Origin of the sequence: Halorussus sp. AFM4 (assembly GCF_051194995.1) — an archaeon.
Lineage (GTDB): Archaea > Halobacteriota > Halobacteria > Halobacteriales > Haladaptataceae > Halorussus.
This window is the reverse complement of the sequence record NZ_JBNTJT010000002.1, coordinates 162,117-607,346: the sequence shown is the minus strand read 5'-3', so window position 1 is coordinate 607,346 and position 445,230 is coordinate 162,117. Positions and strand designations below refer to the sequence as shown.

Below are 445,230 nucleotides of genomic sequence, written 5' to 3'. Positions count from 1 at the left end.
GAGGTTCGGTCACGTCGGTCGGGAGGCCGCGGTCAACCACCGCGGGCAAGTCTGACGCAGTCACTGCGAGATTTCTCTGAACCTGAGTGAGGAGATCGGCGTTGACGCTGCCAGCCAAATCGTCCCGTATTGCTTCCCCGACCGACGCCAACTCGTTCGATTGTTGTCCTGTGACTGCTTCACGCACGTCGTCGATGGATGCGCTTCCCACGGCGACGGTTCCCCCTACGCCGAGCATCCGTAAGAATTCCCGGCGCTCCTTCTCGGAAATCGGCCGGCTGTTATGCTGTACCATGCACCGGGATTAATCATGTTGTTGGACCTAAGTAGAGCGCGACCGTGCATGCTTTTCCAGACTCGGGAAACATTCAAACCAAATTCTCTTAAAGACCCTACGCTGTCTCGGATTTTCTGCACGTAATCACGACTGTCGAACCGAGACATCTCTGCGCTGCAAGTCCTCCTGGGCCGGTCCGTCGAAAACCGCTCCCTCGACAGTATACCGAGAGCCATCACAGGGACAGTCCCAGCTTTCACCTGCCGCATTCCACGTCAGCGTACAGCCGCTGTACGTACAGGTCCCCGAGACCGCATGCCAGTCACCCTCGTCGTTTCGATAGAGACCGAGCGTCTCACCGTCGATTTTCACGACTTTCCCTTCGCCAGGCGGCAAGTACGGAGCCGTCTCTCCGTCACGGAGGTTTCGATGGCCTGTCAGGAACTGTTTTATCATGTTCGTCCCCGCCTTCGGCAACCGCTTCATCGATTTCATCGGCGGTACTCGGTTCGGGTCGTAGAGTTGCTCCCACTTGTTTTCCCGACCGCCTATCAAATCAGCGAGGAGCAGTCCGGCGACGGTGCCGTGTGTCATGCCCCACGCGCTGAATCCGGTGACGACGTAGACGCTCTCGGAGAACGGCGAGATGGTGCCGATGTACGGCACCCGGTCCATCGTCATGTAGTCCTGCGCGGACCACCGATAGGTGATTTCCTCGACCGGGAAGTTCGACGTGGCGAACGACTCGATCTTCCGGGTGAGGTCCATCGTGTCACCGCCGAGGCCTGTCGGATGTTTCCGCCCTTCGACCAGCAACATCGTGCCGTCGTCGGTCGGTATCGGCCGGAACGAGTGGCTCTGAGAGCCGGCACTGTAGTATAGATCCTCCGGCGGTTCACCGTCTGTATTTGCGGTGATGATGTGTTCTTGGCCCGGGAGCGTCCGCATCGAGTACAACAACCGCTTGTAGAACGGGTAGTGGGTCGCCACCACGACGTCGTCGGCAACGACCCGCCCGGAATCCGTCTGAAGTCGATGTGGTGACCCTGTTTGGATATCTGTTACCCGAGTGTCCTCGTAGACTTGCCCGCCGCGTTGTTCAAACGAGTTCAACAGAGAAAGCAGGTACTTACGTGGGTGGAAGTGCGCCTGACCGTCGTACCGGATCGCCGCCGTCGCGTCCACGGGAGCCGGTACATCTGTCACGAACGACGCGTCGAGGCCGAGCCGCTGGGCCGCATCGACCTCCTTCTCGACCTTCTTCCGCTTCTCTGCCGAGGGAACGTAGGTGTACGCAGATGCCCGGGTGAAGTGACAGTCGATGTTCTGCTCGTCGACACGAGTTGCCATCTCGTCGAGGGCGGTATTGTTGGCGTCGGCGTACAGTCGTGCCTTCTCCTCGCCGAACGTGTTGATAAGGTAGTCGTAGATCAGGCCGTGAGCGACGGTCACCTTGGCGGTCGTGTGGCCGGTCGTCTGACGTGCAACCTGGTTTGCTTCCAGTAGAACGACGTCATGGCCCTCTTCGGCAAGGAATGTCGCGGTAGAGATACCGGCGATGCCAGCGCCGACGACTGCCACGTCGGCTTCAGTACGCTCCGTTAGACGTGGATACGATGATTGATTCGTCGAATCGACCCAGTACGACATCGCGTGGTCGGGAAGCGGTAATTCAGAACCCCCTTGCCTCATATTCCGTACCTCGTTGCCTAGCCATTAGTGACTGGTTGCCAATCTCGACTTATTCTTATATTTATGGCCAGATGAGGGTAGAAGCACTCCGAAGGTAGCCATACAATGCTGTTTGCAGACAGACCGGCGAAAGAGAACAGTTCTGTCAATTCTCTTATTTACCACGGCCAAGTCAGGCTGGTAAATATTGTGGGCACCTATGTCGCCACAGCGTACACGACAACCCCGTTATACTCTAAAATCTCGGGAATAACATGCCCTTGGCCGAATAATCGAGACAGACGACCGTCATAGCCGTCGGCAGCACCAGTACACGGAGTGACCGACTAAAGGCTGAAGTACGTCCGTCGTAATGAATGGTGTCCCAATTACTCATCGCAGCCGTCGTCGGAATCGGCCTCGGAGTATTTCTCCAGAAAGGCCGATTCTGCTTCGTGCACGCGTTCCGCGATCTATTCGCGTTCAAGGATTCGCGCGTGACGAAGGGTGTCCTCGCCGCGACGACGCTCACGATGTTGTTCTGGAGCATCGCGTACGAACTTGGCTACTACCAGGGGTTCTGGACCCCTGGCTGGGGCTTGACCGGCCTCATCGGGGGCTTCGTCTTCGGCGTCGGGATGACGTACGCCGGCGGCTGTGCTAGCGGCACCCTCTACCGGGCCGGACAGGGTTACCTGCACTTCTGGCTCACGTTGGCCGCCATGGGCGTCGGATACATCGTTTTCACGGTGCTGTTCCCAACGCTCCAGACGGTGTACTTCGAACCGCTGACGTTCGGCGAGGGCGTGTCGCTGTTCACGGTCTCGCCGGTCCCGGCACCGGTACTCGCGCTGCTCGTCACGCTCGGCGTCGTCGTCGTGTATTCGACGGTCGTCGGCCGTGAACGGCAGCAGGGTGCGGCCGACCAGGCCGTGGCGGCCGACGGTGGGTACCGGACGTCTGCGCCGGTCGCAGGGTTCCAGTCTCTTGTCCATGGGACTAAACAGTACATCCGTGGGTTCCGGGAGATCGACGACTGGGTCGCCGCGTCGAAGCAGCCGTGGAACCCGATTACCGCTGCGCTCGGCATCACCGTCCTCGCAGTCCTGTGGTTCACGCAGGTCTCCATCGTCGGTGTCACCGGGCCCGAGGCTCGCTGGACCGGCTACCTGCTCGAACAGGTGGGCTTCGATAGCGGTTCGTACGCCTATTGGGGCTCGGTGCTGTTCAAGGGCGAGGGCGTCCGGCTGACCGTAGACATGGTGATGATCACGGCAGTTATCGTCGGGGCTTTCATCGCCGCCTTCTGGAGCGGCGACTTCTCGATCCGCGTCCCCAAGCGCAAGCGCATCCCCAACGCCGTCGGGGGCGGGTTCCTGATGGGTGCCGGGTCGCGCCTTGCTCCCGGGTGTAACATCGGGAACATCTACTCCGGCCTTGCGGAACTGTCGGTCCACTCGTTCATCGCGACGATCGGCATCGTCGCCGGGGTGTACGTGATGACCCACTGGATCTACCGCGACGTCGGCTGTGCCGTGTAACGAATCGAACGACAAACAACCAATCCAAACACAACGACAATCATGAGCGGACCATCGCTAGACGACGTGACGGACAGCCCGGATGAACTGGACGACGAAACGGCCGAAGAGTTGGTCGAAGAGGCCGCGGAGGTACAGGACATGACCGGTGAAGTCTGTCCGTATCCCCAGGTCGAGGCCAAAAAGGCGATACAACAGTTGGACGAGGGAGAGTTACTCGTCCAAGAGACCGACCACGTCCCGTCCACTGAGAACGTTCCGCGAGCGGTCGATGACGCGGCCGACGCAAGGGTGTGGCGTAGCGGAAACGGCCTCTACCGAATCTACCTCTGGAAGCAATGACCGTCACAGAGATCGACCCCGAAGATGTCGACCCGGAAGCCGCCGACGTCATCGACATCAGAGACGCGGACGACTACGAAGAGGGGCACATCCCCGCTGCGGAGAACATTCCGTTAGACGACCTCGAGGACGTCGTCGATGAGCGAGAGTGGGCTGACGAGGTCGTGGTCGCCTGTTACGTCGGCCAGACGTCTCAGCAGGCGGCACGTCTCATCGACGCCTACGCCGACGATGCGACGGTCGCGAGCATGGCCGGCGGGTACGAAAATTGGGATGGGTCGCTCCAGCTACCCGAGAGTCGAGCGCAGTCCCTCGCTGACGACGATTGAGTTCTCAAGATAACTGTGTGCTCCCTCTAAACGTTGACCAGGTGGAGCAGTTGTACCCCGGATTTTCGGCAGTGTAGTGGCTGGTCGGTACGTATTCCGACGTATGGCTTGTCCGACTGTCAGACGAAGCCATCCGATATGGAGAGTTCTGTCGAATCGGGGTCAAATAAGCGAATTCGACGGAGTCGGCGTTACGAGCCGAGGGAATGGTTTCTCTTCGGGGGAAGCCGATTAATCGTTTCAGGGGTTTTACTGGTCGGCATATTACTGCTGCTAGTGGGTCTGGAATCTGTAGGAGCCACCCCTATTCGGGGCCGCAACCAACTACCGTTGCTGTTCAGCGCATTTATTGGTGGGAACCTCACGCTGATTACGGTCGTACTTTCGATAAACCAGCTCGTTCTCTCGAGACAACTTGAGGCACCGGGAACGTTGCGGAGACAGTTACAGGATATGGCGGAATTCCGGGATGACGCGGCAGAAGTCTCCGATCGACAGGTGATGCCACCGCTCCCACCGGATTTCATGCACCAACTCCGTCAGACCGCACAACGACAGGCAAAAACGCTGGAGAAGCGCAGACCTTCACAGGTCGACCTGCAATCTCAATCCGAGCTACGAGACTTCGTAGCGAAGCTCAACAAGGATTTTGAGGAGATATCTTCACTTCTAGAACAGCCAGGGGTTCATCCGTTCCATGCTCTAACGGCGGTTCTTGATACCGATATTGGTCTCCGAATCCATCAGGCTCGGCGTCTCAAAGCGCTCTATCACGAGGAGTTCCCTGAGGAGGTCCGGGAGGAATTCGCGGAACTCATCACCGTCCTCGAGCTGATAGACGTCAGTCGGGACTATTTCAAGACGATATTCATGCAACGGGAACTCTCGTACCTTTCACGCGTACTGTTGTACGTCGGTTTCCCAGCCGAGCTCGTTGCGACAGTCATGTTCTTGGTATTCGATACGTCGACTGGGTCCGCCGCCTCGCCACTCCTGGCACCTGTGGTCGTTCCGGCTGCTATTTCGATCAGTTTTGCCCCCTCGCGGTATTGTTCTCGTTCGTTCTCCGTATCACGACGGTGACCGAGCGGACGGTTGCGATTGCGCCGTTCACGACGCCGGAGCAAGTACCGTGACTGTCCTACGTTAGAACCTCCGCGGCTAAGCTGGGCGTTGGAGCTACAATCTTTCGGCATTCTACGGTAAGGATTGCTAGCACCAATTGCGGTAATCGTCTTCTGCTTTATACGGTACTGATAGCGAGGAAGAGTGTCAGTCGTATCAGAGAGCCCATTAATAGCGGTATCAGCCAGAAGTGTGTAGTCGAACGACGTCGGGGAGTGCATATGGGGCTTACCGAACGAAACGTGGAGGTATACGAGTGTCCGTCCTGCGGGAGTCTTGAGCGTCATGAGGAGGGGACGTGCTGCGGCGAATCGCTAAGGCCTGTCGACACTACTATCCCATACGAACCCCCGGAGGTCGAGTCGGTCGTCAAGGAGGTATTCGACCTTTCGTCCACAGATTTGTCGATTTGTAGCGCGCTCATGTCTGAAGGGGAGGCGACGGTCAAGGAGCTTGCTGACCAGTTATCTCTGGATAGAAGCACCGTCTCTCGCCATCTCGACCATATGGTCCAAGTCGGTATCGTAACGAAGGAGCCGCGGATTCTCGAGGAAGGTGGACAGATCAACCTGTACGCTCCGGCTCCGATCGAGGAAATCCATCGTACGCTTCAGCTTGGCCTGTACGCCTGGCTTGATGATGCAGAGGACGTACTGTACGAATTACATCAAGAACGGCTCGAACGGATGGTTAAGGAAGCAGAGGTAGAAGAGACCGACAGAACAGATGTAGATGATGAAAGCCACTCCTTTATTTCCCGTTTGATATACCAGGGATAGCAACCCTACTGACTCCTGCTAGAACTGGTTTCTTACTTGGCGTATCGGTTTCGATCTTTCTCGGCCGAAGGTCCGGCCGTGTGTGAACTCGTTACTATAGCCAGCAAGTGGTCGCGAGTGTAGGAACGTCTCCAAGAAGATATCGAGAACACTGAATTGACTAGATTAGATGACGCCACGCACTTGGTGTTGGATGACCGTCTGGAAGCGTATCAGGAGGAATTGAGTTCGTTCCTTCTCGATACCGGGTGAGTCGCTACCGTCCCCAGCATCGGAGCGACCAGTGAGCAGGGGATTGTGGTAGAGTATCGCCTTACTCACTCCCTCGCTTTCGCGTTTGGGATATTGCCGTTCAGCACCTTAGCCGCCGTCAACACAGGGTCCCAGACCGGACTGAATGGGGGTGCGTATGCGAGGTCAAGTCGTTCTACTTCGTCTACTGTCATACCCGCTTCAAGTGCAGTTGCGAGGGTATCGATCCGTTTAGCGGCCCGATCCCGGCCGACTATACTACCACCGAGTAATCGACCTGTTTCCCTGTCGGCAGTCAACGTGACCGTCGTCTCGTCACCACCTGGATAGTACCCCGATCGCGACGATGCCGTAATCGTTTCAGAGACCGGATCGAACCCGGCCTCTCGTGCTTCGTTCTCGTTCACTAACCCCGTCCGGCCGCAGCCGAGGTCGAACGCTTTGACTACTGCCGTGCCTGCGACCGTTCCGACCGGTGTCGGATCGGCCGCGATCGTTTGACCGATAGCTCGCCCCGCGCGGTTCGCAGTTAATCCGAGTGGAACCCACGCAGACTCGTCGGTCACCACGTGATGCATTTCGGCACAATCGCCTGCGGCGAATATCTGATCGTAATTCGTTCGTCCGTACTTGTCAACAGCGATAGCGCCGGTTTCACCGAATTCGATTCCCGAGCCCCGGAGGAAGTCCGTGTTCGGACGAATGCCTACGCCGACAACTGCTGCGTCGACCGATTGCACCTGATTCCCGTATGCGATTCCCTCGAGGCTACTGCGGCCTCGCAGCTCGCTAACTTCTGTGCCAAGATGGAGCGTCACACCGCGGTCTTCGAGTTGGTTTGCCACGCGCTCACCGACGGCGTCCCCGAACGGCGGCAATACGTGCTCCGACCGTTGGAACAGGTGAACATCGAGGCCGTGAGCGGAGAACGCTTCCGCCATCTCCACGCCGACGTAGCCGCCACCGACGATGGCGACGGTCTCCGGTGGTTCTACGGATGCATACCGGTCGACGACATCCGTATCCACGTAGTCAACGCCGAAGTCATCAGACGGGGCCGCCCCGACGGGTTCGATATACGCTCGAAGTGCGGCCGCCGAATCGAGGCCGTGCATGGTGAACACGCCATCGAGGGATGCACCATCTAATGGAGCGGTGATAGCCCGCCCGCCCGTCGCGACAAGTAGTTCGCCATAGGGTTGGTCGAATCGGTCATCGGACGTTTCGACTGTGACCGTCTGGTCCTCTGGTGAGACGGCGACCACTTCGTGGCCTCGTCGTAAGTCGATTCCCCGATCTTCGATGTCGTTCGGCGTCAGTGAAAGCAACTCGGTGAGTGATTCGACCTCACCCTTGACGTAGTAGGGCATCCCGCAGTGCGCGTAGGACACCCAGCGGCCTTTCTCGAAGACGATGACGTTTCGGTCCGGGTCTTCACGCTTTAGTTTACTCGCGGCACTGAGTCCGGCAGCGTCTCCACCGATGATGACGAATGGGTTTGTCATAAGCGGCGCACCGCCATTCGTTGGTACAGAGTCGTTTTGCGTTCTATGAGCGAATTGGGCTCTGTCATGTGAATTTTCTTTCTCTTGTTCATGCGAGGATGTTGAGACCGGTCCACGCACCGAGGACTACACCGTACACGAGGTGGAAGAACAGGAACATGCCAACTATCTTCATCTCCGCATCGAGGTCGAGGACGATGTTCATCCAAAACACTGCTGCGCCGATGAAGAGAAGGACACCATATGCGAGTCCCCAGAGCAAGCCGCTTCCCAGACGGGCGACGCTCAGTCCGAAAATACCGACGCCGATTGTGAACACGCCACCGGCGATGATGCCGTAGAGCATGTGGAGAACCATTCCTTGCATCATATACTCGCCTGGGTCACCGTTTCCGACGTACTTTGACCAGAATAGTGCGGTCGGTGGCGGTGAATCACCTCCGAGCGTCATCATGAAAACCGTCATTATGATCGTTGCGACCAATCCGCCCACGAGTCCGCTGATGAGTGACACCATAGGTTACTCCTGGTAACTTGGTTTTCCCGGGTAAGTAATAAACGTAATCTGAGTATTTCGTTACTCCGTTAGTTCACGGTTACCCGCTTACCTTCAAGAGCAGATAGCTAGAATAGATGTAGCTGAGTCGCTGCAGATAGCTCTCACACTAACACCTGGCAAACGTTCTAACGTCAGAATAGGCGGCAGACTCAACGTCTTCGCAGGCCGTCAGATGTCGAACGTGAGTGCGAAGTTCGCGAACTTCGCGGCCGTGCCAGCGGTCGTCATCAACTCCACGATATCCGCGTCGGTGTATCCGAGATCCTTCAGTTCGTCTATCTCAGCCTGGGTTACGTCGGCAGGCTCCTGGACGCTTTTCACCCCGAATTCGATCGCTTTTCGTTCCTCGGCAGGCAGTTCGTCCTTCCGATTCTCGAAGTCTGCGGCGACACTGAACCGTTTGGAATCGATGTCTTCCAGCGCGGCACTCGTCGTGTGCCAGGCGATGCAAATCGATGCGCCACGTTCGTGGGCGACGACGGCGCCGAGTAATTCCTTGAACCCGCGACTTAGCTCCCCTTCCGAGAACACTTGGCCTTCCTCTGCCCACCAAATTTTGAACGTCTCTGGATGATGCGCGAGGACACCGGTGAACGTGAATCCCCAGTCCTCCTGGTTATCGTAGTTCTCAGGGATCTCGTCGTCTTCAAGGGCGCCGAGAATAGCCTCGGCCCGCTCCATATTCGCCTTGGCTGCTTCGGGAGCGTCTTCCAAAATCTCTTGGACGTGCTCGGGACTCGTCGGTTCGACGCGCGGTCCGGTTTCGTGTGGGTTTTCGATTGCCATCGTATGACACGGTATGCTAAGGACCTGTTTAGGTGAGACGTTCGGGGTGTCTTCGGCCGCGTCCGTTGACAACGAGACACGTACTACGAGAAGAATTCCTACGCAAAATCGGTTCACTACTGAATCTGAGTCGGTTCCGAAAAATCCTAAACCCCGGCAATTCTTTCCTCGGCGTCGATTACGTTATCGAGGACTACGAAATTGCCACTCTGAATGCAGTCCAAAACGGGATTCGAACCAAGAGACGATGAGTTCTACGCCGACGGGACGACATGGGATGGCGTAACCAGGGAAGGTGATGATGGGCGTCAACTCGAACGTCTGCCAGCTCGACGGTTGTTTGCGTTCGCGTGGCAGGACGCTCACGGGCTAGACACCTTCTATCAATACCCGATTCCTATCTCGAAGTACCGGCGAGGACGGGCGCGGCGAGAGCTTTCATCACTCCAGCGCGTCTCGGTTGAGAACATGGAGGAGTTCGACTTTCTCGTCATCGGGTCGGGATCGGGGTTGGACGTGGCGAACGTGGCGGCGAATCAGGGCCAGTCTGTGGCGGTGGTCGAAAAGGGGCGACTCGGCGGAACGTGTCTGAATCGTGGCTGTATTCCCTCGAAGATGCTCTTGTACCACGCAGACATCGTCGAAACCGTAGAGCAGGCGGAGGAGTTCGACATTTCGGCGGAAATTACTGACGTCGCCTTCGCGGATATCGTGCAGAAGGTCAACGAGGAGGTCCACGGCGACGCGGCGTCCATCCGCAACGGGTTAGAGTCGTCGTCCCAGCACGAATTGTTCGACGGCGAGGCCCGCTTCGTGGACGAGCGGACGGTGGAGGTCGAGGGCGGCGCGGACGACGGCGCTCGGCTCCGAGCGGATACGGTCCTCATCGCCGCCGGATCCCGACCGTGGACCGCACCCATCGAGGGCATCGAGGGAGTAAACTACCTCACCAGCAAGCAGGCGCTCCAATTGGAGGAACCGCCGGACCACCTGGTCATCGTCGGTGGCGGGTACATCGCGGCCGAACTAGGCCACTTCTTCGGGACGTTCGGCAGCGACGTGACCATCATCGGCCGCCGACCGCACTTGCTCCCGTCCGCCGACGAGGACGTTGCGGAGGCGTTCACCGACCGGTACGCCGAGCGGTTCGATGTCTACACGGGCTACGAGGCGATCACCGCGTCCGAATCCGGTGGGGAGGTCACGGTGGACGCGCGAGCGTACCCGCCGGACGAGCAGGAAGGAGAGCCTGTCGACTCGGTGAGCATCACGGGTGACGAACTGCTGGTCGCAACTGGCCGGACGCCGAACTCCGACACGCTGAACCTGAAGGCCGCAGGCGTGGAAACGGATGCCGACGGATTCGTCGAGACAGACGAGTATCTGCGGACGACCGCCGAGGGCGTCTGGGCACTCGGTGACATCGTCGGCGAGTACCTGCTGAAACACAACGCCAATCACGAGGCCCAGACGGTCGCACGGAACATCTTCGGTGACGAACTCCAGCCAATCGATTACACGGCGATGCCGTTCGCGGTGTTCGGGTCGCCCGAGGTCGCGGGCGTAGGCGCTCACGAGGAGGCACTACAAGCGGCGGACCGTGAGTACGCGACGAACACGTACCGCTTCGAGGATACCGCCCGCGGGGACGCGATGCACGCTGAGGGGTTCGTGAAGGTACTCATCGACTTAGAGGGTGAAATTCTGGGGTGTCACATCATCGGACCAGATGCGTCGACACTCATTCAAGAGGTCGTCGTCGCGATGAAAGCCGGGTCTGGGACTGTCCAAGATATCCGCGAGTCGGTACATATCCACCCTGCGTTGCCGGAAGTCGTCCAGCGGGCGTTCACTGGACAGTTCTCTCGCGGCGGTCGTAGTCACCACCATCATCACTAACAGTTAAACAGGCCGACCAGGAACCTACCCCGATTAAGGAAGGCTGCCATCAGAAGAGACGACTGCGAAGGAAGAAGAGCCAAATCCGCTCGCCACGTTGTAGACTCGGTGCACATCGGCCGAGCAACTTTACGTCTCCTTCCCGTTTGGTGTTGTGCGATGCTCGTTGTTCACGCGATATTTCCGATCGACCCCGACAGTCACGACGAAGCGCTCGACCTGATCACGTCGCTCGCCGAGCAGTCCCGCGACGAGGACGGCGTCATCGACTACCGAGTCGCGACGGACATCGACGATTCGAACGTGTTCCGATTCTTCGAGCAGTACGAAGATGAGGCGGCGTTCGAGGCGCACGCGGAGACGGACCACTTCCAGGAGTTCGAGGAGGCACTGCCGGACCTCCTCGCTGGCGAGCCGGAAGTGACGCAGTTCGACGTCGCGGATGCATCTACCGTCGAGCTGTAGACCGAATTTCACTCCGTTATCGTCAGCTCAGAGTATTACAGTAGGCAGCAAACGTAGTCGCGGCCGGAACAGCCGTGGTCACCCGGTTTTTACGTGTCACGGACTAACGTTTGCCCGTCATGGCAAAAGCAGCTATCATTATTCTGGCTGGAACCGAATCGCATGCAGGTCTGGGCCGTCTCGTGAACGGTCTCGAAGCTGCCAAGGAGTTCGCCGAGACGGAAGGCGACGACGTCGAACTCATCTTCGACGGCGCCGGAACACAGTGGGTTCCCGAACTGGAGGACGAGGACCACGACTACCACGACCTCTATCAGTCGGTCCGCGACGACATGGCGGTCTGCGATTACTGCGCCGGGGCGTTCGGCGTTGGCAATGCCGTCGAGGACGCTGGTGTCGTGACGCTGGACGAAAACGAAGGGCACCCGAGTATTCGCAACCTCGTCGACGACGACTACGAGATTATCACGTTCTAAGAACTGAATCGTCTCGTTACGGCGGGTAGAACGCGTTCGGGCCGTGGTCGTCCTGCCACGCGAACGCGAACAATCGTTTTGCGCGTACTCGTTCCAAACGCCGCCCGTCCTCCGAGCGACCTGTTGCGACGTCCCATGTCGTTCCGTCAGCTCTGAATGCTCCTCGCTCGGTATTCTCGAATCCGTAGCCCGGATTCCGAAATGCGTGGATTCCCTCACTAGACGCGAATACGACGACGTCAGTTCCACCGACAGCAGTCGTCACAACCCCTCCATTTTCTCGCACCCGTGGGAGCGGAAATCCGACTGCGTCACCATCGAGTTCGATACCGAGAACGACCGTTTTCGGATCGAGGTCGTCCCGACTCCACGTCCGGCTCTCGGAGCCACGGTGTGCGCCGAGTCCGAACCCGTCGCTCTGGAAGTAGTCTTCGTACGGTTGCGCGTCGTAGTCGATCGATTCTGGCTCGTCGGTTTCGCTTGCTGCTTCGCTCTTTGCATCAGTCGGTTGGAGGACAACTCCGTTCGGATAGCGCTCCTGGAAGGTCGCCCACGATACCATCGATGCGGGGGAGACGCTCAGCGTCGTCCCTTCGAGTTCTCCTGCGATGCATTCGCCGAGTGACTGCTTCCATTCTGACCCTGTCTCTCGGTCGTACATGACGAGATCGTCGTCAGCGAGTTTGCCAGACACGCCAAATGTGAGGATTTGATTACCTACCTTCCGCTCGTACACCACAGCGCTTCCGCAAAGCGGACACCACGTCACCGCAACGGGTTCGTCACCGAATTCGTCGTTAACGATCTCGTGGTAGTGGAGAATACGGACAGGATATGCACGAACGTCACCGTCCCGTTCTACCACAATCATCTCATCATCTGGTTCACCAAAATACTCCTCGGCGAACGTCGGCTCGTCGATACTCGGGATGGCGTCCTGTGGGATGACCTGTCGGACGTGCATTGGAGGCGGTTCGAACGGTAGGCTGAAAGCCCTACGTATCCCAGTAGATGTCGGTTTTTTCGCGTTCACTCTGATCGGCTCGGGCCAACGCCTTCACCTTCTCGCGGTTGATGTCTTCGACCAGTTCGAGTGCGTCGTCCATCCACGCGTGGAGTCCAACGGTTAGTCGCTGGCGGACCTCCTCGACGTCTACCGGTGTGAAGACGTGGACGTAGCCACCATCAGAGAGCAGGCGCTGACGTTTCTCTAGCAGGCCGAGGTCGGTCAAGTGGTTGAGTTGCCTGCTGACGGTACTTCGGTCCATATCGAGATGTTTGGCGAGGTCTCCCGCCGTCGATTCTCCTTCTTCCATGAGCTGGACGCAGATGTTCAGGCCCGTCTCGGAGATGCCGAACACGTCCCGAAGGACGTCGGCCAACTCCGGACTGTTAGCTGACTGCGCATCCGTGGACGTTAGTTTCTCCTCGTCAGTATCGGCTACTAGGTTAGCGACCGAGACGTTCCCACAGTGCTGGCATTTGTACACCTCGCCCTCCGTGTCAATTGTTCCCATGAGATGATATTGGCTACGGAGTACCAAGTTCGTTTGGTGAGTTCGGGGTAAGTGAATCTCCGAAAGTCACCGGCATCGGTACAGTAGCGTACTTAGAGATGCAGTGGTCCGTAGAGACACGGGCCTCGATACCCTCAACCGCTCGAATCGGAGAACGGTGTAAGAAGTTCCAACGGTAGGTCGGTATAACAGAGTGAGTTCCCATCCTGACCTACTGGAGTCATCTGCGTTACCACGGGCCAAGACGAAGATGAAACGCGACCGCTTCAACGGTCCCCTAATACCGAGACCCCGAGAACTGGAACCTGGCCCGAACCGAATTCAGAGCCACCTAGACCGGATTCCGACCGGTTCCGGCCACCTGCGCCGTCGGCCAAAGAGGCTACGACCGTCTCACCGGTTGGTAATCGCATGGAGGAGTTTCCGCGTCGGACGTTCTGCGCACTGTTGGCGGCGTCGGCGGGAACCGTGTCAGGGTGTTCGGAAACGAGCCCGAGGTCCGCGGCGGCGGCCGCTCCCCAGACCGGGGAGGGGAACGTCACCGTCGTCACGACCCGGGGGGAACTCGAATCGGCATTCGATGATCTCTCGGCAGGGGATACAGTACGAATCACGGACGAGAACGCACCGTACCGGACGACGCAATGGCTCGACATCGACGTCGACGGCGTGACCGTCGTGGGCCCGGGCGTCCAGACGCTCATCAAACCCGCGAACAGCGCCGACGTCGGCGGTTTCCGTATCGGCCACAACAGCCAGTGTTCGGAGATCGACATCCGCGGCATCGGGTATCACGGGAACCCGTCCGGACAGCCGCGGAAGGCCGAACGCCTCCACGGCATCGCCGTCCGCGACGCGTCGAACGTGTCGATCCAGCGGAGCTCCATCCGGCGGACGTACCCCGTCAAACACGGCAACGGCGGCAGCGGAATCAGCGTCGCGCAGAAGTGTACCGGCGTCAGGATCTTCAACAATCAGATCCACGAGTACGGCGACCGCGGCGTCCAGCTCGCCGGCAGACGTCACGTCGTCTTCGGGAACGTCGTCACGACGGGGCTCGACCGGCCCGTCGCCTGCGACCTCTGGCCGTCGGGGCGGCGGAGCGCCACCGCCCAGAGCGTCTCCGTCTTCGGGAACCTCCTGGGCGACAGCGTCCAGGGGAGCCTGGTCGGCATCGCCCGGAACACGGCCTCCTCCTCGGGGGAGGGGTACGTCGGCGTCTACGGCAACGTCGGCTTCGGCTCGCACAAGTCGTTCTGCCACGTTCGCGGCCCGAGCGCCATCAAGAACGTCAACATCCAGAACAACGTGAGCCTCCAGGAGACCGAGGACCTCAAGACGGACCAGACGACCCGGTTCGCGGCGGTCGCCGTCGACGTGGACCGGGTCAGGAACCTCGCCGTCAAGAACAACGAGTTCTACGACTACAGCGGTCACGGCATCCACGTCGACAGTACGGCTCGGGACGTGGCGATCCAGCAGAACACGCTCACCAGTGCCGGGCTCGCCGGAATCAGGTTCGTCGGCGGTGCGGACAGCCTCATCAGCGGGAACCAGATCGCGGAAACGGGGCGGGCCGGCGTCCGTCTCGACGGCGCGAGCAACACGGTCGTTCGCAACAACATGGTCCGGAACGCGGGGACGGCGGGGATCGTCGTCGGGGGGTCGGCGTCGCCGACCGGCAACGAGATCGCCGACAACTACGTCAAACACAACAACCGGCGGTCGTCGGAGCCGACCCCGTCGATCGCCGTCCGGGACGGCGGAGTACGGGTCCGCGGGAACAGCGTCCGCCAGAGCGGCGGCCCGGCGATCGCCGAGTCCGACGCCGTCGACGGGAACGTCTACGAGGGCAACTGGGCGGACGGCACGGCGCCGTGGCGGTTCGCGAGTCCGACGTCGCGCGTCCGGAACAACACCCCGCCGACGGGCGTTCACCGGGGCGTCTCTGCGAGCGCCGACGGCAAGCAGGTCGCGGTGGAGTTCGACCGACCGTACGCGCGGCCCCCGAAACTCGACTTCGGACGGGCGAACGGGGGCGTCGAGGACGTCTCGTACGAGACGGACGCGGACGGGAACTTCGTCGGCGCGACGGTAACGATCGGCCGGAAAGGCGGCACGCTCGACGTGTTCACGAGCGTGCCGTGACGCACGCCCCGTCCGTCGGTACCACTCCCGCAGTCCCCACCGAGGCGACACGTCCCGTAGATTGCGGGTGGCTACCAGCCTTTTCCGCGTCAAGTCCCAACCGTCGGTCGAATGGTCGCGATCGTCGCGCCGATGTCCGTTCGCGCGCGCTCGGGGTGGACGCGGTGACGCCCGCGGGACGCCGACGTGCGGTCAGGGAGCGAAGTCTGCCGGGGAGAGCGGGTGCTGCTCGACGGCACTTCGAGGGGAGGGCACGCGAGCCGCACTCGGGAACCCGGCTCGTGGACGCAGTCGGTCGTCCGGACCCGCCGGACCCGCCGAGCGTCGTCGACTCCCCGTCGGACCGGCCGTGCAAGCACCGCCGCGTTTCGGGACGGTCCACGTGAGCAAGCTCGTCGTCCTGTTGGCCGAACTCGTCCTCATCCTGGGCATCGCCGCCGTCGTTCGGACCCTGGCGAGGCGGGTCGCGATCCCGTTCACGGTCACCCTCGTCCTCGTGGGGTTCGCCATCTCGGTGTCGCGGTTCCAGTTCAGTCTCGACCTCTCGCCGGACCTCATCATGAAGGTGCTGCTCCCGACGATCGTCTTCCAGGGCGCCGAGGAGACGAAGCCCGATCACTTCACCGACGTGCTCCCGGAGGCGCTGCTGATGGTGGTGCTCGGCCTCCCACTCGCGGTGCTGCTGCTCGGCTGGCTCGGGAGCCACGCGCTCGGCGTTCCGCTCGTGATCGCGCTCCTGTTCGCGGTCATCATCTACCCCATCGACCCGGTCGGCGTGCTGGCCATCTTCCGCGACACGGACGCCCCGGCGCGGCTTGGCGTGCTCGCCGAGACCGAGAGCCACCTCAGCGAGGGCTTCGCCATCGTGACGTTCTCGACGGTCCTGTCGCTGGTCTGGCGCCAGGTCCAGACCGGCCGGTCGATCGAGGGGCTCGTCTCCGTCCCGCAGCTGGTCGACGTCGCCGCCGAGATCACGTGGGTGAGCCTCGGCGGTCTGCTCGTCGGGGCCGTCACGGGCGGGCTCGTCCTTGTCGTCCTCCGCTACACCGTCGAGGAGATGGCCCAGCTCCTCTTCCTGGTCATCCTGCCGTACGGGAGCTACCTGCTCGCCGAGGAGGTGCTGCATCTCAGCGGCGTGCTGGCGGTGGTGGCGGCGGGGCTGCTGGTCGGGACGCACGGGAAGGCGCGAGTGATCCACCCGGAGACCGTCGACTTCATCGAGGAGATCTGGCGGACCGCGGCGTTCCTCGCGACGACCGTGCTCTTCGTGCTGGTCGGCGTTCGCGTGCCGGTGAACCACCTGCTGAACAACGCGGAACTCATCCTGGTCGGGACCGTGCTGGTGCTGTTCGTCCGCGCCGTCTCCGTCTACCCGGTGATCCGGATCGTGAACCGGACGACCGCGGGCGCGGTTCCGCTGGAGTACCAGCACGTGCTCGTCTGGGGCGGCATGCACACCGTCATCCCCATCGCGCTGTTCCTGTCGATCCCGAACGCGTTGCCGTACCGCGAGACGCTCGGCGCGCTGGTGTTCGGGGTCGCCGTCCTCAGCATCGTCATCCAGGGGTTCCTGATGCCCTACGTCCTCCGGACGACGGGAACCCTGGAACCGATGGAGGAGGCCGTGGACGCGGACTAGGACGGTCCCACGGAGAGTTCCGAACCGACTCCTCCGAGCGATACCGTCGGCGCGGGCCTGAAAGCCTTTGTGCGGTCCCGTCACACAGCGGCGGCAATGCGCCGGCGGTGCGTGTTAGCCGCCACTGCCGCAGTGGCCGGCTTCGGGTGGTATCAGTGGTACAGCGGTCGTGCCGACGACGGGGAGCGCGCGACCGCGACGACCGGTGTCGGGACGCGGACGCGGCACGCGGCGACGCCCGGCGGTGTCGGCGATGGCGTCGACGGCAGGTTCGACGCACCCTTTTAACAGTGGCCCTCGTTGGACGGAGTCATGGAGTCAAAGCGGTTCCTCTTCGTCTCGGCTGACGCCGCGCTGATCGGCGACCTCGCCTGGCAGATCCACGGCGAGGGCCACGACGTGAAGTACTACATCGAGGCCGAGCGCGACCGGGAGATCGCCGACGGGTTCGTGCCGAAGACCGACGACTGGCGTGCGGAAGTCGAGTGGGCCGACGTGATCGTCTTCGACGACATCTGGGTCGGCCCGGACATCGGTACCGGCGCGCTCGCCGAGGAACTCCGCGAGCAGGGGAAGGCCGTCGTCGGCGGGACGCCGAACACCGACCATCTCGAGGAGGACCGCGGCTACGCGATGGAGATCCTCGAAGAGCACGGGGTCAATACCGTCGAACACCACATCTTCCACAGCTTCGAAGAGGGCATCCGGCACGTTCAGGAGAACCCTGCGCCGTACGTCGTCAAACCGCTCGGGGAGGTCCAGAACGTCAAGCGGCTGCTGTACGTCGGGACCGAGGACGACGGCAGCGACGTCGTCGAGGTGCTCCGGGCCTACGAGAAGGCGTGGGGCCACCGGATGAAGGGGTTCCAGCTCCAGCGCAAGGTCGAGGGCGTCGAGGTCGCGGTCTGCGGGTTCTTCGACGGCGAGCGGTTCGTCGAGCCGGTCAACTTCAACTTCGAGCACAAGAAGCTGTTCCCCGGCAACATCGGCCCCTCGACCGGTGAGATGGGGACCTCGATGTTCTGGAGCCGCCGGAACGAGCTGTTCGAGCGGACCCTCGGCAGGCTGGAGGACTGGCTCGCCGACGAGGGGTACGTCGGGAGCATCGACCTCAACTGCATCGTGAACGCGACCGGGGTCTACCCGCTCGAGTTCACGCCCCGGTTCGGCTACCCGACCATCGCGCTCCAGGAGGAGGCGATGGAGTCGCCGACCGGCGAGTTCTTCCACGACCTCGCGCACGGCCGCGACCCCGACCTCCGGGTCCACCGGGGGTACCAGGTCGGCGTCCGGATCGTGCTACCGCCGTTCCCGTTCGACGACGAGAAGACGTACGACGAGAACTCCCGGAACGCCGCCATCGTCTTCGAGGACGGCGACCGGGAGGGCGTCCACATCGAGGACGCCAAGAACGTCGACGGCCAGTGGCGCGCCGCCGGCGAGTCCGGCATGCCGCTGGTCGTGACCGGGAAGGGCGAGACGATGCGGGAGGCCCGGGTGCAGTGCTACGACCGGGTCGACGACGTCATCATCCCGAACCTCTACTACCGCGACGACGTCGGCGACCGCTGGGTCGAGGGCGACGGCGACCGGCTCCACGCGTGGGGGTACCTCGGGCCGCGGGACTCGGTCGGTTCGCGGAGCGCGGACTGACTCTGTCCGCGAAACACCGACTGAGTCGGGGCGACAGAGCGCGGACCGGATCCGGACTCGTCTACCGGACGCTCGGATACCGGCGGACGCCGAGGTACGCCTGCTGGGGTTCGTACTCGCCGTCCCGGAGGAGTCGCAGCGCGGTCGCGGTGGCGTAGTGGTTGCCGTCGGCGACGTACGGGGCGGCGGTGCCCCGGCGGAAGCAGACGATGCGCTCGGCCGCCGGCCGTCGCGCCGCGAGCCGCCGGACGTGGTCGACGTCGACGTCCTCGAACCGGCCGCGGAGGTCGTCCTCGCGGATGCGCCGGGCCGCGCCGACGATGGTGCCGTCGGGCGAGAGCTTCCGCCACGACTCGTCGCGGGGCCCCTCGATGACCCCGAGCCGTCGGAACGCGGTCTCGTCGAGCTCGGTCCGGTACCACGTCACCGGGTGGCGCCAGACGAACGCGGCCTGGAACGGGCGGAGCGCGAACAGCTGGCCCACGAGCTGCCAGTCGTCGGCGCCCTCGCCCGGGAGCGACAGGTCGACGTCGCCCTTGCGTCGCTCGCGATCGAGCCAGCTCCGGACCACCTCCAGCTGCGAGACGCGCTCTCTCATGGATGGGGCGGCCGATGCTTCGGCCGCCCCGGCTAAAAGTTGCAAGCACCGGTTCGGGGGAGCACGGGCGGGCCCAGCGGTGCCAGCGGTCTACCGACCGACGTCTCCGCGACGGGCGCTACTCGCGGAGCCCCATCGCCTCGATCTGCTCCTGGTACCGGTTCCGGATGGTGACCTCCGTGACCTGGGCGGCGTCGGCGACCTCGCGCTGGGTCTTCTTCTCGTTGCAGAGCAGCGACGCCGCGTAGATCGCCGCGGCCGCGTACCCCGTGGGCGACTTGCCAGAGAGCAGGCCCTGTTCGACGGTGGTCTCGATGATCTCGTTGGTCTTGGCCTCGACCTCCTCGGAGAGGCCGATCTCCGAGCAGAACCGCGGGACGTACTGCTTGGGGTCGACGGGGCGCATCTCCAGGCCGAGCTCCTGGGAGAGGTACCGGTAGGTCCGGCCGATCTCCTTGCGCTCGACCCGGGACACCTCCGCGACCTCCGCGAGCGACCGCGGGATGCCCTCCTTCCGGCAGGCGGCGTACAGCGCGGCGGTCGACGTCCCCTCGATGGAGCGCCCCCGGATCATGTCCTCGTTGAGCGCCCGCCGGTAGATGACGCACGCGACCTCGCGGACCGACCGCGGGACGCCCAGCCCCGAGGCCATCCGGTCGATCTCGCCGAGCGCGAACTGGAGGTTGCGCTCGCCCGCGTCCTTGGTGCGGAGCCGCTGCTGCCACTTGCGCAGGCGGTGCATCTGGTTGCGCTTCTTCGAGGAGAGCGAGTTGCCGTAGGCGTCCCGGTCCTTCCAGTCGATGGTGGTCGTCAGCCCCTTGTCGTGCATCGTGTTCGTCGTGGGCGCGCCGACCCGAGACTTGCTCTGGCGCTCCTGTGAGTTGAACGCGCGCCACTCCGGCCCGCGATCGATGGTCTCCTCCTCGAGGATGACGCCGCAGTCCTCGCAGGTGAGCTCCGTCTCGTCGGCGCTCTTGACGAGTTCGACGGAGTCGCACTCCGGACACCGCCGCCGGCCCCCGGTCTCCTCCTTCTGGTCCTCGCTTTCGTCGCGCTCGCCTTGCCGACGGAGCCTCTCCATACACGGCGTTCGGTGCGTACACGGGTAACAGTTGTGCAGGAGCGGGCGTTCGGGCCGCGTCCGCTCACCCGAAGTTGAGTTCGACCTCGTGGAAGTACCGCGGCCGGTCGGCGGCCGCCCGCCGGCGGGGCGTCGGCGGCGTCGCCCGCTCGTTGCGGGTGTCGACGTGCCACGCCGCCGCTCTGTTGACGACCCCCGTCGGCGTCGGCCTCGTCGACATTCTCGCGGAGGGGGTCGCCGCCTGCTCGCGCATCTCGGCGGGCGACAGGCCGGTTCGGTCGCGGGGTGCAGTCGATTCGACCGGGGACGACCGCCGGGTCGCCGCGTCAGTCACCTCCCCAGTCGCGCGGCCGGGGCGACCGCGACTCGGTGGTCCGTGTCGCCCCGCCCGCCGGCCGCGGGTCGGTCGGCCATCGGTCATCAGTCGGCCGTCGCTCGTCCGTCGTCCGTCGCCGGGCGCGCCGGGCGTACCGGACCGCGACCCGGCCGACGAGCGCGGGCGCCACGTCGAGCGCGTCGGCGGTCTGCTCGATGCCGGCGCCGTCGTCGAGCAGCTTCCAGAGGATGGCGTCCGCCGTCTCGGCGGTGAGCGGCCCGTCGGCGGTCGCGGTCCGCTCGAACCACCGCGGGTCGGCCGGCGGGACGTCGGCGCAGTCGGTCGGGACGTCGAGGTGTCGGGCGAGCTGTCGAACCTCGGTACGGTAGAGGTCCCCGAGGGGGAGGAGGTCAACGCCCGGCTCCCGGGCCCGGACCGGGGCGGCGCCGACCAGCGACGTCCGAGTCCCCGGTCCCAGGACGAGCCGGGAGGACGCGGTCGCCTCGACCGAGGCGGCCAGCTTGCCGAGCGAGACCGCGACCGCGCTGCGGAACGCCGCGGCGCGGACCTCGGCGTCGGGCGATTGGGCCCGGTCGCCGAAGCGTGAGGAGGGCCGCGACTCCGGCGGGCCGAGCAGATCCGCGTGGTCGACGACGGTCCGGGTCAGCGCGTCGACGTAGGGCGCGACATCGAGCGGTCGGGTCGCGACGCCGAGTTCGGTCGCGACCCGCCGAGCGAGCGTGTGGCCGTCGCCGCCGTCGGACTCCGCGTCGGTCGTCGGAACGAGGCCCCGGACCGACTCCGGACCGAGCGCCTCCACGGCGAGTCCGGCGACGACAGTCGAGTCCACGTCGCCGGTCAGGGTCACGACCACGCCGTCGGCGCCGGCGTCGGCCACGGCGCGTTCGATGAACGCCGTCCGTTCGCGGGCGGTCGCCTCCGGGTCGTCGAGCGCGGGCCGGTCGGCGTCGGTGGACCGATCGAAATTCTGGGCTGTGCGTGACATGAAATCGAATGGACTGGTTCCGTCGAGTATTCCGAGCGAGCGATCGAAGTACCTGTCCGGCGGAATCGTCAGAACGGGGCCACCGGGCGGCGTCGGTCTCCCCACCGCGCCGTCAGACCGCGTCGACCCCGCTCTTGCCGGTGCGGACCTGGACCGCGTCTCTCACGGGGAGGACGAAGATCTTGCCGTCGCCCGGTTCGCCGGTGTTGGCCGCCTCCTGGATGGCGGCGACGACCTTCTCGGCGGGGACGTCGGCGACGACGCACTCGATCTTGACCTTCTGGTGGAGGTCGACCGTGTACTCCTCGCCGCGCCACTGCTCGGTCTTGGCCGGCTGGCTGCCCCGGCCGCTGACGTCGGTCACGGTGAGGCTTGGCGCGCCGACCTCCGCGAGCGCGGCCTTGACCTCGCCCAGCCGGTCGGGCCGGACGACGGCCATCACGAGTTCGATGTCTGCGTCGGTCTCAGTCATCGCGGCTCACCTCCGAGTCGGCAGCGCCGCCGTCGGTGGCGACCGGGCCGCCATCGCCGGCGCCCGAGCGCCGCCGGCCCGACTCGCCCGTCGTCCCCTCGATGAACTCGGGGTAAGCGGTGTAGCCGTGCTCGCTCCGGTCCAGGCCGAGCTGTTCGTCCTCGTCGTCGACCCGGAGCCCGACCGTCACGTCGGCCAGCTTGAACACCAGCCAGGTGGTGACGACGGTCCAGAGCGCGATGACGCCGATGCCGACGGCCTGCATCGCGAACTGGACGCCCGAGAAGCCGGAGACCGCGAACACCGGGATGAGCAGGGTGCCGACGGCGCCCGCGCTGCCGTGGACCGCGAACACGCCGCAGACGTCGTCGATCTTGAGCGAGTCGACGACCCACCGGTAGACGATGGGCGTCTGGACGCCGCCGATGACGCCCAGGGCGAGCCCGCCCCACCACGTCACGTGCGGCACCGCGCCGGTGACCGCGACCAGGCCCGCGAGCAGGCCGTTTGCGGTGAAAAGCGGGTCGGGCTTGCCCTCGGTGTACACCGTGGTGAGCGCGGCCGCGACCGCGCCGCCGCCCATGCCGAGCGTGGTGTTGAGCGCGACCCGGCCCAGCGCCTCGCCCATGAAGGTGAGCGCTCCGCCCTCGACCGCGAGGACGGTGGCCTGGGTCCCGACGTTGAAGCCGTACCAGCCGAATGCCAGGATGAACGTCCCCAGCACCGCGAACGTGATGGAGTGACCGGGGATGGGCCGGCTCTCGCCGGTCTCGTCGAAGCGGCCGCGCCGCGGGCCGACCATCCACGCGCCGACGAGGCCGGCGACCCCGCCCAGCATGTGGACGACCGTGGCGCCCGCGAAGTCGAGGTAGCCGACGCCGAGCGCCGCGCCGATGAAGCCGCTCGAGGACAGCAGACCGCCGCCCCACGCCAAGCCCTGGACGACGGGGTAGATGACCGCGGTCAGGCCGATGGAGTAGAACACGTACGCCTTGAACTTGATGCGCTCGGCGACCGCGCCCGAGACGATGGTCGCAGCGGTCATCGCGAACACCGCGCCGAACAGCCAGCTGACCCACGAGCCGGGGTCGCTGATGTAGCCGAACGACGAGGCGAGCCCGGACGACCCCGACGCGGTCAGGGTTGCGGCCACGCCGGCGATGCCGAGCCCGACCAGGAAGTAGACGATGACGCCCATTCCCCAGTCGAGCAGGTTCTTCATGAGGACGTTGGCGACGTTCTTCGCCCGGACCTGACCGGCCTCCAGCAGCGCGAAGCCGGGCTGCATGAAGAAGATGAGGAACGACACCGTCAGCACCCAGACGGTGTTGACCCCGCTCGCGAGTTCGGTGAACTGCTGGAGTGCGGCGAGGTCAACCATCGAGGTCACCTCCCGTCACGGGACGCGTTGCGTTGTGCGCCGCGAGGTCGCGCTCGCGGTCGACCGGATCGTCGGCGTCGACCGAGTCGTCGGCCGGGTAGGTGACGTCCGACTGTATCCAGGCGTGGGTGCGAGTGCGGTCGTACATCACGACCGCGTCGTCGGCGAGGGTCAGTTCGGCGTATCTCCCGTCGTCGGCGCCGGTCGATTCTGTCGCGGGTGGGGTGGCGTCGTCCATCGGGTTGTCAGCTCCGTCGGTGACGTTCGTGCGTTCGCTCGCAGCGGTGCCTTCGTCGTCTGAACCGTTCGTGTTGTTTTTCACGCTATTGTCCCCCAGTTGTTGTCTGAAAGTTCGCTTTGATTCTGCCTCTCACCTATAGATGGCTCATAATTCGACATTCGTCCGTTCATCTTCTACACCGTCTGGCAACAGCTATCATTCACTAAAAGGTTCCGCACGATCACCTAATTCGTGATGGTATTGTTAACCGAATAGAGACCATATAAGGGAAATAAATCTGTGAATTTCCAAAATTTCTCCATATACAACACAAATGTAAAAGTTCTCAGTCGTAACCGCGGCGGTTCGTCAGCCCGGACGAGGGCCGATACCGGCGCCTTCGTGCGGTCCGATGCGGAGAGGAGGAGTAATCGAGCAGGCGTATGGAAATACTGCGATTCGATTCCATAACTCAACCTAATCGCCGCCCCCGTTGTACACTAATAGGGTGTATTAGGCAAGTGTTTACAGTATTCACGTGAAACCTGACTCTGCCATGGTCCAACACATCCCAGATATGGCCGGAGCGACGAGACAGTACGAGTGCCGGGAGTGCCTCGCGCGGATCACCGCGGAGGAGCACCGGTCGACCTGCCCGGAGTGCCGGGGGCGGCTCCGCAACGTCGGGGTCCCGCGCGAGTAGGGGCACCGCTCGGGCCTGCCATCGTTCCCGGACGCGCAATCCCTGACGGTCGATTGTATTGTTATAGGTCCTGAATACCCTATCGTCGCAACCTATTTACGGGAAGTTCTCGATTACCGGGTAAAATGGCCGCGAAATCGGTAACGTACGTCCAGAAGGCCTGCGCGTACATCACGCGCGGGGACGGGGAGCTGCTCGTGTTCGAGGGGCCCGAGCACGACGGGCTACAGATACCCAAGGGGACCGTCGAGTCCGGGGAGGACCCGCGGACGGCGGTGCTCCGGGAGGTCGCCGAGGAGAGCGATCTGGGCGCCGTCGGCCCGACCCGCCACCTGACGACCGACGTCTGGACCCGCCGGCGGTCCCCGCCGAAGCGCTACGTCCGGCACTTCTTCCACGCGACCGTCCACGAACCGCGGGATAGCTGGACCCACACGGTCACGGGCGAGGGCGAGGAGCGGGGGGCGGAGTTCGAGTTCTCGTGGGTCGACCTGCCAGCCTCGGAGGAGTTCGCCCTGGAACTCGACGACTACGTCCACCTGCTGAAGGTCACCGCGTAGTTCTCGGCCCGAGGAACGCGGCCTGAGGTTCCTCGGTCGAGCGCTTCCGGGACAGCGGTTCGGTTCGATTTCCTCGGGAGAGAATTTTTGGAAACCATTCCAATTGCTAGAGATGGTTGACGTACTAGCTCCGCTTCCGGCGAATATTGGACAATCTGTAGCTTATAAAGCGCAGGGTGTGCTGTGACGGAGTATGACGTACGAGAACCTCGACGTGGAACTCGTGAACGCCCTGTTGAACGACGGTCGGGCCAGCCTCCGGAGCCTCGCAGAGGAGCTCGACGTCTCGGTGACCACCGTCTCGAACCACCTCGCCGACCTGGAGGAGGGCGGCGTCGTACAGGGGTACACCCCGCGGGTGGACTACGACGCGCTCGGCTACGACGTGACGGCCGTCATCCAGCTCAAGGTCGAAGGTCACGCGCTCCCGGACGTCACCGACCGGCTGCGGGACCACGACCGGATGATCAGCGTCTACGAGGTCACCGGCGACTACGACATCATCGCGGTCGGGAAGTTCGCCGACACCGACGGGATGAACGAGCAGATAAAGGTGCTGCTCAACGACCAGGACGTCAACGAGAGCAACACCAGCGTCGTGCTCGCCACCGCGAGCGAGCACGACCAGTTCGCGCTCGACGTCGAGGACTGAGACCGTAGTACGCGAAAGATGTCGGTTGTTCGGATGCGGTTTTCGTCCTCTCGAGAACCGGGAGCTACGAGGGCGAGAGCTACGGGGTGGGACGGACGGCCGGACTGCTACGAAAGGGCGGGCGCGTGGCAGTTCGACCGGGGTCCGTCCCGGGAGTGAGCGACGTGCGTCTGCGCCCTGGCCGAGAATCTCCGAGGTGAATTACCGATGGTAATTCGAACCACGGGGAGCGTCGCTGATCTCGAATCCATGGTGACAGTAGCGGCGGACGGGCCGGTACGGAGCCGCGAGATCAACGGTCACCGAACGGTTGCTCGCTACACGTCGGACAGTGGGGCGGGTCACCTCCCTGCATACCCGTTCGTCGACCCAGACCCGTAAAACGTTTTCTTAGAAGAAGGTATAACATCCGCATTTTCCTAGCGGTATATTGTCTATATTAGGTTCAAACGGGCCAATCGTCGTCGAAAATCCAGAATCTTCCCACTATTGTTGTTCGATTTGTGTGGGCTCACGAGTCACGGGTGTAAACGCCCGATTCGGAGCAGACCGTTCGTGGGGCAGCGAGTCGGACCGGCCGGCGTCGCCACGCCCGCGGTCGAACCCGACGCCGGGATTCTTTCAGCCCGCGACGCCGCGTTCGCATGGGAAGAACTGTTCTCCCGGCGCGGCGTTCGGGTAGTCGATGCGACTTCACCCCGGAGCGTCGCGCCGGGTCGCCGCGGCGCTCCTCGCACTCGTCGCAGTCGCGTCGCTCGCCGGGTGTCTCGGCGGCGCCGCGCCGGACGCCGACGCGACCGCGCGACCGGCGACCGCCGAGACGCCGGCGGACGGCGACACCGCCGACGCCGGCAACCTCACGGTCCACTTCATCCACGTCGGCCAGGGCGGCAGCGTGCTCGTGGTCGGTCCCACCGGCGAGACGCTGCTCTACGACACCGGCAACTGGAACGACGACGGCGAGCACGTCCTGAACTACCTCCGGCGGCAGAACGTCACCCGGATCGACTACCTCGTGACCTCCCACGCCGACGCCGACCACGTCGGCGGCCACGCCGCCGTCATCGACTACTTCGAGACCGAGGCGGACGGCGTCGGCGCCGTATACGACCCGGGGATCGCCGCGGCCTCCCGGACCTACGAATCGTACCTCGACGCGGTCGAGGAGCACGACGTCACCCTCTACCGGGCGCAGGCCGGCGACGAGATCCCGCTGGCGGGCGCGTCGGTCCGGGTGCTCGCGCCGCCCGAGGGGTACCTCGCGGACCGGGACCGCAACGAGAACAGCCTCGTCCTCCGGGTCGCCCGCGGGAACGCCAGCGTGCTCCTGACCGGCGACGCCGAGCGCGAGGCCGAGGCGTACCTCACAGAGCGCTACGACTCGCTGCTGAATGCAACCATCCTGGCTGCGGGTCACCACGGCTCGAACACCAGCACCGGGCCCGCACTCCTCGCCGAAGTCACACCACGCGCGGCCGCGATCCAGAGCGCCTACGACTCGCCGTACGGCCACCCCCACCGGGAGGTGCTCGCGCGCCTCGCCGGCCGGGGCGTCCGGACCTACTGGACCGCGGTCCACGGGACCGTGGTGTTCGAGACCGACGGCGAGCGCGTCGCGGTCCGGACCCAGGCCGACGCGCCGACCGACCCGCTCGAACTCCGGCGCGCGGACCCCGTGGCCCCGAGTGCGGACGGACCGCTTCGACGCCGCGCGGTGTTCCCGGTCGGCGGGGCGCCCCGGCCGACCGCGGTCGCGGACGGGGGAACGCAGGCCGGGACCGGTGGCCCGACCGCCCCGCTCGACCTCGCCGCGGTCCACGCCGACGCGGCCGGCGACGAGACCGAGAACCTGAACGACGAGTACGTCGTCCTCCGGAACGCGGGCGACCGACCGCTCGACCTCTCTGGGTGGACCGTTACCGACGAGGCGGGCCACGAGTACCGATTCCCGGCGGGGGCGACCCTCGGTCCGGGCGAGACCCTGACGCTGCGGACCGGGAGCGGCCGGGACGGCGGCGGGGAGTACTACTGGGGCGCCGGCGCGCCGGTCTGGAACAACGCGGGCGACACGGTTTTCGTCCGGACCGACGAAGGCCGACTCGTGCTGGAGGCCGAGTATGACGGGTGATCGGCGCGACACGGCCGAGGACGGCGAGACCGACGCCCGAGGCGCCGTCGCGGACGGCGGCGAGTCCAACCGCCGCGAAACCGTGCCGGACGGCCGGTACGTCGCGGTCCTCGACCGGTTCGAGGCGACCGACCCGGCCGACGACGGCGAGGACCTGGCGGTCCTGCTGGTGGAATCAGACGAGTGGGTGGTGGCCGAGCGCGCGGTCCCGGCGTGGCGGCTCCCCGAAGACGCCCGGCGGCAGGACGCCGTGCTGGAAGTGGCAGTGAACAACGGCCACGTGGTCTCGCTGTCCTCCGACGCAGAGACCACCGAACGCCGGGTCGACGCGGCCCAGTCGCGGTTCGACAGGCTGGCGGAGCGGCCGGACTCGGGCTCGTCGGCGGACGAGAGCGGCGAAGAGTAAGCGACGGACGGTAGGAACCTCCTTCGACAGAAAGTACCTGTCGGTGATTCGAGTACTCCCGGGCGTGCCCTCCCGAATCGACGGCGAGTCCTCCGTGCGAGCGCTGCAGCCTCGCCGCAGTCGGCTTGACCGGGTGTATGGGCGGCGGTGCGGACGGACTTCCGCCCCCGACACGACCGCAGGCGATGAGCCGGAGCCGACCGATACGACCGCCGCGAATCACCGAGAGACCGCCTCGGGGTCCCGCCGGACGCCGGTTCGCCGGCGCGACGACCCGGTCCGACCGGGCGGCGGTCCCGTCCGCTCTCGGTCGCGGGAGTTGGGTGAACTTAAGTGCTCGCCGAATAATCTCCGGGTATGTCCCGACGAGTATCTCAGTCCCCTATCGACGAGACCGACCGGCGCACGCTGTACGTCGGTCGCGACCGGCCGATCCGCATCAGCGCGGGCCACCGCATCCAGCACCACGACGGCAAGTGCAGCCGGCCCCACGGCCACAACTACGAGATCACGGTGAAGGTCGTCGGCGAGCTGCGCGAGGAGGGCTGGGTCGTCGACAAAGGAGATATTACCTCGGTCATCTCCGAGTGGGACCACAGGTTCCTGCTGGAGGCCGGCGACCCGCTGGTCGAGGCGTTCGAGGCGTCGGGCGACGGCGACGCCGCGGTCGTGCTGGAGGACCCGCCGACCGCCGAGGTGATGAGCGCGGTGCTGGAGCGCCGGCTCGCCGCCGAGCTGCCCGACACCGTCTCGGAGATCGCGGTCCAGGTCAGCGAGACGGCCGAGCTCTGCGGCGGGGCGACGTTCTGACAATGCCGGTGTCCAGCGACGCGGACGCCGGGGCCGAGGCGGCCGCGGACGCTCCGGACGGCGACGCGCTCCCGATAAACGAGCTGTTCGAGTCGCTCCAGGGCGAGGGCCGGCTCGCGGGCGTCCCGAGCGTCTTCGTCCGGACCTCCGGCTGCAACCTCCGGTGCTGGTTCTGCGACTCCTATCACACCTCGTGGGAGCCGACCCACGCGACGATGAGCGTCGACGAGGTCCTGAGCGAGGTCGAGTCCTACGGCGCCGACCACGTGGTCCTCACGGGCGGGGAACCCATGCTCCACGACGCGGTGGTCCCGCTGCTGCGCGAGCTCGACGACCGGGGCTACCACACCACGGTCGAGACCAACGGGACCATCCACCGGGACGTCCCGATCGACCTCGCGAGCGTCAGCCCGAAGCTGGCGTCGAGCACGCCCACCCCGGAGCGGGACCCGAAGGGCGACGGCGAGTGGGCCGAGCGCCACGAACAGCGCCGCGTCGACCTCGACGCGCTGGCGGCGCTGGTCGAGTCGTACGACTTCCAGCTCAAGTTCGTCGTCAGCGAGCGCGACGACGTCGCGGAGATACGGGACCTGCTCGACCGCCTCCGGGACGCCGCCGCGGTCGAGATCCGCGACACCGACGTCCTGCTGATGCCCGAAGGCGCGACCCGCGAGCGCATCGCCGAGACCCGGCCGGTCGCGGCCGAACTCGCCCAAGAGTACGGCTTCCGGTACACGCCCCGCCTGCACGTCACCCTCTGGAACGACGCCCCCGAGACGTGACCACCTTCCGCTGCGCTCGCGGTACTACTGCCGACCGAGAATTTGGACGAATACCATGACCCAGAACGAGACCCACATCGACAACACCCCGACCGACGCATCGACCGACGAGCGCGCCGTGGTGCTCGCCTCCGGCGGGATGGACAGCGCCACCACGGCCTACCTCGCGGCCGAGGAGGGGTACGACCTCTACCTGCTCCACACCTCCTACGGCCAGAACACCGAGGGCAAGGAGTACGAGTGCGCCCGCCGCCTCGCCGACGAGGTCGGCGCCGCCGACTTCCTCCGGGTCGAGACCGGCCACCTCGCCGCCATCGGGAGCTCCAGCCTCACCGACGACGAGATGGAAGTGGCGGACGCCGACCTCGACTCCGAGGAGGTGCCCACGTCGTACGTCCCGTTCCGGAACGCCAACCTGCTCGCGATGGCGACCTCCTACGCCGAGGCCAACGACTGCGGGGCGGTGTTCATCGGCGCCCACAGCGAGGACTTCTCGGGGTACCCCGACTGCCGGCCGGCGTTCTTCGACGCCTTCCAGCGGGTCGTCGACACCGGGACGAAGGACGAGACCGACATCGAGCTCCGGGCGCCGTTCGTGGAGTGGTCCAAGACCGACATCGCCGAGCGCGGGACGGAACTCGGCGTGCCCTACGAGCACACCTGGAGCTGCTACCGCGAGGAGTCGCCGGCCTGCGGGACCTGCGACGCCTGCGCGTTCCGGCTCCAGGCGTTCCAGAACGTCGGCGTGCGCGACCCCATCGAGTACGAGGAGCGGCCGGAGTACGCGGAGTGAGCGGCCGGGAGAAGTCCCGCAGAATCGACGCTCGGCGCCACGGAAGAGAACAGGGAGCTCGGTTCACTCTCCGAACTGACCGAAGTCTACTCCGCCATCCGGTCACCGCGACGGAGACCGATCACTCGTCGGCGAGTCTGACCGCGCGGGTGATGACGTAGAGGAGAACGGTCCCCGCTCCGACCGCGAGGACGAATTGGGCCAGCACCGTGAACAGCAGTCGCATCGCCGAGTTCCCCGCGAACACGATACTGAAGGCGAACGGGACGAACGCGACCGCGACGAACAGTCCGACTAACTTCGCGATCGGGATGGCCTCGGCGAGCACCCGCGTCGCGTCGAGTTCACCGGTTCCCTGCTCGATGAACAGTCTGGAGGGCGACATCTTCCGGGGTTTCTCGCAACGCCGACATTACAGTTCCGGTTCCGGCGGTCGACCGACGTGCCCCGAGCAACGCTTCCATTCGGGAAAACCGGCAGAAGACGCTCTGGGTGTTCCATCGCTTCACCCACGGAACCGGAGGTTCTGATTACACCCCGGAGTTCACAGGTTTACGGGCCAAACGACGGGAGTCAACTACTCCCGCGTCCGGACCAGCAACAGCCCCGCGACCAGCGCCGCCACCGTCGCCCCGACGCCGAATCCGGGCACCCCCGGCGCGGGCGAGTCGCCGTCCCGGGACTCAGTCGGTTCGACCGCCAGCGACGCCGAGGCGTTGCCCACCGTCGCGGTGTAGTTGCCCGCGGCGTTCACCGACCGGACGAAGGTGACCCGCTTCGCCTCGTGGGCCGGCACGCGGACCGTCTTCGTCGCGATCTGCTCGCCGAACAGCGTCAGCGCGACCTCGCGCTCGCCCGGTTCGCTGCCGTCGTTGCGGACCGTCGCGGTGATCTCGACCTGACCGCCGGCCCGGATGGACGAGTCGTTGAGCGACACCTCGGCCACGCCGATGTCGGGGCCGGGCTCGGCCACCGTCACGTTGCCGACCGGGGTCGCGTCGAGCGCGATCCGGTGGGCGCCGGGCGACAGCCTCCGCTCGACGGTGACGTTCGCCGTCGCGCCCGCGGGCACCTCGACCGTCTTCGACGCCACCACCTCGCCGTCGGCCGTGAGGTTCGCCCGGTACGTGACGGGCGACTCGCCCTCGTTCCGGAGCGTCGCGGTCACCGAGACGGGTTCGTCGGCGGCGACCCGCGTCGCGTCGAGCCGCGCGTCGGCGACCGTCACCGACCGGTCGCCGCCGAGCGCGACGGGGCCGAACCCGTCGGTCCGGACCCGGAGGACGACGGTCCGCCCGCGCGAGGCGACCGTGGTGTTGACCGCCGTCCACTCGCCGCCGGCCCGCCGGTACGCGGTCAGGTCCGCCGGCGCGAGCCCGGCGTCGGCGAGCCGGGAGCGCTCGACCGCCACCTCGTAGGTGACCCCGGCGACCTGGCCGGCGCGGAGGTACTTCGCGCCGACCGACAGCGACCCGAGGCTCACCTCGGCCGGGAGCGCGGCCGCGGTCGCGCCGTCGGCGGGCCGCGACGTCTCGACCGCGAAGTGGGGGTCGTCGCTGCCGAGGTCGACCCGGACCTGCCGGAACCGGACGCCGGTTCGAGCCGCGGCCTCGCTCTCGGGCAGGTCGGCCTCGACCGCCTTGCCGCTCCGGGCGTTGCGCACGTCGACGAGGCCGGCGTTCGGCCCGGCCTTCTCGGTCCGGGTGACGACCGGCGGCGGGCCGGAGCTACCGCCTCCGCCGCCACCGCCGCCTCCGGCGCCGCCGATGCTACCCCCGCTGCTGCCGCCGTCGCCCCTGTCTCTCTTGGGCTGTTCGTTCTGCTCGACGCGGACCGAGACGGTCGCGGAGTCGGTGTTCCCGTCCGCGTCCGCGACCGTGACGCTGGCCTCGTAGGTGGCCGGCGAATCGTAGGAGTGGGTGACCGTCGGGCCCCCGGTCGTCTCGTCGACCGCGTCGTCGCCGTCGAAGTCCCACCGGTACTCCTCGATGCCGGTGCCGTTCTCGTCGTCGGACGACCCGCTCGCGTCGAACTGGACCTCGTCGCCCGTCTTGGTCTCGTTGGGGTCGACGGAGAGCCGGGCGGTCGGGTCGGTCGCGTCGCGCTCGCGGACCTCGACGGTCACGTTCGCGCTGTCCTCGTTCCCGCCGGCGTCGACGACGGTCACGGTGGCGTCGTAGGTGCCGGCCGCGTCGTACGCGTAGGTTACCGTCGCGTCGTCGGTCGTCCGTTCGGGTTCGCCGTCGCCGTCGAAGTCCCACCGGTACTCCTCGATCCGGCTCCGCTCGTCGTCCGAGTCGCTCGCGTCGAACCGGACCGGGTCGTTCGCCGCGACGCTCGTCGTGTTCGCACCGAGCGCCGCGTTCGGGGGCGTCTCGTCGGGCCCGCGGACGGTCACGTTCGTCGTCCGGGTGGCGTTGTTGCCGCCCTCGTCGACGACCTCCAGCGCGACCGTGAACGTCCCGTTCCCGTCGAAGGTGTGGGCGACGCGCTCGCCGGTCTTGGTCTCCTCGCCCGCGAACGTCCAGCGGTACTCCGCGATGCCGGTGTCGTCCGAGGAGGCGCTCGCGTTGAAGACGACCTCCTCGCCCTCGACCGGGGTCGCGGGCGACTCGACGCGGAACGCCGGCTCCGGCGGCTCGTCCGCGCCGACCGAGACGGTCCGGGTCGTCGAGGCGTTCTGCCCCGCGGTGTCGACGACAGTCAGGCCGACCTCGCGGTCGCCTGTCTCCTCGTACGTGTGGCTGATCGTCGCGTCGCCGGTCGTCTCGTCGACTTCGCCGTCGCCGTCGAAGTCCCACCGGTACTCCGCGACGCCGCGGTCGTCCGCGGAGCCGGTCGCGTTGAAGCTGACCGGGACCCCCTGGACCGCGCTGCCGTCGGCCCGGAACGCCGCCTCCGGCGGGTCGTCGGCGTCGACGGTGACGCTGGCCGTCGCGCTGTCTTCGTTGCCGGCCTCGTCGACGACGGTCACGGTGGCCTCGTAGGTGCCGGCCGCGTCGTACGTGTGCTGAATCGTCGGGTCGGTGGTGTTGCGGTCGACAGTGCCGTCGCCATCGAAGTCCCACCGGTACTCCGCGACGGTGCGGTCGTCCGACGAGTCGCCGGCGTCGAAGGTCACGGGCGACCCGACGACGCCGTCCTCGGCGGAGAGGGCCGCGCTCGGCGCGGTGTCGTCGGGGTCGCAGTGACCGGTGCGAACGGTGACCGGCGCGCCGGCGTCGAGGGCGACCGCGCTCGGGTCGTCGAGGCCGCCGGTGAGGAACTGCCACGCGTCGACGTTCCCCGACCGGTCGACCGGTTGCTCGTAGAGCGCGGCGTCCTCGTCGAACGCCGCCTCGATGGTGATCTCGGTGCCGTCGCGGTCGAGCCCGCGGAACACCGCGCCGTCGGTCCGGCGACCGGCCCACGACCAGTCGATGCGGTCGCGGGCGAACCGGTCGTCCTGGCCCGGGTAGCTGTCGTCCTCGACGACCCACTCGCCGCCGCTCGGCAGGCCCTCGAACCGGAACGTGGCGGCGCTGCCGTTGCCGTCGCCGCCGTTCTCGTTGTGGACGATCACCAGGCTCACGCCGTCCGGACCCTCGTAGAGGAACAGCCGGCTGGCGTCGTCGCGCGTGAGGTGGCCGGGCATGTGCGAACTGTACCACGCGGGGGAGCCGGAGGTGGTCCGGTAGTCGTAGAACGAGACCGCGTCCTCGTCCCCTCGGAGGGGCGACACCTCGTAGCAGTCGTCTCCATGTTCGACGACGAAGCTGTGTTCGGCGGCCGCGGCGGTACTCACGGGAGGCGGGAGGGGCACCGCGGACGCGACGACCAGCAGGGCGATACCGACGATTGCGAGCCGCGATAGTGTCCGAGTCATGTGAAGCGGGGGTGGTGACGGGCCGTCACCGCAGTCGCTGTCAGCGAGTCGTTCTACCGCCCGTTGACGGGCGGCCTGGCCCGACGTTACCCGGAAACGGCCTTTGTTATACGTCGGCTGAGCGGGGATAACCCGGGCCGGACGCGGGCGGTCGTCGGTGCCTAACCCGCCGCAGCCGGCGCCTGGCTCGGCGCCGCCGGCTGGCGATTTCGGCGTTCCGGGGAGCTGCGACTACGCGGTGAAAAGTAGCTGTGCGGCGACCGGTGACCGCCAGTACCGGCGACTACGCGACAAGACGTGATCGGCCGGGAGCGCGAAAGAAGGACGAATCGAGGGGGTGCGCGGTTTACTGCCGGCGGCGGGCGAGGAGCGCGGCCGCGAGGAGCGCGACCAGCGAGACGCCCACGCCGAAGCCGGGGACGCCCGACGAGCTGTCGGACGTCGTCGTCTCGGTGGTGGTCTGACTGTCCGAGCCGGCCTCGGTCGTCGTCTGGGTCTGGATGCCCTTCACGACGACCTCTGCGCTCGCGTCGCCGACGCCGACCGAGTAGACGCCGCTCTCGTCGAACGTGCGCGTGAAGGTGACCTCGGTCGTGCCGTCGGCCGCGACCGAGACCGTCTTGGTGGCGACGACCTCGCCGCCGACGGTCAGCTCGACCTCGCGGGTACCGTCGGCGTGGCCGGTGTTCTCGATGGTCGCGGTCACGGTGACCTGCTGGCCGGGTTCGACGCGCTGGCTGTCGACCGACACGTCCGCGACGGACGTGACGGCCTTCCCGACGCCGACCGCGTAGACGCCGTCGGAGACGTTCGCGCGGAACTCGTACGCGTCAGCGGTCTGGTTGACCTGCGCGGTCTCGACGACGGACCACGCGCCGCCGTCGTACCGGAACAGGCTCACCGCGTCGGCCGAGGCGTCGCTCGCCTGGAGCCGGGACTTCGCGACGGTGAACGTCGCCTGATTCGCACCGCTGACGTTCAGGTACGAGAGCGCCGCGAAGCCGTCCTCGGCGACCGTCGGCGCGGTGACGCCGGCGGGCGCCGAGGCGGTCACGTCGACCGCGGGGTCGGCGTTCGACCCGCTCGCGGTGACGACGACCTTGCCGACGCGGCTGTCGGCGTCCCGCATCGGCGCGGAGACGGTCTGGGTGTCGTCGGACGAGTCGCCGCCGTCGTTGTTGTTATCGGGACTGGCGCCGCCGATACTGCCGCTCCGACTTCCGGTGTTGTCACCGTCGTCGTCGTTGTAGCCGTGTTCGTTGTCGTCGTCGTCGTGGTGATCGCCGTCGGAGTCGCCGTTGTCGCCGGAGTCCTTCTCCTCGTCGTCGTTGTCAGCGGGCAGGACCTCGACGGTCTCGGACGACGTGTCGGACTGGTGCTTGTTGTCCCAGACCTTCACCGTGAACTCGTAGGTGCCGGTACCGTCGAGGTGCTTCTGCGTGTCGAGCGACGTCCGCTCGGGCGTCGCGTTCGGGTTGCCCGCCCAGAGCAGTTCGCCGTCCACGTAGTACTTGACCCACACGATGCCGCGGTCGTCGATCGACTCGCGGGCGTCGAGGACGAGCGTCTCGCCCAGGTGGACTTCCGAGACGGCGTCGAGGTGGGCCGTCGGCGCGTCGTCGACGACGGGCTTGACGACGACCACGGTCTCGGACGCGGTGTCGGTCTGGCCCGACTCGTCGACCACCGTCACGGTGACCTCGTACGTGCCCGGCGACCGGTACACGTGGCCGATGGTCGCGCTGTCGGTGGTGTTGCGGTCGATCTCGTCGTCGCTGTCGAAGTCCCACAGGTACTTCGCCACGTTCGCGTCGTCGGACGAGTTCGAGGCGTCGAACGTGACGGTCTCGTTGACGTTCACCGTGTTCGACCCGACGCTCAGTTCGGCGGTCGGCGGCATCTCGCCGGCCGCGATCTGGTCGGGCGTCGGACTCGTCGCGGTCGACGGGGTGTACCCGAAGTTCGAGAAGTCGGTCTTCCAGACCAGGTTCGACTCGTTGGACTCGGGCGTCCAGTTCGCGGTGAACGTGTGGCGGCCTGGCGCGAACGTGGCCGGGGGCTGGTCCGAGGTGTTACCCGCGGCGAACGCGCTCGCCGAGGCGTTCATCGCGTGGTCGTTCGGGTTGACGTAGCCGAACGTGACCTCGTAGGTGTTGTTGCCTGTCTTGTTCGCGCTGGCGACGAAGGTGCTGACCTTCTCGGGACGGACCTCGTCGAGCTGCGACGAGTAGTTGGGGTTCCGGACGCTGATCGTGGCGTTGCTGTCAGAGGCGTTGTGGAAGGCTGCCGCCTTCTCGGTGACCGGACCCCATGTGGCGTCGTCCGAGGGGGTCAGCAGCGTCTCCCCGGAGACGTTGCCGAAGGTGCGGGTCGCGGTCTGCTTCCCGTCGGCGGTGAACGACACCGTCGTCAGGTTCACCGCGGCGAAGTCGCCGGTCACCCGGACAGCCGACTCGTTGACGAACTCGATCTTGGGAACGATTCCGCCGTACTGCGCGGCGGTCTTCGTCCGCGCGGTGACGTCCGACTGGCCGAAGGCGCTCCGGTTGAGCGTCCAGGCCGCACGCTCGTCGTCGCTGACGGGCGTCCACGTCACCGTGAAGTTGTGCTCGCCCGACTCGAACGTCTCGGGCGCGGTACCGGAGACGTCGCCCGAGAACGTGCTGTTGGGCATCGTCAGCGACTCGTTGTTCGGGTTCGCGTAGCCGAACGTGACCTCGTAGGAGCCGTTTCCGACGGCGGTGACGTTCTCGACCGAGGTGGTCACGGGCCGGGGTTCGATGCGCTCGGCGTAGTAGTCCAGCCGGGGGTGCTCCTTCCGGAGGCTGTCGCCGGCGGTGGAGTTGTCGACGTCGGCCTCGACGAGGTTGATGAGCGACCCGTTGACGCCGCCCATGCCCTCGCTGGAGATGAGCGTCGACCCGGAGACGTTGGTCTTCCGGATCATCGACTGGCCGTAGCCAGATCCGTCGTAGAACCCGACCGAGGCGGAGACCTGATCGAAGGTGCCGTTGACCCAGACGTGGGTGGCGTTGACGTAGTTGATCTCGCCCTCGACGGTGCCGACGTAGGTGCTGTCGGTCTGACCGTCGGCGGCGTCGTCGCCGTCGGCGTCGGCGGCCGTCACCAGCTCGGCGGCGTAGGTGCCGGCCGACTCGACGGTCGTCGTCGCCACGTAGTTCTGGTAGTCACCGGCGTCGGACGCGTCGAAGTCGCTCTCGTTCAGGGTCGCGACGACGGTCCCGTTCGCGTCGGTGACGTTCGCCGTGATGTCGGTGATCGAGGCCGACCCGAGGAACGAGACCCGGAGCGTCTCGTTCTCGGGGTTGCTGACCTGGAAGCTCTCGACGGTCGGCGAGGTGTCGCCGTCGTCGGGGTTCACCGCCTCGATCTCGACCGTCTCGGTGTGGGACTCGCCGTCGGAGTCGGTCCACGTGAGCGTCACGGTGTGGTTGCCGACCCGGGAGTAGTTGTGCGAGACCGTGCTACCAGTCTTCGTCGTCCCGTTGAAGTCCCACTCGTAGCTCTCGACCTTGCTCTCGTCGCTCGCGCTGGCCGAGACCTCGAACGTCTCGCTGACGTTGACCGTCTCGGGCGCGGACACGTCGACCGTGGGGTCGCTGGTGTCCGACGATTCGACCGTGATCGTCGTCGTCGCGGTGTCCGTGTTCCCGTTGTTGTCGACGACCGTCACCGAGGCGGTGTACTCCCCGGTGCTCTCGTACGTGTGCGAGACCGTCGCGTCGGTGGTGTTGCGGTCGACGGTGCCGTTACCGTCGAAGTCCCACCGGTACTCGGCGATGCCGGAGCCGCCGTCGTTGTCGCTGGAGTTGCTCGCGTCGAAGGTGACTGCCTCGTTGTTGGCGACCGTGTTCGACGACGCGGAGAGCGCCGCGCTCGGGTCGGTGGTGTCGGGGCAGCCGCCCTGCTTGATGGTCACGCTCTTCTGCATGTCGAGCGAGACGTTCTGGCCGCCGTTGTCGAGCAGGCGCCACTGCTCGGTCTTGTTGGCGTCGTCGCCGGAGTACTCCCAATCGTTCCAGTACTTTGCGTCGTCGTTGAACTGCGGACTGATGGTGACCGACCCGTCGGCGATGCCGGTGAACGCGCCGCCGTCGGTCCGGTGGGGACCCCACATCCAGTCGATCACGTGGGTGTCGCCCTTGGTGTCCCAGTTGTCGTCCTGGGGGTCACCGTTGCTGTCGGTGTAGTTGTCGTCGCGGACCTTCCAGTCCACGTGGCTCATGTTCGAGAACTCGAACGTGATGGTGCTCGCGTTCGGACCGTCCTCCTCAGCCTCGTCGAGCTTGTCGTGGAGCATGACCAGGCTGTACCCGCCGGAGCCGTTGTAGACGAACAGGTTACTCACCTGGTTCTCCTGCAGGTGCTTCGTCCCGTGCGACGAGTACGTGTAGACGTCGGGGTCCGTGTTGTTCGGCTTCCGGTAGTCGTAGAACTCCTCGACCGTCTGATCGCCGCTACCGTAGGCGGTGACCTCGTAGCAGTTGCCGGCCTGGGAGACGTGGAACGTCCCCGTCGACGAGTTGGCCGCAGCCGCCGTGGCCGTGGCCGCGCCGACGCCGACCGTAGAGAGCGTCGACACGACCAGCAGGAGGGTCAGCAGTACGCTGCGCGCGCGTTCGGTCACGCGGCCTCACCTCCGCGGCGTCTCGGCCCGCGTCGGTCGCGGACCGTTCCGGTCGGCTTATCGTTGCTAGTGGACGTGTACCGCCGCGTCGGCGGCGTTCCGTGGCGTTTTCTGGGGAGTGTTGCGTCGGGCATTCGTTTCGGATTTCGGGGGTAGTTTGGCGTTTACCGGTACGTTCGGACCTTCGTAACCTGGAGGGCGTTCGTCAGAGCATCGTTAGCCCCGACTTCCGGCGGACTCCCCCTTTGTTATCCTTCGGCTGTAGAACCGGAACAGAGCGCCTGTACCGTTTGAAATCACGCCCTAGTCGGAGAAATATCGACTTCTGACGGCGGCTGAAAGGAAGGTTGGCGCCGCCTGTTCGAACTCCGTCGAGCGACAGGCGGCGCCTACTCGTCGGTAGAGGCGCTGAAACAACTGGTCTCGATATCCCACCTGTCCCCGTTGTCCGACCCCGCCGCGGCGGGTGCGCTCCCCGTCAGCCGTCGGGGTCCGGTCGGCCCGTCGCGGTGACGTAGATGCCCGCGAGGACGACCGCCCCGCCCGCCACGGTGAACGCGTCGGGCACCTCGTCGAGCAGGGCGAGCGCAAGCAGGGTCGACCCGACGGGCTCGCCCAGCAGGGTGACGCTGACGACGCTCGACTCGACGTACTTCAGCGCCCAGTTGATGACCGTGTGGCCGAACACCCCCGGTCCGACCGCCATCCCCAGGAAAAGCAGCCACTCCTCGGCCGGGTAGGCCGTCGGCGCGACCGTCGCCCCGTCGGCCACCGCGACGCCGAGCAGGACGACCGCACAGACCGAGTAGACCACCGTGACGTACGGGACGAGCGCGACGCGCTGGCGGAGCGACCGGCCGGCCAGCACGTAGCCCGCGGCCATCACCGCGCCGACGAGCGCGAGCGCGTTCCCGTAGAGGGGCCGGGCGCCGGCGAGCGCGGCTCCAGACAGCAGGCCGCCCAGCGACATGACCGCGACGCCCACCACGGCGACCAGGATGCCCGCGACCATCCGGCGGTTGACGGTCTCGTCGAGCAGGACGGCCGCGCCGACCGCGACGAACAGCGGCTGGGACTGGACCAGCGTGACGCTGGCGGCCACGGTGGTCCACTCTAGGCTCTCGAACCACGCCGCGAAGTGGGCCGCGAGCGCGACGCCGGTCACCGCGGCGACGCCGGCGTCCCGGACCGACAGCGCCCGGAGGTCGTCGCGGTAGCGGGTGACCGCGAGCGGTGCGAGCAGCAGCGTGGTGAACACCACGCGGTACAGGGCCTTGACGACGCTCGGGGCGTCGCTGAACCGCACCAGGATGGCGCTGGTGCTGATCGCGACGACCGAGACCGCCAGTGCCGCCATCGGCGGGGTCCGCCGTTCGAGCGCCGCCAGCCGCGTCATCGTGCCCGAAGTCGGACGGCGGCGGTTTAGGCGAACCGATTCGGCGTCGCCGGCGGGCGCCGAACCGGTTTTCTCCCGAGCCCGCGAACCCCGATTATGGACAGGCTGGGCACCGCGCTCGTGCTGACGTCGGCGGTGGGGTTCGGCACGCTCGGGATCTTCGGCGAGCTTGCCGCGGCCGCGGGGCTGACGATCCCGACGGTGCTGGCCTACCGGTTCGTGCTCGCGACGCTGATCGCGTGGGTCGTGCTGGGCGCTCGCGGGGACCTCCGCCTGCTCCGCGGCCGGGCGCTGGCCACCGGACTCGCGCTCGGCGTCCTGGGATACGCAGTGATGAGCGGTCTCTACTTCTGGGGGCTGGCGTTCATGACCGCCGGACTGGTGGGGATCGTCCTCTTCACTTACCCGGTCTTCGTCGTCGGCGCGGCGGCGCTGGGGCTGGACGAACCGGTGACCTCGCGGACGGTCGCCGCGCTCGGGGTCGCACTCCTGGGCGTCGCGCTCGTGACCGGCGCGGACCCGGCCGGCGCGGACCCACGCGGGGTGGCGGTGGTGCTCGCGGCCGCGGTGGTGTACGCCGGCTACATCACCGCGAGCAGGTCGGCGCTGGCCACGGTGGACCCGGAGATCCTGGCGGCCCACGTCCTCCCCGCGGCCGCGGTGGCCTACCTCGGGTTCGGGACCGCGACGGGCCGACTCGCCGTCCCGGCCACCGGGTACGAGTGGGGGCTGATCGCCGCCATCGCGGTCGTGGCGACCGCGCTCCCCATCTTCGCGTTCTTCGCGGGCATCCGGCGCATCGGCGCGAGCAGGGCCAGCATCGTCAGCACGGTCGAGCCGGTGGTGACCCTGCTGCTCGGCGCGGCGGTGCTCGGCGAACCGATCACGCACGCGACCGCGGTCGGCGGCGCGCTGGTGCTCGGGGGCGTCCTGCTCGTTCAGACCGGCGGAGCGTAGCCGCGCGGTACGGCTGGCGTAGCCCTCTCGGGGTAGTCGGACTGGCGGTCCGGGCGTGCGAGTCGCCGGGCGAGGAGCCCGCCGCGAGCGACCCGGCCGCGACCGCGCGAGGCGTCCGGTCGGTGTTCGTCGCGTCTCCGGGCTTAAACCCTCGCGACGCCGCGCGTCCGGTCCGCCGTCAGATGTACCCCGACTCCCGGAAGTAGGCGATCAAGATCACCGTCACCGCGAGCATCCCGAGCATGACCGCGGGGTAGCCGTAGGTCCAGCCGAGTTCCGGCATGTTGTACGGGCTGTCCCCGAAGTTCATGCCGTAGACGCCCACGACGAACGTCAGCGGGAGGACGACCGTCGCCACGACGGTCAGCTTCTTCATCACCTCGTTGGTCGACAGCGACAGCGAGTTGAGGTAGATGTCCCGGGCCCCGCTGGCGAGGTCGCGGTAGGTCTCGGTCAGGTCGACGAGCTGGACCAGGTGGTCGTACACGTCCCGGTAGTACTTCTCGGTGGCCTCCCGGATCTGGTCGGGGTCGCCGCGGGCCAGGTAGCCGACCGCCTCCCGGGAGGGCCACAGCAGCTTCCGGAACGAGAGGAGCTCGCGCCGGACGTTGTTGATGGTCTCGAGCGTCTCGACGTCGGTCGAGGTCGTCACGTCCTCCTCGACCGCCTCGATCTGGTCCTCGATCCGGTCGAGCACGTCGAAGTAGCTGTCGACGATGGCGTCGACCACCCGGTAGGTCGCGAAGTCCGGCCCCTGCCGGAGGATGCGGCCCTCCTCGCGGACCACCATCGCCCAGACGCGCTCGACCGCGTCGACCGGCTCGGTCGACATGGTGACCAGCCAGTCGTCGCCGACGAAGAAGCCGACCGAGCGCCGGCGGATCTCCTCCTCGAACGTGGTCTCGCCCCGGCGCAGGGTCGCGGTCTTCAGCAGCACGAACACGTGGTCGTCGAACTCCTCGGTCTTGGGACGGACGCCGTTGCTCACGTCCTCGACCGACAGCGGGTGGACGTCGAACGTCTCGGCGACCCGCTCGAGTTCCGACTCGGTCGCGTTCGACGCGCGGACCCACGTCGTGCCCTCGGCGTCGCGGGCCGACTGGAGGTCGGCGAACGTGGTCGTGCCGTCCGGCGAGTAGACGACCGCCTCGACGGTCACGCCGGTTCACCTCCCCGGCCGATGGCCAGCAGGGTGACGCCGACCATCACGGCCGTGACCGAGAACGCCCGGCCCGGGTACGGCTCGACGACGCCGACCAGGTAACCGACCACTCCGGCGACCGTGAGCGCGGCGCCGGCGGCCAGCGAGGGATTCATATCCCCGGTGACACGCCCGACCGAGAAAAACGTTGTCTGATGTCCGTACTGTTCGACGCCCGGCGGTGGACGACGCGGTGGGTCGGCTACGAGCCGTGCTCGACGCCGCGGAGCAGCCGGTGGACCTTCTCGCTCTGGCCGGGGAGCTTCTGGGGGTAGACCCCGAGCGCGACCACGATGTCGCCCTCGTGCTTCACCTTCGCGACGTGGAGGTAGGCGTCGAACTGGACGCCGGCGGTCGTCGTCACGGTGGCCTCGAACTTCGAGACCGTCGTGGTCTTGCCGAGCATCGTCCGGTTCTGGCTTCCGACCTTCCTCACGCCGCTGACGCTCCGGAGCTGGGAGGTGAACTGCCGGGCGAGCTGGGCGTTGTCGTACTGTGCGAGCGGATTGAAGGACTTGCCCAGCACCTTCACCTGGGGGCTGGAGAAGGTCACGAACATGGCGACCTTCCGCTCGCCCACGCCGGGCAGCCCGACCGACTTGTGGTACTCCGAGATCCAGTTGGTCACCTCGACCTTCTTCTCCTGGCCGGCGGCCGAGAAGGTCCGGGTGACGTTCATCGCCCGCGTACTGTTGTGTTCGTACCCCGTCTCCTCGAGCGCGGCGTCGCTCACCGTGGCCTGCGAGGCCGAGAACGAGACCGGCCCCGAGAGGAAGCCGGCGCATCCGCTCAGTACGAGGAGGACGGCGAGCGAGACGCCGGCGACTGCGCTACGTGTCATGGTACTCCCGGCGTATTCAGCCCGGGATTATCAATCTCGTGGCTTCGGGAAAACGGACCTGTCAGACGCTATCCGTTGCGAACCTGACTATTTCACTCCAGCCGGAACTCGGCCCCGTCGTCGGTGTCCTGGACCTCGACGCCCAGCGCCTGGAGGTCGTCCCGGAGTTCGTCGGCCCGGTCGTAGTTGCCGGCCTCGCGCTCCCGCTCGCGGACGTCGAGGACCAGCTCGACCAGTTCGTCCAGCAGTTCGACGCGGCCCTCGCTGCTGCCGGCCAGCGCGAACCCGAGGACGCCCTCGCCGAGCTCCTCGAACGTCTCGACGGCGTCGCGGAGCGCCCGGTAGTCGTACTCCCCGCGGGAGTCGACGTGCTTGTTGACCGCGCCGACCAGTTCCAGCAGCGCGGTGATGGCCTCGCGGGTGTTGAAGTCGTCGTTCATCGCCTCGGTGAACGCCTCACGCGATTCCGTCACGGCCTCGCGGAGCGCGGCGTCCTCGACCTTCGTCCGGGCGGCCTCGCTGTCGGCGGCGTCGACGGCGGCCTCGTACCCGCGCTCGAGCCGCTCCCAGCGCTCGACCGCCTCGTCCAGCGTCTCCTCGCTGTACGTCTGGCGGTTGCTGTACGCGGTCGACAGCAGGAACATCCGGATCGCGTTCGTGCCGAACTCCTCGACGGCGTTCCGGACCGTGAAGTAGTTCTGGAGGCTGGAGGACATCTTCTCGCCGCCGGTCTCCAGCAGCCGGACGTGGAGCCAGTAGTTGACGAACTGCCGGCCGGTGGCGGCCTCGCTCTGGGCGATCTCGTTCTCGTGGTGGGGGAAGACGAGGTCCTGACCGCCGACGTGGAGGTCCAGCGTCTCGCCGAGGTGGGTCATGCTCATCGCCGAGCACTCGATGTGCCAGCCGGGCCGGCCCTCGCCCCACGGCGAGTCCCAGGTCTGGCCGCCGGGTTCACCTTCGTCGGGATGCGCCTCGCCGGCCTTCCACAGCGCGAAGTCGGCGGGGTGGCGCTTCTCGGCGCGCTCCTCGTCCTCGCCCTGGGCCTCCATCTCCGCGACGTCCTGGTTCGAGAGCTTGCCGTAGTCGTCGAACTCGGTCACGTCGAAGTAGACCGACCCGTTCGACTCGTAGGCGTACCCCTTCTCGACGAGGGTCTCGACGAGGTCGATGATCTCGGGGACGTGCTCGCTGACCCGGGGGTAGACCTCCGCGCGCTCGAGGTTGAGCGACCGCATGTCCCGGATGACCTCCGAGACGAAGCGGCTCGCGACCTCGCTCTCGCTGTCGCCCAGGTCCTCCTCGCCGACGCGCGCGACGATCTTCTCGTTGACGTCGGTGAAGTTCTCGACGTGGCGCACGTCGTAGCCGAGGTGCTCTAACCACCGGTGCATCGCGTCGACGTGGACCCACGACCGGGCGTGCCCGAGGTGGGCGAGGTCCGAGACCGTCAGCCCGCAGTAGTAGAGGAGGACGGAGTCGGGGTCCTGCGGTTCGAACGGTTCCCGCTCACCGGTGAGGGTGTTCGTCACGTGGAGCGTCATTGCCGGCTAGTAGCCCCAGCAGTCGTTTTAAAGCGTCGAAAGGGACACTTGGCGCCGACGGCGCGGCGTCCGCCGGCCGCCCCGAACGCCGCGCCTCACTCGGCGGGAACCGCCGCCAGCGCGTCCTCCACGACCCGGACCGCGTCGGGACCGTCGCGGCGCTCGACCGCGACCGCCAGCCCGTCGCCCGCGACGCCCGCGGCCCGGACGTCGACGTCGGCGGCGTCGAGGCGTCCGAGGACGTGGGCCAGCGCCCGCGCGTCCACGTCGCCGGTGGCGACCACGCCCGTCAGCGACCCCGCGTCGGGCGCGAGCGCCGTCCCGCCGACCGCGAGCACCGCGTCGTCGGGGTCGTCGGCCTCTCCCAGGCCGCTCCGCATCGAGACCGCCGCGGTCCGCGACTCGGCGTCCGGGTCGGGCAGCGACTCGGCGAACCGCCGGAGCGCGGTCGCGATCGACTCGGTGTCGCCGTCGACGTCGTCGGAGAGGTAGCGGGCCGCCGCGGTGTAGTTGACGACGTCCGCCCGGAGCGCGGCCAGGAGGAAGGGCCGGCGCCGGGCCGCGTCGCGGGTGTCCTCGGCGAGTGACATGCGCGGAGCGAGGTCGGGGTCCGGTAAAAGCGATGCGGTAGCTGGGGCGCGGAAGGAACTGGAGGAGAGGACAGAAGACTACCGGACGAGCAGGTAGCCCGCGGCCGCGACGCTGCCGAGGACGGCCAGCACGCCGAGCAGCACCGCCAGGCTGTCCGAGAGGGTGGCCGACGCCGCCGCGACCGCGACCGCGAACGCGCCGAGCGCCGCCACGGGGGCGTTCTCGGCGAGCGAGACGTCGGGCCACTCGAAGCCCTCGTCGGCGTCGTCGGTCTCCTCGCGGGGCGGGGCCGCGAACGCCTCGTCGACGTCCACCCTGTCCTCGCGCTCCTCGGGCTCGACGATCTTCACCGAGACGTAGTCGGTCTCCGCGCCGTGGCCGGTGACGATCTTGAGCTGGCCCTCGACCGGCCGCGGGCCGTCCCCGACCTCGACGCCGACCTGGCGAGTCGAGTCGGCGTCGAGGAAGTGGTTGTTCGCCGGGATCGACGCCACCGACGACAGCGCGTCGTCGAGGTGGAGGTGGACGTGGACCGGCGCGTCGCCGTTCTGCAGCAGGATGGGGAACGAGTCCGTGGCCTCGAAGGACGCGGGCGTCCTGATGTCGTGCAGGCTGTCGTCGTTGAGGCCGACGGGGAGACTGTCTTGCACGCTATCGTCACCTCCAACCGAGGGTAGAAAAAACTACGCCTCCGCGTCGCGCATGTCCGGCGGCAGCAGGTTCGGGATGCCGTCCTCGATGGGGTAGGTCTCCCCGCACTCGGTGCAGGTCAGCGTCCCCGCGAGGACCTCCTCGCCGTCGGTCTCGGTGGCGTCGAGCTCGAGCTCCTGCTTGTCCAGCGGACAGCAGATGATGTCCATCAGCGACTGCTTCATGGTACTGGCTGTGAGCGGCCGGGGCAAAAACGTGACGGGTTCGGCGGCCACGCCGCGCGAGACGCGGGAACGCCGACGCGTCGGGTCTCGCGGCTACGCGCGGGCGCTCGACCCTACTCGAATGGGTTCTCGACGACGACCGACTCCTCGCGGTCCGGGCCGACCCCGACCGCGTAGACGTCGGCGTCGACCTCCTCGCTGACGTACTCGAGGTAGGCCCGGGCGTTCTCGGGGACGGCGTCGTACCCCTCCTCGGCGACCCGGCCCCAGTCGGTGTCCTCCCACCCCTCGAACGTCCGGTAGTTGGGTTCGCAGGCGGCCCACCGCTCGGTGGTGGCGGGAATCGTGAACACCTCCTCGCCGTCGAGGTCGTAGCTGTGGCCCACCTTCACCTCGTCGAGGCCGGCCAGCACGTCGATGTGGTTGACCGCGATGCCGGTGAACCCGTTCGCGCGCGCGGCGTGGCGGAGCATCGGCACGTCGAGCCACCCCACCCGGCGGGGCCGGCCGGTGACCGTGCCGTACTCGCCGCCCTCCTCGCGGATGTAGGTGGCAAGCTCCTCGTTCTCGCCCTCGCCCTGCTCGTCGTAGCCGGGCGTGTCGCCGACCACGCCGCCGAGCTCGGTCGGGAGCGGGCCGCTGCCCACGCGCGTGAGGTACGCCTTCACGATGCCGACGACCTCGCCGCCGCCGACGACGCCGGGGCTGAGGCCGGTCCCGGTCGCGGCCCCGCCCGCCGTCGGGTTCGACGACGTCACGTAGGGGTAGTTGCCGTGGTCGATGTCGATGAGAGTGCCCTGCGCGCCCTCGAACATCACGTTCTCGCCGTCGGCGAGGCGGTCGGCGAGGAACTCGCCGGCGTCGACGGCCATGTCCTCCTCGGCGAGCCGCTCGCCGTAGCGCCGGTACTCCTCGTAGAGGCTGGCGATGTCGAACTCCTCGCCGGTCTCGACGCCGAACACCTCCTCGGCGAGTCGCTGCTTCTGGGGGACGACGTACTCGAGTTTCTCGCGGAGGACATCAGGGTCGAGCAGGTCGCCGACCCGGACGCCGCGCCGGCCGGCCTTGTCCTCGTAGGTCGGGCCGATGCCGCGGCCGGTCGTCCCCACCTCGGAGTCGGAGTCGCTCTTCGCCTCCTCCTCGATGCCGTCGAGCACCCGGTGGTACGGGAAGATGACGTGCGCGCGACGCGCCACGCGCACGTCGGGGTCGAGCCCGCGGTCGCGCAGGTCGTCGATCTCCTCGAACAGCGTCGCGGGGTTGACGACGCAGCCGTTGCCGAGGACGCCGACCTTGCCGCGGACGGCGCCGCTGGGCACCAGCGAGAGCTTGTACTCGGTGCCGCCCTCGACGACGGTGTGGCCGGCGTTGTCCCCGCCCTGGTAGCGGGCGACCACGTCGGCGGCGTCGCCCCAGAGGTCGACAACGCCGCCCTTCCCCTCGTCGCCGAGCTGCGAACCGACGATGGTTACGGTCATTACGCGGAACGATTGTCGGGCACTCGGTAAACCGATTACGGTATTTCGACCGATATGATGCACGTATATGGATAGATACGGCCCTCTCGCACGACCGAGCAACCAGTATCGAGTACAACAGCGGTCGCGCCGCGCCGGTGCGGCCCCGGACCGATAACGCTTTAGTAGTGGCCGCCTGAATTGCTAGCTACTAGCAATAGCGGCGCCGGTCCGGGCGGGCTCCGCCGCGCGGACAGCAACTTTTAAAAGTCTCTAAGACAAGTTAACACGTGCCATGATAGATAGACTGGAGAAGGAAGTCGATATGCTGGAGCGCCATCTGCAGGTCCTGAAGATGGTCATCGAGAGCGAACCGATCGGCATCGTGAAGATGTCCAACGAGACCGGCTACCCCCACCACAAGGTCCGGTACTCGCTGCGCGTCCTCGAGGAGGAGAACCTCATCGAGCCGTCGAGCCAGGGCGCCATCACCACCGACCGCACCCAGGAGTTCGTCGAGGAACTCGACGGCAAGATCGACGAGATCGGCAGCAAGCTGGACGAGATGAAGATCAGCGGTACCGCGGAAGCCGAGAGCTAGAGCTCCGGCACGTTCAGGTGGAAGCCGCCGCTCCGTGACTCCACGAGACAGAGGTGGTACCCCCGCTTGCGGGAGAGCTTGACGAAGCTCTGTCTCTTCTCGCGGCTCAGGAACCCGCCCGAAGTCGCCGACTCGGCGGTCTCGAGCGCCTCGGGCTCGAAGAAGCTCTCCGTGACCTGGAACGCCCCCGCGAGTTCGTCGTGGGCGTGGGCGACGCCCGACGAGGCGTCGACGAGCGACCCCATCATCTCGCCGGTCGTCGGGTCCCGCGACCCGTTGAGGTCCGCGAGCAGCAGCGGGTTGCCCATCCGGTCGCGCATGATGACGTCGAACGACTCCTGTCGCGTGTCTTCGTCGGTGGCGCCCGCGCTCACCGACCCGTGGAGGTCGACGCGGTCGACCTTCGGAATCGACTCGTAGAGGTCCTTCAGCGCGTTCCGGTGGCCGGTGTCCCGGATCTCGTAGAGCAGCTCCTCGACCACCCACGAGACGAACCGGTACTCGAACGAGTCGGTCAGGAACGACTCGAACGACTCGCCCGCGACCTCGACGTCCTCGGCCTCGAACTGGGTGTGGTGCTCGAGCCGGAGGTTGGCGTTGACCTCGTCGGCGTCGACTTTCCCCTCGGCCGCCTCGTCGAGCGTTGCCTGGCCCTTCGACTCGTACCGGACGAACAGGTTGGTCCCGTCGAACGCCTGGGCGCGGTCGAGCCGGCGCTTCCCACTGCCCGACCCGTTGGATCCGGCCGATTCGAGCTTGGCCTCGAGGCGCTCGACCTCCTGGCGGAGCGCGTCGCGCTCGCGCTTGTACTCGTTGCGCTCGGACTCGACGTTCGAGAGCCGCTTCTTCAGCTGCTGGACCTGCTGCTCGCGCTGGTCGAGCCGCGACCTGAGCTCCCGGACGCGGGCGCCCGACTCGTCGTCTCCGCCGGAAGCGTCCGAGTGACCGGAGGGGCTGCCGGCGCCGGCGTCGGTCGACGCCGCGCCCGATCCGGGACGGCCGGACGCCGACTCGGATCGACCGGACGCGCCGGACCGACTGGCGGACGGCCGCGCCGCGTCACTCTCGGCGGTCCGCCCGTCCGTGACGGACGCCGACTCCGCGTCCGCGCCGCTCCCGGTCGCGGTCTGGGTCGGCCCGGCGCCCGGCGACGGACCGGACTCGTCTCCGGCCTCCGCGTCGTCGGGCCCCTCGCTCAGGTCCGGGTCGAGCGACGGGATCGTGGTGGCCTCGCGCCACGCCTCCTCCTCGTCGAACGCGCTTCCGGCGTCGGCGTCGTCACCGTCCCCGTCGTCGGCTTCCGCGCGCGCCTCGGACCCGGCGGACTGCGGAGTCGTCCGTTCGGGAGCGCCGCCCACTCCCTGACCCGCCGGTTCCCCCGCGCCCGCGCCAGCCTCGGCCGGCGCCGACTCGGACCCGGCAGACGGTGCGGCGCCGGCCCGCGCGTCCGGACCGGCCGCGCGTTCGGCGGCGTCGGTCGGCCGGGTTCCGGCGTCGGCCTCCGACTCGGTCACGGCGGCGTCGCGGCCGTCGGCGGTCGGTTCCGGCGATGCCTGTCCGGGGTCGGGCCGCGACGCCGACTGGCGGGAGGGCTCGGCGTCGCGATCCGGCGCGGGGTCGGCGGGTTCGGTCGCCGCACCGTCCGCGGTCGACTGGCTCACCGCCGACCCCGCTCCCGCGGCGGACTGGCCCCCGACGGCTCCCAGGGTCCCCGTCTCGGCGTCGGTCGCCGCGGCGTCGGCGGTCGGCGACTCACCGCCGGGTCCCGCGCCCGCGCCGCCGGCCGCTGTCGACGCGGAGCCGCTGCCGGACGTCGGAGAGCCGCCGGTCGCCTCGTCCGAACCGCCCGTGCCCCCGTCACCGCCGTCCGAGGCCGAACCGGACGCCCCCGCGCTCCCGCCCGCCGACGGTGAGTCCTCCGGTTCGTCGGGTTCCGGGACGTCGGTGACCTCGATGTCGACGTCCGTGACCTCGTAGATGCCCACCTCGTCGTCGGCCCGCTCGAACGCCTCGTCGCCGGTCACGACCTGCTCGCTCGCGCCGACGAACGCGACGCTCATCGAGCGCCCGCCGTAGTAGGCCACGTAGTAGTCGCCGCTCAGGACGTTCTCGCTGAGTTCGATGAACCCGGTGAACTTCCCGCTCGTGAGCGTGGAGTCGACCTCCGACAGCGGCGTGTCGTTCGTGTAGTACTTTGCCTGGGTCTCGCCGCCCCGCTCCTGCATGCTGAACAGGAGCGGCAGCGACGGGTGTGGCGCGGCGTACGCGGTGCCCTCGGCGTCCTCGAAGTCGTCGAGGCTCCCCTCGTAGACCCCGATGATCCGACCGTTGAGCATGAACAGCCACGCGCCACCGGCCCTCACTGCCCCCGAGAACTCCCCGTCGGAGAGTTCGCGCAGGCCAGCGAACCCGTCCCGGAACGAACGGGTTTGCCAACTCTCGACCTGCTCGACCGTGCGCGTTTCCATATTACGTGGAAGCCACAAGCCTCTCAAATATCTTGCGGCCCGAAACGACCTTTTGCCGCGGTCGGCGCATAAACGCGCCTCCCTTGCAAAAGCTCGACCAAAACCACGGCGGTCGTCCCGTTGGTCCTCCCTTGGGCCGCTCGCTCGGGCTTCGCCCTCGCTCGCGGTAGATTTCGGAGACCCCGTTCAGAGGTTCGCCGAGCTCGAACGGTGTATTTCGGTACCGAACTACCGGATGGTCCACGCGGAGTTCGAAGAGAAGTACCGCGAGCGAACGAAGTGAGCGAGCGGCCCAAGCGACGACCAGAGCGTAGCGGAGGGAGGAGCGCAGTGGTTTTTCCCCACGTTTTTGCCAGCGAGCGCCGTTTATGGCGCGAGCGCAGCAAAAAGTGGTTTCAGATCTTGGACTCGGCGTCGTCGGCGAGCTCCTGCATGCGCTTGCCGATGCGGCCGGCCTCGCTGAACTCGTCGTCGCTCATCGCGGTGGCGAGCGCGTTGCCGAGGACGAAGACGGCGTGCTTGTGCTCGCTCTTGGACTTGTGGACGTGCGAGGGCTCGACGTCGAGCTCCTCGTAGGGCTCGAACAGCCCGTCGGTCACCCGCTCCTTGTCCTGGAAGTACTCCATGATGAGAACCATCTCCTCGTGGAGTTCGAGAAGTTCGTCCTTGTGCATGGGCGTGGCTAGGGAGGTATCCGATTTAAGGGTTTCTGAGAACACTTCGCACGCGCCCCGAAAAGAGCGGATTAGAAGACGTACTCGTCCTCGTGACCCATCATTCCCTCGTCTTCGAGACCGGGTTCGCGGTCGTCGTCGTCCATCGGACCGCTGGTCTTGTAGGCCTTGAGACCGGTCGAGAGGAGGTCCTCGATGGCCTCCTCCCGGTTGACGAACTCGCCCTGTTCGACCATCTGGGCGATCTGCATTTCGAGATGCTCCGGGATAGTTATCTCTACCTTCGGCATTGGAACATTGGTGGCTTCGGGAGGGGTGTTCTTAAGTCTGACGGGGAGCAGTACGGTGGACGGCGAACGAATTTGACCGGAACGGGAACTACGGTTCGCGGTCCGTGAACTTCAGGCCTCCGTTCCGAAACAATGGTTGGCGAATCCGGCAGGAGGCCGGCGGCCAAAAAACGTCTCGAACCGCAAAACCCGTAGCGCAGGGCTCAGCGACTGCCGAGCATCTGCTCGATGGAGCTCACGATGCGGCCCGGCCCCATCGCGCTGAGCTTCTCCTCCATCCGCTTCTGGTTGAAGTAGCTGGCGAACGCCAGGATGGTCGGCGGCCACAGGCCGATGAACAGCCCCTGCATCCGGTTGCCGCGCCCGAAGAACTGGTACCACGACAGGGCGACCGACGCCGCCGAGGCGAGGATGGCCAGGTCCGTCGTCGACTCCTCGGCGGCCTCCATCTTGGCCTCTCGTTCCACCGTCCGCTGGTTTTCCATTGACATCGCGACTCCGACTAGGCACAGGCCGTCCTTTGTTATTCAGTAGATGCCCGGGAGTATTGACGACAGGTTGCGGGAGTTCATTCGGTTTTCCGCGGAATCGGCTCGTTACGGTCCGTGAGCTGACACCCCCTCGCCCCCGGAAAGCGTCTATTGAATCCGCCCGCTCGCCCGGAACGGTCGCCCGCAGTCGATAGACCTACCTGCGTCCGCCGCCGACTCGGACGCATGAGCGTCACGGACGTGACCGACCTCCACGAGGAGTTCGACGGCGAGCGCCTGCCGCCGGGCCAGCGGAAGACCGGCAAGTTCCCGGTCCTCTCGAAGAGCGGGACCCCCGACTGGGACCCCGAGACCTGGGAGTTCACGGTCACGGGCGCGGTCGACGAGGAGCTGTCGTTCTCGTGGGAGGAGTTCAGAGACCTCCCGGCCGAGACCCAGCGCCAGGACTTCCACTGCGTGACGGGGTGGAGCAAGTTCGACTGCGAGTTCACCGGCGTCACGTTCCCGGACCTCGCCGAGATGGCGGGAGTAGCGGACGACGCGGTCCACGTCATGTTCTCGGCCCTCGACGGCTACACCACCAACCTGCCGCTCGAGGACTGCATGCGCGAGGAGGTGCTGTTCACCTACGAGTTCGACGGCGAGTCGCTGCCGCGCGAGCACGGCGGGCCGCTCCGCGTCGTCACGCCCCACAAGTACGCCTACAAGGGGGCGAAGTGGGTCGACGGCGTCGAGTTCCTCACCGAGCCCGAACGGGGCTACTGGGAGAAGCGCGGCTACTCCAACACCGCGAACCCGTGGAACGAGGAGCGGTACAGCTGAGACCCCGCGGATTCCGAGACAGTTAGACTAAAGGCTCCCGCCTCCCGACTTCGACTGAATGGAGTCTCCGCCGCGCGACGGACGGGTGTCGGCCGAACAGACCGGCTCCAGCCTCGTGAGCCGGGCCACCGAACTGCCGGACTGCGACCCCCGGCGCTTCCTCGCCGGCCGGGACGCGCCCCGGACGTACTGGACCAGCCCCTACGGCCCGGAGTTCGCCGGGGGCGGCACGGCGGCCCGCGTCGCGGGCGACGGCGACGACCGCTTCGAGGCCGTGAAGGACGCTGCGGACGACCTCTTCGCCGACCTCGACTACGACGGCCCCGAGCCGGCCCGGCCCCGGCTGTTCGGCGGCTTCTCGTTCCACGCCGACCACGAGCCCGCCCCGCCGTGGCAGGGGTTCGGCCCCGCGGAGTTCGTCCTCCCCCGGACCCTACTGACCCGGGCGAACGGCGAGACGTGGCTGACCGTCTCGGCGCTCGACGCCTCCCCCGAGGCGGTCGAGCGCGAACTGGAGGAGGTCAGGGCCGCGCTCGCCGACGAGATCGACGGGGCGGCCGGTGACACCCCGACGAACGACCGGACGGCCGCTGGCCCCGGCAGGCGCGGACCGCCGGGCGTGCTAGCCACGGAATCGACCACCACCCGCGAGGAGTGGGCCGAGCAGGTCGCCGCCGCGGTCTCGCGCATCGAGGCCGGCGACCTCCGGAAGGTCACGCTTGCCCAGTCGCTCCGGGTCGCGCTCGCCGGCGACGTGTCGGTCCCGGACGCGCTCGCGCGCCTCGGCGAGTCGTACCCCGACTGCTTCCGGTTCTGCTTCGAGCCGACCACTGAGGGCGCGTTCTTCGGCGCGACCCCCGAGCGGCTCGCGACGCTCCGGGGTCGGACCGTCGAGGCCGACGCCCTCGCGGGGTCCATCGGCCGCGGCGCGACCCCCGAGGAGGACGCCGGGCTCGAGGTCCGCATCGAGAACAGCGAGAAGATGGCCCACGAGCACCAGCTGGTCGTCGACACCATCCGCGACCAGCTCGCGCCCGTCGCTGGCGAGGTCCGGGTCGCCGACCGCCGGGTCCGGAAGCTGGCGACCATCCAGCACCTCTGGACCCCCATCGAGGCCGACCTGACCGAGAGCGACCACGTCCTCTCCATCGTCGAGGCCCTCCACCCGACCCCGGCGGTCGGCGGCCTCCCGCCCGGGAGGGCGCTCCAGACCATCCGGGAGACCGAGACGTTCGACCGCGGGTGGTACGCCGCCCCGGTCGGCTGGTTCGACGCCGACGGCGACGGCACCTTCGCGGTCGGCATCCGGTCGGCGGTCACCGGCGAGTCGTCGGCGACTCTCTACGCCGGCAACGGCATCGTCGCCGACAGCGACCCCGACGAGGAGTACGAGGAGGTCCAGCTGAAGTACCGGCCGATCCTCGACGAGCTCGAAGATGAGTGACCCCGGCGACCCGGACCCGCGGGACCCCGACGACGCACCCGCCCCGAACCGCAACACCCTCTGGGCCCGGACGCTGGTCGGGGAACTCGCCGCAGCCGGGGTCGACGCGGTCTGCGTCGCCCCTGGCAGTCGCTCGACGCCCCTGACGGTCGCGTTCGCCGAGCATCCCGAGATACGGGTCTTCTCCCACCTCGACGAGCGCTCGGCGGCCTTCTTCGCGCTCGGCCGGGCCAAGCGCACCGGGACCCCGACCCCGCTGGTCTGCACCTCGGGCACGGCCGCCGCGAACTTCCACCCCGCCGTCATCGAGGCCGATCAGGCCCGCGTGCCGATGCTCGTCCTCACCGCCGACCGGCCGCCGGAGCTCCGGGACTCGGGCGCCAACCAGACCGTCGACCAGGAGAAGCTCTACGGCGACGCGGTCCGGTGGTACGCCGACCTGCCCGAGCCCGAACCCGAAGCGCGAACCCTCAGATCGCTCCGGACCACCGCCGGTCGCGCGGTGGCCGAGTCGACCGGCGTTCCGCCCGGTCCCGTCCACCTCAACGTCCCGTTCCGCAAGCCCCTGGAGCCGGTCGCGGTCGAGGGCGACGTGCCCGCGGAGTTCCCGGACCAGGCGCCCCTCGCGGCCGAGGGACGGGACGGCGCGTTCGTCAGGACGGCGCAGGGCCGGCCGGAGCTGACGGACGCCGAACTCCGCCGCGTCCGGGACGCGCTCGCGGACGCCGACCGGGGGCTCATCGTCGCCGGCCCCGCGGACGCCCCGACGCCGGCCCGCGACGCGCTGGCCGATCTGGCCGCGGCGACCGGCTTCCCGGTGCTCGCCGACCCGCTCTCGGGCCACCGGTTCGGCCACGACGACGCGGCCCTGCCGGCCGGCGAGCGGCCGACCGGCACTGACGAGCCCCTGATCGTCGGCGGCTACGACGGCTACCTCGGGGCGGTCGGCGACGCGTGGCCCGACCCCGAGGTCGTCGTGCGGTTCGGCGCCTCGCCCACCTCGAAGGTCCTGCGCAACTACCTCGAACACAGCGACGCCCGGCAGTTCCTCGTCGACCCGGCGGCCGGGTGGCGCGAGGCGTCGTTCACCGCCACCGACCTGCTGGCGGCCGACCCGACGCGACTCGCCCGCCAGCTGGCCGACTCGTCGGGCGGGGCAGACGATTCGGCCGCCACCGCGTCGTGGCGCGACCGGTTCGCCGGCGCCGAGCGCCGGTACTGGGACCTCGTCGCCGAGGCGCGCGACGAGCGACTGTTCGAGGGCGGCGTGCTCTCGGCGGTCGCCGCCGACGCGCCCGACCCCGCGACCGTGATGGTCTCGAACAGCATGCCGGTCCGGGACCTCGACCGGTTCGGCGAGCCCCGGTCGGCCGACCTGACGGTCCTGGGCAACCGGGGCGCCAGCGGCATCGACGGCATCACCAGCACCGGCCTCGGCGCGGGGAGCGCGACCGACGACCCGCTGGTCATCGTGACCGGCGACCTCGCGTACTACCACGACATGAACGGGCTGCTCGCGGTCGCGCGGTGCGGGGTCGACGCGACCGTCGTGGAGGTGAACAACGACGGCGGGGGCATCTTCCACATGCTGCCAATCGAGGCGTTCGACCCGCCGTTCACCGAGCAGTTCCGGACGCCCCACGGTCTCGACTTCGAGCCGACCGGCGACCTCTACGGGCTGGACTTCGAGCGCGTCGGCGACCTCGACGGGTTCCGGTCGGCGTTCCGCGACTCGGTCGACAGCGAGGGGACGCAGGTCGTCGAGGTCACCACGGACGCCGAGGCGAGCCACCGCTTCCGGGAGGAGCTTGCCGAGCGCGCGGCCGACGAGCTCCCGACAGAGTGAGCCCGGACGCGCACTGAATCCACCGGCCGTGTCCGCGGCCCCCACCGGCCGCGTCCGTGAACCACACCGGCCGCGTCTGTGGCCCCCATCGGCCGTGTCCGCGGACCCCATCGGCCCAGTTCGCGGAATCCACCGTCCCAGTCCGCGGAATCGGTCGACGGTGTCCGGTTCTGACCCTCGTTATATCCCGTGATAACGAGAGGAATTTTGATAGCGTCGCGAGGAGAACCCAACCCCGACCATGACGGAGACGCCCTCCGAGGCACTGACCGAGTTCCTGCGGGAGCGCGTCGGCGACCACCTGCGGAGCGTGCTCGCCTACGACGACGAGGGCGCGGACCTGCTGTACGTCCGCGACGACGTCGCCGACCAGTACACCGACGAGGAGATGGCGCGGGTAGCCGACGACGTCCGACTGGAAGCCATCGACAAGCCCCACCAGGAGAGCCTCTACGAGCACGGCCGGCTCGACGCCACCGTACGGTCCTTCGAGGATGCGGTCGAGATGCACTTCCCGCACGACGAGACCAGCGGCACCGCGGTCGCGCTCGACGGCGAGGTGTTCGCCATCCACGACACGTTCCTCGGCCAGTGCATGAACGCGATGGACCCGTAACCGGTTCGCCGTGCCTACTCCTCGACCGCCTCGCCGGCAGCCGGGTCGTGGCGCTCGAACCAGTCGGTCAGCGTCCGGAGCCGGTGGATCGCCCGCTCCGGGTCGCCGACGTTGTGGTGCTCGCCGGGGTACACCACCAGCTTCGCCGGGACGCCGCGCTTCTTCAGCCGGACGTAGAGCTGCTCGGCCTGCCACGGCGGGCACCGCCAGTCCTCCTCGCCCGCGGTGACCAGCGTCGGGGTGTCGACCGCGTCGACGTCCTGGATGCTGGAGATGCCGCGGTAGTTCTCGGGCGCCTCCCACGGCAGGCCCAGATCCTCGTCGTACCAGAGCTGGGTGTCGGCGGTGCCGTACAGCCCGTGGAAGTCGTAGATGCCGTGTTCGGGCGCGGCAGCGGCGAAATCGTCGGTCCGCGTGACGACGTAGAGCGTGTTGATGGCGCCCTGCGAGAACCCGGTGATGAACAGCCGGTCGGGGTCGGCCGCGCCGCGGTCGACCAGTTCGCGGGCGCCCGAGACGATGTCGTCGCTCTCGCGGGGGCCCCAGTCGCCGCGGATCTGCTCGCTGAACGCCTGCCCGTAGGACGTGCTCCCCCGGTAGTTGACCTCCAGCACCGCGTAGCCCTGCCCGGTCCAGTAGGTCTCGGCGAAGCCGAACCGCGGCGCGTCGTAGGACATCGGCCCGCCGTGGACGTTCACGACCAGGGGCAGCGGGTCGTCGGCCTCGGGGTCGAAGTCGGCGGGCAGGTACGCGAGGGCCTCGATCTCCTCGCCGTCGCCGTTCTCGAACCGGACGCGCTCGCACCTCGGCGTCGCGACGTCCGCGACGACGTCGGCGTTGAGTTCGGAGAGCCGCCGCGCCGGGTCGTCAGGGTCGGAGTCGCCCGGTTCGTCGTCCACTTCCGAGACCGGGAACGCGTAGATTTCCGCGGGCGAGTCCGGTGCCGAGCGCGTCACCGCGACGGTTCCGCCGGCAGCGTCGAAGCCGGTGAGCGTCCGGTGGTCGCCCTGGCTGTCGTAGACGCGCTCGGGCTCCCCGTCGACCCGGAACCGGGCCAGTCGCGTCCGGGCCTCGTCGGCGATCGGTGCGAGCAGCGTCTCGTCGTCGACCCAGGCGGGCGTCCCGCCCCACGCGAGCGTCCGGTCCAGGCCGGCCGAGACGTCGGTCCAGTCGCCGCCGTCGGCGTCGCCGACCAGCAGGCCGGTCGAGTCGTACCAGTTCGACGCCGAGCGGGCCACCAGTGCGAGCTTCTCCCCGTCGGGTCGCCACCGCAGGTCGCGGACGAACAGGTCGCCGTCGGTGAGCCGCCGGAGGTCGGACCCGTCGGGCCGGACGGTGTAGACGTGCATCGCCCCGGAGTCGTCGGGGCGGTCGGTCCGGTTCGAGAGGAACGCGATCCGGTCGCCCGCGGGCGACCACGCCGGGCTCAGGCCGGTCCGGGGCTCCATCGCCCCGCCGCCGTAGGCGTCGTCGAGCCGGGTCGCTTCCCGGGACTCGCAGTCGACCACGAACAGGTAGGACCGCACGTCGTCGAGCCAACCGTGGCCGTCGAACTTGTGCTGGAGGCGCTCGGTCTCGATCGGGCCGTCGTCCTCCCGGCGTGATTCGAGGTACTCGCGCTGGTCCTCGGTGGGGTCCCGTGCCGCGACCACGATGCGCTCGCCGTCGGGCCCCCAGTCGAATCCGCGGACGCCCTCCTCGAAGTCGGTGAGCTGGCGGGCGTCGCCGCCGAGTTCCAGGTCGAACGCCCACACCTGCGGACGGTCCTCGCCGGACTCGTCGTTGTCCTCGGCGGTGTCGGCTTCCTCGTCGTCACCGTCCGCGTTCCCGTCGTCCGCATCCCGGCCGACGCGGAAGTCCACGTCGCGCTCGCGGTTCGCGACGAACGCGAGCTTCGTCCCGTCGGGGCTCCACTTCGGGGCGCTCGCGCCGGGGAGCCGGGTCAGGCGGTGGGGCTCCCGGCTCCCGTCGGTGGGCGCGACGAAGAGGCTCTCGTGCCAGGTGTCCGCGTCCTCGTCGGCCTCCGCGACGGCGAACGCGACGCGCTCGCCGCCGTCGGACGCGTCCGACGGGCCTCCGGTCCCTTCGCTCCCGGGGACGCCCGGGGAGACGACGGGGGTTCCGATCCGGCGCAGGTCGTAGAGGTCCGCGAGGTCGAGCGGGCGGTCTGCCATGCGGACGCCTTCAGACGCGTCCGGGATAACTCCTCACCTTTCGCGCGCAATCAGTGGCTCCGCCGGCGCGTCGCGCCGGCCGCTACGTCTCGGCGCGGACCATCTCCTCGATCCGGTCGAGCCCGGTCCCGATGCGCTCGAGGCTGTTGGCGAAGCTGATCCGGACGTACCCCTCTCCGGCGTCGCCGAACCCGTCGCCCGGCGCCGTGACGACGCCGTACTCGGCGAGCAGCCGCTTGGCGATGTCGAAGCTGCCGCCCGGCAGGTCGCTCACGTCGAGGAAGGCGTAGAACGCGCCCTCCGGCCGCGGACACGAGACGACCGGCATCTCCGCGACCCGCTCGACCACGAAGTCCCGGCGCTCTTCGAAGTCGGCCTTCATCTCGGCGACCGGCTCCTGAGGACCGGTCAGGGCCGCCAGCGCGGCCCGCTGGCTCACGCTCGACGGGCAGGCGGTCGTGCTCTCGCTAATCTGGGTGACCGCGTCGACCACCGGCTGGGGGCCCGCGAGCCAGCCGAGCCGCCATCCGGTCATGGCGTAGGTTTTCGAGCAGGAGTCGACCGTGAGTACGTTGTCGGCGTCGTCGACGTACGACGCCGCGCCCCGGAAGTCGCGGTCGTAGGTGAGCCGGCCGTACACCTCGTCGGCGACGAGGTACGCGTCGCGGGCCGCGGCGGCGTCGGCGACTTCGGCGACCGCGTCCTCGTCGTACACCCGGCCGGTCGGGTTCGAGGGGCTGGTCAGGACCACGGCGGCGGTGTCCTCGGTGATGCGGTCGACGACCCGCTCCGGGTCGAGGTCGAACCCCGTCTCGGCGGGCAGCGGAACCGTCACCGGGGTCGCGCCGGCCAACTGGACCTGGTTGACGTAGTTGGGCCACGCGGGCGTGGGGACGACCACCTCGTCGCCCGGCCCCGCCAGCGCCATCATGGTCTGTGCGAGCGCCTCCATCGCGCCGCTCTTGACGGTCACCTGCTCGGGGCCGACCGCAACCCCGCTCTCGCGGCCCATCGTCTCGGCGATGGCCTCCCGCAGCGGCGGGATGCCGGCGTTCTCGGTGTACTGGGTCGCGCCCTCGCGGGCGGCCTCGGCCGCGGCGTCGATAACGTGCTCGGGCGTCCCGAAGTCGGGTTCGCCGACTTCGAGCCGGACGATGTCGCGGTCGGACTCCCGGAGCGCCTCCTCGGCCAGCCCGAACATCACGCGGATCTTCGAGCGTTCGAGGCTCCCGGTGCGGTCGGCCAGCCGCGCGGAGGCGGCCCGCCGGCGTGCGTCGGTCATGGCCTACGTCACGGACCACCGCGTGAAGTAAGTTCGTCTCCCGGAACGGGCGGTCCGCCTACTGCTCGACGGCGCGACGGGTGAGCGCCCGCGACCGGCCCGTCTGTGCGATCTCGAGGACCGTCATCAGGTCGGTCCGCGATACGAGGCCGGCCAGTCCGTCGTCGTCGGTGACCAGGACCCGGCCGACGTCCTCCCGCTGGAGGGCGGTCAGTGCCTCCGTCGCGGCCGTGTCGGGCGTGACGGTCACGAGGTCCGTCGACATGACGTCCCCCACGAGGGTCGCGTCGCGGCGCTCCGGGTCGACCCGCTGGACGTCTTCGAGGGTCACGATGCCGACGAGGGCCTCGCCCTCGACCACCGGGTAGCCGGTGTGGCGCTCGCGCACCATGCGTTCGAGCAGTTCGGCCAGCGACTCGTCGGGCGACACGGTGTCGAGTTCGGCCGTCGGCGTCATGACGTCGCGGACCGCCAGTCCCTCGAGCGCCGCCTCGACCACGACCTGCCGGGTCTCGCCGGTCGCCGCCACGAAGATGAAGAAGGCGATGGCGATCCAGAAGATGTTGAAGGTGAAGATGCCGGCGATGCCCAGCAGGACCGCGAACCCCTTGCCGACCGACGCGGCGATGCGGGTCGCCTCCAGTCGCGGGCGGTCGCGCGAGAGCACCGCTCGGAGGACCCGGCCGCCGTCCATCGGGAAGCCCGGTAGCATGTTGAACGCCGCGAGCGCCACGTTCAGCACCGCCAGGTAGCCCGCGACGAACCGCAGCGCCGGCAGGCCGGTCGGCAGCGCGACGACCGCGCCGTAGAAGACGGCGCCGAGCGCCACGCTGACGACGGGTCCGGCGACCGAGATCCAGAGTTCGTGGCGCCAGTCGTCGGGGAGCTCGGCGAACTGCGCGAGACCTCCGAGGAACCACAGCGTGATCGCCTCGATGTCGAGTCCGAAGTGCCTCGCGACGAGCGAGTGGCCCAGCTCGTGGAGGAGCACGCTCGCGAACAGGCCGAGCGCCGCCGCCAGCCCCAGCGCCCACGGCATCGCGCCGTCGGTCAGGGGCCCGGGGTCGATGCCGGTGTCGAACGCCCGGTTGAGCATCTCCGCGGTCAGTTCCACCTGCCCCGCGATGAGGAACGCCATCACCGGGAAGACGAGCAGGAACGAGGTCCCGAGTTTGATGGGGATGCCGAAGACCGAGCCGACGCGTACACTCGCCATACGCGACCGTAAGTCTCAGGGCCTTATCAACGGACTGACCACATGTCAGCGCTCGGATACCCGTGACCGCGACGCCGCCGGCCGACCGCCACGGCGCCGAACGAGGAATCTTTTTGCGCGCGCCGACCCCACGCCGACACATGGTATCCGAGATCTTCGACCCCGAGAAGTGGGAGTCGGCGGGCCCCGACTTCGACGACATCACCTACCACCGCGCGGTCGACTCCGGCACGGTGCGCATCGCGTTCGACCGGCCGGAGGTCCGCAACGCCTTCCGCCCGAAGACGGTCGACGAACTCTACGACGCCCTGGACCACGCCAAGCGCCAGACCGACGTGGGCTGCGTCCTCCTGACCGGTAACGGCCCGTCGCCGAAGGACGGCGGGTGGGCGTTCTGCTCGGGCGGCGACCAGACCGTCCGGGGCGACGAGGGCTACGAGTACCGGGGCGAGGACGGCGAGACCGACCGCGCGGCCGAGGGCGGTCGCCTCCACATCCTGGAGGTTCAACGTCTGATCCGCCACATCCCCAAGCCGGTGCTCTGCGTGGTCCCTGGGTGGGCGGTCGGCGGCGGCCACAGCCTCCACGTGGTCTGCGACATGACCATCGCCAGCGAGGAGCACGCCGTCTTCAAGCAGACCGACCCCGACGTCGCCTCGTTCGACGCCGGGTTCGGCTCGGCGTACCTCGCCAAGCAGGTCGGCCAGAAGAAGGCCCGCGAGATCTTCTTCCTCGGGAAGGACTACGACGCTGAGGAAGCCGCCGACATGGGCATGGTCAACGAGGCGGTGCCCCACGAGGACCTGGAGGACGTCGCGCTGGAGTGGGCCGAGGAGATGAACTCCAAGAGCCCCACCGCGATGCGGATGCTCAAGTACGCCTTCAACATGACCGACGACGGACTGGTCGGCCAGCAGGTGTTCGCGGGCGAGGCCACCCGGCTGGGGTACATGACCGACGAGGCCAAGGAGGGCCGCGACGCCTTCGTCGAGGGCCGGGAACCCGACTTCGACGAGTTCGACTGGCACTACTAACGACCACCTTTTGACCACCACCTTTTTTCTTCGTCGGGTACCCTCGTTCGCTTCGCTCACTTCGGGAACCACTCCTCGAAAAAATCTGGACCAAAAAAGACCCGCTCGCTCGGGCTTCGCCCTCAATCGCGGTAGCACTGCTGGTGCGCACCGCAACGGCCTTCGCGGCCGGTCCACCGAAGCTAGCTAGAGGTTTAAGTACGAGAGCGGGACGAACGCGGACCATGCTCGGGAACCTGTTCGGTCGCGGACTCGGTCGTCTCGGTCTGACCGCCCTCCTCGCGACACTGCCCCTCGCAGTGAGCGTGTCGCTCAGGCGAACTTTGATACGGTTCTACGCTCGACTGTCGGGCATGGGGAAGACGATTCGCGTCTCCGAGGAGTTCCACTCCTGGCTCGAAGCCCGTAAGCGGGACGACGAGTCGATGGAGGACGCGCTCCGCCGCCTGACCCGGGGGCCGCATCCGAGCAGGACGACGGGGGTGCTCACGCCCGAGCAGGCCGAGGAGGCCAAGGAGGCCGTCGACGAACTTCGCGAAAGCGATTCAGAGCGAAAGCGTCGAGCACGCGAGGCGTTCGCGGACGACGAATGATTCTTGACTCGACGTACGTGTTCGACCTGATGGCGGAGAACCGACGCGCCTTCGAGAAAGGGGTGGAGATTGTCGAGCGGGGCGAGTTACAGTGGCTTCCGACCGCAATCTTCGCTGAGGCGTACTACGGGGCAGTGTCGACTCGAAGTACGACGACCGAATCGGAGATTCGCAACCGACTCCTCGGTTATCCGCGAATCGATCTCGACCAGGAGATCGCCCGCGCGGCCGGCAAACTCCTGGCACGGGCCGACGACGCGGCCGGAGAGGACAGCGGCATCGGGTGGAACGACGCCCACATCGCCGCGATTGCCGAGATTCTCGATCAGCCAGTTCTGACTGCCAACGTCGCGGACTTCGAGCGACTCGGCGTTCCGGTCGAGACCTACTGATCGCCACCTGAACTCCATCTCTCCCGGCCGCCCTCGCCGCCGCCCGCCGACTTAAGACGCTCAGGTCACTAGTCCTCCCCGATGACTGACAACGTCCGGGAGTACGAGGTCGCCGTGGTCGGCGGGGGTCCCGCGGGGCTCACGACCGCGCTGTACACCACCCGGCTGAGCCACGACACGGTGGTCGTCGACCGGGGCGGCGGGCGGGCCGCCATGATGGCCGACACCCACAACGTCATCGGTATCACCGAGGACGTCTCGGGCAGCGAACTGCTCCGGACCGCCCGCCAGCAGGTGCAGCACTACGGCGCCGACTACGTCCGCCGGTTGGTCGAGTCGGTCGAGCGCGTCGACGACGGCCGGTTCCGGCTCGCGACCCGCACCGGCGACGTCGACTTCCTCGCCGAGAAGGTCGTGCTCGCGACCGGGTTCACCGACGAGCAGCCGGAGCCGCCGCTGCCCCCGACCGGCCGGGGTCTCCACTACTGCCTCCACTGCGACGCCTACATGTTCGTCGACGAGCCGGTGTACGTGATGGGGACCGGCGAGGCGGCCGCCCACGTCGCGATGATCATGCTCAACTTCACCGACGAGGTCGACCTGCTCACTCGGGGCGACGAGCCGACGTGGAGCGAGGAGACCGACCGCCAGCTCCGGGCCCACCCGGTCGACGTCGTCGACGAGGAGATCACCGGCGTGGAGAAGGACGACGACGGCTGGCTGGCCGGCTTCGCGTTCGAAGACGGCGCGTTCCGGGAGTACCGCGGCGGCTTCCCGATGTACGGCGCGGACTACAACGCCGAACTGGTAGACCGGCTCGGCTGCGAGCGCAACGACGACGGCACGGTGGCGGTCGGCGAGGCGGGCGAGACCAGCGTCGACGGCGTCTACGCGGTCGGCGATCTCACGCCCGGCCACAACCAGGTCCCGGTCGCGATGGGCGAGGGCGCGAACGCCGGCATCGACATCCACTACGACCTCCGGGAGTTTCCGAAGTCGATCGACGAAATCGAGGCCGAGGGCGAGGTGTCGCCAGACGAGGTGCCGGGGATGTCCGACGAGCTGCGCGAGGCGGCCCGGGAGTTCAACGCGGCCGGCGACGACTGAGAGAGGCGCCGGCGGTGCCGTGCCGGGAACGGAGCGCCCCCGGCTACCCGGCCGAACTGGGCTCCCTGCCGTGGAGGACGGCGTTGAGCGTCGCGCCGATCAGCAGGACGAACCCGCTGAAGTAGAGCCAGGTCGCGAGGATCAGCACGCCGCTGACCACGCCGAACACCTGCGAGCGCATCACGAACTGGACGTAGAGCCGGAACAGCTCCTGGAGGACGGTCCAGCCGACCGCGGTCAGCACCACCCCGGGGACCACCTCCAGCCAGCCCAGTTCGACCTCCGGGAACACGTAGAACATCGGGTAGAACGCGACGCTCAGGCCGATTACGAGCAGCGCGGCCTCGACGAGCCACGCCAGGGGCAGGCCCGGCGGGAGGGCGACCCGGGTCCAGGTCGCGGCGATGACGACGACCGCGACGGTCAGCGCCGCGAGCACCACGAACGCGTCGCGGAGCTGGTTCGGGAGCGTCCCGCCGCGCTCGGCGCCGTACAGCTCGGTGAACGCCTTGTCGAGTCCGTTGAACACCGCGAACGCGCCGAAGCCGAGGACCGCGACCCCCACGACGGAGTTGCCCGTGTGGTCGACAGCGTTCCGGACCGCCTCGCGGACCAGCCCCTGGGCGTCGGCCGGGAGCTGGTTGGCGGTCACGTCGAGCAGCCGTTCGGTCACCCCCGGATCGACGACGGCGGTGGCGACCACCACCAGGAGGAACAGCAGCGGCATGATCGACACGAACGCCTGGTAGGCGATGGCGCCGGCCATGAACGGGACGTCGGCCGCGAGCGCGTGGTCGACGACCGCCCGACCCAGCGCGACCGGCTGGCGCAGCGAGGCGGTCCGAGCGCCGGTTTCGGTCATGGACGACCGTAGGTCGCTGCGCCCCTTTCCGGTTGTGCCCGTTCTGCTGTCGACTGTCTCCTTCAAGTAGTTCTGGCGACTAGGGATAGATACAGACGAAGGGCGCTTCTCACGGACACTCGACCCGATAGTCGCGACGCTGCTGCTCGCGAAGGTCGCCACGCTCTCCGCCGCCGAAACCGGACCGCTCCCGAAACCGCAGACGCTATTGCTCGTTCGCCGCAACGTCCGACAATGAGCGACATGGCTACCGACCGCTCCCGCCGCGAGGCGTGGCTGATGGCCGCCCGGCCCCACACCCTGCCGGCGGCCGCCGCGCCCGTGGTCGTCGGCACCGGACTCGCGTTCGCCGTCGGCAAGTTCGCGCCGCTGCCCGCGCTGGCGGCGTTCGTCGGCGCGGCCCTCATCCAGATCGGCACCAACTTCGCGAACGACTACTACGACGCCGTGAAGGGCGTCGACACCGACGAGCGCGAGGGGTTCACCCGGGTCACCCAGTCGGGGCTCATCGCGCCGCAGTCGGTCAAGCGAGCGATGTACGCCACGTTCGCGCTGGCGGTACTCGTCGGCACCTACCTCGTCTACGTGGGCGGGCTGCCCATCCTGATCATCGGGCTCGCCAGCGTCGCCTCCGGTATCGCCTACGCGGGCGGCCCCTACCCGCTGGGCTCGCACGGCCTGGGCGACCTGTTCGTCTTCGTCTTCTTCGGGGTCATCGCCGTGATGGGCACCTTCTACGTCCAGGCGGCCAGCCTGTTGGCCGGGCCCTTCCCGATGGGGATTCCCGAGGGCACCGTCACGCTCGCGGCGTTCGCGGCCAGCCTCCCGGTCGCGGCCATCTCCACGGACATTCTGGTCGTGAACAACGTCCGGGACCTCGAGACCGACCGCGAGGCCGGCAAGCGCACGCTGGCGGTCATCGTCGGCTACCGCGCGAGCAGGGCGGAGTTCGTCGCGCTGCTGGCGCTCGCCTACGCCGTCCCGTTCTGGTTCTGGCTCGCCCGGGACCACTCGGCGGCGGTGCTGCTGCCGCTCGTGACGGTTCCGTACGCCGCCGACGTCACCTGGACCGTCCTGACCGACACCTCCGGCGAGGCGCTCAACCCCGCGCTGGCCCGGACCAGCAAGCTGCTCGCGGCGTTCTCGGCGCTGTTCGCGCTGGGCCTGATAGTATGAACACCGAACTGCGGCCGTTCTCGCTCCCGCTGACCGACCCCCTCGACACGGCCCGGGGCGCCATCGAGCGCCGCGAGGGACTCCTGCTCAGGGTCGAGGCCGGCGACGGCGCGGTCGGGGTCGGCGAGGCCGGGCCGCTGCCCGGGTGGACCGAGCACTACGACGAGTGCGAGTCGGTGCTGGCCGACGCCGTCGACGCGGTGGACCGCGGCGCCGACCCCGCCGACCTGCTCGCGGACCTCGACGCGACCCCGGCGGCGCGCCACGCGCTCGACCTCGCGCTGGCCGACCTGGAGTCGTCGCGCGAGGGGGTTCCCCTCTACCGGTACCTCGGCGCGGGCGGCGCGGTCGAGAGCGTCCCGGTGAACGCGACGGTCGGCGACGCGCCGAGAGCGGAGACGGTCGCCGAGGCCGAGCGCGCGGCGGGCGAGGGGTTCGGAACCCTGAAGCTGAAGGTCGGCGCCCGCCCGCTGTCGGCCGACGTCGAGCGCGTCGAGGCCGTGAGCGACGCGCTCCCCGACGTCGAGCTCCGGGCCGACGCCAACGGGGCGTGGGAGTACCAGCAGGCCCAGCAGTTCCTCGACGCCGCCGGCGACCGGCTGGCCTACGTCGAGCAGCCCCTGCCGGCGACCGACCTCGCGGGGCTCGCGGCGCTGTCCGGCCCGGTCGCGCTCGACGAGACGCTGACCGCGGTCGACTTCGACGACGCGCTGGACGCGGACCCCGATGCCGTCGTCCTGAAACCGATGGCGCTGGGCGGGCCCCGCAGGGCGGTCGAGTTCGCTAGGCGGGCCCGGAAGGAGGACGTCGCCCCGGTCGTGACGACCACTATCGACGGCGCGGTCGCCCGGACCGCCGCGGTCCACGTCGCGGCCGCGGTTCCGTCGGTGCCGGCCTGCGGGCTCGCCACCGCGGCGATGCTCGCGGAGGACTTCGCGCCGGACATCGCGCCGGTCGCGGACGGCCGGGCGGTGGTCCCGCAGGGCGCCGGCAACGGCACCGCCGACACGTGGGGGTACCATGACTGACGGACCGGACTCGGCGGGTGCGGTGGGAGACGACCGCGAGCGGCCGGCGACCGACGCGCCGACCCGCGACTGGCTGGCCGACCGCGCGCGGACCGACCCGGAGTCGACGGCGCTCGTCGAGGCCGCCGACGGGACCCGGTGGACCTACGCCGAGTTGGACGACGCGGTCGACCGCACCGCGGGGCGACTCGCCGCGCTCGGCCTCGGCGAGGGCGACCACCTCGGCGCGCTGATGGAGACCCGGGTGGCGTTCGTCCGGCTGGTCCACGCCGCGATGCGGCTCGGCGCGGCGCTGGTCCCGCTGAACGCCCGACTCGCCCGGCCCGAGCTGGCCCGGCAGGCCGCGGTCGCGGACCTGGACCTGCTGGTCTGCGAGACCGACACGGAGGCGGACGCGGTCTCGTTCGCCGACGTACCGGTGGCGTCGGTCGATTCGACGGCAGAGGACGGGACCACCCCGCTCGCCGGGACCGACCCCGTCGCCGTCTCGCCCGCAGAGTGGTCGCGGTCGGACCGCCAGGCTCTGCTCTTCACCTCCGGCACCACCGGGGACCCGAAGGCGGTCGACCTCTCGATGGGCAACTTCCTGTCGAGCGCAATCACCTCGGCGTTCCGGCTGGGCGCGACGCCCGGCGACCGGTGGCTGCTCTGCCTGTCGATGTACCACATGGGCGGGCTGTCGGTCGTCCTCCGGTCGGCGCTCTACGGCGGGACCGTCGTCCTCCAGGAGGGGTTCGACGCGGGCGCCGCCGCGGACGCCGTCGCGGAGTACGGCGTCACCGGCGTCTCGCTGGTGCCGACGATGCTGCGCCGGATGCTGGACGCGCGCGACTCGCTGGCCGACTCGCTGCGGTTCGTCCTGCTCGGCGGGGCGCCCGCGAGCGGCGAACTCATCGAGCGGTGCGAGGCCCGCGGCGTGCCGGTCCACCCGACCTACGGCATGACCGAGACCGCCTCCCAGATAGCGACCGCGCGACCCCGGGAAGCGTTCGCCCACCGCGGCACCGTGGGCCGGCCGCTGCTCTGGACCGACGTGGCGGTGGTCGACGAGGGCGGGGAGCCGCTGCCGGCGGGCGAGGCCGGCGAACTCGTCGTCTCGGGGCCGACGGTCGCGCGGGGGTACTACGACGACCCGGAGGCGACGGCGGCGGCGTTCGGCGAGCAGGGCCTGCACACCGGCGACGCGGGCTATCGCGACGAGACCGGCCGGGTCTGGGTGCTGAACCGCCGCGAGGACCGCATCGTCACCGGCGGCGAGAACGTCCACCCCGGCGAGGTCGTCGAGGCGCTGCGCGAGCACCCCGGCGTCCGTGACGCCGCGGTCGTCGGCCTCGACGACGAGGAGTGGGGCGAGCGCGTCGCCGCGCTCGTAGTACCGGCGGACGCCGAGGCCGACCTCTCGGCCGAGGCCGTCGCGGACCACTGCCGGGACCGCCTCGCCGGCTACAAGCGCCCCCGGACGGTCGCGTTCGCCGACGACCTCCCGCGGACCGCGTCGGGGACCGTCGAGCGGGAAGCGGTCCGGGAGCGGCTCCGCGAAGCAGCTGGCGAGGAGTGAGCGGGCTTCGCAGACGTTCCGTCAGCCGAGGATGCGCGTGTCGACACGGACCACCGGAAGCGGGAATCACGGACCACCGGAAGCGGGGATCGACCCCGACCGCGGGACGCGCCGCGAGGGCCCCGTGTCCGAACTCGCGGGGAGGTACCGCACCGCTCACGCCGACGCCGGCGCGCGCCGGAGGTGGACGGCGAGTGAACGCTGCTAGATGACTCGCCAACGGACGAGACTCCCGTACCGCCCCCAGAGAACCCCACCGTCCCCGCCGGAGCCGCGAGGTTTTAACCCGATAGGTGCGTAGCACCGCCCGTGTGCACTCTGATCCTCGCGTGGCAGGTGTTCGACGGGACGCCCGTCGCCGCCGCGGCCAACCGCGACGAGGCGACGGGTCGCCCCTCTCGACCGCCGGCTGTCCTCGACGACGACCCGACCGTGGTCGCCCCGCGGGACGAGGAGGCCGGCGGGACGTGGATCGGGTACAACGACGCGGGCCTGTTCGTCGCCGTGACGAACCGCCGCGCGGACATCGAGGGCGAGCGCTCCCGGGGCCTGCTGGTCCGAGATGCCCTCGCCCGTGAGAGCGCCGCCGACGCCGCCGCGTACGTCGAGTCACAGCTCGCCGAGCGCGACTACGCCGGGTTCAACCTCGTCGTCGCCGACGCCGAGCAGGCGGTCCTGCTTGAGTGGGACGGCGTGCTCCGGACGACAGCGCTCGACCCGGGCGTCCACGTCGTGGTCAACGAGGGGTACGACGGCGAGGCCCCGAAGTCGTCCCGCATCAGGGAGGTGGCCCACCCCGCCGACGACGGGACCGCGGTCGAGGCGTGGTTCGACCGCGTGAAGGGCGTGCTGGCCGACCACGACCTCGGCGTCTGCGTCCACGGCGAGGAGTTCGGCACCCGGTCGTCGTCGCTGGTCGCGGTCGACGAGTCGGGCGCGGGCCGGTACCGGTTCGCCGACGGGCGGCCCTGCGAGACCGACTACGAGGCGGTCGCCGTCGGCGAGGAATCCGGCGGGACAGGCGTCGGCGACGCCGCCGACGGTCAGATTTAAACCGTCCGCGGCCCGAGGTGTCCCACATGGCAGCATCCGAGGCAGACCTCACCGAGGAGGAGCGAGCGGGGCTGGAACTCGTCCGCGAGACCGGCGGCATCCACCAGAGCGACTTCTGGAAGGAGCTCGGCGTCGACTCCCGGAAGGGCAGCCGCATCGTCGAGTCGCTCGACGAGAAGGGGCTCGTCCAGCGCGAGGAGACCGTCTACGACGGCCACAACACCTACCTCATCACGCCCGCGGCCCGCGATCTGGACTTCTCGCTGCTGATGGCCGGCGACATGCTCTCGCCGTTCATCGGCGAGGAGGAGGTCGACCCCGAGAGCGACGCCTTCTCCCAGTGGATCATGAACCTGGCGTACAGCGAGTAGCGACCGCAGTCTCGCCGCGACCGACCCGCGTTCCCGACCGACCGCACGTCCCCGCCCGACCCGGCGACCGAACGCGTTCGCCGGACCGACGCGTCTCACCCCGTTCAGTGGCTTTTTGCCGGACACCGGCCAACGTACCGGCCATGACCGACTGGTACGGCGACCACCCCGTCACCGGGCTCGACGACGCCGACCCGCACCTCGCGCACCTCCAGTACTTCCCCGTCAAGTCGCTCGACCCCGAGCCGCGCGACCGGGCGACGCTGGTCGCCGACGGCGCGCTGGCCGGCGACCGCGAGTGGGCGATCCTGGACCGGCCCGCCGACGAGCCCTACGACCCCGATTCGGCCGACGTCGGCGGGTCGGGCGACTACGTCAACGGGAAGAAGACCGACGCGGTCCACCGGCTCCGCTCGACGTTCCATCCCCGCGACGGGAGTCGCGGCGATGCGGGCGGCGACGACGGGGGCGCATCGCGCGACGGCGGACCGGCGGTCACGCTCCGCGAGCGGGGCGCCGACGACTCGGCGGCCCGCCGCTTCCCGCTCGCCGACGCCGGCGACGACGAGGCCGCGGTCCACGCCGACCTGAACGCCCGGCTCTCCGAGTACTTCGGCCGGGAGGTCAGCGTCCGCCGCGACGACGCCGGCCAGCACGACGACCGGGAGCGCCACGGCCCGACCGTCGTCTCGACCGCCACGCTCCGGGAGGTCGCGGCGTGGTTCGACTTCGACCTCGAGTCGGCCCGGCGGCGGTTCCGCGCCAACCTCGAGGTCGGCGGCGTCCCACCGTTCTGGGAGGACCGGCTGTTCGCCGACGCGGGCGAGGTGGTCCGGTTTCGCGTCGGCGACGCCGAACTCGTCGGGGTCCACCCCTGCCAGCGCTGCGTCGTCCCGGGCCGCGACCCCGACACGGGCGCGGCGACCCCGAACTTCCGCGAGACGTTCGTGCGCCGGCGCGAGGCGACGAAGCCGGCGTGGACCGACGGCGACCGGTTCGACCACGCCTTCCGGCTGATGGTCAACACCCGCGTCCCCGAGGCGTCGGCGGGCGAGACCGTCGCCGTCGGCGACCCGGTCGAGCGACTCGGCGCCCGGCCGGAGTGACCGCACTGCCGCCACCGTCACAGCGACCGGCGCGCTACGCCCGTTCGGCCTCGTCGACGCGGTGGAGCCTGGAGCGCCACAGCCGGAGGTCGTCGAAGAGGAACTCGACGTCTTCGGGCGCCGAGTAGTCGCCGCCGTAGTAGACGGAGAACCAGTAGTCCTGGACCTTCAGCCGGTCGACGTCCCGGAACCGGACGTCGGTCACGTCGAGCGCCAGGTCGCCGTCGACCCACCCCTTCACCACGCCGTCGTCCTCGCCCGGCGTGTTCAGCTCGACGTAGTTGTCGATGCGGTACCACCGGTCGGCGTCGAGCAGCCCGTGGCCGCCGATGTCCCACTCGAAGTGCGTGCCGTACTCGCCGTCCATCTCGGCGTGGTAGACGTACGAGGCGAGCGTGACGTGGCCGTCGTCGCCGTCGGCTTCCCTGAAGTTCATCCGGGCCGACCAGCCGTCGGTCCCGTCCGACGGCCGCCCGCCCCAGCCGGCCCTGCCGTAGGTGCCGGCCGGCCCGGGCAGCTTCCCGCTGTCGTCGTCGCCGAGGTCGGTCTCCGAGGGGACGTACAGCATGTACCGGCTGTGGAGCCGTTCGGGCTCGGACTCGCCCGCCTCGGCGAACCGGTACCGCATCCGGGTGCCGTAGTGGTCGCCCTCGGGGACCGCGACCGACAGCGACTCCGAGGCGCCGTCCGGGCCGTCGACGATGCTGTTGTGGTCGGTCAGCTCCGCCGACGTGAACCGATCTGCGTACTCCTCGCCGGCGAACGGGATCCGGACGTCGGGCTCGACGGACGGCGACTCCGGGAGCCTGACCGGGGTCGAGAACAGCGCGGTCGCCGCGATGCCCGCCCCGAGGCCCTTCAGCAGGTCGCGGCGGTCGAACCCCCGACGCGTGCGCCGCTCGTCGTCGTTCCCGTGCGATTCGTCGACGGTCCGGTCGGCGTTCTCGGTCATGGACCCACCAGGCTCACCCCGTTTCCCCGGTCGCTGTCGCTCCGGGGTCAACTGTGGAGGGACGTTGGGACGAGAAACACATCAATCCCGCGGCCCGGACCCGGTGTCCGACCGGGTCAGTTCTCGGCGGCGCTGCCGACCCGGATGACGTCGGCCTCGCCGAACGCCGGGCCGATGAACTGGACGCCGACCGGGAGGCCGCCGTCGACCTCGCCGGCGGGCACCGAGATGGCCGGCAGGTCCGCCAGGTTGACCGGGACCGTGTTGGCGTCCGCGAGGTACATCTGGAGCGGGTCGTCGAGGCTGTCGCCCTGCTCGAACGGCGGGGTCGGCATCGTGGGGCTCGCGAGCACGTCGACCGACTCGAACGCCTCGTCGAAGTCCTGCCGGACCCACGCCCGGGCGTCCTGGGCCTGCTTGTAGTACTTGTCGTGGTAGCCCGCCGACAGCGCGTAGGTCCCCAGCAGGATGCGGCGCTTGACCTCCTCGCCGAACGCCTCGCGGGACTCGCTGAACGCCTCGTTCCAGTTGCCCTCGAAGCCGCCGGACTTGCCGTAGCGCACGCCGTCGAAGCGCGCGAGGTTCGACGAGGCCTCCGACATCGCGATGACGTAGTAGGCCTCGACCGCGTGCTCGACCGAGGGCAGCGATACCTCCTCGACGGTCGCCCCCTTCGACTCGAGGTCGTCGAGCGTCGCCTCGAAGCGCTCGCGGACGCCCTCGTCGGCGCCCTCGACGAGCTCGGTCGGGACGCCGATCGTCGTGCCGTCGACGTCGTTCGTCGCGGCGCTCGCGTAGTCGGAGTCGGCGCCCTCCTCGCGGCTGGTCGCGTCGTTGGGGTCCGGGCCGCTGATGACGTCCAGCAGCTCGGCGGCCTCCTCGACCGTGGGCGCGAGCGGGCCGATCTGTTCGAGGCTGTTGGCGTACGCGACCAGCCCGTACCGCGAGACGAGACCGTAGGTGGGCTTGATGCCGACGACGCCGCAGAACGCCGCCGGGTTGCGGATGGAGCCGCCGGTGTCGCTGCCCAGCGCGAGGTCGGCCTCGCCGGCGGCGACCGCGGCCGCGCTGCCGCCCGACGAGCCGCCCGGGACCCGCCCCGGCGCGGCGGGGTTCTCGACGGGGCCGAACGCCGAGGTCTCGGTGGTCGACCCCATGCCGAACTCGTCCATGTTGGCCTTGCCGACGATGGTCGCCCCGGCGTCCTTCAGCCGCTCGACGACCGTGGCGTCGTACGGCGGCACGTAGTCCTCGAGCATCTCGGACCCGCAGGTGGTCCGGACGCCCTCGGTGCTGATGTTGTCCTTGACCGCGACGGTCCTGTCCGCGAGGGGGCCGTCGGCCGCGCCCTCGACGGTCTCCTCGGTGATGAATGCGTTGTGGTCTGCGCTCATTGTGTGGTTGTCGTGGTTCCTCGGGTGAGGATCGGTGGTCGTCTTGTCGCTGCAGATTGCGCCGTGCGGTCGGGACTACGAGACGTTCGGCCCCTTGAAGTAGCCGTCCTCGGTCTCGGGGGCGTTCGCCAGCGCCTCCTCCTGTGAGAGGCAGTCGCGGGTCTCGTCGGGCCGCATCACGTTCACGAGGTCGGTCTCGCGCTCGACCTCCGGCACCTCCTCGAGCGTCTCGAAGTAGTCCAGGATGTCGCCGAACTGGTCGGCGAACCGCTCGACCTCCTCGTCGTCGAGGCCGACCCGCGCGAGGTCGGCGACGTGGCGGACCTCATCGGGACCGGGCGCGGCGTCGTCGGACCCGGCGGACGTGTCGCTCATGTCCGTCACAACCCGCGGGGCGGCGGTAAGGGTTTCGATACCGACCCCTCGAAACGAGTATTAAAAGTTGGTGAATCGTGGGGTCGGCACAAGACCGCTGAACGGGCCCAGAGCGGTCGGAAACACCGGCGACGCGCCGAACGGAGGAATCGGTCGTTCCGGTCGTTGCCACAGTCTTTAAGTAGCAACGGGCGTAACTAGGAGACGTCTTCTGAACCCGTCCCTCTGGCGGAGTGTCGGCGCATCTTCCTCTGGCTGTCTCGAACAACTTCCACCATGACCGAAACACGCACCCGAACTCACACCGACGAGCGAACGAGCGACGAATCCGAGCGCGAGGCCGAGGCCGAGCAGCACCGCTGTCCCGAGTGCGGCGGCAACCTGGTCACCGACGACGAGCGCGGCGAGACCGTCTGCGCGGAATGCGGCCTGGTCGTCGACGAGGACCAGATCGACCCCGGCCCGGAGTGGCGCGCGTTCGACTCCAAGGAGAAAGACCAGAAGAGCCGGGTCGGCGCCCCGACCACCAACACGATGCACGACAAGGGGCTGTCGACCAACATCGGCTGGCAGGACAAGGACGCCTACGGCAACTCCCTCGGTTCCCGCCAGCGCGAGAAGATGCAGCGGCTGCGCAAGTGGAACGAGCGGTTCCGCACCCGCGACTCCAAGGAGCGCAACCTCAAGCAGGCCCTCGGCGAGATCGACCGCATGGCCTCCGCGCTCGGGCTGCCGGACAACGTCCGGGAGACCGCCTCGGTCATCTACCGGCGGGCGCTCGACGAGGACCTCCTGCCGGGCCGCTCCATCGAGGGCGTCGCCACCAGCGCGCTCTACGCCGCCGCCCGGAAGGCGGGCACGCCCCGGAGCCTCGACGAGATCACCAACGTCTCGCGGGTCGACAAGGACGAGATCGCCCGGACCTACCGGTACGTGGTCCGCGAGCTCAACCTCCAGATCCAGCCCGCCGACCCCAAGAGCTACGTCCCGCGGTTCGTCTCGGACCTCGGCGTGAGCGAGGAGGTCGAGCGCCGGGCCCGCGACCTGCTCGACACCGCGACCGAGAAGGGCATCCACAGCGGGAAGTCGCCGGTCGGCCTCGCTGCGGCCGCCGTCTACGCCGCCGCGCTGCTCAGCAACGAGAAGGTGACCCAGAGCGAGGTCAGCGAGGTCTCGGACATCAGCGAGGTCACCATCAGAAACCGCTACCACGAGCTGCTCGAGGCGAAGGAAGACGGCATCGCGCCCTGACGGCCCTCTTTTACCGAGAGTCAGTGCGCCGGTCCGGTTCGAGCGCGCCCTCGACCAGTTTCGCCTCCGCCTTCTGGAGGTGCTCGGACGCCGTGTTGGGAGCGCAGCCCATCCGCTCGGCCACGTCGGCGTGGGTCGCGCCCCGCGGGTGCTCGTAGTAGCCGAGTTCGTACGCGGTGAGGACGGCCTCGAGCTGGCGATCGCTGAGCCGGGACGCCGGGGCCCGTCGGCTCGTGTCGTACTCGCCGACCGCGCGGACGTCCACGTCGATACCGGGCGGGAGGGCCTCGACTGCGGCCTGGAGCACCGCGGAGTCGCCGACGATGTCGGCGTGGACCCGGCCGTCCCGGTAGACGACCGGCTTGGCGACCACGAGGCCGTCGCGGGTCAGCGTGTCGAACACCTGCCCCATGGGCGGGACCGCCGAGGGGCGTAGCTGGACCAGCAGGTAGAAGCGGTCCCCGGTGATGGGCGTGACGTCGGCGTCGACGAGCCCGGGCGTGTCGGCCAGTTCCGACCGAACCGCGTCGGCGTCGCCGCGGACCTCGAACAGGACCGTCACCGGGTCCCCGCTCCCGGGCGTCCAGTCGAGCAGTCGCGTCTCCGACACTCCGTCGGACGCTCTCCCGGCGAGCAGCCGGAAGAGCTGCGGCGTCTGTTCGGGCGGCGGTCTGGCCCGGACGCGCAGGTACTTCACGGGCGCTCTTCGGCCGGCCCATTACTTAAACCACCCGACGATACCCGGCAGAACGCGCATTCGACCGGCGGTCCACCTCCCGGACATGAGACCATCGGTGCGGACCGAAGACCTCCGGCGCGAGTTCGGGACCACCACCGCGCTCGACGCCGTGGACCTCGACGTGGACGGCCCCCAGATCGTCGGCGTGGCCGGTCCGAACGGCTCGGGGAAGACGACGCTGATCCGGTGCCTGCTCGGCGCCCTCCGGCCGACTGACGGCGAGGCGGCGGTGAACGGGACGCCCGCGCTCGACTACTCGGCCGACGACCGGGCGCGGATCGGCTACATGCCCCAGCACGAGGCCGTCTACCGGGACCTGACGGTCCGGGAGAACGTCGCGTTCTTCGCGCGGCTGTACGGCGTGGCGGACCGCCGGTCGGCGGTCGACCGGGCGCTCTCGTTCGTGGACCTCCGGGACCGCGCGGACGCCCGCATCGGCGAGCTCTCGGGCGGGATGGTCCGGCGGACGAGCCTGGCCTGCGCCGTCGTCCACGACCCCGATGTGCTGTTCCTGGACGAGCCGACGGTCGGGCTCGACCCGCAACTGCGCGCGGAGATGTGGCGGGGCTTCCGCGACCGTCGAGACGGCGGTTCGCTCATCGTCGTATCGACGCACTACCTCGGCGAGGCCCGCAACTGCGACCGGGTGCTCTTCCTCCGGGACGGTCGGGTGCTGGCGCTCGACGCGCCGGAGGCGTTCCTCGCGGAGACGGGGACCGAAACCCTCGAGGAGGCGTTCCTCGCGCTGCTGGAGGACGGGGGAGCGGGAGCGTCCGGCGACACTCCGGCGAGATCCGGGGACGAACCGTCGGACAGAGCGGGGAAGACGGACGAGCGGGAGGCGTCGTCATGAACGGCGCGCTCGTGGTCTCCCGGCGGCTCCTGCTCGGGCTCCGGGGCGACCGGCGCACGCTGGGGCTGGTGCTGGTCGTTCCCGGGTTCATCGTCTTCCTGTTCGGCGAGGTGTTCCCCCGGCCCGAACCGGTCGCTCCGGTCCTGCTCGCCGTGTTCGTCTTCTTCCTCACCTACCTGCTCACCGCCGTCGGGTTCCTGCGCGAGCAGACCGCCGGGACCCTGGAGCGCGTGCTGGTCTCGCCGATCTCCCGGAGCGGGCTCGTCCTCGGGTACGTCGTGGGGTTCGGCCTCCTCGCGGCGGTCCAGTCGGCCGTCCTGCTCGGCGCCAGCGTCTACTTCCTCGACGTGACGTTCGCCAACGGGGTGGCGCCGTTCTTCGTCCTCGAGCTGCTCGGGGCGCTGACCGCGCTGGGCATCGGCGTCCTGCTGTCGCTGTTCGCCGAGAACGAGTTCCAGGCCGTCCAGTTCATCCCGCTGGTCATCACGCCCCAGGTCATCCTCGGCGGGACGTTCCTCCCGGTCGAGGAGCTGCCGACGTACCTCGAGATCCCGGCCCGGGCGATGCCCGTCACCTACCTGGTCGACGGGATGCAGTACGTCGTCCGCGACGCGGGGACCGCCGGGGACTTCTGGACCGCCACGACCGTCCTCGGCCTCTACACCCTGCTGGCGGTGGTCGGCGCGACCGCGGCGGTCGGCCGCGCCCAGTGAGACCGGACCGTAACCGGAAAGCCGCGTCGCCGACACCGCTGCCCCATGGAGACCACCCGTCACTTCACCGCGACCGTCTACGTCGTCCACGACGGCGCGGTCGCGCTGCACCACCACGACCGCCTCGACATGTGGCTAGCGCCCGGCGGCCACCTCGACCGCGACGAGCTCCCCCGCGAGGCCGCCCGCCGGGAGGTCCGCGAGGAGACCGGCCTCGACGTGACGCTGCTCGAACCAGAGACCGACGTCGACGTCGAGGCCGGCCGGGAGCTCGCGCCCGCCGAGCACGTCATGCTCTTCGACATCGACGTCTACCCCGGCGGCGAGGTGGGTCACCAGCACGTCGACCACGTCTACTTCGCCGCGGCCGAGAACCGCGAGATAGAGCCGGCGGGCGACGACGAGGCCGACCCCGAGGACTGGGAGTGGTTCGCCCGCGAGGACCTCCGGACCGCCGACCGGCTGACGACCGAGGTCGTCCAGATCGGGCTCGAGGCCATCGACGCGGTCGAGGCCCGCTCGCGGTAGGCCGTCACTCCCTTCGGGGAAATCCGGTACTCCCTCCGTCAACCGATACTCCCTCCGTCCCTCCCTGTTCTGTAGCCGACGGCTCTCCCCGACGCCTCCGCCGATGTTCTTCCGTCGGAGGCGCGGTTCGAGCAATTTCAAATCCAGACGTCATTTTATCACTTGAGAAGGTTAATTAACCCCCGTAAGCAATATCTCGCTTACATGAGTGTCGGCGAGGTGAGTGGTGCCGCGGACGGCGACGCCGAGGGGGCCGGCCGGTTCGAGGCCGAGCTCGAGAGGACCGAGGAGGTCCGGCTCTCGTGGGAGGCCTCGGGCGTGCGGTGGGCGAACCAGTGGGGTATCGACCCCGACACCCCGACGCGGTTCGCCGCGACCGACCGGCGCGTCCTCTTCGAGACCGAGTCGGGCACGAGCTCCATCGGCTACCGCCACGTCCGGGCCGTCAAGGTCGACGCCGCGAGCGACGGGCTCGACCTCTCGATGGCGTTCGTCGGCTGCGGCGGGCTCTGCCTGCTCGTCGGGCTGCTGGTGGCCACCGACGACCTCGCCAACGGCGCCGGACTCGTCCTGCTGTCGGTCATGCTGCTGGTCGCCGGGAGCGCGGTCGGCGGCACCTCCGACCGCGCGACGGTCACGCTCATCATCGACAACGAGCGCCAGCGCCTCTCGTTCGAGGTCGACGAGGACGTCGCCGAGCGACTGGCCGAACTGGCCTCGCGGTTCTGAACGGGACCGTACGGGACGGCGGACCCAAACCGCGCGTAATTTTCACCTCGCCAACTGTAACAGAACTACTTTGTGCGGCGGCCGAGACCGGTCGGGTATGCCGACACGTCGCCGCCTCCTCGCCGCCCTCCCGAGCGTCGCCCTCGCGGGCTGTCTGGGTCGAGCGACCGGCCCCGACGGGTCCGACACGACGGACGGAACGCCCGCCGCGACGACGACTGACCCCGCGACCACCTCGTTCCCCGGCGACCTGGTCCGCCGGAACGGGCGGACGGTCGTCGACTTTCCGGCGTTGTCCGACGGCGAGGTGTCCGTCGAGTCCTCGCCGGGCGTCGCGACCATCGCCTTCTCCGGGTCCGTCGACGCCGACTTCGAACTGGCGGTGGCGGTCGACGGCGAGATGGCGGGCGAGGGAAGCCCCATCGCGGCGTCCCGGACGCTGACGCCCGCCGACGAGCCGCGAGCCTTCGTCGCTCCCGTCTACCGGAGCGCCGAGGAGGGGTTCGAGTTCCGAGCCTACGCCAACACCGCGTTCCGCGAGCTGGGCGACCTCCACCTCCTGGCGGCCCCGGGCAGGTCGCTCGCCGCCGACGGCGCCGCCTCGCGGCCCGCGGAGTTCGAGTCGCTCACGGAGACCGTGGGCCGGACGACCGTCTCCGCGGCCGACGTCGAGGGCGCGGACGCCGGCGCACCGCTCTCGGTGGGGCTGCTCGACGCGTCGCTCGAAGCGATTCGGTCGGGCGACGCCAGTAGCGTCAGCGGTGTCGTCCTCCAGTACGTGCAGGGGGTGCAGCAGCAGTCGTCCCCGAAGGCCGTCTTCGAGTTCGAGTTCGACAACGACTCGGTCACGGTAACCCACCGCGGCGGCGACGGGATCGCGGGCGCCAACCTCGCCGTCAGGGTCGGCGGCGAACCCGCCGCCGTCGCGTTCCCCGAGGAGGTCACGGCCGGCGACTCGGTGACGGTCGACCTCTCGGGCGTCGCGGCCGGGACGTCCGTCAGAGTGGTCTGGACCGCCCCGGAGCGCGACCGCGCGGCGGTCCTGGGCGCGGCGACGGTCCCCCGCGACGGGACGACCGCTGCCGAGTGAGAACGGCGGCCGACCGGGACCACTGCCCGGGCGGAACCTATCCCTCGATTAGCGATTCGACGTACCGGGAGACGTGGTCGTCCATCCGGCGCTTGAAGCCGGCCTGCCGGGCGAGCCGGTCGAGCTCCCGGGCGACCAGGCTCCCGTACTGGACCGCCTTCTTCTCGCGGAACGCGACGCCGTCCGGCACGAACTCCCGGGCGGCGAGCCGGAGCGCCTTCTTTCGCTCGCCCCGTTCGTCGACGAGCAGGTCGCCCGGCAGCCGGATCGCCGCCCGGACCACCCGGTCGTCGAGCAGCGGCGCGACCGGTTCGACGCCGGCGCGCCGGAGCGCCAGCACGTCGCGCTCCAGCTGGTCGGGCAGCGTCCCGAGCAGCTCCCGGGCCGCCCCGCGCACCGTCTCGGCCTCTACGCGCGGGTCCTCCGGGGCCCGCGCGACCTTGGCGTACCCGCCGAACAGCTCGTCGGCGCCCTGACCGACCGCGAGCCGGTCGAACCCGTCCGCTGCCGCACGTTCGGCCGCCAGATAGAGCGGGAGCGCTATCTGGACGTCCATGGCGTTGGTCCGGCCGGTCGCCGCCGCTACCTCCGGTACCGCCCGCTCCAGGTCCGCGGGTTCGAGTTCGACCGCGCGCAGGTCCGCCGCCCGGCCCATCAGCCGGGCCGCCTCGCGGGCCGCCGCCACGTCGTGGCTGTCGGGGAAGCCGACGACGTAGAGGGGCGCGTCGAGCGCGCTGGCTACAATTGCCGAGTCGACGCCGCCCGAGAACGCGACCGCCGTGCCCGCCGACTCGACCGCGTCGAGGCTCCCTCGGAGGGCGTCCCGGAGGGCCGCGACGGCCTCGCGGTCGTTAGTCGTCGGCGCGGGGTCGGGAAGGGAGAGTACGCGCTCGGCGTCGGTCCCGACGTCCCCGTCCGGGTCGTCCGGCGCGAGGACGTGGCCCGCCGGGAGCGGTTCGGGGCCGGCGAGGTCGTCGGGCGAGAACCCCCAGGCGCGGTCGCCGCGCTCGGTCGAGCTCTCGGCTGTCTCCACGAACACGGGCTGGCGGCCCAGCGCGTCGCGGACGAGGCGGCCGTCGGGCAGTCGCCCGGCGAACCCCGCGGTGCCGGAGAGCGCCTCGCCGCGTTCGACCGCCCGCGCGACCGCCCCGGCAGGCGCCCCCCGGAGTTCGGGCTCGTCGGCCGCCATCAGAGGAGTTCGCCGAGCCGGTTCCTCACCCGGCGCTTGGCGCCGCCCGCGGCCTGGCGGAAGCTGACGTGCCAGGGGGTGCGCTTGCCCTCGACGCTGGTCCGGCCCGCCAGGATGGCGTCGAGGATCGCGGACGCGCTCCGGTCGTCGGCGTCGATGCGGGTGACCGCCTGGCCGACCATCTCGCCGATGTGGGCGTCGCTGCCGGCGGTCTGGGGGAGGTCGTGCCGCTCGGCGAACTGCCTGGCCTTCCGGTTGCCCCGGCCGGTCAGCAGCCGGGAGTTGTACACCTCGATGGCGTCGGCCTCGGCGAGTTCCGACTCGGTGATGTTGGCCATCACGCCGCTCCGGGACTTCTGGTACGGGTGTGGCACGACGGCCACGCCGCCGAGGTCGTGGATGCGGTCGAGCGTCTCGCCGAACGACAGGCCGGCGGGCACGCGCTCGGTGATGCCCAGCCCGAGGACGTGGCCGGCCGCGGAGCTGATCTCCATGCCCGTGATGCCCACCAGCCCGTAGTCGCCCGCCTTCTCGGCCGCCGCGAGGCTGGCCTCGATCTCGTCGTGGTCCGTGATCGCCAGCGCGTCGAGTCCGACCGCCGCGGCCTGCTCGAGCAGCAGGTCGACCGAGTCGCGGCCGTCGTACGAGAGCGCCGAGTGGGCGTGTAGCTCGACCGATAGCACGGGTGACGGTTGGCAGGGAGGTGGCAAAAACGCCTCGGTACGGCCTCGTGCCGGCGGGCCCCAGCACGAGCGGTGTGGTGACGTTCCCGGTTGAGGTACGGCGGTTCCGGCGGACCCGCTGGAGGCAGGAATCGCCGATCGGCTCCGATCGCTTCCCGGAATCAGACCCCGACCCGAGACCGGCCTGCCCGACGCCGGGTTCGCCGACGATGCGATCGCAGCGAACGCAGAGTCGTTCGTCGTAGACAGACTGCCTATGCCGACCCGTCCCGTACAGCAGCGCGCTGACCGCCGGAACGATGTTCGAACACAACGGGAAGAACGTCACGCCGCCTGGATCTCGGTCTGTGCCGCGGGTAATCGCTCGCGGACCGCTTCCGATGGATCCGCGGAATTCGATTCTCCGGCGAACGGTAGCCTAGACGCTCCTCGCGACCGCTCTCGAAAGCCGCGGTTTCCATCCGGAACTCGAGATTTTGTATATCATTATGCGGTTTGTAAGTTGGAAGCGGACCAGTAGAATAGAAACATAGTTTTCATATATTTTTCATTATATTCCGGAAAACCGGCGAAATGACCTCCTCGACGCCCAGAACGCCGGTCGATTCGGCAGTCCTTCTCCGACGGAAGATGGTATGCACGAATTTGCACATAGAAAGGCATTAATCCGCTCTGTCTGTACAGATGAGTGAATGAGCCTCTCCGAGCCTGACCGCGAACTCGTCGTCGCCGAACTCGGCCGCGAGCCGACCCCGGCGGAGGCGGCGCTGTTCGAGAACCTCTGGAGCGAGCACTGCGCGTATCGGTCGTCCCGACCGCTGCTCTCTGCCTTCGATTCGGAGGGCGAGCGGGTGGTCGTCGGCCCCGGCGACGACGCCGCGGTCGTGGAAGTCGGCGACGGCACGTACATCACGATGGGCATCGAGAGCCACAACCACCCGTCGTTCGTCGACCCGTACGACGGCGCGGCCACCGGCGTGGGCGGCATCGTCCGGGACACCCTCTCGATGGGCGCCTACCCGATCGCGCTGGCCGACTCGCTGTACTTCGGCGAGTTCGACCGCGAGCACTCCCGGTACCTGCTGGAGGGCGTCGTGGAGGGAATCTCGGACTACGGCAACTCCATCGGTGTGCCGACGGTCGCCGGCAGCGCGGCGTTCCACCCCGACTACGAGGGCAACCCCCTCGTCAACGTGGCCTGCGTGGGCCTGCTGGACGACGAGCGCCTCGTCACCGCGGACGCGAAGGAACCGGGCAACAAGCTGGTGCTGGTCGGGAACGCGACCGGCCGCGACGGGCTGGGCGGCGCGAGCTTCGCCAGCGAGGACCTCTCGGAGGACGCCGAGACCGAGGACCGGCCCGCGGTCCAGGTCGGCGACCCCTACACCGAGAAGCTCCTGATCGAGGCGAGCGAGGCCCTCCTGGACCGCGACCTGGTCGAGGCGGCCCGCGACCTCGGCGCGGCCGGGCTCGGCGGCGCGTCCAGCGAGATGGTCGCGAAGGGCGGGCTCGGCGCCGAGATCCGGCTCGAGGACGTCCTCCAGCGCGAGCCGAACATGAACGCGCTGGAGATCCTGCTCGCCGAGTCCCAGGAGCGGATGTGCTACGAGGTCCGGCCCGAGAACGTCGATGCGGTGAAGCGAGTCGCCGAGAAGTACGACCTCGGCTGCTCGGTCATCGGCGAGGTCACGGAGGGCAACTACGTCTGCACCTTCGAGGGCGAGACGGTCGTGGACGTCGGCGCCGAGTTCCTCGGCGACGGCGCGCCGATGAACGACCTGCCCGCCGAGGAGCCGACCCAACCCGAGCGCGACCTGCCGGACGTCGACCTCGAATCGGCCGTCGAGGCGGTCGTCGGCCACCCCAACACCGCGAGCAAGCGCTGGATCTACCGCCAGTACGACCACGAGGTCCAGGTCCGGACCGCCACGGGGCCGGGCGACGACGCCGCGGTCCTCGCACTGCGCGAGGCGGAAGCGGGGCTTGCTATATCGTCGGGCGCCGAGCCCAACTGGACGACGGTCGCGCCCTACGAGGGCGCCCGGGCCGTCGCGCTGGAGAACGCCACCAACCTCGCCGCCAAGGGCGCGACGCCGCTGGCGGCGGTCGACTGCCTGAACGGCGGCAACCCCGAGAAGCCCGACGTGTACGGCGGCTTCAAGGGCATCGTCGACGGGCTGGCCGACATGTGCCGCGACCTGGGCGCGCCGGTGGTCGGCGGCAACGTCTCGCTGTACAACGACTCGCCCTCGGGCCCGATTCCGCCGACACCCACGCTGGCGATGACCGGGACGAAGGAGGGGTACGACGCCCCGCCCGCCGGCCTCTCGGGCGAGGGGACGCTGCTCGTCGTCGGCGACGACGGCGGAAATCGGCTCGGCGGATCGGAGTACCTGGCCCAGGCCGGCGGCACCGACCGCTTCCCCGCGCTACCGGAGAATCCCCGCGAGGTCGTGGAGACGCTCGCCGACGTCGCCGACGACGAAGCGACCCTCGCGGTCCACGACGTGAGCCACGGCGGCCTCGCTGTCGCGCTCGCCGAGATGGTCACCGAAGACGCCGGTGCTGACGTTTCGGTCGAGAGCGTCGCGGCGCTGTTCGCCGAGACGCCGGGCCGGGCGGTCGTCGAGACGACCGACCCCGACGCGGTCCGGGCGGCCTTCGACGACGTCGCGCCGGTCGCGGAGATCGGCCGCGCCGACGGCTCGGGCGCGCTCGCCCTGTCCGTCGGCGGGGAGTCGGTGCGCTACGACGCCGCGGAGATCGCCGCGCTGCGGGACGTGCTGGCGCGCGAGCTCGACTGAGTCGGACGCTCGGCTCCCTTCGAGAGGTTACGATTGTGCGGATTCAGTTCAGGAAGCAGTTCTGCGGGTCGCTCGGATCGGGGGTTCTGCGCGCCGCTCAGGCCGCGACGAGCGGCAGGACGAACGCGACGGCCAGGCCGACGACGAGCACCGCGAGGCCGATGCCGACCTGCGAGGAGCTGAACTCCTGCATCGGCGAGGTCACGCGGTCCATCTCCTCGGCCTCGTGGCCGTGGATGTCGTCGGTGTGGTCGTCCATCTCGGCGTAGTCGTCGTGGTCGACGTCGAGGTTCTCGCTGTCGTCGGCGTCCACGCGGTCGTCCTCGTCGTACTCGGTCATACCCGGACCTTCCGGGGCCTCCCACTTAAGCGCAACCAAACCTAAATCGCCGGAACCCGAACCACCGGTCCGATGGGGGAGGAAGACCGCACACCAGCAGCCGAGAGTCGCAGCCCGGCCGCCGCGAGCCGAGTCAGCGCGGACGGGGGTCGCACCGCAGGGAGCACCGGAGAAGCCGACCGGCTCGCCGACGCCGACTGGGACGCCGTCGAGGCCGACCGCGAGTGGTGGAGGGAGGCGGTCGTCTACCAGATATACCCGCGGAGCTTCTTCGACGCCGACGGCGACGGCGTCGGCGACCTGCCGGGCGTCGAGGCCAAGCTGGACTACCTCGACGACCTCGGGGTCGACGTGGTGTGGCTCAACCCCGTCTACGACTCGCCGAACGCGGACAACGGCTACGACATCCGGGACTACCGGGCCATCATGGACGAGTTCGGCACGATGGACGACTTCGACCGGCTGCTCGACGGACTCCACGACCGGGGCATCCGGCTCATCATGGACCTGGTCGTCAACCACACCTCCGACGAGCACGAGTGGTTCCGGCGCTCGCGCGAGTCCCGGGACAGCGACTACCGGGACTTCTACATCTGGCGCGAGGGCCGCGGCGACGGCCCCGGCGGGAAGGGCGCGCCGCCGAACAACTGGGAGTCGGCGTTCGGCGGGTCGGCCTGGACCTACGACGAGCGGACGGAGGCGTACTACCTCCACCTCTTCGACGAGAAGCAGCCCGACCTCAACTGGGACAATCCCGAGGTCCGCGCGCGGGTCTACGACATGATGGAGTGGTGGCTCGACAAGGGGATCGACGGCTTCCGGATGGACGTCATCGACCTCATCTCGAAGGCCGAGGGGCTGCCCGACGGCGACCCCGACTCGGGGTGGACCGGCGCCGAGCACTTCATGACCGGGCCCCGGGCCCACGAGTACGTCGCCGAGATGTACGAGGAGGTGCTGGAAGGCAGGGACGTGATGACGGTCGGCGAGATGCCGGGCGCGACCGTCGAGGAGGCCCGGCAGTACCTCGTCCCGGACGGCGACGGCCTGAACATGATCTTCCACTTCGAGCACGTCAGCCTCGACCACGGCGAGACCGGCGACCGGTGGTCGGTCGGCGAACTGGACCTCGTCGAGTTCAAGGAGGTCGTCGCGAAGTGGCAGACCGGGCTGTACGGCGAGGGCTGGAACAGCGTCTACCTCGGCAACCACGACTGGCCCCGGATGGTCTCGCGGTTCGGCGACGACGACCTGTACCGCATCGAGTCGGCCAAGCTGCTGGCCACCCTTCTCTTCACCCTCCGCGGGACGCCGTACGTCTACCAGGGCGACGAGATCGGCATGACCAACTTCCCGTTCGAGCGCGAGTCGCAGGTCCGGGACGTCAGCGCCCGCAACTTCGTCGAGCGCAAGCGCGAGCAGGGCTGGGAGATGGACGAGATCCTCGACGTCGTGAGCCACCGCGGCCGGGACAACGCCCGGACGCCGATGCAGTGGTCCGACGGCGAGCACGCCGGGTTCACAGACGGCGAGCCCTGGATGCCGGTCAATCCCGACCACGACGCGGTGAACGTCGCGGACGCGACGGCGCGCGGGGACTCGATCTGGCACTACTACCGCGAGCTCATCGAGTTCCGGCAGTCGACGCCGGTCGCAATCTACGGCGACTACGAGCTCCTGCTACCCGACGACCCCGACCTGTTCGCGTACCTCCGGACGCTCGGCGACGACCGCCTGCTGACCGTGCTCAACTTCTCGGAGGGGACGCCGACGTTCGCGCTCCCGGAGAGCGTCGGGTACGACGACGCCGACTGCGTCCTCTGCAACTACGCGGTCGACGGCGAGGCGCCCCGGTCGTTCGAGCTCCGGCCCTGGGAGGCGAGGGTGTACGAACTGGACTGAGGGGTCGAGCGTGTCGTAATCGATCCGGAGAACAGTTCCGTGACGGGGAGTTTCTGAGACCGGCGCACGCTGGCGCGACCTGGTGTCGCGCCATCGTCGCGCGAGGGACGAGTGAGCGGAGTGAACGAGGAGGCTGGGGAGGTTCGAGGCTCTCGCTCAGTGATACAGGAGACCAAGACGCGCTCACCACCGCAAATCGCGGTCTGGGTGGATGAAAGGGGCCGCGGGCTCGCGGGCCGGAGGCCCTTGGTCGTCTCCGCAGGCAACTATTCGGTGCGGGTGGTGCGGTGAGCGCCGAATATCCTGCGGAGCGACCGCGAGCCCGCGGGGGCTTTCTGAAACGTCATCCTACCGACTCGGCTGTTCGCTCCCGAAGTCGCCCCACCACAGTTTTTCGAAGTAAAACCAACTCCTCTTCGAAGAACTATTCGTCCTCGTAGTGGACCGTCTCGTCGGTCGCGGGGATCATCTTCGTCGCGTCCATGTCGAGGAACGTTGCGGCGTCCTCCTGGACCTCGGCGCCCGTCTCGGACTCGAACGACTCGTTCATCGCGCCGGGGTCGTCGAACCAGAGCTGGGCCACGTAGTCGTAGCCCGCCCTCTCGGGGTCGGTCGGGACCGAGGAGGTGTACCGCCGGAGGGCCGGCAGGTCGTTCACCAGCGGCGCGTGCTCCTCGCGCATGTACTCGATGCACTCCTCGTGGGTCGTACCGTCCGCCCGGGACGCCAGGATCACCATCTTGCAGGTCATGCGGTCCCGGCAGTTCGTCGCCGGCAGTAGTCAAAGTTGGGACGGCGCGGGAAGTGTTGGGAAACTCACCCATCAAAGCGTCCTTGTACGTCCGCGCCGGAGTACCGACCAATGACCGACGGCAGGGTGATCGCCGAGATCCGACTCTCCCACCCCGAACTGGTGCTGAACCGAACCATCCGGGCGGTTCCGGAGATGACCACGGAGCTGGAGTACCAGGCCGTCGCCGACCCGGGGGCGTACTACCTGTTCTTCAAGGTGTACGGCGGCGACTTCGACGCCTTCGACGCGGCGGTCGCGGAGGACCCCACGGTCGCCGAGAGCGTCGTGACCGTCGAGGCCGGGGAGTTCCGCATCTACCGGATGCTGCTGACCTCCACCGACCACCTGGTGCTGCCCGAGGCGGCCAACCTCGGCATGCGGATACTCCAGGCCAGGGACGCCGACCCCGACGGCGGGTGGCTCGCCACGCTGGAGGTGCCCGAGATGGCGGCGCTCCAGCGGTTCCGCGAACACTGCGCCGACCGCGGCGTCGGCTTCTCGGTCGTCCGGCTCTACCGGGCCGACGACGACGCCGGCGCGGAGTTCGGCCTGACGCCGGTCCAGCGCGAGACGCTGGTCGCCGCCTACGAGCACGGCTACTTCGAGGACCCGCGGGACGCCTCGGTGGACGACTTGGGCGACCTGCTCGGCGTCTCGCCGTCGGCCGTCAGCGGGCGGCTCCGCCGCGGCGTCCGCAACCTGGTCGAGTCGACGCTGCTGCGCTGACCGGCGACCACTTAAAACCTCCAGAATGACGCCTCCACCTTCAACCGTCTGCCGCGACTACTCCCGTCGATGACAGACGCGCCGCAGTCTCATCTCGAACCGGTGTACCAGACGACCCACGACTTCTCCGGGCCCCGCTCCCTCCAGCTGACCCTCGTCGACGCGCTCGCGGTCGCCGAGAACGCGCCCCGAACCGAGGTGCGTCCGCTGTACGAGTCGGTCGAACCCGACTCGCTCGAGAGCCTGTTCGCCCACGCGTCGACCCGCGAGTCGACCCTGCGCGTGACCTTCGACGCGGGGAGTCGCCGCGTCGCGGTCGACAGCGATGGTCAGGTCGAGATCTACGAGGCCGACGGCGAGAGCGAGGACCGGGACGGGCGCGAGGGCGACGAGGCCCGTGAGCGCGGCGACTCCCGGGACCCGCACGCCGAGCACCCCCAGGCGTAGCCGGACCTCCGCTGTCTCCCGTCTCGCCGTCCGTTCGACGCCCGACGTGGAGTCCGGACCCCTTTTAACGGTTCAGGCCCTGAGAGTCGCGTATCCAGATGACTCTCACCAAGCGCATCATCCCGTGCATCGACGTGGACTTAGACGACGACGGGAACCCCGCGGTGTACACCGGCGTCAACTTCGAGAACCTCGAGTACACCGGCGACCCGGTCGAGATGGCCCGGGCGTACAACGAGTCGGGCGCCGACGAGTTCGTCTTCCTCGACATCACCGCGAGCGCCGACGGCCGCGAGACCATGCTCGGCGTCGTCGAGGACGTCGCCGACGAGATCTTCATCCCGCTCACGGTCGGCGGCGGCATCCGGACGAAAGAGGACATCAAGGAGACGCTCCGGGCGGGCGCCGACAAGGTGTCGATCAACTCCGGCGCCATCGCGAACCCCGAGCTCATCACCGCGGGCGCCGACGCCTTCGGCAGCCAGTGCATCGTCATCTCGGTCGACGCGAAGCGCCGGTTCGACGAGCGCGGCGAGCACTACGTCGAGGTCGACGGGGAGTCCTGCTGGTTCGAGTGCACCGTGAAGGGCGGCCGCGAGGGCACCGGCCTCGACGTGGTCGAGTGGGCCGCGGAGGCCGAGGCCCGCGGCGCCGGCGAGCTGTTCGTCAACTCCATCGACATGGACGGCACCGAGGAGGGCTACGACATCCCGCTGACGAAGGCGGTCTGCGACGCGGTCGACACCCCGGTCATCGCCTCCTCGGGCTGCGGCGGCCCCGAGGACATGTACGAGGTGTTCACCGAGGCGGGCGCCGACGCCGGCCTGGCGGCCTCGATCTTCCACTTCGGCGACTACTCCATCCGGGAGGTCAAGGAGTACCTCGACGACCGCGACGTGCCGGTCCGGCTCTGAACGGCGTCACGCGCCGGTCCCGGCTCCCGCCACTTCTCGCTCTTCTCTTCCGTCGCTCGCTCCTCCCTCTCGTTGCTCGCCCCCCTCTCCCGTTGCTCGCTCTCCGGTCTCACCCTGCCGCGGGTCCGTCGAAAACGAGGACATTTGGTGTCCGACGGCGGCGCGACCGCGGCGCGACCGGTCGGAGGCGGCGTTACAGGGCGGGCGCGCGGAGCGCGCTCGACTCGTTGGCGGCCGCGGTCGTGGTCTCCTGACCGCCGAGGCCGCCGCCGAGGATGCCGATGCCGATGGAGGCGTTCTCGACGCTGACGCCGCCGGCCCGGACGCTGTCGAGGACGGCGCTGCCCACGGTCAGGTTACCGACCTCCACCGTCGGCTGGCCCTCGATGGCGGTCGCGTTCGCGCCGCCGGGCGACAGCGACGTCTGCACGTTGTTGACCTCGACGTCACCGACGCTGGCCGCGTTCACCAGCAGCGAGTCGATGGCGACCTCCGAGAGCGTGGCGTTCTGGATCGAGGCGTTCGCGCTCTCGGGCGGCGTCTCGCCGCCGAACAGCTGCTCGGCGACGGTCTGGTTCCGGATGGTGACGTCGTGCAGCGTCACGTTCCGGAGGGTGGCGTTGACGACCGTCAGGTTCGACGCGGTGGCGGTGCCCAGCGAGTCGGCCTGGGGAGTCCCCGTCGCGGTCGTCTGGCCGCCGTTCAGCCCGCCACCGGCGAGCGTCGTCTCGTTGAGCACCACCTGGCGGACGGTGGTGTTGGTCAACTGCAGCCGCTGGATGGTCAGGTTCTCGTAGGTGAGTTCCGTCTCGTTCTGGGCCGCGGCGTCGGCCGCCGAGGCGGCCGGCGCGGCGTCCGCGGTCGCGTGTCCGTTCGGCGCCGCGGCGAACGCCGAGGAGGCGCCGCCGAGCAGTACGAGCGTCGCTATCACTACTGCGCGTGTTCTCATGACGGGCGAGAGTTCCTCGACTGTGCCAATAAACGGACGCGACCGTTCCGGGATTCCGTGCCCGATTACGCGGATTAGGCCGCGATTATTCCCGACCAGCGGTCGCGCTCCGCCCTCGTTCGCGGCGGGCCCGCCGCCGGCGGCGATGAACGGAACTGAATGGACTGAACAGTGGCCGCGCCCGGCTGGACGCGGTACGTAGTACCGGATCAGCCGGGGTCGGACCACCGAGGGCCGGACCACCGTGGGCCGGACTGCGGAGGGCCGGGCCACGCGGGGTCGGCGCGTCACCGAGTGAACGCGCGGAGGGACGGAGGAGACGGGGAAGAGGCTGAGAGCAAGCGGGGCGAGAGCGAAACGAGGAACGAGAGGCAGAGCAAGCGGAGGAGAGGGAGGAGAGAGTCCGAAGAGGGCGGAGCGGCGCCGCACGGAACCCCGCAGCGGGCGCCCGGCGGGGTTCAGACCGCGCTCTCGTAGGCCTCGCGGAACGAGGCGGTCTTGTCCCTGATGTCGCCGGCGGCGGTCTCTAAGGTGTCGAGCGGGTCGGCGCCGCCCTCGGTCTTGATGGTCAGCACCGGTTCGGTCTGACCGCCGGACTGCTCGGGGTTCACGTCGTACGTCGCGGCCGCCACGTCGTCCTGCTCGAGCAGAGTGCCCTTCAGCACGTTCATGAAGGTGTGGTCCTCGCCGGCGATCTCGATGGAGAGTTCGTCCGCGGACTTCTCGATGACCCGTAGTTCCATACCCCTCAGTTCTGGTTTCGTGCGTTTCAACATTACGGAACTGCGATTCGGCCGGCAGGCCGCCCGCGCGCACTGGATTGCCGGACACACCGCTCGACGTGCGGGTTCCCTCACATGTCGGTGCCACTATGACGGAGTCGTAAGTGCGTGCCCGGCGTCCGGGGAGGTATGGGGGACGCCGAACGGGCGGAGATGTCGCGACAGGTGTACAGCGAGTTCGAGACGCTGCGCCAGATGGGGACCGACTTCACCGACCTGGAGGAGGTCGTCTCGCGACTCGACGCCTACAACTTCGAGGCGGCGATCGACTGGCTGCTCGACCATCCGGAGGCCTACCAGCGGATGGTCGTCGACGGGACGGGAGACGAGACGACCGGCCGTCGCGGTTCCTGAGACGGCCCGCGGCCGGCCGGCCCGCCGGAGCGATTTCGGCCACCCATTTATACCGCGGTGGGCAAAGACACGGGTATGGTCCAGTTGCCCGCGTGGTTGCCCGGCCCCGTGCAGGTCGCCATCCCGCTCGCCGTGCTCGCGTCGCTCGCGCTGGTCCGGCGGCTCGACGGGCCGGACGGCCGGTGGGGCCGGCGGCTCCGCTCGCGGTTCCTGCTCGGGGTCCCGTGGGGCACCCTCGTCTCGGCGGCGGGCGTGCTGGCGGTGTACCTGTTCGTCCAGGAGGGCTGGAACCACTGGCGCGGTCCCCTCACCATCCCGTTCTCGTCGTGGTCGTACCTCTACCCCGTCGGGTGGCTGCTCGCGCCGTTCTCCCACACCGGGCCGGGCCACCTGGTCGGCAACCTCACCACGACGCTCGCGGTCGCGCCCCTGGCGGAGTACTTCTTCGGGCACTTCCCGACCGAGCGGGGCGAGAACCCCTTCTTCTCGAAGACGACGAACCCCTGGATCCGCGCGTTCGTCATCTTCCCCGCCGGCGTGGCGCTGGTCGGGCTGGCGACCAGCGTGTTCGCCTGGGGTCCCATCATCGGCTTCTCCGGCGTCGCGTTCGCGTTCGTCGGCTTCGCGATGGTGCGGTACCCGCTGCTGACGGTGGTCGCGGTCTCGGCCCAGGGCGCCATCAGGACCGCCTACCGGGCCCTCCGCGACCCGGTGATCGTCGGCGAGGCGTCCCGGAGCTTCGGGCCGCCGTGGTGGTCCGGCATCGCGGTCCAGGGCCACGCGCTCGGGCTGCTGCTCGGCGTCCTGCTCGGGGTCGTGCTGCTCTACCGGCGGCGCAGACGGGTCGGCGCGCTCCGGCTCTGGACCGGCGCGGTCGTCCTCGGGTTCTCGATGACGCTCTGGGCGCTCTGGTGGTACCGCGGCGAGAGCAGCTTCGTCCTCTACCGCGGGCTGGGCGTGGTGTTCGTCGTCGCGCTGGCGGCGGTGACGACCGCCGCCGCGACCGCCGACCGCCGGCCGCTGTTCGGCGACGTCTCCCGCCAGCAGGTCGGGCTGCTCGCGCTGCTGCTCCCGCTGGCGGTGATGGTCGGCGTGGCCATCCCGGTCAACCTCACCGCGGTCGAGGGCGGGAACGCGCCCGGCGACGGTCCCGGTATCGAGGTCCGGGGGTACAACGTCACCTACGCCGAGCACGTCCGGAACCAGAAGGTCTCGGCCATCGACGTCGAGATGTTCGGCGAGACGACCCAGGTGACCACCAGCGGCGTCATCGTGGTCAACGAGGACCGCGAGATCTGGACCCAGGCGGTCTCGAAGGGCCGGCTGGCGTTCGCCGGCCGGACCGGGGTCAAGGTCGGCGGCGTCGGCTGGTCGGAGGTGGTCCGGGTCCGGCGGGCGGGCTGGTCGGTCGCCGGCGGCGGCACGGCGTACCAGGTGTGGCTCCGCGGGCCGGACGACGACCGGTGGACCCACTCGTTCGCGTCCGAACCGGCCGTCGCCGGGCCGACGCTCGCCAACCACACGGTCGCGGTCGCCCCGAACGAGGGCGCGTTCGTCGTCCACGTCGCGCGGAACAACTCGACGGTCGCGTCCGCGCCGATCCCCGCGAAGGGCGAGTCGGTGACTCTCGACGGGATCCGGTTCGTGCGGGAGGGCCCGCGGCTGTTCGCGACGTACGACGGGACCCGAATCAAGATCGCGACGCGAGAGACGTACAACTGAACGACGTCTAGCAGTGGTTGGAGTGCGATTTCTTTGTTCGGAATTCCAGGGGAGACTCAAAGGGCCAGTTCGATACGTACGCGGTGTGAATTGACCACGCGGCTGCTATCAGATTCGGGTTATCAAATCAGCCTTTCACCTATACGGGGTGCTCCAACAACAGTCCCCGCGGTAATCGCAGCACCGACAACCGTGACCAAGAGTGGTAAATCGAGCGCGTACACCACTCCGTACAGCGAACCAACAATCCCCACCACGGCGAATCCAGCAATCACTTCGCGGTTGGTCGATGGGTAGGCCGGCGTCGAATCGGCAACACTCCGCCACACGAGCCAGCCACCGACTGCACTCCCGAACGCCGCCAGGCTATCGAACGAAGGGTGCACAAGCACTGCGACTCCCCCAATTACGACAGCAACGAGTAGTACCCGTTCCGGGTCAGTCCCGGCATCGGCCAGCCAGTAGAGGACACCGAGTACCAGCACGCCGAGTCCGACACCGACGATCACGTCAACAGCGTAGTGTACGCCGAGAACGAGTCGCGAGATTGAGACGAGTACGACGACCACGCCGGCGACCCCTGCTCGTGTCCGATACGTGCCACTGTCGAGGACGAGCGCCAGCCCGCCCCAGACCATCGTCGTCCCCAATGCATGGCCACTCGGGAAGCCAGTGCCGTCCGCCGTCGTAATGCTCGTGAACAACCCTGCGAACACCGACGGTATCCAACGGAGTGCAGGCGGGTCACCCGCACCTGGTGGTCGTGGAAGCATGAAGACGTCTTTGAGAACCACGATAAGGCCGGTATACGTGACTCCAAGTGCAAATACGAACAACCCTCGTCGTCGTTTGATCCCCACGCGGGGGACGTACTCACCAGCGACGTAGAGCACGCTACCGATCAGAAAGTGGAACCAGACGTCGCCTACCTGGGTGATTACTGCGAACAGCACGACGACGCCCCACGGTGCTTGTCCATGAAGGAGTTCGGTGAGCCCCACGCCACGACCACTCCCAAATAGCCATCTCATGAGTCCTCTCCTCCGGACAACTCGTCGTCGAACCGGATTGATAGTCTCTGGGTCATTGGTACTCGGTTCCGACAGTCCTGTGAGGTTGTGTGGTCACAAGCGCTGTCGCGTGTTACGTGGGCGACTCCGAATCTGTTATGAATATTTCGGACACGAACCAAGAGAAATTGAGCGGAATCATCTCCCGGAACGGCACTTTATCCGGGTGGGTGCTTACTGGGTCGTTGTCTCGGTCTCGGTCTCGGTCTCGGTCTCGGTTTCCTGCTCGCCCTCCTCCTCTTCAGTACCGTTCTGGTCTTCCTGCTCGCCTTGTTCTTGTTCGGCGGTTTCGGTTTGCACGCCAAGGACGCTGCCGTCCGTCGCATCAACGAGAACTTCCGTCTCGGTGCCATCCTGCGACAGGAACTCGACTTCCCAGACTAGCGTCTCATTCTCGGTCTCGTTCTCAGCCCCGGCCTCGGTTTCGGTTTCCGTCTCCGCTCCAGTCTCCGTCTCGTTCAACGACACGGTCGTGAGCTCCAGGGCAACGACCGTTCCGTTCGTCTCGTTTTCGGCGATCCCTATCGCCTGCTGCGCTGAGACTTGAACCCGACTGAGGTCAATCTGTTCCTCTTCTTCCTCCTCCTCTTCTTCCTCTTGTTCGCCTTCTTCTTCGCCAGTATCGTCGTCATCTTGCACACCGACATCAAGCGGATTCTCAGCAGTTGCGACAGCACCGCCCAATCCGGCACCGCCGACGATGCCGAGGATGAGGAGTGCCCCCACCCCAATCGCCAGGAATTTTTGTTGTCTCATCTCTGTTGCCCCCGTCGGAATTCGATGACCCGTTCGTACGTTAATCGTCTGGCACGGCAGTCTAAGAATGGTACGCGCGTCTAACGGATTGTTTGGTCACAAGTCACGACCCGGGCTTCCGTGCCCAGGATACGCTATCCCCAAAAGTCGATAATCCTATCCACGGCCCGATCGACGAAGCTCTCCTGGTACCGGACGAGTAGTTGGACTGTGAGTTCCTCGTTCTGCACCCTGTAGCGCGTCGTCCGGCCGTCCTCGACTGCTTCGACGACGCCTTCCTCAACGAGGTTGGAGAGGTGCCAGGAAATCGTCGCCGGGGTGACGCCAACAGCCTCGGCGATCTCGCTATTCCGTGCTGGGCCGTTTTCGAGGAGATGGAGGAGGATACGACGTGTTGTTTCGTACCGTAACACGGCAAGAATCGACTTTTCTTCCTCGTCGAGTTCTCGGGCGACGAACACCCGCCGTTTCCCTTGATACGCTTCGCTTTCCAGTACGCCGTATTGCTCAAGTTCTTGGAGATGGTGCTGGAGCAGTCCGGTTTCCATGTCGAGGTCGCGTTTGAGCTGGTTGAAGTGGATGCCGGGATTCGCCTCGACGTGTTCGAAGAGTTCCTTGCGGGTTGGGAGCGAAAGACCGTCTTCAGCCGCGGGTGCTTTCTCAGCATCCTCGGGGTCAGTCATTGATCAGAACAGCTGGGAAGCGGTTTTGGTTGGCTCATTCTGGTTCCCACGTGAAACGGCGGACGATGGTGAGGAGGAGGAGCAGGGCGATTCCCAGCCCAAACAGGCTAGAGAGCACCTCTATGTATGGGATACCTTGTTCAAGAAAATCTTCGGCTAGCGTGACAACCATATTGATTCCTAGTAGGGCTGCGAGTAAGAAAAGCACTAAGAGGCGCTGGATACGGGTTCGATAGTAGGCGACACCAACGAACGTGAGGACGACAAGGACGATGAGAAGGGTGAGGGAATTGATGAGGATTTCGGCTTCGACCATGGTAGTCAAATACTGGTGATAGTATTTCAGTTTGAAGGGAAAACAAGACGCTAGCCACGACCACGTCCGAGTACGGGGTCACGTAGCGAGGGGCTTATGCGGTGTCTTCTCCGTCGCTGTCGTCCGCTCCTTCTTCACCGTCATCTGCGTTCTCAACCTCTAGCACATCGCCACTGTTGCCGTCAACTTCTACTTCTTTGAGTGCGCCGTTGTCCTGTTCAACGGTGACTTCGTAGACTGGACCGTTTTCCTGTTCGAGGGCCACGTTCTGGGCGGTTCCGCCAACGTGATCGGCTGCGATGGTCTTTGCCTCCTGCTTCGAGAGATCGGGGTCAGTTGCACCGAGCTGGCCACCAGTTGCGGCGAAGCCGATACCGACGGCACCGAGGAGCACGACGATTCCGACTACAAGGACTTGGTTTCGCTTCATGTACACTTCGTGTCTTTATAGGCCGGTGGGCACCTTGAGGGATACGGTACGCGCGTCTAGGAGTGGTACGTGCCTCTAAGGACGATGGATGTGTCTTGTCGAGATATCACCACAACTGTTGCGTGGATTGGGTAATCAACGCTCTGTACTTTCCGTGTTCGTCACCGATAGTTCGGGGTGAGAAAACCGCGCTACTACCTGCTGTCAGGAACGCCTCCTCACGCCCACCGGATCCGGAACACTTCTGCGTCGAGGACCTCCCGCTCGCTGGTCTGGTGGTCGAACTGCCGGGGGAGGTCGAGTTCGGCCCGGAACGCGTGGGTCACCTCGCCGCCCTCGTCGCCGGCGAACGCCTCGACGAACTCCCGGCTCCCGGCGTTGTGGACCGAGTAGGAGACCGACGACACCTCGCTCGCGGTCGCGAGGAACGCCCGGTCGGCGTGCTCGTTGCCGGTCTGGGCGCCGAACGGCGGGTTCATCAGCACCGTGACGTCGGAGCGCGTTGGCGGACCACCGCCGTCCGCCGACTGCGCCGAGCCGAGACAGAGCGGGGCGCGCGTCGCGTCGGCCAGCATCCACTCGACCCGAGTCGCAGACGCGGGCAGCACCGCCCGCTCGTTCTCGCGGGCCCGCGCGAGCGCCGCGGGGTCGCGGTCGAGCGCGAGGACGCGCGCGGGGGACCGACAGGCCGCACCGAGCGCGAGCACGCCGGTTCCGGTGCCCAGGTCGAGGACCGTCTTCCCGGCGAGGTCGCCCTGCACGTCGGCGAGGTGGACGAGATGGGCCGCGAGGTCCGCGGGCGTCGGGTACTGTTCGAGTTCGACCCGGGGGTCCGCGAAGCCCGCGACCCGCGAGAGGCGACGCTCCAGCGCGGCCTTGTCCATGCGAGAGGAGAGGCGGTCGGAGAACGAGAGCGTTGGGATTCGCGTCTGCGGTCGGCGTCAGTTCTCCAGGCTGATGGGACCGGCGACGTCGAGCGCGACGCCCTCCCGGCGGGCGCGCTCGGCGACCGCGGCCAGCGCGGGCCGGACCTTCGACTCGTCGCCGACGCTGTCGAACTCGACGGTCACCTTGCCGGCGCCCAGGAACGCCGCGGCCCGGACGTACTCCCGGACGCGGTCGGCCTCCTCCTGGGTGGCGAACGAGCAGTTCTCGCCGAAGCAGGCGTCGACGACGACGGTGGCGGGGACCAGGTCGTCGGCGTCGAGTTCGCGCTTGAGCTCCCGGAGGTCGTCGGGCGCGGTGGAGGGGATGGCGTCGGCGTCGAGGCTGACGGGCGTGAGGTCCTCGACGCGACAGCGTTCGATCGCGGTGCGGACGTCGGCGGAACGGGTGGCGCTCATCGTTACCAGCACATACCCGTTACTCATACAAAAAGGTTTGTGAATGCCCAGTAGTAATAGAGTGGGTAAAGCGGGCGTTTCACCCACCTGAAGATACTTGCCCGCGTCGGCGCAACCGGCGGGCATGGACCGCCGCCGACTGCTCGCCCTCCTCGGAAGCGCCGGTCTCGGTGGGTGTCTGGGCGCCGACCCGGGCGACCCGACGACCGACACGACGCCCCGGACCGCCACGACGGGACAGCGGACGACCGCCGCGGACGGAACCGCGACCGGTACCGAACCCCCGGACGTCGGGACGGCCGACCCCCGGGGCGGCCCGCCGTTCGACGGGGACGTGCGACGCTACGTCTACGCGCCGGCGGTCGACGACGCCCCGCTCGCCATCGCGCCCGCCGAGCAGTCCGGGTCGCTCCCGCGCGCGGAGTTCCCGTTCACGCTGACCAACGGGACCGACGCGACCTTCAGCGTCAACTTCTACGCGTGGCGGCTCTGGAAGCGCGCGGACGGCGAGTGGTTCCACGTCGCCCCGCGGATGTGGCCCGAGCCGCTGATGACGATCGGACCGGACGGCTCTCACACGTGGCGACTGACCGTGGACAACGCCGACCTCGACCGACCGATACCCCGCGCGGAGGGGACCGAGGAGGTCACCGTGGTCGGTCTGGGAGCCGGAACCTACGCCTTCGGGACCGACGGGTGGTTCGAGGGGGACGGTTATCAGAACGCGGTGGGTCTCTCCGCCCGGTTCGACCTGTCGGGCGACCCGCTGGAACTGACGCCGACGGGAATCGACTCGGTCGAGCGCGACGGCGACGAGGTGGTCGTCCGCGACGACACGGACGACGAGTCCCACCTCGCGACCTACACCGTCACGCGCGTCGACGACCCGCCGACGGAGCCGCGCAGGATGATCGCCGAGCAGGTCGTCCGCGACACGCCGCTCCGGAACGCGCTGGCGCACTTCGAGTCGGGGGTCCGGCAGGTGGTGTACCGGGCCGAGACGTCGACGTACCCGCCGTTCGGAATCGGAGAGCCGCGGTACGTCGCCTACGACGGCGACAGCTTCAGAATCGAGACCGAGTGGGTGGGCGGCCCGCCGGAGTGACCGCCGGGGCTACTCGACGACTACCACGTGCCGTGGAAGGTGTCGAACGAGAGCTCGTCGAGGGGCTTGTTGCCCACGGCGATCTCGTACTCGCCGGGGGTGAGCATCGGCTTGTGGAACTGCGGGCCGTCGTCGGTGGTGATGCGCGGACAGCCGGTGTTGACGAACGCGTCCATGTCGAAGTTCCGGAGGCGGTCCGGAGTGACCTCGTCCATCGTGATGAGGTAGGCGTCGTCGTTGTCCTCGAGAATCTCCTGGGCGGTCTCCCACCGGCCCTGGCCGATCTTGGTGCAGAAGATGACGCCCCACTTCTCGGCGTCCATCGCCTTGTGCACCGAAGCGTAGCGCTGCTTGAGGAACTTCTCGGTGTCGGCGACGGTGACGACGTTGTTGACGGGGTCGGCGATGACGACGTTCTTGTCGGGGTGCTCCATCGCCAGCCCGAGCGGGTGGAACTTCCCCCCGCCGACGTACAGCACCTGGTCGGCGTCGATGTCGGCGCTGGCGTAGTTGCACCCGAGCACCTGGCCCTCGTGGGTGAGCCGGTCGTCGCCCTTCCGGGTGTGGACCTCGTAGCCGCGCTCGTCGAGCCACGCCTTCATCTCCTCGAAGCGGTTCATGTGCTGGGCGGTGGTGACGAGGCCGACGTCGGGGTTCTCGGCGGGGTCGTCGAGCTCCGCGAGCGACTCCTCCATGATGGGGAAGACGTCCACGTTCGAGAAGAGGGGGACGTAGATGACCTTGTCCGTGTTCTTCATCGGCGAGTGGCCGAAGTGGACGAACACGTCGGTCCGCTTCATCAGGAAGGTGTCGAGGTCGCACGCGCCGTAGCAGGGCTGGCCCGACAGCATCACGGTCACGTCGTCGGGCACGCGTTCGCGGATGTCGTCGGCGACCTTCGGGCCGCGCCGCTTCAGCCCCTCGGGGAACTGGAGCCCGACCTTGGTGGCGTCGCGCTCCTCGACCGCCTCGACGATGCGGTCGAGCTCGTAGTCCCACTCCCGGTCGTGCTTCAGCGACATCCCGGTGTTTCGGAGGTCTCCCTCGCTGTACTCGCTGTCCTGGCTCATTGACGGGGTTTTGTCGGTCAGGACGTTTAAGGGCGGTGTTCTGGGGTGGGTCGTGCAGACGTCCGGTGGGAAGCGAAACAGCCGACGCGCTGAGACGGGTGGCCGATCTCACCTCCCGGCGGACTAGAAGGGCGAGGGCTTTCGCGGCCTCCTCGTCTAAATCGGTTGTTCGTGAGAACCTGATCGCTGACACCGTCGTTCCGTTCCCCGTTCTCGCTCCGCCCCGTCACGACCATCCGGCAGGTCTAAACCGCCGGAGTCCCAATCACCGACGCATGAGCGTCGAAACAGACGTCGACGGCGAGGCGACCGAACTCTCCCGCGTCGAAGAGCTCGCGGGCGAACTCGGCGAGGCCATCGCCGAGACGCCGGAGTACCGGCGGTTCGAGGAGACCAAGGAGGCCGTCGAGCAGGACGACGAGGCCCAGGAGAAGGTCCAGGAGTTCGAGCAGCTCCGCCAGGAGTTCATGCTCGCGCGCCAGACCGGCGAGGCCACCCAGGAGGACATCCAGAAGGTCCGGCAGGCCCAGCAGGAGCTCCACTCGCTGCCCGTGATGGAGGAGTACCTCCAGGCCCAGGAGGCGCTGGAGACCAAGATGGAGGCCGTCAACGACGCCATCTCCGAGCCGCTGGCGGTCGACTTCGGCGACCAGGCGAGCGGCTGCTGCGAGGACTGACCGCGCCGTCTCCTTTCTCCTCCGTCACGTCGCCGTAAGCATCAGTTTCGGAACTGGAACGAACCGTTAGGCGATACGTCTACGAAATCTGGCAACGACGCCTAAGTCCCCGCACGTCGATTCTGTTCACGGTGGGAGATATGGCAGACGACACAACTAGGGAGACCGACGGGGACACCAACATCACGACGGACCGCGAGACGATCCGGACGTGGATCGAGGAGAGCGGGTCGAAGCCCGCCTTCCGCACGACCGAGGAGGGCGAGGAGGAACTCCACGTCCACTACCCCGACGACGAGTCGACAGACGACGTCGAGGAGGTCGAGTGGGACGAGTTCCACGAGCGCCTCGAGGAGGACGACCTGGCGCTGGTCCGCCACGGCGACCGACCCAGCGAGGGCCGGGGCCAGTTCGAGTTCGTCGACCGGACCGAGGCCGTCGAGCGCGCCACGCTCGAGGACGAGGAGGTCGAGCAGGCGCTGATGGACGGCGAGACCGTCCGGACCGAGATCACCGAGACCCGGGTCATCGAGCGGACGGTCCAGGAGACCGAGACCATCGAGAGCGAGGTCGTCGACAGCGAGATCGTCCGCGACGAGGTCATCGACACCGAGCTCGTCCGACGCGAGATCGTCAACGTCCACATCGGCGAGGAGGAGGAGCGCGGCATCGCCATCGTGGAGGACCGCGAGAGCGTCGGCTGGGAGGAGGACGTCGAGGAGATCGACGTGACCGACCGCGAGGTCATCACGGTCGACGTCGACGAGACCCGCGAGGTGACCCGCGAGATCATCGAGCGCAAGACCGTCGAGAGCCGCGTGGTCGACCGCGACATCGAGGAGACCGAGACGCTGGAGTCCGACACCATCGAGAGCAGCGTCGACATCGAGGGCGTCCAGCGCACCATCCTGGAGAGCGACATCCTCGGCGGCGACGTCGAGACCGACGAGGCCGTCGAGGCCGACCACGTCGACATCGAGAGCGAGGTCACCGACGAGGGCGTCATCGAGACCCAGCTGTACGAGCGCCGCATCGTCGAGGACGAGGTCGTCGACCGCAAGCGGCTCACCTTCGAGTTCGTCGACGAGGAGCTGCTCAGCAGCGAGACCGTGGCGTCGACGCTGATCGAGACGATGCTCATCGGCTCCGACGCCACCGCGGAGGCCGTCGAGGGCGAGCCCACGGACGTCGAGGGTGTCCGGATCGAGCGCGACGAGACCGCCCTCGACGAGGTCACGACCGGCGCGGAGGCCGAGACGACCGGGACCGTCGAGGAATCGATCTCGCGCGACGAGACGGTCACCGAGGAGGAGGCGAGCGACGAGACGGTCACCGCCGACGAGACCGTCACCGCCGACGAGACGACCGCCGCGGAGACCGACGCGACGATGGGCGACGAGACGGTGGTCGAGGACGAGGAAGTGACGCTGGACGACGACGACGTCGGCAAGGACGTGCTCGACGCCAACGACGAGAAGGTCGGCGTCGTGACCGAGGTCGACGAGGACAACAACCTGATGTACGTGGACCCCAACCCCGGCATCGCCGAGCGCGTGAAGACCCGGCTCGGCTGGGAGGGCCACGACGACGACGCCTACACGGTCGAACCCGACCGCATCTCTGAGATCGAGCGCGACCACATCCGGCTCCGCAGCCTGTAGTCGGCCGGAAGAACAACACTTACCACCTTTCTGGGCGGAGTGGGCCACATGGCGATTCACAGCGACTGGGGAGACTGGCTCCCGCGCGCGGTCGAGGACGCCGACCCGGACGGTATCGCGGTCTGGTACCTCGGCTGCAACGGCTTCGTCCTGAAGGCCGAGGACACCACCGTCTTCATCGACCCGTACCTCGGGACCGGCGACCCGCCGCGGACCGTCCGGATGATTCCGGTCCCCTTCGACCCGGCGGACGTCGCGGAGGCCGACGCGATTCTGGCGACCCACGAGCACGTCGACCACGTCCACGGCCCGAGCCAGGCGCCCATCCTGGCGAACACCGGCGCGACGTTCCACGCGCCAGACGACAGCCTCGCGGTCGCCCGCGACGACGAGCGCTGGACGGAGGAGTGGGACGTAGACGACGACCAGTTCGAAGAGGTCGCCGAGGGCGACTCGTTCGAGGTCGGCGCGTTCACCGTCCACGTCGAGCCCGCCCACGACCCCGACGCGACCCACCCGGTCAGCTACGTCGTCGAGTACGGCGACCGGACGTTCTTCCACGGCGGCGACACCAAGCCCAGCGACGAGTTCGCCCGGGTCGGCACCGAGTACGACATCGACCTCGGCGTGCTGGCGTTCGGCGCCGTCGGCAACATCCCCGACAAGGAGACCGGCGAACCCGAGCGCACGCGGTGGTACAGCGACGAGAACCAGATCGTCGAGGCCGCGGGCGACCTCCGGCTCGACCGCCTGCTGCCGAGCCACTGGGACATGTGGAAGGGGATGACCGTCGACCCGACGGTGCTGCACGACCACGCCCGGAGCTACGACCACCCCGAGCGGCTCGACGTCGTCGAGATCGGCGACCGCGTGGACCTCTGAGTCGGGTCCGCGACCGATTTCGCTTCCCGTTCTCGGCGCACGAAGGTTCAAGTACGAGACCGCGACGAACGTCGCCCGGACGCCTCGCGCGGTCGGCCGGCGTCGGAAGCGAACCCGGGCGCAACCGGAACCGGCGACCGCCAGTCCGACTACCCCGAAAGGGCTGAGCCAACCGAACGAGCCCCGGAACTCCCGCTACACCCGGCAGAGCGACGCGACGCCCTCGGGCAGCCGGCCGCCCGCGACCCACTCGCCGGCGGACCGGACGATCACGCCGCCGTCGTTCGTGCCCGCGACCACCCGACCCTCGCCGTCGGTCGTCCACGCCAGCACGACCTCCTCTGGCCCGCCGGGGTACGACACCGACTCCAGGGTATCGCCGTCGTCGGTCGACTCGAACAGCGCCGCGTCCGCGCCGCGCTCGCCCCGCCACGTCCCCGGCGACGACCGGGCCGCCGCGGCGTAGAGCGTCCCGTCGTGCGCGAACGCCTCCCGGAAGTAGGTGTGCTCGACGCCCTCGTCGAGCCGCGTCCACGTCTCGCCCGCGTCCGCGGTGCGGTAGAGCCCGCCGCCGCAGGAGGCGACGTAATGGTCCGGGCCGCGCACCAGGACGTGGTGGACGTCGTCGTGGACACCGTCACTTCGCTCCGCTCGTGACGAGCCTGCACTCTCTTCGCTCGTGCGGACGCCCCCCTTGCGCTCGGTCCACGTCTCGCCGCGGTCGTCGCTGACGTGGACCCCGCCGACCTCCACCCCGGCGACCACGCGCGCCGGGGCGTCGGGGTGGGCGCCGAGGCTCCGGACGTGCGACTCGTTGCGGTGCCGCGGGGTGTACCACTCGTCGCGCGACGGGAGGTCCTGGAAGCCGGTCAGCTCCCGCCACGTCTCGCCGTCGTCCTCGGAGACGTACAGGTGCGCCGGGTGGGTCCCGGCGTAGAGGCGCTTGCCCTCGGGGTCGCCGAGCACCGAGTAGACCTCCTCGCGCGGCACGTCGAGGTTCGTCCACGAGTCGCCGCCGTCGGTCGACCGGTAGAGTCCCGTCTTCGTCGCGGCGAACGCGCCGTCCCAGCCGTCGAACCGGCGGACGCGCATCGCACGGCCGGCGTCGAGCACCCGCTCCGCCGCGTCGAACTCCGGACCGTCGGCGCGGTACACGCCGTCGTACGTTCCTGCGAGCAGCATGATCGGGGGTACGCCCGGCGCGGCCAAATAGGTGGGTCCCGCCGAGGCGGACGCCGATCCGGACCTCGGCGATCTGCCGCGGGACGATCGCACCGGGAGACGACCCGATCGGGAGATGTTTCGCCGCGTGCGGGCGTGTGATTTATATGGCCGTTCTGGGATGTGAACCGTATGAGTGACAGCATGACCGAGGTGGTGACGACGACCGAGAGCGGCGTCGTCGTGGAGAAATCGTTCGAGGGCGAGGAGTTCGCGGTCCCCGCCATCAAGTTCGTCATCCGGTGCGAGCGCGACGAGCGCGCGACCCTCCGGCTGGCAGACGACATCCCCGAGGAGTTCCCGATGGACAACGTCGGCTTCCACCCCGACTACGAGAACGACAACTGGACGGCGTACAAGGACCACCGCGTCGAGTTCGAGCGCGACCTCGAACCCGACGAGGAGCTGGTCACCGTGTACGGCGTGCGCCTGGGCGAGGACGACGACCCCTCGGCGTTCCTCGGCTCGCCGACCATCGCGGAAGTCGCGCCCGTCAGCGTCGACTCCGGGACGACCGACGCCGACGACGCGGCCGCCGACTCCGGGAGCGCGGGCGCGGACGGGCAGGTCGCGGGCCCCGACGGCAACACCATCACCGACATCGTCTCCGAGGAGGACAGCCAGCTCGTCCGCGACGTGGTGGCGGGCGAGGAGGGCCTCGGCCTCGACGAGGACGGCGCGGACCCGCTCTCGGCGGACGCCGAGGACGACCCGGACCCCCTCGCAGGCGGCGACGACGCCGAGCCGCTGGCGGCCGACGCCGACGACCCCCTGGCCGAAGGCGGCGAGGACGGCGACCCGCTCGCGGAGGGCGAGGACCTGCTCGGTGACGCGGACGAGTCGGCCTCCGAACCGGCGGTCGACGAGGAGGAACCGCTGGCCGACGACGGCAGCTTCCTCGAACCCGAGGAGTCGCTGGACGAGGCCGAGGTGGACACCCCCGACGACGCGGACGACGGCGAGACGGTCGACGAACCGGACCCGGAGGCGGCGGAGTCCGACGAGGACGACGCGGCGGACGAACTCGCCGAAGCGGATGCCGACGCGGACGAGGACGACGAGAGCGACGACCTGACGGAGTCCGCGGACGAGGACACCGAGGACGCGACCCCGCCCTCCGAGACCGCCGCGGAGACCGCGACCGCCGAGCCCGAGGCGTCCCCGCCGCGGCCCGGGAGCGTCGCGGCCGCGCTCGCCGACGAGATCCGGGCCGGCGAGGTCGAGGACGCCGACATGCGGGCCATCCAGCGCGAGCTCGACGTCGAGATGCCCGAGAGCACCAACGTCCGCATCCGCCACCTCCAGTCGCGGGTCGAGGACCTCTCGGCGTACACCGAGGCGCTGGAGGCGTTCATCGACGAGAACGGCGTCGCGGAGGACATCTTCGGCGAGTACGAGGACGACATCGCGGCGGTCCGGGCCGACATCGAGGCGTTCGAGGACGAGGTCCAGGCGCTCCGGGCCGAGACCGACGCGACCGACGAGCGCGTCGACGACCTCGAGGCCGACGTCGCGGCGGTCGACGACCTCCGGGACGAGCTCCGCGACGTCGAGAGCGACCTGCGCGACGACGTGCGCGGGTTCAAGACGGACCTCCGCGAGGACCTCGGCGACCTGGAGGCCGAGATCGAGGACCTCGACGCTCTCCGGGACGAGGTCGAGGAGGTCGAGTCCCTGCGGGAGGACGTCGACGCGCTCGAGACGCTGCGCGAGGACGTCGAGTCGCTCGAAGCCGAGCTCGCCGAGATCGACGACTTCGGCGGGGAGGTCGAGGCGCTGGAGACCCAGCTCGACGAACTCGAGGAGCTCGTCGGCGCGAACACCGGCGACGTGACCGAGGTCAGCGACGAGGTGGAGGCTGTCGGCGACGACGTCGAGGCGGTCCGCGACGAGCTGGCGGCGGTCCGCGACGAACTCGACGGCGTGGGCGACGTGACCGAGGCCGTCGAGGACGTGTCGGAGGACGTCGAGGCGCTGTCGGCCGACCTCGACGCCCTCGAGGAGAACCTGACCGCCCGCGTCGAGAGCGTCGAGAGCGACGTGTCCGAGATCCGCGACGAGATCGAGGGCATCCAGGAGTGGCGCGAGCGCATCAACGACGTGTTCGCCAACTGACCGACGGCCACCCACATGTTTTCCCCGCCAGACGCATCGGCAGCGACCCGTCGCGCGGTCCCGCTCGGGCGGTGGTCCGTCGCCGGACTCGGCGTCGGACTGCTCGCCGTCGCGGTGAGCTACGTCGCCGTCGACGGGCGGCTGACCGCCGCGGAGTTCCTCCGGTTCGGCGTCCCCATGGGGCTGGCGCTGGTCGTCGTCGCGCTGGGCCTCTGGCTCCGGACGGCGGGGATTCCGGCCGACCTCGTGGGCGTCGTCTGCTGCTGGAGCCTGGCGGGCGCCGCGGCGATGGGGCTGCTCTCGGGCTGGACGTCGCTGCTCCTGTCCGTCGAGGGGCGCCGGATGCTCCAGCCCGCGTCGGTCGTGCTCACGAAGGTCGCGATCGGCGCGCTCGGGGGCGGACTGCTCGGCGTCTACTACACCCGGCTCCAGCAGCGCACCGACCAGCTCGCCGAGCAGCGCAACCGGCTCGACGAGTTCGCCAGCATCGTGAGCCACGACCTCCGGAACCCGATCAACGTCGCGCAGGGCCACCTCGAACTCGCCCGCGAGTCGGGCGCGGACCGCCACTTCGAGGCGGTCGCGGACGCCCACGACCGCATGGAGCGGCTCGTCGACGAGGTGCTGGCGCTCTCCCGGCGCGGCGACACCGTCGACGACCCGACCGCGGTCGACCTCCCTGTGGTCGCCGAGGAGGCGTGGGCGACCGTCGAGACGTCCGGGATGGACCTGCGGGTCGAGACCGACCGGCGCGTCGTCTCGGACGACCGGCGGCTCCGGGCGCTGTTCGAGAACCTCTTCCGGAACGCCGCCGAGCACGGTTCGACGGGCAGCGATTCGGAGGCCGACGACGCGGCCGACACCGACGGCGGAACCGTCGTCGTCGGCGAGACCGAGGACGGGTTCTTCGTCGCCGACGACGGGCCGGGCATCCCGCCCGAGGACCGCGAGCGGATCTTCGAGGGCGGCTACTCCACCAGCCCCGACGGCACCGGGTTCGGCCTCCCCATCGTCCGGCGCATCGCGGAGGCCCACGACTGGCGGATCCGCGTCACCGACAGCGCCGAGGGCGGCGCTCGCTTCGAGTTCGCCGGCGTCGACGGCGAGTAGCGCTCCGGCCGCGTTGTCGCGCGGGACCGAATACCGCGAACGTAACGCGTTTACTCCCGGTTCTCCTTTGGACGAACAATGACCGACGCGATTCCGATCGCGGTACCCCGGAAGGGCCGGCCGTTAGAGGCGGTGCTCGACCGCGTGGCCGCCGAGGCCGACGCCGAGGGCGTCGCCGACGAGATCGTCTCGACGCTCCGCTACGAGAAGGCCGTCACCAAGGGCGACCAGACGCCCGACCGCGACGCCTACGAGCGCCTGGCCGACTACAGCGACCTGAGCGACCCGGCCCGCCCCGACTTCACGCTCCTGCGAGACGACCGCGCCGGCAAGCCCCGCCGCATCGTCTTCGACAGCGTGACGGTCCCGGCTGGCGGGGTGGACCTCCGGCTCGTCGGGCGCGAGGAGCCGTTCCGCGCGCTCCGGAAGCACGACTTCGCGCTCGGGTTCGACAGCGCCGACCTGGTGCTGGAGGAGGTCGTCGAGCTCCGCCCCGACCCGCTGACCCGCATCGCCGACGTGAACGCCCGGATCGACCCCCACGACACCGACGTCCGGGTCGTCGCCGGGATGGGCGACACGGTGTACCACACGTTGATGGCGACGCCCGAGACCCTGCCGCAGGGGAGCAGTCCCTCCCGGAAGTTCCTCCGGGACTACGAGGGCGAGCTCTGCATCTCGCCGCGGTACGAGCGCCTCGTGGAGGCGGTGCTCGGGACCCGGAACGCCGAGACCCTGGCGTTCACCTACCCCGACGAGGACGAGGAGGAGGAGGCCGCCATCGCCGCCACCGGCGCGGGCGTCTACCTCACGGTGACCGGATCGACCGCGCGCGAGCACGGCCTCGTCGTCGGCGAGGAGCTGTTCCCGAGCGAGACGGTGCTGATGGAGAACTACGAGGAGAGCGGCCCCACGGCCGAGCGCGTGAAGGAACTGTTCGCGCGCGCCGAGACCGAGACCGAGATGGCGATCTACTGATCGACTCCCGTCGACCGATCTCTCGGTCGCCCTTCTGTGAGCCGGTCGAGAGCAGGAGCGCAAAGGTATATTCCGTCTCGGCGGTTCTCGAACGGCATGGCTCCGACGCTCGGCCGGATGACCTTGCTCGTGGACGACTACGAGGAGGCGCTGGAGTACTACACCGAAACGATGGGGTTCGAGGTGATCGCCGACAGGGAACTCGACGACGGGTTCCGGGCGTTGCACGTCGGATCGCCGGACCAAGAGTCGGTCGGCCTGTGGCTCGTGGAAGCCGAGGGCGACGCGGAGCGCGAGCTGGTCGGCAATCAGACCGGCGATTATCCCAGCTTCGTCTTCTACACCGACGACGTCTATCGGACGTACGAGGAGCTCGGCGACCGCGGCGTCGAGTTCACCGGCGAACCCCAGGCGGGCGAGTCGGGGACGCACGTCCACTTCGAGGACCTCTACGGGAACTGCGGCGTCTTCGTCGAACTGGACGAGTAGCGGGCGTGACGCCCGCTGGCGGCCGGTTCGCCGATCCCAATCGGAACGCGGGGTCGAGCGGCCGACGCAGCTCCCGAGCATATAGCTAGATGCAGTTTATGGATTTGGTGCCGTACTGCGTTCTGCGCTGTTCATCGGCCGGGTCCGCTCTGGTTGCAGTCCAGGACGACGATGGGAGAATCCTGGTCGACACTGCGACTACGCCCAAGTACGGGGCTGCCGCGGTCGCTGTGGACTGCGAGTGCGAGACCGACGTCGGAACCTCTCGTGACGGACGCTCGCAGGCCTCACGAACACGGGGCAGTGGCGGCGAATCGTACGTTTACCGCGGTTCTGCCGACGGAGCAATCACCTTCTCGCAGTGAGAGCGCGCTGAGCGGACGCAGGGCCTTCTGCATAGCGAGGGGTTGGCGTCGTAACAGACTGCCACCACGGTTACTCACATCGCCTCACGAGGTACTGGCCGCCGGAAGCAGACCAACTGGCGGGTGCGTCGGACGACTCGTCGCCCCGGGCGCACCGGCGAGCCCCGACCCGGATCGACTCTCCAATAGCGACCGCCACAGGTCACGGAACCGCGACACCAGCGACCGACCTCGACCGCGACTCGACACTCGACCCGTCCACCGCGACGGCCGCGACGGCTACTAATCTCTCTACGTGGACCCTCAGTGCTATAGATTTATATCTCCCTTTGTGGAACATTACAGGTTAATATCTCTCTCCGTGGCACGATAATCCGGTGGCTGTTTGGCCCCACGTCAGAAGATAAGGTCTCTTATTTGCCCGGATGGGACAACTTGATGTACCGGGGGTGAGACGGGGGAAACGACCGATGAGCGACGACGCCGACACCGACCGGGCGGTCGTGAAGACGTTCGTGCCGACGTATCAGAAAGCGGAGTGGAAGCGCCACGCCGACGAGCTCGACATGAGCCAGAGCGAGTTCGTCAGAACGATGGTACAGGCCGGGAGACGCGGGTTCGCGCTCGAATCGGGGTCGGACTCGACGGCGAACCGCGCGGAAGGGTCTTCCGACGGCTCCGACCCCGGGGGTGACGGCCTCGAGACCCGCCTCCTCGACCTCCTCGAATCGGACGAGTACCTGTCGTGGGACCGACTGGTCGAGGAGCTGGCGGGCGACTTCGAGGACCGGCTCGAGGAGACGCTCCAGCGCCTCCAGAACGACAACCGGGTCCAGTACAGCGGCCGGCGGGGCGGCTACACGGTGGTGACCGATGGCGAGTAGCCGGACCGCGGGCGACGCCGACCCCGACGACCCCGTGGGCTACTTCCTCGAGGACCTCCGGTTCCACGGCAAGAGCGAGCGCACCCGGGAGTACTACGAGCGCGTCCTCCGGGAGTTCGAGTCGTTCGTCGGCGACCCCGACCGCAACCCCGGCGGCGAGTCGCTCGCGGTCGGGGAGGCCACCCAGCGCGAGTGCATGGCGTGGGTCCACAGCCTCCGGGGCGACCTCGCCGAGAGCACCGTCGCCACCTACGCCTCCTACCTCCACCGGTTCTACGAGTACATGACCCAGGTCGGCGCGTTCGACGCCAACCCGATGGCGCTGGTCGTCGAGGAGATGAACGAGACCGTCGACAAGGACCCCACCCGCCGGGAGATCTCGGTCCCGCGGATGCGGGAGTTCGTGGCCGGCATCACTCACCCGCTGGAGCGCGCCGCTGTCGTCACCCTGCTCAAGACCGGGATGCGGGTCGGCGAGCTCTGCAACCTCGACTTGCGGGACTTGCGGCTCTCGGGCGAGCCCGCCGAGGCCTACCGGCTCGGCATGCGGCCCCAGCTCGACGGCCGCGGCGACTCGCTGTTCGTCGCCAGCGACGTGGGCCGGGGCGACCCGGTCAACGGCGAGGTGCGCTCGGCAGCGAACAAGCGCAAGCGGGCGACCGTGATCCCGGTCGACGAGGAGCTCAGGGCGGTCCTGACGCGGTGGCTCGCGGTCCGGCCGGACGCGATCTCGGACGCCGAGCCGCTGTTCGTCAGCACCAGCCGGGAGTGGGGCCGGCGGCTCACGCCTCAGATGGTCCGCAACGCCGTCGAGACCCACGCCCGCGAGGCCGGCTGGTACCGCCGGGGCGGCGGGGCCGAGGAGAACGTGACGCCCCACTACTTCCGGCACTTCTTCACGACCCACCTCCGGGACAGAACGGGCGATAGAGGCATCGTGAAGTACCTGCGCGGGGACGTGGCCGAGGACATCATCGACACCTACACCCACAACTGGGGCGACAGGGTGCGAGAGGTCTACGAGGAGCACATCTACTCGGTGCTGTAGTCGGTCGCTTCTACGGCGCTCCGTCGTCACTCTCGACGATTTCGACTCGCACGTTACGGTCGCTCACGTCGGATGCGGCTCTCGTAAATACTATACCGATATATCCAATGGTGGCTCCGAAGGGGTCTAGTTCGTGAGAGGAAGACCGCAGGAACTAGCACCTCGGACGTTCTCGCGTCGGTTCGGTGTAATTCAGTTTCCGCAGACGAGTTTCTGCCCCTCGTCGGTCCGCTTGTAGGTCGGACTCGGGTCGAGTTCGATGACGGCCACCACGTCGTTGAAGTCGCCGCTGCCGGCGGGTTCGTTGAGTTCGAAGACGGCCACGAACTCGTTGTCGTCGAGCACGAGGTTCCCGCTGCCGTCGACGCGGTGCTGGAGGAGGTCCTGCAACGAGTCCTGGTGGGGGCTCGACGACCCCCACGACGGGACCGCGTCGCCGTCTCGGAGTATCTCGACGTTGTCCTCGTCGGGGTCGCTGCTGTCGATGACGCGCTTCGGGTTGTCGAGCGGGACGTGGGCCTCCTCGTACTGGGTCCCGTCGTACGACCGGTAGCTGCCCTCGCCCCGTATCTTCGAGTCGTCGCCGCCGAAGACGTAGGACTTCATCTCGACGGTCACGCTCGCGTCGGACGGGATGCGGTCGGTCTCGTAGGTCATCGGGAACGAGTAGACCGGGTTGTTGACGTCGTCGGTCATCGTGTCGGTGAGCGCGTCGTCGGGGTCGCCGTCGGGGAACGGGGTCAGCGAGCGCGACGTGCTCGGCCCCGAGACGACGATCCGGGACTCGATGGGCCAGTAGAGGTAGTACCCGCCTTCGAGGGTGGCATACCCGCTGCCGGGTATCGTCACCGTGGCGACGTACGGCGTGTTCGACTTCACGGCGTTGTCGACCACGTCGAACGAGGCGTTGTGCTCGATGGTGACGGTCTGCTCGGCCAGGGGTTTGCCGCTCGGTTCGTGGTAGACGTCGACGGTCGCCTCGTCGGACTCGGCCGCGCAGAGGTTCGCGGCCGTGAGGTTGTAGGCGACGGTGGTGCCGCCCGACAGCGTGCCCCCGTCGACGATGTCGGGGTTGACGACCCGGCGGTCGCCGGCCCGGACGACGACCTTCAGGTTCTCGGGGTCGACGGCGTCGCCGCCCTCGTGGTGGAGGAGCATGCGCTGGGTCGTCTGCCCCGTCGCCTGGTCGAGCGTCGCCTCGAACCCGATGGTCGTCGCCGCCTGCGGCGCCGCGGGCGAGAGCCGGACGCCGCCGACGGCCGCCATGAACACGACCGCGAGCGCCACGACGATGACGACCAGCAGCGCGACCCCGACCACCGGGCTGACCGAACGTTCACTCTGTTCCATCGTCTCTCGTTCCTAGCGAACTCGGCCGCAATAAACGTATCCCGTTCGGGAAACGAAGGGGTTCACCCGCCGAACGCCGACAGCCGGACCTCCTCGACGTCGCGGAGGTAGCGCCGGATGCGGGTCTCGTCCCACCCGAGCGGCGAGAGCACGCTCTCGGCCGCCCGGACCAGTCGGTCGGCGTAGAACTCCGCGTCGTATCCGACGTCCCGACCCCGCTCGCCACCGACCTCGAAGTCGAGTCGCACGCGCTCGCGCTCGCGCGGGGCGCCGTCGTCGACCACCAGGAACTCCAGCGACTGGCCGGGCCGGGGGTCGAGACCGGCGTCCTCGGCGCGGGCCAGCGCGGCGACGGTCCGGGTCCGGCGGTCGTACGCCTCCCGGCGCTTCGACGCCCGGCGGGTTATCAGCAGGTCCTCGGGCGCGACCTCGCCGGCCCGGAGGTCGCGGAGCCGGCGCTTCAGCACGTCGCAGACCGGCGCCGGTTTGCGGTGGCGGTCGAGGGCGTCGAGCAGGTCGCGCTGGACGCGCTCGACGAACGCGGAGGTGCTGCGCTGGCGGGCCTCGATGCCCCGAAGCTTGTACTCGGGGTCGACCCCGTCGGTGCTGGCTTCCCCAGCCCCTTCGTCGGTCCCGCCGTCATCGTCGGGCTCGCCGTCCGGCGCGACCTTCCCGAAGTAGCGGTTGAGCGCGCCGGCCCGCGAGTCACGTCGCGGGACGAAGCAGAGCCACTCGTAGGTCGCCTCGTGTTCGAGCGGGACGTCGACCGCCTCGGAGATGCGGTCGGTCAGCGTCGAGAGCGGGGCCGACTCGCGGTCGTCGGCGGGGACGACCCAGAGGCTGTCGACGATGCCGTGGACGACCTCCCAGCCGCCCGCCTCGAAGGTCTCCTTGGCCCGGAGGAGGACGTCGCGGGCGATCGCGTTGATGGCCTCGTGGCACTCGATGCGGCCGAACTTGGCGTTGCGGTACCCCTGGTAGCCGAAGCACGACACCAGGATCCACTTGATGACGCCGGAGATCCGCCGGGCGCGGGCCACCTCGTCCGGCGTCGGGGCGCCGTCGGCGTCGCCGCCGCGCTCGCCCGCCCGGATCGTCTCCTTCATCGCGGCCCGGTCGTCGAGCAGGGGTTCGAGCACGTCGGCGAGGAACCCCCGGTCGTCGCAGACGTTGTAGCCGAGTTCTGGCACGTCGGCGCGGTCGGCGTGGCAGTCGCACAGCACCGTGTCGGGCGAGACGTTGTACTCGCAGATGATGCGGGGGTACAGCGACGCGAAGTCGACCTCCCGGACGCCCTCGTGGAACCCGACCTCGGGCGCGAAGGTGAACCCGCCGCGGTCGGCGGCGTGGAGCGTGGCCACGTCCTTGAACGCCTCGGGGCGCCACTTGTTCCAGGGGATCAGCACGCCGCGGTCGAGCGCCTCCCGGATCTGGACGGCGGTCAGCACGTTGCCGATGCTGGCCCACCCGACCTCCTGGAGGGGCTTCCACGACCGCCGGGTCAGGTAGCGCAGGCCGGCCAGCCCGCCGTGGCCCCAGAGGAAGCTGTTCGAGGTGTCGACGAGCGCTCGACCGGGCAGGTCGTACCGGGCGGGCGAGTGGCCGACCTGCCCGTAGCTCTCGTAGGTGCTCTCGCCCGCGAGCTTCCGGTAGCCCGACCGGCCTTCCCGGGTCCGGCCGAGCTCGAAGTCCTCGCGGCCGCACTCCGCGGCGGTCTCGTAGAGCAGCGGCACGAGTTCGCCGCGATTGACGACCAGGACGTCGGGGTCGGTCTCGGCCAGTCGCCGCTCGAGCATCTCGAGCAGCACGCCGGGCGTCGCCCGCAGCGACTCGCCGTCGATCTCGAGCTTCGAGAGGTCGCTGTCGGCGAGCCGCTTGCGGTCGATGCGCAGCGACAGCGTCGACAGGTCGACCGACTCCGGGGTCGCGGGGTCGGTGCCGGTCTCGACGCAGTACCGGAACTGCGGCGAGAGGTCGACGTTGTACAGCCGGAACGTGCCGGGCGGGTAGGTGTCCCGCTCGTGGAGCCCCCGGATCTCCCGCGCGAGCGTCGCCACCTCGCTCGGTCGGGCGAGGTCGACGCGGACGACCGGATCGCGTTCCTCTGCATCCAGTCGCGTGTACCAGTCCTCCGACTCGGTGCGGGCGACCTTCGGGTCGTCGTCGAGCGCGGCCCGCAGGTCGGCCAGCGGCCCGTCGGGGCCCGAGACGTAGGTGGTCGGCCGGTAGTCGGTGGTCCGCCGGGTCCGGAGGTCGCCGGCCGGGGTGCGGGACCACTCGACGACCGCCTCGTCGGTCACGTCGATCTTGAACGCCATGCTACCCGTCGAGCCGGTCGCGCAGTTCGCGGAGTTCGGCCTCCTGGGCGAGCAGCACCGACACCACGAACGCCATCTCGGGGTCGGTCGCGTTCATGTACCCCGCGGCGTCGGCGTGCCGGCGGGCGCGCTCGAACAGGCGGTCGAAGTGGGGCTTGTGCCGGCGGCGCAGCCCCCGGCGATACGCCGCCCAGTCGTCCTCGTACCGGTCGAGGAAGTCACGGAAGGTGGGGTTGGTCCGGCCCATCGTCACACCCCGACGCCGTCGGCCAGGCCCATCGCTTCGGCCGCGACCGCGGGGTCGTCCTCGGCGACCGCTCCGAGCAGTTCGACCCAGTACGGGATGGTGGTCTGCCAGAAGCCGTCGTCGAGGTAGACGGTGGTCTCGAAGCCGTCGGCGACGTACTTCAGGCCCGCGTCGGTCCGGGTGCACTCGATCTCGGCGTCGGCGCGGTCGGCCAGCAGGTCGGCGTACGGCCCGCCGGCGTCGCGGTCAGCGGTCGTCAGCACCGGCGCGTCGAGGCTCTCGGCGAGGCCGGACAGGACCGCGAGCGACGACTCGAACAGGTCGGCCGCCTCCCATTCGGGCACGTCGTCGTCGCGGTACAGCGAGGCGACGCAGGGCGCGACCACCAGGCCGGCGTCGCCGGCGGTCCGGGCCACCTCCCGGACCAGTTCGTGGTGCTGGTAGGCGGTGAACGCGCGGGCGACCCGGACGTCGCTCAGGCGCCCCCGACTCGGCGCGAGGTCGTAGAGCGCGTAGGTCGCGGCCTCGTTGCGGGCGTCGAGCCAGTAGGCCGCCCCGTCCCGCTCGGCGAGTTCGGCGAGCGCGAGTCGGTGGAGCGCGGGCGAGCGCCGCGCCGGTCGGTCGAGCACCGTCAGTCCCGTCTCGAGACGGGGCACAGGGGATCCTGCCGTCATAGTACCTCTCCGGTTCCAGATAAATCGGAGACGGGTTTAACGCTCGGCCATACTCGCGGTGAAAGTGAAAGTGGCCGGATTCCGGCGGGCGAGTGGCCGCCCGCTGGCGAATCGAAGGCGATCGAGCCCTCGGGCTCGGGTGAAAGTGGCGAGCGCGGGTTCGACTGGTCGGCCAGACCGCGGTTTTCGCCGGATTTGTCGACACTCTATCTACATGTCCGCTTCGCTTGGATTCGTCCGCTGTCGGATTCCGACCTTTTACACCGTACTTCGCTATACCGAATTGCAGGTCTGGCAGCACCAGAGGCTCGGAAGATAGGTAGCTACAAATCATCATATTCTTCTACCTTAAACAGACAAGTCTCAACTTACATTCGAGCGGTGACGTATCTTCTGTATTCTAGTTCAACTATTTACTACTTTGTTATTTGATAATTATTACTAATATGCAATAAAAGGTGCTCGGGTAATGTCTCAGTAATAGGTGCTGTAGGCAACTAGGTCAAAAATAATCGCTTGGATTGAGGGCACACCTAGAAGGTACCTTGGACAGAGATACTCACTTGAGCACATTTCGGAAGAGCAGAATACACCGGACGTGTGGGGGCGAGCTCGATTTGATCGAGAAAACATGTCGGCTAGTCTCAGTACTTCACAAAGCTAGATCGCTGATTACCGTAACATAACGAAAACCTACTAGTAGATATCTAATATCCGACTTCGGAGCGCGTCAGTTTCAGCGTTAATTTCACAAGTGCAATTTCGATTCAACAATAAGGCGTCTAACTTTCACCTTCTGGTTTTTCTATTTTGATTGTTACCTGCCACGAGACTGGATTGGATCCGTTCTTCCCGAAATGGTAGGTTCCGGCAGGGAAGCATTCGTCTTTCTCTGTATCTTCCCAGACCTCGTAATTCAACTGAACTGATTTACTTGGTGGAATCCTCATCACCTCTTCGTCAAGTTGTCTCACAAACCCGTCTTTACCGGGTCTCCAACATGAGTTTGACCTCCGTGTGATATTGTAACCCCTACGCGGAACAAGGGCGATACCTGTAAATGTCCGACCAGCATCTGTTTCGACGAAACTTGTCAACGGTGCTGGGGAATCTGTTTTTCGGTCAAGTTTCAGTTTAATCGGTTCGGAGGTTGGATTGGAAAATCTGAATTGGATGGTCGCAGTTCGTTCTGTTGTGATAATTGAACGTTGTATGTCCACATCTAAATTAACGCCCTTCGTTTGTTTGTCAACAAGTGATACTTTTCCGAGCCGCTTTTTCTTGTTCGTGCGTTGAACAAGTGGACTAGCACACCCAGAAATTCCCCCGATGCTACTTGCAACGAGTGTCAGGTACGTTCGACGCTTCATACCTTTCCTTACGGGATGAGAGGAAAAGGGCCTTATGGAGAGTAAAAGATACGTTATACAAAATAATTATATAGTATATTTTGTCTGAATACAACCGGTGTTCTCCTGTACTTCGACAATTTCGATATTTACGATACAGAATTAACGGGGAATGGATCTCAGAAAGGTAGGCCTAAATTATATCGATTCGTATAATATATCTTTTACAAGTAAGCGTTAGAAAAGTATTTAATTCATTGCTGTAAATTGAGTATCGATGTCAGACAAACCAACTGACAGCCGAGTTAACAGGCGTACCGTTTTGCAAGGAGTCGGTTCCGCAGTTGGAGCCACGTCCCTCTCGAACGTAGTCGGCGCAGCTGAACGAAAGCGCCGAATCGTAACGGGGCGCGGCGGACTAAAACAGGAGCCTGTCGAGAAAAAGAAAGTGCCTGTTCATTGGCACGAACACGAGAAGGCTCTACGTCAGGTCTACGATCAACTGTTCGGAGCTTTCCAGCACATTCGTAATACCAGTGAGTTCGGCGACCACCTCATCGCGATGTACCAAGGTGGGTCTTCCCGAAGCATCGGGGGATACACCGCAACTCAACCAGTGGTGGAAATTGCGAAAGAGGCTCCTTCTGGGTTGGAAGAACGACTTCCGAGTGTTCTCAAAGACGTTGGTGTTTCAACCTCGAATGACCTCCTGCTCGATGAGATTCGGTACGAACGAATCAACCAGAACCAAACTCTCCTGTGTGGCGGTGCAGAAACTACAATAGAACCATACCCCGGTGGGATCGTCATCTGGGAGAAGAACCAGTCCACCCATCAAGGGACGTCTGGATACCGGATGCACGACGGCAGTCAGGAGTACATGCTGACCGCGAACCACGTGTTCGTCGATAGCTGTACTACCAAAGCGACCGGAGAGGTCGCGGCTGCCGCGAACAATGCCACGATTGGAACCTTCGAAGACGCTCACGCTCTTCACGACTGGTGCTTGGTACCCGCTAATAGTCAGGGAGTCACTGACATTGCCAACGAAATCTACTGGGACGGATACAGCTACACGCTTACCGGGTACAAGACCCGTGATGGAATCGCTTCGATGGTGGGTAAAACCGGCGAAGCATACAAATCTGGAGACGGAACTGGGTACCGAACAGGGACGATTAGAGGATACAATGAGGGCGGATTCACCGGATGTCCCCGATTCGATACTGACGGCGTAAAAACCGAAGTGGACGTTGCACCGGGGGACTCAGGCGGTCCAATCTTCGACCTCACGGGATGTAGATACGGTAGCTGTGAAGCGTTGGCCATCAACAACATGAGCATCGCCAAAGGGAGTTACAACGGAACTGCCTGCGACGGTGACTCTACACAACCGAAGACTGTAGGCTGGCCCGCTTACAAAATCGTTAACAACAACTCCTACACGGTTGGGTAGTAATCTGGTCCTCGTTTTACCTTCGACCTTGGCGTAGTACAACCCTTCGCCGAAAATCAAGGAATCAGTTCCTCAAATTGCTCAGCAACAGCCCTCAACTCTTGCCTGCGTAAATCTGGATAATCCTACGCTGCCTAGATTGTCCTCCACGATCTCTGCCACGTTCAGGAAAAGAGGAACTTTCAGCGATAGTGGCATGAGCCGGAGATGCAAAATTTTGAAAACACCCTCATACCAGTACGCAAGCACATGAGATCATGGGCAGTTGAGAAAAGGACGCCACCGGACCTATGCAGCGCGAGTGCGTCTCATGTGCTGGCTGCAACGGGACGGGTCTCTCCTACGACCAAGATAGTAACGTGCTACACAAGATTGTACATGAGATCTACCTTCTTTGGTTCGCCCATATATAAACACTCCTCCTACAACTTAAGTATCGACGAGTAAGATATGGAAACAATGAGACGGTGCCATTCGCTCATTGCGACGCCGACAGCGGGCAGCCTGCCTTCGCAGAGCGGATGGTCCAGCAGGCCAGCGACCTCTGTGAACACGAAAACCACCTCACACGAGTCATCGCTGATCTCAATCTCCCGCTCACAGATATCGACGACCTGTACAAGCGGACGCCGAGTCACGGCTATGACCTCACGCCGATGCTGCGGCTGTTCCTTTACAAGTACGCGGGCGACTACAGCGATAGCGAACTCGCCGACCGCGTCGACTCGTGGCAGTATCTCCGAATCCGCTTCGACCTCAATGGCACGCCCACGCAACAAACCCTCTCGTATACGTGGCGCAACCGCTTCGATGCAGACCTCCGCAAGCTGATCGTCGCCGCTGGCAAGGCCATCCGACGGGAGGCCATCGAGCACGGCGTTATTCGCGACGACCATGCGGACGGCGAAGACGAGACTGACAGCGAGTTCGAGACGGACGAGGTCCCCGACGACCTTTCAGAAGCGAAAATTCGTGAGACGATGCGGGCAGCCCGCGAGCACATCTTCCCCGCGTTCGACACAGGGCGTGCTGCGAACGCCCGGTATAGCGACGAATGCATCCTCTCGATGCAGTCCTACCTTAGTCTGGCGAACTGTGGGACTGCACAGGGGACGAAGCGATTCGCGCGGATGAGCCGCCGCGAGCAAACCCCACACGGCGACACCCATCTACGGGCGATCAAGAAGCTCGGGAAGCCCACGGGCCGCCAGTCCACGCTCACCGAGTACCACGGAACAGGCCGGAAGCAGCGGACTGAGCCGTGGAAACGCGTCTGCGAGGAGCTACAGGGCGACTTCAGTACGGCAGTCGAGAACACGATTAAGGCGATTCGGGACACGAAGCCGTTCCGCGAGCCGGTTGTCGCGGCCATCGACATTACCGATACGATGTTTTACCCCTCACCGTGGGAAGACTACGAGGACGGGATAGCGAAGGACGATTTCCCCGCGCCCGTGAACGGTCTGAAGGAGAACGGTGAGCGCGGGTATCAGTTTGCGACACTCACCATCGTCGGCGAGAACGCCCCGCTCATCCTCGCCGTCGAACCGATTCGAGATGCATCCTACTGGGAGGACGACGATATCGAGACGCGAAGTCGCGCTGAAGTCGTCGACGCACTGCTGGAAGAAGCGAGCAAGCACGTCGATATGCACCTCGTGATGGCCGACCGCGAGTTCGACGGACATGACGTTCTCCACACGCTCGACAGCCACGACGTGACCTACCTCATTCCGAAGCGGGCGTACGAGGCGGACTTAGAGGGTATTGAGAAAGTCGAAGACCACCCGGTCGCGGACGTGGGTGTGGAACCCGACGTAGAGTTGGGGGCCAACGGCGAAGTGAGCCACGAGGTGAACTTCATGTACGTTCCGTCGACCGAGGAAGACGGCGACTACGCGGTATTTCTGACGAACCGCGACGACGTGGCTCCCGAGGACGTACGAGGACTCTGTAACCGCTACAGTCGGCGATGGGAGATCGAGAACGAGTACAAGCAGATCAAGAAGTTCCTCCCGACGATGGCTTCTACAGATTACCGTGTACGCTGTTTCAACTTCATGTTCGCGTGCCTGCTGTACAACGTGTGGCGGCTCGCGGACTACTTGTTGAAGTTGGAAGTAGGGAAGCCTATTCGTGACGAACCCGTGCTGACGGCGGGTGAGGCCATCGAGTTGCTCGCTTGCTTCCTCGTCCCATACGGATAGTCACGGTCTGATTCTCCCTATGTGTTCGCTCGTTGCGTAGCCATAGCTCTCTCGGCTGCCCTCCATTTTCGCGTCTTCGTGTCCGTTTCTGAATGAGTAGCGGGTCGGATTCGCCATTACCACAATTCGTCGCTACTGAATCACCCGAGAAATCGTTCGGTTTCGTTTGTAGATTCGCTATCCTCCGAAGTTGTGCAGCACAGGAGGCCGCACTCCGTCCAGATATCGAAACGGCTGCCGACGGCGCCATCACCGTCACCAGCGGACTGCGAGTGTCATTGGTTAACGTATTTTGCACAGTAGCCCATAGGTACCCGAGTATGTCAGACAAGACGATCGGTTTCGTCGGACTCGGAATCATGGGGCTACCGATGGCGAAGAACCTCCTCGACGCTGGATACCCCGTCGTCGGACATAATCGGTCCGACGAGCCGGTAGAAGAACTGGTCGATTACGGTGGTACGGACGGTGGGTCTCCCGCGGGCGTCGCCGAGGAGAGCGACGTCGTCCTCCTCTGTCTGCCAGATTCGCCCGATGTCGAGCGGGTCGTTCTCGGTGACGAGAACGAGACCGACCCCGTCATCGACGGTCTGAGCGAGGGCATGACGCTCATCGACCACTCCACGATTTCGCCCACGGTCACCGAGACGATGGCCGCGGACCTCGAGGAGGTCGGCGTGACGATGCTCGACGCGCCCATCTCGGGCGGCGAGCAGGGCGCCATCGACGGTACGCTCTCGATCATGGTCGGCGGTGACGAGGACGCTCTCGACGAGCACAGGGACATCCTCGAAGTCACGGGTGCGACGGTCACCCACTGCGGACCGAGCGGCGCCGGCCAGACGACGAAGGCCGCGAACCAGATCGTCGTCGCTGCACAGATGGTCGGGGTGAGCGAGGCGCTAGTGTTCGCGGACCAGGCCGGCGCCGATCTCGAAGCCGTCGTAGACGCCATCAGTGGCGGTGCAGCAGGGTGCTGGACGCTCGACAACCGCGCTCCGAACATGATTCAGGGCGTCTTCGAGCCGGGATTCTTCGCCGAGTACCAGTACAAGGACCTCAGAATCGCTACCGACGCCGGCGAGGCCTTCGGCGCTCCCATGCCCCAGACAGAGCTCGCCCACGAACTCTACAAGACGATGCTCCAGAACGACATGGGTCGCGACGACAACTCGGGCGTGATGCAGGTTCTCGAGATGATGGCCGGAAAGGAGGTCACCGACGGATAGACGGTCTCGGCTGCGCCCGTTGACCGGCGTCAGTCGGTTGTACGGGCGGTTTTATTGGGTTCGCGGACGAATTATCCGCGTATGTCTGACCAGTACCGTATGGTTCAGGTGGACGACGTCGACCCCGAACCCTCGGCGGGGTCCGGAACGCTACACGTCGACCTCGTCGAGGAACTCGGGTGCACGGAGATGCGTCCGAAGGTGTGGTACCTCTCGCCCGGCGACGCGATGAGCTTCCACCGGCAGACCGAACAGGAGGAGTCCTACTACGTCCTCGACGGACCGGGCCGGCTCAAGATCGGAGCCGACGAAGAGGTCCACGACGTCCCGACCGGCACGGCCGTCCGCATTCCGCCGGAGACGCCCAGACAGGTTCTCAACGATACCGAAGACGACCATGTCTGGCTGGTCGTGGGAGCGCCACCGACGACCGACGACGGTCGGCCTCCGTTCGACGACGCGGAGAAGTAGGTCGGTCCGGCGAAACTGACCCGTTCCCGATAGTGTCCCCCTCAGGGGACTCCGAGATGACAACGACCTGCCAGTAGTTCGTGTTCACGTCAGCTTAGTTGGTGATCGGAACAACTGTCTCGTGATAGAGATGGCAGACGCCCTCACACCGTTGCGGGTCGCCAACCGCTGCTACCGAAGCGGTGCTACGAGTTCTGTCCCTTTAGGTTGCAGCGGTGGCGCCGTCTCCATTGCTGCAACGCGGTCGTCGAAGTCGGTGAAGGCGTTCGATTTGATGACCACGAGTTGGTGTTCTGTTTCGAGTACTCTAAGAGGTCCTTGCTGTAGCATGTGGTTTCGTTTCTCCGCATTCGTCTTTGGTCTCTCAGCTAGTGTCATCGTAACGTAATCGACCACACACCGTCATCACAGAATGCTATCGGCGTCAGCGGATAACTCTGTAAATGACAAATTAGTTCTGCAGAGCCGGTGGAGAAATGCATTCAGAACTGCACAACTACAACGGTAATCGAAATCGTCAGGGTCGTGCTTCGTCGTCGGTGAGACTGCGGTCGAGACGGTCGAGTAGGGTCTACCCCCGACCGTCGGGCCACAAATCCCGTTACTGGCACAACTCGCCGACAGCGTCGGCGGCCTCGTCGAGTTTGCGTCGTTCGGTCGCCGAGAGCTCCCACTCGACGATCTCCTCGACTCCGTCGGCCGAGAGGCGAACCGGGACGGAGAGCGACAGGTTCCGGTAGCCGTACTCGCCGTCGAGGGGGACCGAACAGCAGACCGGGTCCGACGGGCCGCCCTCGAGGACGGACGCGACGAGCGAAGCGACGCCGCGACCGGTCACCCACCGCGACGTCTCCTCGTGTCCGCGGAGCCGGATGACGTCCCAGGGGAGGTCGTTCACCGCTTCGGTGAGCTCCTCGCGTTCGTCGGCGGAGAACGAGACGGGCTCGCCGTCGACGGTCGCCCGGGAGAAGACGGGGACGAGGTGTTCGCCGTGTTCGCCCATCGTCGGACACGAAACCGCAGCCGGCGCGACGTCGGCGCGCTGCGCGATCTGGTCGGCGAGTCGTGCGGTCTCCGAGAGCGCGTAGCCGATGCAGTAGCGCCGGTCCCAGTCGAGCGCGCGGAACAGCCGGTAGTTGATGGGGTCGAGCGGGTTCGTCACCGTCACGACCGGGCGCGGCTCGACCCGACCCAGCCACGAGGCGATCTCCTCGACCAGTACGCCGTTGCGTTCGAGGAAGGCGAGTCGCCCGCCGCGTCCGGCGCTGTCGTCCGGTCGCGGGACGCTCGCCGCCATCACGACGCAGTCGGCCTCGGCGACGGCCTCCGCGCCCGGTTCGGCTGCGCGCACGGTACCGTCGCCGTTCGGGAAGTTCCTGCCGGCGGGATGGGAGGCGTGACCGAGTGCGGTGCGCATGTCGATGGCGTGGCCCGTCGCCGCGTCTTCGGCGACGTCGACGAGCGTCACGTCGACGTCCGGTTTCAGAAGCGAGAGCGTGTAAGCGGTCGTGACGCCGACGGTTCCCGCACCGCCGATGACGGCTACGTCCATGTGGGGTGCTATCCCGCGTCGTTACTAATACTATCGACTACCCGCCGAAACCGCCGGTGCATCGAGTTTTACATGATGTTCGGAATCCGCGCAGAACGGACCCGGCCGTCCGGCGGGGTCGCGGTCCAGAACAGACGAGTATCGTACCGGAACCGCCTCTATTCGAACGCCCCGGTCTCGAAACCCTCGTCGACGCTGAGCATCGCACCGGTCGTGTAGGGTGCGGCGTCGCTGGCGAGGTATATCGCGGCGCCCGCGACGTCCTGGGGATTGCCGATTCGTCCGGCGGCCGCCCGCTCGGTGACTCGTCGGTAGCGATAGCTGTCCTCGTCGTAGGCGTCGACGGTCTGCTCCGTCTCGATGAATCCCGGCCGAATGGCGTTCACGCGTACGTCCGGAGCGAGTTCGCGGGCTGCGGTCCGGGTGAACGACTCCACGCCGCCCTTCGCGGCGGAGTAGGCGACCAGGTCGCGCATCGAGGTGTGCGAAGCGAGCGACGCGATGTTGACGACGCTCCCGTCCGTCATTCGCTCGGCGAACAGCTGCGTGGCCCGGAAGACGCCGGTGAGCTGCGTCTCGAGGACGTCGCTCCACTCCTCCTCGGTCAGTTCGCGCAGTCCCTTCCGAGCGATCGCGCTCGGGGAGTTAACGAGCACGTCTACGTCCCCGAGTTCGTCGAAAGCGGCGTCACGGAGTGCGACGAGCGATTCCCGGTCGGTAACGTCGCAGGTGACCTCGAGCGTCTCGCTCCCCAGGTCGCGGAGTTCTCCGGCGGTCTCCGCGACGCGTTCGGGCGTCCGGCTCGCGGCGATCACGTCCGCGCCGTCCGCGGCGAACGCTCGTGCGATCGCTCGGCCGATGCCGCTCGTCCCGCCGATTACGACCGCGGTCTTCCCGGCGACGGAGACCGGTGCGTGTTCGAAGTCGTCCATCGGTTCTGGAGATTGTCCGCGTCGCCTTAGGTCTTCATGCGGGCACCGTCGCCAAACCGTGGAATTCTCGGACTCCCGTGGGAAGTTCCGTTCGCTCGGGCGAGACGGTCACCGACGAAACTGCTGGGTCGGTAACCTTCTTGTCCTCGGTCAGCATGGTATGGGTCGTGCCACCGACCATCACGCGCATCGAGAGCACCGAGTTCAGCTATCCGGTCGAAGACGTGGGCTACAGCGACGGCGGGTTCAGCCTCGTCTACGAACCCGGGGGAGAGATCGAACGGAAGCTGTTCGGACTGAAGATCCACACCGACGAGGGAATCGCCGGCGAGTACGTCGGCGGCAACTCGCCGGCGTTCGCCCAGATCAACATGTTCGCCGACTACCTAATCGGGAAGAACCCACTGAAACGCGAGAAACACTGGAGCGAGATCAAGCGCGCACTTCGGAAGTACGACCGGATGGGGATGGGACCGATCGACATCGCGCTGTGGGACTTCGCCGGGAAGTACTACGACGCCCCTATCCACGAACTCCTGGGTACCTACCGCGAGCGCCTACCGACGTACGCCTCGACGTACCAGGGCGACCGGAGCGGCGGGCTCGACTCGCCGGAGGCCTACGCGGACTTCGCCGAGGAGTGCCTCGAGCTGGGCTACCCCGGATACAAGATCCACGATTGGGGCGGCGACTGGATGGACACGGAGAAGTCGGTCGCGACCGTCCGCGCGGTCGGCGAGCGCGTGGGCGACGAGATGGACCTCATGATAGACCCGGCCTGCGAACTCGAGACGTGGGCCGACGCGCTGAAGGTCGGGAAGGCGTGCGACGAGCAGGAGTTCTTCTGGTACGAGGACCCGTTCCGCGACGCGGGCATCAGCCAGCACGCCCACCGGAAACTCTCACAGAAACTCGACACCCCCATCCTCCAGACCGAACACATTCGGGGGTTGGAGTCGCACACCGACTTCGTCGCGAACGACGCGACCGACTTCGTGCGGGCCGACCCAGAGTACGACGCCGGCATCACCGGCGCGATGAAGATCGCACGCGCCGCCGAGAGCTTCGGCCTCGACGTCGAGTTCCACGCGCCCGGGCCGGCCCAGCGCCACTGCATCGCCGCCACTCGTAACGCCAACTACTACGAGATGGCGCTGGTCGGGCCGAAGTGCGAGAACACGCAGCCGCCGGTCTATCTCGGCGACTACGCCGACCAGCTCGAGACCGTCGACTCGGACGGTACCGTCCCGGTACCGGACGGCCCGGGCCTGGGCGTCGAGTACAACTGGGACTTCATCGAGGAGAACCGCCTCGGCGGCCGCGTCTACGAGTAGTCGACGGCCTCGACCGCATCGCCGTCGAGCGCGCGGTCGACGGCGGTCGCGATCTCGGCTCCGGCCTCCTCGTCCAGTTCGACGAGCGGCGGCCGGACCGCCGCGGTCTCCAGCCAGCCGCGGGACTCGAGCGCGGCCTTCGTCGCCGGCGCGAAACCGTGAGCGGCGCACTGCTGGAAGAGCGGTGCGATTCGCTCGGCGCCGATCTGCCGGGCCCGCTCGACGTCGCCCGCGGCCACCGCGTCGCGGGCCGCGACGAACGCCTCCGGGATCACGTTCGAGAGGGCGTTGATACCGCCCGCGGCGCCCATGAGCAGCCCCGGAACGAGGTAACTGTCGAACCCCTGGAGGAGTCGGAAATCGTCGGGCGTCCGATCCGCCACGTCGAGGAAGTAGTTGAAGTCGCCGCTCGAATCCTTCAGGCCGCGGACGTTCTCGTGGCGGCCGACGGTCTCGACGGTCGCGGGCGCGATCTCCTGCCCGGTGCAGGAGGGGATGTTGTAGAGGTAGACCGGGAGCGCCGCGTCGTCGGCGACGGCCGCGAGGAACGCCTCGTTGCCCGCCGGGTCGTTCGCGCCGTGGAAGTACGGGAGCGTGACGAGCGCGGCGTCGGCGCCCGCGTGCGCCGCCGTCTCGATGCGTTCGAGCGCCCCCGGGACCGTGGTGTGAGCGGTGCCGGCCAGCACCGGCGTGCCGTCGGCTGCGTCGACGGTCGTCTCCACCACGGTCCGGTACTCCTCGTCGGTCAGGCTGGCGAACTCGCCGGTCGTCCCCGCCGGAACGAGACCGTCCATGCCGGCCTCGGCCAGCCGCTCGACCAGTTCCGCGAGCGCAGCCTCGTCGACGTCACCGTCCACGAATGGCGTGACGAGCGGGCACATGACACCCTCGAGCGTCGCCGTGTCAGCTGTAGACATGGTTCGGTAGAGCAGTGCCAGGGAGTTAATTCTTGCCGGCGTCCGACGGACCGTCGGACCGCGTTCGCCGTGGTCCGTCGCCGGCCGCGGGAACGGGACGGTCACGCCGCCCTCCGTTCGCGGTGGTCGGTCCTCGCCCGGCCTCGACGGCCCGACGCGCCGATTCCCACTCAGTCCTCGACCATCGGCGGGTTGGAGACGCTGAGCACGTCGCCGTCGGCCACGGCGTCGGTTCTCTCGACGTGTGCGGAGTCGCGCATCACGACCAGTTCGGCCTGGCGACAGCGCTCGAAGTCGGGATGCGCTCGCGCGAGCGCGGCGAGCGCGTCTCCGACCGTCGCATCGTCAGCGACTTCGACCTCGACGGCCTTCCGCCCGGTCGCCGCCCGCGCGGCACCGTAGCACTTGATGGTCACCTGCACGCGTCTCCGTTTCGGCCGGCGCGAGAAGGCGCTTTCGGCGAGGGATTCGGGGGAGGTCCTTCGGCGGGAGTTACAAGGCGAACGCGGGCCAAGCGAGGCCATGGAAGTCGAAGTGCACCTCTTCGGTCCGTACCGGGAGGCCGTGGGCGAGAAGACCGTCCGGCGCGAACTGCAGGAGGGGGCGACGGTCTCGGACCTCTTTCGCGACCTCGCTTCGGACAATCCGGACCTGTCGGGCCGCATCCTCGCCGACGACGGCGCGGTCTCGGACTCGGTGACGGTGACGAGGAACGGGAAGCACGTGTCGCTGTTCGACGGCGCGAAGACGGTGTTGTCGGACGGTGACGTGGTACGGGCGGCCCCGCCGGTTCACGGGGGTTGATGGACCTAGTGGTGTACAGTGCGAGGCGGGCCGACGTCCACTCGCCGGCTCAGTCCGCCTGCGCGTACTCGCCGACGGTCTCGTCCGGGACGGTGCCGTCGTCGTTCCAGCCCCGTAGCTCGTAGTACTCGTCCAGCGCGTCCTCGATGCCGGGCAGGTCGTAGGGGAGCGCGTCGTCCTCGCGGTTCATCCCGCGCTTGTTGTTGAAGTGGCGCTCCAGTTCGACCACGCGACCGCCCACTTCGAGCAGGTCCTCGTAGTCACAGCCGAACAGCAGCTCGTGCTGGTCCTCCGTGATCAGGCCCGTTCCCCCGGCGAACGCGCAGACGATGCCGCTGTCGCGGAAGGCGGCGTGGTCCTCGCGCCGCCGGACGATCGCGGGCTTGCCCTCCAGCCCCTCGGGGTCGACCTCGCCGGAGTACTCGACGCGCAGCGTCGTCGAGTACATGTGGTCGCCGCCGCGGTTGGCCACCGCGTACGAGAGCCCCTGGCCGTGGAGGACGCGGCCGTCGTGGGCGGCGAACTCCATGTTCTTGACCGTGTAGTCGCGCACGCCCAGTTCGTCGGCGAACCGGCCGATGCCCTCCGCCAGCGTGTCGCCGATCCCCTCGCGGCGGGCTATCTTCTCGACCGTCTCGTGGACCAGCTCCGCGTTGCCGAACTCGTCCTCCGCGGCGAGGTAGGCGGCGACGGCGTTGCCCGCGCTGATGGTGTCGAGGCCGTAGCGGTCGCACAGCTCGTTGGACTTCATCACGTCGACCACGTCGTCGACCTCGCAGTTCGAGCCAAACGAGAACACCGTCTCGAACTCCGGCCCCTCGGTCTCGACGCCGCGCTCCTCGTCTCTGGTCGGCAGCTTGCAGGCGAACGCGCAGACCGAGCAGGCGGCCTTCTTGTACTTCTTCTCCTCGACGGCGTCTCCGCCGATCTCGTCCGCGTGCTCGAAGTGGTACTTCTCGAAGTACCGCGTCGGCAGCGAGAAGTTGTCGTTGATGAACTCGGTGCCCTGGGTCGTGCCCTGCCGGCGCATCATGTCGTCGGAGGTGGCGGCGTCGCGGTGGACAGCCGACTGGACGTCCTCGTCCATCTCGATGTCGGGGGACGAGTCGCCCTCGAAGGTGACGCACTTGACGTTCTTCGACCCGAGGACCGCGCCGAGACCGCCGCGGCCGAACGCGCGGCTGTCGTAGGTCATCACGCAGGCGTAGCGGACGAGGTTCTCGCCCGCCGGCCCGACGGTGACGAGGTTCTCGGCGTCGAGGTCGCGACGTTCGTTCATGTAGTCCGTGACGTCGGGCACCGCCGCGCCCTCGAGGTCGGGCACCGCCTCGAACTCGATTCCCTCGTCGGTGACGTGGATCGCGAGCAGTTCGTCGCTCGCGCCCGTTATCTCGACGACGCTGTAGCCCGTGTCGGCGAAGTTCCGCGAGAGGTACCCCCCGGCGTTCGTCGAGACGAGGCCGTCGGTCAGCGGCGAGAGGCCGGTCATGCTCATCCGACCGGTGAAGCTCATCTCCGACATCTGGAGCGGGCCCGTCGCCAGGTAGGCGCGGTTCTCCGGGCCGAACGGGTCGGCGTCGAACGGGATGCGGTCGTGGGCGAGCTTGGTCGCGACGCCGCGGCCGCCGATGAACGTCTCCAGTTCGTCGTCGATGTCGGTCTCGGTCGTCTCCCTCGCACTCACGTCTATCGTGAGGAGCGGGCCTTCGGCGTGTAGCATGTGCATGAGAGTGTCTACCGATAGCAATAAAGATGCGGGTCGGGCGCTCTGCCGTTCGAACTGCGTCGGGTCCCGGGCCCGGTCGAACGCGCTTCAGGACGCGTCGAACGCATCTCGGAGCGCGGTCGCGGCCTCCGCGCGGGCCTCCTCCGCCCGGTCGAGTTCGGGGAACGAGACGAACGCGTGGAAGACGTCGTCGTACTCCGCGTAGGAAACGGGGACGCCGTGGTCGGCCAGTCGGTCGGCGTAGGCCCGCCCGTCGTCGCGGAGCGGGTCGACGCCCGCGGTGATCACCGTCGTCGGCGGCATCCCGGAGAGGTCGCGCGCGGCCAGCGGAGCGGCGTAGGGGTGTCGACCGTCGAGCGCCCGGTCGAGGTACTGGCTCCAGTACCACTCCATCGCCGCGCGAGAGAGCACCGGGTCGTCGGCGTGTTCCCGGTAGGACTCGGTGTCGAACGCGTGGTCGGTGGCGGGATAGAACAGCACCTGTCCGACGGGGGTCGGACCGCCGCGGTCGCGGGCCATCAGCGCGGCGACCGTCGCGAGGTTGCCGCCCGCGCTGTCGCCCGCCACCGCGATGCGCTCGGGGTCTCCGCCGAGGCTCCCGACGTGGTCGGCCGCCCACTCGACCGCGCCGTGAGCGTCGACGGCCGCCGCCGGAAAGGGGTGCTCGGGCGCGCGTCGATAACCGACCGAGACGGTCATGCAGCCGACCCGCCGCGTCAGATCGCGACAGAGCTCGTCGTGGGTGTCGAGGTCACCGCGGACCCACCCGCCCCCGTGGAAGTACACCAGCACGGGGTGGGGACCGTCACCGCCGGGCTCGTAGATCCGGACGGGGAGTTCGCTTTCGGGACCGGCTATCTCGAGGTCGCGGACGCGGCCGCCGACGTCCGGCGATTCGGACCGGACGAATCGGTCGCGGCTCGCCGCGCGAACGGCCGCCGGCGAGAGCGCGTCGACCGGCGGGGCGAGCTCGGCGGCGAAGTCCTCCAGCAGCGATTCGGCCTGCGGGTGGAGCGTCGGAGTCATTCGTTCGTACGTACGGCCCAGCCACCATGAACGCTTGGCAATCTCACTCATTCTCCGCGACAGGTCCGTCTTCTGACGGACGGAACGTGGAAATCGACACCGTCGGCCTGCCCGTCGACGAGTTCGCGACAGACCGATCTCCGGGCTAACATATATGTGCGCCGTGATGGTTGTACTTTGTAATGCAATCACGTACCGTAGTCATGGACGAATCCGGCGGTATCGACGTTCGAACGGTCGACGTGCCCGACATCGGTCCCGGCGAACTCCTCGTGCGCGTCGAGCTCACGGGCATCTGCGGTTCGGACGTTCACATGCGGACGGGCGGACTGGACCTCGATTTCCCGGTCGTTCCCGGTCACGAACTGGCCGGCGTCGTCGAGTCGGTCGGCGAGGACGTCGCGACGGACTCGGCCGGCAATCGCATCGAACCGGGCGACGGCGTCACGGTGGTTCCCGGCATCAACGTCGTCGACGACTGGTACACAGACCACGTCCCCGCCCACCCACTCGCGTGTACTGAGCGGAAGGTGTACGGCTTCCGCGGCGTCGAGGACGAACCGCACGTCCACGGCGGGATGAGCGAGTACTTCGTCGTCGAGGAGGACGCGCACTTCTTCCGCCTGCCCGACGACCTCGACGTGGAACTCGGCGCGCTGGTCGAGCCCCTGTCGGTGGCCACCCACGCCTTCGACCTCTCCTACCAGCCGGGGGTTCCCTGGATCCGGGAGGGCTTCGGCATCGGCCAGTCCGTCGTCGTCCAGGGCGCCGGCCCCATCGGGATGCTCGCCGCCGCGGCCGCGAGCCACGCTGGCGCCGGCCAGGTCATCTCCGTCGACCTCGTCGACGAGCGCCTGGAGCTCGCCGAGCGGTTCGGCGCGACGCACACCGTCAACGCCGGCGATTACGAGGACGACGACTTCGTCGACGCCGTCGACGACCTGACGCCGAGCGGGGACGGCCCGGACGTCGTCATCGAGGCCGTCGGCCATCCGAGCGCGTTCGAACAGGCGCTCGACATCTCGCGGAAGGCCGGCACCGTCGTCGAGGTGGGTCACTACGCCTACAACGGCGAGGCGGAGGTGGACCCCTCCCAGATCATCCACAAGGAGCTGTCGATCCGCGGGAGCCTGGCCTACCCGCCCAACCAGTTCGAGACGGCGATCTCGCTGCTCGAACAGACGGCCGACGAGTTCCCGTACGGCGAACTGTTCAACCACCGCGTCGGCCTCGACGAGGCCGAGTCGGCCTACGAGGCCCAGGCCGCCGGCGAAGCGTACCGGGCGACCGTCCACCCGAACGAGTGACCGGTTCCCCGTCTTTGTGCCTCGACCGAGTGACCGGCTCCCCCGTCTTTAAGCCCCAACCGAGCGACGTACACGTATGTCACCCGAGATCACCCGGATAGAGAGCACCGAGTTCAGCTACGACCTGGAGGACGTCGGAACCGACCGGCACGGCTTCAATCTCGTCTACGACCCGGGCGAGACGACCGAGCGGAAACTGTTCGGACTGAAGATCCACACCGACGAGGGGATCACGGGCGAGTACGTCGGCGGCAACTCGCCGGCGGCCGCACAGTACAACATCATCGCGGACTATCTCGTCGGCAAGAACCCGCTCGATCGCGAGAAGCACTGGAGCGAGGTGAAGCGCGCGCTCCGGAAGTACGACCGGATGGGCATGGGTCCTATCGACATCGCGCTGTGGGACTTCGCCGGGAAGTACTACGACGCGCCCATCCACGAGCTCCTCGGCACCTACCGCACGGAACTCCCCGCCTACGCCTCGACCTACCACGGCGACGAGAACGGCGGGCTCGACTCGCCGGCGGCGTTCGCCGACTTCGCCGAGGAGTGTCGCGACATGGGCTACCGGGGCTTCAAGATCCACGGCTGGGGCGGCGGCGACGACCAGCGCGACCTGCGGCGGGAGATCGACGCGGTCCACGCCGTCGGTGAACGCGTGGGCGACGAGATGGACCTGATGCACGATCCGGCCTGCGAGCTCGAGACGTTCGCCGACGCGCTCCAGCTCGGGAGGGCGCTCGACGAGCAGGAGTTCTTCTGGTACGAGGACCCGTTCCGCGACGGCGGGATCTCGATGCACGCCCACCGGAAGCTCTCCCGGAAACTCGACACGCCCGTCCTCCAGACCGAGCACGTCCGCGGCCTCGAACTCAAGTCCGACTTCGCGGCCACCGAGTCCACCGATTTCCTGCGGGCCGACCCAGAGTACGACGCCGGCATCACCGGCGCGATGAAGGTCGCCCGCGCCGCCGAGAGCTTCGGCCTCGACGTCGAGTTCCACGCGCCCGGGCCGGCCCAGCGCCACTGCATCGCCGCGACGCGCAACACCAACTACTACGAACTCGCGCTCGTCCACCCGAACTGCCAGAACACGCAGCCGCCGGTCTACCGGGGCGGGTACTCGGATATGCTCGACGCGGTCGACGACGACGGGACGGTCAAGGTACCCGACGGTCCCGGTCTCGGAGTCGAGTACGACTGGGACTACATCGAGACCAACGCGACCGGCAGCGTTCACGTCTACGAGTAATCAGCGGCCGTAGCGATGCCGGAGAGCGGGGTCAGTCACTGACGGCGCGTTCCTGTTCGCCCTTCGCGGGATTCGGCATCTCCATCGACTCGTGCGTGACGGTCCCGTGGACGAGCGCCTCGCTCGTCTTGGCGTCGAAGAGGTGAATCGCTTCGTCGTCGAAGGTGATCGTGACCTCCTCACCCTCCTCCGGTTCCACGTAGGAGGGACTGCGGACGCGGAACTCCTTCCCGTCCAGGTCGAGATAGATGAAGTTGTCGGACCCGATGACCTCCACGACCTCGACGGTCGTCTTCACGGCTCGCGAGTCGGAGACGTCCTCGTCCACGCGGACGTTCTCCGGCCGGACGCCGAACGTGAACTCCGAGCCGTCGGAGACGCTCCGGAGGGTGTCGACGAACTCGTCGGTCACCTCGAAGTCGAAGCTCCTGTCGTTGGTGAGGCGGTTGCCCTCCAGTTCGACGTCGAGGAAGTTCATCGACGGACTCCCGATGAAGTCCGCGACGAACAGGTTCGCCGGCTGGTAGTACACCTCCTTGGGTTCCCCGACCTGCTGGAGCCGACCGTCGTTCAGGATGACGATGCGGTCGGACATGGTCATCGCCTCCTCCTGGTCGTGGGTGACGTAGATGGTCGTGATGTCGAGTTCGGAGTGGATGCGCGAGAGCTCCGTGCGCATGTGCTTGCGGAGCTTCGCGTCGAGGTTCGACAGCGGCTCGTCGAAGAGGAACACCTCGGGTTCGCGGACGATGGCGCGGCCCGTCGCGACGCGCTGTTGCTGGCCGCCCGAGAGGGAGGCCGGTTTCTTGTCGAGGAGATCCTCGATACCCATCATCTCGGCCGCCTCCTCGACGCGGCTGTTGATCTCCGCTTCGGTCAGGTCGGTACTGAGTTCGAGGCCGTAGGCCATGTTCCCCCGGACGGTTTTGTGGGGGTAGAGCGCGTACGACTGGAACACCATCGCGATGTCCCGATCCTTTGGCGAGACGTTGTTGACGACTTGACCGCCGATGCGGAGTTGGCCGTCGGTGATCGTCTCCAAGCCGGCCGCCATCCGGAGCGTCGTCGACTTCCCGCAGCCGGAGGGGCCGACGAAGACGATGAACTCGCCGTCCTGAATTTCGAGGTCCAGTTCCTCTACCGCAACGATGGTGTTCGCGGAGTCGTCGAACACCTTGGTGACGTTGTCGAATTCTACGGTAGCCATGCTATGTGTTCACCTGGTTCGTACTGGTAGTATTGTCTCTATCTGTCATTATTGTTTCGACGACGGAAGACGCGAGAGCCCGCATCGGTATCACCCGGCGAGCCCCTCCCCGACGTAGCGCTGCGAGAGCGCGTAGAAGAGGACCGGCGGCAACACCAGAAGCACCGCGGCCGCCATCAGCAGGTTCCACTGTCGGAACGCGTCGCTGCCGAGGATGTAGTGGATGGCGACGGTCGCCGTCCGCACGTCCTTGTCGCTGGTCAGCACGAACACCCACAGGAAGTTGTTCCACGCGGTGAGGAACGAGAACAGGGCCGCGGCGCCGACGGCCGGCAGCGATAGGGGCAGAACGATGCGCAGGAACGCACCGATCTCCGAGTGGCCGTCGATGAGCGCGGCCTCTTCGATGTTCGGCGGGATGCCCTGCCGGAAGAACCCCTGGAGGAGCCAGATGGTCTGGGGCAGGACGAAGATGGACAGCGCGATGATGACTCCCTCCAGGGAGTTGATGAGCCCCAGGCCGTAGAAGATATCGTACACGGGGATCGTGATGACGATCCACGGGAACATAATCGTGAACACCGCGGTGTAGAACAGGAACTTCCGTCCCGGGAAGTCGAGCCGAGCGAACGCGTACGCGCCCGGAATTGAGAAGAACAGCGAGATCACCGTCGCCGAGATCGCCACGATGATGCTGTTCCTGAAGTACGTGGTCATCGCGAACGAGTTCCAGATCTGGAAGTACGGTTCGAGCGTGAGTTCGGAGAGGGGGAAGTACCCCGTCGACGGGTCGATCGCGGCGAAGTTGTTCAGGACGGACGTCCGGATGATCCAGTAGTACGGCATGAGCGACCAGACGGCCATGATGACCAGTCCGGCGTACAACAGGAATCGCGAGCGTTTGTTCGCGTTCAGCATGGTTACAGGTAGAGGTCCTCCTCCTCGTTCAGGACGGTCACGTAGAAGATGGCCGCGGCCATCGCGAGCACGATCATCACCATTCCGATAGTGTAGGCGCGTGCGAAGTTGAGGTTGACGTAGGCCACCTCGTACGTGAGGATGCTGAGGAGCATGGTTCGGGTCCCAGGTCCGCCGCCGGTCAGTTCGAACGGCTGGGCGAACTCGGCGATGTTCCACGCGGTGCGGAGCGCGAGGACGATGATCGTCGGGGTGATGAGGTGGGGGAGCGTGACGTCGCGGAACCGGCGCAGACGTCCCGCGCCGGCGAGCGCAGCGGCCTCGTACTGCTCGCTCGGAATGTTGACGACGGCCGCCGCGTAGATGATGCCGGCGTAGCCGAAGTCGTGCCAGGCCTGGGCGACGATCATGGAGACGTACGGCCAGAGTCCCTCGGCGAGGAACGACGGTTGGTTCTGAACTCCGAGGTCGCTGAGGAGCATGTTGATGAACCCGAAGTCGGGGCTCAGGAACCACATCCACACGACACCGCCCGCGAGCGGAGCGGAGAAGTACGGGGACATGATGATCGCGCTCAACCAGTCCCGCACCCCCTCCCGAATCTCGCTCAGGAGGATGGCCGCGAGCATGCCGAGCCCGAGCTGGAGGAGGGTCGTCGAAAAGACGAACACCATCGACCATCCGAGCGCGAACACGAACAGGTCGTTCGTGACCATCCAGACGTAGTTGTCGAGCCCGATGAAGGTCGAGGAGCCCGCTCCGCCGAGGCTGGCGTTCGTGAACGTCAGCCACACTCCCCGTGCCATGGGGATGTAGAAGAGCAACGTGAACATCACGAACGTCGGGAGGATGAAGAGGTACCCCGTCCAGTTCCGCTTCAACCGGTCCACGAGGGTCTCCTCTGTCAGCCCGTATTTGCTCCGAATCTCTTCGGCCGTCTCTGCTGCTTGAGCCATGCTACCCATACCCTTGACTCGATTGGTCAAAAAGATTGGGATGGTTTACGGCCCTTCTGAAAATATTCCGACGGTTAGCCGGCAGCTGTGCGAGCCGAACCGATCGGGAACTTACTGGTTCTGTTCCTGCAGCGTCTTCTTGATCTTCTGGTTGATCTGCTGGGGTACCTTGTCGGGCGAGACCTGACCGGCGATGCCCGACGAGATGGTCTTGTTGATGTTGTTCCAGCGGATGTCGCTGGTCCCCTTCACGTCCCAGGCCGCCCCGGTCGTGGCGTACTGCGGCCCGTACTGGTTCACCTGGTCGATCGCGTTGGTCGTCCACGACGGGAGCTTGTCGCTGTACTGGTTGAGGAGCTTCTTCCCCATCGACTTGGTGCCGGGGATGGCCTCGTAGTACTGCCCCCACGCGGGCAGGGCGAAGTCCTCGTCCGTGAGGAGGTAGACGTTGAGGTCCCAGGCGGCCTGCTGTTTCTTGTCGCTGACGTCGAAGACGGACGTCTGCTGTTCGAGCGACCAGACGTGTCCGCCGTGCTCGCCGGAGACGCCCTCGAGCTCGGAGATGCCGACCTTCGAACCGTAGTCGGGGTCGAGCTTGGGGTTGGGCAGCAGCATGACGTCGCCGTCGCCGCCCTGCCAGCCGAACTTGACGTCCGACTTAACCTGCCGCCAGCGGTTGGCCGTCGGCGTCGCGTACGTGAAGGACGCGACCCGGTTCGTGAGCATGAGCGAGGGGATCTCCTCGTCACCCCGCGAAGCGGACTTCTCGCTCGAGAACTCCCGGGCGAGTTTGATGGTGTTCTTTATCATACCGTCGGTCTTCGGCGCGTCCTCGTGATCGCTGCCGACGACGACGGTCGGGTCGGTCCCTTTCCCGCGGATCCACGGATCGGTTCCGCCGGTGTAGGCGGTCCGCGCTTCGCCCCAGTAGGACTCGAGGTCGTTGTAGACGCCCGTCTGCTCGAAGGCGATGATGTCCTGATTTTGGTCGATCTTCTTGAGGTAGTCGTAGAACTGACTCCACGTCGCCAGATCTTTCTTGGGATTGCTGACGCCCGCCTTCTTGAACGCCTGGACGTTGATGCCCAGGTTGCTGCTCGTGTGGCGCTGGGCGCCGCCGGACCAGAACTCCCCGCGGAACTTCGCGGAATCCACGTTCGCGGCGGTGAGGTCGTCCGGGAAGCCTTCGGTCGAGTCGTAGAAGGGTTTGTGGTTCGGCACCTGCCCCTGATTGTAGAACTGGAGTCCGAGCGCGCCGCCCTCGGCGAGCGCCGGCGGGTTGCCCGCGTTGACGGTCGAGGACAGTTTCGTCTTGATGTCCCCGTAGGAGACCGCCTGCAGGTTGACTTTGACGCTACCGTTCTTCTTCTCGAAGTCCTTCATCGACTTCTGGTAGTGGCTGCGGATGTCGGAGTTCTCCGCGGCCATCCCGGAGATGAAGCTGATGGTCGTCGACGATTGCCCGCCGCCGTCACCCTTGTCTGCGGACGCGTCCCCGCCGTCGTCTTTGTCGGCGTTCGTTTGGTCCTTGCTGTCCTTCTGGTCACTGCCAGTACAACCGGCAAGGCCACCGAGTGCGCCCGTGGCCGCGGCCGCACCTGCTCCTTTCACGAATGTGCGTCTACTGGTCGATTCGTCGACACCGTCTGCCCCGGTCTTGCTACCTCTTACCATACCATAGTATGTATGAAAAGACAATTTAATAAGTGTTACCCCGCCTAATGACCCCGATATCAGTAATTGCATTAATCGAGGATAAAAAATTCAAGCCGAGTTCAACATGATGGATTTTCCCTGCAATAGACATAAGGGCAATGGTAAACAGTATCAACCATGACCGACGCGGACGAAGTGTCGACCGAACGCGACGTTCGTGCGATCTGTGAGCTCGTCGACTCGTCGCTCGGTCCCTTCGGGGCGAACAAGATGATCGTCGACTCCAGCGGGACGGTCACGACGACGTCGTCGGGCTCCGAGATAGTCGAACGCCTGGACGTGTCGAACCCCGTCGTCTCCCTCCTCGAAACGGCCGTCTCCGACTTCGCCGCGGAACACGGGGACGGGGCAGCGACCGTCGTCACCGTCTTCGGCGGCCTCCTCCGAGAGGCGAACCGACTGATCGCGGAGGGATGTCACCCGACCGTCATCGAACGCGGCTACCGCGAGGCGATGGACGTCGTCGGCGACCACCTCGACCGGTACGCCAGACCCATCGAGGAGTTCGGCACGGTTGCCGTCGCACGGACCGCGCTGACGGGGACGCGAGACCCGAGTACGCGCGCGATGGTCGCCGAGTACATCGCGGAGGCGGTCGACGAGCTCGCCGAGACCGACTACGAGTCGGTCGCCCGTTCGGTCAAGGTCACCTCCCGCATCGGCGGTGCGCAGGCGGAGACGCAGCTCGTTCCCGGAGTGGTCCTCGACCTCGACCCGGCCGTCGAGACGATGCCGCGGACGGTCGACGGGGCGGGCGTGGCCGTCCTCACGGACACGGTCGACGTGCCCAACATCGGCGGGACCAACAGGCCGGGCGAGACCCGGGTGCGCGCCGACTCCTTCGAGACCAGGGAGGCCGTCGGCGAGTACGAGCGGACGCGGTTCGCCGAAACGCTCGACGCGGCCGTTCGAGCCGGTTGCCGGGTCGTCTTCACCGGGATGGCGGTGAACGAACGAGTGGAGAACCTCCTGGCGAACCGGGGCGTCCTCGCCGTGCCGCAGGTCGACGAGGACGACCTCGGTCGAATCGCGCGGGCGACCGGCGCGACGGTAGTCCCGTCGCTCGCGGACGTGTCCGCCGAGACGCTCGGCAGAGGGGACGTCAACGTTCGCCGGCACGCGGGAACCGACATGGTTCACGTCGAGGGGGAAGCGAAGCCGATCTACACGCTCTTCTGTCGGGCGCCGGACCCCCGCGCGGCCGACGAGTTCGAGGCGTCCGTCGAGCGCGCGCTGTACGCGGCGGCGACCGCCCGCGACGGCGGAACCGTCGTCCCCGGCGGTGGCGCGATCGAAGTCGGGGCCGCCCGGGCAGTCAGGGAGCACGCCCGGTCGGTCGCCGGCCGAGAGCAGCTGGCCGTCGAGGCGTTCGCCGACGCCCTCTTCGCCGTTCCGCGAGCGCTCGCCCGGAACGGCGGCATGGACGGGTGGGAGGCGATCGTCCAGCTCACCGTCGCGCACACCGAGGGACGGGACGCCTACGGCGTCGACTCCGTCCTCGGGGAGACGCGGGACGTCCTCGCCGACGACCCGCTCGTCGATTCGACCGAACAGACCCGGGCGGCGTTCGACGCCGCGACGGACCTCGCGATCCGACTCGTGCGCATCGACGATCAGGTGGCGGCCTCCGACCTGAGCGACGAGGAGACGACCGACGCCGGCGTCCCCGGGGCCGGTCCGGGACCCGGCGGCGCGTCCTAGTCGTGCTCGACCTCGGGTGAGAAGGAGTCGAGGTCCACGTTCGGATGCAGGACCGCGTCGACGGTGAGGAGCTGTTCGGTGCCCGACCGGGCGGTCTCGACCGCCTGGGAGAACACTCGCCTGGGTTCGACGACGTGGGCCTCCCAGGCGTCGACCGTCTCGCCGGAGGACAGATCGAGACCGAACGGGGCAGCGGAGCCGTCGGCGTGCGCTCGCCGGAGCGCCGTCACCGCGTCGACCGGGTCGAGCCCCGCGTTCTCGGCGAGCACCCCGAGGAAGTCCTCCAGCGCGTCGGCGAACGCCTCGACCGCCAGCTGTTCCCGGCCGGCGACCGTCGGGGCGTACCGGCGCAGGTCGCTCGCGACGGCGGCGGCGGGGGCGCCGGCACCCGGAATCACCTGCCGATCGATCGCCGCCATCGCGGCGACCTCGATAGCGTTCGAGACGATGCGCTCGCGCTCGGTCACCGCCGAGGCCGTGTCGGCCGACACGACGAGCGAGAAGACGGCGCCCTCGCACTCGTCGAAGACGGCCCACTTCTCGTCGTGCCGGACCAGTTCGCGCACCCGACCGGCGGTGCCGAGGACGCCCGCCGCGAAGTCGTCGACGTGAGAGACGACCGAGGCGCCGGTCGCCCGCGCCAGGCGGGCGACGTCGGACTTCGGATACTGAACGCGGTCGACGACCGCGATTCCCTCGCGCTCGAGCGCGCCCCGGACGTCGTCCTCGAGTTCCTCCTGGGAGACGAACACGTCCACGCCGAGCGCATCGAGACGGTCGGCGAACGCGGCCTGCCGGTCGGCGAGGGCAGTTCGCTGCTTCTCGAGGGCGTCCGGCGAGGAGAGCTGCGTCTCCCCGAACGAGGTCGCCGTCTTCCCGAACGACACGTCGCTGTCCATGACGGCGACCGTCGCGTCCTCCAGCGTGCCCTCGACGACCGGCGTCCAGTCGAACTCGGCGGTCGAGTTCTCCTCCCGCTGGACGGGCGAGGGGTGGCGCTGGACGATGACGCCGCGGTGGAGCCGTGCGTCGACGCCGGTGCCGGCGATGACGTCCACGTCGTCGGTGTTCAGCCACTGGCCGTCGGTCGCCGCCGCGAGCCCGACGACCGCGTCGGCCACCTGTTCCGCGTACCGGGACCGCGTCCCGTCGTCGACGTCGCCGGTCATCGCCGTGCTCGCGACCTGCCGGAGCAGGTCGCGGTCCTCGGGCGAGCACTCCCGGGCCAGGTCGTCGAGCACCTCGCCGGCACGGCCGGCGGCCATCGAATAGCCGACGACGACCGCGCTCGGGTGGACGCCGTCCTCGACGAGGTCGAGTCCTCGGTCGACGAGCGCGTCCGTGAGGACGAGCGCCGTCGCGGTGCCGTCACCGAGGACCCGCTGCATCGAGTCGACCGCGTCGACGAACAGCGCGGCGACCGGATCGTTGAAGCCGTCGCCGCGTTCGACCGCGGCGAGTATCTGGTCGGCGTCCGCCGAGAGCACGACCTCCGGCTGGTCCTGATAGTCGTAGGTCTCGACGAGTTTCTCCGACCCGTACGGGCCTATCGTGGAGCGGACGAGCGACGCGACCTGGTCTGTCGTCCGTCGGACGTACTCGCGGGCCTCCTCGTCCTGTATCGCCCAGTCGCTCTTGGCGACGTCCTCGATATCAAGTTCCATGTTACCGACGTCCATTGTCGGTTTGTTGGTGGGTAAGTCGTATAAAATTGACCCAGCGGCGACGGCTCTCGGGACCTACGGAGACGCATCCTGGACGGTCTCTTCCGACAGAGACGCCTCGCTGACGGTCTTGTAGTACTCCTCGGCGCGCCGGCGGTCCGCCTCGGAGAGCGGGACCAGCGGTTCGCGGACGGGACCGCCGTATCGACCCGCCAGTTCGAGACCGTACTTGACCGCCGGGACGTTGTTCGCGGACCCGAAGCGGTTGTTCGGACCGGTCTCCTCGCGCAGGTCCTCGTAGGGGCGGAGCAGGTCGCGGATCTCCTTCGCGCGCGCCAGGTCGCCGTCGTCGAGCGCCTCTTGGAGCGCGAGGACCTCCCGCGGGACGAAGTTGCCGATGCCGGTCGTGAAGCCCTCGGCGCCCTCGACGTGGAACGAGGGGGCGAACCGCTCGGCGATGCCGTTGATCCAGACGATGTCTCCGGGAGTCGTCCGGACGCCCCTGGAGAACGCCGAGATGTCGTTGACCGCGTACTTGACCGCGACGACGTTCTCGCGTTCGGAGAGTTCGCGGACGTGGTCGTGGGTGAGCTCGGGGCCGCGCTTGTAGAGGACGACGCCGAGGTCGGTGTGGTCGGCGAGCGCCCGGTAGTAGTCGAGGACGCCGTCCTCGTGCACGTAAGTGTGGACCGGATGCATCACCATGATGGCGTCGGCTCCCGCGTCGGCGTAGCGTTCGGCGAGCATCTTCGCGTTCTTCGTGCTCCCGCCGACGCCGCCGACGACGGACCCCGCGCCGTCGAAGGCGTCGACCGTCGTCTCGACGGCGGCGACTCGTTCGTCGTTCGAGAGCGAGTAGTACTCGCCGGTGTTGCCGCAGGGAACGATGAGTCGGGCGCCGGCGTCGCGCACGTACTCGACGTTCGCCGCGAGTTCGTCGTGGCGGATCGTCTCGCCGTCCTCGTCGAACGGCGTCGGGTTCGTGAAGGCGACGTCTCGGAGGTCGGCCTTCAGAGATTCGTAGGACATTGCTACCGATTAACGTGGCTCCTGGAGACCACAAAAATGTTCCTCCGGGCGAGGCCGAACGCGAGGAACGGCTTCGAGGCGAGGATTAATGGTGGGCCGCGTCAACGAGCCACTCATGCGCATCACTGACCTGGAGGTCATCCCGGTCGCTCACCGGGAACCCCGCCTCCGGAACTCGTGGGGGGGCCACAGCGACGTCGCGGCGCGGACGATCGTTCGTCTCACCACGGCCGACGGCGAGGTCGGCATCGGCGAGACCTACGGGGACCAGGCTGACGCCCTCGAGCGCGTCCGTCCCCTCGTGGAGGGGATGAACCCCTTCGAGCGCAGACCCCTCGAGTTCAGACTCCAGGACCCGATGGTCTACGGAGCCGTCGACACGGCCCTCCACGACCTCATCGGCCGCGCGATGGACGAGCCGGTGTACAACCTCCTCGGCGGGAAGGTCCGCGACGAGGTGGAGTTCTCGGGCTACCTCTTCTACAAGCAGGAGGACGCCGACCCCGAGTCGGCCGCCGTCGCGGGGTACGAGGTGATGTCGGCCGAGGACGTGGTGCGAGAGGCGCGCGAGTTCGTCGACGTCGGCGGCTTCGAGACGCTGAAGCTGAAGGGCGGCGTGCTCCCGCCCGACGAGGAGCTCCGGACCCTCGAGCTGCTGGCCGAGGAGTTCGGCCGCGACACGCCGCTCCGCATCGACCCGAACGGCACGTGGAGCGTCGAGACGACAGTCGACATCGCTCGGCGGCTGCGGGACTCCGAGCTCAACGTCCAGTTCCTCGAGGACCCGGTCCCCACGCTGAACGCCCACCGGCGCCTGAAGGAGCGCATCGACTACCCCATCGCGACGAACATGTACGTGGTGGACTTCGACGAGATCGCGCCCGCAGTCCGGCAGGAGGCCGTCGACATCATCCTCTCGGACCACCACTACTGGGGCGGGCTCTCGGGGAACGTCGACCTGGACAGGGTCGCGCGCACGTTCGACCTCGGCGTCGGGATGCACTCGAACTCCCACCTCGGCGTCAGCATGGCGGCGATGGCCCACGTCGCGGTGGCGATGCCCACGGTCCGGTACGCCTGCGACACCCACTACCCGTGGATGGCAGAGGACGTCGTCGAGGACCCGCTCGAATTCGAGGACGGCTGCATCGCGCCCGAGGGACCGGGTCTCGGCGTCGAACTCGACGAGGACAGACTGGCGCGCGCCAGGCGGAAGTACGAGGAGTCGGACCCGCTCGCGTACTCCTCGGTCGAGTCGATGGCGGCGGAGTACGCCGACGCGATGGACGACATCGGCCGGTCCGACTGGCTGCCGAACAAACCGCGGTGGTAAGTCCGTGGAGGCCAGTTCGACGCGGCGGACGAGCGGACAGGACGTCGCGATAGCGGTCGCGGCCGCCGCCAACAAGGGCGCCACCATCCTGATGGGCACCGTCATGGCCATCTACGTCGGCCGCGTCGGGACGCCGGTGGCCGTCAGCCTCGTGACGGCCACGTTCTTCTTCGGCCTGATGGTGTTCTCCCCGGTGTGGGGCGCGATCGCGGACGTGACCGGTCGTCGGCGGGCGGTGCTGGTCCTCTCGGCGGCGCTCGCGGCCGTCTCCGTCCTCCCGCTGACGTTCGTCGACGGGGTGCTGGGACCGCTCGGCTTCCGGACGCTGTTCGCCATCTTCGCGGCGGGCTTCCTGCCGGTGATGCTGACGGTCGTGAGCGAGCGGGGCGGCGACTCGGGACGCGGCCGAGCGATCGGCCTGTTCTCGAGCGCCGCCGCGGTCGGCTTCATGTTCGGTCAGTTCGCCTCGGGCGCGCTCATCGAACTGTTCGCCCGCTCGACCGTCTATCTCCTCCTCGCGGGCTTCGCGGCCGTCGTCGCCGTCGCCTGTCTGGTCGTCGAGGACCCGACCCCCGACCACGACCGCGAGGTCACCCTGGCACTCATCGCGCAGGAGACGGTCAGCCGACTGCTTCCGACCACCGGCATCGACCACCTGCGGACGAACGGCCTCCAGTGGCTGTACGTCGCCTCCTTCCTCCGGAGCCTGACCGTCCTCGGGATGACGAGCCTGCTTCCGGTCTACCTCGTCTCGAACGTCGGCGTCTCGCCGCTCCTGATGGGCGTCCTCCTCGGAATCAATCCGGCCGTCCAGATCGCCGGGATGTACCTGATGGGACGACTCGCCGACGACATCGGCCGGAAGCTGCTCATCGTCGTCGGACTCGTCGGAAGCGGGTTCTACTCGTTCCTCCTGGGACTCGCGACGCTTCCGGACTCGCTGTTCCTGCGCGCGCTCGTCGCCGGAGCGGGCCTGTTCGCGCTGGGCGCCGCGTTCTCGGCGCTCCAGACGGGCATCATCGCCTTCATCGGCGACGTCTCGCCGGTCGAGCGCGAGTCCGAACTCATCGGCCTCCGGTCGACCGCCCGGGGGCTCGGCGGGATGGTAGGGCCCCCGCTGTTCGGCGTCGCCGCGATGGTCGTCGGCTTCGAGGTCACGTTCGTCGCCGCGAGTTCTCTCGCGTGGGCGGGCGCGGCCCTCGTCGGGGTCCGGGTCACCGAGAGCCACGGCCCGCACGCCGTCCCCGCGGACGACTGACCTGCGGAGTCGACCGAGGGCCGGGAATCGACCGGGAGCCGGACCGAAGTTGGCAGAGGGCGGGAGGGGAGTCGACCGAGAGACGGTCAGAGGTCGAGCGGTTCCTCCCCCGGTGCGAGCCGGTCGTTGAGCTCGTCGAGGTCGAGTTCGAGACCGAGTCCCGGTTGCTCGGGTACTCGGATGCGGCCGTCCTCGACGAGCGGGTCGCCCGCGTGGAGGTCGTCCCACCAGTCGACGTCGCGGGCGTGGTACTCCAGGACGAAGGCGTCGGGCACCGTCGCGCAGGCGTGGACGCTGGCCATCGTCCCGATGGGGCTCGCGACGTTGTGCGGGGTCACCGGCACGTCGAAGGCGTCGGCGAGCGCCGCGATGCGCCGGAACTCGGCGAGACCGCCGCACTTCTGGATGTCCGGCGCGGCCACGTCGATGGCGCCCGCGGTGAGAAATGGGACGAACCCCTCGACCCGGGTCAGGTTCTCACCGGCCAGGATGGGCGTACTCGTGCCCTCGGTGACGCGGCGGTGCGTGTCGGGGTTCTCGGGCGGCACGGGGTCCTCGAGCCACGCGAGGTCGTACGGTTCGAGCTCGCGGGCGACGCGGAGCGCCGTCTCCACCGAGAAGTTCCAGTGCAGGTCGAACGCGAGCAGCGGGTCGTTCCCGATGCGCTCGCGAACGGCCTCGACGACGTCGACCTTGTGTTCGACGGCGGCGTTCGAGAGACGTCGCGTCGCGGTGTCGGTCTCGCCCGCGGCCACGTCGAGGTCGAACTTCAGGGCGTCGAACCCCTCCTCGACCACCGCTTCCGCGGCGTCGGCGTACGCCTCGGGGTCGTAGGCCTCGAAGGACTTGCGGTCGCCGACGTCCAGGTGCTCGCCGGCGTGGCAGTCGCAGTAGATCCGGACCTCGTCGCGGTACTTCCCGCCGAGCAGCTGATAGACCGGGAGGCCGGTGAGCTTCCCGACGAGGTCCCAGAGCGCGGCTTCGACGCCCGACACCGCGGCCTGCGAGTAGCCGACCCCGCCGGCGAGCCCCGACAGCAGCTGGGTCATGTGCTCGGTGAGACGCTCCACGTCGTACGGGTTCTCTCCGACCAGGCCGGGTTCCAGGTACTCGATGTGCTCGCCGACGGGGCCGTTGAACGCCTCGCCGACGCCGGTGACGCCGGCGTCCGTCTCGACCGAGACCACGTTCCAGGGGAAGTTCCCCGCGACCACGCGGCAGTCGACCGCCGTTATCTCCACGTCGCGTTCGGGGTCGCGGGACATCCCGTCGTCCCGGAGGTCGCGCCACTCGATACCGCCCTTCATTTCCGCGACCAGCTTGTGGTACTTCGAGTCCGACATCGTCGTAGTACTCACCCAACTGAGACAAATAGCTACCCGTCCGAGCGGAATAGTTATCTCTCTCTCAGCGGACACAACGGTATGGCCCGACGAACGATACTGGTTCTCGGACCGGGGTCGCACGGAATACCGATCGAGCGGTACCTCGACGCCATCCGGGAGCGAGTCTCGACCTTCGACGTCGAACGCGCCCGAACGCGAGCCGAGACGCTCGAGAAGATACCCGACGCGACCGTCGTCGCGGGCAAGGCCATCGACGACGAGGCCCTGGACCGCGCGGAGAACATGGAACTGTTCGCGTGCACCTCGGCCGGCTACGACCACCTCCCACTGGCGGAGCTCGAGGCGCGCGGCGTCGCGGTCACGAACGGGTCGGGCATCCACGGGCCGAACATGGCCGAGCAGGTCGTCGGGAACATCCTCGTGTTCACCCGTCGCCTCGACGAGGGGTGGCGCCGCCAGCGGGACCGGCGGTGGCAGCGCTACCAGGCCCACGAGCTCATGGGGTCGACGGTCACCGTAGTCGGCCTCGGCGCCATCGGCGAGGCCGTCGTCGAACGCCTCGAACCCTTCGGCGTCGACACCATCGGGGTGCGCTACACCCCCGAGAAGGGCGGCCCGACCGACGAGGTCATCGGATTCGGCGGCGATGACTTCGACGAGGCGCTGGCCCGGACCGACTACCTCGTGCTCGCCTGTCCGCTGACCGAGACCACTCGCGGACTCGTCGGGAGCGAGGAGCTCAAGACGCTCTCGCCCGATGCCGTCCTGGTCAACGTCGCCCGCGGACCGGTGGTCGACACCGACGCGCTGGTCGCCGCCGTCCGGAGCAACGAACTCCGGGGCGCGGCGCTCGACGTGACCGACCCCGAGCCGCTGCCCGAGGACCACCCGCTCTGGAACTTCGAGAACGTCCACGTCACCCCCCATATGGCGGGCCACACCCCCGAGTACTACGACCGCGCCGCGGACATCCTCGCGCGGAACCTCGAGCGCGTCGCGGAGACGGGCGAGTTCGCCGACCTGGAGAACCAGGTCGCGGGTCCGGAGGGGACGCCGTGAGCTCGAACGAGGTCGTGACCGATATCGACCGCCCCGCCGCCGAGCGCGTCGAGGCGTTGGCGGACGTCCCGACGGCGGTCGTCTCCGACGTGACGTCGGCCGAGACTGTGCTGGACCACGAGATCGGTCACGCGGCCGGCCGGCCGGCGCTGCTCGGGACTGCGGTGACGGTCCGCTCGCCGCCGGGCGACAACCTGATGGTCCACCGGGCGCTGCAGCTCGCGGAGGCGGGCGACGTCCTCGTCGTCGACGCCGGCGGTCACACCGACAGCGGCATCTGGGGGGAGCTCACGTCGACCTCCGCACGGGCCCACGGGCTCCGGGGGACAGTCGTCGACGGCGCCGTCCGCGATATCCGAGAGATCGACGAACTCGGGTACCCGGTCTACGCCCGTGCGGTCAGCCCGAAGGGGTCGCACAAGACCGTCCCCGGGTCAATCAACGTCCCCGTCGCCTGCGGAGGCGTGACGGTGAATCCCGGCGACGTGATCGTCGGCGACGCGGAGGGCGTCGCCGTCGTTCCGAAGGACGACGCCGAGACGGTCGCCGAGGCCGCCGAGGAGAAGCTCGAGACCGAGACCGAGCTGCGTGAGCGAGTCGCCGACGGCGAGTACCTCTTCGACTTACTGGACCTCGACGACCAGTACCGGGACCTCGAAATCGCAGAGCACTGAACGATTCCGTACCGTTCGGACTACCGCCATTCAGACGTCCGGGCGTACGGAGAAGCTGCTCCGACCGCCGCTACCGTGACGGGGCGATCAGCTCGATGGGGTGGGTAACCTCCCGGCCGAACAGCGCCGCCATCTGCTCGGTGCACGACGTCCCGCTCGCCACGAGCGTCCGGTCGCGCTCGTCGGCGAACTGTGCTTCGAGGTCCGACCCCACGTCCATGCTCAGCTCGTAGTACTCACTCTTGTACCCAAAGCTCCCGGCCATGCCGCAGCACTCCACGTCGGAGGTGAGAACGTCGAATCCGAGGTCCGAGAGGACGGCCTCCGTGTACGCCTCGAGACCGAGCGTCCGCTGCTGGCAGTGACTGTGGTACGCGACGGGACCGTCGGGGTCGGCGAGCGCGTGCGGGTCGGCACCGTTGTGGAGCAGGCCGTAGACGTACTCCAGAACCTCGTAGCTGTTCTCGCTGAGGCGAGCGTGGACCTCGTCGTCGAGTAGCTTCCCGTACTCGCGCTCGAACATCGCGATGTCGCTCGGTTCGATGACGACGACGTCGAAGCCCGCCGCGACGTACGGGTCGAGGTCGTCGGCGACCGCCGTCGCGCGCTCGGTCGCCGTCGAGAGCATCCCCTGGGACAGCGGGGCCCGTCCGCTCTCCGCGGGCGTCGCCAGTTCGACGCGGACGCCGAGCGCCTCCAGCGTTCGGACCGCGGCCTTCCCCCGGTCGACCTGTACGTAGTTCGTGTAGGCGTCCGGGTAGAGCACGGCCTTTCGGTCGGCGGTGGCGTCGGGGCCGCGCGGACGCCGACTCTCGAACCAGTCGGCGAGCGTCTCGCGCTCGAAGGCCGGAAGGTCGCGTTCCGGGTGGATGCCCAGATACCGGTCCATCGCGGTGCGCACCGGGCCGAGGTCGGCGAGCCAGTTCGACAGGGGCGCCGTCGCGCTCCCCAGTTTCGCGAGCGTCTCGAAGTTGCCGAACGCGCGCTTCCGGACGTCGAGACCGCCCGACTCGTCGTCCGGCGTCAGTCCCTCGACGAGGAAGTCGAACGTCTCGGGGTCGTCCGCGCGGTTGAGCCGGTCGCGGACGACCGTGTTTATCCACGGGATGTCTATCTTCACCGGGCAGGCGTTGACGCACCGAGAACAGCCGGTACAGAGGTCGTTGAAGTCGGACGCGGCGTCCTGACCGTGGACGCCGGCCTCCCAGCCGGTCGCGATGCCGCCGGTGTAGGTCTCACCACCGAACGCGTGGCCGCCGACGTGCTGGAAGTTACCGCAGGAGTTCGCGCAGGCGCCGCACCGGATGCAGTACAGCGTCTCCCGGAGGTGGTCGTCATCGCGCATCGCCATCCGGCCGTTGTCGACGAGGACGAGGTGGAACTCCCGGTCGCGCTCGCCGGACCCGATGGGCTCGTCGGGGCGGTCGAAGTCGACGGTGGGCGAGTCGACCGGCGGCGTGAGCATCGTCACGTACTGCGAGACGTCCTGGCCGGTCGCCGTCTTCGAGATGAGCTCCACGAACGGCTGCAGTCGCTCGGCGTCCGGAATGATTTTCTCGACGCCCGCGACTGCGACGTGCGTGTCGGGGGTCACGGCGCATTTCCGGGCGTTGCCCTCGTTCGTGACGAGGGTGATGGTGCCCGACTCGGCGAGGACGAAGTTCGCTCCGGTCATCCCGACGTCGGCCGCCCGGATCCTCTCTCCGAGGTAGTCCCGGGCGAACTCGGTGAGCTCTTCGGCCGTCTCGAAGGGTTCGTCGGGGTCGAAGTGCTCGTTGAACAGGGCCGCGACGTCGTCCCTGGACTTGTGGAGCGACGGGCCGACGAGGTGCGAGGGGCCCTCGTCGGCGACCTGCAGGACGAACTCGCCGAGGTCGGTCTCGAAGACCTCGACGCCGAGTTCCGCGAGGCGTTCGTTGACCTCCAGTTCCTCGGTGGTCATCGACTTGCTCTTCACGATCGCCTCCGCGTCTTCGGACTCGACGACCTCCTCTATGTAGCGGTTGGCGTCCGCCGCGTCGTCGGCGAGGTAGAGGTTCCCGCCGTTGGCCTCGACGCTTTCGCGAAGTTGCTCGACGAGCGCGGGGAGAGTTTCGATGGCCTCCTCCTTGATGGCGCGGGCCTCGGTCCGGAGTGCCTCGAACTCCTCGAAGCGCTCGATGGCGTCGTACCGCTCCTCGTTGAACACCGACGTGTTCGCGTGGACGGCGTCGCCCTCCGTCTCCAGGAGGTGACGGATCTCCTCCGCCTTCCGGCGGCGAGCCCTGCTCTCGCTCATTGGTCCGCGAGGAGGACGACGTGGACGGTCTTGGGGCCGTGGACGCCCTCGACGAGGGCGCCCATATCGCCCGTGGAGCTGACGCCGGTCGCGAAGACGGCGGACTTCCCCGCGGCGAACCGCTCCGAGAGGTAGCCCGTCGCCGACTCGACGTCCGGGAGGACGTCGCTCTCCCTGACGACGCCGACGTGCGTCGGCGGATAGAGGCTGATCGGTTCGTTACCTGCGGCGTTCGATTCGACGACGAGCGATCCGTATTCGGCGATCGCTCGTCCGATGGGAGTGACGCCCGTATCGGCGTTCTGGAGCTGTCTGGGCGTCGGGTCGAGGGTGATCGGTGTCCCTTCGAGCGAGACGTCGTATCCGTCGAGCGGCGCACCGACGGCTGGTCCCTCGACGACGTCCCGAAGCGCGTCGGGGAATCCGGCGGCGTCGGTCCGCGTACAGCCGACGTCGAGTTCGGAGAGCGACGATTCGAATGCCGACGAGGCGTCGGTAGACATAGCCGTCTGTTGACCAACGAACCGGATAAGTGTTGTCCACGTGAGGCTACGCGCTTCGACCGCCGTGTCACGAACCGCAAGCGCTTCGGGGGAGTTCCGGGTTCCGGCGAAGCCGACGCCTGATCGGCTTTCAGAACACCCCTGAGTAACCGATTACTCTCGCGTCCGTCGGTGCCGAACGGCCGTCGCCGCCACCTCGACCGCGTCGACCATGCTCCGGGGCGAGGCGACTCCCCGTCCGGCGATGTCGAACGCCGTCCCGTGGTCGACGCTCGTCCGCACTATCGGGAGACCCACGGTCATGTTCACGCCGCTGACCTCGCCACCCTCGCTGAATCCGAGGAGCTTGATCGGGATGTGACCCTCGTCGTGGTACATCGAGACGACGCAGTCGTAGTCCCCGCGAGCCGCCTGGACGTAGACGGTGTCCGGCGACTCGGGTCCCTCGGCGTCGATGCCCTCGTCCCTGGCGCGCTCGACGGCGGGCGCGATCTCCTCGAGGTCCTCGTCGCCGAGCAGGCCGCCGTCGCTCGCGTGGGGGTTCAGACCGGCGACGGCGATGGCGGGGTCCTCGAGACCGAGGTCGCGGAGGCCCTCTCGGGTGACCCGGATCGTGTCGAGGACGTTCTCCGTGGTGACGAGGTCGCAGGCCTCGCGAAGCGGGACGTGGGTGCTGACGTGGGTGACCCGGAGTTCGTCCTCGACGAGCATCATCGAGTAGTCGGTCACGCCCGTGCGGGCGGCGAGCAGCCCGGTGTGCCCGGCGTGTTCGCTCCCGGCCAGCCGCGTCGCCTGCTTGTTGATGGGCGCGGTGACCACGCCGTCGATGTCGCCGGCCAGCGCGAGGTCGATTGCGCGCTCGACGTACTCGAGACTCGCTCGCCCGTACTCCTCGCGAAGCTCGCCCCAGGCGTGGGTCGCGGAGTCGACGTTGTCGAGGTCGAGGACGTCGAGGCTGCCCGACTCGAACCGGGCCTCGGAGACGCCGTCGATCGCGTTGACCTCGATATCGGCGTCGCAGGCCCGGATGGCCTCGCGCACGACGTCCGCGTCGCCGACGACGAGCACGTCGGCGATTTCGCGTGCCTCCGCGTACGCTTCGACGGAGACCTCGGCGCCGATTCCCGACGGGTCACCCATCGTGATTCCGAGGCGGCGACGGCGGTCGCTCACGCGGCTCCCCCCTCGGCTCCGGGAAGCGTTCTGCGTCGGGGCGCGAACGCTCCACTACCGATTACGACAGCGTCGAGAACCTCGGCCGTGTCGGTCGCGTCGCAGGAATCTACGTCCATACCGCCATGTCTGTCGAAATGCCCTTATCACTTGCTCCTCCGCGGGACTCGCCGGAGGTAGTCGAGCGCGTCGACGACGGTGGCATCGTCTCCGAACGCGCCCGCCTTCGTCACGACGGGCGCGCGGTGCGCCCGACCGCCGCGGACCTCGCCCGCGGGGACGCCGACCGCGACCTCCTCGCCGCGGAGCGCGACCCCGCCCGCGTCGAGTCGGCCGAGGACGGCCTTCGCGACCGACCCGCCGGTGAGGAACAGCCCGCCGGGTTCCCGCGCCTCCCAGACGCGTTCGGCGGCCGTTCCGAGCGCCGCGGCGACCCGCTCGCGAGCCTCGCGCTGCGGGACGGTCGCTGATTTCGCCGCGTCGAGCGTCGCGTCCACGTCGTCGCGGTCGCGCGCCGACGCGAGAACGACGGCCGGTTCCGTTTCGAGACGGTCGAGGCACTCGTCGGCTGCGGCTGCCGCGGCGACTGCGGGGTCGTCCACTGCGGCCGCCGCGTCGAGGTCGACGACCCGGTTCTCGGGAAGCGCGTCCAGCTGCGTCAGCGTCCGGGGGTTCGCGCTCCCCGCGACGCCGAACGCGACGCCGGTCGGGTCGGCGGCGACGCCGGGTCGCTCGAGCGTCGGCTCGCCGGGGAGACGGACGTGCTCGGCGAGGCCCGCGCTGCCGACCAGCAGCACGTCGCCGTCCCGTTCCTGGGCGGCCGCGGCCACGACGTCGAGGTGCGAGTCGTGGACGACGTCGAACACGACGACGAGGCGCTCGTCCGCCGGCCTCTCGGCGGGACCGGAGAGCGCCTCGACCGCCGACCGGGAGGCGACGCGTTCGACGTCCGCATGCGCGACGGTGCCGTCGACCTGTGCGCCCAGGAGACGCGGGACGTGAGACGTCTCGACCGGACTGTCCGGGTCGTTGCCGGCCTCGGTGTTCGCGACCAGTTCGCCGGCGACGAGGTGGTACCCGCCCGCGGTGAGGCGGTCGTTCGAGGGGAACGCCGGCGCGACGGCGGCCGCGTCCGCGTCCGACACGTCGTAGGCGGCGGCGATCTCGGCGCCGAGGTTCCCGCGGAGCGTCGAGTCGATCTTCTTGTAGACGACGGCGGCGTCGGTCGACGTGACGACGTCCCGGACGCGCGCGGCCGCCTCGTCGCGGTCGGCGTAGCGCGAGTCGGTGTCGACGACGAGAACCGCCGCCTCGGGCGCGTCGAACTCCGGGTCGACGCGGACGACCGTCTCGTACCCCCGTGCTGCGAAGGAGTGACCCGTGTCGGTCGCGCCCGTCAGGTCGTCGGCGACGACGAGGGTGCGGTCACTGGTCATCGAAGTGGAAGTCGAAATCGCCCGACTCGTCGAAGGACAGCGGCTCGGGCTCGGCCACGGTCACGTCCTCCCGCGCCTCGAGTTCGTCTGCGACGGGCTCGGAGACGTAGAGGTCGTCGGGCCGCAGGGTGTTCGCGATGTACCCGACGCGGAGGTCAGACGGGTCTCGGACCCCGGTCATGGAGGCGGCCAGGACGAGCAGCGTCCGGTCGCACGGGGCGATGATCGGGATGCGCGCCCGGGAGGGCTCGCCGCTCGCGACGATGTTCTTGTAGGTGTCCTCGAGGTTCAGGTCGGCGACGAGGTCCTCGTGGACGAAGTCGGCGAGCCCCATGCCGAGACCGTTACCGTGGGAGGCCTCCGTTAGGCCGCGGACCGCGATTCGCGTGACGTCCGGAACGCTCGGCTCCGGTTCGTCGCCGAACATGTACCGGCCGACGACGTTCGTGTCCATGCCGGTGCCCGAGACGTCCTTTCCGATCTTGTCGAGGATGAGAAGGTCGAGGCGGTCGACCGGAAGCTCCGCGAAGAGTTCGCGGGACCGGTCGAGGAGTTCGGGCTCCCGATCGGGGATGTCTTCCACCGGCACCCCTTCGACGACGGCCGCGCGGTCGTTCGCGTTCTCGACGAGAGCGACGCCGCCCGCGACCGGGGCGTTCTCGAAGACGAGCGTGGCCCGTTCGGGGACGACCGTCCCCAGCCCGCGGTTCAGCCCTGCGTTGTGCATGATCTCGGCCCCGCGCTGTTTCCCGAGTCCGACGACGGCCATCTTGCAGAGGCCGCTCTCGATATCACCGCGGAAGTCGGTGTGGAGCTTAACCCGGTTCGCGAGCAGGACGGCGTCGGCGTCGAGCGCGACCGTCGAGACCGGGACCGGCCATCCCTCGTCGTCTTCCGCGACCGTCTCGGTGGCCATGGACGCGCGGATCTCGCAGCCGAGCCGTTCCTCGGTGATGCCGTAGGAGGCGAGCATCTCGCGCTGGCCCTCGGCCGTGGCGCCCCCGTGGCTCCCCATCGCGGGCATCACGAACGGCTCGAACCCCCGACTCCGGAGTTCGTCGACCGCGGCGTCCAGCAGCTCCGGCATGTCGTGGATGCCGCGGCTCCCGGCGGTGATCGCGACCTCCGCGCCGGCCCGCAGGTCGTCGAACGCCGGGATGTCGTCGATGGCCGCTCGGGTCTCCGCCGACACGTCGGCTATCCGCGGGGGGTCCCGGTGTCGTCGAGCCCGTGCGAACCGCGGAAACTGCTCGATCGACACGTCGTTGACGGCCTCGAGCCGTTCCGCGTCGGGGACGTCGAGATGAATCATGGTTCTCCCTCGCGTCCCGGGTGCCTTAGTTCTGTCTCCGACTGACGCCTCTCGTTCGTCGAATTCGCCAGTATCCAGCCCTGACGGAGGATGATCACCACGGACAACTACGCCCGTTCGACCGTCTCTCGGGGAACGACGGGTCGAATCGCACTGGCCGGACCTGCGTCCCGAGGAGTTCGTCCTCGCGACGCGGCTCCACCCCCTTGCCACTAGTTGGCATAAGTGATATATAATCCGTCCGCTGTGGTTTGTTATGTGCGTTACTACCAGCTAACCCTCGATTCAGGGGACCACCTCGTAGCGGAGGCGGGCGGGGAGTACTACGACCTCAGTTCCGTGAAACCCGAGCTTCTCGAGTTCAGGGACCTGCTGCGAACGGCGGCCGTCGTCGAGGCGACCGCCGACGATGTCGCTACCCAGCTCCTCGACTCCGCACCGACTATCGACCCCGACGAGGTGGCCGCGGACCGAGGCCGCCCGCTCGTTCCGGACGAGGTCTGGGCCGCCGGCGTCACCTACGAGATCAGCGAGCAGGCGCGACGGGAGGAGAGCGGGATGCCCGACATGTACCTCGACGTCTATCGGGCGGAGCGGCCCGAGATCTTCTTCAAGGCGACGCCATCGCGGACGGTCGGTCCGGACGAGGCCGTCGGCGTGCGCGCGGATTCCCAGTGGAACGTCCCCGAACCCGAACTCGGAATCGTGCTCTACCGGGGCGACATCGTCGGGTACACCGTCGGCAACGACGTCTCCAGCCGGGACATAGAGGGCGAGAACCCGCTGTACCTCCCGCAGGCGAAGATATACGACCGCTGCGCGGCCGTGGGGCCGGCGGTGGCGAGCCCGAACACGGTCGGGGACCCCCACGACCTCTCGATATCGATGAGCATCGAGCGCGACGGGGAGACCCGCTTCTCGGGCGAGACGTCCACCGGCGAGATGGTCCGGACCTGCGAGGAACTCGTCGACTGCTTTACGAAGCACAACGCTGTCCCCGAACTCGCCGTTCTGCTGACCGGGACGTCCATCGTCCCGCCGGACGACTTCGATCTGCAGGAGGGCGACGCGGTCACGATAGACATCGAGTCCATCGGGACGCTGTCGAACCCCGTCGTTCGGGTATAGCGTGCTGGTCGTCGCGGTCCGTTGCGCGCGATTGCAGTAGGTATCGTGGACGGTCGGTCGATGATGTGGGAATCCGGACCCGAACTCGCTCCGTTCGAGACTGGACTCGATTGATCCGTTCGCTCGTCGTCTTCCTCCCGGTCGAGCCAGAAGTCGAAGGAGCGGCCCGGCGCGAACACCTGGATGCAGACGGCTCGCTCGTCGCCGGTGTTCTCGGTGCGGTGGGCCTCCCGCGAGGACCGATGTAAGATTTATACCCGTGCGCCGAGGTATCACAGAGTATGACTCACGGACCTAGGAAGGTCGCGGAACTCATCGAGGAGAACGGGTGGTCCTACCCGGTCTCCGTGGCGCGGCTCGAACGCGAGCACGCGCTGGCCAACATCCTGATCGACGAGGACGGCGACTCGATGATGCTCGGCGAACTCCTGGCGCAGGGGGACATCGAGCGGTTCGAGGACGAGGACGACCTCTACGAGAAGCTCGAACCGCTGTTCGAAGCCGAGCGGGAGCGCAGAAGCGTCGGTCTCGTCGGGAAGCTCAAGCAGTGGGTTCTCGGCACGTACGTCCGGTGAACCGATGAACAAGCTTCGCGCGACCGCCGTCGCGGGCGGTGCGGTCCTGCTCGCGGCCGCGACGTGGGGCGCCCTCGAGTACGGTGCGGAGGCCGGCCTCGGACCGTTCGCGTGGGTGGCCCTCCTCGGCGTCCTCGTGTCCGTCGCACCCGACGGTATCGCCGTCGCGAAGAACGCGTTCTACCGGCGGCGCCGCGAATTCAAGGGGGAGGATGCGCGCGCGGGAACGAGGGACCAGTACTTCGCGTCGACGGACACGTTCCCGAAACGCGAGGAAGCCCTCGACGCCGTCCGGGACGCCGTCAGGAACACCGACGGGTACGAGCGCGTCGTCCCCGACGACTTCCCGGAGGGGACCGGCCTCTCGGTGACTCACGCGGGGTTTCACAACTCCTTCGTGCGCGTGAACGATTCGGGTCGGCTCGTTCTCGCGGGCGCCTCCGGGCGGACCGCCGACCTCGCCGCCGACCTCACCGACGCGCTCGGCACCTCTTTCGATCGGTCGTGGGCGAATCCGATGCGCCAGCGCAAACCCGTCACGGGCGGACTTCGGGTCGTTCTGGCCGTCGCGATCCTGACGGCGGCCGGCCTCGGCGCGGGTTCGGTCGCCGCCGCCGGCTACCCCTCGGACGCGTACAACCCGCTCGAGAAGGTCGCGCTCGCGTCCTACGACGTTCGGGCGACGGTCGACCCCGGTATCAGCGAGACGGAGGCCGCCATCGCGAAAGCCCGGTTCCGGGTCACCATCCTTCAGGAGTCATCTGTCGAGGTCGAGTGGACCGATAACAGCTCCGCCCGCCTGGTGGGGACGGGCCGGGTCGCCCTCGTCGTCGCGGGCGACGCCCGCTCGACGCTCGACGACCTCCGGAAGCGGGACTTGACCGCCGCACAGCGGACCCGCGTCGACCGCATCGCCACCGACCTGCGCGACGCCGAAGTCGCTGTCGCCACCGCCCTGGAGGACCGGGCCGACGACGAGGGGATCGGCGCGGGGTCGGACGACATCCGCGAGGTCGCGAGTGCGCTGCGCAGTCACCGGTCGGGTACCGGCGACCTCTCGCTGTCCATCGACCTCCCGAAGTCCGAGTTCGAACTCTCGCTCCGGCGGATCGATACCGATCGCGTCGCGGGGAACAACTCGACGGCGAACGGTTCGGCCGCCTAGTCGTCGTAGACGAACTCGGTCCAGGCCCCCTCGATGTAGGGGTACTCCTCGACGACGTTCTCGTTCACTTCGACGCCGAGTCCGGGCCCGTCCGGCACTTCGAAGGTGCCGTTCTCGACGGTCAGTTCGTCGCGGAGGACGTCCTCGGCCAGCGGGAAGGGGTACATCCCTCCGCGGTCCTCCCCGAACACCGGGTACTCGAGCATCGGCGACTCGGGCGAGGCAGCGACGAGGTGCGCGTTCGTGACCAGACCGAGCTGCGTCCCGAAGTTGTGCGGAACGAACGTGACGTCCTCGCGGTCGGCGCAGGCCTCGACGGCCCGCCAGCACCCGGTGAAGCCGGCGTGATGACGGGTGTCTCCCTGCAGGTACGAGACGCCGGTCTCGGCGAGTCGAAGCAGTCCCTCGACGGACTCCTCGCTCTCACCGCCCGCGAGCGGGAGCCCGGTCCGCTCGGCGAGTCGCTCGTAGGCGTCGTAGTCGGCCGGCTCGACCGGCTCCTCGATCCAGTACGGGTCGTGAGCCCCGGAGGCGTCGAGGAGTTCGACCACCTGCTCGAAGCCGTAGGAGCGGTCGCCGAGCTTCCACCAGGTGTGGGCGTCGACCATCACGTCCATGTCGTCGCCGACCGCCTCGCGGACGAGGCGGAGAGTGCGCTCGTCGGCCTCGACGCCGAGGCCGGGACGGTACTTGTAGGCGCCGAAGCCCCGGTCCCGGAGCACGCGGGCCTGCTCGGCGTAGCCTTCCGGCTCCATGTACATCCCGGCGCTGGCGTACAGCTCCAGCGGGTCGGGGTCGACCTCGCGGTCGGCGAGCAATGCGTACACCGGCGCCCCGAGTCGCTTGCCGAGGATGTCGTAGTAGGCGACGTCGATGACGCCGATGGCCTCCGACTCGAGCTTCGTGGGGAGACCGAGGTCGCGGACAGTCTCGGCGACGTCCTCGGGCGCCTCGATATCGACGCCCGCGAGGGCGTCGCGAACCCGACCCTCGACGAGTTCGGCGAAGTCGTCGTGGGCGGTGCCGTCGAAGTATTCGCGCATGGCCGAACTCGTCGCCGCGCCCGGTGCGTACCCGACCTCCCCGTCCGCCGTCTCGACGCGGACGAGGACGAAATCCCGCTTGTGGAGGCGTCGGACGCCGCCGTGGAATCGACGCTCCTGCGACGGTTCGATGGGCGACGAGAGCGTGTGTACCGTTACCTCGGAGAGGCGCATGCTTGTTCCTCAGGCGGACGGGGATTAATTCTTCCCCCGCGTCCCATCTTCAACCTCCTGATATCGTCCGCGTTCACCCGGGGATACCTCTTTGTTGACGGGTACGCTAACCGGATGTCATGGCAGATAGAACAGGCGGCGACCTCGTGTACGAGGCACTGGTCGGTGCAGGCGTCGAACTGCTCGTCGGCCTGCCGGGTACGCAGACGCTTCCCCTCGACCGCGTCGTGGTTCAGCGCGACGAGATGGCGTATCTGATGGCCCGTCACGAGACCGCCGTCCCGCACGTCGCCTGGGGGTACTACGAGACGACCGGTCGGCCCGCGGCGACGCTCACGGTTCCCGGCCCCGGCGACACGAACGCGATGCACGGCCTGAAGAACGCCTACGAGGACTGCGTGCCGATCCTCCACGTGTCCGCCGATGCGAACCCGGAGGACCGCGGAAAGAGCCCCATTCACGAGATCGAACCCGGCACCTTCGACAACGTCGTCAAGCGAAACGTCACCGTCGAGGACGAACTCGACCTGCCCGGCCGAGTCGAAGGGGGTATCGAGACCGCACTCACCCCGCCGTACGGCCCGGTCCGACTCGGCGTCCCCTCCGGCGTACTCGCGGAGGAGGTCGAGGCGCCCGCCGCGAGCGTGACGCCGGAACGGGTCTCGTACGACAACGACACCTACGCTGAGGTCGCGGACCTGCTCGCCGAGGCGGACCGCCCGGTCATCTACGCCGGTGGCGGAGCGCGCCGGTCGCAGGACGGTCCCCGCGTCGTCCGCGAACTCGCGGCGGCTCTCGATGCGCCGGTCGTCACGTCCTACAAGGGAAAAGGCGTCTTCCCCGAGGACGACGACCGCTGGCTCGGCGTCACCGGGAGTCATACGCCCGCCGGGGCGCGCGAGGCGCTCGCGGCCGCCGACGTCGCGCTCGCGCTCGGGACCGATTTCGACGGCGTCACCACGGCCCACTGGGACGTCCCCATGGGCGAGACGCTCGTCCACGTCAACCTCGTACCCGAGGACGTGAACGCCAGCTACGAGGCCGACGTCGCCATCGTCGACGACGTCACTCGTGCGGGTGACCGCCTCCTCGAAGAACTCGACGGTCGCGGTGGGGGCGGTTGGAGCGGCGCGGACGTCGCCCGACGGGTGCGGTCGGAGTACGACGACCACCTCCGCGACCTCGGGCTCTTCGACGGCGACAGTCCCGCCAACACGCCGGAGCTCCTCGCGGCGGTCCGCGAGGCCACGCCCCGCGAATCGCCGGTGGCGACCGACGTCGGCGGGTTCCGGCTCTGGGCGATGCAGCGGTTCGAGGCCCACGACCCGGACCGGTTCGTCACCGCCGGGTCGTGGGCCGGAATGGGGGTCGGTCTCCCGGCGGCGATCGGCGCGGCGGCCGGTCGCGACGACGACCGGCCCGTCGTCTGTCTCACCGGCGACGGCGGCCTGATGATGTGCGTCCACGAGCTCCACACCGCCGCCGAGTACGGCCTCAACGTCGTCGTCGTCGTTTCGGACAACGCCGATTACGGTATCATCTCGAAATCGCCGAAGATCATGCAGTACACCGACCAGCACGAGTTCACCTGGGACCGCCCCGACTTCGCCGAGGTCGCCGAAGGGTTCGGGGTCCGGGGCACCAGCGTCGACACGGCGGCGGCCGCCGGAGAGGCCGTCGCGGCCGCTATCGAGCGCCGGTCGGGGCCGGAACTCGTCGACGTGACGGTCGAGACCGAAGAGCCGTCCGCGGCGGAGGCCGCGGAGTACGAGACCTCTCTCTCGTTCGACTGAAACCCCGACCTCGTTCAGCTGCGGCCGGACTCGCCCCCGAAGTCGACTGAGGCCCGGCCCGTCCTCGAGGTCAGCTGAAGCCGGCTTCGCCGTCGAGGAGGTGCTCCTCCACGACGTCCTCGTCGAGTTCGATGCCGAGCCCCGGCTTCTCGGGAACTTCGATGTACCCGTCCTCGATGAGGGGGTCGCTCGTGTGGAGGTCGTCCCACCAGTCGACCTCGAGCGCGTGGTACTCCAGCACGTCGAAGTTCGGGATGCAGGCGCCCAGGTGGACGCAGGCCATCGTTCCGACGGGGCTGCAGACGTTGTGCGGCGAGAAGGCGATGTAGTTCTCCTCGGCCCGGTTCGCGATGGCCTTCGACTCGGCGAGGCCGCCGCAAGTCGACGGGTCGGGCGTGATGACGTCGACGCCGAAGTCGTAGAGGAGGTCCTTGAACTCGTGGACGCGGAAGCGGTTCTCGCCGGTGGCGAGCGGGACCTCGCTCGCCCGGGCCACCTCCCGCTGGGCGTCCATGTTCTCCGGGGGGACGACGTCCTCGAGCCACATCAGGTCGTAGGGCTCGAGCTTCCGCGCGACCCGCTTGGCGCTGTCCAGCGAGTAGTCCCAGTGGACGTCGAACGCGAGGTCGATGTCGTATCCGATAGCCTCGCGGACCGCCTCGACGATCTCGACCTTGCGCCGCATCGCGCGGTTCGACACCCGACCGTTGTACGGGTCGGGGTCGTTGTCCATCTCCATGTCGAGGTCGAACTTCAGCGCGGTGAAGCCCATGTCGGCCACGCGGGCTGCCTCCTCCGCGTACGCTTCGGGTCGGTACGCCTCCTCGTCGTGGTGGGCGACGTAGCCGGCCTCGGTCTCGAAGGCTTCGCCCGCGTGGCAGTCGCAGTAGATGCGGACCTCGTCGCGGTACTTCCCGCCGAGCAGTTGGTAGACGGGGACGTCGAGGACCTTCCCCATGATGTCCCAGCAGGCGATCTCGATGCCCGACGCCGCGGTCACCACCTTCCCGGTCGTGCCGCCGTGGCCCGACATGTCCTGGACGATGCGGCGGAAGATGCGCTCGGGGTCGAGGGGGTTCTCCCCGACGAGGAAGCGCTCGGTGTACTCCATGAGGTCGGTTACCGTGCCGCCGCGGTAGGACTCGCCGATGCCGGTGACCCCGGCGTCGGTGTGGACTCTCACCAGGTTCCACTCGAAGTTACCTTCGACGACGGCGGTCTCGATGTCGGTGATCTCGACGTCCCGTTCCGGGGAACGGTTGGTCGCGTGGTTCGAGAAGTCCCGCATCAGGCGGACCTCCCGTGGCTGTTCGTCTTGCCGTCAGCTACCGTTGCGTCTAATTCCATGGACTGTCGTACGGACGACCGGTCCGAATCGTAATAACCGTTGTCACTGGGTATCGAGTAGCACCATCAGTTAAGTGACCGCCTGTCCGAGCAAGCGTATGCAGTTCCCGGACGAACACGACATCGACCCCGTCGTCTCCGACGTGCCGCCGCCCCGGTTCGCGCGAGTGCGCTACGAACCGACGACGCCGGAACTCGACGCGCCCGAATCGGTCGCGCGCGAGGAACTCGACGCGCTCCCGCTCGAGACGTTCGAGGACGGCGCCACCGTCGCGGTCGGCGTGGGAAGCCGCGGAATCGACCGCATCGACGGCGTGACCGCCGCCGTCGTGAGCGAACTCGACGAGCGCGGGTTCGACCCCGTCGTGGTCCCTGCGATGGGCAGTCACGGCGGCGCCACTGCCGAGGGCCAGCGCGAGGTGCTCGCCTCCTACGACATCACCGAGGAGCGCCTCGGCTGCCCCATCGACCCGCGCGTGGAGACTACCGTTCTCGGCGAGTCCGACCAGGGCTTCCCCGTCCACTGGTCGACCGCCGCCGTCGAGGCGGACGCGACGCTGGTGATAAACCGGGTGAAGGCCCACACGAACTTCCGGGGGACCTTCGAGAGCGGTCTCACGAAGATGGCGGTCATCGGTCTCGGGAAGCAGCCGGGCGCCCAGCGAACGCACGAGCACGCCATCGTCGAGGGGTACGAGACCGTACTGCGCGACGCGCTCGATGTCGTCCGCGCCGAATCGAACCTGATCGGCGGTATCGCGCTCGTCGAGAACTTCCACGACAGGCTCGCCGAGGTGGCGGGGGTTCCGGTCGGCGAGCTGCCCGACGGCGAGGCCCCGCTCCTCGAGCGCGCCTACGAGTACATGCCGACGCTGCCGTACGACGAGCTCGACGTCCTCGTCGTCGACAGGATGGGCAAGGACGTCTCCGGGGCGGGCATGGACACGAACGTCATCGGGCGCTACAACGTGTTGAACACCGACGACCCCGAGTTCCCCGACGTCAAGCGCATCTACGTCCGCGGGCTGACCGAGGCGACTCACGGGAACGGGGCCGGTATCGGGCTCGCGGACCTGACCCGCCGGTCGCTGGTCGAGGAGCTCGACCTATCGCAGGTCTACACGAACATCATCACCAGCAACTCCCTCTCGAAGGCGGCCATCCCGCTCGTCCTTCCGACCGACGAGCACGCCGTGAACACCGCGCTCGGCTCGGTCGGCCCCTACGACCCCGAACGGATTCGCGTCGCCTGGATTCGGGACACCGGCCACCTCTCCGAGTTCCGCATCTCCGAGGCGCTCGTCGGCGAGGCCGAAGACGTCTCGGTCGACGCGTGGGAACGGCTCGTATTCGAGGACGAGGAGGCGACGTTCGAGGAGACGGAGTGAGCGAGGAGCCGGCGTCAGGCTTATATCGCCTATTGTTAACTATAGGCATATGGGGGGAAGTAGCGCGGTCGGGCCCGAGGGTCGCCAGGAAGCCGTCGACTGCGAGAGTCGCCCCGCGATGGCGGGAACTTCCGTGCGGCGAGCGACTGGCGACGGTCGACCCCGAGGCCGCCTACCAGGAGGAGATCGTCACGTCGCGTAACGGGCGGTCGAGGGGCACGTCGACGTGCGCGCCGGTGTAATGGGAGATGTAGAACGCGACGATGATCTCGAGCGACCGGGCGGCCTCGACGCCGGGCGAGCGGTTTCGCTCGGCCCCGCCCTCGAGCAGGTCGACGACGTGTCGAGCGGCGTTGGGGAACGCGTTCCGGTAGTCCTCCTCCCACGACCACGCGCCCTCGATACCGGGCAGGTCCGCCTCGACGTGCGTGCCGTCCTCGAGACGCCAGTATCGCCATTCGCCGTCGTCGTTGTTGATATAGAGTTTCCCCTCGGTCCCGACGAACGTGAGCGCCATCGACGAGACCTCGCGAGCGACGGTGCAGTCGACGGTGGCGAACGTACCGTCGTCCAGGACGACGTGACCGCCACCGCCGGAGTCGTCGACGGAGGTACCGTCGAGTGCCTCCACGGCGTCGTTCTCGCCGTTTATGTGCCCGCTAACCCGCTCGGCGCGCGCGTCGAGCAGGTAGACGAGCATGTCGAGGAGGTGCGTGGAGTTCCGCATGAGTTCGCGGCGGAACTGCGCGTTGACCGAGCGGACGTCGCCCAGGATACCCTCCTCCCGGACGAGGTCGCGAAGCGTTCGGAGCTTGTCGGTGAACCGAAACGAGTGGTTGACGACGAGTTCGACGTCCTCCTCGTCGCAGACGTCGATCATCTCCCGGACCTCGGCGACGCTCGCCGCGACGGGTTTCTCGCACCAGATGACGTCCGGCGACGCGGCGGACCGAGCCGCGTCGACGGCGGGACCGTGGTGGAGATACGAGGGCGTACAGACGGAGACGGCGTCGAGGGCCTCTTCGGCGAGCATCGCCTCGTGCCCGACGTAGCGACGCTCCGGAGGGACGTCCCACGCCTCGCCGAAGCGCGCGAGTTTCTCCTCGTCGACGTCGGCAACGGCTACCAGTTCGATGTCGTCCGCCTCGCGGTAGCCGCCGGCGTGACTGGCGCGGAACTTCTTCTCGCCGATCTCGTCCTGGTCGTGCATCCCGAGAATTCCCATCCCGGCGATGCCACCCGTACCGATGATGCCGGCCTTGTACGTCGCCATACACCGTCTGCGACCTGCTGCCTACTGTACTTTGGCGTCGTCGAGAGAGACTTCCGGATTCCGGCCGGTCGACACCACTCCGAATTCCGTCGTAGCTGGCGGGGGCTGGCATCTCCGACGGACTCGCTCGGGGTCGGGAAGCGACGACTGGGTTGCCCGACGAGGTGGTCCCGTCGGGAGAACCGTTATGGCCCTCCGACCGGATTAGCTGTCCATGAGCGAGAACTCGCTCGAAGACCACGTCACACTCGTAACGGGCGCCAGTTCCGGCATCGGCCGCGCGACGGCTCACGCTCTCGCCGAGCGCGGAGCGGACGTCGCGGTCTCGGCGCGCCGCGAGGAACGACTCCGCGAGTTGGCCGACGCGGTCGCGGCCGAGCACGACGCGGAGACGCTCGTTGCGCCGGCCGACGTCTCCGAGGAAGACGAGGTAGAGGACCTGGTCGCCTCCGCCGTGGACACCTTCGGCCGCCTCGACGTGGTCGTGAGTAACGCGGGGCTCGGCCGCGAGGAGACGGTCATCGAGGAACTCGAAACGGAGGCGTACCGACAGATGATGGACGTCAACTGCGACGGTATGTTCTTCCTCGCCCGAGCGGCGATGCCGCATCTCAAGCAGACGGAGGGGAACCTCATCTTCATGGCCAGCATGTCGGGACAGTACCCGCGTCCCGCGAGTCCGGTGTACGCGGCGACGAAGTGGTGGACCCGCGGGCTGGCGCTCAGTCTCTCCGGGAGCGCCGGACCAGAGGGGGTCGGTGTCACCGCCATCAACCCGACCGAGGTGCTCACGGAGTTCGGTTCCGAGGACGGCGAGGCGCTCGGCGAGCAACTCACGCCCGAGGAGGCCGCGACCCCCGAGGACGTCGCGGAGGCCGTCGCGTTCGCCGCCGAACAGGACGCCCCGAACGTCGTTCAGGAGCTCGACTTCTACCGTCGAGACAAGTTCTCGGACTGGTAGGTCCGTTCGGAAATACTCTTCAGACGCAGGTCGGACAAACGCGGGGTCACCGCTCGGCGTATCCTCGCTGTCATCAATCGACCGTCCGTAAATGGAGCGACGGGCGGTGTACTTCCGCATCCGCTTCTTCCGGCGTGGTAGCGTCTCACGAGGGTACGAGTCGGTACCGCATAGGTCGAATCCCCGACGGAACAGTCGTAGGTGCCTTCGACGTTTCCGTGTCCGCCGGGACGAGGACGTCCGGACGCTACAATCAGGCAATCTGCGAGAGAGTTCCCCCGCGGTGAGCGTCATCGATTCCGACGGCATGTACCCGCCTCGTTTTGTATAGCTAAACACACCGATTTCGCCTCCAATTCCGCCATTCGATCGTTCGTCCTGTCATCGTGATCGAGGAACCGTCTCGTAGTATCCAGCGTTCCTACAGCGATAAGAAATGTCACGCCTCGATCACCATTCAGGCCGCCCGGAGTCGGGCAATTCGCCATCCGGGACAGGGGCAGTGCTTCTACCCCATCGATTCGGACCACCGTAACAGAGTTACGTTTGTTACGGCTAAAACGAATTGCTCGTTTACAAAGATTCCTTTCCGATGTGCCCGGTGGACACGGACGATCCCCGTGTTAGGCAGTTGTGACACCACGACTCTCTCCGCAGTACGGAACGCTCCATCTTCCGAATCACGCCGTTCTCTTCGGGAATCGGTCGGCTACGCAGGGAGCCGTTTCGCTCTCGTTCCGCCGCTTGACGTGATCCGAAATCGACTCTCGAGATATGTTCGAGATATTTTTCGATTCTTCTTCCTATCGAAAGTAGGGAGAGATCCAGTTGTTTTACATTGCAAAACATGATGGAGCGGGGACGGAGGGAAGACGGCCGTCAACCGAGACCTACGGCGGCAATCAGGCGTACGAGAGATTGATGCTGATTACGTTGGCAGTCAGTTTGACCAATTCCGGCACCTCCGTCTCGAGGTAATCTCCGCGGAGCCTGCTCACCGGACCGGCGACGCTGACGGCGCCTCGGACGACACCGTCGTTCGTGATGACCGGGGCCGCGACGCACCGAACCCCGACCGCCCGTTCTTCCATGTCCAGGGCGTACCCCCGATCGCGAATCTGTTCGAGGTCCTCGAACAGGGCGTCACGCGTCGTCAGCGTGTTCTTCGTGCTCGGTTCGAGGCCGTGTTCGTCGATGATCTCGTCGACCCGTTCCTCGGGGAGGTGGGCGAGGATTGCTTTCCCCAGGCCGGCCTGATGGAGGTTGATGCGAGAGCCGATTCCCGTGTCGAGCGAGAGGGCGTTTTCACCGCGGGCCCGGTAGAGGTAGATGCCCTGTCCGTGCTCCTCGACGAGAATGTTACCGAGTTCTCCCGTCTGTTCGGCGAGTTTGTCGACCTCCGGCACTCCCACGTCGTAAATTTTGTGCTGGTTCTTGATCTGTTCGCCGAATTCGAAGAGCCGAAGCCCCAGCCGGAACTGGTCGCCGTCTCTGACGACGAGTCCGTTCTCCTCGAGCGTCGTGAGGTGGTTGTGCACAGTCCCCTTCGTGATATCCAGGTCGCTCGCGATGTCGGTCACCCCGGCCCGGTTCAGCTCCGCCAGCTTCTCGAGGATGGTAACCGTGTTCTCCACGGCCAGCACCGGATTCTTTGCGCCTTCCATACCACGACATGTGATATCTATACACAAAAGGTTTGTTTAGCCCCCCTAAACATCGGTTGCGACCGTCCGCGCGGTTCACCCGCCGGGCACAACCGGGTACGACGTCGGAGGTCGCAGTACGCCTCCATCAGGTCGGCGCGACTTCGCAATGAGCAGGGAATCGGGTTTAGAACCGCTAAAACCGGTTAATCTCGCCGCTCAACGAAAGGCTTTACAGGAGATTCCCGCACGTTCGTCTGTCGAACATGGATTACGGAATCGACGGCAACACAGCCCTCGTTACTGCATCGAGTAGCGGACTCGGAAACGCATCCGCGAAAGCATTGGCGCGTGAAGGGGCCGACGTCGTTATCAACGGCCGAAGCGACGACCGTCTCGACGAAGCGGTAGCGGACGTTCGAACACTCGCCGATGGTGACGTTCTCGGAGTCCGGGGGGACTTGACGGACGCCGGCGACATCGAGGAACTCGTCGACGAGACCGTCGCGGAGTTCGGCGGAATCGACCACCTCGTGACGAACGCCGGCGGTCCGCCCAGCGGATCGTTCATGGAGACGGACGACGAGGACTGGTACGACGCGTTCGACCTCCTCGTGATGAGCGTCGTCCGACTCGTCCGCGAAGCCGCGCCGTATCTCCGCGAAGACGGTGGCGGCACCATAGTCACCATCGCCTCGAGGAGCGTCAAGGAGGCAATCCCCTCGCTCGTCCTCTCGAACTCGGTCCGGATGGGAGTCATCGGCCTCGAGAAAACGCTCTCGAAGGAACTGGCACCGGAGGTCCGCTCGAACGCCGTCCTCCCGGCACCGCACGAGACGTCCCGCCAGCGTGAACTCATCGAGGCGGCCGTCGAGCGTGGCGAGTACGACAGCTACGAGCAAGGCCTCGACGAGAAGGGCGAGATCAACCCGCTCGGGCGAATCGGCGACCCGATGGAGCTCGGGGACACAGTCGCCTTCCTCTCGTCGGAGAACTCGAGTTTCCTCAACGGTATCGCCGTGCCCGTCGACGGGGGGCAAGGGGCGTCAAACCTCTGACGAAATCATGCTACGACTCGCACGGACCGTCGACGGTCGGCACATGCTCGGCGACGACAGGGGGTTCGTTCCGCTCTCGTCCGCCGACTCGTCGCTCACTACACTCCGAGACGCGCTCCCGGTAGCGGCTGCGGGTGACCTCCCGACGCCGGAGGGGGCGTCGGTCACCCGCGTCCCAGAAGAACACCTTTCGTTCGCCGCGCCCCTCGAGCGGCCCGGAAAGCTCTGGGGGATCGGGCTGAACTACGCCGATCACGCTTCGGATCTGAACGAGGACAGACCGACGGAACCGGCCAGTTTCATGAAACCAGCCACGGCGGCCACTGGCCCGGGAGGACCGATTCGACTCCCGCCGACCGACATCACGGACCGCGTGACTGCGGAGGCCGAACTCGCGCTCATCATCGGACAGACGTGCTCGGACGTCGACGAAGCCGACGTGGACGAGGTCGTCGCAGGGTACGTCCCGGTCATCGACATGACGGCGGAAGACATCCTGGAGCGGAACCCGCGCTTCCTGACCCGTGCGAAAAGTTTCGACTCGTTTCTCGTGTTCGGCCACTCGATCGTGACGACCGAGCAGGTCGACAGCCTCGACAGACTCTCGGTCAGGACCGTCGTCAACGGGGAGGTGGCGGCCGAGAACGAGATCCGCAATATGATGGCGTCACCGCGGGAACTCGTGGCGTTCCATTCGACTGTCATGACGCTCGAGCCGGGCGACGTCATCTCGACTGGAACGCCGGGCGCCAAACGCATCACCCCCGGCGACACCGTATCGGCCGAGATCGAGCGCATCGGTTCGGTCAGCTCGGACGTGGTCGGATGACGTCTCGACCGGCCCGGTCCGCTTGAAAGCTGCGGCGACTGAACGAACGCACCTAATCCACACCAATGAAAATCGCAGAAGTAGAGAGTTTCGCCGTATCGATTCCGCTGGACGAACCGGTCGCCTTCGCGACCCGCGTGGTCGAGGAGCGCGATCACGCCATCGTGTACGTCCGTACCGAGGACGGCACCGAAGGTCTGGGGTACACCCTCGGCTACGGCGGCGCCGACGTCGTGGCGCAGGCGGTCGAAAGCGTCCTCGCACCCATGGTCGAGGGCGAAGATCCTCGCGATACGTCGCGTCTCTGGCGCGAGATGTTCGACGGGACGGTACAAATCGGACGGAAGGGCGTGATGGTCCGGGCGATCTCCTGCATCGACACCGCGCTCTGGGACATCAAGGCGAAAGCGGCCGGAATGCCGCTCTACAAGTTACTCGGTGGACACGCCGAGGAGGTCCCGGCGTACGCGAGCGGGGGCTACTACCGGGAGGACAAGGGACTCGAGGGGCTTCGCGAGGAGATGGAGACGTACGTCAACCGCGGCCACGACGTCGTGAAGATGAAGGTCGGTCGGAAGTCCCTCGAAGAGGAGGCCGAGCGGGTCCGCGTCGCCCGGGAGGCCATCGGTCCGAATCGGACACTGCTGATGGACGCGAACGGGAAGTGGCGGAACAAGCAGGAGGCCGTCCGCGCGTGTCGGAAGTTCGGGGAGTACGACCCGTACTTCATCGAGGAACCGGTGATGCCGGACAGTCTGGACCTCTACCGTGAGGTCAACGAGGCGCTCGACTACGCCGTCGCCGGCGGCGAGCTCGAGTTCAGCCGCTACGGCTTCGCCGACCTCCTCCGGGAGGACGCCGTCGAGGTCGTTCAGCCGGACGTGACGGTAGTCGGCGGAGTCACCGAGTGGATGCGCGTCGCCGACATGGCCGCGTGCCACGATATCCCGGTCGCGCCCCACTACAACTGGGACCTCCACGTTCACCTGCTCGCAGCTATCGAGAACGGACTCTGGATAGAGTACTTCTACCGCGACTCGGACGTGAAGGCGTTCGACGACGTACTGCAACACCCGATCGAACCCGAGGGCGGGACGATCGAACTTCCCGACCGCCCCGGCCACGGCGTCGAACTCGACCGCGACGCCCTCGAGGAGTTCCGCGTCTGAACTCCACTCCTCGCTCACCGGGTATCTGGTTCGCTTCGGTTCCCATCGCGGCTTGACCTCGACGTCGGTCGCACCGCAGATGCGAACAACCCTTATGGATGTATTGGATCTAGCAGTAGCTGAACTCGACGTGGGAATGACGTCCCTCCTGTGGAGTCTAGGTCGCTATCGACGATAACACACTCTCTGTCTTACGCTTAAATTACAACCTGTTTGACGATGATATTCCGCCACAACTACTCGCCCGTCCCTATGATCCCGCAGTGAATCTCTCGCCAATCACGCTTTTCCCGTGTGGGAACGGCGCGGTGCAGTCATAATTATTTGTAGGCTAGTGGCTGAGGACTATTTTGGGCATATGGAGGAGCAACCCAGAAGAAACGATTACAGGTTTGTATTCTCCGCCCCTCGTCTAGGATCTGCCCACCTGTCCGGCGAAAAGAGTTGAATTAAGAAGTCATTACTATTCCCCGGCATATTCTAACGGAGAGTTTGATAATGGAGGCTTGTATTTTGTACGTTCGGGGAAAACAAATCGATAGGCTACTATTCCGCAGAATTCTCCATACCAGCTCATTATTCCAACTATTTATGTCTAATGTGGGTATGCGAATCAACGGTGATGGAAGGCGTAACTGGGTAGTTGCCGTTGGTGGCCGAAAGGAGGACAGGGTGGTGTACTCCTTCCTTCCCTGGCCCGGTCGACGAGGACACTCGGGCGAGACGTGAGATGACTCGTTTTCGGAGCGAAGACAGGAGTACGAGATTCTCTCCGTCGACTCACCCCACGCTACGGGATGGAGTCACGAGTCGTCGCCGTCAGACTGGACCGTCGCTACGCGATGAGTCCGACAACCATCACGGCGAGGAACGCCGCGACGACGAGCCCGAGCGCCCACTGGGTCCACCCCGCGCCCCCGCCGGCGTCGCCCGACTCGTCCCGGCCGGTCGCGTAGAAGACGAACCCGATGCCGCCGACCGCGACCAGCAGTATCACCGCGCTGTAGACGGTGTCGAGCAGTGCTGACATACCACACGGAGTTCGGCCGCCTCGGTAGTAAGGATTTCGCTGCTCCGGCCGGACACCGTCGGTCTCGCGTCCGTTCGGGGTCGGACGCCGACCCCAGGCGCAACCGTCATTAGCGACGGCGTCGCATGTGACGTATGCGCATGGAGTTGCGGGTGTGCAAGCACTGCTACGAGGGGACCCACGGCAATCCCGAGAAGACGGCCATCACGAAGGACATGGTCGCGCTGGCCGAGCGGATCCGGGAGTACAAGGACCTCATCGGGCTCGACTCGCTGTACGTCACCCGCGTCGCGGAGGGCGACCCCGGCGGCGAGGAGGTCCTGCCGGCGGTCGTCGCCAGCATCGAGAACGACCGCATCACCCTCACGGACACCCAGCTCGTGATGGAGGACGACCGGCAGAACATGCTCGTCTACCCCGAGCCCGCCGACATCCTGGAGGTGCTGACCCGCAACCTCGACCAGATCAGCCAGCAGACCAGACAGGACGTGGCGGTCGAGCTCTCCGAGGAGAGCGCGGAACTGATCGGGTGACGCCGTTCCGGCGGTGCGACGTGCCCGCATCGGGCTGCGGCGTTCGGCGGTCGCCGGTCGGCGCGCCCCGCAAAGGGGAGCGGCGTCGCGCCGGCCGGGGGCAAGACACTCCTTCCCGTCGCGACTAGGCGAACCGTGTCCGAGATCCACCTCGTCGACCACGACCCCGCGTGGCGCGAGCGGTTCGCCGGCGAGCGCGACCGCCTCCGGACCGCCTCCGACGAGCGACTGCTGGGCGTGTTCCACATCGGCAGCACCGCGGTCGAGGACCTCGCGGCCAAGCCCGTCGTGGACGTGCTCGCGGTGTACGAGGACTACGTGGCGGCGAGCGAGGCCGCCGACGCGCTGGTCGAGTGGGGGTACGACCGCCGGCGCGACGACCCCGACTGGCTGGTCCTCACCCGCACCGAGGTCGAGCCGGTCGTGGTCCACCTCCGGCCCCGGTCGGCCGACGCGTGGCGCGACCACCTGGTGTTCCGGGAGTTCCTCCGGGAGAACCCCGGCGCGCGGGCCGAGTACGAGCGGGCCAAGCGCGAGGCCGCGGCCGCCCACCCCGACGACGTGGCCGCGTACACCGACGCCAAGAACGAGAAGATCCGATCGCTCGAGGCCCGGGCCTACGAGGAGGGGTACGGCGAGCGCGTGCCGACGTTCGACGAGACGGACTGAACCGCGCTAGTCGTCGCTCGCCTTCCCGCTCCCGTCGGTCACCGCGCGCTCGCGGCGCTCCTCGCGGACCTGCGCCTCGTAGCGCTTCCGGAGCACGTTGCCGTACATCGAGAGCACCAGGCCGACGAACAGCACCAGGATCCCGACGTTGATGCCGACCGTCAGCAGCGCGTTGGTCGGCCCGCCGCCGACCGCGAGCTCGCGAGGCACCGGGTAGCCCTCGTCGAAGATGCTGCCGATGAGGACGCTCACGATGCCGACGACGACGAGCGCACCCATCAGGTTCGCGGCCCAGTTCCAGTTGTCCGAGAGGGTCAGCAGCTCGATGCCCGTTCCGTCGTGGTCCTCGCCCTCGCCGTGCCCGCCGGGCGCGAGCTCGTTCGGGACGAACGCCTTGAGCTCCACCGGGTAGAACGCCGGGTGGAAGCCGTGCTCGAAGATGTGGAACATCACGCCCATCAGCATGATGACCCCGAGCAGCCCGTGGAAGGTGACGAACGCCATCGCGGCGGTCTTGGTCGCGAGGTACTGCATCAGCCCGACCTTGTTCCAGACGAGCAGGCCCGAGATTGTCAGCAGCACGAGCTCGATCGAGAAGATCCAGACCACGCCCTTCCCCACGTAGCTCAGCAGGGGCACCTCGTCGGCGGAGTAGCCCGCGAACTGCCGGGCGTTGGGGTGGCGCTCGTCGGCCCGGCCCAGCGCGAACTGCACGTCCTGGATAGCTGCGTCGACGTCCTCCTTCGAGGGCATGGCCGCCCGGACGCCCCGCCGACCGCCGGGTGTGATGACGGTCAGGACGATCCAGAACACCACGAGCGCGATGAGCCCCAGCCCCGCGAGCCGGTGGACCGCCAGCACGCCCTGGTTGCCGCCCATCAGCGTGACCAGCCACCACAGCTCGTCGTTGAACATCACCGAGTAGCCCGTGAAGAACAGCGCGAACACGTCCAGCGCCAGCAGCGAGTGGAATACCGTGGTCGTCCGCCCGAACTTGGTGTGGTCGAGGTTGGTCACCGGTCGTCACCTCCCCGCTCGCCACCGTCGGCTCGGGGCTCGTCGCGCGCCCCGCCGTCGGTCGCCACGGCGTCGCCGGTCTGCCGGCCCGCCGGCGGTCGCATCCGCCGGGCGAGCCGCCGGAAGATCGCCCAGTGGACGAACACCATCACGAGGATGAACACCCCCATGATGACGTCGGCGGCGTGGACGACCGCGATGGCCGCGTCGAGCACCGGTACGGTGTTGCCGAACACCCAGTCGCTGCCGACCCCGCCGCCCGAGACCGTGGGCGCGACCCGGAACAGCTGCTCGTAGAAGACCTCTCCGCCGAAGAAGCCGTCGACCCAGAGGTACGCCAGCGCGGTGACGCCCAGCCCGACGACCGCCGCGACGATCACCGCCGCCGCCCCCGTGAGCCCCGCGCCGTCGTCGCCGTCGTCGCCCTCGGCAGGATCGCGGCCGGCCGGGTCGTCGGGCGAGGTCCGGGCGGTCTCGGCGTCGGTTCCGCGCGGCTCGTCGCCGACCTCCTCGTCGTCGGCCTCGCGACGGCGGGCCGCCGTCCCGGCGTCGCGGTCGCTCATCCGCCGAACACCTCCGCGTCGTCGCCGAAGATGATCTCCATCGCCACGTCGTTGAAGAACGGGGCCGACCCGCGCCGCTCGAGCTCGTCGGCGATCTGGTCGGCGCTCCCGACCAGGATGGCGTCGGTCGAGCACTCCTCGGCGCAGGCCGGGCCCTTGCCGGTCTCGGACTGGCGCTCCTCGCACATGGTGCACTTGTCCATCACGTTGCCGTTGCCGACGAACTGCGCGCTCCCGTCGTCGGCCTCCGGGAACTGGGGCGCGCCGAACGGACACGCCGACAGGCAGTACTGGCAGCCGACGCAGAGGCTGTCGCGCACGTCGACGAAGCCGTCGTCCTTCTTGATCAGCGAGTCGGTCGGGCAGACCGACACGCACGGCGCGTTCTCGCAGTGGTAGCACTGCATCGGGATCGACGTCTCGCCCGGTTTCTGGCCCTGCTGGAGCGCCTGCCCGCTGTTGGCGTTGAGCCCCTGGGCGGCCTCCTGGCCCTCCATCATCGTGGCGACGCTGATGCGCTGTTCGTCCCGGGGCACGTCCCACGTCCGCTTGCACGCCACGACGCAGCCGCCGCAGTCGATGCAGGCCTCGACGTCCGGGAAGATGCGCGCCCCCTCGCCGGTCGACTTCACGCCGGCGCGCATGACCTCCTCGCTCGACCCCTGCTGGTTCTGAGATTGGTTTTTGGACATTGTCTGTCACCTCACTGGACGGTCCGGTTGTCCCGCACGTCGAAGTCCTTCTGCGTGCCGATCCCCTCGCGGTCCTGCGGGAACTCGGCGTCGAAGCCGGCCATCACGCCGTCCTCCCACATGTTGAGTCGCTTGAGCTCGCTCTCGGTGGCCTTCAGCACCTTGACCATCGCGGGCTTGGTCTCCTGCATCTGGGTCTCGGCGTCGTACCCCCGCGAGGTGACGATGTTCGCGCTGTCGCCGATGGCGAACGGCGCCATCCCGTCGGGGTACTTCTCCTCCAGGCTCTTGCCGTGGAAGACGCCGCCCCAGTGGAACGGCAGGAAGATCTCCCGGGGATTGGGCCGGTGGGTCACCCGCGCCTTCACCAGCACCGACCCCCGGTCGGTCGTCTGGACGATGACGAGGTCGCCCCCCTCGATCCCGGCCGAGACGCCCTGCTGGTTCTGACCGATGGTCTCGGCCTTCTTCGGGTGGATCTCGGCGTACATGTGGGGCTGGAGGTCGGCGAGGAAGACGTTCGAGCGCGACTCCGAGCCGCCGCCCTGGTGCTCGACCTGCCGACCGGTCGTCATGATGGTGTCCATCCCCTGCTGGTTGGCGTTCTTGGTCGCGGTCTGCTGGAGCGCGGCGTTGTTCTGGTCGAGCCGGTAGAAGTTGCGCTGCTGGCCGTTGGCCGGCCACTGCTCGACCAGGTCCGGCCGCGGGCTCTCGATGGGTTCGCGGTGGACCGGCACCGTGTCGAGGAAGTTCCACGCCACCGCCCGCGCCCGACCGCGACCGGTCGGCGCGTCGGGTTGCTTGTAGTCGTACTGCCGGTAGTCCGACGGATTGATTCCCGACGCCGCTCCGGGGGGCATCACGGTGCCGTTCTGGCGCACCTGCTTGAGCTTCCGGGCGGTGTCGAGCACCGACTTGTCCTCGCGGAGCGCGTACTCGTACGGCACCGAGAGCTTGGTCGGGTTCTTGATGTCCCGGGGCCACACCGTCGAGAACCCGGGGTACTGCGGGACGCCCCGGATGGGGTTCTGGCCGTTCCACCAGTCGGGGTCGTACGGCGCCCGCAGCATGTTCAGTCCCTGCTGGCCCTGCTGCTGGACCGTGTTCTCGAACGGGTACTGCTTCTCGTCGGGCACGTCACCCGTGCTGACCATCTGGTTCCACTCCTGGCGGGTCGGCGCTTTCGTGCCCCACCGCGCGCGGAAGTCCTGCCCGCCCTCCCGCGGGTCGAGGTCGTCGCGCCAGATGATGGGCGTGCCCGGGTGGCCCTCGCCCCAGCACGGCCACGGCAGCTGCCAGTACTCGCCCTCGACCGGACCGGACTTGCCCTCCAGGTCCTCGGTGCTGAACGCGTAGTCGTACTCGTACTGGCGCTGGAGCCGCTGGGGGTCCTGCTGGTAGCCGATGGTCCGGACCCCGAGGTTGATCTCCTTCAGGCACTGCTCGTAGGTGGCCTTCCCGCTGAACAGCTCGGGCCCGCCGCCCCAGTCGAAGTGCTCGCCGTGTCCGAGCTCGGCCGCCAGCTCCTGGATGATCTGCATGTCCGGCTTGGAGTTGTGGCTCGGCGGCCGGACCGGGTTGCGCCACTGGACCGACCGGTGGGAGTTGGTCACGGTGCCGTGGTGCTCGTACTGGCTGGCGGCCGGCAGGATGATGACGCCGTCGTCGCGCTCGGCCATCACCGACGCCAGCGACGGGAACATGTCGATGACGACCAGCAGGTCGAGGTTCTCCATCGCCTTCTTCTGCTTGCCCATCTCGCTGATGGAGTTGGCAGAGTGGCCGTCGAACACCGCGGCCCGCAGCCGGTTGGGCTGGTAGAGCACCGACTGGCCCAGCCGCTCGCTCTTGGGGAGCGCGCCCTCGAACCACCGGGCGACCGTCAGCCCCTTCTGGAACATCATCGACCGGCTCTCGACCTCGTTGCCCAGGAACTGGAACGTCGCGGTCGCCTCGCCGGCCTGGTCGCGCCACTTCTGTTTGGGCATCAGGTCGTAGCGGTCGTACAGGTCCTTGAACGAGGTGCTCCCGCTGGTCCAGGGGCTCTTGTCCCAGACCTGGGACCAGTAGCCCCACGAGGCCGGCGAACTCACCGAGTAGTAGCCCGGCAGGATGTGGCTGTTGGGCCCGAGGTCGGTCGCCCCCTGGACGTTCGAGTGGCCCCGCATCACCTGGAGGCCGCCGCCCGACCGGGCGGCCGACCCGGACGCCAGGCTCAGCATCGCGTACGACCGGATGTGCTGGGTGCCGTTGTTGTGCTGGGTGCCGCCCATCGCCCACTCGATCTGGACGTTCGGCTTGTTCTCGATCACCAGGTCGCCGATCTCCCGGATGTCGGACTTGCTGATCCAGGTGACGTCCGAGACGGTGTCGAGGTCGTACCGGTCGAGTTTCGCCTCGACGTCGGGCCAACCGTTGACCCGCTGGCTCAGCATCTGCTGGTCGAGCTCGCCCTGGTCGCGGAGGTACCGCAGCAGCCCCATCATCAGGGCGGTGTCGGTGCCGGGTCGGAGCCGGTAGAAGTGGTCGGCGTGGGCCGCGGTCTTGGTGAACCGGGGCTCGATGACCACGATCTTCCCCCCGCGCTTCTGCCCCTCGAGGATGTGCTGCATCGCGATCGGGTGGGCCTCGGCGGGGTTCTGCCCGATGATGATGTCGAGGTCGAAGTTCCGGTAGTCGTTGATGGTGTTGGTCATCGCGCCGTACCCCCACGTGTTCGCCAGCCCCGCGACCGTCGTCGAGTGACAGATCCGGGCCTGGTGGTCGACGTTGGTCGTCCCGAAGAAGGCGGCCAGCTTCCGGAAGGCGTAGGCCTCCTCGTTGCTGTGGTGGGCGCTGCCGAGCCACATCACGCTGTCCGGGCCCGACTCCTCGCGGTAGGTGTTGAGCTTCTCGCCGACCTCCTTCATCGCGGCGTCCCACGAGACCTTCCGCCACTCGCCGTTCACCAGCTTCAGCGGGTGCTTCAGGCGCTTGGGCGAGTGCTCGCTGCCGTAGATGCCGGCGCCCTTCGAGCAGAGCGACCCGTTGTTGATGGGGTGCTCGTGCCACGGCTCCTGTCCGACGAACGCGTCGCCCTTGCGCTCGCCCTTGAAGCCGCAGCCCACCGCGCAGAAGTTGCAGATGGTCTTGACCGTCTCGGTCTGGCCGAGCGACCCCTCGGGATCGTCCTCACCTCCCTCGTCCTGCGCGAGTACCTGTCCCGCCGCGCTACCACCGAGTGCGACTGCCCCCGCCAGCGCGCTCGCCTTCACGAACGAGCGCCGGTCGAGGTCGAGTGAAACTGGCTCCGTTGGTTCGGTGCTCATGGTGCCCCCGTGGCGTGTGCCTTGTCAGCACTCGCCAATCCCTAGCACGCATTCAATTCAAACAATCATTAAAGTTCGGGTGGTACGGACAGTTTTCGGACACGTCTCCGACGGAGGGGCCGCAGTGGTGCGTGTTGACGCTGCGCAAGACCTTTGGCAGAGAGTCGTGTATCAGTACGGGCATGAAGACGGGGGCGTTCGTCTGCTCGTGCGGGGAGACGTGCGACGTAGACCTCGAAGGGGTCCGGGAGGGCGTCGACGGGGTCGACGTGGTGGCGAGTTCGGAACTGCTCTGCGAGGACGGCCTCGCGGCCATGGCGGAGGTCGTCGACGAGTACGACCTCGACCAGTTCGTCGCGACCGCCGCGGCGGACCGGTGCGAGCGCCGGCTGCGCGACCTCGCGGTCGAGAAGGGGCTCCACCCGGAGGCGGCCGCGTTCGTCGACCACCGGGCGGGCGCGGGCTGGGTCCACGACGAACCCGCCGCGACCGAGAAGACCGCGCGGCTGCTCAACGCCCGGTTCGCCGGGTTGCGCGAGGAGGCGGTCTCGCGGTCGGTCTCCCGGGAGGCCGGCGAGTCGGTCGCGGTGGTCGGCGACCCGGAGACCGCGGCCGCGCTGGCCGACACCGCCGACGTGACCCTGGTCGCCCAGGGCCGGGACCTCGCCGACGTCGACGCCGACCTCGACGACGTGTCCGTCGAGCGCGGCCGCGTCGTCGGCGTCGACGGCCGGTACGGTGACTTCGAGCTCGTCCTGGAGAGCCGCGTCACCGACGACTGCATCGGCTGCATGGACTGCGTCCGGCGCGGCCCCGACGAGGGCCTGACTCGCGATCCCGTCGACGTCACCCGCGAGGCGGCCGAGAGCGCCGCGGGCGACGAGGACTGGATCGAGTGCTGCCCGACCGACGCCATCGAGCTGGCCGGCGTCGAGCGCGCGATAGCGGCGGACCAGGTGGTGTACCCCGGCGCCGACCCCGAGACCCGGGGCGGCCGGCTGGGCTTCTTCACCGGGCCGGTCGACGCCGGGACGATCGCAGCGGTCGAGAACCTGCTCGGCGGCGTCGAGAAGCCGAAGTTCCTCGACCTCGACATGGACGTCTGCGCGTCGGGCGAGTCGAGCCAGACGGGGTGCAACGAGTGCGTCGAGGCCTGCCCCCACGGCGCGGTCGAGCGCCCCCGGATAGACGACGTGGCGTTCGACGAGGTGGCGTGTCAGGACTGCGGGGCCTGCACCAGTGCATGCCCGACCGGCGCCACGCAGCTCAGGGAGCCGTCGAACCGCCGCCTCGCACGTGAGGTCGAGGCGCTGCTGGAGCCGCCCGACTCGGGCGGCTGGCTGTTCGGCGGCAGCGACCCCATCGGCGAGCAGGTCGCGGCGTTCGTCTGCTCGGAGCGGGCCGCCCGCTCGCTCCGGCGGTACGGTCGCGAGGCGACTGCCGACGGCGAAGCGTTCGAGTATCACCCGATTCTGCCGGTCTCGGTCCCCTGCGCCGACACCGTGGGCGAGGCCCACGTCCTGCACGCGCTGGCGGCCGGGGCCGACGGCGTGGCGGTGGTCGGGTGCGGCGGCGACTGTCAGCACTCGGGTCCGGACCCGAAGGCCGCGCTCGTCGAGCGGGTGAACCGCGCGACCGCCGACCTCGGGCTGGGCGAGCGCGCGACGTTCCTCGCGCCCGACCCCGACGACCCCGAGGGGTTCGCCGACGCGCTCGACGCGTTCGTCGACTCCCTCGACGAGTCGCCGGTCCCGGCGGGCGACCACGAGGCGACCGGCGAACTTCCCGGCGAGGACCGGGCCAACCCCGCGTTCGACAACCACGCCTGGGCGCTGGAGAGCGTCCGGGCGATTTTAGAGCACGTCGACCCCGAGCGCGAGGTGATCCGGGGCCTGTCGGACTTCGGCCGGATGGCGGTGAGCGACGACTGTGCGCTGACGCCGACCTGCACCAACCTCTGCCCGACCGACGCCGTCCGTCGGCGGGAGGGGAACCTGGAGTTCAACCACCAGCGGTGCGTCGACTGCGGGCTCTGCGAGGAGGGGTGTCCCGAGACCGCCATCACGATGCGGGACGGCCTCGACCTGTCGCTGCTGCCCGAGAACCGCGGGGACGTCGCGGGCGAGGACGGCGAGCCCGACGACCCGGCGTGGACCACGGTGATGGAGGGCGAGATGCGCGAGTGCGTCCGCTGTGGCGACCCGTTCACCAGCGAGGCGTCGGCCGCCAAGATCGAGGGCGAGGTCGGCGAGATGGTGGCGGGCCTCGCCCCGGACTCCGAGCACAGCGTCTTCGAGTACTGCGGCGACTGCCGCGCCGGGCTCCTGTTCGAGGGAGGGCGGTGAGGATGGACGAGACGGCGCTCTACGACGCGCGCATCGAACTCGTCGACTACGCCATCGACACGTTCTGGGACGCGCCCCGCGAGACGTTCGTGTCGAACCTGCTGTCCGGAGAGGTTCGGACGCCGGGCGAGGCGGTCAGCCCCGACCTCGACGAGGGGTTCGCCGGGCTGGAGCGGTTCGTCGAGGCAAACCAGGGCCGGGACGCCGAGGCGGTCCGTGACGAACTCGCGACCGAGTACACCCGGGTCTTCGTCGGCCCGCGCCCGCCCGTCCTGGCCCACGAGACGTACTACCGGGAGGACAGGGACTTCCTGGGCGAGGGGCTCGCGGAGGTGTCGGCGAGCTACGCCGCCGCGGGGTGGTCGCCGCCCGAGGCGTACCCCGAGGAGGACGACCACCTCGCGGTCGAACTGGCGTTCCTGCGCCACCTCGTCGACCGCCAGCGAAGGGGCGACGAGGAGACGTTCGGCTACGAGCGGGTGTTCTTAGACGAGCACCTCCTCCACTGGATCGACGCCTTCGCCGACGACGTGCTGGCGGAGACCGACGAGCCGTTCTACCGGGCCGGCGCGAAGGTGGTCGCCGGCCTGGTCGAGTTCGAGGACGAACTGGTCGCCCAGATGGTGTGACCGACGAGCGCAAGCGCGTCCGCTACTCGGTGCCGGTCAGCAGCACCGCGCCGAACAGCGCCAGGACGGAGGCTCCCGAGAGGGCGAGCGCGAGTGGCGTCGCGGTCGCGATCGCCTGCTCCATCCGGAAGTACCACCGCCAGGTCTGCTGGGTCTCGGCGACCGCCGCGACCAGGCCGACGCCGGCGACCACGACAAGCAGCGCGCCGACGAGGACGAGGGGCGCGACCTGCATCAGGCGCCTGAGGCTCGGCCGCCGGACCGGGAGGTCCCGCGGGTCAGGCATCCGACCACCGCCTCCGGGCCGCGACGAACAGGCCGAACAGCGGGACGAGCGCCGCGAGCAGGTACTGGACGAACAGGCCGACGAAGCTCAGGGTCGATTCGAGGTGGATGGCCCAGTGCCACGTCCCCTTCACCTCGGCGATGATGGCGATGGTCCCGATGACGAGCAGCGACAGGCCGAGCAGCGCGGTCAGCGCGTACACCGACCCCCGGAGCAGGCCGAGGGCGCGGCGGCGGTACGGCCGGTCGGTGTCGGAGCGGTCGGTCGCGGCCCGGTCGGGCCGCGGGTCGCGCGTGCGGTGGTCTCCCTGCATGTGCTACCCCCAGTAGGTCCGGTAGGCGTCGTAGACGACGAGGCCGAAGACGGCCGCGCCGACCGCGAGCACCGCGCTCGCGGTGTCGGCGGCCAGCGGGAGGCTCATCCCGGCCCCGCCGTGGAGCGGGCCGATTGCGAGCACTACTGGTGCTATGGGGGTGCGTCACAATAAACGCTTGCGGCTCCATTGAACACCGTCGCGTCCCGTAGGCGGTCGGACGCGTCGGGAGCAATGCTTTTGCCCGTCGCCGCGCTAGCCACGTCGATTACCACGATGGGGCTACGACGCCGCCTGCTCGGGAAGCTCGCGGGCGCGGCGGTCGCCGGGGGGCTCGCGGGGTGTTCGCAGTTCCGGCCCGGGGACGACGGGTCGGCGAACCTCGACCTGCCCTCGAACCCGAACGACGTGCCGGCCAGACAGCACGCGTGGAACGACGTCTCGCGGCGCGACGCGCACGGTAACCCCCTGCTGCCCCGTCATCACCGCGTGCTGCTGCTCGACCTCGCGGAGTCGCCCTCGGTCGAGGCCGCCGAGCGCGTCGAGCGCGCGATGCGGGGCCTAGAGTCGGCCTACGACTGGTCGTCGGACGGGCTGCTCCACTCGCTGGCCTGGGGCACGAGCTACTTCGAGCGCGTCGGCGAGCTCGACGCCTCGCCGATTCGGAAGCCGAAGGTCCTCTCGCGGACCGACGACCCCGACCTGCTCGACTTCGACGCCGCGCTGGTGCTGGCCGGCGACGCCGCCTCGCACCTGCAGGCGGCCGAGGCCGCGATGTTCGGGAGTCGGGGGTCGCTCGCCGGCACCTCGGTCGACGCGCGCCTCGGCGACGTCTTCGACGTGTCGGCGCGCCGGACCGGGTTCCGCGGGGCCGGCCTCCCGGTCGCACACACCGACGCCGAGGGCATCCCCGAGAACCCGCCGCTCTCGGAGGGCGACCGGATGTTCATGGGCTTCCGGTCGGGGTTCCGCGGGACACAGGCGAGCGAGGACCGGGCGACCATCGGCTCGGGCGCGTACGCCGGCGGGACGACGATGCACCTCAGCCACCTCCGGCAGTCGCTGGGCGAGTGGTTCGAGGCGTTCGACGCGGACGAGCGCGTCGCCCGGATGTTCTCCCCGGAGTTCTCGCCCGCCGACGTGGAGGGATTCACCGACGACGTCCCCTTCAGCGACGAGGTGACCCGTCACGCCCGCGAGTTCGACGTCGTCGGCCACCAGGAGAAGGTGGCCCAGACCCGGAAGGACGGCGAACCGCTGCTGCTCCGCCGGGACTTCAACACCGTCGACGGGGGCCACGCAGGAGTCCACTTCCTCTCGCTCCAGAAGTCGCTGTCGGCGTTCGAGCGCACCCGGAAGGCGATGAACGGCTGGTACGTCCGCGACGACAGCCCGGAGATCACCGACCGGGAGAACAACGGCATCCTCAACTTCGTGAGCGTCCGGTCGCGGGCCAACTTCTACGTGCCCCCGCGCGAGGAGCGGGCGTTCCCGCAGCTGTGATCCTCTGAGAGGCGGGGTCGGTACACGGTCCGGACCGCGTCTGAAAAGGTGGAAGAACGGGGCCTCCGAAAGTCGCAGTCCGGCTACTCGACCCTCGCGTCCGTGATCTCCAGGTGGAAGATCCGGTCGACGTCCCACAGGTCGTTCTCCCCGAACCCCGTTCTCCCGTACACGATGTCCCCCTGTGGGTCCTCGACGATGCGGTCGTTCCCGCGGACCTCCGCGCCGGTGTCGCCCTCACCGGGAATCGGGGCGGCGTTCGGGGCGGTGAACTTGTAATCGATCTCGAGGTGGTCCGCGCCCCATATCGCGAACTCCCCCCAGTTCTGGGCGTTCCGATCGGGGTCGACCGGAGTCCGCCGACTGCGCTCCGACGACGTCCGAGCGGTGGCCACGCCCACGACCGGCAGCACTGCGGTTACGCTACCGAGACTCTTCAGGACCTCGCGTCGATTGGAGCTCTCCCCGCCGTTTCTTGCCATGTGTTATCACTCCGCAATGGAAGGGCGACGGCGTCCGGCATAAGTGCCCTTCATCGTTCGCTTACGTATTCACTTCCGACAAGTGTCTTCACCGTCGAAGCGGTCGCTACGTCGCTGACGGCCCCACCGTGCGACGGCTCCGATTACGCGTCGTCCAGCGTCGAGAGGCCCTCTTTCAGCTCCGCGGGGAACTGGATCTCGCCGTCGACTTCGGCGGCGTTCACCTCGTGGGGTCCGATGCCGTGGTCCCAGAGCTCGTGACCGCCGTACTCCTCGAGGCCGAGGTCCGGTCGCCATCCGACGTCCCTGTGCGCCATGCGTTAGCTCACGACGAGGAGGGACTTAGGCGTTCCCCCGGGGCGAACAGTTATGGTGGCGGAGATGACACTATCGCCCGTGCTCTCTCGCCTGGTCGCGTGGCTACGCTCCTGCGGGGAGTCGGCGGGCGGCGAGGACGACGCCGACCCGGACGAGGCCGACGGCACCGTCTGGGACGCCATCCCCTCGTGGCAGTACGGGGGCCTCCACGTCGAGTCCGGCGGCGCCACCCGCGACGAGCAGGAGCGGGCGCTCGGCGACGTCCGGCGGCAGGCCGAGGCGATGGACGCGGTCGACGACGACCGGCGGTGAGCCCTCGTCACTCCGACCGCGAGCCGCGGTCCGTCAGCCGCGCCCGGCGGTCACTCCGGCGGCGCGTTCGGCGGCCGGACCGCGTCGTCCTCGCGGAACGCGCCCGAGAACAGGTCGACGTGGAGCGCGAGGACGTCGGCCTCGTCGAGCCCGGTCTCGGCGGCCTGCGCGGCCAGCAGCTCGTCGAGCTCCTCGCTCGGCTCGTGGCGGACGGTCCGGCCCTCGACCGCGAACTCAACCTCGGTCGCGCCCGACGCGAGGTGTTCGATCTCCAGCAGCGCCTGCTCGACCTTGGTCTCGACCGCGTCCTCGCGGTCCATCAGCCGGTCGTCGCCCCACTCCTCGGCCGCCTCGACGAAGCGGTCGCCCACCGCGAACTCCAGGGTCAGAACGACACCCCCGTTCCCTCGTCGGTGAAGGCGGTCTCCCAGGTGGTCTCGGCCTCGCAGACCGGGCACCGCCGGCGCAGCGCCCGGCCGTGGGCGTCGGCGAAGTCGGCCAGCTGGCCGCACGCCGCGCACTCGTAGTAGGTCATCGCTCGGTCCGTGCGCCGCCCTCCCGCGGCGGGAACGTGTCGGGCGTCGGCGACGACTCCGTGAGCGCGCTGTACAGCGTGACCAGCAGGCCGACCAGGATCAGCATGACCAGCAGACCGACCAGTCCGCCGAGCCACGTGTACCCGACGTCGCCCCCGCCGGTCCAGAACGACGGTATCGCGTCGAACACCCGGAACAGGTTTAGTCCGATCCACGCGCCGAAGAGCAGGACGCCGGCCAGCAGTACCGGCGACTGACGTCCCGCGGTTCGTAAGCTCATGTGACTCCCCCGTGGGCAGCGTTACCACGCCACGGACCAAAAAACTACTCCGCGACGTCGCCGGTTCCGTCCCGGTCCGCAACGCCGTCGGTCCCGTTCGCGGCGTCGTCGGTCCCGTCTGCCGGGTCGCCCGCCTCGCGCGCGGAATCGCCGGTCTCGCCCGCAGCGCCGTCGACCCGCTCCGGCCCGTCCCCGTCAAGTTCCCACCCGGCCTTCTCGGCGGCCTCCGCGAGCGGGACGAACTCCCAGTCGGCCCGCCCGGCGATGTCCTCGTCCTCACCTTCGATCCCGACCACGACCATGCGCTCGGCGTAGAACATCGAGTGGCGGTCGACGGCCGCGAGGCGCTCGCCCGGGCCGCGCGCGCTCCCGTTGAAGAAGTCGAGGTCGACGTTGCGGTCGCGCTGGAACTTGTTGAGGACGTGGGCCGGCACCCGGCCGACCACGCCGACCCAGTCGGCCCACCCCGCTGCGTCGGCCGCGGCCGCCCCGAAGTCCCCGAGGCGGGTCGCGGCCCGGTAGGTGAACGCCAGGGTCATGTCGTCCGCGCCGCCGCCGTGGGGGCCCGCCGCCTCGGGTTCGGTGGCGTCGGACCCGGCAGCGGCGTCGCCCGCGTCACTGGCCGCGCCTTCATCGGCGGTCGCGCCGCTCCCGCCGTCGACGCCCGCGCCCGTGCCGGCGCCGCCGGACTCCACCGGGATGCCCGCCGGCCGGTCCTCGTTCTCGCGGGGGACGCGGGGGACGGGACCGGACGCGGGGTCCGTCGGGTCCAGTCGCGCGCCCGACGAGTCGGCCGTCGCGGTCGCCGATTCCGCCGACCCGTCGGTGGCGTCGTCGGTCGCTTCCGAGTCGCTTCGCGCGTCGGTCGAGGCTGTCCGTTGCCGGTCGGGGTCGCCCTCCCCGCGCCAGAACCAGTCGCCGGGGTTGGGGCCGTCCGCCTCGTCGTCGTCCGCGCCGCATTCGTCGAGGTCGATTCGGTCTGTCATGGTGGGTGCGTCGTGCGGGACGCTATCGCGTGACAGTATCGACGCTGACCGGGTTAAGGCTATCCCCGTCTAGAAATCACGCTCGGAGCACACCGGAACGCACCGGATCGCGACGACGGATTACTGCCCGGACTGCGGTAATACTTGATAGTTTTGGCTCTGGAGTGCGACAATATCTATTTCCGACGGTTCATAGTACGGTGGTCCGCCATATGACTAATGATAACGAGGGACACGAAACGGGATGGTATCGTCGGAGCTTCATGAAAGGAGCACTGGCCGCGGGCGCAGTCGCGGGCGTCCCTGCTGCAGCTGCGCGCGACGAGCGAGTGTCGACCGGCGACGGCCCCGGCCAGGAACTGCCCGACCCGGAGGCCCGTATCACGGGTTCCGAACGCGTCTCGACGCGCGACTTCCACGAGGAGAACTACGAGATCGTCCACGTCCACCGCCGCAAGGAGGCGATCAGGACCCTCCTGAACGACCCGGCGGTCAACGAGGTCGCACGGGGGTGGATCGCCCACTTCATCGGGTACGAACCGCTGTCGAACCACCTCGACTCCATCAGCGTCCAGGGGCCGACGGACTACACCGTCGAGGGCGGTCACGACACCGGGCGGTTCGAGATCACGGCGAAGAACCGACAGACGATATACGGACTCGTGGACCGCCGCCGCAACGAACTGGTCGCGCTCCAGATCAACGACCCCATCGACGTCTCGTGGGTCGAGGAGTACGACGAGCAGGCGAGCCGCCGGACCCAGACCATGCTCGACGATCCGGACGTCGCGGACTTCCTGGCGGGGAAGGACTGGTGGCCGATGGAGAAGGTCGCCGAGAGCATCACCGCGTGGAAGGACACGCCCCACGGATCGGTCTCCATCGTCATCCTCTACGCGGTCGACGGGGACAGCGTCGAGGTAGCGTCCGGCTACGTCGACGTCACCGACCCGGGGAATCCGGAACTGGTGGACGTCCACTTCGTCGAGGACTTCACGCGGTACCCAGTCCAGCAGATGGCCCGCCAGATCTCGCCCGACAGCGGGACGCTGCTGGGAATCCTGCCGCGGGTCCCCCGGGAGAAGCGGCCGCTCAAGACGGCCAACGACGGGTTCCACCGGTTCGAGCTCGTGCCGGAGCGGACGTTCGAGCAGGACGGCTGGGGCATCGAGTGGGAGCCGCCCGTGACGATGGGCGTGACCTTCACGGGCCGGTACCGGGGCAAGCCGGTCTTCCAGAGCATGAACGCCATGGCGACGCCCACCGGCTACGGCCTCCCGCCTCGGGAGGGCCGGAGCTCGCTCGACTGGTTCTTCCCGGACCACGAGCCCGTCTTCAACGGACACCACCTGTTCTGGGACATCCACAGCGTTCCGTTCGGGGGGCCGGGTCACCTCGGGAAGATAGACTACCCCGGGCGCAGGGGCCATCCGTCGGGGTTCCAGTTCCGGACCCACTACCACACCGGGGCGCAGGGTCGCGGGAGCACCGACTTCCACTCGGGCGCGCAGTTCGGCCCCTACAACTACAACATCTCCTACGAGTTCTTCGCGGACGGTCGGCTCGTCCCGATCTGGCGGCGCCACGGCCCCGGATACGTGGTCGAATCCCTCCGCAACTACGGCGTCCCCGACGACTGGGAGGGCGAGGAGCCCGTCGTCCAGCAGTACCTCCACCTGACGGCGCTCGACGTCACGCCGGGGACGACCGATGGGGTCCGGACCCGGCTCTTCGACGGCGACGAGTGGCGCACGCCCGAGACCGAGTTCTACCACCAGGGCGAACCGGGCCAGAAGGTCCGCTTCTCGAACCCCGGCGGGACCGAGGCGATAGACGTCCCGCTGGACCGCGACCTCGAGATCGTCGTGGTCAGGCGCCGGCCCGGGGACATCGGCCCGGCGAAGTCCCAGAAGACGCGGGTGGAGGACATCGAGGCGGAACTCGCGTTCTACCACCCGGCGCAGTACGCCGACGGCGACGCGATACAGGACCAGCGCGTCATCGCCTGGCTCGTCATGGAGGCCTCGATGGACGAGGTGCCCCACCCCGCCGGCGTGTCGGGCTACGTCGCGCAGGCTGAGCTGCAGCTCAAGGGATACGGGGACTGAATCCGGTCGGGTCGGACCGCGCCCCTGTCGCTCTCCGGGATGTCGGGCCCGGATGTCGCGGAACCTGCCCGGATGTCGCGGCACCCGTCGTCACCGCGCGCGAGGGGTCAGCGTTTTTACCCGTGCCCACGTGTCTCGAACCGAGATGGCGCTCGACGACGAGAACCCGACCAGGCAGGTCCTCGGCGCGATAGCGGGAGGCGTCGCCGGGATGGCCGCGATGTCGATCGCGTTCGCGCTGCTGGAGGTCGAGACCCGGTACGAGGTGGGCATCTTCGCCGGTATCGCCCGGTTCGTCATGATGCCGGGCAACCTCACGCTGGGCTTCCTCGTGTTCGTCCTGTTCGGAGCGGTCGTCTGGCCCGTGCTGTTCGTGCTCGCCGAGGAGTACGTCCCGGGCGGCCCCGACCCGGGCCGGCGCGGGCTGGCGTTCGCGACCCTGCTCTGGGTGCTGTTCATGCTCACCGGCGTCGGCGACGTGACCGGCGCGACCCTGCTGATCTACGCCAGCCTGACCCTGGTCGGCCACCTCGCCTACGGGTTCATCCTCGGCGCGGTGTACGGTCACGTCAGGCCCGACTTCTCGCTGGCCGAGGTCCGGGAGGCCCGGAACCCCCGGTGACGGGCCCGGAGTCGGTCGGCCCGTCGGTCGGGTAGCGTAGCCCGTGGCGCGTCCTCGGGAGCGGCGATCGGCGGTAGCCCGTAGAGATACAAAGGTCGGAGTTGAATCTTGCCGCGACTCGTCATGTGGACGTATCTCCTGGGACTTCTCGGTGCCGCGCTCGTGCTCGTCGCCGCCGGACTCGCGCTCCGCAGAGCCGGCGGCTACCGGGTCGTGACCGACGGCGGCCTGCTCACCGACCGGGGGTCGAGCTACGGCAAGGCGTTCGGGCTCTCCCGGTGGCTCACGACCGTCGACCACAAGGACATCGGCCTCCTGTACATCGCGCTCGGCGTCGTGGCGGGGCTGTGGGGCGGCGTCGACGCGATGATGATACGGACCGAACTGGTGACGCCGCCGACCGACGTGTGGGACGTCGAGACGTACAACGAGCTGTTCACGACCCACGGCATCACGATGCTGTTCCTGTTCGTCACGCCCGTGTTCACGGGCATCGCCAACTACTTCGTCCCGCTGCTGATCGACGCCGACGACATGGCGTTCCCCCGGATCAACGCCATCGCGTTCTGGCTGCTGCCCCCGTCGCTCGTGTTCATCCGGGCCGGTCTCGTGACCGAGGTGCTGGCGAAGGTCCTCGAGGCCTTCGGCGTGGTGGTGGAGGCGCTGTTCGCGCTCGAACCGCCCGGCATCGGGTGGACGATGTACACCCCGATGTCGATCGAGGTGACGAACCCCCAGGTCGACGTGTTCCTGCTGGGACTGCACCTCTCGGGCATCGCCACGACGATGGGGGCGATCAACATCATCGCGACCATCTTCACCGAGCGCGGCGACGACGTCGGCTGGGAGAACCTCGACATCCTCTCGTGGGCGCTGCTGACCATGTCGGGGCTCATCCTGTTCTCGTTCCCGGTCCTGGGCAGCGTCCTGGTCATGATGCTGCTGGACCGCAACTTCGCCACCACGTTCTTCGCGACCCCCGGCGGCGGGCCGATCCTGTACCAGCACCTGTTCTGGTTCTTCGGCCACCCCGAGGTGTACATCATCGTGCTCCCGGCGTTCGGGCTGATAAGCTTCATGCTGCCCCGACTCGTCGGCCGCCGGCTGTTCGGGTTCAAGTTCCTGGTCTACTCGACGCTGGCCATCGGTGTCCTGAGCTTCGGCGTCTGGGCCCACCACATGTTCGCGCTGGGGATCGACCCCCGCGTCCGGGGGAGCTTCATGGCGGTGTCCATCGCCATCGCGGTGCCGAGCGCGGTCAAGGTGTTCAACTGGATCGCGACCCTCTGGTACAGCCGCATCCGGTTCTCGGCGCCCGCCATCTTCCTGCTCGGGGGGATCGGCATCTTCGTCGTCGGCGGCGTGACGGGCGTCTTCCTCGCGTCGGTCCCGGTCGACCTGCTCGTCCACGGGACCTACTACGTGGTCGGCCACTTCCACCTCATCCTGATGGGCATCATCCCGTTCACCATGTTCGCGGCCAGCTACTACTGGTACCCGCTGCTCACCGGCCGGATGTACGACCGGCGGCTGGCCCGGGCCCAGGCGGTCCTCACCGTCGTCGGCGGGTTCGTCGCGTTCGTCCCGATGCTGGTCGTCGGCGCCGAGGGGCTGCCCCGGCGCTACGCCCAGTACCCGCCGGAGTTCGCGCTGCTCAACCAGGTCTCGACGCTCGGCGCGTACGCCATCGGCGCGGGGGTCGTCATCTGGGTGTACAACGTCTTCCAGTCGCTCCGGGTCGGGCCGACGGTCGAGGACGCCGACGTGTGGAACCTCAAGGAGACCGGGCAGTTCAGCCGCGAGTGGCAGTGGTTCGAGCGCCGACTCGAGCGGCGCCGGGGCGGGTCGAGCGACGACGACTGAGACGGCCCGGGGTCGACCGACCCCCTTTTTGGCGAACCTAAAAGTTCAAATACGCCCCGACACAACTGCCGAGCAGCATGAACACGGACGTCGCACGCGTCGGTTCCGACGCTCCGCCGGACGCCGACGGGTACACCTTCGACGACGTGAGCGTCGTGATGGGCACCTACAACGAGGAGGCCGCGGTGGGGACGGTGCTCGACGACATCGAGCGCGTCACCGACGGCCGGGCCGAGGTGGTCTGCGTCGACGGGTCCTCGGACCGGACGCCCGAGATCGCCCGCGAGCGGGGCGCCCGAGTGATCGAGCAGGAGCCCCGGGGGTACGGCGTTGCGGTCCGGGAGGCGGTGCTGACCCCCGACCGGCCGGTGGTCGTGACGACCGACTGCGACGACACCTACCCGATGGAGCAGCTCCCCGAGTTCCTCGACTGGATAAACCGGGGCTACGACGTGGTGAGCGGCGACCGGCTCTACTGGGGCGCCGAGGCGATGCCGGACCTCAACCGCCGGGGGAACCGCGCGTTCGCCGCGCTCGCGAGCCTGCTGACCGGTCGACGCGTCCGGGACACCACCACCGGGATGCGGGCGTACCGCCGCGGGGTGGTCGAGGACATCGCGTGGACCGAGAACACCGGACTGTCGGCGGAGCTGCTGATCCGCCCGCTGATGCGGGGCTACGACGTCCGCGAGATTCCCATCGAGTACGACGAGCGCGCCGGCGAGACCAAGCTCGACCCGTTCGCCGGCGGCGCGGCCATCGCCAAGTCCATCGTGAAGGTCGCGCTGGAGGAACGACGGCGGCGGTGACTGCCCCTCTGGATGGCGAGCGGCGCGTCCCGCCGCGGGACGCTCGCCCGGAGCGGCGCCCCCAGAGTTAATCCGGCCAGCGCCGTATCCCGGGGTATGCCAGCCGACATTCCCGGCATCCACCACGTCACGGCCATCGCCAGCGACCCCGGCGAGAACCTCTCGTTCTACACCCGGACGCTCGGCCTCCGGCTCGTCAAGCGGAGCGTGAACCAGGACGACGTGTCGGTCTACCACCTGTTCTACGGCGACTACTCCGGCTCGCCGGGGACCAGCATGACGTTCTTCCCGTACGAGGGCGCCCGGCAGGGTCGGATCGGTACCGGGCAGGTCGCCACGACCGCGTTCCTGATTCCGGCCGACGCGGTCGACTACTGGGTCGACCGCCTGGCCGAGGAGGGCGTCGACGCCGACGACCCCCGCGAGCGGTTCGGCGACACCGTGATCCCGTTCCGGGACCCCGACGGCCTCCAGCTCGAACTGGTGGCGCTCGAGGACGCCCCCGAGGGCAACATGCCGACGGGACCGGTGCCCGAGGAGCACGCCATCCGCGGGTTCTTCGGGGTGACGCTCTCGCTGGCGTCCGCGGAACCGACCGCCGACCTCCTGGAGGCGATGGGGTTCGACGAGACCGAGCGCGAGCGCACCCGCCGCCGGTTCGAGGCGTCGGGCGACCTGGGGTACGTCGTCGACGTCCTGGAGGACCCGCAGGCCGCGCGCGGCCAGCCCGGGGCGGGCACCGTCCACCACGTCGCGTTCCAGGTCACCGACGAGGACCAGGCGGCGTGGCGCGACGTGCTGATGGACCACGGGCTCCGGCCGACCGAGATCATCGACCGGAAGTGGTTCAAGTCGGTGTACGCCCGGACGCAGGGCGGCGTCCTCTTCGAACTGGCCACCAAGTCGCCGGGGTACACGGTCGACGAGGACCTCGACGAGCTCGGCGAGCGCCTCGTCCTCCCGGAGTGGCTGGAGGACCGCCGCGACGAGATCGAGGCGGGGCTGGCGGACCTGCCGACGCCGGAATCGGCGGAGTAGCGACTCGTCCGAACCTTCAAGTGCGAAGCCGGGACGAACACCGGCCGGACGCCCCGCGCGGTCGCCCGAGAACCGTCGAGAGCGCGACCGCCAGTCCGAGTAGCCCGCCGGGGCCGAGCCTCGAATCGACGACCACCAGCCGAAACGGGAGACCAACCCCGCAGTCAGAGGTGTCGCGCCACCAGGTCGCCGTGCTCGCACTCCTCGGGCACCGACTCGAACCACGTCGCGGCCTCGATCTCGTCGTCGTCTGCGCCGAGGTCGCCAGGATCGGCGAGCCGGTCGAGTTCCGTCATCCGCGCGGGAGTTCTCCGGAGTCTCACTTCCCGGTTTCGACGCGCGCGACGCCGCGGCGCTGCGAACCGGTCGAAGCGGTCGCGTTCCCGTCCGCCGGCTCCGCCGCGGCCGGCGACGGCGTCGCGCGGAGCGACGTCTCCATCCCCAACTCCGCTGGCACCGCGCCGGCCACGTAGGCGGCCGCGCCGTTGCAGTTGGCCGGGACGACGCAGACCTCCCGGACGGGCGAGAGCGCGGCGACCGACCCGTTCGCCCGCCGGACCGGCAGTTCGAGCCGGTAGGAGAACCCGCCCGCGGTCCGGCCCACGAACACCTGGACGACGACGGTGTCCTCGCGGGCGACCGGGACCGACGCGTTCTCGCCGACTAGAGTGACGTTCGACCCGGCGAGTCGGGCCGTGCCGTTCGCCACGCGGAGCGACACCGAGAGGTTCGACGGCGTGCCCTCGAACGCGTAGTAGGCCGCCTCGTCGCCGGTCGAGAGCCGGGCCGACACGTCGGTTGCGTAGTCGGGAATCGCGAGCGTCGCGTTCGCAGTCACGCGCTCGCCCCGCACGACGTGAACGCGGTGGAGCGCCGGCTCGACAGGGTCGCCGGAGGCGGGCGCCCACTCGCCGCGGTAGACGTACCGGTAGTACGTCCGGTTGGGGTACGCCGCGACAACGCCGAGGTCGTCCGGTCCGTCCGAGACGGCGTACACCGTCTCGCCGTCGAAGCCGGGGTCGTTCCGGAGGTGCTGGAACGGGTGGTTGAGCCAGTCGCCGTACGGCGTCGGCAGGAACACCACCGCGTCCGAGAGCTGGCGGTCCTCGAACGGCTGGTACGCCTGCCGGTACTCGGCGGTGATGTCGGCGTTCTCCGCGACGGTCGGGCCGAGCACGCCCGCGGTCGCCGCCGCGAGCAGGAGCGCGCCGACCAGCGCGACGGCGACAGTCACGCGGTCAGCGCGATTGGGATTCCCGGCGGAGTCGTCGCCGAGCCCCCGGGCCGAGATCGAGCGCACGCGTTCGAGCGTCAGGAGCGCACCGCGGGCCGCGAACGCGGCGGTCGGCACGAGCAGGTCGAAGTGGTAGTACGGGCCGAGCGTGGCGACCAGCCCGTCGTCGGACGCCGACAGGTCGCCGAGCACGTTGAGGTTCCCCCAGAAGTAGACGTTGCCCGCGACCACCGTCACGAACAGCCCGGCCAGCACCGCCCGGGCCTGGGCGTCGGTGAAGTCGGGCGTCCGGTCCGGGTCGACGCGTCGGAGGAAGGCCCCGACCCCGACCGCCGCGAGCAGCGTCCCGACCGGGCCGCCGACCACCCACTCGGTGAACAGCAGCCGGACCACCTCCGCGTTCGCCCGGAGCGCCAGCGCCGGGGTGTAGGTCCGCTCGTAGCCGAGCAGCTGGCGGTGGCCGAAGCCCAGGCCGTCCTCGGGCGCGAACGCCTGGTAGGGGAACGTCAGGGCCGACCCCGTCATCGCGGCGTTGTAGGCCAACGCGGCCGCCACGCCGGCCAGGCCGCCGAGCGCGGTCAGCGAGAGCCGGGTCAGGCGGTCCGCGGACGGGGCGGTCCACAGCGCGTACAGCGCGTGGACGACGAACGGAGTCGCGAACAGGACCGCGGTGTAGGGCCGGGCGAAGAACGCCGCGCCGACGGCGAGGCCGGCCAGCAGCGCGTAGCCGCGGGTCCTGCGTCTACTCGTCCCCTCGGCCTCGGCGCGCGCCGACCTGAAGTACGCGAACGCGAACAGCAGGTTCCAGAACGTCGTCGGCGCGTACGGGAGGAACACCGACGAGTCGATCAGGAACAGCGGGGAGGCCAGCAGCAGCGCGCCCGCCAGCAGGCCGGTCCGGCGGTCGAACGCCTCGCTGGCGACGGCCGCGGTCAGCGCCACGTTCCCGGCGGCGATCAGCGCCAGCGAGAGCCGGAACCCCCCGAGTAGCTTCCCGACCGCGAACATCGCTGCCGGCACCGGGGCGTACTTCGGGTAGAGCCGCCCGCCGTCCCGGACGAAGAACCACGGTCGCAGCGACTCCGGGACCGGCGGGTACAGCGAGAGCTGGCCGTCCAGCAGCATCGCGGCCTGCTGGAGGTAGACCCCCTCGTCGTGGTTGACGGTGTGGTACGGGAACAGTTCGGCGGCGACGAGGAAGACGACGGCGCCGGCGAGCACCGCGAGCGCGCCGGCGAGCAGTCGGAAGCGGCGGCGGTCCATCGCGGTCAGACCGACGACCCCGAGACCCGGTCGGCCAGCGATTCGGCGTCGCCGTCCGCCTCGGGCGGGTACCACGCCAGCGTGTGGTCGGCGTCGAGCTCCACCCGGACCGGTTCGCCGACGTCGAGCTCCTCGGCGTGGTTGTGCTGGCAGTGGACCACGTCGCCGTTGTCGAGCTCGACCCGGTAGACGAACGACGGGCCGGTGTACTGGCGCTGGCGGATGTAGCCGTCGGCCTCCGACTCGTCGACGACGGTCGCCCGGAGGTCGTCGGGCCGGACCAGCACGTCGAGGTCGGTGCCCGCGTAGTCGTCGGTCAGCCCGTCGAGACGCTGGGGCGCGAAGGTGCCGATGGGCGTGACGACAGAGCCCTCCTCGTGCCACGCCGAGAGGAACCCGGCCTGGCCGAGGAACGAGGCGACGAACCGCGACTCGGGGTGCTCGAACACGCGCTCGGGCCGGCCGATCTGCTCGACCCGGCCGTCGTTCATCACGGCCACGCGGTCGGAGATCGAGAGGGCCTCCTCCTGGTCGTGGGTGACCGAGACCGCGGTGACGCCGGCCTCCTTGAGGATGCGTCGGACCTCCTCGCGCATCTCGACGCGGAGCCGCACGTCGAGGTTCGAGAACGGCTCGTCGAGCAGCAGGATGTCGGGCTCGGGCGCGAGGGACCGCGCCAGCGCGACCCGCTGCTGCTGGCCGCCCGACAGCTCATCGGGCGTGGCGTCGCGGTGGCCCGCGAGGTCCACCAGGTCGAGCAGCTCGGACACCCGCCGGTCGGTTTCCTCGTCGTCGACGTCGGCGAGCCCGAACGCGACGTTCTCGGCCACGGTCAGGTGGGGGAACAGCGCGAAGTCCTGGAAGACCAGCCCGACGTCGCGGTGCTCCGGGGCGACGTGGCGGTCTTCGCCCGAGACGACCTCGCCGCCGAGCCGGACCTCGCCGGCGTCGGGGCGTTCGAGCCCGGCCATCATCCGCAGGGTGGTGGTCTTGCCGCACCCCGACGGGCCGAGCAGGGTGAGCAGTTCGCCCGACCGGACCGACAGCGACAGCGAGTCGACCGCGGTCTCGGCGGCGTACTCCCTGACCACGCCGTCGAGTTCCAGCACCGTCCCGCGGTCGCCGGACTCGCCGCTGTCGCGGCGCGACGCGGTCGCCGTCGCGGTGTCGAAATCGGTACTCCCCATCGATTCGGTGTCGTCGTGTACGGGTTCGCTAGTCATCCGTCCCTCCTTCGCGCCGGACGAGGCCGCCGTCCTGCCTGAGCAGCACCAGCATCGAGAGCGCGGAGACGCCCACGAGCGCGAGCGCCGGCACGGCGGCCTGTCCGTAGTAGCCGGCCTCCTGGACGCGCCAGATGTAGGTGACCAGGGTTTCAAAGCCTGTCGGACGCAGCAGCAGGGTCGCGGGCAGTTCCTTCATCGTGGTGAGGAACACCAGCGCCGCGCCCGCGACCACCCCGGGCGCGATGAGCGGCAGGGTGACCCGGCGGAACGCCTCGCCGGGCGGGCGGCCGAGCGTCCGGGCCGCCTCGACGAGCTCGGCGTCGACCTGCAGCACCGACGAGCGGGTGGTCCCGACCGCCTGCGGGAGGAACCGGACGACGTAGGCGAACACCAGCAGCGGGATGGTCTGGTAGAGCGCCGGGACGTACGACGAGCCGAAGTACACCAGCGAGATGCCCAGCACGATGCCGGGGGTGGCGTAGCCGACGTACGTCGCCCGGTCGAACAGCGACGTCAGCGACGACCGGTAGCGGCCCGCGAGGTACGCGACCGGGACCGCCGCGAGCGTGGCGACCGCCGCGGCCAGCGCCGAGACGTACGCCGAGTTGAGTCCGTAGGTCCACTCGAACGCGAAGCCGCCGCCGGCGTACCCGGGGCCGCTGCGCACCAGCCACATCGCCAGCACGCCGAGGGGGACGACCAGCGCGAGCGCCGCGACGAGCGCGCAGAACAGGAGCGCGGGGACCTTCCACGCGCCGAGGGGCGTCGGCGCCGCGCTCCGGCCCCCGCCGGCGTAGCTCCCGCTGTCCCGACCGCCGACGCGGGACTCCAGCGCCACGATGACGGCCGTGACGGCCAGCAGTTCGAGCGACAGCAGCGCGGCGGTGTCCCGGCCGAAGGTGTTGAACTCGACGTAGATGGCCCGGGTGAACACGCCGAAGTGCATGATGGACGGGGTCCCGAAGTCCGAGAGGGTGTAGAGCGCGACCAGCAGCGCGCCCGCCGCGACGCCGGGGGCGATCTGGGGGAGCGTGACGCGCCGGAACGCCGCCCGGCGCGAGTGGTTGAGGGTGCGGGCCGCCTCGACGAGCGTCCCATCGAACGACAGCAGCGCGGCCCGGGTCGTCAGGAAGACGTACGGGTAGACGTACAGCGTGAGGACCAGCGCGGTGCCGCCGAACCCGTATATCTGCGGGATCGACTCGACGCCCAGCGGCGCGAGCGCGTCGGCCAGCGCGCCCCGGGGGCCGAACGCCGAGACGAACGCGAACGCGCCGATGTAGCTCGGCACGACGAGCGGGAGCGCGAGCACGACGGTCCAGAACCGCCGGAACGGGAGGTCGGTCTGGACGGTCAGCACCGCGAGCGGGACGCCGAGCAGCACGCACGCGACCGTCACGGTCGCCACGAGCGCGACGCTGTTGAGCAGGATGTCGACCATCGCCGGCCGGGCGAGCAGCGCGACCGCGGAGTCGACGCCCACGTCGGCGGCCCGGAGCAGTATCCACAGCACCGGCGAGACCACCGCGACCGCGACGGCGGCGCTCGCGAGGGTCGCGCTCACCGGGGGCGAGTCGCCGCGGTCGGCGGTGCCGAGGCCCGCGCGGCGCCCGGCCCGCCGGAGGCGGTCGGCGGCCGACATCTCAGAGCACGCCCACCTCGCGCATCAGCCGCAGCGTGGGTTCGAGGTTCGAGAGCTTCTGGAGGTCGAGCTCGGGCGGGTTGAGCTCGTCGATGGACGGCAGGCCGCCGACCGGCGGGACGCCCGGGATCATGGGGTAGGCGAACGTCGTCGTCGCGAAGAACTCCTGTGCCTCGACGGTGAGCAGGTGGTCGATGAAGTTTGCCGCCAGCTCCTGCTTCTTAGAGCCCTTCAGAATCTCGGCGCCGCTGACGTTGATGAGCGAGGCGGCGTCGTTGCTGGTGAACGCGAGGTCGATGGGCGCGTTCGGGCGGGCGGCCTTCACCCGCAGGGCGTAGTAGTGGTTGGCGAACCCGGCGCCGATTTCGCCGTCGGCGACCGCATTCGAGACCAGGAACTCGTTGGGGTACTCGGTGACGTTCTGCTTGAGCATCCCCCGGAGCCACTGCTTGGTGGGCTTCTCGCCCCGGAGGAGCCGCATCGCGGTGACGAACGACTGGAACGCGCCGTAGGTCGGCGCCCAGCCCATCGACCCCTTCAGGCCGGCGTTCTGGGTGAACTTCGCCACCTTGTTCGGGATGTCCTCGGCCGAGAACTGTTCGGTGTTGTACGGGACGCTGCGAGCGCGACCGGCGACCCCGACCCACTGGTCGTTCGGGTGGAAGTTGTCCGGGACCGGCTCGGTCACCTTCGACGGCAGCTTGGCGGTCAGCCCCTTCTGGGCGACGTAGGCCAGCGAGCCGGCGTCGACCGCCCAGAAGACGTCGGCCGGGCTCGACCCGCCCCGCGACTCCTCGACGATGGTGTTGGCGAGCTGGGCGGTCGGCGCCGACCGGACCTTGGGCTTGAAATCGGGGTAGACCCGTCGGAGCCGGTCGAGCAGGTTGCGGTAGAGCCCGCCCTCGCCGCCGCCGAGGTAGACGTTGAGCGTGCCCGAGAGCGCGGGCAGGTCCTCGATCCGCGTCCCCGAGAGCTCGGGGCGGTCCTCCGCGAGGGTCCCCGACCCCTGGAACAGCTCGACGCCGGTCTCGTTGCCCGAGCCGGTCGTCGTCGCGTTCGTCGTCGTGGTCTGGGTCTGCTGGCTCGACCCGCCGGTACAGCCCGCGAGTCCCGTCGCGGCGGCCGCACTCAGCGCCAGGAACCGGCGCCGAGAGGATGTGTCTCTGGACGTCATCGCTTATTAGATTAGGCCAGCCTAAAACTCTTATAGCTACTGGTTTGTTCCCTCAGTCGTCGGCCGGAGCGAGGTCGGCCTCCAGCGACCGGAGCTCGTCGAGCGCCGCCAGCCAGTCGAGCATGTACTCGCCGACGTAGTTGAGGAAGGCGCCGTTCTCGTACCGCTCGAAGTCGCCCTCGGCGAGCCGGCGGCCCATCGCCTCGAAGACGCCGGCGTAGGAGTCGGCGTCGCCGCCCGCGTCGTCGACGAGCTCCCAGAGGTGCTCGTTGAGTTCGAGGCCGTGCACCTCGTTGGTGAGGTCGCCGAACGTCGAGCGGGGCGCCTTGTTGTGCTCGCACAGCGGCGCGCCGTTGTAGATGGTCTTGCCGAGGACGTCGCAGGCTCGCTTGAGGAACACGCCCGACCAGATGTCGTCGAACCGGCCGACGTCCCACCGGTTGTCGTCCATCGGGAGCTGGTAGAACGCCGGGACCACCTCGCGACGGAACGCCAGGTTCATCGAGCAGACGGTGAGGTAGTTGCCGGGCGCGGCCACGAAGTCGCCGTCGTAGTCGGCCGCTGTCGTGCGGGTCTGGGCCTGGCCCCGCAGGTCGCCGTCCATCAGGATGCGGACCGCGTCGAGGTCCGGGACGTTGGTCCAGAGCCCCTGGGAGGCCACCACGTCCGAGACCTCGACGGTCTCGGTCTCGACGGTCTCGTCCATCGCCGAGTAGGGGTAGCCGCGGGGGTAGAGGCCGTGCTCCTCGAAGTTCTGGTAGAGGACGTTCACCCAGTTCTCGTCGGAGGAGACCGCCTCGATCTCGCCCTCGTAGTCGAGGTTCGCGAGGTGGCGGCCGAAGAAGTCGACGTCGTCGTGGGGCAGCGTGTCGTCGTCGATGAAGACGCCGTAGTCGAAGTCCTCGGCCCAGATGTACAGCAGCCCGAAGCTGGTCTGGGCGTGGCTCGCCGCGGGCACGAGGTGGGCGTACTCTTCGATGCCGCGGTCGTCGTACCACCGCTCCCGGCGGCTCCCGTCGAACACCGCGCCGGAGACGCCCTCGTCGTCGAGCATCGCTCGCATCTCGTCGGTGTCGCAGAAGTCCTCGGTGACCAGCAGGACGTGGAGTCGGTCGACGTCGAAGCCGTGGTCGCGGGCGTTCCGGAGGTAGGCCCGCACGCACTCGTACTCCCGTATCGTCGGGACGACGACGCAGATGTCCTCGCTCGTGGTCATTCGTTGTCCACCCATGATTTAGGCAAACCTAAAAAGTTGTCTATCCGCCGCCGGCAGACGGCAGGGTCGCTCCGGAACCGAGGGCAGACAGTTCACACGGCCCTTTCACCGGATATCGGTCCGTCGCCGAACATCTCCGGAATCGAACTCACGGGGTGCGACGGCGTACAGCCGGTACAGTCATGACCGACAGACAGACCGCGGTCGGCGTCGCACTGCTCGTCCTGGCCGGCGTCCTGCTGACCGGGACGGTCGCGCTCGGCCTGTCCTTCGCCCACGAGGCGGGCGCGATATCGGTCCTCGGACTCGCGGCCGGGGCGGTGCTCGTCGGCACCGCCGAGGACGGACGACCGGTGTGAGCGAGACAGCCGCGACCCGCAGAGCCCTTCCAAGTGCCGGGCCGGCAACCGGAGCTAAGTTCCTCCGCGGTGAGACGCGGGACATGGACGACGACACGCAGCTCTGGGGCGGAGCCGGGCTCATCGTCCTCGGGGCGCTCGTCCTGTTCGCGCCGCTGGTGCTGGACCTGGCGTACACCACGGTGTTGCTGTCGGCGGCGGTGCTCGTGCTGGCGGCGGGGGCGCTGCTCGTCGGCCTCTCGCGGCGGGGCCGAGCGGTCTGAGTCCCAGTAGGGCCGGGCAGCCTGAGTCGCGCCACGGGTCCACACTGCCGAGGCCGGGCGGTTCGAGTCGCGCCGGGTGTCCACATCGGGCGTCGGCCGACCCGCCCGCGGTTCCGGGAGCGGCGGTACAATCAAGTCTCCGCCTAATGATGGTTAAGGTATGTCCGTCGACTACGAGCGCGAGCGCGAGAGCTTCGAGTGGGCGATCCCCGACGACTACAACCTCCCCGCAGTCATCGAGGACCACGCCGACGCGTTCGGCGACCGGCTCGCGATTCGGTTCCGCGACGACGAGGGCGCCGAGGCCGAGCGGACCTACGCCGACCTCCGAGACGACAAGAACCGGTTCGCGAACGCCCTGTCCGACCTCGGCGTCGGCCAGGGCGACCGCGTGATGCACCTGTTCCCCCGCCACCCCGACGCCTTCGCGGTCCAGTTGGGCGCGCTCGCTCGCGGCGCGCTGCTGGTCCCCTGCTCGGCCATGCTCAAGCCCAAGGACCTCTCGTTCCGGGCCAACGACTGCGAGGCCGAGACGATCGTCGTCCACGAGAGCCTGACCGACATGGTCGAGCCGATACTCGACGAGACGCCCCTGGAGCGGGTCGTCGTGATGGACGCGGCGGGCGAGCCCGACGGCGACGGCTGGCACGCCTTCGGCGACCTGATGGACGGGCGGTCGACCGACCACGACGGGCCCGACCTCTCGGCCGAGGACCCCATGTCCATCAACTACACCAGCGGGACGACCGGCCAGCCCAAGCCGGTGCTCCACCGCCACCGGTGGCTCCGGTGCTTCGAGCTCATCAACGCGCCCTACTGGTGGGGCGTCACGAGGGACACCGACTTCTCCGACGAACTGCTGTGGGCGACCACCGGCACCGGCTGGGCCAAGTGGTTCTGGAGCCCGGTCGGCGTGGCGCTGACGACCGGCGCGCCCCAGTTCATCTACGACGGTGAGTTCGAGGCCGAGACGTTCCTCGACCTGATGGCCGAGGAGGGCGTGACGCGGCTCTGCGCCGTCCCGACCCAGTACCGGATGTTCACGCAGGTCGACGACCTCGCGGACTACGACCTCGCGCTGACCGAGGCGGTCTCGGCGGGCGAACCGCTCAACCGCGAGCCCATCCAGGAGTTCGACGAGGCGTTCGGCGTCACGCCTCGGGACGGCTACGGCCAGACCGAGACGGTCGCGCTGGTGACCAACTACCCCGGCATCGACGTCAAGCCCGGCAGCATGGGCAAGCCCGTGCCGGGCATCGACGTCACGCTGCTCGACACCCAGGACGAGGCGGCGGTCGGCCCGGGCGAGACCGGCGAGATCGGCGTCCCGGTCGACAGCCCCGCCATCTTCGACGGCTACTACGAGAAGCCCGACCTCGACGAGGAGACGTTCCACGGCGACTACTACCGGACCGGCGACCTCGCCCGGAAGGACGAGGACGGCTACTTCTTCTTCGAGGGCCGGGCCGACGACATCATCATCTCGTCGGGCTACCGCATCGGCCCGTTCGAGGTCGAGGACGCGCTGGTCGGCCACGACGCGGTCGCGGAGGCCGCGGCGGTCGCCAGCCCACACGAGGAGCGGGGCAACGTCGTGAAGGCGTACATTGTGCTCGCCGACGGCTACGAGGGCGGCGCGGAGCTGACCGAGGAGCTCCAGGCGTACATGAAGGAGGAGACGGCCCCGTACAAGTACCCGCGCCGCATCGAGTACGTCGACGAGCTCCCGACCACGTCCAGCGGGAAGATCCGCCGGATCGAGCTGCGCGAGCAGGAGCAGGCGAAGTTCGGCGAGTGACGGTCGGTCCCGGCGCGGCGCTCCGGCGGACCCCGAACCGGACGGACACATCACGTTGGACTCGGCGGCCCTGATATCGCAAGGATGCACGGTTCTCATCGCCGAGAACCAGGGGCGGTAATTATAACGGACGAGTCTGAGTTCGTGTCTATGGCCTGGGACTCGAACCGACCGCTGCGCCTCGGCGAGGAACGCGGCCCGACGCTGCTCTCGGGACTCGGCGTCGTGTTCGCCGGGCTCTACGTCGCCGAGCAGGTCGTGCTCTACCGGGGACAGACGGTGCTCTCGACGGGGTTCCTCGTCGGACTGGTCGTCTCGGTCGTCTTCATCGTCCCCCTGCTCTGCGGGCGATACCTGCTTGACGGGAGCGACCTCTCCCGGGACCGGTACCCCCGTATCGTCAAGTGGGCCGCCGGCGGGCTGGTCTTCTTCCTGGCGATCAACCTGCTGATCATCTGGGCATGGCCGCCGGGGAAGCTCTCGTTCGTGGTCTCGTGGGCGCGCTGGGCCGCCAACGTCGGAGCGACGACCGGGTTCCTGATCGGGTTCGTCGAGGCCCGGGCGATCCAGCGCGAGCTCGCCGCCCAGCGGGCCGCGATACGGGCCGAGGCCGCCGAGAACCAGCAGCGGTGGCTCGACTACCTCAACGGGCTGCTCCGCCACGAGGTGCTGAACAGCGCCAACGTCATCACCGGGTACGCGGAGCTCCTGCTCGAAGACGGCGACGTCGACGACGAGGCCGGCGACCACCTCGAACGCATCCGTCGCCAGGGCGAGGACATGACCCAGGTCATTCGGGACGTCCAGGTGCTGATCGAGTCGGCGAACGAGGCCGACCGGCTGGAGCCCCGGGACCTGACCGCCGTGCTCGGAGACGAGCTCGAACGGCTCGACGACGTGGCCGACTCGGTGACCGTCGACGCCACGATGCCGGACGACGTGTTCGTGCGAGCGGACGACCTGCTCCCCCGGGTGTTCTCGAACCTGCTCCGGAACGCGGTCGAGCACAACGACGGCGACCGGCCCCGCGTCGAGGTGACCGTCGAGCGCGGCGCCGAGACGGTGACCGTCCACGTCGACGACAACGGGCCGGGTGTGCCCGAGGACGAGCGCGGGACGCTCTTCGACCGCAGCGACAACACCGGCGGTTCCCACGGCCTCGGACTCTACCTCGTCCGGACCCTGGTCGAGCGCTACGGCGGCGCGGTCGACCTGGCCGAGACCGGCCCCGACGGGAGCCGGTTCACCGTCGAACTGCCGGCGGCCGAGCCGCCGTCCGACGGCACGGACTCCGCCGAACGTGTAAGTGTTAGAAATTGAGTGATAACTCGGCGGTGCCGGGTGCGGCACCGAAGTCAAATCTGCCCCGAGATTTATATTTCAATCCGTGGTAGCTGTCGTGTGGTCGGTATCTTCCCGGCGGAGGCGGAGCCAGACGGGGCGGTGTTCGCGCCCCACCACTTCTATCTGGGGGTGGTGCTGATACTGCTAGTCTGTTGGATGGCCCGCGACCCCGAGGCCGAGGCGGCGCCGTGGGGCGTGGCGGGGCTCACGCTGCTGTCGGTGTTCTCGTTCGCGCTGACCTGGCCCTACTACCCGGCGGTGGGCGCCGCCGGCGTACTGGTTCTGCTCGCGGTCGCGACGGTGGTAGCGCTGCTGCGGCCGTTCTGGTGGCGGTACGGACTCGGCTCACGGGGCGTGTTGCTCGCCGGCCTGTTCCTGGCGTGGGACGACGCGCTCAGCCACGCGTTCGGCTGGTGGACGCCGATGGACGCGCTCTGGGCCCAGTACCTCCACCCGTACGTCTCGGACCCCTACATCCCGGAGGGCGTGCGGTTCCCGAAGGAGATTCCCCAGGACGTCGAGCTACCGCGAGTTGTCCCTTCGGGCGTGCAACTGCCCGGGGAGGAGCGACTGCTGCCGGACGTCCGGCTCCCCGTGACCGGTCGAGCATTGCCCGAACTACGACTCCCGGCGGTCCGGCTCCCCGTCGACGCGCCGCTCGCGTCGGGCGTCCGACCGCCGGGCGACCCGGGGCTACTCCTCCACCTGGAACCCCTCGTCGCGAAGAATCTCGGCGACGCGCTCGCGGTGGTCCCCCTGTAGCTCGATGCGCCCCTCGTCGACGGTGCCGCCGGTCGCGAGCCGGCTCTTGAGCGTCGAGGCGAGGTCGCCCACGTCGACCGACGACTCGTCGAACCCCTCGACGACGGTCATGGCCTTGCCGTAGGTGCGCTCGTCGACCCGGATCGAGAGCCGCTGCTCGGCCCGGCCGAGGTCCTCGTCGATGCCGAGTTCGTCCGGGAGCCCGGACACGTCGCTGATGTCTTTGCCATCCCCCATGGGTCCGGTTAGGGGCTGGGCACTCTTGAGGTTTCGGCGGGACGGTGCCCGTCGTCGCTCGCGGGTGGTCGCAACGAGCACCGACGCGGACCGGAGGACACGGTGATCGCCGGTCGAGGCGTGCCGCGCCGGTCGACAGCCGGCGTCACGCCCACAACGTTGAACGGCGGAGAGGCGTTGTGATACGGACGCGACTATGTCGGCCCTGTACCGCTGGCTGTTCGTCGCGGGCGTGCTCGTCCTGCTGCTCGGTCTGTTCCAGAAGTGGTTCCAGGAGAAGTGGTATCTCACGGAACCGCTGACGGCGCTCGCGCTCGGCATCGCGGCCGGACCGGCGGGGCTGCAGCTGCTGAACCTCCCACCAGCGGCGGACTCGCCCCGCGTGCTCACCCAGGTCTCGCGGGTGACGCTCGCCGTCGCGGACATGGGCGTGGCCCTGCGACTGCCGCGGGGGTACCCGGTCGAGCACTGGCGGTCGCTCGCCGTCATCCTCGGTGCCGGCATGGTGCTGATGGGACTGGTCAGCGGCCTGCTCGTCTGGAGCCTGCTGGGCGTCTCGTTCTGGGTGGCGATGCTCGTCGGCGCGACCGTCACGTCGACCGACCCCATCGTCGCCACGACCATCGTCACCGGACCGGTCGCCAAGCGGAACATCCCGGGACGGCTCCGGCACTTCATCTCGGCGGAGTCGGGTGCCAACGACGGCGCGGTGTACCCGCTGGTCCTCCTCCCGATACTGGTGCTCGCTCGGCCGACGAGCGAGGCGCTCTCGCGCTGGATCACCTACGTCGTCGGGTGGCAGGTCGGCGGTGCGATCGTCCTCGGGGCGACGCTCGGATACGCGGCCGCGGGGCTGTTCCAGTGGGCCGACCTGGGCAACGTCGTCGAACGGCAGGGGTTCGTCGCCTACACGCTCGCGCTCACCTTCGCGGTACTGGGCGGGGCCCGACTGCTGACTGTGGACGCCATATTGGCGTCGTTCGTGGCGGGGATCGCCTACCGGATGGCCCCCGGCAGGCAGCAGCCGTCGACGGAGCGGAACGTCCAGAAGGCGATGACGAAGTTCTTCGTCCTCCCGACGTTCGTGCTGGTCGGCGTCGCGATCCCCTGGGCCGGGTGGGCGGCCCTCGGCTGGCGCGGCCTCCTGCTGGCGGTCCTCGTGCTGGTCGTCCGCCGACCGCCGGTCGTGGTGGCGCTCGCGCGGTGGCTCCACCCGCTGCAGACGCGGAAGGACGTCGGCTTCGCGGCCTGGTTCGGCCCGATCGGGGTCTCGACCCTGTTCTACGCGATGCTCGCCGTGCAGCGGACGGGGTCGCGCCGGATCTGGTCGATCGCGTCGCTGCTGATCGTCGCCTCGCTGGTCGCTCACGGCCTGACGGCGACGCCGCTGAGCAAACGGCTGCCACCCGATCCGGCGGAGCGACGGTAGCGGCCGACCGAACCGCCATCCCCGAACTATAAACCCCTTCTCCGCCATCTGACGGGTATGGACCGCGTAGCCATCATCGGGGCGTCGATGACCCGGTTCGGCGAGCGCGACGCGTGGCTCCGGGACCTGCTCGCGCAGGCCGGCCGCGAGTGCCTCGCCGACGCCGGGGTCGCGCCCGACGACCTCGACCACCTGTACGTCTCGAACATGGCCAGCGGCGAGTTCGAGGGCCAGACCGGCGCGCCGAACGCCCTGGCCCACGACCTCGGCGCCATGCCGGCCTACACCCAGCGCGTCGACCAGACCTCCGCCTCCGGCGGGGCGGGCATCTACGCCGCGTGGCAGTCGGTCGCCTCCGGGGCGTCGGAGCTGACCCTGCTCGTCGGCGGCGAGAAGATGACCCACAAGACGACCGCCGAGGCGACCGACGTCATCGCCTCGCTCACCCACCCGGTCGAGTACAAGCACGGCGTGACGCTGCCGAGCTTCGCGGGGCTCACCGCGCGCAAGTACCTCCACGAGTACGACGCGCCCCGCGAGAGCCTGGCGAAGGTCGCGGTGAAGAACCACAGGAACGGGCTGGACAACCCCCACGCCCAGTTCCGGAAGGAGGTCGATCTGGAGACCGTGATGGAGTCGCCCATCGTGGCCGACCCCCTCCGGCTTTACGACTTCTGTCCCATCACCGACGGGAGCGCGGGCCTGCTGTTCTGCCCGGAGTCGGTGGCCGAGGAGTACGTCCCCGAGGACGAGTACACCGTCGTCTCGGGCATCGGCGGCGCGACCGACACCCACGTCGTCCACGAGCGCGACGACCCGACGGTGATGGGCGGCGCGGTCGAGAGCTCCGAGACGGCCTACGAGATGGCCGGCCTGGGCCCCGAGGACGTCGACGTGGCGGAGCTCCACGACATGTTCACCATCCTGGAGTTCCTCCAGAGCGAGGCGGTCGGCTTCTTCGAGCAGGGCGAGGGCTGGAAGGCCGTCGAGGAGGGCGTCACCGACCGCGACGGCGAGCTGCCCATCAACACCTCGGGCGGCCTGAAGTCGAAGGGCCACCCCCTCGGCGCGAGCGGCGTGGCACAGGCATACGAGATACACAAGCAGTTGCTCGGCGAGGCCGGCGACCGCCAGGTCGAGGCCGAGGTCGGCCTGGCCTGCAACGTCGGCGGGTTCGGCAACTGCGTGACCACCACCATCCTGGAGGAACCCTGAGATGACCCTGGACGCACACCGCTGTCCGAACGGCCACCTGACCTACCCGGGCCACGAGCTCTGCCCGGAGTGCGGCGAGGAACAGACCGAGACCGTCGACCTGAGCGACGAGACCGCCGAGGTCGTGACCTGGACGACCAGCACCGCGACCCCGCCGGGCGTCCGCCAGCCAAACTCGCTGGCCATCGTGGAGTTCACGGTAGCGGGTGAGTCGGTCCGCGCTATCGGCCAGCTGACCGAGGACACCGAGGTCGAGATCGGCGACGAGGTCCGGCCGGTGTACGCCGAGGAACTGCGCGACCCCGACGCCGGCATCCGGGAGGCCGAGAGCCAGGAGTGGGACGGGTATCGGTTCGAATCGGCCTAAGGGAACGTCTAGACGAGCGACCCAGCAGTCCGAAGTTCCGGAATCGGACCTTCTTTTGCGGACAGTCACGTCGTGATGACACGATGACGCCACCCGAAGAGGGCGACACCCGCACCGTCGAGCGCACGTTCACCTCCGAGGACGTCCGGCAGTTCGCCGATCTCTCGGGCGACGAGCAGCCCCGCCACCTCGAACCCGACGAGGAGGGCCGCCTGCTGGTCCACGGGCTGCTCACCGCCACGCTGCCGACCGAGATCGGCGCCGACCTCCAGGTGCTCGGTCGCTCGATGGCGTTCGACTTCCACGCCCCGGTCTACACCGGCGAGACCGTCACCTGCGAGATGACCGTCGAGTCCGTCGACGAGCGCGAGGACCGCTACGACGTCGCGGCGTCGGTGACCTGCCGGAACGGCGACGACGAGACGGTGCTGACCGGCGAGGTCGACGGCCTGGTCTGGAAGTAGTCGGACGGGGCGACCGAGTGGTCCGAGTCGAGGCGATACGCCGACAGAGGTCGGGCGGAAGCCAGCGATGCGGCGTCGCGCCGCCGGAGTTCCGCCGGCGCCCGACGGCCGACCGCGTACTCGGTGTGTTCGTCGCCCAACACCTTAAAAACCGATAGATTAACATTGAATACGTGACCGCGTCACGGTATGTTCCCGCCGGGCCACTACGGGATGGCGCTCGCGCTCTACGCGGTGGTCGGGTACGCGCTGCTGCGCCGGGGGTACGTCAGGGACGCGCTGTCGGGCGGCGGTATCGTCCTCGCGTACGCGATGTTCCCGGACCTCGACGGTCGGGTCGACTTCCTGGTCCACCGGGGCGTGACCCACACGCTCTGGTTCGCCGCGGGCGTCGGGCTCTTCTGCGTGCTGGTCGTGTCGACGACGCTGCAGGACCGCCCGCGCCGCGAGGCGATCCGCGGGGCGCTGTGGGCGTTCTTCCTCGGGTCGTTCGCGGTCGTCGCCCACCTGCTCGCGGACGTCATCAACCCCTGGGGCGTGATGCCCGTCTACCCGGTCTCGCCCGTGCTCTACTCGCTGGACCTCGTGCGGGCGACCAACGACGCCGCCAACTACGCGATGCTGGCGGGCGGCGTCGCGGTCGCGATCGCGGCGTGGCTCGCGGGCCGACCCGGTCGCCCCCGCCGGTCGCTGGCCCGCCGGCTCTACCGGCGGCTCCGCGACCGGGCGACGGTGGCCGAGTGATTACCGATTAGAAATCGGTGACCGAGTGACTACGCGCCGGTCGAATCGCCGACGTCGCCGGCATCGCCGGAATCAGCATCGTCGCCGTCGTCGCCGGAGTCGGCGTCGCTGCCGTCAGATTCGGTGTTCTCGTCGCCGGCCAGGTCGTCCGACTCGCCGGCGTCGCTTCGGTCGGCGTCGTCAGCCGCGGAGCGCTCCTCGCGCCGCCTGTTCTCCATCTCGTCCTTGATGGACTCGAGTTCGGCCTCGACGTCGACCTCGGCGCGGTCGTCGCCGTCGGCCTCCTCGTCGTCCTCGGCTCCGTCCTCGCGGTCGCTCTCGTCGGTGAGTTCGATGGTCGTCCCGCCGTCGAGACCGGTCGAGTCGTCCCGGTCGGGGTCGGTCCGGCCTCGCTCGCGGTCGATGTCGCGCTCGCGCCGGCGCTGCTCGTCGACCTCCCGGCGCTCGCGGTCGCTGCGGTCGCGGATCTCGCGGTTGATGCGCCGGGCGTCGTCGAGGATGCTCCGGGCCTCGTCGTCGCGGGGCAGGTCGCTCTCCTGGATGGTGGTCTCGACGTCCTCCAGGGCCGACTCCAGACGCTTGAGGGTGACCCGGCTCGCGTCGGCCGCCCGCGACTGGAGGCGGTCGCGCTCCTCGTCGACGACGCTGCGCTCGGGGTCGACCAGCCTGATGACCTGCTGGAGCGCCTTCAGCGCCCGGACGTTGGCCTCCAGCATCGCGATGGCGGTCGGGATGGCGTACTCGCCGGTGAACGACAGCACCTCGCGGGGGGTCGGCGGCCGGGGCAGGCCCAGCGGTCCCTCCGGCGGGCGGCCGAGTTCGGTCCGGAGTTCGCGCACCCGGGCCTCGAGCTCCTCGACGCGCTCGTCCAGCCGCTCGGGGTCGCGGGGGTCGTCCCCGTCGCGACGGTCGTCGGGGTCGTCTCTCATGGGCGGCCGTACGTGTCGCGGCGTAAAGAAGTTGGCCCGGGTCCTAGAGCGCGAGCACCGCACCCCCGGCGCGCCGCGAGACGACGGGTCGGCGCTCAGAAGCCCTCGCGCAGGAAGACCTCGCGCTCGGGGAACATCGCCGACAGCGCCTCGCGCGCCGCGGGCGTCCGGACCTCGAGGCCGGCGAGTCGTTCGGCGTCCGCGACAGAGTGGTAGCCGACGTACAGCTGCGAGAGCGCGCCGACGCCGGTAGTCGCGTCGGTGTCGACAGCCCCGGCGTCCGCGACTTGCTCGCAGGTCGCGCGGCCGTCTTCGACCGCGACCTGGAACGTCGCGTCGTTCCAGTCGGCGAGGGGGTCCGAGACCGCGAGGGTGAACTTCCCGTCCGGAGCGTCGGGGTACTCCAGCGCCTCGACGGCGGTCGGAACGTCGACGAACCGGACCATCGGCCCGGTCTCGACCTCGGTGTCGATCGCGGCCGGGTCGGGCGACAGGTCGAGCAGGTCGGTGTCGGGCGGCCCCCTGAGGACCACGCGCTCGACCTGGGAGTCGTGGTTCGCCAGGAAGCGCAGGCAGTTGACCCGCGCGGCGTGGTCCGCGGCCGCGAGCTCCGTGACCAGGAGGCGCTTGCCGTCGTCCCCCTCCTCGACGCGGTAGACCACGTACCCCCGGAGGTCGCCGTCCGGCGACTCCCAGCCGTAGGCGTAGGGCTCGCCCCGCCAGCTGTCGAAGATGCGCTTGCGCCACCACTTCTCGGTGCGCTCGATGTCGAGTTCGTACCCCTCGTCGGCGGCCCGGAGGACCCGGGCGAGTCGCTCGTGGTCGTCGGCGTCGACCGGCCGGAACTCGCCGCCAGCGCGGGGGTCGTCCCGGGCCCACGCCAGCGCGTCCGAGTCGCACTCGTGGCGGATCCACTTGTTCGCGGTGGCCCAGCCCTGTCGCTCGTAGAAGGCGTCCTCGAACGCCCAGAGCGCGGTCAGGACGTCGCCGCGCTCGCGGTACTCCGCCAGCGACTCGGCGAGCAGCCGGGCGACGTGGCCCCTCCGGCGGTGTTCGGGCGGCGAGGCCACCGCCGAGAGGCCCGGCATCTCGAAGCGCCGACCCCGGAGGCGGGTGCGGAACCAGTAATGCCGGCAGACGCAGACCATCCGGTCGCCGTCGAATAGCGCCCGCGGCTCGCCCGGCTGGTCGGCGACCTCCCAGTCGAACTCCGCCTGCGGGCCGTCTTCGAGGCTGAAGGCGTAGTGGAGGTACTCCTGGAACTGCTCGGTCCGGTCCGCGGGGAGCGGTCGGTAGTCCATGAGTTAGGGCGCGGCCGTCCCGGCCAAATAGGTTGCTCCGGTGTGGCGCGGGTTCGCATAGCCGACCGGACCCGGCGTGCGAAGCACTTACCTCGCCCGGATGGCACGCCGAAGGTATGTCCTCCGTCTCCGCACGCGACGCCCTCGACTACGCGACCGGCGACGAACTGCTGAAGCTCTACGGCGTGCTCGCCGGCGGGTGGGTCCTCGCACTGGCCGGTCAGTTCGTCGCCGTGACCGCGGGGAACCCGGCGGTCTCGGCAGTCGGCGTCCTCCTCGGGCTCGCGGGGGTGCTCGGGTTGCTGGCCGGCGTCGTCGCCGTCCTCCGCAAGGTGATCGCCGAGAGCTGAGTCGCGTGCCCGCGGAAGCCGACCTCGGCTGACCGGCGCTACGGCGCCGCGCGCCGGTACTGGACCGGCCACTCGACCTCGTCCTCCATCCCGAGTTCCGCGGCGGCGTGGAGCGCGAAGTACGGGTCCCGGAGGTGCTCACGGCCGACGATGGCGAGGTCGGCGCGGTCGTTCCGGACGAGGGCGTCGGCCTGCGCCGGTTCGGTGATGCCGCCGACCGCGCCGACCAGCGCGTCGGTCGCCTCGCCCACGCGCTCGGCGTAGCGGACCTGGTAGTTCGGCCCCGTCTGCGGGATCTGCTGGGCCGGGTGGATGCCGCCCGAGCTCACGTCGATCAGGTCGGCGCCGGCCTCCGCGAGCAGCGGCGCGAGGCGGGCGGTGTCCTCGACGGTCCAGGACTCGCGGTCGGGCAGCCAGTCGCTGGCCGAGACCCGCACGAAGACGGGTTGGTCGCCCGGCCAGACCTCTCGGACCGCTTCCACGACCTCTCGGACCAGCCGGGTCCGGCCCTCGAAGTCGCCGCCGTACTCGTCGTCGCGGCTGTTCGTGACCGGCGACAGGAACTCGTGGAGCAGGTAGCCGTGGGCGGCGTGGACCTCCGCGATCTCGAAGCCGGCGTCGAGCGCGCGCTCGGCCGCGGCCACGAAACTCTCCGTGACGGCCTCGATGTCGTCGCGGTCCATCTTGCGGGTAGCAGCTGGTTCGACATCGTCGGCGTCGCTCGCCTCGCCGTAGGGGTAGGGGTCCGCGCTCGGGGCGATCGTCTCCCAGCCGCCGTCGTCGGGCCGAATCGGGCGGCTGCCCTCCCACGGCCGGGTCTTGCTGGCCTTCCGGCCCGCGTGGGCGAGCTGGATGCCCGGGGTCGCGCCGCGCTCGGCGACGAACTCCGCGATCGGCGCGAGCGCGTCGGCGTGTTCGTCGCTCCAGATGCCGAGGTCGTGTGGCGTGATGCGACCCCGCGGCTCCACAGCGGTCGCCTCGGTCATCACGACGCCCGCGCCCCCGGTGGCCCGGCTGCCGAGGTGGACCTCGTGCCAGTCGGTGGCCAGCCCGTCCCGGTCGCAGGAGTACTGGCACATCGGCGACACGGCGACGCGATTCCGGACCGTCGTCCCCCGGATCTCCAGGGGACTGAACAGGTGGTCGGTCATCGCCTCCCACTCGGGACCGCGGACCCGAAAGGCCTCGGCTCGCCCACGGTTCTTGCCGAGGCTTCGGACTCGGCCTTTCACATGTTCGAAACACTTATTGTACAGATAGACGTTATTGGTGAATCAATGGTTGGGGAGGAACGAAGGGGGGACCGGTCGGCGGTTCGGTTTCGCAATCGGCTGGCCGACCTGAAGCGCAACGGGAGCAACATCCTGCTCGTCGGCGCCGAGGGACTCGACGCGGCCTGCGTCCGCCTGCTGGGCGAGTCGAGCGCCGGCCGGCGGTATCGGCTGTTCGTGACGACCGACGCCGGTCCCGCGTCGGTCCGGTCCAAACTCGGCAGCGTGGAGTCCGGGGAGGCCGACGAGGGCGCGGTCGTCGTGGACTGGGCGGCCGACGTCCGCGGGAGCGCGGCCGGCGCGGCCCGGAGCGCCGACGACCGGCCGAACGACGAGGACCGGTCGGTCCGGCGACTCAGCGTCGACAGCGGCGACCTCCGGGAGCTCGGCGAGACCGTCCAGGCCGCCATCGAGCGGTTCGACCCCGGCAGCGAGGGGTTCTCGCCGGCGGAGCTCCGGCTCTGCTTCGACTCGATCACGCCGCTGATCGCCGACTACGAGGACCGAGACGTCCGGCGCTTCCTGCTCGGGATGACCGAGACGGTCGAGCGGTTCGACGGCATGGCCCACTACCACCTGCCCGTCGCGTACGACTCGGACGCGGTCGAGTCCGTCGAGGCGCTGTTCGACGCGGTGGTCGAGGTGCGGTACGGCGAGGAGGGGCTCGAACAGCGCTGGCACCTCGCGGACCCCGACATCGCGACGGACTGGCTGCCCCTGTGAACGCGGCGGTTCTCTCGGTATCTGTGACGTCTACCGGAGTGACTACTACGCTCTCCTGGCCTGATACAATCGTGTCCTCTGTCGACGCGGCCGCCGCCCGCGGGGGCGCTACCCCTCGGCTTCGCTGCGGGCGGTGACGGTCCGGTCGCTCTCTCGACCGACGTACCACGAGTACGTGTCGAGCAGGCGCTTCCAGACCCGAGCGTCGGACCCGGGCGACTCCCGGTTTATCCGTCGGATCCGGCGCAGGTCGCGCTTGTCGAGCCGCGAGAAGTGCGGTTTGGCGAGCAGTTCCCGGATGCCCCGGGACTCCTCGGTGCCCTCGATGCGCTGCTTGCGCCGCTCCCTGTCCTCGGCCACCAGTTCGCCGGGGCTGAGGCTGTAGTAGTACGACTCGACGATCGGGAACCACCCATCGCTGACGGCCCGATCGGTGCAGGCCAGCAGCGTCGACTGGACCGCCGAGCGGGCCCGGTCGCGGTCGGACTCGGCCGCCCCTCGGCCGACCGCCTCGACGGCGGCGTCGACCAGCGTGTCGTGGGCCGAGAGCACCGCGCGGAGGTCGTCCACGCAGTCGCTCAGTCGCTCGGCGGTCTTGATCCGGAACCGTCGCTCCGCGCGCTCGTCGTGCTTGAGATACTTCCCCTTGGCGTCGTCCTCGTACTCCCGGGCCGCGAAGTAGTGTTCGTTGACCCGGACGAGCGCCTTCAGATACGCGGCCTTCGCCTCGTCGGCGGCCCGGGCCGCGTCGGACCCTGTTCGACCGTCCGAGGAGAGCTCCTCGGAGCCGAACGGCGCTCGGACGACCTTCTGTCCAGTCGCCGACAGTGCCGCCAGAAACCGCTCTCCGTCGTACCTGACGTACTCGTGTCGCCCGTCGTTCTCTTCGACGAGGTACTTCGAGCCCGTGAAGAACGCTTTCGACACCATCGGCGCTGGTTCGAACCGACTGCCCCCCGCTTAATAAAGCTCTCGCGCGTTATCACCCGCGAAAATCGGGCGACGGTGTACGGGGCGGGTCCGCGGACGGCGAACGACACGGAGCGGCTCACCCCCGCGACGGCGCGTCGGGCGCGAGGAAGCCGTGGATGGCGTGGGCGCGGGCTTCGAGGTCGAGCAGCTGCTCGCGGAGGACGGTCCCGGTGGCGTGGTCGCCGAGGCTCTCGGCGAGTTCGATGTGGCTGCTCACGCTCTCGATGAGGTCGCCGTAGGCCTCGAGGTCGCTCGCGAGCGACGACCGGACGTCGTAGACGTCCTCGCCCTCGAAGGGGACGGGGCTGTGGCGCTCGAACGCCGCCGGGCCGCTCACGGGCACGCCGCCGACGGCGCCGACGCGGCGGGCCAGCGCGTCGGCGTGGCGCTCGGCCTCGGCGGCCGCGTCGTCGAGGAACCGACGGAGGTCGGCGGCGTAGAGCCCGGTGAGGCTCCAGGAGTGCTTGCGGAGCTGGTGGTAGAGCACGTAGGTCGCCGCGAGGTCGGCGTTCAGCGCCTCGACCATCCGGCCGGCCTTCTCGGCGTCGAACCGCACCGCGTTCTCCTCGACGGTGCCCGCCCGCTGGAGTACCTGCCGCTGTTGGCTCACGTTCGTGGTCACCCGGAACCGGGTACCACCGGCGGCCGCTTAAGGCTGTTCGCGGAGGCGGAGTTGTCAAATGGCGCGCGCTGGCGCGGCCTCATGCCGCGCCAAGTGTGCGAGGTCTGCGTGAGCGAAGTGAACGCAGGCTCGTCAGAGCGTGCTCTGACGGTGGAGGCGGCCGGATCTGCGCAAGCGAAGCGAGCACAGACTCGTCGGACGCGGTTCGTCCGACGGCGTTCAGGTGGTTGCCGAGGCTGGGGAGGGGTGAGGACCTCTGTCGCGGTGCTGTGCAGTACATTTGTGACGGCAGTAGCTAGCCCTGATCAGGAAACACCCGACGCAATTGAGCGGGCAGAACCGATATTCTGCTTCACTCGAACACCGGGATGAACTCCCGGCACTCCGCCAGCACCGCGGGGTCGAGGTCGGCCACCAGGTCGCGCTCGCCGCGGTTCAGGCCGGCCTGGACGCTCCCGTCGGGTCGGACGACCCGCGAGCGGCCGGCGTACTCGGTGCGATCACCGATCGCCTTCCGGCCGGTCCGTCCCGCGCCGACGACCCAGCGGACCCCGTCGAGCGCCCGGGCCCGGAGCAGCAGCTTCCAGTTCTGGCTGTGGGCCGCGGGCCACGCGCCGACGACGAAGAGGGCCTCGATTTCGGGCGCTGCAAGGGCCGCGCTCTCGCCGACGAAGTTGAGGTCGTAGCAGGTGAGCAGTCCGGTCGTGCCGACCGGCGTCTCGACCGTGACGCGCTCGCTCCCGGGGGCAAGCACCTCGCGCTCGTCGCCCCAGAGGTGGCGCTTCCGGTAGACCGTCCGGCCGCCGTCAGGGTGAAGGTAGGCGACGGCGTTGTAGTAGGTCGATCCGGTGGCAGCGTCCTGCGAGTCGGTCGAGGGCGGTACATCCCCGTTCTCGTCGTCCGCCTCCTCGACGAACCCGACCAGGAGGCCGCAATCGGCGTCGGCCGAGAGGTCGCTCAGCCGGGCCAGTTCGTCGCCGTCGCACCGGAGGGCGACGTCGCGAACGCGCTGGTCGCCGACGAAGCCGGTCAGCGCGTACTCGGGGAAGAGCGCGACGTCGACGTCCGGCGGGAGGCCGCGGACGCGCTCGCGGACGGCGTCGAGGTTCGCCGTCACGTCGAGATCGGCGACCGCCAGCTGGCAGGCCGCGACGGTCGGCGGATCGGCGGGAGACTCGGCGTCGGTCACGTCCGCAGGCTCGGAGGCCCGGGAGAAAAGCGGTCCGGTCGCGCGACCGGACCGCGGTGCGCGGAGCCGGCCGGAGGACCGGCGGTCGCCGGGCGCTGCAGGGCCGAGACCGCCGCCATCGTTAATCCAATCTTGAGTAAATATTTTACCCGCGGAGTGCAAAGGGTTGCGTATGTCCCAACAACCACTCCAGCGTCGAGAGCGCCTCTACATCGACGGCGAATGGCGCGACGCCGACGACGTGCTCGAAGTCACCGACCTCGCGGACGGCGGGACGTTCGCGCGGGTCGCGGCGGCCAGCCCCGAGCAGGCGGACTCGGCGCTCGCGGCCGCGCAGGCGGCCCAGGCCGAGATGCGCGAGACCACCGTCCCCCAGCGCGCGGCCTGGATGGACGAGATCGCCGACGGCCTGCTCGACCGCAAGGAGGAGCTCGCGGAGGTCATCGTCCGGGAGGCCGGCAAGCCCGTCTCGTCGGCGCGCGGCGAGGTCGAGAGCGCGGCCGAGCGCTTCCGCCGGGCGAAGGAGGAGATCCGCGCGATGAAGGGCGAGTTCCGCGAGGGCACCACCGCGGGCCACGAGGGGTGGAACGCCATCGTCAAGCACGAGCCCATCGGGACCGTGCTGGCGATCACGCCGTACAACTACCCCCTCGCGACGACGGCGCTGGAGGTCGCGCCCGCGCTCGCGGCGGGCAACTCGGTCATCCTCAAGCCCGCCAGCGACACGCCGGTCAGCGCCGCCATCCTGACCGACGTCGTCTCGGAGGTCGATGGGATTCCGAGCGGCGCGTTCAACTTCGTCTCCGGGAGCGCGAGCCAGATTGGCGACGTGCTCGCGGGCGACGACCGCATCAACATGGTGGCGATGACCGGTTCCAGCGCGGCCGGCAAGCACGTCGCCAAGGAGAGCGGGATGGTCGAGCTCCACATGGAACTGGGCGGGAACGCCCCCGCGGTCGTGTTCCCCGACGCCGACCTCGCCGACGTGGCGGGCCAGTGCGCCAAGGGGTCGTTCAAGTACGCCGGCCAGCGGTGCTCGGCGGTCAGCCGGGTGCTCGCCCACGAGTCGGTCCACGACGAGATCGTCGACCTGCTGGAGGCCGAGATGGACGCCTGGCAGCCCGGCGACCTCTTCGACGAGGACACCACGATGGGCCCGCTCATCAACGAGGGCCAGGCCGAGTGGGTCGAGGAACTCGTCGAGGACGCCGTCGAGAAGGGCGCCGACCTCGTCCGGGGCGGCGAGCGCGACGGCGTCCACTTCGAGCCGACCCTGCTCGCGAACGTCCCCCACGACGCCCGGATCGTCCACGAGGAGCAGTTCGGTCCGGTCGCGGCCGTCACGACGTTCGAGACCGAGGACGAGGCTGTCGAGATCGCCAACCGCGGCGAGCTCGCGCTCGACGCCTCGGTGTTCACCAGCGACTACGACCGCGCGATGGACCTGAGCGACCGGCTGGACGCCGGCGCGGTCCGCATCAACGGCGCGCCGAGCCACGGCCTGGGCGACATCCCCTTCGGCGGCAACAAGGCCTCCGGCATCGGCCGGCAGGGCCTCCACATGACCATCGAGGAGATGGTGCGCGAGAAGAGCATCATCCTCTGAGGCGGCAGCTGCCGCCGGTCTCGCTGATTCTGCACTCTCTTCTCGATCCTCGCTGGAGCGGTTTACGTACCGTCGTACTCACGTACTCTCGCCCTTACGTACCGTCGTACCCACGTACCGTCGCACTCACGTACTATCCCACTCACGTGCCGTCGTATGCTACTTTCTGCGAGAGTCCAATCCCAGCATGTCTCGGAGCCGGTCCAGCAGCGACTCGTGCACGTCGCGGACGAACGTCGGACCGTCCGGTATCGACGCGGCGCGGTCGTCGGTCTCAGCGGCGTCGTCGATGTCGGCGTCGTCGATGTCGGCGTCGTCGATGTCGGTATCGTCGACATCAGCGGCGTCGGCGGTCCCGACGTCGCCGCCGGCCCGGAGGCCAGATAGCTCCGCATCGCCTGACGGGACCCCCTCGGACGACCGGATCGGGCCGTCGGCGATCGGTCCCGGATACGGGAACCGGTGGGCGCGCCACGACGCCGGGAGCGCGTGGCGGTCCGCGACGGCCAGCGGTCGTCCCGCCAGTACCTCGGCGTCGGCCCGGGAGTAGGCCGCGCCGTCGGCGTGGAACAGCCCGTTGACCCGGCCCTTCTCCCGGGGCTCGCGCAGGTAGGCCGGCCGGAGCATCAGGCTCCAGAAGTGGTCGCCGTCGATCATCCCCTCGGCACGGGCCTTCCGGATCGTCGGCGCGAGGCTGGCGAGGTTCGGCGCGAACCGCGAGGGCGGTTCCTCCAGAGTGCGCTGCCACTCGGTGCACCAGAGGGGGACGCGCGAGTCCGAGCCCTCGCTGCGTTCTGCCCGGGTCTCCGCGGCGATCTCGTCGGCGAGCGCGCGCTGCTCGGTGACGTACTCGTAGGCCTCGGCCGGCCGCTTCGGCAGGTTCATGTGGAACTGGTAGGCGTCGAGACCGCGCAGGCCGTCGAGCGCCTCGCGGTCGTAGAACCGGGCGTACCGGACGTCCCTGGTCCCCATCGTGAGCGCGGCGTCGGGGGCCGCCTGCCGGACGGTCCGGAGCGCGTCGGTCACGAAGTCCCGCCTGGGCTGGACGTCCCCCGGCTCGTTCATGATCTCGGTCGCGAGCAGGCGGTCGTCGTCCGCGTACTCCTGGGCCCACCGCCGGGCGAAGTGGATCGGCGACCGGTCGTACCCCTTCCAGTCGCGGGGCTGGAGGACGTCGGGCCGCGAAGGCGAGTGGACGCCGAACGCGCGCTTCGGGTCGGTCGCGCGCAGGTTCTCCTCGGTCGGCGGGTCCTTCGGCGGCGCCTCGAACAGGACGATCAGCGGTCGGACGCCGCGCTGCTCGCAGGCGGTGAGGAAGTGCTCGACGTGGGCGAAGAACGAGGGGCCGTCCTCCCGCCAGTACTCGTACGACGCCAGGACCCGGAGGCTGTTCAGCCCGATGCTCGACGCGTACCCCAGGTCGCGTTCGACGACGTCGTTCCGGTACTCGGCCCACAGCTGGTAGGCGTTCCAGTCCTTCTGCGGGAGGTACACCGCGCCCCTGACGTCGCGGAGGTCGTCGTCCACGGGCGGGTAGAACGAGCGATGGTATAAATATATTCGGGCGCATTGAATTGTACGGTCCCCGGCGGTGAGAAGAACAGGTCGGGTCGGCGAAATGGGCTGAGTCGGCGAGACGGACTGGGGAGTCAAGATAGGGCGGGTCGCCGAGGCGGGTCGGTCGTGACGGCCACCCGTGGCACGCGCAACCACCATTTCCGCTGTTTCATCTGTCCGGTTTCCTTTATAAAATCCCCCACCCCACTGTTCCGCTGAATCCGGCACAGGGGGAGTGGGGTGGGCCGGACGCGCCCACTCTCTCTGTGTTCTTTCCCGTCTCGGATAGACGAAATAGACTATTTCGACTAGTTTGCAGATATGGTTTCCGCGACTAGGACAAGAAACTTCCTCTTCTAGAGCGGTCTCGAGGCCACCCCTCCCCGCCTCGGCCGACATTCAGCGGAACGACGGGGTGGGGGTGTTTCATAAACGATTCGCTCAGATGAATCAGCGGAATCAGCGGAACGGGTGGTTTCGACACCTTCATATCTCCGCCTCGTTTCCGGCCCGAACACCATGGGCTCTTTCGACTTCGTCCGGGAGTACTCTCCCTACACCAACCGCGAGGCGTTGCTGGACGACTACACGCCCGACACGCTGGTGGGCCGCGACGACGAACTCGACGAGTATCACGGCGCGCTCCAGCCCGCCATCTACGGCGAGCAGCCCGACAACATCTTCCTCTACGGCAAGGCCGGAGTGGGCAAGACCGCCGCCACGCGGTTCCTCCTGAACAAGCTCGAGGACAACGCCGAGCAGTACGACGACCTCGACGTCCGGACCGAGATCATCAACTGCGACGGGCTCAACTCCTCGTACCGGGTCGCCAGCAACCTGGTCAACACGATGCGGGACCCCTCGAACCACATCAGCGAGACAGGCTACTCCCGCTCGCAGGTGTACGACCTGATGTGGGAGGAGCTCGACGACTACGGCGGCATCATCCTCATCGTGCTCGACGAGATCGACCACCTCAAGGACGACTCCATCCTCTACCAGCTCTCGCGGGCCCGCGAGAACGAGAACCTCACCGAGGCCCGCATCGGCCTCATCGGCATCAGCAACGACCTCACGTTCCGCGACTCGCTGTCGCCCAAAGTTCGCTCCTCACTGTGCGAACGCGCGATTTCGTTCTCGACGTACGACGCCAACGAGCTCCGCGCGGTGCTCGAACAGCGCAAGGAGGTCGCGTTCAAGGACGACGTGCTCACCGACGACGTGGTCCCGCTCTGCGCCGCGTTCGGCGCCCAGGAGTCGGGCGACGCCCGGAAGGCGCTCGACCTGCTGCTGAAGGCCGGCGACCTCGCCCGCGAGGAGAACGACGAGGAGGTCACCGAGCAGCACGTCCGCCGCGGCCGCGAACTGCTGGAGCGCGAGCAGGTCGCCCGGGGCATCGCGGACCTCAACGACCACGAGCGCCTGGTCGTCTACGCGCTCGCCACCCTCGAGGCCGAGGGCGACACCCCGGCCCGCTCCCGGGAGATCTACACCCGCTACAAGTCGCTGGCCGACGCCGCCGGCAAGAGCCCGCTGACGGCCCGGTGGCTCCGCGAGCACCTCGACGACCTCGCGATGCTGGGCATCCTCAACGTCACCGAGATCAACGAGGGGTCGGCCGGCGGCAAGTACCGGGAGTACGACCTCCAGCAGGACCTCGCGGTCGTGCTCGACGCCCTCGAGGAGACCTTCGAGTCGATGGGCGTCCACGCGAGCGTGAAGGACTACCTGTGACGACCTTTTACCGCGGTCGGCGCCTGAACGCGCCTCCCTTGTAAAAGCTCGACCAAAACCACGGCGTCACCCCCTCGGTCGAAGGTCCGGCGGCTGGGCCGCCGGACTTCTCCTTCGAGGGTTCCTTGGGCCGCTCGCTCGGTCGCTCCGCTCCCTCGCTCGCGGTACAACCGCTTGGCCCAACCGCACAACCGTAGTCAGAGTTGGCGCTCCATTTGATGCTCACGGAATCGAAAACCCGCCACCTATTCGGTGCTCGACAGAATACCGACACCAACCGAGGAACCACAGATGGTCGAAGTGGGCGAGCACTACCGGCCGGCAGAGGGCACGCGCGACGCCGAAGGGATGCCCCTCACTCCCGGCGTCTACCGCGTCGTCGGCGCGACCGACGAGGTGGCGCTGCTCCGCGTCACCGACGAGGACGGTCGGCGCCGAAATACCGGGGAACTCCGCCACGTCGCCCCCGAAATGCTCGATGCCGAGTTCGAGCCGGCGGCCGACCCAGACGCGGGCCTCTCGCCGGTCAGGGACGCGCGGAACCTCCTGTCGGGGATGTACTGGAGCGTCCGCTGGTTCCTCTAGACCGACCCGCTCCACCACGGGCGGGTCCCGACCGACCCCACCGTATTTCCTGTTCGGCGTGTTACTCGCGCTACACTCCGTCGCCTTTGATGGCGTCCGAGGCGACCGGGAAAAAAGGGGGGAGAGGGGTCCGACAGTGGCACTCGATTACCAGCGCGTCATCGACTGGCTGGACGACCGCATCGTCGAGCGACCGGGCCGGGTCGTCGCGGCCTTCCTGCTCGTCACCGCCGTCTTCGCCGTCGGTACGGCGCAGGTCTCGACCGAAGCAGGCACCGAGGGGTTCGCCGAGGACCTGCCGGAGCAGGCCGCGCTGGAGGCGGTCGACCGGGAGTTCGAGCCGCCGTTCGGCCCGGCCACGACAGCGACCCAGCTCGTCCACACCGGCGAGAACGTCGTCTCGAAGCGCGGCTTGACCCGGATGCTGACGCTGCTCGACCGACTGGACGACCGGACCGAGCTCCGGATCGCCGGGACGACCAGCCCCGCGAGCGTCGTCGCGCGGACCCTCGACCCGAACGCCACCACGCCCGAGGAGCAACTCCGGGCCGTCGAGCGCGCCTCTCCGGCGCGCATCGACGGCGCGGTCCGGGCCGCCGCCCGGGACAACCCCGCCTTCCGGACCCTGCTGAGCGAGGACTTCAACCCCGTGTCGGCCCGCGCGTCCGCGTCGGTCACCCTCGTCGAGCACGCCGTCCCGGCGCTGGCCGACGAGGAGTCGACCGGGACCGACCCGCTGACGCCGATCCAGCGCGAGATGCAGCGAGTCGCGGCCTCGGTCGGCGGTGACATCCGGGTGTTCGGCGCGGGTATAATCGCCGACGAGTTCGGGAGCGTCATCGGCGACACACTCGTCATCGTGGTGCCGGCCGCCGCGGTCCTCATCGTCGTCTTCCTCGTCGTCGCGTACCGCGACCTCGCGGACCTGCTGCTGGGCGTCGTCGCGCTCGTGATGGCCATCGTCTGGACGTTCGGCTTCATGGGGTTCGCGGGCATCGCGTTCAACCAGCTGCTCATCGCGGTCCCGCCGCTGCTGCTCGCGGTCGGCATCGACTTCGGCATCCACGCGGTCAACCGCTACCGGGAGGACCGCACGGCGCTGGTGGCGGGCGAGACGACCGCCCGGCCCGGCGACGACCTCGTCGGGGCCGCGATGCGGCGCGCGACCGACCAGCTGCTGGTCGCGTTCTTCATCGTCACCGCCACCTCGGTCATCGGGTTCGCCTCGAACCTCACCAGCGCGCTCGGCCCGATCCGGGACTTCGGCGTCGTCGCGAGCGTCGGCATCGTCTTCACGTCGCTCATCTTCGGCGTGTCGGTCCCCGCGGCGAAGGTCCTGCTCGACCGCGCCCGGGAGCGCTACCCCGTCCCGACGTTCAGCCAGCGACCGCTCGGCTCGGCGGACTCGGCGCTGGGCCGGGCGCTGACCGGCGGGGTCGTCGTCGCCCGGCGCGCGCCGCTGGCCTTCCTCGTAGTGACCGCGGCGCTCACGGCCGGCGCGGCGGGCTACGCCACCGGCGTCGACACCTCCTTCAGCGAGGAGCAGTTCCTCCCGCCGGAGGAGACCCCCGGCTACCTCCGGGCGCTGCCCGAACCGTTCAGGCCGAACGAGTACACCGTCACTCGCGATATCAATTTCCTCCGGGACAACTTCGAGACCGGGGAGGACGAGCAGGTCGTCGTCTACGTCGAGGCGCCGATGACCCGCGACACCGCGCTGGAGGCCGTCCACCGGGCGGGGGCGGACCCACCGGACACCTTCGTCGCCGAGGACGGCCGCGCCAGCGAGCGGAGCATCGTCACCGTCATCCGGTCGCTGGCCGCCACCGACCCGGAGTTCGCCCGTCTGGTCGCCCGCAACGACCGGGACGGCAACGGGATACCCGACGACGACCTCGCGACCGTCTACGACGCGCTGTTCGACTCGGAGTACGCGACCCTCGCGAGCCAGTACCTCGCCGAGGACCGCCGGAGCGCCCGCGTGGTCTACGCGGTCGAGGCCGACGCCGACCCCGCCGAGGTCACCGAAGACGCCCGGACGGTCGCCGACCGCTACCGGTACGAGGCCACCGCCACCGGCGACATCGTGGTGTTCCAGGCCATCGCGGACCTCATCTTCGAGTCGGCCATCGTCAGCCTCGCGGTCGCGCTCGCCGGCACCGCGGTGTTCCTGGTGCTGGTCTACTGGGTCCTGGTGGGCCGACCCTCGCTCGGCGTGGCCAATCTCGTCCCCATCGTGGTGACGGTCGCGGCGCTCGCGGCCACGATGCGGGCGGTCGGCATCTCGCTCAACGCCTTCACCGCGACCGTGCTGGCCATCACCATCGGGCTCGGTATCGACTACTCGGTCCACGTGGTCCACCGCTTCACCGACGAACTCGACGAGCGAGTCGAGTCGGCCGCCACGCCCGGGTCCGGCGAGCGGGCGGCCGCCGCCGACCGGCGCCACGCCCTCGCCGCGCTCTCGCGGACGATCACCGGCACGGGCGGCGCGCTGACCGGCAGCGTCCTCACGACCGTCTTCGGCATCGGCGTGCTCGTGCTCGCGGTGTTCCCGGCCATCGGCCAGTTCGGGCTGCTCACCGCGCTGAGCGTGGTCTACTCCTACGTCGCCTCGCTCGCGGTCCTCCCGTCGGTGCTCGCGGTCTGGGCGCGGTACTTCGGTCCGGAGGCGTCGTCGGACGTCGCGGACGGCGCCGCCGCTCCCGGCGAGGTGGAGTGACCAAAAAAGGGTCGCGTCGGTTCGTCGCTCGAAAGCCGGCGGGGTTACGCCGAACTCCCGATCGCCGGAGCGGCCACCGCGGAGTTGTTCGCGGTGGCGTTCGTGAGCTCTCCGGGCGACACCTCCTCGCCGTCGAGGACGAACGTGGCGTTCGAGAGATCGCCCTCGGCGGACACGTCGAGGACCCGCCCGACGAACTCGTAGACGTCTGAGTCGTCACCGGTGATCTGACCGGTCACGGTGCCGTCTTCCCGGACCACGTCGGTCTCCTCGACCTGCTGGTCGACGGCCTGGACGTTCCCGGCGAACGAGATGGTGTAGTTCAGCGGCGCACCCTCGGTCCGGATCTCGAGCGTGTGCCCTGCCTGTGCTGCTCCCTGGGTCTGGTTACCCGCAGCGGCGCCCGTCTCGTTGCCTGCGTCCTCGTCGGCTTCCCCCGCCGCGGTTGTCTCATTTCCCTCTGCGGTCGTCGTCTCGTTACCTTCGGCCTGCTGCTGTTCGTCTTCGGTCTGCTCCACGACCTGGAACTGGACGAGGTCGGTGTTGTCGCCGTCGTCCACTTCCAGCGTGTAGGTGCCGGGCTCGATGCCCTCGGTGCTGAGGTTCACCGTCCAGATGCCGTCCCGGCCCCACTGGTCGACCGTCGCGCCGTCGAACTCGTTGGCGCTCGGCCCCTGGATGACCTCGACCGAGATGGTGTTGTCGTCGGGCTTGCGGTTGGTGACGCCCTCGACCACCATCGTCTGACCGGTCTCGATCGGGACGATGCGCGACTGGAGGCCCGGCTGGCTGCTGACGTTCGCCTCGCTCTCGGGAACGATGGCCGAGACCGAGGTCGACGCGTCGGCGTAGCGGAAGTTCTGCCGGAGCCGCAGGTCGTCGCTGCCGGCCTCGCCGGTCGTCTCGTCGACGATGCGCGCGACGACCTGGTCCTTGGTCAGGCCGGTGCCGAAGCTCTTGATCCAGTTCTCGAGCGCGGCAAGGTCGGCCTGGTCCTGGCCGGGCACGACGCCGTCGCCAACGACGGTGTCGCGGCCGAGAGGGTGACCTGGGCGTTCACCGCGGGCCGGGTCCCGGTGTTCGTCAGGTTCAGCCGGTACGTGGTCGTGTCGCCGGCGGTCACGCTCGTGAGGTTCTGCGCCCGGATCTCGAACCGCGGCTGGTCCTCCACGACGACGGTGACGTACTTCGTGGTCGAGCGCGAGGCGTCGCCGTACTCGGGCGCCCGGCCCGGGCCGTACTCGACGTAGTTGGTGTAGTCGTAGGTGACCTCGACCGGTATCTCGTAGGTGCCGGGCGACAGCGAGTCGGCGATCTCGAGGTTGAACGCGAACGGGCCCGCGACGCCCTCGGGGACGGTGCCGGCGAACACCGTGCCGGTCTCGACCTCGACCTTCCGGGCGAGCCGCTCGTCCATCCGGGACTGGTCGATCTCGAGCCGCACGTTCCGGGCGGTCGTCACGCGCTGCTGGTACTCGGCGGGGCCGCCCCGGTCGAGGTCGCCGCTGTTCGAGACGAACACCTCCAGGGTCGTCTGCTCGCCCGCGCCGAACCGGTTGTCGGTCGCCGACAGCTCCAGGTCGGGCCGGCCGACGACCGTCCCCTCCTCCCGGGCGAGCGCCGGCGCCGCGGGGGCCACTGTCGCCGCGGCGAGGAGGGCCGCCGCGGCGAGCGCGAGCGCGGTAGTTCTCATGTGATCCCGGTGGTTCCCGAGCCCAATAACGCCCCGCGCGGTCGCCGGTCGTTGAATCCCGGAAAGCCGTGATTGACTACGGTCCGGCCGTCGTTTCGGCGCCCGTCTCGCGGTCCCGCGAGAACAGGAAGAGCGCGAACAGCAGCGGCGAGATGAACGCGAGCACGAGGCCGGCCAGCAGCACCAGCGACCGCGTCGGGACGCCGCCGCCGCCCCCGCCGGCCTCGCCGACCACGTTGATGTCGCCGACCATCGTGGTCGGGTGGACGGTGCAGATGTACTGGGTCATCTGGGACGTCGCCGTGAACGTCACCGAGGCGGTGGCGCCCTCGCTCGTGACCAGCTGGCTCTGGACGATGGTGTTGCCCTCCGAGTCCTGGATCGTCATGTTGTGGGGCGCGCCGTCGAGGTTCTCGAACCAGAACTCGTACTCGGTGCCGGCCTGGAGCGTGACGGTCGGGTTGGTCTGGTCGCTGGCGCCCTCCCACCGCGGGTGCCAGGCCGCCACCTCGCCGCCGAACCGGAAGGTCCGGGCCTGGGCCGCCGCCTCGTCGGCCCCGACCGCGGCCGCCGCTCCCGCCGCGGCGGTGCCGCCGGCCGCCCGCACGAACGACCGGCGGGTCATCCCGCCGCCGTCCTCCCCGGCGGGCTGCGAGTCCGCGTCCCGCTGTTCTGTCCGGCCACCGGTCTCTCCCCGCGTCGACTCCGTGCGCTCGGCAGGTGTCGCGTCCCCCGTCATCTTCGTTCCCCCTCGGCGTTCGCCGGGGAGCGGTAAGAGTCCACGGGCCACCTGACCGACCGTTCGGCGCCGCGAGTACGGCGGAGACGGGGCAGTTCCGGACCCGTCGAGCCCGCGCCGACTCCCGCGTCGGCGGGCGGTGCCCGGTATCGTTCCACAACAGTTTTAGATTTTTATTGAGGGTTCGGGGACGATGCAACTTCCGAACGTCGATAGATTCAGCGGAACCGAGCGGTTCGCGATCGGTGCTGTCCTGACGGTGGCCGTCAGCGTGCTGGTCGAGTCAGGAATCGGTCTGTTCCGGTTCGGCGGCATGCTCCAACTGCTCGCGTGGGCGTTCCTCGGGACGGCGCTGCTCCCGCCGTTCGTCAGCTATCTGGACGCGGACGGTTGGGACGACGTATCGACGACGAAGCAGATCGGCATCCTCTGGATCGCGGGCGTCGGCGCGCTGGTGCTCTGGTTCCTCATCAGCCAGACCGCCGGACGGGTCGTGAGCGTCGTCGTCTGAGCCCGTTCCACGTCCGTTCGTCCGACCCGGTCGCGACCGGAGTCAGCGTGCCGCGGCACCAAGTCATTTGGCGGTCCGACGCGACGGTCCGGACGAACGAGTACCGAACCATGTCAGACTCTGACCCCGACGTCCTCGTCGCCGGCGAGGCGCTCGTCGACTTCCTGCCCGACGCTCCCGGCCCGCTCGCGGAGGTCGAGAACTTCTCGCGGCGCGCGGGCGGCGCCCCCGCCAACGTCGCGGTCGGCCTGGCCCGCCTCGACGAGGTCCCGTGGTTCTGGACCCGGGTGGGCGAGGACCCGTTCGGCGACCACCTGGCCGAGACGCTGGCGTCGTTCGGCGTCCCCGACCGGTTCGTCGAGCGCGACCCCGTTGCCAAGACCGCGCTGGCGTTCGTGAGCCACGACGAGGACGCCGACCGGGCGTTCACCTTCTACCGGGACGGCACCGCGGACACCCGGGTCGAGCCCGGCGGCGTCCCCGACGCGACCCTCGACGCGGTCGAGTGGGTCTACGTCGGCGGCGTGATGCTGGCGGCCGACCCCGGCCGGACCGCCACGCTCGACCTGGCCGAGCGCGCGACCGACCGGGGCGCCACCGTCGTCTTCGACCCCAACTACCGGCCCGAGCTCTGGGCGGCGAGCGACAGAGACTACCCGGACCTGGTCGCGGAGATGCTCGACCGCGCCGACGTGGTGAAGGCCACGCCCGAGGACCTGGCGGCCGCCGGGTTCGAGGCCGAGTCGCCCGAGGCGCTGGCCGGGGCCGTCGCCGACGCCGGCCCGCACACCGTGCTGCTGACGCTCGGCGAGTCGGGCGCCTTCGCGTCGGCGACCGACCGGGCGCCGTGGGGCCCCGCCGCGGCCTCCCACGGCGGCTACGACGTCGAGGCGGTCGACACCACGGGCGCGGGAGACGCGTTCACGGCGGGTGCGCTCGCGGCGCTCGCGGACGGCGACGCGGCCGAGGTCTCGCTCTCGGAGGTGCTGGGCTTCGCGAACGCCGTGGCCGCGGTCACGACCACCGCGCCGGGGGCGATGACCGCGCTGCCGTCCCGCGAGGCGGTCCGGGAGTTCCGGGAGTAATCGGGCGACGCCGACCGGACCAACGCCCGGGACGACCCCAAACAAGAAGGGGGAGTGGCCCGTCTTCACACGGACATGAGTCACCGAACCGACAGTCTACCGACCGCGCGAGCGGACTCCGCTCCCCCTCGCGGCGCGACGACGCGGAGCCGAGTCCCCGTGCCGAACGCCCACGACCGCACGCCGCAGGGATGACGAGCGAGCAGACCGACGAGGCGGCGGCCGAGTCCCCGGACGGAGCGACCGACGAGTCGCCGGCCGACGGCGGGTCGGCCCCGACCGAGGGGCTGGTCGTCGTCTCGAACCGCGAGCCGTACAGCCACTCGTACGACGGCGACGAGATCACCGTCGACCGCCCGGTCGGCGGCCTGACCGCCGGCCTCGACCCCGTGATGCAGCGCGCGTCGGGCACCTGGGTCGCCTGGGGCGACGGCGACGCCGACCGCGAGGTCGTCGACGAGCGCGACCGGGTCGGGGTTCCCCCCGAGGACCCCGCCTACACCCTCCGGCGGGTCTGGCTCGACGACGACGAGGTCAAGGAGTACTACTACGGCTACAGCAACCAGGTGCTGTGGCCGCTCTGCCACAGCGACCGGGGTCGCATCACCTACGAGCCGCGGTTCTGGGAGCGCTACGAGGCGGTCAACCGGAAGTTCGCCGACGCGGCCGTCGCGGAGGCCGACCCGGGGTCGCTGGTCTGGTTCCAGGACTACCACTTCGGGCTGGCCCCGGCGATGGTCCGGCGCGAGCTCGGCGACGACGTCACCCTGGCGCACTTCTGGCACATCCCGTGGCCGACGTGGGACGACTTCCGGGTGTGCCCCCAGAGCCGGGAGCTGATGGAGGGGCTGCTGGCCAACGACCTGGTCGGCTTCCACGTCGACCGGTTCTGCGCCCAGTTCCTCGAGGGCGTTGACGCCTGCTTCGACGAGGCCGCCATCGACTGGACCGCCGGCGAGGTCCACCGCGGCGGTTCGACCACGCTGGTCAAGTCGTTCCCGATGGGGGTCGACACCGACCGCATCGAGCGGCTCGCCGGCAGCGACGGGGCCGAGGCGTTCTGGGACCGGTTCCGCGAGGAGCGGGGCATCGCCGACGACGCCGTGGTCGCGGTCGGCGTCGACCGGCTCGACTACACCAAGGGCATCCCCGAGCGCATCCGGGCCATCGAGTACTTCCTCGAGTCGTACCCCGAGTTCCGCGGCGAGTTCGTCTACGTCCAGAAGGCCAGCGAGAGCAGAAGCGAGATCCCGGCCTATCAGGAGATCCAGGCCGAGGTCTCCGAGACCGCCGAGCGGGTCAACGACCGGTTCGGCACCGACGACTGGGAGCCGGTGGTCGGCATCACCGAGATGCTGCCCGCCGAGTCGCTGTACGGGCTCTACCGCCACGCCGACCTCGCGCTGGTGAGCTCGGTCCGGGACGGGATGAACCTGGTCGCCGAGGAGTACGTCGCGGCCCAGCTCGACAACGGGGGCGCGCTGGTGCTGTCGGACTTCGCGGGCGTCGACGAGACGCTCGGCGACTACGCCTACACAATCAACCCGTACGCGACGAGGGAGTTCGCCGAGACCGTCCGCGCGGCGATCACCGACTCCGCCGAGGAGCGACGCGAGCGGATGCGCCACATGCGCCAGCTCGTCACGGCCTACGACCTCGACGCCTGGATGGACGACATCTTCGAGACCGCCGCGGCCCTCGGTGACGCGACCGCGGAATCGGACTGATCCGGGGCCTCCGAGCGGCGACCGGCTCGGCGCGATTCAGGACATTTACGTGTCGGTGCGGCGTCAGTCGCGGCGATGACAGAACGGTGGCTGTACGCGTGGGGACTCGGGTCGGTCGCGCTCGGCGCGGCCTCGCTGCTCGTCCCGCTGTACGTCGTCGCGCTCGGCGGCGGCCCCGCGGCGCTGGGGCTGCTCGCGGGGTGCGTCGCGCTGCTGGGGACGCCGGGCGCGCTGCTCTGGGGCCGGCTGGCCGACCGGACCCGGAACCGCCGGTCGGTCGTCGTCGCCAGCCTGCTCGGGTCGGCCGCCTCGCTCGCCGCGCTGCCGCTCCTCGACTCGGTGACCGCGGTCCTGACGGTCAACGCCGTCCTCTGGTTCGTCTCGGCCGCCGCCGGCCCGGTCCTGACGCTGCTGGTCGTGGCGGACGCGCCGGAGCGCGAGTGGTCCCGCCGGATCGCGGCGCTCAACCGGTACCAGGGGTTCGGCTGGGCCGGCGGCCTGGTGCTCGGGACCGCGTGGCTCGGCGCCCTCGCGCCCCGGTTCGCCTCGCCGCTCGCGGCCCGGCGCTGGCTGTTCGTCGTCGGCGCGGGGCTGACCGCGGTCTCGGCCGCCGCGGCCGCGGCGTGGGTCCCCTCGCCCGACGAGACCGACCTCCGGCGGAGCGACCGCCGGCGGATCGCCCGGTTCCTCTCGCGGACCAACCGCCACGTCAGGACCGCGACGTTCGCCTTCTCCCCGAACCGGCTCTACTGGACCACGCTGGGGCTCCGGCCCCGTCAGGTGGGCCGGCGGTTCACGCCGCGGCTCGCGGGCTACTTCGCGGCGGTCGCGCTGTTCTCGACCGGCTTCGCTGCCTTCTGGGCGCCGCTGCCGGCGTACCTCTCGGCCGCCGGCCACGGCGGCGACGCGACGTTCGGGCTCTACCTCGCGACCAGCCTCGCGTCGGTGGTCTGCTACGGCCCGGTCGGCGAGCTCGCCGACCGGGTCGACGTCCGGCTGTTCCAGAGCGGGGCGCTGGGCGTCCGGGCGGTCGCCTTCCCCGCCGTCGCGGTCGTCGGCGCGCTGGTCGGCCTCCCGGCGCTGACCGGCGCGGTCGGCGTCTTCCTCGTGCTCGGCGCGACGTGGGCCGTCATCGCGGTGACCGGCACCGGGCTGGTGACGCGCCACGCGCCCGCCGCGGTCCGGGGCGAGGCGCTGGGGGTCCACGCCGCGCTGGTGGCCGCGGCCGGCGGTGTCGGCGGGCTGCTCGGCGGCTGGACCGCGGGGTTCGGCTACCTGCCCGCCTTCGGGGTCGCCGGCGGCCTGGTCGCGGCGGGCGCGGTCGTGGTCGCCGGGCTCCGGGGGCTCTCGACGCCCGACGGGAGGGGCGAGGAAGCGACAGGCCAGGAGAGCACCACCGACTGAGCCTCGCGGCGAGCCCCGACGGGTCGCCGGCGAGAGACGACAGTCCCCGGAGGGGTCGCCGAGCACCTATGTCTGTGCGGGTCGAGAGTAGGGGCGGTGGGGGAAGTGACAGCGAAAACGACAGAACAGACCGCAGTGGGTCGGACGCGGCGCCGCCGGTGGGTCGCCGGGGCCGCTGCCGGCCTGGTCGCCGGCGTCGGCATGGGGCTGGTGCTCCACTTCGGCGCGGGCACGATGGCGCTCGTCGGCGCGCTCTACGGGCGACCGACCGTCCTCGCGGGATGGGTCGCCCACCTGATCAACAGCGTGGTGTTCGCGCTGGTCTTCGTCGCCGTGGTATCGCAGCCGCTCCTGGGCGACTACACGTCGAGGCCGGCCGAGCTCGTCGGCCTCGGCGCGGGGTACGGCGCGGCGCTCGGCGTGCTGACCGGCGGGGTCCTGCTCCCGCTGTGGCTCAACGCGGCGGGCGCGACCGAACTGCCGGTGCCGCTCCTGCCGATTCCGGGCCTGGTCGCGGAGTTCACGTTCCCGGTGGTGCTCGCGGTCGCGCACCTCGTCTACGGGGCGCTGCTCGGCGCGGTGTACGCCGCCGTCGCGGGGACCGGGTCAGAGCCGCCGAGCGACGAGACGGTGCGCAGCTGGTGAGGGCGGACTGTCGAGCGTACCGTCGGGCGGTTGCGCCGACCCCGACCTATTTGAGCCGCGCCGACGCTACCCACGGGCATGCACCGGAGAGCGAAGGAGTTCGCCGACCGCGCCGCCCGCGAGTACGACTTCGAGGTCGACATCGAGGAGTTCCCGGAGGGGACCAAGACCGCCGCGGACGCCGCCGACGCGGTCGGCTGCGACGTCGCCCAGATCGCCAGCAGCATCGCCATGCGCGCCGACGACCGGCTCGTCGTGGTCGTGACCAGCGGCGCCAACCGTGTCAGCGAGGCGGAGCTGGCCGACCTGCTCGACCTCGACGAGGCCGACGTGGGGATGGCCGACGCCGGCGAGATCAAGGCCGCGCTCGGCTGGTCGATCGGCGGGGTGCCGCCGTTCTGCCACGACGCCGACGTGCCGGTGTTCCTCGACGAGACGCTCACCGAGTTCGAGACGGTGTGGGCCGCCGCCGGTACCCCGGAGGCGGTGTTCCCCATCGACCCGGACCGGCTCCGGGAGCTCTCGGGCGCCGAGGTCGCCGACGTCGCCGAGTGACCGACACCGTTTTGTCCGCGGTCGTGGCCTTCCAGATGGAGGTCGCCGCGGGTCGCCGCCGAGGGGTGGACGCGGGCCGGAGGGTGTCGTCGGGAACGCGCCGATGACGGGACTGCCGCAAGCGGTCGTTACGGGAGTCACGACCGCCGCCGACCCGACGGCGACCGCCGGGAGTGAACGGTGAAGGCAACGAGACCAGACCTGTATCGAGTGCTCGCGTTCGCAGCGAGCGCCGCGGTCGTGGCGTCGGTCCTGTGGACGGGCGTCGTCCCGAGTCCGGGGGGGTTCGCGAACCCGCTAGGCATCTCGGCCGACGCCCCCGACGAGGCGGACGGAACCGAGTGGGCCGGGCTGCCGGCGCGGAGCCCGCCAGCGTCGAGCGGCCTCCCCGCGGGACCGATCACGGTCCTCACGACGAGCGAGCGCGAGGAGGGCGGCGACCGGGCCAACTTCCTCGCGGCGGTCCGGGCGAACGGCAGCAGGCTCTACTACAACGACAGCCTGCGGGTGTACAACGACGTCGACCCCGTGCCCGGGACGAACGCGACGGTGCTCTACGTCGGCGCGAACCGGCTGAGCCCGAGCGAATGCGACGCGGAGACGGCGTGCTGGCTGAACGTGGTCGAGGAGGTCAACCTCACCACCGGCGGGGTCCGGCGGCTCTACGCGCAGAAGACCTCGGTCCGGCACGGCCAGTGGCACGACGTCGACCGCGTCGGCGAGGGCCGCCTGCTGGTCGCGGACATCGCCCGGGACAAGGCGTTCGTCGTGAACACGACGACCGGCATCCACGAGTGGACCTGGAGCGCGCGCGAGGACCTCCCGCTGTCGAGCGGCGGGCCGTTCCCGCGGGACTGGACCCACGTCAACGACGTCGAACTGCTGGGCGACGGCCGGGTGATGGTCAGCCTCCGCAACCAGGACCGGGTGGCGTTCGTCCACCGGCAGCGGGGGTTGCAGGAGAACTGGACGCTCGGCGCCGAGGACGAGTACGGCATCTTGCACGAGCAGCACAACCCCGACTTCATCCCGGCCGAGCGGGGCGGGCCGGCGGTCGTGGTCGCCGACTCGGAGAACGACCGCGTGGTGGAGTATCGGCGGACCGACGAGGGGGCCTGGCGCGAGGCCTGGAGCTGGTCCGACGACCGCCTCGACTGGCCGCGGGACGCCGACCGGCTCCCGAACGGCCACACCCTCGTCACCGACACGAAGGGGGGTCGCGTGCTGGAGATCGCCGATAACGGCACGGTGGTCTGGCGCGTCGAGGTCGAGGGGGCTTACGACGCCGAACGGCTCGGGACCGGCGACGAGAGCGCCGGCGGGCCGGCCGCGGGTTCCGGCGGACCTGCGACGACCGCCGGCGGACCGGTCGCGAACGGATCGGCCGAATCCCGTCTCTCGGCCGTCGCGGCGTAGATTTATCTCCCCGGGGTGCGAGTTGTTCCCACGGAGGCCTCGGAGAACCCATGTTCGACCGCATCCTCGTTCCCACGGACGGCACGCCCGCCTCGGAGTGCGCGGTCCGGAACGGCCTGGAACTCGCCGCCGAGCACGACGCGGAGGTCCACGCGCTCTACGTCGTCGAGACCGACTCCGGGATGGGACACGTCGACTTCAACGTCGAGCGCATGGAGGCGGAGGGCGAGGAGGCCGTCGAAGCCGTCGAGCGCCGGGCGGCCGAGCGCGGCGTGCCGGTCGTCAAGGCGTTCCGGTACGGCGACCCGACCGAGGAGATCCTCGACTACGTCGCCGACCACGACGTCGACTTGGTGATGATGGGCACGGCCGGCCGGACCGGCCTCGACCGGTTCGTCCACGCCGGCAGCGTCGCCGAGCGCGTCGTCCGGACCGCGACGGTCCCCGTGATGGTCGCCGGCCCGGAAGCGTGTCGGCTGCCGGACCGGGAGTGAGCGGCTTCCGAGATCGAGCCGGCGGACTCGCGGGGCGCGACTCCGGTGTGGCTGTCCGCGCATCCGAACCATTGATTTCGCGAGGGTTCCAACCGTCGGACATGAGCCTCGTCCAGACCGGCGCCGCGGTCGTCCTCGACGCCGCGCTCGGCGTCTGGCTCGGGAGCATCGTCTTCTTCTCGTTCGTCGGGGCGCCCACGACGTTCGACGTGCTGGGCGGCGAGGCGGGCCGGGTGGTCAACGCCATCTTCCCGAAGTACTACGCGTTCGGCGCGGGCCTCGGGTGGGTGGCGTTCGGCGCCGCGTTCGTCGCCGAGCCCGGCGGCCCGCTCGGCGGGACCCTGCTGACGGCGGTCGTGCTCGTCGGGATCGCGCTCGACCTCTACGCCCGCCAGGTCCTCATCCCGAAGATGGAGCGGGCCGGCGACGACGCCTTCGCGAAGTACCACAAGCAGTCGGTCGCGCTGAACGGCGTGACGATGGTCGCGGTCGCCGCGGCACTGGTGCTGTCGCATCTGTAATCAGGTCACGCGACGCAGCCCGAACTCCGACCATGCCCGAGGGAACCTACACGCTGCTCGCGGAACTCGCGGAGGACGCGACCGTCGCGTTCGGCGCGGCGGGCGAGCGCGCCCTCTCGGCGGGGTGGTACGCCTACACCGGGAGCGCGTTCGGGCCCGGCGGGTTCGCCCGGGTCGAGCGCCACCGGGAGCTCGCGGCCGGCGAGCGCGACGCCCGCCACTGGCACGTCGACTACCTGCTGGGCCGTCCCGCGAGCCGCGTCGCGGAGGTCGTGAAGACCCGAGACGAAGACGTCGAGTGCGCCGTGAACCGGGCCATCGAGGCCGACGACCGGGCGGCGACCGAGGCGGTCGCGGGCCTCGGAGCGTCGGACTGCGACTGCGACTCCCACCTCCAGTTCGCGCCGGAGCGTGAGTCGCTGGCCCGGGCGGTCCGGCGGGCCCACACCGCCGGGACAGACGGGGCGGAGAACTAACTGTCCGGAGGCCCGAACTCCAAGGCATGGCGCTCGAACCGAACGTCGGCGGCCGGGACAGAATCGCTCGCGCGGTCCTCGGCGCCGCGCTGGTCGCGGCGGCGGCCGGAGCGCTGGTCGGCGGTCGCCCCGGGGTCGCCCTCGCGACGGGCGTCCTGGGCGCGGGGCTCCTGTTCAACGCCGCGACGCGGTTCTGCGGCGTGAACGCGCTGCTGGGCGTCGACACCTGCTCCAGAAAGTAGAAACGAAAGTCGGTCCGCCCGACCTCAGTACACCGCGTCGCGGATCTCGTCGTCGAGGTCCTCGAAGGTGTCGAGGTGGGTCCGGCGCTCGGTCCGGAGCCTGGCCAGCTTCTCGTCGAGGTTCTCGACGTTCTCCGCGACGTCGTACGCCGAGACGTCCATGCCCGGGACCTCGCTCGGGACCGTCAGCCCAGTCGCGTGGTCGTCGGTCCACTCGACGGTGCCGCGGGCGATCTCCCGGAGGACGGTTACCGACTCCTCGACGCCGATGTCCCGACCGCCGAGGTGGCCGGTGTTGAGCACGAAGCAGTCGACGTCGAGGTCGGCGACCAGGTCGCGGAAGCGGTTGCCCTCCTCGCCCTTCGAGCCGATGATGAACGGGTTGGTGCCGACCACGCGGATGGACTCGCCGGCCTTCGAGGGGTCGCCCGCGCTGGTCTGGATCGACTCGCCGAGCATGAACGCCGCGGCGGCCTCCTCGGCGGTGAGCTTCGCGACCGGCGGCATCACTGGGTTGCGGGTGATGAAGAACACCTGGTCGACCCCGTCGAGGTCGATGTCCTCGCCCGCCGACGAGAGCTGGTTGCGCTCGATGACCGCGCGGCCGTTGGTGGTGTAGCGGTCGGAGTCGAAGTCGACCGTCCCGTCGTCGGCCACGTCGACGTTGTCCAGCACCGCCGACTCGTGGGTCACCGCGTCGTAGAGCGCGGGCTGCTCGTCGGGGTCGAGCCCGATGGTCTTGACGAACAGGCCGTTGCCCTCGCTGCCGGCGACGGTGCCGTCGGGCAACAGCGCGCAGACGTCGTCCTGGAGCATCGTCGCCTCCTCGGGGTCGTCGAGCCGGAGGCCGTGGGCGGTCAGCGTGGACTTCCCGGTGGCCGAGAGGCCGAGGAACGCCTGGCCGACCGTCTCCAGGTCGCCCTCGCCGTCCGCGTCGTCGCCCTCTCCGCCGCGCTTCAGGCGGACGCGCTTGCTCCCGGCGTGGAGACCCAGCCCGCCCTCCCGCTTGGCGTAGTACATGAACAGCCGGAGGAACGACTTCTTGGCCTCGCCGGTGTAGTCGCTGCCCAGCACGGCCGTGATCCCCTCGTCGGGCAGGATGCGGATGGCGATCTCGTCCGCGTCCGGAACCTGGACGGTGACGAAATCGGGGTCGGGGTCGTCGTCGGTCACCGGCTCGAAGAGCTTGGCCCACGCCAGCGCGATGCGGCCGTACTCCTTCGGGACGTAGAGCCGGCAGACGTACGAGTGGTCGTCGTGGCGACCCATCCGGCGGTCGACACAGACCATCTCGCGCTCGCGGGCCGCCGCGAACGCCGCCTCGACGTACGCGTAGTCGTCCGCGTCGAAGTCGGCGTCGACCGCGTTCTCCGTCAGGTCGGCGTTTCGCGACCGCTCGTCGCTGACGTACGACGGCGCGCCGAACTCGGTCGTGGTCTCGAGGTGCTCGGAGAACTCGCGGAGTCGCTCCATCGACGGGTCGTAGACGACGTTGTCTGCCTCCGTCGGGGCTGGGAGCGCCGTCTCCAGCGAGCGGACCGTCTTCCCGGATTCTGACATCGTGTAGTCCGAGAGTACCCGGACGTATAATTATGCACCATTTACTCGGGCGTCCGGGGCTCTACCCTCGATTTTTGATTTCACGTCCGAGTAAATACTTCGGAATTCGCGTCGGATGGCGCGGATTGTGTCCGAGTAGGACCGGTTTGTACCGCCAGCGCCGCGGCGAGTCGGCCGAGTCGACTCGGCCTCCCGGACGCGAGGCCCCCGCAGGACCCGCTTCCCGCGTTGCGAAAACGGGACACCACTTTTAAGCGCGACTCGGGCGAACCCCGAACGTGGCCGAGAACACAGGCGGTCCGGAGAGCGACGCGAGCCGATCCTCGTCGGAGCAGAGCTCCGAGGGTGGCGAGCCCGAACCGGGCGACCCTCGTCGGGGAGCGAAGCCGACCGACGGCGGGCTGTCGGGGCTGTTCGCGCCCGAGCGGGTCGCGGTCGTCGGCGCGACCGAGAGCGAGGGCTCGGTGGGTCGCGCGATCACGGCGAACCTGCGGGCCGACTTCGCGGGCGAGACCGTCCCGGTGAACCCGAACTACGACGAGGTGCTGGGGCTGGACTGCTACCCCGACGTCGGCGCCGTGCCGGGCGAACTGGACCTCGCGGTGGTCGTCGTGCCGCCGAAGATTGCGGTCGAGACGGTCCGGCAGTGCGGCGAGGCCGGCGTCCGGAACGTGGTGGTCATCACCGCCGGCTTCGGCGAGACCGGCAGCGAGGGCGCGAGCCGCGAACGGGAACTCACCGCGGTCGCCGAGGAGTACGACCTCTACCTGGTCGGGCCGAACAGCCTCGGCGTGATGAGCACGCCGACCGGGCTCAACGCCACGTTCGGCCCGGAGAACGCGCTACCGGGCTCGATCTCGTTCATGAGCCAGTCGGGCGCGTTCATCACCGCGGTGCTCGACTGGGCCAACGACCAGGGCATCGGCTTCAAGGACGTGGTGTCGCTGGGCAACAAGGCCGTCCTCGACGAGACCGACTTCGTCGAGGCGTGGGGCGACGACCCCGACACCGACGTCATCCTGGGCTACCTGGAGGGCGTCGAGGACGGCGGGGAGTTCATCGACTCCGCGCGCGAGGCGACCGACGACACCCCCATCGTGATGGTCAAGTCGGGCCGGACCGAGGCCGGCGCGCAGGCGGTCTCCTCGCACACCGGCACCCTCGCGGGCAGCGAGCAGGCCTACGAGGCCGGCCTGGAGCAGGCCGGCGTCCTCCGGGTCGAGAACGTCCAGGAGCTGTTCGACTTCGCCCAGATCCTGTCTGGCCAGCCGCTGCCCGAGACCGACGACGTGGCCATCGTGACCAACGCCGGCGGCCCGGGCGTGATGACCACCGACGCGGTCGGCGACTCGCGGCTCTCGCTGGCCTCGTTCTCCGAGGGGACCCTGTCGGAGCTGTCGGAGGCGATGCCCGAAGAGGCCAACATCTACAACCCCATCGACGCCATCGGCGACGCCGACATCGAGCGGTTCCGGACCGCCATCGACCTCGCGCTGGCCGACGAGAACGTGGGCTGTGCGGTGGTGCTGTCGGCGCCCACGGCAGTGCTGGACTACGGCGAACTCGCCGACGCCGTCACCGACCTCCAGGCCGAGCACGGCAAGCCGGTCGCGGCGGCGCTGATGGGCGGCGAGCGCACCGAACCGGCCGCCGAGCGCCTGCGGGAGGGCGGCATCCCGAACTACTTCGACCCGGCCCGCGCGGTCCGGAGCCTCGACGCCCTCTCGCGCTACCGCGAGATCAGCGAGCGCGAGTACGAGGCGCCCCGCACCTTCGACGTCGACCGCGAGCGCGCCCGCGAGATCCTGGCGACCGCCGAGGAGCGCGGCGACAACCGGCTCGGCGTGGAGGCGATGGGCCTGCTCGACGCCTACGGGATTCCGACGCCCCAGGGCACCGTCGCCGCCGACCCCGAGGAGGCGGTTGCCGCGGCCCAGGACATCGACGGCGAGGTGGTGATGAAGATCGTCTCGCCCGACATCCTCCACAAGTCCGACATCGGCGGCGTGAAGGTCGGCGTCGCGCCCGAGGCGGTGTACGACGCCTTCGAGGACCTGGTGACCCGGGCCCGGAACTACCAGCCCGACGCCGACATCCTGGGCGTCCAGGTCCAGGAGATGGTCGACCTCGACGCGGGCACCGAGACCATCATCGGGATGAACCGCGACCCGCAGTTCGGCCCGCTGCTGCTGTTCGGCCTCGGCGGCATCTTCGTCGAGGTGCTGGAGGACACCGAGACCCGGGTCGCGCCGGTCAGCGAGCGCGAGGCGACCGAGATGGTCGAGGGCATCCGGTCGGCCCCGCTCCTCCGGGGCGCCCGGGGTCGCGAGCCCGCCGACCGGGAAGCCGTCGTCGAGAGCCTCCAGCGGCTCTCGCAGCTGGTGACCGACTTCCCGGCCATCCTCGAACTCGACGTCAACCCGCTCGTCGCCGGCCCGGACGGCGTCCGGGCCGTGGACGTGCGACTCACCGTGGACACCGACGAACTATGAGTACTGATACCCCATGAGAACGCTACTCGTCACCGCGACCGAAGCGAGCACAGGCAAGACCGCGGTCGCGCTCGCGCTGGCCGAACTGGCCGCCGAGCGCGGCCTGTCGGTCGGCTACATGAAACCCAAGGGCACCCGGCTCCAGAGCAACGTCGGGAAGACCCTCGACGAGGACCCGATGCTGGCCCGCGAGGTGCTCGGCCTCGACGCCGAGATGCACGACCTCGAACCGATCGTCTACTCGCCGACGTTCATCGAGCAGGCCATCCGCGGCCGGGAGGACCCCGGCGAGCTCCGCGAGCAGGTCCGCGAGAGCTTCGACAGCCTCGCCGAGGGCAAGGACCTGATGGTGATCGAGGGCGGCGGGAAGCACACCACCGGCGGCATCGTCGACCTCACCGACCCGGAGGTGGCCGACCTGCTCGACGCCGAGGTGCTGCTGCTCTCGAAGTACCGTCGCGGCGGCGACGTCGACGACGTGCTGGCCGCGGTCGACGACGTGGGCGACCGGCTGCTCGGCGTGCTGTTCAACGCGGTCCGGGAGGGCGACTTCGACGGCCTCGACACCGAGGTCGTCCCGTTCCTGGAGGGCCGGGACGTCCCCGTGCTGGGCGTGATCCCCCGCGAACAGCAGCTGGCGGGCGTGACCGTCGAGGACCTCGCCGCGGAGCTGTCGGCCGAGCAGCTGAACGACGCGCCCGGCGACGCCTTCGTCGAGCGGTTCCTGGTCGGCGCGATGTCGGGCGACTCGGCGCTCCGGCACCTCCGCCGGACCAAGGACGCCGCGCTGGTCACCGGCGGCGACCGGCCCGACCTCCAGCGGGTGGCGCTGGAGGCCCCGGGCGTGAAGGTCCTCATCCTCACCGGCGGGTTCCGCCCGCCGGGCGCCGTCGTCGGCGCGGCCGAGGAGAAGGGCGTGCCCGTGCTGCTGGTCCAGTCGGACACCCTGACGACCATCGAGCGCGCCGAGGACGTGGTCCGGAGCGGGCGCACCCGAGACGCCGAGACGGTCGCGGCGATGCGGGACCTGCTCCACGACCACGCCGACGTCGAAGCGATCCTCGGGGACGGGGAGGGCGGCCAGCTCGGCGACGGGGAGACGGAGACACGCACCGACGACGACACCGACACCGACGGCGCCGACGAGTAGCCCTATCTCGACCCGCCGACCCTGACCATCCCCTTCACCGTCTCGGGGTCCGCGGCGCGCCGGAAGGCGTCGTCCACGTCCGCCAGGTCCGCCGCGAAGTCCACGATGCCCGCGAGGTCGACCGCGCCGTCGGCGACGAGGTCGATGGCCGCCGGGTACGCGTTCCGGTAGCGGAACGACCCGCGGACGTCGAGTTCGCTGTCCACGATGTCGCCCACGTCCAGCGGAATCGCCGCCTCGGTCGGGAGCCCCACGAAGACCACGGTGCCCCCGCGCCGGACCGCGTCGAGCGAGCCCCTGATCGCCGACTCGGCGCCCGACGCCTCGATGACGACGTCGACGCCCTCGCCGTCTGTTTCGGCCCGGACAGCCTCGGCCAGGTCCTCCTCGCCCGGGTCGACGACGGCGTCCGCGCCGCGCTCGGTCGCCCGCCGGCGTTTGGCCTCGACCACGTCCGCGACGACGACGGTCGTCGCGCCGGCGGCCCGGGCCGCGGCCATCGCCAGCAGGCCGATTGGACCCGCGCCGGTGACCAGCACCGAGTCGCCCGCGCCGACCTCGCCGCGTCGGGCGGCGTGGAGGCCCACGCTGAGGGGCTCGCAGAGCGCGCCCTCCCGGATCGACACCTCGTCGGGCAGTCGGTGGGCGAAGTCGGTCGGCCAGGCGACGTACTCGGCGAACGCGCCGTCGTCGGGCGGCGTGGCCATGAACGTCACGTCCGGGCAGAGGTTGTACTCGCCGCGCTTGCAGCGCTCGCACCGCCGGCAGGGGACGCCGGGTTCGAGCGCGACCCTGTCACCGGCTTCGAGGTCCGACACCGCGTCGCCGACCCCGACCACCTCGCCCGCGCTCTCGTGGCCCAGTACCAGGGATTCCTCGACCACGTAGTCGCCGATGCGGCCGCGCTCGTAGTAGTGGAGGTCCGACCCGCAGATGCCGACCTCGCCGACCGCGACCACCACCTCGTCGGGTCCGGGGTCGGGGCGCGGCCGGTCCTCGATCTCGAAGCGGCCGGGTTCGGTCAGGACTGCCGTGCGCATGGGCAGGCGTTGGTCGCCGAGACGTAAATCGGCTCTGCGGCGGGTCGACCCGATGTCGGTTTCCCCGAAGTCGGGCGACCCGAACGGGACGCCGTCCCACCCCACTCGATCGCCTACGTCAGCTCTCGGAGTACGTCCGCGCAGGCCGGGGCCGGTGTTCCTCCGGGGCGACGAGGTGTCGCTCCGGACGAACGAGGAGGACCTCGCGTTCCTGCGCGACGCCCTGGCCGGCCTCGCGCTCGTCGACGCTCGACGAGCGCGTCCACCGGGGGGTTATTTAAGCCGGAAGCGAAAACCCCCTGTCGGATGTTACTCGAACGCATGCTCGCGCTGTCGACCGCGCTCGTTCTCGCGGGGACGTTCCCGGTCGCCGTCATCGCGTCCCGGGGCTTCCGGGGCGCGCCGTTCGGGGCGGTGCTCCGGCCGCTCCCGGTCGTCGTGCTCGCGTTCGCCGCGCTGAACGCGCCGGAGGCGCTGGGCGTCGACGTCCCGACGACGCTGTATCTGGTGCTCTCGACGGTGGCCGTCGCGGGGGCGCTCGTCGCGGCGGCCCACGCGCTCGTCCTGCTCACCGAACGGAGGAAGCTGTGACCGACCTCCTCTCGTTCGTCTTCGTCGCCCAGACCGCGACGCTCGTCGTCACGAGCCTCCTGCTGGCGTACCCCGTCGTCGCCTACGCCCGGAACGTCGCGTACACGCGGGGCCTGTTGCTGTTGGCGAGCGCGTTCTTCGTCGTGACCGCCGCGTACACGGCGGCGGTTCTGTTCCACAACTCGCTCGTCTCGGAGGCGCTCGACCTGGCGGCCGCGCTGCTGGCCGCGGCCGGGACCTGGCAGTTCGCCCGCCCCTACGTCCGTCTCGACGACGAAGGGGTCGAGACGCCGACCGTCCCCGACCCGACCGGAGGGTTCGAGAGTGCCGGAGACGACTGACGACGCCGGGTTCGACCTCTCGCCCGGCGAGCAGGCGCTGGTGTCGGTGCCCTCGATGGGGTCGCCGCTGGCGCTGCTGCCCGACCGCGCGTTCGAGAACCTGCTGGTGGTGTCGGCGACCGCCGCGCCCGGGCGGATCGAGTCGCTGGTCGAGCGCCGCGGGGGCGACCCCCGGACGGTGGGAGTCGTCCCGGTCACGGGGTCGCCCGACGAGTACGACGGCCCGCTCTGGACGACCGACCCGGTCGACCCCAGCGACCTGACCGGCATCAGCATCCGGGTCTCGAAGGCGCTGGAGTACGTCTCCCGCGGCGGGTGGGTCGTCGTCGACAACGTGAACGTGCTGCTGATGTACGGCCGCGAGGACCAGGTGTTCCGGCTGCTCGACTCGGTCGCGTCGAGCACCCGCGAGCGGGCCGCCTGCGGGGCCCACTGCACGGTCCGGGACGCGGTCACCGACGAGACGTACGCCCGACTCCTGGAGCGCTACGACCGGGCGATCGCGGTCGAGTAGCCCGCGCCCGCCCTTAATTTCCGCCGGATTCGCGAGTAATATCGGAGAGCAACATTCTTACGCGACGATTCGCTACCAACGGGCAGAGATGAAACGCCGAACGTTCCTGGCGACCGGTGCGGCGTCGCTCGCCGCGGTCGCCGGGTGTCTGGGGCAGGGCGGGGGCGGCGAGACCGCGGCCGAGGGGACCACCACGCCGTGGTCGGGGTACTCGCAGTACACGCCGACCGACGGCGACACCGACGGCTACCCGCCGGAGTTCGACCAGCAGCCCTCGGAGCGCGACATCGACACCGACTCGTTCGAGACGGTCGAGGAGGGCGGCGTCCAGGTGCCGCTGGCACCGATCGACGCGACCCACTACTGGTACCGCCGGGGCGAGGCCCGGTTCGCCGACGCCCGCGGCCCGCGCTCCTACGAGGCGGCCCACGTCTACGGCGCGGTGCTGAGCCCGGCGCCGGAGAAGTATCGGGCGCCGAACGATCCGCTCCGGGACTGGCCCAAGGACGACCGCATCGTCTGCTACTGCGGGTGTCCCCACCACCTCTCGTCCATCCGGGCCTCTCAGCTCATCCAGAACGGCTACGAGAACGTCTACGTCATCGACGAGGGGTTCGGCGAGTGGCGGGCCCGCGGCTACGCGATGGCCGGCACCGACGTCGAGAACCCGCCGAAGAAGTGGACGATCCAGGGCGACACCGCCGCCGATCTGGCCGGGGAGAACGCGTGGGCGCGCCACCGACCAACCGGGCAGGTCGAGTCGACCGACATCGCGGCCGACGGCAGCTACGAGCTCCACCTCAAGTTCCACGACGTCGGCCCGGACTCGACCGTCGAGGTCGAGACGCCGAGCTACACCGTCGAGGGCACGCTGCGGGAGCTGACCGCCGGCACGGTCCAGGGCTGAGTCCGCGTCCCGGCCGTCCCCGCGCCTCTCGGCGCGGCCGGGTCGGTCCGGCGTTCGCCCGCGTTCCCGCTCACGCCGGGGCGTCGGCCGGCTCCTCGTCGTAGGGGTCCTCGAGCTCGCCCATCATCGACTCGAACGCGTCGGTCGCGGTGACCATCCCGACGACCGCCCCGTCGTCGGTGACGAGCGCCAGTTCGTGGCGCCGCTCCTGGAACCGGTCGACGAGCTCGCTCACCGCGAGGTCGGCCTCGACCGTCAGCGGTTCGGTCGCGACGTCCTCCCAGGTCAGCGACCCGTCGCGCAGCTCCCGCTCGCGGCCGACCAGCGGCGGGGTGTAGACGATGCCGACGAACTCCGCCAGCGTCTCGCCGACCAGCGGGAACCGGGTGTGGGGCTCCTCGCGCATCCGCCGAAGGTTCTCCTCGGGGGCGTTCTCCGTCGAGAGGGCGACGATCGCCTCGCGGGGGACCATGATGTCCCGCACGGGGATCGTGTCGATGTCGAGCGCCGCGATGACCTCCTCCTCGCGCTCGTCCGCCAGGCCGGCCTGGCTCAGGATGTCGCCCATCTCGCGGCGGGCGTCGCCCCGCGTCGACACCTCGCGGCCGCCCTCCTCGGTCTCGGCCTCGGTCCACGACCGGGTGATCTCGACGCCGAACAGCGAGAGCAGCCACTTGGCGGCCTTGTCCGCGAGCACGATGACCGGCGATAGGAGCTTGGTCCAGTAGTACAGCGGCGCCGACCCGTACGCGGCGACGGCCCTCGTCCGCTCGATGCCGAGGTAGGTCGGCGCCTGCTCGCCGACGACGACGTGCAGCAGATTGATGATCGCCAGCGCGAGGACGGCCGACAGCGCGTGGGAGCCGACGCCCGTCAGTTCGACGACCGGTGTCAACAGGGTCGCCAGCGCGGGCTCGGCCACCACGCCGAGCCCGACGCTGCAGACGGTGATGCCGAGCTGGCACCCCGACAGGAAGATCTCCAGCCGGTCGGTCATCTCCCAGGCGCGTTCGAGGCCGGCCGACCCCCGGAACTCCCCCTCGGTGAACTGCCGGACCCGGGTCATCGCGAACTCGATGGTCACGAAGTAGGCGTTGCCGAACAGGAGCACCAGGCCGCCGACTACCCGCGCGAGCGTCGCGAGCTCCACCATCCACTAGACGTGGCCGCGAAACTCCGAAAAAGGTGTCGGCACTGCAACGCGAGCGTCGGAGTACGAGTCCGCCCCGATCGCCCCGGACCGTCCCTCGTCGACGCAGTCAGGTGCGTCGGTCCGGACCGGACGGGTCGCGCTCTTGATCCCGGTCCGAGCGCGACCCGGTCAGAGCCGATTCGTCGGCCGGCCGGACGACGACGTCGTCGGGGCCGCCGACGCGAACGTCATAGCCGTAGTAGGTGAAGGAGACGCGCGTCTCGCCCTCGGCCCGGTGTCGGTCGCCCCCGAACAGGCGGTCCAGCGCCTCGGGGTCGACAGCGTCGTGGAGCGGCGGCGCGAGGTCGGTCGGCGAGAGCCCCTCGGCCTCCGCCACCGCGGTCACGATTGCGGTACTGACGCGTCGGCCGATGCCCGGAGCGGTCCGCGGCGTTCGCATGCCTCCCCTCTGGTTCTCGAACCGTCTAAAAGCTATCGTCGCTGGCAGATTTCGGCGCGCGGTCCCGGGCGAGGACGTCGCGGTTCGACCCGCGTCGGGGAGCACGTCGTGCCACTGCACCGCGGTGGGGCAGGGGCGCCGTCCGCGCCGCAGTCACGCGGTCGTGCCCCGGTCTTGCGGTCGTTCTCCCAGGTCACGTGACGGTGCCCGGGTGCGTCCCGGTCGCGCGAACTTCGAATCACCGCCTTTATGCCAGTTCTGTTAGTACCATTCTAACAACAGCGGTGAACGTATGTTCAGGAACACACCGACGCGGAGGGTCGCGGCGTGAACGCCGGCGACCTCTTCGCCGCCGTCACGGAGCACAGCCGCAAGGTCATCGTCGCACTGCTGGTCCTGACCGTGCTGGTCGGGGCGGGCGCGCCGATGGTCGAGCAGTCATCGTCGCTCGACCAGTTCCAGAGCGACAGCACCGCCGCCCAGAAGCTCGACTACATCGAGTCCAACTTCGAGACCGGCCAGCAGAACGCGACCACGGTCCAGTTGATCGTCCGCGACCGGAACGGTAACGTCCTGTCGAAGGACGCACTGATCCGGACCCTCGAACTCCAGCGGGCGCTGCGGGCCAACGAGACGATAAACCGGAGCCTGGCGAACGACACGCCCACTGCGGGCGTGGCGAACATCGTCGCGACGGTCGCCATCCGCCAGGAGCAGGCGGCCCAGCTCCGGCAGTCCGCCGCCGAGCTCCAGCAGCGCCGCCAGTCGCTCAACGAGTCGCGGGCCGAGCTCCAGCGCCGCAGCCGGGAGCTCAACCTGACCGCGGCCCGGCTCAGCGACGCGCTGAACCAGACGCGCGAGCTCCAGGCCCGGTACGACCGGCTGAACGCCTCGTACCGGCAGGGCCAGGTCAACGACTCGACCTACCAGCAGCGGTCCCGGCAGATAGAGACCGAGCTCCGGCAGGTCCGGGTCGCGGCGACCGCGAACCTGAGCGCCAACCAGTCGGCGACGTTCGTCCGGGCGTTCGAGCGGGTCCGCGACCTCCAGATTCGGCTCGACCGGCTGAACGCCTCGTACCAGCAGGGCGAGATCAACCGGTCGACGTACCGCCAGCGCGCGGCCGAGATCCGGTCGCAGTTCGACCAGGTGTACCGGCTCGGGACCCGCGGGGTGCTGGCGAGCGAGTACCAGCAGCTCCAGCGGCGCGCCGAGAAACTGCGCGAACGCGGCCAGCAGCTGAAGCGGGACGCCGAGGCGCTGCAGGCCCAGCGCCAGCAGCTCCGGAACGCCTCCTCGCCGTCGCTCGCCGCCCAGATCGAGCAGCTCCGCTCGATGAACCGGTCGCAGGTCGAGTCGACCGTCGAGTCGGTACTCAGCGAGGGCGGCGACGGTCCCGCGAGCCGGGCGTTCGCGTTCATGCCGACCTCCTACGAGCCGGGCAGCACCCGGGCCAACGCCACGATGCTCGTCGTGTTCCAGGACCTGGGGAGCGGCGGCGTGGGCGGCATGTCCTCGTCGGAGCGGCTGGTCGAGACCCAGACCGCCATCCAGGAGGTCGCCCGCCAGACCATGGACCGGGAGGTCATGGTGTTCGGCTCGGGCATCATCAGCCAGGAGACCCAGCAGTCGATGACCGACAGCATCGCCATCGTCGGCCCGATGGCGCTGCTGTTCGTCGTGCTGACACTGCTGATCGCCTACCGCGACCTGCTCGACATTCTGCTCGGGGTGTTCGGCATCGGCGCGGTGCTCGTCTGGACGTTCGGCTTCATGGGCTGGGCCGGCATCACGTTCAACCAGATCTTCATCGCCGTCCCGGTGCTGCTCATCGGCCTGTCGATCGACTACGCCATCCACGTGTTCATGCGCCACCGCGAGGAGCGCGAGGAGCGCGAGGCGCAAGGCGCCTCGAACGCGAGCGAGCAAGGCCCGCGAGCAAAGAGCGTCCGCGAGGGGATGTCGGTCGCGCTGGCCAGCGTCGGCGTGGCGCTGGTCTGGGTGACCGCGACGACGGTCATCGGCTTCCTCTCGAACCTGGTCAGCCCGCTGCCGCCCATCCGGGACTTCGGCGTCGTGAGCTCGGTCGGCATCGTCGCCGCGCTCGTGGTCTTCGGCGGCCTGATCCCGGCGCTGAAGGTCGAGATAGACGGCTTCCTCGAGTCCCGGGGCTGGGACCGGAAGAAGCGCGCGTTCGGCACCGGCGGCGGCGCGCTCGGCTCGGTGCTGTCGGTCGGCGCGGTCGCCGCCCGGAAGGCCCCCTACGTCGTGCTCGCGGTGACGCTGGTGCTGTCGGCCGGCGGCGCCTACGGCGCGACGAAGGTCGACACCACGTTCGACCAGACCGACTTCCTGGCCGAGGACCCGCCGGACTGGATGGAGAGCCTGCCCGAGCCGTTCGCCCCCGGCGAGTACTCCGCGAAGGCGAACCTCGAGTTCGTGAACCAGCACTTCCTGCGCCAGGACTCGCAGGCCCAGATCCTGGTCGAAGGGGACGTCGCGACGCCGCAGGCGCTCCAGAAGCTCGAGAAGGCGACCGACCTGGCGAGCCAGAAGGAGGACGTGGTGGTCGTCCTCTCGAACGGCGAACCCCAGATTCGGAGCCCGCTGTCGGTGATGGAGCAGGTCGCCGCGACCAACGAGTCGTTCAATCAGACGCTCGCCGCGGCCGACACCGACGGCGACGGCGTGCCCGACCGCAACGTCGAGCGGGTGTACGACGAACTGTTCGAGGTCGCGCCCCAGGAAGCGAAGGGCGTCATCAACCGCGAGGACGGCGAGTACACCGCGGCCCGGATGGTCGTCTCCGTCCGGGGCGGCGCCTCCTCGTCGACGGTGACCGAGGCGATGCGGAACATCGCCGACCGCATCGAGGGCGACGGCCTGACCGCCACCGCGACCGGCCAGCCCATCGTCTTCGAGATCGTCCAGAACCAGCTGCTGGACACCGTCATCGAGAGCCTGCTCATCACGCTGGCGGCGACGTTCGCGTTCCTGATGTTCGCCTACCGGCTGGCCCACGGCAGCGCGACGCTCGGGGCCATCACCCTGCTCCCGGTGGCGTTCAGCGTCTCGTGGATCCTCGGGACGATGTACCTGCTCGGGATGCCGTTCAACGTCCTGACCGGGATGATCACCAGCCTGACCGTCGGGCTGGGCGTCGCGTACAGCATCCACCTCAGCGAGCGCTACACCATGGAGCTGGGCCGCCGTGACACCATCTGGGCCGCGATGCGCGAGAGCGTCACCGGCACCGGGGGCGCGCTGCTGGGCAGCGCGGCCACCACGGTCGGCGGGTTCGGCGTGCTCGCCTTCGCCATCCTGCCCGCGCTCCAGCAGTTCGGCATCATCACCGGACTGACGATCGTCTACGCGTTCCTCGCGAGCGTGCTGGTGCTGCCGAGCATGCTGGTGCTGTGGACGCGCTACCTCGGGCCGGGCGAGACCGGCGAGGCCGCGACGAAAGAGACGAGTACCGCGGTGGCCAACGGGGGTCCCAGAGAGAACTAATGGACGAGGACGACGCCATCGAGGCCCTCGAGAATCTGGGGCTGTCGAACTACGAGGCGAAGGTGTTCGCGGCGCTCCAGCGGCTCGGCGTCGCGACCGCCAGGGAGGTCCACCGCACGACCGACGTGCCGCGGTCGCAGGTGTACGGCGCGGCCGAGTCGCTCCAGGACCGCGGACTAGTCGAGGTCCAGCAGTCCAAGCCCATCCAGTACCGGGCGGTCAGCCTGGAGGCGGCCCGGTCGCACCTCCGTGGCGAGTTCGAGCGCACCCAGGAGAAGGCGTTCGACTACCTGGAGGCCGCCCGCCGGCAGGGCGGCGACGGCGACGAGCGGCGCGAGGACATCTGGACGGTCCGCGGCCGGACCGCCATCGACGACCGGGTCGCACAGCTCGTCGAGGAGGCCGGGCACAGCGTGTTCCTCGCGATCGGTCGCGACGCCGGCGACCTGCCCGACGACGTCGCGGTCCGCCTCGTCGAGCGCGCCGAGGCGGGGGTCGCGGTGACCGTCGCCGGCGACGGCGCCGCCGAGCTGTTCGCCGACACCCCCGTCGAGGTCCCCGAGTTCCCGACCGACCACCCCCACGAGGGCGCCCCCGTGGGGAAGGTCCTCGTGGTCGACCGCGAGACGGTGCTGCTGAGCGTCCGGGACCGGCGCGGCGACTCCGAGCTGGCCGAGGAGACCGCCATCTGGTCGTCCGGTACGGGCATCGCGGCGGTGCTCATCCAGCTCGTCGACGGCGGCCTCGGCGACACGGTGTCGATCTGAGGCGACTGGCAGCCGCAACCCCGACGTTCTGCGGTCGCAACCCCGACGTTCGGCGGCCGCACCCACGACCGACCGGGACTCGCCGGTCGCCTCCGCCCGAGTCCGTTTCGATCCGATTCGGCTTTCGGTCCGGCTCCGTTGCGATACGTTCCCGCGGCGTCGACTGGGTCCGGCTCATAGTCAGTGTTAACACGAGTCACGTCGCAGTCCGGCCGGGGGAGAACACAGTGCGACACAGACCGTCCAGCGCGAGCATCGCGACCGTCGTAACCCTGCTGCTGGTCGTCGCCGGCGTCGGAGCGGGAGCGTCGGTCGACGCGAAAGGACCGTCGACGGCGGGGGACGCTCTGCCCGGAAGCGGGGAGCGACCCGGCGCGGCCACAGTCGGCGACCCGGTCGAGAACAACACTACCGTCACGATACTCTCGTACAACGACATCCAGACCGCGGCCGCCGAGGACCGCAACCTCTCGCGGCTGGCGACGCTGATCGAGCGCCGCCGGGCCGCCCACGAGAACCCGACCGTCCTCGTGGGCGCGGGCGACGAGGTGGGTCCGCACGCGCTCTCGCCGGTGAGTCAGTGGCGCGCGCCGGTCGCGGTCCTGAACGAACTCGACCCGGCCGCCGAGGTCATCGGCAACCACGAGTTCGACTACGGCCTCGACGAGGTCGAGAACTTCACCGCGGCCTCCGAGTTCCCGTGGCTGGCGACCAACCTGGTGAACGCCTCGACCGGCGAGTCGTTCGACGGCACCGAGCCCTACGAGATCGTCGAGCGGAACGGCACCCGCATCGGTATCATCGGGCTCGTCGACAGGGAGGCGACCTACGGGAAGACCAACATCAACTTCTCGGCGGAGGGGCTGGCGGTCCGGAACTTCACCCGGGTCGGCGCGCGGACCGCCGAGATGCTGAAGAACGAGCGCGACGTCGACGTCGTGGTCGCGCTCGCCCACACCGGCGTCCCGCAGGCCAAGCGGCTCGCCAACGCGACCGACGCCGTCGACGTCATCGCGGTCGGCGACGACGAGATCAAGTACCCGCCCCGGGAGACGTCGGGCGCGATAATCACCGAGGGCGTCGCCCGGGCGCAGTACCTGAGCGAGATCAACCTCACCGTCAGCGGCGGCGAGGTCGTCGCCTGGAACGGGCGACTCCTCGAGGTGACCGACGAGATACCCAAGAACGAGACCGTCTCGCGCATCATCCGGGAGTACCGTTCGGAGGCGCAGCTCGACACCGTCGTCGCCCGGAGCGAGGTGGCGCTGAACGCCACCTTCGGCGCGAACTACCACCGCGAGACCAACTACGGCAACTTCGTCACCGACGCGATGCGCAACGCCACCGGCGCCGACGTCGCCATCACCAACGCCGGCGGTATCCGGTCGGACAGCGTCTACGGGCCCGGCAACATCACCGGCGGCGACGTGTTCAACACCCTGCCGTTCGGCAACACGGTGGTCAGCGTGAACCTGACCGGCGCGGAGCTGAAGGAGACGCTGGCGAGCCAGGTCGTCACGCTGGAGAGCGAGGCCGGCCGGCAGTACGGCGCCGAGATCAGCCAGCAGGTCAGCGGCGTGCGCTTCGAGTGGGTGCCCCACAACGGGACCCGCCAGATCCGCGACGTGTACGTCAACGCGGCCGGTCCAGACGAGCCCGCCGAGTGGGTCCGCCTGCGGGAGAACGAGACCTACGAGGTGGCGGTCAACTCCTTCATGAAGGGCGGCGGCGACGGCTACCCGCTGGAGGACGCGCCGGTCGTCCAGGAGACCGACAGGATCCTCGCCGAGATCGTCATCGACTACATGCAGGCGAAGGGCACCATCTCGCCCGCAGTCGAGGGCCGGATGCAGCGCGTTGACGTCCACGTCGGGCACGCCGACGTCCGCCTCGACGGCAACGGCAAGCTCGTCCTGAAGGTGCCGGCGCCCGAGGACTACGACGGCTTCGTGCCCGACACCTTCCGGATGTCGGCGCCCGGAACGCGGTCGGTCGCGGCCGAGAACGTCCGGTACGTCCCGGGCACCAATTCACTGCTGGTCCGGTTCGACGACGCCGAACTCGCGGCGCTCGCCGAGGGCCGGGACAGCGTAGCGCTCGACCTCTACGGCGGGTACGAGTCGGCCGCGTACGACCGGACGTACTTCGAGTACTCGGTGCTGAACGCCGACATCGACGCCGCGGTCACCGCGAGTGGCAACGCGTCGGCGGCCGTCGGGCCGCGAGCGTCTGCGCTCGGTGAGAGCAGGGGTTCACCGGCGGTACCCGGAGTATAGCCACCCGGTTCTCACCGATTTCGTTCGGAAACTGTTTCGCCGAGCGCGCCGCCCGGACCGGTCCGTCGTCGCGTCAGTCCTGCGTGATGTCGACGACCGACGGGTCCTCCTGGGTCGACGTCGTGAACGGCGTCACCGCGACGGTCCGCTCGGCCACCACCGACAGCCGCAGGATGAACGACACCAGGACCGCCAGCGGAGCGACGCTGAGCGCCACGTAGGCCGGGACGAGCCACGCGAGTTGCGCGGCGTCGAGGACCCGCGTGTCGCCGACGATCACGAGTGCCAGCACCGACACCATCGCGAATATCGTCGGACCGCCGACGTACAGGAGTCGCCGGGACAGTCGCGCGAGCTCCTCCTGCATGTACAGCGTCTTCAGGTACTGGCGGGCCACGTCGATCTGCTTGAGCCGCGTGACGAGCGTGTCGAGTTCGTCCTCCACCTCCGGCGGAACACCGCCGGCCTCCCGGAGGTCGACCTTCAGGCGCGCGATCTCGGTGATCTCCTCGGAGTAGTTCGTGTTCAGCGTGAGGACGAGCGCGCTGAACACGGTCTGGTTCGACCGTCGCAGCTTCGCGCTCATGGTGTCGACGTGCGAGCCGAGCGCGGTCACCGCGTCGTCGATGTCGTCCGCGGCGCCGGAATCGGTGCTCGCGTCCCCGTAGTCGGCCAGCGCTTTCAGCGAGTGGTTGACGCCGTTGAACAGCACTTCGAGGAACGCCGCGGGCGTCGCCGGCGCGGTATCCCGGTCGAGGATGCCGGTGACGGTGTCCCGGTACTCGGAGCTCGCCTTGATCTCGGCCTCGAGTTCGCCGGGCGCGCTCAGTTGCTGGGAGATGACGAGCTGGTTGATCGAGAGGACGATGGTGATCAGGGTGAAGTTCCCGCCGATGACCGCCGCCGTCAGGTAGAGGAACGCCGTCACGTCGTACCTGTCGAACGCGAACCAGAGCTCGAGGACGCCGAAGGCGAGCAGCGCAGCGAGCGCGAGGCCGCCGGCCAGCAGCATCCGGTTCCCGGTGAGGAAGACCCACTCGTGGACGAACCGCCGCCGGCTCGGGTTCTCGGGCCGGGTCACCGTCCTCCCCGCCGTGTCCCAGTCCGAGCTCATACCCGCGTCGCCTCCGGAGGCGACTCCGCGCCGGCGAGGTCCCCGGCTCCGGGGAGATGGCCCGAGAACCCGCCGTGATCGACCGATCGTCTCTCACCCGAGTCGGCGGTCTCACTCATCGGCGGAACCCGCGCCGGGTCCGGGAACGGGTCGTCGGAACGCGGGATACCGGGTCCGCTGCCGGAGTCGTCGCCGGGCTCGCGCCGTTCCAAACCGTCGCGGGCGACCCCGTTCGGCGCGGTCGTCGGGTCGCGCTTCCCCGGTCGAAGGGTCGCGCGGCGGCTGGACGCCCCGGCAGTCCCGGCTCGTACGCGTGTCAGACTGCATGTCCGAGCAGCTACCGGGGCGGAATCGCTAAAAGTAGTGGCCGCTCCGTGCGAGTCGGTCGCCCGAGTGCGCTCCGGGGAGGGCGGAGCGAGGGCGGCAGGACGGAGCGGCCGCCTCTCACCGCGCCTCGGCGCTCGTGGCCCGGGCCATGTAGTAGACCGCGACGCCGCCCAGCGCCAGGTCGAGGGCGCCGAGCACGGCGAAGGCCGGCACCAGCGTGTTCCAGACGCCGCCGAAGGCGGTCACGTCGATGACAGTCATCACGTCCTGGCCGAACATCAGCGCGCGGGCGGCGTCGACGCCGTACGTGATGGGATTGAGCGCGGCGACCGTCTGGACCCAGCCCGGCAGGATCTCCAGCGGGAGGAACGCGCTCGACAGGAACAGCAGCGGGAACTGGAGGATGTTGACCGAGATCATCGTCGACTCCTGGTCGCGGGTGACCAGCGCCATGATGTTTGAGAACGCCGTGAACCAGACCGAGAAGAAGATGCCCACGAGCACGATGCCGGCGCCGCCGAGCAGCCCGGTCGCGACGTACTCGCCGGGGTTCCCGCCGGTGTCGAACCACAGCAGGAGGTACCCGAACGTCAGGATGATGCAGACCTGGACCACGATGCGCAGCACCTCCGACAGCGACTTGCCGAGGAACACCGCCCCGCGGTGCATCGGCGACACCAGCGCCTTCTCGAACATCCCCGACTCGATGTCCTCGACCAGCCCGATGCCGGAGGTGGTCGCCGCGATGAGCGACACCTGGATCGCGATGGCCGGTACCAGGTAGGTGACGTAGCTCGCGTCGCTCCCGACGCTCTGACCGATGGCCCCGCCGGTGATCTGACCGAACACCTCGGTGAACAGCACCAAGAACATGACGGGGTTCAGCAGCGAGAACGTCATCACGAACGGGTTGCGGACCGTCTTGAGAAGCCAGCGCCGGAGGTTGACCCAGGTGTCGGTCAGGAAGCCGTTGCCGGTCGCCTTCCGGCCGCGCTCGGCGCCGCCGGTCGCGCCGCCCGCGTCGGTGTCGGTGCTCATCGGGACACCCCCTGAGACCGCACACTCTGCTCGGTCCCGGCGTCACCGTCCTCCGCGTCGGCCTCGGGGTCGTACTCCTCGCCGGTGATCGCGAGGAACACGTCGTCGAGCGTCGGGCTCCGGACGTTGAACCCGACGATGGTGAGGCCGGCGTCCCGGAGCGCGACCAGCAGATCGGTGCCGTGCCGGTGGGCCTCCGATGACGTGACGAGGACACCGTCGTCGGTGGTCTCGACCGCGTCCGCGTCGTCGACGAGCCGGGATTCGACGGCGATGTCGCGGGCGCGCTCGACATCGTCCTCCGCGGGGTCGTCGAGTTCGATCTCGAGGACGTCGCCGCCGACACGCGACTTGAGCTCGCTCGGCGAGCCCGTGATGGCGATCTCGCCGTCCTCGATGACGCTGATGCGCTCGCAGAGCTGGTCGGCCTCCTCGAGGTACTGGGTGGTGAGGAAGATGGTCGTCCCGCGGTCGTTGATGCGCTCGAAGTAGTCCCAGAGCCGGTTGCGCGCCTTCGGGTCGAGCCCGGTCGTGGGCTCGTCGAGGAACACGACCGGCGGCTCGTGGACCAGCGCGGTGGCGACGTCCAGCCGCTTCTTCATCCCGCCGGAGAAGTCCTTGGCCAGCTTGTCGGCGACGTCCGCGAGGTCCACGAGGTCGAGCAGCCGGTCGATGCGGTCGGCCCGCTCGCTCCGGGCGACGCCGTAGGCGCCGCAGGCGAACTCGATGTTCTCCCGGGCGGTGAGCTCCGGGTCGACGCTCGTCTCCTGGGCCATGTAGCCGATCGACTCCCGGACCGCGCGGGGCTCGTCCTCGACGTCGTAGCCGTTGACGGTCACGCTCCCCTCGGTCGGGCGCAGCAGCGTCGCGAGCATCTTTATCGTCGTGGTCTTGCCCGCGCCGTTCGCGCCGAGGAACCCGAAGAACTCCCCCTCGGGGACGGCCAAGGAGACGTCCTCGACGGCCTCCGTCCCGTCGGCGTACGTCAGCGCGAGGTGGTTGGCGTCGATGGCGTTCACGTGTTCGTAGAGCGGGCTGACTCCCAAATACCTTTTGAATGAACATTCAATCACGGAGATGGGAGTCCGCGGGTGGCGTCCCGTCTTTCGATTTGACTCGGATGCGAACCCCTAAATGGGCTAATTGAATAGTTTGTCATATGCCCCCGTCTCGTCTCTTCGAGGACGCCCCCGACGACACGCGGACCGCCATCATGGAGGCGACCTACCTCGCGCTCTGCGAGCACGGCTACGCCAACCTGACCATCCAGCGCATCGGCGACCAGTTCGAGAAGAGCAAGTCGCTGCTCTACCACCACTACGACAGCAAGGACGAACTCCTCGTGGACTTCCTGGAGTACCTGCTGGAGGACTTCCAGGCCAACGTCCCCGAGCGAGAGTTCGACGACGCCGAGCAGCACCTCCGGACGATGCTGGACCACGCCCTCGACCCCGCCATCGACGACGAGGACTGCGAGTTCACCGGCGCGATGGTGGAGCTCCGCGCCCAGGCGGTCCACGACGAGGCCTACCGGGACCACTTCTCGCGGAACGACCGGTTCCTCCGCGAGGAGATCGCCGACGTCGTCCGGGACGGCATCGACCAGGGCGTCTTCCGCGAGGTCGATCCGGACCAGGTCGCGGCGCTGCTGGTGACGACCATCAGCGGGTCGATGCTCGACCGGGTCACGACCGACGACGCCGAGGAGACGCTCCGGGCGACCCGGCGCGAACTCGACGAGTACGTCGACGCGCACCTGCTGGCGGACGAAGCTCGATAGGTCGCGCGCCGTCGCCACGCGAACGGGACCGAGCGGGGTCGACCGCCGCGCCGCGGGTCCGGGGCGGCTATCCGGATTTGCCAACCCGTTCCACGATTTTTCAGATTTACCTCGCTGGACGCCCTACCCCCGCCCAGACGATGACGACGCTCCAGGTGCGCGGACTCGACGACGAGGGACCGGGCGACATCGTCGGCGCGTTCGTCGGCGAGACCGAGGCGTCGCCGGACGACGTCGGGAGGATCGACCTCGACGGCGGGGCGGCCACGGTCGAAGTCGCCGACGACGTGGCCGACGCGGTGGCCCGCGAGATGGACGGCGGCCGGGTCGGTCGCTCGGAGGTGACGGTCCGGCGGCTCGACGGCGACGCCGAGGCGGTCGCCGAGTACGTCGACGAGTTCGCCGACCTCGTCGAACTGGAGCGCGAGGCCGAGATGGAGCGCCACGAGCGCGAGATCCGCGAGCTATCGGGCCGCGAGCGCGAGGAGAAGGGCCGGGCGCTCCTCGGAATGGAGGGCCGCGACGAGGGCGAGGGGATCGCGGGCCACCGCGTGAAGTTCCTCAGGCAGAATCGGGACCCGCTGCCCGACACCGAGATCGGCGTCGGCGACCTCGTGATGCTCTCGAAGCGCGACCCGACCCGCGACGACAACCCCACGGGCACGGTCACGCAGGTGACCAACCACTCGGTCACGGTCGCGTTCGACGACGAGCCGCCGGGGTTCGTCTACGGCAACGGCCTCCGGGTCGACAAGTACGTCAACGACGTGACCTACCAGCGGATGCTGGACGCGCTCGACCGCCTCCCCGGGGCCGAGGGCGCGCTGGCTGACCTCCGGGACGTCATCGTCGGCACGGCCGAGCCGGCCGAGTCCGAGCCCGCCCGAATCGAGGAGTGGCACGACTCGAAGCTCAACGACTCCCAGCGCGAGGCGGTCCGCCGGGCGGTGGGCAGCGACGACGTCCACCTGATCCACGGCCCGCCCGGCACCGGCAAGACCACCACCGCGGTCGAGGTGATCCGCCAGTGCGTCGACCGCGGCGAGTCGGTCCTGGCGACCGCGGCCTCCAACACCGCGGTCGACAACCTGGTCGAGCGGCTCGCCGACACCGGGGTCGACGTGGTCCGGGTCGGTCACCCCGCCCGGGTCACCTCCGCGCTGCGCGAGCACACCCTCGACAGCCGACTCGAGGACAGCGAGACGTACCGTCGCTCGCGGGAGCTCCGCGAGGAGGCGTTCGACCTGCTCGACCAGCAGGACGACCTCACGCACCCGTCCGGCAGGTGGCGCCGGGGCATGAGCGACGACCGCATCCGCGAGCTCGCCGAGCGGGGCCGGGGGTCGCGCGGCGTCCCGGCCGAGAAGATCGAGGAGATGGCCGAGTGGCTCGACATTCGGGCGGAGGCCGACGAGCTGTTCGAGCGCGCGGACGAGCTCGAGGACGAGGCGGTCGCCGAGCTCGTCGAGTCGGCCGACGTGGTCTGCACCACCAACTCGACCGCCGGCAGCGACGCGCTCGACGGCCACCGGTTCGACCGGCTGGTCGTAGACGAGGCGACGCAGGCGACCGAACCCTCCTGCCTGATCCCGATCGTCCGGGCCGGCGCGGTCGTGCTGGCTGGCGACCACCGCCAGCTCCCGCCGACCGTCCAGAGCCGCGAGGCCGCCGACGCCGGGCTCTCCCGGACCCTCTTCGAGAGGCTCGCGGAGCGACACGGGGACTCTGTTCGCGACATGCTCACGGTCCAGTACCGGATGCACGAGGACATCGCCGGCTTCGCCAGCGAGCGGTTCTACGACGGCGAGCTCGCGGCCGACGAGAGCGTCCGGGACCACACGCTCGCCGACCTCGTCGACCCGGCGGGCCTCGACCCCGCGCCCGCCGACCCCGGCGGACCGGGGGAGCTCCCGCCCGCGCTCGATCCCGACGAACCGGTCGCGTTCGTCGACACCGCGAGCGCCGACGCCCCCGAGGTCTCCCGCGAGGGGTCGACCTCCCGGGAGAACCCCCGCGAGGCCGAGGTGATGGCGGCCTACGCCCGGGCGCTGCTCGACGCCGGGCTCGCGCCCGAGGACGTCGCGGTCATCTCGCCCTACGACGACCAGACCGACCGCGTCCGCGACCTGCTCGACGTCGACGGGCTGGAGGTCGACACCGTCGACGGGTTCCAGGGCCGCGAGAAGGAGGTCGTGCTGGTCTCGCTGGTGCGGTCGAACCCCGACGGCAGCGTCGGCTTCCTCGACGAGACCCGGCGGTTCAACGTCGCGGCCACCCGCGCCAGGCGCAAGCTGGTCGTCGTCGGCGACGCCGACACGGTCTCGGCCGAGCCGACGTACGCCGCGTTCGCAGACTACGCCCGGGAGAACGGGCGGAAGCTCGACCTCTGACCCCGCTCTCGGACCGTCCGCCGGTCGCCCGGTCGGCTTCCCGTCGGTACCCCGATAGTTTTCTCGGTCGGCCGCGTACCGTGTTCCATGTCGTGGTACGCAGTGGCGGCGCTGGACGACGCGCTCGACGCGACGCGGGACCTGCTGCTACCCGTCGACGTCCGCCAGTGGCTCACGCTCGCGGTCATCGTCTTCTTCCTCGGCAACGCCGCCGGCGGCGGGACGTCGGCCTCCGGCGGGAGTTCGACCAGCGCGTCGACCGCGAGCCCCGGCGACCTGCCGGCGCCGCCCGGCGTCGAGTCGGACCTGCCGTTCACCTTCCAGGAGGTGCTCCCGGTGCTCGCGGTCGCCGTCGCGCTCGCGGTCGCCGCGGGTCTGGTGTACGCGCTGATCGGGTCGGTGATGGAGTTCGCGTTCGTCGAGTCGCTCCGGCGCCAGCGCGTCGGCGTCCGCCGGTACGCCCGCCAGCACTTCGGCCGGGCCGTGCGGCTGTTCGTCTTCCGGGCCGTGCTGGGGCTGCTCGTCGCGGTGCCCGCGCTCGGACTGGTGCTGGGCGCGGTGTCGCTCGCGACCGCCGGGCGGGAAGTCGGCGTCGGGCTGGTCCTGTTGCTGGTCCCCGTGGTGGTCGTCGCGGGCGTCGCGGTCGCCGTCGTCGACGGCTTCACCACCAACTTCGTCGTCCCCGTGATGGTGCTGCGGAACGTCGGCGTGCTCGACGGGTGGCGGCTGTTCTGGCCCGCGCTGAGCGACAACTGGGACGAGTTCGGCGTCTACCTCCTCGTCCGGATCGCCCTGGCGTTCCTGGTCGGCGCGCTGGCGTCGGTGATCGGCGTCGTCGTCGGGGTGCTGCTGGCGGTGCCGCTCGCGGTCCTGGGCGTCCTGTCGGTCCCGCTGCTCGGCGGCCCGGAGGCGGTCCTCGCGAACCCGGTCGCGCTCGGCGTCGGGGTCCTCGCCCTCCTCGTCTACGTCGCGCTCGTGACGGCGGCCGTCGCCGTGGCGTTCGTGCCAATCCAGACGTTCCTCCGGTACCACTCGCTGTTCGTCCTCGGCGACGCGGACGCGGACCTCGACCTGATCCCGGAGCTCCGCCGCGACGTCCGCGAGGGCGGCAGTTCGGGGACCGGTCGGTTCCGGTGAATCGGCTCCCGGCCGCTACCGGAGCCTTCGGCGCGTCAGCTTCGAGCGGAGCTGCCGGGCGACCGCGTCGTCGTCGAGCAGTTCGCCGTTCCGGCGGACGTGGACGACCGGCGCGTCGTCCATCCGGAGCCACTCGCCGTCGCCGTCGCCGGAGACGGTGACCGACCCGGAGGGCCGGCCGAGAGAGTCGGACGCGTCGTCGAGCGCGAGCGGGTCGGCGCCAGTTTCGGACGCGACGACGGGGATGGACTCCAGGTGGGGGTCGACCTCGCGCAGGAGGTCGCGGTACTCCAGGACGAGTTCGACCGCGGCCTCGGCGGCGTCGGCGGAGGGGAACGAGGCGCCCCGGACCGGCACGGGGCGCTTGCCCGACAGCGGGCAGACGACGGCGAAGCCGCCGTCGGGGTCGGTCAGTTCGTCGATCCGGCTGCTGAGGGCTTCGAGGCGGTCCGGCATGGCGGTTCGGGAACGACACGACGGACCAGCAGCTAAGAGGTTTCGGAATCGCCATCGGCCGCGACGCTGATAGGAACGACCGGGCCGGCGCGCTCCCGGCTCAGACCCGCGAGCAGAGGTGGTCCCGGACCACGCGCTGGCAGTCGGCGAGGACCGCGTCGAGCCGCGCGAGGTCGGCCAGCCCGGGGTGGGCGGCGCGCAGGTCGCCGTAGAGGTGGTCGAGCAGCTCCGACTGCCGGACGCCGGTCAGCCCGTCGCGGCGGGCGCCGCGGATCGCGGCCTGGCGGTCGGCCGCGAGCCGGTCGCACCTCTCCCGGAGCTCGGCCAGGCGGTCGTGGCGCTCGCGCAGCTCCTCGAAGCCGAGCTGCAGCAGCGGCGTCTCGTCGGCGTCGGCGACCTCGTCGACTATCCGTCCCAGTTCCTCGCCCAGTTCGTCGAGCCGCTCGCGCTCGGTCTCGATGGCGTCGGCGAGCAGCCGGCACTCCCGGCGTCGCCGCTCGACTCGCGACAACAGCTGGTCCTTCAGCCCCGGCGTGAGCCCGGCGGCGGCCGGCGAGAGCGCCGTCGTCAGCTCCGGCGACAGCTCGTCGGCCATCGCCTGCTGCGGCGACTCCGGTTCGGCGTACGGCAGCACCGTCTCGCGGAACGCCTCGCGGACGTTCGCGGTGGTCTCGACCGACTGCGTCGACGCCCCGCCGGCGACGACCGCGCTCTGGGCCGACCGCGCGGCCGCCGGCTTCGCCGCGCCGGCCCGCCGGCCAGCGTCCGCGGACAGCTCCGCCACGCGGTCGCCGAACGCGGCGAAGGCCTCGACCTTCTCCTCGATCCGGTCGCGCTCGGCAGCCGCGCGCTCGACGGCCTCGGGGGTCCGGAGCTCGACGACCTCCCCGGCGTCCCCGGGAGGGTCGGCGGTCATAGCTTCGAGTCGAGCTGGCGCTCGACGGCGTCGTCCGGGAGCGGTTCGCCGTTCCGACGCACGTGGACCAGCGGGGCGTTGTCCATCCGGAGCCACTCGCGCTCGCCGGCGCCCGAGAGGGTCACCGACCGAGAGGTCCGGGGCAGTCCGTTGGGCCGCTGGCCCGCGGCGCGCTCGCGGGTCGAGACCAGCGTGAGCGGGTCGCCCGTCCGCTCGTAGACGGCCAGGCGGTACTGGGGGAGGTCGGGGTCGGACTCCCGGAGCGTCTCGCGGTACGTGCGGGCGAGGGCGGCGGCCTCGCGCGCGGCGTCCTCGGTCGGGAACTGTCTGCCGGTCAGCGGGGCTGGGCACTCGTCGGTCTCGGCGCACGCGACGTAGAAGTCGCCGTCCTCGGTGGCGAGCTCACCGATGTTCCGGCGGATGGTTTCGAGGGCGTCGGCCATGGTTTAGGCTGGCCTAATCTATGTTAGGTCCGCCTAAAAGATGTTTCGGTCGGGGAGGTTCGGGTCGGACTCGGCGGCCGCTATCGGGAGAGTCACGACGGTAGAATCGAAGCACGGAGCCGGTCAGAACGGCGCGTACTCGTCCAGCAGCGTCACCAGCTCCGGTTTCTCGACAGCGCCCTCGACGCGCTCGACGCGCTCGCCGTCGGCGTACACGTCGAACGTCGGCGTGCCCTCGACGCCCTGCTCGAGCGCCAGCTTCTGGTGGTGGACGACGTTCACCTTCGCGACCGCGGCGAGCGTCTCGCGGGCGACTGACTCCACGACCGGGTGGAGCCGCTGTCCGGCGCCGCCGTCGGCGTAGTAGTGGACCAGCACGACCTCGTGGGCCGCCACGGTCTGCTCGAAGTTCCGCGAGCCGTCGACGTAGACCGGCGCCGGGGGCGCGCCGAGGCCCTGTTCGCGCATGAGCTCGCGCTTCTTCCGCTCCCGAACCGTCTCGAGCTCCTCGTCCATCGGTATCCGGGGGTTGTGAAGGGGGTGACTTAATTTTGCGGTCCGCTTCTCAGCCCCGATAATTCGGCGCCCGGTCGGGCGGTGCGGGTCAGTTACCCGGTGGTGGAACTGACCGACGGTCAGTCCCGTCGCGACGTCGCTCGGTCCTCGCGCCCGTCCGCTTCGCCGGCACCTTCGGTGAGTCGCTCCAGCAGGAACTCCGCCTGTCCCTTGTCGAGCGGGTCGTTGGCGTTCCCGCAGTGGGGCGACTGGACGCAGGCCGGACAGCCGCCGGTCGAGTCGCAGTCGCAGGCCCCGATCATCTCGGCGGTGGTGGCCATCAGCTCCTCGACGGTCTCGTAGCCCTCCCGGACCAGGCCGACGCCGCCGGGGTACCCGTCGTAGATGAAGATGGTGCTCTGCCCGGTGTGGGGGTGGAGCGGCGTCGACAGCCCGCCGATGTCGCTGCGGTCGCAGAGCAGTTCGAGCGGGAACAGCGAGATCATCCCGTGCTCGGCGGCGTGGATGCCGCCGTCGAAGTCGCCCGCCTCCCGCATCTCGCGCTCGACGTCGGCTGGCACCGTGAAGTACAGCGCCTTCGTCCGGAGCGACAGCTCCGGCAGGTCCAGCGACTCGCGGGCCAGCGTCTCGCCGGACCGGTCGCGACGCTCGAAGCCGGTGATCTGCTTGCGCATCGTCACGTCGGCGAACCGGACCGGCACGTCGTCGCGGGTCGAGAGCCGCTTCTCCCGGAGGTCCGCCTCGACCGTGATCTGCTTCTCGTGGAGCACCCTGGTGTGGTAGTCGGCCCACGTCGGCGAGAGCTCCGCGACCTCCCTGCCGAGGTCGAGGTCGACCACCTCGTAGGACTGGCCCTGGTGGTGGTAGACGGCGCCCGGGTGGGCGTCGGTCAGCGCGTCCTCGAAGGGGAGGGTGGCGATCGTCTCGCCGCTTCGGCGGTCGAGCAGGTTCACCTCCCGGTCGTCGATGGACCGCAGGCTCATCTCGTGCTGGGGGCTCCCGTCGCCGCCGTAGGTCCAGCGGACCCCGCCGGAGGTGGTCCGGCGCTCCAGGAGACCCCGCTCTTCGAGATCCGCCACGAGGTCCGGGAACGACTCGCCGAAGTACGCCTCGTCGTCGGGCGCGAGCCAGGTCTCGCGGGCCGCCGACAGCACGTGGTCGGGCAGCAACTGGTCGTTGGCCGGGTTGACGACCGCGCGCTCGGGGTCGCCTTCGAAGAGGTCCTCGGGGTTGGCCATCAGGTACTGGTCGAGCTGGTCCTCGCCGGCCACCAGCGCGACGAGGCTCGGATCGTCGCCCCGGCCCGCGCGGCCGGCCTGCTGGAACGCCGCCATCCGCGTGCCCGGGTAGCCGTCGAGCAGCACCGCGTCGAGGCCGCCGATGTCGACCCCGAGTTCGAGCGCGTTGGTGCTCCAGACGCCCCTTACCTCGCCGTCGTTCAGCCCCTCCTCGATCTCCTTGCGCCGGTCGTCCCCGAGCGCGGCCTGGTAGGCGGTCACGTCGGGCGCCAGATCGCCGCGGCCGCGCTCGCGCAGCGCGTCGGCGCTCTCCATCGCCCACTGCTCGGCGGCCTGGCGGGCGCGGGTGAACGTCAGCGTCTGGTGGCCCTTCGAGACGAGATCTGCGAACAGGCGCTTGGTCTCGGCGTGGTTGGACTTCCGCCGGCCCGACGCGCCGGCCTGCGGGTTCTCGTACTCCGGCGGGTTCCAGAGCAGCCAGTGGGTCGGTCCGGTGTCGCTGACGTCCTCGTCGACCAGTTCGTAGCTCGATTCGGGCGTCCCGGTCACGGTCGCGGCGTGCTCGACGGGGTTGCCGATGGTCGCCGAGCAACAGACGAACTGGGGGTCGGCGTCGAACCGGTCGCAGACCCGGCGGAGCCGCCGGAGCACCAGCGCGACGTGGCTGCCGAACACCCCGCGGTACTCGTGGACTTCGTCGAGCACGACCGTCTCGAGTCCCCCGAAGAACCAGTCCCAGAGCCGGTGGGCGTGGGGCAGCAGCGCGTAGTGGAGCATGTCCGGGTTCGTCAGCAGCACCGTCGGCTGGCGGTCCCGCACCTCGCGCTTCTCGGTCTTGCCGAGCCGGCCGGTGTACTGGGCGACCGAGACCCGGCTCCCGAAGCCGAGGTCGCGTTCGAGCACCGAGAGGGTCTCTTCCTGGTCGTTGATGAGCGCGTTCTGCGGCGCGACGTAGAGGGTCCGGCCGCCGTGGTCCATCGCGCGCTCGAACGCCGGCACCGTGTACGCGAGGCTCTTCCCGCTGGCGGTCGGCGTGGCGAGGACGACGTTGCGACCCTCCCGCACCGCCGCGACGGCCTCGGCCTGGTGGCGGTAGAGCGCGTCGATCCCCCGCGATTCGAGCGCGCTCTCCAGTCGCGGTTCGAGGTCCACCTCGCGGAAGTCGCCGTCCCGGCCGGGCAGCGTCCGGTGGGCCTCGACCTGTCCGGCGTAGTACGGCCGGCCCCGGAGCCAGTCGATAGTCTCGTCCACGACTCCGCGATAGGGTCGGGGTGCCTAACCGCTTTCGCCGCGGAGCGGAAGTGAACGCGGCGGTCGGGTGGCTGGGGGCGGGCGGCCTAGTCTGTGTTACACTGATTGGCGAACAGGCGGCACCCGCTGTCGGCCCGCGCGGGGAGACGTGCCGCGCTCCCGCTGCCCTCCCCGCGGCGGCTGTCAGGTCACGTTCCGGGTTGGGCCCGTCTTCGTATTTGAACCTCCGTGCCGATCCAGGATGTCACAAAACTTATCTTGGCCATCCTCAAAGTCGGGAACAGATGACACGACGTCGGAGTCGGCGTGCCCTCCTCCGTGCCGGCGCACTCGCGGCGACCGGCCTCGCCGGCTGCGTCGGCGAACTCGACGACTGGCCGGACGGGACCGAGACCGAGCGCCGGCGGTCCGACGAGACGATCGGGAGCCCCGAGACGCGGTCGACGACCCCCGAACCGACCACGGAAGCCCCGGCCGTCGAACTCGAACCGGTCGCCGTCCGCTCGTCGTTCTTCTACCTCGACGGCCCGCAGACCGTCGGCGTCGAGGCCGAGGAGGGGACGCAGTTCGCGTTCGTCCGGGTCCGGCCGCGGACCGACTCGCCCCGACCCAGCGACGTCGCGCTGGTCGCCGACGACCGCCACTTCTGGGGGACCGTCGCGCCGGGCGACGTCGGGGGTCCCCGGCGACTCACCGGCCTGGGGTCGGTCTACCGCGCCGGCGAGGACCGGCCCGGGTGGGTCGCCTTCGAGGTGCCGAACCCGCTCGACGCCGAGGAGGTCGCGCTGACCTACGACGGTCGGGACCGGTCGCTCGGCGACGCCGCGGTGTCGGCCCTGCGCGCGCCGCCGGCCGACTTCGAACTGGCCGCGTTCGACGCGCCGGATCGGGTCGCCCCGGGCGCGTCGTTCGACGTGTCGGCAGAGGTCGAGAACGTCGGCGAGGGCGACGGCGTCTTCCGGGCCAGCCTGAACGAACTCGGGCCGGTGTACGGCCCCAACCGGGCGTCGGTGGCGGTCCCCGCGGACGAGAGCCGCGAACGGACGTGGACGGTCGACGCGTCGGACTCGCCCGACGCCGAGCGCGTGCGCCTCGAACTCGACTCGGTCGCCGGCGTCCGGAAGGCGACCGTCGCGGTGGTCGGGGACACCGGTCCGGGGACCACCGCCGACGGGGACGACTCGGACGTCGTCCGGCCGCAGGTGCGGGGTGGCTGACCGGCAGTACCGTCCGGCTCGGCGGGCGGTCGGACGCGGGCGGCGGAACGCAGGCAGGGTCGCGGCCACCAACCCGCCCGGATTTCCGCGACCCCCAATTGAATTTCCGGATTCGGAACCGGTGTTCGTTATCTGGGAAGAATTATTAAGGGAATGAGAGTCGTGCCCACGTTCGGGGGAGAAACCAATGGCAGACGACGAACGGCGACACGGCTCAGGCAGCGTCGAACCGGGCGACACCAGCAAGCGAGTGGGGATGCAGGCGCTCGAGGAGCGCGGGCTCGACCCGGAGGAGCTCCGAGAGCGACTCATCGACGCCATCGGCGCGGAGTTCAGCACGTACTACTACTACACCAACCTCCGGATGCACCTCGCCGGCCACGAGGACTACAAGGAGATCACCGAGGACGCGCGGCTGGAGGACCGCGCGCACTTCGAGCTCGTCGCGCCGCGGGTGTACGAGCTCGGCGGCTCGCTCCCCGGCGACATCAACGACTTCATGGGCCGGGCGTCGTGCCCGCACGCCGAGCTGCCGACGCCCTACGAGGGCGAGACGCCCGACGACATCAACGAGGACGCCGGCGCCACCGAGATCCTCGAGGTCCTCCTCGAGGCCGAGCGGTGCGCCATCCGGACCTGGTCGGAGATCTGCGACATGACCCAGGGCAAGGACCCGCGGACCTACGACATGGCCAGTCGCATCCTCCAGGAGGAGATCGAGCACGAGGCGTGGTTCGTCGAGCTGCTCTCCATGGAGCGCGACGGCGAGGCCAACCCCGCCGGCCACTTCGTCCGGGGCGAGCCCGGCGACGCGCCCTACTCGACCAACCGCCGCATCAACGACTCGGCGTAACCGTCGGCCCGCGTTCCGCGTCGCGTGCGAGGCGCGACACCGAGAACCGACCGCCGCTATTTTCCACCGACGCCAACACGTTCATCCCTCGGAGGCCACTAAACCACGGCGTGAGCAGCCACACCGTCGCGATAGAGGTGCCGGAGGACGCCGAGATAGAGCAGGCCGGCCAGACCGTCGAGATCGAGGTGCCCGAGACCGAGTACGTGCTCTCGGCCGCCCGCAGCGAGGGGGTCTGGCTCCCCGCCGACTGCCAGCAGGGCTGGTGCACCACCTGCGCCGCCGAACTGCTGGAGGGCGAGGTCGACCAGTCGGACGCCCAGCGCTACTACGAGGCGGACGAGGCGGCCGGCATGATCCTCCCCTGCACCGCCAAGCCCGAGTCGGACCTCCGCATCCGGGCCTGCCAGTACGAGGAGATGCTCGACCACCGGGCGGCCCACGACAGGCCGCCGGGCCGGTCGAAGCGCTGATCGACCCGCAACCTCGCCGTCCTGCCGGAGCTCTCCCCGACGCGTTACTCCCGAACACCCCACCGCAGTTTTACGATTCGCCGCCGTACCGCCGGGCATGACCGACTACCACGGCGTGCTCGTGTACGACGGGGAGTGCCCGTTCTGCTCGGCGGCCGCCACCGCGCTCCGGCGCGTCGAGGGCGTCGGCGCCGTCGAGTGGGCGGACGACCCGGCCCAGGCGTTCCTCGCGGCCCAGTTCGGCGAGGCGCCGTTCGCGCTGGTGTTCGCCGACGAGCGCGAGTGCCGGGTGTACGTCGGCCGCGAGGCGGCCCGCGAGCTCTGCGACCGCGCCGGGATGCCAGTGCTGGTGCAGGACATCGTCGGGGACAACTACGAGTCGATGGCCGACGCCGTCCGGACGGTGACCGGCGTCGAGGGCGACCCGGACCCGTACCACGGCGAGTACCCCATGGCCGACGGCGCCGCCGAGGCGTTCGACGAACTGGCCGCGAACGCCTGGCACACCGCGAAGGTCGGCCGGTAGCCCTCGCCTCCGGGCCCCGACGGGAACGCGGTCCGCGTCCCTCGTCCGCTCGACCCGCGGACACGGTTAAGTCGGTCAGCGTCCTTCCGTAGGTCACCATGGCGGGAGAGACCGAGTCACGCGACCGACAGGCGCAGGACCGAGTCCGCGAGGTCAACAGGCGGTTCCTGAACCCGGCGGCGATGCGACTCGCCGGGCGGCGGGGCGTCCCGTACGGCATCGTCCGCCACGTGGGCCGGCGGTCGGGCCGGCGCTACGACACGCCCGTGCTGGTGGGGACTCACGGCGACCGGTTCGTCGTCCCCCTGCCCTACGGGACCGACGCCGACTGGTACCGGAACGTCCGGGCGGCCGACGAGTGCGTCGTCGTCTACGGCGGCCGGGCCTACCGCGCCGAGTCGCCCCGGCTGGTGACCCCGGCCGCGGCGTCGGGGGCGTTCCCGGCGTGGCAGCGCCGGCTCATCGAGGGGGCCGGCGCCGACCGGTACCTCCGGATGGACCGCGCCGAGGAGCTCCCCGCGGAGTACCGCGACGCGACCGAGGAGCATCCCACCGGCCCCGCGCTGGCCGGCCTCGCGGGCGCGGCGCTGGCGGCGTGGGCGCTGTGGCGGGCCGCCCGGCGGATGGACTGAGCCGACAGCCGGACGAACGGGTCACCCGCGGACCGCACCGGAACGGTTCGCGCGTCACTCGTCGTCCGCGCGGGGCAGGTCGACGACGAACGCCGCGCCGCCCGCGTCGCCGTCCTCGACCCGGACGTCGCCGCCGTAGCTCTCGACGAGCGTCCGCACCAGGTGGAGCCCGCCGCCGTGGCTGCGGTCGGGATCGGGCGCGAAGAGGTCGGCCTTCCGCGAATCTGGGACGCCCGGCCCGTCGTCGGCGACCCGGAGCCGGACCGACTCGTCCCGCACCGCGACCGAGAGTTCGATCCGGGGGCCAGCGTCGGATTCCCCGTCGCCGTCGGTCGCGGCCCGCCGGCCGCCCGCCCCGTGCTCGGCGGCGTTCTCCGCGAGGTTGGCGACGACCGACTCGACCGCGCGGTTGGCGGCCACCGGCGCGCGGTCCGGCAGGTCGGTCGCGACCGTCACCCCGAACCGGTCGGCGACCTGCTCGGCCGCGTCGGCGACGACCGCGGCGAGGTCGACCCGGCCGACGTCGCCGTCCTCGGAGAGCGCCTCGGCGACCGCGCCCGCGTTCTCGACGACCGCCGTGATCTCGTCGGCCTGCTCGCGGATGACGGTCGCGGAGTCGGCCACCGCGTCGCTGTCGCTCTCGCCCCGGACGACGTCGGCGTGGACCACGATGGCGCTCACGTGGTTCTTCACGTCGTGTCGGAGGAGGTCGTTGACGAACCGCAGCGTCGTCCGCGCCCGGTCGGCCCGCCGGGCGTGCGTCCGGGTCCGGCCCTCGTAGTAGCCGGCGACCAGGCCGGCGACGGCGCCCGCGCCGGCGGCGAGCAGCAGTTGGAACGCGGGCTCGGACACCGCCCGGCCTTCGAGCCGGCGGACCAGGATGCCGGCGCCGGTGGTCCCGACGAGGACGCCGACGCCGAGCAGGCAGCCCCCGACGACGCGCCACCGGTGCTCGGGACGCAGGTCGGTGTCGTCCAGCCGAAAGCCGGCGTACACGACGGCCAGCGCCAGGGTCCCGTCGAGCGCGAACGCCAGCGTGGGGCCGCTCAACCGGTCGATGCGACCGACCTCCGTCGCGTGGTGGGCCATCGACGCGGCGAACAGCGCCGCGCCGACCGCCAGGAGGACGGCCGAGGCTCTCCCTTCGAGAGACCGACCCCGCATACGGTAGCGTTCCAGCGACCGGGCCATCAGTGTTGGGCCGAACGCACCCGCGTCCCGACGGGGATGAACAGAACGCGACTCGATCAGGAGGCGTCGTCGGCCCCGGGCGGAGTGTCGTCGCCGGGGACGTCGAGTCGCACCCGGCCGCCCTCGGTTGTCTCGGGGAACATCTTGCCAGGATTGAGGGTGTCGCGGGGGTCGAACGCCCGCTTGAGCCGGCGCATCGCCTCGACCGACTCGGCGCCGTGCTCGGTCTCCAGGAACTTCCGCTTGCCCAGGCCGATGCCGTGCTCGCCGGTGGCGGTGCCGCCGAGGTCGATGGCCTTCTCGACGGCGGCCTCGTACATCTCGGTGCCGGCTTCGACCTGCTCCTCGTCGTCCTCGTCGACCAGCACCGTGTAGTGGAGGTTGCCGTCGCCCGCGTGGCCGAAGCACGCCACTACCAGGTCGCGCTCGTCGGCCAGCTCCTTGACGTACGACACCATCTCGGGGTACGCGCTGATGGGGACGGTGACGTCGCCGGGGTGGAGCGGCGACAGGTCGGGGTCCCAGAGCTGGAGGGCGTAGGCCATCTCCTTGCGGGCCCGCCAGAGGTCGTCCATCTCGTCCTCGTCGGCCACGTCGAAGCGCTCGACGTCGTGGTCGCAGAACACGCCCCGACAGAACTCGATCTCGCGCTCGACGCCGTGGTTGGCGTGGAACTCGAGGTAGACCGCCGGCACGTCGGGCAGGTCGGTCCCGGTGTAGGCGTTGGCCATCCGGGCGGAGGTGGCGTCCATGAGCTCGATCTTCGCCACGTCGACGCCCGAGCGCACCGCGTCGAAGACCGCCGCGGCCGCGTCGTCGAGCGTCGGGAACAGCGCTCGGGCGCCCCGGATCTGCTCGGGGCGGCCGGCGAGTTCGAGCGTCGCCCGCGTGACGACCCCGAGGGTGCCCTCGCTCCCGACCAGCACGTCCTTGAGGTTGTAGCCGCTGGAGGTCTTGGCGGCCCTGCTCCCCGCAGTGATAACCGACCCGTCGGCCAGCACCGCCTCGACCGCCAGCACCCAGTCGCTCACCTCGCCGTACTTGACGGTCTTCATGCCCGATGCGTCGTTGGCGATCATCCCGCCGATGGTCGAGATGTCGCCCGACGATGGCAGCGGCGGGAAGAACAGTCCGTCCGAGGCCACCGCCTCGTCGACCGCCGCGCCGAGGATACCGGGTTCGACGTCGACCTGGAAGTCGTCGGGGCGGACCTCCAGCACCGCGTCCATCCGGGAGAGGTCGAGGCTGATGCCCCTGTGGGCGGGCACGGCGTTGCCCTCCAGACCCGTCCCCGCCGCGTAGGGCGTGACGGGGACCCGCCGGTCGTTCGCGGCCGCGAGGACGGCCGACACGTCGGCGGTCGATTCGGGCCAGACCACGGCGTCGGGGGTGACGCCCCGGCCGCGCTCCTCGGCGCCGAAGTCGGTCGCGTGGTTCTCGCGGGCCGAGTCGCCGAACGACGCCTCGCCGTCGAGGTCGAGGTCCGCGAGGAACGAGCAGTCGTGTGCCATACGCTATCGTTGACCGGTGACGGCTTAAACGTTGGACCGGTGTGCGAGTGACGGGTCCGTGACGATTTATAATCAGTCCGACCAAACGACGCGACATGTCCGACTCCGACGACGGGCGCGAACCCTCTGCCACCGGCGACGCCGGTCGTGACTCCGACGAGGTCGTCGTAGAGCGACTCCCGCCGGACGAGGCCTTCGGGCTCCTGGCCCACGAGACCCGGTTCCGCATCCTCGAAACGCTGAACGACGCTGACGACCCGCTCGCGTTCTCCGAACTCCGCGAGCGCGTCGGCGTCGACGACCCCGGCCAGTTCAACTACCACCTCGGAAAGCTCTCCGGACGGTTCGTCCGGAACGGCGACGAGGGCTACGGGCTCGCGGCGCCCGGGCGCCGAATCGTGGGTGCGGTGCTGTCGGGCGGATACACGAAGGCGTTGGAGGCCGACCCCGTGGAGATGGACTCGGCGTGCCTCGTCTGCGGGAACGAGATGGCGACCGAGTTCCGCGACGACGGCGTCGACATCGGCTGCACCGAGTGCGAGTTCACGTACACCAACACTCCCATCCCGCCGGGAGTGCTGGAGGGCGTCGCTCCGGACGACGTCCCCCGGGTCGTCGACCGGTGGCTCAAACGCAACCAGTCGGGCGTGAACTTCGGGTTCTGTTACAACTGCGACGGGCGACTGGACGCGACCGTCGTCGTACAAGAACCCGACGACGTCCGAGAGTCGCTCGCCGAGTGGGCGCCCTTCGTCTCGGTGGAGTACGACTGCGACCGGTGCGGGTACCACGTGAAGAGTTCGTTCTCCTCCGCGACCGTCCTCCACCCCGCGATAGTCGACTTCCATTACGACCGCGGCGTCGACGTGCGCGACACGCCCCTGTGGGACCTCGACTGGATCGGTCCCGAGGCGGCGACGGTCGCGAGCCGGGACCCCCTCCGCGTCGACGTGTCGGTGACGCTCGGCGAGGAGACGCGGGTCTTCGCGTTCGACGAGGACGTGAACCTGGTCGAAACGCGGGAGAAATGACAGACTGAAAATAGAATCGCGTTTCTGCAATCCGCGTCACAGAAATGTTGTTCTACAAACACTTATCGGCGGCGCGGCGCTGTCCACGTCCATGGGAACCCTCCGCTCGAACCCCGCGTTCGTCCGCCTGTTCGTCGGCCGGGTCGTCACCAACGCCGGCGACAGCCTCTACGCCATCGCCGCGATGTGGCTCGTCTTCGACCTGACCGGATCGTCGTTCTACACGGGCGTCGCCAGCTTCCTGACGCTCGGCCCCCAGGCGCTCCGGTTCCTCGCCGGTCCGCTGGTCGACCGGTGGTCGCTCCGGCGCGTCCTCGTCGGCACGCAGGCCGCACAGGCCGTCGGCGTGCTCGCGGTTCCGGTCGCGGCCGCGACCGGGCACCTCTCGGTCTGGGTGGTCCTGGCGGTCGTGCCGGTGCTGTCGCTGGTCTCGCAGTTCGACTCGCCCGCGATGACCGCCGCGCTCCCACGGATCGTCGACGACGACGATCTGGTCCGGGCCAACTCGCTGTTCTCGGCCGCCGGCCAGAGCCTCGATATGGTGTGCAACGCCGCCAGCGGGGTGCTCGTCGCGGTCGTCGGCGCGGTCGCCATCTACGTCGTGGACGCGGCGACGTTCGTCGCGGCGCTCGCCCTGTTCCGCGGGCTCGCAGTCGACGCCAGGGAGCCGGCCGGCCCGTCGGAGCCGGCCAGACGGTCGGAGTCGGACGAGGCGTCGAGCGAGGACCCCGCCGACGAGGCGGATCTGACCGACGACCCTGGCTCCGCCCGCGATTCGGACCCCGCCGACGGCGTCTTCGCCGACTACGTCGACCGACTCCGCGAGGGGTTCGACTACCTCCGCGGGTCGGCCGTCGCGTCGATGGTCCTCGGCGCGGTCGTCGTCAACTTCAGCTTCGGCGCGATGCTGGCGGTGCTCCCGGCGTTCGCCGACTCGCTCGGCGGTCCGGGAACCTACGGCCTCCTGATGGCGGCGGTCGCCGCGGGCAGCCTCGTCGGGTCGGCCGGGTCGTCGGCGGTCGAGGGGTACCCGTTCGGCCGGCTCTCGGTCGTCGGGTTCGGCGTCTCGACGGCCTGCCTGTTCGGGGCGGTCCGGGTCGACGGGACGCCGGCGACCGCGGCGCTGTTCTTCGCGGCGTTCGTCCCGACGGGCGCGTTCAACGTGGTCTTCTTCTCGATGCTCCAGTCGGCGGTCGACGATGACATGCTGGCCCGGGTCTCGTCGGTCGCGTCGAGCGGGAGCGCGGCGATGGCGCCGGTCGGCTCGCTAGTCGGCGGGTCGCTGGCCGGCGCGTTCGGCGTCGAGTCGGGACTCTACGGGGTGGCGGCGGCGACCGGCTTCCTGACCGTCTACTTCCTCGGCCGGCCCCGAATCCGGACGCTCCCGCCGGTCGCGGAGGCAGACGAGGCGGTGCTCGGTCTGGGGTGAGTTCCGAGCGGGGAGTGGAGACCGCCTCAGTCCGCCGAGACCTCGGTGTCCCCCTCGGCCGGCGAGTAGTCCCACCGGCTGCCCGCCCGCTCGTGGATCTTCATCTCCACCGGGTTCCGCGGCCGGGCGGTGATGCTCGGCCGGAGGTCGAGCGCGGGCGAGGAGACGAGTTCGAGGTGGTACTCCTGCAGAATGGTCGCCAGCACCGTCCGGGCCTCCAGCAGCGCGAACCGGTCGCCGACGCACCGGCGCGGTCCGGCCGCGAACGGGAAGTACGCCAGCCGGGGCAGCGACTCGCGGAACCCGTCGGTCCAGCGCTCGGGCCGGAACGCCATCGGGTCGTCGTACCACCGCGGGTCGCGGTGGACGACGTGCTGGCTCATGCTCACGGTCGCGCCCGCCGGGATCCGGTAGTCGCCCACGCGGTCGTCCGCGACCGGTTCGCGGACGATGCCCGGCACCGGCGGGTAGAGCCGCATCGACTCGGTGACGACCCGCTCGAGGTACGGCAGGTCGTCGAGGTCGGCGACCGTCGGGGGCTCGCCGCCCAGTTCCTCGTCGAGGTCGGCGACCAGCTTCCGCTCGACGTCGCCGTGCTGGGCCAGCAGGAAGAAGGTGAAGGTGAGCGCGAGCGCGGTGGTCTCGTGACCCGCCAGCAGCAGGGTCATCACCTCGTCGCGGACCTGGCGGTCGGACATCGCGTCGCCGCGCTCGTCGCGTGCCGCCAGCAGCTTCGACACCACGTCCTCGTCGGTCGGGTTCCGGCGGCGCTCGGCGACGATGCGGTCGACCACCCGGTCGAGCGTCCCGACCGCCCGTTCGAACCGACGGCGCTCGGGCGTCGGCACCCGGTCGGGCAGGAGGTCGGTCAGCGAGAACTCCGAGGCGGCCATCACGACCTCCAGGGCCTCGCCGACGCGCTCGGACTCGTCGCGGAGGTCGACGCCGAACAGGGTCCGCCCGACGATTTCGAGCGTCAGGGCGGTCATCTCCGAGTGGACGTCCCGCGTCTCCCCGTCGCGCCACGTCTCGGTCGTGCGCTCGGTGACGTCGACCATCATCTCGGCGTACGTCGCGATCCGGTCGGGGTGGAACGCGGGCTCGACCAGGTGGCGCTGGCGCCGCCAGAACTCCCCCTCGCTGTTGAGCAGCCCGTTGCCGAGCACGGGGCCGAGCGTCTCCTGGAACGCCTCGCCCTTCACGTAGTTCTGGTTGTTCTGCACCAGCACGTGCTCGATGTGCTCGGGGTGCGAGAGGTGGTACGTCCACCCGCCGGGGAACTTCCAGCGGACCACGTCGCCGTACTCCCGGTGCATCCGGCGCTCGAAGCCGAACTGGTCGCGGGCGAAGGCGGGGAGGCTGCCGACGAGCGGGAGCCCGTCGGGGCCGGGCGGGGTCCGACCGCGTCCTCGGTCAGTCATGGCCGGCAGTAGGCGCCGCAGGGCCAAGTAGCCGGCGTTAGCAACGGTTTCCAACCCGTCTCGGGTTCACGCTCCCGCTCGCCGAGCACCGGGTTCCTCGACCCGCTCTCCACAAAGTTCTTGACAACTCCGAAAGAACTTCGGCGCATGCCCTTCGACGAAAGCCCTGACCCCGCGGACGACGACCGAGGCTGCCCGAAGTGCGGCCACACCGAGACCGACGTCGGCACCATCTCGACGACCGGCGGCGGCCTCTCGAAGATGTTCGACATCCAGACCAACCAGTTCAAGGTCGTCTCGTGCCTGAACTGCGGCTACTCCGAGCTGTACCGCGACACCGGATCGGCCGGCAGCGACATCGTCGACGTGTTCCTCGGCTGAACCGGCCCCGGACCGATGATCGAACTCCTCGCCGTCGCGCTGATGCTGCTGCTGACGGTCGGCGGCGGGCTAGTGCTGTACGCCCTGGTCGACGCCGAGACGGACCGGCGACGGGTGATGGACCGCGAGTCGGCCGAGCGCGTCGCCCGCCGGGACACCGACGGCGGTACCGGCCGGCCCTCCGACCCCGGCGCCCACCGCGACAACGACCTCGACGCGCCGTTGAACACCGACCGCGGCGACCACCGGGGTGCCGACCGCGGCAATCACTGGGGCGACGACCGCGACGACAGGTGAGCGAGAGATCGCGGCGACCGCGGACCCCGGCCGCTTATTCCCCCAGTCCGCGCGCCGCCACCGCCCGCCGGAGGCCGACGAACGCGACCAGCGCGACCAGCACGTAGGCGACCACCGAGAGGTGGGTCAGCCGGGTCGGGCTCCCGATGGCGAGCTTCGCCACCGCGTTGGGCGGCGACTCGGGCAGCAGGTAGGTCGCGCTGAACGCGACCAGCACGCCCATCGAGAAGAGGAACTGGGCCTGCTTGCGCTCGCGGAACGCCAGCGCCACGGTCGCGCCCATCGTGACCACGCCGACCGACAGCCCGGTCACGAGCACCAGGATCTCGACCGGGTTGGCGATCGCCGTCCCGTTGAACGACAGCAGCGCCAGCCACGCGCCGGCCTGGACCGGCGCGAGCGCGCCCATCGCCAGCATCTTGCCGTCGACGATGTCGGTCGGGGTCAGCGGCGTCACCCGGAGCAGTTCGAGCGTGCCCCGGTCGAACTCCTCGGCGATGGCGTCGACCGCGACGCTCCCGCTGAGAAACACCGGCAGGAACGTCAGCAGCGGCACCAGCACGGTGTAGGTGAACCCGAAGTACGGGCTCGACGACGAGTCGGGCGGCAACTCGACCGGCTGGCGCTCCAGCCGAGAGCTGAGCCGGCCGCGCTCGTGGCGCTCGAACGCCTCCATCACGCCCTTGATCTGGGTCACGACCAGCGTCGTCCGGACGTTGCCGTCCGGTGCGACCGCCTGCACCCTGGCTCGCCCGTCCGGCAACCGGTCGACCCGGAGGACAGCGTGGATCTCCCCCTGTCGGAAGTCGGTCATCGCGGCCTCCTCGGTGCCGTACTCCACCGCCCGCCAGCCGTCCTCGCGCTCGATGACCGGCGCGAGGTCGTCGCCCGCGTCGCCGGTCACGCCGAACTCCACCACGAACTGGTCCGACACCGAGCCGGGGTCGTACAGCGAGACGAGTCCCACGGCGAGGAACGACGAGAACGCCGCGACGAACAGCTGGATGAGGATGGCGAGCACGATGGTCTTCTCGCTCCGGAGCGACGCGAGCTCGCGGCCGGCGACCGTCAGGCGCTCACCCAAGGTAGCTCACCACCGTTAGGTTGTAGGCGGCGTGAACCAGCGTCGCCGCCGCCAGCGTCCCGAGGTACCAGTTGCGGTCGCGGGTCGCGCCGGCCGCGGTCATCGTCGCCGTCACGGCGTGCAGGACCAGCGGCGCGAGGAAGAGCCCGACCAGCACGAGCGGCGACGCCTCGATGCCGAGGCCGGTCACCGTGCCGAACGCGGCCTTGCCGAGCGCCTGGTTCGGCAGGCCAACGAGCTGGGCCACCGCGGTCGCCTTCTCGCCGACGAAGAAGCCCAGCCCCGACAGCAAGCCCAGCGCCGCGGCCGACCGGAACGTCCGCTCGAACCGCGAGTGGGCGAACCCGGCGTAGACGTGGACGCTCTTTGCGACCTCCTCGACCAGCGCGATGGCGACGAGCAGCGCCGGCATCGACAGCGAGACGGGGAGCGCGAACAGCAGCGCGACCACGAGCAGTTCGCCGACGAAGACGAAGGGAATCGACAGCGCGCTCAGCTTCGCGACCGAGCGCCGCCGGGTTATCTGTCCGTCGAGGGCGTCGAGGAACTTCAGCGGGACCGACCGCTGGGTGAACATGTCTTCCTCGCGGTAGACGCCCGCGCCCAGGGCGAACAGCACGCCCGCCGAGAGGTAGAGCGGCCCGGTCGAGAACGCGTAGTCGCCGAGCGAGAACGCGGTGCCCTGCAGGGCCTCCACCACCAGGGTCAGCGGCGAGATGGCCGCGATGGGGTGGACGTCGGTGAAGATGGCCGGGATGAACGCGTAGGAGGTGAGAAACACCGACAGCGTCACCGTGACGAAGGTGAGCTCCTTGAACGACCGGGCGAACATCCCGCCGACGAACGCCGACGCCAGGAACAGCAGCGCGATGGGGACCACGGCCGCCACCGACGCGGCGGCGGTCTCGGCGACCGCGAGCGCGCCGTCGGCCGCGGGGGTCAGCACCGCGATGCCGACCGCCGTGACCGACGCGATGGCGACCATCCCGAGGAAGTACGGCAGGGTCTTGCCCGCGATGATGTCGCCCCGCGACACCGGCGAGACGAGCAGGAGCTCGCCCCGTTCGTTGATCCGCTCGTCGAGGATGGTCGACGCGTACGCCTGGATGACGAAGTTCATCGGCAGGACGAACGCGAACGCCAGCACCAGCGACTCGAAGGGGAACGGCGGCGCGATGTCCGAGGGCGTGCCGGCCCGGGCGTTCCCGCCGAACAGCGACCCGCTACTGCCGACCGACGGCGCCCGGACCGCGCCGTCGGTGCCGCCCGACCCTGTGTCTCCGCCGGGCGAGGCGGTCGCGGAACCGCCACCGCCCGATCCGCCGCTCCCGGTTCCGCCGCCCGAGCCCCCGCCGAGCCGCATCTCGCCCTCGCGGGTCGTGCGCGTGGCGACCGGAGCGGACCCGTCCGTCCTGGCTCCGCCGGCCCCGCCGGCCGCCCCGGCCAGGTCCTGGGCGCGGTAGCGCACCGACACCTCGACGGGGAAGGCGGCGGCCCGGTCGGACTCGGCGGCCATCAGCGCGTCGTTGTACCGCTTGACCGTCTTGCGGAACTCCGCGAGCGCGGCCCTCCCCTTCGGGGTGTCCGCCGCGACGACTCCCCCGCCCTCCCGGACCAGGACGTCGATCCGCTCGGGGAACCGCTCGGCGCTCGGCTCGACCGCGACGAAGGTCCGGTCGCGCGCCACCGGGTCGTAGTAGGGGCTGTCCTGCGAGACGCCGACGCGGTAGATGCCGTCGTCGAGGGTGACGCCCTGGCTGGCGACCAGCGGGGTGAGCGCGCCCACCGCGAGCAGGACGACCGCGGCCACCGCGACGGTCCGGCGGTCGAACTGGCCCGCGTTCTTCGAGACCTCCCAGCGCGCGATGCGGAGGGTCTTGCGCAGCTTCACGGCCGGCCCTCCACGCCCGGCGACTCCCTCGCCAGGTCGAGGAAGATGTCCTCCAGGCTCGGCGTGTGGGTCTGGATGTCGGCCACCTCGCCGCCGGCGGCCTCCGCGAGCTCTCTGGTCTCCTCGACGGCGTCCATGCTCTCGACGACCCGGCAGTAGCGGCCGCGCTCGTCCCCGCGGACCGCGCCGGCCGTCTTCGCGCTCGCTCCCGTCTGCCCCGCCGCCTCGGTTGTTCGAGGCGCGTCGCCGACCGCTGTGTCGTCGTCGACCGGGGTCGCGCCCGCGACCTCGACCGTGGTGTAGACGCGGTACTCGGTCCGGCCGTGCTCCTCGCGGATGTGCTCGACGCTGCCGCGGGCGACGATGCGGCCGTCGTTCATCACCGCGACCCGGTCGCAGATGCTCTCGACGTGGAACAGGTTGTGCGCGCTGAACACGACGGTCTTGCCCGACTCGGCGAGGTCCCGGGTGAACTCGATGATGTAGTTCGTCGTCAGGGGGTCGAGGCCGCTGGCGGGCTCGTCGTAGATCAGCACGTCGGGGTCGTTGACCAGCGAGCGCGCGATGGCCACCTTCCGGGTCATCCCCTTCGACATGTCCCCGATCTTGCGGTCGCGGTGCTGGAGGTCCAGGCGGTCGAGCGTGTCGTGGATGCGCTCGGTCGCGACGTCGCCGGGCACGTCGTAGAGGTCGGCGAAGAACTCCAGGTACGAGACCGCGGTCATGTCCTCGTACAGCGGCGACTCCTCGGGGAGGAAGCCGAGGTGGCGGCGCATCTCGGGGTCCCGGGCGTCGTACCCCGCCACGGTCGCCGAGCCCGAGGTCGGCTCGACCAGCCCGGAGAGCATCTTCAGGGTCGTGGTCTTGCCGGCGCCGTTCGGGCCGATGACGCCGAACACCTCGCCCTCGGGGACCGAGAAGCTGCTCCCCTCGACGGCGGTGAATCCGCCGTACACCTTTCGCAGATTTTTCACTTCTATCATCGGAATATTGGCCAGTGTTCGCCGGGGGGACTTGATTGTGTGGTTGGCGGCCGGTACTCGGCGGAGGAGAGTGGTCGCGAGACCGGGAGGAAGTACGTCGGAGAGGCGACCGAAACCGAAGTGAGACTTCCGAGGCGGCCCTGCCAACGCTGTCGATCTCCTTTAAATGGTTCTGGCGACAAGGGATAGATACGAGGGAAAGCGACCTCGTTCTGTGGAAGTTGCACTCGGAGCCGACGACAGGGAACCTGTTAGCCGCTAGTCTTTACGGCCGTCGAGCGCGTACGCCGACCGATGAGACGCGACCGCCGCGACCTGCTCCGCGGAGCCGCGGCCCTCGGCGCGACGGCGCTCGTCGGCCCCTCGGGAGCGACGGCCGCAGCGCCGACCAGGGAGGCCGGGGAGGACCCGCCGACAGACCCGTCGATTCGCGTACCGGCGCGGACGCTCGTCGGCGAACAGGTCCGGATTCGGCTCGCCGGGTTCGCGCCGGACGCCGACGTCGCGGTGACGGCGACCGCGACCGACTCCCGGGGCGTCGAGTTCGCCCGCACGTGGACCCGGCGAACCGACGCGAGCGGAGCGGCGACGATCGGTGACGCGGGCACCGACGGAGGGGGCGAGGACGTGCGAACCGCCGAACGACGCGGAGACGCACGAGCCGCCGGAGCGACGACGCGCCCGGACCGGTCCGACTCGCGGTGGACCGCCCTGGGGCCGGGGTTCGACGCGCCGGAGCCGCCGGGCGTCGAGATGCTCCTCCACCGGTTGACGCCGCGAGCCGACTCCCCGCCGCCGCCGCGGACCGGGTCACTGCCCGCGAACCGAACGACGACTGCCCGAACCCCGACAGCAGGCGGGAACGCGGCCTTCATCTGGGGCGACCGGCCGACGGTCGAGGTGCGGCTCACCGCCCGCGCCGCCGGCGAACGACGGGCCACGGCGACGCTGACCCGGGTCCGGACCGACCCCGGCGTGACCCGCCGGACCGTCGAATCGGACGGACTCGTCGGCTGGCTCTACCGACCGCCGGGCGACGGCCCTCGTCCGGGGGTACTGGTGCTCCACGGGTCGCAAGCCGTCGTTCCCCACCGGCTGAGTCGCCAGCTGGCGACCTACGGGTACGCGACCCTCGCGCTCCAGTACGTCGGCGCGGACGGCCTGCCGGCGTCGGTCGACGATGTCCCGCTCGAATACTTCGGACGTGCGGTCCGGTGGCTCGCCGACCGCGACGGGGTGCGGGACGACCGGACGGGCTTCGTCGGCTTCTCGCGCGGCGTCGAGGCGGCGCTGCTCGCGGCGGCCGACTTCCCGGGCGAGGCCGTCGCGGTCGGCTACTCCGGTAGCGGGGTCTGCGGCCCGGGCGTGAACGAGGCGGCGAACGCGGTCACGGACTGGGGGTCGGCCTGGACCCGGGACGGCGACCCGGTCGCCGGGGCCGACGCGGTGCGGCCCGTCTTCCGCGCTGTGCGGGCGCTCCGGTACTCGTGCGAGACGCCCGACTGCGCCCTGGCTGCGGTCCGCGAGCGCGTCGAGGCGTCGACGCTCCGGCGGGCCGCGATTCCGGTCGAGGAGATCGACGGCCCCGTCCTCCTCCTGGCGGGCGCGAACGACGCCACGTGGCCCGCCCCGGTGCTGTCGGCGCTGGCCGTCGACCGACTCCGGCGGCGGGGCCACGGCGCGCCCTACCAGCTCCGGACCTACGACGGCGCGGGCCACGTCTTCTACCTGCCGTACTACTCGTACGCGGGCGACCTCACGGGACCGGCGTACGGCGGGTCGCCCGCGGCGAACGCGTTCGCGGCCGCTGACTCCTGGCCGACGGTACTCCGCTACCTGCGGGCGGGTCTCCGGACGGAGGCGTGAGCGTCCGGGCGTCGGACTGCGAGGGGCGATCAGTTCCGGCGCGGTGGTGGACGGGCCACTCCCAGATTCGCTTTAAGTAGCTCTGGCGACAACGGATAGATACGAGGCGAAGCGGACCTCGTTCTGACGGACGCTATTCGAGAGCCGCCGCCATCTCCGACGGTTGTCCGGCCGCAGTTGTTCCGGCCGTCAGTGGTGTGTGCGTCGGCGGGGATTGAATCGAGTACGAAAACGACGCCGATTGCGGACGCTCTTTAAGTGGCTCTGGCGACAACGGGTATATACGAGGAAGATTCGCTCGCTCTGCGTTCGCCGTCTCCGCCGTTCTCCGGACCTCTCATCCCCAGTCGTTGCTCGGCCGGCTACTCCTCGTGGGGTTCGTCCGCGCGGCGAGCGTCGAGGCTCGGCAGGTTCGGGTCCCGGTAGGGGTTCCGACCGTACACCGCGTCCTCCAGGTCCTGCTCGCCGAGCTGGTCCTTCAGCACGCGCCGGAGCCGGTTGAGGCTGGTCACGTCGAGGCCGTGCTTGGCGACGAGCGCCGAGAACTCCTCCTCGTCGGTGATCGACCGGAACTGGTCGTAGAGCTCGTCGAGCCGCTCGGGCGGCAGCTGCTGGATCCACTCCCGGTCGTGGAGCCCGAGGTAGTGCTCGCGCTCGCGGTCGACGACGTGGCGGATGACCACAAGCGCGACCTTCGGGATGGCGCGCTGGCTCCCGAACGCCGTCAGGTCGAGGTCCGCCATGATGCCGACCACCCGGTCGCGCTGCCAGGGAGTCAGCGAGAGGTCGTTGCACAGCGCGTGGGCGATGCGGAGCTTGTCGAGTCGGTGCATCCGCGCGCTGTGGCCGGCCATCGCCGAGTGGCGCTCCTCGTGGAGCCGGCGCACGCTCTCGGAGAGGTCGGCCTCGGGCGACTCCGCCCGGCCGATCTGGGTCGCGCTCGGCGTGACGGGGCCCCACTTCCGGACGGTCTGGTCCCGCTGGAGGTCGGCCCGACCGACCGCCCCGTCGCCGGGCCGCTGGCTGAACGGTCGCTGCGCCTCTCCGTCGTCGCCGACCGGTTCGGACTGCCACGTCGGCGCCGACTGGTCGGTCCACCCCTCGGTCATCAGTCGCCCGTACTCGGCCGGGATAGTTTAAACATGCGCCTCTCGGCAACGTGACAGGAACACCGGCCCTCCGGGTAGCCGCTGAGCGTCGAGTGGCGCAGCACGAGTCCGTCTCTCCGTCGTAGCTCCTCGTCGCCAGGGCTCTTTAGGGGGATCGGGCTCCTCGGCGAAAACAGACGCACCACGGCGACGGAGGAATCGCGGAAGCGCCGGCGGACCCCGGTCGAGCGCAGCGCGATTCCGCTTAAGTCGTTCCGGCGACAAGGGATAGATACGAGGGAGAATTCTCGCGGCTTCTCGTCGAGAGGAGTGCTCTCTGTCCACGTGTTGTATCGGAGAGGCGCACTAAGAAGCGCACGCCGGGTCGAGCGCGGCGATGACGAACGCACCACTCAGTAGTACGAGCTACTTGACCGAACGATCTGTCAGATCGGGCGCTCTCGCTACGGTTCGCCCAGTTCGTCCGAGAGGAGAATCACTGGCCGTCGGTCCCGTAGAACTCCGCGCGGAGGTCCTCGTCGTCGAGCGTCGTGGCCGTGTCCGACAGCTGGGCCCGCAGCTCCGCGAGCTCCTCGGTGAGCTCGGCGTACTCGGGGTTGGCCTCGAGCTCCTCGGGGCTCTTCTTGGTCTCCAGCGCCGCCTTCTTGTTCGCCAGCGAGAGGAACCGCCGCATCTGGACGTCGTACGTCGAGCGGCGGAGCAGCGTCTCGACGGTCTCGAGCAGTTCCTCGGCCTCCGAGAGCGGCTTCTCGAGGTAGGCGTCGAAGCCGAGTTCGAGGATGTCGAAGTCGGGCTCGACCGCCGAGACCAGGGCGACCCGGCAGGTCAGCTCCTGCTCGTGGATCTCGTTCAGGACGTCCTCGCCGGAGAGGTCCGGCATCCGCCGGTCCAGCAGGACGACGTCGACGTCGTCGTCGAGCTTCTCGAGGGCCTCGGAGCCGCTGTAGGCCGTGCGGACCTGGTAGTCGTCCTCGAGCCACTGGGCGTAGGCGTCCGTGATCGGCTTCTCGTCGTCGACGATCAGCACTGTAGCGTCCTTGGGCATGGTACCGGTCTCGCTCGCGCTCTCTAGTGATTCACTCATAGTCGGTCGAACTTAAACTGCCGTGTCTCGGCGGGGCCGGCCGGCGACGGCGCACGGTCAGTCGTTCGGAAGTTGCGTTCGTCATCTGTCAGTCGGTCTCCTGTTCGAAGGGTGATTTGGCCGTCTCGGGCTCGTAGCCGCTGAGGAAGACGAGGTTCCCGCGTCCGACCTGGACCCGGGTGATGAGCCCCTTCTCCTCCATCTTCGAGAGCTTGCGGCTCACCGTCGACTTCGACCAGTCGGTCTCCTCGGTGACGTCGGCCTGCTTCATCCGGCCGCCGTACTGGGTCAGCAGCTCCCGGATGCGGTCCTCGTCGGTCAGCATCGCCTCCTCCGGGAGGTCGTCGACGCCGGAGTCGCGGGCCGAGCCGCCGGCCGACCGGGCCGCCCCCGTCTCGCCGGCGGCCTCGGGCTGCCCGGCGCTCGATCCCGAGGTGGCTGGGTCGCTCGGCTGGGGCCCGGCCTGGTCGGAGAACACGCCCGACAGCGAGTCGCGGATCGACGCGAACAGCCCGCCCTCCGAGTCGGGGATGGAGACGTCGGTGTCGTGGGTCTGGACGTGCTCGCTGGTCGCGGTCCGGTCGCCGTACGTCTCGGTGACCGACCACTGCTCGCCGTCGTCGGACACCTCGACCACCGCGTCGAACAGCGGCTTCAGCGTGTTGATGGTCTCCTCGTCGTGGATGTCCGGGTCCATGTGGTAGAACCCGATGGCGTCGGCGGCCTGGACCCGGTGGGTGAGGATGTGGAGGTACCGGAACGCGGTGTCGAAGTCGACGTACTCCAGCAGGATGGTCAGCGTCTGGACCGACACGAGCGTCTGGTTGCCGTTGTCCTTCCAGCGGGTCAGCTGCTCGCTCAGCGGCGCGATGATGTCCATCGGCTGGTTCGGGTCCACCCGCGCGACCGACACGTCCGACGGGATCTCGGTCCCCTCGTCGCCCGACGTCTCGACCGTGTTGGCGTGGATGAACGCCAGCTCGGCCGGGAGCTCCTCGATGTGGGTCCGCCAGTCGGAGATCCACGTCTCCGGCGGCGGCGTGTACGTCACCGCGGCGATGTTCGCCTCCGCGGGGGACGCGGTGGAGGCGAGCAGTTCGAGACACGCCCTGTTGCCGGTCGGAGTCAGCGGTGCCAGTAGGAGAACGTTCGATGACTCCTCCAGCTGTCGCCTGTCGGATGTATCGATGTTCATTCGTAGTCCATGTTTCGTATCTGTTTCCTCGATTTTGGAGATGGTCCGCGACTAATGCAAGTAGTGACCGATGACGGCCCGATGGTTATTAAGTCATTGCCATCGGGACTCCTCGGGGGTCTGACGGTCTGCGAGACTGATTACGGATCGTACTCTGAAAGAGATACCCCGAAGGGAAAAGAAACCGGCAGTATCCATCATGGCTCTTAAGTAGGTGTCCGGCGTGCGCCCGACTCCGGGAGACTGAAACGGGGTCGCGTCGAAGCCGCTGGTATGCAAGCAGTCGTGCTCGCGGCCGGCGAGGGGACCCGCATCCGGCCCCTCTCCGACTCGCTCCCCAAGCCGATGCTGCCCGTCGCCGACCGACCCCTCGCGGCGCACACCGCCGACGCGGCAGCGCAGGCAGGCGCTGACGAACTCGTCTTCGTGGTCGGCTACGAGGCCGACGCGGTCAGGGACTACTTCGGCGAGGAGTACGCCGGCATCCCGGTGCGATATGCGGTCCAGGAGTCCCAGGCCGGGACCGCCGACGCGGTCCGGGCCGCCCGCGAACATCTCGACGGTGAGTTCGCCGTCCTCAACGGCGACAACCTCTACGACGCGGACGCGATCGCCGACCTGTTCGCCGCCGGTCCATCGGTCGGCGCGGTCCGGGTCGAGGACCCCTCGAACTACGGCGTGCTCTCGACCGAGGGTGACGCGGTCACCGACATCGTCGAGAAGCCGGCCGACCCGCCGACCGACCTCGCCAACACCGGCGCCTACGTCTTCCCGGCGGCGGCGCGCGAGTGGCTCGACGTCCCGGAAAGCGAGCGCGGCGAACACGAGATCACCGACGTGCTCGCCCGGACCGTCGAGGAGTTCGAGGTCTCGGCGGTCGAACTCGACCGGTGGCTCGACGTGGGCCGGCCCTGGGAACTGCTGGCGGCCAACGAGTGGAAACTCGCCGAACTCGATCGAGAAATCCGAGGTGACGTCCACGGGGACGCCGACCTCCGTGGCGACGTGGTCGTCGAGGAGGGCGCGACGGTCGACGCCGCCGTAGTCGTCGAGGGACCCGCTCTCATCCGTTCGGGCGCGAGCGTCGGACCGAACGCGTACGTCCGCGGTGCGACGCTCGTCGGCGAAGACGCCAAGGTCGGCCACGGCGTCGAAGTCAAGAACAGCGTGCTCGGCCGCGGCACGCACGTCGCCCACCTGAGCTACGTCGGCGACAGCGTGCTCGGCCGGAACGTCAACTTCGGGGCGGGCACCAACGTCGCCAACCTCCGTCACGACGACCAGCCGGTGAAGCTGACTGTGAAGGGCGAACGGGTCTCGACCGGCCGCCGGAAGTTCGGCGTCGTGGCCGGCGACGGCGCGAAGACGGGCATCAACACCAGCCTGAACGCGGGCGTGACGCTCTCGGCGGGCGCGACGACGGCGCCCGGCGAGGTCGTGACTCGGGACCGGTAGCGGTTTTCGACGCCTCGCCGCACGCCCGTCGATTCAGTCGTGGACCAGGACGTCCAGCACGTCCGGCCCCTCCCGCTCCAGGGCGGCCGCCAGCGCGGACTCGATCTCGTCGGGGTCCTCGACCAGCCGCCCGCGGGCGCCGTGGCTCTCGGCGTTCGCCGGGATGTCGACCGGCGGCTCGAAGTCCATGCCGACGAACTCGTAGTCGTCCTCCTCGCCGCCGAACAGGTCGAGCGTGTTGTCCTTCAGGATGCGGTAGTTGCGGTTGTCCGGGATCACGACCGTCAGGTCGACGTCGTACCGGGCGGCCGAGTAGAGCGTCTGGGGGTAGTAGAGGTACGAGCCGTCGCCGACGAAGCCGACGACGTCGCGGGGGTCGTCGGTCTCGCCCTCGGCGATGGCCGCGCCGACCGCCGCCGGCAGCCCGTAGCCCAGGCCGCCGCCCTTGTTCGAGACGTACTGCTCGGGCGCGAAGTCCCACCGGGTCAGCATGGCGTACTTGGCGGTGACGCCCTCGTCGACGACGTAGGCGTCGCCGGCGATCCGCTCCATCGCGTCGACGAGTTCGGCCTTCGAGGCGCGGGGGTCGTCGGCAACGTCGTCGCCCATCGCGGCCATCTTGCTCTCGGCCATCTGCTTGACCATCTCGACCCGGTCGAGCCGCTCCTCGCGGCCGGCGGCGGTGAGGCGCTTCCGGACGAGGCCGGCCAGTTCCGTCAGCACGCGACCGGGGTCGCCCACGACCGCGGCGTCGGCGGGCTGGTTCTTCCCCACCTGCCAGGCGTCGTCGCTGACGTGGACGCACGTGGTGTCGTCGGCGACCAGGTCGCGCTCGTGGCGGGTCAGCGTGGTGTTGGTCGAACACCCCGCGAAGACGAGGTTGTCCGCGCCGAGCAGGGTGGCCGCGAGGTCCTCGTCCGGCGGGATGTACGAGACCCACTGGTCGTGGTCGGTCGGGAAGTCGATCTCGCAGGCCAGGATCTCGCCGTGGACCCGCGCCCCGGCGGCCTCCGCGAACTCGACCGCGGCCTCCACGGCGTCGACGCCCGAGCGCGCCACGCCGTCGCCGACGACCAGCGCCACGTCCTCGTCGGGGTCGGCAAGCAGGTCGGCCGCCAGTTCGATCTGGGTCGGGTCGCCGCGACCCGCGTCGGGGATCTCGCCGAGGCGCTCCGGGTCGTCGTCGGTCGGAGTCATCATCACGTCGAGCGGGAGCGCCAGGAAGACGGGGCCGGTCGGCGGCGTGAGCGCGACCCGGAACGCCCGCCGGAGCATCGCCGGCAGCGCCGACACGTCCCGGACCTCGTCGCTCCACTTGGCGAACTCGTCGGCCATCGCGGCGAGGTCGCCCGACAGGATGGGCTCCTCGTGGCGGAAGTCGGTGCTGTGGTTGCCGGCGGTCACGACCAGCGGCGCGCCCGCCACGGCCGCCCCGTAGAGGTTGCCGAGGCCGTGGGCCAGCCCGGGTGCGACGTGGAGGTTCACGACGCCGACGGGGTTGACCGTGGCCGCGCGGTCGGACCGCTCGTCCGGGTCGTCGCCGTCCGCCCGCCCGGCGCGCTCCGCGCGGTCGGCGTGGTACCGTCGGGTGGACGCGTAGCCCGCGGCCATCCCGACCGCGACGTCCTCGTGGAGGCCCAGGACGTACTCCAGGTCGCTGTCGCCGATCGCCTCCATCACCGGGAGCTCCATGGTGCCGGGGTTGCCGAAGACCCGCGAGACCCCGTACCGCTCCAGCGCGTCGACGAACAGGTCGGCGCCCGTGTACTCGTCGGTCATGTGCGTGCTATTCGCAAGCCCGGGTGAAAGGTGTTGGTCTCCCCCGGAACTGCTTCCGGTTGCGGGCTGTCTCGCACGTGCCTGGTTCGCCGTGCGCGTCAGGCCTCCCGGTTCGCGGTGAACTCGAGGAACCGCGGGACGACCGCGACTTCGAGGACGGCCATGCCGAGCACGAGCCATCGCACGGTTCCGTCGAGGAAGGCGAACGCGACGAACGCGAGGATCGCGGCGCTGGTGAAGCCCATTCCGTACCGGACGGCCGGACGTTCGAGCGGGGAGCTCATGGGAGCACCATCAGATGTCCGGAAGATAACTATTTCCATCCCGGCCGCGCGCCCGCCGACCCGCCTATCCACCAGTCTTTTTACCTATCTCCGCCCACGTTCCAGCCGAACCTGTCACCGACCGGGAATCTGATCGGTCTCCTCCGGTCGGCGACCCAGAACGCATCCCCACACCACATGTCAGAGAAGCCGTCACCGCTCCTGCCCGACGACGAACCGTCTCGCGACAGCCTCCGGGCCGCGCTGGCGCTCGCGTGCGCGCTCGCGGTGGTCCTCGCGGGGGTCGTCGTCCCCGCCGTCTCCGGGGCCGGGCTCGGCCGGACCCCGCTGGGGTCGGTCGTCCCCCAGCCCTCCGTGAACCCGTACGGCGGGTCCGGCGGCGGTGGCTCCGCCGGCGGCGGCCTCGGCGCGCTCGACCCCGGGAGCCGGACCTCGGTCGGCGGGTCGCTCGCGAGCGACGCCGGCGCCTTCCGGTCGCGGAACGCCGAGACCCACTTCACCGTCCGGAGCACGGCCGCCGGCTACTGGCGGACCGGCGCGTACGACACCTACACCGGGTCGGGCTGGAAGCGGTCGGGCGAGCGCCGCCCCTACACCGGTCCGATAGAAGGCGGCGGCATCCAAGGTCGGGAGGTCCGGTACCGCGTCACGCTCCGGCAGTCGGCCACCGCACTGCCGACCGTCTGGCGGCCCGCCTCCGTCTCCGGGACCGCGACCGACTCGCTCGCCGTCACCGACCGACGCGCGCTCGTCGCCGAGAGCTCAGTGCCCGCCGGGACGACGTACTCGGGGGTCAGCCACCGCCCGCCGCGGGACCCCGCGCTCCTCCGGACCGCGGGCACGGACTACCCCGCCGACGTCGAGCGCGAGTACACCCAGCTCCCGGCGTCGACCGACCCCCGGCTGAGCGAGTTCACCGACGACCTCACGGCCGACGCCGACAACCCCTACGAGACCGCCAGGCGGATCGAGTCGTGGCTGGAGTCGAACAAGACCTACTCGCTGAACGTCTCCCAGCCTGCCGGCGAGGACGTCGCCTCGCAGTTCGTCTTCGAGATGGAGAAGGGCTACTGCGAGTACTTCGCCACGGCGATGACCGCGATGCTCCGGACCCAGGGCGTGCCCGCCCGGTACGCCGTCGGCTACTCCACCGGCCAGTCGGTCGGCGCGAACACCTACCGCGTCCGGGCGATGAACGCCCACGCCTGGGTCGAGGTGTACTTCCCCGAGGTCGGGTGGGTCCGGTTCGACCCGACGCCCGGCAGCGCCCGCCTCCGGGCCGAACAGCGGGCGTTCGCGAACCGGACCGGTGCCGACGCCGGCCGGTACTCGCCCGTCGAGTCGGGCAGCCCCGGCGAGCGGTTCTCGCCGAACGGGTCGGCCGAGAACGCGACGACCGGCAGCGGAAACGCACCCGGAACGGCGACCGGCTCCGGCGCTGGAACCGCGACCGGCGGGGAGCCCGCGGGAACGACGGGCGAATCCGGCACCGGGACGTCGTCGGGCTCCGGTGCTGGAACAGCCGACGGAACCGGCGACGGCCGGGGGACCGCGTCGGGCTCCGGGTCAGGGACCGCTACCCGCGAATCCGGCGGAACGACCGGAAGCGAAGGCGGGACGACCGGCGGAAGCGACGGCACCACCGGCGCGGACGGGAGCACCCCCGACGGTACGACCACCACCGGTTCAGGCGAAGACGGTGAGACCGGCCGCGAGACGACCACCAGAGAGGATTCGGCGGAGACCCCGTCGAACAGCCCCTACGACGTCGCGCTCAACCGGACGCCGGTCCCCGGCGCGACGGTGGCGGTGACGGTAACCGACGACGGGAGCGCCGCGTCCGGCGTCCCCGTCTACTTCAACGGCGAGCGCGTCGGCGTCACCGACGAGTCGGGCACCGTGACCGGCCAGGTCCCCTACGCCGAGCGACTCCGGATCACCCTCGGCAGGTCGGGCGGCGACGCCGCGTCGCTGGCCGGCCCCGGGTCGGACGCCCGACTCCCGACCGGACCGCCCGCGGACTTCGACGCGCCGCTGGCGCTGACGGGCGGACCGCCACCGACGCTCGCCGCTGCCGACGTCGCCCCTGCGCGCTCGACCGACGGGGCCGCACCCGGCAACGAGACCAACGGGACCGAGTACCCGCTGGCGACGAACGCGACGCTCACCGTCTCGGGCGAGGTGGCGACCGGCAGCGAGGTCGTCGTGACCGCGACGGTGCAGGACGTGCCGGTCAGGAACGCCCGGGTGACCCTCGGCAACGAGACGGTCGGCACCACCGACCGGCGGGGCCGGGTCCGGGTCGCGCTGCCCGAGTCGCCGGGCGACGTCACCCTCGCGGTCGAGCGCGGTCCGGTCGCCGGCGAGCGCACCCTGACGATACCGCGGCTCGGCGTCTCGGTCGACCCGGCGCTCCCGGTCGCGCTCCCCTGGACGCCGGTCGAGGTGCGCGCGACCTACGGCGGCGACCCCCTCGCGAACGCCAGCGTCCGGGTCGCCGGCACCGACCGGACCACCGACATCAACGGGACCGCGACCGCCCCGCTCCCGTTCCGGGGGAGCGCCGAGGTAGTCGTCGCGGCGAAGGGCCAGACCCGGCGAACCGCCGTCTCGGGGCTCTACGCCAACCTCGCGGGCGTGCTCGGCGGGGCGGCGCTGCTCCTGGGCGGCCTGGCCTACGCGGCCCGGCGCCGGGGGCTCTCGGTGCGCGCGCTCGCCGCGGCCCTGCTCGGGGCGCTCCGGGCGGTCCCCTCGGTCGCGGTCGCCCTGCTGTTCGGCGCGACGGACCGGCTCGCGCAGGCCATCGAGACGGTCCTCGCCGCGCTGGCGGAGCTCCGCGCGGGCGAGACCACGGTGCGCGAACTCCTCGCGCGCCTCCGGGCCTGGCTCGCCGAGCGCTTCCGTGCCGTCCGCCGGTCCGCGACCGGGGGCTGGTCGACGGGCGCGCTGGGTGAGGACCTGTCTGGCGACGCCGGGTCGCCCGCCGACCCCGAGGCCGACTCCTACCGGACGCTCCGGGAGGCCTGGGAGACGTTCCTCCGGGCGGTCTCGGTCCGCCGGCCCGCGGCCGCGACGCCCGGCGAGCTCGCCGACCACGCGGTCCGCGTCGACGGCCTGCCGGCCGGCCCGGTCGCCGCGCTCCGGGACGCCTTCCGGGACGTCGAGTACGGCGCCCGCTCGCCGGACGACCGCCTCCCGCAGGTCGAGGAGGCCATCAGCGCCATCGAGCGCGCGATGCGACCGGATGGGGACGAGACTGAGACAGCAGACGACGCCCCGACGCCGGGAGGTGACGACTGATGCGGACCCGCGTGCTCGGCGGCCTCGGCGCGCTCCTGACGCTCGCGGCCGCGGCGGTCGTCGTCTCGCCGACGCTGGCCGACCACGCGTCGACGGCGGTCGGCGCCCTCGCGTCCAGGGACCCCCGGCGGGTGCTGCTGGTCCTCGGGTCGGTCGTCGGCGCCTACGCCGCGTGGACGGCCCGGGCGAGCCGACCCGAGGGGCCGCCGCCGGACGCCGCCGCGGCCAGGTTCTCCGACCCGGGACTCCGGCCCGAGTCGGTGACGGCGGTCGACCGGGCCCGGACCGGCGAGTCGTTCGACGACCGGGTCGCCCGGGCCTGCGAGGGCGACGAGCGGGCGTTCCGCGCGGTCCGGGCCCGGCTGGCCGACACCGCCGCCGACGCGGTGGCCCGGGCGGCAGACGCCTCGCCCGAGCGGGCGCGCCAGGCGGTCGGGTCCGGCGCGTGGACCGACGACCCGATCGCGGCCGCGTTCCTCGCCGACGAGTCCGGGCCGACCTTCTCGCTCCTGGCCCGCCTCCGGGCGTGGCTCGACCCCGCCGCCGAGCGCCGCCGGCGCATCGACCGGACCGTCGACGCCGTGAGCCGGGTGCTCGACGAGGAGGACGACCGCCTCGCACCGGCCGACTCCTCGGCCGGAGCCGCCGACGGGGGTGACGCGTGATCCGCGACCGCGTCCCCCGGTTCCGGGGCGCGCTGGCCGGGACGCTCCTGCTGACGACGCTCGGCCTGCTGTACGCCGAGCCGCGGCTGTTCGCGGCCGCCGCGGTCCCGCTCGCGTACGTGGCGGTCGGCGCGCTCTCGTCGCTGTCCGGCGCGACCGAACCCTGGGTCGAGCGCAGATTCGACCCCGCGAGCCCGGCGCCGGGCGAGGCGGTGGAGGTCACCCTGCGGGTCGAGAACTCCGGCGACGCGGCGCTGGCCGACGTGCGCGTCGTCGACGGCGTGCCCGACGAGCTCGCCGTTGTCTCGGGGTCGCCCAGGGCTGCGGTCGCGCTCCGGGCCGGCGAGGCCGCGACCCGCTCGTACTCGGTCGTGGCCAAGCGCGGCGACCACGAGTTCGACGACCCGGCCGTGCGGGTCCGGACCGCCAGCGCGACCGACCGGGTGACGACCGCGGTGGCGGCCGGGGGCGAGACGACCCTCGCCTGCGCCCGGTCGGTCGCCGACGCGCCGTTCGGCCGGGCCTCGCCCCGCCGGGTCGGCACCCGCTCGACCGACGCCGGCGGCGAGGGCCTGGAGTTCCACTCCACCCGAGAGTACCGGTCGGGCGACCCCATCAGCCGGATCGACTGGCGGCGGTTCGCCAGGACCGGCGATCTCACCACGGTCAACTTCCGGGAGGAGCGGGCGGCCCGGACCGTCCTGGTGGTCGACGCCCGACCCGTCGCCCGGACGACGCCGAGCGCCGGCTACCCCAACGGGGCGGCGCTCGCGGCCTACGCGGGCGAGCGGCTCTACGACGCGCTGACCGCGGCAAACGTCGCGACCGACGTCGCCGCGGTCGGCGTCGGCGACGCCGACCCGCCCGACGGGCTCCCGGCCGACGGCTTCCCGTGGGTGTCCGCCGACGAGGACGCCGCGCGGGCCAGGCTCGTCTTCGAGGCGGCCGCGCGCGCTGCCGATCTCGACGCGCCGGAACGGGTGCGGACCGACGGGACCGCCGGGGGGAGCGACCGAGGCCCGGGCCCGACCGACGGGTCGGACGCGGGCAACGCCACTTCGAACGCCGGCAACGCCGCGACGTCCGCCGCGACGCCCGACGGCGGCAGCTCCCCCGACCCGACCGTCCGGCGGCTCCTGTCCCGGCTGCCGGCCCGCGCCCAGGTCGTGCTGGTCTCGCCGGTGACCGACGACTGGCCGGCGGCGCTGGCCCGGTCGCTCGCGGTCCGGGGCCGCGACCTCGCGGTGCTGAGCCCGGACGCGACCGGCGCGTCGCTCGACGCCGCCGCGGCCGACGACTCGCCGGGCCGGAGGGTCGCCGGCGCCCGGCGCGCCGTCCGGCTCTGGGACGTCCGGACCGCCGGCGCGACGATCGTCGACTGGGACGTCGACGACCCGCTGGACATCGCGCTCGAACGCTCGCTGCAGACCCTGCTCCGACCATGACCGACGACCACGCGCACGCCGAGGCCGACGTTTCGCACGCGCCGACCGAACCCGACCGGGCGCCGACCCGTGCGAGCACCGCGGTCGTCCTGCTGGGCACCGCCGCCGGCGCGGCGGCACTGGCGACCGCGGCGGGCGTCGCGAAGGGAGCGGTCGCGGCCGGAGCGGGCGCCGTCTGTCTCGCGGTGGCGCTCCGCCTGGTGACCGTCGAGCGGTGGCGAGCGCCCGCGACGTTCGCGGCGAGCCTGCTGCTCGTCCCCGCCGGCGCGGGGCTCGCGGCCGGCGTCGGCTACGAGTCGCTGGTGGCGGTCGCGGTCTCGTTCCCGGCGCCGTCGCCGACCCGCGTGGTCGGCGAGACGCTCCGCATCGCCGGCGTGCTGGCGGTGCTCGCGGGCTGTGCGCTCGCGGCGTTCGGCGCGGTCGCGTCGGTCCGCGGCGCGGTCACCCGGCGGGCGGTGACGCGGTGTCTGGGCGTCGCCCTCCGGGTCGGACTGCTGCCGGCCGGGCTGTTCGGCGCGCTCGCGGGCCACGCGGTGGTCACGAGCCTCGACCTCGGCGTCGCGGGCGCGGTCGGCGACCTGGTCGCGACGGCGACCGACTGGCTGCTCGCGCCGGCGCCGAATCAGCTCCACCTGCTGGCGTTCTCGGCGCTGCTCGCGGCCGCGAGCTACGCCGTCCACCGGGCGCTCCGGGAGCTGCCGACCCGGGCGCTCGCGGGCGAGGCGTCGGTCGGCGAGGTGCGGGTCGCCGACGCGCTGGCCGCGGCCCGGCGCGGGACGGGCCGGATCGCCGCGGTCGCCCTGCTCGCGGTCCCGCCCGCGCTCCTCTTCGAACTCGCGGGCTCGTCCGACGCGCTCCGCGGGACGCTCCCCGCGGGGGTCTACGACGCGCTCGCGGCCGTCACCGCCGCGCCGGGGCTGCGCGGCCTGCTCTGGTGGACCGCGCTCGCCGCCGGCGGGCTCGCCGGGGTCGCGGCGCTCGTCAGGCGCTCGTCCCGGACCTCGGCCCGGGAGCTGCTGGTCGGCTACGCCCCGTTCGCGGCCGGGCTGGCGGTCGTCGCGGGCGTGGCCGCCGTCCACCGACCGGTGCTCGACGCGCTGCTCGGCTTCGTCGCCGGCCGGCTCGAACCGCCGCTGGTCGGCCAGTTCCGCGACCTCTCGGGCGCGGTCGTGACCTACTACGGGTCCCAGACGGTCGTGCTCGGCTTCGCGGCGGGCGTGCTGGTGCTCGCGGTCGGCGTCCTCCTCGCGCTCAGGACGGCGTTCGCGCTCGGGTTCGTCCCCCGGAGCGCGGCCGGGCCCGCGCTGGCCGGCGGCGGCCTGTTCCTCGCCGCGGCGTTCGCCGGGACGCTCGCGACGCCGCTGTGGGTCGTGCTCGGCGGGCTGGTCGCCGCGCTGGTCGCCTGGGACGCCGGGGAGTTCGCCGCCACGCTGGGCTCGGAGGTCGGGCGACGGGCCCCGACCCGGCGGGTCGAGCTCCTCCACGCGCTGACCGCGCTGTCAGTCGGGGTCGTCGCGGCGCTGGCGGCGGGCGCGCTGGCGCGAGTCGTCCCCGCCGGCCCGAGTTCCGGCGGACTGGGCGACGTCTCGGTCGCGCTGTTCGCGGCGGTCGCCGGGGCGGTCCTGCTGGTGATGGCACTGCGGTAGGTTTCTTCAGTCTCACGTGCCGCACTGTCCTTCTGCCTTGGCGCGCGCTGGCGTCTCGGCGAACGGAGCGAGCCGAGGCTCGTGGAAGCGTGCTCCCACGGCGGACTCCTGTGGTCCGCCATCGTTGCGCGAGGGACGAGCGAACGCAGTGAGCGAGGAGGCCGGGGAGGATGAGGCCCGCGGTCGCTGTTGCGGTGTCTCGCGGTGCGAAGCGAGTCGAGGCTCCTCAGAGCTTGCTCCGAGGTTGCGGTACAGAGGTGACGGCAGTCGCTAGCTCGTCTCACCACCGTGACGGACTACAGCGATTACCGACCGTGACGGACTACAGCGGATCAGAGACAGACTTAGTGTTACTCCGATCGTCCGCGACCCGCGTCCTATCGCCCATCGACGTCTACAGCTCGTGCGTCCGCCCCTCAGTCCCCGACTCCGGAGTCGCCAACTCGTCGTCACTCACCTCGCCACCCGCGTCGGCCGAGAACCGCCGAACCTCCGAGGCGGGACACACCCACACCTCGTGGTCGTACCAGCAGAACAGCCGGGTCGCCGCCTCGTGGGCCGCCTCGGCGTCCGCGGCCCGGACGGTGCCCACGTAGCGGGGCGGGCTCCCGGGCTCTTCGCGGGCCAGCACCTCCCACTCGGGGTCGGCGTCCGGCCGCGACTCCTCGACCGCCGCGCGTCGCGCCTTCTCGACCATGGTCGGGGTTGGCGTCGACCGGGAAAGGTCGCTCTGCCGGTTTTCGGGCGGCGAGAACGGGGCCGATGACGTTCGGGGGTCGACTCAAGTTTCGGGTGTCGCCTCGAGTGCGGGGAACGAGGCGTCTAACGGAGGTCCGGACTACCGACCGGACGCCGACGACGTGACGGCGGGCACCTCCACCTCGTCGAGCACGTCGGCGACGACCTCGCGCCGGTCGGCGCCCCGGACCCGCGCCTCGTCGGTCAGCACGAGCCGGTGGGCGAAGGTGGGCCGGGCGACCCGCTTGACGTCGTCTGGGGCCACGTAGTCGCGGCCCGACACCACGGCCCGGGCGCGGGCGGCCTCGAACAGCCGCTGGACGCCGCGGGGCGAGACCCCGACGTCGACCCGGTCGTCCTCCCGGGTGGCGCGGCCGAGCGCGACCACGTAGTCCCGGAGCTTGCCGTCGACCCGGACGTCCTCCAGCACTCGCTGGATGGCCGCGACCTCCCGGCCCTCCAGCACCGGATCGACGCTGGGCGCCTTGGCGGTCCGGTCGGCCCGCCGGTCGACCAGCTCGCGCTCGCCGGCGAAGTCGGGGTAGCCCATCGCGGTCTTGACGATGAAGCGGTCGCGCTGGGCCTCCGGCAGCCCGAAGGTGCCCTCCTGCTCGACGGGGTTCTGGGTCGCCAGCACGAAGAACGGCTCGGGCAGGTCGTGGGTCGTCCCGTCGACGGTGACCTGGCCCTCGCCCATCGCCTCGAGCAGCGCGGCCTGGGTCTTCGGGGGCGCGCGGTTGATCTCGTCGGCGAGGACGACGTTGGCGAAGACGGGGCCGGGCGAGAACTCGAACTCGCCGGTGCCCTCGTTGTAGACGTTCGAGCCGGTGATGTCCGCGGGCAGCAGGTCGGGCGTGAACTGGATGCGCGAGAACGAGAGCCCGAGCGCGTCGGCGAAGCTCCGGGCGGTCAGGGTCTTGCCGGTGCCCGGCACGTCCTCCAGCAGGACGTGTCCCCGGGCCAGCACGCCGGTCAGCACGGTCTCGAGGAACGCCTCGTCGGCGATGACGGCGTCGCCGACCGCGTCGAGGACGCGCCGGCAGCGCTTCGTCGCCGTGGGTTGGTCCATGCGGGAGACCTCTGAGCGAGCGATAAAGAACCTTGGTGCTCCCGCAGTCGCCCGATCCCGGCGCGCCCGCGGTCGTCCGGGCCGGGGAGTCGGCCGGGTCACTCCTCGTCGCCGCGCTCCCAGTGGTCCGCAACGAGTCGCTCGTACCGGGACTGGAGCGCGTCGGCCGCGTCGCCGCTGCCGGCTCCACCAGTGATGTCGCTACTTCCGGCCTCCGTACTCGCGATCCCCTCGCCCGTCGCGTCGCCGGTGGCGACCGCCGCGCTCGCGGACTCCGCCAGTTCCGCGCGCACCTCGTCGGCGCCGGCGTCGAGGACGACGTCACCCTCGGCGAGCAGCGTCACGCGGGTCGCCACTGACTCGAACGCGCCGACGTTGTGGGTCGCGACGACGACGGTCCGGTCCGGCGCGTCCGCGTCGGACTCCCCGGCCAGGTCGCCGGTCCGGTACGTCTCCAGCACGTCCACGACCCGGTCCCTGGTCGCGCCGTCGAGGTCGGAGAGGGGCTCGTCGAGCAGCACCAGCCGGGGCTTCGAGAGCAGCGCGAGACCGAGGTCCAGCGCGGTCGCGAAGCCGCCCGACAGCGCGTCGCCGCGCCGGTGGCGCACGCGGTCGAGCCTGAGCGCCGCCGAGACCGTCTCGACCCATGCCTCGTCCGGGCCGCCGGCGAGTCCGGCGAACACGTCGAGGTTCTCGGCCACGGTCAGGTCGGGGTAGAAGTTGGGCGTCTGGAACCCGCAGCCCACGCCGTCGACCCGGCGGATCACCCGGCCCCGCGTCGGCCGGGTCAGCTCGGCGGCGAGCCGGAACAGCGTGCTCTTGCCCGCGCCGTTCGGTCCCGCGAGGCAGTGGAACTCGCCGGCCCGGACGGTCAGGTCCACGCCGTCGAGGACCGTCGCGTCGCCGTAGCGCTTGCCGACCGAATCGAACTCGACGAGTGCGGGTTTCTCTGTCATGGGGTGGTGGGTGTGTCGGCTGTGGATGTGTCGGTCGTGGGTGTGTCGGCTGAGGGTGTGTCGGTCGTGGGTGTATTGGCTGAGGGTGTGTCGATTGTGGTTGAATCGGTCGTGGGACGGCGTTCGCCCTCCGCGGAACCGGGCCGCCGGTCGGTCACTCCCATCGCTCGTACAGGGCCGCGCTCGCGGCGAGGACGCCGACCGAGAGCGCCGCGAACCCGGCGAGCGCGGCGAGCCAGTCGGCGAACAGCGCGAGGTCGACGTCCTTCATGAGCAGGCTGCGCGCGATTATCATGCTGTGGTGCAGCGGGCTGTGGCGGGCCAGTTCCCGGCGGACCGGCGAGAAGAACCCCGCCGGGTACGCGAGGTTCGACACCGCGAGCGCGCCGAAGAACGCGCCGACGTTGACGAACCGGCCCGCGTCCCGGAACTTCGTGAGCAGGGTGATCGCGCTGCTCAGCGACGCGGCGTAGACGAACGTGAGGAGGTAGACGCCCACGGCCGCCGGCGCGAGCGGGTCGACGGCGTAGCCGAGTGCACCAGCGACCCCGGCGAACACCGCGAGCGGGACCGCCAGCACGGCCGCCACGAACAGCAGCTTGGTGGCGAGGACCGCCCGGAGCGAGCTCTCGACGCGGAGCCGGTCGAGGACGCGGGCCTCCCGGACCAGCGCCGTCGGCAGGTAGACGAACGCGACGAGCAGCACCAGCACCATCATCCCCACGGGGAGCAGGTACTCCGAGAGCGTGTGGTCCGAGCCGACCGTCGTCCGCTCGACCGACACCTGCGCCGGGAGCGCCCGGTCGAGGCGCGAGTCGAGGAGCGCCGCGACCATCCGGGACGGTTCCTCGTAGGGCACGATGGCTTCGTCCACGTACAGGACGAACGTGACGTCCGCGCGACCCTCGTCCATGATGCCGGGCGGCACCTGTATCACGGCGTACACCGACTCGCGCCGGAGCGCGGTCATCGCCGCCTCCCTTGTGTCGTACGCGACCGGTTCGGCGAACAGCGTGACGCCGCCGCGCACGACGGCGAGTTCGTCGTCGGTGACGGTCTCGTTCTCCGGCACGACCGCGACCGGGGCGTCCCGCGGGATGACTTCCTGGAACACCACGGTCGTGACGCCGATGGCCGCGGGCAGGACGACCAGCAGGACGAAGAGGGCGCCGAGGTTGTGGCGCGCGCGGAGGGCCTCCTTCCGGAGCAGCGACCGGAGGCTCATCGCCGCCGCCCTCCCCGCCGGCCCGTCGGTCCCGACCGTCCGTCCGCGGCGTTCATTGTCGTACCTCGAACGAAAAACTCGACGGTAATATATCCCTGTATTCTCGGCGGTCGCGGTGCGATAGAACCCGATAACGCCGCGAAGGAAATCGTGGGCCGCGTTACATCCCGAGCCGCTCGAGGGCCGCGAGGAGCCGGGTGACCTGGTCGACGGACTTCTCGTAGGAGACGCTGACGGTCGACCCGTCGCGCGAGACCTCGACGTCGCGCAGGCCCTGCTTGACGGTCTCGTTCGAGACGGTCCCGCTGGCGAACGAGATGCCGCCCTGGGTCACGTCGTTGACGTCCTTCGCGGCGTCGGCGCTCGTCGCGCGCATGTTGACCGTCACGCCGAGGCCGTCCGACGACGTGTAGTACGCGCCCGACACCAGGTCGATGCTGGTGAACACGCTGTAGTCGACCGGCGCCCGCTGGGACGCCCGCTCGACCGACTGCTCGGGGATGCGCTCGCGGGGCACGTCGGCCGCGAACGCAACGAGCGCGTCGTCCCGGAGGCCGTCGTACGCCTCCCTGACGCTACCGCCGAGCGAGTCCGCGTCGCCCTCGTCGACGTCTATCGCGTCCTTGACGGCGGTCGGCTGGCCGGCCACGAACTGGCCGTCGCCGAGCACGGCGAACCACGAGGGGTCCCGGTACTCCGACTCGGGCTCGGACTTGTAGACTGTGTGGCCTTTGTACGACGACTCGGTCCACGTCCGGGAGGTCGACTTGTTCTTCAGTTCGGCGGCCACGTCCTCGGTCGACCAGTCGGCGTGGACGATGACGCCCCAGTACGACGGCGCGTCGGGGCTCGCGTTCTCGGCCGGGTACTTGGCGAACGAGAGCACCTCCTCGACCTCCGAGGGGTCGAGCGAGGTGTTGCCCCGGGCCTGCTCGCGCAGCTCCTCGTACGACGACGGCCCGTCGTAGTACTCGTCGTCGGCCCGGGCCGACAGCGACCGGTTGACCAGCGCCTTCGTCGCCGGGTCGTCAGTGATGGCCGCGTCGACGTAGAACACCGCGTCGCTGTCTGCGGGGACCTGCGAGACCGACGCGCTCCCCGACGAGTCGGCGAACGGGCCGACGCCGAGGACGAACCCGGCCGCGCCGCCGGCCGCCGCGAGCACGATGACCAGCGCGCCCAGCTTCGCGCCGAGGCCGAGTCCGCCGGCCTCACCGCTGGACACGTCGGCTCACCTCCGCGCGGGACGCCGAGCGTTCCGTGGAGCGATACCGTCCGGTTGCAACTGCGTCTGCTTCGTCGAACACTGTTCTCGACCGGTCTTCAGACCGACATGAAATATACCTTATGACCGATCCCCGACACCCCCTCGCTCCGACCGGTCGGAACGGGCGACGTCCGCTTCGGCGACCGGAACCGCGGACGAGGCGAGAACGAGAGGAATCGCAGGCGCGTCGCGGCGGTGTTCGGAACTCGGAACGACGCGAAAAGGGCGGACGGCGACCCGCGGCCGATCACTCCGCGATGTCGATGGCGGGGCGGCCGGGTTCGGCCTTGCCGGCCAGGTCCGGGTCGGCCTCGTCGGCGGTCCGGACGACGACGTCGGCGCCGAACTCGCGTTCGAGCAGCCACGCCGCCCGCTCCAGCGCGGCCCTCTCGCGCTCGGGCGACAGCTGCTCGTCGAGCGCCTCGGCCTCGGCGGCCAGGTCCTTCGCGAAGTCGGCGGCGTCCTCGCCCTGCTCGCGCAGCTGGTCGTCGCCCATGACCGTGCCGACGACGTTCCCGTCGGCGTTCATCGCGATCTCGTGGGCGCGGTGCTTCCACTCGGGGGCGACTGCCAGCGTGATCGTCTCGGGGTCCTCGATGCCGACCGTCTCGACGATGTCCCGGACGTCCTCCCGGGTGTTCTCGACCAGGCGGCGCTCGATGTCGTAGTCCTCCGGCGCGTCGGCGTCGGGCCAGTCGGCCCGCGCCAGCAGCCCGTCCCGGCCCAGCAGCTCCCAGATCTCCTCGCCGACGTGGGGCGCGACCGGCGAGACCAGCTTCACCGCGGTCGTCAGCCCGCGCTCGAACGTCTCCTCGTCGGGGACCGTGTGCTCGCGGTAGCGCCGCAGCAGCGAGACCATCTCGCGGACCGCCTGGAGCGCGTGGTTGAACCGGAACTCCTCGAACTCCGCGGTGGCGGTCGCGACCGTCGCGTCGATCTCGCGGTCGACGTACTCCGAGACCGCGGCGGCCGACTCGCGGCCCGCGGACCCGTCGCCCGCGGCGCCGCCGGTCGCGACCTCGCCGGCGGCGAACTCCTCGGCCAGTCCGTACAGGTTCTGGAGGAACCGGTGGGCCGACTGGACCCCCTCGTCGCTCCACGCGAACTCCTTCTCGGGCTGGGCGGCCTCCATGATGAACAGGCGGGCCGTGTCGGCGCCGTACTCGTCGATGATGCGCTGGGGCGAGACGCCGTTGCCCTTGGACTTGGACATCTTGTTGCCGTCGGCGCCCAGCACCATCCCCTGGTTGGTCAGGTCGGTGAACGGCTCGCGGACCCCGTCCAGCAGGTCGATGTCGTCGAGCACCTTCGTGAAGAACCGGGCGTACAGCAGGTGCATCACGGCGTGCTCGATGCCGCCGACGTACTGGTCGACCGGCATCCAGTCGGTGGCCCGCTCGGTGTCGAACGGCGCGGTGTCGAGGTCTGGCGAGACGAACCGCAGGAAGTACCACGAGGAGTCGACGAACGTGTCCATCGTGTCGGTCTCCCGGACCGCGTCGCCGCCGCACTCCGGACACTCGACGTGCTTCCACTCCTCTGCGGCGTCCAGCGGGTTCCCCGTGGTGTGGACGAACTCCGGCAGCTCGACCGGCAGGTCCTCGTCGGGCACGGGGACGTAGCCGCAGTCGTCGCAGCGGATCATCGGGATGGGCGTCCCCCAGTAGCGCTGGCGCGAGATGCCCCAGTCCCGCAGGTTGTACTCGGTCCGGTGCTCGCCGTCGAACTCCTCGACGAAGCGCTCGCGGGCCTCCTCGCTGGTCAGCCCGTCGAACTCGCCGCTGTTGACCAGCACGCCGTCCTCGGTGTAGGCCTCCTCCTGGACGTCGATCTCGTCGGGGTCGACGTCAGCCTCGGGGGACGGTTCGACGACCTGCTGGATGGGGACGTCGTGGGCCTCGGCGAACTCGTGGTCGCGCTCGTCGTGGGCCGGCACCGCGTACAGCGCGCCGGTGCCCACGTCGGTCAGCACGTAGTCGGCGACGAACACCGGGATCTCCTCGCCGGTCGCGGGGTTGACCGCGTGCTCGCCGGTGAAGACGCCCGAGGTCACGTCGAGTTCGTCCTCGTCGGCGTGCTCGGCCTCGTGGATGTACTCGGCGACCTCCTCGTTGTCCTCGGCGATCTCCCGGGCGACCGGGTGGCCGGGCGCCAGCGAGAAGAACGTCGCGCCGTGGATGGTGTCGAGCCGGGTGGTGAAGATGTCGACGTCGCCGTAGCCCGGGATCTCGAACGCGACCGACGCGCCCTCCTGGCGGCCGATCCAGTTGCGCTGCATCTCCCGGACGTTGGCCGGCCAGTCGTCCAGGTCGTCCAGCGCCTCCAGCAACTCGTCGGCGTAGTCCGTGATGGTGAAGAACCACTGGTCCATCTCGCGCTGCTCGATGGGGGTGCCGCAGCGCCAGCACAGCTCCTCCTCGCCCTCGACCTGCTCGTCGGCCAGGACCGTCTCGCAGGAGGGACACCAGTTGAGCTCGGCGCTCTGGCGCTCGACCAGCCCCTCCTCGCGGAACCGCTTGAACAGCCACTGGTTCCACTGATAGTACTCCGGCTCGCAGGTTGTGACCTCCCGCTCCCAGTCGTAGCCGAAGCCCATCGCCTTCATCTGCTCGGTCATCGAGTCGATGCACTCCATGGTCCAGTCGCGGGGGTTGGTGTCGCGCTCCTCGGCGGCGTTCTCCGCGGGCAGGCCGAAGGAGTCCCACCCCATCGGGTGGAGCACGTTCTCGCCGCGCTGGCGCTCGAAGCGGGCGTACGCGTCGGTGATGGTGTAGTTGCGGACGTGACCCATGTGGAGGCTGCCCGAGGTGTAGGGGAACATCGCCAGGACGTACTCGGGGTCCTCGGCGCTGTCGGGGATGCGGAACACGTCGGCGTCCTCCCACTCGCGCTGCCACTTCGGCTCGACCTCGGCGTGGTCGAACCCTCGCTCGCGCTGCTCGCCGGAGCCGGTAGTCATTACTGGAATTTCGGGCGACGACGATACTATAGCTTTTCCTTCTGTCAGGCGGCGTCGGCGGGCCGAGCGGCCGGGCGTCGGTCGCGACGCCCTCCGGCGACCTGACTCCGACGGACCCGAACCTCACTGACTCACCCCTAACGACGAGCGCGCTCGCCGGGACCGTCATCTCCTTGCCGCCACCGCTCCAACGCTCCGGCATGCGCCGCCTCGGTCTCCGCGTCCTGATGGCGCTCGTCGGGGTCGCCCTGCTCGCGGTGTACGTCGGGGCCGCCTACCTCGGCTACCGGCTGCTGGCCGCGGTCTGGCTGGCCCGCGCCGACCTGCTAGAGGTCGCGCTCTGGACCGCGGGGCTGACCGTCGCGCTGAGCTACCTCAGCTACCGGTTCGGCACGGTCCAGCTGCTCTCGCAGGTCGGCGCGGCCGAACTCCCGCGCCGGCGCGCGCCGGCGGTCCACGACCGGCTCGACGACCTCGTCGACAGGATGGGCGTCGCCCGGCCCCGGCTGTACGTCGCTCGCATCGGCGCCCCCAACGCGATGGCGCTCGGCGGCATCAGGGGCGGCGCCGTCGTGCTCGACCGGTCGCTGTTCCACCTGCTGACCGCCGACGAGATCGAGGGGCTGCTGGCCCACGAGCTCGCCCACCTCGAGAGCCGCGACAGCCTCGTCCAGACGGTGGCCTACAGCGCCGGCCAGTCGGTGGTCTGGGTCGTCGTCGCGCTCGCGCTCCCGTTCGTCGTGGCCGCGACCGGGTTCCGGCGGACGTTCGACTGGCTCCGGGGCCGGCCGCCCGCCGACGCGCTCGCGCCGGTGTCTGCGCTCCGCCGGCGAGTCGGGAGGGTCGTGATGATCGGATTCGTCGCGCTCACGCTCCTGCTGCTGGCCCACTCGCGCCGCCGCGAGTTCGCCGCCGACGACCGCGCGGCCACCGTCACCGGGAATCCGCTCGCGCTGGCCCGGGCGCTGCGGAAGATAGAGCGGGCGACGGAACCCCGCTGGGGGATGCGGTCGCCGCTGTACGTCCGCGGCGACGAGGAGGGCGGGCTGACACGCCTGCTGTCGACCCACCCGGCCATGGACGACCGGATCGAGCGCCTGGTCGAGCGCGCCGACCGCGAGCGCGGCGCGGTGCGGATCGAGATCGGCTAGGGGTACTGCTCGGAGGCGAACGGCGCGACGCTCGCGGTCCGCTGGGCGACGTACGCCAGCCGGAGCACGAACGCGAACAGCACGGCCAGCGGCGCGAATCCCAGGGTGACCGCCGCCGCGACCACGACGTACGGCACGAACGACGGAACCGGTGCGGGGCCGACCGCGTTGTAGAACACGAGCGCGAGGCCGCTGGCGACGATGGCCGGCACCCCGACGTACAGCAGCACCCGCGAGAGGTAGGCGAGCTCTTTCTGGACGTACACGGTCTTGAAGTAGCTGCGGGCCACGTCGATCTGGAGCAGGTGGTCCTCGAGGTCGTCGAGCAGGTCGTCGAGCTCCTCGGTCAGCGAGTCGGCGCACTCCGCCCGGATGCCGGAGATGGTCCGGAGCTGGTCGGAGTGATTGGTCGCGATGGTCGCCGAGACGACGGTGAAGATCCCCTCGTCGGCCTCGAGCGTCCGGTTGACCAGCGCCACGTCCTCGAACAGCGAGGTCGTGAGGTCGTCGAGCCGCTCCCGGAGCGCGTCGTCCGCGACCCCCGCCGCGACCTCCTCGACGCTGTGGGTCCGTGACTCGACCTCGCCGTGGAGGAACCGCAGGAACCGCGCGGGCGTCTTCGGCGTGACCGAGGCGCCGGTCGACTCCGCGACCTCGTCGCAGTAGTCGACCGCGCCCTGGATGCGCTCGCTCAGGGTGCCCGGCGCGCCGAGTTCGCGCGAGAGGACCAGCTGGTTGATGGACAGGACCACGGTCACCAGCGTCAGGTCGCCCGTCAGCAGCGAACCGAACAGGAAGTAGATCGGGCTCGCCGACCGGACGGCGACGAACCCGTACGCCCACTCGACGACGACCAGCGCCGCGAGCACCACCGCGAGCAGACCGGCCGCCAGGTAGAGGCGGTCGCCCTCCACCAGAAACCAGTTGGCCGCGCCGCCGGTCCGCCCCCGCTGCCGGCCGCGGCCATCGGACTCCCCTCCCGGGGAAGCACCGTCGCGCTGGGTCTGCTCCGACACGGCGTCCGCTACGTCCGCAATCCGGAAAAGCCGTTGGGCGGCCGGGGCGATTCCGGGCCGCGCGGCCGACTGGCGCCCGACGTCGGCCGTATCATTGTTCCGACTGGACGCCCTACGACGAGCCATGAGACGGCGCAGGTTCCTGAGCGCGGTGAGCGCCGTCGGGGTGGGTGCACTCGCGGGCTGCAACGCCCCGGCGGGCGGCGGCGAGACGGAAACAGCTGTGGGAGAGGGAACGACGACCGGGACGACCGCGGAGGCCGGACCGACCGGCGGCGGAACGACGACCGCGGAGGCCGGACAGACGACCACCGCGGCCGGGACCCAGGCCGCCGGCCAGCCCCAGATCCGGATGGTCACCGAGGGCAGCGAGTACTACTTCGATCCCATCGGGCTGTTCGTCGAGCCCGGGACCACGGTCGAGTGGGTCATCGAATCGGGCGCCCACTCCTCGACGGCGTACGCCGAGACCTACTCCAGCGCGAACGTGACCCGGATTCCGAACGACGCCGAGCCGTGGAACAGCGGCATCCTCACCGGACAGGACGCCTCGTTCAGTTACACGTTCGACGTGACCGGGACCTACGACTACTTCTGCATCCCGCACAAGACGCTCGGGATGATCGCGCGCATCGTCTGCGGCGAGCCCGGCGACGTGGAGGGCGACCCGCCAGATGGCGACGTGCCGTCCGAGCAGGCCATCGTCCAGCAGGGCACCATCTCCTACGAGGAGTTCGGCAACAGCGGGTAGCGCCCGGCTCGGCGGCGTCGCGGCGCGCTACCGGCGCCGGTTGTCCCCGGTGCAGCCGTCGAGGTCCGCCTCGGCGAGCGCCTGCCGCCAGGACCCGAACCGCCGGTGGTAGGTCACGGGGGCGTACGCGCCGCGCTCGTCCATCTCGGCGGCCTTGGGCGCGCGCCCGAGCTCGTCGGCGAGGCGCTCGATCTCCCGGAGCAGCTCGGCCTCGGAGATGCCGTCGTTGGTGTCGAGCATCGCCTCCTGGAGCGCGGCCGACCAGCTGCCGAACCGGAGCCGGTAGGTCCGGTTGGAGTACGCGCCGCGCTCGGTCATGTCCCGCTGGGTCGGCGGCTTGCCCAGCTCGGTGTAGAGCCGCTGGAGCTCGGCCAGCAGCTCCCTGTCGGGGATGCGCTTGCTCCCCATCTCCTCGGGGTCGAGGCCGGCCGCCTCGAGCGCCTCGTTCCACCCGCCGAAGACCTCCTGGTACTGCTCCGGCGAGAAGTCGCCCTCCTCGTGCATGTCGACCACGGTCGGGGTCTTGCCGAGGCGGGCGGCCAGCGACTGCAGCGCGGACCGGAGCGTCTCCGGGGTGACCTGCTGGCTCATCGGTTCCCGAATCGTACCGCGGCGGTATAAATCTGGACCTTCTCCGCCCGAGTGTTCTCGTTACTTCCTGTCATTGTATATTTCGAGAGCATATCAAATTCTATAATCCTCTTTTCAGGTAAGGAAGTATTTTTATAGGGTGACTGTGAACGGGGGAATTAAGCACGTGTCATCGAGCGAGAAGTGCCGGGCCGGGGCGGCTATGGCGGTCCCCCGCCGACGAACGAACGTAGTTCGCCGGCGTAGATAAAGGGTGCGGCCGCTTCTCACGGATGATAACGTGCGGGAAAACGGAGAAATACCAACACATGAAACTCAAAGCACTCTTCGAAGACGACGGCGCGGTCTCGCCGGTCATCGGGGTCATCCTGATGGTGGCGATCACGGTGATCCTGGCGGCGGTCATCGGAACGTTCGTGCTCGGTCTCGGCGATCGGGTCAGTCAGGCGCAACCCAGTGCGACGTTCACGTTCGAATATGATCAGAGCAACAACGAAGTGGCCATTATCCACGACGGCGGTGATGGTGTTACTACTGACCAATTAGATGTCACTGTTGGAGGTACGACTGCATACGATAGTGGTAGTGCTTCTTGGACTACCGGGACTAATGACTGGACTGCTGACAAGATTACTGCAGGAGACCGAATCGAACTTCGGGATAGCAGTGTCTCTGACGGTCAAGCAGTCAAGGTAATTTGGACTGCCTCCGGTAGTGACAAGACCGCTATCATCGGTGAATCTGAGGTGTCCTTCTAAACATGGATCTAAAGGGCGCTTTCAAGTCATTTCTTGAAGGTGACGGAGACCGAGCAGTAAGTCCTGTCATTGGGGTCATCTTGATGGTGGCGATCACGGTGATTCTAGCAGCAGTTATCGGGACGTTCGTGCTCGGTCTCGGTGATCGAGTGAGTCAAGCAAGTCCTAGTGCAACCTTCACATTCGACTATACGACAGCGAATGATGGAACAGTCGAAATCGCTCATGATGGAGGTGAAGCAGTGAAAGGTGATCAAGTAAAGGTCACTGTCGGTGGTAAAGCAGTTTGGGATGCTGGCACCGACGAAAACTCGGGTACTCTCCCAGTGAGCTCTAGCTGGGGTACTGGGGACATAACTGCTGGTGATAGCATAACGTTCCATGACAATGGTGGCGCTACTAACGATATTCAAGACGGAATGACTGTGAAGGTCATCTGGACTGCATCCGGTAGCGATAAAACTGCTGTCATCGGCGAATCCGAAGTCAACCTCTAACCGGCACCCGTTTCCCGGTTTTGCGAAGGTGCTCCACTCAATGGATAGCTTCGTCCAACAGTAAACCTCGATAACATAGACCGATTCACAGATAACTCCGGCTTCCCTATCCCCAGGCGTGAGCGAACCTCGCACCGTCACGTCGCGAGAGGAGTTTGAGCGACTCACAGCCGGACTCAACGCCCTATCCCAAATCCCGGTCGAACTCCGGACCGAGGTCGCCGACCCCTACGACGCTTACCGACGGGCACGCGAACCCGAGAAAAGCGTCTACCTCGAAACCACCGGCGGGCAGGACGGCTGGGGCTACTTCGCGACCGACCCCGAGCGGTGGGTGACGACCGACGCCACCGCCGACACCCCCGCAGGCTTCGACGCGCTCGACGACCTCCTCGGGTCCGAGCGACTCGTCCGGGGCGACTGCGAGGTGCCGTACCCCTGCGGCGCGTTCGGCTGGTTCTCCTACGACCTCGCGCGCGAACTCGAGGACCTGCCCGACACGACCGAGGACGACCGGGGACTTCCCCGGCTCCAGCTGGGCGTCTACGACCGCGTGGCGGCGTGGCGCGAGCCCCGCGGCGAGGGACCGACCGAACTCCACATCACGTGCTGTCCGCGAGTCGAGCCCGGCGACGACGCCACCGCAGTTTACGACCGCGCCGTCGAGCGTGCGGAGGAGTTCGCGCGAAGCATCCACGAGGGCGACTCGACCATCGAACCGCCGCCCGCCGACGCCGCGGCCGCGACGTTCCGCAACGAGGTCGGTCGCGAGGCGTACGCCGAGCGAGTTCGTCGGGTCCGGGAGTACGTCCGCGACGGCGAGACGTTCCAGGCGAACGTCTCCCAGCGGCTGGTCGCGCCCGCCGCGGTCCACCCGGTCGCCGCGTACGCCGCGCTCCGGCGGGTCAACCCCGCGCCGTACTCCGCGCTCGTGGAGTTCCCCGGCGTGGACCTCGTGAGCGCCAGCCCCGAACTCCTGCTCGACTGCGAGGGCGACCGGCTCGTGACCGAACCCATCGCCGGGACGCGCCCGCGGGGCGACGCGCCGGCCGAGGACCGCCGGCTCGAACGCGAACTGCTCGACAGCGAGAAGGAGCACGCCGAGCACGCGATGCTGGTCGACTTAGAGCGCAACGATCTCGGGAAGGTCTCGGAGTTCGGGTCGGTCGAAGTGGAGGAGTACCGCCGCGTCGACCGGTACTCCGAGGTGATGCACACCGTCTCGAAGGTGGTCGGGCGGCGCCGCGACGACGCCTCGGTGGCCGACGCCATCGCCGCGGTGTTCCCCGGGGGTACCATCACCGGCGCGCCCAAGCCCCGGACGATGGCGATCATCGACGAACTCGAGCCGACCCGCCGCGGACCCTATACCGGCGCGATCGGCGTCGTCGGCTTCGACGAGCGCGGGACGCTGAACATGACCATCCGGACGCTGGTGCGGGCCGGCGACAGCTACTACCTCCGGGTCGGCGCGGGCATCGTCCACGACTCCGACCCCTACGCCGAGTACGAGGAGACGCTGGACAAGGGCCGGGCGCTGGTCCGGGCGATGGACGACGCGCTCGACGACGAGCGGGAACTGCGGGTCGAGGAGTAGCGATTCTGCGGCCGCGCGACGACTACTCGTGGGCGAAGTACGCCACGGACTCGTCGCTGTCCTCGTGGTCGTCGACGCGGGCGAACCCGACGCGCTCGAACTGGATCATCTCGTCGACAGCGGTGTCGCGGAAGCCGGGTTCGGCGTAGCCCACGACGTCGCCGTCGGGCGTCCGCATCCGGGTCAGGACCGCGGTGTCGGCAGGGACCCAGTGGACGACGTCGACGCCCTCCTCGCGGACGGCGGTGATGTCGTCGCCGGCGTACGCGAACTCGTCGTCCTCGCGCCGGAAGCAGCCGAACCCCTTGAGCCAGATGCGCTCGCCGTCTTCCGGCACGTCGACCTCCTCGATGCGGACGCGGCTGCCGGCGTCGATGTCGCGGGTGCCCCGGTCCTCGTGGTCGGGGTGGACCGGCGGGTGGGCGGTCTCGGGGTGGTCGCCGGTCAGCGTGAAGTCGGCGTGGTCCTCGCGGACGAAGAAGTACCGGTCGGCGTCGTCGTCGACGAGGTCGCGGTTGTTGGCGTACACAGAGCTCATCGCGAGGTCGACGTTGCTGGTCGACGTGCCGAGTTCGATCATCGCGTCGACGATGGCCTCGCCCCGGATGCCGCGGCGCTCGACGCTGGGGAGCGTGGGGGCGCGCGGGTCGTCCCAGCCGTCGAGCTCGCCGGCCTCGATGAGCTCCCGGATAGTCGAGGTCGACATCTTGACGTCGTACTCGTCGACCTGGACGTGGCCCCAGTGGACCACCTCGGGGTACTCCCAGTCGAAGTAGTCGTAGACGAACCGCTGGCGCTTCGCGGAGTCCTGGAGGTCGATGCCCCGGATGATGTGGGTCACGCCCGTGAGGTGGTCGTCGACGCCCGACTGGAAGTCGAGCATCGGCCAGCACCGGTAGTCTTCGGCCTCCTCGCGCGGGTGGGGCGTGTCGATGATGCGGAAGCCGACCCAGTCGCGCAGCGCGGGGTTCTTGTGCTCGATGTCGGTCTTGACCCGGAGCACCATCTCGCCCGACTCGTACTCGCCGGCGATCATGGCCTCGAACTCCTCCATCGTGGTCTCGGGGTCCTTGTCGCGGTGGGGGCAGGGCTCGCCCGAGTTCTTGAGGTCCGAGAACGCCTCGCCCGAGCACGAGCAGGTGTAGGCCCCGCCCTTCTCGATGAGGTCGCGGGCGTGGTCGTAGTAGGTCTCGAGGCGGTCGCTGGCGCGCAGGACCTCGGCGGGTTCGAACCCGAGGTACTCGACCTCCTCCAGGATCTCGTCGTAGGCCCACAGCAGCGGGCGCTTGGTCTCGGGGTCGGTGTCGTCGAACCGGACGACGAACTCGCCGTCGTAGCGCTCGGCGTAGGTGCCGATGACCGCGGGCATCCGGGCGTGGCCGAGGTGCCACGGCCCGTTGGGGTTCGGGGCGCACCGCATCCGGATCTCGTCGTACGCCTCGGCGTTCGGGAGGTCCGGCAGCGGGTGGTCCTCGCCCTCGTCCTCGCTCTCGATCTCCTCGAGCCAGTCGGGCGCGAGCTCGGCGAGGCGGTCGCGGCGCTCCTCGGTCGAGAGGTCGTTGACCCGCGAGACCACCGGCCCGATGACGCCCGGGATCTCGTCGCCGTGCTTTCGGAAGTCGGGGTTCTCGCCCATCAGCGGGCCCATGACCGCGCCGACGTCGGCCTCGCTTTCGTGCTTGACCGCGTTGACGAGGGCGTGCTTCTCGGCCTCCGTCTCGATCCGCTCGCGGAGTTCGTCGTTCATTACCGGGTCGTTGGGGCGTCTGCGGGAAAACTCGTCCGGATTCGATTCCGGCCGCCCGTCCAGTTCGACGCCCTCCGACCGCCCGCCTCCGAGTTCACCCCTTCGTCTGGGTTCGACGGTTCGTCCGGGTCCGACGCTGACAGTCCCGAAAGTCGGTCCCCGTCACGTCTCAGATCGCTAACCAAGGCCCTTAGGTACGCGGCCGCGTACCACCGGTCGAACGTGACCTCCGAACGCCAGCGCGTCGACCGGGAGTCGCCCGACGGGAACGGGGACGCTCCCGCGACGAGGACCATCCGAGTACTCTACGTCGACGAGGCCGACCCGCCGGCCGCGCTGTCTGACGGCAGCGACGTGTCGGTCTCGGCTGTGTCGACGGCGGCGGCCGCCCGCGACCGCCTCGCCACCGACGGCGACGTCGACTGCGTCGTCAGCGAGTACGACCTGCCCGAGACCGACGGCCTGGCGCTGCTGGAGGCCGTCCGCCACGACCACCCGAACCTGCCGTTCGTGCTGTACACGGGGTCGGGCAGCGAGGCGGTCGCCAGCGAGGCGGTCGGGATGGGCGCGACCGACTACCTCCGGAAGGCCGACGGCGGCGACCGGCTCCGCGAGCGCGTGGGTCGGGCGGTGGCCGCGGCCAGCGTCGAGACCGACTCGGGCGTCTCGGGCGACCGGCTCCGGGAGCTGACCAACGCGTTCCCGGACGTGGCCTTCGTCATCGACGAGACCGGCCAGTACCTGGAGGTGCTGTCCGGGCCCGGGACCGCGGACCTCCGGACCGTCGAGCAGGAGCGGCTGGTCGGCAAGCACCTCCACGACGCCTTCCCCGACGAGCAGGCCGACCGGTTCCTCGCCCTCATCCGGACCACCCTGGAGACCGGCGGGGTCGAGACCATCGAGTACGAGGCCGACACCGCCGCCGGCACCCGGTGGTTCGAGGGCCGGACCGCGCCGCTGGGCGACACCATCGACGGCCGGCAGGCGGTGGTCTGGGTGGCCCGCGACGTGACCGAGCGCCGCGAGAACGAGCGCCGACTCGCCGAGAGCCGCGACGCGCTGACCCGGCTGAGCCGCATCAACGCGCTGATCCACCGCATCGTCCAGTCGCTGGTCGGGTCCGCGACCCGCGAGGAGATCGAGCGGACCGTCTGCGAGGAGCTGGCCAACTCGGAGTTCTACCAGTTCGCGTGGATCGGCGGGCCGTGGGTCAAGGACGAGCGGATGCACCCGGAGACGGTCGTCGGCGTCGACCGCGGGGACGTCGAGCGGCTCGTCGAGGCGACCCAGGCCAAGTCACCCGGGGACAACGCGCTCGCGCGGGTCGTCCGCGAGAGCGAGTCGGTCGTGGTGTCAGACGTCGACCGGTCGGACGCCCTCTCCGAGCGCGAGCGGGAGATCATGGTCGACATCGGGATGTCCTCGGCGGTCCTCGTGCCGCTGACGTACGGCAACACGAACTACGGGGTGCTGGGCATCAGTGGAGCGTGCACCGGCGCGTACAGCGACCGGGAGCTGACCGCGCTCGAGACCCTGGGCGAGATCGTCGCGTTCGCCATCAACGCGGTGAAGAACCGGAAGCTGCTGCTCTCCGACACCGCGGTCGAACTGGAGTTCGAGGTCGACAGCCCGAAGTCAGGGTTCTGCCGGCTCTCGTCCGAGCTCGGCGCCCGGTTCGCGCTCGAGGGCGTCGTCCCCATCCGGGAGGACAAGCTGCTGGAGTACGTCGCGGTCGAGGGCGCGTCGGCCTCGACGGTCGTCGACCGACTGGCGGACTACGGCGTCCTCGAGGGGAGCCGGGTCGTCACGGACGACGGCGACGAGTGCCTGCTGGAGCTCGACCTGGCGTGGTCCGGCGTGGACCGGCTCGTGAAGGCCGGTACCGTGGTCAAGTCGGCGGTGGCCGAGGACGGCACGGTCCGGTACGTCGCGGAGGCGTCCTCGGACGTGAACGTCCGGGACGTCGTCGACAGCTTCCGGACCATCTACCCCGATGCCGACCTCGTGAGCAAGCAGGAGGTCGACCGGCCGGTCGACACCGACCAGGAGTTCCGCCAGACGCTCCGCCGGGACCTGACCGAGAAGCAGCGGACCGCGCTCCAGGCGGCGTACTTCGCGGGCTACTACGAGTACCCCCGCGAGAGCACCGGCGAGGAGGTGGCCGACTCGCTCGACATCTCGTCGCCGACGCTCCACCAGCACCTCCGGGCGGCCCAGCGAAAACTCGTGGGGACGTTCCTCGACGGGTGACCGGACGTTCGACCGGTCGGCGTCCTCCCGAACGAACGTTCGGTAAAGGAGTTCCAGTTGGATGAGTGAACGTACGGTCAACCCCTAAGACTGTTGATATTCGGCGCTTGACACTCTCTCGCGGCGGTACCTTATTGTTGAGGCATGGGTTTGTTATCCCCTTCCGGAGAAGGATTCGAGTGGAGGTCAGCCGCCATGAACAACGACTCGATACGGTCGGGAAACGCAAGCGACCACGCCCTCCAGAACGGTCGCGCAGTCACGACGCCCTCGTTCGACACGCTCTTCGACCTCCTCGCGGAGCGCCGGCGCCGGTACGCCCTCTACACGCTCGTCGGCACCGACGACGGGCTGGCAGAGGTCGAGACGCTGGCCGACGAGGTCGCGCTGTGGGAGGCCCGCGACGGCGACGATCCCGTCACCGACTCGCGCCGGCAGGACATCGCGGTCGAGCTCCGCCAGACCCATCTCCCCCGTCTGGCCGAGGAGGACATCGTGGAGTTCGACCCGCGCAGCGACGTGGTCCGCTACTGGCGCCAGCCGACGCTCGAAGAGTACCTCGAACACACCCACTACAAGGAGTTCCCGAGCGAGTGAGGCCGCGCGGCCGACGACCCGCTCTCCCCCGTTGACGCTCCGACACCTTCACCCGCTTCTCTCTGCCCTCCCGCCGTCCCCGCCGTTGCTCCCGACGTCCGGCCGGCTACTGGGCTCGATTACGTACGCTGCTCGCAGGGCTGTCCGTGTCGCGCCAGCGGCGTCACTGCAGAACGTGACGGTCGGCGGCCGAGCGGTCGGCCCGCGAGGACCGAGCGGCGTCGACCCCGGAGAAGCCGACGCGGTCAGTGACCGCGCTCGATGAGGTAGTCCGCGATGCCCGCCAGCAGCTCCTTCGACTCGTTGTCCGGGAGGACCGCGAGCCGGTCCTTGCCCCGGGTGACCAGCTCCTGGGCCTTCTCCTTCGCGTAGTCGATGCTGCCGGCGTCCTCGAGCCGGGCGACCGCCTCGTCGATCTCGGCCTCGGTGACCGAGTCGACGTCGTCGGTCTCGACCAGGGCGTCGACGTCGACGCCCTGCTCGCGGGCGTGGAGCGTGATGATGGTCTGCTTGTTCTCTACGAGGTCGCTGCCGCGCTGCTTGCCGAGCTTCTCGCTGGGCACCGTCAGGTCGAGCACGTCGTCCTGGATCTGGAACGCCCGGCCCACGTCGATGCCGTACTGGTACAGCTGCTCGACGGTCTCGTCGTCGGCGCCGAGCAGGATGGCCGGGATGGTCGCGGCCGCGCCGTACAGCACCGCGGTCTTGTCCTTGATCATCTCGAGGTACTCGTCGGGGAGCACGTCCGTCCGCTCCTCGAACGCGATGTCGCGGGCCTGGCCCTCGCAGATGTTGGTGCACGTCGTCGCCAGCACGTCGGTCGCCTCCACGACCCGCTCGGGGTCGGCGTCGGCCTCCACCAGGATTTCGAATGCCTTGGAGTAGAGGGTGTCGCCGGCCAGGATGGCGGTCTCGGTGTCGTACTCCCGGTGGACCGCGGGTACGCCCCGGCGCAGGTCGTCGTCGTCCATGATGTCGTCGTGGATGAGCGTGAACGACTGGATGACCTCGATGCTGACCGCGGCCGCCATCAGGTCGACGGCGCCCCCGGTGAGGTCCGGGAAGTCCCGGTAGTCGATGTCGGCCGGGTCGTCGTCGACGTCGGCGAGCGCCTCCGCGACGAGCAGCAGCACGGTCGGCCGCAGGCGCTTGCCGCCCGCGTCGAGCAGGTACCGGACCGCCTCGTAGAGGCGCTCGGGTTCGGCGACCGGCAGGTCCTCGTCGATGGCCGCGTTGACGACCTCCCGGCGCTGTTCGACCGCCCCAAGCACCTGCTCTTCCAGTGTCCCGGCGCTCGCGTCCGTCATGTTACTCGACGAGTTGGATGAGGTTGCCGTTGCTCGTCACGTGCAGGTCCCGACCGAGCTCGTAGCCCTGACTCTCGGCGAGGCTCACGTACGGCGCGAACCCCTTCATGTCCTGGTGAGCCGGGATGATGTTCTGGGGCTGGAGCGCGTCGATCATCTGGTAGTGACCCTCCTCGCGGAGGTGGCCCGACACGTGGATGTCGTCGTAGATGCGGGCGCCCTGCATCTTCAGGAGGCGCTCGGACTGGTAGCGCTGGCCCTCGTTGGTCGGCTCCGGAATCACGCGGGCCGAGAAGATGACCTTGTCGCCGTCGTCCAGCTCGTAGGGCGTCTCGCCCCGGCCCATCCGGGTGAGCATCGCGCGGGGCTCGCCCTGGTGGCCGGTGACGATGGGGAGGTAGTTCTCCTTGCCCTCCTTCATGATGCGCTTGAAGGTGCGGTCGACCGACTTGCGGTGGCCGAACATCCCCATGTCCTCGGGGAAGTCGACGAAGTCGAGCCGCTCCGCGGTGCCCGAGTACTTCTCCATCGACCGGCCCAGCAGCACGGGCTCGCGGCCGATGTCGTGGGCGAACTCCACGAGGCTCTTGACGCGGGCGATGTGGCTCGAGAACGTCGTCGCCACGATGCCGCCGTCGTAGTCCTCGATGGAGTTCATCACGTCCTTGAGGTGGCGCCGCGCGACCGACTCGCTCGGCGTCCGACCCTTCCGGCCCGCGTTGGTGCAGTCCTCGATGTACGCCAGCACGCCCTCGCCCTCGCGGCCGATCTCGCGGAATCGCTTCATGTCGATGGGGTCGCCGAGCACCGGCGTGTGGTCCATCCGCTTGTCGAGGCCGTAGACGATCGCGCCCTCGGGCGTGTGGAGCACCGGGTTGATGGCGTCGATGATCGAGTGGGTCACGTTGACGAACTCGAGTTCGACCTGCCCGGAGTCGCCGATGGACATCGTCTCGCCCGCCTCCATCTTCACCAGGTCGTTCTCGACGCCGAACTTCTGCTCGCCCTGGATCTGCTGCTTGACCAGTTCGATGGTGTAGGGCGAGGCGACGACCGGCGCGTTGTACCGGTGGGCCAGCTTGGAGATGGCGCCGATGTGGTCGAGGTGACCGTGGGTCGGCACGATGGCCTGGACGTCGCCTTCGAGGTCGGACATGACGCGGTCGTCCGGTATCGCCCCCATGTCGATGAGGTCGAGACTGTGCAGTTTCTCGGTCTCGACGTTGTCGTGGAGCAGCACCTTCGAGAGGTTCAGCCCCATGTCGAAGATGACAACGTCGTCGCCCGCGCGGACGGCGGTGCACTGCCGTCCGACTTCCTCGTAACCGCCGATGGTTGCAATTTCGATTTCCATAGTTTCACCTTATGTACGCAAAGCCACGCGGTTCGCGCGGCAGCGCCACGACGATTCCGCGGCGGGACCGCGGCGCTTCGTGGCACAGCCACGCTACGTGGCGTCCGTACGCACGTAAACCTGCTCGGGCGAGCGACCCCGGACCGCGGCGTCTTGCAGCCGTCGGCGGGATCGCCCGGTGGCGTCGAGCCACGTTCCCGAGCTATCGGTCTATGGGGGCCTTAGACTCCCCGGTAATAAAAACTGCCGGGATTGGCCCAGTTCGGGTCCGTCATTAACGTTGCGGCCGACGAGCCGGGCGCGACGCCGCCTCTGCAACCGCGCTGAGCGCGGGCGTTATCCGTCCGTAGACCAGTTCACGCGCGAGTATCCCCTGTTCGACAGAACAGCGCGACGTCACCCGGACCGGCTCCGGTGAGCCGCTCGCGGACATTTAAATGCGATGGCGGGGGAAACCGGGCACGGACGTCTCGCGCGGTTCCGGCCGAGGGCAGTCCGTGCGCGCTGCGGGACCGCCAGTCCGACTACCCCGAGAGGGCTGAGCCAGAAGACAGAACGTCCGCCGCCGGCCGCGCCGGAGCTATCGCCCGTCGATGCGCGTACCGGGCTGCTCGCCCGCGAGGAACGCCCGGAGGTCGTCGGGCCCGAAGACCGTCGCGGGCGCCCCCAGCGACAGCAGCGCCCGGACCTTCCCGGCCATCCCGCCGGTCACGTCGGTCGCGTCGCTCCCGCCGAGGTACTCGGCCACCTCATCGTACGAGCCGATCTCCGGAATCACGTCCCCGTCGTCGTCCAGCACGCCGGGGACCGTCGAGCAGAACCCCACGCGGTCGGCGTCGACTCCCTCGGCGACCGCGGTGACCACCTCGTCGCCGCTGAGGATGGTGACCCCCTCGCCCTCGTGGGCCACCACGTCGCCATGGAGGACCGGGACGAACCCCTCGCCGAGCATCGTCGCGACCTGCTCGGTCATGAGCGTCAGCTCCGCGTCGCCGTCGCGGCGGGCCGCCGAGAAGGGGTGGACCGGCACCGCGGGCACGTCGCGGTCGTGGAGCCGCGCCAGGACGAAGTCGTTGAGCGTCTTCATCGCGCCGTGGATCTCGACCGCCGCCCCGGCGTCCGCGGAGCCGTCGGTCTTCGAGACGCCGTGCTCGCTGGCGTGGTGGTGGCCGAAGCTCCCGCCGCCGTGGACGACCACGAGGTCGTCGACGTCGCCCGAGCGCCGCGCGTCGGCGACCGCGTCGGTGGCCCGGTCGAGCGCCGGGCCGTCGAGCGCCTCGGCGCGGTCCTTGTCGGTGACGACGCTGCCGCCGAGCTTGAGGACGGTGGTCTCGCTCATTTACTCGGCCTCCACGCGCACGCCGTCGGTGTCGAGGCCGGCACGGAACGCGGTCTCGCACCCCTGGGTGTACTCCAGCGCGGTCCGGGTCGCCTCGGTCGGGTCGAGCGCGACGATGCAGCCGCCGCCGCCCGCGCCGGTCAGCTTGGCGCCGAGCGCGCCCGCGTCGCGGGCCGCCCAGACCATCTGGTCCAGCGACCGCGAGGAGACGCCCAGCGCCTCCAGCAGTCCGTGGTTGAAGTCCATGAGCTGGCCGAGTTCGGCCACGTCACCCTCGGCGAGCACCTCCTCGCCGAACCGGACGATGTCGCCGATGCTCTCGACGGTGTCGGCCGCGAAGCCGTACTCCTCGCGGAGCGCCCGGACCCCGGCGACGAGCTGGCCGGTGTCGCCCGCGCCGCCGTCGAAGCCGATGACGAAGGGCAGTTCCGGCGCCTCGATGGCCCGGCAGTCGTCGCCCTCGACCCGGACCGCGCCGCCCGTCGCCGAGCAGAAGGTGTCGGCACGAGAGGCCTCGCCGTCCTGTACCTCGAGCTCGGCCCGGTAGGCTCGCTCGGCGACCTCCTCGGTCGGGAGCTCGACGCCCAGTTCGCGCGTGCCGGCGTCGATGCCGGCCACCGTCACCGCCGCCGACGAGCCCAGCCCCGCGCCCAGCGGGATCTCGCTCTCGACGGTGACGTCGAAGCCCGCGTCCGGCGCGTCGGCGGCGTCGCGGGCCTGCTCGACCGCGGCGTCGATGTAGCCGATGCCGGCCTGGACCAGCGACTCCGCGACGTCCACGTCCGGCGCCTCGTCGGCGCCGTCGCCGTACTCCACCGTGAACCCGTTGATGCTCAGGTCCTCGGCGTGGACCCTGATGCGGTCGTCGTCCCGCTCCTCGACGGTGACCCGCGCCCGGCGCTCGATGGCGCAAGGGACCGCCGGCTCGCCGTAGACGACCGCGTGTTCCCCGAACAGGTAGACCTTGCCCGGAGCGCTCGAAACGACCATGAAGGAGGATTTCGGACCGGGGGTTAATTCGTTTGCGAAGCCGACTGCGGTGTTCGAGCGGGACACGGGCGCCGTCGAACCGTGACCGGACGGTCGACGGCCCCGGCACAACGGCTAACTTACCTGACGGTGAGTATTCAGGTATGAAGCTACGCAGAGCCTTGGCCGGTGCGGTGGGCGGACTGGGAGCCGCAGTACTCGGGAACCGACTGCTGTCGTGGAAGGCGAGCGACCTCCAGCCCGGGCTCGAGGGCCGCCAGCGGACCTACCGCTGGCGCGGGTTCGACGTCGAGTACACCGAGGCGGGCGACCCCGACGACCCCGACGTGCTCCTGCTGCACGGGGTCCACGCCGCCGCGTCGAGCAAGGAGTTCGACCAGATATTCGACCAGCTCGCCACGACCCACCACGTGATCGCGCCCGACCTGCCCGGGTTCGGTCGGTCGGACCGGCCGCCGCTGACCTACTCGGCGGCGCTGTACACCGCCTTCGTCACCGACTTCGCCGAGGACGTGACCGAGGACGCGGCCTGCGTGGCCACGTCGCTGTCGGGGGCCTACGCCGTGCTGGCCCAGCAGCAGTCCCACGTCTTCTCGCGACTCGTCCTGATCGCGCCGACCGCCGACACCGGCCCGCGCCGGACCTGGCTCCGGTCGCTGTTCCGGTCGCCCGTGGTCGGACAGGCGCTGTTCAACCTCCTGACCAGCAAGCGGTCGCTCCACTTCTTCGACAACCGGGAGGGGTACGCCTCGGAGGCCTCCTACACCGAGCGCGACGTCGACTACCAGTGGGAGACCAGCCACCAGCCCGGCGCGCGGTTCGCGCCCGCCTCCTTCGTCTCGGGCTACCTCGACCCGGACGTCGACCTGGGCGAGGAGCTGGCCCGGATCGACGTGCCGGTCACCATCGTCTGGGGTCGCGACGCGACGGTGTCGCCGCTGGAGGAGGGCGAGGAGCTCGCCGAGCGGGCCGACACCAAGCTGGTGGTGTTCGACGACGCCAAGCTGCTGCCCCACGCCGAGCACCCCGGCCCGTTCCTCGACGTGCTGCTCGACGAACTGACCGAGGAGGAGGTGGAGACAGGGCCGGGGGCAGAGACGTAGGCGGCAGCGACAGCGTCAATCCGGAACCACGGCGCGCGCGCGGCGTGCGCGGCGCTGGCTACTTCGCTAAGAGTTATCGGGAAAAGACGGTCCGGTCGCGACGCCGACGGGAGGCTCTCAGCGCACCCGCAGGACCAGCACGCGCTCACCTGCCGTCTCGGTCTCGCCGACCTCGGGCGCGACTTCCGTGCCGACAGCGACGTCCTCGGGGTCGACGCCGCGGACCTGGCCGGTCAGTCGGACCTCGCCGAAGTCCGCGACCGCCGTGGCGTAGGGCGTGTCGTCGGCGAACGAGGGCGCGGCGACGTGGACCGTGGTGTGGGTCTCGATCGCCCCGGTGTCGGGCAGCGCCACCTCGTCGAGGTCGGTCGCGCCGCAGTGCGGGCAGACCCGCCGCGGCGGGAGCGAGCCGTGACCCTCCGGGCACTCCAGGTAGAACCCCTCGCCCGACTCGACGGCGTCGAGGAAGTCGTCGTAGCCCTCGTCGCGGACGCGCTCGGCCCCACCGCCGGTTTCGTCGTTCATTCTTCCACCTCCAGCACGTGAACCGTGGTGCTCGCGACCGTCCCGCCCGCGTTGTGGGTGACGCCGACGTCGCCCGGCACGGCGTCGCTGTTGGGGTGGTCGCCCCGGAGCAGGCGGGTCATCTCGACGACCTGGCTGGTCCCGGTGGCGCCGACGGGGTGGCCCTTGGCCTTGAGACCGCCCGAGAGGTTGACCGGCCGGTCGCCGTCGCGGGTTGTCTCGCCGCGTGCCGCCGCGCCGACGCCCTCGCCGGGCGCGTAGAAGTCGAGCGCTTCGAGCGCGAGCACCTCCGCGATGGTGAAGCAGTCGTGGACCTCGGCCACCGCGACGTCCCGCGGGCCGATGCCGGCGTCGGCGTAGGCCTCCTCGGCGGCGCGCTCGGCGGCGGGCGTCCGGGCGAGGTACCGGCGGTCCTGGAGCGCCATCTTGTCGCCGCCCTGGCCCGTGCCGGTGATCGAGACCGGGGCGTCCAGTCCGTGCTCCTCGGCGTACTCGTCGCTCACGAGCACCGCCGCGCTCGCCCCGTCGGTGATGGGGCAGGCGTCGTAGAGGCCGAGCGGGTCGGCGATCATCGGCGCGTCGAGCGCGTCCTCGACCGTGATGGCCTTCTGGAACTGGGCGAACTCGTTGTCGAGCGCGTTGTCGTGGTTCTTGACCGCGATGGCGGCCAGGTCCTCCCTGCTCCCGCCGTACCGGTCGAAGTACGCGCGGGCCATCAGCGCGTACGCCGCCGGGAACGTCATGCCCGCCCGGACCTCGTAGAGGTCGTCGGCCGCGATGGCCAGCGCTTCGGTCGTGCCCGCCGTGCCGAGGTTGGTCATGCGCTCGGCGCCGCCGACCAGCACCGCGTCGGCCTCGCCGTTCCGGACGTCCTTGACCGCCTCGCGGAGCGCGACCCCGGAGGAGGCGCACGCGCTCTCGTAGCGCGTGGCCGGCGCGTTCAGACCGGCGGCCTCGGCCATCAGCGGCCCCTGGTGGCCCTGGTGCTCGCCGATCTCGCCCATGAAGTTGCCGTAGTTCAGCTGCGCCACGTCCTCGCGGGGGACGCCCGCGTCGGCGAACGCGCGCTCGCTCGCGTCCGCGAACAGGTCCCGGCCCGTCCGCTCGGGGTGCTGGCCGAAGTGGGTGAGGCCGACCCCCGCGACTCGTACGCCTGTCATGCCAGTACGTACGTGACGGACAGTTAAGAAAGGCACCGGTCCCTCGGCCGCGTGTCAGGTCAGCTCGCCGAGCAACCGCGCGGGGTCGCTCGGTCGACCCCAGTTAATCGGTCTGTGCGCTCGGGACGGCGCGTCCCCAGATGTCGGCGAACGGGCTGTCCAGCGCCCGCGAGTCGGCCGCCACCGCGTCCGCGTCGTACCGGACCGACCGGAGGTCGAAGGCCCCGTCTTCGAACACCGCGTAGCGGGCGCGGTCGGCGGGCCAGCCCTCGCGCTGGAGGCCCACGCTCCCCGGGTTGACGAACGTCGTCCCCGCCACGGTGTCGACGAACGGGAAGTGCGAGTGGCCGTGCAGGATCACGTCCTCGTCGTAGCGAGTCGCGACTCGCTCGAACAGCGCGGGGTCGTCCTCGGGCGTCGCCCTGGTCCGCCACGGCCCGTCGTGAGTCTCCGGTCGCGGGAAGTCGCCGTGGTGGAGCCGGACCCGGCGGTTGCCGAGCGCGAGCGTCGCGGTCCGGGGCAGCGCGTCCAGGAACGCCCGGTTGTCGGGCGCGAGCCGTCGGTGGCTCCAGGCCTGCCACGCCGCGAAGGGGTCGTCGCTCGCCGCTTCGGGGGAGTCGGCGGCGAGCACGGTCCGGTCGTGGTTGCCCAGCACGGCCGCTGCGAGGTCGAGGTCGCGGAGGACGTCGCAGGCCGCGTCGGGGCGTGGCCCGTTGTCGACCGCGTCGCCGAGGAAGACGACGGCGTCGCGGTCGGGTTCGGCGGCCAGGACGGCTTCGAGGGCGGTCGCGTTCGCGTGGACGTCCGAGATGATGAGCGTCCGGGGCACGGGCGGGGCAAGGTGAAGCTCAGGTATAGGACTGTCCATTCGGCGGTAGCCGGACAGAGCGGCGCCGAGGGACGAGATGCCGAGCGGCTCCGTCGGGGGATACCCGCCCGCTCGTTCAGTCGACGTACTCCCGGACGAACATCCGGTGCTCGGCGGCCCGCTCGTCCCGGAGCGTCTCGTTGCCGTACCAGTCGGGCAGGCACGCCATCGCGTTCAGCCGGTTGCAGAGGTGGTACACCCGCTTGCGCTCGCCGAAGTCCTCGGGTCCGTCGCCCGAGCGGTGCGCGTCGTAGGCCGCGCGGAACCGCTCGCGGAGCCGACGTCGGAGGACGACGTCGCGGGTCTGCCAGTTGACGTTGTGGTCCTCGACCGTCGCGAGGTTGTAGACCGGGTCGCCCGCGAGGAGGTCGGCCCAGTCGAGCACGCCGGTCTCCTCGCCCGTCTCGGGGTCGACCAGCAGGTTCCCGAGTCGGTAGTCCCAGTGGACGAACACCCCCTCGTTCGGCGGGTCGAGCGCCGGAACCGCCTCCCGGACGTACTCCCGGAGCGGTCCCACGAGGTCGTCGAACCGGCCGCCTTCGATGCCGTCTAAGGTGTCCTCGGCGTCCGCGAGCAGCCAGTCGGTCCAGCGGTCCCGCGGCCCGTCCCCGTCGCCGACCACCGCCAGGTCGCCGTCCTCGACGCCGATCCGGCCGAACCGGTCGAACGTTCGGACCTCGTGGAGCTGGGCGAGGTGCTCGCCGGCCTCGCCGAGCACGCGGGCGAGCGCGTCGGCCGAGAGGTCCCGGAACCGGCCGGAGCCGTTCGCGCCCGGGAGGCGCTCGGCGACGAAGAACGGCGCCGGGAGGTCGGGGTGGTCGTCGACGAAGCCGACCACCTCGGGGACAGGGATCTCGGTCTCGGCCGCTAGCAGCTCCAGCACGCGGGGTTCCGACCGGGCCACGGTCGGCGGGACGGCCTCGCCCGTGAACGCCTTCAGGACCACCTCTCGGCGACCCCCGGGCGTCGCGACGGTCAGGAAGAAGACCGAGTCGGTCCCCTCCTCGGTCGGCCGGATGCGCTCGACCGACCAGTCGGGCGCGATCTCGGCGACCATGCGGGGGACCTCCAGCGGGACGTCCACCGGGTCGCGGTCGTCGGCCGTCTCCCGTTCGGCGAACTCGGTCATCGCTATCGTTGGAAAGCCGTCGGGGGTAGTGGGCGTTCTGGCCGTCGGGGACACGGGTTCGACAGCCGATCATCGTCTCGGGATCCGGTCGGTGGTACCACTCGTCACGTGCACCGCGAAATCCGGTCGCCGGTCGGCGGACTCCTTGGAATTCCGAGTAGTGAGTTTTTCATTGCGGGAGCGAGAACCCACCACCATGGGTATGAGGCCACCGCCGTCGGACTCGGACGACGGTCCCGACGTCATCGAGTTCGGCATCGCCGAAGTGGCGGCTGTACTCGACGACGGGGACGTCTCGTTTCCGGCGACCGGCACGGAAGTCGTCGAGTCGCTCTCGGACCCCCGCATCAAGTACGACGCCGACGGCCACACCGTGGCGCTCTCCGAGGCCGTCTCGGCGGTCGAACGCGACCACTTCGACAGCAAGCGGGAGTTCCTGAACGCGCTCCACCCAGTGTTCGAGCGCTACCGCAACTCCCGGACGCCGGGCGTCATCGAGCGCGTCCGGGCGGCCCTGCCGCTCTGAGGCCCCGGAGTCACGGCTAGTCCTCGTTCCGTCCGGCACTGCTGAACGATTAGAACTGAGTTCTCCACAGTTGGTGCGAAAACGCACGGAATCGCTCGACCGAAGGTTCAAGTGCGAAGGCGGGACGAACCCCGGCCGTGACCTGACCCGGGCCGGGACGCTCCTGCGGTCGCGCGGCGCGCGACGTCCCGGACTCGACCCTCAGCGCGCCGCCTGCAAGCCAAAAACGTCCCGAACGGCGGTTCCGGTCAGTCGTCGGCGGTCACGGCCGACCGTTCGACGTCGATCTCGCCCTCGTCGAGCTCCCGCTCGACCTCCCGGGCGGCGGTGACGAGGTTCGCCATCTTCTCGTAGGCCACCTCGCGCGGGAGCAGCTTCAGCCCGCAGTCCGGGCTGACGGTCAGCTGCTCGGGCGGGACGACCTCCAGGCCCTTCTGGATGTTCTCCTTGATCTCGGGGACGGACTCGACCTCCGCGACGTGGGCGTCCACGACGCCGAGCGCGAGGTCCTTGGTGAACGCCGGGTCCTTGAACACGTCGAGCTGCTCGTAGTCGCCGTTGGCGAGTTCGAGGTCGAACTCGTCGACCGGGAACTCCAGGATCTCCGGGTAGATGCGGGAGTAGTCGCCGTAGCAGACGTGGAGGCCGACGCGGACGTCGTCCGGAATCCCGTCGACGATGCGTTCGAGACAGTCGCCCACGATGGCGTGGTCGTCCGGCGTCGTCGCGAGCGCGGGCTCGTCGATCTGGACGTAGCGGGCGCCCGCCTCGACCAGCTTCTCGACCTCCTCGTTCACGAGGTCCGCGAGGTCGTTGGCCAGCGCCTCGGTGTCGTCGTACGCCTCGTTGAAGCTCCAGTTGGCCAGCGTGTACGGCCCCGTGATGGGCACCTTGACCGGACGCTCGGAGACGCTGGCGGTGAACTCGTACTCGTCGACCAGCCACGTCTCGTCGTACTCGACGTCCGAGACGACCGAGGGCTTGTCGAAGGTGTTGTGGCCCCACACCTTCACCGGCCCGTTGAACTCGTAGCCGTCGATGCGGTGGGCGAAGTACTCGACCATCTCGTTGCGGCGCATCTCGCCGTCCACGACGACGTCGAGGCCGGCGCGTTCGTGTTCCTCGGTGATGAGGCGGGCGGCGTCGTCCTTGGCCTCCTGCCAGGCGTCGTCGTCGAAGTCGGCCTCCTCGTCTTCGTGGAGGTCTCGCGCGCGGTCGAGCCACTTGGGCTTGGGGTAGCTGCCGACGACTGTCGTCAGCAGGAAGTGGTCGGTCGGGTGGTTCGGCGGTCGGAACTGGTCTCTGGTGTCGGTCATGCTTTCACCTCCGCGACCTCGGTGGCCTCACCGAGGGCCGCGAGCTTCTCCCGGAACGTCGAGTACGGCAGGTAGAACAGCTCGGTGTTGGGCGTGAGGTAGACGGTCTCGAAGTCGGCCGCGGGCGTGTTGTCCTCGAGCCAGTCGGCCCGCTCGGCGATCTGGTCGGGGTCCTCGACCAGCGTGTTCTGGCCGTCGACGACGCCCGCCGCGATGGAGTCCTTGGTGCCGTACTCGTTGATGTTGTAGAGGTTGTCCTCGTGGTTGGCCACGAAATCGTAGCCGAGCGCGTCGAAGTCGGCGTCGAGCAGGTGGGCGTGGACCTTCTCGTCCAGGGCGCCCCAGTAGGTGTGGACCACGACGTCGGTGTCCGCCGGGGCCGCGGTGGTCACGGCGTCGACCGCCTCGCTGGCGCGCTCGCCCTCGTCGCCTTCCGGCGGGTTCTCGACCAGCGAGGGTTCGAGCACGAACAGCGTCTCGACCTCGGGGAACGCCTCGACCTCGCCGGCGAGGAAGTCCGCGATGGCGTCGAGGAACTCGGCGTCGTCGCCGTAGTACTCGTCGGTGGCGAGGTCGGCCAGCGAGAAGGGGCCGGGCACGACCGCCTGGAGCTCGTCGGCGTCCGCGAGCTCGCTCGCCGCCTCCAGTTCGCCCGCGATGTCACCGTCGAAGCCGAGTTCGCCGGTCACGACCGGGTCGCGGTAGAAGTTGTTGTTGTCGTAGTACCGGACGATGCCGCGGGTCTCGACCGAATCGTGGACCGCGAGCGGGTGGGCCAGCATGTCGTCCCACCGGAGCTGCCCCTCGACCGCGCGGTCGAGGCCGGCGTCCCGCTGGTGGTCGACTACCTCCTCGCGAGCCTCGTCGTAGACCGCCGTGATCTCCTCGCCCTCGTCGCCGTCGATGAGGTCGTGCTTCTGGTGGCCTTTCAGGTCCGCGAGGTCCGCCTTCGCCCAGTCCGGAAGCGGGAACACTCCCGGTGTCGTCGCGACGCGCTCTGTCATGTGACCGGGTCTACGGAATGCCGACGCTTAATATTTTCCTCTCAGGAAATAACCGACGGTCATAGACAGCTGGTAGCACGACACACGAATCCGGCGTCTCCGAAGACACGCGAGTCCAGCGTTTCCGGACCCCCTCCGCGCGATGGCAGTCAGCGGACGAGCTTCAGCACCGTCAGCGTCTCGAAGGGGAACGACTCGTCGCGCAGCGCCACCGCCGAGAAGCCCTCCGTCTCTGCCATCGCGACGACCTCCTCGACGCCGGTCAGGCTGCTGACCAGCAGGTAGACCGCGCCGTCCGGCGCGAGCACTCGTCCCACCGTTTCGAGGAACGGCTCGACGACCGCCCGGCCGTCCTCGCCGCCCGAGAGCGCGACCTCCATCCAGTCGTCGCGCTCCTCGTCGGGCTCGGTCGGCAGGTACGGTGCGTTGAACAGGACCGCGTCGAACGATTCGGTCCGAAAGGGTTCGAGCAGGTCGGCCCGGACCGCCTCGACGCCCCGGTCGCGGGCCTGCTCGCAGGCGTGGGGGTTCACGTCGGAGCCGACGACCCGCGCGCCGGTCTCGTCGGCGACGCGCTCGGCGACGTACCCCGAGCCGGTGCCGACCTCCAGTGCGAGTCCGGGCGGGTCGGCCCGGAGGTCCTCGACCGCGGCCTCCGCGAGCAGGTGGGAGTCCTCCGCGGGCTGGTACACCTCGGTCTCGACGCCCCGGCGGTCGGCCAGGTCGGTCACTCGTCGGTCACCTCGCCGGTCCCGCGGTTCATCTCCTCGGTGTCATCGGTCACGCCGCCGTCCGCAGTCGGTTCCGGGGCCGCCGACTCCCCGGACAGGCGGAACCCGCCCGACTCCTCGCGGCCGGTGAGCTCGCGCTGCGGGAACGGAATCTTGACGCCCTCGCGGTCGAACGTCTCCTTGACCGACTCGATGACCGCGGTGCGGGCCCGCCACTGCCGGCGGGCGCTCGGCTTGTCGATCCAGAAGCGTAACAGCAGCGTGACCGCCGAGTCGCCGAACTCCTTGAGGACGACCTGGGGCGTCGGCACCGTCAGCACCTCGTCGAGGTCCTTCATCGTCTCCTCGGCGAGGGCGGCCGCTCGCTCGACGTCGGCCTCGTAGTCGACGCCCACCTCGACCTCGATGCGGAGCCGGCCCTTCCGGCTCTTGTTGACGATCTTCTCGCCGCTCACGATGTCGTTGGGGATCATCACGTACTCGCCGGCGAACGTCTGGATGCGGGTGTTGACGATGGAGATGTCGGTCACGATGCCCTCCTCGCCGTCGATCTCGACCCAGTCGCCGATCTCGAACGGCCGGGAGAACATCAGGACGAAGCCCGCGAGCAGCGCGCCGAGCGTCTGGCGGGCGGCCATCCCGACCACGATGCCGAGGAAGCCGGCCCCGACGATGAGCCCGCTGAGGTCGACGTTCCACATGCCGAGGATGACCGCGACGGCGCCGACCCACACCGTGAGCTGGGACACCCGGTAGACGATCTCGCTCTGGTGCTCGGTGATGGTCTCGTGGCCCTCGGTGAACCGGTCGATGGCGCGCTGGACGAACCCGTTGACGACGTACGCGCCGGCCAGCACGACCAGCGCGAGCAGGAACCGGAACCCGGCGCCGAGGGTGCCGCCGATCTGCTCCCAGGCGTTGGCGACGTCGGTCGCGACCCCCCAGAGGACGAGCAGCGCGACCGCCGCCCCGAGGACCACGACGCCGACCGAGCCGGCGAGCACCACGTCGGCGACGTGGCTGTGGAACCGCTCGCGGGCCTTCCGCCGGAGGTAGCGGGCCGCGACCCCGCCCGCGAGCACGACCAGCAGGATGAGCGCCGTGACGGCGAGCCGCCACTCGGTGGTCGAGAACCGCGCCAGCCGGTCGATGAACGAGACGAGTCCGCCGACGGCGCTCATCCGCTCGCACCTCCGCGACCGAGCTCGTCGGCGACCGTCGCCAGCGCCGCGAACGTCTCGGGCGGAATCTTCCCCGCGCGCCGGCTCAGCACGTCCGGGTCCAGCTCGGTCTCCCCGGCGGCGATGGCGTCGACCACTGCGTCGGCGTCGTCCAGCCCCGAGATATGGGCCGTGTTCCTGATGGCGTTCCGCAGGGTCTTGCGGCGCTGGGTGAACACGGCCTTCACGAACCCGAGGAAGTACGCCTCGTCGCCGACCTCGTAGTCTGGCTCCCGCGGCGTGGTCCGGACGACGGCGCTCTCGACCTCCGGCGGCGGCGAGAACGCCTCCTTCGGCACGGGCTCGACCACCTCGACGTCGGCGTAGTGCTGTGCGGAGACCGAGAGCCGGCCGTAGTCGTCGGTCCCCGCCTCGGCCGCCATGCGCTCGGCGAACTCCCTCTGGAACATCAGTACGGCGGGCTTGCCGCGGGGCAGGAGTCGGAACGTGATCTCGCTGGAGACGCCGTACGGGAGATTCGAGACCGACGCGGTGAACTCGGGGAGGTCGACCGCGAGGGCGTCGCCCTCGACGACGGTCAGCCGGCCGGCCGCGATCTCGTCGGCGAACTCCTCGCGGAGGAAGGCCGCGAGGGCGGGGTCGCGCTCGACCGCGGTCACCTCGTCGGCGACCGCCAGCAGCCGGTCTGTCAGCGCGCCGGTCCCCGGCCCGATCTCCAGGACGTGCGAGAGGTCGAAGCCGGCCTCGGTCGCGTACTCGGGGAGCCGGTCGAGGACGCGGTCGTCGACCAGGAAGTGCTGGTCCCGGTCGGGGTTCCCGCGGACGCCCGCCCGCCTGAGCAGGGCGTCGGGGTCCCGGGGAGCGGCCCCGGAGTCGCGTGCGTCGGTCATGTTGTCCTCGGATAGCGACCGAAGGAGGGTAAAGCCACCGAGTCAGCGAGCACGTGTCGGGAGCAAGAGAGTTCGCGGGCCGGAGACGAGTCGCTGCGCTACTGCTGCTGTTCCTCGACGCGCACGAACGTCCGGTACTTCAGGTCGTCCTCCCGGAGCTCCTCGAGGACGCGCTCGATCAGCACCTCCTTGGGGTTGTGCAGGCCCGAGACCCGCTCCTCGAGGTCTTCGAAGCTCTCGAAGGGCTTGCGCTTGCGCTCCTCCAGGATGTTGTTCCGGAGCTTCTTGCCGATACCGGGCAGCAGGTTGAGCTGGTGGAGCCGCAGGGTGATGGGCTGGGCGTCGTTGTAGAAGTCGACGAACCGGCGCTCGTCGGACTCCACCACGTCCCGGATGGCGTGTTCGAGCTCCGACTGGGCCGCCCCGGAGAGGTCCTCGTACTCGATCTCCCGGACGCTTGCGACGAGGTCGTTCGACCGGTCGGCGTCGACCCGGTCGGTGATTGTCAGGCTCACGTCCTCCTCTAACGTGACCTCGAACAGGCGGAACTCCTCGATGCCCAGCGCGTAGGCCAGCGCGGGCTTCTGGTGCTGGGGCCGGTCGTCGTCGGCTCGGCCGTGCGGGAGGTAGTCCAGCACGACCGCCGGCACCCGCTCTTCGCCGCTTTGCTGTTCGCTCATTGTCACGGATTACGCCGACGAACCACTTAAAGAGTTGGTGGCGGTCAGTCGTACTTGGCGACGACGTTGAGGATGTCGTCGAGCTCGTCGCCCGAGAGGGTGTAGCGCTCCTGGGCGTACACCGCGCGAAGCTCGTCGCGGTCCTTCGGCAGGATGTCGGCGATCTTGTACGCCGTCGGCTCGTCGACCTTCTCGAGGTCGAGCAGTTCCTCGACGAGTTCGCGCGACTCCTCGGCCTCGAGCGTGGCGAACCGGTTGACGTGCTCGATGGCACGGGCCAGTTCGTAGCGCATCTCGCGGTCCTCGTCGAGCGCGCGCTCCTCCTCGACGCCCGCGAGCAGTTCCTTGGCCTCCGCCGTGGTCAGGTACTCCTCCTCGACCTTCTCCTTGAATATGGTCATGCTATTCCTGGGCCTTCAGGTGGGCGGGGGTGACGATAAGGGTCTTCTGCTTGCCGCGGTCGTTGATGCTGACCTTGTAGGCGGCGCCCTGCTCGCCGACGACCTCGCCGGTCTGGCCGTTGAATCGGGGGTGGAAGCGACCCTTCTCGACGCTCGGGTCGATCTTGAGGTGGACCTTCTGGCCGACCTCGTACTGCTGGACGGCGCGCTGGGGCGGGGAGGTGCCGCGCTCTCGGGGGCTGTTCGAGAGTTTGTCGCGAGTGCTGTGGTAGGGTCCGTTCGAACTCGGCATAGTCGTACGTCCCTCTTGTCCGGTCTCCGTTATAAAAGGCACGTTCCGCGTTTCCGGGCGCTCGCCCCCTCGCGGCCGACTTCCGGCGGAGGGCGGCCCGACCCCTCCGCCTCCGGGACGGCTCGGTCGTCCCCGACGACTCGCGCGAACCGGGCGACGCCGGCGTCGTTAAGCCGACGTTAGCGTCGGCGACTGCCATCAGGTCTATGGACGCTTCGGCCCTCAACTGCACCCATGGTCGACGTAATGGGACACCTGGGAATGGCGCTGATCTGGCTCGCACCGGCGTGGTACTTCATCGACCGCCGGAAGACCGCCGCGGCGTTCGTGGCCGCCGGCTTCTGGTTCGGGATGCTGCCGGACGTGGACCTCTATCTCTCGAACTGGTTCGCGGGCATCCACCACCACGGCGTCTTCCACACCATCGTCGCGGTCACCGTCATGGCGGCGATACTCGGGCCCCTGCTCGGCTGGGTCCTGAAAACGGCCGGCAGCGACGACGACTGGTTCTCCCCGCGCGCGGAGGAGAACGCCTACCTCATGGGCTTCATCGCCGTCTGGGTCGCCGGCCTCTCGCACCTGTTGGCCGACATGCTGTCGGCGCCCGACGTCGCCTCGCGCATCGAACCGTTCTGGCCCCTCTACAACGGGTCGGTCGTGCTGCTGGACGTCCTCTGGTACACGTCGTGGTGGGCGACCTGGGGGCTGTTCATCCTGGGACTGGCGGTCAACGTCGCGGCGTGGTACTGGAAGGGCGAGAGCGAGGAGCCCCGGACCGGCGTCGCGGCCTCCGAGTGACGCGCTGTCGACGGTGAAGGCCGCGTCCGCCGGCCCCCGGCCGGTCGCGCCCGAAGGGCAAGAGTAACCTGCCGTCCGCGCCTCGGTTCGCACATGACCGACGACGAGGAGTTCCGCTTCGAGACGCGCTCGATCCACGCCGGCCAGGAGCCCGACGAGGAGACCGGGGCGCTCATGACGCCGATCCACGCCAACTCGACGTACGAACAGGACGCGCCGGGCGAGCACCGCGGCTACGAGTACTCCCGGACCGGCAACCCGACGCGGACCGACCTCGAGGCCAACGTCGCCAGCCTCGAAGGCGGCGAGTACGGTCGGGCCTTCTCCAGCGGGATGGGCGCGATAAACACGGTGCTGAACCTGCTGGAGTCGGGCGACCACGTCGTCGCCAGCGAGGACGTGTACGGCGGGACCCACCGCATCTTCACCCAGGTGTACGAGCAGTACGACCTCTCGTTCGACTTCGTCGACATGACCGATCTCGACGAGACCCGGGCCGCCGTCGGCGAGGACACCGAGCTCGTCTGGGTCGAGACGCCGACCAACCCGCTCCTGAACATCGTCGACATCGAGGCCACCGCGGAGATCGCCCGCGAGGCCGGCGCGCTCTGCGCGGTCGACAACACCTTCGCCACGCCGTACCTCCAGCGGCCGCTCGACCTCGGCGCCGACATCGTTGCCCACTCGCTCACCAAGTACATGGGCGGCCACTCCGACGTGGTCGGCGGTGCGCTCGTGACGAACGACGCGGAACTCGACGACCGGTTCGGCTTCTACCAGAACAGCGTGGGCGCGACGCCCGGCCCCCACGAGTGCTTCCTGGTGCTCCGGGGGACCAAGACGCTGCCGGTCCGGATGGACCGCCACTGCGAGAACGCCCGCGAACTGGCGACGTGGCTTCAGGACCACGAGGACGTCGACCGGGTCTACTACCCCGGGCTCGACTCCCACCCGGGCCACGACCTCGCGGCCGAGCAGATGGACGACTTCGGCGGGATGGTCAGCTTCGAACTCGCCGCTTCGCTCGAGGAAGCCGCCGACGCGGTGAGCGAGACCGAGGTGTTCACGCTGGCCGAGAGCCTGGGCGGCGTCGAGAGCCTCATCGAGCAGCCCGCGACGATGACCCACGCCGCGATTCCGAAGGCGGAGCGGGAGGCCGCGGGGCTCACCGACGGGCTCATCCGGGCGAGCGTCGGCATCGAGAACGTCGCGGACCTGAAGGCCGACCTCCAGCAGGCCTTCGACGCGGCGCTCGAATAGCCCCGCGGGCTCGCGGAGCGCCGCCCCGTTTCGCTCCTGCGTGATCAGGTGGCACCGGTGTAACCTGAGACCTATGGTCGCCGACCGACTACCCACGCGCATGGCGAACCGACGATCCGCAGACGACTTCGAGATCACGTCCGACCTGCCCGACAGTCCGATGCACACCACCGGTACCGACCACATCACGCTCATCGGGAGCAACGCCGAGGACACCATCGAGTTCTACCGCGACATCCTGGGGATGCCGCTGGTGCTCCGCCAGCCCAACCTCGACGACCCGTCCCAGACCCACCTGTTCTTCGACTCGGGCGACGGCCGCATCGTCACGTTCTTCGTGAACGACGACCGCGACTCGGACCCCCGGCCCCAGCGCACGGGCGTCGGCGGGGTCCACCACCTCTGCTTCAGCATCGACCCCGAGGAGTTCGTCGAGATCCGTGAGACTCTGGAGGAGGAGTGGCGCGGCTACAACGAGTTCGACCGCGGCATCTTCCACTCGCTGTACACCCAGGACCACAACGGCCTGGTCATCGAGCTCTCGACCGACAAGTGGGCGATTCCCGACGACCGCCGGGGCGAGGTGCTGGCGACCGCACAGCGCATCCGCGAGGAGGACGGCGCCGACTTCGCCGAGGAGCGCCACATCGAGGCCGCGCTCGACGAGCTCGGCCTGGACGTCGAGAAGTACGACCTGCCCGACGCGCCGGCCGGGTCCGGCGTCTGAAACGGGAGTCGCGGAATTTCGGGTTTCAGACCCGTCTGCGCGCGACTGCTTCTGCTCGGCGTCCACCGAAACTGCAGAACGAGTGGATGAGAGCCGGCTTAAATCCGGCCGACGTTCTCGACTTCGACGCTCTCGACGCCCTCGACGTTCGAGAAGTTCTCCTCGACCGCCTCGGTCCCGCCGGTGTCGTCCGGGACGATGACCGTCGGGAGCAGTGCGACCAGCCCGAACGCGACGTCGTCGCGCTCGAAACCGTTGATCTTCGCGCCCTCCGGGAGGGAGTCCTCGAGCTTGTCCTGGAGGTCGTCGAGGTCGATTTCGGGGCTCTGCGGCATCACCTTGATCTTGGCGGCTACCTTCCCCATGGTTACGGTCCCATGAACCCGCAGTCGGGGCACTCGTAGAGGTTGCTCTGCTTGCGGCACTTCGCGCAGCGGTAGATCTGCTGCCCGCACTCGGGACACTTGAACGACGCCGCGTTGGTCCCGGAGATGTTGATCCCGCAGGAGACGCACCGTCGCGCCTGCGTCTGTTCGGCTTGACTCATACCCACTCTTTCCCGTGCGCGACTTTAAACCATTTCGAAAGGAGCCGTCAATTCGACCGGCTGCGAGTCGAACCAGTGACGCAGCCCGAATCGGTAACCGGACTGAGCGAGTAAGAGAGCAGAGGGGAGATGACGCGGAACCGGAAGCTGAACGAGCGATTTCCGCGACTATAGCCGCAAGGCGAGTACGACGCTCGCGACGAGCGCCGCGAACGCGGCGACGACGCCGAACCCCGGCATCGACCCGGAAGCGCCGTCGGCCGTTTCCTCGCTCGTCCTCGGTTGCGGCTCGCCGTCACTCTCGGCGGAGGATTGCTCCAGACCCTCGTCGGTGGACTGCATGACAGCGCGGAACCCGTCGAGGGAGCTGTTCGCGGTCCAGGTCGCGGTGGCGTCGCGGTTCGTGTCGGCTGTCGGCGTCACCTCGGCGAAGGCGTAGCCGTCGGGTGCCCGGAGGACGAACGTCCGCTCCGTCCGGAAGCCGCTCGCGAACGGCTGCTCGACGACGAGCGAACCGTCGCGTTCCGCGGCCAGGTTCCGCCACGTGACCGTCACCGCGACGACTCCCGTCGTCCCGTTCCCCGCGGTAGTGACCGTCACGGACGGGTTGGCGCTCCCCATGTCGCGTTCGGTCCGGTTGTCGACCGCCTCGATCACGTGACGGAGGTTGCCGGCGAACTGCTGCCGGAGTGTCCGTCGCTCCGTCTCGTTTCGTCGGAACCGCTCGAAAGCCCGTTTCTCCGCGTCCGCGGTGAGGTTGAACGTCGTGACCAAACTCACCTCGGCGTCTCCGTCGTCGGAGACCGAGACGACGAAGGCGTCCTCGGACGGGACGTTCAGGGCCTTCGCTTCCGTTGTCGTCGCCGTGACGTCGGCCGCTCCGGCCGAAATCGCGAGTAGCGCCACGAGTGCGACTGCGGTACGTGCCGTGGGTTCGGTGTCTATTTTTCCACTCATAGAGGCGTCCGAAAGTGTCGTTCTCGAGTTTCCATCATTTCCCTCAGAAGGAGGGCGACCTGACTGTCGTCCGCTAGTCGTCTACGGTCGTCGTCTCGTCTTCGTCGTCGGCTTCGTCCTCCTCGGACGTCGTTTCATCGTCTTCGCCGTCCGTCTCGGCCTCGTCACCGTCGCCCTCGTCGGATTCGCCGCTGGGCGACATCGAGTCCCCGGAGACAGCGAGGGTCACTTCGGCCTCGGACTCACCCTTCACGACCTCGACCGCCAGTTCCTCGGTCGCATCGGTCGCGAAGCTCACGGTTCCGTCGGCGGCCGTCGTGCCGACGCGGTCGCCGTCGGCGTAGACCGTAGCGCCGGAGACGGAGGCGCCGTCGGCGCTGACCGAGATGGTCACCGTTCCGTTGTCGATGCTCCCCGAGACGTCGAGCCGCCGAGAGCCGTTATCCTCCCGTCCCGCGAACTCGAATTCGAGTTCGGCCTCCCGGTCGCCGCGCACGGCCTTCACGGTCGCGCCTCCCTCCGGAAGCGTCACCGAAACTGTCCCCGCGTCGTCGGTGGTGCCCGCCGCGCTGTCACCGACGTAGACGGTCGCGTTCGGGACGGGTTCGCCCTCCGAGACCGCCTTCACGGTGATCGTCGCGTTCGGTGCGGGCGTCCCGCCGGCGACGACGAGGGAGAGTTCGCCGTCGCGCTCGGACTCGTTGCCGCGCTCGTCGTTCCCGCGGTCAGACTGCTCGTCCCGTTCGCGGTGTTCGACCTCCTGTTCCAGTCGGAACACCGTCCCGGACGACCCGTCCACGCGGACCTCCGACTCGCCGCTCGCGTTTGCCCCACGCAACGAGAACTCGAACTTGTAGTAACCGCTCTCGGCGTGGACGGACCCCTCGGTCAGCGTCCAGCTACCGTTACCGGGTGCGGCAGGAAGTTCCTCGCGGGCGGTCGAGAGCGCCGCGGACCGGTCGACCGTCATCGTCTCGTCGTCGTCGCGCGACCGCCGGACCTCGACCGAGCGCTCGCCGTCTTCGCTCTCGACCTCGACAGTGAGGCCGTCGTCGGCCTCGATGTCGAGTTCACCCTCGGTCTGTCCGGTGAAGCGTTCGAGGATCGCGGACGGACCGCTTCCGGTCACGGCGTCGAGGCTCTCGACCGACCCGTTCAGCGTCGTCCCGTTGATCCCCGCCTCGCGCAGGTCGGGCGTCGAAACGTTCTCGGCGCGTTCCTGCAGGCGCTCGTAACTCCCGCGGACGTTCTCCGCGCGCGTATTCAGTACTGCGATGCGCTGGGCGTACTCCGATTCGGTGAGCTCGCCCGACCGATAGGCCGTGGTGGCGTCCCGGTAGTCCTCGTTGATACGCTCGGCGCGCTCGCGGAGCGTTTCGGCGCGCTCGGCGACGGCCTCGGCGCGTTCGCTCTCGTTCGCGCCCTCGAAGTTCACCTCGAAGGCGGTGTTCTCGAAGTCGGTCTGCACCTCGTCGCTCGTGGCGGTGACGACCGTCGAGAGCTGCTGGCCCACGGTAACGTTCACCGAGGAGTTGTTCGTTCCGTCCGCGGCCGCGAGGCCGGTCGCGACCGACTCGGTCAGTCGGCTCGCCCCCGACCCGGCGGTTGCCGCGGCCGGGGCGGTAGTCCCCGCGACGAGCAGCGCCGCGAGAACGAGCGTCGTCAGTCGACTGGTGCTGATCATCGAGCGTGGCTATTCGCGACGAGCCTATAAACCGGAGCGACGCTGGCGCCGGTTTGTGGGGATTTGCCGACGTTTGCGCCGAATTGCACCCGTTTGCAGCCGACGGCCGGATGGTTTATCAGGTCCCCCTGAAAACGGCCTACCCGATGACCGACGCGCGTCGTCTGGCGCTGGCCCTCTACTGGCTACTGGCGTTCGTCTCGTTCGCTCCGGTGCCGGGTACGACCGATTCGGCCACTCCCTCGCCCGGGACCGCCGCGTCGGTCCCGGCCCCGGACGGGCCCGCGGTCGACAACACGGTGACTCGCATTTCGGTCCGGGCCTCGGGCGACGCGACGTGGGCCGTCGTCATCCGGACGCGCCTCGAGACCCAACGGGAGGTCGACCAGTATCGGTCGTTCCAGGCCCGCTTCCGGAACAACACCTCCCGCTACCTCGACACGTACCGCGAGCGGATCAGGTCCGTCGTCGCGGACGCCGAGACGGTAACCGGGCGGGAGATGAGGGCGACGAGTTTCTCGGCGAGCACCGACGTTCAGGAGGTGCCGCGACGGTGGGGCGTCACCACGTATCGGTTCCGGTGGGCTAACTTCTCCGCACGGCCGAACGCGACGGCGCTGGTCGTCGGTGACGTCTTCCAGGGCGGATACTACCTCGACGCCGACGACATCTTCGCGGTCGAGGCTCCCGAGGGGTACGCCGTCGACACCGTCTCGCCCGCGCCGGACGAACGGGGTTCGCGGGTCGTGCGCTGGTTCGGCCCCTCCGATTTCGCAGACCAGCGACCTCGCGCGGTGTTCCGCGTCGAGGCGTCCGACGAACCGACGATGTCGACCGAAGGACTGGGCGCAGCGACGGCTCGCGGCACGACCGAGGCTGGAGCGGATTCGACGGACAGCTCGAGCGACGGATCCGGACGACTCCTCGTCGGCCTCGGACTGGTCGCCTTCGGAGCCGCGGCCGCAGTCGTCTGGCGGCTTCAGTCGGGCGGAGCGGACTCCTCGCCGGCCGACAGCGGGCTCGACGTCGCGTCTGACGCGCCGCGCTCCGACGGCCCCGCGCCGGTCAGGACCGACGCCGAGAAGGTCGAGGCACTCCTGCGCGAGCGCGGCGGCCGGATGAAACAGGCCGAGATGGCCAGGGTGCTCGATTGGTCGGCGTCGAAGACCTCCCGCGTCCTCTCAGACCTCGAGGACGACGGCGCGGTCGAGCGCGTTCGCATCGGCCGGGAGAACGTCGTGGACCTCTCGACACCGACCGACGAGTAGTCGCCGGCGTGCGGCCAGCGGACGCTGCCCCTCGAGGAGATCGGCGAGAGCTCCAAGCGCGTCGCTCGGCGGGCTCCGGGGCCGATTCGGGCGCATCTTCCCCGATTCCGCCGGAAACACGAAACGTGATTCTTAAGGGGCGAACGAGCGACGTTTCGGGTATGAGTGAAGAACAAGAGGCCGAAGTGGCCGACGACGAAGAGCAAGCAGACGTCGAAGAGGAGGCCAATGAGGGACTTCAGGAGGGGGACTTCGTCCGCCTCGACTACACGGCCCGCACCGTGGAGGACGGCAACATCGTCGACACGACCGACCCCGAGGTCGCCGAGGAGGAGGGCCTCGACGAGGAGAGCCGCGAGTTCGAGCCCCGCGTCATCGTGCTCGGCGAGGGTCACATCTTCGAGAGCGTCGAGGAGGACATCATCGGGAAGGAGGTCGGCCACTCGGGCGAGACCACCATCCCCGCCGAGGAGGCGTTCGGCGAGTACGACGCCGACCAGGTCCGGACCGTGAGCGCCGACAAGATCCCGGAGGACGACCGCTACCCCGGCGCCCACGTCGACGTCGACGGCCAGCACGGCCACGTCGAGACCATCATCGGCGGGCGCGCACGCGTGGACTTCAACCACCCGCTGGCCGGCGAGGACATCGAGTACGACTACGAGATCGTCGGCGAGGTCGACGACCGCGTCGAGAAGGCCCAGGGCCTCATCTCGATGTACCTCGACGCCGACCTCGACATGTGGATCCAGACCGACGAGGTCGAGGAGGAGACGGTCGTCGAACCCGACGAGGACGACGAGGACGCCGAGCCCGAGACGGAGACCGAGACCGTCGAGAAGGAGACCCTCTACATCGAGAGCACGCCCCAGCTGGCGATGAACCAGCAGTGGATGTTCCAGAAGCAGCAGATCGCCCAGAACGTCATGGACCAGCTCGGGCTGGACCGCGTCATCGTCCAGGAGACCATCGAGGGCGGCGGCATGGGCCCGATGGGCGGCATGATGGGCGGCGGCATGGGCGGCGGCGACGTCGACCTGGAGGAGGCGCTCGAAGACGCCGACGTCGACGAGGACGAGATCGTCGAGGAACTCGAGGAAGTCGAGTCCTCCGAGGAGTAACCCCGACCCGTTCCTGCGTTCTTCTCCCCGGCCAGCGGCGCGGCCGGAGTGGCCCCACCGCCGAGTAGCTCTCAGTCGTGTCCGCACGGCGCGGTTTCTCGGGGGTGTTTCCACGTTCTAGACCCGGAGCGGCGCACCCGCAACCGAAGCGCGTGGACCTGTTCGTCGGTGAGCGCCGAGGTGCGGTGTAATCGGGAGGCAAGGGGTCCGACTGGCTGAACCGAACTGCGGTTCGAGGGGTGGACCGAGGGCGGTCCGGTAGGGGCCGAACCGGAGTTCGGTGGGGAGGGCCGAAGCGACTGCGTTCGCGTCGGCGGGGACCGCGCGCCGAGCGCGGCGCAGGTGCCGTGCGAGGGGAGGGCGTGGCGGGCCCGGAAGGCCCGGCGGGGACGACAGGGCGGACGGACCTGGCTGGCCGGGAGGGCGGAAGGCGCGGGGCGGGCGGCCCTGCGGAGGTCTTGCGACCTCCACCTCTATCTGGTCCGTCGGCGGTATTCAATTCTATCAGGCTACCATCCGTACTAAGGCTACAAGTGATAGTATGGAAACAATCTATACTATCGGAACCAACACCACTCGCATCCGGTCGGCGGTAGAGAATCCGTCTCAGCGGTCGCGGATCTTGTGGCGGAACGCCCGGAGCGCGTCGGCGCCGGTGTCGGTGAGCGTGACCTGCTTCCGGCGGCCGACGTCCTCGACCGCGATGTAGCCGTCGTCGAGCAGCGGATCGACGACGTTGGCGTTGAGAAGCGCGAACTTCGCCTTGTCGTTGGCGGGCTCGTTGTCGGTGACGAACGCCAGGCCCTCCGCCTCGGCGTACTCGATGATGTCCTTCTTCTTGACGGTCCGGACGTCCGAGTTGGCGTCGGCGAGGAAGTCCATGACCGCGACCTGGTCGGTCGTCGGCGACTCGATGGGGTAGGAGGGCAGCACCTCGTCGCCGGCGTAGCCCGAGCTCCGGTGTCGGTCGCCGTCCGGGTACTCCTCGGGGTGGACGTAGTAGGCGGTCGCGTCGGTGGCCATGCACGCGATGGCCGCGCCGACCGCCGCGAGCTTCGACCCGCTGGAGACGTTTACCCGGACGATGTCGTCGGCGTGGTCGGCGGTCAGCGTGGTCACGACGCCGAGCACGTCGTAGATGTCGAACACGTCCACGCTCCGGGTCCGGACGTCAACCGGGAGGTCGTCCAGTTCGGCCCGCAGGTCGTCGGGGAAGGCGGGACCGGTGCCGGGGTCGTCGTGTTCGAGGAGGTAGAGCACGTCGACGTTGTGCCTGCGGACCGGACCGACGATGCGGTCGTGCTCGAAGCCGAGCGGGGCGATGTGGACCTCGTCTATCGTCTGCATGGCGGACAGGTCGATGCCCGCGTTCTCGGGGTATAAATTCTCGGCATCGGCTCACGGCAGGTCGAATCAGATTCTTCCGAAGTGGGCTATCTGCCGGAAGAAGATTCTCGGGGAGGACAGCGCTCAGAAAGCCCCGGCCCCTGTCATCCACCCGAACCGCGGTGGACCGGTCAACTTCCCGTTTCGGTGGATCAGACGGCCTCCAGCGAAAAATCGGGGGCTCGCTCGCGCTCGGCCGGAGAGAACTCCGGGAGTCCCGCTCCGTCACGCGATGTCGCGGCTCGTGTCGATGCGGACCGACTCCGCGAGTTCGAGTTTGATGGTCTCGGGCAGCGCCCGGCCGCCGCGGAACTTCGGCACTGCCAGGCGGGTCTCGACCGTGTCGCCGGAGTACTGGGTGTGGAGCTGGAATACCACGTCGGCGACGTGCTCGGTCACGTCCCGGGCGTCGGGCACCGACCGGCCGTCGAGGCAGTGGAGGATCGCGACCCCCTCGGTGTTGTGGAGGTGGTTCTGGAGGTCGTTGAGGAAGTTGCGGTACCGGCCCTCGCCCTGGCGCTCCAGCAGGTCGACCGAGTCGACGACGAGGTTCGAGTCCTCGGGCAGTCGGCGGAAGAGCCGCTGGGAGTGGTCCAGCGGCGCGTCGCCCTCGACGCGCCGGACGTCCGGCGACCCCGTGCGACCCGGCGCGCGCTGCAGCGCCTCCGACACCGCCGACTCGTCCCGGTCGGTCGAGAGGTAGAGCGTCTGGCGGGCCGACGTGAACTCGTAGAGCAGCAACTCGGCCTGGCTCGCCGGCGGCGCCGACAGCGCGACGATGCTGCCCGTCGGGAGGCCCCCGTCGAGTTTGCGGTCTAACACGTCGATACCCGTCGAGAGACGCCGTGCCACGTTATTTACACCCGTTGGCGGCCTCGTTTCATAAGTATTTGGGGCGTAACGCTGACACGATTCGGTCGTGAGCGGCCCGCACCCCGTCGCTCGCGAGCGGTTCCGCGCCCGACGTCCCGACGTCCGCGGCCGAGCGGACGCCGGCGTCCGGCACGACGCCGAGCACCGGACAGTCGAGCAGACGGCCGACCCCGCCCGGCGGGTCCCCGGTGCGCGAGAGGACCGCGCCGGCGACCGGCGTGTCGAGTTCGCGGGCCATCGCGGCGGTCTTGGCCGCGTCGCGCAGGCACGCTGGTTCGGGCGTGGTCACGACCACCGCGGCGTCGGCGGCCCGGAGCGGCGCGACCGCGTCCGGTCCCGCGCCGGCCGGACAGTCGAGCAGGACCGCGTCGGCGCATCCGCGAATCCCGGCGAGCGGCGACCCCAGGTCGGAGTCCTCCCGGCGCGCGTCCGGTGGTCCGCTGGCGGCGGGAACCACGTCGACGCCGGGCGTCGGCGGGCCGGCCGCGCCGGCGACCAGTCCGGCGGGCCATCCGGCCGCCACCGCGTCGAGGCCCGGCTCGCGGGCGACCCCTGCCATCGCGTGGAGGTCGGGCATCTCGCGGTCGGCGTCCGCGGCGACGACGGTGCGCCGCTGGCGGGCGAGCGCTCCCGCGAGTCCGAGCGTCGTTGTGGTCTTCCCGGCTCCGCCCTTCCCTCCGGCGACGGCTAACATGGGCGCGGGTTGTCCCCCGCTCGGGTTTGAATGTTCGGGCGCGGGCCGGCCGGCCGGCGATGGTAGCCGGCACGCGGGTCAACTCCACGGGCCAGCCGTCCCGGGGTTCGACCGCGATGACCCCGCCCCGGCCTTTCCGCACCGCGACGAGGACTTGCCGCGGCCTCCGTCGGCGCTCTCCAACTCGATCACGTCCGCCAGCGAACTGGTCGTGTTGTGGGTGAACCGGAGCGACACCTCGCTGACCGTGACGTCCGCCGACGGATTGACGCCGATGCGGGTCGCCGTGAGGGCCGACAGGGGCGCGTCATACGGGTAAATCGGCCCGTTCGGAGCAATAGCGATCGCGGCCCTGCGTCGGGAGCGCGGCGGTCGGCTAGTCGCTGATCGGCCGGTACGTGCCGTTGATGTCCCACTCGTGGATGCAGAACGGCCTGCCTGACTCGTCCTCGCTTCGGATCTGCCAGTTCGTCTCGTCGTCGCTCCAGACGTCGCGCCGGCCGCACCGCAGGCACTGCCGCTCGCTCGGCGGGTCCAGTTCGGTCATTGTCCGGGAGATGGACGCACGGATAGATAAACTCCGCCCCTGCATCAGAGATTGCCGGTGTCCCGCCACGGGTCGACGAACGTGGACCGCGTCTGGGCGAACGGATTCCGTGACGGCCGACCGATCGGCCTGACTGCGATGGTATAACCGGAAGTGGTTACGTAATCGTTTTTGCGTAGGCTATTGTCGTTACGTCCGTGTCGAGTCGGCGAGAGGTGCTCCGGCGGGGTGCGGGCCTGCTCGCGGTCGGGAGCGCCGCTGGCGCCGGCGCGTTCGCCGTCCGGTCGGGGTCCGGCGCGAGCGACGGAGGGTCCGCGGACGACGCGGAGTCCGCCGCGGACGTCCTCGTGGCCGGGAGCCTCCAGCGGGTCGCCGGCCGGGTCGGCCGCGCGAGCGTCGAGGCCCACGGCAGCGTCGCGTGCCGCCGCCTCCTCGCCGACGGCCTGCGCGACCCGGACGCGGTGGCGCTGGCCGACCCGGGCCTGTTCGCCGGCCTCGCCGACCGCGCGACGTGCTTCGCCACCAACGCGCTGGTGGTGGCGGTCGCGCCCGACGGCGCGGCCGCCGAGTACGCGTCGGGCGACGGCGGCGACTGGCGCGCGCTCCTCGCCGACGAGGACCTCGCGCTCGGCCGGACCGACCCCGAACGGGACCCGCTGGGCTATCGGACGGTGATGGCGCTCCGACTCGCCGAGGGCGTCGACGCCGAAGCGGTCCTCGCCCGGACGAGCGTCTTCCCGGAGACCGGACTGCTCCGGACGCTGGAGGCCGGCGGCGTCGACGCCGCGTTCGCCTACCGGAACATGGCGGTCGCCCACGACCTCCCGTCCCTCGACCTCCCGGACGCCGTCGACTTCTCGGACCCCGACCGCGCCGACGAGTACGCCCGGGCGAGCGTCGAACTCGCCGACCGGACCGTCACCGGGGCGCCCATCCGGTACGCCGCGCGCGGCCGGACCGACCGGGGTCGCGAGTGGGTACGGAGGCTGGCATCGGCGCGCGAGACGCTGACCGCCGCCGGGTTCGGCGTCCCCGAGAGCTACCCGGTCGAGCGCGAGATACCGTCGGGGTGATCCGTGAGTGGGTGATTTCGTCGGAGCGACCGAATGAGGACTAGCTTCTGACCGACGGGGAACCGGAATTTACTTGTCCTGCGACGTTTTAGGTTGGCCTAAAATGGTCGGAGGGACCCTGCGCGACCTGCGCGAACGCATCGCGGACCGCCACGAGGACGACGGGCGCTTCTACGTGAGCTGCGCGCGGACCGGCGAGCGACCGGTCCCGGTCTCGGGCAAGCGGTTCCCGACCCGCGACGCCGCGGTCGCGGCCGCCGAGCTCGCCGCGGAGTACCGGGCGGAGCTCCGGCGCTACGACCCCCGGCTCCCCCACTACGACCTCGTGGTCTCGGAGTCGCCGGGCGCGGACGGTCCGGTCGACCCGGTACCGGTGGTCGACCGCGAGACCGAGTCGCCGACCGCCTCTGACTTCTGCCACGACGTGGCGGCCGCGGTGTTCGAGGCGCTGTCGGCGCTCGGCGAGACCGCGGTCGAGCGGGGCGGGATGGAGGCGTACCTCCACTCCGCCGAGTCGGTGACCGACCCCGACGAGCTCTGCCTGGTGCTGCTCTCGACGATGGCGACCGAGATCGACGCCCGGCTCGCTCCCGGCCGCCAGGCCGAGGTGCTCCGGGCGGCCGCCGACCGGCTCGGCGCGGCCCCGGACCCCGGCGACCCGATGGACGCGACGCTGGCGCGGTTCGACGGCCTCTCGCTGGTGGGCGACTACGCGGTCGCGCCGACCGACGAGCGCTCGGCGCCCCCGGAGGCCGCGACCGCCGACTCGGCCTCCGCGGGCCGCTCGTGGGCCGTCGCGGTCGAGGGGTACGCCTTCGAGCGCCCGGACGGCCGGGTGCCGACGCTCCCGCTCGCGGTCGAACTCTACCGCCGGCTCCCCGGCGAGACGGTCGCGGTGTCGGAGCTTCGCGCGACGGGAGAGACCGCCTGGGAGTGCGTCGTCTCGACGGACGCCGGGCGCGCGCGGGCGGTCAGCGTCGCCGTGCCGGAGAACGCCTGAGCGGTCGGCCCGACCGAATCAGGTCTCGAAGTCCGGCAGGTCGTCGGGCGCCTCGTACTCGGCCTCCCAGTCGATGTAGTCGGTCTCCAGCACGTCGCAGACGACCTGGCCGAGCTCGGTCATCGCGGCGTTGATGCCCGAGACCGCGTTCCACGAGTCGAGGTCCGGGTGGTAGTCCCGCTCCTTCCAGTCCTCGGGGATGCCGGGCGCGTGGTAGCCCACGCGGTCGGCGAAGTCGTCCCAGAAGAAGTCGAACTCGCCGAACAGGCCCAGTTCGCGGGCGACCTCGAACTCGTCCTCGTCGAGGTCGGTGTGCTCGGCCCACTCGCCGAACGCCTCGTCCCACGCGCCGTCGCGCAGGAACTCCTCGAGCTCCTCCCGGCGGTAGTCGGTGTCGCCCCGCACCTCGACGTCGTCGTACTCCTGCATGTCGGTCTCCTCGGCCAGCTCGGGCGGGTCGGGAACCGCCACGTCGAGTCCCATGTCGGGACGGTACGCCCGGCACGCCGAAAAGCGTTCCTTCCGGACCGCGTGCGAGCGCGACGAGTCTGATTCGAACGCGCCGAGCCGTCAGCGCGAGTTCGTGTTCCACCGCCGCGCCCCGTGGCGGGTCACACGGGTTGTTGTAAACTGACCAACTGTTACCGGGACGTTAGCGCCCGCGTTCTCCGTGCAGGAATCGGTGTTGCGCCGGGTCGACAGACGAAGGTCCGGAGTCGCGTAATCGAACTTTTCGCGAACTCTACGGTGGGTTTCGCTGTGGAGCGTCGGGTCCATTTATGCTCCCTTCGTCCTGAGGCCCGGCCGCAGTATGTGGGAAAACGTAACAAGACAGACCCGACGGACGGCGACGCTCGCAGTCGCCGTGCTGGTGACGACGGGGTTCGTGGGAATAGGGGTTGCAGCTACCGGCGCCGCCGACTCGGGCGCCGGCCAGGTCAGGGTGGCGCACCTGTCGCCGGACGCGCCCGCCGTGGACGTGCTCGTGGACGGCGACACCGTCCTCGAAGGGGTCGAGTTCGGCACCGTCAGCAACTACCTGCAGGTACCGTCCGGCGAACGGACGGTGACCATCCGAACCGCCGAGAACGACACCGTCGTCTTCGAAGGGAACATCAGCGTCGAGGCCGGGACGATGTACACCGTCGCGGCCCTCGGCGAGGTCTCCGAGGAGACGTTCCGTCCGGCCGTGTTCGTCGACGACTTCGAGACGCCGAGCGAGGAGAACGCGTCGGTCCGGCTGGTCCACGCGTCGCCCGACGCGCCCGCCGTGGACGTGACGGTCGCCGGCACCGACACCGTGCTGTACGACAACGTCTCGTTCGCCAACGCGACCGACTACGTCACCGTCCCGGCGGGCGACTACGAGCTCGAGATCCGCCCGGCGACCGAGGACGACGACGGCGAGGTCGTGACGACGGTCGACGTCTCGCTGGAGGGCGGGACGGTCTACTCGGCCATCGCGGCCGGGTACCTCTCGCCCGACGACGAGCCGGCGGACGAGCCGTTCAGGGTCATCCTCGCCACCGACGCCGGGGGCGAGGAGATGAACGCGACGAACGAGGGGTGACGAACTGACTGCAGAAACGACGAGAGAGACGGTCGCCGGCGGGACGAGACGCGGAGCGACCACTGACGCGGTAAGAGCTGCATTACCGCCGAGGGAGTAAGAGCGAGAGGACCGCCGACGGGACGGGAGGCGAGCCGACAGCCGTCCAGCTGTAACGCGCGGGCCGAGCACTACCACACTTCGAGGCAGACAGCGTCCGCTACGGAGATCCGTTGTCCGACAACCGGGCCGTTGTCCGACAACCGGGCCGTTGTCCGACAACCGGGCCGTTGTCCGACAGCCCGGTCGCGGCTCGGGGACCGCGGCGACCCGATCGCCCGCGCGGACGAACATCATCGTCCGCACGCTTCGTTCCGCCCGTCGTCCCGTAACCTTCGTTTCGCCCGCGTCGGTTCGACTTAACCTCGGAAAAACGGCCCTTCGAGAGTTTCTATTGCCAGTTAACGGACTCCACGTTCAGCTCGATTTATACCCGTCGGCGTGGCAAGCGACCGTGACGCATGGCGAGAGGCGACTCGACAGCGAACGACTCGACACCGACACGTATCGTCGCGGTCGGCCTCGCGGTCCTCGTCGTCGCCGGGCTGGCCGCCGGGCCAGCGGCCTCGCTCGCGGACCGAGACCCGGCGACGCTGCAGGACCCCGAGAACGCGCAGGTCCGCGTCGCCCACGTGTCGCCGGACGCGCCGGCCGTGAACGTGGTCGTCGACAACGAGACGGTGGTCCGGAACCTCGAGTACGGCGACGTGACGCCCTATCTCGACCTCCGGGAGGGAACGCATCAGGTCTCAGTCGTGACCGCCGAGAACGAGACGACCGTGCTCGAACAGCAGGTCTCGGTCGAGGCCAACGAGCGGTACACGCTCGTCGCGGCCGGCGAGGTCGGTGAGAACGCCACCGAGGAGTTCCGGCTCGTCGCGCTGCAGGACGCGCGGAGAGCGCCGAACGGCACTAACGCCTCGGTCCGACTCGTCCACGTCGCGCCCGGCGCGGGCCCGGTGGACGTGACGGTCAACCGGACCGGCGACGTCCTGTACGACAACGTCACGTTCGGCAACGCCAGCGAGTACGTGACGGTGCCCTCGGGCGTGTACACCCTGAACGTCCGGGAGGCGACCGAGGGCGACGACGGCGAGATTCTCGCCACCTTCACCGAGAGCTTCCAGAAGCGGACCGCCTACACCGCGTTCGCCGGCGACGTGGTCGAACAGGGCGACGAGCCGCTCGCGCTGTTCGTCGAGATCGACCGGACCGACAACCCCGAGATACCCGGCGTGACGACGCAGGCCGCGAACGAGACCGCGACTGCGGAGGGTGACGAGGAGACCACAGTCGCCGACGGTGAGGAGACGACGACCGAGGCGTAACCCTGCCGTGCGGTCCGCGCGCAGTACGCCGCAGCGTCCGCGGCGCGCCTTCACTCCCCGCCGTTCTGCTCGATCCGCTCGGCGACCGCGGCCAGCTGCTCGCGGCGCTGCTGGCGGGCGCGCTCCCGGAGCGCCCGCTGGTTGTCGCTGGGGCAGTCGAGGTCAGGGACCTCGGTCGGCGTCCCCTCGTCGTCGAGCGCCACGAAGGTGAAGAACGAGGTGGTGGTCTGGCGCTCCTCGCCCGTCCGGGGGTCCTCGGCGCGCACGTCGACCTTCACGTCGACGCTGGTCCGACCGGTCTCGAAGACGTACGCCTCGACCACCGCGACCTCGCCGAGGTCGATGGGCGAGATGAAGTCGACGTGGTCCATCGAGGCGGTCACGCACTGGTGGTTCGAGAACCGCATCGCGGCGATGGCCCCGCAGATGTCCATCCAGTGGAGCACCGCCCCGCCGAGCGCCCGGCCCAGGTTGTTGGTGTCGTTCGGCAGCAGTATCTCGGTCATCTCGGTGTACGAGTCCAGCAGCGTCGACGTGTCGGTCATCGGTCGAGACGTCTCGCTCGCTCGCAATCCCGTTTTCGTCTTGCGGTCGCCGGCCGGACCGACGGAGCCGTCCGGTGGCCGCTCGGCCGCCGGAACTGTCCGGCGTCTGTCGATTCTCCGGCCATCGACAACGGTAAAAAGGGATAGCGTGTAAGGCGAACGATGAGCGACTCAGCCGAGGTGGGCCCGGGCGACGGCGGGGGCAGCGTCCGCGTCGTCGGGACGGCCCACGTCTCCGCGGACAGCGTGGAGGAGGTCCGCGAGACCATCGACGCCGAGCGGCCCGACGTCGTGGCCGTCGAACTCGACGAGGGCCGCTACCGCCAGATGCAGGGCGAGGTGGCCGAGGACCTCGAACCCTCGGACCTGCTCGAGGGCAACACCGTCTTCCAGTTTCTCGCCTACTGGATGCTGTCGTACGTCCAGACACGGATGGGCGACCGGTTCGACATCGAACCCGGCGCCGACATGCAGGCCGCCATCGAGGCCGCCGAGGCGGTCGGCAGCGAGGTGGCGCTGGTCGACCGGGACATCCAGCTGACCATCCAGCGGTTCTGGGCCCGGATGAGCCTGGTCGAGAAGCTCCGGATGGTCTGGGAGCTCTGCCTGGCGATGATCGGCGTCGGCGGCGACCCCGAGGACGAGGAGTTCGACATCGAGGAGCTGACCGACGGCGACGTGGTGACCGCGATGATGGAGGAGTTCCGCCAGTTCTCGCCCGGCGGGGCCGAGGCCCTCATCGACGAGCGCGACGCCTTCATCGCCCACAACCTCGTGCAGTTGCGGGACGCCGGCCACGACGTCGTCGCGGTCGTCGGCGCCGGCCACCGGGCGGGCATCGAGAAGTACCTGAAGAACCCCGAGACCCTCCCGCCGATGGAGAGCCTCGTCGGCACGGAGACCGGCAGCCGGTTCTCGCTGTTCAAGATCTTCGGCTACCTGGTCACGGTCGGCTTCCTCTCCTTCTTCTTCCTGCTGTTCATGGCCGGGGTCCGCGACACGTTCCTGCTGAAGGTGTTCGCGGCGTGGTTCCTGTTCAACGGCGTGTTCGCGTTCGGGCTGGCGAAGCTCGCCGGCGCGCGCTGGGTCTCCGCGGGCGTCGGCGGCGCGGTCGCGTGGCTCACCAGCGTCAACCCGCTGCTCGCGCCGGGCTGGTTCGCCGGCTACGTCGAGCTCAAGTACACCTCGGTCAACGTCGGCGACATCGCGACGCTCAACGAGATCCTGAGCGACGAGGAGAGCCCGCTGAGCGACCTGCTCGACCGGATGCTCGACGTGCCGCTGTTCCGGCTCATCGCCATCGTGGCGATGACCAACGTCGGCAGCATGATCGCCAGCTTCGCGTTCCCGTTCGTGGTGCTGCCGCTGCTGGGTTCGCAGATCGGCGGCGTCGACCAGATCACCGACCTGATGATCCAGGGCGCGCGCAACAGCGCGGACCTCATCGTCCGGACGCTCACATGAAGGTCGCAAGCATCCGGTTCGGCCAGCGCGAGCTGGTCGACATCGCGGTGGCGTGGGCCGCCCTCAGCGTGGCGTTCGCGGTGTTCTTCGCGGGCGGCGGCCGCATCCTGATGTACCGGCCCGCCGCGCTGCTCGGCCTGCTGCCGGCGAGCCTGGTGACCGCCGGCCTGGGGTTCCTGCTCCACGAGATGGCCCACAAGGTGACCGCGATCCGGTTCGGCCAGGTCGCGGAGTTCCGGGCCGACTACGGCATGCTGTTCCTCGCGGTGGCGGGCGCGCTGGCGGGCTTCCTGTTCGCGGCGCCCGGCGCGGTGTACCACCGGGGCCGGGCCACGCTCCGGGAGAACGGCCTCATCGCGCTGGCCGGCCCGGTGACCAACGTCGCGCTCGGCCTGCTGTTCCTGCCGCTGGAACTGGGGCTGGGCGGCCCGCTCGGCAGCGTCGCGGCGCTGGGCGTCCGCATCAACTTCCTGCTCGCGGGCTTCAACATGATCCCGTTCGGTCCGCTCGACGGCAACACCGTCAAGGAGTGGAGCCTCGCCGCGTTCGTCGGCGTCGGCGTGCCCTGCTTCGCGCTGGCGGCGTGGGCGCTGTTCGGCTTCTCGCTCCTCTGACTCAGCGCTCGTCGTCCCCCCGCAGGACGACCTCGTCGTCGGTCACTTCCTCGACCGCGGTCTCCTGGAACGTGTAGTCGTCGGCCGCCGAGTCCTCCCAGTTGAGGTACCGCTTGACGGTCTCGTAGTCACCGGCGTCGGGTTCGACGTGCGCCACGCCCTGGTCGACCTTGTCGATGGTCCCGAGCACCTCGCCGTCCGGGCCGACGACCCGCTTGCCCTCGTCGTCCTGGGTCAGCGTCTCGTTCATGGTGGTACCCGCGGCACTGCAAGCCAAGAATACTGTGGGCGCGGACTGATAGGACCCGGGAGCCGACGACCGGTCGCGAAACGGCGACGAAATCGCGAGCCGGCGAGAGGTCGCATCGGACTCGTCCCGTCGGGAAGGCGACGCTACTGGTTCCGTTCGACGTTCCGGAACTCGAAGCGGGCGCCGCCCGACGCGCCCTCGGTCAGCGAGACCTCCCAGCCGTACACGTCGGCCAGCTCCGCCACGAACGCCAGGCCGAGGCCCGTGCCGCCGTTGTCGGAGGCGGTCGTGTACCCCGCCTCGAACACGACGTCCCGGTCCTCGGGCGGGACGCCCGGGCCGTCGTCGCCGACGTAGAACCCGGACGGGAGCTCGCCCACCGTCACCGCGACCCCGTCGTCGGATCGGTCGGTCATCCCGTGCTCGACAGCGTCCTCGCGAGCCTGCGAGCGAGGGCTCGTGGAACCATGTTCCACGGCGTCGTCGGCCTGTGGCCGACGGCTTGTCGAGCCGTGCTCGACAGCGTTCTCGAACAGGTTGCGGAACAGGTGGCGCACGTACGTCTCGTCGGCCTGGATCGTGCGGTCGAGGTCGACGTCGAGCGTGGCGTCGGGGGCGTCGACCTCGGCCCACGCCTCGCGGGCGGCCTCGGCGAGGTCGACCGGCACGCACCCGTCGACCGCCTCGCGGCCCTTCGTCAGCACCAGCATGACGTCGATCATCGCCTCGATGCGGTCGAAGGCGTCGGCGACGTACTCGACCGCCTCCGGGTTCTCGTCCGCGGGGAGCTGTCGGCTGTATATCTCCCCGATGGTGACGGGGTTGCGGAGCTCGTGGGCCAGCATGCTGGCGAACGACTCGAGCCGGTCGTTCTTGCTCTCGAGCCGGGCCTTGTGGCGGTCGGTCTCGAGCTCGTACTTGACCCACTGGCCCAGCAGCTGGTGGAACGTCCGCTCGGCGTCCGTGAACTCCTCGTCCCGGGGCTCCGAGGAGACGAAGAACAGCGACCGGTCGAGGTCGTCGCTCAGCTCGATGCGGGTGCCGAGGTACGTCCTGACCCCGAACTCCTCGTACGCTTCGAGCGACGCGAACCCGTCGTCCGCCGGGTCGGTGACCCCGGTCACATCGGCGTCGTCGGTCAGCACCCGGCAGTACGTCTCCGAGAGGGCCACTCGCGCGCCCGGCACCAGGTAGTCGTGGTCGCCGCTGACGGCCTCCACCTCGAACAGGTCGGTCTCCGGGTCGATGCGCGCCAGCCCGCCGAGTTCGAGGTCGAAGCGCTCGCAGCCGAGCTCGAACAGCGCCTGGAGCTTCTGGCCGAACGTCCGGTCGGTGTCGGCCGCGATCTCGTACTGGCGGCGCAGGTACCGGTGGCGCTCCTGCTCGGTCGCCTTCATCTCGGTGCGCTCGCGCATCGAGTCCATCATCCGCTCGACGTCGCGGGCCGGGTCGTCGGGGCCGAAGTACTCCTCGGGCGGCCGGTAGAAGCTGTTGTGATGTATCGCGCCGTCGGAGGCGACGTGCGGGTGGGTCCGGATGACGTCGCGGACGACCTCGGCCGGGAACCGCTCGCGGTTGTACTGGCAGAGGACGGTGTACTCCTCGCCCGCGAACACGGAGTTGAGCGTCGCCTCGTAGTCGGTCAGGACGTCGGCGTCGGGTCCCCCGTCGAGCGCCCACGTCATCTCGGCGGCCGCGCGGACGCCGGCGTACCCCTCGTCGTCGGTCGCCCGCGCGAGGGTGTCCTCCCAGAACTCGACCATCGCGTCCCGGTCGAACTCGCCGGTCCGGCGGTACGTCTCCGCCGGCGTGTGGACCGACAGCGCGCCCGAGTCGAGCGCGGCGTCGACGTCGACGCCGCGGTCCCGCAGCGCGGCCAGTACCTCCTCGCGGGAGTTGTCGTCGGCGATGTACAGGCAGCGCTCGCCGCGCTCGAGTCCCTGCCGGACGAACGGGGCGACGGCGGCGAACTGCTCCTCGGCGGAGTCGTGTATCGACGCCAGGTGGTCGTTTGCCGGCCCGTCGCCCCGGCCGTCCGGCGGGTCGACCGGCCCGCGGAACGCCGGGCTCCGTCGGAGCGCCTCGACCCCGCTCTCGACGTCGAGGGAGCCGCGGTAGTCGTCGCTCTCGACATCGTGGCTCATGCTGAACCGATAGTCTGCGGAGACGCATATATTTAGCCTTCACGGAGACGAGGGCGCGGTCGACCGAGCGGACGCCGGCGAGACGCCCGGACGCGCCGGCGCGTCCGCAAGCGGTGGAACTTTACTCGCGGACCGCGCCGGTTCGACCATGACCGACGACGAGGAGCTCACCTACGCGGACGCCGGGGTGGACATCGAGGCCAGCGAGGCCGCGACCGCGGCGCTGGTCGGCGCGGTCGGCGACATCGACGAGAGCGAGTACGCCGGCCTGCTCGACATCGGCGACCGCTACCTCGCGCTGGCGACCGACGGCGTGGGGACCAAACTGCTCGTGGCCGAGGCGCTGGGCGACTACTCGACCGTGGGCGTCGACTGCATCGCGATGAACGCCAACGACCTCGTGGCCTCGGGGGTCGAACCGGTCGCGTTCGTCGACTACCTCGCGGTCGACGAGCCCAGCGAGGCGTTCTCCGAGCAGGTCGGCGAGGGGCTGGCCGCGGGCGCCGAGGAGGCCGGCGTCGCCCTCGTGGGCGGCGAGACCGCAGTGATGCCGGAGGTCATCAAGGGGCTCGACCTCGCGGGCGCCTGCGTCGGCCTCGCGCCGAAGGACGCGGTCTTCCCCGGCGAGGCCGAGGTCGGCGACGCGCTGGTCGGGTTCCCCTCCAGCGGCATCCACTCGAACGGGCTGACGCTGGCCCGCGAGGCCGCGACCCGGAACCACGACTACGACGACCCGTTCCCGCTCCCCCTCGAACAGGCGCCGGACGACGAGGCGGAGAGGGACGGGGATGAGACCCCAACCATCGGCGAGGTCCTGCTGGAGCCCACCCGCATCTACACCTACCTGCTGGACCACCTCCGGGGCCGGGAGGTCCACGCCGCGGCCCACGTCACCGGCGGCGGCTGGACCAACCTCTCGCGGATGGGCGCGCTCCGGTACGAGGTCACCGACCCGTTCGACGCACAGCCGGTGTTCGAGTTCGTCCAGTCGGAGGGCAACGTCGGCGACGAGGAGATGCACCGGACGTTCAACATGGGCACCGGGTTCGTGGTCGCGCTCTCCGAGGACGAGGCCGAGTCGCTGGCCGGCGAGACCGACGGGCGGATCATCGGCGAGGTCGCCGAGGGCGACGCGGTCGCGATCCGCGGGCTGGAACTGGACTGACCGGTTCGGGTCGGCACGCTATCGGTTCGTCTCCTTCTCCGGTATAAACGCTCGGACGGGACCCGTCGACGTCTCAGAACGCCGCCAGACTCGACTGGAGTTCCCGGTCGCTCTCCTCCTCGCGAATCTCGTAGCCCACGAGGTCCCGGAGGTCCACCGCGTAGGTCGTCCCGCCGCGAGCGAGCACCAGCACCCGGCCCTGCACGCCGACGACCTCGCCGGTCGCCAGCGTCTCGACCACCGGGGCGGCGTCCAGCTCGAAGCCGTAGTCGAAGGCGAACGTCTCGACGGGGTCGAACTCGTCGAGCGTCGCGCGCCACGCCGCATCGTCGACGTCCCGGTGGAGCCCCGCGACCTTCGACGGGACGCGCACGCGGTCGGTGAACTCCTCGGCGAGTTGCGATTCGATCTCGCGGGCGACGCGGCCGTTCTCGACCGTCCGGAGGTGGGCCGCGCGGTCGGCGCCCTGCTCGCGGAGCCGGGTGTCGAGCCGCCACTCGCGGGTCACCCCCACCTTGAACGTCGCGGGCGCGAACGCCGCGAGGTAGATGGCGTGGTCGTCGTAGCAGTCCATCTCGTCCTTGAGGCAGGTGCCGGTACAGCGGGCGCACACCCAGGTGCTGGTGTGCTGCTCGCAGTAGGGCGCACCGTCGTTGGGGCAGTCGCGGTGGCCCGTCCCGTCGAGCGCCCCGGCGCACCGGCGGTCGCCGAGCGAGTAGCCGAGTCGTCGTCCCGGCTCCAACGGCTCCCGGCGGACCTCGCCCTCGGCGGCGACGAGCAGCGCCGGCCGCCCGTCGCCGCCCGTCGTCTCGTACCCGACGATCTGCACGGTCACGGCTTGGCGCTCGGGTACTAAAGGCGTGCCGCTTGGGCGAACTGGGACGGGAGCCGACCGCGGGGCTCCGATAAAATCCGCCGATTTCGGACTTTATTTTGTAACTTATTGATAGAAAAGTTTTATCCCGTGCCGCCCTAATTAATTTCACGCAATGTCCGATAACGACAACGGTGTGTCGAGGCGCAACGTGCTGAAGGGAGTCGGTGCCTCCGTCGCGACGGCCGCGGCGGGCAGCGGTCTCGCGGCGGCCGAGCCGGACGAGACGGTGGAGGTCAACGTCGGCTTCTCGTCGGCGCGGGGCCGCCAGGTGGCGGTCCAGCAGGCCGACGAGACGGTCCGGGTGTTCGACTCCATCGACGCGGTCACGGTCCGGCTGTCCAAGCGGGCGGCGACCGCGCTGGAGCGGAACCCCAACATCCGCTACGTCGAGGAGAACGGCACGATGGAGGCGTTCGCCCAGAGCCTGCCGTGGGGCATCGACCGGGTGGACGCCGAGGTGGCCCACGCCCGGGGCGAGACCGGCGAGGGCGCCGACATCGCCATCGTCGACACCGGCATCGACGACGACCACCCCGACCTGCGGGACAACCTCGGTACCGGCAAGTCGTTCGTCTCCTGCGGCTCCGGCGGCCTCACCGGCAACTGCACGTTCTACGGCAACAGCAACGCCTGTAACGAGTCGTGGTCCGACGACAACAACCACGGCACCCACTGCGCCGGCATCGCCGACGCGGTGAACAACGGCGAGGGCGTGCGGGGCGTCTCGACCGAGGCGACGCTCCACGCGGTGAAGGTGCTCGACTGCGCGGGCAGCGGGACGTTCTCGGACATCGCAGCGGGCGTCGAGTACGTCGCCGACCGGGGCTGGGACGTCGCCTCGCTCTCGCTGGGCGGGGACTCGGGCTCCCAGACCCTCAAGGACGCGGTGCAGTACGCCAACGACAACGGTGTCCTCGTGGTGGTCGCGGCAGGCAACTCCGGGCCGTGCACCGACTGCGTGAAGTACCCCGCGAAGTACGAGGAGGTCGTCGCGGTCAGCGCGACCAACCAAGACGACCAGCTCGCGGAGTTCTCGTCGCAGGGGCCCGAGATCGACATCGCCGCGCCCGGCAAGGGGATCAACTCGACGGTGCCCGGCGGGTACGACACCTACGACGGCACCTCGATGGCCTGCCCGCACGTCGCGGGCGCCGCCGGCCAGCTGATGGCGAACGGGCTGTCGAACGCCGAAGCCCGCGACAGGCTGGAGAGCACCGCCGAGGACATCGGCCTGTCGAGCAACGAGCAGGGCCACGGCCTGCTCGACGCGGCGGCCGCGCTCGGTCTCGACTCCAGCGACAACTGAGCGCCGGGTGACGACCGGGCGACGACGACTGCACGGCGACCGACCGCTGCCAGAGCCGGCGAGGCGGTCAGCCCCGTCCGCCTCGCCGGCCCGTCTGCTCCCGTCGCTTCGTCGGGTGACGACCCTCCGTTTCGACGGTCTGGCACAGTCCAGAACGGTGCCCCGGCAAAAAGTTTTCAGCAGTAGAAAGAGCAGGATAAACCATGGAGCTCGAGAGTTCTGTCGACGCGACGGTCGAGTCCGACCGCGTGGTCTTCGAGTACACCGTCGAGAACGTCGGCGACGAACCAGCGGAACTGACCTTCCGGAGCAGCCTGCGGGCGGACTTCGCCGTGCTCGCCGGCGACGAGGAGGTCTGGCGGGCCAGCGAGGGCCGGATGTTCGCCCAGGCGCTCCAGACCGAGACCGTCGACCCGGGCGACGCCGCGGTCTTCTCCGGCGCGTGGGACGACCCCTCGCCGGGCGAGTACACCGTGGTGGCCGCGCTGAACGCGACGGACGACGACGCCGAAGCGCGGACCGACTTCTCGGTGTAGCCGCCCGCGGGGCCGACCGTTCGGAACCGTAAGACGGCCTACAAAACCGCGCTTCAGCGAGAATTGAAGTCCCGCGTCACCGTAGCCTCGTCCGAAGAACGTCCCATGGCGTCACCCGACCCCGACGACTACCTCGCGCGCATCGGCCTCGACCGGTCGGCCGTCGAGAACCCCGACCTGGACGCCCTCCGGACGCTCCAGCGGGCTCACGTCACGTCGGTCCCGTTCGAGACCCTAGCGGTCACCGGCGACCCCCACGGCCCCGGCGACGGCGAGGGGGTGACGCTGACCCTGCCCCACCTCTACGAGAAGGTCGTCGAGCGCGAGCGCGGCGGCTTCTGCTTCGAGCTCAACGGCCTGTTCGGCTGGCTGCTCGCCGAGCTCGGGTTCGACGCCGACCGCATCGCCGCGGGGATGCTGAGCGACGACGGCGACCCGCGCCCGCCGGCGAACCACCACGCGCACCTGGTCACGCTCGACCGTCCCTACGTCGTGGACGTCGGCTGCGGCGTCCCGACGATGCGCCGCCCCACGCCGCTGGACGGGAGCGCCCGGACCGACGCCGCGGGCGTCGCGTGGCGCGTCGTCGAGAGCGACCGGCCGGACGCGACCTACATGACCCAGTACCAACAGCCCGACGACGACGAGTGGAACGACCGGTACGTCTTCGACACCGCGCCCCGCAAACTGAGCTACTTCGAGGCCACCTGCGAGTACCTTTCGACCGCGCCCGAGTCGGGGTTCACCGGCGACCCGACCGTCTCGGTGGCCACCGAGCGGGGCCACCTGAAGCTCTCGCCCGAGAAACTGACCCGCTCGGAGGGCGGCCGACGGGCCGAGCGCGAGGTCGACCCCGAGGAGTACCACGACCTGCTCGAAGCCGAGTTCGGTCTGCGGTACGGCCCGGCCTGACTCCGGCCGTCCGCGCCAGTGCCGACAGACGTAGCGCCACCGGCGTGAGCGCCCGCCGCGTTCCGAAACCCCCTAACCCGCCGACCGCCGACTCTGGGGCATGCAAGGCGAACCCGAGGTCGCGGTCCTCCGCCTCGGCCACCGGCCGGGCCGCGACGAGCGCATGACGACCCACGTCGGCCTGACCGCCCGGGCGCTGGGGGCCGACCGCGCGATCCTGGCGGGCGAGGCCGGCAAGTCCCGCGAGACGGTCGCGGACATCACCGACCGGTTCGGCGGCCCCTTCGCGGTCGAGCTGACCGACAGCCCGAAGGCCGTCCTCCGGGACTGGGAGGGGAAGGTCGTCCACCTCACGATGTACGGCGAGCGCGTCCAGGACGTCGAGGCCGAGATCCGCGCCGCCCACCGGGGCGAGGACGCGGCGAGCGAGGAGGCCGACAAGGAGAGCGACGCCGAGCCGGGCGAGTCCGGAGTGGACGGTCACCCGATCCTGATCGTCGTCGGCTCCCAGAAGGTCTCGTTCGACGTGTACGAGGCCGCCGACTGGAACGTGGGCGTGACCAACCAGCCCCACTCGGAGGTCGCGGGGCTGGCGGTGTTCCTCGACCGGCTGTTCGAGGGCCGGGAGCTCGACCGGGAGTGGACCGACGCCGACCGCCGGGTCGTCCCCGAGCCGACCGGCAAGACGGTCGTCCCCGTCGACGAGGAGTAGGTGACGGCCCGGTCCGTGACCGCCAGGCGGTCGGAGAATCCGGAACCGCCCGGGCGGAACAGGTGACCCGAGCCCCACTGGCCGGCCGGGCGGTCCGGTTATAAGTGGCAGTCGCCCGAACTGCCCCCATGACCGACGTCCCCGACGAGCGCCGCGAGCGCATCGCGTCCGACCCGTTCTGCGAGACGCTCGGCATCGACCTCGTCGCGCTCGGCCCCGGCGCCGCGACGACCGAGCTGACCGTCACCGACGACCTGCTCAACTTCCACGGGACGCCCCACGGCGGGGCCGTCTACTCGCTGGCGGACGCCGCGTTCGCCGCCGCGTCGAACGCCGAGGGCGAGACCGCGCTGGCGATGGAGACCAACGTCTCGTACTTCGAGGCGGTCGAGGTCGGCGAGACCCTGACCGCCGAGGCCGAGCGCGTCCACCGGCGGGGCCGGACCGCGGCCTACCGCGTCGCCGTCACCGACGAGGACGGCGGGGCGGTCGCCGACTTCCGCGGTCGCGTATACCTCCCCTGACGGGTAAAGCCCGCGACGGAAATTCTATGAGGTAGCCGTGCGAACTGCCTGCACATGTCTCCGTCCGGAATCACGCTCGCCGACGTCCTCGCGGTCCTCGACGCCGACGGCCCGTCGAGCGAACCCGTCACGGCGGGCGAGGTCGCGGCGGAGCTGGGTTGCGGTCGGCGGACGGCCCGCGAGGCGCTCGACGAGCTCGCCGCGCGCGACGGCGTCGAGTCCAAGGAGGTCGCCGACGGCGTCCGGGTCTGGTGGACGACCGACCGCGACCTCCGGCGGTACGAGGCCATCGTCGAGACGGTCAACGACGGCATCTACGTCAAGGACGAGGACAACCGGTTCACCCTGGTCAACGAGACCTTCGCCGAGATGGTGGGCTACCCGACCGAGGACCTGGTCGGCCGCGACTCGTCGTTCCTGGTCAGCGAGGAGGTGATGGCGGCCGCCGAGGAGATCTACCGCGACCTCCTGACCGGCGACGACCGGACCGAGACCGTCGAGGCGACGATGGAGACCGCCGACGGCGAGTCCTTCGAGGCCGAGGCGAGCTTCGCGGTCATCCCCGGGGAGGGAGACGAACACGAGCGCGTGGGGGTGGTCCGGGACGTCACCGAGCGCAAGGAGCGCGAGCGCCGGCTCGAACGCCAGAACGAGCGGCTCGAGTCGTTCGCCAGCATGCTGGCCCACGAGCTGCGCAACCCCGTCCAGATCGGCCAGATCTACAGCGAACGGCTCCCCGCGGACGCCGACGCCGAGGCGGTCGGATACGTCGCCGACGCCTTCGATCGGATCGACGACGTCATCGACGTGCTGCTGGTACTGGCGCGGGGCCAGGACGCCGTCGGCGACGCCGAGCCGGTCCCGCTCGACGCCGCGGCGCGCGAAGCGTGGGACGCGGTGGACGCGTCCGCCGGGTCGCTGACGGTGGCGACCGACCGGGTCGTCCGCGCGAACGAGACGTACCTCCGGCACTTCCTCGAGAACCTGTTCGAGAACGCCGTGGAACATGGTTCCACGAGCCCTCGCTCGCAGGCTCGCGAGGACGCTGTCGAGCACGGCTCGACAAGCCGTCGGCCACAGACCGACGACGCCGTGGAGCATGGAACAGGCGACCGATCTGACGACGAGGTCACGGTGACGGTGGGCGAGCTCCCGTCCGGGTTCTACGTCGCCGACGACGGCTTCGGAATCCCGCCCGAGGACCGCGAGACGGTGTTCGAGGCGGGGTACACGACCGCGGCGTCGTCGGGCGGGACGGGCGTGGGGCTGACGTTCGTCCGCGACCTCGCCGAGGTGTACGACTGGGAGTGTTCGCTGACCGAGAGCGAGACCGGCGGCGCTCGCTTCGAGTTCACGGACGTCACGTTCTGCGCCGACGAGTGACGGCCCGTGCCCGCGAGTGACGGTGTCGACGCCGAGCGACTGCGCGGGCTGACCGACTCGGCCGCGAAGACGGACCGTGCCGGCGCGGAGCTCGGACGGAAACGGAAGCCGCCGTTTGCTACTTCAATCCCCGCATCTTTTTGAACCCTGCACGTCATCGACCGGTATGAAGCGCCGCCCGTTCCTCCGCCTCGCCGCCGGCGCGGCGGCGGTGACCGCCGGTTGCGTCGGCGGGTCCGTCACCGACGCGCGGCTGTCCGACGGGGGCGCGCCGGCCGGCGCCGCGACCCGGATGGCGGTCGCCGACTCCGAGGAGCGCGACGGCGCGGTCTCGCTCTCGGTCTCGGCGGCCGAGACCTACGACCACGTGGTCCGCCTCAACGACCTCGGCGCGGACCCCGGCGGTCGCGTCACCCCGTTCGCCGACCTCTCGGACCGCGAGCGCGGAGTGGTCCGGGCGGCGCTCGCCGGCGGCTACCGGACCCCCGACCCGCCGGAGTGGCTCCGCCGGTTCGCCAGCGCGACCCCGTTCGTCGAGCGCGACGGGACCTGCTACCGGCTGGACGACACCTTCCCGACTCATCGGGTCACCGCCGAAACGGTCGCGGTCGACGACGTCGCTGGCGAAATCGCCGACTACGGGACGTACCGCCGGGCGGTCACCCGCGAGGACTACGTCGCCAGCGGACTGCTGCGACTCGCCCGGGACGGCGGCGTGGAGCTGAACTACGTCTGGCCCGCGCTCGCCTCGTTCTTCGAGACCTACGACGCCGCCCGGTACCACGGCGACGTCGTCGCGTTCTCGGTCGAGGTCACCGACGCCGGGCCGCCGTACGCGATCTCGGGCGTCGAAGTCCCGGTCTCCGAGACGGTCGACGGGACGGTCTGGGACGCCAACGACGCCCCCGCGCGGACCCGGCGACTCGTCCGGCGGGCGGGCCGCGCGAGGGGCGCGTTCGGGTTCGACAGCGCGCCGCCGGGCCTGCTGGCGAACCTCCGCGAGCACCGGTACGTCCGGCTCGACGGGACGTTCTACACGACCTACGTCGAGACCCGCGAGCCGGTGCCCGTCTCGGTGGCGGCGACGGTTCGCGACGGCCGGCTCCGCCTCTCGCTCCGGAACGACGGCGACGCGACGCTCCGGCTCACCTCGGACGCGCCGCGGCCCTTCGGCGTCGTCCGATGTCGGCCTGCAGACGCGGGGGACGCCACGGACGCCGGCGCGAACTCCCGCAACCCTCGTGCCGGCCACCTGCTCTGGACCGACGCCTACGCCGACAGCGACTACGTCCGCACGAAGGGGCGACGCGTCGAGTCGGTCGCGAACGTCACGCTGGACACGACAGTCCCACCGGGCGCGTCGGTCGAGGAGACCTACCGGGTCCCGGCCGACCTGGCGGCGGGCGAGTACGCCGTCGAGGGGTCGCTCGGCGTGACGAACGCGGCAAGCGAGGAGGCGGCCGGCGAGACGACCGCGATGGATGGCGACGGTCCGAGCGGAACGAAAGGCGGCGAATCGGCCGGGGACGAGGAGGATAAATCGCCCGCCGGCAACGACGGCGAGTCGACGGTCCGGTACCGCGTCACCTTCACCGTCGAGTAGCCGCGGATCGCCGGGTCGAATGGTACGTATTCCTACAAAATCTGAGTTCCGGAAGACGTCAAGGCGGTCGGTCGAGTAGCCACGACCGATGGCCGAGTCGCGCGCCCTGCTCCGGCGGTACTACCTGTTCCGGGCGACGAACTCGTCGGGGTTCTACCTCCCCGTCGCCGTGCTCCTCCTCCGGGACAAGGGGTTCGGGCTCGACTTCGTCGGGCTCGCCTACGCCGTGTTCGCCTTCGGCATGCTGGTCACCGAGGTCCCCTCGGGGTACGTCGGCGACTGGCTCGGCCGGCGGCGCAGCCTGGTCGTCGGCGCCGTCCTCCGGACGACCGTCGTCCTCGCGTACCCCTTCGTCCAGTCGGGGTCGGTGTACCTGGCGCTCCACGTCGTCTGGGCCGCCGGGTGGGCGTTCCGGTCGGGCACCCAGGACGCCTGGCTGTACGAACTGCTCCAGGCCCGCTACGACGAGTCGGCGTACGCGACCATCGAGAGCCGCGGGAACGTGGCCGAACTCGTGACGTCCGCGGTCACCGCGATCCTCGGCGGACTGCTCTACAGCGTGGATCCCGCGTACCCGTTCCTGGCGAACGCGGGTCTCGCGGTCCTGGGCATCCCGCTGCTGTACACGTTCCCGACCGTCGAGCGCCTCTCCGACGAGGGGTCGACCGGTTCGGCGACGCGGACAGCAGCACCGGACGACGCGAAGTCGCCCAAATCGAGCGACGACCGCGCCGACGCCGACGACGTCCTGACGGTCGGCGAGGCGATCGAGATCCTCCGCCTCCAGGTCCGCCGGCCCGAGGTGCGGTGGGTCGTCGCCTACGCCGCGCTGTTCAACTCGCTGTTCGTCGTCACCCGCGTCTACGAGCAGCCCGCGCTGACCGCGGTCGGCGTCCCGGTCGTCGGGTTCGGGGTGCTGTACGCCGGGTTCAAGCTGGTCTCGGCCGGGGCGGCCTCGACGGTCGGCTGGCTCCACGACCGCGTCGGCACGCGGGGCGTGTTCGTCTCGCTGATCCCGCTGTACACGTTGGCCTACGCGGGCATCGCGGTCGCCCCGGTGCTCGTGGTGCCGGTGCTGTTCCTCAACCGCGGCCTCCACACGATCGTCCGGCCGGTCCGCAACCAGTACCTCAACGACCGGCTGGCGAACGTCGGGCGGGCGACGGTGCTGTCGGGCGCGTCGATGGCGCTGGCGCTGGTCGGCGGGGTCGCCCGCATCGTCGCGGGCTGGGGCGCGGAGCTGCTCGGCCCGGTCGGGTTCCTCCCCTGGGCGGGGGTCGGCCTGTCGCTCGCGGCCGGCGGGCTCTGGGTCCTGGTCTCCCCGGTCCGGCAGGAAGGGACGTCCGAGAGCGCCGATGTCGGCGAGGCGACCGGGGCGGCCCGGGTGGACTGACCGGCGCCGCGGCCCGGGTCGGCTGACCGCGGCCGCCCGTCGGCCTACTCCTCGTCGCGGTGGTCGTAGACCCGCTTGACCTTCCCGACCTCGGTCCGGTCGATGACGCCCGGTCCCACGACCTCGATCTCGTCGGGCTTGACCTCCAGGGTCTCCTCCAGCTCCTCGCGGATGCGCCGCTCCAGTTCGTCGTGGCCGCCCTCGTAGTCCTCGTGGTACTCGACGGTCAGCTCCATCGCGTCGAGGTTCCCCCGCCGGTAGAGGTCGATGCGGTAGTGGGGCGCGACGTCCGCGATGTCGACCATCACCTCCTCGATCTGGCTCGGGTAGACGTTGACCCCGCGGACGATGATGAGGTCGTCGGTCCGGCCGGTGACGTTGTCCATCCGGGCGACGGTCCGGCCGCACTCGCACTCCTCGTAGGTCAGCGCGGTCATGTCGCCGGTCCGGTACCGGAGCACCGGCAGCGCCTCCTTGGTGAGCGTGGTGAGGACGAGTTCGCCCTCCTCGCCCTCCTGGACGGGCTCGCCGGTCTGCGGGTCGACGACCTCCGGGAGGAAGTGGTCCTCCCAGACGTGGAGCCCCTCCTGGGCCTCCTCGCACTCGATGGAGACGCCCGGCCCGATGATCTCCGAGAGGCCGTAGACGTCGACCGCGGTCACGTCCAGCGCCGCCTCGATCTCCTCGCGCATGGGGTCCGTGAACGGCTCGGCCCCGATGACGACGGTGTCGAGCGGGAGCTCCCGGGGGTCGACGCCGCGCTCCTCGGCGGCCTCCGCGAGGTAGAGGCAGTAGGAGGGCGTGCAGGCCAGCACTTCGCTCTCCATGTCCCGGAGCATGTCGAGCTGGCGGGCGGTGTTGCCCCCGCCGGTCGGGATGACGCAGGCGCCCAGCTCCTCGACGCCGTCGTGGAAGCCCAGCCCGCCCGTGAACAGGCCGTAGCCGTAGGCGTTCTGGACGACCTGCCCGGGCCGGACCCCGGCGGCGTGCAGCGACCGGGCCATCACCTCGCGCCAGACGCCCAGGTCCCCGTCGGTGTAGCTCACGATCTTGGGCTTGCCGGTGGTGCCCGAGGAGGCGTGGATGCGCCGGACCTCGCCGTGGTCGACCGCGAACAGCCCGTCGGGGTACTCGTCCCGGAAGTCCTCCTTCGTGGTGAACGGGAGCTTCGAGACGTCCTCGACCGACCGGACGTCGTCTGGGGCGACGCCGGCCTCGTCGAGCGCCTCGCGGTAGAAGTCGACGTTATCGTAGGCGTACTGCACCGTCTCGGCCAGTCGCTCGTCCTGGAGCTCGCGGAGGTCGTCGCGGGAGGCCGTCTCGATGTCGCTGTAGGCCATGTCAGATAATACTTCGCAAGAAACGGTCAAAACTGTTTGGCCGCCGATCGGTCGGACGCGGCGGCTCGAACCGCGACCGGACCGGCTCGCCCGGCCGTCGATCGCGGAGGCCGACTCGGTCGGTCGAACGCCCTCAGTCGTCCTTCCGGGTGACGGTCGGCTCGCACGCGTGCGCGAGCGTGACGAGGTTGAACACAGCCGACCGGCGGGCGGCCCGCCCGATGCGGTCGAGCGTCTCGTCGTCGAGGCCCTCCCCGGACACCGCGATCTCGACTTCCAGGTCGCCGAACTGGTCGCGGACCGTCCCGTCCTCGCGCTCGACGTCGGCGAGGTCGAGCGCGACCGACGGGTCCCACGGGATCCGGACCGTCGTCTCCAGCCCGTCGACGTCGATGCCCTCGGCCATCAGCCGGAGCGACATCACGTGGTTGAGACAGCCGCTCAGGGCGGCCAGCGCCCCCTCGATGACCTCCGGGCGGTCGTCGGGGCCGACGAACCCCATCGCGGTCTCGACCTCTCTGTGGGCGCCCCACAGGAACGAGTAGTCGCGGGTCTCCCGGTCGATGCGCTCGCCGCCCAGCGAGTACGGTCCCACCTTCGAGAGGGTGTGGAACGTCCGGCCCTCCCAGTGGCCCGCCGCACCGAGCTCGAACTGCACGTCCTCCGGGTTCTCCCGGGCGTACTCGACGAACTCCCCGAACTTCTCGGCGTCGACGCCGTATCGAACCTTCCCATCCTCCGCTTTGGTTTCGGTTGCCATCTCTCTCACCGCATCCGGCAGTAGGTTCGGCGAAGCGTTATAGATTCCTGGTGAAAATCCGCGCAACTAACGGGCGGTCGGTGAGGTCGTGTCGGGAGTTTCACCCGGGACGGATCGTTGCACGAGGCGAAACAGCGCTCACGCTCTGAAAAGGAAGGGCGCCGGACGAGGACCGTCACTCCCCCTCGGGCTCGAACGGTCGGGCCTCGCGCCGGTAGGTCTCGTAGAGCGTCTCGGCCCTGGCGAGCGCGTCGGGGTCGTCGGTGTCGATGACGATCCGCAGCATCCCGGTGTCGCGGGCGTAGCCCGTGAGCGCCACCCGGTCGCCGAGGATGGTGAGCCCGCACGGGAGGTCGTCGTGCAGGAGTATCGCGAGGTTGCCGCTCTCGACGGCCTCGGCGGCGGCGGTCGGGTTCCAGTCGACCACGGCCTCGATGATCGGCGGCGGGTAGAGGATCTCGGTCTCCATCCCCTCGACGATGTTGCGGTGGAGCGTCCCGACGTTGGCCGACTTGAGCGTCGCGGTCCCGAACGCCCGCATCGACTCGGCGCCCTCGATGAGTTCGTCGAACCGCCGGACCGCGCGGTAGGGGTCCTCGGCGTCCCCGACGGTCACGACGGCGTCGGCGAACATGTCGAGCGTGAACCCCAGCGACTCCGCCGGGAGCAACTCCAGCACGTCCCGGAGTCTGCGTTCGGTCTCGACGCGGACGAGCAGGTCGGCGACCCCCTCCGCGATGAACCGGCCCTGCGTCGTCAGTTCGTACCGGTACCCCGAGCGAGTCACCCACTTGCGGGCCTCGAAGTCGCTCAGGACGCGCCCGAGCGTGGCCGACGACGCTCCCGTTGCGTCCTGGAGGTCGGTCCTGGTCCGGGGTTCGTCGGCCAGCGCGTCGAGCACGTCGATGCGGTGTTCGGAGCGCGCGAGGAACTCGACGTCCTCTATCGGCGAATTCATGCGAACAGTAGGCCCGCCGAGACGATAGGCTTCGCGCTCGGGGCGCCGACGCCGCCCGCCGGCGGCAGCTATTTCCTGCGAGGTCCCCACACTCGACCCATGCGCGACGCCTACCTCGTGGGCGCGGCCCAGACCGACTTCGGGTCGTTCCCCGACGAGAGCTACCGGTCGCTGTTCCGCACCGCGTTCGAGCGGGCCCGGGAGTCGGTGCCCGCGGGCCTCGACTCGGACGAGATCGACGAGGCGGTCGTCGGGACGCTCGGCGTCGGCGGCCGCCAGCTCGGCCTCCCGGGGCCGGCCGCCACCGAACACGTCGGCCTCCACGGCATCCCGACGACCCGGGTCGAGAACGCCTGCGCGGCCTCGGGCTACGCGGTCCGCCAGGCGGTCCAGGCGGTCCGCTCGGGGATGGCCGACGTGGTGCTCGCCGGCGGGGTCGAGATCATGACCGACATGTCCGGCGACGCCACCAAGTACTGGCTCGGCGTCTCGGGCGAGACCGAGTGGGAGCGGCTCTCGGGCACCACGTTCGCCGGCGTCTACGCCCAGATGGCCGACGCCCACATGGCCGAGTACGGGACGGACCGCGAGGCGCTGTCGCACGTCGCGGTGAAGAACCACCGGAACGGCGCGAAGAATCCCCACGCCCAGCTGGGCTTCGAGTGCTCGCTTTCGGACGCCGAGAACGCCCCGACCGTGGCCGACCCCCTCACGCTCTACCACTGCTGTCCGACCACCGACGGCGCCGCGGCCGCCATCGTCGCCGGCGAGGACGTCGTCGAGGAGTACACCGACGACCCCATCCGCATCGCCGGCGTCGGCGCCGCGAGCGACGCGGTGGGGCTGTTCCAGCGCGACAGCTACACCGGCATCGAGGCCTCGCGGCGCGCGGCCGAGACCGCCTACCAGCGGGCCGGCGTCGGGCCCGGGGACCTCGACTTCGCGGAGGTCCACGACTGCTTCGCCATCGCCGAGATCCTGGCCTACGAGGACCTGGGGTTCTGCGAGCCCGGCGAGGGCGGCGACCTCGCCGCGTCGGGCCGGACCGCGCTCGACGGCGACCTGCCGGTCAACACCTCCGGCGGCCTCAAGTCGAAGGGCCACCCCATCGGCGCGACCGGGGCCGGCCAGGTCGCGGAGGCGTTCAAGCAGCTCTCGGGCGAGGCGGGCGACCGCCAGGTCGAGGGCGCGACCCGCGGGCTGACCCACAACGTCGGCGGGAGCGGCGGCGCAGCGGTGGTCCACGTGTTCGAGAGGGAGCGGGAGGTGAACGCATGAGCGATCGACCGCAACCTCGAATCGAGACGGTCGGCGCCTACGCACCGCGATTCCGGGTCTCCGCCGAGGCGTTCGAGGAGGCGTGGGGCCAGTTCCACGCCGCCGGGGTGAACGAGAAGGCGGTCCCGGACGCCGACGAGGACGCGGTGACGATGGCCTACGAGGCCGCCGTGCGGGCGCTCGACGCCGCCGAGCGCGAGGGCGATGAGGTCGCCTTCCTGGCGTTCGCCTCGACCACGCCGCCGCTGGCCGAGGAGGACCTGACCGCCCGGCTCGGCGGGATGCTGTCGGTCCCCGCGGACGCGACCCGCCACGCCTTCACCGGGAGCACCCGTGCCGGGACCCGGGCGCTCGACGCCGCGCTGTCGGCCGGGCCGTGGGGTGATGCAGTCGGTCTCGTCGTCGCGGCGGACTGCCCCCGGGCCGACCCGGACAGCGACGAGGACCACGCCGCCGGGGCGGGCGCGGCGGCGTTCGTCCTCTCGGAATCCGGCGGTCCCGGCGGCGGTGCGGTGGTCCGCAAGCGCGCAGAGTACGCCGCAGAGTATCCGGGCACGCGCTTCCGGCGGACCGGCGAGGAGACCGTCGAGGGCCTCGGCGCGACGGGCTACGAGCGACAGGCGTTCACCGAGACGCTGGCCGGTGCAGTCGACCAGTTGGACCTCGACGGGTCGGAAATCGACGCCGCCGCGGTCCAGTCGCCCGACGGCAAACTCCCCTACCGCGCGACGGGCGCACTCGGCGTCGACGCCGAGACCGTCCAGCGCGGCGCGACGGTCCACGACCTGGGCGACACCGGCGCGGCGAGCGTCCCGCTGGGCCTGGCGACTGCTCTCGCGGACGGCGAGAACCGGATCCTGGCGGCGTCGTTCGGTGGCGGCGCGGGCGCCGACGCGCTGCTGGTCGAGTCCGCCGGCAGCGAGGGGGTCCCGGCGTCGCTCGCGCTCGACGACGGCGAGTCGGTGAGCTACGCCGAGTACCTCCGCAAGCGCGGGGAGCTCACCTCCGGGCCGCCGGAGGGCGGCGGGGCGTACGTCAGCGTCCCGTCGTGGCGCCGGACGCTCGACCAGCGCCACCGCCTGCTCGCGGGCCGGTGTCCCGACTGCGGCGGTCTGAACTTCCCGCCGGAGGGCGCGTGCAACGACTGCAAGTCGCTGGTCGACGAGTACGAGGAGGTGACGCTGACCGGCGAGGGCACGGTGGAGGCGGCCACGGTCATCTCGCAGGGCGGCGCGCCCCCGGAGTTCGCCGAGCAGCAGGCCCAGTCCGGCGACTTCGCGGTCGCGGTGGTCGCTCTGGAGGGGCCTCGCGAGGCGCGAAGCGCCTCGGAAGGGTCGAGCGGGGAGGAGCGAAGCGACGGCCCGCGGGACGACGGCGGTGAGGCCAGCGTCCCGGCGCAGGTCGTGGCCGCGGACCCCGAAGAAGTGGCCATCGGCGACCGCGTCGAGACGACGATGCGCCGGATCTACACGCAGGAGGGCGTGACGCGGTACGGATTCAAGGTGCGGCCACTCGAGTAGCACCTTTCCGTCTAGTGCACGCTGGCGCGACCCTGTGTCGCGCCCTCTCCGTGCGAGGTCTGTGCGAGCGAAGCGAAGTGACGGTGGACGACTGGGCGCCTCGGAGAGGCGCGAAGGAGTCGGCTGGGGTGGCGTGTGGTTTGCGGTACCGGTGCTGTCGGGCGGGGGCTTTCGAGGCGATCACGGTCGGTACTGTACCGTACACTGACAGACTCACTGCCTTTTCGGGGACGACAGTACCATGTCGGATCAGGTTCCCACTGACGCGAAACCGGACGAATTCGAGTCACACGTGGGAGAGATAAACGCTTAACCGGGTTCCCGACGCCATTCGACCCGATTATGAACGTAGCCGTACTCGGAGCCGGCACGATGGGCCACGGCATCGCGCAGGTGTCGGCGATGGCCGGCCACGACGTCACGATCCGCGACATCGAGCAGGAGCTCGTCGAGGACGGTATCGCGTCCATCGAGGACAACCTCCGGGGCGGCGTCGACCGCGACAAGGTCACCGACGAGGAGATGGCCGCGACGCTCGACCGCATCGCGGGCACGACCGACCTCGCCGATGCCGTCTCGAACGCCGACCTCGTGGTCGAGGCCGTCCCCGAGGACGTCGACCTCAAGAAGCAGACCTTCGAGGAGGTGGAGGCCGCGGCGCCCGGCGACGCGGTCATCGCGTCGAACACATCCTCGCTGCCCGTGACCGAGATCGTCTCGGCGCTCGACGACCCCGGTCGGGGCATCGGCCTGCACTTCTTCAACCCGGTCCACATCATGGAGCTCGTCGAGGTGGTCGTCGGCGAGCAGACCGACGAGGGGACCGTCGAGTTCGCCACCGACTTCGTCGCGGACGTCGGCAAGACCGCCGTCGAGGTGCGGGACACCGCGGGGTTCGCCTCCTCGCGGCTCGGCGTGGCGCTGGGCGTCGAGGCGATGCGGATGGTCGAGGAGGGCGTCGCGAGCCCCCGGGACATCGACCGGTCGATGGAGCTGGGGTACAACCACCCGATGGGCCCCATCGAACTCGGCGACGTGGTGGGGCTGGACGTCCGGCTCGACATCCTCGAACACCTCCGGGAGGAGCTGGGCGAGCGGTTCCGCCCGCCCCAGGTCCTCCGCCGGAAGGTCCGGGCCGGCAAGCTCGGCAAGAAGACCGGCGAGGGGTTCTACGTCTGGGAGGACGGCGAGATAGCGGGCGTGTCTGGCGACTGGGGTGACGAGGAATGACGGGCGAAGGCGGGAACGACGGACCCGACGCAGGAGACGCCCCGGACGCCGAGGGGCCCGCCCCTGGCAGCCCCGAACAGGTCGCGGCCGAGTGCGAGACGGTCGACGTCGCGGTCGGCGACCGCGTCGACCACGTCGCCACGGTCACCCTCTCGCGGCCCGACGCCCGGAACGCGCTGAACGCCCAGTTGCGCGCCGAGCTGAAGGACGTCCTCGTCGCCATCGAGGCCAGCGACGTCCGGGTGGTCGTGCTCACGGGCTCCGCGGAGTCGGGCGCGTTCGTCGCGGGCGCCGACGTGACCGAGCTCCGGGAGCGCGGCCCGCTCGAACAGCGCGAGGCCAGCGCCCGTCCCCGGGTCTACGAGTACGTCGACGACCTCGAACAGCCGGTCATCGCGGCGGTCAACGGCCACGCGCTCGGCGGCGGCTGCGAGCTCGCCCAGGCCTGCGACGTCCGGATCGCCCGCGAGGGCGCCAGACTCGGCCAGCCCGAGATCAACCTGGGCATCATGCCCGGCGGCGGGGGCACCCAGCGGCTCCCCCGGCTCGTCGGCGAGGGGCAGGCGATGAAGCTGATCCTCTCCGGCGAGCTCGTCGGCGCCGAGGAGGCCCGCGACATCGGCCTCGTCGACGAGGTCCACCCGGAGGGCGAGTTCGAGGACCGGGTCTACGACCTGGCGGAGTCGATGGCGGAGAAGAGCCCGCTCGCCCTGGCGTTCGCGAAGAAGGCCGTGAAGACCGCCAGCAGGACCGACCTCGACCGGGGCATCGAGTACGAGGCCGAGCTGTTCGCCCACCTGTTCGCGTCGGCGGACAAGGACGAGGGCATCGACGCGTTCCTCGAGGACCGCGACCCCGAGTGGCGCGGCGAGTAGCTACCCGAGCCTCGGTCCCTCGGCCCCCTCTCGGAACGCCCGGAACGTCGACTCGCCCCAGTCGACGGCCTCCCGCGCGTCGTTCAACAGCACGCCCCGGAGCTCGCCGCTCTCGTCGTAGACGATGAGGACGAGCCCCTCCTCCTCGGAGGCGACGAACCCGAACGGCAGCGTCTCGTCGGTCTGGTGGATTGTGAGCCTGCCGGTGTCGAGCGCCTCGCCGAGGCGGTCGGCGTGGTCCTCGCGCATGTACTCCACGACCGGCGCCTCGAGCACCAGATCGGCGGTCAGCCCGCCCGAAACGATGGCCTCGTGGAAGACGTCCACGTACTGGGCGAGCACTACCGGCGACGCCCCGACCACCCGGTCGGCGCTCCTGACGAGGTCCTCGATGTACTCGACGGGCCTGGTGGGCGCGTGTCGCTCGGCGAGCACGGTCTCGGCGCCCAGCACCGGGTCGACCGTCACCGGCGCGTCGGCCGGCAGCACAGACAGCAGTCCGGCGCAGTCGTGGATGCCGGCCGCGTGGGTCTCGAACGTCCGGTACTCGTCGGCGAGCAGCCGGCCCACGAGCGTGAGCCGGACGCCCCCGTCGGTCTCGGCCACGAGCCCCTGCTCCTCCAGCTCGCGCACCGCCTTGTACACCGTCGAGCGCGAGACGTCCAGTTCGTCGCGCAGGTCGCGCTTGGCGGTCGGGCCGTCGGCCAGCCTGTCCAGGAACGGTCTGCGCTTGACGACGGTCGATATCACGTCGCGAAAGTCAGCGTCGTTGGCCCCGGTCATATCAGTTCTCGATGGGATGCTCCCTCCTTTTACGACGCGCGTGACCTATTCGTTTCGGTGCCTTTCACGGCTCTCGGTGATGATTCGACCTCCGAGCGTCGCTCTTCGAATCCGCAGGCGTTTCGAGCTCCGAAACGTGTCCGACGATCGTACACGCGGTTCAGGCGCCGAATCGGGTCCGGTCGATTACAGTCAAATGGTACCAAGGCTAGCATCCCCATGCGCGCGGCCGGAGGTGACCCCCATGATAGGAAACCGAGACGACTCGGAGCCCGGACGACCGGCGCCAGCGTCCGCGGACCGCGAACTGACGCCCCAGACGGTGTGGGACCTGCTCGCCGACTCGCTCAGGCGCCGGACGCTCCGGGCGCTCCGTGCGGTCGACGCCGACCAGAGTCGAGTGACGCTCGCCGACCTCGCCGAGCGGGTCGCCGACGACCGGCCCGCCGACGCCGTGGCGGTCCAGTTGCACCACCACCATCTGCCCAAGCTGGCGTCGTACGGGCTCGTGACCTACGACGCCGACGCGAACGAGGTCGTCGCGGGGACCGTCCCCGAGTGGGTCGAGCCGTACCTCGAAGTCTGACCCGCGGCTGGACGGCCCGGGTCCGACCGCGTCGACTCACCGCATGAGCTCGCCGCCGTTGACGTTCAGCGTCTCGCCGGTCACGAACCCGGCGTCCCTGAGGTACGCCGCGGCCGCGGCGATCTCCTCCGGCCGCCCGAACCGTTCCAGCGGAATCTCGGCCAGTTCCTCGCGCTTCTCCGCCTCGGACCGATCGGCGGTCATGTCGGTCTCGACGTGGCCCGGCGCGACCGCGTTGACCCTGATCTCCGGCGCGAAGTCGCCGGCGTGGCTCTTCGTCAGCCCGAGGACGCCGGCCTTCGAGGCGGCGTAGTGGCACTCGACCGGCGCGCCGGTGTGGGCCAGGATCGAGGAGACGTTGGTGACCGACGGCGTGGGCGCGGGGTCGCCGTCCCGGTCGGCCGCCGCCCGGAGGTGCGGGAGGGCGGCCCTGGTCACGTTGAACGCGCCGTTGACGTTGGTGTCCATCACCCGGTCGAAGTCCGCGGGCGAGAGCTCCTCGGTGTACACGTGCTGGTCGACCCCGGCGTTGTTGACGACGTGGTCGACCCCGCCGAAGGCCTCGACCGTCGCGTCCACGAGGTCTGCCGCGGCCCCGGGGTCGCCGACGTCGGCCCGGACCGCGACCGCCTCGCTGTCGGTCTGTTCCTCGATCCGGTCGGCGACCGTCCGGGCCTTCTGGGCGCTCGATACGTAGTTGACCGCGACGTCGTAGCCGTCTCGCGCGAACCGCCGCGCGATCGCTCGACCGATGCCCCGGGACGAGCCGGTGACGAGTGCTGCGGGCATACGCCAACGCCCGGCCCCCGCGACCTTGTCGTTTATGTCGGCCGGGCGTGAGGGCCCACCCATGAGCGACGCCGGAGCGGACCGCGAGCCCGGAGCGAACGCCGAGGTCTGTGCGGACGGCGACGCCGGGGGGTCGGCCGACGACCCGCCGGCCGACCCGGAGATCGAGGACCTGCTCGACGAACTCGAGACCCTGGAGGAGACCGTCGACGACCCCGACGAGCGCGAGCAGGTCCGCGAGACGATGCGGATGGCCCGCCGGGTCTCGACGCCGGGCGCGTTCGGCCGGGTCATCCGGGGGTTCGACCGCCACGACGCCGCGGAGGCGCTGGTCGGCAGCGTTGTGGTCGGGGTGCCGATGCTGGTCGAGGGCGGCACCCTGGAGGTCGGGGAGTTCATCGCGGCCAACCCGTGGGCCTTCGGGGTGACGCTGGTGGGCACGGTGGGGCTGGTGATCGGCGTGCTCTACGTCGCCGAGATCCAGCAGGTCGAGATCCACCGGCCGCTGTTCGGCGTCGTCCCCCGCCGGCTCGCGGGGGTGCTCACGATCTCGTTCGCCACCGCGTTCGTCATGATGACCGCCTGGGGCCGGGTGTCGTGGACCGACCCGTGGCTCGCGCTCTGCCAGATCGTGGTGGCGTTCGCGCCGATGGCGCTCGGTGGCGCGCTCGGCGACATCCTGCCGGGGTCGTGAGCCGCGGCGGCGCCTCGCGAGCCGCCCGTTGAGGCGCCGACTGCGCCCGTCCGGCGGGCCGACACAAAGTATATTAAGCCAGTGCGGGTAATGGTACCTGTTCGCACGCCAGTTCTGGTGATTCCTATGATAGAATGTCCACACTGCGGTTCGGACCTGAATCGGCGGACCAACTCTCGGCAGCGCCGGAGCGGCGACCCGCTCGGCGGTAAATCCACCGGTTCGGAGCTCGTCTCCTGTCCGGACTGCGACGAGGTCATCGACGGGTTCACCGCCCACTGACGTCCCCGACCGCCACTTTCTTCGCGACCGCCGCGTGCGAGCGACTGGCCGACCTCACAGCGCCGCCAGCGCCTCGCGGGCGTTCTCGACCGCGGCCTCCTTCTTCGCGGGGTAGGCCTCGACCTTCGCCCGGAAGGTGATGCCCTCGCCCAGCGCGGCCTCGCCGCGGTAGGCCGCCTGCTTGTCGAGCCGGAGGAACAGCGAGCAGTTCTCGTCGACCCGCTGGTCGAGCTCGTCGAGCAGGTCGTCGGCGTCGGGGAGCTCGGCGACCTTCGAGAGGACGTGGCGCATCTCGTCGGCGTTCTCGACCCGGGCCGACAGCACGAGGATGCGGTCGCCGTGGTGGCCCTCGCTCTGGGCGCGCTCGATCTCGAACTCCTCGGGGAGGTAGGTCCGGAGCGCCTGCTCGACGCGCTTGTCGTCCTCGGTGGCGTAGCAGAACGCCCGCAGATCGATGTAGTGGAACGGGACTTCGGCCATGGAGAGGGGTAGGAGGCCCGGACGGAAAAAGGCGTTTCGTTCGGTTCAGCGGGTCTCGGACGGCTTTCGGTTCGCGTTCCTTCTGGTTCTGTGGCCTTCTCGTTGTCCGACCCTCGAAGACGGCGATGTCACTCTCCGGCGGTCACGTACGAAATAGTAAAACGACCTCTCGCCCGGGCCTACTCCTCGTCCTCGACCGCTTCCAGCGAGTCCTCGGGGATGCCGGTCTCCTGGCCCTCCTCGAAGCTGACGGTGTAGGTGCTGTCGCCGAACATCGTCTCCATCACCTGGGTGATCTGTCCCTCCTCGCCGTCGTACTCGCTGTGCTCGTCGTGCAGGATGACGCGGTCGTCTTCCTCGAAGCTCATGGGGTCGACTAACCTCGCGGCCGATAAAAGCGACCCGGTTCGGCGCGGCGCCGCCTCACTCGCGCGCGGTCGTCGTCCCGCCGGTGCCGGTCGCAGTCGTCCCGGAGACGGTGGTGCCGGCGGCGACGTCGACGCCCGTAACCCGGCCGACGAACGCCGCCAGGTCGACGACCACGCGCTTCGCGACGTGGTTGCGCTCCAGGTACTCCGCGTTGCCCGGTCTGCCGGTGCCCGGCATGAAGAGGTGGTTGAGCCGCTCGTACCGCCGGAAGGCGACGTTCGACTCCTCGGCGAGGGCGTCCCGCCACAGCGGCAGGTCGTCCTCGACGGTGACCTGGTAGTCACGGTCGCCGAACAGGAGCAACAGCGGCGCCTCGACGCGCCGCGCGGTGGCCAGGTGGTCGTACTCCGCGAGGGTGCGCCAGTACTCGTCGCCGCCGAGGTACACCACCTCGTCGTCCGGGAAGTCGAGCGACCGTATCTTGTCGACGATCTGGCGCGCCTGTCGGAGCTGGTCCTTCTCGGCCGCGGTGACGTTTCCGTCGCGGTTCACCAGGTACTCGTTCTGGTCGAGGATCGCCTGCCCCGCCGACCGGGCGAGCGGCGCGAGCATGACGACGCCCGCGAGATCGCCGTCGCGTGCGGCGATGCGCGGGGCCAGCGTCCCGCCGATGCTGTGGCCGGCGACGACCACGTCCTCGTCGGCGACCAGGTCGGTCTCGCGGAGCCGCTCGACCGCCGCGAGCGCGTCGTTCGTCACCGCCTCGTCGATGGTGATCTCGGCGAAGTCGACGTCGCAGGCCGCGGTGCGCTTCTCGTAGCGGAGCACGGCGACGCCCCGGGAGGCCAGCCCCCAGGCGAGGTCCTTGTACGGCTTGTTCGGACCGACGGTCCCGTCCCGGTCGCTCGGCCCCTGGCCGTGGACCAGCACGACGCCGGGCGCCCGCTCGGCCCCCGTCGGCAGCGTCAGGGTCCCGCCCAGCGTGCAGGAGTCGGTCGCTCGCAGCGTTATCTCGCGCTCGGTGAACGACGACCGGTCGGCGTACGCCGGCGGCGACCAGTTCCCGGTCGGCGGGCGGAGCCGGAACCCGGCGACGCCCTCGGAGCCGAACGCGACGATCACCTCGACCCGTCCGCGCGCGAACTCGGCGATTCCGGTCACCACCTGCAGGTCGCCCTGCGCGGACACCTCCAGTCCGGTCAGCCTGCGGAACGCGCCGTTCTGGTCCTCCACACCGGTCCAGACCTGCTCCAGCTGGGCGGCGGTGATCTGCTCGGCGGCGGAGGGGGCGAACCGCTCGTGGGCGGCCCCGTACGAGCCGTCGGCGATGAGGCCGACGAACTCCCTCGCCCGTCGCTTCAGCTCCGCGGAGTCCAGAGGGGCGGCGGTCGTCGTGGATTCGGTCGCGGCGGTCGTCCGCGACGATTCGGTCGTGCGGTCGGTCGTCGCGTCTGCCGTGGTGTCGCCGGCGCCCTGGCAGCCGGCGAGCAGCGCGGCCAGGCCGGTTCCGGCGGCGGTCAGGACGGTTCGTCGGTCGTGGTCTGTCATGGATGGGTCGTGGCGTGTCTGTCGTGCGGGTCGGTTCGTCGCGGAACGCGCGCTCGCCCGTCGTCGGAGCGACGACGCGGTCCACCTCGGGCGGCCTCCGGCGGCGCGCCGTTCCTGTTAGCCGGACATCGTAAAGTCAGCTTTACTGTAAAGCCTACTTTACAATCCTACATAAAACCACCGTCCCGGACCCGGCGCCGAGAGACGCGCCATCGACCGCTCCCGGAACCGGTCGAGCGACCGGTGGCTGACGTCGGCCGCGACGCCGATTCCGGTCCCCCTCGACGGACGTGACCGCAGGCCGGCGTCGGGATCCGGCCGGCCGACCGAAGGCTTATTCTTGCGCCCGTCGAAACGCTCGGATTATGACTCGACGTCCCTCGGTCGCCGCTCGCAAGCCCCGCCCGCTCCGACCAGCGCCCCGGTCGCCGTCGCCGAGATGACCACCATCGACGACCTCTGGTACCTGGCCACGCGGGCCGAGCAGCGGGCCGAGCAGGCCCACCACCGCCTGACCGAGACGTACGACGAGTTCCTCCAGCGGAATCACGCCCGGCGGGTCTCCCGGCCGCGGTTCCGGACGCTGGCCGAGCGCATCGCCGAGTTCGGCGCGCCCTACGGCGCCCACTCGGTCGTCTACCGGCCGTCGGGCGAACTGCTGCTCGTCCGCCACGCCGGCGTCGGCATGTGGGTCGTCCCCGGCGGCGAACCCGACCCCGGCGAGTCGTTCCGGGAAGGCCGCCGAGCGCGAGCTCGCCGAGGAGGCCGGCGTCGAGGCGACCTACGACGGACTGGCGATGAACGTCCGGGTGGAGGTCCGGTGCGACGACTACTCGACGTGGGGCGTCCTCCCGCTGTTCGAGGCCCGGGTCGAGGGCGACCCGACCCCCGCGCCCGACGACCCGGACGGCGAGATCACCGACGCGCGGTGGTTCGACGAACTGCCCGAGGACACCCGCGACCGCGAGGACCTGCTGGCGTGGCGGGAGTTCGCGCTGGGGTGAGAGCGCCACCGATCTGGACGTCACGCGGCGGGCGGCGTCCGAACACGTTCGGCGAGCTGCCGCGACGACACTCCGGACGTCGCTGTCGGGGCTATCGGCCATCGACTGCAAGCCGGCCCGCCAGTGACGGGCTACTTAAAAGACGGTGATATGGAACCGGGTCGCGAGTCGCCGTGTCAGAATCAACCCTGGGGCTCACACCCGACCCGCCCTAACCGGATTGTACATGGAGCCTCTGGAAGAACCGCCCACCCACGCGACCGACCGACTCCTGGAGATACTCGCAGACGAGCACTGCCGGCGCGTGCTCCACTACTTCCGACAGCAGTCGACCGACGTCGGGACGCTCGATGACCTCACGGCCTTCGTCTTCGCCCGGTGCGACGACGGCGGCGAGACGATCAGAGTCCGCCTGCACCACGTGACCCTGCCGCGGCTGGCGGGGGCCGACCTGCTGGAGTACGACGCCCGGAGTCACGCGATCCGGTACCGGGGCGGCAGTCCGGCGGTCGACGCGTGGCTGAACCACGTCGTCGAACGGGGGGCGGACGTCCGTGTCCCGAAATAACGGGGGCGGGACCGGCGACGTCGGTCGGGTCGACGAGGCGGACGTCGCGGCGGCGCTGGCCCGCAGGCACCTGCCGATGCTGGCCGAGATCGGGTTCATCGAGTGGGACCCGGAGACCGAGACGGTTCGCCGGGGGCCGAACTTCGAGGAGTTCGGGGCGCTGCTCGCGGAGGCGGACGGCTCCGTGGACGTACCCTCGATACCGCCCGACTTCGAGGGCGACACGGACCGAAGATAGTAGAGCAGACCACCGCGAGCGGGTCGTCTCCCACCTTCGCGGGACGCTCGTGACCGGGAATCGGGCGGAGAAGGACTCCCGCGTCAGGGCGTCGCTCCCCGTTCTCACCGTCGAGGACCGATAGCCGCCTCCCGCAGCCGGGGTGCCCGCCGGCGACCGTCGCCAGGCGAGGAGTACCGCTGGGGCGGTCCCGGGAACCGAGGCCGGCGCGGGCGCCCCGCCTCAGCCGTGGGAGACGCCGTCGCGCGACTCGGCCTGCTTGCGGCGGAGCGCGGCCCGCGCGTTGCTGGCGTCGTAGCCGAAGAACACGTTCTCGCCGTACTCGTCGGCGACCTCCGCGGCGTGGATCAGGTTGTCCACGTCGACGTCGACCGCGTAGAGCTCGACGCTGAAGGGGACGTCGAGCGCGTCCGCGAACCCGGAGGCGATGGTCTCCAGCCAGTACGTGGTGGTGTAGGCCATGTCGTACAGCGGCACGACGAACTCGTCGACGTGCTCGGAGAGCGCGTCGAGGTCCAGGCCCGCCCGCTCGTAGAGGTGGCCGGGATACGGGTCGGGGTAGAGCGTGAGGTAGGTCCGGCCCGGAATCCGGTCGGCGGCCTCGGCCACGAACCCGGTGACGACATCGGCGCGCCACGCCATGCGGTCGTCGAACTCGCTCTCCTCGAACAGCCGGGTGCACCGGTCGCAGTGGCAGTACTCCGCGCGCGGGAACCCCACGTCGTCGAGCCGCACGTCGGGGGTGACCTCGGCGCAGTCCGAGACGATCTCGAGGACGCCCTCGCGGTAGTCCTCGCGGGTCGGGCAGACGTACGCCCAGTCGAAGTAGGGCCGGTCGCGGGTCGCCCGCTCGCCCGCGTCGCTGACCGGTGCGAGGTCGGGGTTCGCCTCGACGGCGGCGTTGTCGCCGAAGCACGACACCATGTTCACCGCGTCGGCGACCGGCTCGGCCGACCGACCGGTCACGTCCTTGACCTCGTAGAACCCCGCGTCGAACTCCGGCCAGTCGAGTTCCTCCTCGTTGCGCGTGACGACGCCGAACATACCGGGGGTTGGCGGGCGTCGGGGGTAAGTCGTTCGCTCTCGGACGGTCGGCCCGGCCGGCGCCGCGCCGGCGGCTCGCTACCGGGCGACCGTCGGCCGGCTACCCGCGGTTGCAGCCCTTCGGCAGGCTGGCGTTGGTCGCGGCCGACCGCTGGACGTCGCCGACCGACCAGTTCGTCGCCTCCCCCTTGATGACCAGCGCCTCGCCGACCGTGCCGTTCCTGACGACGACGTCGGGCTTGTCCTCGTCGGTCAGCGGGTCGAACCGCGAGGCGTCGGCCGCGCGCCGGCCGAGCGAGGCGTTCCCGCAGAGGAACGCGGCGTCCACGGCCATTCGGTCGATGACCACGCCCGAGACGGTCTGGTTCTTCGTCCAGTGGCGGTCGATGGTCCGGTTGTTGACGTTCGGGTCGATGAACGAGCCGCCGGGGATGTCGAGCACCGACTTGTTGCGCACGACCAGGGTCTCGGCGGTCACGTTCTTGAACCGCGCGCGCTCGAGGAAGAACCGACCCACCGTCACGTTCGTCAGGGTGACGTTCGTCCGCCTCCCCTCGGGCGTGGTGGCGTTGCGGATCACGACCCGGTCGACCGTGGCGTTCACCACGGTGGCGTTGCGGAGCAGCCACGTCTTGATGGTCACGTTGTCTAGCGACACCTTGTACTGGAGGCGGGCGGCCGCCGCCTCCCGACCCGCCGGGTCGCCCGTCTCGTTCGCGGCCCGCTGCTCCGAGGGGTCCGCGGCGCTGTCCGTGGATGAGTCGGCGACCGAGTCGCTCGCGCCGTCACCGCCGACCGGCCCGACGCCCACCGCTGGCCCGACGCCGGCCAGCAGGACCAGCGCCGCCAGGGCGACCGCGGGGAGTGGTCGTGGAGTCATGCTCCGGGCTACTCCGACGCGATGGATAAACGAAAACGACCGTTTCCGACCGTTTCCTCACGTAACGGGACGTTTACCGGCGGGTAGCGTCGACTTATCGACCGCGAGATCGGGAAGCCGCCCAGCGCCGCTACTCGACCGCGATGTGGGCCGCGAGGTCCTCGCGGACGATGGTCTCGCAGTACTCGCACCGGACCCCGTCGTCGAGCACCTCGAACTCGGTGTCGACGGGCTCGTCGGCGTTGGTGATGCAGTTGTGGTTCGGACACGACAGGACCCCGACCACGCGGTCCGGGCGTTCGAGGTACTGCTTCTCGGCGACCTCGTAGTCCCGGATGATGTTGATGGTGGCCTCGGGCGCGATGAGCGAGAGCACGTCCACCTCGTCCTGGCTCAGCTCGCGGTCCTCGACCTTCACGATGTCCTTGTGGCCCATCCGGTCGCTCGGGACGTTCATCCCGACGCTGACGGTCTCGCCCGACGCGCCGTCGATGCCGAGGATGGCCAGCACGTTGAGCGCCTGGCCGGCGCGGATGTGGTCGATGACGGTACCCCTCGGGATCTTGCTCACGCGGAGCTGGTGGTCGCTCATTCGTCTCCCTCCAGCAGCTGGTCGAGCAGCGCCATCCGGACCGGGACGCCGTTGTGGGCCTGCTCGAAGTAGGCGGCGTACTCTGTGTCGTCGACCTCGGGCGCGATCTCGTCGACCCGGGGCAGCGGGTGCATCACGGTGAGGTCGTCTTTGGCGTCCTCGAGCGTCTCGAGGTCGATGCCGTACTCGCCGGCGATCTCCTGGTACTCGTTCTCGTCGGGGAACCGCTCGCGCTGGATGCGGGTGACGTACAGCACGTCGAGCGCGGGCAGAATCTCGCCGAGCTCGGTGTGCTCGCGGACGTTCGCCCCGGCCTCGTGGAGGTCGTAGCGAACGCTGCGGGGCAGCCTGAGGCTCTCGGGGCTGACGAAGTGCTGGCTGGCGTCGAAGTTGGTCAGCGCGTGGGCCAGCGAGTGGACCGTCCGGCCGTACTTCAGGTCGCCCATGATGCCGATGGTGAGGTCGTCGAGGCCGGCGTTCTCTCGAATGGTGTAGAGGTCCAGCAGCGTCTGGGTCGGGTGGTGGCCCGCGCCGTCGCCGCCGTTCAGCAGCGGCACGTCCACGAACTCGCTGACCATCTTGGCCGCGCCCTGGCTCGGGTGGCGCAGCACCAGCGCGTCGGCGTAGCCCGCGACGACCCGGGCGGTGTCGGCGAGGCTCTCGCCCTTCTTGACCGACGAGGACTCGACGGTGCCCATGTCGACCGCGTCGCCGCCGAGGCGCTTGATGGCGGTCTCGAAGCTCATCTTGGTCCGGGTGCTCGGCTCGAAGAAGCAGAGCCCCAGCACGGCGTCGGGGTGGCGGTCGCCGAACGCGGCCGGGTCGGCGTCGAACTCGGCCGCGCGGTCGAGGACCGACTCCACGTCCTCCCGGGAGAGCTGTTTCGCGGTTATGAGGTGGTCGCGCCGCATTGGTAGTGTATGGGTGGTGGGTGCGCCTTGAATCTCTCGGAGTGGGGCGGCGCCAGCGAGCCCGAATCCAACGCGGAGGCGCGGCCCGCACTCGCCGCGGGGTACTCGCGACCCCACTCGCCGCTGGATTCATCCGGTTCCAGCCCAACGTGGTTGTGATGAGTTCCTCACCGCCCGGTCCGAAGGGCGAACCGCTGTTCGGCAGCAGCCGCCGGTACGCCCGCGACCCGTTCCGGTTCCTGTCGGCGTGCGAGCAGGCGTACGGGGACGTGGTCCGGTTCGACCTCGGGCCGCTCGACACCTACCTCCTGACCGACCCCGCCGACGTCGAGCGGGTGCTGGTCTCGGAGGCCGACCGGTTCCGGAAGCCGGAGTTCCAGGACGACGCGCTCGGGGAACTGCTCGGGAAGGGCCTGCTGCTCAGCGAGGGCCAGACCTGGCGCAAGCAGCGGGACCTCGCCCGGCCGGCGTTCCGGCCGGGCCGGCTGACCGGGTTCGCCGAGGACATCGTCGCCCACAACGACGACCTGCTGGCCACCTGGTCGGACGGCGCGGAGGTCGACGTCGAACTCGACATGACCGAGGTGACGCTGGCGGTCATCGTCGACCTGATGCTCGGCACCGACCTGGACGACCGCCGTGTCCGGACCATCCGCGAGGCGCTGGAGCCGCTGGGCGCCCGGTTCGAGCCCGACCCCGTCCGGTTCGCCGCGCCCCAGTGGCTCCCGATGCCCGGCGACGCGAAGTACCGAAACGCGGTCGAGACGATGGAGGGCGTCATCGACGACATCGTCGCGGAGCGGCGGGGCACCCACGGCGACCCCGCCACCGACGAGGGGCCGGACGACCTGCTGTCGATCCTGCTGCGCGCCCAGGACCGCAGCGAGCAGTCCGACCGCCAGATCCGCGACGAGGTGATGACGATGCTGCTGGCCGGCCACGACACCACCGCGCTCACGCTGACCTACACCTGGTACCTGCTGTCCCGGCACCCCGAGATCGAGCGCCGGGTCCACGAGGAGGTCGACGCGGTGCTCGGCGACGACCCGCCGACGATGGCGGACGTCCGCGAACTGGACCTCGTCGAGCGAGTCGTCGACGAGGCGATGCGGCTGTACCCGCCGGTGTACACGATGTTCCGCGAGCCGAAGGGCCCCGTAGAGCTCGGCGGCTACCAGATACCGGACGACGCCGCCGTCATGCTCTCGCAGTGGGCGCTCCACCGCTCGGCGCGGTACTGGGACGCCCCCGACGAGTTCGACCCCGACCGGTGGACCCGCGACGCCGACCGGCCGCGGTTCGCGTACTTCCCGTTCGGCGGCGGGCCGCGCCACTGCATCGGCAAGCACCTCGCCAAGCTGGAGGCGAAGCTCATCCTCGCCAGGACCGCACAGCGGTACCGCCTCGAGTACGCCCGGAAGCGCGACCCGGAGCTCCGACCGACGCTGACGATGCACCCCAAGGACGGGATGCCGATGCGGGTCCGCGAGCGGTGAGCGGTCGGCGACCTTGCTCGATCGAGAGCCCACGAGGGTTTAAATCCGAGAAGGAGTCGAATCCCGACCGGACGTCTCGCGCGGTCGCCCGACGTCGGGGTCGAACCCGACCGGTCCCGGACGGGGACCGCCAGTCCGACTAACTCGAGAGAGCCGAGCCTTAAGATTCGCGACGCCCAATCGACGGGTATGCCGACCGCCTACATCACCGCGCCGCCAGAGGACGCGACCGAACTCGCCGAGACCCTCGTGGAGGAGCGCCTCGCGGCCTGCGTCAACCGGTTCCCCTGCACCTCTGTCTACCGGTGGGAGGGCGAGGTCCACCGGGACGACGAGGTGGTGTTGCTCGCGAAGACCACCGACGAGGCCTACGACCGCCTCGCAGCCCGGGTCGAGGAGCTGCATCCCTACGACGTCCCCTGCATCGAGCGGTTCGAGGAAGCCGACCTGCTCGACTCGTTCGCGGCGTGGCGCGACGAGGAGGTCGCACCCGGCGCGACCCCCGACGAGACGGAGGCGGACCGATGAGCCGAGACCGGGGTCCGTGGGCGCTCGTCCTCGGCGTCTTCCTGGTCGCCGCGGCGGCCATCGCTCGCGGCGCGCTCAAACGACTTCGGGGACGCGAATAGCGACCCGTCAGTCGCGACTCCGCAGTTCGTCCAGCACCGAGAGCGTCGCCTCGGAGTACGACTCGTCGAGCACCACGTCGGCCGCGCGCCTGGCCTTCTCGTCGGCGTTGGCGACCGCGTAGGACTCCCCGGCGACCCCGAACGTCGAGACGTCGTTCTCCGAGTCGCCGATCGCGACGAACTCGGCGGGGTCGCGGTCGAGGAGCCGCGCGACCGACTTCAGTCCGATGCCCTTCTCGATGCTGGGCGACTTGACGTGGTAGGCGAAGCCGGTGTCCACCACTTCCAGGCCGTGCTCGGCCGCCAGCTCCTCCAGCGGGCCGAGCGGCCGGTCGCGCGCGACCGCGACCTCGGTCTCGCGCCACCGGTTCGTGAGGTCGGTCGGGCCCCACCCGAGGTCGTACCCCGCCGCGACGTACTCCTCGGCGACCTTGCGTGCGGCCTCGCCGTCGCCGTTCCGGGTCACCTCCTCGCCCGAGAGGACGACGCCGCCGTTCTCGGCGATGACGTTCTGCGGGATGAACATGAAGTGACAGAGCGCCACCGGGTACGGGAACGCCTTCCCCGTGGCCACGACGACCGGCGCCTCCCAGTCGGGCAGGACGTCGAAGAACCGCGGGTCGACGGAGTCGTCGGGCCGGGTCATCGTGCCGTCGATGTCGAGGACGAGCGGCGGAACCATGGCCTACCGTGGGGGCGTCACAGACAAAAACCGGTCGCTCGACGATCGCGGGAGTGGCCCCCTTCCGGTCGCGTGACCGTCGATCGCCGGGTGAGCCGGTCCCGTGTAGCGCCTCGCGGCGTCAGGCGTCGTCGCGCGCCCAGTCGCGAGAGCGCTCGACCGCCTCGCTCCAGCGGTCGTACCGCGCGTCGGCCGTCGCCGCGTCCATCTCGGGGCGGAACCGTCGGTCGACCCGCCAGTTGTCGCGGAGTTCGTCGACGTCCTCCCAGTAGCCGACCGCGAGGCCGGCGGCGTAGGCCGCCCCGAGCGCGGTGGTCTCGTCGACCTCCGGGCGGACGATGTCGGCGCCGAGGACGTCGGCCTGCAGCTGGCAGAGGTAGTTGTTCTTGACCGCGCCGCCGTCGACCCGGAGGTCGTCGAGTTCGAGCCCGCAGTCCGCGACCATCGCCTCGGCCACGTCGCGGGTCTGGTAGGCGATGGATTCGAGGGTCGCGCGGACGATGTGCTCGCGCCGTGTCCCGCGGGTCATCCCCACGATGGTGCCGCGGGCCCGCGGGTCCCAGTGGGGCGCGCCGAGCCCCGTGAACGCCGGGACGACGTAGACGCCGTCGGTCGAGTCGACGCTCCGGGCCAGCGCCTCGGTCTCGGCGGCGTCCTCGACGAGCGTGACATCCCCGAGCCACTCGATCGCCGCGCCCGTGGCGAAGATGGAGCCCTCGAGGGCGTACCGGACGGGTTCGCCCGAGCGCTGGAACCCGACCGTGGTGAGCAGGCCGTGGTCGCTGTCGACCGGCTCGTCGCCGGTGTTCATCAGGAAGAAGCTCCCCGTCCCGTAGGTGTTCTTGGCGTCGCCGGCGTCGAAGCAGGTCTGGCCGAACAGCGCGGCCTGCTGGTCGCCGAGCGCGCCGGCCACCGGGACCGCCGCGCCGAGGAAGCCCTCTGGGTCGGTCGTCCCGTAGTACTCCTCGTCGCTGGACGGCCGGACCTCCGGGAGGCACGCCCGCGGCACGTCGAACTCCGCGAGCAGGTCGTCGTCCCAGGCCATCTCGTGGATGTCGAACAGCATCGTCCGCGAGGCGTTGGTGACGTCGGTGACGTGCTGGCCGGTGAGGTTGTACACCAGCCACGAGTCGACGGTCCCGAACAGGATCTCGCCGTCCGCGGCCCGCGCCCGGAGGTCGGCCGGCCGGGCGCGCTGGGTCTTGATCGGGTCTGCGTTCTCCAGCAGCCACTCGGCCTTCGTCGCCGAGAAGTAGGCGTCGGGCTGGAGGCCGGTCTTCTCGCGGATGAGCTCGGCCTTCCCCTCGTCCTCCAGTTGCTCGACCCGGTCGGTGGTCCGGCGGTCCTGCCAGACGACGGCGTTGTACACCGGTTTGCCGGTTTCGCGGTCCCAGAGCAGCGTCGTCTCGCGCTGGTTGGTCACCCCGATGGCGGCCAGCCGGTCGGCCTCGACGCCGGCGTCGGCGAGCGCCGACCGGACGACCGTCTTCGTGTTCTCCCAGATCTCCAGCGGGTCGTGCTCGACCCAGCCGGGTTCGGGGTAGCGCTGCTCGTGGGTCTCGTAGGCCTCTGCGACGACGGTTCCGTCGTGGTCGAACACCATGAACCGGGTGCCGGTGGTCCCCTGGTCGATGGCGCCGACGTAGGTGTCGGCCGTCATGGCTCGGTCTGGGTCGGCCAGGCTGATAATGATAGGGCCGACTGGGGACCTAAACGGGGACCGCGTGACATGAGGGAGGCGGAGGCTGTTGCGGTGCTGTGCGGTTGCGGTAACATTGTGACGGCAGTAGCTAGCGCGGTTGAGTACCCCCGGATTTCGGCATCCAATACCGTCCCCTGTCGCATCGCGAAGTACTGCAGGAGCTGAACCCAACAGCGTACCCGCTCCGTTTTCCGGAGAGCACAACCGAGAGACAGCAGTACACTCAAGTCCGCTGGGGCCAACATCCGAGCGAATGACCGACACCGAGGTCCTCGTCGTCGGCGGCGGGTCGACCGGCTGCGGCGTGGCTCGCGACCTCGCCATGCGCGGGGTCGACGTGACGCTCGTCGAGAAGGGGAACCTCACCCACGGCACGACCGGCCGGATGCACGGCCTGCTCCACAGCGGAGGCCGGTACGCAGTCTCCGACAAATCGAGCGCCGAGGAGTGCATCCGGGAGAACCGCGTCCTCCGGGACATCGCCGGCCACTGCGTCGAGATGACCGGCGGCCTGTTCGTCCAGCTCGAGGGCGACCCCGACGAGTACTTCGAGGAGAAGCTGGCGGGCTGCCGGGAGTGCGGCATCCCGGCCGAGGTGCTGAGCGCGCGGGAGGCCCGCGAGGCGGAACCCTACCTGACGAAGGACGTGAAGCGCGCGATCCGGGTGCCCGACGGTGCGGTCGACCCCTTCAGGCTCTGCGTCGCCAACGCCGCCAGCGCCGAACAGCACGGCGCGCGCATCGAGACTCACGCGGAGGTGACCGACGTGCTGGTCGCGGATGGCGAGGACTGCACCGACGGTGACGTCGGCGGCGACGACAGCACCGGCGAGCGAGAGCGCCGCGTCCGGGGCGTCGAGGTCCGCCACGACTCCGGGCCCGGCGAGCGCGAGCACCGCGAGGCGGGCGAGACCGAGGAGATCACCGCCGAGCACGTGGTCAACGCCACCGGGGCGTGGGCCGGCCAGATCGGCGCGATGGCGGGCGTCGACGTGGCGGTCCGGCCCTCGAAGGGCGCGATGGTGGTGATGAACTGCCGGCAGGTCGACACCGTGGTCAACCGGTGCCGGCCGAAGGGCGACGCCGACATCGTCGTCCCCCACGAGACCACCGCCATCCTGGGCACGACCGACGTGGAGGTCGAGGATCCCGAGGACTACCCCGAGGAGCGGTGGGAGGTCGACCTGATGATCGACGAGCTCTCGCAGCTGGTCCCCATCCTGGCTGAGGCCCGGACGGTCCGGTCGTTCTGGGGCGTCCGGCCGCTCTACGAGCCGCCGGGGACCGGCACCGCGGACCCGACCGACATCACCCGCGACTACTTCCTGCTCGACCACGCCGACCGCGACGACCTCGCGGGGTTCACCACCATCGTGGGCGGGAAGTTCACCACGTACCGGCTGATGGCCGAGGAGATCGCCGACCACGTCTGCGACGACCTGGGCGTCACCGCGGAGTGCCGGACCGCGGAGGTCCCCCTGCCGGGCAGCGAGGACGTCTCGGTGCTCGACGACCACATGGAGAAGTTCGGCCTGCGCTCGCCGATCGCCCGCCGGAGCGCCCAGCGGCTCGGCAGCCGGGCCGACGAGGTGCTCGACGTCGACGGGCCGAACCCGGTGCTCTGCGACTGCGAGGCCGTGACCAGGGCGGAGGTACGGGACGCGATAACGCAGTCGGGCACCGACCTCAACGCGGTCCGCATCCGGACCCGGGCCTCGATGGGCAACTGCCAGGGCGGGTTCTGCTGCCACCAGCTGGCCGCCGAACTCCACCCCGAGTACGGCGAGCCCCAGGCCCGCGACGCCCTCGACGAGCTGTTTCAGGAGCGCTGGAAGGGCGAGCGCCACGCCCTCTGGGGCGAACAGCTCTCGCAGGCCGCCCTCAACTACGCGCTCCACGCGGCCACGATGAACCGCGACCGCGACCCGGCGAAGCGCGACCCCGTGAACGACGACGGGCGAGTCGACTTCGCGTCGTTCGACGCCGGGGAACGAACCGAGGCGGAAGGGCAGCGCACCGAATCGGAGGGCCAGCGTGGCGATTGAGGACGACGTCACCGTCATCGGAGGCGGCCTCGCGGGGATGACCGCGGCGCTCGCCGCCGCCCGCGAGGGCGCGGCGGTCCGGGTGCTCTCGCACAAGGACTCGACGCTCCGGAGCGCCAGCGGCCTGGTCGACGTGCTTGGGTATCTGCCCGAGGAGTCGGCGACCGAGCGCGAGCCCGGTCCGCTCGCGGACCCCTTCGAGGCGATTCCGGACCTGCCCGAGCGCCACCCGTACCGGACGGTCGGCCCAGAGGGCGTCCGCGAGGGGCTCGCGCTGTTCGACGACGTCGTCGGCGACCGCTACCGGGGCGGGCACACCGACCGGAACGCGCTGGTCCCGACCCACGGCGGGACCGTCAAGCCCACCGCGCGCTACCCCGCGAGCGTCGCCCCCGGGCTCGCCAGCGACGACCGGCCGGTCCTGCTGGTCGGCTTCGAGACCGTCCCGGACCTCGACGCGCCGCTCGCGGCCGACCACCTCCGGGCCGCGGGCGTCCCCTTCCCGGTCCGGGGCGTCACGGTCCGGTTCCCCGGCGGGTTCCGGGCCGACGCCGCCCGGACCAGACTGGCCGACGCGCTCGACGCGAACGAGCGGGTGACGGTCGGCGACGGGGCGGGCCCGTACTCGGAGTCGCTGCCGATTCGCCGCGCGCTCGCCGAGACCGTCAAAGAGCACCTCGGGGACGCCGAACGCGTCGGCTTCCCGGCCCTGCTCGGCGAGCACGAGACCGGCGACGTGCTGGCCGACCTCGGGGCCGAGCTCGGCGCGGCCGTCTTCGAGGTGCCGACCGGGCCGCCGAGTCTGCCGGGGATGCGCCTCGAGGGCGCGCTCCGCGCGGCCTGCCGTGAGGCCGGCGTGCGGTTCACGACCGGCAATCCGGTGGTCGACTTCGAGACAGAGGGCGGGGCGGGCGGCTCCGCCCCGGACTCCGTCGCCGCGGTCCGCGTCGAGCGCAACGGCGCGGCGATTCCGTTCCGCGCCGACCAGTTCGTGCTGGCGACCGGCGGCCTGGTCGGCAAGGGCGTCGAGTCGGACCGCGACCGGGTGCGCGAACCCGTGTTCGACTGCCGCGTCCCGCACCCGGACGACCGGTACGACTGGTCGGCCGACCGGGCGTTCGGCGACCACGCCTTCGCGCGGTTCGGCGTGGAGACCGACGGAAAACTGCGGCCCCTCGACCGGGCGGGCGACCCGGAGTTCCGGAACCTGCGGGCGGCGGGCGCGGTGCTGGGCGGCTACGACTTCGCCGCGGAGCAGTCCGGGTCGGGGGTCTCGCTCGCCACGGGGCTCGCGGCCGGGCGGCGCGCGGCGCTGGAGGCGACGAGATAGCATGAGTGACGCCGACACAGGGGGCGACCCCCACGACGCGAGCGAACCGGACGACCCGAACGACGTCCGCGAGGAGCAGACCGTCGAGACCGACGAGTTCGAGCCCGTGCAGGTCTTCGGCGAGAGCGAGGAGATGGACCTCCGGCCGGGCAGCGACGACTGCTACAAGTGCTCGACCTGCGACTCGGTCTGCCCGGTCGCGGAGGTCGACGACGAGTTCCCCGGCCCGAAGTTCCAGGGGCCCGAGCAGTGGCGCCTCAAGCGCAAGGGCGACCGCGACGTCGACGAGTCGGTGATGTCGTGCTCGAACTGCATGCGCTGCGACTCGGCGTGCCCCTCGGACGTGCCGCTCAGCCAGATGCACAACACGGCTCGCGGGGAGTTCGTGGACGAGCAGATGGAGAAGCTCTCGCGGGAGTACGTCCGCAACCGCATCCTGGCGAACTACCGGTTCTTCGCCGAACTGGCGAGCAGGGTCCCGCGGCTCGCCAACTTCGTGATGGGCAACTCGCTGGTCCAGGCGGTCAACGAGCGGCTGCTCGGCATCACGAGCGAGCGGGAGTTCCCGGCGTTCGCCGACGAGACGTTCCGCGAGTGGTGGACGAATCGCGGGGGCGCTAAGATCGACAGCGACGAGAAGCGCGTGGCCTACTTCCACGGTTGCTACGCGAACTACAACACCCCGGCGGTCGCCAAGTCGATGGTCCGCCTCTACGAGCACTTCGGCTACGAGGTGCTGGTCCCCCCGCAGAAGTGCTCGGGCACCCCGATGTTCGCCAACGGGATGCTGGACGACGCCCGGCGCGCCGCCGAGACCAACGTCCGGGAGCTCGCCGCCGCCATCGAGGACGGCGCGGACGTCGTCGCCTCCTGCACGTCGTGCTCGATGTCGCTCCGCCAAGAGTACCCCGAGCTGTTCGACTTCGAGGGGACGGCCGGCGTCGCGGCCCGGACCTACGAGGCGCTGGAGTACCTGCGGCTCCACGAGGACCTCGACGGCGCCCTGGAGTCGGCCGACGCCGACCTCGACGACGACGCCTTCGCCTACCACGCGCCCTGCCACGCCCGCAACCAGGGCGTCGACGGGCAGGCGGTCGAACTGCTCGACCGCCTCGACGGCGCGGACGCCGAGGACGTCGGCCCCTCGTGCTCGGGCATCTCGGGCACCTACGGCTGGAAGGCCGAGAAGTACGACACCTCGATGGCGATCGGCGCCGAGATGTTCGACCACATGGAGGCGGCCGACGCCGAGACGGGGCTGACCGAGTGTCCGACCTGTGCGATGCAGATGGAGCACGGCACTGGCTACGAGGTCCGGCACCCGCTCGAAGTGCTGGCCGAGGCGCTGGTCGACGGCGAGCACTGAGAGAAACGGCGTCAGTTCGGCTCGGCTTTCGACGCCTCGCGAGGCGATTACGACGCGCTCTCGTCGGCGAGCGCGAGCAGCTCGCCGTACCCCTCGTTCCTGGGGAACTCCGAGACCACGTCCTGGAGTTCGCCCGTGGAGGCGGCGTCCACGACCACGCTGGCCACGGCCTGCGAGGCGTGCTTCGGGCTCACGCCGGTGTCGAGGCGCTCCTCGACGCGGTCGGTGAACTCCTCGAAGTCGAACTGCTCGGCCTCGTCGGTAGCGACGTACTCGTCGATCCCGTCGGGGAGCTGGGCGGCGAGGTCGTCGGCTTCGCCGGCCTGCAGGCGCTCGCCGAGCGTCCGCAGGACCGCCTCGGCGGCGTCGTTCGCGGTCTGGTCGTCGTCGAACTCTGCGCGCTCCTGGACCTCGGTGAGGAACTGGTCGCGCTTCACGTCCGGTGGTCGGGCACTGAGTCGGAAAGCCCTCACGGCCGCACCGCCCGGGCGGGGCGCTGGAACCCCAAAAGTCCTTTGTTCGGGCCTGATTCGGGCGTTTTGAGTGGTTCCGGGCCCTTCTAGACCTACCCGGTGAGACCAGGATGAGCACCTTCACCGTCGAGACCGAGTGCGGCACGACCAGACAGTTCGACACCCGGCGCGAGGCCGAGGAGGGCAGGGAGACCCACGCGGCGCTCTGCGAGGAGTGCGGCCCCGGCGCGGTCGACATCGTCGCCGGCGACGGGGGGAGCGCCGCAGAGCGCGAGTCGCTCCCGGCGGACGCGGCCGGCGACCGGCCGAGCGAGATGCCCGAGTCGGTCCGGACCGATCCCCTCGACGTGGTCCCGGACTACATGATCGACGTCGTCGACGGCAACCCGACCATCAACAAGCGCGGCTACGCCGTCATCGCAGAGCACTTCGACATCGTCGTCCGGTCCGAGCCCGTCACCACCGCTGGCGAGACCGACCACGAGTACGCCGAGTTCCGGGCCCGGGCCTGGAAGAAGGCCGACGGGCCCGAGTCGGCGTACACCGGCCACGCCACCGCCCGCGCCTCCGAGAGCCGGCGCGGCATCGAGGACAACCTCAACGAGATGGCCGAGACGCGGGCCATGAAGCGCGCGACGGCCTGGGCCTCCGGCGTCGGCATCCTCGCGTGGGAGGAGATGACCGAGTACGTCGAGGAGGGCGCCTGATCAGGACCGCGAGGCCGTTTCTCAATCGGGCGTCCGGGTCGGGCGCTACCGACGTTGGTGACGACGAACGGCCGAGACCACGCTTCGCGCCGCTCCACTCGCGCAAGCCGGTCGTCGAGAGCGCTTCGGGCGCGATGATTCTTTAAGTGTATCGGCGACGAACAGCGGGTATGCGCCGGCTGGAGCTGACGTTCTACGCGCCCGACGTCGAGGTCCATCCGGTCCACACGCTACTGACCGAGCGCGACTACGTGGGCGCCGCCGAGATGGTCCACTGGAACGACGCGGGCGAGACCATGACCCACGCCTTCTACGTCGAGGGCGACCGCGAGGCGTTCGCCGCTGAACTCGCCGAGATTCCCGAGGTGATCGCGTACGACCTCACCCCGGTCGCGGGCGGCGGCTTCTACGCCCACGTCCGGGCCGAGACGACGCCGGTCCAGCGGGCGATGTTCGACGCCTACCACGAGAGCGGCGTCGTCGTCACCTCGACGCTCGACCACACCGACGACGGCGGGGTCACCTTCGAGGCGGTCGGGACCGCCGACGCGTTGCAGGGGCTCTTCGACACGGCTCCCGAGGGGATCGACGTCGAGGTCGAGCGTGTCGGAGGAGTCTCGACCGAACCCGAGGGCGTGGCGACGGTGCTCACCGGGCGCCAGCGCGAGGCGGTCGAGACCGCGGTCGCCGCGGGCTACTACGACGTGCCCCGGACCGCGAGCCACGAGGACGTGGCCGCGGCGCTCGACTGCGCGCCGAGCACGGCGTCGGAGCACCTCCGGAAGGCCGAGTCGAAGGTGCTGCAGACGCTGTTCGGGGAGTGAATCGCGGGCGAAGACGAGGGCCCGTCAGTCGTTCCGCGCCGCCGCGGTCGGCGTCGGCTCGTCCTCGACTACGTCGAGGTCGTCGGTGTAGTAGTCGACCAGCAGGACCGCGAAGGCGCCGACGAAGCCGGCGGTGATGACCGTCGCGAAACGGGTCGGCGTCCATGCGCCGTCCGCGCCAAGGATTCTGGCGACCGGAAGACGCAACGCCCCGACCATCAGCGCGACGAGGAACGTCAGCGTCACCTCCCGGTGGTTCTCGAGCGCCCACTTCACCACGCGGGCGAACGTGAGGATGCCGACCGCGGCGCCGGCGACGAACGACGTGACCGCCACGGCGGGACCGACCGCGGGTTCGAGCGGGCCGCCCCGGACGACGCCGACCGATTCGTCGATGAACGCGTGGAGCGCGTTCGTCATGAAGATGTACTGGCCGAACAGGATGAGCAGTAGCGACCCCGACACGCCGGGCAGTATCATCGCACAAATCGCTATCGCACCGGCCAGGAACAGCACGATCGGTGAGTGGGGAATCGTCGCCGCGGCCGACTCGCTGGCCAGCAGGAACGCGCCGACCAGTCCGACGACCGCGGCGACCTTCTCGCCGGTCGTGTCGAGTCGGACCTCGCTCCACAGGACGAACGCGGACGCCGCGATGAGACCGAAGAAGAACGCGAACAGGACCGCGGGCGAGGACTTCTCGATGCTGGCTATCGCACCCGTCACGCCGACGACGGCGGTGATGATGCCCGCGCCGAGGACGAGCAGGAACGCCACGTCCATCTCGCGGAGCATCGCGGCGATCCGAGCGCGGGCGTCGGGGTCGTACGCCCGGGGCAGGTCGGCAAGCACGCCGGGCTCGAAGGCGGCGATGGCGCCGACGAGCCGCTCGTAGATGCCGGTTATCAGCGCGATGGTGCCGCCCGAGACGCCGGGGACCGCGTCGGCGGCGCCCATGAACACGCCCTTGAGGTAGACGGAGAGCCACTCTCGCATTGCGCGTGGGGTACGACGACCGGCCGGAAAACCGTTTGCTTTCTCGGGGCGGTTCCACTCGTGGCGACGAAGCACGCGCACGAAAGGAACCACGAACCGACGGAAAAACGTCGAGAACGGCCGGAGAGAAACCGGCGGAGAATCGCTGCGATTCGGTCCCTATCGGGGTCAGTTCCGACCGGCCAGCACGAGCGCGCCGGCGTAGGCGCCCACGAGGCCGGCGCGCGCCGGGACCGTCTCCTGGCGCTCGGGCGCGGCCGACCCGGGCGTCGGCGCCGCCATCGACGACGAGTTCGCGGCGTTCGCGTCGCCCGAACTCGTCTGGTTGTCGCCGGTCTGGTTGCCCGCGTCCGTCCCGTCGGGCGCGGTCTGGTCACCGGCGTCCGTCTGGTTGCCCGACGAGTTATTCTGGTTCTGCCGGAGCGGGGTCGACGTCTTCGACAGGTCGACCGTGACGTTCTGCTGGCTCTCGCCGATGACCTGTGCCTCGGTCACCTGGGCGGTCGCGTTGTAGTACGTCAGGTTTCCGCCCTCGAGGGTCCGGGGCGTGGTGAACTGGTACGGGCCCGTCGCTCGCACGCTGACGTTGGTGTAGCCGTTCTGGGGACCCCAGTTGTCGTACCCGGTCGTCGAGTACGGCAGCGTCATCGTGAACTGGCCGTCGGGGCCGGTCTTCGCCTGCTGGGTGTAGGTGAACGACCCGCTCTGGCCGGTCGGCGACAGCCGGACGCTCGCCGTGACCGTGGTGTTGGCCGGGGCGGTCCCTGTCACCGTCGCGCCGGGCACGCGCTCGAACGTCTTGACCCACGACGGCGAGGTCCGGAACAGCGCCTGCGGGTTCACGCCCGCCCGCTGGAGCAGTCGCATCTCGCTCCGGAGCGTCTGGGCGTACTGCGAGGAGTTCGCGGCCGACGACTTGCTCTGCTTGACGACGCGGTAGTGTTCGAGCGCCGGGATCGGCTCGCTCGGGAACGGCCCGATGCCGCCGATCTGGGCCGTGGAGTCGTTGGCGACGAACTGGCGGGCCTGCTTCATCGTGTCGAACCGCCGGATGACGCTCGCGTTCGGCGACTGGGGCGTCTGGGCGAACACGTCGGGGTTCGCGCCCGAGATGCGGTCGTAGTCGACCACGACCGGGCTCGGCTCGACCCGGCTGCCGTGGTAGTTGTAGAGCCGCGAGGCCATCGTCTCGTAGTACGCCTGGTCCTTCATCCGGAACAGGATGCGGGGCTGGCTCTGCTGGCCCTGGTTGAGGCCGGTGTACACTCTCGTGTAGTAGTCCCACCGACTGGCGTTGTTCTTGAAGACGGTCGGCGCGGAGAACTTCGCCGTGGGCTCGACCATCTTCCAGTCGACCATGACGTAGCGGGTCTCCTCGCTGTCGTTACCGAGGTTCTGGAGGATGTTGTTCGCGCGCTGCTCGCTCTGGGCAAGCAGGTAGTTCGCCGCGGTGGTCGCGCCCTCCTGGAACGGGTTGGCGTCCGGGATGCGCTCGCCCTCCACGGTGATCCAGTGACCGTAGTCCCACCACGACATCACGCCGTAGGCGCCCTCGGGATAGTCGAAGTCGCCGTCGCCCTGGCGGTAGGTGCCGTAGTAGTCGAGCTCGTCGGCGTTGTTGGCGTTGCCGTAGTCGCCCTCCTCGGGCGTGTTGTTGGCGAGCCAGTCGAGCGACCCGTCCCACTCGGTGATGGCCCCGGGCCCGGTCTGGCCGGACTGCATCGCGGTCCGGGTCTGGTCGATGGAGGCGTAGCCCGAGTTGCCGAGGCTGGCGGGCGTGACGAGCACGGGCACGATGAGTAGCACCACGAAGACGACCGCGAGGACCTGATAGCCCTCGACGTCGGTCAGCGAGCCGCGGTCGGTGAGGTCCGCCACCGAGAGGATCTGGCTGACAAGGTAGGCGTTCAGCACCGCGACGGGGACCGCGAGGTAGTAGTTGAACCGCACCTGCGTGAACGCGGCGGCGGTGATGAACGCCGCCCAGATCAGCACGAGCAGGAACTCCGCGCGGTGGTCGTCGGTGCGGTAGGTGTTCCAGACCATCCAGATCGCGGCGATGACCGCGGTGAACAGCATCAGGCCGTACTCCTGGATGATGACGTCGTACCACGCGATGCCGTACTGGGGGTAGGTCTGGGAGAGGAACGGCTGGGCTTCGGCGATGGTCCGGGTCTGCGCCCCGGTGCTGAAGCCGACGATGCGCACGAGGTTCGTCCGGACGAGGTTGAACAGCGACGGCAGCGCGAGGTAGACGAAACCGGTGATGGCGAGGATGATCCCGCCGATGGTCGCCGGGTAGAGCGCGGTTCCGAGGTCGCGTGCGTCCCACTCGCGGGCGAGCCACGCCATGAAGACGCAGCCGCCGGCCACCGCGAACGCGAGTAGCGGCTGGAGCGGCGAGAACTTGGTCGGACTCATGTCGAGCGTGCCGAGCGGCACCAGGAGGAGCAGGCCCGCCACCGCCATGCTCACGGCGCCGACGAACGCGAGGTGGTCGGGGCTGACCCCGCGGGCGTAGTCGGCGGTGAGCTTGATGGCGAAGAAGACGCCGAAGATGCCGATGAGGAGCACGCCCGGCGGCCACGTCCACAGGTAGAGCGCGGTGGCGACGCCGGCGAGCGTGCTGTAGACCAGCGGCGCCCGGAGCGCCTCGAGGTCGCGGTCGGCCACCAGTTCGTAGACGGGCTTCTCGCGCTCGCCGACGGTCAGCGCGACCATCATCGCGAGCACGGCGAACGTCTGGAACAGCGGCTCGGCGATGTTGTGGTCGGCGAACCCGACCAGCCCGCGCCGGAGGAACGTGCCGGGGAACAGCGCCAGGACGATCACCCCGAAGAGGCCGCCGGGACGGCCGCCGAGGCGCTTGCCGACCAGGTACGTCGGTATCGCGATGAGCGCGCCGAAGACCGCGGGCGCGACCAGGAGGGTCTTGGCCACGAGCGTGCCGGAGGGGTCGCCGAGGCCGACGATCAGCGCCGCGGTGGCGATCAGCTGGTCGAACAGCGTGCCGAACTGACCCACGCTGGTGCCGAACGGGAAGTTGGTCCACGGGTCGAACGGCATCGTTCTCGGCCAGTGGGTCACCGTGTACTGCACCTGGCGGAGGTGGTACCAGGCGTCGTTGCCGGCGAGGAAGACCTCGCCGTTTCTGATGAACTTTTCGTAGGACTGGAGCCGCACCCACAGCATGAACGCGATCGCTGCGGCGAGTACGGGGACGTGATACCAGTCTTCGAAGCTGTCGAGGACCGACTCCGCAGTGTCGGTTGAGTCCTCGACCTGCTCGGTCTGCTGGCTCATTAGGTTAGGGGAGTGCCAAAATGCGCTTAAGCCTTGTGACTTTGCGATTCGACACTTCGATTCGGCGATACCGCCAGCTGTTAGCTCTCTGATTTCCGGTCTCTCGTGAGGATCTGCTCGTAGACCGGGCCGAGGACGTTACCGAGTGTGAGCCGAAAGTGGGAACTCGTCACTGTGAGGACCGCGAAGTAGACCGCTGCCCCGAAGCAGACGAGTGTAACCACAGGAAGCCAGTGGTTCAATGCTACCATCCCCCTAATCTCGGTGACGACCAGAAACATCACCACTCCACTCGCAGTTTGTGCCGCGATAGGGGCCGGGAAGATCGTCCCACCGAACAGTTCCCGGCAGAGAAACTGGAACATGAGGAACATGAGGGCCTCGGCAACGAGGGTTGCGCCGATGACACCGAGCAGCCCGTACTGCGGGGCGAGAACCACGGCGAGCGGGATATGGATGAGCAGTCCGGCGCAGTTCACTCGGAACGTGAGCTCCGGCCGGTCGGTCCCGCTGATGGCCGACTCAAGTGGAATCTGGTAGATGTAGAATACGTAGAACAGCGAGACGCCGATTAGTGCCTCACCACCCTGGCCAAATCCGGATCCGAAGAACGTCCGCATCAACACGTCGGGCAGCGCGAGCGCACCGAAGAACATCGGGAGGCCGAGGAGTCCAGCGTACGTCACGGCGTTCGCCACGTCCTCGCGGACGTCCTCGCCGAGCGAGGACCGGCCGCTGACTTTCACTTGAAGCGGATTACTGATGCTGGCGGTCAGTTGGGAAGCGGGTAGTACGAGCCGAAGCGCGGTCTCGTAGAAGCCGACGGCACCGTTGCCGACGAACCACCAGATGAGAAGCGGATCTGCCCGCTTGTACACGTCGTTGACGACCGATGTAGGGATACTCCACTTGGCGAACTTGCCAGTATATGCGAACGTCTGACGGGAGGGGAGTGTAGGTCGGACGCCGCTGACGACGGCGACCAGGCCCGCGGTGATGAAGCTGGCGATCGCTAACCCTAGTAGGATGCCGAACGATTCCATCCCGACGTACAGGAGAGCGAGTTGGAACGCGAGGGTTACGATGCTCCGTACCGTGTCCAACCAGAACGACCGACCGGGATAACCGATACCCGAATAGAACCGGTTCAGAATCTGGAAGGCGCCGACCGAGCTAAACACAAGAACGATGCCTAAAACGTCGTCGACGGAGATTCCTTGAACCGGCAGGGCCGGTGAAACCGCGACGAAGATTCCAACGACCACCCCGACGTAGAGGACGTGGAACGCCAGTCCGAGTCCAAGATACTCCGAGGGATTGGTATCGACTTCGCTAACGCGTTTATTGATGGCCTGCCCCAGCCCCGCAGATACCCGGACGAGCATCAGGGCGACGGCCAGGGCGACGTAGTAACGACCGACGCCGACGTTCCCGAGAACCCGCGCGAAGATCATGACGCCGACAAATCCGAACGCCGACATCGTGAACTTCGCTGCGACAGAGACGAGCGCCTCCCTGCCGATGTCGAGATCGGCCGTACTCATTGTTCAGAGGTAGCCGAGCGCTTCAAGGTCGTCTTCAGGGAGTTCGTCTTTCGTGACCGGCCTGTCGGCTCTGTCCTCGAACTCGGCTCTGGCGGCCATCAGTTCCTCGTCCTCCGCGGAATCTCCATCGAGGGTCACCACTCCGTCGTCCGTGGCCACGTGGTTGCGGTTCATTGCGGCGTGGTTCCCGTTCGAGGCCGCGAACGCAGTCTCGCGCTGGAATGACCCATGGTTGTACTCTCGGTCGAGTAACAGTGTAGGAATGTCAATTAGACTGACGACGTCACTCTCAATGGGGATGTTCCGGGAGGCCAAGGGGAGGCGGAGCAATTCGGGACACATGGTGGCGTGGTGGCCCCATTCGCCATATTCACCTAGTAGTTCCCCGTGGTCGGCGACGAAGAGGATTCGCGTATCGTCGGGGATGGCATCCCAGAGACGTTCGAGGCGATAGTCGAGTTCCTCGACTTCGCCGCGGTAGAGCTGACGTGCAATTTCGGCGTCGTGGTCGCTCGCTCGGCCGTTGAGGACCCGGCGGGTTATTTGCTGGGCCTCGCCGCGCGAGACGGGACCGTCGTTCGGATTGTACGGGTGGTGAGGTTCCATGAAGTGGAGCCATCCGAACCACTCCTCGCGGTCGTCGGTCGCGTCAATGAACTCAGATATCACGTCCGCTGCCGTGCGGTACTCCCGGTCCACCGCCGAAACCCGTCGTTGGATTCCCTGCACGGCGTTCCAGACACGCGATGCGACGCCGAACAGTGTGCTCTGGGGAGTCATGTGCTCGGCCACTTTGTCCTTCAGTCCCTTGTCGTGGCGACTCGGCGCCGTGAAGTGGTCGAACCCAAGGTTGTAGCCGTAGCGACCCGAGAGGAATCGGTTGGTAGAGATGCCGTACTTGTACGGGGAGTCAAGCTCCACCGCGACGTTCGAGTCGGCGTCGACGCCGACCTCGCCTGGGTAGATGCCGCCGATTATCGATTGAAAGCAGGAGGGTGTAGCAGTGTTTGTTGCGAACGTAGCCGGATGGGAGTCACCGAGGAACTCCCTCGTTACAGTCATGTACTGGTAGTAGTCGTATCGAAGCGAATCGACCGTCACCAGAAGTGTCGTATCGGTCATCAGTATCACCTATAACCAAGAGCGCTTAAGCGCTGTTCAACCTCGTCATCAGTAACGTGAACCTCCTGGGGTTCGACATAAGGTTCGTACTCACCCGAATCCGTCGCCGACAGTTCAACCCACGGGACCGTCTTAAGCACTGATAGAGGGACATGTCGGTAATGACCATACAGACCCCATTCACCGAACGCTTCACCATGGTCGCTTGACACGACGAAGGTGTCTGCGTCGACGTTCGAACGCAGTAGTTCAACGTCATCGAGGACCCACCGTAGGTTGTCGAGATACGCCTGCCATGCATCAGTGACTGTGAGGTCTCCTGATTGGAGTAAATCCCAGACCGCCCCATCGTCTCCTTTGAGCAGGCGAGCACTCTCGGGTGCGTACTCATCGAGTGCCGGATAGGGCGCGTGTGGTTGCATATAGTGGACGATGAGCCAGTCCGGGTCACGCTCGCGCATCACGTCTATGGCTCGGTCTGTCACCGGTCGCGGTGGGTTGCCACTGAACTCATCGTCCCACTCGTACTTCCAGACCTCGTCAAGGAGTTCGAATGCGTTCGGTGGTATCGAAAACTCGTCACCGAATCGGCGGGTGTGTGGATTGGCCGTGACGTATGCGGTTCTCGATATCTCGTCGCGGTATTCTTCCGTGAAGTTGTCATGCATCCACTCCCAAGAGGTGGAACCGAGTGAGGTGAAGGAGGGAATGGTGTCCGGCAAGAACCCGTACTCGTCCCGTACGGATTTGAGTGCATCTACTCGACAAGTGTCTAATAGTACCAGCACGTCCCACTCTCGCTCGTAGATCGGCGTTCCTTCCGTGTCGAGACTGAAAGTATGGCAGAACCGACGTGCGAAGCCTCCCCAGAAGTCGAAGGCTGCCGAGCGTACTCCGCGCCGGGGACCGTAGGCGTATATCTTGTTCTTTGAATCCTGCACCCAGTCCTGGAACGTCATTTGTAGCCAAGTGCCTCCAGTCTGTCTGACACTTCGTCGTCGTCGACAACTGAATCGTCAGGTTCGAGTTGAGGCTCGTACTCACCGCTGTCGGTTGCAGTAGTCGTCACCCATGGTACCTGTTTGAGAACGGGGGCCGGTGCATGGTGTGGGTGCGCGTACAGGCCCCACTCGCCGAACGCTTCGCCGTGATCCGCCGTGATGGCGACGGTGTCGGCGTCCATGTTCTCCAAAATCGGCTCAACGCCCTTGTCTAGAACCCAGCGCAGGTTGTCCTTGTATGCTTCCCAGACTTCATCTTTTGTTATTACGTCATGGCGTAGCCGTTCCCAGAGACGCCAGTCACGGTCGCGACGATGGGGTGCGTCGTCTTCGTCGCCAGTGTGCGTCGAGTCGAACCACTCAGGATATTTCTCGTAAAGCGTACGGTACGGCGTGTGGGGTTGCATGAAGTGCACAATAAGATTCTGAGGATCATACTCTCTGTGAACGGCGATAGCCCGGTCCGCCATCGCGTCCGGTGGCGTGGTATCGTACTCCTCATCCCAGCCGTACCTCCAGACCTCGTCACACAGGAGGAACAGTTCCGGATTGAAGGTCGCATCACTGAACACTTCCTCCGGTTCAAGGCCGTCGGAGAAAAGATTCGCCGTGACGTACGCGGTTTCGCGGATTTCGTCAAGATGTTCGGAGGCGTATGTCTTGGTGAAGTTCTTCGCGATCCACTCCGGAGACGCCGACCCGAGTGAGTTCATAATTGGAACGTTCTGGGGAATGAAGTCGTACTCGTGAGCGACTTCGGAGAGCACATCTGGTCTACAAGTATCTAACACCAGAAGTACGTCCCATTCGTACTCCCAGACGGAAGTCCCGTAGTTCCACTTTCTCCCGGCGCGCGATAGAACTCCGGTCCAGAGCGCCTTCGCTGCTTCGACCCCGCCGGTCCGGAGCCCGTAATCGTTCATGCGGTCCTTCGATTCTTTGAGCCAATCGTTGAGGGTCATAATGTCACACGTATCCTAAATTTCGAAGTCTATCCTTGACTTCATCGTCTTCGACGTAAACCGAATCGGCGTCCAGTTCTGGTTTATACTTCCCAGTGTCGGTCGCGTTTGTTTCGGCCCAAGGGACGCGTTTCAGTACGGGAATTGGTGCAGTACTACTGTGGCCGTAGCACCACCACTCGCCGAAGGCCTCACCGTGGTCGCTTGTCAGAACAACAGTCTCAGCGTCCATGTTCCGGAGTAGTTCTTCGACCGAGTCCAGAACCCACCGCAGATTGTCGCGGTAGGCTGCCCACAGTTCCTCTCTCGATATTCGGTTTGTTCGAAGACGCTCCCAGATGACCATTTCGGGCCGCTGCTCTGGGTTGTCTAGGCCAACGTCAAGACTAAACCATTCAGGATGCTCGTCAACAAGCGACCTATACGGAGAGTGAGGTTGCATAAAGTGCACAACCAGACGATCAGGTTTGTGGGTCCGCTGCACGTCAATCGCCCGGTCAATGACGTTCTCCGGCGGAACCGTACCGTAGTCCTGATTCCAACCGTACGTCCACACTTCGTCTAGTAAAAGTAGTTCATCGAATGTCGGTACATCCCGAGTGTGTGGATTAGCGCTAACGTATGCGGTGTCGGCGAGTTCGGGGCCGGCTACGGATTCAGGATCGAACGTCTTGCCGATCCACTCTGGCGACCGCGAACCGACCGAGTTCAGCACGTCCGTCTCGGGGTTGTAGTCAGCCAGAAACTCGTACTCGTCAGCAACCTCGGCGAGCACGTCAGGTCGACACGTGTCCAGGACGAGTAGTACGTCCCAGTCGCGCTCGAAGACGTGTGTACCGTAATTGTAGACATGTCGACCGATGACGCCGAGACCGCCCTGCCAGAGTTCTTGAATGGCACCGTAGACGCCCGTCATCACTCCGTCGCGCTCGAATCGGTCTTTGGCGTTCTCGGCCCAGTCTTGGAGGGTCATCGCTTCGATACACCTCTATTGGAGGCCGGGGGTGTTTTCTGCGTGTCGGTTTTCTCGTGCGGAGTAATCTCCGCTTCCTCGACCGCTTCCTCTACAATCTTCCGCATTCGCTTTCTGAATCGCTCCGCGCCGAACTGCTCGGCGAACGAACGTATCTCATGGGCGTCCCACGCGACACCCTCTCGCTCGAATCGCGTGATCGTATCGCGGATGCTCGCAGCGTCGGGTTCGTGGAGTAGTCCGTTCTCACCGTCGAGGACTTGGTATTTGGTGTAACCCTCGTTCACACCGAGGACGGGCGTCCCACTGGCGAACGCTTCGACCGGGACCATGCCGAAGTCCTCGTTCATCGCGTTGAACACGACCGCCTTCGCTTCGCCCAGCCGCCGGATCTTCTCCTCCTCCGGCATGTAACCGACGAACTGGACATTCCCTGGCGCGATTCGTTCGAGGCGATCGCGCTCTTCACCTGCGCCGCCGACAACCAGCTTCGCGTCCAGTCCGTCGAACGCGCGGACGACGGCGTCAAGGCGTTTCTCGGGGATCAGTCGGGAATACGTCAGGTAGTAGTCCGCCATGTCGCGATCGGCGTACCGGCCGACGTTCACCGGAGGATAGACGACCTCTATCTTCTCCTCGGGGACACCCCAGTAGCGCCGGATGCGCCGGGCGACGAGTTCACTGTTGGCGACGAACCGATCCGGGAACTTGGTGTTCGGGAGGAACATCGTTCTCGCCACGAACGCGTATAGCCGCGACGGTAGCGAGTTCGCGCGTTGCTGGAACAGGTCATACGGAACCCGTGGTGTGCTGTGGGTGTAGTGGACGACTACCTGTTCGTCCTCCGGAACGTACCAGCTGAGCTCGTTCTTCGTGAGGATGACCACGTCGTATTCGGTCAGTTCAGGTACCCTTTGAGCGTTCCAAGCGTAGTAGAGATCGCGGAGGAATATCGAACGCTTCACGACCGAAAGCGGGGAACCCCCGAAGAGACTTCTAGCATCTACGTCTTCGGAGACGTTCTCGTCGTCACCGAACCCGTAATACAGCGGCGCGTCGAACGTACGGGCGATCTCGTCCGCCAGCGACTCTGCACCACCTCGTTCGAGGTAGTTCCCGTGGGCGACTGCGATAGATCGGTCTTCCATACTATGCTATGGAAGGACGATTCTGTGGACCGGGTTTAATTGTGTTCATTCGAAGTTCCCGGTACTCCCCAGCATTCGGTGGTTCCGAACACAGAGGAAGAGCATCTGTTTTACGGGCAGAGCCGAGCCGGATCAATGCCGGAACTGCGTTCGGGACTCATTCGATGTACCCTAGCTGCCGGAGATTCCGCTCGACCGCCTCGCCGTACTCCGCCGTCTCGCCCGCACCGGAACGGAACTCCTCGCCGAGCGCGTCGACGAGTCGGTCCCGAAGGGAGTCGACAACCTCCGCGCCGGGGTCAGTTATAACGCGCTCGTCCGGAAGTTCGTACAGCCGCTCGCTCCCGTCCGAACGCAACTCGAAGCGGTACTCGTCGGTCCGAATCGACTTCCGTCCGAGTTCGAACTCCCGCAGCGTCTCGTCGGAGACTGCGCCGGCGTCGGGTTCGTCCGATAAATCGAAGACGGCCTCCTCGGCGAACACCGCGTCGCGCTCGCCGGATCCGAACAGCGACCGGCCGTCGGTCCCGTCCGGAGGTGAAAGGCCACACAGGTCACAGAACGTATCGAACAAATCCACAAGCGACGCGAGATCGTCCCGACGCACGCCAGGCTCGACGCCTGGCCCGGCGAACAGCAGCGGTACGTGAGTCACCGCGTCGTGGAGGAAGTTCCCGTGATAGAGCACGTCGTGCTCGCCGAAGAACTCCCCGTGATCGGAGGTCACCACGAGCAGCGTGTCGTCAGTCAGCCCCCTGGCCTCCAGAAAGTCCAGGAAGCGCCCGACCCACTCGTCGAGGTAGCGGACGCACGCCCCGTACCACCGCCGGAGGACGTCGAGTTCGGCGTCGTTCAGGTACGCGGGGTCGTCGTAGTACAGGAGGTCGACGCTCCGGCCGTCGCGGCCGTCCGCCGCCGCGAACAGCCGGTCGTCGCGCACGGCGGGGTCGTCGAACGACTGGGCGTCGCGGAACTCCTCGACCAGCGGAATCCGGGGTCGGGAGAGCGCCGGCGTGGCCTCGCGCTTGTAGGGCCGCGGCGGGTCGTAGGGCCAGTGGGCGGTCGGCACGTTGGCCGCGGCGAAGAAGGGCCGGCCCGTGGCGTCGATGGCGTCTTCGAGCGCGTCGAAGCGGATGCCCGTGTAGTAGTCGTTGCCGCGGGTGACCAGCCGGAGGAAGTCGCGCCGCACGCGGTCGTTCGTCCCCATTTGTTTCGCGTACTCGAGCGAGGGGCGGTCGGCCACCTCCGAGTAGACGTCGTAGTACGCCTCGAAGCCGCGATCGAGGCCGGTTCCGGGGCCCATCTTCGCGGGCCCCTGGACGCCGATCGTATCGTAGCCCGCCCGTTCGAACCGCTCGGCCAGCAGCGGCACCGAGTCGGGCATCGTCGGCCACTCGCCCAGGAAGCCCGTCGCCGCGGGGTACCGGCCGGAGAACAGCGATCCGTGGGCCGTCGGCGTCCACGCCCCCGTAGAGAAGGCCCGCTCGAAGACCGTTCCGCGGGCGGCCACCCGATCGAGGTTCGGCGTGCGGACGTCGAACTCCGCCCCGCCGTCGTAACACGAGATGGCGTCGGCGCGGAGCGTGTCGAGGACGAGGAGGACGACGTTCGGTGTCTCGGGCATGGGCGGTGTACGACGACCCCGTTCCAAAATCCTTCGGCGACGCGGGCCGGCCACTCGGCGAGCGGTCCGTTCCGGACGAGCTATCACTCGGTCAACAGTCTGCTCGGGACGAGGTGCTCGATCCGCGACCCGCGCAGCACCGTCCCCACGGTGTACCGGAGCTGGCTGCTGATCGCGAACAGCGTCGCGCCGTAGGTCACCGCACCGACCCCGACCAGGAGGCCGAGGTGGAGCCACGACCGGACCGGGACCACCCGGTGGAGGCCGGCCACGACCAGGAACATGACCAGCCCGGTCGCCACCTGTTCGAGGAACGGTCGGGTGAGCAGTTCCACGCCGGCGGTCTCCCGGCGGACGACCCGGGCGGCCCAGCCGTACCGGACGCACTCGGCGAGCACCGTCGAGAGCGCGACGCCGACCGGGCCGACGGCCAGCGTGAGCGCCACCCCGAACGCGATGTTGACGGCAAGTGCGGCGACTGACAGCCGCATCGTCACGTCGGGCCTGTCGAGCCCGTCGAGGGTCTGGAGCAGCGGTTCGTTCTGGGTCCGGACGAGCCGGTACAGCGCGATGGCGACCAGCAGCGTCCCCGCCTCGGCGTACGCCGGCCCGTAGACGGTCACGACCAGCGGTTCCGCCAGCGCGACCGCCCCGAAGAAGATCGGGACGGCCAGGATGCTGGCGAACGCCAGCGTGTTCGTCACGTCGAGCCCGACCGCGCGTCCCTCGCTGTGGAGGTTGCTCGCCCGGGCCATCAGCCCGCTGCCCGCCACCTCCGCCACGATGAGGGCCGGAATCGTGAGCTTCGCGGCCACCTCGTAGTTCCCGGCCGCGCTCTGGCCCACGAGGAACCCGAGCAGGAGCACGTCGAACCGGTCGTACGCCTTGCCGATGACGACGCCGGGGATGCTGTACCGGGCGTACGTCAGGAGGCTCTCGACGGTCTCGCGCGACGGGACGGCCGGCTTCGCGTCGACGTACCGGACCAGCAGCGGAATCGAGAGGAACGTCGCGGCCGCGAGCCCCCACGCCATCCCCGCGGCCCCGAATCCGAGGAAGATGAACCCTACCTGGAGCGGGAGCGTCAGGTACGACCGCACGGCGTCGGCCGTGAACGAGACGCCGAGCAGCCCCCTCGCCTCGACGGCCCGCTCGAACGACACGTAGAGGCCGAGCGCCGCGAGCAGGACGACGAACAGCACCGGCGCGTCGCGCAGCCCGGTGTACGACCGGAGCCAGTCGCCGAGCAGGAGCGCGCCGAGCCCGGCGAACGCGACCCAGAGCCCGGTGACGAGGAACTGGCCGCCCAGCACCTCCGACCGGCGCGAGCCGACCTCCGAGAACCGCTTCTTCGCCGCGGTGCCGAACCCCCGGACCGGCCTGTCGACGAGCTTCACCAGCGACAGCAGGAGGTAGAAGCCGCCGAACACCGCCGGGTCGAACAGCCGCGCGAGGACGACGGTGCCGGCGAAGCCGACGACCGCCATCGCGGCCTTCGCGGCGGTCCCCTTCGCGGTCTCGCCGCCCAGACTCCGGTCCGCAGCGTCACCCATGGTTACTACGTGTACCCGAGGTCGTCGAGCTGCTGGAGGACGGCCTCGGAGGGCTCGCCGGCCGCCGTCCGCCCCGTCGGGTCCGCCCGCGGTACCTCCTCGCGCAACTCCGCGAGGCGCTCGCGGGGGTCCGGAACCGCCGCCGTCCCGGTCTCCACGAAGCCGTCCCGGGTCTCGTAGCCGTAGTAGTCCTCGGGCGCGGCGAGGCCGTCGAGGGGTTCGTCGAACGACTCGAGGGTCGACCGCGGGACGCCGTCGCCCGCGAGTCGGTCGCGCTGGCGCGGGGTGAGCCCACGGTACTCGGCGAGGAAGGTCCCGGATTCGGGGTCGTCCAGGAGGCTCCGGCCTCGGGACTCCCCGGAGACGCCCGCGAGGTCGAGCACCGTCCGGTGGACGTCGAGCAGGCTGACGACCGTCTCGTCCCGGCGGACCCCGTCCTCGCCGGTCCAGACCGTCAGTGGGACGTGAGTGAGCTCCGGGAACACCCCGTAGCAGTGGTTCCAGGCGCCGTGTTCGCCGAGGAGTTCGCCGTGGTCCGCGAGCGTGACGACGCAGTCGAAGTCGGTCCGGAGCTCGGCGAATATCTCGCGGTAGACGTCCGAGAGGTAGCGGACGCTGTCGTCGTAGGCCCGCCGGAGCCGCGCCCGGTCGATGTCCGTCTCTCCGGCGATGGTCGCGCTGATCCCGTCGAACTCCGGTTCGTCGGCCGTCCGGTAGTCCGCCGGCGGGTTGTACGGCGCGTGGGCCTCCATCAGGTTGACGAACAGGAACTCCTCGGAGCCGAACGACGTGCGCCGGACCGTCTTCAGGGCGGCCTTCGCGCCGTCGTCCACGTCGAACGGGCCGACGCCGGCGTCGTACAGCTTCAGCGTCGCCCCGTGTCTCAGCGACCGGAGCGTGTCGCAGTCGGACGCGACGCAGTCCCGGAGCGCCCGGAGGTACTTGCTCGCCCCCTCGTCCTGGGCGTTCGCGATGAAAACGCCCCAGTCGAACAGGTCCGGGTCGAACGACTCGAGCCGCCAGCTCCCGCCGAACTCCCCGAACCCGCGGTCGTAGCCGAACTGCTCGGAGATGTAGGGGTTCGCGCTGAACGCGCGGGTCGAGTACCCCGCGTCGCGGAGGCGCTCGGCCAGTAGCGGCCGGTCGGCGGGCACCCGGTTGGTGTCGCCGCCGACGCCGAGCTCGCTGGCGTACCTCCCGGTGAACAGCGAGGCGTGGGCCGGCACCGTCCGGTGGCTGGTCGAGTAGGCCCGCTCGAACCGCCTCCCCGGGAGCCAGTCGAAGTGCTCGTCGAAGAAGTCCTTCCGGAGGGTGTCGAGGACGACGAGGGCGATGTTCGGCATTCCTGTACGTGTATCTGTCCGGGAATCCGCAAGTAGGTTGCGGCGCAGTCGCCGCGACGAGAGGTCGCACGCTGGGAGGAACGCGGGTCGCTCGGATTCGAGACGGCGGTACGCGATGGCAGGAGGGAGTCCGACTCCGATCGACTGCCGATTCAGAGTCGAGCGCAGTAGATTCGGCGCGCCAATATGTTCAAATCGGCAGTAGATTTTATACAGGTCCGCGGCGTCGACCCGACAGGGGTGGGGTAGTTGTCCGAAAGCCTATCTAGAGCAATACTGGAGGACGTCTCGGTCGTCGTGCCGACGGTGAGGCCGGAGGTCATCACGACCGAGACGATCCCGTCCGAACCGAACGTCGTCGTCCGCAGGGACGAGGGCCTCAACGTCGCCCGCAACGCCGGCGTCCGGGCCGCCGAGAACGACTGGATCGTCATCGCCGACGACGACATCGAGTTCCCGACCGAGACGGTGGCCCGGACCGTCGCGGAGATGGACGAACGCACGCTCGCCGGGCTCGCCGACTTCCCGCCGTGCCGATGGATCATCGGCCGGCTGATGATCTTCCACCGGGACCTCTGGCGGGACGTCGGCGGGTTCGACGAGTCGCGCCAGCACGGCGGCGACACCGACTTCGCCATCCGGGTGGAGAAGGCCGGCGGGGACGTGGTCCGCCTCGATCGCGAGGCGGTCCCGCACTACGACGATGACACCGGCGACGGGATGAGCGCCGCCGAACATCTCGAGTGGATCGCCTATCTCACGCGGCGACACCCGGCGACCTTCGGGCCGATCGGCGCCAAAATCATCGGCGACAAAGCGACCGAGACGCTCCCGGTCTGAGCGACCGCGGTCCCGTATCCGAACGAGCGTCCTCGATTACGCGTACCCGAGGTCCTCGAGTCGCTTCTGGGTCGCCTCGTCCACGTCGCCCAGCCCCTCGCTCTCGTCGCGGACGCCGCGGTCCTCGATCGCCGCGAACGCCGACTCGACTCGGTCGCGGGCCCCGTCCGTCCCCGTCTTGCTCGACGCCTTCGCGTCGCAGACCAGGATCGACGCCGCCTCGTCGCGCCACGTCACGTCCTTCCGGACGAAGCCGTCCTCGTCGCGGTACACCGCACGGGCGTCGCCGTTGAACCGCCAGAGGTCGTCGCAGTATCTCGCCGCCCGCTCCTCCATCGGTTCCTCCAGGCCGTGCGACGACGCCACGACCGGCCCGTCGGGAACGAAGGCGTCGTCGCGCAACTCGTCGTCGAGCAGGGCGCGGACCGCCGCCGGGAACCGGGTGAGCGAGGCCACCTCGGACACGCGTTCGCCCTCTCGCTGGCCGGGCGCGCGGACGACCAGCGGGACGTGGAGCAGCACCTCGTGGACGCCGGCGCCGTGGGCCGCGACTCTCGCGCCGGGCCTGACTCTGCTCGGCTCGCCGAACCCCTCGCCGTGGTCGGAGGTAATCACGACCAGCGTGTCGTCCAGTTCGCCGCGCTCGTCCAGCGCCCGCACGACGCGGCCGACCTGGTTGTCCATCTGGTGGATGGTCCCGTCGTACAGGCCCTCCAGCGCCTTGCGCTGCCACCAGGGGCGCTGACCGCCGTTGAACTCCCAGACCTGGTCCGTCATCTCCTCCTGGAGGTCCCGGAGCGTCGGGCCGCCCCAGCCGTCGTGGCCGGCGTCGGGCTCGTAGGGGAGGTGGCCGTCCATGAAGTTGATGCAGGCGGCCCAGGGGCCGTCGCGCGCGGCCTCCCAGTCGAGGAAGAGGTCGGCGTACACCTCGGCGGGCGTGCTCGCGGTCAGCGAGTCGGGCAGATAGCGCGGATAGTCCCACGCGAGTTTCGTGACGACGCCGTTTGCCAGCGACTTCAGCGGCGACTCGCTGGCGAGACAGTGGCGGAGATAGGCAAGATACTGCCCCTGGCCCTCGGTCAGCACGAAGTTGCTCGGGTCCACCCCCTCGGGGTACGGCAGGTTCCGGGCGCCCTCCACGGTGTCGAAGGCGTCCTTCAGCCCGACGTCCATGTCGGTGATCCAGGTGTTCTCCGAGAAGACGCCGGTCTCGTAGCCGTGGTCGTCCCGCAGCTCCTCGAAGATGGTGTGGCCGGGCCGAAGGGAGTGCCTCGCCCGCGTCACGCCGTGTTCCTCGACGTGGAGGCCGGTGAACATGCTGGTGTGGCTCGGGAGGCTCCAGGTGCCGGGCGACCGGGCCTGCTCGTAGACGGTCGCCTCCTCGGCGAACGTCTCGAGGAACGGCGTCGTCCCGTGTTCGTGCCCGTGGAGACTCGTGTTGCCCGCCCGGACGCTGTCGAGGACGATGAGGAGGACGTTCGGCTTCATCGTCGGGTAGTCGTTCTTTAGCGACATAACTCCGCCGCCCGATTCCGCGGCGCTCGCCCGGGTCAGTGGTAGACGGTCTCGATCTCGTCGGCGACCGCGTCCCACCCGACGACCCGGCTCGCGTCCGGGTCGCGACCCCGTGCCGTCCGGACCGCATCGGCTACGGTGTCGCGTGAAACGTCGTCGACGCCCACCACGCCGGCGTCCGACACCCAGTCGTCGAGCGCGCTTCCGGTCCGGACGACGCAGGGCGTCCCGCTGGCCAGCGCCTCGGCCACCGTCATCCCGTACGCCTCGAACTCGGAGAGCAGCAGGTAGGCAGCGGCGCCGGCGTACAGGCCCGGTAGCCGCTCGTCGGCGACGTACCCGAGGAACTCCACGCGCTCGCCGACGCCGGCCTCGCGGGCGACGCGCTCCAGCTCGAATCGGTAGTTGCCCGAGCCGGCGATCAGCAGATCGAACTCCAGAAGTTCGGAAAGCGCTCGAATCGCGTGCTGGACGCCCTTGTACGCCTCCAGTCGGCCGACGCAAAGGAGATACGGGCGCTCTCGCTCCTCGGGCGTCGCGTCCGAAAACCGCTCGACATCGAGGCCGTTCGGTATCACGGCGGCGTCGATACCGAAGTCCGCCCACAACCGCTCGCGCTCCCACTCGCTGACCGCGACGAGGTCGTCGGCGCGTCGGAGCGCCCACCCGCCGAGCGGCCGGTAGAGCGAGAGCAGTCGGTCCCGGAGGTCGCTCGCGCTCCCGCCGTGATAGTGGGGCGTCACGACGAACCGGACGTCGCCCGCTTTCCGTCGGAGTACGGGTGCGTCTACCAACCCGAGCGCCGCGAAGAAGACGGGCAGCGAGTGGTAGTTGTGCGCGTGAACGACGTCGGGGTCGCTCCGTCGGACCGCCCGCGCGATGCCGGGCGCGACGTGAAAGGCGCCGCCGGGTGCGAACCCGCGGAGCCGGCGCACTCGAACGCCGTCGCGCGTCTCACGGCGCGGCAGGCCCTCTTCGGCGTCGGCCGCCAACACCGTCACGTCGTGGCCGCGGGCGGCGAGCCGCCGACTGATCTCCGCGACGTGGGTCTCGACGCCGCCGGTATGGGGCGGATAGCGCGGCGTTACCTGGAGAATCCGCATCCGTGAGTCCTCACTCGAACGCTTCCCGCAGTTCCTCGTCGACTTCCCACGTGCCGTCGCCCTTCCCGCGGAGGAGTTCGACGCTCGCGTGCAGCAGCGACACCTGCGAGTCGAAGACGGCGTAGACCGCCTGGAGCGGGCCGAGCAGGTCCTTCTGCCCGAGCCAGACGAAGCCCGCCAGCGCGGCCGGGACCGCGAGCCCCGCCGCACCCGCGACCGAGACGCCGGCCGCCGTGACGACGAGCACGTCGAGCGCCACCAGCCAGGGCGAGACGATCATGAACCACCAGTTGAACGGCAGGACGACCTTGCCGTACTTGCCGTACCTTCCGAGCGCGTCGCGGTGCTGGGCGAGCAGGCGGATGAGACCCATCCCGCGGCGGTCCTTCTGGAGCCGTCGCTTGCCGAAGTCCGAGTGAGAGGCCTCCTTGTACCGGACCGCGGGGTCGAACAGCACGCGGTCGCCGGCCCGGCGGATCTTGAGCGCGAGTTCGGTGTCGTCGGCCAGCGAGTTCGGGTCGATGGGGACGATGGCGTCGTTCTCGAACGCCGAGAACGGGCCGTGGAAGATGAGCGTCGAGTCGAGGTGCGACTCCAGCGTCTGGATGTGGGCCTGGACGCCCCGGTAGCCGGCCTCGACCTCGCTCCCGCCCAGGACCTCGGCGTTCTGGCCCGTGACCGCCGCCACGTCCGGGTCGGCGAGGTTGGCGGCCGCCTCCCGGAGCGCGTCGTCGGCGACGTAGGAGTCGCAGTCGGTCTTGACGACCATCTCGTTGTCGGCCGCGGCGTACGCGTCGTTGAGCGCGGGCGCGAGCCCCCGGCGCTCGGTCTCGCGGATGAGGTTCAGGTCGGGGTGCTCGCGGTCGGCGAAGTACTCCTCGATGATGTCCGGCGTCTCGTCGTCGCTGGAGTCGACGACGACCAGTTCGACCTTCTCCATCGGGTAGTCGAGCGAGACGACGTCGTCGAGTTTCTTCTCGATGATCCCCGACTCGTTGTACGTCGGGAGGACGATGCTGACCGTCGGCTCGTCTTCGCGCTTCTCCGCGGGCGACCCGCTCGGCCGGACCAGCGCGTAGAGCGTCAGGAACGCGAGGTACGGCAGCGCCGTGGCGGCCACGAGCGCCCCGGCAGCGGCGACGAGAGCGTTCATACGACCGGGTATGGAACCGGACTATAACACACTGTTGGTCACTCGTCGAGCCGGCGCGGCGAAAAAAGAAAAACGGCCGGGACGTGAGAGGAAGGCCCGTCGCGCTAGACGCTCACTGCGTTCTCTTGAGAGAGCGACTGGGGAACGTTGGCCCGGTAGAGGGTGACTGCCCCGTACTGAGTTGTTATCTTGAGTTTGACCTCGGATCCTTCACCGAGGTTGGTGCCCGCAATTGCGAGGGTGTCGAGTGAAATCTTCAGCCGATCGTCCTGCTCGTCGATGACGGGCACCGAATCGGACGGGTCCTTGATGGCCGAGACGTTGAAGTACGGCTTCGTGCCTGCGTCAGGAGACCCGTCACCGTCATTAGATTCTGACGAACTGTTGACAATGGATTTACCCCAGTTAGCCTCGGTCAGCGTCGTGGCCTTGTTGGGGCCGATCCACTCGATAGTGGCCGCCGAGAGGTTGATGTCGTCGGAACCGGAACCGCGCATCACCGTCAGGTTGATGTGACTGACCCTCTCGTTGTTCGTCACTTCACCGAACCCGCTCACAACCTGCACGCGGTTCGAGACCTGCGCACTGCTCTCCTGACCCGTCTGTTCACTCTTAGTCTGGAGGAAGCCGGCCGTGTTGATGAGCACGCCCGCCGCGATCGCCGCGACCAGCACCATCGCGATGAACACGATCAGCGTGCCGATACCCACTTGACCACGGTCGTTTACCGCGCCCTCGATTCGATCTGTTGCCGCTGAGAGATATTTTCCTATCATCCTTCGTACCGTATTGCGTTCGGGAACTTTCCCACTGATGACGTACCACTACCGATATATATAGCATTCGTCCATTTTCACGGCTGATAATCGGGAGACGGAACTGAGTTGAACGGCCCGCGGAACCTCCGACGCGGCGGAGTCGTCCAGGCGGGTCGGTCAGCGGACGGTTGGAAAGCCTTTTGCGCTCGTGGTGACCACCCACTCCTAATGGCCGACCGCGAGGACGTCTGCGTGCTCATCCCGACGCTGAACGAGGCCGAGACCATCGGCGACGTGATCGACGGGTTCACGAGTCGCGGATTCGACAACGTCCTCGTCGTCGACGGGAACTCGACCGACGGGACGACGGACGAGGCTCGCGAGCACGGCGCGCGCGTGATCCAGCAGTCCGGCACCGGGAAGGGACAGGCGATCCGGGAGGCGGTCCGGCACATCGACGCCGAGTACGTGCTGATGCTCGACGGCGACGGGACCTATCGGCCGGAGGACGCCGACGTCATGCTCGAACCACTCCTGGACGGGCGGTACGAGCACGTCATCGGCAACCGCTTCGCCGACATGGAGGAGGGCGCGATGAGCCGGCTCAACCAGTTCGGCAACGGGCTGTTCAACCGGGTGTTCAGGTGGGTCCACGGCAAGGACTTCGAGGACATCCTGAGCGGCTACCGGGCGTTCACCCGCGAGTCGGTGGAGAACTTCTACCTCGACGCCGACGGGTTCGGCGTCGAGACCGAGATGGCTGTCGAGTGCGTCAAGCACGACGTGCCCACGACGGTGGTCCCCATCCGGTACGAGGCCCGGCCCAACGGGTCGGACACCAACCTCCACCCGATCCGGGACGGCGGGGTCATCCTGCTCACGCTCTACCAGCTGGCGAAGACGAGCAACCCCCTCTTCTACTTCGGGAGCGTCGGCGTACTGAGCGGGCTGTTCGGCGTCGGCGTCGCGGCCTACGTCGGGTACGAGTGGTTCGTGCCGCCGCGGACGTCTCACGAGGTACTGGCGGTCGTCGCGGCGTTCGGCATCCTGTTCGGCGTGCAGCTGTTGATGTTCGGGGTTCTCTCGGACCTCATCGTGACGCTGCACCGCGAGCAGATGCGGCGACTGGACTGACGGCCACCCCTCGGGGACGTTATCTTTTGCGACTGGAACGCGACGGTACCGTTATTCCGCTCGCCGAAGTAGCCGTTTCGGTATGCCAGACAGCCACAACCTCGCCGACTACGACGAGATGCGCGAATCGTTCTCGTGGGACGACATCTACGCCGAGGCCGACTGGGACGCGCCCGCGGAACTCAACGTCGGTCACGAGGTCTGTGACCGCCACGCTGAGGACGGTGAACAGGTCGCGCTCCACCAGGTGAGCGAGGACGGGGACCTCACGGAGGTGACGTTCCGCGAACTCGCCGACCGGTCCGGCCGGTTCGCCGACGTCCTCGAGGACCTCGGCGTCGACCGCGGGGACCGGGTGTTCTCGTACATGCCCCGCATCCCTGAGCACTACGTCGCGCTGGTCGGGACGCTCAAGCGCGGCGCGGTGTTCGGCGGCGTCAACGAGCGGTTCGGCCCGGACGGCATCTCCTACCGCCTCGACGACTGCGACGCGTCGGTCGTCGTGACGACCAGCGACAACCGGGAGACGGTGGGCGAGGCGCTCGACGACGCGCCGTCGGTCGAGCACGTGATCACGGTGGACCGCGGCGATAGCCGGACCGACGGGCGAGTCGCAGGAGACGACGTGCACTTCGGCGACGCGTTGGACGAGGCCAGTCCGGAGTACGAACCGGTCCGGACCGGGGGCGAGGACGACGCGCTGCTCTACTACACCAGCGGAACGACCGGGCCGGCGAAGGGCGTGCTCCACAAGCAGCGGTGGGTCGCCGGCGTCGCGGCCACCCAGCGGTACGCGGTGGACCTCCAGCCGGGCGACCTCTACTGGTCGACCGCCGACCTCGGGTGGCTCACCGGGCCCATCAACACCCTCGGCGCGTGGTTCTGGGGCGCGTCGCTGTTCACCTACGAGGGCGAGTTCGACGCCGAGACGTGGGCCGATCTGCTCGACGAGCACCCGATAACGGTGCTGTTCAGCGTCCCCACGGCGTATCGGATGCTCCGGGAGAACGAGGCGGTGCTGGCTGACGTCGACCTCGACCTCCGGCACGCGCTCTCCATCGGCGAGCCGCTCTCGGGCGGCGTGGTCGACTGGGGCGAGGAGACGCTGGGCGTCACCATCCACGACACCTACGGCCAGACCGAGACGGGCAACATGATCATCAACAACTACCCGACGATGGAGCTCCGGCCGGGGAGCATGGGCAAGCCGCTGCCGGGCATCGAGGCCGACGTCGTGGACTCCGAGACCGGCGAACCGATGGACCCTGGCGAGACGGGCGAGATCGCCCAGCGCGGCGACTACCCGTGTTTCTTCGCCGAGTACTGGGAGAAGCCCGAGCAGACCGCGGCGTGCTTCGTGGACGGGCCGGACGGGGAGTGGTACCTCTCGGGCGACCTGGCCCGGAAGGACGAGGACGGCTACTTCTGGTTCGAGGGCCGGGCCGACGACGTCATCATCTCGTCGGGCTACCGCATCGGCCCGTTCGAGGTCGAGAGCTCGCTCGGCGAGCATCAGGCGGTCGCGGAGGCCGCGGTCGTCCCGAAGCCCGACCGCGAGCGGGGCAACATCGTGAAGGCCTACGTCGTGCCGAGCGAGGGCGCCGACCCGTCCGACGACCTCGCGGAGGACATCAGGACGCACGTCCGCGACGAACTCTCGGCCCACGAGTACCCCCGCGAGATCGAGTTCGTCGACGACCTCCCGAAGACGGTGACCGGGAAAATCCGCCGGACGGAACTGCAGGACGAGGCCCAGCAGGAGGCGGACGTCGAGCGGGAGTAGCCTCCGGGTCGCCTCGATTACTCCCCGTCTGGGTCTCGCTGCTCCCGGTGGTGCTCGGCGCCGTCGCCAACTTCGCGCAGGACGTCGGGTACGCCCTGCTCTAACCCCCGTCGACGTCGAGGAGTGAACGGTCGCAGCACGACGCGCGGCTAGAGCCCTCTCAGACGACGCCCCGGACCAGCGACCCGAGCGCCGCCAGGCCGACCGGAATCCCGACGCTCAGGTAGAACAGCCGGCCCGTCGCGAGGTAGGCGCCGAGGCCGCCTGTCGACGCCACGAGGCCGGCGAAGACCGCCCACGCGAGCAGTCCGAAGCCGACCCCGGCGAGCAGGCCGCGCTTGACGTCCCGCGAGACCAGGCCCACCAGCGCCCCGCCGAGGAGGAGCCCGTACCAGTGGACCCGCGCGGCGGCCAGGCCCGCGACGGCGCCGGCGACCAGCGCGGCCCGCCTGGCCCTGGCGTCGCCTCGTATCTCGGCCAGCGCGGTCGACACCGCACCGCGGTCACCTCCGGCCGAGTCGGGGTCGTCCGGGCCCGCGACGCGGTCGTCGCGGACCCCCTGGCTCCCGCTCATCGGTCGCCCTCCGGCTCGAAGGTGATTGCGGTCTCGCCCGCGAGGTCGCGGCTCATCGGCTTGTACTTCCCGTCGGCCCAGAGCCGGAGCTGGTCGGCGTAGTGGTCCGAGAAGTACTCCCCGGAGTTGCCGCCCGGCAGGACGCAGACCGACTGCTCGCGCTCGGCCAGCGGGCAGACCATCCGCCAGCTGCTGCCGACCGCCGACTCCCTGCGGTAGTTGTTGAGCGTGTAGGCCGACCCGTCGGTCGGGTACGCCGGGTAGTTGAGGAACGGCTGGTCGAACGGGTGGGTGATGGCCGCGGTGGTGTTGTAGTCGCCGTAGGTCGCGCCCGCGTCGACCTCGTCGAGCGCCTTCCGGAGCGCCCGGGCCATCACCGCCTCGCGGCCCGCGTCGCCGAACCACCGGCTGTCCGCGGGCAGGGTCGCCAGCACCCAGTCGTTCGGGTAGTACGACTCGTCGAGGCCCGCCGCCTCGAACTCGTCGCCGAACGTCTCCCGGCGGAACTGCTCGAACCACCTGACGAAGAGGAGCGCGGCCCGGGAGTCGCGGGTCATCCGGGCGTCCCAGTTCCGGAACAGGTCTGCGGCGTCGCCGAGGTCGTCGCGGCCCTCCGCGACCGACACCAGTTCCTCGCGCAACTGCTCGGCGCGGGCCGACTTCGCGTCGCGCTGGACTCTGCGCACGAACTGGGGGTCCATCGGCTTCCCCGAGGCGGCCCGCCGGTCGAGCAGGTCGTAGAGGCGCTGGCCGCGATACGGCGTGGCGTAGTGCTCTCCGATGTAGTGGGCCGGGTCGTCGGCGATGCGCTGGTTCGCGGTGCCCAGGTAGTCGGGGTTGACGACGTGGGGCTTCTCCTCGAAGGGGACGAACCCCTCCCAGGAGGAGACGCCGAACGGCTCGAACCCCTCCCACTCGGCCTCGCCCGCCGACCCGTCGAAGACGCGGGTGCCCCAGACCTCCTCGCCGTCGTCGGCACTCTCCGACTGCCGATTGCTCGCCGAGCTTCGCTCGGCGGCGTCGACCGTGCGAATCGGGATCTTCCCGGTCACGTAGTAGAGCGTGTTGCCGTCCCGGTCGGCGTAAACGACGTTCTGGGTCGGCAGGTCCATCTTCCGGGTCGCGTCGAGGAAGTCGTCCATCCCGCCGGACTCGCTGTACAGGTGGATCGCTCGCGAGGTGCGAGTCGCCGTGAGGCCGGTCCACGCGACGCCCACGCGCTGGCCCTCGCGTTCGAGGACCGGGCCGTGGACCGTCTTCCGGACCGTGACCGTCCGGTCGTCGCCGCCGCTGACTCGAATGGTCCGCTCTTCGGTGTCGAACTCCCGCCACTCGCCCTCGTACCGGTAGCGGTCGCCCGCGTCGTCGGTCTCGTAGCGGTAGAAGTCGATGACGTCGGCGCCGGCGTTGGTGAACCCCCAGGCGCCGGCGTCGTTCTCGCCGATGACGACGAACGGCACGCCCGGAAAGGTGACCCCGCGGACGCTCACGTCGTCGGTCCGGAGGTTCATCTCGTACCAGACCGGCGGCGCCATCAGCGAGAGGTGCGGGTCGTTGGCGACGATGGGCTTCCCGCTGGCGGTCTGGGTCCCCGAGACGACCCAGCTGTTCGACCCCACGCCCGGCGGGCGCTCGAACTCGCCGACCCAGTCGAGGAGGGCGCCGGCCCCGACATCGCCCCGGGGCGTGACGGTCCGACGGGACCCGGCGCTGGAAGCGGTGGGACCGGTCTCGCTTCCGTTTCTGATGATGGGCGAATCGTGGTCCATCCGGAAGGGGTAGAGTTCCTCGGCGGCGTCGGCGCCGAGCTTCCGGGCGAGTCGCTCCCGCCGCAGCGTCCAGAAGCTCCCGGTCAGCCCCCACGAGATCTGCTGCTCCATCAGCATCGTGTCGGCGGGGGTCCACGGGTCGGGCTCGTAGTCGAGCAGGCCGAACTCCAGCGGCAGCGCCTCCCGCTCCCGGCAGGCGTTGACGCCGTCCGCGAACGCCTCGACGGCCGCCATGGTCGAGGTGCCTTCGAGCACGTCAAGGTTCGCCGCCGCGCCGCCCGCGAAGTCCATCTTGACGTGGAACTCGTCGGAGTCGAGCGCGCGCTCGCCGACGACCGCCGAGAGCTCACCGCGCATCACCCGACGCTGGAGGTCCATCTGGAACAGCCGGTCGGCGGCCTGGGCGTACCCGACCGCGAAGTAGAGCGCCCGCTCGTCGCCGCCCTCGACGTGGGCCGTGCCGTGGTCGTCGTAGCGCACCTCGGCGGGCCCGTAGGGGCTCTCGACCCGCCGGTCGGTCCGGTCGGTCGCGTCCCGCCACGCAGCCCCGGAGAGCGGCGCGAACCGGTCGAGGTACCCCCGGACCGGCGAGAGCGACCCGCCGACCGCGCCGCCGCCGACGATGGCGGCCACGAGGGCGCGCCGCGTGGCATCGAGGTCCATGAACGGAGGTGTCGCGTTCCGCACGTAAAACGACCGTTCCACGCGACGTGCGTTGGAAACGGTTGTTTCGGGCCCGGAGACGGTATAAAAGCCCGGCCGAGGCCGGGCCTTCGACGCCGGGAAGGCGCGCCGTCGGTCGGATACCGCGTTCCGATACCGAAATAAATTTACGTGATATTTGTCTACGGTTCCACCGACAATGCCTGCCATGAGCACCGTCGACTGGCTCGGTCTGGTCGGACCGTACGCCGTCTTCTTCGTCATGCTGATCGCGTACTACGTCCTGGAGGGGCGGCGCGAACGACGGCTCCGGGAGCGCTACGAGGAGGAGGTGGAGCATGCAAGGTAGCGGCGGCATCGCCGGCGATGCCGGCGTCTGGGTCCTCGGGACCTTCACCCTCTACCTGGTGGTGCTGCTCGGCATCGGCCTCTACTCCTCGCGGTTCATGGACTCGGTCGGCGACTACGTCATCGGCGGCCGCCAGATCGGCCCGGTCGTGACCGGGTTCTCCGAGCGGGCCTCCGAGATGAGCGGGTGGCTCACGCTCGGGGTGCCGGCGAACGCCTACAACGCCGGCATCATCGCGTTCCTCAACGGGCTAGGGATGGTGCCGGCCGACCTGTTCGCGTGGGCGGCCATCGCCAAGCGCCTCCGGAAGTACACCGAACTCGTCCGGTCGGTCACGCTGCCGACGTTCTTCGAGACCCGGCTGGGCGACGACACCGGCCGGGTGAAGGCCGTCTCGGCCGTCATCCTCATGCTATTCGAGGGCGGGTACGTCGGCGCCCAGATCGTCGCCGCCGGGACCCTGCTCCAGGTGCTGACCGGCATCGAGCCGTGGGTCGGCATCGTGGTCGGGGGCGTCATCGTCATCGGCTACACGTTCCTCGGCGGGTACTTCGCCGTGGCGTGGTCCGACTACTTCCAGGGCGCCATCATCCTGGCGGCGTTCATCGCCCTGCCCGTCATCGCCTTCACCAACATGGGGCTGCCGTTCGACGAGGTGGCGGCCACCGCCGGCGGATCGCTGACCAGCATCACCGGCGGCGCGACGGGCTGGGCGGCCGTCTTCGCCGTCCTCGGCTACGCGGCTATCGGCCTCGGCGTCCCCGGCAACCCCCACGTGATGGTGCGGTTCATGGGCATCGACCGCGTGGAGAACGTTCGGCTCGCCGCGCTGGTCGCCCAGCTGTTCATGTTCGTCGCGTACATCGGCGCGGCGCTCGTCGGCCTCTACGCCATCGCCATGTTCGGCGAGGCCAGTATCGCGAACGCCGACAACGCGATGCCCCGGCTGACGCTCGAACTGCTTCCGGGCGCGGTCGCCGGCATCGTGCTCGCGGCCGCGCTCGCCGCCATGATGTCGAGCGCCGACTCCCAGCTGCTGGTCGCAACCAGCGCCGTCGTCGAGGACGTCTACCACGGCTTCCTCGACCGCGACGCCAGCGAGGCGGAGCTCGTGCGCTACTCGCGGTACGTCACCTTCGGGCTCGGCGCCGCCAGCGTGGCGTTCGCCTACCTCGCGAAGAACACGCCCATCTACACGCTGGTCCTCGACTACGCCTGGGGCGGTCTCGGCGCGGCCATCGGCCCGACGGTCATCGCCACCCTCTGGTGGAAGCGCGTGACCGCCGAGGGGTCGATCGCCAGCATGATCGTCGGCGCGAGTACCATGATCCTCTGGACCCAGCTGCCGACGGTGCTCGGGGCGGTCGGACTGATGCCGCCCGAGTCCGCGGAGTTCTGGTACGGGCTCGTCACCGTGTACGGGCTGTTCCCCGCGTTCGTCCTGTCGGTGGTGACGCTGGTCGTGGTGTCGCTGCTGACCGAGCCCCCGAGCGACGTCGACGACCACTTCGACGTGTTCGACAAGCCGTTCTCCGCGGTCGTCGCCGGCGACGGCGACGGCGCGCCCGATTACGCCACCGACGGGGGGCTCGACGGCGACACCGACCCGAAGGTCGTGACCGAGGCCGACAACATCCGCGCGCACGTCGCGGCGTCGGGCTACTGGGACGACGATGAGCGCTGACGACCCCGCGTCCGCGGTGGCGCCGGCCGACTCCCCGCGGAGCGAGACCGACGAAGACGCGTCCGGCGAGAGTGAGACCGCCGCGGACCACCCGATGGTCGGCGAGCGCCACGAGCGGGTCGACCTCCCGGTCGTCACCCCTGCGGTCGGCCGCGACGAGGTCGAGTCGACCGGCCGGGTCGGCGCGGTGGCCTACCCGTACCGGGTGTACGAGGCGACCGTCGAGATCCCCCGGCCGCTGCTGTCGCCCGACGAGCGCCGCCGGGTGGTCAGCGTCGACTGCTCGCGCCGCCTCGCGCTCCGGGCAGACGACCGCCCGTCGTTCGAGACCCGGACCGTCGAGGACGCGCTGGTGCTGCCCAGCGAACTCTCGCCCGACCAGGCCGACGAGAAGGCCCGCGACGCCGTCTTCCGGTGGACGACCCGGACGGTCGTCCCGAGCGACGTCCCGGAGGTGACCCTCGACGAGGTGACCGACGCGTACAAGCTGTTCTGGCTGGCCGAGCGACCCGACGGCGACGTCATCGTCGACAGCGTCCGCGGGACCGAGCGGGCGCTCGACGGGTAGCGCGGGCCGCCCGGACGACACCGCCGATTCTCCCGTTCAGTCGGCCTCCGACCCGCTCTCCCGTGCCCGACCCTCCTCGACCGCCTCGTCGATGGTCTGCTGGTCGGCCGCCTCGCGCGGGTGGGGACGGTACTCCCCGCGGGTGAGGTCCGCCCCGGTCGGGTCGAGCTGCTCGAACAGCCAGGCGAACGCGGGCTCGCCCTTCGGCGGCATCCAGAGCTTGCACCACCCGCTGGGGTGGACGTGCTCGCCGCCGAACCGGTCGCCCTTCCGGCCGACGACGTGGCACTTCCCGGCCTCGCCCGGACTCCCCTCGCGCCAGAACCGGCACCGGCCGCAGCACTCCTTCCACATCGTCGGCGGGACCGGCGACTGCGGCAGGTAGGTCGCCTCCGCCTTCCCGAACTTCTCGCCGGGCCGGTCGTGGGCGCGCTGATGGATCCCCTCCGCCACGTTCGAGAGGCCGTCCTCGCCGTCCTTGAGGTACGCGAGCAGGACGCTGGTCGCGTGAGACGGCCAAGAAATGCTATCGTCCCCCATGGACAGCTGTTCGGCGTTGCCGGCTAAATCGTTAGTGGCGGGCCGGCCGCGCCAGTCGGAGTCAACTCGGTCCCCGCTCCGTCGCGGCCGTCGGGGGCTCGGCCTCGACGCGCTCCCGCCGTGCCGACCGTCCCAGCGGTCGGGTCGCGACGATACCGTCCACGCCCCGGCGGTCGAGCGCCCACGCCAGCGGCCGGGTCGCCACCGGCCAGGCGTGGACGTCCATGCCGGCCTCGTGAGCGCGCTCGACGATGTCGGTGAGGAAGCACAGCGCCCAGTGGACGTTGGCGTGCTCGACGCCGATGGTCTCGGCGGTGAGGAAGTTGGCGTCCGGCCGGAGGCCGAAGTTGTACGCCAGCGGCATCGACTCCTCGAGCATCCGGGTCCGCCAGAGCGGGTCGGGGTCGAACGACGAGATGACGACGTCGTTAGGGACGGTCTCCAGCAGCGCGAGCAGGTCGGCGACGACCTCGGTGCTCTTGACGTCGAGGGTGAGACCCACGTCGGGCGGGACCACCTCCAGCACCTCGCTCAGCAGGGGGACGCCGAAGTCCGAGCCGTCGACCCGGAGGCCGGCGAGGTCGCTGGCCGAGAGGTCGGTCACGTCGCCGCGGCCGTCGGTGACCAGTTCCACGTTCTCCCAGTGAGAGGCGACGAGCTCGCCGGTGCCGCACCGCCGGACGTCGATCTCCACCGCGTCGGCGAACCGGGACGCCTCGCGGGCGGCCCGGACGGTGTTCTCCGGGTACTCGTCGCCGAACCCTCGGTGGGCGGTCAGCTGCACGCCGAGCGAGTTGGCCGCCCGCCGCCAAGGAACTGACGGCTAGCGGGGTCGTCACCGTGCGACCGGAAACGAATCGAAGAAGGGACGCCTACGGCGCTACTCGTACAGCCACTGCTCGTCGACGCGCTCGTAGTCGACCAGTTCGTCCTCGTCGAAGAACAGGTCGATCTCGCGCTCGTTCGCGCCGGGGTCCTCGTGGTCCGAGCCGTGGATGACGTTGCGGCCCAGGTCGAGCCCGTAGTCGCCCCGGATGGTGCCGGGCGCCGACTCGGCGGGGTCGGTCTGGCCCATCATCTTGCGGACCTGGCGGGTGGCGTCCTGGCCCTCCCACACCATCGCGAAGACGGGGCCGGAGGTGATGAAGTCGACCAGGCCCTCGAAGAACGGCTTGTCCTCGTGCTCGCCGTAGTGCTCCTCGGCGAGGTCGCGGTCGATCTGCATGAACTTGCCGGCGACCATCTTCAGGCCGCGGTCCTCGAGGCGGCCGACGATCTCGCCGATCAGGCCGCGCTGGACGCCGTCGGGCTTGACCATCACGAAGGTGCGCTCGGTCTCGGCCTCGCTCATGGCTCCTCCTCGTGTTCCGCGCCGCCTTCCTCGGTCCACTCGAGGTCGCGGGGCTCGCGGCCGAGGTCGGCGTTCTTCTCGCACTTCGCCGAGCAGAAGTGGACGGTGCTGCCGTCGGTGCGGACGAACATCGTCCCGGTGCCGGGCTCGATGTCGTCCCCGCAGAAGTCACACTCTCGCGTCTCGGGCATTGGTTACTGACCTCCGATGGAGTCGGCCTCGCGGGCGGTCTCGCGCAGCTGCAGCACGTCGCCCTCGCGGACGGGGCCGAGGCAGTTCCGCGTGATGATGCGGCCCTGGTTCTCGCCCTCGCGGATGCGGCACTTGACCTGCATGGCCTCGCCGTGCATCCCCGTCTTGCCGACGATCTCGATCACTTCGGCGGGCGTGGAGCCCTCTTCTTCGGTTTCCTCTGCGCTCATGACTCAACCACCTCAGCGGAGTTCCTCGACCTTGTCGGCGATGTCGTCGACGTCGTCTTGGGCCTCGCCCGCGTCGGTGACCGCGGCGGCGGCGCTGCCGACTTCGAGGCCGGCGGCGTGGCCGATGTCGTCCTGGGTCTCGACGAAGACGAAGGGGATGCCCTTCTCGTCGGCCAGCTCGGGGAGGTGCATCACGATCTCCTCGGGCTGGACGTCCTCGGCGATGTAGACGAGGTCGGCGTTGCCGCGCTCGACGGCCTTGGTCGTCTCGTTGGTTCCTTTCTTGACGGTACCGGTGTCTCGGGCGACCTCGAGCGCCTCGACGGCGCGGTCCTGGAGGTCGGCTGGGACGTCGAAGTTTACGTACACTGGCATAGGTTGTTCACCTCCCTGCGCGTCGGCTCAGGCTCCCCTGCCGGTCGATTCCTGTGCGGCTAGGAGCATCATCAACCGCGCGCAGGTCGTACCCTTCCGTAGTTCGTCCCCCCTTAAAAGCGCTTTCAAATGCAGCGACGGCGTGCGAAACGAACGCAAGGGAGAGCGCGTCACTCGCGGCCAGCCGCCACCTGCGCGGCCACTCCCCGGCCTATCTCTGCTCTTCTGCGCCCCGACCTGCCCGCCACTCCTCGCGCAGGAGCCCGAACAGCACCACGTCGCGGTACTCGCCCTCCAGAAAGACGTGGTCGCGGAGGCGTCCCTCCTCGGTGAAGCCGAGGCGTTCGACCAGCGCCCGCGACGGTTCGTTGAAGTCCACGACGCGGGCGTGGACGCGGTGGCGGCCGCTCGTCTCGAACGCGTAGTCGAGCAGCAGCGAGACCGCCTCGGTGGCGTACCCCTCGCCGCGGGCCTCGGGGACGAGCCAGTACGCTACCTCGCCGCGGTCGTGTTCGGTCCGGAAGAGGCTCACCTCGCCGACCGGGTCCCCGTCCTCGTCGCACACGACGAAGTCGGCGTCCCCGTTGTCGGCCGCGACGAACTCCTCGTAGAACTCCTCGACCTGTTCGCGGGTCTGCGGTGCGGTCTGGGTCAGCGCGGTTCGGATGGCAGGGTCGCTCCGGGCGCGCTGGATGAACTCGACGTCCTCGCGCTCGGTGACACGGAGCTCGACGCGGTCGCCCGAGAGGTAGACGGGGCCTGGCATACGTCGCGGGACGCACGGGCGACCGAAAACCGTTGCCCTCCGCGTCACAGGTCCCGGTAACACTCCCCCCACGCCGAAGATGTGCGAGACAACGATTACCGCGGCACCGCGGCAACTCCCGTCCATGACGACGTCCAGCGAGTCCGCGGTCGACGCGGCCGAGTCGGTCGACGACCTCGTCGGCGACACGCCGCTGCTGGCCCTCGATTCGTTCGCCGACAACCTCTACGGCAAGGTGGAGGCCGCCAACCCCTACTCGGTGAAGGACCGCATCGCCCGCGAGATGGTCGACGCCGCCGAGGACAGCGGCGCCCTCGGCCCCGACGGGGTCGTCGTGGAGTCGACCAGCGGCAACACCGGCATCGGCCTCACTGCTGTCTGCGCAGCTCGCAATTACGACCTCGTGCTGACGATGCCCGAGTCGATGTCAGAGGAGCGCCGCAGGCTGCTCCGGGCCCTGGGCGCCGACCTCGAACTCACGCCGGCCGACGAGGGGATGGGCGGTGCGAACCGCCGCGCCGAGGAACTCGCCGGCGAGCGCGAGGACGCGGTGCTGGCCCGTCAGTTCGAGAACGCGGCCAACCCCCGCGCCCACCGGCGCACGACCGGCCCCGAGATCTGGCGCGCGACCGGCGGCGCGGTCGACGCGTTCGTCGCCGGCGTCGGCACCGGCGGGACCATCACCGGCGTCGCCGAGCACCTGACGGAGGAGCGGGGCGCCGACGTGACGACCGTGGCGGTCGAACCCGCCGAGTCGCCGACGCTCTCCGAGCAGTGCGCCGACGGCCACGACGTCCAGGGCATCGGGCCGGGGTTCGTCCCCGACGTTCTCCGTCGGGAGCTCGTCGACGAGGTCCGTGCGGTCGCGGCCGACGACGCAAGGGCGGCGGCCCGGAAGGTGGCCCGGACCGAGGGGCTCGCGGTCGGTATCTCCGCTGGCGCCGCGGTGGCCGCGGCCGCGGGGTACGCACGTGACCAGCCTGACGAGACCGTGGTGACGGTGCTGCCCGACGGCGGCGAGCGCTACCTCTCGACCGACCTCTACGAGTAGGTCCGATGCGGCCGGGCCCCGACGAGGCGGTCCGACGTCCGCCCCGGAGCGCCGAAGGAAAGCCCCTTGTCGGCCTCGCGCCAACTCCGGGACATGACTCTCGCCGAGGTCGCCGCCGCGCTCCGCGAGGAGGCGCGGGCGACCGACGAGCGCCGCCTGCTCGTCCTGGCCGGCGACCGCGACGCCTGCTACGAGGCGGCCGACCGGGCGCTCGACGCCGCCGATGTCGACCGCAGTTCGACCACCCTGGTCGGCACCGGGAGCCTCGGCTGCGAGCGCGTCGGCCCGAAGCGGGCCGACCGCCTGCTCGGGACGACCCGCGACTGCGTCGCCTTCGACGCCCACGCCGACTTCCGGCCGAACGCGGTCGGGCGGGTCGTCGGCGCGGTCGACGGCGGCGGCCTGTTCGTGCTGCTGACGCCGCCGCTCGACGAGTGGCCCGACCGCCGGACCGACTTCGACCGGACGCTGGCGGTGCCGCCCGCCGACGTCGACGACGTGACCGGGCGCTTCCGCCGGCGGTTCGCCGCGACCCTGCGCGCCCACCGCGGGGTCGCGATCGTCGACGCCGACACCGGGCGCGTCGAACGCGACGGGCTGACCCATCCCGCGCCCCGCCTCTCGACCGCCGACGAACCACCGGCGCCCCCTGCCGACCCGACGTTCCCGCCCGCGGCCTACGAGGCCTGCCTCACTGCCGACCAGATGGCGGTCGTGAATGAACTGGAGGCGCTCCGGCCGACCGGCGGCGATGGCGGGAACGACGGAACCCCCGGCCCCGGCGCGGACCCGACCGCGGTGGTCGTGGAGGCCGACCGCGGCAGGGGCAAGTCCAGCGCCGCGGGCATCGCGGCCGGCGCGCTCGCGGCCGAGGGCGCCGACGTGCTGGTCACGGCGCCCGAGTACCGGAGCGCCCGCGAGGTGTTCGTCCGGGCCGCGGCGCTGCTGGAGGCGCTGGGCCGGGAGGTCGAGACCGATCACGAACCGCCGCGGGACGTTCGAGTCCGGGCCACCGACGGCGGCACCGGCGACCGCGACGACGGCGGCCGAGTCCGGTTCGAGCCGCCGACCGAGGCCGCCGACCTGCTCGACGACTCCGCGGGTGCAGACGCCACCGGGGCCGGGACCACCGACCGATTCGACGCGCCCGACGTCGTCATCGTCGACGAGGCCGCCGCGCTGTCGGTCCGCCTGCTCGAACGGTTCCTGGCCGCCCCGCGGGTCGCGTTCGCGACGACCGTCCACGGCTACGAGGGCGCCGGCCGGGGGTTCTCGGTCCGGTTCCGCGACCGGCTCGACGAGAGCGACCACACAGTCGTCGAGGCCCGACTCGACGAGCCCATCCGGTACGCCGCGGGCGACCCCGTGGAGGCGTGGGCGTTCCGCGCGCTCCTGCTGGACGCCCGGCCGCCGGTCGACGAGGTGGTCCGGGACGCCGACCCCGAATCGGTCACCTACCGCAGACTCCCGCCCGACGACCTGCTGGCCGACGAGACGCTGCTCCGGGAGGCGTTCGGCCTCCTGGTGCTGGCCCACTACCGGACCGAGCCCGACGACCTCGCGCGCCTGCTCGACGCCCCGAACCTGTCGGTGCGGGCGCTGGTCCGGGAGAGCGCCGCGACCGGGCGCGACCACGTGGCGGCGGTCGCGCTGCTGGCCCGCGAGGGCGACCTGCCGGCGGGCGTGCGCGAACACATGTACGAGGGCGGGCGCGTGCGGGGCAACATGCTCCCGGACGTGCTGACCTCCCAGCTCAGGGACGAGCGGGCCGGAATCCCCGTCGGGATGCGGGTCGTCCGCATCGCCACCCACCACGCCGTGCGCTCGCGGGGGCTGGGGTCGCGGCTGCTCGGCGAGATCCGCGCGGAGTTCGCGGACGACCTCGACTGGCTCGGGGTCGGCTACGGCGCGACGCCCGACCTGCTGCGGTTCTGGCGCGCGAACGGCTACCGGACCGTCCAGCTCTCGACCACGCGCAACGACACCAGCGGCGAGTACTCGGCGCTGATGCTCGACCCCCTGAGCCCCGCGGGCCGGGACCTCCGCGACCGCCACGCCGAGTGGTTCGCCTCCCGGATCGGGTCGATGCTGGCCGACCCCCTGCGCGACGCCGACCCCGACGTGGTCCGGGCGCTCCTGCGGTCCGTGGACGCGCCCGTCGCACTCGACCTCTCGGACTGGGACTGGCGGACCGTCGCGGCGAGCGCCTACGGGCCGGGCCTGTACGACGCCGCGCCGCGCCCCTTCCGGCGGGTCGCGCTCAAGCACTTCGTGGACCCGGACGGGGAAGGAGAGGAACACGAGGCGGGGAGTCCGCTGTCGGCCCGCGAGGAGCGCCTGCTGGTCCGGAAGGTGCTCCAGGGCCACCCGTGGCCGCGGGTCGCCGACGAACTCGGCTTCCACTCGGCGGGCCAGTGCATGCGCGCGCTGGGCGACGCCTACGAACCCCTGGTCGACCGGTACGGGACCGAGACCGCGATGGCCGAGAAGCGGCGGTACGAGGACTGAGGACAGTTAGCGGCGGGTCAAGCGGATCGGCTTCGGCATCGGTTCGATCGTCGGCTCTCTCTCGGAAGCGCATCGAGTGGCCACCCGGGCGACACAACGATGTGTCCGGGTGTCGTACGGCCGCGAGATGGAGTGTTCCGAACCCGACTGCCCGGAACCGGCGACCGTCCGACTCCACGTCCCGTGGGCCGAGAACCGCGAGGTCTGCGCGGGCCACGCCCGGGTGCTGGCCCGGCGGGACGGCGTGGTCGCGGACCCGATCGCCGACGGCGAGGAGTGGCCGTGACGGTGGCCGGGGTCGCCGTCAGTTCGCCCCCTCGCCCGTCGTCGCCTTCACCGCGACGGGGTTGATGGGCGCGCCGGTCGCGCGCTCGATGTTGAGCGGTGCTCCCGCGAACAGGAAGTCGTACACGCCGTCGCTCGCACAGCTCTCCGCCAGGTCCTCCAGCCAGAGCAGTTCGTTGAACGGGACGCCGAGGTTCCGGTGGAACGCGCCGTGCAGCGGGACGAGGTACTCCTCGCCGTCGATGACCTGGACGTTCTTCTCGACGCTGAGCGTGTCGCCCCCGATGACCGGGAACTCCATCTCGTGGACCCAGTTCACGAGGTCCTCGCTGTAGCAGAGTCCGGGCTCTTCGAGCGGCGCCCACTCGTGGTCGGGGTCGTCGTCGCGGGCGCGGGCCGCCGACCCGGTCCGGATCAGCGGGACGTCCCGCTCGCGGACTTCGACCCCCTGCTCGTCGGCCGTCTCCCGGAGGTCGGCCAGCGAGACGCACGCGTCGGGTTCGAGCCGATCCGATCCGTCGCCCTTCACCCGACCGACGTCGAGAAGCACGCCCCGCCCGACGATACCGTGGTCGGCGACCGGCGAGATGTCGGCCCGGCCGAGTCCCCGCGTCTCCTCGACCTGCTCGCCGTCGCAGGACTCCAGCGGTTCGTTGAACCGCTTCGTCGAGGCGGTGGTGTCGGCGTCGAACCCGTTGTATATCCGGTCCCCGTACCACGCGTGGCCCGGCGCGTCGACGTGGGTCGTCCCCTGGGGGTAGAGCCGGTTGAGGAACCGGTCGTCGGCGTACTTGATCCCGCCGGCCGACGGCTCGTGCTCGCCGCGCTCGTACGTCCGTGCGTCCCGGGTGTTGGTACGGCGCGCGACGGTCCGCGTCGGGAAGATGGGGTCGTTCGATACCTCGCCGGTCATCGAGAGCTGGAGGGTGAACGTCTCCGCGCCGGTCGCTCCCTCCCTGGTCACGGCTGCCATCCCGGCGAGCGCCTGTTCGCCCCCGAGGAAGTTGAACGCGCCCAGTTCGTCGTCCTCGCCCCACCGACCCCAGTTGCGCGGCATGTCCGCGAGCAGTGCTCCGAGGTCGCCTTCCGGTCTGTCGGACTGTGCGAGCAACGCCGACGGGGTCACGCCGGCGGCCGCGAACGCGGCGAGCGCGCCGGTCCCACGCAGCACGTCGCGTCGGTCGACGTCAGTGTCGGCGTCGCAGGTCGAATTGTCGGTGTCGTCTGGCATTGTCTCTCCCGGCATTCCCCCGCACTCCGTCGCCCCCGCGACGGCCCGTCCCCTGACAGCGGACTCTCCCGAAGCGTGACACGGAATGCCACACGTACCGACTGCGGCGAGCCCCAAGGGCTTTTGGTCGGTCTCGACCGGAGCGTCGCTGGCCTCCGAAGACGATATAACCGCGTGCCCCCATTCCACGGCCGTAGCGCGGAGTCCGACCCCGACCAATGTCCGTCCTCGTCATCGACAACTACGACTCGTTCGTCTACAACCTCGTCCAGTACGTGGGCGAGTTCGACCCCGAGGTCACCGTCCGGCGCAACGACGCCGTCACCGTCGAGGAGGTCCGCGACCTCGACCCCGACGGCATCGTCGTCTCGCCCGGGCCGGGAGCGCCCGCGGCGGCCGGCGTCTCGGTCCCGCTGTTCGAGCGGACCGACTACCCCATCCTCGGGGTGTGCCTGGGCCACCAGGCGCTGTGCGCGGCCGCCGGCGCGCCGGTCGGCCACGCCCCGGAAGTGGTCCACGGCAAGCCCTCGCCCGTGGCCCACGACGGGGAGGGCGTCTTCGCGGGACTGCCCGCGACGTTCGAGGTCGGGCGGTACCACTCGCTGGCGGTCGCCCGCGACGACGTGCCCGACAGCCTCGTCGTCACGGCGTGGACCACCGAGGAGGCAGAAGGAGAGAGTGACAGCTGTTCGGTCGGGCAGAGCGAGAATCGAGCCGACACCGACGGCGGCGTCGTCATGGGCGTGCGCCACCGCGAGAAACTCCACGTCGGCGTCCAGTTCCACCCCGAGAGCGTGCTGACCGACGTCGGTAAGCGACTGGTCGAGAACTTCTGCGAGCTCTGCGCGGCCCGGTGAGCCGTCGAGGGATCGCTACCGCGGGGCTACTCGGATTCGACCCGCCGGACGTGGTCGAGCCACTCGTCCAGCCACTCCCGGCCGCGGTAGCGCACGGTCCGGCTCTCGACGTCGTAAGCCACCGCGCCGTGGGACTCCAGTTTCGGCAGGTGCGAGTGGTGGAGTTCGACCGCCAGCGACCGGGCGTCGACCCCGTCGTCCCCGGAGCGCTCCGCGGCCACGGCGTCCGCCAGCGGCGCGAGGCCGAGCGCGCCCCCGTCGGCGTCGTCGAGTCGCGCGAGCGCGTCGCGTCGGACCGGGTCGGCGAGCAGTTCGAAGGCGGCGTCGAGCTTCTCCGACGCCGCCTCGCCGGTCCGGAGGTCCGCGGTCGGCTCGGGGTCCGGCGCGAGCCCCGCGGAGACCGCGTCCTCCGTCGCGCCGGTCGCCGCCTCGGCCGTGGCCTCGGATAGGTCGTCGGGCATTGGTCGGGGTTCGTATAGAGGTCTGGAGTTTCCCACGAATAAGGGACTTGCATGCACTGTCAGGGCCGGCCGGCAACCCGAAGGTTATGCGTGCGGTCTGCGTACACCGTGACGTGTTCCCCGAGCTCGCGTACATCGACTGGATCGAGGGTCGGCCGGCCGACGCCGAGTACGACCTCGGCTCGTCGGACCTCCGGCGCGCGCCCGCCGCGGCCGGCGACCTCGCGCCCCCGGCGCTCGCGGCGGCGCCGACCCCCGACGCGACCCTGGAGGACCAGCTCGCGTCGACGTACGGCGTCGCCACCGAGAACGTCCTCGTGACCGCCGGGGCGACCCACGCCAACCTGCTCGCGGCGGCGACCGCGCTGGCGAGTACCGCGGACGAGGAGTCACCTGACGCGGACGCCGGACCGGTCGCCGGGGACCTCCGCGTGCTGGTCGAGAAGCCGGGGTACGAGCCGCTGCTCGCGACACCCGCGGGGCTGGGCGCGACCGTCGACCGGTTCCGCCGGCCCGCCGAGGACGGCTACCGGCTCGACCCAGACCGGGTGACCGCCGCGGCGGTCGAGGACACCGCGCTGGTCACGGCCACCAACCGCCACAACCCGAGCGGTCGCCGGACGGGCCGGGACGACCTCGCCGGGGTCGCTCGCGCCGCGGGCGACGAGGGCGCGACGCTCCTGGTCGACGAGGTGTACGCCCCGTTCGACGACGAGGCCGGCGACGGTCCGTTCGGCGGGCCGACCGCGGCCGGGCTGCCGAACACCGTCGTCACCAACTCGCTGACCAAGTTCCTCGGGTTCGGCGACCTGCGGGTCGGCTGGCTGGTCGCCGACGCCGAGTTCGTCGCCAGGGCGCGGTCGCTCGACCGCCACCTCGCGCCGGTCGCGGAGCCGAGCCGGCGGCTGGCCCGGCGGGCGCTCGCGGCCGCGGACCGGCTCGTCGCCGACTCCCGCGAACGCGTCGGCGAGAACGCGGCGGCCCTCGCCGCGTTCGCCGACTCGCGGGCCGACCTCTCGGGCCGGGTCGAGCCGGGCTGTCCGTACGCGTTCCTGGCCCACGAGTCGGCCGACGGCGACGAGGTGGCGTCGGCCGCGTGGGCCGAGGGCGTGCTGGTCGTGCCCGGCCGGTTCTTCGACGACACCGAGCGGTTCCGCGTCGCCGCCTGCCGCGACCCCGAGACGACCCGGGCGGGACTCGACCGGCTCGGCGCCGTCCTGGACTCGCTCGCGGCGTGAAACGAGGAGCGGTTCCGCTCGACCGTCTCGATAGCGACGCCAGCGAGCAGTGCATCGGTCGACCGAGAGAAGCGGGGCCGGTCGCCCGGACCGGGCTACGCCGACTGGGCGAGCTGCAGCCCGCCGAACAGGCCCTCGATCAGCACGACGAGCCCCGCCAGCGTGATCCCCATCGCCCACAGCACGTTCGCCATCGCGCCCTCGAAGAACGCCAGGCTGGCGAACGCCAGCGCCACGAGCGCCCCGGCAGCGACGAGCCCCTTCAGTATCCAGAAGTTCCTCGTGAGCCAGTTCCCCCGTGCGGTGTCCGGACCGCGACCGCTCTCGGAGCCGTCGTCAGTGTCGGACACGTCGGCCGTTGGATACGAAGCCGGAAAAGCCCGGTGGTGGGCCGGAGTGCCGACCCCGACGAGTCCGCGTACCGGTGACGACGGCGGATGATTTCGCCGGCCTCTGCCAAAAGTTAAGACCCACCCATACAATCGTTGTTCACATGGACGGAACACCCCAGGAGATCACCAGCCTGGTCGGCAGGGAGGTGTACTCCAACAACGGCGTCTTCGTCGGCGAGGTCGAGGACGTGCAGCTGAACGTGGACGGATGCATCGTCTCGGGGCTCGCGCTCGGCGAGCTCAACCACGAACTGTTCTCGAACGTGGTCGCCGGCGAGAACGGCGTCATCATCCCCTACCGGTGGGTGCGGGCGGTCGGCGACGTCATCCTCGTCAACGACACCATCGAGCGGCTCCGACAGCCCGACGGCGAGGGCGAAGAGGAAGTCGCGGTCTGAGGACCGGCGGAACAGACACTTCCACGCGAACCGGCGTTACTTCTACGCGAATCGGCGTTTCCGCCCGGAGAGAACTCGCTCCGGAGAGTCGGTAGTCCGCTCGCCGTTCGGAACCGGATACCGTGGAACGACCGGACCGGACCGCGACTAGCTCCCGTTCGACCCCTCGCCGCTCTCGACGCCCATCGCGTCGAACAGCTTGCGCTTGACCGCCTCCTCGGTCAGCGACAGCAGGGTGTCGCGGTTGTCGTCGGTGGTCTCGATGCCGGTGAAGATGCCCAGCGGGATCTCGACGCTGGCCTGGGTGGAGTGGCCCGCGGCCTCGCCGATGTCGGCGAAGGCGTCCTGGAGCACCTTGCCGATGTTCATCCGGATGTCCTTCGAGCGGGCCGCGAGGTAGATGGTGTCGTCGGCGATGCCGAAGACGGCGGTGGTCGTGATGCCCTCCAGGTTCAGCAGGTGGGAGGCGGCCTGGGTCAGGGCGTCGCGGTCGCGGATGAACCCGGCGTTGCTCACGAGGTGGCTGCCCTGGACTTCGCGGTTGGTGATGGCCTCCGCGAGCACGTCGAGGGTCTCGGGCGACATCGAGGGCGACTCGACCTGCTCGAGCGTGTCGTGGTTGGCGAACGGGTAGAGGTAGGCCGCGGCGGTCAGGTCCGCCGGGGTGGTGTCGCGCTTGAAGTCCAGCGTCTCGGCGCGGATGCCGTAGAGCAGGGCGGTGGCGACCTCCTCGCTGACGTTGAGGTCGAACTCCTGGATGTACTTCGTCAGGATGGTGGAGGTCGAGCTCACGCTCGGCCGGATGTCGACGAAGTCGGCCTCGTACTCCTCGTCGGGCTCGAAGTGGTCGATGAGGATGTCGACCGGCCGGTCGAACGTCGCCTCGGTCGCCTTGGCGTGGTCGACCAGCGCGATGGTGTCGTAGGCGTCGACGTCGGCGTCGGCGTAGGGGAGCAGTTCGATGCCCAACAGGTTGACGAACGCCCGGTTCTCCTGGTGGCCGATGTCGCCGATGTAGAGGATGTCGGCCTCGACGCCGAGCGTGTCGGCGATGGCCTGGAGCGCGACCGCACTCGCGATGGAGTCGGGGTCGGGGTTGTCGTGGGTGACGATTGCCAGCGCGTCCTCGGTCGACTCGAGCACCTCCGAGAGCTGCTTGGCCTTGTACTCGAGCTCGCCGGTCTCGAGCGCGCGCAGGGCGGAGTCGGCGATGACCTCCGAGGGGTTGATGACCACGTCGGCGCCGAGCTCGGTGAGCTCGTCCTCCGAGACGGGGTCGCTCGCGCGCACGACGACGAACTGCTCGCCGCCGTGCTCGCGGATGTTCCGGACCGCCTCCTTGTTGGCCTCGACGTCCGAGGACATGATGAGGACGACCTCGTTGTCCGCGATGGTGTCGTAGAGGTCCTCCTCGCGGATGTCGGCGGTCTGGGCGTTGAGGTCCTGGTCGCGCAGGGCTTCGACCCGGTCGGCGTCCCGGTCGATGATGAGTACGTCCTTGCCCTGGTCCACCAGTTCCTCGGCGACCGCGTGCCCGACGCTCCCGCAGCCCAGGATGGCGTAGTCGGACATCGAGGAGATGGTAATCCCGGCGCTCATGATACTGTGGCGTAGCTCCGGACCACACTTAACGTTCCCGAAGCAGTCCGTCGCGGCGGAATCGGCCGGTTCGCCCCGGCCGGCCGCCGGCGAGCCGTCTGCCGGTTTCGGCGGGAATCGAAAGGGGTAACAGTCCGCGGAAACGGAAACGTATTTACGTCCCACCCGGTAACTTCGGAATGCGTTGGGCCGGTAGCTCAGTTAGGGAGAGCGTCTGACTCTTAATCAGACGGTCAGGGGTTCAAATCCCTTCCGGCCCGCTACATTTTGCTGCGCTCAGTCCCGCCAGCCTACGGCTCGCGCTCCTTCGATGGCAAAACGTCGATGAAAACCACGGCGTCACCGCCTCGGTCGCTCCGCGATTTCGCCCCGTGAAGTCACCTCTCCGGCCGAACAGACTTTTCCAGACCGACGCCGTACGCTGGCCCGTGAGCTCCCCGAAGCAAGACTTCCAGACGGCCGTCGACAAGGCGCCGAGCCGGACCGAGCGCGAGGACGCCATCGACCGACTCGCCGAGGGCGGAGCGTGCGACAAACTGGCCATCGTCGTGCAGATGGGCGGGCTCGACGGGCCGCTCCGGCGCCGCGCCCTGAACGCGATGGACGACGCGGGCTGCCGGGACCTGCTCCGGACGCTCGCCGACGACGGCGGCCTCGACGAACCGCTCCAGTCCGACGCCGAGTCGCTGCTCGAAGGGTAGTCACCCCTCCGCCCACGTCAGTACGTACCGCTCCAGCGCGTCCACCGACTCCTCGACGGACAGCTCCTCGGTGTCGAGCGTCAGGGCCGGACGCTCGGGCGTCTCGAACTTCGCGTGCATCGCCCGAACGCCGCGCTCGTCGATCGAGTCCTCGCGCTGTCGGTTCCGGTCGAGCGCCGTCTCCAGACTCGCCGTGAGGACGACGAGGTGGGCGTCGGGAAGGGCGCGGAATCGCTCCTGCCACTCGCGGCTGTAGAAGGTGCCGTCGAGGATCCAGTCGGCGTCCGGGTCGCCCCCTGTCACGCGCTCGTACAGCTGCGGGTAGGTGTTCCGCGAGAAGTCGTCGGAGTGGAGGAGCCGGAACGCGCGGCCCCGCTCGGCCAGCCGGTCCCGGAGCCGCCCGGCGACCGTGGTCTTGCCGACCCCGGGTGGACCGCAGAGGACGAGCTTCACGTCCGAACAGTAGCGCAGGCGAGTGAAAAGCGTTCAGCCGAGAACCGCGTTCAGTCCAGCGACTTCTCCATCTCGACGTGGGGGATGCCGGCCTCCTCGAAGACGTCGCTGGTCGTCTCGTAGCCCAGCGACCGGTAGAACCCCTCGACGGGGGTCTGGGCGTGCATGGTGAGCGTCGAGAGGCCGCGGTCGGCGGCGGTCGCCTCGAGCTCCTCCATGATCGCCCGGCCCCAGCCGTCGCCGCGGCGCTCTTCCAGCACCGCGACGCGCTCAACCTTGCCGGTGGCGTCGCCGACCTCGCGGAGGCGGGCCGCGGCGACCGGTCGGGGGTCGGCGTCACTTCCACTCCCGTCGCTCGATTCGTCCGCGGCGTAGCCCACGAAGTGGACCGCCTCGTCGTCCTTCCCGTCGACCTCCAGGTCCTCGGGCACGCCCTGCTCCTCGACGAACACCTCGAACCGGACCGCGAACGCGTCCTCGCGCTCGACGTCGGTCTCGGCGCGGCGGACCTCGCCAGTCATCGGTCGGATTTTCGGGGCGACTGTTCTGAACGTTTCGAACGCGGGTGCGGCGACGACGCGGGGTCGGCCACGGCGACAGTTACCTGTGCTGTCGTCCGACAGGTTCGCCGAGCGGTCGGTCGGCGGTCCCCGTCTCGGTCGAGCGCCGGCCGCGACAGAATCTGTCGTCACCACGACTCCGACGGGAGAAACCACAGAATATAATGAAAACGCCGTCCAACAGTTCCGGTCGGAGGCAAACGAGCCATGTCGGACTTCGAGACCTACACCTGCGAGAACTGCGGCGACGAGTTCAAGGCACACGAGAGCGCGAACGCCGCGGAGGAGGCGTACTGCAGTCCGGAGTGCCAGTCGGCGGACAGCTGAGACGACCGACGTCGGTCTCGGCGGTTCGTTCCTGCCGTCCGTTTCTTTCGGTCGAAATCGTCACCATCGCCCGGAGTCGTCGACGGCCGCTACTCGCTGGGGCTGTAGTTGGGCGCCTCGTCGGTGATCATCACGTCGTGGGGGTGGCCCTCGGTCTGGCCCGCCGACGAGACCCGGACGAACTCGCTGCGCTCCTTGAACGCCGGGATCGTCTCGGCGCCGACGTAGCCCATGCCCGACTGCATCCCGCCGACGAGCTGGTGGAGCTCGCTCTCGAGGCTCCCCTTGTAAGGTTCGGCGGCCTCGACGCCCTCGGGGACGTACTCCTCGTCCTCCTCGGGTTCGTCCTTGAGGTACCGGTCGCCGTCGCCCGACTGCATCGCACCGACCGAGCCCATGCCGCGGTACTGCTTGTACTTCTTGCCGTCGATGGTGATGACGCGGCCGGGCGCCTCGTCGGTGCCCGCGAAGTACGACCCGAGCATCACCGCGTCGGCGCCCGCCGCGATGGCCTTGATGGCGTCGCCGGAGTACCGGATGCCGCCGTCGGCGATGACCGGCACGTCCTGCTCGGCGGCCACGTCGGCGACCTCGGCGATGGCGGTGATCTGGGGCATCCCCGCGCCGGAGACGACCCGCGTCGTGCAGATCGAGCCCGGCCCGATGCCGACCTTGATGCCGTCAGCGAAGTCGACGACGTCCTCTGCGGCCTCGCGGGTGCCGACGTTGCCGACGACGACGTCGGCGTCGACCGACTCGCGGATCTCCCGGGCCCCGTCGATGACGTTCAGGTTGTGCGCGTGCGCGCAGTCGATGAACAGGACGTCGGCGCCCGCCTCGTCGACGGCGACCGCGCGGTCGGTCTCGAACGGGCCGACGGCGACCCCGACCCGGAGGTGGCCGTTCTCGTCGCGGGCGGCGTTCCCGTACTCGCGGCGCTGGAGCACGCCCTGCATCGTGACCAGGCCGGTCAGCCGGTCGTCCTCGTCGACGACCGGGACGCGCTCGATCTTGTGCTCGTACATGAGCTCGAGCGCCTCGCGGGCGGTCACGTCCTCGCCGGCGGTGATGACCTCGTCGGTCATCGCCTCGCGGACCTCGTCGCGGTCGCCGACCTCCAGGTACGGCCGGATGTCGGTGCCCGAGATGATGCCCAGCACCTTCCCGCTGTCGTCGATGACGGGCGCGCCCGAGACGCCCTCCCGCTCCATCATGGCGTCGACCTCCCGGACGGTCTGGTCGGGGTCGGCGGTCACGACGTCTCGGATGACGAGCTCGTCGGCGCGCTTGACGCGCTCGACCTCGGCGACGGCCTCGTCGACGTCGAGGTTGCGGTGGATGACGCCGAGTCCGCCCTGCCGGGCCATCGCGATGGCCATCTCGCTCTCGGTCACGGTGTCCATCGCCGCCGACAGCACCGGGACGTTGACCTCGACGTCGGTCGAGACGCGGGTCGAGACGTCGGCCTCGTCGGGCTCGACGCGGCTCTCCTTCGGTCGCAGAAGCACGTCGTCGAAGGTCAGCGCCTCCGGTACGCGGAGTTTCTCGGTGAACGAACCGGTCTGCGGAGAATCTCTTTCCATGTCAGGCGAACGTATCCCGCCGTGAAAAACGTTGCGAGATGCTGCTGATTCGGACGTCAACGAACAACACGATATGCACGGTCGTGCGATACGGCGCGGTCGGGGCGACACGTCCCAGGGCCTCCAGCTCGGACGCCGGTCGGACGAGGCTGTCCGCGACGACCCCCTTCGGATAGCGCTGGTGAGGTTCTGACGACGCACGTGACCCGCCCGGCACTCACCCGGACGGCGAGTCGGCGGTTTACGACTGTCGGAATTGTCGACGCCTCGCTCGGCATAAGTAGGAAAATTACGATTCGTAGTTGGATGTGGTTGTCTCTCACGCAACGTTTATGCCCGAAACCCGATTTGTATCCGGTATGGACTCTACCAGTCCCATCGCCGCGCGCACTGCTGGTCGGACGACCGCGGACACCAGCTGCTGCAAACCGTTTTTCGCGATGGGATTCCTTACACTGGTAGAGAATACATTCGTGGGACGCCGATGGACCCGCGGCGACGACGGCCATCGCAGGTACCGCGAACACCAACACCGCTCGGCCGGCGGGTACGGCCACGCCAGCTAGCGTCCGATGAGTAGCTCACAACACCCGGTCGCACTCCGCCTGGAGCGACAGGTAGGCGGCGCGACGAAGCTGCTTGCCACCGTCATGGCGCTGCCGCTCGTCGACGGTATCTTCCCGGCGCTGGTGCTCGCGGGCGGGGTCAACAGCGTCACCGAAGTGCTGCAGGTCGGACTGCTCGTCTTCGGCGGGAGCGCCACCGTGGCGGTCATCCTCGCCGAGATGGACGGCACGCCGCGCGAACAGGCCGCGTCGGTGCTGACGGTCGGCGTCGGCATCATCGCGATCGCGGCGGTCGAGGCCGCGTTCGCGCCGACCATCGGGAGCGTGCTCAACTCCCACATCTTCGAGCGGTTCGCGGCGCTGGTCATGCTCGCCATCGCCGCCAAGACCGCGAGCTCGCGGGTCGGCGAGTACCTGCCCCGGCCCGCGGTCATCGTCGGCCTCGGGATGATCGCGAGCTTCCAGCCCGGCAGTTTCGAGGTCGCGATGGTCGATTACGACCTCATCATGTACGCCACTGCCGCGGCGGCGACGGGGGTCGCGTTCGCGCTGGCCGTCGCGCTGACCTCGCCGTGGCTCCGCGGCGTCGTGGACATCGACCGCTTCCGGTTCGGGAGCGCGGTCGCGCTGGGGATGCTGCCGCTCAGCCTGCTCCAGCTCGCGCCCGGCAACGCGCCGCTGGCGGTGCTGGCGGTCACCAGCCTGCTCGCGTTCGACCCCACCGCGGACGGGGTCGACGACGAGACCAGCGAGGAGACCGCGGCCGAGGAGGCCATGGTCGAGACGAACCCCGACGAGACCGCGCCCGCCTCGGCGTCCGACGCGCTGAGCGCGGTCGCCACCGACGGCTCCGGCGGCGCGAACTCGACCGACGCGGGCTACCCCGGCGAGACCGACGACGAGCGCGAACCGTGGCTGTGACGTCGCTGCTTTGACCCGACTCCCGCGCTGAGCCTCCGAACTGAACTGCTTCGAGTTTCCCCGCCTGATTCCTGCTCTCCTCCTTCTCCGACCGCCGGCACCGACGGGAAGGCTTACCCGCCCGGACCCGCTTCGTTCGGACATGGCCGACAACCGCGTCGTGCAGGGTCGCATGGTGACGCCGGAGTCGCTGGCGGAGCTCATCGAGGACGACAGCGTGATGGACGCCGAAGCCATCGAGGAGTCGGACCGCGAGTGCCCCGAGTGCGGCGGCGACGTGCTCGAAGTCGGATACATGCCGAGCGTGACCGAGTTCGTCACGGGCTGGAAGTGCCAGGACTGCGACTGGGCCGACACCGACCGGGACTGAGCGGAATCGAAACCCCTTTAGGGCGTATGGACCAACTGAGTCCTGCGGGGTCGTGGCCAAGCCAGGGATGGCGACTGACTCCAGAGGCCACGCGCCCGGGACGAGACTCCAGCTGATATACCGAGCGGCCGACTGATCATCGGCTCGCGACGACGACCCTCTGGAGTTCCGAGGCGCACACACCGGAGATATCAGTCGATCGGGGGTTCAAATCCCTCCGACCCCACTTCTCGCGGTTCACAACGACTTCGAGCAGGTCGTCTCCTCGACAGCGTCGGTGAGTTA

The 445,230-nt window shown here is 69.4% G+C and carries 424 protein-coding genes, 2 tRNA genes and 2 pseudogenes (1 of these 428 cut by a window edge); 209 read left to right on the top strand and 219 right to left on the bottom strand.

All coding sequences use genetic code 11. From position 1 onward, the window contains the following. Both ACQUQF_RS11215 and ACQUQF_RS11210 read right to left on the bottom strand, forming a co-directional pair. Nucleotides 1-295: the 5' end (the start) of a hypothetical protein gene (locus ACQUQF_RS11215; protein ID WP_435178773.1), read on the bottom strand. The gene continues 653 nt to the left of window position 1, outside the view; 295 of the gene's 948 nt are visible here — the first part of the coding sequence; its start codon is at nucleotides 293-295; the stop codon falls past the left edge of the window. Between the two features lie 126 nt (nucleotides 296-421). Beyond that, complete coding sequence (locus ACQUQF_RS11210; protein ID WP_435178771.1) at nucleotides 422-1,858, bottom strand: FAD-dependent oxidoreductase; 1,437 nt, start codon at nucleotides 1,856-1,858, stop codon at nucleotides 422-424. A gap of 467 nt (nucleotides 1,859-2,325) precedes the next feature. Here ACQUQF_RS11210 and ACQUQF_RS11205 point away from each other — a divergent pair, with 467 nt between their 5' ends. The 5 genes from ACQUQF_RS11205 (at nucleotide 2,326) to ACQUQF_RS11185 (ending at nucleotide 6,064) form a co-directional block, all read left to right on the top strand. After that, a complete protein-coding gene (locus tag ACQUQF_RS11205; RefSeq protein ID WP_435178769.1) occupies nucleotides 2,326-3,489 on the top strand; it encodes a YeeE/YedE family protein in 1,164 nt (387 codons plus the stop codon). Nucleotides 3,490-3,531: 42 nt separating this feature from the next. Next, a complete protein-coding gene (locus ACQUQF_RS11200; protein WP_435178768.1) occupies nucleotides 3,532-3,831 on the top strand; it encodes a sulfurtransferase TusA family protein in 300 nt (99 codons plus the stop codon). Next, the gene (locus tag ACQUQF_RS11195; protein ID WP_435178766.1) at nucleotides 3,828-4,160 is read left to right on the top strand and encodes a rhodanese-like domain-containing protein; all 333 of its coding nucleotides are present in this window, start codon (nucleotides 3,828-3,830) and stop codon (nucleotides 4,158-4,160) included. The genes ACQUQF_RS11200 and ACQUQF_RS11195 overlap by 4 nt, the downstream gene beginning before the upstream one ends. A gap of 276 nt (nucleotides 4,161-4,436) precedes the next feature. Next, a complete protein-coding gene (locus ACQUQF_RS11190) occupies nucleotides 4,437-5,243 on the top strand; it encodes a hypothetical protein (RefSeq protein WP_435178764.1) in 807 nt (268 codons plus the stop codon). A 263-nt stretch (nucleotides 5,244-5,506) separates the two neighbouring features. Then, nucleotides 5,507-6,064, top strand: a complete 558-nt coding sequence (locus ACQUQF_RS11185; RefSeq protein ID WP_435178762.1) for a helix-turn-helix domain-containing protein — start codon at nucleotides 5,507-5,509, stop codon at nucleotides 6,062-6,064. A 317-nt stretch (nucleotides 6,065-6,381) separates the two neighbouring features. On the opposite strand, the gene ACQUQF_RS11180 is transcribed toward ACQUQF_RS11185, so the two are convergent. The 3 genes from ACQUQF_RS11180 to ACQUQF_RS11170 form a co-directional block, all read right to left on the bottom strand. Continuing rightward, nucleotides 6,382-7,821: an FAD-dependent oxidoreductase gene (locus ACQUQF_RS11180; protein ID WP_435178760.1), complete on the bottom strand. Its 1,440-nt coding sequence runs from the start codon at nucleotides 7,819-7,821 to the stop codon at nucleotides 6,382-6,384. An 88-nt stretch (nucleotides 7,822-7,909) separates the two neighbouring features. Further along, nucleotides 7,910-8,338, bottom strand: coding sequence for a hypothetical protein (locus ACQUQF_RS11175; protein ID WP_435178758.1), 429 nt, complete (start codon nucleotides 8,336-8,338; stop codon nucleotides 7,910-7,912). 210 nt (nucleotides 8,339-8,548) lie between these two features. Next, nucleotides 8,549-9,166, bottom strand: a complete 618-nt coding sequence (locus ACQUQF_RS11170) for a carboxymuconolactone decarboxylase family protein (protein WP_435178756.1) — start codon at nucleotides 9,164-9,166, stop codon at nucleotides 8,549-8,551. 468 nt (nucleotides 9,167-9,634) lie between these two features. On the opposite strand from ACQUQF_RS11170, the gene ACQUQF_RS11165 reads away from it, so the two are divergent. The 3 genes from ACQUQF_RS11165 (at nucleotide 9,635) to ACQUQF_RS11155 (ending at nucleotide 12,006) form a co-directional block, all read left to right on the top strand. Further along, entirely contained in the window at nucleotides 9,635-11,065 is a 1,431-nt protein-coding gene (locus ACQUQF_RS11165; protein ID WP_435179526.1) for a dihydrolipoyl dehydrogenase, read from the top strand. Between the two features lie 159 nt (nucleotides 11,066-11,224). Next, complete coding sequence (locus tag ACQUQF_RS11160) at nucleotides 11,225-11,530, top strand: putative quinol monooxygenase (RefSeq protein WP_435178754.1); 306 nt, start codon at nucleotides 11,225-11,227, stop codon at nucleotides 11,528-11,530. Nucleotides 11,531-11,649: 119 nt separating this feature from the next. After that, entirely contained in the window at nucleotides 11,650-12,006 is a 357-nt protein-coding gene (locus ACQUQF_RS11155) for a DsrE family protein (RefSeq protein ID WP_435178752.1), read from the top strand. A 16-nt stretch (nucleotides 12,007-12,022) separates the two neighbouring features. Here ACQUQF_RS11155 and ACQUQF_RS11150 read toward each other — a convergent pair whose 3' ends face one another. Together ACQUQF_RS11150 and ACQUQF_RS11145 are read right to left on the bottom strand one after the other, a co-directional pair. Next, on the bottom strand, nucleotides 12,023-12,970 hold the full coding sequence (locus tag ACQUQF_RS11150) for a DUF3179 domain-containing protein (protein WP_435178750.1): 948 nt from the start codon (nucleotides 12,968-12,970) through the stop codon (nucleotides 12,023-12,025). Nucleotides 12,971-13,001: 31 nt separating this feature from the next. Next, complete coding sequence (locus ACQUQF_RS11145; RefSeq protein WP_435178748.1) at nucleotides 13,002-13,523, bottom strand: ArsR family transcriptional regulator; 522 nt, start codon at nucleotides 13,521-13,523, stop codon at nucleotides 13,002-13,004. A 468-nt stretch (nucleotides 13,524-13,991) separates the two neighbouring features. Between ACQUQF_RS11145 and ACQUQF_RS11140 the strand changes: the two genes are divergently transcribed. The 4 genes from ACQUQF_RS11140 to ACQUQF_RS11125 all read left to right on the top strand — a co-directional run bounded on the left by ACQUQF_RS11140 (nucleotide 13,992) and on the right by ACQUQF_RS11125 (nucleotide 18,963). Continuing rightward, nucleotides 13,992-15,671 (top strand): right-handed parallel beta-helix repeat-containing protein, encoded by a 1,680-nt coding sequence (locus tag ACQUQF_RS11140; protein WP_435178746.1) that lies wholly within the window; start codon nucleotides 13,992-13,994, stop codon nucleotides 15,669-15,671. Nucleotides 15,672-16,053: 382 nt separating this feature from the next. Continuing rightward, nucleotides 16,054-17,310, top strand: a complete 1,257-nt coding sequence (locus tag ACQUQF_RS11135; protein WP_435178744.1) for a cation:proton antiporter — start codon at nucleotides 16,054-16,056, stop codon at nucleotides 17,308-17,310. A gap of 96 nt (nucleotides 17,311-17,406) precedes the next feature. Next, on the top strand, nucleotides 17,407-17,598 hold the full coding sequence (locus ACQUQF_RS11130) for a hypothetical protein (RefSeq protein ID WP_435178742.1): 192 nt from the start codon (nucleotides 17,407-17,409) through the stop codon (nucleotides 17,596-17,598). Nucleotides 17,599-17,622: 24 nt separating this feature from the next. Then, nucleotides 17,623-18,963: a phosphoribosylamine--glycine ligase gene (locus ACQUQF_RS11125; RefSeq protein ID WP_435178740.1), complete on the top strand. Its 1,341-nt coding sequence runs from the start codon at nucleotides 17,623-17,625 to the stop codon at nucleotides 18,961-18,963. Between the two features lie 61 nt (nucleotides 18,964-19,024). Here ACQUQF_RS11125 and ACQUQF_RS11120 read toward each other — a convergent pair whose 3' ends face one another. From ACQUQF_RS11120 to ACQUQF_RS11090, 7 genes are all read right to left on the bottom strand, one after another. Next, nucleotides 19,025-19,561 (bottom strand): hypothetical protein, encoded by a 537-nt coding sequence (locus tag ACQUQF_RS11120; protein ID WP_435178738.1) that lies wholly within the window; start codon nucleotides 19,559-19,561, stop codon nucleotides 19,025-19,027. Between the two features lie 118 nt (nucleotides 19,562-19,679). After that, nucleotides 19,680-20,642, bottom strand: coding sequence for a transcription initiation factor IIB (locus tag ACQUQF_RS11115; RefSeq protein ID WP_435178736.1), 963 nt, complete (start codon nucleotides 20,640-20,642; stop codon nucleotides 19,680-19,682). Nucleotides 20,643-20,706: 64 nt separating this feature from the next. Beyond that, nucleotides 20,707-20,976, bottom strand: coding sequence for a hypothetical protein (locus tag ACQUQF_RS11110; RefSeq protein ID WP_435178734.1), 270 nt, complete (start codon nucleotides 20,974-20,976; stop codon nucleotides 20,707-20,709). Further along, nucleotides 20,969-21,964, bottom strand: coding sequence for a hypothetical protein (locus ACQUQF_RS11105; RefSeq protein WP_435178732.1), 996 nt, complete (start codon nucleotides 21,962-21,964; stop codon nucleotides 20,969-20,971). The genes ACQUQF_RS11110 and ACQUQF_RS11105 overlap by 8 nt, the downstream gene beginning before the upstream one ends. A 112-nt stretch (nucleotides 21,965-22,076) precedes the next feature. Beyond that, entirely contained in the window at nucleotides 22,077-22,436 is a 360-nt protein-coding gene (locus tag ACQUQF_RS11100) for a P-II family nitrogen regulator (RefSeq protein WP_435178730.1), read from the bottom strand. Beyond that, a complete protein-coding gene (locus ACQUQF_RS11095; protein ID WP_435178728.1) occupies nucleotides 22,429-23,817 on the bottom strand; it encodes an ammonium transporter in 1,389 nt (462 codons plus the stop codon). The genes ACQUQF_RS11100 and ACQUQF_RS11095 overlap by 8 nt, the downstream gene beginning before the upstream one ends. Continuing rightward, the gene (locus ACQUQF_RS11090) at nucleotides 23,810-24,055 is read right to left on the bottom strand and encodes a hypothetical protein (RefSeq protein WP_435178726.1); all 246 of its coding nucleotides are present in this window, start codon (nucleotides 24,053-24,055) and stop codon (nucleotides 23,810-23,812) included. Before ACQUQF_RS11090 ends, ACQUQF_RS11095 begins: the two co-directional genes overlap by 8 nt. A gap of 538 nt (nucleotides 24,056-24,593) precedes the next feature. On the opposite strand from ACQUQF_RS11090, the gene ACQUQF_RS11085 reads away from it, so the two are divergent. The 8 genes from ACQUQF_RS11085 (at nucleotide 24,594) to queC (ending at nucleotide 30,871) form a co-directional block, all read left to right on the top strand. Next, complete coding sequence (locus ACQUQF_RS11085) at nucleotides 24,594-24,740, top strand: rubrerythrin-like domain-containing protein (RefSeq protein ID WP_435178724.1); 147 nt, start codon at nucleotides 24,594-24,596, stop codon at nucleotides 24,738-24,740. Between the two features lie 125 nt (nucleotides 24,741-24,865). Next, nucleotides 24,866-25,300: an NUDIX hydrolase gene (locus tag ACQUQF_RS11080; protein WP_435178722.1), complete on the top strand. Its 435-nt coding sequence runs from the start codon at nucleotides 24,866-24,868 to the stop codon at nucleotides 25,298-25,300. A 193-nt stretch (nucleotides 25,301-25,493) separates the two neighbouring features. Further along, nucleotides 25,494-25,952 (top strand): HTH-type transcriptional regulator Lrp, encoded by a 459-nt coding sequence (gene lrp / locus ACQUQF_RS11075; RefSeq protein ID WP_435178720.1) that lies wholly within the window; start codon nucleotides 25,494-25,496, stop codon nucleotides 25,950-25,952. A 685-nt stretch (nucleotides 25,953-26,637) separates the two neighbouring features. Then, nucleotides 26,638-28,080, top strand: a complete 1,443-nt coding sequence (locus ACQUQF_RS11070; RefSeq protein WP_435178718.1) for a lamin tail domain-containing protein — start codon at nucleotides 26,638-26,640, stop codon at nucleotides 28,078-28,080. Further along, nucleotides 28,070-28,486, top strand: a complete 417-nt coding sequence (locus tag ACQUQF_RS11065) for a DUF3006 domain-containing protein (protein WP_435178716.1) — start codon at nucleotides 28,070-28,072, stop codon at nucleotides 28,484-28,486. Before ACQUQF_RS11070 ends, ACQUQF_RS11065 begins: the two co-directional genes overlap by 11 nt. 357 nt (nucleotides 28,487-28,843) lie before the next feature. Next, nucleotides 28,844-29,296: a 6-pyruvoyl trahydropterin synthase family protein gene (locus ACQUQF_RS11060; RefSeq protein WP_435178714.1), complete on the top strand. Its 453-nt coding sequence runs from the start codon at nucleotides 28,844-28,846 to the stop codon at nucleotides 29,294-29,296. Between the two features lie 2 nt (nucleotides 29,297-29,298). Next, nucleotides 29,299-30,078 (top strand): 7-carboxy-7-deazaguanine synthase QueE, encoded by a 780-nt coding sequence (locus tag ACQUQF_RS11055; protein WP_435178712.1) that lies wholly within the window; start codon nucleotides 29,299-29,301, stop codon nucleotides 30,076-30,078. A 55-nt stretch (nucleotides 30,079-30,133) separates the two neighbouring features. Beyond that, nucleotides 30,134-30,871: a 7-cyano-7-deazaguanine synthase QueC gene (queC, locus tag ACQUQF_RS11050; RefSeq protein WP_435178710.1), complete on the top strand. Its 738-nt coding sequence runs from the start codon at nucleotides 30,134-30,136 to the stop codon at nucleotides 30,869-30,871. Between the two features lie 121 nt (nucleotides 30,872-30,992). Here queC and ACQUQF_RS11045 read toward each other — a convergent pair whose 3' ends face one another. The 4 genes from ACQUQF_RS11045 to ACQUQF_RS11030 all read right to left on the bottom strand — a co-directional run bounded on the left by ACQUQF_RS11045 (nucleotide 30,993) and on the right by ACQUQF_RS11030 (nucleotide 40,780). Beyond that, nucleotides 30,993-31,256, bottom strand: coding sequence for a hypothetical protein (locus tag ACQUQF_RS11045; RefSeq protein ID WP_435178708.1), 264 nt, complete (start codon nucleotides 31,254-31,256; stop codon nucleotides 30,993-30,995). Nucleotides 31,257-31,448: 192 nt separating this feature from the next. Beyond that, on the bottom strand, nucleotides 31,449-34,736 hold the full coding sequence (locus tag ACQUQF_RS11040; RefSeq protein ID WP_435178705.1) for a PKD domain-containing protein: 3,288 nt from the start codon (nucleotides 34,734-34,736) through the stop codon (nucleotides 31,449-31,451). 346 nt (nucleotides 34,737-35,082) lie between these two features. Beyond that, on the bottom strand, nucleotides 35,083-39,384 hold the full coding sequence (locus ACQUQF_RS11035) for a PKD domain-containing protein (RefSeq protein WP_435178703.1): 4,302 nt from the start codon (nucleotides 39,382-39,384) through the stop codon (nucleotides 35,083-35,085). A 478-nt stretch (nucleotides 39,385-39,862) separates the two neighbouring features. Next, a complete protein-coding gene (locus tag ACQUQF_RS11030; protein ID WP_435178701.1) occupies nucleotides 39,863-40,780 on the bottom strand; it encodes a DMT family transporter in 918 nt (305 codons plus the stop codon). Between the two features lie 96 nt (nucleotides 40,781-40,876). On the opposite strand from ACQUQF_RS11030, the gene ACQUQF_RS11025 reads away from it, so the two are divergent. Next, nucleotides 40,877-41,737, top strand: coding sequence for a DMT family transporter (locus ACQUQF_RS11025; RefSeq protein ID WP_435178699.1), 861 nt, complete (start codon nucleotides 40,877-40,879; stop codon nucleotides 41,735-41,737). Nucleotides 41,738-41,915: 178 nt separating this feature from the next. Here the strand turns inward: ACQUQF_RS11025 and corA are convergent, their stop codons facing one another. The 8 genes from corA to ACQUQF_RS10985 form a co-directional block, all read right to left on the bottom strand. Next, on the bottom strand, nucleotides 41,916-42,896 hold the full coding sequence (gene corA, locus ACQUQF_RS11020) for a magnesium/cobalt transporter CorA (protein ID WP_435178697.1): 981 nt from the start codon (nucleotides 42,894-42,896) through the stop codon (nucleotides 41,916-41,918). Further along, on the bottom strand, nucleotides 42,893-43,054 hold the full coding sequence (locus ACQUQF_RS11015) for a hypothetical protein (protein ID WP_435178695.1): 162 nt from the start codon (nucleotides 43,052-43,054) through the stop codon (nucleotides 42,893-42,895). The genes corA and ACQUQF_RS11015 overlap by 4 nt, the downstream gene beginning before the upstream one ends. Nucleotides 43,055-43,140: 86 nt before the next feature. Then, nucleotides 43,141-43,779: a DUF6517 family protein gene (locus ACQUQF_RS11010; protein ID WP_435178693.1), complete on the bottom strand. Its 639-nt coding sequence runs from the start codon at nucleotides 43,777-43,779 to the stop codon at nucleotides 43,141-43,143. Nucleotides 43,780-43,871: 92 nt separating this feature from the next. After that, nucleotides 43,872-45,320 (bottom strand): cysteine--tRNA ligase, encoded by a 1,449-nt coding sequence (gene cysS, locus ACQUQF_RS11005; protein ID WP_435178691.1) that lies wholly within the window; start codon nucleotides 45,318-45,320, stop codon nucleotides 43,872-43,874. A gap of 95 nt (nucleotides 45,321-45,415) precedes the next feature. Next, nucleotides 45,416-45,910, bottom strand: coding sequence for a DUF7523 family protein (locus ACQUQF_RS11000; RefSeq protein WP_435178689.1), 495 nt, complete (start codon nucleotides 45,908-45,910; stop codon nucleotides 45,416-45,418). A 78-nt stretch (nucleotides 45,911-45,988) separates the two neighbouring features. Continuing rightward, on the bottom strand, nucleotides 45,989-46,561 hold the full coding sequence (locus tag ACQUQF_RS10995) for a DUF7524 family protein (protein ID WP_435178687.1): 573 nt from the start codon (nucleotides 46,559-46,561) through the stop codon (nucleotides 45,989-45,991). Between the two features lie 33 nt (nucleotides 46,562-46,594). Further along, the gene (locus ACQUQF_RS10990; protein ID WP_435178685.1) at nucleotides 46,595-46,786 is read right to left on the bottom strand and encodes a methytransferase partner Trm112; all 192 of its coding nucleotides are present in this window, start codon (nucleotides 46,784-46,786) and stop codon (nucleotides 46,595-46,597) included. A gap of 113 nt (nucleotides 46,787-46,899) precedes the next feature. Next, nucleotides 46,900-48,264, bottom strand: coding sequence for an adenylosuccinate synthase (locus ACQUQF_RS10985; protein WP_435178683.1), 1,365 nt, complete (start codon nucleotides 48,262-48,264; stop codon nucleotides 46,900-46,902). Between the two features lie 274 nt (nucleotides 48,265-48,538). Here ACQUQF_RS10985 and ACQUQF_RS10980 point away from each other — a divergent pair, with 274 nt between their 5' ends. Beyond that, the gene (locus tag ACQUQF_RS10980; RefSeq protein WP_435178681.1) at nucleotides 48,539-48,844 is read left to right on the top strand and encodes a hypothetical protein; all 306 of its coding nucleotides are present in this window, start codon (nucleotides 48,539-48,541) and stop codon (nucleotides 48,842-48,844) included. Here the strand turns inward: ACQUQF_RS10980 and ACQUQF_RS10975 are convergent. The 4 genes from ACQUQF_RS10975 to ACQUQF_RS10960 all read right to left on the bottom strand — a co-directional run bounded on the left by ACQUQF_RS10975 (nucleotide 48,841) and on the right by ACQUQF_RS10960 (nucleotide 52,761). Then, nucleotides 48,841-51,312, bottom strand: coding sequence for a DUF7527 domain-containing protein (locus tag ACQUQF_RS10975; protein ID WP_435178679.1), 2,472 nt, complete (start codon nucleotides 51,310-51,312; stop codon nucleotides 48,841-48,843). The two genes, ACQUQF_RS10980 and ACQUQF_RS10975, sit on opposite strands and share 4 nt — an antisense overlap. A 395-nt stretch (nucleotides 51,313-51,707) precedes the next feature. Next, complete coding sequence (locus ACQUQF_RS10970; protein WP_435178677.1) at nucleotides 51,708-51,986, bottom strand: UPF0058 family protein; 279 nt, start codon at nucleotides 51,984-51,986, stop codon at nucleotides 51,708-51,710. A gap of 71 nt (nucleotides 51,987-52,057) precedes the next feature. Further along, on the bottom strand, nucleotides 52,058-52,276 hold the full coding sequence (locus ACQUQF_RS10965) for a ribbon-helix-helix domain-containing protein (protein WP_115865556.1): 219 nt from the start codon (nucleotides 52,274-52,276) through the stop codon (nucleotides 52,058-52,060). A 203-nt stretch (nucleotides 52,277-52,479) separates the two neighbouring features. Next, nucleotides 52,480-52,761, bottom strand: a complete 282-nt coding sequence (locus ACQUQF_RS10960; protein ID WP_435179524.1) for a hypothetical protein — start codon at nucleotides 52,759-52,761, stop codon at nucleotides 52,480-52,482. 231 nt (nucleotides 52,762-52,992) lie between these two features. Between ACQUQF_RS10960 and ACQUQF_RS10955 the strand changes: the two genes are divergently transcribed. The 4 genes from ACQUQF_RS10955 (at nucleotide 52,993) to ACQUQF_RS10940 (ending at nucleotide 57,495) form a co-directional block, all read left to right on the top strand. After that, entirely contained in the window at nucleotides 52,993-53,589 is a 597-nt protein-coding gene (locus tag ACQUQF_RS10955; protein WP_435178675.1) for a sulfite oxidase-like oxidoreductase, read from the top strand. 58 nt (nucleotides 53,590-53,647) lie between these two features. After that, on the top strand, nucleotides 53,648-55,033 hold the full coding sequence (locus ACQUQF_RS10950; protein ID WP_435178672.1) for an isochorismate synthase: 1,386 nt from the start codon (nucleotides 53,648-53,650) through the stop codon (nucleotides 55,031-55,033). Continuing rightward, nucleotides 55,026-56,879 (top strand): 2-succinyl-5-enolpyruvyl-6-hydroxy-3-cyclohexene-1-carboxylic-acid synthase, encoded by a 1,854-nt coding sequence (gene menD, locus ACQUQF_RS10945; protein ID WP_435178670.1) that lies wholly within the window; start codon nucleotides 55,026-55,028, stop codon nucleotides 56,877-56,879. Before ACQUQF_RS10950 ends, menD begins: the two co-directional genes overlap by 8 nt. Nucleotides 56,880-57,120: 241 nt before the next feature. Then, on the top strand, nucleotides 57,121-57,495 hold the full coding sequence (locus ACQUQF_RS10940) for a DUF7522 family protein (RefSeq protein WP_435178668.1): 375 nt from the start codon (nucleotides 57,121-57,123) through the stop codon (nucleotides 57,493-57,495). A 14-nt stretch (nucleotides 57,496-57,509) separates the two neighbouring features. On the opposite strand, the gene ACQUQF_RS10935 is transcribed toward ACQUQF_RS10940, so the two are convergent. The 3 genes from ACQUQF_RS10935 to ACQUQF_RS10925 all read right to left on the bottom strand — a co-directional run bounded on the left by ACQUQF_RS10935 (nucleotide 57,510) and on the right by ACQUQF_RS10925 (nucleotide 62,167). After that, a complete protein-coding gene (locus tag ACQUQF_RS10935; protein WP_435178666.1) occupies nucleotides 57,510-59,669 on the bottom strand; it encodes a S9 family peptidase in 2,160 nt (719 codons plus the stop codon). A gap of 82 nt (nucleotides 59,670-59,751) precedes the next feature. Beyond that, nucleotides 59,752-60,951, bottom strand: a complete 1,200-nt coding sequence (locus tag ACQUQF_RS10930; RefSeq protein WP_435178664.1) for a pyridoxal phosphate-dependent aminotransferase — start codon at nucleotides 60,949-60,951, stop codon at nucleotides 59,752-59,754. A gap of 58 nt (nucleotides 60,952-61,009) precedes the next feature. Then, the gene (locus ACQUQF_RS10925) at nucleotides 61,010-62,167 is read right to left on the bottom strand and encodes a CBS domain-containing protein (protein ID WP_435178662.1); all 1,158 of its coding nucleotides are present in this window, start codon (nucleotides 62,165-62,167) and stop codon (nucleotides 61,010-61,012) included. 140 nt (nucleotides 62,168-62,307) lie between these two features. Here ACQUQF_RS10925 and ACQUQF_RS10920 point away from each other — a divergent pair, with 140 nt between their 5' ends. The 4 genes from ACQUQF_RS10920 (at nucleotide 62,308) to ACQUQF_RS10905 (ending at nucleotide 65,293) form a co-directional block, all read left to right on the top strand. Then, on the top strand, nucleotides 62,308-63,201 hold the full coding sequence (locus ACQUQF_RS10920; RefSeq protein WP_435178660.1) for a 1,4-dihydroxy-2-naphthoyl-CoA synthase: 894 nt from the start codon (nucleotides 62,308-62,310) through the stop codon (nucleotides 63,199-63,201). Nucleotides 63,202-63,425: 224 nt separating this feature from the next. Continuing rightward, complete coding sequence (locus ACQUQF_RS10915) at nucleotides 63,426-63,794, top strand: antitoxin VapB family protein (RefSeq protein WP_435178658.1); 369 nt, start codon at nucleotides 63,426-63,428, stop codon at nucleotides 63,792-63,794. After that, entirely contained in the window at nucleotides 63,791-64,186 is a 396-nt protein-coding gene (locus tag ACQUQF_RS10910) for a PIN domain-containing protein (RefSeq protein WP_435178656.1), read from the top strand. Before ACQUQF_RS10915 ends, ACQUQF_RS10910 begins: the two co-directional genes overlap by 4 nt. 81 nt (nucleotides 64,187-64,267) lie before the next feature. Beyond that, a complete protein-coding gene (locus ACQUQF_RS10905) occupies nucleotides 64,268-65,293 on the top strand; it encodes an NAD(P)/FAD-dependent oxidoreductase (protein WP_435178654.1) in 1,026 nt (341 codons plus the stop codon). Nucleotides 65,294-65,336: 43 nt separating this feature from the next. Here ACQUQF_RS10905 and ACQUQF_RS10900 read toward each other — a convergent pair whose 3' ends face one another. Next, nucleotides 65,337-66,155: a YihY/virulence factor BrkB family protein gene (locus tag ACQUQF_RS10900; protein ID WP_435178652.1), complete on the bottom strand. Its 819-nt coding sequence runs from the start codon at nucleotides 66,153-66,155 to the stop codon at nucleotides 65,337-65,339. 234 nt (nucleotides 66,156-66,389) lie between these two features. Here ACQUQF_RS10900 and ACQUQF_RS10895 point away from each other — a divergent pair, with 234 nt between their 5' ends. From ACQUQF_RS10895 to ACQUQF_RS10870, 6 genes are all read left to right on the top strand, one after another. Further along, entirely contained in the window at nucleotides 66,390-67,331 is a 942-nt protein-coding gene (locus tag ACQUQF_RS10895) for a 1,4-dihydroxy-2-naphthoate polyprenyltransferase (protein WP_435178650.1), read from the top strand. Further along, nucleotides 67,328-68,359 (top strand): o-succinylbenzoate synthase, encoded by a 1,032-nt coding sequence (gene menC, locus ACQUQF_RS10890; RefSeq protein WP_435178648.1) that lies wholly within the window; start codon nucleotides 67,328-67,330, stop codon nucleotides 68,357-68,359. Before ACQUQF_RS10895 ends, menC begins: the two co-directional genes overlap by 4 nt. After that, nucleotides 68,352-69,917 (top strand): o-succinylbenzoate--CoA ligase, encoded by a 1,566-nt coding sequence (gene menE, locus ACQUQF_RS10885; RefSeq protein WP_435178646.1) that lies wholly within the window; start codon nucleotides 68,352-68,354, stop codon nucleotides 69,915-69,917. The genes menC and menE overlap by 8 nt, the downstream gene beginning before the upstream one ends. A gap of 309 nt (nucleotides 69,918-70,226) precedes the next feature. Continuing rightward, a complete protein-coding gene (locus tag ACQUQF_RS10880; protein ID WP_435178644.1) occupies nucleotides 70,227-70,970 on the top strand; it encodes an NRDE family protein in 744 nt (247 codons plus the stop codon). 26 nt (nucleotides 70,971-70,996) lie between these two features. After that, entirely contained in the window at nucleotides 70,997-71,341 is a 345-nt protein-coding gene (locus ACQUQF_RS10875) for a helix-turn-helix transcriptional regulator (protein WP_435178642.1), read from the top strand. 143 nt (nucleotides 71,342-71,484) lie between these two features. Beyond that, complete coding sequence (locus tag ACQUQF_RS10870; protein ID WP_435178640.1) at nucleotides 71,485-72,447, top strand: MOSC domain-containing protein; 963 nt, start codon at nucleotides 71,485-71,487, stop codon at nucleotides 72,445-72,447. A 34-nt stretch (nucleotides 72,448-72,481) separates the two neighbouring features. Here the strand turns inward: ACQUQF_RS10870 and ACQUQF_RS10865 are convergent, their stop codons facing one another. From ACQUQF_RS10865 to gatC, 3 genes are all read right to left on the bottom strand, one after another. Further along, on the bottom strand, nucleotides 72,482-73,399 hold the full coding sequence (locus ACQUQF_RS10865) for a polysaccharide lyase (protein WP_435178638.1): 918 nt from the start codon (nucleotides 73,397-73,399) through the stop codon (nucleotides 72,482-72,484). 116 nt (nucleotides 73,400-73,515) lie between these two features. Beyond that, nucleotides 73,516-74,793, bottom strand: a complete 1,278-nt coding sequence (gene gatA, locus ACQUQF_RS10860; protein WP_435178636.1) for an Asp-tRNA(Asn)/Glu-tRNA(Gln) amidotransferase subunit GatA — start codon at nucleotides 74,791-74,793, stop codon at nucleotides 73,516-73,518. A gap of 75 nt (nucleotides 74,794-74,868) precedes the next feature. Beyond that, complete coding sequence (gene gatC, locus ACQUQF_RS10855; RefSeq protein WP_435178634.1) at nucleotides 74,869-75,168, bottom strand: Asp-tRNA(Asn)/Glu-tRNA(Gln) amidotransferase subunit GatC; 300 nt, start codon at nucleotides 75,166-75,168, stop codon at nucleotides 74,869-74,871. Between the two features lie 276 nt (nucleotides 75,169-75,444). On the opposite strand from gatC, the gene ACQUQF_RS10850 reads away from it, so the two are divergent. Beyond that, on the top strand, nucleotides 75,445-76,419 hold the full coding sequence (locus ACQUQF_RS10850; protein ID WP_435178632.1) for a transcription initiation factor IIB: 975 nt from the start codon (nucleotides 75,445-75,447) through the stop codon (nucleotides 76,417-76,419). 10 nt (nucleotides 76,420-76,429) lie between these two features. Here the strand turns inward: ACQUQF_RS10850 and ACQUQF_RS10845 are convergent, their stop codons facing one another. Beyond that, nucleotides 76,430-77,116, bottom strand: a complete 687-nt coding sequence (locus ACQUQF_RS10845) for a helix-turn-helix domain-containing protein (protein WP_435178630.1) — start codon at nucleotides 77,114-77,116, stop codon at nucleotides 76,430-76,432. Between the two features lie 85 nt (nucleotides 77,117-77,201). On the opposite strand from ACQUQF_RS10845, the gene ACQUQF_RS10840 reads away from it, so the two are divergent. The 5 genes from ACQUQF_RS10840 to ACQUQF_RS10820 all read left to right on the top strand — a co-directional run bounded on the left by ACQUQF_RS10840 (nucleotide 77,202) and on the right by ACQUQF_RS10820 (nucleotide 81,071). After that, nucleotides 77,202-78,011 (top strand): ABC transporter ATP-binding protein, encoded by an 810-nt coding sequence (locus ACQUQF_RS10840; protein WP_435178628.1) that lies wholly within the window; start codon nucleotides 77,202-77,204, stop codon nucleotides 78,009-78,011. Next, the gene (locus ACQUQF_RS10835) at nucleotides 78,008-78,724 is read left to right on the top strand and encodes an ABC transporter permease (RefSeq protein WP_435178626.1); all 717 of its coding nucleotides are present in this window, start codon (nucleotides 78,008-78,010) and stop codon (nucleotides 78,722-78,724) included. The genes ACQUQF_RS10840 and ACQUQF_RS10835 overlap by 4 nt, the downstream gene beginning before the upstream one ends. 45 nt (nucleotides 78,725-78,769) lie before the next feature. After that, nucleotides 78,770-79,252 carry an NUDIX hydrolase gene (locus ACQUQF_RS10830; protein WP_435178624.1) on the top strand — a complete coding sequence of 161 codons (483 nt, stop codon included), beginning with the start codon at nucleotides 78,770-78,772 and terminating at the stop codon, nucleotides 79,250-79,252. A 204-nt stretch (nucleotides 79,253-79,456) separates the two neighbouring features. Beyond that, nucleotides 79,457-79,981: a hypothetical protein gene (locus ACQUQF_RS10825; protein WP_435178622.1), complete on the top strand. Its 525-nt coding sequence runs from the start codon at nucleotides 79,457-79,459 to the stop codon at nucleotides 79,979-79,981. 97 nt (nucleotides 79,982-80,078) lie between these two features. Continuing rightward, entirely contained in the window at nucleotides 80,079-81,071 is a 993-nt protein-coding gene (locus ACQUQF_RS10820) for a hypothetical protein (RefSeq protein WP_435178620.1), read from the top strand. A 37-nt stretch (nucleotides 81,072-81,108) separates the two neighbouring features. On the opposite strand, the gene ACQUQF_RS10815 is transcribed toward ACQUQF_RS10820, so the two are convergent. Next, nucleotides 81,109-82,260, bottom strand: coding sequence for an asparagine synthase C-terminal domain-containing protein (locus ACQUQF_RS10815; RefSeq protein WP_435178618.1), 1,152 nt, complete (start codon nucleotides 82,258-82,260; stop codon nucleotides 81,109-81,111). Next, the gene (locus ACQUQF_RS10810) at nucleotides 82,260-82,943 is read right to left on the bottom strand and encodes a CehA/McbA family metallohydrolase (RefSeq protein WP_435178616.1); all 684 of its coding nucleotides are present in this window, start codon (nucleotides 82,941-82,943) and stop codon (nucleotides 82,260-82,262) included. Before ACQUQF_RS10810 ends, ACQUQF_RS10815 begins: the two co-directional genes overlap by 1 nt. 692 nt (nucleotides 82,944-83,635) lie before the next feature. Here ACQUQF_RS10810 and purL point away from each other — a divergent pair. After that, nucleotides 83,636-85,747 carry a phosphoribosylformylglycinamidine synthase subunit PurL gene (purL, locus tag ACQUQF_RS10805; RefSeq protein ID WP_435178614.1) on the top strand — a complete coding sequence of 704 codons (2,112 nt, stop codon included), beginning with the start codon at nucleotides 83,636-83,638 and terminating at the stop codon, nucleotides 85,745-85,747. Nucleotides 85,748-85,844: 97 nt separating this feature from the next. On the opposite strand, the gene ACQUQF_RS10800 is transcribed toward purL, so the two are convergent. Then, nucleotides 85,845-86,087: a DUF7550 family protein gene (locus ACQUQF_RS10800; RefSeq protein ID WP_435178612.1), complete on the bottom strand. Its 243-nt coding sequence runs from the start codon at nucleotides 86,085-86,087 to the stop codon at nucleotides 85,845-85,847. Nucleotides 86,088-86,159: 72 nt separating this feature from the next. Here ACQUQF_RS10800 and ACQUQF_RS10795 point away from each other — a divergent pair, with 72 nt between their 5' ends. After that, nucleotides 86,160-87,989 carry a glycoside hydrolase family 13 protein gene (locus ACQUQF_RS10795; RefSeq protein ID WP_435178610.1) on the top strand — a complete coding sequence of 610 codons (1,830 nt, stop codon included), beginning with the start codon at nucleotides 86,160-86,162 and terminating at the stop codon, nucleotides 87,987-87,989. Nucleotides 87,990-88,413: 424 nt separating this feature from the next. Here the strand turns inward: ACQUQF_RS10795 and ACQUQF_RS10790 are convergent, their stop codons facing one another. Then, nucleotides 88,414-88,740 (bottom strand): EthD family reductase, encoded by a 327-nt coding sequence (locus ACQUQF_RS10790; protein ID WP_435178608.1) that lies wholly within the window; start codon nucleotides 88,738-88,740, stop codon nucleotides 88,414-88,416. A 111-nt stretch (nucleotides 88,741-88,851) separates the two neighbouring features. On the opposite strand from ACQUQF_RS10790, the gene ACQUQF_RS10785 reads away from it, so the two are divergent. From ACQUQF_RS10785 to hisF, 3 genes are all read left to right on the top strand, one after another. Further along, on the top strand, nucleotides 88,852-89,508 hold the full coding sequence (locus ACQUQF_RS10785; RefSeq protein WP_435178606.1) for a helix-turn-helix domain-containing protein: 657 nt from the start codon (nucleotides 88,852-88,854) through the stop codon (nucleotides 89,506-89,508). 69 nt (nucleotides 89,509-89,577) lie between these two features. Next, complete coding sequence (locus ACQUQF_RS10780) at nucleotides 89,578-89,955, top strand: HalOD1 output domain-containing protein (protein WP_435178604.1); 378 nt, start codon at nucleotides 89,578-89,580, stop codon at nucleotides 89,953-89,955. 98 nt (nucleotides 89,956-90,053) lie between these two features. Further along, nucleotides 90,054-90,869 (top strand): imidazole glycerol phosphate synthase subunit HisF, encoded by an 816-nt coding sequence (hisF, locus tag ACQUQF_RS10775; RefSeq protein WP_435178602.1) that lies wholly within the window; start codon nucleotides 90,054-90,056, stop codon nucleotides 90,867-90,869. A 193-nt stretch (nucleotides 90,870-91,062) separates the two neighbouring features. Here hisF and ACQUQF_RS10770 read toward each other — a convergent pair whose 3' ends face one another. Further along, nucleotides 91,063-91,800 carry a hypothetical protein gene (locus ACQUQF_RS10770; protein ID WP_435178600.1) on the bottom strand — a complete coding sequence of 246 codons (738 nt, stop codon included), beginning with the start codon at nucleotides 91,798-91,800 and terminating at the stop codon, nucleotides 91,063-91,065. A 476-nt stretch (nucleotides 91,801-92,276) separates the two neighbouring features. Next, entirely contained in the window at nucleotides 92,277-92,561 is a 285-nt protein-coding gene (locus ACQUQF_RS10765) for a DNA-directed RNA polymerase subunit L (protein ID WP_435178598.1), read from the bottom strand. Between the two features lie 168 nt (nucleotides 92,562-92,729). Here ACQUQF_RS10765 and ACQUQF_RS10760 point away from each other — a divergent pair, with 168 nt between their 5' ends. Together ACQUQF_RS10760 and ACQUQF_RS10755 are read left to right on the top strand one after the other, a co-directional pair. After that, nucleotides 92,730-92,954 (top strand): hypothetical protein, encoded by a 225-nt coding sequence (locus ACQUQF_RS10760; RefSeq protein ID WP_435178596.1) that lies wholly within the window; start codon nucleotides 92,730-92,732, stop codon nucleotides 92,952-92,954. Between the two features lie 75 nt (nucleotides 92,955-93,029). Further along, nucleotides 93,030-94,676 carry a rhomboid family intramembrane serine protease gene (locus ACQUQF_RS10755; RefSeq protein ID WP_435178594.1) on the top strand — a complete coding sequence of 549 codons (1,647 nt, stop codon included), beginning with the start codon at nucleotides 93,030-93,032 and terminating at the stop codon, nucleotides 94,674-94,676. Nucleotides 94,677-94,798: 122 nt separating this feature from the next. Here the strand turns inward: ACQUQF_RS10755 and ACQUQF_RS10750 are convergent, their stop codons facing one another. The 7 genes from ACQUQF_RS10750 to ACQUQF_RS10720 all read right to left on the bottom strand — a co-directional run bounded on the left by ACQUQF_RS10750 (nucleotide 94,799) and on the right by ACQUQF_RS10720 (nucleotide 99,274). Beyond that, nucleotides 94,799-95,677, bottom strand: coding sequence for a phosphatase PAP2 family protein (locus tag ACQUQF_RS10750; protein ID WP_435178592.1), 879 nt, complete (start codon nucleotides 95,675-95,677; stop codon nucleotides 94,799-94,801). A gap of 243 nt (nucleotides 95,678-95,920) precedes the next feature. Then, the gene (locus ACQUQF_RS10745) at nucleotides 95,921-96,502 is read right to left on the bottom strand and encodes a PepSY domain-containing protein (protein WP_435178590.1); all 582 of its coding nucleotides are present in this window, start codon (nucleotides 96,500-96,502) and stop codon (nucleotides 95,921-95,923) included. Nucleotides 96,503-96,636: 134 nt separating this feature from the next. Further along, entirely contained in the window at nucleotides 96,637-97,185 is a 549-nt protein-coding gene (locus tag ACQUQF_RS10740; RefSeq protein ID WP_435178588.1) for a winged helix-turn-helix transcriptional regulator, read from the bottom strand. A 34-nt stretch (nucleotides 97,186-97,219) separates the two neighbouring features. Then, the gene (locus tag ACQUQF_RS10735) at nucleotides 97,220-97,501 is read right to left on the bottom strand and encodes a hypothetical protein (protein ID WP_435178586.1); all 282 of its coding nucleotides are present in this window, start codon (nucleotides 97,499-97,501) and stop codon (nucleotides 97,220-97,222) included. A gap of 94 nt (nucleotides 97,502-97,595) precedes the next feature. After that, on the bottom strand, nucleotides 97,596-97,931 hold the full coding sequence (locus ACQUQF_RS10730; RefSeq protein WP_435178584.1) for a PepSY domain-containing protein: 336 nt from the start codon (nucleotides 97,929-97,931) through the stop codon (nucleotides 97,596-97,598). 218 nt (nucleotides 97,932-98,149) lie between these two features. Beyond that, a complete protein-coding gene (locus tag ACQUQF_RS10725) occupies nucleotides 98,150-98,815 on the bottom strand; it encodes an METTL5 family protein (protein WP_435178582.1) in 666 nt (221 codons plus the stop codon). 57 nt (nucleotides 98,816-98,872) lie between these two features. Further along, a complete protein-coding gene (locus ACQUQF_RS10720) occupies nucleotides 98,873-99,274 on the bottom strand; it encodes a hypothetical protein (RefSeq protein ID WP_435178580.1) in 402 nt (133 codons plus the stop codon). Nucleotides 99,275-99,398: 124 nt separating this feature from the next. Between ACQUQF_RS10720 and ACQUQF_RS10715 the strand changes: the two genes are divergently transcribed. After that, the gene (locus ACQUQF_RS10715) at nucleotides 99,399-100,379 is read left to right on the top strand and encodes a hypothetical protein (RefSeq protein ID WP_435178578.1); all 981 of its coding nucleotides are present in this window, start codon (nucleotides 99,399-99,401) and stop codon (nucleotides 100,377-100,379) included. Between the two features lie 20 nt (nucleotides 100,380-100,399). Here the strand turns inward: ACQUQF_RS10715 and dph2 are convergent, their stop codons facing one another. Next, nucleotides 100,400-101,449, bottom strand: coding sequence for a diphthamide biosynthesis enzyme Dph2 (gene dph2 / locus ACQUQF_RS10710; protein ID WP_435178576.1), 1,050 nt, complete (start codon nucleotides 101,447-101,449; stop codon nucleotides 100,400-100,402). A 275-nt stretch (nucleotides 101,450-101,724) separates the two neighbouring features. Between dph2 and ACQUQF_RS10705 the strand changes: the two genes are divergently transcribed. The 3 genes from ACQUQF_RS10705 to ACQUQF_RS10695 all read left to right on the top strand — a co-directional run bounded on the left by ACQUQF_RS10705 (nucleotide 101,725) and on the right by ACQUQF_RS10695 (nucleotide 104,669). After that, nucleotides 101,725-102,126 (top strand): YlbF family regulator, encoded by a 402-nt coding sequence (locus ACQUQF_RS10705; RefSeq protein ID WP_435178574.1) that lies wholly within the window; start codon nucleotides 101,725-101,727, stop codon nucleotides 102,124-102,126. 140 nt (nucleotides 102,127-102,266) lie between these two features. After that, entirely contained in the window at nucleotides 102,267-103,787 is a 1,521-nt protein-coding gene (locus ACQUQF_RS10700) for a hypothetical protein (protein ID WP_435178572.1), read from the top strand. Between the two features lie 48 nt (nucleotides 103,788-103,835). Next, nucleotides 103,836-104,669: an MBL fold metallo-hydrolase gene (locus tag ACQUQF_RS10695; RefSeq protein WP_435178570.1), complete on the top strand. Its 834-nt coding sequence runs from the start codon at nucleotides 103,836-103,838 to the stop codon at nucleotides 104,667-104,669. Nucleotides 104,670-104,864: 195 nt separating this feature from the next. Here the strand turns inward: ACQUQF_RS10695 and ACQUQF_RS10690 are convergent, their stop codons facing one another. Next, complete coding sequence (locus tag ACQUQF_RS10690; protein ID WP_435179522.1) at nucleotides 104,865-105,854, bottom strand: WD40/YVTN/BNR-like repeat-containing protein; 990 nt, start codon at nucleotides 105,852-105,854, stop codon at nucleotides 104,865-104,867. A gap of 168 nt (nucleotides 105,855-106,022) precedes the next feature. On the opposite strand from ACQUQF_RS10690, the gene ACQUQF_RS10685 reads away from it, so the two are divergent. From ACQUQF_RS10685 to ACQUQF_RS10660, 6 genes are all read left to right on the top strand, one after another. Then, nucleotides 106,023-108,005 (top strand): AAA family ATPase, encoded by a 1,983-nt coding sequence (locus ACQUQF_RS10685; protein WP_435178568.1) that lies wholly within the window; start codon nucleotides 106,023-106,025, stop codon nucleotides 108,003-108,005. A 15-nt stretch (nucleotides 108,006-108,020) separates the two neighbouring features. Continuing rightward, the gene (locus tag ACQUQF_RS10680; RefSeq protein ID WP_435178566.1) at nucleotides 108,021-109,115 is read left to right on the top strand and encodes an ATP-binding protein; all 1,095 of its coding nucleotides are present in this window, start codon (nucleotides 108,021-108,023) and stop codon (nucleotides 109,113-109,115) included. A 78-nt stretch (nucleotides 109,116-109,193) separates the two neighbouring features. Then, the gene (locus ACQUQF_RS10675; protein ID WP_435178564.1) at nucleotides 109,194-110,093 is read left to right on the top strand and encodes a hypothetical protein; all 900 of its coding nucleotides are present in this window, start codon (nucleotides 109,194-109,196) and stop codon (nucleotides 110,091-110,093) included. A 96-nt stretch (nucleotides 110,094-110,189) separates the two neighbouring features. Then, on the top strand, nucleotides 110,190-110,582 hold the full coding sequence (locus tag ACQUQF_RS10670) for a VOC family protein (RefSeq protein WP_435178562.1): 393 nt from the start codon (nucleotides 110,190-110,192) through the stop codon (nucleotides 110,580-110,582). An 835-nt stretch (nucleotides 110,583-111,417) separates the two neighbouring features. Continuing rightward, nucleotides 111,418-111,831: a DUF5805 domain-containing protein gene (locus ACQUQF_RS10665; protein WP_435178560.1), complete on the top strand. Its 414-nt coding sequence runs from the start codon at nucleotides 111,418-111,420 to the stop codon at nucleotides 111,829-111,831. Continuing rightward, entirely contained in the window at nucleotides 111,821-112,879 is a 1,059-nt protein-coding gene (locus ACQUQF_RS10660) for a tyrosine-type recombinase/integrase (RefSeq protein ID WP_435178559.1), read from the top strand. The genes ACQUQF_RS10665 and ACQUQF_RS10660 overlap by 11 nt, the downstream gene beginning before the upstream one ends. A gap of 192 nt (nucleotides 112,880-113,071) precedes the next feature. Here ACQUQF_RS10660 and ACQUQF_RS10655 read toward each other — a convergent pair whose 3' ends face one another. From ACQUQF_RS10655 to ACQUQF_RS10635, 5 genes are all read right to left on the bottom strand, one after another. Continuing rightward, nucleotides 113,072-114,229, bottom strand: coding sequence for a type IV pilin (locus ACQUQF_RS10655; RefSeq protein ID WP_435178557.1), 1,158 nt, complete (start codon nucleotides 114,227-114,229; stop codon nucleotides 113,072-113,074). Between the two features lie 62 nt (nucleotides 114,230-114,291). Continuing rightward, complete coding sequence (locus ACQUQF_RS10650; protein ID WP_435178555.1) at nucleotides 114,292-116,547, bottom strand: type B DNA-directed DNA polymerase; 2,256 nt, start codon at nucleotides 116,545-116,547, stop codon at nucleotides 114,292-114,294. 1 nt (nucleotide 116,548) lies between these two features. Then, a complete protein-coding gene (locus tag ACQUQF_RS10645) occupies nucleotides 116,549-116,794 on the bottom strand; it encodes a hypothetical protein (protein WP_435178553.1) in 246 nt (81 codons plus the stop codon). Between the two features lie 2 nt (nucleotides 116,795-116,796). Further along, the gene (locus ACQUQF_RS10640) at nucleotides 116,797-117,450 is read right to left on the bottom strand and encodes a hypothetical protein (RefSeq protein WP_435178551.1); all 654 of its coding nucleotides are present in this window, start codon (nucleotides 117,448-117,450) and stop codon (nucleotides 116,797-116,799) included. Nucleotides 117,451-118,250: 800 nt separating this feature from the next. Then, nucleotides 118,251-118,442 (bottom strand): hypothetical protein, encoded by a 192-nt coding sequence (locus ACQUQF_RS10635; protein ID WP_435178549.1) that lies wholly within the window; start codon nucleotides 118,440-118,442, stop codon nucleotides 118,251-118,253. A gap of 652 nt (nucleotides 118,443-119,094) precedes the next feature. Here ACQUQF_RS10635 and ACQUQF_RS10630 point away from each other — a divergent pair. The 4 genes from ACQUQF_RS10630 to ACQUQF_RS10615 all read left to right on the top strand — a co-directional run bounded on the left by ACQUQF_RS10630 (nucleotide 119,095) and on the right by ACQUQF_RS10615 (nucleotide 124,180). Further along, complete coding sequence (locus tag ACQUQF_RS10630; RefSeq protein WP_435145200.1) at nucleotides 119,095-120,273, top strand: hypothetical protein; 1,179 nt, start codon at nucleotides 119,095-119,097, stop codon at nucleotides 120,271-120,273. Between the two features lie 521 nt (nucleotides 120,274-120,794). Next, nucleotides 120,795-122,480, top strand: a complete 1,686-nt coding sequence (locus ACQUQF_RS10625; protein ID WP_435130105.1) for a transposase — start codon at nucleotides 120,795-120,797, stop codon at nucleotides 122,478-122,480. Between the two features lie 320 nt (nucleotides 122,481-122,800). Next, a complete protein-coding gene (locus tag ACQUQF_RS10620) occupies nucleotides 122,801-123,709 on the top strand; it encodes an NAD(P)-dependent oxidoreductase (RefSeq protein ID WP_435178547.1) in 909 nt (302 codons plus the stop codon). A 99-nt stretch (nucleotides 123,710-123,808) separates the two neighbouring features. Next, nucleotides 123,809-124,180 carry a cupin domain-containing protein gene (locus ACQUQF_RS10615; RefSeq protein WP_435178545.1) on the top strand — a complete coding sequence of 124 codons (372 nt, stop codon included), beginning with the start codon at nucleotides 123,809-123,811 and terminating at the stop codon, nucleotides 124,178-124,180. 601 nt (nucleotides 124,181-124,781) lie between these two features. Here ACQUQF_RS10615 and ACQUQF_RS10610 read toward each other — a convergent pair. Beyond that, a complete protein-coding gene (locus ACQUQF_RS10610; protein WP_435178543.1) occupies nucleotides 124,782-125,732 on the bottom strand; it encodes a malate dehydrogenase in 951 nt (316 codons plus the stop codon). A gap of 158 nt (nucleotides 125,733-125,890) precedes the next feature. Then, on the bottom strand, nucleotides 125,891-126,664 hold the full coding sequence (locus tag ACQUQF_RS10605) for an SDR family NAD(P)-dependent oxidoreductase (protein ID WP_435178541.1): 774 nt from the start codon (nucleotides 126,662-126,664) through the stop codon (nucleotides 125,891-125,893). 167 nt (nucleotides 126,665-126,831) lie between these two features. Here ACQUQF_RS10605 and ACQUQF_RS10600 point away from each other — a divergent pair, with 167 nt between their 5' ends. Next, the gene (locus ACQUQF_RS10600; protein WP_435178539.1) at nucleotides 126,832-127,998 is read left to right on the top strand and encodes an enolase C-terminal domain-like protein; all 1,167 of its coding nucleotides are present in this window, start codon (nucleotides 126,832-126,834) and stop codon (nucleotides 127,996-127,998) included. Here ACQUQF_RS10600 and ACQUQF_RS10595 read toward each other — a convergent pair. Beyond that, complete coding sequence (locus ACQUQF_RS10595; RefSeq protein WP_435178537.1) at nucleotides 127,989-128,915, bottom strand: dihydrodipicolinate synthase family protein; 927 nt, start codon at nucleotides 128,913-128,915, stop codon at nucleotides 127,989-127,991. The two genes, ACQUQF_RS10600 and ACQUQF_RS10595, sit on opposite strands and share 10 nt — an antisense overlap. 170 nt (nucleotides 128,916-129,085) lie before the next feature. Continuing rightward, complete coding sequence (locus tag ACQUQF_RS10590; protein WP_435178535.1) at nucleotides 129,086-129,337, bottom strand: MoaD/ThiS family protein; 252 nt, start codon at nucleotides 129,335-129,337, stop codon at nucleotides 129,086-129,088. Nucleotides 129,338-129,437: 100 nt separating this feature from the next. Here ACQUQF_RS10590 and ACQUQF_RS10585 point away from each other — a divergent pair, with 100 nt between their 5' ends. Then, nucleotides 129,438-129,719: a ubiquitin-like small modifier protein 1 gene (locus ACQUQF_RS10585; RefSeq protein ID WP_435178533.1), complete on the top strand. Its 282-nt coding sequence runs from the start codon at nucleotides 129,438-129,440 to the stop codon at nucleotides 129,717-129,719. 49 nt (nucleotides 129,720-129,768) lie between these two features. On the opposite strand, the gene ACQUQF_RS10580 is transcribed toward ACQUQF_RS10585, so the two are convergent. Further along, complete coding sequence (locus tag ACQUQF_RS10580) at nucleotides 129,769-131,439, bottom strand: aldehyde ferredoxin oxidoreductase family protein (RefSeq protein WP_435178531.1); 1,671 nt, start codon at nucleotides 131,437-131,439, stop codon at nucleotides 129,769-129,771. Nucleotides 131,440-131,532: 93 nt separating this feature from the next. After that, nucleotides 131,533-132,471 carry an alpha/beta hydrolase gene (locus ACQUQF_RS10575; protein ID WP_435178529.1) on the bottom strand — a complete coding sequence of 313 codons (939 nt, stop codon included), beginning with the start codon at nucleotides 132,469-132,471 and terminating at the stop codon, nucleotides 131,533-131,535. 182 nt (nucleotides 132,472-132,653) lie between these two features. On the opposite strand from ACQUQF_RS10575, the gene ACQUQF_RS10570 reads away from it, so the two are divergent. Together ACQUQF_RS10570 and ACQUQF_RS10565 are read left to right on the top strand one after the other, a co-directional pair. After that, on the top strand, nucleotides 132,654-133,778 hold the full coding sequence (locus ACQUQF_RS10570) for a zinc-dependent alcohol dehydrogenase (RefSeq protein ID WP_435178527.1): 1,125 nt from the start codon (nucleotides 132,654-132,656) through the stop codon (nucleotides 133,776-133,778). A 76-nt stretch (nucleotides 133,779-133,854) separates the two neighbouring features. Further along, the gene (locus ACQUQF_RS10565; RefSeq protein WP_435178525.1) at nucleotides 133,855-135,030 is read left to right on the top strand and encodes a mandelate racemase family protein; all 1,176 of its coding nucleotides are present in this window, start codon (nucleotides 133,855-133,857) and stop codon (nucleotides 135,028-135,030) included. A gap of 31 nt (nucleotides 135,031-135,061) precedes the next feature. Here the strand turns inward: ACQUQF_RS10565 and ACQUQF_RS10560 are convergent, their stop codons facing one another. The 4 genes from ACQUQF_RS10560 to ACQUQF_RS10545 all read right to left on the bottom strand — a co-directional run bounded on the left by ACQUQF_RS10560 (nucleotide 135,062) and on the right by ACQUQF_RS10545 (nucleotide 139,722). Beyond that, nucleotides 135,062-136,237 (bottom strand): ABC transporter ATP-binding protein, encoded by a 1,176-nt coding sequence (locus tag ACQUQF_RS10560; protein ID WP_435178523.1) that lies wholly within the window; start codon nucleotides 136,235-136,237, stop codon nucleotides 135,062-135,064. Between the two features lie 90 nt (nucleotides 136,238-136,327). Continuing rightward, nucleotides 136,328-137,155: a carbohydrate ABC transporter permease gene (locus tag ACQUQF_RS10555; protein ID WP_435178521.1), complete on the bottom strand. Its 828-nt coding sequence runs from the start codon at nucleotides 137,153-137,155 to the stop codon at nucleotides 136,328-136,330. Between the two features lie 2 nt (nucleotides 137,156-137,157). Continuing rightward, nucleotides 137,158-138,111, bottom strand: coding sequence for a carbohydrate ABC transporter permease (locus ACQUQF_RS10550; RefSeq protein ID WP_435178519.1), 954 nt, complete (start codon nucleotides 138,109-138,111; stop codon nucleotides 137,158-137,160). A gap of 111 nt (nucleotides 138,112-138,222) precedes the next feature. Further along, on the bottom strand, nucleotides 138,223-139,722 hold the full coding sequence (locus ACQUQF_RS10545) for an ABC transporter substrate-binding protein (RefSeq protein ID WP_435178517.1): 1,500 nt from the start codon (nucleotides 139,720-139,722) through the stop codon (nucleotides 138,223-138,225). A gap of 222 nt (nucleotides 139,723-139,944) precedes the next feature. On the opposite strand from ACQUQF_RS10545, the gene ACQUQF_RS10540 reads away from it, so the two are divergent. Then, the gene (locus tag ACQUQF_RS10540) at nucleotides 139,945-141,528 is read left to right on the top strand and encodes a TCP-1/cpn60 chaperonin family protein (protein WP_435178515.1); all 1,584 of its coding nucleotides are present in this window, start codon (nucleotides 139,945-139,947) and stop codon (nucleotides 141,526-141,528) included. On the opposite strand, the gene ACQUQF_RS10535 is transcribed toward ACQUQF_RS10540, so the two are convergent. Beyond that, entirely contained in the window at nucleotides 141,525-143,207 is a 1,683-nt protein-coding gene (locus ACQUQF_RS10535) for a TCP-1/cpn60 chaperonin family protein (RefSeq protein ID WP_435178513.1), read from the bottom strand. The genes ACQUQF_RS10540 and ACQUQF_RS10535 overlap by 4 nt on opposite strands. 60 nt (nucleotides 143,208-143,267) lie before the next feature. Then, nucleotides 143,268-144,221 (bottom strand): dihydrodipicolinate synthase family protein, encoded by a 954-nt coding sequence (locus ACQUQF_RS10530; RefSeq protein WP_435178511.1) that lies wholly within the window; start codon nucleotides 144,219-144,221, stop codon nucleotides 143,268-143,270. A 115-nt stretch (nucleotides 144,222-144,336) separates the two neighbouring features. Between ACQUQF_RS10530 and ACQUQF_RS10525 the strand changes: the two genes are divergently transcribed. Both ACQUQF_RS10525 and ACQUQF_RS10520 read left to right on the top strand, forming a co-directional pair. Next, a complete protein-coding gene (locus ACQUQF_RS10525) occupies nucleotides 144,337-145,554 on the top strand; it encodes an enolase C-terminal domain-like protein (RefSeq protein WP_435178509.1) in 1,218 nt (405 codons plus the stop codon). Between the two features lie 4 nt (nucleotides 145,555-145,558). Then, complete coding sequence (locus tag ACQUQF_RS10520; RefSeq protein WP_435178507.1) at nucleotides 145,559-146,812, top strand: MFS transporter; 1,254 nt, start codon at nucleotides 145,559-145,561, stop codon at nucleotides 146,810-146,812. Nucleotides 146,813-146,898: 86 nt separating this feature from the next. Here the strand turns inward: ACQUQF_RS10520 and ACQUQF_RS10515 are convergent, their stop codons facing one another. Beyond that, complete coding sequence (locus tag ACQUQF_RS10515; RefSeq protein ID WP_435178505.1) at nucleotides 146,899-148,155, bottom strand: mandelate racemase/muconate lactonizing enzyme family protein; 1,257 nt, start codon at nucleotides 148,153-148,155, stop codon at nucleotides 146,899-146,901. Nucleotides 148,156-148,236: 81 nt separating this feature from the next. Between ACQUQF_RS10515 and ACQUQF_RS10510 the strand changes: the two genes are divergently transcribed. Together ACQUQF_RS10510 and ACQUQF_RS10505 are read left to right on the top strand one after the other, a co-directional pair. Continuing rightward, entirely contained in the window at nucleotides 148,237-149,217 is a 981-nt protein-coding gene (locus tag ACQUQF_RS10510; protein WP_435178503.1) for a D-2-hydroxyacid dehydrogenase, read from the top strand. Then, complete coding sequence (locus ACQUQF_RS10505) at nucleotides 149,214-149,891, top strand: 4-carboxy-4-hydroxy-2-oxoadipate aldolase/oxaloacetate decarboxylase (protein ID WP_435178501.1); 678 nt, start codon at nucleotides 149,214-149,216, stop codon at nucleotides 149,889-149,891. Before ACQUQF_RS10510 ends, ACQUQF_RS10505 begins: the two co-directional genes overlap by 4 nt. Before the next feature lie 70 nt (nucleotides 149,892-149,961). Here the strand turns inward: ACQUQF_RS10505 and ACQUQF_RS10500 are convergent, their stop codons facing one another. From ACQUQF_RS10500 to ACQUQF_RS10480, 5 genes are all read right to left on the bottom strand, one after another. Next, nucleotides 149,962-152,169 carry an LUD domain-containing protein gene (locus ACQUQF_RS10500; protein WP_435178499.1) on the bottom strand — a complete coding sequence of 736 codons (2,208 nt, stop codon included), beginning with the start codon at nucleotides 152,167-152,169 and terminating at the stop codon, nucleotides 149,962-149,964. Further along, complete coding sequence (locus ACQUQF_RS10495) at nucleotides 152,166-152,672, bottom strand: LUD domain-containing protein (protein WP_435178497.1); 507 nt, start codon at nucleotides 152,670-152,672, stop codon at nucleotides 152,166-152,168. The genes ACQUQF_RS10500 and ACQUQF_RS10495 overlap by 4 nt, the downstream gene beginning before the upstream one ends. A gap of 153 nt (nucleotides 152,673-152,825) precedes the next feature. Continuing rightward, nucleotides 152,826-153,845, bottom strand: a complete 1,020-nt coding sequence (pdxA, locus tag ACQUQF_RS10490; RefSeq protein WP_435178495.1) for a 4-hydroxythreonine-4-phosphate dehydrogenase PdxA — start codon at nucleotides 153,843-153,845, stop codon at nucleotides 152,826-152,828. Nucleotides 153,846-153,991: 146 nt separating this feature from the next. Beyond that, nucleotides 153,992-155,281: a four-carbon acid sugar kinase family protein gene (locus ACQUQF_RS10485; RefSeq protein WP_435178493.1), complete on the bottom strand. Its 1,290-nt coding sequence runs from the start codon at nucleotides 155,279-155,281 to the stop codon at nucleotides 153,992-153,994. After that, a complete protein-coding gene (locus ACQUQF_RS10480) occupies nucleotides 155,271-156,593 on the bottom strand; it encodes a DUF362 domain-containing protein (RefSeq protein ID WP_435178491.1) in 1,323 nt (440 codons plus the stop codon). The genes ACQUQF_RS10485 and ACQUQF_RS10480 overlap by 11 nt, the downstream gene beginning before the upstream one ends. Nucleotides 156,594-156,851: 258 nt before the next feature. Here ACQUQF_RS10480 and ACQUQF_RS10475 point away from each other — a divergent pair, with 258 nt between their 5' ends. Then, nucleotides 156,852-157,721: a fumarylacetoacetate hydrolase family protein gene (locus tag ACQUQF_RS10475; RefSeq protein WP_435178489.1), complete on the top strand. Its 870-nt coding sequence runs from the start codon at nucleotides 156,852-156,854 to the stop codon at nucleotides 157,719-157,721. Nucleotides 157,722-157,852: 131 nt separating this feature from the next. Here ACQUQF_RS10475 and ACQUQF_RS10470 read toward each other — a convergent pair. Beyond that, nucleotides 157,853-157,957, bottom strand: a pseudogene (locus tag ACQUQF_RS10470) (cupin domain-containing protein); the annotation flags it as partial. 45 nt (nucleotides 157,958-158,002) lie between these two features. On the opposite strand from ACQUQF_RS10470, the gene ACQUQF_RS10465 reads away from it, so the two are divergent. Further along, nucleotides 158,003-158,296, top strand: coding sequence for a hypothetical protein (locus ACQUQF_RS10465; RefSeq protein ID WP_435178487.1), 294 nt, complete (start codon nucleotides 158,003-158,005; stop codon nucleotides 158,294-158,296). 4 nt (nucleotides 158,297-158,300) lie between these two features. Further along, a complete protein-coding gene (locus ACQUQF_RS10460; RefSeq protein WP_435178485.1) occupies nucleotides 158,301-159,461 on the top strand; it encodes a hypothetical protein in 1,161 nt (386 codons plus the stop codon). Here ACQUQF_RS10460 and ACQUQF_RS10455 read toward each other — a convergent pair. Beyond that, on the bottom strand, nucleotides 159,458-160,678 hold the full coding sequence (locus ACQUQF_RS10455) for a mandelate racemase/muconate lactonizing enzyme family protein (RefSeq protein WP_435178483.1): 1,221 nt from the start codon (nucleotides 160,676-160,678) through the stop codon (nucleotides 159,458-159,460). The genes ACQUQF_RS10460 and ACQUQF_RS10455 overlap by 4 nt on opposite strands. A 119-nt stretch (nucleotides 160,679-160,797) precedes the next feature. Here ACQUQF_RS10455 and ACQUQF_RS10450 point away from each other — a divergent pair, with 119 nt between their 5' ends. Further along, entirely contained in the window at nucleotides 160,798-162,471 is a 1,674-nt protein-coding gene (locus ACQUQF_RS10450) for a thiamine pyrophosphate-binding protein (RefSeq protein WP_435178481.1), read from the top strand. A gap of 70 nt (nucleotides 162,472-162,541) precedes the next feature. Here ACQUQF_RS10450 and ACQUQF_RS10445 read toward each other — a convergent pair whose 3' ends face one another. After that, nucleotides 162,542-163,759, bottom strand: coding sequence for a mandelate racemase/muconate lactonizing enzyme family protein (locus ACQUQF_RS10445; RefSeq protein WP_435178479.1), 1,218 nt, complete (start codon nucleotides 163,757-163,759; stop codon nucleotides 162,542-162,544). A gap of 157 nt (nucleotides 163,760-163,916) precedes the next feature. Here ACQUQF_RS10445 and ACQUQF_RS10440 point away from each other — a divergent pair, with 157 nt between their 5' ends. Next, a complete protein-coding gene (locus tag ACQUQF_RS10440; RefSeq protein WP_435178477.1) occupies nucleotides 163,917-165,206 on the top strand; it encodes a lactate racemase domain-containing protein in 1,290 nt (429 codons plus the stop codon). A 172-nt stretch (nucleotides 165,207-165,378) separates the two neighbouring features. Here the strand turns inward: ACQUQF_RS10440 and ACQUQF_RS10435 are convergent, their stop codons facing one another. Next, a complete protein-coding gene (locus ACQUQF_RS10435) occupies nucleotides 165,379-166,479 on the bottom strand; it encodes a Gfo/Idh/MocA family protein (RefSeq protein ID WP_435178475.1) in 1,101 nt (366 codons plus the stop codon). A gap of 214 nt (nucleotides 166,480-166,693) precedes the next feature. On the opposite strand from ACQUQF_RS10435, the gene ACQUQF_RS10430 reads away from it, so the two are divergent. Further along, on the top strand, nucleotides 166,694-167,440 hold the full coding sequence (locus tag ACQUQF_RS10430; RefSeq protein WP_435178473.1) for an SDR family oxidoreductase: 747 nt from the start codon (nucleotides 166,694-166,696) through the stop codon (nucleotides 167,438-167,440). Nucleotides 167,441-168,342: 902 nt separating this feature from the next. Here the strand turns inward: ACQUQF_RS10430 and ACQUQF_RS10425 are convergent. Continuing rightward, entirely contained in the window at nucleotides 168,343-169,083 is a 741-nt protein-coding gene (locus ACQUQF_RS10425) for an IclR family transcriptional regulator (protein ID WP_435178471.1), read from the bottom strand. Between the two features lie 266 nt (nucleotides 169,084-169,349). On the opposite strand from ACQUQF_RS10425, the gene ACQUQF_RS10420 reads away from it, so the two are divergent. From ACQUQF_RS10420 to ACQUQF_RS10410, 3 genes are all read left to right on the top strand, one after another. After that, on the top strand, nucleotides 169,350-170,141 hold the full coding sequence (locus ACQUQF_RS10420) for an SDR family oxidoreductase (RefSeq protein ID WP_435178469.1): 792 nt from the start codon (nucleotides 169,350-169,352) through the stop codon (nucleotides 170,139-170,141). 7 nt (nucleotides 170,142-170,148) lie between these two features. Then, nucleotides 170,149-170,970, top strand: coding sequence for a fumarylacetoacetate hydrolase family protein (locus tag ACQUQF_RS10415; RefSeq protein WP_435178467.1), 822 nt, complete (start codon nucleotides 170,149-170,151; stop codon nucleotides 170,968-170,970). 65 nt (nucleotides 170,971-171,035) lie between these two features. Next, on the top strand, nucleotides 171,036-172,139 hold the full coding sequence (locus ACQUQF_RS10410; RefSeq protein WP_435178465.1) for a mandelate racemase/muconate lactonizing enzyme family protein: 1,104 nt from the start codon (nucleotides 171,036-171,038) through the stop codon (nucleotides 172,137-172,139). Nucleotides 172,140-172,974: 835 nt separating this feature from the next. Here ACQUQF_RS10410 and ACQUQF_RS10405 read toward each other — a convergent pair. Beyond that, on the bottom strand, nucleotides 172,975-173,169 hold the full coding sequence (locus tag ACQUQF_RS10405; RefSeq protein ID WP_435178463.1) for a hypothetical protein: 195 nt from the start codon (nucleotides 173,167-173,169) through the stop codon (nucleotides 172,975-172,977). 134 nt (nucleotides 173,170-173,303) lie between these two features. On the opposite strand from ACQUQF_RS10405, the gene ACQUQF_RS10400 reads away from it, so the two are divergent. After that, complete coding sequence (locus ACQUQF_RS10400; RefSeq protein ID WP_435178461.1) at nucleotides 173,304-173,702, top strand: hypothetical protein; 399 nt, start codon at nucleotides 173,304-173,306, stop codon at nucleotides 173,700-173,702. A 135-nt stretch (nucleotides 173,703-173,837) separates the two neighbouring features. Further along, nucleotides 173,838-174,371 (top strand): GrpB family protein, encoded by a 534-nt coding sequence (locus tag ACQUQF_RS10395; protein WP_435178459.1) that lies wholly within the window; start codon nucleotides 173,838-173,840, stop codon nucleotides 174,369-174,371. Between the two features lie 6 nt (nucleotides 174,372-174,377). Here ACQUQF_RS10395 and ACQUQF_RS10390 read toward each other — a convergent pair whose 3' ends face one another. From ACQUQF_RS10390 to ACQUQF_RS10375, 4 genes are read right to left on the bottom strand one after another with little or no spacing between them, the layout of a single operon-like run. Then, nucleotides 174,378-175,388, bottom strand: a complete 1,011-nt coding sequence (locus tag ACQUQF_RS10390; protein WP_435178457.1) for a cytochrome b/b6 domain-containing protein — start codon at nucleotides 175,386-175,388, stop codon at nucleotides 174,378-174,380. After that, nucleotides 175,385-175,951, bottom strand: a complete 567-nt coding sequence (locus ACQUQF_RS10385) for a hypothetical protein (RefSeq protein ID WP_435178455.1) — start codon at nucleotides 175,949-175,951, stop codon at nucleotides 175,385-175,387. The genes ACQUQF_RS10390 and ACQUQF_RS10385 overlap by 4 nt, the downstream gene beginning before the upstream one ends. After that, on the bottom strand, nucleotides 175,948-176,595 hold the full coding sequence (locus ACQUQF_RS10380; RefSeq protein WP_435179520.1) for a 4Fe-4S dicluster domain-containing protein: 648 nt from the start codon (nucleotides 176,593-176,595) through the stop codon (nucleotides 175,948-175,950). The genes ACQUQF_RS10385 and ACQUQF_RS10380 overlap by 4 nt, the downstream gene beginning before the upstream one ends. 59 nt (nucleotides 176,596-176,654) lie before the next feature. Continuing rightward, complete coding sequence (locus ACQUQF_RS10375; RefSeq protein WP_435178453.1) at nucleotides 176,655-179,951, bottom strand: molybdopterin-dependent oxidoreductase; 3,297 nt, start codon at nucleotides 179,949-179,951, stop codon at nucleotides 176,655-176,657. Nucleotides 179,952-180,133: 182 nt separating this feature from the next. Here ACQUQF_RS10375 and ACQUQF_RS10370 point away from each other — a divergent pair, with 182 nt between their 5' ends. After that, nucleotides 180,134-182,296, top strand: coding sequence for a 4Fe-4S dicluster domain-containing protein (locus ACQUQF_RS10370; protein ID WP_435178451.1), 2,163 nt, complete (start codon nucleotides 180,134-180,136; stop codon nucleotides 182,294-182,296). 2 nt (nucleotides 182,297-182,298) lie between these two features. After that, the gene (locus tag ACQUQF_RS10365; RefSeq protein WP_435178449.1) at nucleotides 182,299-182,925 is read left to right on the top strand and encodes a TorD/DmsD family molecular chaperone; all 627 of its coding nucleotides are present in this window, start codon (nucleotides 182,299-182,301) and stop codon (nucleotides 182,923-182,925) included. Nucleotides 182,926-182,947: 22 nt separating this feature from the next. On the opposite strand, the gene ACQUQF_RS10360 is transcribed toward ACQUQF_RS10365, so the two are convergent. The 3 genes from ACQUQF_RS10360 to ACQUQF_RS10350 are packed head-to-tail and all read right to left on the bottom strand — an operon-like array spanning nucleotide 182,948 to nucleotide 183,668. Further along, the gene (locus ACQUQF_RS10360; RefSeq protein WP_435178447.1) at nucleotides 182,948-183,211 is read right to left on the bottom strand and encodes a hypothetical protein; all 264 of its coding nucleotides are present in this window, start codon (nucleotides 183,209-183,211) and stop codon (nucleotides 182,948-182,950) included. Continuing rightward, nucleotides 183,204-183,524: a hypothetical protein gene (locus ACQUQF_RS10355; RefSeq protein WP_435178445.1), complete on the bottom strand. Its 321-nt coding sequence runs from the start codon at nucleotides 183,522-183,524 to the stop codon at nucleotides 183,204-183,206. The genes ACQUQF_RS10360 and ACQUQF_RS10355 overlap by 8 nt, the downstream gene beginning before the upstream one ends. Nucleotides 183,525-183,527: 3 nt before the next feature. Then, nucleotides 183,528-183,668: a hypothetical protein gene (locus tag ACQUQF_RS10350; protein WP_435178443.1), complete on the bottom strand. Its 141-nt coding sequence runs from the start codon at nucleotides 183,666-183,668 to the stop codon at nucleotides 183,528-183,530. A 132-nt stretch (nucleotides 183,669-183,800) separates the two neighbouring features. On the opposite strand from ACQUQF_RS10350, the gene ACQUQF_RS10345 reads away from it, so the two are divergent. Next, nucleotides 183,801-185,027 (top strand): DUF7405 family protein, encoded by a 1,227-nt coding sequence (locus ACQUQF_RS10345; RefSeq protein ID WP_435178441.1) that lies wholly within the window; start codon nucleotides 183,801-183,803, stop codon nucleotides 185,025-185,027. 83 nt (nucleotides 185,028-185,110) lie between these two features. Here the strand turns inward: ACQUQF_RS10345 and ACQUQF_RS10340 are convergent, their stop codons facing one another. Continuing rightward, the gene (locus tag ACQUQF_RS10340) at nucleotides 185,111-185,509 is read right to left on the bottom strand and encodes a hypothetical protein (RefSeq protein ID WP_435178439.1); all 399 of its coding nucleotides are present in this window, start codon (nucleotides 185,507-185,509) and stop codon (nucleotides 185,111-185,113) included. 143 nt (nucleotides 185,510-185,652) lie between these two features. Continuing rightward, nucleotides 185,653-185,826 carry a hypothetical protein gene (locus ACQUQF_RS10335; protein ID WP_435178437.1) on the bottom strand — a complete coding sequence of 58 codons (174 nt, stop codon included), beginning with the start codon at nucleotides 185,824-185,826 and terminating at the stop codon, nucleotides 185,653-185,655. A 79-nt stretch (nucleotides 185,827-185,905) separates the two neighbouring features. Here ACQUQF_RS10335 and ACQUQF_RS10330 point away from each other — a divergent pair, with 79 nt between their 5' ends. Next, nucleotides 185,906-186,139, top strand: coding sequence for a hypothetical protein (locus ACQUQF_RS10330; RefSeq protein WP_435178435.1), 234 nt, complete (start codon nucleotides 185,906-185,908; stop codon nucleotides 186,137-186,139). A gap of 50 nt (nucleotides 186,140-186,189) precedes the next feature. Here ACQUQF_RS10330 and ACQUQF_RS10325 read toward each other — a convergent pair whose 3' ends face one another. Genes ACQUQF_RS10325 through ACQUQF_RS10310 form a run of 4 tightly spaced genes read right to left on the bottom strand, consistent with a single transcriptional unit; the run spans nucleotide 186,190 to nucleotide 187,941 of the window. Next, on the bottom strand, nucleotides 186,190-186,528 hold the full coding sequence (locus ACQUQF_RS10325) for a hypothetical protein (RefSeq protein WP_435179518.1): 339 nt from the start codon (nucleotides 186,526-186,528) through the stop codon (nucleotides 186,190-186,192). Beyond that, complete coding sequence (locus ACQUQF_RS10320) at nucleotides 186,525-186,674, bottom strand: hypothetical protein (RefSeq protein ID WP_435178433.1); 150 nt, start codon at nucleotides 186,672-186,674, stop codon at nucleotides 186,525-186,527. The genes ACQUQF_RS10325 and ACQUQF_RS10320 overlap by 4 nt, the downstream gene beginning before the upstream one ends. Further along, nucleotides 186,671-186,955, bottom strand: a complete 285-nt coding sequence (locus tag ACQUQF_RS10315; protein ID WP_435178432.1) for a hypothetical protein — start codon at nucleotides 186,953-186,955, stop codon at nucleotides 186,671-186,673. Before ACQUQF_RS10315 ends, ACQUQF_RS10320 begins: the two co-directional genes overlap by 4 nt. Nucleotides 186,956-186,999: 44 nt before the next feature. Further along, complete coding sequence (locus ACQUQF_RS10310; RefSeq protein ID WP_435178430.1) at nucleotides 187,000-187,941, bottom strand: DUF7124 domain-containing protein; 942 nt, start codon at nucleotides 187,939-187,941, stop codon at nucleotides 187,000-187,002. 263 nt (nucleotides 187,942-188,204) lie between these two features. On the opposite strand from ACQUQF_RS10310, the gene ACQUQF_RS10305 reads away from it, so the two are divergent. The 5 genes from ACQUQF_RS10305 (at nucleotide 188,205) to ACQUQF_RS10285 (ending at nucleotide 194,381) form a co-directional block, all read left to right on the top strand. Next, nucleotides 188,205-190,049 (top strand): hypothetical protein, encoded by a 1,845-nt coding sequence (locus tag ACQUQF_RS10305; RefSeq protein WP_435178428.1) that lies wholly within the window; start codon nucleotides 188,205-188,207, stop codon nucleotides 190,047-190,049. A gap of 145 nt (nucleotides 190,050-190,194) precedes the next feature. Then, complete coding sequence (locus ACQUQF_RS10300) at nucleotides 190,195-190,671, top strand: DUF6789 family protein (RefSeq protein ID WP_435178426.1); 477 nt, start codon at nucleotides 190,195-190,197, stop codon at nucleotides 190,669-190,671. Nucleotides 190,672-190,794: 123 nt separating this feature from the next. Further along, on the top strand, nucleotides 190,795-192,534 hold the full coding sequence (locus ACQUQF_RS10295; RefSeq protein ID WP_435179516.1) for a cbb3-type cytochrome c oxidase subunit I: 1,740 nt from the start codon (nucleotides 190,795-190,797) through the stop codon (nucleotides 192,532-192,534). A gap of 77 nt (nucleotides 192,535-192,611) precedes the next feature. Next, complete coding sequence (locus ACQUQF_RS10290) at nucleotides 192,612-193,343, top strand: dolichyl-phosphate hexose transferase (RefSeq protein WP_435178424.1); 732 nt, start codon at nucleotides 192,612-192,614, stop codon at nucleotides 193,341-193,343. Between the two features lie 96 nt (nucleotides 193,344-193,439). Next, nucleotides 193,440-194,381 carry a ring-cleaving dioxygenase gene (locus ACQUQF_RS10285; RefSeq protein WP_435178422.1) on the top strand — a complete coding sequence of 314 codons (942 nt, stop codon included), beginning with the start codon at nucleotides 193,440-193,442 and terminating at the stop codon, nucleotides 194,379-194,381. 164 nt (nucleotides 194,382-194,545) lie between these two features. Here the strand turns inward: ACQUQF_RS10285 and ACQUQF_RS10280 are convergent, their stop codons facing one another. The 6 genes from ACQUQF_RS10280 to ACQUQF_RS10255 are packed head-to-tail and all read right to left on the bottom strand — an operon-like array spanning nucleotide 194,546 to nucleotide 202,136. After that, a complete protein-coding gene (locus ACQUQF_RS10280; protein WP_435178421.1) occupies nucleotides 194,546-194,677 on the bottom strand; it encodes a hypothetical protein in 132 nt (43 codons plus the stop codon). Nucleotides 194,678-194,700: 23 nt separating this feature from the next. Next, nucleotides 194,701-196,878 (bottom strand): ArnT family glycosyltransferase, encoded by a 2,178-nt coding sequence (locus ACQUQF_RS10275; protein WP_435178419.1) that lies wholly within the window; start codon nucleotides 196,876-196,878, stop codon nucleotides 194,701-194,703. Nucleotides 196,879-196,883: 5 nt separating this feature from the next. After that, a complete protein-coding gene (locus ACQUQF_RS10270) occupies nucleotides 196,884-198,101 on the bottom strand; it encodes an ABC transporter ATP-binding protein (RefSeq protein ID WP_435178417.1) in 1,218 nt (405 codons plus the stop codon). Continuing rightward, a complete protein-coding gene (locus tag ACQUQF_RS10265; RefSeq protein WP_435178415.1) occupies nucleotides 198,094-199,746 on the bottom strand; it encodes an ABC transporter permease in 1,653 nt (550 codons plus the stop codon). Before ACQUQF_RS10265 ends, ACQUQF_RS10270 begins: the two co-directional genes overlap by 8 nt. A gap of 1 nt (nucleotide 199,747) precedes the next feature. After that, on the bottom strand, nucleotides 199,748-200,920 hold the full coding sequence (locus ACQUQF_RS10260) for an extracellular solute-binding protein (RefSeq protein WP_435178413.1): 1,173 nt from the start codon (nucleotides 200,918-200,920) through the stop codon (nucleotides 199,748-199,750). 52 nt (nucleotides 200,921-200,972) lie between these two features. Then, on the bottom strand, nucleotides 200,973-202,136 hold the full coding sequence (locus ACQUQF_RS10255) for an alpha-1 4-glucan-protein synthase (protein ID WP_435178411.1): 1,164 nt from the start codon (nucleotides 202,134-202,136) through the stop codon (nucleotides 200,973-200,975). A 182-nt stretch (nucleotides 202,137-202,318) separates the two neighbouring features. Here ACQUQF_RS10255 and ACQUQF_RS10250 point away from each other — a divergent pair, with 182 nt between their 5' ends. The 5 genes from ACQUQF_RS10250 to ACQUQF_RS10230 all read left to right on the top strand — a co-directional run bounded on the left by ACQUQF_RS10250 (nucleotide 202,319) and on the right by ACQUQF_RS10230 (nucleotide 206,662). Beyond that, nucleotides 202,319-202,495, top strand: coding sequence for a hypothetical protein (locus ACQUQF_RS10250; protein ID WP_435178409.1), 177 nt, complete (start codon nucleotides 202,319-202,321; stop codon nucleotides 202,493-202,495). 83 nt (nucleotides 202,496-202,578) lie between these two features. Beyond that, complete coding sequence (locus ACQUQF_RS10245) at nucleotides 202,579-202,758, top strand: hypothetical protein (RefSeq protein ID WP_435178407.1); 180 nt, start codon at nucleotides 202,579-202,581, stop codon at nucleotides 202,756-202,758. A 160-nt stretch (nucleotides 202,759-202,918) separates the two neighbouring features. Then, nucleotides 202,919-204,556, top strand: coding sequence for an acyl-CoA synthetase (locus ACQUQF_RS10240; protein ID WP_435178405.1), 1,638 nt, complete (start codon nucleotides 202,919-202,921; stop codon nucleotides 204,554-204,556). Between the two features lie 150 nt (nucleotides 204,557-204,706). Next, on the top strand, nucleotides 204,707-205,876 hold the full coding sequence (locus tag ACQUQF_RS10235) for a sensor histidine kinase (RefSeq protein ID WP_435178403.1): 1,170 nt from the start codon (nucleotides 204,707-204,709) through the stop codon (nucleotides 205,874-205,876). Nucleotides 205,877-205,957: 81 nt separating this feature from the next. Beyond that, the gene (locus ACQUQF_RS10230; protein WP_435178401.1) at nucleotides 205,958-206,662 is read left to right on the top strand and encodes a hypothetical protein; all 705 of its coding nucleotides are present in this window, start codon (nucleotides 205,958-205,960) and stop codon (nucleotides 206,660-206,662) included. On the opposite strand, the gene yciH is transcribed toward ACQUQF_RS10230, so the two are convergent. Then, the gene (gene yciH, locus ACQUQF_RS10225; RefSeq protein ID WP_435178399.1) at nucleotides 206,594-206,899 is read right to left on the bottom strand and encodes a stress response translation initiation inhibitor YciH; all 306 of its coding nucleotides are present in this window, start codon (nucleotides 206,897-206,899) and stop codon (nucleotides 206,594-206,596) included. The genes ACQUQF_RS10230 and yciH overlap by 69 nt on opposite strands. 196 nt (nucleotides 206,900-207,095) lie before the next feature. On the opposite strand from yciH, the gene ACQUQF_RS10220 reads away from it, so the two are divergent. From ACQUQF_RS10220 to ACQUQF_RS10200, 5 genes are all read left to right on the top strand, one after another. Further along, nucleotides 207,096-208,328 carry a cation:proton antiporter domain-containing protein gene (locus tag ACQUQF_RS10220; protein ID WP_435178397.1) on the top strand — a complete coding sequence of 411 codons (1,233 nt, stop codon included), beginning with the start codon at nucleotides 207,096-207,098 and terminating at the stop codon, nucleotides 208,326-208,328. Between the two features lie 57 nt (nucleotides 208,329-208,385). Beyond that, entirely contained in the window at nucleotides 208,386-209,543 is a 1,158-nt protein-coding gene (locus tag ACQUQF_RS10215; RefSeq protein WP_435178395.1) for a thiolase C-terminal domain-containing protein, read from the top strand. A gap of 1 nt (nucleotide 209,544) precedes the next feature. Further along, nucleotides 209,545-209,910: a Zn-ribbon domain-containing OB-fold protein gene (locus ACQUQF_RS10210; protein WP_435178393.1), complete on the top strand. Its 366-nt coding sequence runs from the start codon at nucleotides 209,545-209,547 to the stop codon at nucleotides 209,908-209,910. Between the two features lie 83 nt (nucleotides 209,911-209,993). Continuing rightward, nucleotides 209,994-210,374, top strand: a complete 381-nt coding sequence (locus tag ACQUQF_RS10205) for a MaoC/PaaZ C-terminal domain-containing protein (protein ID WP_435178391.1) — start codon at nucleotides 209,994-209,996, stop codon at nucleotides 210,372-210,374. Between the two features lie 189 nt (nucleotides 210,375-210,563). Next, the gene (locus tag ACQUQF_RS10200; protein WP_435178389.1) at nucleotides 210,564-211,118 is read left to right on the top strand and encodes a metal-dependent hydrolase; all 555 of its coding nucleotides are present in this window, start codon (nucleotides 210,564-210,566) and stop codon (nucleotides 211,116-211,118) included. Nucleotides 211,119-211,147: 29 nt separating this feature from the next. Here ACQUQF_RS10200 and ACQUQF_RS10195 read toward each other — a convergent pair whose 3' ends face one another. Together ACQUQF_RS10195 and ACQUQF_RS10190 are read right to left on the bottom strand one after the other, a co-directional pair. Continuing rightward, a complete protein-coding gene (locus ACQUQF_RS10195) occupies nucleotides 211,148-212,047 on the bottom strand; it encodes a DUF7547 family protein (RefSeq protein WP_435178387.1) in 900 nt (299 codons plus the stop codon). 95 nt (nucleotides 212,048-212,142) lie between these two features. Next, nucleotides 212,143-213,348, bottom strand: a complete 1,206-nt coding sequence (locus ACQUQF_RS10190) for a GNAT family N-acetyltransferase (RefSeq protein WP_435178385.1) — start codon at nucleotides 213,346-213,348, stop codon at nucleotides 212,143-212,145. A gap of 116 nt (nucleotides 213,349-213,464) precedes the next feature. Between ACQUQF_RS10190 and ACQUQF_RS10185 the strand changes: the two genes are divergently transcribed. Further along, on the top strand, nucleotides 213,465-213,698 hold the full coding sequence (locus tag ACQUQF_RS10185) for a hypothetical protein (protein WP_435178383.1): 234 nt from the start codon (nucleotides 213,465-213,467) through the stop codon (nucleotides 213,696-213,698). Nucleotides 213,699-213,736: 38 nt separating this feature from the next. Here the strand turns inward: ACQUQF_RS10185 and ACQUQF_RS10180 are convergent, their stop codons facing one another. After that, the gene (locus tag ACQUQF_RS10180; protein ID WP_435178381.1) at nucleotides 213,737-214,849 is read right to left on the bottom strand and encodes an NADH:flavin oxidoreductase/NADH oxidase; all 1,113 of its coding nucleotides are present in this window, start codon (nucleotides 214,847-214,849) and stop codon (nucleotides 213,737-213,739) included. Between the two features lie 126 nt (nucleotides 214,850-214,975). Between ACQUQF_RS10180 and ACQUQF_RS10175 the strand changes: the two genes are divergently transcribed. Then, nucleotides 214,976-215,692 (top strand): DUF7504 family protein, encoded by a 717-nt coding sequence (locus ACQUQF_RS10175; protein WP_435178379.1) that lies wholly within the window; start codon nucleotides 214,976-214,978, stop codon nucleotides 215,690-215,692. A 108-nt stretch (nucleotides 215,693-215,800) separates the two neighbouring features. On the opposite strand, the gene ACQUQF_RS10170 is transcribed toward ACQUQF_RS10175, so the two are convergent. From ACQUQF_RS10170 to ACQUQF_RS10160, 3 genes are all read right to left on the bottom strand, one after another. Further along, nucleotides 215,801-216,622 carry a hypothetical protein gene (locus tag ACQUQF_RS10170; RefSeq protein ID WP_435178377.1) on the bottom strand — a complete coding sequence of 274 codons (822 nt, stop codon included), beginning with the start codon at nucleotides 216,620-216,622 and terminating at the stop codon, nucleotides 215,801-215,803. A gap of 118 nt (nucleotides 216,623-216,740) precedes the next feature. Beyond that, a complete protein-coding gene (gene dpsA / locus ACQUQF_RS10165; RefSeq protein WP_435178375.1) occupies nucleotides 216,741-217,286 on the bottom strand; it encodes a DNA starvation/stationary phase protection protein DpsA in 546 nt (181 codons plus the stop codon). A 352-nt stretch (nucleotides 217,287-217,638) separates the two neighbouring features. Further along, entirely contained in the window at nucleotides 217,639-218,475 is an 837-nt protein-coding gene (locus ACQUQF_RS10160; RefSeq protein ID WP_435178373.1) for a carbon-nitrogen hydrolase family protein, read from the bottom strand. A 172-nt stretch (nucleotides 218,476-218,647) separates the two neighbouring features. Between ACQUQF_RS10160 and ACQUQF_RS10155 the strand changes: the two genes are divergently transcribed. Continuing rightward, nucleotides 218,648-220,081 (top strand): aldehyde dehydrogenase family protein, encoded by a 1,434-nt coding sequence (locus tag ACQUQF_RS10155; protein WP_435178371.1) that lies wholly within the window; start codon nucleotides 218,648-218,650, stop codon nucleotides 220,079-220,081. Nucleotides 220,082-220,240: 159 nt separating this feature from the next. Here ACQUQF_RS10155 and ACQUQF_RS10150 read toward each other — a convergent pair whose 3' ends face one another. Beyond that, the gene (locus ACQUQF_RS10150) at nucleotides 220,241-221,608 is read right to left on the bottom strand and encodes a cellulase family glycosylhydrolase (RefSeq protein WP_435178369.1); all 1,368 of its coding nucleotides are present in this window, start codon (nucleotides 221,606-221,608) and stop codon (nucleotides 220,241-220,243) included. A gap of 549 nt (nucleotides 221,609-222,157) precedes the next feature. Here ACQUQF_RS10150 and ACQUQF_RS10145 point away from each other — a divergent pair. The 3 genes from ACQUQF_RS10145 to ACQUQF_RS10135 all read left to right on the top strand — a co-directional run bounded on the left by ACQUQF_RS10145 (nucleotide 222,158) and on the right by ACQUQF_RS10135 (nucleotide 226,679). Further along, nucleotides 222,158-223,372, top strand: coding sequence for a Cdc6/Cdc18 family protein (locus ACQUQF_RS10145; RefSeq protein ID WP_435178367.1), 1,215 nt, complete (start codon nucleotides 222,158-222,160; stop codon nucleotides 223,370-223,372). Between the two features lie 291 nt (nucleotides 223,373-223,663). Further along, nucleotides 223,664-223,957 carry a hypothetical protein gene (locus tag ACQUQF_RS10140; RefSeq protein ID WP_435178365.1) on the top strand — a complete coding sequence of 98 codons (294 nt, stop codon included), beginning with the start codon at nucleotides 223,664-223,666 and terminating at the stop codon, nucleotides 223,955-223,957. A 136-nt stretch (nucleotides 223,958-224,093) separates the two neighbouring features. After that, complete coding sequence (locus ACQUQF_RS10135) at nucleotides 224,094-226,679, top strand: efflux RND transporter permease subunit (protein WP_435178363.1); 2,586 nt, start codon at nucleotides 224,094-224,096, stop codon at nucleotides 226,677-226,679. 44 nt (nucleotides 226,680-226,723) lie between these two features. On the opposite strand, the gene ACQUQF_RS10130 is transcribed toward ACQUQF_RS10135, so the two are convergent. From ACQUQF_RS10130 to ACQUQF_RS10120, 3 genes are all read right to left on the bottom strand, one after another. Then, complete coding sequence (locus tag ACQUQF_RS10130; RefSeq protein ID WP_435178361.1) at nucleotides 226,724-227,686, bottom strand: hypothetical protein; 963 nt, start codon at nucleotides 227,684-227,686, stop codon at nucleotides 226,724-226,726. Further along, a complete protein-coding gene (locus ACQUQF_RS10125) occupies nucleotides 227,617-228,372 on the bottom strand; it encodes a COG1361 S-layer family protein (RefSeq protein ID WP_435178359.1) in 756 nt (251 codons plus the stop codon). Before ACQUQF_RS10125 ends, ACQUQF_RS10130 begins: the two co-directional genes overlap by 70 nt. A gap of 76 nt (nucleotides 228,373-228,448) precedes the next feature. Then, nucleotides 228,449-229,111 (bottom strand): cupredoxin domain-containing protein, encoded by a 663-nt coding sequence (locus ACQUQF_RS10120; RefSeq protein WP_435178357.1) that lies wholly within the window; start codon nucleotides 229,109-229,111, stop codon nucleotides 228,449-228,451. 193 nt (nucleotides 229,112-229,304) lie between these two features. Between ACQUQF_RS10120 and ACQUQF_RS10115 the strand changes: the two genes are divergently transcribed. The 11 genes from ACQUQF_RS10115 (at nucleotide 229,305) to ACQUQF_RS10065 (ending at nucleotide 238,187) form a co-directional block, all read left to right on the top strand. After that, a complete protein-coding gene (locus ACQUQF_RS10115) occupies nucleotides 229,305-229,622 on the top strand; it encodes a hypothetical protein (protein WP_435178355.1) in 318 nt (105 codons plus the stop codon). A gap of 110 nt (nucleotides 229,623-229,732) precedes the next feature. Beyond that, nucleotides 229,733-230,707, top strand: coding sequence for a carbohydrate kinase family protein (locus tag ACQUQF_RS10110; RefSeq protein WP_435178353.1), 975 nt, complete (start codon nucleotides 229,733-229,735; stop codon nucleotides 230,705-230,707). Between the two features lie 191 nt (nucleotides 230,708-230,898). Then, nucleotides 230,899-232,434, top strand: coding sequence for an alpha,alpha-trehalose-phosphate synthase (UDP-forming) (locus ACQUQF_RS10105; RefSeq protein WP_435178352.1), 1,536 nt, complete (start codon nucleotides 230,899-230,901; stop codon nucleotides 232,432-232,434). A 75-nt stretch (nucleotides 232,435-232,509) separates the two neighbouring features. Continuing rightward, nucleotides 232,510-233,838, top strand: a complete 1,329-nt coding sequence (locus ACQUQF_RS10100) for an MFS transporter (protein ID WP_435178350.1) — start codon at nucleotides 232,510-232,512, stop codon at nucleotides 233,836-233,838. Nucleotides 233,839-233,973: 135 nt separating this feature from the next. Next, nucleotides 233,974-234,483, top strand: a complete 510-nt coding sequence (locus tag ACQUQF_RS10095; RefSeq protein ID WP_435178348.1) for a hypothetical protein — start codon at nucleotides 233,974-233,976, stop codon at nucleotides 234,481-234,483. 78 nt (nucleotides 234,484-234,561) lie between these two features. Beyond that, entirely contained in the window at nucleotides 234,562-235,038 is a 477-nt protein-coding gene (locus ACQUQF_RS10090) for a YbaK/EbsC family protein (protein WP_435178346.1), read from the top strand. Between the two features lie 210 nt (nucleotides 235,039-235,248). Then, on the top strand, nucleotides 235,249-236,454 hold the full coding sequence (locus tag ACQUQF_RS10085) for an arylsulfotransferase (asst) (protein WP_435178344.1): 1,206 nt from the start codon (nucleotides 235,249-235,251) through the stop codon (nucleotides 236,452-236,454). A 50-nt stretch (nucleotides 236,455-236,504) separates the two neighbouring features. Beyond that, the gene (locus ACQUQF_RS10080; RefSeq protein ID WP_435178343.1) at nucleotides 236,505-236,948 is read left to right on the top strand and encodes a universal stress protein; all 444 of its coding nucleotides are present in this window, start codon (nucleotides 236,505-236,507) and stop codon (nucleotides 236,946-236,948) included. Between the two features lie 101 nt (nucleotides 236,949-237,049). After that, nucleotides 237,050-237,469: a DUF4149 domain-containing protein gene (locus ACQUQF_RS10075; protein ID WP_435178341.1), complete on the top strand. Its 420-nt coding sequence runs from the start codon at nucleotides 237,050-237,052 to the stop codon at nucleotides 237,467-237,469. A gap of 32 nt (nucleotides 237,470-237,501) precedes the next feature. Then, nucleotides 237,502-237,945, top strand: a complete 444-nt coding sequence (locus ACQUQF_RS10070) for a GIY-YIG nuclease family protein (RefSeq protein WP_435178339.1) — start codon at nucleotides 237,502-237,504, stop codon at nucleotides 237,943-237,945. A gap of 26 nt (nucleotides 237,946-237,971) precedes the next feature. After that, a complete protein-coding gene (locus ACQUQF_RS10065) occupies nucleotides 237,972-238,187 on the top strand; it encodes a YgaP family membrane protein (RefSeq protein ID WP_435178337.1) in 216 nt (71 codons plus the stop codon). A gap of 24 nt (nucleotides 238,188-238,211) precedes the next feature. Here ACQUQF_RS10065 and ACQUQF_RS10060 read toward each other — a convergent pair whose 3' ends face one another. After that, on the bottom strand, nucleotides 238,212-239,747 hold the full coding sequence (locus tag ACQUQF_RS10060) for a phosphoenolpyruvate carboxykinase (ATP) (RefSeq protein WP_435178335.1): 1,536 nt from the start codon (nucleotides 239,745-239,747) through the stop codon (nucleotides 238,212-238,214). A gap of 401 nt (nucleotides 239,748-240,148) precedes the next feature. Here ACQUQF_RS10060 and ACQUQF_RS10055 point away from each other — a divergent pair, with 401 nt between their 5' ends. Together ACQUQF_RS10055 and ACQUQF_RS10050 are read left to right on the top strand one after the other, a co-directional pair. Further along, nucleotides 240,149-242,239 carry an acetate--CoA ligase family protein gene (locus ACQUQF_RS10055; protein WP_435179514.1) on the top strand — a complete coding sequence of 697 codons (2,091 nt, stop codon included), beginning with the start codon at nucleotides 240,149-240,151 and terminating at the stop codon, nucleotides 242,237-242,239. Between the two features lie 13 nt (nucleotides 242,240-242,252). Next, on the top strand, nucleotides 242,253-243,389 hold the full coding sequence (locus tag ACQUQF_RS10050; protein ID WP_435178333.1) for a phosphotransacetylase family protein: 1,137 nt from the start codon (nucleotides 242,253-242,255) through the stop codon (nucleotides 243,387-243,389). 2 nt (nucleotides 243,390-243,391) lie between these two features. Here the strand turns inward: ACQUQF_RS10050 and ACQUQF_RS10045 are convergent, their stop codons facing one another. Continuing rightward, the gene (locus ACQUQF_RS10045; RefSeq protein WP_435178331.1) at nucleotides 243,392-244,429 is read right to left on the bottom strand and encodes an NAD(P)-dependent alcohol dehydrogenase; all 1,038 of its coding nucleotides are present in this window, start codon (nucleotides 244,427-244,429) and stop codon (nucleotides 243,392-243,394) included. A 306-nt stretch (nucleotides 244,430-244,735) separates the two neighbouring features. Between ACQUQF_RS10045 and ACQUQF_RS10040 the strand changes: the two genes are divergently transcribed. From ACQUQF_RS10040 to ACQUQF_RS10025, 4 genes are all read left to right on the top strand, one after another. Continuing rightward, nucleotides 244,736-245,020, top strand: a complete 285-nt coding sequence (locus ACQUQF_RS10040; RefSeq protein ID WP_435178329.1) for a hypothetical protein — start codon at nucleotides 244,736-244,738, stop codon at nucleotides 245,018-245,020. Further along, nucleotides 245,017-245,361 (top strand): hypothetical protein, encoded by a 345-nt coding sequence (locus ACQUQF_RS10035; protein ID WP_435178327.1) that lies wholly within the window; start codon nucleotides 245,017-245,019, stop codon nucleotides 245,359-245,361. Before ACQUQF_RS10040 ends, ACQUQF_RS10035 begins: the two co-directional genes overlap by 4 nt. Continuing rightward, nucleotides 245,345-245,875, top strand: a complete 531-nt coding sequence (locus ACQUQF_RS10030; protein ID WP_435178325.1) for a DUF7504 family protein — start codon at nucleotides 245,345-245,347, stop codon at nucleotides 245,873-245,875. Before ACQUQF_RS10035 ends, ACQUQF_RS10030 begins: the two co-directional genes overlap by 17 nt. An 88-nt stretch (nucleotides 245,876-245,963) precedes the next feature. After that, nucleotides 245,964-246,782, top strand: a complete 819-nt coding sequence (locus ACQUQF_RS10025) for a rhodanese-like domain-containing protein (RefSeq protein ID WP_435178323.1) — start codon at nucleotides 245,964-245,966, stop codon at nucleotides 246,780-246,782. A 70-nt stretch (nucleotides 246,783-246,852) separates the two neighbouring features. On the opposite strand, the gene ACQUQF_RS10020 is transcribed toward ACQUQF_RS10025, so the two are convergent. Together ACQUQF_RS10020 and ACQUQF_RS10015 are read right to left on the bottom strand one after the other, a co-directional pair. Then, nucleotides 246,853-247,935, bottom strand: a complete 1,083-nt coding sequence (locus ACQUQF_RS10020; protein WP_435178321.1) for a CNNM domain-containing protein — start codon at nucleotides 247,933-247,935, stop codon at nucleotides 246,853-246,855. 106 nt (nucleotides 247,936-248,041) lie between these two features. Continuing rightward, entirely contained in the window at nucleotides 248,042-248,374 is a 333-nt protein-coding gene (locus tag ACQUQF_RS10015; RefSeq protein WP_435178319.1) for a HalOD1 output domain-containing protein, read from the bottom strand. A gap of 327 nt (nucleotides 248,375-248,701) precedes the next feature. Between ACQUQF_RS10015 and ACQUQF_RS10010 the strand changes: the two genes are divergently transcribed. The 3 genes from ACQUQF_RS10010 to ACQUQF_RS10000 all read left to right on the top strand — a co-directional run bounded on the left by ACQUQF_RS10010 (nucleotide 248,702) and on the right by ACQUQF_RS10000 (nucleotide 254,927). Then, a complete protein-coding gene (locus tag ACQUQF_RS10010; protein ID WP_435178317.1) occupies nucleotides 248,702-251,884 on the top strand; it encodes an MMPL family transporter in 3,183 nt (1,060 codons plus the stop codon). Continuing rightward, nucleotides 251,884-252,651: a TrmB family transcriptional regulator gene (locus tag ACQUQF_RS10005; RefSeq protein WP_435178315.1), complete on the top strand. Its 768-nt coding sequence runs from the start codon at nucleotides 251,884-251,886 to the stop codon at nucleotides 252,649-252,651. The genes ACQUQF_RS10010 and ACQUQF_RS10005 overlap by 1 nt, the downstream gene beginning before the upstream one ends. A 227-nt stretch (nucleotides 252,652-252,878) precedes the next feature. Beyond that, the gene (locus ACQUQF_RS10000) at nucleotides 252,879-254,927 is read left to right on the top strand and encodes a bifunctional metallophosphatase/5'-nucleotidase (protein WP_435178313.1); all 2,049 of its coding nucleotides are present in this window, start codon (nucleotides 252,879-252,881) and stop codon (nucleotides 254,925-254,927) included. A gap of 73 nt (nucleotides 254,928-255,000) precedes the next feature. Here the strand turns inward: ACQUQF_RS10000 and ACQUQF_RS09995 are convergent, their stop codons facing one another. From ACQUQF_RS09995 to ACQUQF_RS09985, 3 genes are all read right to left on the bottom strand, one after another. After that, on the bottom strand, nucleotides 255,001-256,041 hold the full coding sequence (locus ACQUQF_RS09995) for a hypothetical protein (protein ID WP_435178311.1): 1,041 nt from the start codon (nucleotides 256,039-256,041) through the stop codon (nucleotides 255,001-255,003). Nucleotides 256,042-256,485: 444 nt separating this feature from the next. Beyond that, nucleotides 256,486-257,406, bottom strand: coding sequence for an ABC transporter permease (locus ACQUQF_RS09990; RefSeq protein WP_435178309.1), 921 nt, complete (start codon nucleotides 257,404-257,406; stop codon nucleotides 256,486-256,488). After that, a complete protein-coding gene (locus ACQUQF_RS09985) occupies nucleotides 257,403-258,425 on the bottom strand; it encodes an ATP-binding cassette domain-containing protein (RefSeq protein WP_435178307.1) in 1,023 nt (340 codons plus the stop codon). Before ACQUQF_RS09985 ends, ACQUQF_RS09990 begins: the two co-directional genes overlap by 4 nt. 140 nt (nucleotides 258,426-258,565) lie before the next feature. On the opposite strand from ACQUQF_RS09985, the gene ACQUQF_RS09980 reads away from it, so the two are divergent. From ACQUQF_RS09980 to ACQUQF_RS09970, 3 genes are all read left to right on the top strand, one after another. Then, on the top strand, nucleotides 258,566-259,186 hold the full coding sequence (locus ACQUQF_RS09980; protein WP_435178305.1) for a TetR/AcrR family transcriptional regulator: 621 nt from the start codon (nucleotides 258,566-258,568) through the stop codon (nucleotides 259,184-259,186). 140 nt (nucleotides 259,187-259,326) lie between these two features. Continuing rightward, nucleotides 259,327-261,576, top strand: a complete 2,250-nt coding sequence (locus tag ACQUQF_RS09975) for an IGHMBP2 family helicase (protein ID WP_435178303.1) — start codon at nucleotides 259,327-259,329, stop codon at nucleotides 261,574-261,576. 87 nt (nucleotides 261,577-261,663) lie between these two features. Further along, complete coding sequence (locus ACQUQF_RS09970) at nucleotides 261,664-262,713, top strand: DUF7544 domain-containing protein (RefSeq protein ID WP_435178301.1); 1,050 nt, start codon at nucleotides 261,664-261,666, stop codon at nucleotides 262,711-262,713. A 15-nt stretch (nucleotides 262,714-262,728) separates the two neighbouring features. On the opposite strand, the gene ACQUQF_RS09965 is transcribed toward ACQUQF_RS09970, so the two are convergent. The 5 genes from ACQUQF_RS09965 to ACQUQF_RS09945 all read right to left on the bottom strand — a co-directional run bounded on the left by ACQUQF_RS09965 (nucleotide 262,729) and on the right by ACQUQF_RS09945 (nucleotide 267,533). Then, nucleotides 262,729-263,169, bottom strand: a complete 441-nt coding sequence (locus tag ACQUQF_RS09965) for a DUF7552 domain-containing protein (RefSeq protein WP_435178299.1) — start codon at nucleotides 263,167-263,169, stop codon at nucleotides 262,729-262,731. A 100-nt stretch (nucleotides 263,170-263,269) separates the two neighbouring features. After that, entirely contained in the window at nucleotides 263,270-264,085 is an 816-nt protein-coding gene (locus ACQUQF_RS09960) for a DUF7260 family protein (RefSeq protein WP_435178297.1), read from the bottom strand. Further along, nucleotides 264,082-264,528: a DUF7552 domain-containing protein gene (locus tag ACQUQF_RS09955; protein WP_435178295.1), complete on the bottom strand. Its 447-nt coding sequence runs from the start codon at nucleotides 264,526-264,528 to the stop codon at nucleotides 264,082-264,084. Before ACQUQF_RS09955 ends, ACQUQF_RS09960 begins: the two co-directional genes overlap by 4 nt. 123 nt (nucleotides 264,529-264,651) lie before the next feature. Continuing rightward, nucleotides 264,652-265,044, bottom strand: coding sequence for a thioredoxin family protein (locus ACQUQF_RS09950; RefSeq protein ID WP_435178293.1), 393 nt, complete (start codon nucleotides 265,042-265,044; stop codon nucleotides 264,652-264,654). A 119-nt stretch (nucleotides 265,045-265,163) separates the two neighbouring features. Next, nucleotides 265,164-267,533: a DEAD/DEAH box helicase gene (locus tag ACQUQF_RS09945; RefSeq protein ID WP_435178291.1), complete on the bottom strand. Its 2,370-nt coding sequence runs from the start codon at nucleotides 267,531-267,533 to the stop codon at nucleotides 265,164-265,166. Between the two features lie 284 nt (nucleotides 267,534-267,817). On the opposite strand from ACQUQF_RS09945, the gene ACQUQF_RS09940 reads away from it, so the two are divergent. From ACQUQF_RS09940 to ACQUQF_RS09920, 5 genes are all read left to right on the top strand, one after another. Further along, complete coding sequence (locus ACQUQF_RS09940; protein WP_435178289.1) at nucleotides 267,818-268,750, top strand: hypothetical protein; 933 nt, start codon at nucleotides 267,818-267,820, stop codon at nucleotides 268,748-268,750. 187 nt (nucleotides 268,751-268,937) lie between these two features. After that, a complete protein-coding gene (gene dps, locus ACQUQF_RS09935; protein ID WP_435178287.1) occupies nucleotides 268,938-269,603 on the top strand; it encodes a DNA protection during starvation protein in 666 nt (221 codons plus the stop codon). A 110-nt stretch (nucleotides 269,604-269,713) separates the two neighbouring features. Further along, nucleotides 269,714-270,076, top strand: coding sequence for a 2Fe-2S iron-sulfur cluster-binding protein (locus ACQUQF_RS09930; protein ID WP_435178285.1), 363 nt, complete (start codon nucleotides 269,714-269,716; stop codon nucleotides 270,074-270,076). Between the two features lie 97 nt (nucleotides 270,077-270,173). Continuing rightward, the gene (locus ACQUQF_RS09925) at nucleotides 270,174-270,602 is read left to right on the top strand and encodes a DCC1-like thiol-disulfide oxidoreductase family protein (RefSeq protein ID WP_435178283.1); all 429 of its coding nucleotides are present in this window, start codon (nucleotides 270,174-270,176) and stop codon (nucleotides 270,600-270,602) included. A 98-nt stretch (nucleotides 270,603-270,700) separates the two neighbouring features. Then, nucleotides 270,701-271,234, top strand: a complete 534-nt coding sequence (locus ACQUQF_RS09920; RefSeq protein WP_435178281.1) for a nitroreductase family deazaflavin-dependent oxidoreductase — start codon at nucleotides 270,701-270,703, stop codon at nucleotides 271,232-271,234. A gap of 54 nt (nucleotides 271,235-271,288) precedes the next feature. Here the strand turns inward: ACQUQF_RS09920 and ACQUQF_RS09915 are convergent, their stop codons facing one another. Then, nucleotides 271,289-272,398: an ATP-binding protein gene (locus ACQUQF_RS09915; RefSeq protein WP_435178279.1), complete on the bottom strand. Its 1,110-nt coding sequence runs from the start codon at nucleotides 272,396-272,398 to the stop codon at nucleotides 271,289-271,291. A gap of 83 nt (nucleotides 272,399-272,481) precedes the next feature. After that, a complete protein-coding gene (locus ACQUQF_RS09910; protein WP_435178277.1) occupies nucleotides 272,482-273,936 on the bottom strand; it encodes an FAD-binding oxidoreductase in 1,455 nt (484 codons plus the stop codon). A gap of 95 nt (nucleotides 273,937-274,031) precedes the next feature. Between ACQUQF_RS09910 and ACQUQF_RS09905 the strand changes: the two genes are divergently transcribed. Together ACQUQF_RS09905 and ACQUQF_RS09900 are read left to right on the top strand one after the other, a co-directional pair. Beyond that, complete coding sequence (locus ACQUQF_RS09905; protein WP_435178275.1) at nucleotides 274,032-274,967, top strand: winged helix-turn-helix domain-containing protein; 936 nt, start codon at nucleotides 274,032-274,034, stop codon at nucleotides 274,965-274,967. Nucleotides 274,968-275,058: 91 nt separating this feature from the next. Continuing rightward, nucleotides 275,059-276,396, top strand: coding sequence for an MFS transporter (locus ACQUQF_RS09900; RefSeq protein WP_435178273.1), 1,338 nt, complete (start codon nucleotides 275,059-275,061; stop codon nucleotides 276,394-276,396). 26 nt (nucleotides 276,397-276,422) lie between these two features. On the opposite strand, the gene ACQUQF_RS09895 is transcribed toward ACQUQF_RS09900, so the two are convergent. Continuing rightward, a complete protein-coding gene (locus tag ACQUQF_RS09895; protein ID WP_435178271.1) occupies nucleotides 276,423-277,817 on the bottom strand; it encodes a cytochrome P450 in 1,395 nt (464 codons plus the stop codon). 147 nt (nucleotides 277,818-277,964) lie between these two features. Here ACQUQF_RS09895 and ACQUQF_RS09890 point away from each other — a divergent pair, with 147 nt between their 5' ends. Further along, the gene (locus tag ACQUQF_RS09890; RefSeq protein WP_435178269.1) at nucleotides 277,965-278,198 is read left to right on the top strand and encodes a zinc ribbon domain-containing protein; all 234 of its coding nucleotides are present in this window, start codon (nucleotides 277,965-277,967) and stop codon (nucleotides 278,196-278,198) included. 15 nt (nucleotides 278,199-278,213) lie between these two features. Then, a complete protein-coding gene (locus ACQUQF_RS09885; protein ID WP_435178267.1) occupies nucleotides 278,214-278,495 on the top strand; it encodes a hypothetical protein in 282 nt (93 codons plus the stop codon). 34 nt (nucleotides 278,496-278,529) lie between these two features. Here the strand turns inward: ACQUQF_RS09885 and ACQUQF_RS09880 are convergent, their stop codons facing one another. From ACQUQF_RS09880 to ACQUQF_RS09870, 3 genes are read right to left on the bottom strand one after another with little or no spacing between them, the layout of a single operon-like run. Further along, nucleotides 278,530-279,579, bottom strand: a complete 1,050-nt coding sequence (locus ACQUQF_RS09880) for an ABC transporter permease (protein WP_435178266.1) — start codon at nucleotides 279,577-279,579, stop codon at nucleotides 278,530-278,532. After that, entirely contained in the window at nucleotides 279,572-281,470 is a 1,899-nt protein-coding gene (locus ACQUQF_RS09875; protein WP_435178264.1) for an ABC transporter permease subunit, read from the bottom strand. The genes ACQUQF_RS09880 and ACQUQF_RS09875 overlap by 8 nt, the downstream gene beginning before the upstream one ends. Further along, nucleotides 281,467-282,453 (bottom strand): ABC transporter ATP-binding protein, encoded by a 987-nt coding sequence (locus tag ACQUQF_RS09870; RefSeq protein ID WP_435178262.1) that lies wholly within the window; start codon nucleotides 282,451-282,453, stop codon nucleotides 281,467-281,469. Before ACQUQF_RS09870 ends, ACQUQF_RS09875 begins: the two co-directional genes overlap by 4 nt. Nucleotides 282,454-282,747: 294 nt before the next feature. On the opposite strand from ACQUQF_RS09870, the gene ACQUQF_RS09865 reads away from it, so the two are divergent. Then, nucleotides 282,748-284,319: an acyl-CoA thioester hydrolase/BAAT C-terminal domain-containing protein gene (locus ACQUQF_RS09865; protein ID WP_435178261.1), complete on the top strand. Its 1,572-nt coding sequence runs from the start codon at nucleotides 282,748-282,750 to the stop codon at nucleotides 284,317-284,319. 362 nt (nucleotides 284,320-284,681) lie between these two features. Here ACQUQF_RS09865 and ACQUQF_RS09860 read toward each other — a convergent pair whose 3' ends face one another. The 3 genes from ACQUQF_RS09860 to ACQUQF_RS09850 form a co-directional block, all read right to left on the bottom strand. After that, nucleotides 284,682-285,428, bottom strand: coding sequence for a DNA-directed RNA polymerase subunit epsilon (locus ACQUQF_RS09860; RefSeq protein ID WP_435178259.1), 747 nt, complete (start codon nucleotides 285,426-285,428; stop codon nucleotides 284,682-284,684). 475 nt (nucleotides 285,429-285,903) lie between these two features. Next, nucleotides 285,904-286,512, bottom strand: a complete 609-nt coding sequence (locus ACQUQF_RS09855) for a response regulator transcription factor (protein ID WP_435178257.1) — start codon at nucleotides 286,510-286,512, stop codon at nucleotides 285,904-285,906. A gap of 88 nt (nucleotides 286,513-286,600) precedes the next feature. Then, nucleotides 286,601-287,707 (bottom strand): helix-turn-helix transcriptional regulator, encoded by a 1,107-nt coding sequence (locus ACQUQF_RS09850; RefSeq protein WP_435178255.1) that lies wholly within the window; start codon nucleotides 287,705-287,707, stop codon nucleotides 286,601-286,603. A gap of 273 nt (nucleotides 287,708-287,980) precedes the next feature. On the opposite strand from ACQUQF_RS09850, the gene glmU reads away from it, so the two are divergent. Continuing rightward, on the top strand, nucleotides 287,981-289,162 hold the full coding sequence (glmU, locus tag ACQUQF_RS09845; protein ID WP_435178253.1) for a bifunctional sugar-1-phosphate nucleotidylyltransferase/acetyltransferase: 1,182 nt from the start codon (nucleotides 287,981-287,983) through the stop codon (nucleotides 289,160-289,162). A 33-nt stretch (nucleotides 289,163-289,195) separates the two neighbouring features. On the opposite strand, the gene ACQUQF_RS09840 is transcribed toward glmU, so the two are convergent. Next, a complete protein-coding gene (locus ACQUQF_RS09840) occupies nucleotides 289,196-290,941 on the bottom strand; it encodes a thiamine pyrophosphate-binding protein (RefSeq protein ID WP_435178251.1) in 1,746 nt (581 codons plus the stop codon). A gap of 98 nt (nucleotides 290,942-291,039) precedes the next feature. Beyond that, a complete protein-coding gene (locus tag ACQUQF_RS09835) occupies nucleotides 291,040-291,225 on the bottom strand; it encodes a hypothetical protein (protein WP_435178249.1) in 186 nt (61 codons plus the stop codon). 177 nt (nucleotides 291,226-291,402) lie between these two features. On the opposite strand from ACQUQF_RS09835, the gene ACQUQF_RS09830 reads away from it, so the two are divergent. From ACQUQF_RS09830 to ACQUQF_RS09815, 4 genes are read left to right on the top strand one after another with little or no spacing between them, the layout of a single operon-like run. Further along, the gene (locus ACQUQF_RS09830) at nucleotides 291,403-294,525 is read left to right on the top strand and encodes a transglutaminaseTgpA domain-containing protein (protein ID WP_435178247.1); all 3,123 of its coding nucleotides are present in this window, start codon (nucleotides 291,403-291,405) and stop codon (nucleotides 294,523-294,525) included. Beyond that, on the top strand, nucleotides 294,525-295,190 hold the full coding sequence (locus ACQUQF_RS09825) for a DUF7269 family protein (RefSeq protein ID WP_435178245.1): 666 nt from the start codon (nucleotides 294,525-294,527) through the stop codon (nucleotides 295,188-295,190). Before ACQUQF_RS09830 ends, ACQUQF_RS09825 begins: the two co-directional genes overlap by 1 nt. Beyond that, a complete protein-coding gene (locus tag ACQUQF_RS09820; RefSeq protein WP_435178243.1) occupies nucleotides 295,187-296,635 on the top strand; it encodes a DUF58 domain-containing protein in 1,449 nt (482 codons plus the stop codon). Before ACQUQF_RS09825 ends, ACQUQF_RS09820 begins: the two co-directional genes overlap by 4 nt. Continuing rightward, the gene (locus ACQUQF_RS09815; protein ID WP_435178241.1) at nucleotides 296,632-298,281 is read left to right on the top strand and encodes a DUF7519 family protein; all 1,650 of its coding nucleotides are present in this window, start codon (nucleotides 296,632-296,634) and stop codon (nucleotides 298,279-298,281) included. Before ACQUQF_RS09820 ends, ACQUQF_RS09815 begins: the two co-directional genes overlap by 4 nt. A 394-nt stretch (nucleotides 298,282-298,675) precedes the next feature. Here the strand turns inward: ACQUQF_RS09815 and ACQUQF_RS09810 are convergent, their stop codons facing one another. The 6 genes from ACQUQF_RS09810 to leuS all read right to left on the bottom strand — a co-directional run bounded on the left by ACQUQF_RS09810 (nucleotide 298,676) and on the right by leuS (nucleotide 306,495). Then, nucleotides 298,676-298,978 carry an Htur_1727 family rSAM-partnered candidate RiPP gene (locus ACQUQF_RS09810; protein WP_435178239.1) on the bottom strand — a complete coding sequence of 101 codons (303 nt, stop codon included), beginning with the start codon at nucleotides 298,976-298,978 and terminating at the stop codon, nucleotides 298,676-298,678. A gap of 141 nt (nucleotides 298,979-299,119) precedes the next feature. Further along, on the bottom strand, nucleotides 299,120-300,088 hold the full coding sequence (locus ACQUQF_RS09805) for an AAA family ATPase (protein WP_435178237.1): 969 nt from the start codon (nucleotides 300,086-300,088) through the stop codon (nucleotides 299,120-299,122). Between the two features lie 98 nt (nucleotides 300,089-300,186). Beyond that, a complete protein-coding gene (locus tag ACQUQF_RS09800; RefSeq protein ID WP_435178235.1) occupies nucleotides 300,187-301,044 on the bottom strand; it encodes an ATP-binding cassette domain-containing protein in 858 nt (285 codons plus the stop codon). Between the two features lie 154 nt (nucleotides 301,045-301,198). Then, the gene (locus tag ACQUQF_RS09795; protein WP_435178233.1) at nucleotides 301,199-302,269 is read right to left on the bottom strand and encodes an ABC transporter permease; all 1,071 of its coding nucleotides are present in this window, start codon (nucleotides 302,267-302,269) and stop codon (nucleotides 301,199-301,201) included. Between the two features lie 160 nt (nucleotides 302,270-302,429). Then, nucleotides 302,430-303,494, bottom strand: a complete 1,065-nt coding sequence (locus tag ACQUQF_RS09790; RefSeq protein ID WP_435178231.1) for a hypothetical protein — start codon at nucleotides 303,492-303,494, stop codon at nucleotides 302,430-302,432. 289 nt (nucleotides 303,495-303,783) lie between these two features. After that, a complete protein-coding gene (gene leuS / locus ACQUQF_RS09785; protein WP_435178229.1) occupies nucleotides 303,784-306,495 on the bottom strand; it encodes a leucine--tRNA ligase in 2,712 nt (903 codons plus the stop codon). Nucleotides 306,496-306,695: 200 nt separating this feature from the next. On the opposite strand from leuS, the gene ACQUQF_RS09780 reads away from it, so the two are divergent. Continuing rightward, nucleotides 306,696-307,646 (top strand): M48 family metallopeptidase, encoded by a 951-nt coding sequence (locus ACQUQF_RS09780; RefSeq protein ID WP_435178227.1) that lies wholly within the window; start codon nucleotides 306,696-306,698, stop codon nucleotides 307,644-307,646. On the opposite strand, the gene ACQUQF_RS09775 is transcribed toward ACQUQF_RS09780, so the two are convergent. Further along, nucleotides 307,643-308,662 (bottom strand): hypothetical protein, encoded by a 1,020-nt coding sequence (locus ACQUQF_RS09775; RefSeq protein ID WP_435178225.1) that lies wholly within the window; start codon nucleotides 308,660-308,662, stop codon nucleotides 307,643-307,645. The genes ACQUQF_RS09780 and ACQUQF_RS09775 overlap by 4 nt on opposite strands. 124 nt (nucleotides 308,663-308,786) lie before the next feature. Here ACQUQF_RS09775 and ACQUQF_RS09770 point away from each other — a divergent pair, with 124 nt between their 5' ends. Beyond that, the gene (locus ACQUQF_RS09770; RefSeq protein WP_435178223.1) at nucleotides 308,787-309,413 is read left to right on the top strand and encodes a plastocyanin/azurin family copper-binding protein; all 627 of its coding nucleotides are present in this window, start codon (nucleotides 308,787-308,789) and stop codon (nucleotides 309,411-309,413) included. A 27-nt stretch (nucleotides 309,414-309,440) separates the two neighbouring features. Here ACQUQF_RS09770 and ACQUQF_RS09765 read toward each other — a convergent pair whose 3' ends face one another. Then, on the bottom strand, nucleotides 309,441-310,004 hold the full coding sequence (locus ACQUQF_RS09765; RefSeq protein ID WP_435178221.1) for a homing endonuclease associated repeat-containing protein: 564 nt from the start codon (nucleotides 310,002-310,004) through the stop codon (nucleotides 309,441-309,443). Between the two features lie 308 nt (nucleotides 310,005-310,312). On the opposite strand from ACQUQF_RS09765, the gene ACQUQF_RS09760 reads away from it, so the two are divergent. From ACQUQF_RS09760 to pabB, 3 genes are all read left to right on the top strand, one after another. Further along, nucleotides 310,313-310,762: a type IV pilin gene (locus ACQUQF_RS09760; RefSeq protein ID WP_435178219.1), complete on the top strand. Its 450-nt coding sequence runs from the start codon at nucleotides 310,313-310,315 to the stop codon at nucleotides 310,760-310,762. Between the two features lie 2 nt (nucleotides 310,763-310,764). Then, nucleotides 310,765-311,259 carry a type IV pilin gene (locus ACQUQF_RS09755; RefSeq protein WP_435178217.1) on the top strand — a complete coding sequence of 165 codons (495 nt, stop codon included), beginning with the start codon at nucleotides 310,765-310,767 and terminating at the stop codon, nucleotides 311,257-311,259. Nucleotides 311,260-311,377: 118 nt separating this feature from the next. Further along, nucleotides 311,378-312,856 (top strand): aminodeoxychorismate synthase, component I, encoded by a 1,479-nt coding sequence (pabB, locus tag ACQUQF_RS09750; protein ID WP_435178215.1) that lies wholly within the window; start codon nucleotides 311,378-311,380, stop codon nucleotides 312,854-312,856. 22 nt (nucleotides 312,857-312,878) lie between these two features. Here pabB and ACQUQF_RS09745 read toward each other — a convergent pair whose 3' ends face one another. Further along, nucleotides 312,879-314,603 carry a glutamate--tRNA ligase gene (locus tag ACQUQF_RS09745; protein WP_435178213.1) on the bottom strand — a complete coding sequence of 575 codons (1,725 nt, stop codon included), beginning with the start codon at nucleotides 314,601-314,603 and terminating at the stop codon, nucleotides 312,879-312,881. A gap of 222 nt (nucleotides 314,604-314,825) precedes the next feature. Here ACQUQF_RS09745 and ACQUQF_RS09740 point away from each other — a divergent pair, with 222 nt between their 5' ends. Together ACQUQF_RS09740 and ACQUQF_RS09735 are read left to right on the top strand one after the other, a co-directional pair. Then, nucleotides 314,826-316,853, top strand: a complete 2,028-nt coding sequence (locus ACQUQF_RS09740) for a bacterio-opsin activator domain-containing protein (protein WP_435178211.1) — start codon at nucleotides 314,826-314,828, stop codon at nucleotides 316,851-316,853. Between the two features lie 195 nt (nucleotides 316,854-317,048). Continuing rightward, entirely contained in the window at nucleotides 317,049-317,450 is a 402-nt protein-coding gene (locus ACQUQF_RS09735) for a DUF7344 domain-containing protein (protein WP_435178209.1), read from the top strand. A 245-nt stretch (nucleotides 317,451-317,695) separates the two neighbouring features. On the opposite strand, the gene idsA3 is transcribed toward ACQUQF_RS09735, so the two are convergent. The 4 genes from idsA3 to mvk all read right to left on the bottom strand — a co-directional run bounded on the left by idsA3 (nucleotide 317,696) and on the right by mvk (nucleotide 322,440). Continuing rightward, a complete protein-coding gene (idsA3, locus tag ACQUQF_RS09730; protein WP_435178207.1) occupies nucleotides 317,696-318,757 on the bottom strand; it encodes a geranylfarnesyl diphosphate synthase in 1,062 nt (353 codons plus the stop codon). Nucleotide 318,758: 1 nt separating this feature from the next. Beyond that, entirely contained in the window at nucleotides 318,759-320,111 is a 1,353-nt protein-coding gene (locus ACQUQF_RS09725) for an RNase J family beta-CASP ribonuclease (RefSeq protein ID WP_435178205.1), read from the bottom strand. Nucleotides 320,112-320,691: 580 nt separating this feature from the next. Then, nucleotides 320,692-321,450, bottom strand: a complete 759-nt coding sequence (locus tag ACQUQF_RS09720) for an isopentenyl phosphate kinase (RefSeq protein ID WP_435178203.1) — start codon at nucleotides 321,448-321,450, stop codon at nucleotides 320,692-320,694. Beyond that, the gene (mvk, locus tag ACQUQF_RS09715; RefSeq protein WP_435178201.1) at nucleotides 321,451-322,440 is read right to left on the bottom strand and encodes a mevalonate kinase; all 990 of its coding nucleotides are present in this window, start codon (nucleotides 322,438-322,440) and stop codon (nucleotides 321,451-321,453) included. Nucleotides 322,441-322,583: 143 nt separating this feature from the next. Here mvk and ACQUQF_RS09710 point away from each other — a divergent pair, with 143 nt between their 5' ends. Next, nucleotides 322,584-323,543, top strand: a complete 960-nt coding sequence (locus tag ACQUQF_RS09710) for an alpha/beta fold hydrolase (protein ID WP_435178199.1) — start codon at nucleotides 322,584-322,586, stop codon at nucleotides 323,541-323,543. Nucleotides 323,544-323,660: 117 nt separating this feature from the next. Here the strand turns inward: ACQUQF_RS09710 and ACQUQF_RS09705 are convergent, their stop codons facing one another. The 4 genes from ACQUQF_RS09705 to ACQUQF_RS09690 all read right to left on the bottom strand — a co-directional run bounded on the left by ACQUQF_RS09705 (nucleotide 323,661) and on the right by ACQUQF_RS09690 (nucleotide 327,225). Beyond that, on the bottom strand, nucleotides 323,661-324,068 hold the full coding sequence (locus tag ACQUQF_RS09705) for a Zn-ribbon domain-containing OB-fold protein (protein ID WP_435178197.1): 408 nt from the start codon (nucleotides 324,066-324,068) through the stop codon (nucleotides 323,661-323,663). Then, the gene (locus ACQUQF_RS09700; protein WP_435178195.1) at nucleotides 324,065-325,228 is read right to left on the bottom strand and encodes a thiolase C-terminal domain-containing protein; all 1,164 of its coding nucleotides are present in this window, start codon (nucleotides 325,226-325,228) and stop codon (nucleotides 324,065-324,067) included. Before ACQUQF_RS09700 ends, ACQUQF_RS09705 begins: the two co-directional genes overlap by 4 nt. Nucleotides 325,229-325,331: 103 nt before the next feature. Continuing rightward, the gene (locus ACQUQF_RS09695) at nucleotides 325,332-326,057 is read right to left on the bottom strand and encodes a metallophosphoesterase family protein (protein WP_435178192.1); all 726 of its coding nucleotides are present in this window, start codon (nucleotides 326,055-326,057) and stop codon (nucleotides 325,332-325,334) included. A 115-nt stretch (nucleotides 326,058-326,172) separates the two neighbouring features. Further along, nucleotides 326,173-327,225 carry a phosphotransferase family protein gene (locus ACQUQF_RS09690; RefSeq protein ID WP_435178190.1) on the bottom strand — a complete coding sequence of 351 codons (1,053 nt, stop codon included), beginning with the start codon at nucleotides 327,223-327,225 and terminating at the stop codon, nucleotides 326,173-326,175. Nucleotides 327,226-327,421: 196 nt separating this feature from the next. Here ACQUQF_RS09690 and ACQUQF_RS09685 point away from each other — a divergent pair, with 196 nt between their 5' ends. Beyond that, nucleotides 327,422-327,751: a hypothetical protein gene (locus ACQUQF_RS09685; protein WP_435178188.1), complete on the top strand. Its 330-nt coding sequence runs from the start codon at nucleotides 327,422-327,424 to the stop codon at nucleotides 327,749-327,751. Nucleotides 327,752-327,999: 248 nt separating this feature from the next. On the opposite strand, the gene ACQUQF_RS09680 is transcribed toward ACQUQF_RS09685, so the two are convergent. The 8 genes from ACQUQF_RS09680 to ACQUQF_RS09645 all read right to left on the bottom strand — a co-directional run bounded on the left by ACQUQF_RS09680 (nucleotide 328,000) and on the right by ACQUQF_RS09645 (nucleotide 334,246). Next, nucleotides 328,000-329,067 carry a methionine synthase gene (locus ACQUQF_RS09680; RefSeq protein WP_435178186.1) on the bottom strand — a complete coding sequence of 356 codons (1,068 nt, stop codon included), beginning with the start codon at nucleotides 329,065-329,067 and terminating at the stop codon, nucleotides 328,000-328,002. After that, entirely contained in the window at nucleotides 329,064-330,071 is a 1,008-nt protein-coding gene (locus tag ACQUQF_RS09675; RefSeq protein WP_435178184.1) for a 5-methyltetrahydropteroyltriglutamate--homocysteine methyltransferase, read from the bottom strand. The genes ACQUQF_RS09680 and ACQUQF_RS09675 overlap by 4 nt, the downstream gene beginning before the upstream one ends. Before the next feature lie 149 nt (nucleotides 330,072-330,220). Then, nucleotides 330,221-330,802: a HemK2/MTQ2 family protein methyltransferase gene (locus ACQUQF_RS09670; protein ID WP_435178182.1), complete on the bottom strand. Its 582-nt coding sequence runs from the start codon at nucleotides 330,800-330,802 to the stop codon at nucleotides 330,221-330,223. Further along, nucleotides 330,799-331,983, bottom strand: coding sequence for a mechanosensitive ion channel family protein (locus tag ACQUQF_RS09665; RefSeq protein WP_435178180.1), 1,185 nt, complete (start codon nucleotides 331,981-331,983; stop codon nucleotides 330,799-330,801). Before ACQUQF_RS09665 ends, ACQUQF_RS09670 begins: the two co-directional genes overlap by 4 nt. Next, entirely contained in the window at nucleotides 331,980-332,873 is an 894-nt protein-coding gene (locus tag ACQUQF_RS09660) for a 16S ribosomal RNA methyltransferase A (protein WP_435178178.1), read from the bottom strand. Before ACQUQF_RS09660 ends, ACQUQF_RS09665 begins: the two co-directional genes overlap by 4 nt. A gap of 98 nt (nucleotides 332,874-332,971) precedes the next feature. Further along, on the bottom strand, nucleotides 332,972-333,553 hold the full coding sequence (locus ACQUQF_RS09655; protein ID WP_435178176.1) for a DUF655 domain-containing protein: 582 nt from the start codon (nucleotides 333,551-333,553) through the stop codon (nucleotides 332,972-332,974). A 44-nt stretch (nucleotides 333,554-333,597) separates the two neighbouring features. Then, on the bottom strand, nucleotides 333,598-333,954 hold the full coding sequence (locus ACQUQF_RS09650) for an RNA polymerase Rpb4 family protein (RefSeq protein WP_435178174.1): 357 nt from the start codon (nucleotides 333,952-333,954) through the stop codon (nucleotides 333,598-333,600). 1 nt (nucleotide 333,955) lies between these two features. Beyond that, complete coding sequence (locus ACQUQF_RS09645) at nucleotides 333,956-334,246, bottom strand: 50S ribosomal protein L21e (protein WP_435178172.1); 291 nt, start codon at nucleotides 334,244-334,246, stop codon at nucleotides 333,956-333,958. A 234-nt stretch (nucleotides 334,247-334,480) separates the two neighbouring features. Here ACQUQF_RS09645 and ACQUQF_RS09640 point away from each other — a divergent pair, with 234 nt between their 5' ends. The 3 genes from ACQUQF_RS09640 (at nucleotide 334,481) to ACQUQF_RS09630 (ending at nucleotide 337,031) form a co-directional block, all read left to right on the top strand. Next, entirely contained in the window at nucleotides 334,481-335,044 is a 564-nt protein-coding gene (locus ACQUQF_RS09640) for a metal-dependent hydrolase (RefSeq protein WP_435178170.1), read from the top strand. Between the two features lie 93 nt (nucleotides 335,045-335,137). Next, nucleotides 335,138-336,304, top strand: coding sequence for a cystathionine gamma-synthase (locus ACQUQF_RS09635; RefSeq protein WP_435178168.1), 1,167 nt, complete (start codon nucleotides 335,138-335,140; stop codon nucleotides 336,302-336,304). A gap of 100 nt (nucleotides 336,305-336,404) precedes the next feature. After that, complete coding sequence (locus tag ACQUQF_RS09630) at nucleotides 336,405-337,031, top strand: VOC family protein (RefSeq protein WP_435178166.1); 627 nt, start codon at nucleotides 336,405-336,407, stop codon at nucleotides 337,029-337,031. Between the two features lie 98 nt (nucleotides 337,032-337,129). Here ACQUQF_RS09630 and ACQUQF_RS09625 read toward each other — a convergent pair whose 3' ends face one another. The 4 genes from ACQUQF_RS09625 to ACQUQF_RS09610 all read right to left on the bottom strand — a co-directional run bounded on the left by ACQUQF_RS09625 (nucleotide 337,130) and on the right by ACQUQF_RS09610 (nucleotide 340,219). Beyond that, a complete protein-coding gene (locus tag ACQUQF_RS09625) occupies nucleotides 337,130-337,396 on the bottom strand; it encodes an elongation factor 1-beta (RefSeq protein WP_435178164.1) in 267 nt (88 codons plus the stop codon). A 2-nt stretch (nucleotides 337,397-337,398) separates the two neighbouring features. Then, nucleotides 337,399-337,578, bottom strand: coding sequence for an HVO_2753 family zinc finger protein (locus ACQUQF_RS09620; protein WP_115796008.1), 180 nt, complete (start codon nucleotides 337,576-337,578; stop codon nucleotides 337,399-337,401). Between the two features lie 168 nt (nucleotides 337,579-337,746). Further along, a complete protein-coding gene (locus ACQUQF_RS09615; protein WP_435178161.1) occupies nucleotides 337,747-338,535 on the bottom strand; it encodes a DUF7345 domain-containing protein in 789 nt (262 codons plus the stop codon). Nucleotides 338,536-338,608: 73 nt separating this feature from the next. Further along, nucleotides 338,609-340,219, bottom strand: coding sequence for a DUF7096 domain-containing protein (locus ACQUQF_RS09610; RefSeq protein WP_435178159.1), 1,611 nt, complete (start codon nucleotides 340,217-340,219; stop codon nucleotides 338,609-338,611). A gap of 146 nt (nucleotides 340,220-340,365) precedes the next feature. On the opposite strand from ACQUQF_RS09610, the gene ACQUQF_RS09605 reads away from it, so the two are divergent. Together ACQUQF_RS09605 and ACQUQF_RS09600 are read left to right on the top strand one after the other, a co-directional pair. Continuing rightward, nucleotides 340,366-341,487: a helix-turn-helix transcriptional regulator gene (locus ACQUQF_RS09605; RefSeq protein WP_435178157.1), complete on the top strand. Its 1,122-nt coding sequence runs from the start codon at nucleotides 340,366-340,368 to the stop codon at nucleotides 341,485-341,487. Between the two features lie 161 nt (nucleotides 341,488-341,648). Further along, a complete protein-coding gene (locus tag ACQUQF_RS09600; RefSeq protein WP_435178155.1) occupies nucleotides 341,649-342,608 on the top strand; it encodes an FKBP-type peptidyl-prolyl cis-trans isomerase in 960 nt (319 codons plus the stop codon). A gap of 606 nt (nucleotides 342,609-343,214) precedes the next feature. On the opposite strand, the gene ACQUQF_RS09595 is transcribed toward ACQUQF_RS09600, so the two are convergent. The 4 genes from ACQUQF_RS09595 to ACQUQF_RS09580 all read right to left on the bottom strand — a co-directional run bounded on the left by ACQUQF_RS09595 (nucleotide 343,215) and on the right by ACQUQF_RS09580 (nucleotide 346,108). Then, the gene (locus ACQUQF_RS09595) at nucleotides 343,215-343,955 is read right to left on the bottom strand and encodes an HFX_2341 family transcriptional regulator domain-containing protein (protein WP_435178153.1); all 741 of its coding nucleotides are present in this window, start codon (nucleotides 343,953-343,955) and stop codon (nucleotides 343,215-343,217) included. 264 nt (nucleotides 343,956-344,219) lie between these two features. Next, the gene (locus tag ACQUQF_RS09590) at nucleotides 344,220-344,846 is read right to left on the bottom strand and encodes an RAD55 family ATPase (protein WP_435178151.1); all 627 of its coding nucleotides are present in this window, start codon (nucleotides 344,844-344,846) and stop codon (nucleotides 344,220-344,222) included. A gap of 28 nt (nucleotides 344,847-344,874) precedes the next feature. Next, on the bottom strand, nucleotides 344,875-345,561 hold the full coding sequence (locus tag ACQUQF_RS09585) for a MinD/ParA family ATP-binding protein (RefSeq protein WP_435178149.1): 687 nt from the start codon (nucleotides 345,559-345,561) through the stop codon (nucleotides 344,875-344,877). Between the two features lie 376 nt (nucleotides 345,562-345,937). After that, nucleotides 345,938-346,108 carry an HEWD family protein gene (locus ACQUQF_RS09580; protein WP_435178147.1) on the bottom strand — a complete coding sequence of 57 codons (171 nt, stop codon included), beginning with the start codon at nucleotides 346,106-346,108 and terminating at the stop codon, nucleotides 345,938-345,940. A 197-nt stretch (nucleotides 346,109-346,305) separates the two neighbouring features. On the opposite strand from ACQUQF_RS09580, the gene ACQUQF_RS09575 reads away from it, so the two are divergent. Together ACQUQF_RS09575 and ACQUQF_RS09570 are read left to right on the top strand one after the other, a co-directional pair. Next, nucleotides 346,306-347,181, top strand: coding sequence for a substrate-binding domain-containing protein (locus tag ACQUQF_RS09575; protein ID WP_435178145.1), 876 nt, complete (start codon nucleotides 346,306-346,308; stop codon nucleotides 347,179-347,181). Between the two features lie 103 nt (nucleotides 347,182-347,284). Next, complete coding sequence (locus ACQUQF_RS09570; protein WP_435178143.1) at nucleotides 347,285-348,181, top strand: DUF7551 domain-containing protein; 897 nt, start codon at nucleotides 347,285-347,287, stop codon at nucleotides 348,179-348,181. 18 nt (nucleotides 348,182-348,199) lie between these two features. Here ACQUQF_RS09570 and ACQUQF_RS09565 read toward each other — a convergent pair whose 3' ends face one another. Then, nucleotides 348,200-348,664, bottom strand: a complete 465-nt coding sequence (locus ACQUQF_RS09565) for a hypothetical protein (protein ID WP_435178141.1) — start codon at nucleotides 348,662-348,664, stop codon at nucleotides 348,200-348,202. Between the two features lie 328 nt (nucleotides 348,665-348,992). Between ACQUQF_RS09565 and ACQUQF_RS09560 the strand changes: the two genes are divergently transcribed. Then, complete coding sequence (locus tag ACQUQF_RS09560) at nucleotides 348,993-349,751, top strand: DUF4397 domain-containing protein (protein WP_435178139.1); 759 nt, start codon at nucleotides 348,993-348,995, stop codon at nucleotides 349,749-349,751. 500 nt (nucleotides 349,752-350,251) lie between these two features. After that, the gene (locus tag ACQUQF_RS09555) at nucleotides 350,252-351,118 is read left to right on the top strand and encodes a DUF4397 domain-containing protein (RefSeq protein WP_435178137.1); all 867 of its coding nucleotides are present in this window, start codon (nucleotides 350,252-350,254) and stop codon (nucleotides 351,116-351,118) included. Between the two features lie 50 nt (nucleotides 351,119-351,168). Here the strand turns inward: ACQUQF_RS09555 and ACQUQF_RS09550 are convergent, their stop codons facing one another. Continuing rightward, nucleotides 351,169-351,663 (bottom strand): acyl-CoA thioesterase, encoded by a 495-nt coding sequence (locus ACQUQF_RS09550; protein WP_435178135.1) that lies wholly within the window; start codon nucleotides 351,661-351,663, stop codon nucleotides 351,169-351,171. A 162-nt stretch (nucleotides 351,664-351,825) separates the two neighbouring features. Between ACQUQF_RS09550 and ACQUQF_RS09545 the strand changes: the two genes are divergently transcribed. Beyond that, nucleotides 351,826-353,127, top strand: a complete 1,302-nt coding sequence (locus ACQUQF_RS09545; protein ID WP_435178133.1) for a TraB/GumN family protein — start codon at nucleotides 351,826-351,828, stop codon at nucleotides 353,125-353,127. Continuing rightward, on the top strand, nucleotides 353,124-353,741 hold the full coding sequence (locus ACQUQF_RS09540) for a metalloprotease (protein ID WP_435178131.1): 618 nt from the start codon (nucleotides 353,124-353,126) through the stop codon (nucleotides 353,739-353,741). The genes ACQUQF_RS09545 and ACQUQF_RS09540 overlap by 4 nt, the downstream gene beginning before the upstream one ends. A gap of 1 nt (nucleotide 353,742) precedes the next feature. Here the strand turns inward: ACQUQF_RS09540 and ACQUQF_RS09535 are convergent, their stop codons facing one another. Both ACQUQF_RS09535 and ACQUQF_RS09530 read right to left on the bottom strand, forming a co-directional pair. Then, nucleotides 353,743-353,991 (bottom strand): PRC-barrel domain containing protein, encoded by a 249-nt coding sequence (locus ACQUQF_RS09535; protein ID WP_435178129.1) that lies wholly within the window; start codon nucleotides 353,989-353,991, stop codon nucleotides 353,743-353,745. Nucleotides 353,992-354,134: 143 nt separating this feature from the next. Next, nucleotides 354,135-356,135: an MEDS domain-containing protein gene (locus ACQUQF_RS09530; RefSeq protein WP_435178127.1), complete on the bottom strand. Its 2,001-nt coding sequence runs from the start codon at nucleotides 356,133-356,135 to the stop codon at nucleotides 354,135-354,137. A gap of 148 nt (nucleotides 356,136-356,283) precedes the next feature. Between ACQUQF_RS09530 and purM the strand changes: the two genes are divergently transcribed. Further along, complete coding sequence (purM, locus tag ACQUQF_RS09525) at nucleotides 356,284-357,300, top strand: phosphoribosylformylglycinamidine cyclo-ligase (protein ID WP_435178125.1); 1,017 nt, start codon at nucleotides 356,284-356,286, stop codon at nucleotides 357,298-357,300. A 73-nt stretch (nucleotides 357,301-357,373) separates the two neighbouring features. On the opposite strand, the gene ACQUQF_RS09520 is transcribed toward purM, so the two are convergent. Beyond that, nucleotides 357,374-358,129 (bottom strand): DUF2797 domain-containing protein, encoded by a 756-nt coding sequence (locus tag ACQUQF_RS09520; protein ID WP_435179512.1) that lies wholly within the window; start codon nucleotides 358,127-358,129, stop codon nucleotides 357,374-357,376. A 160-nt stretch (nucleotides 358,130-358,289) separates the two neighbouring features. On the opposite strand from ACQUQF_RS09520, the gene ACQUQF_RS09515 reads away from it, so the two are divergent. From ACQUQF_RS09515 to ACQUQF_RS09480, 8 genes are all read left to right on the top strand, one after another. Next, on the top strand, nucleotides 358,290-359,483 hold the full coding sequence (locus ACQUQF_RS09515; protein WP_435178123.1) for a S8 family peptidase: 1,194 nt from the start codon (nucleotides 358,290-358,292) through the stop codon (nucleotides 359,481-359,483). Nucleotides 359,484-359,686: 203 nt separating this feature from the next. Beyond that, nucleotides 359,687-360,019: a BsuPI-related putative proteinase inhibitor gene (locus ACQUQF_RS09510; protein ID WP_435178121.1), complete on the top strand. Its 333-nt coding sequence runs from the start codon at nucleotides 359,687-359,689 to the stop codon at nucleotides 360,017-360,019. A gap of 105 nt (nucleotides 360,020-360,124) precedes the next feature. Next, the gene (locus ACQUQF_RS09505) at nucleotides 360,125-360,931 is read left to right on the top strand and encodes an arylamine N-acetyltransferase family protein (protein WP_435178119.1); all 807 of its coding nucleotides are present in this window, start codon (nucleotides 360,125-360,127) and stop codon (nucleotides 360,929-360,931) included. Between the two features lie 100 nt (nucleotides 360,932-361,031). Next, a complete protein-coding gene (locus ACQUQF_RS09500) occupies nucleotides 361,032-361,643 on the top strand; it encodes a tRNA (cytidine(56)-2'-O)-methyltransferase (protein WP_435178117.1) in 612 nt (203 codons plus the stop codon). 128 nt (nucleotides 361,644-361,771) lie between these two features. Further along, a complete protein-coding gene (gene paaI / locus ACQUQF_RS09495) occupies nucleotides 361,772-362,167 on the top strand; it encodes a hydroxyphenylacetyl-CoA thioesterase PaaI (RefSeq protein ID WP_435178115.1) in 396 nt (131 codons plus the stop codon). 54 nt (nucleotides 362,168-362,221) lie between these two features. Beyond that, a complete protein-coding gene (locus ACQUQF_RS09490; RefSeq protein ID WP_435178113.1) occupies nucleotides 362,222-363,550 on the top strand; it encodes a PAS domain S-box protein in 1,329 nt (442 codons plus the stop codon). A 166-nt stretch (nucleotides 363,551-363,716) separates the two neighbouring features. After that, entirely contained in the window at nucleotides 363,717-365,153 is a 1,437-nt protein-coding gene (locus ACQUQF_RS09485; protein ID WP_435178111.1) for a hypothetical protein, read from the top strand. 88 nt (nucleotides 365,154-365,241) lie between these two features. Continuing rightward, complete coding sequence (locus ACQUQF_RS09480; protein ID WP_435178109.1) at nucleotides 365,242-366,546, top strand: MFS transporter; 1,305 nt, start codon at nucleotides 365,242-365,244, stop codon at nucleotides 366,544-366,546. Nucleotides 366,547-366,590: 44 nt separating this feature from the next. Here the strand turns inward: ACQUQF_RS09480 and paaK are convergent, their stop codons facing one another. From paaK to ACQUQF_RS09465, 3 genes are all read right to left on the bottom strand, one after another. After that, the gene (gene paaK, locus ACQUQF_RS09475; RefSeq protein WP_435178107.1) at nucleotides 366,591-367,886 is read right to left on the bottom strand and encodes a phenylacetate--CoA ligase PaaK; all 1,296 of its coding nucleotides are present in this window, start codon (nucleotides 367,884-367,886) and stop codon (nucleotides 366,591-366,593) included. Nucleotides 367,887-368,019: 133 nt separating this feature from the next. Continuing rightward, nucleotides 368,020-368,646 (bottom strand): OsmC family protein, encoded by a 627-nt coding sequence (locus ACQUQF_RS09470; RefSeq protein WP_435178105.1) that lies wholly within the window; start codon nucleotides 368,644-368,646, stop codon nucleotides 368,020-368,022. A 175-nt stretch (nucleotides 368,647-368,821) separates the two neighbouring features. Further along, nucleotides 368,822-369,604: a helix-turn-helix transcriptional regulator gene (locus tag ACQUQF_RS09465; protein WP_435178103.1), complete on the bottom strand. Its 783-nt coding sequence runs from the start codon at nucleotides 369,602-369,604 to the stop codon at nucleotides 368,822-368,824. Between the two features lie 99 nt (nucleotides 369,605-369,703). Between ACQUQF_RS09465 and ACQUQF_RS09460 the strand changes: the two genes are divergently transcribed. From ACQUQF_RS09460 to ACQUQF_RS09445, 4 genes are all read left to right on the top strand, one after another. Next, complete coding sequence (locus tag ACQUQF_RS09460; protein WP_435178101.1) at nucleotides 369,704-370,882, top strand: thiolase domain-containing protein; 1,179 nt, start codon at nucleotides 369,704-369,706, stop codon at nucleotides 370,880-370,882. Beyond that, complete coding sequence (locus tag ACQUQF_RS09455; RefSeq protein WP_435178099.1) at nucleotides 370,879-372,402, top strand: OB-fold domain-containing protein; 1,524 nt, start codon at nucleotides 370,879-370,881, stop codon at nucleotides 372,400-372,402. Before ACQUQF_RS09460 ends, ACQUQF_RS09455 begins: the two co-directional genes overlap by 4 nt. Before the next feature lie 342 nt (nucleotides 372,403-372,744). Beyond that, complete coding sequence (locus ACQUQF_RS09450) at nucleotides 372,745-373,632, top strand: 3-hydroxyacyl-CoA dehydrogenase family protein (RefSeq protein ID WP_435178097.1); 888 nt, start codon at nucleotides 372,745-372,747, stop codon at nucleotides 373,630-373,632. After that, nucleotides 373,629-374,507 carry an enoyl-CoA hydratase/isomerase family protein gene (locus ACQUQF_RS09445; RefSeq protein ID WP_435178095.1) on the top strand — a complete coding sequence of 293 codons (879 nt, stop codon included), beginning with the start codon at nucleotides 373,629-373,631 and terminating at the stop codon, nucleotides 374,505-374,507. The genes ACQUQF_RS09450 and ACQUQF_RS09445 overlap by 4 nt, the downstream gene beginning before the upstream one ends. Here the strand turns inward: ACQUQF_RS09445 and ACQUQF_RS09440 are convergent, their stop codons facing one another. Continuing rightward, the gene (locus ACQUQF_RS09440; RefSeq protein WP_435178093.1) at nucleotides 374,508-375,290 is read right to left on the bottom strand and encodes a helix-turn-helix transcriptional regulator; all 783 of its coding nucleotides are present in this window, start codon (nucleotides 375,288-375,290) and stop codon (nucleotides 374,508-374,510) included. Nucleotides 375,291-375,534: 244 nt separating this feature from the next. Between ACQUQF_RS09440 and ACQUQF_RS09435 the strand changes: the two genes are divergently transcribed. Beyond that, nucleotides 375,535-375,876 carry a DUF7344 domain-containing protein gene (locus ACQUQF_RS09435; protein WP_435178092.1) on the top strand — a complete coding sequence of 114 codons (342 nt, stop codon included), beginning with the start codon at nucleotides 375,535-375,537 and terminating at the stop codon, nucleotides 375,874-375,876. Nucleotides 375,877-375,912: 36 nt separating this feature from the next. Here ACQUQF_RS09435 and ACQUQF_RS09430 read toward each other — a convergent pair whose 3' ends face one another. Further along, nucleotides 375,913-376,665 (bottom strand): 3-oxoacyl-ACP reductase family protein, encoded by a 753-nt coding sequence (locus ACQUQF_RS09430; RefSeq protein ID WP_435178090.1) that lies wholly within the window; start codon nucleotides 376,663-376,665, stop codon nucleotides 375,913-375,915. A 61-nt stretch (nucleotides 376,666-376,726) separates the two neighbouring features. Between ACQUQF_RS09430 and ACQUQF_RS09425 the strand changes: the two genes are divergently transcribed. Together ACQUQF_RS09425 and ACQUQF_RS09420 are read left to right on the top strand one after the other, a co-directional pair. Further along, nucleotides 376,727-377,359: a DUF2391 domain-containing protein gene (locus ACQUQF_RS09425; protein ID WP_435178088.1), complete on the top strand. Its 633-nt coding sequence runs from the start codon at nucleotides 376,727-376,729 to the stop codon at nucleotides 377,357-377,359. A 126-nt stretch (nucleotides 377,360-377,485) separates the two neighbouring features. Next, nucleotides 377,486-377,641, top strand: a complete 156-nt coding sequence (locus ACQUQF_RS09420; protein WP_435178086.1) for a hypothetical protein — start codon at nucleotides 377,486-377,488, stop codon at nucleotides 377,639-377,641. Nucleotides 377,642-377,695: 54 nt separating this feature from the next. Here ACQUQF_RS09420 and ACQUQF_RS09415 read toward each other — a convergent pair whose 3' ends face one another. The 3 genes from ACQUQF_RS09415 to ACQUQF_RS09405 form a co-directional block, all read right to left on the bottom strand. Next, nucleotides 377,696-378,121, bottom strand: coding sequence for an RNA-binding protein (locus ACQUQF_RS09415; RefSeq protein ID WP_435178084.1), 426 nt, complete (start codon nucleotides 378,119-378,121; stop codon nucleotides 377,696-377,698). Nucleotides 378,122-378,300: 179 nt separating this feature from the next. Beyond that, nucleotides 378,301-378,489, bottom strand: a complete 189-nt coding sequence (locus tag ACQUQF_RS09410) for a DUF1918 domain-containing protein (protein ID WP_435178082.1) — start codon at nucleotides 378,487-378,489, stop codon at nucleotides 378,301-378,303. Nucleotides 378,490-378,544: 55 nt separating this feature from the next. Then, nucleotides 378,545-380,038, bottom strand: coding sequence for an alpha/beta hydrolase (locus ACQUQF_RS09405; protein WP_435178080.1), 1,494 nt, complete (start codon nucleotides 380,036-380,038; stop codon nucleotides 378,545-378,547). Nucleotides 380,039-380,477: 439 nt separating this feature from the next. On the opposite strand from ACQUQF_RS09405, the pseudogene ACQUQF_RS09400 reads away from it, so the two are divergent. From ACQUQF_RS09400 to ACQUQF_RS09390, 3 genes and pseudogenes are all read left to right on the top strand, one after another. After that, nucleotides 380,478-381,042, top strand: a pseudogene (locus tag ACQUQF_RS09400) (NUDIX hydrolase). A 226-nt stretch (nucleotides 381,043-381,268) separates the two neighbouring features. Then, on the top strand, nucleotides 381,269-381,610 hold the full coding sequence (locus ACQUQF_RS09395) for a DUF7344 domain-containing protein (protein WP_435178078.1): 342 nt from the start codon (nucleotides 381,269-381,271) through the stop codon (nucleotides 381,608-381,610). Beyond that, a complete protein-coding gene (locus ACQUQF_RS09390) occupies nucleotides 381,597-381,848 on the top strand; it encodes a hypothetical protein (protein WP_435178076.1) in 252 nt (83 codons plus the stop codon). The genes ACQUQF_RS09395 and ACQUQF_RS09390 overlap by 14 nt, the downstream gene beginning before the upstream one ends. A gap of 222 nt (nucleotides 381,849-382,070) precedes the next feature. Here the strand turns inward: ACQUQF_RS09390 and ACQUQF_RS09385 are convergent, their stop codons facing one another. The 4 genes from ACQUQF_RS09385 to pyrB all read right to left on the bottom strand — a co-directional run bounded on the left by ACQUQF_RS09385 (nucleotide 382,071) and on the right by pyrB (nucleotide 385,275). Further along, nucleotides 382,071-382,892 (bottom strand): hypothetical protein, encoded by an 822-nt coding sequence (locus ACQUQF_RS09385; protein WP_435178074.1) that lies wholly within the window; start codon nucleotides 382,890-382,892, stop codon nucleotides 382,071-382,073. 100 nt (nucleotides 382,893-382,992) lie between these two features. Further along, on the bottom strand, nucleotides 382,993-383,772 hold the full coding sequence (locus ACQUQF_RS09380; protein ID WP_435178072.1) for a hypothetical protein: 780 nt from the start codon (nucleotides 383,770-383,772) through the stop codon (nucleotides 382,993-382,995). 130 nt (nucleotides 383,773-383,902) lie between these two features. Further along, a complete protein-coding gene (gene pyrI, locus ACQUQF_RS09375; protein WP_435178070.1) occupies nucleotides 383,903-384,364 on the bottom strand; it encodes an aspartate carbamoyltransferase regulatory subunit in 462 nt (153 codons plus the stop codon). Continuing rightward, nucleotides 384,361-385,275: an aspartate carbamoyltransferase gene (pyrB, locus tag ACQUQF_RS09370; protein WP_435178068.1), complete on the bottom strand. Its 915-nt coding sequence runs from the start codon at nucleotides 385,273-385,275 to the stop codon at nucleotides 384,361-384,363. Before pyrB ends, pyrI begins: the two co-directional genes overlap by 4 nt. A 158-nt stretch (nucleotides 385,276-385,433) precedes the next feature. Between pyrB and ACQUQF_RS09365 the strand changes: the two genes are divergently transcribed. Together ACQUQF_RS09365 and cutA are read left to right on the top strand one after the other, a co-directional pair. Then, complete coding sequence (locus ACQUQF_RS09365) at nucleotides 385,434-386,771, top strand: cytochrome P450 (RefSeq protein WP_435178066.1); 1,338 nt, start codon at nucleotides 385,434-385,436, stop codon at nucleotides 386,769-386,771. 189 nt (nucleotides 386,772-386,960) lie between these two features. Further along, nucleotides 386,961-387,299 (top strand): divalent-cation tolerance protein CutA, encoded by a 339-nt coding sequence (gene cutA / locus ACQUQF_RS09360; protein ID WP_435178064.1) that lies wholly within the window; start codon nucleotides 386,961-386,963, stop codon nucleotides 387,297-387,299. Between the two features lie 108 nt (nucleotides 387,300-387,407). On the opposite strand, the gene ACQUQF_RS09355 is transcribed toward cutA, so the two are convergent. Then, the gene (locus tag ACQUQF_RS09355) at nucleotides 387,408-388,082 is read right to left on the bottom strand and encodes an HAD hydrolase family protein (RefSeq protein WP_435178062.1); all 675 of its coding nucleotides are present in this window, start codon (nucleotides 388,080-388,082) and stop codon (nucleotides 387,408-387,410) included. Nucleotides 388,083-388,203: 121 nt separating this feature from the next. Next, the gene (glpK, locus tag ACQUQF_RS09350; RefSeq protein WP_435178060.1) at nucleotides 388,204-389,742 is read right to left on the bottom strand and encodes a glycerol kinase GlpK; all 1,539 of its coding nucleotides are present in this window, start codon (nucleotides 389,740-389,742) and stop codon (nucleotides 388,204-388,206) included. Nucleotides 389,743-390,037: 295 nt separating this feature from the next. Between glpK and glpA the strand changes: the two genes are divergently transcribed. Genes glpA through ACQUQF_RS09335 form a run of 3 tightly spaced genes read left to right on the top strand, consistent with a single transcriptional unit; the run spans nucleotide 390,038 to nucleotide 394,524 of the window. Beyond that, entirely contained in the window at nucleotides 390,038-391,828 is a 1,791-nt protein-coding gene (gene glpA, locus ACQUQF_RS09345) for an anaerobic glycerol-3-phosphate dehydrogenase subunit GlpA (RefSeq protein WP_435178058.1), read from the top strand. Further along, a complete protein-coding gene (gene glpB, locus ACQUQF_RS09340; RefSeq protein ID WP_435178056.1) occupies nucleotides 391,818-393,158 on the top strand; it encodes a glycerol-3-phosphate dehydrogenase subunit GlpB in 1,341 nt (446 codons plus the stop codon). The genes glpA and glpB overlap by 11 nt, the downstream gene beginning before the upstream one ends. A 1-nt stretch (nucleotide 393,159) precedes the next feature. Beyond that, on the top strand, nucleotides 393,160-394,524 hold the full coding sequence (locus ACQUQF_RS09335; RefSeq protein WP_435178054.1) for an anaerobic glycerol-3-phosphate dehydrogenase subunit C: 1,365 nt from the start codon (nucleotides 393,160-393,162) through the stop codon (nucleotides 394,522-394,524). Between the two features lie 47 nt (nucleotides 394,525-394,571). On the opposite strand, the gene ACQUQF_RS09330 is transcribed toward ACQUQF_RS09335, so the two are convergent. Further along, complete coding sequence (locus ACQUQF_RS09330) at nucleotides 394,572-394,961, bottom strand: DUF2267 domain-containing protein (RefSeq protein ID WP_435178052.1); 390 nt, start codon at nucleotides 394,959-394,961, stop codon at nucleotides 394,572-394,574. 146 nt (nucleotides 394,962-395,107) lie between these two features. Between ACQUQF_RS09330 and ACQUQF_RS09325 the strand changes: the two genes are divergently transcribed. After that, nucleotides 395,108-395,704, top strand: coding sequence for a hypothetical protein (locus ACQUQF_RS09325; RefSeq protein ID WP_435178051.1), 597 nt, complete (start codon nucleotides 395,108-395,110; stop codon nucleotides 395,702-395,704). A gap of 170 nt (nucleotides 395,705-395,874) precedes the next feature. Next, nucleotides 395,875-396,528: a helix-turn-helix domain-containing protein gene (locus ACQUQF_RS09320; RefSeq protein WP_435178049.1), complete on the top strand. Its 654-nt coding sequence runs from the start codon at nucleotides 395,875-395,877 to the stop codon at nucleotides 396,526-396,528. Nucleotides 396,529-396,552: 24 nt separating this feature from the next. Here the strand turns inward: ACQUQF_RS09320 and ACQUQF_RS09315 are convergent, their stop codons facing one another. The 11 genes from ACQUQF_RS09315 to ACQUQF_RS09265 form a co-directional block, all read right to left on the bottom strand. Then, nucleotides 396,553-397,524, bottom strand: coding sequence for a DUF368 domain-containing protein (locus ACQUQF_RS09315; RefSeq protein WP_435178047.1), 972 nt, complete (start codon nucleotides 397,522-397,524; stop codon nucleotides 396,553-396,555). Between the two features lie 168 nt (nucleotides 397,525-397,692). Then, nucleotides 397,693-400,827: an oligosaccharyl transferase, archaeosortase A system-associated gene (locus tag ACQUQF_RS09310; RefSeq protein WP_435178045.1), complete on the bottom strand. Its 3,135-nt coding sequence runs from the start codon at nucleotides 400,825-400,827 to the stop codon at nucleotides 397,693-397,695. A gap of 80 nt (nucleotides 400,828-400,907) precedes the next feature. Continuing rightward, nucleotides 400,908-402,371 (bottom strand): lipopolysaccharide biosynthesis protein, encoded by a 1,464-nt coding sequence (locus tag ACQUQF_RS09305; protein WP_435178043.1) that lies wholly within the window; start codon nucleotides 402,369-402,371, stop codon nucleotides 400,908-400,910. Nucleotides 402,372-402,374: 3 nt separating this feature from the next. Beyond that, nucleotides 402,375-403,493, bottom strand: a complete 1,119-nt coding sequence (locus tag ACQUQF_RS09300; protein WP_435178041.1) for a sulfatase-like hydrolase/transferase — start codon at nucleotides 403,491-403,493, stop codon at nucleotides 402,375-402,377. Nucleotides 403,494-403,498: 5 nt separating this feature from the next. Next, nucleotides 403,499-404,452: a sulfatase-like hydrolase/transferase gene (locus tag ACQUQF_RS09295; RefSeq protein WP_435178040.1), complete on the bottom strand. Its 954-nt coding sequence runs from the start codon at nucleotides 404,450-404,452 to the stop codon at nucleotides 403,499-403,501. Then, complete coding sequence (locus ACQUQF_RS09290) at nucleotides 404,449-405,456, bottom strand: sulfatase-like hydrolase/transferase (RefSeq protein WP_435178038.1); 1,008 nt, start codon at nucleotides 405,454-405,456, stop codon at nucleotides 404,449-404,451. The genes ACQUQF_RS09295 and ACQUQF_RS09290 overlap by 4 nt, the downstream gene beginning before the upstream one ends. Before the next feature lie 4 nt (nucleotides 405,457-405,460). Beyond that, nucleotides 405,461-406,429 carry a sulfatase-like hydrolase/transferase gene (locus ACQUQF_RS09285; RefSeq protein ID WP_435178036.1) on the bottom strand — a complete coding sequence of 323 codons (969 nt, stop codon included), beginning with the start codon at nucleotides 406,427-406,429 and terminating at the stop codon, nucleotides 405,461-405,463. Beyond that, entirely contained in the window at nucleotides 406,426-407,577 is a 1,152-nt protein-coding gene (locus ACQUQF_RS09280) for a glycosyltransferase (protein ID WP_435178034.1), read from the bottom strand. Before ACQUQF_RS09280 ends, ACQUQF_RS09285 begins: the two co-directional genes overlap by 4 nt. A gap of 157 nt (nucleotides 407,578-407,734) precedes the next feature. Beyond that, nucleotides 407,735-409,201: a sulfatase gene (locus tag ACQUQF_RS09275; protein ID WP_435178032.1), complete on the bottom strand. Its 1,467-nt coding sequence runs from the start codon at nucleotides 409,199-409,201 to the stop codon at nucleotides 407,735-407,737. An 83-nt stretch (nucleotides 409,202-409,284) separates the two neighbouring features. Next, a complete protein-coding gene (locus tag ACQUQF_RS09270; protein WP_435178030.1) occupies nucleotides 409,285-410,754 on the bottom strand; it encodes an oligosaccharide flippase family protein in 1,470 nt (489 codons plus the stop codon). A gap of 5 nt (nucleotides 410,755-410,759) precedes the next feature. Continuing rightward, entirely contained in the window at nucleotides 410,760-412,097 is a 1,338-nt protein-coding gene (locus ACQUQF_RS09265) for a sulfatase-like hydrolase/transferase (protein ID WP_435178028.1), read from the bottom strand. 297 nt (nucleotides 412,098-412,394) lie between these two features. Between ACQUQF_RS09265 and ACQUQF_RS09260 the strand changes: the two genes are divergently transcribed. Further along, nucleotides 412,395-412,937 carry a glycosyltransferase family 2 protein gene (locus ACQUQF_RS09260; RefSeq protein ID WP_435178026.1) on the top strand — a complete coding sequence of 181 codons (543 nt, stop codon included), beginning with the start codon at nucleotides 412,395-412,397 and terminating at the stop codon, nucleotides 412,935-412,937. 36 nt (nucleotides 412,938-412,973) lie between these two features. Here the strand turns inward: ACQUQF_RS09260 and ACQUQF_RS09255 are convergent, their stop codons facing one another. The 4 genes from ACQUQF_RS09255 to ACQUQF_RS09240 all read right to left on the bottom strand — a co-directional run bounded on the left by ACQUQF_RS09255 (nucleotide 412,974) and on the right by ACQUQF_RS09240 (nucleotide 417,484). Then, entirely contained in the window at nucleotides 412,974-414,425 is a 1,452-nt protein-coding gene (locus ACQUQF_RS09255) for a sulfatase (RefSeq protein ID WP_435178024.1), read from the bottom strand. Between the two features lie 62 nt (nucleotides 414,426-414,487). Next, nucleotides 414,488-415,555, bottom strand: coding sequence for a glycosyltransferase family 4 protein (locus ACQUQF_RS09250; RefSeq protein WP_435178022.1), 1,068 nt, complete (start codon nucleotides 415,553-415,555; stop codon nucleotides 414,488-414,490). Between the two features lie 10 nt (nucleotides 415,556-415,565). Further along, nucleotides 415,566-416,708, bottom strand: a complete 1,143-nt coding sequence (locus tag ACQUQF_RS09245; RefSeq protein WP_435178020.1) for a glycosyltransferase — start codon at nucleotides 416,706-416,708, stop codon at nucleotides 415,566-415,568. Between the two features lie 104 nt (nucleotides 416,709-416,812). Then, nucleotides 416,813-417,484, bottom strand: coding sequence for an archaellin/type IV pilin N-terminal domain-containing protein (locus tag ACQUQF_RS09240; RefSeq protein ID WP_435178018.1), 672 nt, complete (start codon nucleotides 417,482-417,484; stop codon nucleotides 416,813-416,815). A 210-nt stretch (nucleotides 417,485-417,694) separates the two neighbouring features. On the opposite strand from ACQUQF_RS09240, the gene aglJ reads away from it, so the two are divergent. Further along, a complete protein-coding gene (gene aglJ, locus ACQUQF_RS09235) occupies nucleotides 417,695-418,600 on the top strand; it encodes an S-layer glycoprotein N-glycosyltransferase AglJ (RefSeq protein WP_435178016.1) in 906 nt (301 codons plus the stop codon). An 82-nt stretch (nucleotides 418,601-418,682) separates the two neighbouring features. After that, the gene (locus ACQUQF_RS09230) at nucleotides 418,683-420,383 is read left to right on the top strand and encodes an acyl-CoA synthetase (protein WP_435178014.1); all 1,701 of its coding nucleotides are present in this window, start codon (nucleotides 418,683-418,685) and stop codon (nucleotides 420,381-420,383) included. Nucleotides 420,384-420,543: 160 nt separating this feature from the next. On the opposite strand, the gene ACQUQF_RS09225 is transcribed toward ACQUQF_RS09230, so the two are convergent. Together ACQUQF_RS09225 and ACQUQF_RS09220 are read right to left on the bottom strand one after the other, a co-directional pair. Further along, nucleotides 420,544-420,957, bottom strand: coding sequence for a hypothetical protein (locus tag ACQUQF_RS09225; protein WP_435178012.1), 414 nt, complete (start codon nucleotides 420,955-420,957; stop codon nucleotides 420,544-420,546). Further along, on the bottom strand, nucleotides 420,954-423,389 hold the full coding sequence (locus tag ACQUQF_RS09220) for a penicillin acylase family protein (RefSeq protein ID WP_435178010.1): 2,436 nt from the start codon (nucleotides 423,387-423,389) through the stop codon (nucleotides 420,954-420,956). Before ACQUQF_RS09220 ends, ACQUQF_RS09225 begins: the two co-directional genes overlap by 4 nt. A 199-nt stretch (nucleotides 423,390-423,588) precedes the next feature. Between ACQUQF_RS09220 and ACQUQF_RS09215 the strand changes: the two genes are divergently transcribed. The 3 genes from ACQUQF_RS09215 (at nucleotide 423,589) to ACQUQF_RS09205 (ending at nucleotide 425,990) form a co-directional block, all read left to right on the top strand. Beyond that, nucleotides 423,589-423,738, top strand: coding sequence for a hypothetical protein (locus ACQUQF_RS09215; protein ID WP_435178008.1), 150 nt, complete (start codon nucleotides 423,589-423,591; stop codon nucleotides 423,736-423,738). Next, a complete protein-coding gene (locus ACQUQF_RS09210) occupies nucleotides 423,728-425,422 on the top strand; it encodes a sodium/proline symporter (RefSeq protein WP_435178007.1) in 1,695 nt (564 codons plus the stop codon). The genes ACQUQF_RS09215 and ACQUQF_RS09210 overlap by 11 nt, the downstream gene beginning before the upstream one ends. A gap of 94 nt (nucleotides 425,423-425,516) precedes the next feature. Further along, nucleotides 425,517-425,990, top strand: a complete 474-nt coding sequence (locus ACQUQF_RS09205) for a hypothetical protein (RefSeq protein ID WP_435179510.1) — start codon at nucleotides 425,517-425,519, stop codon at nucleotides 425,988-425,990. A gap of 36 nt (nucleotides 425,991-426,026) precedes the next feature. On the opposite strand, the gene ACQUQF_RS09200 is transcribed toward ACQUQF_RS09205, so the two are convergent. From ACQUQF_RS09200 to ACQUQF_RS09170, 7 genes are all read right to left on the bottom strand, one after another. After that, a complete protein-coding gene (locus ACQUQF_RS09200; RefSeq protein WP_435178005.1) occupies nucleotides 426,027-426,530 on the bottom strand; it encodes a high-potential iron-sulfur protein in 504 nt (167 codons plus the stop codon). Nucleotides 426,531-426,591: 61 nt separating this feature from the next. Then, nucleotides 426,592-427,314, bottom strand: a complete 723-nt coding sequence (locus tag ACQUQF_RS09195) for a glycerophosphodiester phosphodiesterase (protein ID WP_435178003.1) — start codon at nucleotides 427,312-427,314, stop codon at nucleotides 426,592-426,594. Between the two features lie 96 nt (nucleotides 427,315-427,410). Beyond that, nucleotides 427,411-427,881, bottom strand: coding sequence for a nucleoside-diphosphate kinase (ndk, locus tag ACQUQF_RS09190; protein WP_435178001.1), 471 nt, complete (start codon nucleotides 427,879-427,881; stop codon nucleotides 427,411-427,413). Continuing rightward, nucleotides 427,878-428,072: a 50S ribosomal protein L24e gene (locus ACQUQF_RS09185; protein WP_435177999.1), complete on the bottom strand. Its 195-nt coding sequence runs from the start codon at nucleotides 428,070-428,072 to the stop codon at nucleotides 427,878-427,880. Before ACQUQF_RS09185 ends, ndk begins: the two co-directional genes overlap by 4 nt. Nucleotides 428,073-428,075: 3 nt before the next feature. After that, the gene (locus ACQUQF_RS09180) at nucleotides 428,076-428,303 is read right to left on the bottom strand and encodes a 30S ribosomal protein S28e (protein WP_115796086.1); all 228 of its coding nucleotides are present in this window, start codon (nucleotides 428,301-428,303) and stop codon (nucleotides 428,076-428,078) included. Between the two features lie 12 nt (nucleotides 428,304-428,315). Further along, entirely contained in the window at nucleotides 428,316-428,678 is a 363-nt protein-coding gene (gene rpl7ae / locus ACQUQF_RS09175) for a 50S ribosomal protein L7Ae (RefSeq protein WP_115796087.1), read from the bottom strand. A 211-nt stretch (nucleotides 428,679-428,889) separates the two neighbouring features. Next, a complete protein-coding gene (locus ACQUQF_RS09170) occupies nucleotides 428,890-429,444 on the bottom strand; it encodes a GNAT family N-acetyltransferase (RefSeq protein WP_435177996.1) in 555 nt (184 codons plus the stop codon). A 124-nt stretch (nucleotides 429,445-429,568) separates the two neighbouring features. Here ACQUQF_RS09170 and cysK point away from each other — a divergent pair, with 124 nt between their 5' ends. From cysK to ACQUQF_RS09155, 3 genes are all read left to right on the top strand, one after another. Continuing rightward, entirely contained in the window at nucleotides 429,569-430,495 is a 927-nt protein-coding gene (cysK, locus tag ACQUQF_RS09165) for a cysteine synthase A (RefSeq protein ID WP_435177994.1), read from the top strand. 93 nt (nucleotides 430,496-430,588) lie between these two features. Beyond that, a complete protein-coding gene (tmcA, locus tag ACQUQF_RS09160) occupies nucleotides 430,589-433,003 on the top strand; it encodes a tRNA(Met) cytidine acetyltransferase TmcA (protein WP_435177992.1) in 2,415 nt (804 codons plus the stop codon). 127 nt (nucleotides 433,004-433,130) lie between these two features. After that, nucleotides 433,131-433,289 carry a hypothetical protein gene (locus tag ACQUQF_RS09155; protein WP_435177990.1) on the top strand — a complete coding sequence of 53 codons (159 nt, stop codon included), beginning with the start codon at nucleotides 433,131-433,133 and terminating at the stop codon, nucleotides 433,287-433,289. Nucleotides 433,290-433,307: 18 nt separating this feature from the next. On the opposite strand, the gene ACQUQF_RS09150 is transcribed toward ACQUQF_RS09155, so the two are convergent. Then, complete coding sequence (locus tag ACQUQF_RS09150) at nucleotides 433,308-434,519, bottom strand: cyclase family protein (RefSeq protein ID WP_435177988.1); 1,212 nt, start codon at nucleotides 434,517-434,519, stop codon at nucleotides 433,308-433,310. 218 nt (nucleotides 434,520-434,737) lie between these two features. Here ACQUQF_RS09150 and ACQUQF_RS09145 point away from each other — a divergent pair, with 218 nt between their 5' ends. Further along, nucleotides 434,738-435,376 (top strand): anthranilate synthase component II, encoded by a 639-nt coding sequence (locus ACQUQF_RS09145; RefSeq protein WP_435177986.1) that lies wholly within the window; start codon nucleotides 434,738-434,740, stop codon nucleotides 435,374-435,376. Between the two features lie 26 nt (nucleotides 435,377-435,402). Here the strand turns inward: ACQUQF_RS09145 and ACQUQF_RS09140 are convergent, their stop codons facing one another. Beyond that, nucleotides 435,403-435,837: a DUF7344 domain-containing protein gene (locus ACQUQF_RS09140; protein WP_435177984.1), complete on the bottom strand. Its 435-nt coding sequence runs from the start codon at nucleotides 435,835-435,837 to the stop codon at nucleotides 435,403-435,405. Nucleotides 435,838-435,950: 113 nt separating this feature from the next. Here ACQUQF_RS09140 and ACQUQF_RS09135 point away from each other — a divergent pair, with 113 nt between their 5' ends. Then, nucleotides 435,951-437,075 carry a pyridoxal phosphate-dependent aminotransferase gene (locus tag ACQUQF_RS09135; RefSeq protein WP_435177982.1) on the top strand — a complete coding sequence of 375 codons (1,125 nt, stop codon included), beginning with the start codon at nucleotides 435,951-435,953 and terminating at the stop codon, nucleotides 437,073-437,075. A gap of 95 nt (nucleotides 437,076-437,170) precedes the next feature. Here the strand turns inward: ACQUQF_RS09135 and ACQUQF_RS09130 are convergent, their stop codons facing one another. After that, nucleotides 437,171-437,425: a hypothetical protein gene (locus tag ACQUQF_RS09130; RefSeq protein ID WP_435177980.1), complete on the bottom strand. Its 255-nt coding sequence runs from the start codon at nucleotides 437,423-437,425 to the stop codon at nucleotides 437,171-437,173. Nucleotides 437,426-437,568: 143 nt separating this feature from the next. On the opposite strand from ACQUQF_RS09130, the gene ACQUQF_RS09125 reads away from it, so the two are divergent. Continuing rightward, nucleotides 437,569-437,865, top strand: coding sequence for a PRC-barrel domain-containing protein (locus tag ACQUQF_RS09125; protein ID WP_435177978.1), 297 nt, complete (start codon nucleotides 437,569-437,571; stop codon nucleotides 437,863-437,865). A gap of 147 nt (nucleotides 437,866-438,012) precedes the next feature. Here ACQUQF_RS09125 and ACQUQF_RS09120 read toward each other — a convergent pair whose 3' ends face one another. Next, entirely contained in the window at nucleotides 438,013-439,464 is a 1,452-nt protein-coding gene (locus ACQUQF_RS09120) for a DHH family phosphoesterase (RefSeq protein ID WP_435177976.1), read from the bottom strand. 186 nt (nucleotides 439,465-439,650) lie between these two features. On the opposite strand from ACQUQF_RS09120, the gene ACQUQF_RS09115 reads away from it, so the two are divergent. Both ACQUQF_RS09115 and ACQUQF_RS09110 read left to right on the top strand, forming a co-directional pair. Continuing rightward, nucleotides 439,651-439,724 (top strand) — tRNA-Lys (locus ACQUQF_RS09115). 168 nt (nucleotides 439,725-439,892) lie between these two features. Further along, a complete protein-coding gene (locus ACQUQF_RS09110; protein WP_435177974.1) occupies nucleotides 439,893-440,165 on the top strand; it encodes a hypothetical protein in 273 nt (90 codons plus the stop codon). Here ACQUQF_RS09110 and ACQUQF_RS09105 read toward each other — a convergent pair whose 3' ends face one another. The 3 genes from ACQUQF_RS09105 to guaB form a co-directional block, all read right to left on the bottom strand. Further along, nucleotides 440,166-440,618, bottom strand: coding sequence for an ATP-binding protein (locus tag ACQUQF_RS09105; RefSeq protein WP_435177972.1), 453 nt, complete (start codon nucleotides 440,616-440,618; stop codon nucleotides 440,166-440,168). It lies immediately after the preceding gene. A gap of 50 nt (nucleotides 440,619-440,668) precedes the next feature. Then, entirely contained in the window at nucleotides 440,669-441,139 is a 471-nt protein-coding gene (locus ACQUQF_RS09100) for a GNAT family N-acetyltransferase (RefSeq protein ID WP_435177970.1), read from the bottom strand. 455 nt (nucleotides 441,140-441,594) lie between these two features. After that, nucleotides 441,595-443,088: an IMP dehydrogenase gene (gene guaB / locus ACQUQF_RS09095; RefSeq protein ID WP_435177968.1), complete on the bottom strand. Its 1,494-nt coding sequence runs from the start codon at nucleotides 443,086-443,088 to the stop codon at nucleotides 441,595-441,597. Nucleotides 443,089-443,660: 572 nt separating this feature from the next. On the opposite strand from guaB, the gene ACQUQF_RS09090 reads away from it, so the two are divergent. From ACQUQF_RS09090 to ACQUQF_RS09080, 3 genes are all read left to right on the top strand, one after another. Beyond that, nucleotides 443,661-444,575 carry a DUF5794 domain-containing protein gene (locus ACQUQF_RS09090; RefSeq protein WP_435177967.1) on the top strand — a complete coding sequence of 305 codons (915 nt, stop codon included), beginning with the start codon at nucleotides 443,661-443,663 and terminating at the stop codon, nucleotides 444,573-444,575. A gap of 142 nt (nucleotides 444,576-444,717) precedes the next feature. Then, nucleotides 444,718-444,945 (top strand): DUF5795 family protein, encoded by a 228-nt coding sequence (locus tag ACQUQF_RS09085; RefSeq protein ID WP_435177965.1) that lies wholly within the window; start codon nucleotides 444,718-444,720, stop codon nucleotides 444,943-444,945. A gap of 46 nt (nucleotides 444,946-444,991) precedes the next feature. Beyond that, a tRNA-Trp gene (locus tag ACQUQF_RS09080) sits at nucleotides 444,992-445,171 on the top strand. The last annotated feature ends 59 nt before the right edge of the window (nucleotides 445,172-445,230 follow it).

Bases quoted from the DNA above. Each gene is read 5' to 3' on its own strand.
- ACQUQF_RS11205 (WP_435178769.1), top strand. From the start codon at position 2,326: ATGGTGTCCCAATTACTCATCGCAGCCGTCGTCGGAATCGGCCTCGGA.
- ACQUQF_RS11200 (WP_435178768.1), top strand. From the start codon at position 3,532: ATGAGCGGACCATCGCTAGACGACGTGACGGACAGCCCGGATGAACTG.
- ACQUQF_RS11195 (WP_435178766.1), top strand. From the start codon at position 3,828: ATGACCGTCACAGAGATCGACCCCGAAGATGTCGACCCGGAAGCCGCC.
- ACQUQF_RS11185 (WP_435178762.1), top strand. From the start codon at position 5,507: ATGGGGCTTACCGAACGAAACGTGGAGGTATACGAGTGTCCGTCCTGC.
- ACQUQF_RS11180 (WP_435178760.1), bottom strand. From the start codon at position 7,821: ATGACAAACCCATTCGTCATCATCGGTGGAGACGCTGCCGGACTCAGT.
- ACQUQF_RS11175 (WP_435178758.1), bottom strand. From the start codon at position 8,338: ATGGTGTCACTCATCAGCGGACTCGTGGGCGGATTGGTCGCAACGATC.
- ACQUQF_RS11170 (WP_435178756.1), bottom strand. From the start codon at position 9,166: ATGGCAATCGAAAACCCACACGAAACCGGACCGCGCGTCGAACCGACG.
- ACQUQF_RS11165 (WP_435179526.1), top strand. From the start codon at position 9,635: ATGGAGGAGTTCGACTTTCTCGTCATCGGGTCGGGATCGGGGTTGGAC.
- ACQUQF_RS11160 (WP_435178754.1), top strand. From the start codon at position 11,225: ATGCTCGTTGTTCACGCGATATTTCCGATCGACCCCGACAGTCACGAC.
- ACQUQF_RS11155 (WP_435178752.1), top strand. From the start codon at position 11,650: ATGGCAAAAGCAGCTATCATTATTCTGGCTGGAACCGAATCGCATGCA.
- ACQUQF_RS11150 (WP_435178750.1), bottom strand. From the start codon at position 12,970: ATGCACGTCCGACAGGTCATCCCACAGGACGCCATCCCGAGTATCGAC.
- ACQUQF_RS11145 (WP_435178748.1), bottom strand. From the start codon at position 13,523: ATGGGAACAATTGACACGGAGGGCGAGGTGTACAAATGCCAGCACTGT.
- ACQUQF_RS11130 (WP_435178742.1), top strand. From the start codon at position 17,407: ATGCGCCGGCGGTGCGTGTTAGCCGCCACTGCCGCAGTGGCCGGCTTC.
- ACQUQF_RS11125 (WP_435178740.1), top strand. From the start codon at position 17,623: ATGGAGTCAAAGCGGTTCCTCTTCGTCTCGGCTGACGCCGCGCTGATC.
- ACQUQF_RS11120 (WP_435178738.1), bottom strand. From the start codon at position 19,561: ATGAGAGAGCGCGTCTCGCAGCTGGAGGTGGTCCGGAGCTGGCTCGAT.
- ACQUQF_RS11115 (WP_435178736.1), bottom strand. From the start codon at position 20,642: ATGGAGAGGCTCCGTCGGCAAGGCGAGCGCGACGAAAGCGAGGACCAG.
- ACQUQF_RS11105 (WP_435178732.1), bottom strand. From the start codon at position 21,964: ATGTCACGCACAGCCCAGAATTTCGATCGGTCCACCGACGCCGACCGG.
- ACQUQF_RS11100 (WP_435178730.1), bottom strand. From the start codon at position 22,436: ATGACTGAGACCGACGCAGACATCGAACTCGTGATGGCCGTCGTCCGG.
- ACQUQF_RS11095 (WP_435178728.1), bottom strand. From the start codon at position 23,817: ATGGTTGACCTCGCCGCACTCCAGCAGTTCACCGAACTCGCGAGCGGG.
- ACQUQF_RS11090 (WP_435178726.1), bottom strand. From the start codon at position 24,055: ATGGACGACGCCACCCCACCCGCGACAGAATCGACCGGCGCCGACGAC.
- ACQUQF_RS11085 (WP_435178724.1), top strand. From the start codon at position 24,594: ATGGTCCAACACATCCCAGATATGGCCGGAGCGACGAGACAGTACGAG.
- ACQUQF_RS11080 (WP_435178722.1), top strand. From the start codon at position 24,866: ATGGCCGCGAAATCGGTAACGTACGTCCAGAAGGCCTGCGCGTACATC.
- lrp (WP_435178720.1), top strand. From the start codon at position 25,494: ATGACGTACGAGAACCTCGACGTGGAACTCGTGAACGCCCTGTTGAAC.
- ACQUQF_RS11070 (WP_435178718.1), top strand. From the start codon at position 26,638: ATGCGACTTCACCCCGGAGCGTCGCGCCGGGTCGCCGCGGCGCTCCTC.
- ACQUQF_RS11065 (WP_435178716.1), top strand. From the start codon at position 28,070: ATGACGGGTGATCGGCGCGACACGGCCGAGGACGGCGAGACCGACGCC.
- ACQUQF_RS11060 (WP_435178714.1), top strand. From the start codon at position 28,844: ATGTCCCGACGAGTATCTCAGTCCCCTATCGACGAGACCGACCGGCGC.
- ACQUQF_RS11055 (WP_435178712.1), top strand. From the start codon at position 29,299: ATGCCGGTGTCCAGCGACGCGGACGCCGGGGCCGAGGCGGCCGCGGAC.
- queC (WP_435178710.1), top strand. From the start codon at position 30,134: ATGACCCAGAACGAGACCCACATCGACAACACCCCGACCGACGCATCG.
- ACQUQF_RS11045 (WP_435178708.1), bottom strand. From the start codon at position 31,256: ATGTCGCCCTCCAGACTGTTCATCGAGCAGGGAACCGGTGAACTCGAC.
- ACQUQF_RS11040 (WP_435178705.1), bottom strand. From the start codon at position 34,736: ATGACTCGGACACTATCGCGGCTCGCAATCGTCGGTATCGCCCTGCTG.
- ACQUQF_RS11030 (WP_435178701.1), bottom strand. From the start codon at position 40,780: ATGACGCGGCTGGCGGCGCTCGAACGGCGGACCCCGCCGATGGCGGCA.
- ACQUQF_RS11025 (WP_435178699.1), top strand. From the start codon at position 40,877: ATGGACAGGCTGGGCACCGCGCTCGTGCTGACGTCGGCGGTGGGGTTC.
- ACQUQF_RS11015 (WP_435178695.1), bottom strand. From the start codon at position 43,054: ATGAATCCCTCGCTGGCCGCCGGCGCCGCGCTCACGGTCGCCGGAGTG.
- ACQUQF_RS11010 (WP_435178693.1), bottom strand. From the start codon at position 43,779: ATGACACGTAGCGCAGTCGCCGGCGTCTCGCTCGCCGTCCTCCTCGTA.
- cysS (WP_435178691.1), bottom strand. From the start codon at position 45,320: ATGACGCTCCACGTGACGAACACCCTCACCGGTGAGCGGGAACCGTTC.
- ACQUQF_RS11000 (WP_435178689.1), bottom strand. From the start codon at position 45,910: ATGTCACTCGCCGAGGACACCCGCGACGCGGCCCGGCGCCGGCCCTTC.
- ACQUQF_RS10990 (WP_435178685.1), bottom strand. From the start codon at position 46,786: ATGAAGCAGTCGCTGATGGACATCATCTGCTGTCCGCTGGACAAGCAG.
- ACQUQF_RS10985 (WP_435178683.1), bottom strand. From the start codon at position 48,264: ATGACCGTAACCATCGTCGGTTCGCAGCTCGGCGACGAGGGGAAGGGC.
- ACQUQF_RS10980 (WP_435178681.1), top strand. From the start codon at position 48,539: ATGATAGATAGACTGGAGAAGGAAGTCGATATGCTGGAGCGCCATCTG.
- ACQUQF_RS10975 (WP_435178679.1), bottom strand. From the start codon at position 51,312: ATGGAAACGCGCACGGTCGAGCAGGTCGAGAGTTGGCAAACCCGTTCG.
- ACQUQF_RS10970 (WP_435178677.1), bottom strand. From the start codon at position 51,986: ATGCACAAGGACGAACTTCTCGAACTCCACGAGGAGATGGTTCTCATC.
- ACQUQF_RS10965 (WP_115865556.1), bottom strand. From the start codon at position 52,276: ATGCCGAAGGTAGAGATAACTATCCCGGAGCATCTCGAAATGCAGATC.
- ACQUQF_RS10960 (WP_435179524.1), bottom strand. From the start codon at position 52,761: ATGGAAAACCAGCGGACGGTGGAACGAGAGGCCAAGATGGAGGCCGCC.
- ACQUQF_RS10955 (WP_435178675.1), top strand. From the start codon at position 52,993: ATGAGCGTCACGGACGTGACCGACCTCCACGAGGAGTTCGACGGCGAG.
- ACQUQF_RS10950 (WP_435178672.1), top strand. From the start codon at position 53,648: ATGGAGTCTCCGCCGCGCGACGGACGGGTGTCGGCCGAACAGACCGGC.
- menD (WP_435178670.1), top strand. From the start codon at position 55,026: ATGAGTGACCCCGGCGACCCGGACCCGCGGGACCCCGACGACGCACCC.
- ACQUQF_RS10940 (WP_435178668.1), top strand. From the start codon at position 57,121: ATGACGGAGACGCCCTCCGAGGCACTGACCGAGTTCCTGCGGGAGCGC.
- ACQUQF_RS10935 (WP_435178666.1), bottom strand. From the start codon at position 59,669: ATGGCAGACCGCCCGCTCGACCTCGCGGACCTCTACGACCTGCGCCGG.
- ACQUQF_RS10930 (WP_435178664.1), bottom strand. From the start codon at position 60,951: ATGACCGACGCACGCCGGCGGGCCGCCTCCGCGCGGCTGGCCGACCGC.
- ACQUQF_RS10925 (WP_435178662.1), bottom strand. From the start codon at position 62,167: ATGGCGAGTGTACGCGTCGGCTCGGTCTTCGGCATCCCCATCAAACTC.
- ACQUQF_RS10920 (WP_435178660.1), top strand. From the start codon at position 62,308: ATGGTATCCGAGATCTTCGACCCCGAGAAGTGGGAGTCGGCGGGCCCC.
- ACQUQF_RS10915 (WP_435178658.1), top strand. From the start codon at position 63,426: ATGCTCGGGAACCTGTTCGGTCGCGGACTCGGTCGTCTCGGTCTGACC.
- ACQUQF_RS10910 (WP_435178656.1), top strand. From the start codon at position 63,791: ATGATTCTTGACTCGACGTACGTGTTCGACCTGATGGCGGAGAACCGA.
- ACQUQF_RS10905 (WP_435178654.1), top strand. From the start codon at position 64,268: ATGACTGACAACGTCCGGGAGTACGAGGTCGCCGTGGTCGGCGGGGGT.
- ACQUQF_RS10900 (WP_435178652.1), bottom strand. From the start codon at position 66,155: ATGACCGAAACCGGCGCTCGGACCGCCTCGCTGCGCCAGCCGGTCGCG.
- ACQUQF_RS10895 (WP_435178650.1), top strand. From the start codon at position 66,390: ATGAGCGACATGGCTACCGACCGCTCCCGCCGCGAGGCGTGGCTGATG.
- menC (WP_435178648.1), top strand. From the start codon at position 67,328: ATGAACACCGAACTGCGGCCGTTCTCGCTCCCGCTGACCGACCCCCTC.
- menE (WP_435178646.1), top strand. From the start codon at position 68,352: ATGACTGACGGACCGGACTCGGCGGGTGCGGTGGGAGACGACCGCGAG.
- ACQUQF_RS10875 (WP_435178642.1), top strand. From the start codon at position 70,997: ATGGCAGCATCCGAGGCAGACCTCACCGAGGAGGAGCGAGCGGGGCTG.
- ACQUQF_RS10870 (WP_435178640.1), top strand. From the start codon at position 71,485: ATGACCGACTGGTACGGCGACCACCCCGTCACCGGGCTCGACGACGCC.
- ACQUQF_RS10865 (WP_435178638.1), bottom strand. From the start codon at position 73,399: ATGACCGAGAACGCCGACCGGACCGTCGACGAATCGCACGGGAACGAC.
- gatA (WP_435178636.1), bottom strand. From the start codon at position 74,793: ATGAGCGCAGACCACAACGCATTCATCACCGAGGAGACCGTCGAGGGC.
- gatC (WP_435178634.1), bottom strand. From the start codon at position 75,168: ATGAGCGACACGTCCGCCGGGTCCGACGACGCCGCGCCCGGTCCCGAT.
- ACQUQF_RS10850 (WP_435178632.1), top strand. From the start codon at position 75,445: ATGACCGAAACACGCACCCGAACTCACACCGACGAGCGAACGAGCGAC.
- ACQUQF_RS10840 (WP_435178628.1), top strand. From the start codon at position 77,202: ATGAGACCATCGGTGCGGACCGAAGACCTCCGGCGCGAGTTCGGGACC.
- ACQUQF_RS10835 (WP_435178626.1), top strand. From the start codon at position 78,008: ATGAACGGCGCGCTCGTGGTCTCCCGGCGGCTCCTGCTCGGGCTCCGG.
- ACQUQF_RS10830 (WP_435178624.1), top strand. From the start codon at position 78,770: ATGGAGACCACCCGTCACTTCACCGCGACCGTCTACGTCGTCCACGAC.
- ACQUQF_RS10825 (WP_435178622.1), top strand. From the start codon at position 79,457: ATGAGTGTCGGCGAGGTGAGTGGTGCCGCGGACGGCGACGCCGAGGGG.
- ACQUQF_RS10820 (WP_435178620.1), top strand. From the start codon at position 80,079: ATGCCGACACGTCGCCGCCTCCTCGCCGCCCTCCCGAGCGTCGCCCTC.
- ACQUQF_RS10815 (WP_435178618.1), bottom strand. From the start codon at position 82,260: ATGGCGGCCGACGAGCCCGAACTCCGGGGGGCGCCTGCCGGGGCGGTC.
- purL (WP_435178614.1), top strand. From the start codon at position 83,636: ATGAGCCTCTCCGAGCCTGACCGCGAACTCGTCGTCGCCGAACTCGGC.
- ACQUQF_RS10800 (WP_435178612.1), bottom strand. From the start codon at position 86,087: ATGACCGAGTACGACGAGGACGACCGCGTGGACGCCGACGACAGCGAG.
- ACQUQF_RS10795 (WP_435178610.1), top strand. From the start codon at position 86,160: ATGGGGGAGGAAGACCGCACACCAGCAGCCGAGAGTCGCAGCCCGGCC.
- ACQUQF_RS10790 (WP_435178608.1), bottom strand. From the start codon at position 88,740: ATGACCTGCAAGATGGTGATCCTGGCGTCCCGGGCGGACGGTACGACC.
- ACQUQF_RS10785 (WP_435178606.1), top strand. From the start codon at position 88,852: ATGACCGACGGCAGGGTGATCGCCGAGATCCGACTCTCCCACCCCGAA.
- ACQUQF_RS10780 (WP_435178604.1), top strand. From the start codon at position 89,578: ATGACAGACGCGCCGCAGTCTCATCTCGAACCGGTGTACCAGACGACC.
- hisF (WP_435178602.1), top strand. From the start codon at position 90,054: ATGACTCTCACCAAGCGCATCATCCCGTGCATCGACGTGGACTTAGAC.
- ACQUQF_RS10765 (WP_435178598.1), bottom strand. From the start codon at position 92,561: ATGGAACTACGGGTCATCGAGAAGTCCGCGGACGAACTCTCCATCGAG.
- ACQUQF_RS10760 (WP_435178596.1), top strand. From the start codon at position 92,730: ATGGGGGACGCCGAACGGGCGGAGATGTCGCGACAGGTGTACAGCGAG.
- ACQUQF_RS10755 (WP_435178594.1), top strand. From the start codon at position 93,030: ATGGTCCAGTTGCCCGCGTGGTTGCCCGGCCCCGTGCAGGTCGCCATC.
- ACQUQF_RS10745 (WP_435178590.1), bottom strand. From the start codon at position 96,502: ATGAGACAACAAAAATTCCTGGCGATTGGGGTGGGGGCACTCCTCATC.
- ACQUQF_RS10740 (WP_435178588.1), bottom strand. From the start codon at position 97,185: ATGACTGACCCCGAGGATGCTGAGAAAGCACCCGCGGCTGAAGACGGT.
- ACQUQF_RS10735 (WP_435178586.1), bottom strand. From the start codon at position 97,501: ATGGTCGAAGCCGAAATCCTCATCAATTCCCTCACCCTTCTCATCGTC.
- ACQUQF_RS10730 (WP_435178584.1), bottom strand. From the start codon at position 97,931: ATGAAGCGAAACCAAGTCCTTGTAGTCGGAATCGTCGTGCTCCTCGGT.
- ACQUQF_RS10725 (WP_435178582.1), bottom strand. From the start codon at position 98,815: ATGGACAAGGCCGCGCTGGAGCGTCGCCTCTCGCGGGTCGCGGGCTTC.
- ACQUQF_RS10720 (WP_435178580.1), bottom strand. From the start codon at position 99,274: ATGAGCGCCACCCGTTCCGCCGACGTCCGCACCGCGATCGAACGCTGT.
- ACQUQF_RS10715 (WP_435178578.1), top strand. From the start codon at position 99,399: ATGGACCGCCGCCGACTGCTCGCCCTCCTCGGAAGCGCCGGTCTCGGT.
- dph2 (WP_435178576.1), bottom strand. From the start codon at position 101,449: ATGAGCCAGGACAGCGAGTACAGCGAGGGAGACCTCCGAAACACCGGG.
- ACQUQF_RS10705 (WP_435178574.1), top strand. From the start codon at position 101,725: ATGAGCGTCGAAACAGACGTCGACGGCGAGGCGACCGAACTCTCCCGC.
- ACQUQF_RS10700 (WP_435178572.1), top strand. From the start codon at position 102,267: ATGGCAGACGACACAACTAGGGAGACCGACGGGGACACCAACATCACG.
- ACQUQF_RS10695 (WP_435178570.1), top strand. From the start codon at position 103,836: ATGGCGATTCACAGCGACTGGGGAGACTGGCTCCCGCGCGCGGTCGAG.
- ACQUQF_RS10685 (WP_435178568.1), top strand. From the start codon at position 106,023: ATGAGTGACAGCATGACCGAGGTGGTGACGACGACCGAGAGCGGCGTC.
- ACQUQF_RS10680 (WP_435178566.1), top strand. From the start codon at position 108,021: ATGTTTTCCCCGCCAGACGCATCGGCAGCGACCCGTCGCGCGGTCCCG.
- ACQUQF_RS10675 (WP_435178564.1), top strand. From the start codon at position 109,194: ATGACCGACGCGATTCCGATCGCGGTACCCCGGAAGGGCCGGCCGTTA.
- ACQUQF_RS10670 (WP_435178562.1), top strand. From the start codon at position 110,190: ATGGCTCCGACGCTCGGCCGGATGACCTTGCTCGTGGACGACTACGAG.
- ACQUQF_RS10665 (WP_435178560.1), top strand. From the start codon at position 111,418: ATGAGCGACGACGCCGACACCGACCGGGCGGTCGTGAAGACGTTCGTG.
- ACQUQF_RS10660 (WP_435178559.1), top strand. From the start codon at position 111,821: ATGGCGAGTAGCCGGACCGCGGGCGACGCCGACCCCGACGACCCCGTG.
- ACQUQF_RS10655 (WP_435178557.1), bottom strand. From the start codon at position 114,229: ATGGAACAGAGTGAACGTTCGGTCAGCCCGGTGGTCGGGGTCGCGCTG.
- ACQUQF_RS10650 (WP_435178555.1), bottom strand. From the start codon at position 116,547: ATGGCGTTCAAGATCGACGTGACCGACGAGGCGGTCGTCGAGTGGTCC.
- ACQUQF_RS10645 (WP_435178553.1), bottom strand. From the start codon at position 116,794: ATGGGCCGGACCAACCCCACCTTCCGTGACTTCCTCGACCGGTACGAG.
- ACQUQF_RS10630 (WP_435145200.1), top strand. From the start codon at position 119,095: ATGTCAGACAAACCAACTGACAGCCGAGTTAACAGGCGTACCGTTTTG.
- ACQUQF_RS10625 (WP_435130105.1), top strand. From the start codon at position 120,795: ATGGTCCAGCAGGCCAGCGACCTCTGTGAACACGAAAACCACCTCACA.
- ACQUQF_RS10620 (WP_435178547.1), top strand. From the start codon at position 122,801: ATGTCAGACAAGACGATCGGTTTCGTCGGACTCGGAATCATGGGGCTA.
- ACQUQF_RS10615 (WP_435178545.1), top strand. From the start codon at position 123,809: ATGGTTCAGGTGGACGACGTCGACCCCGAACCCTCGGCGGGGTCCGGA.
- ACQUQF_RS10610 (WP_435178543.1), bottom strand. From the start codon at position 125,732: ATGGACGTAGCCGTCATCGGCGGTGCGGGAACCGTCGGCGTCACGACC.
- ACQUQF_RS10605 (WP_435178541.1), bottom strand. From the start codon at position 126,664: ATGGACGACTTCGAACACGCACCGGTCTCCGTCGCCGGGAAGACCGCG.
- ACQUQF_RS10595 (WP_435178537.1), bottom strand. From the start codon at position 128,915: ATGTCTACAGCTGACACGGCGACGCTCGAGGGTGTCATGTGCCCGCTC.
- ACQUQF_RS10585 (WP_435178533.1), top strand. From the start codon at position 129,438: ATGGAAGTCGAAGTGCACCTCTTCGGTCCGTACCGGGAGGCCGTGGGC.
- ACQUQF_RS10580 (WP_435178531.1), bottom strand. From the start codon at position 131,439: ATGCTACACGCCGAAGGCCCGCTCCTCACGATAGACGTGAGTGCGAGG.
- ACQUQF_RS10575 (WP_435178529.1), bottom strand. From the start codon at position 132,471: ATGACTCCGACGCTCCACCCGCAGGCCGAATCGCTGCTGGAGGACTTC.
- ACQUQF_RS10570 (WP_435178527.1), top strand. From the start codon at position 132,654: ATGCAATCACGTACCGTAGTCATGGACGAATCCGGCGGTATCGACGTT.
- ACQUQF_RS10565 (WP_435178525.1), top strand. From the start codon at position 133,855: ATGTCACCCGAGATCACCCGGATAGAGAGCACCGAGTTCAGCTACGAC.
- ACQUQF_RS10560 (WP_435178523.1), bottom strand. From the start codon at position 136,237: ATGGCTACCGTAGAATTCGACAACGTCACCAAGGTGTTCGACGACTCC.
- ACQUQF_RS10555 (WP_435178521.1), bottom strand. From the start codon at position 137,155: ATGCTGAACGCGAACAAACGCTCGCGATTCCTGTTGTACGCCGGACTG.
- ACQUQF_RS10550 (WP_435178519.1), bottom strand. From the start codon at position 138,111: ATGGCTCAAGCAGCAGAGACGGCCGAAGAGATTCGGAGCAAATACGGG.
- ACQUQF_RS10540 (WP_435178515.1), top strand. From the start codon at position 139,945: ATGACCGACGCGGACGAAGTGTCGACCGAACGCGACGTTCGTGCGATC.
- ACQUQF_RS10535 (WP_435178513.1), bottom strand. From the start codon at position 143,207: ATGGACGTCGGTAACATGGAACTTGATATCGAGGACGTCGCCAAGAGC.
- ACQUQF_RS10530 (WP_435178511.1), bottom strand. From the start codon at position 144,221: ATGTCCTACGAATCTCTGAAGGCCGACCTCCGAGACGTCGCCTTCACG.
- ACQUQF_RS10525 (WP_435178509.1), top strand. From the start codon at position 144,337: ATGCGCATCACTGACCTGGAGGTCATCCCGGTCGCTCACCGGGAACCC.
- ACQUQF_RS10515 (WP_435178505.1), bottom strand. From the start codon at position 148,155: ATGTCGGACTCGAAGTACCACAAGCTGGTCGCGGAAATGAAGGGCGGT.
- ACQUQF_RS10510 (WP_435178503.1), top strand. From the start codon at position 148,237: ATGGCCCGACGAACGATACTGGTTCTCGGACCGGGGTCGCACGGAATA.
- ACQUQF_RS10500 (WP_435178499.1), bottom strand. From the start codon at position 152,169: ATGAGCGAGAGCAGGGCTCGCCGCCGGAAGGCGGAGGAGATCCGTCAC.
- ACQUQF_RS10495 (WP_435178497.1), bottom strand. From the start codon at position 152,672: ATGTCTACCGACGCCTCGTCGGCATTCGAATCGTCGCTCTCCGAACTC.
- ACQUQF_RS10485 (WP_435178493.1), bottom strand. From the start codon at position 155,281: ATGACCAGTGACCGCACCCTCGTCGTCGCCGACGACCTGACGGGCGCG.
- ACQUQF_RS10480 (WP_435178491.1), bottom strand. From the start codon at position 156,593: ATGATTCATCTCGACGTCCCCGACGCGGAACGGCTCGAGGCCGTCAAC.
- ACQUQF_RS10465 (WP_435178487.1), top strand. From the start codon at position 158,003: ATGACTCACGGACCTAGGAAGGTCGCGGAACTCATCGAGGAGAACGGG.
- ACQUQF_RS10460 (WP_435178485.1), top strand. From the start codon at position 158,301: ATGAACAAGCTTCGCGCGACCGCCGTCGCGGGCGGTGCGGTCCTGCTC.
- ACQUQF_RS10455 (WP_435178483.1), bottom strand. From the start codon at position 160,678: ATGCGCCTCTCCGAGGTAACGGTACACACGCTCTCGTCGCCCATCGAA.
- ACQUQF_RS10450 (WP_435178481.1), top strand. From the start codon at position 160,798: ATGGCAGATAGAACAGGCGGCGACCTCGTGTACGAGGCACTGGTCGGT.
- ACQUQF_RS10445 (WP_435178479.1), bottom strand. From the start codon at position 163,759: ATGCGGGACTTCTCGAACCACGCGACCAACCGTTCCCCGGAACGGGAC.
- ACQUQF_RS10440 (WP_435178477.1), top strand. From the start codon at position 163,917: ATGCAGTTCCCGGACGAACACGACATCGACCCCGTCGTCTCCGACGTG.
- ACQUQF_RS10435 (WP_435178475.1), bottom strand. From the start codon at position 166,479: ATGGCGACGTACAAGGCCGGCATCATCGGTACGGGTGGCATCGCCGGG.
- ACQUQF_RS10430 (WP_435178473.1), top strand. From the start codon at position 166,694: ATGAGCGAGAACTCGCTCGAAGACCACGTCACACTCGTAACGGGCGCC.
- ACQUQF_RS10420 (WP_435178469.1), top strand. From the start codon at position 169,350: ATGGATTACGGAATCGACGGCAACACAGCCCTCGTTACTGCATCGAGT.
- ACQUQF_RS10415 (WP_435178467.1), top strand. From the start codon at position 170,149: ATGCTACGACTCGCACGGACCGTCGACGGTCGGCACATGCTCGGCGAC.
- ACQUQF_RS10410 (WP_435178465.1), top strand. From the start codon at position 171,036: ATGAAAATCGCAGAAGTAGAGAGTTTCGCCGTATCGATTCCGCTGGAC.
- ACQUQF_RS10405 (WP_435178463.1), bottom strand. From the start codon at position 173,169: ATGTCAGCACTGCTCGACACCGTCTACAGCGCGGTGATACTGCTGGTC.
- ACQUQF_RS10400 (WP_435178461.1), top strand. From the start codon at position 173,304: ATGCGCATGGAGTTGCGGGTGTGCAAGCACTGCTACGAGGGGACCCAC.
- ACQUQF_RS10385 (WP_435178455.1), bottom strand. From the start codon at position 175,951: ATGAGCGACCGCGACGCCGGGACGGCGGCCCGCCGTCGCGAGGCCGAC.
- ACQUQF_RS10380 (WP_435179520.1), bottom strand. From the start codon at position 176,595: ATGCGCGCCGGCGTGAAGTCGACCGGCGAGGGGGCGCGCATCTTCCCG.
- ACQUQF_RS10375 (WP_435178453.1), bottom strand. From the start codon at position 179,951: ATGAGCACCGAACCAACGGAGCCAGTTTCACTCGACCTCGACCGGCGC.
- ACQUQF_RS10370 (WP_435178451.1), top strand. From the start codon at position 180,134: ATGAAGACGGGGGCGTTCGTCTGCTCGTGCGGGGAGACGTGCGACGTA.
- ACQUQF_RS10365 (WP_435178449.1), top strand. From the start codon at position 182,299: ATGGACGAGACGGCGCTCTACGACGCGCGCATCGAACTCGTCGACTAC.
- ACQUQF_RS10360 (WP_435178447.1), bottom strand. From the start codon at position 183,211: ATGCCTGACCCGCGGGACCTCCCGGTCCGGCGGCCGAGCCTCAGGCGC.
- ACQUQF_RS10355 (WP_435178445.1), bottom strand. From the start codon at position 183,524: ATGCAGGGAGACCACCGCACGCGCGACCCGCGGCCCGACCGGGCCGCG.
- ACQUQF_RS10345 (WP_435178441.1), top strand. From the start codon at position 183,801: ATGGGGCTACGACGCCGCCTGCTCGGGAAGCTCGCGGGCGCGGCGGTC.
- ACQUQF_RS10340 (WP_435178439.1), bottom strand. From the start codon at position 185,509: ATGGCAAGAAACGGCGGGGAGAGCTCCAATCGACGCGAGGTCCTGAAG.
- ACQUQF_RS10335 (WP_435178437.1), bottom strand. From the start codon at position 185,826: ATGGCGCACAGGGACGTCGGATGGCGACCGGACCTCGGCCTCGAGGAG.
- ACQUQF_RS10320 (WP_435178433.1), bottom strand. From the start codon at position 186,674: ATGACCTACTACGAGTGCGCGGCGTGCGGCCAGCTGGCCGACTTCGCC.
- ACQUQF_RS10315 (WP_435178432.1), bottom strand. From the start codon at position 186,955: ATGAGCTTACGAACCGCGGGACGTCAGTCGCCGGTACTGCTGGCCGGC.
- ACQUQF_RS10310 (WP_435178430.1), bottom strand. From the start codon at position 187,941: ATGACAGACCGAATCGACCTCGACGAATGCGGCGCGGACGACGACGAG.
- ACQUQF_RS10305 (WP_435178428.1), top strand. From the start codon at position 188,205: ATGAAAGGAGCACTGGCCGCGGGCGCAGTCGCGGGCGTCCCTGCTGCA.
- ACQUQF_RS10300 (WP_435178426.1), top strand. From the start codon at position 190,195: ATGGCGCTCGACGACGAGAACCCGACCAGGCAGGTCCTCGGCGCGATA.
- ACQUQF_RS10295 (WP_435179516.1), top strand. From the start codon at position 190,795: ATGTGGACGTATCTCCTGGGACTTCTCGGTGCCGCGCTCGTGCTCGTC.
- ACQUQF_RS10290 (WP_435178424.1), top strand. From the start codon at position 192,612: ATGAACACGGACGTCGCACGCGTCGGTTCCGACGCTCCGCCGGACGCC.
- ACQUQF_RS10285 (WP_435178422.1), top strand. From the start codon at position 193,440: ATGCCAGCCGACATTCCCGGCATCCACCACGTCACGGCCATCGCCAGC.
- ACQUQF_RS10280 (WP_435178421.1), bottom strand. From the start codon at position 194,677: ATGACGGAACTCGACCGGCTCGCCGATCCTGGCGACCTCGGCGCAGAC.
- ACQUQF_RS10275 (WP_435178419.1), bottom strand. From the start codon at position 196,878: ATGGACCGCCGCCGCTTCCGACTGCTCGCCGGCGCGCTCGCGGTGCTC.
- ACQUQF_RS10270 (WP_435178417.1), bottom strand. From the start codon at position 198,101: ATGACTAGCGAACCCGTACACGACGACACCGAATCGATGGGGAGTACC.
- ACQUQF_RS10265 (WP_435178415.1), bottom strand. From the start codon at position 199,746: ATGTCGGCCGCCGACCGCCTCCGGCGGGCCGGGCGCCGCGCGGGCCTC.
- ACQUQF_RS10260 (WP_435178413.1), bottom strand. From the start codon at position 200,920: ATGACGTCCAGAGACACATCCTCTCGGCGCCGGTTCCTGGCGCTGAGT.
- ACQUQF_RS10255 (WP_435178411.1), bottom strand. From the start codon at position 202,136: ATGACCACGAGCGAGGACATCTGCGTCGTCGTCCCGACGATACGGGAG.
- ACQUQF_RS10250 (WP_435178409.1), top strand. From the start codon at position 202,319: ATGACCGACAGACAGACCGCGGTCGGCGTCGCACTGCTCGTCCTGGCC.
- ACQUQF_RS10245 (WP_435178407.1), top strand. From the start codon at position 202,579: ATGGACGACGACACGCAGCTCTGGGGCGGAGCCGGGCTCATCGTCCTC.
- ACQUQF_RS10240 (WP_435178405.1), top strand. From the start codon at position 202,919: ATGTCCGTCGACTACGAGCGCGAGCGCGAGAGCTTCGAGTGGGCGATC.
- ACQUQF_RS10235 (WP_435178403.1), top strand. From the start codon at position 204,707: ATGGCCTGGGACTCGAACCGACCGCTGCGCCTCGGCGAGGAACGCGGC.
- yciH (WP_435178399.1), bottom strand. From the start codon at position 206,899: ATGGGGGATGGCAAAGACATCAGCGACGTGTCCGGGCTCCCGGACGAA.
- ACQUQF_RS10220 (WP_435178397.1), top strand. From the start codon at position 207,096: ATGTCGGCCCTGTACCGCTGGCTGTTCGTCGCGGGCGTGCTCGTCCTG.
- ACQUQF_RS10215 (WP_435178395.1), top strand. From the start codon at position 208,386: ATGGACCGCGTAGCCATCATCGGGGCGTCGATGACCCGGTTCGGCGAG.
- ACQUQF_RS10210 (WP_435178393.1), top strand. From the start codon at position 209,545: ATGACCCTGGACGCACACCGCTGTCCGAACGGCCACCTGACCTACCCG.
- ACQUQF_RS10205 (WP_435178391.1), top strand. From the start codon at position 209,994: ATGACGCCACCCGAAGAGGGCGACACCCGCACCGTCGAGCGCACGTTC.
- ACQUQF_RS10200 (WP_435178389.1), top strand. From the start codon at position 210,564: ATGTTCCCGCCGGGCCACTACGGGATGGCGCTCGCGCTCTACGCGGTG.
- ACQUQF_RS10195 (WP_435178387.1), bottom strand. From the start codon at position 212,047: ATGAGAGACGACCCCGACGACCGTCGCGACGGGGACGACCCCCGCGAC.
- ACQUQF_RS10190 (WP_435178385.1), bottom strand. From the start codon at position 213,348: ATGGACTACCGACCGCTCCCCGCGGACCGGACCGAGCAGTTCCAGGAG.
- ACQUQF_RS10185 (WP_435178383.1), top strand. From the start codon at position 213,465: ATGTCCTCCGTCTCCGCACGCGACGCCCTCGACTACGCGACCGGCGAC.
- ACQUQF_RS10180 (WP_435178381.1), bottom strand. From the start codon at position 214,849: ATGACCGACCACCTGTTCAGTCCCCTGGAGATCCGGGGGACGACGGTC.
- ACQUQF_RS10175 (WP_435178379.1), top strand. From the start codon at position 214,976: ATGGTTGGGGAGGAACGAAGGGGGGACCGGTCGGCGGTTCGGTTTCGC.
- ACQUQF_RS10170 (WP_435178377.1), bottom strand. From the start codon at position 216,622: ATGGTGTCGAAAGCGTTCTTCACGGGCTCGAAGTACCTCGTCGAAGAG.
- ACQUQF_RS10155 (WP_435178371.1), top strand. From the start codon at position 218,648: ATGTCCCAACAACCACTCCAGCGTCGAGAGCGCCTCTACATCGACGGC.
- ACQUQF_RS10145 (WP_435178367.1), top strand. From the start codon at position 222,158: ATGGGCTCTTTCGACTTCGTCCGGGAGTACTCTCCCTACACCAACCGC.
- ACQUQF_RS10140 (WP_435178365.1), top strand. From the start codon at position 223,664: ATGGTCGAAGTGGGCGAGCACTACCGGCCGGCAGAGGGCACGCGCGAC.
- ACQUQF_RS10125 (WP_435178359.1), bottom strand. From the start codon at position 228,372: ATGAGAACTACCGCGCTCGCGCTCGCCGCGGCGGCCCTCCTCGCCGCG.
- ACQUQF_RS10120 (WP_435178357.1), bottom strand. From the start codon at position 229,111: ATGACGGGGGACGCGACACCTGCCGAGCGCACGGAGTCGACGCGGGGA.
- ACQUQF_RS10115 (WP_435178355.1), top strand. From the start codon at position 229,305: ATGCAACTTCCGAACGTCGATAGATTCAGCGGAACCGAGCGGTTCGCG.
- ACQUQF_RS10110 (WP_435178353.1), top strand. From the start codon at position 229,733: ATGTCAGACTCTGACCCCGACGTCCTCGTCGCCGGCGAGGCGCTCGTC.
- ACQUQF_RS10105 (WP_435178352.1), top strand. From the start codon at position 230,899: ATGACGAGCGAGCAGACCGACGAGGCGGCGGCCGAGTCCCCGGACGGA.
- ACQUQF_RS10100 (WP_435178350.1), top strand. From the start codon at position 232,510: ATGACAGAACGGTGGCTGTACGCGTGGGGACTCGGGTCGGTCGCGCTC.
- ACQUQF_RS10090 (WP_435178346.1), top strand. From the start codon at position 234,562: ATGCACCGGAGAGCGAAGGAGTTCGCCGACCGCGCCGCCCGCGAGTAC.
- ACQUQF_RS10080 (WP_435178343.1), top strand. From the start codon at position 236,505: ATGTTCGACCGCATCCTCGTTCCCACGGACGGCACGCCCGCCTCGGAG.
- ACQUQF_RS10075 (WP_435178341.1), top strand. From the start codon at position 237,050: ATGAGCCTCGTCCAGACCGGCGCCGCGGTCGTCCTCGACGCCGCGCTC.
- ACQUQF_RS10070 (WP_435178339.1), top strand. From the start codon at position 237,502: ATGCCCGAGGGAACCTACACGCTGCTCGCGGAACTCGCGGAGGACGCG.
- ACQUQF_RS10065 (WP_435178337.1), top strand. From the start codon at position 237,972: ATGGCGCTCGAACCGAACGTCGGCGGCCGGGACAGAATCGCTCGCGCG.
- ACQUQF_RS10060 (WP_435178335.1), bottom strand. From the start codon at position 239,747: ATGTCAGAATCCGGGAAGACGGTCCGCTCGCTGGAGACGGCGCTCCCA.
- ACQUQF_RS10050 (WP_435178333.1), top strand. From the start codon at position 242,253: ATGAGAACGCTACTCGTCACCGCGACCGAAGCGAGCACAGGCAAGACC.
- ACQUQF_RS10045 (WP_435178331.1), bottom strand. From the start codon at position 244,429: ATGCGCACGGCAGTCCTGACCGAACCCGGCCGCTTCGAGATCGAGGAC.
- ACQUQF_RS10040 (WP_435178329.1), top strand. From the start codon at position 244,736: ATGTTACTCGAACGCATGCTCGCGCTGTCGACCGCGCTCGTTCTCGCG.
- ACQUQF_RS10025 (WP_435178323.1), top strand. From the start codon at position 245,964: ATGAAACGCCGAACGTTCCTGGCGACCGGTGCGGCGTCGCTCGCCGCG.
- ACQUQF_RS10020 (WP_435178321.1), bottom strand. From the start codon at position 247,935: ATGGTGGAGCTCGCGACGCTCGCGCGGGTAGTCGGCGGCCTGGTGCTC.
- ACQUQF_RS10015 (WP_435178319.1), bottom strand. From the start codon at position 248,374: ATGCGAACGCCGCGGACCGCTCCGGGCATCGGCCGACGCGTCAGTACC.
- ACQUQF_RS10005 (WP_435178315.1), top strand. From the start codon at position 251,884: ATGGACGAGGACGACGCCATCGAGGCCCTCGAGAATCTGGGGCTGTCG.
- ACQUQF_RS09995 (WP_435178311.1), bottom strand. From the start codon at position 256,041: ATGAGCTCGGACTGGGACACGGCGGGGAGGACGGTGACCCGGCCCGAG.
- ACQUQF_RS09990 (WP_435178309.1), bottom strand. From the start codon at position 257,406: ATGAGCACCGACACCGACGCGGGCGGCGCGACCGGCGGCGCCGAGCGC.
- ACQUQF_RS09980 (WP_435178305.1), top strand. From the start codon at position 258,566: ATGCCCCCGTCTCGTCTCTTCGAGGACGCCCCCGACGACACGCGGACC.
- ACQUQF_RS09975 (WP_435178303.1), top strand. From the start codon at position 259,327: ATGACGACGCTCCAGGTGCGCGGACTCGACGACGAGGGACCGGGCGAC.
- ACQUQF_RS09970 (WP_435178301.1), top strand. From the start codon at position 261,664: ATGTCGTGGTACGCAGTGGCGGCGCTGGACGACGCGCTCGACGCGACG.
- ACQUQF_RS09965 (WP_435178299.1), bottom strand. From the start codon at position 263,169: ATGCCGGACCGCCTCGAAGCCCTCAGCAGCCGGATCGACGAACTGACC.
- ACQUQF_RS09960 (WP_435178297.1), bottom strand. From the start codon at position 264,085: ATGACCGCCGACCCTCCCGGGGACGCCGGGGAGGTCGTCGAGCTCCGG.
- ACQUQF_RS09955 (WP_435178295.1), bottom strand. From the start codon at position 264,528: ATGGCCGACGCCCTCGAAACCATCCGCCGGAACATCGGTGAGCTCGCC.
- ACQUQF_RS09950 (WP_435178293.1), bottom strand. From the start codon at position 265,044: ATGGACGAGGAGCTCGAGACGGTTCGGGAGCGGAAGAAGCGCGAGCTC.
- ACQUQF_RS09940 (WP_435178289.1), top strand. From the start codon at position 267,818: ATGACACGACGTCGGAGTCGGCGTGCCCTCCTCCGTGCCGGCGCACTC.
- dps (WP_435178287.1), top strand. From the start codon at position 268,938: ATGGCAGACGACGAACGGCGACACGGCTCAGGCAGCGTCGAACCGGGC.
- ACQUQF_RS09925 (WP_435178283.1), top strand. From the start codon at position 270,174: ATGACCGACTACCACGGCGTGCTCGTGTACGACGGGGAGTGCCCGTTC.
- ACQUQF_RS09920 (WP_435178281.1), top strand. From the start codon at position 270,701: ATGGCGGGAGAGACCGAGTCACGCGACCGACAGGCGCAGGACCGAGTC.
- ACQUQF_RS09915 (WP_435178279.1), bottom strand. From the start codon at position 272,398: ATGCGGGGTCGGTCTCTCGAAGGGAGAGCCTCGGCCGTCCTCCTGGCG.
- ACQUQF_RS09910 (WP_435178277.1), bottom strand. From the start codon at position 273,936: ATGGCACACGACTGCTCGTTCCTCGCGGACCTCGACCTCGACGGCGAG.
- ACQUQF_RS09905 (WP_435178275.1), top strand. From the start codon at position 274,032: ATGTCCGACTCCGACGACGGGCGCGAACCCTCTGCCACCGGCGACGCC.
- ACQUQF_RS09900 (WP_435178273.1), top strand. From the start codon at position 275,059: ATGGGAACCCTCCGCTCGAACCCCGCGTTCGTCCGCCTGTTCGTCGGC.
- ACQUQF_RS09895 (WP_435178271.1), bottom strand. From the start codon at position 277,817: ATGACTGACCGAGGACGCGGTCGGACCCCGCCCGGCCCCGACGGGCTC.
- ACQUQF_RS09890 (WP_435178269.1), top strand. From the start codon at position 277,965: ATGCCCTTCGACGAAAGCCCTGACCCCGCGGACGACGACCGAGGCTGC.
- ACQUQF_RS09885 (WP_435178267.1), top strand. From the start codon at position 278,214: ATGATCGAACTCCTCGCCGTCGCGCTGATGCTGCTGCTGACGGTCGGC.
- ACQUQF_RS09870 (WP_435178262.1), bottom strand. From the start codon at position 282,453: ATGATAGAAGTGAAAAATCTGCGAAAGGTGTACGGCGGATTCACCGCC.
- ACQUQF_RS09865 (WP_435178261.1), top strand. From the start codon at position 282,748: ATGAGACGCGACCGCCGCGACCTGCTCCGCGGAGCCGCGGCCCTCGGC.
- ACQUQF_RS09860 (WP_435178259.1), bottom strand. From the start codon at position 285,428: ATGACCGAGGGGTGGACCGACCAGTCGGCGCCGACGTGGCAGTCCGAA.
- ACQUQF_RS09855 (WP_435178257.1), bottom strand. From the start codon at position 286,512: ATGAGTGAATCACTAGAGAGCGCGAGCGAGACCGGTACCATGCCCAAG.
- ACQUQF_RS09850 (WP_435178255.1), bottom strand. From the start codon at position 287,707: ATGAACATCGATACATCCGACAGGCGACAGCTGGAGGAGTCATCGAAC.
- glmU (WP_435178253.1), top strand. From the start codon at position 287,981: ATGCAAGCAGTCGTGCTCGCGGCCGGCGAGGGGACCCGCATCCGGCCC.
- ACQUQF_RS09840 (WP_435178251.1), bottom strand. From the start codon at position 290,941: ATGACCGACGAGTACACGGGCGCCGACCTGTTCGTCGACGCGCTGGAG.
- ACQUQF_RS09835 (WP_435178249.1), bottom strand. From the start codon at position 291,225: ATGAGCTCCCCGCTCGAACGTCCGGCCGTCCGGTACGGAATGGGCTTC.
- ACQUQF_RS09830 (WP_435178247.1), top strand. From the start codon at position 291,403: ATGTCAGAGAAGCCGTCACCGCTCCTGCCCGACGACGAACCGTCTCGC.
- ACQUQF_RS09825 (WP_435178245.1), top strand. From the start codon at position 294,525: ATGCGGACCCGCGTGCTCGGCGGCCTCGGCGCGCTCCTGACGCTCGCG.
- ACQUQF_RS09815 (WP_435178241.1), top strand. From the start codon at position 296,632: ATGACCGACGACCACGCGCACGCCGAGGCCGACGTTTCGCACGCGCCG.
- ACQUQF_RS09810 (WP_435178239.1), bottom strand. From the start codon at position 298,978: ATGGTCGAGAAGGCGCGACGCGCGGCGGTCGAGGAGTCGCGGCCGGAC.
- ACQUQF_RS09805 (WP_435178237.1), bottom strand. From the start codon at position 300,088: ATGGACCAACCCACGGCGACGAAGCGCTGCCGGCGCGTCCTCGACGCG.
- ACQUQF_RS09800 (WP_435178235.1), bottom strand. From the start codon at position 301,044: ATGACAGAGAAACCCGCACTCGTCGAGTTCGATTCGGTCGGCAAGCGC.
- ACQUQF_RS09795 (WP_435178233.1), bottom strand. From the start codon at position 302,269: ATGAGCCTCCGGTCGCTGCTCCGGAAGGAGGCCCTCCGCGCGCGCCAC.
- leuS (WP_435178229.1), bottom strand. From the start codon at position 306,495: ATGACTACCGGCTCCGGCGAGCAGCGCGAGCGAGGGTTCGACCACGCC.
- ACQUQF_RS09780 (WP_435178227.1), top strand. From the start codon at position 306,696: ATGCGCCGCCTCGGTCTCCGCGTCCTGATGGCGCTCGTCGGGGTCGCC.
- ACQUQF_RS09770 (WP_435178223.1), top strand. From the start codon at position 308,787: ATGAGACGGCGCAGGTTCCTGAGCGCGGTGAGCGCCGTCGGGGTGGGT.
- ACQUQF_RS09765 (WP_435178221.1), bottom strand. From the start codon at position 310,004: ATGAGCCAGCAGGTCACCCCGGAGACGCTCCGGTCCGCGCTGCAGTCG.
- ACQUQF_RS09760 (WP_435178219.1), top strand. From the start codon at position 310,313: ATGAAACTCAAAGCACTCTTCGAAGACGACGGCGCGGTCTCGCCGGTC.
- ACQUQF_RS09755 (WP_435178217.1), top strand. From the start codon at position 310,765: ATGGATCTAAAGGGCGCTTTCAAGTCATTTCTTGAAGGTGACGGAGAC.
- ACQUQF_RS09745 (WP_435178213.1), bottom strand. From the start codon at position 314,603: ATGAACGACGAACTCCGCGAGCGGATCGAGACGGAGGCCGAGAAGCAC.
- ACQUQF_RS09735 (WP_435178209.1), top strand. From the start codon at position 317,049: ATGAACAACGACTCGATACGGTCGGGAAACGCAAGCGACCACGCCCTC.
- idsA3 (WP_435178207.1), bottom strand. From the start codon at position 318,757: ATGACGGACGCGAGCGCCGGGACACTGGAAGAGCAGGTGCTTGGGGCG.
- ACQUQF_RS09725 (WP_435178205.1), bottom strand. From the start codon at position 320,111: ATGGAAATCGAAATTGCAACCATCGGCGGTTACGAGGAAGTCGGACGG.
- ACQUQF_RS09720 (WP_435178203.1), bottom strand. From the start codon at position 321,450: ATGAGCGAGACCACCGTCCTCAAGCTCGGCGGCAGCGTCGTCACCGAC.
- mvk (WP_435178201.1), bottom strand. From the start codon at position 322,440: ATGGTCGTTTCGAGCGCTCCGGGCAAGGTCTACCTGTTCGGGGAACAC.
- ACQUQF_RS09710 (WP_435178199.1), top strand. From the start codon at position 322,584: ATGAAGCTACGCAGAGCCTTGGCCGGTGCGGTGGGCGGACTGGGAGCC.
- ACQUQF_RS09705 (WP_435178197.1), bottom strand. From the start codon at position 324,068: ATGAACGACGAAACCGGCGGTGGGGCCGAGCGCGTCCGCGACGAGGGC.
- ACQUQF_RS09700 (WP_435178195.1), bottom strand. From the start codon at position 325,228: ATGACAGGCGTACGAGTCGCGGGGGTCGGCCTCACCCACTTCGGCCAG.
- ACQUQF_RS09690 (WP_435178190.1), bottom strand. From the start codon at position 327,225: ATGACCGAGTTCGCCGAACGGGAGACGGCCGACGACCGCGACCCGGTG.
- ACQUQF_RS09685 (WP_435178188.1), top strand. From the start codon at position 327,422: ATGGGTATGAGGCCACCGCCGTCGGACTCGGACGACGGTCCCGACGTC.
- ACQUQF_RS09680 (WP_435178186.1), bottom strand. From the start codon at position 329,067: ATGACCGACACCAGAGACCAGTTCCGACCGCCGAACCACCCGACCGAC.
- ACQUQF_RS09675 (WP_435178184.1), bottom strand. From the start codon at position 330,071: ATGACAGAGCGCGTCGCGACGACACCGGGAGTGTTCCCGCTTCCGGAC.
- ACQUQF_RS09665 (WP_435178180.1), bottom strand. From the start codon at position 331,983: ATGAGCGCCGTCGGCGGACTCGTCTCGTTCATCGACCGGCTGGCGCGG.
- ACQUQF_RS09660 (WP_435178178.1), bottom strand. From the start codon at position 332,873: ATGACCGACGCACGCGACTCCGGGGCCGCTCCCCGGGACCCCGACGCC.
- ACQUQF_RS09655 (WP_435178176.1), bottom strand. From the start codon at position 333,553: ATGAGCGAACAGCAAAGCGGCGAAGAGCGGGTGCCGGCGGTCGTGCTG.
- ACQUQF_RS09650 (WP_435178174.1), bottom strand. From the start codon at position 333,954: ATGACCATATTCAAGGAGAAGGTCGAGGAGGAGTACCTGACCACGGCG.
- ACQUQF_RS09645 (WP_435178172.1), bottom strand. From the start codon at position 334,246: ATGCCGAGTTCGAACGGACCCTACCACAGCACTCGCGACAAACTCTCG.
- ACQUQF_RS09640 (WP_435178170.1), top strand. From the start codon at position 334,481: ATGGTCGACGTAATGGGACACCTGGGAATGGCGCTGATCTGGCTCGCA.
- ACQUQF_RS09635 (WP_435178168.1), top strand. From the start codon at position 335,138: ATGACCGACGACGAGGAGTTCCGCTTCGAGACGCGCTCGATCCACGCC.
- ACQUQF_RS09630 (WP_435178166.1), top strand. From the start codon at position 336,405: ATGGCGAACCGACGATCCGCAGACGACTTCGAGATCACGTCCGACCTG.
- ACQUQF_RS09625 (WP_435178164.1), bottom strand. From the start codon at position 337,396: ATGGGGAAGGTAGCCGCCAAGATCAAGGTGATGCCGCAGAGCCCCGAA.
- ACQUQF_RS09620 (WP_115796008.1), bottom strand. From the start codon at position 337,578: ATGAGTCAAGCCGAACAGACGCAGGCGCGACGGTGCGTCTCCTGCGGG.
- ACQUQF_RS09615 (WP_435178161.1), bottom strand. From the start codon at position 338,535: ATGAGTGGAAAAATAGACACCGAACCCACGGCACGTACCGCAGTCGCA.
- ACQUQF_RS09610 (WP_435178159.1), bottom strand. From the start codon at position 340,219: ATGATCAGCACCAGTCGACTGACGACGCTCGTTCTCGCGGCGCTGCTC.
- ACQUQF_RS09605 (WP_435178157.1), top strand. From the start codon at position 340,366: ATGACCGACGCGCGTCGTCTGGCGCTGGCCCTCTACTGGCTACTGGCG.
- ACQUQF_RS09600 (WP_435178155.1), top strand. From the start codon at position 341,649: ATGAGTGAAGAACAAGAGGCCGAAGTGGCCGACGACGAAGAGCAAGCA.
- ACQUQF_RS09595 (WP_435178153.1), bottom strand. From the start codon at position 343,955: ATGCAGACGATAGACGAGGTCCACATCGCCCCGCTCGGCTTCGAGCAC.
- ACQUQF_RS09585 (WP_435178149.1), bottom strand. From the start codon at position 345,561: ATGTTAGCCGTCGCCGGAGGGAAGGGCGGAGCCGGGAAGACCACAACG.
- ACQUQF_RS09580 (WP_435178147.1), bottom strand. From the start codon at position 346,108: ATGACCGAACTGGACCCGCCGAGCGAGCGGCAGTGCCTGCGGTGCGGC.
- ACQUQF_RS09570 (WP_435178143.1), top strand. From the start codon at position 347,285: ATGGTCGGAGGGACCCTGCGCGACCTGCGCGAACGCATCGCGGACCGC.
- ACQUQF_RS09565 (WP_435178141.1), bottom strand. From the start codon at position 348,664: ATGGGACTCGACGTGGCGGTTCCCGACCCGCCCGAGCTGGCCGAGGAG.
- ACQUQF_RS09560 (WP_435178139.1), top strand. From the start codon at position 348,993: ATGTGGGAAAACGTAACAAGACAGACCCGACGGACGGCGACGCTCGCA.
- ACQUQF_RS09555 (WP_435178137.1), top strand. From the start codon at position 350,252: ATGGCGAGAGGCGACTCGACAGCGAACGACTCGACACCGACACGTATC.
- ACQUQF_RS09550 (WP_435178135.1), bottom strand. From the start codon at position 351,663: ATGACCGACACGTCGACGCTGCTGGACTCGTACACCGAGATGACCGAG.
- ACQUQF_RS09545 (WP_435178133.1), top strand. From the start codon at position 351,826: ATGAGCGACTCAGCCGAGGTGGGCCCGGGCGACGGCGGGGGCAGCGTC.
- ACQUQF_RS09540 (WP_435178131.1), top strand. From the start codon at position 353,124: ATGAAGGTCGCAAGCATCCGGTTCGGCCAGCGCGAGCTGGTCGACATC.
- ACQUQF_RS09535 (WP_435178129.1), bottom strand. From the start codon at position 353,991: ATGAACGAGACGCTGACCCAGGACGACGAGGGCAAGCGGGTCGTCGGC.
- ACQUQF_RS09530 (WP_435178127.1), bottom strand. From the start codon at position 356,135: ATGAGCCACGATGTCGAGAGCGACGACTACCGCGGCTCCCTCGACGTC.
- purM (WP_435178125.1), top strand. From the start codon at position 356,284: ATGACCGACGACGAGGAGCTCACCTACGCGGACGCCGGGGTGGACATC.
- ACQUQF_RS09515 (WP_435178123.1), top strand. From the start codon at position 358,290: ATGTCCGATAACGACAACGGTGTGTCGAGGCGCAACGTGCTGAAGGGA.
- ACQUQF_RS09510 (WP_435178121.1), top strand. From the start codon at position 359,687: ATGGAGCTCGAGAGTTCTGTCGACGCGACGGTCGAGTCCGACCGCGTG.
- ACQUQF_RS09505 (WP_435178119.1), top strand. From the start codon at position 360,125: ATGGCGTCACCCGACCCCGACGACTACCTCGCGCGCATCGGCCTCGAC.
- ACQUQF_RS09500 (WP_435178117.1), top strand. From the start codon at position 361,032: ATGCAAGGCGAACCCGAGGTCGCGGTCCTCCGCCTCGGCCACCGGCCG.
- paaI (WP_435178115.1), top strand. From the start codon at position 361,772: ATGACCGACGTCCCCGACGAGCGCCGCGAGCGCATCGCGTCCGACCCG.
- ACQUQF_RS09490 (WP_435178113.1), top strand. From the start codon at position 362,222: ATGTCTCCGTCCGGAATCACGCTCGCCGACGTCCTCGCGGTCCTCGAC.
- ACQUQF_RS09485 (WP_435178111.1), top strand. From the start codon at position 363,717: ATGAAGCGCCGCCCGTTCCTCCGCCTCGCCGCCGGCGCGGCGGCGGTG.
- ACQUQF_RS09480 (WP_435178109.1), top strand. From the start codon at position 365,242: ATGGCCGAGTCGCGCGCCCTGCTCCGGCGGTACTACCTGTTCCGGGCG.
- paaK (WP_435178107.1), bottom strand. From the start codon at position 367,886: ATGGCCTACAGCGACATCGAGACGGCCTCCCGCGACGACCTCCGCGAG.
- ACQUQF_RS09470 (WP_435178105.1), bottom strand. From the start codon at position 368,646: ATGGCAACCGAAACCAAAGCGGAGGATGGGAAGGTTCGATACGGCGTC.
- ACQUQF_RS09465 (WP_435178103.1), bottom strand. From the start codon at position 369,604: ATGAATTCGCCGATAGAGGACGTCGAGTTCCTCGCGCGCTCCGAACAC.
- ACQUQF_RS09460 (WP_435178101.1), top strand. From the start codon at position 369,704: ATGCGCGACGCCTACCTCGTGGGCGCGGCCCAGACCGACTTCGGGTCG.
- ACQUQF_RS09455 (WP_435178099.1), top strand. From the start codon at position 370,879: ATGAGCGATCGACCGCAACCTCGAATCGAGACGGTCGGCGCCTACGCA.
- ACQUQF_RS09450 (WP_435178097.1), top strand. From the start codon at position 372,745: ATGAACGTAGCCGTACTCGGAGCCGGCACGATGGGCCACGGCATCGCG.
- ACQUQF_RS09445 (WP_435178095.1), top strand. From the start codon at position 373,629: ATGACGGGCGAAGGCGGGAACGACGGACCCGACGCAGGAGACGCCCCG.
- ACQUQF_RS09440 (WP_435178093.1), bottom strand. From the start codon at position 375,290: ATGACCGGGGCCAACGACGCTGACTTTCGCGACGTGATATCGACCGTC.
- ACQUQF_RS09435 (WP_435178092.1), top strand. From the start codon at position 375,535: ATGATAGGAAACCGAGACGACTCGGAGCCCGGACGACCGGCGCCAGCG.
- ACQUQF_RS09430 (WP_435178090.1), bottom strand. From the start codon at position 376,665: ATGCCCGCAGCACTCGTCACCGGCTCGTCCCGGGGCATCGGTCGAGCG.
- ACQUQF_RS09425 (WP_435178088.1), top strand. From the start codon at position 376,727: ATGAGCGACGCCGGAGCGGACCGCGAGCCCGGAGCGAACGCCGAGGTC.
- ACQUQF_RS09420 (WP_435178086.1), top strand. From the start codon at position 377,486: ATGATAGAATGTCCACACTGCGGTTCGGACCTGAATCGGCGGACCAAC.
- ACQUQF_RS09415 (WP_435178084.1), bottom strand. From the start codon at position 378,121: ATGGCCGAAGTCCCGTTCCACTACATCGATCTGCGGGCGTTCTGCTAC.
- ACQUQF_RS09410 (WP_435178082.1), bottom strand. From the start codon at position 378,489: ATGAGCTTCGAGGAAGACGACCGCGTCATCCTGCACGACGAGCACAGC.
- ACQUQF_RS09405 (WP_435178080.1), bottom strand. From the start codon at position 380,038: ATGACAGACCACGACCGACGAACCGTCCTGACCGCCGCCGGAACCGGC.
- ACQUQF_RS09395 (WP_435178078.1), top strand. From the start codon at position 381,269: ATGGAGCCTCTGGAAGAACCGCCCACCCACGCGACCGACCGACTCCTG.
- ACQUQF_RS09385 (WP_435178074.1), bottom strand. From the start codon at position 382,892: ATGTTCGGCGTCGTCACGCGCAACGAGGAGGAACTCGACTGGCCGGAG.
- ACQUQF_RS09380 (WP_435178072.1), bottom strand. From the start codon at position 383,772: ATGACTCCACGACCACTCCCCGCGGTCGCCCTGGCGGCGCTGGTCCTG.
- pyrI (WP_435178070.1), bottom strand. From the start codon at position 384,364: ATGAGCGACCACCAGCTCCGCGTGAGCAAGATCCCGAGGGGTACCGTC.
- pyrB (WP_435178068.1), bottom strand. From the start codon at position 385,275: ATGCGGCGCGACCACCTCATAACCGCGAAACAGCTCTCCCGGGAGGAC.
- ACQUQF_RS09365 (WP_435178066.1), top strand. From the start codon at position 385,434: ATGAGTTCCTCACCGCCCGGTCCGAAGGGCGAACCGCTGTTCGGCAGC.
- cutA (WP_435178064.1), top strand. From the start codon at position 386,961: ATGCCGACCGCCTACATCACCGCGCCGCCAGAGGACGCGACCGAACTC.
- ACQUQF_RS09355 (WP_435178062.1), bottom strand. From the start codon at position 388,082: ATGGTTCCGCCGCTCGTCCTCGACATCGACGGCACGATGACCCGGCCC.
- glpK (WP_435178060.1), bottom strand. From the start codon at position 389,742: ATGACGGCCGACACCTACGTCGGCGCCATCGACCAGGGGACCACCGGC.
- glpA (WP_435178058.1), top strand. From the start codon at position 390,038: ATGACCGACACCGAGGTCCTCGTCGTCGGCGGCGGGTCGACCGGCTGC.
- ACQUQF_RS09335 (WP_435178054.1), top strand. From the start codon at position 393,160: ATGAGTGACGCCGACACAGGGGGCGACCCCCACGACGCGAGCGAACCG.
- ACQUQF_RS09325 (WP_435178051.1), top strand. From the start codon at position 395,108: ATGAGCACCTTCACCGTCGAGACCGAGTGCGGCACGACCAGACAGTTC.
- ACQUQF_RS09320 (WP_435178049.1), top strand. From the start codon at position 395,875: ATGCGCCGGCTGGAGCTGACGTTCTACGCGCCCGACGTCGAGGTCCAT.
- ACQUQF_RS09315 (WP_435178047.1), bottom strand. From the start codon at position 397,524: ATGCGAGAGTGGCTCTCCGTCTACCTCAAGGGCGTGTTCATGGGCGCC.
- ACQUQF_RS09310 (WP_435178045.1), bottom strand. From the start codon at position 400,827: ATGAGCCAGCAGACCGAGCAGGTCGAGGACTCAACCGACACTGCGGAG.
- ACQUQF_RS09305 (WP_435178043.1), bottom strand. From the start codon at position 402,371: ATGAGTACGGCCGATCTCGACATCGGCAGGGAGGCGCTCGTCTCTGTC.
- ACQUQF_RS09300 (WP_435178041.1), bottom strand. From the start codon at position 403,493: ATGACCGATACGACACTTCTGGTGACGGTCGATTCGCTTCGATACGAC.
- ACQUQF_RS09295 (WP_435178040.1), bottom strand. From the start codon at position 404,452: ATGACGTTCCAGGACTGGGTGCAGGATTCAAAGAACAAGATATACGCC.
- ACQUQF_RS09290 (WP_435178038.1), bottom strand. From the start codon at position 405,456: ATGACCCTCAACGATTGGCTCAAAGAATCGAAGGACCGCATGAACGAT.
- ACQUQF_RS09285 (WP_435178036.1), bottom strand. From the start codon at position 406,429: ATGACCCTCCAAGACTGGGCCGAGAACGCCAAAGACCGATTCGAGCGC.
- ACQUQF_RS09280 (WP_435178034.1), bottom strand. From the start codon at position 407,577: ATGGAAGACCGATCTATCGCAGTCGCCCACGGGAACTACCTCGAACGA.
- ACQUQF_RS09275 (WP_435178032.1), bottom strand. From the start codon at position 409,201: ATGCCCGAGACACCGAACGTCGTCCTCCTCGTCCTCGACACGCTCCGC.
- ACQUQF_RS09270 (WP_435178030.1), bottom strand. From the start codon at position 410,754: ATGGGTGACGCTGCGGACCGGAGTCTGGGCGGCGAGACCGCGAAGGGG.
- ACQUQF_RS09265 (WP_435178028.1), bottom strand. From the start codon at position 412,097: ATGCCGAACATCGCCCTCGTCGTCCTCGACACCCTCCGGAAGGACTTC.
- ACQUQF_RS09255 (WP_435178024.1), bottom strand. From the start codon at position 414,425: ATGAAGCCGAACGTCCTCCTCATCGTCCTCGACAGCGTCCGGGCGGGC.
- ACQUQF_RS09250 (WP_435178022.1), bottom strand. From the start codon at position 415,555: ATGCGGATTCTCCAGGTAACGCCGCGCTATCCGCCCCATACCGGCGGC.
- ACQUQF_RS09245 (WP_435178020.1), bottom strand. From the start codon at position 416,708: ATGAACGCTCTCGTCGCCGCTGCCGGGGCGCTCGTGGCCGCCACGGCG.
- ACQUQF_RS09240 (WP_435178018.1), bottom strand. From the start codon at position 417,484: ATGATAGGAAAATATCTCTCAGCGGCAACAGATCGAATCGAGGGCGCG.
- aglJ (WP_435178016.1), top strand. From the start codon at position 417,695: ATGGCCGACCGCGAGGACGTCTGCGTGCTCATCCCGACGCTGAACGAG.
- ACQUQF_RS09230 (WP_435178014.1), top strand. From the start codon at position 418,683: ATGCCAGACAGCCACAACCTCGCCGACTACGACGAGATGCGCGAATCG.
- ACQUQF_RS09225 (WP_435178012.1), bottom strand. From the start codon at position 420,957: ATGAGCGGGAGCCAGGGGGTCCGCGACGACCGCGTCGCGGGCCCGGAC.
- ACQUQF_RS09220 (WP_435178010.1), bottom strand. From the start codon at position 423,389: ATGGACCTCGATGCCACGCGGCGCGCCCTCGTGGCCGCCATCGTCGGC.
- ACQUQF_RS09215 (WP_435178008.1), top strand. From the start codon at position 423,589: ATGCCTGCCATGAGCACCGTCGACTGGCTCGGTCTGGTCGGACCGTAC.
- ACQUQF_RS09210 (WP_435178007.1), top strand. From the start codon at position 423,728: ATGCAAGGTAGCGGCGGCATCGCCGGCGATGCCGGCGTCTGGGTCCTC.
- ACQUQF_RS09205 (WP_435179510.1), top strand. From the start codon at position 425,517: ATGGTCGGCGAGCGCCACGAGCGGGTCGACCTCCCGGTCGTCACCCCT.
- ACQUQF_RS09200 (WP_435178005.1), bottom strand. From the start codon at position 426,530: ATGGGGGACGATAGCATTTCTTGGCCGTCTCACGCGACCAGCGTCCTG.
- ndk (WP_435178001.1), bottom strand. From the start codon at position 427,881: ATGAGCGAGGCCGAGACCGAGCGCACCTTCGTGATGGTCAAGCCCGAC.
- ACQUQF_RS09185 (WP_435177999.1), bottom strand. From the start codon at position 428,072: ATGCCCGAGACGCGAGAGTGTGACTTCTGCGGGGACGACATCGAGCCC.
- ACQUQF_RS09180 (WP_115796086.1), bottom strand. From the start codon at position 428,303: ATGAGCGCAGAGGAAACCGAAGAAGAGGGCTCCACGCCCGCCGAAGTG.
- rpl7ae (WP_115796087.1), bottom strand. From the start codon at position 428,678: ATGCCAGTGTACGTAAACTTCGACGTCCCAGCCGACCTCCAGGACCGC.
- ACQUQF_RS09170 (WP_435177996.1), bottom strand. From the start codon at position 429,444: ATGCCAGGCCCCGTCTACCTCTCGGGCGACCGCGTCGAGCTCCGTGTC.
- cysK (WP_435177994.1), top strand. From the start codon at position 429,569: ATGACGACGTCCAGCGAGTCCGCGGTCGACGCGGCCGAGTCGGTCGAC.
- tmcA (WP_435177992.1), top strand. From the start codon at position 430,589: ATGACTCTCGCCGAGGTCGCCGCCGCGCTCCGCGAGGAGGCGCGGGCG.
- ACQUQF_RS09155 (WP_435177990.1), top strand. From the start codon at position 433,131: ATGGAGTGTTCCGAACCCGACTGCCCGGAACCGGCGACCGTCCGACTC.
- ACQUQF_RS09150 (WP_435177988.1), bottom strand. From the start codon at position 434,519: ATGCCAGACGACACCGACAATTCGACCTGCGACGCCGACACTGACGTC.
- ACQUQF_RS09145 (WP_435177986.1), top strand. From the start codon at position 434,738: ATGTCCGTCCTCGTCATCGACAACTACGACTCGTTCGTCTACAACCTC.
- ACQUQF_RS09140 (WP_435177984.1), bottom strand. From the start codon at position 435,837: ATGCCCGACGACCTATCCGAGGCCACGGCCGAGGCGGCGACCGGCGCG.
- ACQUQF_RS09125 (WP_435177978.1), top strand. From the start codon at position 437,569: ATGGACGGAACACCCCAGGAGATCACCAGCCTGGTCGGCAGGGAGGTG.
- ACQUQF_RS09120 (WP_435177976.1), bottom strand. From the start codon at position 439,464: ATGAGCGCCGGGATTACCATCTCCTCGATGTCCGACTACGCCATCCTG.
- ACQUQF_RS09100 (WP_435177970.1), bottom strand. From the start codon at position 441,139: ATGACTGGCGAGGTCCGCCGCGCCGAGACCGACGTCGAGCGCGAGGAC.
- guaB (WP_435177968.1), bottom strand. From the start codon at position 443,088: ATGGAAAGAGATTCTCCGCAGACCGGTTCGTTCACCGAGAAACTCCGC.
- ACQUQF_RS09090 (WP_435177967.1), top strand. From the start codon at position 443,661: ATGAGTAGCTCACAACACCCGGTCGCACTCCGCCTGGAGCGACAGGTA.
- ACQUQF_RS09085 (WP_435177965.1), top strand. From the start codon at position 444,718: ATGGCCGACAACCGCGTCGTGCAGGGTCGCATGGTGACGCCGGAGTCG.